The sequence below is a fragment of the Nostoc edaphicum CCNP1411 genome (genome assembly GCF_014023275.1).
GTDB lineage: Bacteria > Cyanobacteriota > Cyanobacteriia > Cyanobacteriales > Nostocaceae > Nostoc > Nostoc edaphicum_A.
This window is the reverse complement of sequence record NZ_CP054698.1, coordinates 6,832,820-7,294,192: the sequence shown is the minus strand read 5'-3', so window position 1 is coordinate 7,294,192 and position 461,373 is coordinate 6,832,820. Positions and strand designations below refer to the sequence as shown.

At 41.9% G+C, this 461,373-nt stretch carries 296 protein-coding genes, 17 pseudogenes and 2 CRISPR repeat arrays (2 of these 315 only partly in view); of the genes and pseudogenes, 154 read left to right on the top strand and 159 right to left on the bottom strand.

Translation table 11 applies throughout. The annotated features are described in order from the left end of the window. The 4 genes from HUN01_RS33170 to HUN01_RS33155 all read right to left on the bottom strand — a co-directional run. Positions 1-334, bottom strand: the start of a protein-coding gene (locus tag HUN01_RS33170; RefSeq protein ID WP_181929720.1) for a type I polyketide synthase. Its footprint begins 4,352 nt before the window's first position; 334 of the gene's 4,686 nt are visible here — the first part of the coding sequence; its start codon is at positions 332-334; its stop codon lies off the left edge, out of view. Positions 335-423: 89 nt separating this feature from the next. After that, positions 424-3,855 (bottom strand): non-ribosomal peptide synthetase, encoded by a 3,432-nt coding sequence (locus HUN01_RS33165; protein ID WP_181929719.1) that lies wholly within the window; start codon positions 3,853-3,855, stop codon positions 424-426. A 228-nt stretch (positions 3,856-4,083) separates the two neighbouring features. Further along, positions 4,084-12,357 (bottom strand): non-ribosomal peptide synthetase, encoded by an 8,274-nt coding sequence (locus HUN01_RS33160; RefSeq protein ID WP_238846434.1) that lies wholly within the window; start codon positions 12,355-12,357, stop codon positions 4,084-4,086. 40 nt (positions 12,358-12,397) lie between these two features. Beyond that, a complete protein-coding gene (locus tag HUN01_RS33155) occupies positions 12,398-17,446 on the bottom strand; it encodes a non-ribosomal peptide synthetase (protein ID WP_238845877.1) in 5,049 nt (1,682 codons plus the stop codon). Positions 17,447-17,714: 268 nt separating this feature from the next. Here HUN01_RS33155 and HUN01_RS33150 point away from each other — a divergent pair. Then, positions 17,715-18,185: pseudogene (locus tag HUN01_RS33150) on the top strand (AMIN domain-containing protein); the annotation flags it as partial. A 46-nt stretch (positions 18,186-18,231) separates the two neighbouring features. Here HUN01_RS33150 and HUN01_RS33145 read toward each other — a convergent pair. Then, entirely contained in the window at positions 18,232-20,028 is a 1,797-nt protein-coding gene (locus HUN01_RS33145; protein WP_181929716.1) for an ABC transporter ATP-binding protein/permease, read from the bottom strand. A 302-nt stretch (positions 20,029-20,330) separates the two neighbouring features. Here HUN01_RS33145 and HUN01_RS33140 point away from each other — a divergent pair, with 302 nt between their 5' ends. Together HUN01_RS33140 and HUN01_RS33135 are read left to right on the top strand one after the other, a co-directional pair. Further along, complete coding sequence (locus tag HUN01_RS33140; RefSeq protein ID WP_181929715.1) at positions 20,331-20,711, top strand: endonuclease domain-containing protein; 381 nt, start codon at positions 20,331-20,333, stop codon at positions 20,709-20,711. A gap of 191 nt (positions 20,712-20,902) precedes the next feature. Next, positions 20,903-22,271: pseudogene (locus tag HUN01_RS33135) on the top strand (IS4 family transposase). A 261-nt stretch (positions 22,272-22,532) separates the two neighbouring features. Here the strand turns inward: HUN01_RS33135 and HUN01_RS33130 are convergent. Both HUN01_RS33130 and HUN01_RS33125 read right to left on the bottom strand, forming a co-directional pair. Beyond that, a complete protein-coding gene (locus HUN01_RS33130; protein WP_181929714.1) occupies positions 22,533-24,218 on the bottom strand; it encodes an ABC transporter ATP-binding protein/permease in 1,686 nt (561 codons plus the stop codon). 217 nt (positions 24,219-24,435) lie between these two features. Further along, on the bottom strand, positions 24,436-25,155 hold the full coding sequence (locus HUN01_RS33125) for a VOC family protein (protein WP_181929713.1): 720 nt from the start codon (positions 25,153-25,155) through the stop codon (positions 24,436-24,438). 688 nt (positions 25,156-25,843) lie between these two features. Here HUN01_RS33125 and HUN01_RS33120 point away from each other — a divergent pair. Next, the gene (locus tag HUN01_RS33120; RefSeq protein ID WP_181929712.1) at positions 25,844-26,821 is read left to right on the top strand and encodes a DUF3102 domain-containing protein; all 978 of its coding nucleotides are present in this window, start codon (positions 25,844-25,846) and stop codon (positions 26,819-26,821) included. A gap of 23 nt (positions 26,822-26,844) precedes the next feature. On the opposite strand, the gene HUN01_RS33115 is transcribed toward HUN01_RS33120, so the two are convergent. Together HUN01_RS33115 and HUN01_RS33110 are read right to left on the bottom strand one after the other, a co-directional pair. Further along, positions 26,845-27,957, bottom strand: a complete 1,113-nt coding sequence (locus HUN01_RS33115) for a sucrase ferredoxin (protein WP_181929711.1) — start codon at positions 27,955-27,957, stop codon at positions 26,845-26,847. 4 nt (positions 27,958-27,961) lie between these two features. Next, complete coding sequence (locus HUN01_RS33110; RefSeq protein WP_181929710.1) at positions 27,962-28,681, bottom strand: COG4280 domain-containing protein; 720 nt, start codon at positions 28,679-28,681, stop codon at positions 27,962-27,964. Positions 28,682-28,820: 139 nt separating this feature from the next. Here HUN01_RS33110 and HUN01_RS33105 point away from each other — a divergent pair, with 139 nt between their 5' ends. Continuing rightward, positions 28,821-29,675, top strand: coding sequence for a sterol desaturase family protein (locus HUN01_RS33105; protein WP_181929709.1), 855 nt, complete (start codon positions 28,821-28,823; stop codon positions 29,673-29,675). Positions 29,676-29,870: 195 nt separating this feature from the next. Here the strand turns inward: HUN01_RS33105 and HUN01_RS33100 are convergent, their stop codons facing one another. The 5 genes from HUN01_RS33100 to HUN01_RS33080 form a co-directional block, all read right to left on the bottom strand. Beyond that, complete coding sequence (locus HUN01_RS33100; RefSeq protein WP_181929708.1) at positions 29,871-30,923, bottom strand: LLM class flavin-dependent oxidoreductase; 1,053 nt, start codon at positions 30,921-30,923, stop codon at positions 29,871-29,873. A 212-nt stretch (positions 30,924-31,135) separates the two neighbouring features. Then, complete coding sequence (locus tag HUN01_RS33095; protein ID WP_181929707.1) at positions 31,136-36,205, bottom strand: pre-peptidase C-terminal domain-containing protein; 5,070 nt, start codon at positions 36,203-36,205, stop codon at positions 31,136-31,138. 715 nt (positions 36,206-36,920) lie between these two features. After that, complete coding sequence (locus tag HUN01_RS33090; RefSeq protein ID WP_181929706.1) at positions 36,921-38,204, bottom strand: serine hydrolase domain-containing protein; 1,284 nt, start codon at positions 38,202-38,204, stop codon at positions 36,921-36,923. A 2-nt stretch (positions 38,205-38,206) separates the two neighbouring features. Next, positions 38,207-39,517, bottom strand: a complete 1,311-nt coding sequence (locus HUN01_RS33085; protein WP_181929705.1) for an MFS transporter — start codon at positions 39,515-39,517, stop codon at positions 38,207-38,209. Positions 39,518-39,806: 289 nt separating this feature from the next. Beyond that, positions 39,807-42,317, bottom strand: coding sequence for a TonB-dependent siderophore receptor (locus HUN01_RS33080; RefSeq protein WP_181929704.1), 2,511 nt, complete (start codon positions 42,315-42,317; stop codon positions 39,807-39,809). Positions 42,318-42,956: 639 nt separating this feature from the next. Here HUN01_RS33080 and HUN01_RS33075 point away from each other — a divergent pair. The 3 genes from HUN01_RS33075 (at position 42,957) to HUN01_RS35825 (ending at position 63,160) form a co-directional block, all read left to right on the top strand. Beyond that, complete coding sequence (locus tag HUN01_RS33075; protein ID WP_238845875.1) at positions 42,957-46,706, top strand: AMP-binding protein; 3,750 nt, start codon at positions 42,957-42,959, stop codon at positions 46,704-46,706. Positions 46,707-46,868: 162 nt separating this feature from the next. After that, the gene (locus HUN01_RS35830; RefSeq protein ID WP_238845873.1) at positions 46,869-55,103 is read left to right on the top strand and encodes a type I polyketide synthase; all 8,235 of its coding nucleotides are present in this window, start codon (positions 46,869-46,871) and stop codon (positions 55,101-55,103) included. Between the two features lie 98 nt (positions 55,104-55,201). Then, the gene (locus HUN01_RS35825; protein WP_238845871.1) at positions 55,202-63,160 is read left to right on the top strand and encodes a type I polyketide synthase; all 7,959 of its coding nucleotides are present in this window, start codon (positions 55,202-55,204) and stop codon (positions 63,158-63,160) included. A gap of 229 nt (positions 63,161-63,389) precedes the next feature. On the opposite strand, the gene HUN01_RS33050 is transcribed toward HUN01_RS35825, so the two are convergent. The 4 genes from HUN01_RS33050 to HUN01_RS33035 form a co-directional block, all read right to left on the bottom strand. Beyond that, complete coding sequence (locus HUN01_RS33050) at positions 63,390-64,178, bottom strand: DevA family ABC transporter ATP-binding protein (protein WP_181929703.1); 789 nt, start codon at positions 64,176-64,178, stop codon at positions 63,390-63,392. Positions 64,179-64,200: 22 nt separating this feature from the next. Beyond that, positions 64,201-65,388 (bottom strand): ABC transporter permease DevC, encoded by a 1,188-nt coding sequence (devC, locus tag HUN01_RS33045; protein ID WP_181929702.1) that lies wholly within the window; start codon positions 65,386-65,388, stop codon positions 64,201-64,203. A 106-nt stretch (positions 65,389-65,494) separates the two neighbouring features. Continuing rightward, entirely contained in the window at positions 65,495-66,616 is a 1,122-nt protein-coding gene (locus tag HUN01_RS33040) for an ABC exporter membrane fusion protein (protein WP_181929701.1), read from the bottom strand. Between the two features lie 53 nt (positions 66,617-66,669). Continuing rightward, the gene (locus HUN01_RS33035; RefSeq protein WP_181929700.1) at positions 66,670-67,134 is read right to left on the bottom strand and encodes a MarR family winged helix-turn-helix transcriptional regulator; all 465 of its coding nucleotides are present in this window, start codon (positions 67,132-67,134) and stop codon (positions 66,670-66,672) included. A 1,634-nt stretch (positions 67,135-68,768) separates the two neighbouring features. Here HUN01_RS33035 and HUN01_RS33030 point away from each other — a divergent pair. The 15 genes from HUN01_RS33030 (at position 68,769) to HUN01_RS32960 (ending at position 96,827) form a co-directional block, all read left to right on the top strand. Further along, positions 68,769-69,605, top strand: coding sequence for a response regulator transcription factor (locus HUN01_RS33030; RefSeq protein ID WP_181929699.1), 837 nt, complete (start codon positions 68,769-68,771; stop codon positions 69,603-69,605). 817 nt (positions 69,606-70,422) lie between these two features. Next, a complete protein-coding gene (gene asnB / locus HUN01_RS33025; protein ID WP_181929698.1) occupies positions 70,423-72,348 on the top strand; it encodes an asparagine synthase (glutamine-hydrolyzing) in 1,926 nt (641 codons plus the stop codon). A 246-nt stretch (positions 72,349-72,594) separates the two neighbouring features. Continuing rightward, the gene (locus HUN01_RS33020; protein ID WP_181929697.1) at positions 72,595-73,095 is read left to right on the top strand and encodes a DUF302 domain-containing protein; all 501 of its coding nucleotides are present in this window, start codon (positions 72,595-72,597) and stop codon (positions 73,093-73,095) included. A gap of 173 nt (positions 73,096-73,268) precedes the next feature. After that, positions 73,269-80,090, top strand: coding sequence for a type I polyketide synthase (locus HUN01_RS33015; protein WP_181929696.1), 6,822 nt, complete (start codon positions 73,269-73,271; stop codon positions 80,088-80,090). A 61-nt stretch (positions 80,091-80,151) separates the two neighbouring features. Beyond that, positions 80,152-81,972: an NAD(P)/FAD-dependent oxidoreductase gene (locus HUN01_RS33010; RefSeq protein WP_181929695.1), complete on the top strand. Its 1,821-nt coding sequence runs from the start codon at positions 80,152-80,154 to the stop codon at positions 81,970-81,972. 249 nt (positions 81,973-82,221) lie between these two features. Beyond that, complete coding sequence (locus HUN01_RS33005) at positions 82,222-84,093, top strand: NAD(P)/FAD-dependent oxidoreductase (protein ID WP_181929694.1); 1,872 nt, start codon at positions 82,222-82,224, stop codon at positions 84,091-84,093. A gap of 333 nt (positions 84,094-84,426) precedes the next feature. Beyond that, positions 84,427-85,782: an aldehyde dehydrogenase gene (locus tag HUN01_RS33000; RefSeq protein ID WP_181929693.1), complete on the top strand. Its 1,356-nt coding sequence runs from the start codon at positions 84,427-84,429 to the stop codon at positions 85,780-85,782. A gap of 188 nt (positions 85,783-85,970) precedes the next feature. Further along, positions 85,971-87,395: a carotenoid oxygenase family protein gene (locus HUN01_RS32995; RefSeq protein WP_181932921.1), complete on the top strand. Its 1,425-nt coding sequence runs from the start codon at positions 85,971-85,973 to the stop codon at positions 87,393-87,395. A 12-nt stretch (positions 87,396-87,407) separates the two neighbouring features. Then, the gene (locus HUN01_RS32990; RefSeq protein WP_181929692.1) at positions 87,408-88,352 is read left to right on the top strand and encodes a DUF1702 family protein; all 945 of its coding nucleotides are present in this window, start codon (positions 87,408-87,410) and stop codon (positions 88,350-88,352) included. A 31-nt stretch (positions 88,353-88,383) separates the two neighbouring features. Continuing rightward, positions 88,384-89,307: a DUF1702 family protein gene (locus HUN01_RS32985; RefSeq protein WP_238845869.1), complete on the top strand. Its 924-nt coding sequence runs from the start codon at positions 88,384-88,386 to the stop codon at positions 89,305-89,307. Between the two features lie 75 nt (positions 89,308-89,382). Continuing rightward, on the top strand, positions 89,383-90,318 hold the full coding sequence (locus tag HUN01_RS32980; protein ID WP_181929691.1) for a DUF1702 family protein: 936 nt from the start codon (positions 89,383-89,385) through the stop codon (positions 90,316-90,318). A 475-nt stretch (positions 90,319-90,793) separates the two neighbouring features. After that, the gene (locus tag HUN01_RS32975) at positions 90,794-92,881 is read left to right on the top strand and encodes a calcium-binding protein (protein ID WP_181929690.1); all 2,088 of its coding nucleotides are present in this window, start codon (positions 90,794-90,796) and stop codon (positions 92,879-92,881) included. A 464-nt stretch (positions 92,882-93,345) separates the two neighbouring features. After that, positions 93,346-94,893 carry a GMC oxidoreductase gene (locus HUN01_RS32970; protein ID WP_181929689.1) on the top strand — a complete coding sequence of 516 codons (1,548 nt, stop codon included), beginning with the start codon at positions 93,346-93,348 and terminating at the stop codon, positions 94,891-94,893. A 257-nt stretch (positions 94,894-95,150) separates the two neighbouring features. Further along, positions 95,151-96,209 (top strand): UbiA family prenyltransferase, encoded by a 1,059-nt coding sequence (locus tag HUN01_RS32965; RefSeq protein WP_181929688.1) that lies wholly within the window; start codon positions 95,151-95,153, stop codon positions 96,207-96,209. 33 nt (positions 96,210-96,242) lie between these two features. Continuing rightward, the gene (locus HUN01_RS32960; RefSeq protein WP_181929687.1) at positions 96,243-96,827 is read left to right on the top strand and encodes a PEP-CTERM sorting domain-containing protein; all 585 of its coding nucleotides are present in this window, start codon (positions 96,243-96,245) and stop codon (positions 96,825-96,827) included. Here the strand turns inward: HUN01_RS32960 and HUN01_RS32955 are convergent, their stop codons facing one another. After that, entirely contained in the window at positions 96,828-96,965 is a 138-nt protein-coding gene (locus HUN01_RS32955; RefSeq protein WP_181929686.1) for a hypothetical protein, read from the bottom strand. Positions 96,966-97,035: 70 nt separating this feature from the next. Between HUN01_RS32955 and HUN01_RS32950 the strand changes: the two genes are divergently transcribed. The 9 genes from HUN01_RS32950 (at position 97,036) to HUN01_RS32910 (ending at position 105,498) form a co-directional block, all read left to right on the top strand. After that, on the top strand, positions 97,036-97,395 hold the full coding sequence (locus tag HUN01_RS32950; RefSeq protein WP_181929685.1) for a YciI family protein: 360 nt from the start codon (positions 97,036-97,038) through the stop codon (positions 97,393-97,395). After that, positions 97,395-98,630, top strand: coding sequence for an RNA polymerase sigma factor (locus HUN01_RS32945; RefSeq protein WP_203219513.1), 1,236 nt, complete (start codon positions 97,395-97,397; stop codon positions 98,628-98,630). Before HUN01_RS32950 ends, HUN01_RS32945 begins: the two co-directional genes overlap by 1 nt. 218 nt (positions 98,631-98,848) lie before the next feature. Beyond that, the gene (gene ntrB, locus HUN01_RS32940) at positions 98,849-99,655 is read left to right on the top strand and encodes a nitrate ABC transporter permease (protein ID WP_181929684.1); all 807 of its coding nucleotides are present in this window, start codon (positions 98,849-98,851) and stop codon (positions 99,653-99,655) included. 56 nt (positions 99,656-99,711) lie between these two features. Further along, the gene (locus tag HUN01_RS32935) at positions 99,712-100,539 is read left to right on the top strand and encodes an ABC transporter ATP-binding protein (RefSeq protein WP_181929683.1); all 828 of its coding nucleotides are present in this window, start codon (positions 99,712-99,714) and stop codon (positions 100,537-100,539) included. Positions 100,540-100,922: 383 nt separating this feature from the next. Further along, positions 100,923-102,230 (top strand): CmpA/NrtA family ABC transporter substrate-binding protein, encoded by a 1,308-nt coding sequence (locus HUN01_RS32930; protein ID WP_181929682.1) that lies wholly within the window; start codon positions 100,923-100,925, stop codon positions 102,228-102,230. Between the two features lie 99 nt (positions 102,231-102,329). Next, complete coding sequence (gene nrtS, locus HUN01_RS32925) at positions 102,330-102,605, top strand: nitrate/nitrite transporter NrtS (protein WP_238845867.1); 276 nt, start codon at positions 102,330-102,332, stop codon at positions 102,603-102,605. A gap of 389 nt (positions 102,606-102,994) precedes the next feature. Beyond that, complete coding sequence (locus tag HUN01_RS32920) at positions 102,995-104,329, top strand: YcjF family protein (RefSeq protein ID WP_181929681.1); 1,335 nt, start codon at positions 102,995-102,997, stop codon at positions 104,327-104,329. 232 nt (positions 104,330-104,561) lie between these two features. Next, positions 104,562-105,149, top strand: coding sequence for a Panacea domain-containing protein (locus HUN01_RS32915; RefSeq protein ID WP_069074170.1), 588 nt, complete (start codon positions 104,562-104,564; stop codon positions 105,147-105,149). Beyond that, entirely contained in the window at positions 105,121-105,498 is a 378-nt protein-coding gene (locus HUN01_RS32910) for a hypothetical protein (protein WP_069074171.1), read from the top strand. The genes HUN01_RS32915 and HUN01_RS32910 overlap by 29 nt, the downstream gene beginning before the upstream one ends. Before the next feature lie 81 nt (positions 105,499-105,579). On the opposite strand, the gene HUN01_RS32905 is transcribed toward HUN01_RS32910, so the two are convergent. From HUN01_RS32905 to HUN01_RS32895, 3 genes are all read right to left on the bottom strand, one after another. Beyond that, positions 105,580-106,812: a DUF4336 domain-containing protein gene (locus tag HUN01_RS32905; protein WP_181929680.1), complete on the bottom strand. Its 1,233-nt coding sequence runs from the start codon at positions 106,810-106,812 to the stop codon at positions 105,580-105,582. Positions 106,813-107,506: 694 nt separating this feature from the next. After that, positions 107,507-113,101 carry a trifunctional serine/threonine-protein kinase/ATP-binding protein/sensor histidine kinase gene (locus tag HUN01_RS32900; protein ID WP_181929679.1) on the bottom strand — a complete coding sequence of 1,865 codons (5,595 nt, stop codon included), beginning with the start codon at positions 113,099-113,101 and terminating at the stop codon, positions 107,507-107,509. 407 nt (positions 113,102-113,508) lie between these two features. Then, complete coding sequence (locus tag HUN01_RS32895) at positions 113,509-114,252, bottom strand: hypothetical protein (RefSeq protein ID WP_181929678.1); 744 nt, start codon at positions 114,250-114,252, stop codon at positions 113,509-113,511. 584 nt (positions 114,253-114,836) lie between these two features. On the opposite strand from HUN01_RS32895, the gene HUN01_RS32890 reads away from it, so the two are divergent. Both HUN01_RS32890 and HUN01_RS32885 read left to right on the top strand, forming a co-directional pair. Further along, entirely contained in the window at positions 114,837-115,925 is a 1,089-nt protein-coding gene (locus HUN01_RS32890; protein WP_238845859.1) for an acetamidase/formamidase family protein, read from the top strand. An 89-nt stretch (positions 115,926-116,014) separates the two neighbouring features. Then, a complete protein-coding gene (locus HUN01_RS32885) occupies positions 116,015-116,386 on the top strand; it encodes a sulfite exporter TauE/SafE family protein (RefSeq protein ID WP_181929677.1) in 372 nt (123 codons plus the stop codon). Positions 116,387-116,761: 375 nt separating this feature from the next. Here HUN01_RS32885 and HUN01_RS32880 read toward each other — a convergent pair whose 3' ends face one another. From HUN01_RS32880 to HUN01_RS32865, 4 genes are all read right to left on the bottom strand, one after another. After that, on the bottom strand, positions 116,762-117,877 hold the full coding sequence (locus HUN01_RS32880; protein ID WP_181929676.1) for a ferrochelatase: 1,116 nt from the start codon (positions 117,875-117,877) through the stop codon (positions 116,762-116,764). A 116-nt stretch (positions 117,878-117,993) separates the two neighbouring features. Beyond that, complete coding sequence (locus HUN01_RS32875; protein ID WP_181929675.1) at positions 117,994-118,782, bottom strand: bile acid:sodium symporter family protein; 789 nt, start codon at positions 118,780-118,782, stop codon at positions 117,994-117,996. Between the two features lie 161 nt (positions 118,783-118,943). Beyond that, complete coding sequence (locus tag HUN01_RS32870) at positions 118,944-121,298, bottom strand: arylsulfatase (protein ID WP_181929674.1); 2,355 nt, start codon at positions 121,296-121,298, stop codon at positions 118,944-118,946. A 489-nt stretch (positions 121,299-121,787) separates the two neighbouring features. Beyond that, complete coding sequence (locus HUN01_RS32865; protein ID WP_181929673.1) at positions 121,788-122,672, bottom strand: LysR family transcriptional regulator; 885 nt, start codon at positions 122,670-122,672, stop codon at positions 121,788-121,790. Between the two features lie 105 nt (positions 122,673-122,777). Between HUN01_RS32865 and ilvD the strand changes: the two genes are divergently transcribed. Further along, on the top strand, positions 122,778-124,469 hold the full coding sequence (ilvD, locus tag HUN01_RS32860) for a dihydroxy-acid dehydratase (RefSeq protein ID WP_181932917.1): 1,692 nt from the start codon (positions 122,778-122,780) through the stop codon (positions 124,467-124,469). A 151-nt stretch (positions 124,470-124,620) separates the two neighbouring features. On the opposite strand, the gene HUN01_RS32855 is transcribed toward ilvD, so the two are convergent. The 9 genes from HUN01_RS32855 to HUN01_RS32815 all read right to left on the bottom strand — a co-directional run bounded on the left by HUN01_RS32855 (position 124,621) and on the right by HUN01_RS32815 (position 132,880). Beyond that, the gene (locus HUN01_RS32855; protein ID WP_181929672.1) at positions 124,621-125,610 is read right to left on the bottom strand and encodes an adenosine kinase; all 990 of its coding nucleotides are present in this window, start codon (positions 125,608-125,610) and stop codon (positions 124,621-124,623) included. Between the two features lie 447 nt (positions 125,611-126,057). Further along, the gene (locus HUN01_RS32850; protein ID WP_181929671.1) at positions 126,058-126,342 is read right to left on the bottom strand and encodes a 2Fe-2S iron-sulfur cluster binding domain-containing protein; all 285 of its coding nucleotides are present in this window, start codon (positions 126,340-126,342) and stop codon (positions 126,058-126,060) included. An 89-nt stretch (positions 126,343-126,431) separates the two neighbouring features. Next, the gene (locus HUN01_RS32845) at positions 126,432-127,565 is read right to left on the bottom strand and encodes a P-aminobenzoate N-oxygenase AurF (protein ID WP_181929670.1); all 1,134 of its coding nucleotides are present in this window, start codon (positions 127,563-127,565) and stop codon (positions 126,432-126,434) included. A 39-nt stretch (positions 127,566-127,604) separates the two neighbouring features. Further along, the gene (locus HUN01_RS32840) at positions 127,605-128,510 is read right to left on the bottom strand and encodes a ferritin-like domain-containing protein (RefSeq protein ID WP_181929669.1); all 906 of its coding nucleotides are present in this window, start codon (positions 128,508-128,510) and stop codon (positions 127,605-127,607) included. Next, complete coding sequence (locus HUN01_RS32835; RefSeq protein WP_181929668.1) at positions 128,494-129,555, bottom strand: aromatic ring-hydroxylating dioxygenase subunit alpha; 1,062 nt, start codon at positions 129,553-129,555, stop codon at positions 128,494-128,496. Before HUN01_RS32835 ends, HUN01_RS32840 begins: the two co-directional genes overlap by 17 nt. A 5-nt stretch (positions 129,556-129,560) precedes the next feature. Further along, the gene (locus HUN01_RS32830; protein WP_181929667.1) at positions 129,561-130,301 is read right to left on the bottom strand and encodes a hypothetical protein; all 741 of its coding nucleotides are present in this window, start codon (positions 130,299-130,301) and stop codon (positions 129,561-129,563) included. A gap of 262 nt (positions 130,302-130,563) precedes the next feature. Further along, a complete protein-coding gene (locus HUN01_RS32825; RefSeq protein WP_181929666.1) occupies positions 130,564-131,568 on the bottom strand; it encodes an aromatic ring-hydroxylating oxygenase subunit alpha in 1,005 nt (334 codons plus the stop codon). After that, positions 131,552-131,965, bottom strand: coding sequence for an Mpo1-like protein (locus HUN01_RS32820; RefSeq protein WP_181929665.1), 414 nt, complete (start codon positions 131,963-131,965; stop codon positions 131,552-131,554). The genes HUN01_RS32825 and HUN01_RS32820 overlap by 17 nt, the downstream gene beginning before the upstream one ends. Before the next feature lie 666 nt (positions 131,966-132,631). Next, positions 132,632-132,880, bottom strand: a complete 249-nt coding sequence (locus HUN01_RS32815) for a Ycf34 family protein (RefSeq protein WP_069074638.1) — start codon at positions 132,878-132,880, stop codon at positions 132,632-132,634. 86 nt (positions 132,881-132,966) lie between these two features. Here HUN01_RS32815 and HUN01_RS32810 point away from each other — a divergent pair, with 86 nt between their 5' ends. Together HUN01_RS32810 and HUN01_RS32805 are read left to right on the top strand one after the other, a co-directional pair. After that, the gene (locus HUN01_RS32810) at positions 132,967-134,253 is read left to right on the top strand and encodes a tRNA nucleotidyltransferase/poly(A) polymerase-related protein (RefSeq protein ID WP_181929664.1); all 1,287 of its coding nucleotides are present in this window, start codon (positions 132,967-132,969) and stop codon (positions 134,251-134,253) included. Between the two features lie 421 nt (positions 134,254-134,674). Next, positions 134,675-135,103, top strand: a complete 429-nt coding sequence (locus HUN01_RS32805; protein WP_181929663.1) for a response regulator — start codon at positions 134,675-134,677, stop codon at positions 135,101-135,103. On the opposite strand, the gene HUN01_RS32800 is transcribed toward HUN01_RS32805, so the two are convergent. Both HUN01_RS32800 and upp read right to left on the bottom strand, forming a co-directional pair. After that, positions 135,056-135,445 (bottom strand): Na-translocating system protein MpsC family protein, encoded by a 390-nt coding sequence (locus HUN01_RS32800; protein ID WP_181929662.1) that lies wholly within the window; start codon positions 135,443-135,445, stop codon positions 135,056-135,058. The genes HUN01_RS32805 and HUN01_RS32800 overlap by 48 nt on opposite strands. 251 nt (positions 135,446-135,696) lie before the next feature. After that, a pseudogene (gene upp / locus HUN01_RS32795) lies at positions 135,697-136,441 on the bottom strand (uracil phosphoribosyltransferase). Positions 136,442-136,842: 401 nt separating this feature from the next. Between upp and HUN01_RS32790 the strand changes: the two are divergent. Next, complete coding sequence (locus HUN01_RS32790) at positions 136,843-137,484, top strand: hypothetical protein (protein WP_181929661.1); 642 nt, start codon at positions 136,843-136,845, stop codon at positions 137,482-137,484. An 81-nt stretch (positions 137,485-137,565) separates the two neighbouring features. Here the strand turns inward: HUN01_RS32790 and HUN01_RS32785 are convergent. Beyond that, positions 137,566-138,187, bottom strand: a pseudogene (locus HUN01_RS32785) (GTP cyclohydrolase II); the annotation flags it as partial. 288 nt (positions 138,188-138,475) lie between these two features. Here HUN01_RS32785 and HUN01_RS32780 point away from each other — a divergent pair. Genes HUN01_RS32780 through HUN01_RS35820 form a run of 3 tightly spaced genes read left to right on the top strand, consistent with a single transcriptional unit; the run spans position 138,476 to position 139,619 of the window. Further along, positions 138,476-138,958, top strand: a complete 483-nt coding sequence (locus HUN01_RS32780) for a tetratricopeptide repeat protein (RefSeq protein ID WP_069074385.1) — start codon at positions 138,476-138,478, stop codon at positions 138,956-138,958. 21 nt (positions 138,959-138,979) lie between these two features. Then, entirely contained in the window at positions 138,980-139,432 is a 453-nt protein-coding gene (locus HUN01_RS32775; protein WP_238845857.1) for an ABC transporter substrate-binding protein, read from the top strand. Further along, positions 139,392-139,619 (top strand): ABC transporter substrate-binding protein, encoded by a 228-nt coding sequence (locus HUN01_RS35820; protein ID WP_238845855.1) that lies wholly within the window; start codon positions 139,392-139,394, stop codon positions 139,617-139,619. Before HUN01_RS32775 ends, HUN01_RS35820 begins: the two co-directional genes overlap by 41 nt. Before the next feature lie 17 nt (positions 139,620-139,636). Here HUN01_RS35820 and HUN01_RS32770 read toward each other — a convergent pair whose 3' ends face one another. After that, complete coding sequence (locus tag HUN01_RS32770; protein WP_181929660.1) at positions 139,637-140,848, bottom strand: ABC transporter substrate-binding protein; 1,212 nt, start codon at positions 140,846-140,848, stop codon at positions 139,637-139,639. 539 nt (positions 140,849-141,387) lie between these two features. After that, positions 141,388-143,067: an IS66 family transposase gene (locus HUN01_RS32765; protein ID WP_181929659.1), complete on the bottom strand. Its 1,680-nt coding sequence runs from the start codon at positions 143,065-143,067 to the stop codon at positions 141,388-141,390. Between HUN01_RS32765 and HUN01_RS35815 the strand changes: the two genes are divergently transcribed. The 9 genes from HUN01_RS35815 (at position 143,066) to HUN01_RS32720 (ending at position 151,486) form a co-directional block, all read left to right on the top strand. Then, positions 143,066-143,383 (top strand): hypothetical protein, encoded by a 318-nt coding sequence (locus HUN01_RS35815; protein ID WP_238845853.1) that lies wholly within the window; start codon positions 143,066-143,068, stop codon positions 143,381-143,383. The genes HUN01_RS32765 and HUN01_RS35815 overlap by 2 nt on opposite strands. 104 nt (positions 143,384-143,487) lie before the next feature. Then, positions 143,488-144,855, top strand: a complete 1,368-nt coding sequence (locus HUN01_RS32755) for an FAD-binding oxidoreductase (protein WP_181929658.1) — start codon at positions 143,488-143,490, stop codon at positions 144,853-144,855. A 204-nt stretch (positions 144,856-145,059) separates the two neighbouring features. Continuing rightward, positions 145,060-145,251 carry a hypothetical protein gene (locus tag HUN01_RS32750; protein ID WP_181929657.1) on the top strand — a complete coding sequence of 64 codons (192 nt, stop codon included), beginning with the start codon at positions 145,060-145,062 and terminating at the stop codon, positions 145,249-145,251. A gap of 50 nt (positions 145,252-145,301) precedes the next feature. After that, positions 145,302-146,348 carry an RNA 3'-terminal phosphate cyclase gene (gene rtcA, locus HUN01_RS32745; protein WP_181929656.1) on the top strand — a complete coding sequence of 349 codons (1,047 nt, stop codon included), beginning with the start codon at positions 145,302-145,304 and terminating at the stop codon, positions 146,346-146,348. A 546-nt stretch (positions 146,349-146,894) separates the two neighbouring features. After that, positions 146,895-147,659 (top strand): sulfite exporter TauE/SafE family protein, encoded by a 765-nt coding sequence (locus tag HUN01_RS32740; RefSeq protein WP_181929655.1) that lies wholly within the window; start codon positions 146,895-146,897, stop codon positions 147,657-147,659. Positions 147,660-147,957: 298 nt separating this feature from the next. After that, positions 147,958-149,103 (top strand): sulfate ABC transporter substrate-binding protein, encoded by a 1,146-nt coding sequence (locus tag HUN01_RS32735; protein ID WP_181929654.1) that lies wholly within the window; start codon positions 147,958-147,960, stop codon positions 149,101-149,103. A gap of 241 nt (positions 149,104-149,344) precedes the next feature. Beyond that, entirely contained in the window at positions 149,345-150,208 is an 864-nt protein-coding gene (gene cysT, locus HUN01_RS32730) for a sulfate ABC transporter permease subunit CysT (protein ID WP_181929653.1), read from the top strand. Then, positions 150,195-151,070: a sulfate ABC transporter permease subunit CysW gene (gene cysW / locus HUN01_RS32725; protein WP_181929652.1), complete on the top strand. Its 876-nt coding sequence runs from the start codon at positions 150,195-150,197 to the stop codon at positions 151,068-151,070. Before cysT ends, cysW begins: the two co-directional genes overlap by 14 nt. A 149-nt stretch (positions 151,071-151,219) precedes the next feature. Continuing rightward, complete coding sequence (locus HUN01_RS32720) at positions 151,220-151,486, top strand: NIL domain-containing protein (protein WP_181929651.1); 267 nt, start codon at positions 151,220-151,222, stop codon at positions 151,484-151,486. Here the strand turns inward: HUN01_RS32720 and HUN01_RS32715 are convergent. From HUN01_RS32715 to HUN01_RS32680, 8 genes are all read right to left on the bottom strand, one after another. Further along, entirely contained in the window at positions 151,467-152,786 is a 1,320-nt protein-coding gene (locus HUN01_RS32715; protein ID WP_238845851.1) for a histidine phosphatase family protein, read from the bottom strand. The genes HUN01_RS32720 and HUN01_RS32715 overlap by 20 nt on opposite strands. Continuing rightward, on the bottom strand, positions 152,770-154,620 hold the full coding sequence (locus tag HUN01_RS32710; RefSeq protein ID WP_181929650.1) for an ABC transporter ATP-binding protein: 1,851 nt from the start codon (positions 154,618-154,620) through the stop codon (positions 152,770-152,772). Before HUN01_RS32710 ends, HUN01_RS32715 begins: the two co-directional genes overlap by 17 nt. Positions 154,621-154,622: 2 nt before the next feature. Further along, entirely contained in the window at positions 154,623-155,705 is a 1,083-nt protein-coding gene (locus HUN01_RS32705) for a glycosyltransferase family 2 protein (RefSeq protein WP_181929649.1), read from the bottom strand. A 329-nt stretch (positions 155,706-156,034) separates the two neighbouring features. After that, positions 156,035-157,246, bottom strand: coding sequence for a glycosyltransferase (locus HUN01_RS32700; RefSeq protein ID WP_181929648.1), 1,212 nt, complete (start codon positions 157,244-157,246; stop codon positions 156,035-156,037). A 235-nt stretch (positions 157,247-157,481) separates the two neighbouring features. After that, on the bottom strand, positions 157,482-158,669 hold the full coding sequence (locus HUN01_RS32695; RefSeq protein ID WP_181929647.1) for a glycosyltransferase family protein: 1,188 nt from the start codon (positions 158,667-158,669) through the stop codon (positions 157,482-157,484). A 176-nt stretch (positions 158,670-158,845) separates the two neighbouring features. Beyond that, positions 158,846-160,093, bottom strand: coding sequence for a glycosyltransferase family protein (locus HUN01_RS32690; RefSeq protein WP_338044517.1), 1,248 nt, complete (start codon positions 160,091-160,093; stop codon positions 158,846-158,848). 646 nt (positions 160,094-160,739) lie between these two features. Next, a CRISPR array of direct repeats spans positions 160,740-161,142; the repeat unit is 36 nt; unit sequence CTTTACGATCACATCGCCCCGAAAGGGGATGGAAAC. A 113-nt stretch (positions 161,143-161,255) separates the two neighbouring features. Continuing rightward, positions 161,256-162,395: a HAMP domain-containing protein gene (locus tag HUN01_RS32685; protein WP_181929646.1), complete on the bottom strand. Its 1,140-nt coding sequence runs from the start codon at positions 162,393-162,395 to the stop codon at positions 161,256-161,258. A 2-nt stretch (positions 162,396-162,397) separates the two neighbouring features. After that, complete coding sequence (locus tag HUN01_RS32680) at positions 162,398-162,595, bottom strand: response regulator transcription factor (protein WP_238845849.1); 198 nt, start codon at positions 162,593-162,595, stop codon at positions 162,398-162,400. A gap of 292 nt (positions 162,596-162,887) precedes the next feature. Between HUN01_RS32680 and HUN01_RS32675 the strand changes: the two genes are divergently transcribed. Then, positions 162,888-164,081, top strand: coding sequence for a Coenzyme F420 hydrogenase/dehydrogenase, beta subunit C-terminal domain (locus HUN01_RS32675; RefSeq protein ID WP_181929645.1), 1,194 nt, complete (start codon positions 162,888-162,890; stop codon positions 164,079-164,081). 65 nt (positions 164,082-164,146) lie between these two features. On the opposite strand, the gene HUN01_RS32670 is transcribed toward HUN01_RS32675, so the two are convergent. Continuing rightward, positions 164,147-165,163: an alpha/beta hydrolase gene (locus HUN01_RS32670; RefSeq protein ID WP_181929644.1), complete on the bottom strand. Its 1,017-nt coding sequence runs from the start codon at positions 165,161-165,163 to the stop codon at positions 164,147-164,149. Positions 165,164-165,341: 178 nt separating this feature from the next. Here HUN01_RS32670 and HUN01_RS32665 point away from each other — a divergent pair, with 178 nt between their 5' ends. The 3 genes from HUN01_RS32665 (at position 165,342) to HUN01_RS32655 (ending at position 172,897) form a co-directional block, all read left to right on the top strand. Then, entirely contained in the window at positions 165,342-165,503 is a 162-nt protein-coding gene (locus HUN01_RS32665; RefSeq protein WP_181929643.1) for a hypothetical protein, read from the top strand. 286 nt (positions 165,504-165,789) lie between these two features. After that, on the top strand, positions 165,790-171,255 hold the full coding sequence (locus HUN01_RS32660; RefSeq protein WP_181929642.1) for a trifunctional serine/threonine-protein kinase/ATP-binding protein/sensor histidine kinase: 5,466 nt from the start codon (positions 165,790-165,792) through the stop codon (positions 171,253-171,255). A 25-nt stretch (positions 171,256-171,280) separates the two neighbouring features. Beyond that, on the top strand, positions 171,281-172,897 hold the full coding sequence (locus HUN01_RS32655; protein ID WP_238845847.1) for an ATP-binding protein: 1,617 nt from the start codon (positions 171,281-171,283) through the stop codon (positions 172,895-172,897). Between the two features lie 179 nt (positions 172,898-173,076). Here the strand turns inward: HUN01_RS32655 and HUN01_RS32645 are convergent, their stop codons facing one another. From HUN01_RS32645 to HUN01_RS32630, 4 genes are all read right to left on the bottom strand, one after another. Continuing rightward, positions 173,077-173,274 carry an NblA/ycf18 family protein gene (locus HUN01_RS32645; RefSeq protein ID WP_181929641.1) on the bottom strand — a complete coding sequence of 66 codons (198 nt, stop codon included), beginning with the start codon at positions 173,272-173,274 and terminating at the stop codon, positions 173,077-173,079. A gap of 281 nt (positions 173,275-173,555) precedes the next feature. After that, positions 173,556-173,951: a nuclear transport factor 2 family protein gene (locus HUN01_RS32640; RefSeq protein WP_238845845.1), complete on the bottom strand. Its 396-nt coding sequence runs from the start codon at positions 173,949-173,951 to the stop codon at positions 173,556-173,558. Positions 173,952-174,453: 502 nt separating this feature from the next. After that, on the bottom strand, positions 174,454-174,996 hold the full coding sequence (locus HUN01_RS32635; RefSeq protein ID WP_181929640.1) for a GNAT family N-acetyltransferase: 543 nt from the start codon (positions 174,994-174,996) through the stop codon (positions 174,454-174,456). A 199-nt stretch (positions 174,997-175,195) separates the two neighbouring features. Further along, a complete protein-coding gene (locus HUN01_RS32630) occupies positions 175,196-176,401 on the bottom strand; it encodes a glutathione S-transferase family protein (RefSeq protein ID WP_181929639.1) in 1,206 nt (401 codons plus the stop codon). A 344-nt stretch (positions 176,402-176,745) separates the two neighbouring features. Here HUN01_RS32630 and HUN01_RS32625 point away from each other — a divergent pair, with 344 nt between their 5' ends. Continuing rightward, positions 176,746-176,928, top strand: a complete 183-nt coding sequence (locus tag HUN01_RS32625) for a hypothetical protein (RefSeq protein WP_181929638.1) — start codon at positions 176,746-176,748, stop codon at positions 176,926-176,928. Between the two features lie 13 nt (positions 176,929-176,941). On the opposite strand, the gene HUN01_RS32620 is transcribed toward HUN01_RS32625, so the two are convergent. Both HUN01_RS32620 and HUN01_RS32615 read right to left on the bottom strand, forming a co-directional pair. After that, positions 176,942-177,529 carry a PEP-CTERM sorting domain-containing protein gene (locus HUN01_RS32620; protein WP_181929637.1) on the bottom strand — a complete coding sequence of 196 codons (588 nt, stop codon included), beginning with the start codon at positions 177,527-177,529 and terminating at the stop codon, positions 176,942-176,944. Between the two features lie 162 nt (positions 177,530-177,691). Continuing rightward, on the bottom strand, positions 177,692-181,903 hold the full coding sequence (locus tag HUN01_RS32615; RefSeq protein WP_181929636.1) for a DEAD/DEAH box helicase: 4,212 nt from the start codon (positions 181,901-181,903) through the stop codon (positions 177,692-177,694). A gap of 1,070 nt (positions 181,904-182,973) precedes the next feature. On the opposite strand from HUN01_RS32615, the gene HUN01_RS32610 reads away from it, so the two are divergent. From HUN01_RS32610 to HUN01_RS32600, 3 genes and pseudogenes are all read left to right on the top strand, one after another. Continuing rightward, complete coding sequence (locus tag HUN01_RS32610) at positions 182,974-183,360, top strand: hypothetical protein (protein WP_181929635.1); 387 nt, start codon at positions 182,974-182,976, stop codon at positions 183,358-183,360. A 29-nt stretch (positions 183,361-183,389) separates the two neighbouring features. Next, positions 183,390-183,650 (top strand): annotated as a pseudogene (locus tag HUN01_RS32605) (transposase); the annotation flags it as partial. Positions 183,651-183,664: 14 nt separating this feature from the next. Beyond that, the gene (locus HUN01_RS32600) at positions 183,665-183,811 is read left to right on the top strand and encodes a hypothetical protein (RefSeq protein WP_181932962.1); all 147 of its coding nucleotides are present in this window, start codon (positions 183,665-183,667) and stop codon (positions 183,809-183,811) included. 3 nt (positions 183,812-183,814) lie between these two features. Here HUN01_RS32600 and HUN01_RS32595 read toward each other — a convergent pair whose 3' ends face one another. Continuing rightward, a complete protein-coding gene (locus tag HUN01_RS32595) occupies positions 183,815-184,714 on the bottom strand; it encodes a DUF3267 domain-containing protein (RefSeq protein WP_181929634.1) in 900 nt (299 codons plus the stop codon). Between the two features lie 1,287 nt (positions 184,715-186,001). On the opposite strand from HUN01_RS32595, the pseudogene HUN01_RS32590 reads away from it, so the two are divergent. The 3 genes and pseudogenes from HUN01_RS32590 to HUN01_RS32585 all read left to right on the top strand — a co-directional run. After that, positions 186,002-186,238, top strand: a pseudogene (locus HUN01_RS32590) (penicillin-binding protein); the annotation flags it as partial. Beyond that, a pseudogene (locus tag HUN01_RS36725) lies at positions 186,237-186,416 on the top strand (hypothetical protein); the annotation flags it as partial. The pseudogenes HUN01_RS32590 and HUN01_RS36725, both read left to right, overlap by 2 nt. 60 nt (positions 186,417-186,476) lie before the next feature. Beyond that, complete coding sequence (locus HUN01_RS32585) at positions 186,477-187,178, top strand: response regulator transcription factor (protein WP_181929633.1); 702 nt, start codon at positions 186,477-186,479, stop codon at positions 187,176-187,178. 234 nt (positions 187,179-187,412) lie between these two features. Here HUN01_RS32585 and HUN01_RS32580 read toward each other — a convergent pair whose 3' ends face one another. After that, positions 187,413-187,562, bottom strand: coding sequence for a hypothetical protein (locus tag HUN01_RS32580; protein WP_181929632.1), 150 nt, complete (start codon positions 187,560-187,562; stop codon positions 187,413-187,415). Positions 187,563-187,627: 65 nt separating this feature from the next. On the opposite strand from HUN01_RS32580, the gene HUN01_RS32575 reads away from it, so the two are divergent. From HUN01_RS32575 to HUN01_RS32560, 4 genes are all read left to right on the top strand, one after another. Then, entirely contained in the window at positions 187,628-190,684 is a 3,057-nt protein-coding gene (locus tag HUN01_RS32575; protein WP_238845843.1) for a leucine-rich repeat domain-containing protein, read from the top strand. A gap of 126 nt (positions 190,685-190,810) precedes the next feature. Next, on the top strand, positions 190,811-191,263 hold the full coding sequence (locus tag HUN01_RS32570) for a toll/interleukin-1 receptor domain-containing protein (protein WP_238845841.1): 453 nt from the start codon (positions 190,811-190,813) through the stop codon (positions 191,261-191,263). Between the two features lie 783 nt (positions 191,264-192,046). Then, positions 192,047-193,417, top strand: a complete 1,371-nt coding sequence (locus tag HUN01_RS32565) for a glycosyltransferase (protein WP_420832823.1) — start codon at positions 192,047-192,049, stop codon at positions 193,415-193,417. Positions 193,418-193,580: 163 nt separating this feature from the next. Continuing rightward, on the top strand, positions 193,581-194,354 hold the full coding sequence (locus tag HUN01_RS32560; protein ID WP_181929630.1) for a sucrose-phosphate phosphatase: 774 nt from the start codon (positions 193,581-193,583) through the stop codon (positions 194,352-194,354). Here HUN01_RS32560 and HUN01_RS35810 read toward each other — a convergent pair. Beyond that, on the bottom strand, positions 194,317-194,535 hold the full coding sequence (locus tag HUN01_RS35810) for a hypothetical protein (RefSeq protein WP_238845840.1): 219 nt from the start codon (positions 194,533-194,535) through the stop codon (positions 194,317-194,319). The two genes, HUN01_RS32560 and HUN01_RS35810, sit on opposite strands and share 38 nt — an antisense overlap. Positions 194,536-194,862: 327 nt before the next feature. On the opposite strand from HUN01_RS35810, the gene HUN01_RS32550 reads away from it, so the two are divergent. The 6 genes and pseudogenes from HUN01_RS32550 (at position 194,863) to HUN01_RS32525 (ending at position 199,590) form a co-directional block, all read left to right on the top strand. Then, on the top strand, positions 194,863-196,146 hold the full coding sequence (locus HUN01_RS32550; RefSeq protein WP_181929629.1) for a TIGR00341 family protein: 1,284 nt from the start codon (positions 194,863-194,865) through the stop codon (positions 196,144-196,146). An 82-nt stretch (positions 196,147-196,228) separates the two neighbouring features. Further along, positions 196,229-196,444 (top strand): annotated as a pseudogene (locus tag HUN01_RS32545) (potassium channel protein); the annotation flags it as partial. A 76-nt stretch (positions 196,445-196,520) separates the two neighbouring features. Next, positions 196,521-197,528, top strand: a complete 1,008-nt coding sequence (locus tag HUN01_RS32540) for a mechanosensitive ion channel family protein (RefSeq protein WP_181929628.1) — start codon at positions 196,521-196,523, stop codon at positions 197,526-197,528. Further along, complete coding sequence (locus tag HUN01_RS32535; RefSeq protein ID WP_181929627.1) at positions 197,525-198,874, top strand: DUF2254 domain-containing protein; 1,350 nt, start codon at positions 197,525-197,527, stop codon at positions 198,872-198,874. The genes HUN01_RS32540 and HUN01_RS32535 overlap by 4 nt, the downstream gene beginning before the upstream one ends. A gap of 43 nt (positions 198,875-198,917) precedes the next feature. After that, on the top strand, positions 198,918-199,193 hold the full coding sequence (locus HUN01_RS32530; RefSeq protein ID WP_181932961.1) for a hypothetical protein: 276 nt from the start codon (positions 198,918-198,920) through the stop codon (positions 199,191-199,193). 31 nt (positions 199,194-199,224) lie between these two features. Next, entirely contained in the window at positions 199,225-199,590 is a 366-nt protein-coding gene (locus HUN01_RS32525) for an ArsR/SmtB family transcription factor (RefSeq protein ID WP_181929626.1), read from the top strand. 242 nt (positions 199,591-199,832) lie between these two features. Here the strand turns inward: HUN01_RS32525 and petC (HUN01_RS32520) are convergent, their stop codons facing one another. Further along, positions 199,833-200,366 (bottom strand): cytochrome b6-f complex iron-sulfur subunit, encoded by a 534-nt coding sequence (petC, locus tag HUN01_RS32520; RefSeq protein ID WP_181929625.1) that lies wholly within the window; start codon positions 200,364-200,366, stop codon positions 199,833-199,835. A gap of 508 nt (positions 200,367-200,874) precedes the next feature. Here petC (HUN01_RS32520) and psbA (HUN01_RS32515) point away from each other — a divergent pair. The 5 genes from psbA (HUN01_RS32515) (at position 200,875) to hetL (ending at position 205,138) form a co-directional block, all read left to right on the top strand. Continuing rightward, positions 200,875-201,960 (top strand): photosystem II q(b) protein, encoded by a 1,086-nt coding sequence (gene psbA / locus HUN01_RS32515; protein ID WP_181929624.1) that lies wholly within the window; start codon positions 200,875-200,877, stop codon positions 201,958-201,960. Positions 201,961-202,153: 193 nt separating this feature from the next. Then, a complete protein-coding gene (locus HUN01_RS32510; RefSeq protein ID WP_181932912.1) occupies positions 202,154-202,846 on the top strand; it encodes an MBL fold metallo-hydrolase in 693 nt (230 codons plus the stop codon). 56 nt (positions 202,847-202,902) lie between these two features. Beyond that, the gene (locus HUN01_RS32505) at positions 202,903-203,448 is read left to right on the top strand and encodes a rhodanese-like domain-containing protein (RefSeq protein WP_181929623.1); all 546 of its coding nucleotides are present in this window, start codon (positions 202,903-202,905) and stop codon (positions 203,446-203,448) included. After that, positions 203,445-204,347: a sulfite exporter TauE/SafE family protein gene (locus tag HUN01_RS32500; RefSeq protein WP_181929622.1), complete on the top strand. Its 903-nt coding sequence runs from the start codon at positions 203,445-203,447 to the stop codon at positions 204,345-204,347. Before HUN01_RS32505 ends, HUN01_RS32500 begins: the two co-directional genes overlap by 4 nt. Positions 204,348-204,424: 77 nt before the next feature. Continuing rightward, positions 204,425-205,138, top strand: coding sequence for a heterocyst differentiation pentapeptide repeat protein HetL (gene hetL, locus HUN01_RS32495; protein ID WP_181929621.1), 714 nt, complete (start codon positions 204,425-204,427; stop codon positions 205,136-205,138). A 367-nt stretch (positions 205,139-205,505) separates the two neighbouring features. Here hetL and HUN01_RS32490 read toward each other — a convergent pair whose 3' ends face one another. Together HUN01_RS32490 and HUN01_RS32485 are read right to left on the bottom strand one after the other, a co-directional pair. Beyond that, positions 205,506-206,651 carry a putative adhesin gene (locus tag HUN01_RS32490; protein WP_181929620.1) on the bottom strand — a complete coding sequence of 382 codons (1,146 nt, stop codon included), beginning with the start codon at positions 206,649-206,651 and terminating at the stop codon, positions 205,506-205,508. 173 nt (positions 206,652-206,824) lie between these two features. Continuing rightward, positions 206,825-207,061, bottom strand: a complete 237-nt coding sequence (locus HUN01_RS32485) for a hypothetical protein (protein ID WP_181929619.1) — start codon at positions 207,059-207,061, stop codon at positions 206,825-206,827. A gap of 402 nt (positions 207,062-207,463) precedes the next feature. Between HUN01_RS32485 and HUN01_RS32480 the strand changes: the two genes are divergently transcribed. From HUN01_RS32480 to HUN01_RS32470, 3 genes and pseudogenes are all read left to right on the top strand, one after another. After that, positions 207,464-208,888, top strand: coding sequence for an NB-ARC domain-containing protein (locus tag HUN01_RS32480; RefSeq protein ID WP_181929618.1), 1,425 nt, complete (start codon positions 207,464-207,466; stop codon positions 208,886-208,888). Positions 208,889-208,922: 34 nt separating this feature from the next. After that, positions 208,923-209,079, top strand: a pseudogene (locus HUN01_RS32475) (coproporphyrinogen III oxidase); the annotation flags it as partial. 112 nt (positions 209,080-209,191) lie between these two features. Further along, positions 209,192-209,782: a class I SAM-dependent methyltransferase gene (locus HUN01_RS32470; protein ID WP_181929617.1), complete on the top strand. Its 591-nt coding sequence runs from the start codon at positions 209,192-209,194 to the stop codon at positions 209,780-209,782. Positions 209,783-209,843: 61 nt separating this feature from the next. On the opposite strand, the gene HUN01_RS32465 is transcribed toward HUN01_RS32470, so the two are convergent. From HUN01_RS32465 to HUN01_RS32445, 5 genes and pseudogenes are all read right to left on the bottom strand, one after another. Further along, positions 209,844-210,362: a rhodanese-like domain-containing protein gene (locus HUN01_RS32465; protein WP_181929616.1), complete on the bottom strand. Its 519-nt coding sequence runs from the start codon at positions 210,360-210,362 to the stop codon at positions 209,844-209,846. 141 nt (positions 210,363-210,503) lie between these two features. Beyond that, positions 210,504-210,989, bottom strand: coding sequence for a DUF4079 domain-containing protein (locus HUN01_RS32460; protein ID WP_181929615.1), 486 nt, complete (start codon positions 210,987-210,989; stop codon positions 210,504-210,506). An 80-nt stretch (positions 210,990-211,069) separates the two neighbouring features. After that, positions 211,070-211,609 (bottom strand): DUF3122 domain-containing protein, encoded by a 540-nt coding sequence (locus HUN01_RS32455; RefSeq protein ID WP_181929614.1) that lies wholly within the window; start codon positions 211,607-211,609, stop codon positions 211,070-211,072. A 312-nt stretch (positions 211,610-211,921) separates the two neighbouring features. Next, positions 211,922-212,154, bottom strand: a pseudogene (locus tag HUN01_RS32450) (alpha/beta fold hydrolase); the annotation flags it as partial. Between the two features lie 34 nt (positions 212,155-212,188). Beyond that, positions 212,189-212,545, bottom strand: a complete 357-nt coding sequence (locus HUN01_RS32445) for a hypothetical protein (RefSeq protein ID WP_181929613.1) — start codon at positions 212,543-212,545, stop codon at positions 212,189-212,191. A 341-nt stretch (positions 212,546-212,886) separates the two neighbouring features. Between HUN01_RS32445 and HUN01_RS32440 the strand changes: the two genes are divergently transcribed. From HUN01_RS32440 to HUN01_RS32400, 9 genes are all read left to right on the top strand, one after another. Next, the gene (locus tag HUN01_RS32440; RefSeq protein WP_181929612.1) at positions 212,887-213,099 is read left to right on the top strand and encodes a YgaP family membrane protein; all 213 of its coding nucleotides are present in this window, start codon (positions 212,887-212,889) and stop codon (positions 213,097-213,099) included. Between the two features lie 35 nt (positions 213,100-213,134). Continuing rightward, entirely contained in the window at positions 213,135-213,671 is a 537-nt protein-coding gene (gene petC / locus HUN01_RS32435) for a cytochrome b6-f complex iron-sulfur subunit (protein WP_181929611.1), read from the top strand. An 87-nt stretch (positions 213,672-213,758) separates the two neighbouring features. Next, a complete protein-coding gene (locus HUN01_RS32430; protein ID WP_203219512.1) occupies positions 213,759-214,139 on the top strand; it encodes a NifB/NifX family molybdenum-iron cluster-binding protein in 381 nt (126 codons plus the stop codon). An 82-nt stretch (positions 214,140-214,221) separates the two neighbouring features. Continuing rightward, a complete protein-coding gene (locus tag HUN01_RS32425) occupies positions 214,222-214,671 on the top strand; it encodes a protein tyrosine phosphatase family protein (protein ID WP_181929609.1) in 450 nt (149 codons plus the stop codon). A 34-nt stretch (positions 214,672-214,705) separates the two neighbouring features. Continuing rightward, on the top strand, positions 214,706-214,948 hold the full coding sequence (locus HUN01_RS32420) for a thioredoxin family protein (RefSeq protein WP_181929608.1): 243 nt from the start codon (positions 214,706-214,708) through the stop codon (positions 214,946-214,948). A 12-nt stretch (positions 214,949-214,960) separates the two neighbouring features. Beyond that, positions 214,961-215,956 carry a permease gene (locus tag HUN01_RS32415; RefSeq protein WP_181929607.1) on the top strand — a complete coding sequence of 332 codons (996 nt, stop codon included), beginning with the start codon at positions 214,961-214,963 and terminating at the stop codon, positions 215,954-215,956. Positions 215,957-216,168: 212 nt separating this feature from the next. Beyond that, positions 216,169-217,464, top strand: coding sequence for an NAD(P)/FAD-dependent oxidoreductase (locus HUN01_RS32410; protein ID WP_181929606.1), 1,296 nt, complete (start codon positions 216,169-216,171; stop codon positions 217,462-217,464). A gap of 39 nt (positions 217,465-217,503) precedes the next feature. Continuing rightward, on the top strand, positions 217,504-217,704 hold the full coding sequence (locus tag HUN01_RS32405) for a hypothetical protein (protein ID WP_181929605.1): 201 nt from the start codon (positions 217,504-217,506) through the stop codon (positions 217,702-217,704). Between the two features lie 4 nt (positions 217,705-217,708). After that, positions 217,709-218,536, top strand: coding sequence for a radical SAM protein (locus HUN01_RS32400; protein ID WP_181929604.1), 828 nt, complete (start codon positions 217,709-217,711; stop codon positions 218,534-218,536). Here HUN01_RS32400 and HUN01_RS35805 read toward each other — a convergent pair. From HUN01_RS35805 to HUN01_RS32385, 4 genes and pseudogenes are all read right to left on the bottom strand, one after another. After that, a pseudogene (locus HUN01_RS35805) lies at positions 218,526-218,735 on the bottom strand (RNA-guided endonuclease TnpB family protein); the annotation flags it as partial. The gene HUN01_RS32400 and the pseudogene HUN01_RS35805 sit on opposite strands and share 11 nt — an antisense overlap. A gap of 89 nt (positions 218,736-218,824) precedes the next feature. Continuing rightward, positions 218,825-219,463, bottom strand: a complete 639-nt coding sequence (locus HUN01_RS32395) for a peroxiredoxin (RefSeq protein ID WP_012412697.1) — start codon at positions 219,461-219,463, stop codon at positions 218,825-218,827. Between the two features lie 220 nt (positions 219,464-219,683). Beyond that, positions 219,684-221,816 carry an AAA family ATPase gene (locus HUN01_RS32390; protein WP_238845838.1) on the bottom strand — a complete coding sequence of 711 codons (2,133 nt, stop codon included), beginning with the start codon at positions 221,814-221,816 and terminating at the stop codon, positions 219,684-219,686. A gap of 164 nt (positions 221,817-221,980) precedes the next feature. Next, complete coding sequence (locus HUN01_RS32385; RefSeq protein ID WP_181929603.1) at positions 221,981-223,738, bottom strand: eCIS core domain-containing protein; 1,758 nt, start codon at positions 223,736-223,738, stop codon at positions 221,981-221,983. Positions 223,739-224,149: 411 nt separating this feature from the next. On the opposite strand from HUN01_RS32385, the gene HUN01_RS32380 reads away from it, so the two are divergent. The 19 genes from HUN01_RS32380 (at position 224,150) to HUN01_RS32290 (ending at position 243,588) form a co-directional block, all read left to right on the top strand. Further along, a complete protein-coding gene (locus HUN01_RS32380) occupies positions 224,150-224,734 on the top strand; it encodes a Pvc16 family protein (RefSeq protein ID WP_181929602.1) in 585 nt (194 codons plus the stop codon). Positions 224,735-224,748: 14 nt separating this feature from the next. Continuing rightward, entirely contained in the window at positions 224,749-225,387 is a 639-nt protein-coding gene (locus HUN01_RS32375) for a carboxypeptidase regulatory-like domain-containing protein (protein ID WP_181929601.1), read from the top strand. Between the two features lie 140 nt (positions 225,388-225,527). Then, on the top strand, positions 225,528-226,973 hold the full coding sequence (locus tag HUN01_RS32370; protein ID WP_181929600.1) for a phage tail sheath family protein: 1,446 nt from the start codon (positions 225,528-225,530) through the stop codon (positions 226,971-226,973). 211 nt (positions 226,974-227,184) lie between these two features. Then, the gene (locus tag HUN01_RS32365) at positions 227,185-228,291 is read left to right on the top strand and encodes a phage tail sheath family protein (RefSeq protein WP_181929599.1); all 1,107 of its coding nucleotides are present in this window, start codon (positions 227,185-227,187) and stop codon (positions 228,289-228,291) included. 251 nt (positions 228,292-228,542) lie between these two features. After that, positions 228,543-228,983 carry a phage tail protein gene (locus tag HUN01_RS32360; protein WP_069069339.1) on the top strand — a complete coding sequence of 147 codons (441 nt, stop codon included), beginning with the start codon at positions 228,543-228,545 and terminating at the stop codon, positions 228,981-228,983. 20 nt (positions 228,984-229,003) lie between these two features. Continuing rightward, positions 229,004-229,366, top strand: coding sequence for a hypothetical protein (locus HUN01_RS32355; RefSeq protein WP_069069340.1), 363 nt, complete (start codon positions 229,004-229,006; stop codon positions 229,364-229,366). Between the two features lie 20 nt (positions 229,367-229,386). After that, positions 229,387-229,518, top strand: coding sequence for a DUF6760 family protein (locus HUN01_RS36460; protein ID WP_338044556.1), 132 nt, complete (start codon positions 229,387-229,389; stop codon positions 229,516-229,518). 11 nt (positions 229,519-229,529) lie between these two features. Continuing rightward, a complete protein-coding gene (locus HUN01_RS32350; protein ID WP_181929598.1) occupies positions 229,530-230,012 on the top strand; it encodes a phage tail protein in 483 nt (160 codons plus the stop codon). A 102-nt stretch (positions 230,013-230,114) separates the two neighbouring features. Further along, the gene (locus HUN01_RS32345; protein WP_181929597.1) at positions 230,115-231,539 is read left to right on the top strand and encodes a hypothetical protein; all 1,425 of its coding nucleotides are present in this window, start codon (positions 230,115-230,117) and stop codon (positions 231,537-231,539) included. After that, on the top strand, positions 231,530-232,192 hold the full coding sequence (locus HUN01_RS32340; protein WP_069069343.1) for a CIS tube protein: 663 nt from the start codon (positions 231,530-231,532) through the stop codon (positions 232,190-232,192). Before HUN01_RS32345 ends, HUN01_RS32340 begins: the two co-directional genes overlap by 10 nt. A 3-nt stretch (positions 232,193-232,195) precedes the next feature. After that, positions 232,196-233,260, top strand: coding sequence for a phage late control D family protein (locus HUN01_RS32335; protein ID WP_181929596.1), 1,065 nt, complete (start codon positions 232,196-232,198; stop codon positions 233,258-233,260). Beyond that, complete coding sequence (locus HUN01_RS32330; protein ID WP_181929595.1) at positions 233,257-233,964, top strand: phage baseplate assembly protein V; 708 nt, start codon at positions 233,257-233,259, stop codon at positions 233,962-233,964. The genes HUN01_RS32335 and HUN01_RS32330 overlap by 4 nt, the downstream gene beginning before the upstream one ends. Next, positions 233,964-234,350, top strand: a complete 387-nt coding sequence (locus HUN01_RS32325) for a GPW/gp25 family protein (protein ID WP_181929594.1) — start codon at positions 233,964-233,966, stop codon at positions 234,348-234,350. The genes HUN01_RS32330 and HUN01_RS32325 overlap by 1 nt, the downstream gene beginning before the upstream one ends. A gap of 5 nt (positions 234,351-234,355) precedes the next feature. Next, positions 234,356-238,033, top strand: coding sequence for a baseplate J/gp47 family protein (locus HUN01_RS35800; RefSeq protein ID WP_238845836.1), 3,678 nt, complete (start codon positions 234,356-234,358; stop codon positions 238,031-238,033). A gap of 56 nt (positions 238,034-238,089) precedes the next feature. After that, positions 238,090-239,034 carry a baseplate J/gp47 family protein gene (locus HUN01_RS32310; protein WP_181929593.1) on the top strand — a complete coding sequence of 315 codons (945 nt, stop codon included), beginning with the start codon at positions 238,090-238,092 and terminating at the stop codon, positions 239,032-239,034. Then, complete coding sequence (locus tag HUN01_RS32305; RefSeq protein ID WP_181929592.1) at positions 239,015-240,598, top strand: phage tail protein; 1,584 nt, start codon at positions 239,015-239,017, stop codon at positions 240,596-240,598. Before HUN01_RS32310 ends, HUN01_RS32305 begins: the two co-directional genes overlap by 20 nt. 14 nt (positions 240,599-240,612) lie before the next feature. After that, positions 240,613-242,574: a hypothetical protein gene (locus HUN01_RS32300; protein WP_181929591.1), complete on the top strand. Its 1,962-nt coding sequence runs from the start codon at positions 240,613-240,615 to the stop codon at positions 242,572-242,574. A 48-nt stretch (positions 242,575-242,622) separates the two neighbouring features. Next, on the top strand, positions 242,623-243,051 hold the full coding sequence (locus tag HUN01_RS32295) for a hypothetical protein (protein ID WP_181929590.1): 429 nt from the start codon (positions 242,623-242,625) through the stop codon (positions 243,049-243,051). Positions 243,052-243,366: 315 nt separating this feature from the next. After that, positions 243,367-243,588, top strand: a complete 222-nt coding sequence (locus tag HUN01_RS32290) for a hypothetical protein (protein WP_238845822.1) — start codon at positions 243,367-243,369, stop codon at positions 243,586-243,588. A gap of 184 nt (positions 243,589-243,772) precedes the next feature. Here HUN01_RS32290 and HUN01_RS32285 read toward each other — a convergent pair whose 3' ends face one another. From HUN01_RS32285 to HUN01_RS32150, 27 genes are all read right to left on the bottom strand, one after another. After that, positions 243,773-244,897, bottom strand: a complete 1,125-nt coding sequence (locus tag HUN01_RS32285; protein WP_181929589.1) for a patatin-like phospholipase family protein — start codon at positions 244,895-244,897, stop codon at positions 243,773-243,775. A 395-nt stretch (positions 244,898-245,292) separates the two neighbouring features. Beyond that, on the bottom strand, positions 245,293-247,068 hold the full coding sequence (locus HUN01_RS32280) for an ABC transporter ATP-binding protein (RefSeq protein ID WP_181929588.1): 1,776 nt from the start codon (positions 247,066-247,068) through the stop codon (positions 245,293-245,295). 21 nt (positions 247,069-247,089) lie between these two features. Further along, entirely contained in the window at positions 247,090-248,112 is a 1,023-nt protein-coding gene (locus HUN01_RS32275) for an iron-siderophore ABC transporter substrate-binding protein (protein WP_181929587.1), read from the bottom strand. After that, complete coding sequence (locus HUN01_RS32270; protein WP_181929586.1) at positions 248,109-249,293, bottom strand: ABC transporter substrate-binding protein; 1,185 nt, start codon at positions 249,291-249,293, stop codon at positions 248,109-248,111. The genes HUN01_RS32275 and HUN01_RS32270 overlap by 4 nt, the downstream gene beginning before the upstream one ends. Positions 249,294-249,319: 26 nt before the next feature. Continuing rightward, positions 249,320-251,983, bottom strand: a complete 2,664-nt coding sequence (locus HUN01_RS32265; protein ID WP_181929585.1) for a TonB-dependent siderophore receptor — start codon at positions 251,981-251,983, stop codon at positions 249,320-249,322. 252 nt (positions 251,984-252,235) lie between these two features. Then, positions 252,236-253,231, bottom strand: a complete 996-nt coding sequence (locus tag HUN01_RS32260; protein WP_181929584.1) for a helix-turn-helix transcriptional regulator — start codon at positions 253,229-253,231, stop codon at positions 252,236-252,238. 105 nt (positions 253,232-253,336) lie between these two features. Next, positions 253,337-254,215: a TauD/TfdA dioxygenase family protein gene (locus HUN01_RS32255; RefSeq protein WP_181929583.1), complete on the bottom strand. Its 879-nt coding sequence runs from the start codon at positions 254,213-254,215 to the stop codon at positions 253,337-253,339. Positions 254,216-255,079: 864 nt separating this feature from the next. Next, positions 255,080-256,117 carry a sucrase ferredoxin gene (locus HUN01_RS32250; RefSeq protein ID WP_181929582.1) on the bottom strand — a complete coding sequence of 346 codons (1,038 nt, stop codon included), beginning with the start codon at positions 256,115-256,117 and terminating at the stop codon, positions 255,080-255,082. A 21-nt stretch (positions 256,118-256,138) separates the two neighbouring features. Beyond that, complete coding sequence (locus HUN01_RS32245; protein ID WP_181929581.1) at positions 256,139-257,542, bottom strand: cytochrome P450; 1,404 nt, start codon at positions 257,540-257,542, stop codon at positions 256,139-256,141. Positions 257,543-257,582: 40 nt separating this feature from the next. Further along, positions 257,583-258,956: a cytochrome P450 gene (locus tag HUN01_RS32240; RefSeq protein ID WP_181929580.1), complete on the bottom strand. Its 1,374-nt coding sequence runs from the start codon at positions 258,954-258,956 to the stop codon at positions 257,583-257,585. 196 nt (positions 258,957-259,152) lie between these two features. Next, a complete protein-coding gene (locus tag HUN01_RS32235) occupies positions 259,153-263,250 on the bottom strand; it encodes a non-ribosomal peptide synthetase (protein ID WP_181929579.1) in 4,098 nt (1,365 codons plus the stop codon). Between the two features lie 33 nt (positions 263,251-263,283). After that, the gene (locus HUN01_RS32225; protein WP_238845819.1) at positions 263,284-268,062 is read right to left on the bottom strand and encodes a type I polyketide synthase; all 4,779 of its coding nucleotides are present in this window, start codon (positions 268,060-268,062) and stop codon (positions 263,284-263,286) included. After that, on the bottom strand, positions 268,055-272,548 hold the full coding sequence (locus HUN01_RS32220) for a type I polyketide synthase (RefSeq protein ID WP_181929578.1): 4,494 nt from the start codon (positions 272,546-272,548) through the stop codon (positions 268,055-268,057). The genes HUN01_RS32225 and HUN01_RS32220 overlap by 8 nt, the downstream gene beginning before the upstream one ends. Positions 272,549-272,663: 115 nt before the next feature. Continuing rightward, positions 272,664-274,316: a pyridoxal-dependent aspartate 1-decarboxylase PanP gene (gene panP / locus HUN01_RS32215; protein ID WP_181929577.1), complete on the bottom strand. Its 1,653-nt coding sequence runs from the start codon at positions 274,314-274,316 to the stop codon at positions 272,664-272,666. Positions 274,317-274,419: 103 nt separating this feature from the next. Continuing rightward, positions 274,420-279,078 (bottom strand): type I polyketide synthase, encoded by a 4,659-nt coding sequence (locus tag HUN01_RS32210; protein WP_181929576.1) that lies wholly within the window; start codon positions 279,076-279,078, stop codon positions 274,420-274,422. Between the two features lie 46 nt (positions 279,079-279,124). Next, a complete protein-coding gene (locus HUN01_RS32205) occupies positions 279,125-283,804 on the bottom strand; it encodes a type I polyketide synthase (RefSeq protein WP_181929575.1) in 4,680 nt (1,559 codons plus the stop codon). Between the two features lie 22 nt (positions 283,805-283,826). Continuing rightward, positions 283,827-286,991: a non-ribosomal peptide synthetase gene (locus HUN01_RS32200; RefSeq protein ID WP_181929574.1), complete on the bottom strand. Its 3,165-nt coding sequence runs from the start codon at positions 286,989-286,991 to the stop codon at positions 283,827-283,829. Positions 286,992-287,020: 29 nt separating this feature from the next. Continuing rightward, positions 287,021-292,651, bottom strand: coding sequence for a non-ribosomal peptide synthetase (locus tag HUN01_RS32195; RefSeq protein WP_181929573.1), 5,631 nt, complete (start codon positions 292,649-292,651; stop codon positions 287,021-287,023). Between the two features lies 1 nt (position 292,652). Beyond that, positions 292,653-297,386, bottom strand: a complete 4,734-nt coding sequence (locus HUN01_RS32190; protein WP_181929572.1) for a non-ribosomal peptide synthetase — start codon at positions 297,384-297,386, stop codon at positions 292,653-292,655. 38 nt (positions 297,387-297,424) lie between these two features. Further along, positions 297,425-298,495, bottom strand: coding sequence for an HAD-IIIC family phosphatase (locus HUN01_RS32185; RefSeq protein WP_181929571.1), 1,071 nt, complete (start codon positions 298,493-298,495; stop codon positions 297,425-297,427). 4 nt (positions 298,496-298,499) lie between these two features. After that, positions 298,500-299,681 (bottom strand): acyl-CoA dehydrogenase family protein, encoded by a 1,182-nt coding sequence (locus tag HUN01_RS32180; protein ID WP_181929570.1) that lies wholly within the window; start codon positions 299,679-299,681, stop codon positions 298,500-298,502. Positions 299,682-299,732: 51 nt separating this feature from the next. Continuing rightward, positions 299,733-299,978 (bottom strand): acyl carrier protein, encoded by a 246-nt coding sequence (locus tag HUN01_RS32175; RefSeq protein ID WP_181929569.1) that lies wholly within the window; start codon positions 299,976-299,978, stop codon positions 299,733-299,735. Positions 299,979-300,035: 57 nt separating this feature from the next. Continuing rightward, positions 300,036-300,899, bottom strand: a complete 864-nt coding sequence (locus tag HUN01_RS32170) for a 3-hydroxyacyl-CoA dehydrogenase family protein (RefSeq protein ID WP_181929568.1) — start codon at positions 300,897-300,899, stop codon at positions 300,036-300,038. Between the two features lie 32 nt (positions 300,900-300,931). Next, complete coding sequence (locus HUN01_RS32165) at positions 300,932-306,850, bottom strand: type I polyketide synthase (protein ID WP_181929567.1); 5,919 nt, start codon at positions 306,848-306,850, stop codon at positions 300,932-300,934. Continuing rightward, the gene (locus tag HUN01_RS32160) at positions 306,843-311,516 is read right to left on the bottom strand and encodes a type I polyketide synthase (RefSeq protein WP_181929566.1); all 4,674 of its coding nucleotides are present in this window, start codon (positions 311,514-311,516) and stop codon (positions 306,843-306,845) included. The genes HUN01_RS32165 and HUN01_RS32160 overlap by 8 nt, the downstream gene beginning before the upstream one ends. Before the next feature lie 35 nt (positions 311,517-311,551). Then, positions 311,552-311,752, bottom strand: coding sequence for a hypothetical protein (locus HUN01_RS32155; protein ID WP_181929565.1), 201 nt, complete (start codon positions 311,750-311,752; stop codon positions 311,552-311,554). A 33-nt stretch (positions 311,753-311,785) separates the two neighbouring features. Next, the gene (locus HUN01_RS32150) at positions 311,786-318,391 is read right to left on the bottom strand and encodes a non-ribosomal peptide synthetase (protein WP_181929564.1); all 6,606 of its coding nucleotides are present in this window, start codon (positions 318,389-318,391) and stop codon (positions 311,786-311,788) included. 1,555 nt (positions 318,392-319,946) lie between these two features. On the opposite strand from HUN01_RS32150, the pseudogene HUN01_RS32145 reads away from it, so the two are divergent. Continuing rightward, positions 319,947-320,142: pseudogene (locus tag HUN01_RS32145) on the top strand (ISH3 family transposase); the annotation flags it as partial. A gap of 561 nt (positions 320,143-320,703) precedes the next feature. On the opposite strand, the gene rimM reads toward HUN01_RS32145, so the two are convergent. The 3 genes from rimM to HUN01_RS32130 all read right to left on the bottom strand — a co-directional run bounded on the left by rimM (position 320,704) and on the right by HUN01_RS32130 (position 322,928). Beyond that, a complete protein-coding gene (gene rimM / locus HUN01_RS32140) occupies positions 320,704-321,306 on the bottom strand; it encodes a ribosome maturation factor RimM (RefSeq protein WP_181929562.1) in 603 nt (200 codons plus the stop codon). A 132-nt stretch (positions 321,307-321,438) separates the two neighbouring features. Beyond that, entirely contained in the window at positions 321,439-322,722 is a 1,284-nt protein-coding gene (locus HUN01_RS32135; protein ID WP_181929561.1) for a valine--pyruvate transaminase, read from the bottom strand. A gap of 38 nt (positions 322,723-322,760) precedes the next feature. Next, positions 322,761-322,928, bottom strand: coding sequence for a hypothetical protein (locus tag HUN01_RS32130; protein WP_176726899.1), 168 nt, complete (start codon positions 322,926-322,928; stop codon positions 322,761-322,763). On the opposite strand from HUN01_RS32130, the gene HUN01_RS36300 reads away from it, so the two are divergent. Together HUN01_RS36300 and HUN01_RS32125 are read left to right on the top strand one after the other, a co-directional pair. Beyond that, positions 322,927-323,058 carry a hypothetical protein gene (locus HUN01_RS36300; protein WP_257798055.1) on the top strand — a complete coding sequence of 44 codons (132 nt, stop codon included), beginning with the start codon at positions 322,927-322,929 and terminating at the stop codon, positions 323,056-323,058. The two genes, HUN01_RS32130 and HUN01_RS36300, sit on opposite strands and share 2 nt — an antisense overlap. A gap of 24 nt (positions 323,059-323,082) precedes the next feature. Next, positions 323,083-324,192 carry an S-(hydroxymethyl)glutathione dehydrogenase/class III alcohol dehydrogenase gene (locus tag HUN01_RS32125; RefSeq protein ID WP_181929560.1) on the top strand — a complete coding sequence of 370 codons (1,110 nt, stop codon included), beginning with the start codon at positions 323,083-323,085 and terminating at the stop codon, positions 324,190-324,192. Positions 324,193-324,703: 511 nt separating this feature from the next. Here the strand turns inward: HUN01_RS32125 and HUN01_RS32120 are convergent. Continuing rightward, on the bottom strand, positions 324,704-326,377 hold the full coding sequence (locus tag HUN01_RS32120; protein WP_181929559.1) for a hybrid sensor histidine kinase/response regulator: 1,674 nt from the start codon (positions 326,375-326,377) through the stop codon (positions 324,704-324,706). A gap of 204 nt (positions 326,378-326,581) precedes the next feature. On the opposite strand from HUN01_RS32120, the pseudogene HUN01_RS36720 reads away from it, so the two are divergent. Continuing rightward, positions 326,582-326,800 (top strand): annotated as a pseudogene (locus tag HUN01_RS36720) (hypothetical protein); the annotation flags it as partial. Between the two features lie 20 nt (positions 326,801-326,820). Here HUN01_RS36720 and HUN01_RS32115 read toward each other — a convergent pair. Further along, complete coding sequence (locus HUN01_RS32115; protein WP_181929558.1) at positions 326,821-328,746, bottom strand: GTPase family protein; 1,926 nt, start codon at positions 328,744-328,746, stop codon at positions 326,821-326,823. Between the two features lie 45 nt (positions 328,747-328,791). Here HUN01_RS32115 and HUN01_RS32110 point away from each other — a divergent pair, with 45 nt between their 5' ends. After that, the gene (locus HUN01_RS32110) at positions 328,792-328,935 is read left to right on the top strand and encodes a hypothetical protein (protein ID WP_181929557.1); all 144 of its coding nucleotides are present in this window, start codon (positions 328,792-328,794) and stop codon (positions 328,933-328,935) included. A gap of 213 nt (positions 328,936-329,148) precedes the next feature. Here HUN01_RS32110 and HUN01_RS32105 read toward each other — a convergent pair whose 3' ends face one another. From HUN01_RS32105 to HUN01_RS32075, 8 genes are all read right to left on the bottom strand, one after another. Then, the gene (locus tag HUN01_RS32105; protein WP_181929556.1) at positions 329,149-331,791 is read right to left on the bottom strand and encodes a chloride channel protein; all 2,643 of its coding nucleotides are present in this window, start codon (positions 331,789-331,791) and stop codon (positions 329,149-329,151) included. A gap of 224 nt (positions 331,792-332,015) precedes the next feature. Then, complete coding sequence (locus HUN01_RS36295; RefSeq protein WP_257798054.1) at positions 332,016-332,141, bottom strand: hypothetical protein; 126 nt, start codon at positions 332,139-332,141, stop codon at positions 332,016-332,018. 14 nt (positions 332,142-332,155) lie between these two features. Continuing rightward, positions 332,156-333,469 carry a TldD/PmbA family protein gene (locus HUN01_RS32100; RefSeq protein ID WP_181929555.1) on the bottom strand — a complete coding sequence of 438 codons (1,314 nt, stop codon included), beginning with the start codon at positions 333,467-333,469 and terminating at the stop codon, positions 332,156-332,158. Positions 333,470-333,858: 389 nt separating this feature from the next. Then, on the bottom strand, positions 333,859-334,719 hold the full coding sequence (locus tag HUN01_RS32095; RefSeq protein ID WP_181929554.1) for a Tab2/Atab2 family RNA-binding protein: 861 nt from the start codon (positions 334,717-334,719) through the stop codon (positions 333,859-333,861). Between the two features lie 252 nt (positions 334,720-334,971). Beyond that, on the bottom strand, positions 334,972-335,616 hold the full coding sequence (locus HUN01_RS32090; protein WP_181929553.1) for an HAD-IA family hydrolase: 645 nt from the start codon (positions 335,614-335,616) through the stop codon (positions 334,972-334,974). Positions 335,617-335,922: 306 nt separating this feature from the next. Beyond that, positions 335,923-337,116: an NAD(P)/FAD-dependent oxidoreductase gene (locus tag HUN01_RS32085; RefSeq protein ID WP_181929552.1), complete on the bottom strand. Its 1,194-nt coding sequence runs from the start codon at positions 337,114-337,116 to the stop codon at positions 335,923-335,925. Between the two features lie 424 nt (positions 337,117-337,540). Next, positions 337,541-338,689 carry an alanine--glyoxylate aminotransferase family protein gene (locus tag HUN01_RS32080; RefSeq protein WP_181929551.1) on the bottom strand — a complete coding sequence of 383 codons (1,149 nt, stop codon included), beginning with the start codon at positions 338,687-338,689 and terminating at the stop codon, positions 337,541-337,543. 308 nt (positions 338,690-338,997) lie between these two features. After that, positions 338,998-341,301, bottom strand: coding sequence for a glycoside hydrolase family 65 protein (locus HUN01_RS32075; protein WP_181929550.1), 2,304 nt, complete (start codon positions 341,299-341,301; stop codon positions 338,998-339,000). A gap of 962 nt (positions 341,302-342,263) precedes the next feature. Here HUN01_RS32075 and HUN01_RS32070 point away from each other — a divergent pair. The 4 genes from HUN01_RS32070 to HUN01_RS32055 all read left to right on the top strand — a co-directional run bounded on the left by HUN01_RS32070 (position 342,264) and on the right by HUN01_RS32055 (position 348,445). Next, positions 342,264-343,532 carry an EndoU domain-containing protein gene (locus tag HUN01_RS32070; RefSeq protein ID WP_181929549.1) on the top strand — a complete coding sequence of 423 codons (1,269 nt, stop codon included), beginning with the start codon at positions 342,264-342,266 and terminating at the stop codon, positions 343,530-343,532. A gap of 228 nt (positions 343,533-343,760) precedes the next feature. Continuing rightward, the gene (locus HUN01_RS32065; protein ID WP_181929548.1) at positions 343,761-344,411 is read left to right on the top strand and encodes an MOSC domain-containing protein; all 651 of its coding nucleotides are present in this window, start codon (positions 343,761-343,763) and stop codon (positions 344,409-344,411) included. Positions 344,412-344,642: 231 nt separating this feature from the next. Beyond that, positions 344,643-347,303: an ATP-binding protein gene (locus HUN01_RS32060; protein ID WP_181929547.1), complete on the top strand. Its 2,661-nt coding sequence runs from the start codon at positions 344,643-344,645 to the stop codon at positions 347,301-347,303. A gap of 638 nt (positions 347,304-347,941) precedes the next feature. Continuing rightward, a complete protein-coding gene (locus tag HUN01_RS32055; RefSeq protein WP_181929546.1) occupies positions 347,942-348,445 on the top strand; it encodes a hypothetical protein in 504 nt (167 codons plus the stop codon). 178 nt (positions 348,446-348,623) lie between these two features. On the opposite strand, the gene HUN01_RS32050 is transcribed toward HUN01_RS32055, so the two are convergent. The 7 genes from HUN01_RS32050 to def form a co-directional block, all read right to left on the bottom strand. Next, a complete protein-coding gene (locus HUN01_RS32050) occupies positions 348,624-350,057 on the bottom strand; it encodes a sensor histidine kinase (protein ID WP_181929545.1) in 1,434 nt (477 codons plus the stop codon). Positions 350,058-350,682: 625 nt separating this feature from the next. Beyond that, positions 350,683-353,391: an MGH1-like glycoside hydrolase domain-containing protein gene (locus HUN01_RS32045; RefSeq protein ID WP_181929544.1), complete on the bottom strand. Its 2,709-nt coding sequence runs from the start codon at positions 353,389-353,391 to the stop codon at positions 350,683-350,685. A 55-nt stretch (positions 353,392-353,446) separates the two neighbouring features. After that, positions 353,447-355,498 carry an amylo-alpha-1,6-glucosidase gene (locus tag HUN01_RS32040; protein ID WP_181929543.1) on the bottom strand — a complete coding sequence of 684 codons (2,052 nt, stop codon included), beginning with the start codon at positions 355,496-355,498 and terminating at the stop codon, positions 353,447-353,449. A 513-nt stretch (positions 355,499-356,011) separates the two neighbouring features. Next, complete coding sequence (locus HUN01_RS32035; RefSeq protein ID WP_181929542.1) at positions 356,012-356,653, bottom strand: GNAT family N-acetyltransferase; 642 nt, start codon at positions 356,651-356,653, stop codon at positions 356,012-356,014. 56 nt (positions 356,654-356,709) lie between these two features. Beyond that, on the bottom strand, positions 356,710-357,540 hold the full coding sequence (locus HUN01_RS32030) for a PD-(D/E)XK nuclease family protein (protein ID WP_181929541.1): 831 nt from the start codon (positions 357,538-357,540) through the stop codon (positions 356,710-356,712). 174 nt (positions 357,541-357,714) lie between these two features. Continuing rightward, positions 357,715-357,918 carry a hypothetical protein gene (locus HUN01_RS32025; RefSeq protein ID WP_069074107.1) on the bottom strand — a complete coding sequence of 68 codons (204 nt, stop codon included), beginning with the start codon at positions 357,916-357,918 and terminating at the stop codon, positions 357,715-357,717. A gap of 11 nt (positions 357,919-357,929) precedes the next feature. After that, positions 357,930-358,493: a peptide deformylase gene (def, locus tag HUN01_RS32020; RefSeq protein WP_069074108.1), complete on the bottom strand. Its 564-nt coding sequence runs from the start codon at positions 358,491-358,493 to the stop codon at positions 357,930-357,932. A gap of 163 nt (positions 358,494-358,656) precedes the next feature. Between def and HUN01_RS32015 the strand changes: the two genes are divergently transcribed. The 3 genes from HUN01_RS32015 to HUN01_RS32005 all read left to right on the top strand — a co-directional run bounded on the left by HUN01_RS32015 (position 358,657) and on the right by HUN01_RS32005 (position 362,433). Further along, positions 358,657-359,559, top strand: a complete 903-nt coding sequence (locus HUN01_RS32015) for a cell division protein FtsX (RefSeq protein ID WP_181929540.1) — start codon at positions 358,657-358,659, stop codon at positions 359,557-359,559. 350 nt (positions 359,560-359,909) lie between these two features. After that, positions 359,910-360,722 carry a DUF3598 family protein gene (locus tag HUN01_RS32010; RefSeq protein ID WP_181929539.1) on the top strand — a complete coding sequence of 271 codons (813 nt, stop codon included), beginning with the start codon at positions 359,910-359,912 and terminating at the stop codon, positions 360,720-360,722. A gap of 199 nt (positions 360,723-360,921) precedes the next feature. Then, positions 360,922-362,433 carry a BamA/TamA family outer membrane protein gene (locus tag HUN01_RS32005; RefSeq protein ID WP_181929538.1) on the top strand — a complete coding sequence of 504 codons (1,512 nt, stop codon included), beginning with the start codon at positions 360,922-360,924 and terminating at the stop codon, positions 362,431-362,433. Between the two features lie 284 nt (positions 362,434-362,717). Then, a CRISPR array of direct repeats spans positions 362,718-363,471; the repeat unit is 37 nt; unit sequence ATTGCAATTCATCAAAATCCCTATTAGGGATTGAAAC. Between the two features lie 354 nt (positions 363,472-363,825). Here the strand turns inward: HUN01_RS32005 and HUN01_RS32000 are convergent. Both HUN01_RS32000 and HUN01_RS31995 read right to left on the bottom strand, forming a co-directional pair. Next, on the bottom strand, positions 363,826-366,630 hold the full coding sequence (locus HUN01_RS32000; protein WP_181929537.1) for an ATP-binding protein: 2,805 nt from the start codon (positions 366,628-366,630) through the stop codon (positions 363,826-363,828). 177 nt (positions 366,631-366,807) lie between these two features. Next, positions 366,808-367,119: a hypothetical protein gene (locus HUN01_RS31995; RefSeq protein ID WP_181929536.1), complete on the bottom strand. Its 312-nt coding sequence runs from the start codon at positions 367,117-367,119 to the stop codon at positions 366,808-366,810. Positions 367,120-367,297: 178 nt separating this feature from the next. Here HUN01_RS31995 and HUN01_RS31990 point away from each other — a divergent pair, with 178 nt between their 5' ends. Then, complete coding sequence (locus HUN01_RS31990) at positions 367,298-367,735, top strand: hypothetical protein (RefSeq protein ID WP_181929535.1); 438 nt, start codon at positions 367,298-367,300, stop codon at positions 367,733-367,735. A gap of 293 nt (positions 367,736-368,028) precedes the next feature. Continuing rightward, positions 368,029-368,439 carry a DUF4351 domain-containing protein gene (locus HUN01_RS31985; RefSeq protein ID WP_238845817.1) on the top strand — a complete coding sequence of 137 codons (411 nt, stop codon included), beginning with the start codon at positions 368,029-368,031 and terminating at the stop codon, positions 368,437-368,439. A gap of 106 nt (positions 368,440-368,545) precedes the next feature. Here the strand turns inward: HUN01_RS31985 and ilvB are convergent, their stop codons facing one another. The 3 genes from ilvB to HUN01_RS31970 form a co-directional block, all read right to left on the bottom strand. Beyond that, positions 368,546-370,435 (bottom strand): biosynthetic-type acetolactate synthase large subunit, encoded by a 1,890-nt coding sequence (gene ilvB, locus HUN01_RS31980; protein WP_181929534.1) that lies wholly within the window; start codon positions 370,433-370,435, stop codon positions 368,546-368,548. Positions 370,436-370,567: 132 nt separating this feature from the next. Further along, on the bottom strand, positions 370,568-371,830 hold the full coding sequence (locus tag HUN01_RS31975) for an MFS transporter (RefSeq protein WP_181929533.1): 1,263 nt from the start codon (positions 371,828-371,830) through the stop codon (positions 370,568-370,570). 150 nt (positions 371,831-371,980) lie between these two features. Then, entirely contained in the window at positions 371,981-372,595 is a 615-nt protein-coding gene (locus HUN01_RS31970) for a hypothetical protein (protein WP_181929532.1), read from the bottom strand. Positions 372,596-372,763: 168 nt separating this feature from the next. Here HUN01_RS31970 and HUN01_RS36715 point away from each other — a divergent pair. Together HUN01_RS36715 and HUN01_RS36710 are read left to right on the top strand one after the other, a co-directional pair. After that, a pseudogene (locus HUN01_RS36715) lies at positions 372,764-373,051 on the top strand (transposase); the annotation flags it as partial. Next, positions 373,040-373,366, top strand: coding sequence for a Y-family DNA polymerase (locus tag HUN01_RS36710; RefSeq protein WP_238846430.1), 327 nt, complete (start codon positions 373,040-373,042; stop codon positions 373,364-373,366). The pseudogene HUN01_RS36715 and the gene HUN01_RS36710, both read left to right, overlap by 12 nt. 80 nt (positions 373,367-373,446) lie before the next feature. On the opposite strand, the gene HUN01_RS31960 is transcribed toward HUN01_RS36710, so the two are convergent. Continuing rightward, positions 373,447-373,857 carry a hypothetical protein gene (locus HUN01_RS31960; RefSeq protein ID WP_181929531.1) on the bottom strand — a complete coding sequence of 137 codons (411 nt, stop codon included), beginning with the start codon at positions 373,855-373,857 and terminating at the stop codon, positions 373,447-373,449. Between the two features lie 504 nt (positions 373,858-374,361). Here HUN01_RS31960 and HUN01_RS31955 point away from each other — a divergent pair. From HUN01_RS31955 to HUN01_RS31940, 4 genes are all read left to right on the top strand, one after another. After that, positions 374,362-375,384, top strand: a complete 1,023-nt coding sequence (locus tag HUN01_RS31955; protein ID WP_181929530.1) for an aromatic ring-hydroxylating dioxygenase subunit alpha — start codon at positions 374,362-374,364, stop codon at positions 375,382-375,384. 348 nt (positions 375,385-375,732) lie between these two features. Continuing rightward, entirely contained in the window at positions 375,733-376,476 is a 744-nt protein-coding gene (locus HUN01_RS31950; protein ID WP_181929529.1) for a sterol desaturase family protein, read from the top strand. Further along, positions 376,476-377,084, top strand: a complete 609-nt coding sequence (locus HUN01_RS31945; protein ID WP_181929528.1) for a DapH/DapD/GlmU-related protein — start codon at positions 376,476-376,478, stop codon at positions 377,082-377,084. The genes HUN01_RS31950 and HUN01_RS31945 overlap by 1 nt, the downstream gene beginning before the upstream one ends. Next, on the top strand, positions 377,084-378,601 hold the full coding sequence (locus tag HUN01_RS31940) for a GH3 family acyl-acid amido synthetase (protein ID WP_181929527.1): 1,518 nt from the start codon (positions 377,084-377,086) through the stop codon (positions 378,599-378,601). The genes HUN01_RS31945 and HUN01_RS31940 overlap by 1 nt, the downstream gene beginning before the upstream one ends. Here the strand turns inward: HUN01_RS31940 and HUN01_RS31935 are convergent, their stop codons facing one another. Together HUN01_RS31935 and HUN01_RS31930 are read right to left on the bottom strand one after the other, a co-directional pair. Then, positions 378,602-379,198 (bottom strand): Uma2 family endonuclease, encoded by a 597-nt coding sequence (locus tag HUN01_RS31935; protein ID WP_181929526.1) that lies wholly within the window; start codon positions 379,196-379,198, stop codon positions 378,602-378,604. Positions 379,199-379,408: 210 nt separating this feature from the next. Further along, on the bottom strand, positions 379,409-380,209 hold the full coding sequence (locus tag HUN01_RS31930) for a M15 family metallopeptidase (RefSeq protein ID WP_181932906.1): 801 nt from the start codon (positions 380,207-380,209) through the stop codon (positions 379,409-379,411). Between the two features lie 101 nt (positions 380,210-380,310). Here HUN01_RS31930 and HUN01_RS31925 point away from each other — a divergent pair, with 101 nt between their 5' ends. Then, on the top strand, positions 380,311-381,228 hold the full coding sequence (locus HUN01_RS31925; RefSeq protein WP_181932905.1) for an AEC family transporter: 918 nt from the start codon (positions 380,311-380,313) through the stop codon (positions 381,226-381,228). 339 nt (positions 381,229-381,567) lie between these two features. Here HUN01_RS31925 and tsaB read toward each other — a convergent pair whose 3' ends face one another. After that, positions 381,568-382,227 (bottom strand): tRNA (adenosine(37)-N6)-threonylcarbamoyltransferase complex dimerization subunit type 1 TsaB, encoded by a 660-nt coding sequence (tsaB, locus tag HUN01_RS31920; RefSeq protein ID WP_181929525.1) that lies wholly within the window; start codon positions 382,225-382,227, stop codon positions 381,568-381,570. Positions 382,228-382,910: 683 nt separating this feature from the next. Between tsaB and HUN01_RS31915 the strand changes: the two genes are divergently transcribed. Both HUN01_RS31915 and HUN01_RS31910 read left to right on the top strand, forming a co-directional pair. Then, on the top strand, positions 382,911-383,273 hold the full coding sequence (locus HUN01_RS31915; RefSeq protein WP_181929524.1) for a ribosomal maturation YjgA family protein: 363 nt from the start codon (positions 382,911-382,913) through the stop codon (positions 383,271-383,273). 282 nt (positions 383,274-383,555) lie between these two features. After that, positions 383,556-387,155: a WD40 domain-containing protein gene (locus tag HUN01_RS31910; protein ID WP_238845815.1), complete on the top strand. Its 3,600-nt coding sequence runs from the start codon at positions 383,556-383,558 to the stop codon at positions 387,153-387,155. Positions 387,156-387,354: 199 nt separating this feature from the next. On the opposite strand, the gene HUN01_RS31905 is transcribed toward HUN01_RS31910, so the two are convergent. Together HUN01_RS31905 and HUN01_RS31900 are read right to left on the bottom strand one after the other, a co-directional pair. Then, complete coding sequence (locus tag HUN01_RS31905) at positions 387,355-392,412, bottom strand: PAS domain S-box protein (RefSeq protein WP_181929522.1); 5,058 nt, start codon at positions 392,410-392,412, stop codon at positions 387,355-387,357. Between the two features lie 322 nt (positions 392,413-392,734). After that, entirely contained in the window at positions 392,735-393,349 is a 615-nt protein-coding gene (locus tag HUN01_RS31900; protein ID WP_181929521.1) for a TetR/AcrR family transcriptional regulator, read from the bottom strand. Positions 393,350-393,612: 263 nt separating this feature from the next. Here HUN01_RS31900 and HUN01_RS31895 point away from each other — a divergent pair, with 263 nt between their 5' ends. After that, positions 393,613-394,500 carry a transposase gene (locus tag HUN01_RS31895; RefSeq protein WP_238845813.1) on the top strand — a complete coding sequence of 296 codons (888 nt, stop codon included), beginning with the start codon at positions 393,613-393,615 and terminating at the stop codon, positions 394,498-394,500. A 1-nt stretch (position 394,501) separates the two neighbouring features. Then, a complete protein-coding gene (locus HUN01_RS35790; protein ID WP_238845811.1) occupies positions 394,502-394,918 on the top strand; it encodes a hypothetical protein in 417 nt (138 codons plus the stop codon). Between the two features lie 155 nt (positions 394,919-395,073). Here HUN01_RS35790 and HUN01_RS31890 read toward each other — a convergent pair. The 4 genes and pseudogenes from HUN01_RS31890 to rpiA form a co-directional block, all read right to left on the bottom strand. Further along, positions 395,074-396,204 (bottom strand): annotated as a pseudogene (locus tag HUN01_RS31890) (transposase); the annotation flags it as partial. A 190-nt stretch (positions 396,205-396,394) separates the two neighbouring features. Beyond that, positions 396,395-396,577: pseudogene (locus HUN01_RS31885) on the bottom strand (NF041680 family putative transposase); the annotation flags it as partial. 322 nt (positions 396,578-396,899) lie between these two features. Beyond that, complete coding sequence (locus HUN01_RS31880; protein WP_181929519.1) at positions 396,900-397,394, bottom strand: GNAT family N-acetyltransferase; 495 nt, start codon at positions 397,392-397,394, stop codon at positions 396,900-396,902. A 229-nt stretch (positions 397,395-397,623) separates the two neighbouring features. After that, on the bottom strand, positions 397,624-398,331 hold the full coding sequence (rpiA, locus tag HUN01_RS31875) for a ribose-5-phosphate isomerase RpiA (RefSeq protein ID WP_181929518.1): 708 nt from the start codon (positions 398,329-398,331) through the stop codon (positions 397,624-397,626). Between the two features lie 260 nt (positions 398,332-398,591). Between rpiA and HUN01_RS31870 the strand changes: the two genes are divergently transcribed. Continuing rightward, on the top strand, positions 398,592-399,266 hold the full coding sequence (locus HUN01_RS31870) for an S-layer homology domain-containing protein (RefSeq protein ID WP_181929517.1): 675 nt from the start codon (positions 398,592-398,594) through the stop codon (positions 399,264-399,266). A gap of 34 nt (positions 399,267-399,300) precedes the next feature. Here HUN01_RS31870 and HUN01_RS31865 read toward each other — a convergent pair whose 3' ends face one another. Next, complete coding sequence (locus HUN01_RS31865; RefSeq protein WP_181929516.1) at positions 399,301-400,515, bottom strand: hypothetical protein; 1,215 nt, start codon at positions 400,513-400,515, stop codon at positions 399,301-399,303. Positions 400,516-400,934: 419 nt separating this feature from the next. Here HUN01_RS31865 and HUN01_RS31860 point away from each other — a divergent pair, with 419 nt between their 5' ends. Continuing rightward, positions 400,935-402,575 carry a purple acid phosphatase family protein gene (locus HUN01_RS31860; protein ID WP_238845800.1) on the top strand — a complete coding sequence of 547 codons (1,641 nt, stop codon included), beginning with the start codon at positions 400,935-400,937 and terminating at the stop codon, positions 402,573-402,575. Between the two features lie 302 nt (positions 402,576-402,877). Here the strand turns inward: HUN01_RS31860 and HUN01_RS31855 are convergent, their stop codons facing one another. Then, the gene (locus HUN01_RS31855) at positions 402,878-404,248 is read right to left on the bottom strand and encodes a DUF2252 domain-containing protein (protein ID WP_181929514.1); all 1,371 of its coding nucleotides are present in this window, start codon (positions 404,246-404,248) and stop codon (positions 402,878-402,880) included. Between the two features lie 181 nt (positions 404,249-404,429). On the opposite strand from HUN01_RS31855, the gene HUN01_RS31850 reads away from it, so the two are divergent. Continuing rightward, the gene (locus HUN01_RS31850; RefSeq protein ID WP_181929513.1) at positions 404,430-405,110 is read left to right on the top strand and encodes a RibD family protein; all 681 of its coding nucleotides are present in this window, start codon (positions 404,430-404,432) and stop codon (positions 405,108-405,110) included. Between the two features lie 62 nt (positions 405,111-405,172). Here HUN01_RS31850 and psbA (HUN01_RS31845) read toward each other — a convergent pair whose 3' ends face one another. After that, the gene (gene psbA / locus HUN01_RS31845) at positions 405,173-406,255 is read right to left on the bottom strand and encodes a photosystem II q(b) protein (RefSeq protein ID WP_181929512.1); all 1,083 of its coding nucleotides are present in this window, start codon (positions 406,253-406,255) and stop codon (positions 405,173-405,175) included. A gap of 175 nt (positions 406,256-406,430) precedes the next feature. After that, on the bottom strand, positions 406,431-406,781 hold the full coding sequence (locus tag HUN01_RS31840) for a histidine triad nucleotide-binding protein (RefSeq protein ID WP_181929511.1): 351 nt from the start codon (positions 406,779-406,781) through the stop codon (positions 406,431-406,433). 658 nt (positions 406,782-407,439) lie between these two features. On the opposite strand from HUN01_RS31840, the gene HUN01_RS31835 reads away from it, so the two are divergent. Then, complete coding sequence (locus HUN01_RS31835; RefSeq protein ID WP_238845798.1) at positions 407,440-409,641, top strand: PAS domain S-box protein; 2,202 nt, start codon at positions 407,440-407,442, stop codon at positions 409,639-409,641. Between the two features lie 281 nt (positions 409,642-409,922). On the opposite strand, the gene HUN01_RS31830 is transcribed toward HUN01_RS31835, so the two are convergent. Then, the gene (locus HUN01_RS31830) at positions 409,923-410,243 is read right to left on the bottom strand and encodes a hypothetical protein (protein WP_181929510.1); all 321 of its coding nucleotides are present in this window, start codon (positions 410,241-410,243) and stop codon (positions 409,923-409,925) included. A 364-nt stretch (positions 410,244-410,607) separates the two neighbouring features. Here HUN01_RS31830 and HUN01_RS31825 point away from each other — a divergent pair, with 364 nt between their 5' ends. Next, positions 410,608-411,486, top strand: a complete 879-nt coding sequence (locus tag HUN01_RS31825; protein WP_238845795.1) for a phosphodiester glycosidase family protein — start codon at positions 410,608-410,610, stop codon at positions 411,484-411,486. Between the two features lie 39 nt (positions 411,487-411,525). Here HUN01_RS31825 and HUN01_RS31820 read toward each other — a convergent pair whose 3' ends face one another. Next, the gene (locus HUN01_RS31820) at positions 411,526-413,817 is read right to left on the bottom strand and encodes a glycoside hydrolase family 10-like protein (RefSeq protein WP_181929509.1); all 2,292 of its coding nucleotides are present in this window, start codon (positions 413,815-413,817) and stop codon (positions 411,526-411,528) included. Between the two features lie 271 nt (positions 413,818-414,088). Between HUN01_RS31820 and HUN01_RS31815 the strand changes: the two genes are divergently transcribed. Then, positions 414,089-414,400, top strand: a complete 312-nt coding sequence (locus HUN01_RS31815; RefSeq protein ID WP_181929508.1) for a threonine dehydratase — start codon at positions 414,089-414,091, stop codon at positions 414,398-414,400. Positions 414,401-414,726: 326 nt separating this feature from the next. Here the strand turns inward: HUN01_RS31815 and HUN01_RS35785 are convergent, their stop codons facing one another. From HUN01_RS35785 to HUN01_RS31800, 3 genes are all read right to left on the bottom strand, one after another. Further along, positions 414,727-414,924, bottom strand: a complete 198-nt coding sequence (locus HUN01_RS35785; RefSeq protein ID WP_238845793.1) for a PIN domain-containing protein — start codon at positions 414,922-414,924, stop codon at positions 414,727-414,729. Between the two features lie 169 nt (positions 414,925-415,093). Further along, positions 415,094-415,339 (bottom strand): hypothetical protein, encoded by a 246-nt coding sequence (locus HUN01_RS31805; RefSeq protein WP_338044515.1) that lies wholly within the window; start codon positions 415,337-415,339, stop codon positions 415,094-415,096. Positions 415,340-415,644: 305 nt separating this feature from the next. After that, complete coding sequence (locus HUN01_RS31800) at positions 415,645-415,854, bottom strand: hypothetical protein (RefSeq protein WP_094352741.1); 210 nt, start codon at positions 415,852-415,854, stop codon at positions 415,645-415,647. Between the two features lie 367 nt (positions 415,855-416,221). Between HUN01_RS31800 and HUN01_RS31795 the strand changes: the two genes are divergently transcribed. Next, on the top strand, positions 416,222-417,271 hold the full coding sequence (locus HUN01_RS31795; protein WP_181929507.1) for an adenosine deaminase: 1,050 nt from the start codon (positions 416,222-416,224) through the stop codon (positions 417,269-417,271). A 399-nt stretch (positions 417,272-417,670) separates the two neighbouring features. Further along, the gene (gene mutL, locus HUN01_RS31790) at positions 417,671-419,410 is read left to right on the top strand and encodes a DNA mismatch repair endonuclease MutL (RefSeq protein WP_181929506.1); all 1,740 of its coding nucleotides are present in this window, start codon (positions 417,671-417,673) and stop codon (positions 419,408-419,410) included. Between the two features lie 116 nt (positions 419,411-419,526). Here mutL and HUN01_RS31785 read toward each other — a convergent pair whose 3' ends face one another. Further along, positions 419,527-420,144, bottom strand: coding sequence for a hypothetical protein (locus tag HUN01_RS31785; RefSeq protein WP_181929505.1), 618 nt, complete (start codon positions 420,142-420,144; stop codon positions 419,527-419,529). Between the two features lie 156 nt (positions 420,145-420,300). On the opposite strand from HUN01_RS31785, the gene HUN01_RS31780 reads away from it, so the two are divergent. Next, a complete protein-coding gene (locus HUN01_RS31780; RefSeq protein WP_181929504.1) occupies positions 420,301-421,056 on the top strand; it encodes a TspO/MBR family protein in 756 nt (251 codons plus the stop codon). Positions 421,057-421,200: 144 nt separating this feature from the next. On the opposite strand, the gene HUN01_RS31775 is transcribed toward HUN01_RS31780, so the two are convergent. Then, on the bottom strand, positions 421,201-423,453 hold the full coding sequence (locus HUN01_RS31775) for an FdhF/YdeP family oxidoreductase (RefSeq protein WP_181929503.1): 2,253 nt from the start codon (positions 423,451-423,453) through the stop codon (positions 421,201-421,203). A 101-nt stretch (positions 423,454-423,554) separates the two neighbouring features. Beyond that, entirely contained in the window at positions 423,555-423,719 is a 165-nt protein-coding gene (locus tag HUN01_RS31770) for a hypothetical protein (RefSeq protein WP_181929502.1), read from the bottom strand. A gap of 292 nt (positions 423,720-424,011) precedes the next feature. Between HUN01_RS31770 and HUN01_RS31765 the strand changes: the two genes are divergently transcribed. Further along, a complete protein-coding gene (locus HUN01_RS31765) occupies positions 424,012-425,613 on the top strand; it encodes a B12-binding domain-containing radical SAM protein (RefSeq protein WP_181929501.1) in 1,602 nt (533 codons plus the stop codon). Positions 425,614-425,928: 315 nt separating this feature from the next. Further along, complete coding sequence (locus HUN01_RS31760) at positions 425,929-427,035, top strand: IS630 family transposase (RefSeq protein ID WP_181929500.1); 1,107 nt, start codon at positions 425,929-425,931, stop codon at positions 427,033-427,035. A 170-nt stretch (positions 427,036-427,205) separates the two neighbouring features. Here the strand turns inward: HUN01_RS31760 and HUN01_RS31755 are convergent, their stop codons facing one another. The 3 genes from HUN01_RS31755 to HUN01_RS31745 all read right to left on the bottom strand — a co-directional run bounded on the left by HUN01_RS31755 (position 427,206) and on the right by HUN01_RS31745 (position 429,019). Further along, positions 427,206-427,343 carry a hypothetical protein gene (locus tag HUN01_RS31755; RefSeq protein WP_181929499.1) on the bottom strand — a complete coding sequence of 46 codons (138 nt, stop codon included), beginning with the start codon at positions 427,341-427,343 and terminating at the stop codon, positions 427,206-427,208. A gap of 290 nt (positions 427,344-427,633) precedes the next feature. Continuing rightward, complete coding sequence (locus HUN01_RS31750; RefSeq protein ID WP_181929498.1) at positions 427,634-428,614, bottom strand: aldo/keto reductase; 981 nt, start codon at positions 428,612-428,614, stop codon at positions 427,634-427,636. Between the two features lie 147 nt (positions 428,615-428,761). After that, a complete protein-coding gene (locus tag HUN01_RS31745) occupies positions 428,762-429,019 on the bottom strand; it encodes a type II toxin-antitoxin system Phd/YefM family antitoxin (RefSeq protein ID WP_181929497.1) in 258 nt (85 codons plus the stop codon). A 220-nt stretch (positions 429,020-429,239) separates the two neighbouring features. Here HUN01_RS31745 and HUN01_RS31740 point away from each other — a divergent pair, with 220 nt between their 5' ends. Both HUN01_RS31740 and HUN01_RS31735 read left to right on the top strand, forming a co-directional pair. Beyond that, positions 429,240-429,470: an addiction module protein gene (locus HUN01_RS31740; RefSeq protein WP_181929496.1), complete on the top strand. Its 231-nt coding sequence runs from the start codon at positions 429,240-429,242 to the stop codon at positions 429,468-429,470. After that, a complete protein-coding gene (locus tag HUN01_RS31735) occupies positions 429,467-429,772 on the top strand; it encodes a type II toxin-antitoxin system RelE/ParE family toxin (RefSeq protein WP_181929495.1) in 306 nt (101 codons plus the stop codon). Before HUN01_RS31740 ends, HUN01_RS31735 begins: the two co-directional genes overlap by 4 nt. Positions 429,773-429,818: 46 nt before the next feature. Here the strand turns inward: HUN01_RS31735 and HUN01_RS31730 are convergent, their stop codons facing one another. Next, positions 429,819-432,035, bottom strand: coding sequence for an FUSC family protein (locus tag HUN01_RS31730; protein ID WP_181929494.1), 2,217 nt, complete (start codon positions 432,033-432,035; stop codon positions 429,819-429,821). Between the two features lie 873 nt (positions 432,036-432,908). Between HUN01_RS31730 and glgP the strand changes: the two genes are divergently transcribed. Together glgP and HUN01_RS31720 are read left to right on the top strand one after the other, a co-directional pair. Then, positions 432,909-435,122: an alpha-glucan family phosphorylase gene (glgP, locus tag HUN01_RS31725; RefSeq protein ID WP_181929493.1), complete on the top strand. Its 2,214-nt coding sequence runs from the start codon at positions 432,909-432,911 to the stop codon at positions 435,120-435,122. 115 nt (positions 435,123-435,237) lie between these two features. Beyond that, positions 435,238-436,014 carry a Uma2 family endonuclease gene (locus HUN01_RS31720; RefSeq protein ID WP_181929492.1) on the top strand — a complete coding sequence of 259 codons (777 nt, stop codon included), beginning with the start codon at positions 435,238-435,240 and terminating at the stop codon, positions 436,012-436,014. A gap of 196 nt (positions 436,015-436,210) precedes the next feature. Here HUN01_RS31720 and HUN01_RS31715 read toward each other — a convergent pair whose 3' ends face one another. From HUN01_RS31715 to HUN01_RS31700, 4 genes and pseudogenes are all read right to left on the bottom strand, one after another. Next, complete coding sequence (locus HUN01_RS31715) at positions 436,211-438,358, bottom strand: patatin-like phospholipase family protein (RefSeq protein WP_181929491.1); 2,148 nt, start codon at positions 438,356-438,358, stop codon at positions 436,211-436,213. A gap of 656 nt (positions 438,359-439,014) precedes the next feature. Further along, positions 439,015-441,051 (bottom strand): NAD-dependent DNA ligase LigA, encoded by a 2,037-nt coding sequence (ligA, locus tag HUN01_RS31710; RefSeq protein WP_181929490.1) that lies wholly within the window; start codon positions 441,049-441,051, stop codon positions 439,015-439,017. A 526-nt stretch (positions 441,052-441,577) separates the two neighbouring features. Next, positions 441,578-442,908 (bottom strand): annotated as a pseudogene (locus HUN01_RS31705) (IS4 family transposase). A 315-nt stretch (positions 442,909-443,223) separates the two neighbouring features. Continuing rightward, entirely contained in the window at positions 443,224-444,195 is a 972-nt protein-coding gene (locus HUN01_RS31700; protein ID WP_181929489.1) for a class I SAM-dependent methyltransferase, read from the bottom strand. A 139-nt stretch (positions 444,196-444,334) separates the two neighbouring features. Here HUN01_RS31700 and HUN01_RS31695 point away from each other — a divergent pair, with 139 nt between their 5' ends. Continuing rightward, complete coding sequence (locus HUN01_RS31695) at positions 444,335-445,348, top strand: glycerophosphodiester phosphodiesterase (protein WP_181929488.1); 1,014 nt, start codon at positions 444,335-444,337, stop codon at positions 445,346-445,348. An 88-nt stretch (positions 445,349-445,436) separates the two neighbouring features. On the opposite strand, the gene HUN01_RS31690 is transcribed toward HUN01_RS31695, so the two are convergent. The 4 genes from HUN01_RS31690 to HUN01_RS31675 form a co-directional block, all read right to left on the bottom strand. After that, positions 445,437-446,132, bottom strand: coding sequence for a class I SAM-dependent methyltransferase (locus tag HUN01_RS31690; protein ID WP_181929487.1), 696 nt, complete (start codon positions 446,130-446,132; stop codon positions 445,437-445,439). 226 nt (positions 446,133-446,358) lie between these two features. After that, positions 446,359-447,456: an iron-containing redox enzyme family protein gene (locus HUN01_RS31685; protein ID WP_181929486.1), complete on the bottom strand. Its 1,098-nt coding sequence runs from the start codon at positions 447,454-447,456 to the stop codon at positions 446,359-446,361. A gap of 175 nt (positions 447,457-447,631) precedes the next feature. Beyond that, positions 447,632-449,470, bottom strand: a complete 1,839-nt coding sequence (locus HUN01_RS31680; protein ID WP_181929485.1) for a peptidoglycan D,D-transpeptidase FtsI family protein — start codon at positions 449,468-449,470, stop codon at positions 447,632-447,634. A 192-nt stretch (positions 449,471-449,662) separates the two neighbouring features. Next, positions 449,663-450,361, bottom strand: a complete 699-nt coding sequence (locus HUN01_RS31675; protein ID WP_181929484.1) for a hypothetical protein — start codon at positions 450,359-450,361, stop codon at positions 449,663-449,665. A gap of 482 nt (positions 450,362-450,843) precedes the next feature. Here HUN01_RS31675 and HUN01_RS31670 point away from each other — a divergent pair, with 482 nt between their 5' ends. Then, the gene (locus HUN01_RS31670) at positions 450,844-451,020 is read left to right on the top strand and encodes a hypothetical protein (protein ID WP_181929483.1); all 177 of its coding nucleotides are present in this window, start codon (positions 450,844-450,846) and stop codon (positions 451,018-451,020) included. Positions 451,021-451,208: 188 nt separating this feature from the next. Here the strand turns inward: HUN01_RS31670 and HUN01_RS31665 are convergent, their stop codons facing one another. Then, positions 451,209-451,385 carry a hypothetical protein gene (locus HUN01_RS31665; RefSeq protein WP_181929482.1) on the bottom strand — a complete coding sequence of 59 codons (177 nt, stop codon included), beginning with the start codon at positions 451,383-451,385 and terminating at the stop codon, positions 451,209-451,211. A 269-nt stretch (positions 451,386-451,654) separates the two neighbouring features. Between HUN01_RS31665 and HUN01_RS31660 the strand changes: the two genes are divergently transcribed. Together HUN01_RS31660 and glgB are read left to right on the top strand one after the other, a co-directional pair. Continuing rightward, a complete protein-coding gene (locus HUN01_RS31660) occupies positions 451,655-451,987 on the top strand; it encodes a hypothetical protein (protein WP_181929481.1) in 333 nt (110 codons plus the stop codon). A 200-nt stretch (positions 451,988-452,187) separates the two neighbouring features. Further along, positions 452,188-454,479, top strand: coding sequence for a 1,4-alpha-glucan branching enzyme (gene glgB, locus HUN01_RS31655; protein WP_181929480.1), 2,292 nt, complete (start codon positions 452,188-452,190; stop codon positions 454,477-454,479). A gap of 198 nt (positions 454,480-454,677) precedes the next feature. Here glgB and HUN01_RS31650 read toward each other — a convergent pair whose 3' ends face one another. Then, on the bottom strand, positions 454,678-456,348 hold the full coding sequence (locus HUN01_RS31650) for a mechanosensitive ion channel family protein (RefSeq protein ID WP_238845791.1): 1,671 nt from the start codon (positions 456,346-456,348) through the stop codon (positions 454,678-454,680). A gap of 144 nt (positions 456,349-456,492) precedes the next feature. Between HUN01_RS31650 and HUN01_RS31645 the strand changes: the two genes are divergently transcribed. Both HUN01_RS31645 and HUN01_RS31640 read left to right on the top strand, forming a co-directional pair. Next, positions 456,493-457,233 carry a Uma2 family endonuclease gene (locus HUN01_RS31645; RefSeq protein ID WP_181929479.1) on the top strand — a complete coding sequence of 247 codons (741 nt, stop codon included), beginning with the start codon at positions 456,493-456,495 and terminating at the stop codon, positions 457,231-457,233. A 78-nt stretch (positions 457,234-457,311) separates the two neighbouring features. Next, on the top strand, positions 457,312-458,166 hold the full coding sequence (locus HUN01_RS31640; protein ID WP_181929478.1) for an HIT family protein: 855 nt from the start codon (positions 457,312-457,314) through the stop codon (positions 458,164-458,166). A 108-nt stretch (positions 458,167-458,274) separates the two neighbouring features. On the opposite strand, the gene HUN01_RS31635 is transcribed toward HUN01_RS31640, so the two are convergent. Then, positions 458,275-459,036: a Uma2 family endonuclease gene (locus tag HUN01_RS31635; protein WP_181929477.1), complete on the bottom strand. Its 762-nt coding sequence runs from the start codon at positions 459,034-459,036 to the stop codon at positions 458,275-458,277. 805 nt (positions 459,037-459,841) lie between these two features. Here HUN01_RS31635 and serA point away from each other — a divergent pair. Beyond that, a protein-coding gene (serA, locus tag HUN01_RS31630; RefSeq protein ID WP_069073671.1) for a phosphoglycerate dehydrogenase crosses the window boundary here: on the top strand, positions 459,842-461,373 show its 5' portion. The gene runs 49 nt beyond the window's last position; the window shows 1,532 of its 1,581 coding nt (coding positions 1-1,532); it begins with the start codon at positions 459,842-459,844; its stop codon lies off the right edge, out of view.

The following is a 461,373-nucleotide window of genomic DNA, read 5'->3' as shown; positions in this document are numbered from 1 at the left end:
TCTGGGCATTATATCCAGCATCTTCTAACGCTGACCAAGCACATTCTAAAAAGAGTCGGTGCTGCGGATCAAGAATTTCTGCTTCTCTGGGGCTAAATCCAAAGAATTCGGCATCAAAGCATTCAATATTTTCTAGAGTTGCAGCTACTTTTACGTAGTCACGATGTTGCAGTAGTGAAGGAGCTACACCACTTTTTTGTAATTGCTCATCAGTTAAAAGAGTAGCTGATTCTACACCATCCTGAAGATTTTGCCAGAATTGTTGTAAGTCACTGGCTCCGGGAAATTGTCCCGCCATGCCGATAATTGCTATTTCTAATCCGTTGTAGTTCATATAATATATAAGTTTTTTGAAACGTAGACGCGGAGCGGCTTGCCGCAGGCTACCGCAGAGACGCAGAGAGCGCAGAGGAGAGAAGAAGGTTAATTTGGTTTAGTTTGCTGATTTTCTACAAGCTGTTGGCGGCGTTGTAGAAGTCGCTGTTTACCCGTTTCTAGCTGGACAATTCTGGATTCAACTTCGCCATCAAGTAAAGTTGAGGCGGTGGTTTGGGCTAAATAGGTGGATAGAGAACTAATTGTGGAATAACGGAATAACTCTACTAGAGGAATATCTTGATGAATGCGATCGCGCAACTGTCCTTGCATTCTTACCATTAATAAGGAATGTCCCCCTAAATCAAAGAAATTATCATCGATGCCGATGGTGTCAATATGAAGTAACTCTTGCCAAATCTCAGCAATTTTTTGCTCGATTTGTGTCTGCGGTAAAATCAGAGATGTCGCCAGTCTTGAAAGCGAGTTATTTGGCGCGGGTAGTGCTTGGCGGTTCACTTTACCGTTGGGTGTAAGAGGTAATTGCTCTAGCACAATAAACACCGCAGGTATCATATACACGGGCAATTTTGTTGCCAAAAAGGAACGCATTGTAACCCCATCCGCACTAACACGCACCCTCCCATTAGGGATGGGTTCTAGCTCCCTCCCCTTTGCAAGGGGAGGGCTGGGGTGGGGTGTATTGTAGACAACATACGCAACTAAACGCCGCTCTCCCGGTTCATCTTCCTGCACAGCAACCACAGCCTGCGCCACTTCTGGATGTTGATTGAGTACCGCTTCAATCTCTCCCAACTCAATGCGATAACCCCGAATTTTCACTTGGTTATCCAATCTCCCCAAGTATTCTAAATTACCATCCGCGAGATAACGAACGCGATCGCCAGTTTTATAAAGAGAAAGTCCTGACACTATGCTGTTAATACTCAAACCCCCACCCTCTCTAGCTCCCCTCCCCTTTGCAAGCGATGCCCTGAGCTTGTCGAAGGGGGGAGGGGTTGGGGGTGGGGTAAAAGGATTTGCCACAAACCTCTCTGCTGTTAACTCTGGACGTTGCCAATAACCCCGTGCTACTCCCGCACCACCAATGTAAAGTTCCCCCGGTAAACCCACAGGAACAGGTTGCAAATAGTCATCAAGAACGTAAAATTGAGTATTAGTGATGGGACGGCCAATAGTAACAGACTCACAAAGACTGAGTTGTTGCACGGCTGACCAAATTGTAGTTTCTGTTGGCCCGTAAAGGTTCCAAACTTCTCCACTGCATGATATTAACTCCTGGGCGAGGGAATTATCTAAAGCTTCTCCACCGCAGAGAATTTTTAAATCTTCTTTTCCTCGCCAACCACTAGCTAGGAGTAAGCGCCAGGTGGCTGGAGTCGCTTGCATGACGGTGACTTCATGTTGTTTGATAGCGGCTGTTAATTGACTGGGATCAACTAGAGCCGTTTGGCGAGTGAGGATGAGTTGAGCGCCTGCAATTATGGGTAAAAACAGTTCCAGGGCGGCTATGTCGAAAGCAATTGTCGTACTTGCTAAAAGACGATCGCTGGCGGTAATTGATAACTGCTGCTTCAATGCTGTGAGAATATTGACAAGCGATCGCATTTCCACCATCACCCCTTTTGGTTTACCGGTGGAACCAGAGGTGTAAATCAAATAAGCTAAATTTGCTAGATTTACTTGACATTCGGGGTTTTTTATGATTTGTTGAGCGATCGCTGACCAATCTGTATCGATACAGATTATTTCATAGTTTGGTAAAAAATAATTCCCCGCGTCCTCTTCTAAACTAGATTCAGTGACTAGCAACGCAATCTCGGCATCCTCAATCATAAAGCGCAGACGTTCAGCCGGATAACTGGGATCGAGAGGAATGTATGCGGCTCCAGTTTTGAGAATACCTAATAGTGCTATAAGTAATTGTGGCGATCGCTCTAAATAAACTCCTATGCGTGCCTCTGGCTGAATTCCCAATTTTTGGAGATAATTAGCCATTTGATTGGCTTTGGCATTTAATTCGGCGTAGCTTAGACTGTGTTCCTCAAATACAACTGCTGTTGCATCGGGTGTTTCCTTTACTTGTTGCGCGAACAATTCATCTAAACATTGGTTGGGGATTTCCCTCGCTGTATTATTCCAGTCAACTAGTATTTGCTGCTGTTGTATCGGAGAAAGTAATGGCAGTTGTACCAAAAGACAATCACCCTGAGTCAGCATCCCTAATAATAAGGTTTCTAGCTGTTGTAATAATTGGGTAATATTGTCTTCGGTGTAGCGATCGCGATCGGATAGTATTCTTAAACTAAGCTGAGAATCTGCCACTGCATACAGTGTTAAAGGATAATTTGTTTGCTCTGTGGCGTGGATATTACGAATTTGCAACGTTTCCAAGGATTGCTTGAGCGCAGATTCCACAGGATAATTTTCAAACACTACTAAAGTTTCAAACAATGGCAGAGAACGAGGAACTTCGCTGCAACGTTGAATATCCGTCAAGTTACTGTATTCATATTGCCGTATTTCTACTTGCTGTAATTGGATGTTTTGCAACCAAGAATATAATTTTTGCTGTGGTGAGACTGATACTCGTAGTGGTAATGTATTGACAAACAGCCCCACCATCGATTCAACACCTGTTAGCGTGCCTGGACGACCGGAACAGACAGTACCAAATAGGATATCTATTTCTCCACTATAACGACTTAACAATAGAGCAAAAGCAGCCTGTACAAGAGTGTTGAGAGTAATTTGCTGTTGTTTGGCGAAGCTTTGTAGTTGCTGCGTTTGCTCACAAGTTAGGTGAATGCTTTGCTCAGTATAATGGGTAGATAAATTATCCGGTCGAGTCTCGCCAAGTTGTCCAATACCCAAGCGGGTGGGAGTTGTAAATCCTTGTAAATGCTGTTTCCAAAACGCTTCTGCTTGGGAAACATTTTGCTGCTGCAACCAAGCGATGTAGTCTCGATAAGGACGTGGGTTAGATAGTCTCGGTGTTTGTCCCTGGATGTATGCGCCGTAAATCATCAGAAATTCCTGAAGCAAAATCGGCATTGACCAACCATCTAACAACAGATGGTGATAGCTCCAGACAAATTGATATACTGCTGGTGCAAGTTGGATGAGAGTGATGTGCATTAGGGGCGCTTGCGATAAGCTAAATCCCTGTTCTCGCTCCTTTTGTAGTATTTTTGCGAGTTCCTGTTGTTGTGCGGTAGTAGAATAATTGCGCCAGTCAAGATAAGTGATGGGACATTTTAATTGTTTACCGACTACTTGCAATGGTTTTTCTAACTTATTCCAAACAAATGCTGTTCGTAACACGGTGTGGCGATTGACTAAATATTGCCAAGCTTCCTCAAAAGCCGGAATATTTAAACTACCGTGTAATTCATAGCTGACTTGGATGACATAAGCCCCAGAATTGGGAGCATAAAGGCTATGGAACAGCATACCCTGCTGCATGGGTGAGAGGGGATAAATATCTTGAATGGTTTGACGGTTTAGGGTTGTGTTCACTGTTTATCCTCTGTCTCAAAATTCGGTGTTTGCTAAATATAGATAAGAAATTTTCTACGCAGAGAAAAAGATTTACCCCACCCTAACCCTCCCCTTGCCAAGGGGAGGGAACCGGATTTCTGGCTTCCCCCCTTTGCAAGGGGGGATTGAGGGGGGTAATAGAATAAGGGGATGGGTTTTGTCTATGTGTCGCATTCTTTTTTCAAATTGGTATAACTTCTGAGGAGTTTAGAATTGTTGATGCTCAAAATTCACCATCCCTAGCACTTGGTCTAATGTTTGTTGGTCTAAGTTTGCTAATTCAAAATCGGAGGGCGTATAGCCGGCGTTATCGGGGGTTTGACAGTGGCTGATGATTTGTTGTAAGTAAGTGCAGAAGTCGGTAGCGAGTTGTTCAATAGTTGTTTTTTGATACTGTTTGCGGCTATATATGCAGTCAAATTGTAATTGTCCTGACCGCACAAAACCATTGATTTCAATGCGATAGCGTCGATGTTGTTGTAAATCTTGGGGTGTACCAAGAGAGATAGAATCACAGAGGGTAAAGGGTAAATTTTCTTCCTGTTCTCTTTCAACTGTCAACTGTCCCAAGTAGTTAAAGCTAATCTCTGGGGATGGGAAAGTGTGAATGCGATCGCTAATTTCTTTATATTTGCTAAGATAACGGAGTAGTCCGTAGTTAAATCCGCGATTTGGCACTCTCCGCAATTGTTCTTTGATAGCTTTGAGCTTTTTGCCCCAATTGTGGCTGCTTTCAACTTGCAACAATAGGGGATATATGACTGTAAACCAGCCCACGGTACGAGATACATCTATCTCTACTCCAGGAAAATCCCGTCCGTAATTTTCCAAATCAATCAAGACTAAATCCTCTTGTGTCCATGTCGAGATTGCTTGTGTGCAAGCAGTCAATAACACATCATTAATTTGGGTGTTGTATGCTGAGGGAACTTGTTTAAGTAATGCTTGTGTCTCTACTGCTGAGAGAGTTATGGTAATGGCATCAGCATCGGCTATCGTGTTACCACCATTGAGATAATCTACTGGTAGGGGTTTAACTGTTTGGCGAGCGCTTGATAGCCAGTAATCAAGTTCTTCTGATAAAGTTGATGATGATGCGTAGCTGTGTAACTGTTCTGCCCAAGCTGGAAAAGCAGTGGTTTTTGGCCGTAAATCAATAGTTTTTCCTTGAATTATTTGCTGATAAGCCCTCTGCAAATCTTCTAGAAGAATACGCCAGGAAACTGCATCTATTACTAAATGATGAATCACTATTAATAGGCGAGATTCTTCACCCAAATCAAAATTAGCCACCCGCAGCAATAAACCGTGGGTAATATTTAAACTCCCTTGCAGTTGGCTAGAAATTTCCCTCATCGCCGCTTCTTGTTGCGTCGCCGATAAAGCCGATAAATCACAACAAACGTAGGGAATATCATCATCTGGCTCGATAATTGTAGCTTGCCATTCTACTTTCTTCTTTCCTTGCGCTATTACCCCCTCTAACTCCCCCTTGCAAAGGGGGAGAACCGGAATTTCCCCGTTTTGCAAAGTCGGGAGAACCGGACTTTTCCCCCCTTTGCAAGGGGGGATTAAGGGGGGTAATTCATCAGTCTCTTTGCAAGAAGACGACGGGTAGGAGTTTACAAATCGACTCCGCAGCACATCATGATGTTCTAATAGTTTTTTCAAAGCTGAGATGAGAATTACTGGCTGTAATTTCTGCTTCGCTTGCAAAAACACCGCTTGATTGAAGTGATGCAGATTCGCCAACTCTTGCTCAAAAAACCAATGTTGAATGGGTGTGAGTGGTACGGAACCTGTAACTATACCTTGCTGGGCGTGAGTTGCTAAAACAGGGGTAACAACTACTGCTAATTCTGCGATAGTTTGGCACTGGAAAAGCTGTTTAGGAGTCAGTTGCAACCCTGCTTGATTAGCGCGACTAATCACTTGAATCGCCAGAATTGAGTCTCCACCTAGTTCAAAAAAGTTATCATGGATGCCGACTTGAGGCAGATGCAAAAGTGATGACCAGATATTGACTAGTATCGCCTCTATATCAGTGCGTGGTAGAATTACGTCTTGCTCATTTGGTAGTTCTAGTGTTGGTAACATCCGCCGATCTACTTTACCATTAGGCGTTAGTGGTAAAGTTTCCAACGGGATAAAAAAGTTAGGAATTAAGTAATCTGGTAGCTGTTTTTGAAGAAATTGCCGCAGTTCAGTTAAAGAAATCTGCTCCAATTTTGTGTCTTGTACAAAGTAAGCTACAAGCTGCTTATGCTGTGATTTCAACTCGTCAGCAATTACCACACAATCTTGTACACTTGGATGTTGAGCGAGTACTGATTCAATCTCACCTAACTCAATCCGAAAACCCCGGATTTTGACTTGATTATCCAATCGTCCCAAGTACTCAATATTACCATCTGGCAGGTAACGGACGCGATCGCCGGTTTTGTAAAGAATATTAGCAAAGAGAACGCAGGAGTTCTTTAATTTTGAATTTTGAATTTTGAATTTTGAATTGATTTCTCCCCACTCCCCACTAAAAGGATTTGGCACAAACCTTTCTGCTGTTAACTCTGCTCGATTCACGTAGCCACGGGCGAGTCCATCACCTGCAATATATAATTCACCTGTGATGCCGATGGGTACTGGGTTAAGGTAGCGGTCGAGAATATAAACTTGGGTATTAGCGATCGCTCGACCAATAGGAACGGTATGATTTATTTGTTTGGCATCGTTTATGGCATAGCAACAAGTGAAGGTAGTCCCTTCGGTGGGGCCATAGCCGTTGATGACGCGACATTGAGGATAGGTTTCTAGAAGCTTTTTAATATGAACAGCAGATAAAACATCACCGCCAGCCAATAATTGTTTTACGGCTTTGAAACTGGCTAGATGTTCATCGACCATCAGATGGAATAAGCCTGCTGTTAGCCAAAGAGTGGTAATTTGATATTGTGCGATCGCATTTGCTAATTCTTCTAAGGTTGGCTGTTGACTGGGTAAAATTACCAAACGTGCGCCGTTGAGTAGCGCCCCCCAAATTTCAAAGGTAGAGGCATCAAAGACAACCGGGGCCGTTTGGAGTAAAATTTCATCGGCGCTCAGTTGAGCATAATCACAGTTTTGCACTAACCGCACTACACTGCGATGGGGTACACACACACCCTTGGGTACTCCTGTTGAGCCGGAGGTATACATTATATAAGCGAGATTTTCTGGCGTAGTCTTGCTGACGGGGTTAGCTGTAGGTTGATGAGCAATACTTTGCCAATCATTATCAAAACAGAAAATTGGCAGTTCCAAAAATGGTAGTTTTTCAATGTATTGCCCTTGGGTGAGCAGCACTTGCACTTGAGCATCCTGAATCAGAAATGCTAAACGTTCACTTGGATAGTTCACATCCAACGGCACATAAAAGCCACCTGCTTTCAAAATTCCCAATATTCCGATGAGAAAATCAACAGAGCGTTCTACACAAATACCAACGCCGACTTCTGGCTGGACTCCCAAAGATTTGAGATAGTGAGCAAGTTGATTCGCTTTGCTATTGAGTTCTGCATAGGTTAAATTACCCCACCCTAACCCTCCCCTTGCAAAGGGGAGGGAACTGGATTTTCCGATCTCCCCCCTTTGCAAGGGGGGATTAAGGGGGGTAATTCGATTTGTGTGTACACCGTAGCTTAACAAAGGGAGGGTGCCCGATAGGGCGGGTGGGGTGTATTCAATCCCATCGACACAAGCGATTACATCACCAAATTTTGCTACTTGCTGCTCAAATAATTCGTGAATACATTGAGGCGGATGATATATTACTGAACTACCCAAGCTGATAATTTGCTGAATTTCTGCCTGCTTCATCAAAGATAAATCAGAAATTCGTTGTGTTGGCTCTGAGGTAATGCTTGTTAATAAAGTTTGTAAGTGTTCTGTAAACCGATTAATTGTAGTTTCTGCAAACAAATCGCAGTTATATTCCCATTTACCTTGCAATCCGGTGCTTGTTTCTGTGATCATCAAGGTGAGGTCAAACTTTGCCGTACCGCCATCGATTTCTATGGGACTCCAGAGCAACCCAGTTAATTCTATTGGTTGGGCGGGGGCATTCTCTACAACCAGCATTACCTGAAATAATGGCGAGTGACTTAGCGATCGCAACGGTTGTAATATTTCTACTACCTGCTCAAATGGTACATCCTGATGGGCATAAGCCGCTAAGATAATTTCTCGCACCTGTGGCAATAATTCGGCAACGCTAAGATTATCTGCTAAGGAAATTCGCAGAGCTAGAGTGTTAGCAAAAAAACCGATTAATCCTTCAGTCCCCGGATAGTGACGATTGGCGATGGGGCTACCAATAACGATTTCATCTTGATTACTATAGCGATGTAGCAGCACACTCAACGCCAAAAATATCACCATAAACAGAGTGGTGTTCGTATCTTGACGTAGCTGCTTGATTGCTTGAGTTAGTTCTAAAGATAACTCAAAATTTTGTCGCCTACCCAGAAATGTCTGCACAGCCGGACGCGGATAATCTATGGGTAATTCCAAAAGCTCTGGAACTTGATGTAACTGCTGTTGCCAATATTCAAGCTGATAGTCAAATTTATTATCCTGTAACCACTGTCTCTGCCACGCGGCAAAATCGGCATATTGAATTGCTAACTCTGGCAGAGGAGAAGGCTGTCCTTGGGAAAATGCTTGGTATAAAATTGCGACTTCTTGCGCTAAAACATCAACTGACCAACCATCGGTGATGATGTGATGCATGGTCAGTAATAATACGTGTTCATCTGAATGCAGATATAATAATTTTATTCGTAAAAGCGGACTCTGTTCTAAGTCAAAAGGCTGTTGACTTTCACAACGAGCAAGCTGTTCAACGGTTTGGTGCTGTTGCGATGCCGAGAGTGAACTTAGGTCAATAACTGGAATAAATATATTTGCATCAAAAGACACAACTGCTATCCCAAAACCATCGACGGTAGGAAAGCTAGTACGCAACACTTCATGACGACGGATGATTTCAGCAAAGCTTTGTCTGAGGACAGTAACATTTAACTTACCACTCAGACGCAATGCCGCAGCCACGTTGTAGGATGGATTTTCTGGTTCCAGTTGTGCTAAAAGCCAGAGGCGCTGTTGAGCAAATGAAAGGTCAGACTCCCTCCTTTTAGCTACGGTGTACATAGTCGAATTACCCCCCTTAATCCCCCCTTGCAAAGGGGGGAGACCGGAAATCCAGTTCCCTCCCCTTTGCAAGGGGAGGGTTAGGGTGGGGTAAAATCCAGGTTCGCAAGCGGTTTCAGACTTGTGTGTAGACCGTAGCCCGTTAGCAAGGGGAGGGTTAGGGTGGGGTAATTCTAGTACTCTCGCCAATTCAGCGATAGTTGGTGTTTCAAACACCTGCCGCAACGGTATATTTATCCCAAATACCTGCTGAATTTGGGCAATCATCCGAATTACCAACAGCGAATGTCCACCCAGAGCGAAGAAATTATCCTCAACTCCCACTGACTTTAAGTTCAAGACCGTTTGCCAAATGCCTACCAACAACTCTTCGCTAGGTGTGCGGGGAGCCGTCACAGTTGGGCTAGGTAATTCTTTTACTTGCGGTAGCCCCTTCCGGTCAATTTTACCATTGGGAGTACGCGGCAATACTTCCAAGAAAACAAAATGGGCGGGAATCATATAATTTGGTAAACGGGTTGCCAAAAATTGCCGCAAATTAGATAATTTTGCCGTTATATCGGTTTTTTCCTGACTATACAGGTTAGGGAGGGGTGTAATATAAGCAATTAAACGTTTGTCACCCGTTATATCTTCAACGGTGACAACAGCACATTCTTGGACATCTGGGTGTTGACTGAGTAACGACTCAATTTCACCCAACTCAATGCGGAAGCCCCGAACTTTTACTTGGTTATCAAATCTTCCCAAGTACTCTATATTACCATCTTCAAGATAACGAACGCGATCGCCTGTTTTATAGAGACGCGCCCCTGCTGTTTCACTAAATAAATCGGGAATAAACAAAGCAGCCGTCAAGTCAGGTCGATTTAAATAGCCTCTAGTTACACCAATTCCCCCAATGTAAAGCTCTCCCGGAACTCCCACTGGGGTAGGATTTAAGTGTGGGTCGAGAATATAAGTTTTGGCATTGTTAACAGTTTTGCCAATTGGTAGTTCTCGCCCTATAGTCTGAACACTAAGCCTTGATAAATCACAGGTAGTCGTCACAATTGTTGCTTCTGTTGGGCCGTAGCTGTTCACCAAGCGCACCTGTGGAGCAAGCTGTTGCCAATTGGTTAATCGTTCTGGTAAAGCTTTTTCACCCCCGATGATGACTAATCGGACAGAATCTGGTATTGTCAAATTCATAGCTAATAATTCAGCTACAAGTTGATGCCAAAATGCAGTAGGTAAGTCTAATACTGTAATCTGCCAATCACCACAGATTTTCAGGAACTCTGGGATTGAACTTAACATTTCCTCTGTTCGCAATATTAGCGTTGCACCCTGCACCAAACAAGGAAAAATTTCTTCGGCGGCGGTATCGAAGCTGATGGATGCAAATTGGAGAATGCAATCGCTAGAAGATATCTCATATTCAACTATCCCAGCTTCTATAAAATTTACCAAAGACTGGTGCTGAACCATAACGCCTTTTGGCACGCCTGTAGAGCCAGATGTATAAATGGTGTAAGCTAGGTTTTCAGATGTTATCTGAGTAACTGGATTCTCCTGACTTTCTCGGTCAATTAATTCCCAGTCCGCATCTAAAGAAACTACAGGCGATTCCAACTCAGGGAGAACTGTTAGCAAAGATTCCTGAGTTAATAGCACCGAAATCTGTGAATCTGATACCATGAAAGCTAAACGTTGTTGAGGATAAACTGGATCTAAGGGAACGTAAACCCCACCGGCTTTAAGAATACCCAACAGTCCGACAATCATTGTGATTGAGCGCTCTATACAAATACCAACTAGAACTTCTGGTTTTACGCCCAGCTTTTTCAGATAATGAGCCAGTTGATTAGCTCGTTGATTGAGTTCTCGATAAGTAAGATGTTTATTTTCCAGGATTACAGCTACAGCATCAGGTGTCTTCTCCACCTGCGCTTCAAATAGTTGATGAATGCACTCTTGGCTAGAATATTTTTGGGTAGTTTGATTCCAGCTTTTCAGTAATTGCTGTTCGTTGCTGGTTAAAATTTGCAATTGTGACAACTTCTGCTGAGGATTTGTCACTATACTTGTGAGAAGATTTTCCAGGTGTCCTAGAAGACGTTCAATCGTCGCTTCATCAAAGCGAGAACTTGCATAGCTGATTTGTAATAATAGCTCCGCACCAGGAATAACTCCCAGTGTGAGTGGATAATTCGTTTGAGCAAAACCCTGCGCGTCTTGAATCTGTAAATGGCTGTTGGCCATTTTGAGAATCGATTCTATAGAAACTGGATAGTTTTCAAATACCAATAGGCTATCAAATAAAGGTATATCATTAGGAACTTCACTCCAACCCTGAATTTCTACTAAGGAAGTGTAGGCGTATTGCTCTCTTTCTACTTGCTGGGTTTGCAACTGCTCAAGCCAAGGAATTATTTCGGTGTGGGCATCAATTTGCACTCGCACGGGTAGAGTGTTGATAAATAAACCAACTATGCTTTCCACATTAGCTAGTTCTGGGGGACGGCCGGAGACTGTTGTGCCAAATACGACATTTGTTTCCCCACTGTAGCGACTCAAAAGTAGCGCCCAAGCTCCTTGAATCACGGTGTTCAGGGTAAGACAATGTTGACGAACTAAGGCTTGGAGAGCGTTGGTAGTAATAGAGTCAAGCTTTCTTTGCTGCTCCCTCCTCTCTGCTTTTTGCTCCCTGCTCCCTTCTAAAAGTGGTGTAGGTGCTGTAAAATCCTTGAGGTTATTTCGCCAATAAATTTCAGCTTCAGTCTGATTATGCTCCTGAAGCCAGAGAATATAATTCCGGTAGGCTGTGGGAAATGGTAACGAAACATCCTGCCCTTGACAAAATGCTTCATATAAGGTAAAAACCTCTTTTAATAAAATTCCATTACACCAACCATCCATTAATAAATGGTGGTGACTCCAGACAAACTGGTAAATATCTGTCTCTAACTGAATCATTGTACAGCGCATGAGGGGAGGCTGTTGCAAATCGAATCCCTCGGTGCGATCGCTCTCTAGAAAAGCTGTTAATTTTGTCTGTTGTTCAGCTACTTCTAGATTGCGCCAATCTAATTCTTGCCAAGGTAATTTTACACCGCTATGTACTACCTGGAGCGGTTTTTCCAACTCTTGCCAATGAAAAGCGGTGCAAAGAACGGGATGACGCTCGACTACACGTTGCCAAGCTTGATGAAAGGCAGTTAAATTTAGATGACCGCGAATCAGACAGCTACGCTGCTCAAAGTAAATACCGGAATTGGGAGCATACAAGGTATGAAAGAGCATTCCCTGTTGCATGGGAGAGAGTTCATAGATGTCAGCAATAGTGGTTTCCACGCTACCCCTTTTTTGGTTGCTGAAGTTTATTAATAAATTGGTCAAGTTGCTTTTGATTCAAACGCGCACCCGTAAAATCCGATGGTGTGTAACCGCCGCTTGTGGGTGATTGGCAATGCTGAATTAGAGCTTGCAGTGTTTTGATAAATTGCTGTGCTATCCGTTCGATGGTCGTGGCATCGTGTAAATTACGACTGTATCGCCACTGTACGTTTAGCTGAGACTGTGCTATCCAGGCGGTGACATTTAGTTTATGGTGGCGTGAGTTCTGGGAGTTTGATAGTAATCCTGTTGATTCTCTAGCAATTCGCTGAATCCATGCTTGGGAGGAAAACAAATCTAGTTGTCCCAAGTAATTAAAACTAATATCAGATTGAGGTAGTTCACCCCTCCCCAACCCTCCCCAAGAATCGGCGGGTGGGGTACTGAGAAATGCTTTATCTGAACTCAAATATCTTAGTAAGCCGTAGCCTATACCTTTGTTGGGAATTTGCCGCAGTTGCTCTTTGACATATTTAAGATTAGCTCCCAGGTCGTTACTGCTGTCTAATCTTAAATATACTGGAAAAATGGTCGTGAACCAACCGACTGTTCGGCTAATGTCTGTGTTTGCAAACAAATCTTCTCGTCCATGACCTTCCAAGTCAACCAGTAGCGAACGTGCTAATGTCCATTGACTCATACTTTGCACCAATGCTGTCAATAACACATCATTTATTTGTGTATGATAAGCTTTGGGAACTTCTTCCAATAAGGCGCGGGTTTGGGTAGCATCGAGGTTAACGCTGATTTGGGTTTCGGAAGCTATGGTGTTGACATTTGGATGATACTCATAATCTAACGGTAATGCAGGCGATTCTCTGGGGAGAATTTTTAACCAAGTTGTTAATTCTGCTGTGAGTTCTGCTGATTGGGCATAATTTACCAACTGCTGCGCCCATTGGGGGAAAGATGTAGTTTTTGCGGGTAATTGTACAGATTCTTTGGCTTTTAGCTGTTGATACGCACTTACTAAATCTTCTAAAAGAATCCGCCAGGAAATGCCATCAACAACTAAATGGTGAATAATTAATAATAAGCGATCGCTGTAGCCATTTCCTAGTCGGAACAGCCCCACCCGCAGTAATTTTCCCGTTGCTAAATCTAGGCTAGCTTGGAGTTGGGATGCAGTTGACTCCATCAAATGCTGTTGTGTATTCTTGGGTAAACTAACCAAATCCACCACAGTTAATGAGTCGTGATCAATTGATGCACTTATCTGCTGTTGCCATTGGCCTGCTTGCTGAACAAAGCGCAATCGCAGCATATCATGATGAATTAGCAATTGCTTAATTGCCTGCTGTAAAATATCTGCTTGCAGGTTCGGCTCTACTTCCAACACTATTGCTTGGTTGAAATGATCCAATTTGTGCAAATTTTGCTCAAACAACCAGTGCTGAATTGGTGTGAGTAAAACTGTCCCTGTGACTTTCCCTTGTTCTGCTTTTCCTTGGGGAGTCACTTGGATGACTGTGGCTAATTGGGCAATTGTTTGGTATTGAAAAAGCTGCTTGGGAGTTAATTTCATACCTACTTGATTCGCCTTTGCCACCATCTGAATGCTGAGAATCGAATCGCCTCCCTGCTCAAAGAAATTATCGCCAATCCCGACATTATAGCCTAAAAGCTCCGTCCATATCTGCACGAGGATTGTTTCTATTGGTGTTCGGGGTGCTGCTTGTTGCTGCTGTTTAATTTCAGGAGGTGGGAGTTTTGTTGAGTCAACTTTCCCATTGGTTGTTAGTGGTAGTTTATCCAGGTAGACAAATGTAGAAGGCAACATATAAGCAGGTAATTTTGTTGCTAAATATTGCCGAAAATCTGTCAATTCTAAGTTCTGCTGATTTCTCACAATATAAGCAATTAACTGCGGATGATTGGGGTTATCCTTTCTGAGTATCACCACCGCTTCTTGTACTAGGGGATGAGCTTGTAACACTGCCTCAATTTCCCCTAATTCCACCCGAAAACCCCGAATTTTAACCTGATTATCTAAGCGTCCTAGATATTCAATATTACCATCTCTGAGATAGCGGGCGCGATCGCCTGTTTTGTAAAGGATGGGCATTGGGCATTGGGCATTGGGCAAAACAGTTCCGAGTGCTGAGTTCCGAGTGCTGAGTGAAGAGTTAGGAGTTACGAATTCTCCCCCTGCTCTCCCTGCCTCATCCCCACTCTCCACTCTCAAGTCGCTAATAAACGGATTCGCTACAAACCTTGCTGCTGTTAACTCTGGTTGATTTAAATAACCCCGCGCTACACCGTCACCACCAATATAAAGTTCTCCAGGTACACCCACGGGAACAGGTTGTAAATAGCGGTCTAAAATATAAAGTTGAGTATTAGCAATAGGACGACCGATAGGGATATTATTTGAGGTTGTTGGTGTTTTTGTGGCATCGTAAGTGCAACAACCAACAACTGTTTCTGTCGGCCCATACTCATTAATTAACTTTGTTTGGGGAGAATGGGTTTGCCAAAACTCTAAATGCTGTTTACTCAAAGCCTCCCCACCAATAATTAGTGCTTGGGGATATCCGAAGAGGGTTTTTTGGGGCAAAAGCTGTCTAAGAATGCCTAGATGGGCGGGGGTGAGTTTAACCAGACTAAAATTAGTTTGGCAATTGAGGGCGTTACTTAGTGCCTCTATTTCTTCGGCTTCGGGTAATAAAACTAGTGGTTTTCCAACTAGTAAAGGACTGTACAAGCTGGTAATTGTGGCATCAAAACTAATTGAGGATTGTACAGGTACTCCTGTCCCTGCTGTCAGAGGATATGCTCTAATCGCCCAGTTTAAATAATTCGCTAATCCGCGATGGGTGAGCATTGTCCCTTTGGGTGTACCTGTGGAACCGGAGGTGTAAATTATATATGCTAGGTTGTCGCCCCCAACGAGATTGACAAGATTGTGTTCGGGATTTTGGGCGATAACTGGCCAATCGTTGTCTAAACAAACCACTTGACAAGAATGTGGTAACTGAGCAGCAAAAGCATCTGTTGTTAGTAGTATGGCTGGTTGAGCATCCGCCAGCATATACGCCAAGCGATCGCGGGGCAATTTACTATCTAGGGGAATGTATGCTCCAGAGGCTTTTAAAACTGCTAATAGAGCGATAATTAATTGGGGCGATCGCTCTAAATATATCCCAACTAAAGACTCTGTGGTAATACCTTGCGATCGTAAATAATGTGCTAATTGATTGGCTTTGTTGTTGAGTTCGCTATAGGTTATTGTCTCACCTTTGTATTCGGGAATTACCCCCCTTAATCCCCCCTTGTAAAGGGGGGAAACCGGAAAATCTAGTTCCCTCCCCTTTACAAGGGGAGGGTTGGGGTGGGGTGAATCTTTCTCCCTCCCCTTTGCAAGGGGAGGGTTGGGGTGGGGTGAAATAACAGCAACATTTTCCGGTGTCTTTTCTACCTGAGCCTCAAATTGCTGATGCAGCCATTGTTGGGGATAATTAACTTGGGTTTGATTCCATTCTTCTAATATCTGTTGCCGTTCATGAGCAGTCAAAATTGGTAATTCCGAGAGGCGTTGTTGAGAATCAGTGACAATTGCCGTTAATAAAACCCCCAAATGCTGAATCATTCGGGTGATGGTTTGCTGATGAAATAAATCCGTGCAGTACTCAAGCACCACTAATAACCCTTGGGAGCGTTCTACCAAATGACAAGTCAAATCGAATTTGGTTGAACCTGTTTCTACCCAAGATTGCTGAATTTGTAAATCTGGTAATAAGTTCAAGGTGGAGTCATTCTGCAACTGATATGCCTCGTTTTGCACCTGAAACATGACTTGCACTAAGGGATTATGACTCAAATCACGCTCTGGATGTAGCGCTTCTACTACTTTGGCAAAAGGTACATCCTGATGCTTAAAAGCCTCTGCTGCTGTTGTTCGCACCCGTTCCATAACGGTGTGAAAGCTCGGATTGCCAGATAAATCTGTACGTAAAACGAGAGTGTTGACGAAAAAGCCGATTAGTGGTTCAACTTCTGAACGATTGCGATTGGCGCTTGGTACTCCTAAAACAATCTCATCTTGTCCACAATATCGATGCAGCAATACTTTAAATGCTGCTAGCAACAGCATAAATAGAGTTACACCTTGGTGCTGGGCGAGGTGTTTAAGTGATTCCAGAAGCGATCGCGGTAGTAGTTCTGATTGTGTCGCACCCCGAAATTTTTGTAAAGGCGATCGCGGCAAATCTGTCGGTAACTCTAGCATAGGCAAGTCGGCTAACTGTTTTTGCCAGTAGGCCAATTGCGCTTTCATCTCTTCTCCCTGAAGCCATTGTCTCTGCCACAGGGCAAAATCTGCATACTGAATCGGCAATTCTGTTAAAGATGGGTTTTGCCTCAAAGCCAGCGCCCGATAGCATTGCACCAATTCCCGCAGCAAAATTCCCCGTGACCAACCATCAGCGATGATGTGATGTACTGTTAGTAATAGGGTGTTTCTTTGGGATGCTAGACGAATTAATGTCACCCGCATCAGAGGCGCTACGCTTAAATCGAATGCTTGACTAGCTTCGGCTGTGGCTAAACGTTGGGCTTCTTGCTGCTGTTGAGTTGGAGCTAAAGCTTGCAAATCAATAACTGGCAATTTTAAGTTGAATGTTGGTGCAATTTTCTGACAGGGTTTGCCCTCAAAAGAAGCAAAAGCCGTTCTCAAAACCTCTTGTCGCTGTCCAATTATCTGCAAACTCGCCAGCAAAATCGGAATGTCGAGTTTACCTTCTAACTCCCAGGCGATCGCAATATTGTACGCTGGGTTATTGGGATCAAGCTGGTGCAGAAACCATAGCCTTTCCTGTGCCAGGGAAAGGGGCAATTCTTCCGTAGCCCCACGACGAGGAATAGATAACTTGCTCTTAACTTGCTGGCGTTTAAGTTGCTCAAACAGCGCCCTTTGTTCTGGAGTCAGGGCGGCAATTCGTTGGTTTAGTTGATTATTAATGGTTTCTTGTGAGGGATTCATCTCAGTGTTACCAACTTCTTGCGCCATAGAATTATAAATTTGCACACAGATATAAACCTGTACTTTCGCCAGTCACTCAAGTTTTAAAAAAGTTATATGATTATTTAACCAGATTATTGCAAGTTTTTACTAATAAAGCTAGTAGTCTAGTAATTAAATGTGATATTGCTTACAGCTATTAGGCGTATGCTAGCAGATTTAAACTCAGCGAAAAGTTATCAGATTGATGGTAGTTGATAACTAAATAATTGATAGAATATTTTCTCAAAGCCGAGTAATTTCAGGTATAAGTTAGATGAAGCGATCGCTAAAAGTTTTGTTGCTAACAAGTTCATTTTTCGTACTATTAACAAATCCTGCCCAGAGTCAAGATACATCTCCTGCTAATAACGTCCAAATACTAGTGCAGTCGCCAACACCAGAAGTAACCGCAGTTACGGGAGTCAAGGCGAATCGCACAGATAAGGGTGTAGAGGTAATTTTACAGACATCTCTTGGAGATAAGCTACAAATCGTTAATCGCAATGCGGGGAATGACTATATTGCAGATATTCCCAGCGCTCAACTGCGCCTACCAAGTGGTAATACATTTGCATTCCGCTCAAACAAGCCACTTCCGAGTGTCCCTGAAATCACAGTGACTAACTTTGATGCCAATACTATTCGGATTACAGTCAAGGGTGAGGCGAGTTTACCAAATGTCGAATTATTTGATAGCCCCGATGAGGGTTTGATTTTTGGCATCGCTGCTGCTACTGCTTCCATACCGCCGGGAAATTAAATCCGTCGAATAGTATTTATGTTAGGAATAATTAAGCATCCCCAAGCAAAGACAGTATAAACTTACCATCACCTTGTAGTTCCAACATCCGGCGATGGAAAGAGCGCAGTGAAGAACGATGCCCAACGCTAATATAAGTGATGTCGGTTTTTTGTAATAACCCATATAGTAGGGTTTGATTGTTCTCATCTAAAGCGCTTGTGGCTTCATCGAGAATCGCGTATTGTGGCGACTGCAACAACAAGCGGGCAAAAGCCAACCGTTGTTGTTCTCCCACTGATAGTACTCGCCCCCAATCTTCAACTGTATCTAATACCGCAGTTCGTTCAACTAAATTAGTTAAGTTTACTTGCTTCAAAACTTGCAAAAGTTCATCCTTTGCCACGACTCTATCAGAATTGGGATAAAGTAACTGCTGTCGCAAACTACCCAGAACCATGTAGGGACGTTGGGGTAAAAATAGAAGGCGCGATCGCTCTGGATGAGTAATTGTTCCAGAGCCAGCCTCCCATAACCCTGCTAAAGCACGGAGTAAGGAAGTTTTACCAACACCGCTTTTACCACTAATCAACAGAGATTCCCCAACAGCAAGGGTGAAGGATAAATCCTGTACTAAAACTGTTTGATAATCAGGTGTTTGCAGTGTGACATTCTGAAAGCTCAGACAAGTATCCTCAACCCAGTTGAGAACAGTACACCCCTCACCATCTTTTTCTTTAGGAATTACCCCCCTTAATCCCCCCTTGCAAAGGGGGGAGATCGGAGAATCTAGTTCCTTCCCCTTTGCAAGGGAGTAAACAGGAAAATCTAGTTCCCTCCCCTTTGCAAGGGGAGGGTTAGGGTGGGGTAATTTAATAACTGTTTGCAACTCGTCAAGCCGAGTCACGGCTGCTGCTAAAGCACTTAATTGCTCAAATTGACTGACAATTAAACCCAAAGCAATCAAAATACTGCGAAACGCAACTCCGGCTTGAGCAGATACACCAATTTCCAACTCACCAGAGAGAATCTGAGGAGCCAGAACCAATGTTGGCAGTAAGAATGTAATGTATTGATAGCTGTTCTGAAATAAATCTAAGCCCAACTGCCAGCGAATCAGGCGAGTAAAGTTACTAAAAACGCCCAAGAAACGTTGCCAAAGCTCTTGAGATTCTACAGTTTCACCTTGGTAGAATGCGATCGCCTCAGCATTATCCCGAATCCGAATCAAGCCATAACGAAAATCTGCTTCCCGTTTGAGTTGCTCCAAGTTAATCCCAACCAAGATCCGCCCAAAAGCGATTGTTGTCACCACCGTGCCAGCGATCGCGTAAACGATTAAAAACACCATCAACGGCTGAGAAATTCCCCACAGGAGTCCAGAGAACCCGATGAGTTGCAAAATTGAATCCGATATGACAATAGCAAAGTAAAGGCATTGTTGAGTAAAATTTTGAATATCTTCGGCAATTCGCTGATCGGGATTATCAATTTCAGAATAGGCGGTGAGGCGATAAAAATTCTGTTGAGAAAAGTATTTATTCAGAAAAGAATCTGTTAACCATTGTCGCCAAAATAAATTTAGTTTCCCTTGAATGTATACCTTCAGAGAAATAATCGGTACACCGATAAATAACACCCCTAAAAATATACTAACTGCTTGGGAAAAGCGATTTTTATCTGCTGCTGCTAAGGAAGATTCCATTTCTCCCAAAAAAATACTAACTGCAATCAGTAAGCCTGTTCCCAAAAGGGATAGGAAAAGCAATAACAATAATAGTGCAACTGCCTTCCATCTCTGTTGTGAAAGCCAGTAAAGTTTCCCAACTCGCCAAAACTGATGCAGCATTACTTATTCTCTCAATTCTTCAAGTAATTTATACGGCGGTAATTTTTAAAATGCAATTGAGAAGAATTACCCCACCCTAGCCCTCCCCTTGCAAAGGGGAGAGGACTGGATTTCCGGTTTCCCTCCTTTGCAAGAGGAAGGGAACTAAATTTCCAGTTTCCCTCCTTTGCAAGAGGAAGGGAACTAAATTTCCGGTTTCCCCCCTTTGCAAGGGGGGATTAAGGGGGGTAAATCCGACTTATTTAAACGGAGGTCAGTATTTTTGGGAACAATAAGAAAGCTAGAATAACTAGATAAATCGAATGACACATATATATAACAAGACCTCTGAAAAATCAAAACGGCAACAACTAAGAAATAATATGCCGCCAGCAGAAAGGATAGTTTGGGCAAAAATAAGAGGTCAGCAAATTGAAGATTGCAAATTTCGTAGACAATACAGTATAGATGCATTTGTAGTTGATTTCTATACACCAGAATTGAAACTTGCTATTGAAATTGATGGTGAAAGTCATTATCAAGACGGTATACCAGAATATGACTACGAAAGGCAAGCATTTCTGGAATCAAAAGGTACGAAGGTTGTGAGGTTTACGAATCAAGAGATTTATCAAGATTTAGATGGAGTGCTGGAGAGAATTAGACAAGTTATTTGCGAGTTGAGAGGAATTACCCCACCCTAACCCTCCCCTTGCAAAGGGGAGGGGACTAGTTTTCCGGTTTCCCCCCTTTGCAAAGAGGAGGGGACTAAATTTCCGGTTTCCCCCCTTTGCAAGCTATCCATTATAAACATCTTTCTTAACAGAAAATTGGACAAAAGCCAGAGATTGTGTATTGTCTATACGAAGAGCCGGAAGCATCGCAAAGTCAGCAAATGGAACAATGGATCACACAGGAACTAGAAAGAACCGAATTAGGTGACACCAGAAGAACCAAACGGTTAATCAAAATAGTCGAAAATTTAAGTGCGAAACCGGAAGCCAGTGTTTTGCAAGCAAGTGAAACATGGGCGCAAACGAAAGCCACCTATGACTTCTGGGATTCACCGTACATCAAACCATCCATGATTAGACAAGGACATATCGATGCGACAGTAGAGCGAATTACCCAACATAGAGTAGTCTTGGCAATACAAGATACCACAGAACTTAACTACACCAGCCACAAAGCTCTATCGGGAACAGGATATCTCGATAGTTCTTATGCCAAAGGGTTAAAAGTCCACTCAGTCTTCACTGTCTCCCCACAGGGAATACCATTGGGCATCATCGAGCAAGATGTGTGGTCAAGAAACGAAGAAGAACTAGGAAAATCTGAACAAAGGAAACAAAAACCGACAAAAGAAAAAAGAAAGTCAAAGATGGCTTGATGCTTTGAAAAAAACTGACTCAATCATTCCCGAATCAGTACAAGTAGTGACGATTGCTGACCGAGAAGCCGATTTTTATGACTTATTTGCTGATGCTCGTCGTCCTGGGTCAGATTTTCTGATTCGAGCTACTCAAAATCGCTGTCTAGTTGGCAGTGAGCAGCATTTATGGTCAACTTTAGAGTCTGTTGAGTCGGTTGGCACAATGACAGTAGAGGTAAAACGCTCTGCGACTCAAACGCCAAGAACAGCCATCTTGAAGATTCGTCATGCCACAATTACCATTGCACCACCGCAGAATCGCCCCAAAACAGAACTTCTAGCACCTAGGTGACATTGCAGGCTATTTTAGTCACAGAAGTTGAGCCACCACCAGAGATCGAGCCGATTACCTGGTTACTGCTGACTACCTTAGAGATTACCTGTCTGGAAGATGTTCGAGCTGTATGTGCGATGGTATAGTTATCGCTGGTTGATTGAACGTTATCACTATGTTTTAAAAAGTGGCTGTGGCATTGAGAAGTTACAACTCGAAACTGCCCACAGAATCGAGATGGCTTTGGCTACCTACAGTATCGTTGCTTGGCGTTTGCTGTGGCTGACTTACTTAGCTCGTTTTCAGCCTGATGCTAGTTGTGAACTAGTTTTAGCCACTCATGAGTGGCAAGTCCTCTACACCACTATTCATCATCAACTTTATCCTCATACTACACCACCGACTCTGGCTCAAGTGGTCAATTGGATTGCTCGACTTGGTGGGTTTTTAGGTCGCAAAAGCGATGGCTCTCCAGGTGTAAAAGTTCTCTGGCGTGGATTAAGTCGATTACATGATCTGGTTGAGGGTTGGCTGCTTTGCCAGTCTTTCAATAATTAATTATTGCTCCATCCTATCGTCGGTTTCTGCGGTGTTTTCCTTCTTCCACTACCGATAATTAGTTTTTTACACCAAAGTTGCCATGCGAAAATTTCACTTTTTCAAACTCTGTTGATTCTCGTGCCCATTTTCTCCTGTCACTTGTGATTTTTTGGCTTCCATCCTTCCCTACATAACTACTCTTTTTTGTCAATGTTCTTATTAAGAAAGATGTTTATAATGGATAGCTTAAAAAGGGGGGATTAAGGGGGGTAAAACCGACTATTTTTCATAGTCTTTTGTTGAAAACAATTGCCATTCTTGTTGTTGCCGTAATTCCAATACAAACTGATGATAATTCAGCAATTGGGTGCGATGTCCAACACTGATGTAAGTGATTGATGTTTCTTGTAACTTTTGGTATAAACTGGCTGCGGTTTCTTCATCAACAGCGCTTGTCGCTTCGTCAAGAATAGCGTATGCTGGTTCACTCAATAGCAGTCGGGCAAAGGCGAGTCTCTGCTGTTCTCCCAAAGATAACACCCGTGACCAATCAACAAAGGCATCTAGTCCACCATAACGACCAGCTAAATTTGGTAGATGAACCTGATTAAGGGTTTGCAGAAGAGTTTCTTTAGCGATCGCTTTTTCTGTATGGGGATAAAGTAACTGTTGGCGCAGAGTTCCCCAAGGCATATAGGGACGTTGCGGAAGAAACAGTATGCGGTCTGGTGGGGGTCTTTTGATCGCACCTTCTCCTTCTACCCAAAATCCAGCGATCGCACGCAATAGGGATGTTTTACCTACTCCACTTGCTCCTATAATCAATAATGATTGACCAGGTAATACTGTTATAGATAAATCTTGAATTAGTTTGGTTTGGCGATCGGGAAGTTGTAGTGTCAAATGGTTAACGGCAATATACGTCTCTTCGCTCAACTGAATTCCCGAATCTGGCTCGAAAGATGTGATCTTTTCCATCTTGGTTGTAAGTTCAGTCAGCCGTCTAATTCCTGCTGTCAAGGCACTGAGTTGATCGAACTGAGTAATAATTAGTCCTAGTGCAAATCCCACTCGCTCAAAAGCTGCTTGAGATTGCGTGACAGCCCCCAATTCCAATTCACGAGAAAAAATTTGAGGTGCCAAAATGATAAAGGGCAAAATAAAAGTTAAATATTGATAACCGTTTTGAAAAATATTTAAGTTGAATTGCCAGCGAATCAGACGATTGATATTAGCAAACACGCGCCCAAATCGCTGTTTCATTTGTGCTGATTCTTCTGCTTGTCCTTCATAAAAGGCGATCGCTTCTGCATTGTCTCGAATCCGCACTAAACCATAGCGAAAATCTGCTTCTCGCTTCAGTTGCTCTAAGTTAATTCCAACGAAGGCTCGTCCAAAGACTAGTGTTGTGATTAGTGTCCCAACCACTGCATACGCCAGCAGAGTTATCATTAGAATGGGAGAAATCAACCATAGTAAGCCAATAAAACCAATTAATTGCACCAGGGAATCCAGACACATAACTAATAGGAAAATTAGTCGTTGGGTGACATTTTTAATATCCTCAGCCATGCGCTGATCGGGATTATCAACCTCAGAAAAAGCTTGTAAATGATAAAATGATTGTTTGGTAAAGTATTGATTGAGATAGTAAGATGTGAGGCATTTTCGCCAATCTAGGCTAATTTTTCCTTGGATGTAGTTTTTTGCAGAAATAAATATAATATTTACAATTATAATGCTGAAGAAAAAACCAATTGCCTGCTGAAATCGATTGACGTTCTGCTGTGCTAAGGATGAAGTCAATTCTCCTCGTTGTAATGTTTCAAAAATTACAAATGTGCTGCTTCCCAAGGAGAAAGCTACTAGGAGTAGTAACTGGAAAATTACACCCCAACGTGGTTGGGTAAACCAGTATGGTTGAATAATTTGCCGAAATTGCTGCCAGATTGGAAAATTTAGCATTTTTATCTCAGTATCATGATTCCCACAGTCATTGCACCCCATCCCTTGCTAAACTACGGTGTACATACAAGTTATCGAATTACCCCACCCTAACCCTCCCCTTGCAAAGGGGAGGGAACTAGATTTCCGGCTTCCCCCCTTTGCAAGGGGGGATTAAGGGGGGTAATTGGGGTAGTTTTATGCAAGAGGTCTTTTTTTGATTAAAAAAGCAGCGATGCTAAAATTTGAAAACTATAGGAATGCCGATCGCTCGTGTATCTAATATATTCCTCTGCATATAATTGTCAAAGGTCAACTGTAGACATGGGGAAGTTCCTTGCTCAACTTGCACTGCTCCATTCTCTACTAACAGTGCCAGAGGTTGAGTTACAGAGTAAGTATGAGTAACAGTTACCTCTATTCCTGTCATTTTTCTCAGCCCTAGTGGGTGAGACACAAATTGTTTTTGGAAGTTGGGAAAGTTTTTTAATAAAGTTGGTAAGGCGATCGCATCAGGAATGACAAAGCATAAAGGTTCAGTTTGGGTGACTAAATTATCACTGGAAAAACTTAATAATAGTTCTGTTTTTTGGGGTTGCGATCGCCGAAATTCCTCCTCAAACGAGGATGTGGCACGAGACTGCTGGTGCAGAGCAATCCCAAATGGAGAGATTTGCGTTTGTCGCCAATGCGATCGCCCTAAAAAGTCTATACCTGTGCGGACAGCATAGATTTCAGCAGCGACTTCATCCTCAACCCAAATTAACTCTAGATAAAAGTTCTCAAAAAAGAGAATCTGTGAGGCTGTACCTCGTTCTATCTGCTGCATAGGAGGACTGGCAAACATCAACCCTGCTTGCTCAAAGAATTCAACTTTAGGTGCATCCTCAACACAAATAAAAATGTGGTCAACTTCTAGCAAGGAATTATTTGTCGAAATTAGCAACTGAGTCTTCATATACAAATTCACACCACTGAGTAGAACAAAACACCCATATCCTAAAATTCAGTTAAAACCCTGGCTAAACTGAGTTTCCAGAAGTTATTTCTTAACTCTTCCTCATGAATCGGAACTGAGAACTCATTTCCATCTGACTAAATAGCAGACTTTTCTTAGTATCATTTGCTGCTATATCTATCTACGAAATGCGGATTAGTTTTCAGTCATAGTCACTGAAATTGATATTTTTTCAAAAAAATTTCTGTAATTAATTAAACAAGCCCGTAAAGAAGACAAAAACCACGTCAGCATTTTTAGCAGTTCTCATAATTAGTAATTATTCTCAATTAACTAATTAATTAGGACATTTTGTCAAGTCTTTAGATTGAAAGCATAAAGACATCAAGGGGGTTATTTCCCAGCAATTTGCGAAAAACTGCATAAAAAATTTAAAATTCCCTGATATCTCAATTAAGCTTTTTTCAAAAAAGGTTAAATCTTAGTAGCTATCAAATACTCAGCTTTTGTTGTGTGTGAATGTAATTTCAAGATTTTTCTGTTTTTAAAATAAAATGAATAATATATTAGTGTATTAAGTGCAGGAAGTCTAGCTACAACTGAGTGAGATTATGTTCACGATTTTGTATATTTTCTATCTGTAGTCGAAAATAGCTGAGTTATTCACCAATAGATCTGGAAAATCACAATGAGACAATCACGTAACAAGGATACAAAAGATACAATTATTACTCGTTTTGATTACGAACTTCTTACACCAGAGCAACGGACGTTAGTTGAGCAGCGCACAACAGAAATCCGAGAGCAGCTAAGGCGGACTGCCCAAGACATTTGGGAGATTGGGCAACGATTGGCAGAAGTGCGTTCTAAACTGAAGCATGGGCAATTCGATACTTGGTTGAAAGCAGAATTTGGTTGGAGTCGTCGGACAGCATACAACTTTATTAATGTGTATGAAACCTTTGCTAACCGTGCAAATCTTGCACAAATTGACATTGCTACCTCTGCTTTATATCTACTTGCTGCACCCTCCACATCTCAAAAACTGCGGGAGCAGTATTTAGAAGAAGCGAAAACAGGTAAGCGCATCACCCACAAAGATTTAGTCCAAACTATTAAACATCAGCAAAAAGAAAAAACTGACTCAATAACTACATCAGAAGAGGCAATCAAGCCGGAAATTATCGCCATTGTGCCAAAATCCAGCCAAAAAGATAATTCTCCACCTCCAGTCATTGAGGTTCCCGTAACTCATGTAGAGATAACATCTCAAGCTACTGTTAAGAATCAATTTCGTTGGTGGCGCTTAGGACAGCAGCACCTATTATTTCATGGTGATACAGCTTCACCAGAGTTTTTTGCTAAAATTCCTCCAGTCACCTTAGCTATTGCCGTGACTTCAGACGACTGGGATCATGATTGGCTGATTGAGGAAGCAGCAACAGCAATCATTCTGCAACCCTTTAGTTTGCAAACAAACACCCTTGAGCAATTATTGACCATGTTTTCCCAGCCAGGAGACTTAGTAGTGTTTCCCTGGCTGCCTCAAGAAGATATGATTGCGATCGCTCATAATTTACAGCGACGAGTAATTGCTGGAGATCCGTCCCTAGAATTGTGCCAACGAGCAATTGTCGCATCAGGGTTGAGTGTCGAAGAAGTTTGAGAATGGGGAATGGGGAATAGGAATTACGAGTTACGAATTTTTAATAGATCATCTATGCTGTAGTGGTTGACGGTAATCAGGGGTACATCATCTCCAGATTTGCTTTTACTAGTGACTGTTCCCGTTAATTTAACGGTACCTTCGTATGCACCTCGGTGGCTATTATTGCTATTTGTGTAATCAATCCGTACTTTTGCCCAAGTTGCTTGCTCATCCCATCTTGCAACCAGAAATTTTAATTTTGGGGATGGAACACGTTTAAATATACCTTTAAGGAGCGATCGCGCCACACCACCTTCATCTTGTGCTAAAACGCGCCCAGCTTTAGGATAATTTAGCCAATCCCACCCTAACTGCATCCAAATTTCTCTTTCAGCAATTTGCTCAAATTTCCCCAAACCTGTCCAGCCGCGATAAAAACGACGCAACTGGGAAACATCACCCTGTCGATAAATCAAACAATCCAAAACATCCGCCCTCAAGTGTCCCCAAAGTTGACCGGTGGGAAAATCAATCAACGTTGGCGCAAACTGATGTCCACCAAAATGATTAGTTTGCCATACCCGCAGACTGTCTGATTCTGTTGCATACTTTTGGCGTAGGAGTTGATAAAAAGGATAGCCAAATCGCCCACAAGCTAAGTCATAATTGGCATGGGTACAAACCAGAATTTCTCGAATGTGGTCTGTTGGCTGACGATAAGTTTGAAAATTGGGTAAATTTTGCGGCTGAAATAACAGAGCTTCTGCTAAAAGAGCAACCTGAGTTAGAGGAAGTAAATATTCCTGCTTGGTATACTGAGCAAATAGCTGGGCTGGACGCTGATAATAAAAGACTCTAACCGATTCTGAATGAGTATAAGCCTTATCAGGAGCGATCGCTAACAGCCGACCTTTGAAATAGCGCATCGGGTTAGACGCTAACCGTTCCACGACTTGCAAAAGTGGCTGAAATTCCGGCTTTTCTTGCCAGAGTTCAGCCTTCCAAGGACGCGGTACTTCCACAAGTAACCATTCATCCACCGTACCTGCCGTGCCAATTGGATCTTCACCATTAGCTTGAGAAACCACCGAACAGTAACGACAATCACTCAATTTTTCTCTCTGCGCCTCTGCGTCTCTGCGTGAGATTTTCATATTTTCACTCCACCACAACTTCCCTTCTCAACCAATAAATAGCAACCGCCGCCGCACCACCATATAACCCAAGCAAAATCAAAATTGAAAACTCATCAAAAGGAAATTCCAGCCCTATACCTTCCCCTAACCAGAAAGTTCCCAAGGAACTCAGCATAATCCCAGCACCAAGCTTGATTAACACCTCTGGCAATTTGACCAAATATTGATGTAAAGCGACTACTGCAACTAGCGACAATAATAGCGCCACTGCTGTAGCAGCGATCGCTTCATACCAAGCACTAGAAGCTAATCCCAGTGTAATCACAATTACACCTACCTCCAAAGCCTCCAGAGCAGCACTTTTAGTCATAATCAAAAAATTCAGCTTACTAAATCCTGGTGATTGCTGATCTAAAGCAATACCTTCTTTTTCTAAAACATTATCATCAACCCAACCTGCTCGCCGTCCTGCTGCTAGTCTGCGTACAGATTTATTTACCCATCTCCAACCAAACCACAGCAGAAGCAAACCAATGATGATTTGTAAAGCTTGCAGAGGTACAAACTGCAATCCTGTGCCAAGAGCGATCGCTCCTAGTAATACTACAACTAAACCTGTAATCGCCCCCCAAATGGCCTCACGGGCATAACCAGAGCTACCAATAGCATAGGCGATCGCTACAACTTCTAAAAATTCAATACCTGTGCTGCCTAGTGCAGCTAGGAAGATACTCCAATTCATCGTATTTCCTTGAAAACACAGTAACAATCTAGTACAATCAGGGCGATTGCTAATAATTATGCACCAATCTGTGGTATTCTTATAAAAGTTTGCAGCGTCCCATAATCTGTCTGCTCTAAAAATTTAGGTTACTTCAAATATGGAATGGATTGATCCCGTCTTCGGGTTTCTTAGATATGTGCTGAAGGCCTTTTTGATATATGGTCTTTTTATTTTGATTGAACGCTTGCGTCCAGTGGAGCCAAATCAGCCGTTTCGTGATATTGTTTTTAACTTAAAGTGGTACGTTGTCTATACTCTATTTGCATTTTTGCTCAATGTGATCGGGATTGGAGCATTAGTTGAAATAACTCGGCATTGGCTGGGCGGCCCTTATTTAACTTTACCAGAACCCAGGAATTGGATAGAAACATTCCTTGGTATAGTTTTTTATTTTCTAATTGTTGACTTCTTTTATTACTGGCTACATCGATTTCAACATACCAGTTCTTTTTTGTGGGAACAACATAAATTTCACCACAGCGAAGTTTCCTTAAATGTTACAAGTACTCGCCGGGTGCATTGGCTAGAAGAACCATTGATTCTCGCATTTATTGTAATTCCGATGAGTTTATTGTTTCATATTGAACCAATAGCTGTAGGATTATTGGCATTTATTGAAATTATCTGGTTACAATATATCCATTTAAACTTACGTTTGCAATTGGGTATCTTCACACCAATTATAGTTGGGCCACAACACCATAGAATTCATCATTCATTTCAGCCAGAACATATAGATAAGAATTTTGCTGTATTTTTTCCTATTTGGGATATTCTTTTTGGCTCTTACCATCGGGCACGGAAAGGTGAATTTCCAGCGACAGGATTAACTACTGGTGAAAACTACAATAACCTTTGGGATGCTAATATTTTGCCATTTCGAGAATGGTTTGGACAACGCTATTTGGGATCACTAAAAAATAAGTTAGTCCATAAAAAACTATTACGGTAATATATTTCAAGCCGGTTTAGTACCTAAAAAAATTTGGAATCACCATAATATTCGCACTATCCTACCCCACCAAAACTACACTTTACCTCCCCTCCCCTTGCCAAGGGAAGGGGTTGGGGGTGGGGTGCTTTTCTTATGGGTAATTGAGCGGACTTGATATAATGAATTACGACTTACGAATTATTTTAAACATACTTACCTCAGCGCTGGAGCTAATTTTTGTTGTAATTGACTCACAAACGGTAAACTTGACATTACCAAATCGTAATCTTGTACAAAGTCAATTAGACAAGCTATTTCATCTACACCTGCGGCGCGAATTTCTTCAACAAAGGGGCGACAACTGTCGGGCGTACCAATGAGCGATCGCCCTTTCATAAATCCTTCCACACCAAATTGTAGTATACTATCGATATCGTCTTCAGAGAAGTTTTTCAGGCTGACTTTTAAGCCCATACTCTTCGCCAAACTTTCTATTAATTCGTAGTGGGTTTTGAGGTAATTACAGAAAGGTTGTGTAACTTTTTCTTTAACTTCGTTGATATCATCCCCTAAAAAAGTATGAATCATCAGTGCCACTTTCCCTGCTTGGGGATCGTGTCCATGTTTTGCTAGGGAATTGCGGTAAAGTTTAATTTTGGGCGCAATCTCATCTAATGTACCAGCGAGTAACGAAGTTAAGACGTGCGCTCCCAGTTTCCCAGCTTCCACAAAAGTTTCTGAAGACTGGCAAGTGATCCAAATAGGAAGCTCTGTTTGTACAGGTCTAGGCAGTGTTTTTACTGAGAAGACTTTCCCTGTAGCGTCCTGACGTTCAACCGAATCGCCCCGCCAGAGTTTTCGCATTACCTCCAAATCTCTCCACATTACGGCTTTGCGATTGACATGGGGTTCACGAGCTAAGACGAAATCATCCACAGTCCAACCAGAAGCAAAAGCGATCGCTACTCTTCCCTGTGATAAATTATCTACTACCGCCCATTCTTCAGTAGCTCGGACAGGATCGTGTAAAGGTAAGACAAAACTACCAGCACGCAATTGTACTTGTTTAGTAATCATAGCGATCGCGGCACTAGTAATTGCTGGATTTGGGTAAAGTCCCCCAAAAGCGTGAAAATGCCGTTCTGGAGTCCAAATAGCTGTTAAACCATTTTCGTCAGCAAATTTCGCGCTTTCGATTAAAAGTTGGTATTGATGAGGACGAGCAACGGAGCCATCACCATCGAAATAAAACAGGCTAAAATCCATAATTCTTTTGCATTCAAATTGAGGAAAAGGGGGATTCAGATATGTCCTCTGAATCTCCCTTTGTTCATTCAAACATTTGATTAATTAAACGTGAGTTCGAGTCTGGCATTACCCCCCTTAATCCCCCCTTTGCAAGGGGGGAAATCGGATTTCCAGTTCCCTCCCCAATGCATCGGGGAGGGCTAGGGTGGGGTCAAACAGTGGATGGTTGTTTAAACACTGGTAAACACCGATGAATTCAGGCTACTTGCTTGAATGGATTTCAGCACTCCTAATGTCTCATCACCAACCTTGATGGCAGTATCGAATCCACTCTGACTCAGTGTCAACTGGTCATAGCTCAAACCTGCACTCAAACTGATCTGCTGACCGAAGCTGATTTGAAAGTTGTAGATGGTATCAACTCCCTCACCTTTGGCAAGGACAATGGTATCTTTACCACCATTGAGGTAAATGGTGTCATTACCAAAACCACCATTAATTAGGTCATCTCCCGAACCACTATAGATAATGTCATTACCAGCACCACCTAGTAATATGTCCTTGCCACCATTACCAAATAGTTGGTCATTGCCGTCACCGCCATCTAATAGGTCGTCACCGGAACCACCAAATAGGTAGTCATCGCCACCATTACCAAATAGTATGTCTTTACCACCGTTGCCAAACAGCTGGTCATTGTTAATGGTGCCAATTAGGATGTTGTCACCAGCATTGCCAGACGAAATTGTTGGAGCATCACTGAGAGTTAAAGTAAAACTACCAGAATTGGGATTGACTTCATACTGTTCACCATCGACCACATTGAAGGTTAAGCTTTCAATTCCTTCATCAGGGCCATCATCAAACACCTGTAAAGTTAACGAAGCTGTTGGTTGAGTCAAGGTGACAAAGAAACCACCACCTGTACCATCACGTTCTGGGAACCCTGCAATTCCTTCGTAGGTAATTGCTGGCGTACCATCTTCATTGAAAATTAGGAACTCACCCAAGGATGCTGGGGTTGGACTTAACACATACACCTTTAAGCCATCTGCCGGAATTTCTCCACCCACGGCGAAGTTAATAGTGAAAGTATCTCCTTCGGTGAGAACGCTTTGGTCAACTGATATACTCACCACTGGACCAACGCCACCAGGTACGCCATCCACGAAGGTGACTGCTGTTGAGGTGGCTACTGGGTCAAGGGTATATGCTTCGCTAGCTAGCAGTTGATAATTATAGGTAGTATCAACTTCTTCCACAATGTCATCGAAGACGGGAATCGTTACCGTTGCGGTGGCTTGGGTGAGACGGAACTCATAAGCTTGGGTGTCACGGTTAAAACGCAGATAATCAATGCCCTCAGACTCGACTACTTGTCGGAATTGCAACCCTTGGGCAACTGCGGAGGCGCGGAAATCTCCACCCACGCTAACCACAATGCCATCGGTTGGGAGAATACCTTGTGCGTTGAAGGTCAGCACTAAGCCTGTGCCTTCTGCTTCATTCACCACTGGGGAGGCAGTGAAACCAACAATGGGAGGGACAGGGGTTAAGTCAATACTGAGTTCGTAGTTGCCAATGTTGGTTCCAGAGGCAGGAATAATCCGACCACCGCCACTACCGGCTGTGAAGGGATCATAGTAACGGTTGCTATTGGCAGCGACACCAATATAATAATCTCCCTCTGCGATCGCTGTGAATTCTAAATAGGCATCGCGGTTGGAAAGAAATAACTCATCTGGGGCGGGGTCGTTAAACGATGTAGCCAACTGGATACCTGTGGAGTCAAATAGCCGCAGTTCTGTATCGACAAATTGCTCGTTTTCAAACCCTTCAATTAAGAAAGGCACGGTATCTGTGTCAATCTTAATCTTTTCGCCTGCTTTGAGTTGAACTTTGTACAGGTCTACATCTTCAGAAGCATCGATGAAGTTCCCCGGTGCATTGCCGATTTCTGCCTGAATCTTGAAACTAGTATTGTCAACACTCAGTTGGGTATCAATTGCCTGGGGAATTACATCATTGAGGGTTAGCAGGCTGTTACCTTCGCTCTCAACTAATGGTACATCGCTGGCATTGTCGTAAATGTTGAAGGTGGCTGTGTTGGCAATAGGGTTAACTTGGTAGGTGCTACCAGGTTGAATGGTGAAGACGGCAGTTTCTAGACCTTCTGCTAGTCCGTCATTCTTCACAGGTACTTGCACTACTGCTTCAGTTCCGGTGATTTTGAGATTAAAGCCGTTGTCGGTGACACTGACAATCTCGCCATTTGTAACTTCTACTCCAGTGAGATCAAACTCGCTCAAGCTAGGGGTAGTAACGAAGATGGTGACTCCTTCGGCTGGCGGGGGTGAACTCAGGCTGAAGGTGTGGACAGAAACAGTTTCTGCCGACTCAATCAGATTTGTGGGATTGAATTCATAACTAACTTGAATTTGAGATGTCGGCGTATCAAGCAGTGTGAAGGTAACGGCTGCTTTGGCCGGATCAATTGTATATCCTGCACTGGACTGAAGTTCAAATGTCAGGGATTCTATGCCTTCAACTTCCCCATCATCAAATGCCGACAGGGTAAGAGTTGCAGTCTGCTCAGTCAGTTTGACGTAAAAACCACTTGCATTGAAGTTGCCATAAGGGAAGGAAGCACCATTGACTTCGGCTTGGAAAACGTCAAACTCACCCGCTCCCGCAGTAATACCACTATTGACATAAACTAGTACACCTTCTGCTGGTGGTGCCTTGTCTAGGGTAAATGTGAGTACGGTAGAAGTTCCTTCTGATTCAATGAGTTGTGTCTGGCTAACTTCCAGTCCTACCTTGGGAATAACCGTTGCTACGGGTGCTTGCTCTAAAGTTTCGTAGAAGGTAACTGTAGAGGAGTCAGCATTTGGATTAACTTTAGTGTTGTCACCAGCTAATAAAGCGAAGGTGGCTGATTGAGAGCCTTCAATTTCGGTCGTAGTGGGAATAATGAAGCTGATGTAGGCGTTATTCTGGGTGAGGTTGAAAGTAAAGCCCGTTGCTTCACCTGTTTGTGGGTCATAAATGGCATCGCCAATTTCACCACCTATACCGAAGGGTGCAGTTCTGAGTGCGCCCAAGTAGTCGCGCAGGATGATGTTGGAGTTGATGGTGACATTAGCGCCACCTTCGGGAATTTCCCCGTCTGCTTGCAAAGAGATGACTAATACTGCTGCACCCTCTGGTGGAGATGTCACCAAGTATGGTGAGAGAATCTTTTCACCAGTCTCGCGATCGGAGTAAGTACCTGTAATCGTTTCTAAGGAGATGATTGGTCTAGTACCACTGGGAACAGGTAAGGGGGGATTGATAACTGTACCAACTTCTGGGTTAAGATTCAGATTCAGGGTATAAGTGCCACTGCTTGTACCTGTGCCGCTTCCCTGCTCATTGGGATCGTAGGGGTCAAAATTGGTGAGAGCAGGATTTTCGACGCTGCGATCGTAGTTCGGATTGCTACTGACTCCAACGTAGTATGTTCCCGCCTCAGATGTGGTGAAATCGAGATAAGAATCGTTTCCAGAAACAAAGATTTCATTGGGAGCAGGCGCTCGGCGGTTAGCTGCTAGGACGTTGCCTTCGGCATCAAATACTTGTAGGGCTGAGGAGAGAGTGGAACCATTTTGTTGAGCGTCGATATCGAGTACTAAGCGATCGCCTGCTGTTAACTCGACTTTATATAGGTCTACATCTTCGGTATTATCAACGTAGGTAAAGCCTGCGTCTGTGGGGTTGATCCGATAACGGTTGGCGACGCTGTAATCAATTGCCCCGGTGATCGCAAGTGTGGGATTGGCGGCGCTTAATAAGGCGTTATTAGCTGTGGCAATGGTATCATTGCTTTCGATTTCTGCACTTAGGGGCTGTGGCGGCAGTGGGGCATCTAAAATGGTAAATGTTGCTTGATTACTGGTTTCACCAATGACGTAGCCTGTTCCCGCTAACAAGGTGAAGACGGCCGTTTCTGTTCCTTCTGCTACTCCATCATTCTTCACGGGTAAGTCAATCACAACCCTTTGGCTGGTGAACTTCAAGTCAAAGCCATCGGCTCTCACTGCCTCTATAGTGCCGCCGATAAGACTGATTTGCTCCAGATCAAATTCACTCAAATTAGGAGCGCTAACCGAGACAACCAGCCCATCGGCTGAGGGAGGGGCACTTAGGGTAAAGGTGTGTCGAGATACTGTGTTATTGGACTCAATTAGAGTGGCGGGTGTACCTGTCAATATGACTTGCGGTAAAGTCGATTCTGGTGTGTCTTGAATCGTCACTACCAAAGAATTCTCTGTGGGACTGACAGTGTAGCCAAGATTTGGTACAAGGCTGAAGCTCTGAGTTTGTAATCCTTCTGGTGTCTCGTCTGCAAATGCTGGTACCACAATGCTGGCTGTTTGCTCAGTGATGTGGAAATAAAAGCTATTACTGCCAACTATAGCGGGGAAGTTTCCGCCTGTGACTTCTGCTTGTAGGGCATCCAATTGACCCAAGTTAGTAAATGAGTCACCTCTCACCAATACAGTCACGCCTCCTGGTGGTGGCGGTTCGCTGAGGGTAAAGTTGAAGGTGACGCGATCGCCTTCTGACTCAACTATGGTTGTATTAGTTGCCGTGAAGCTGACTTCTGGGGTGACACTAAGAGTAGGAACATCTCCGAGCGTGTTGTATACAGGAAATGTTGTGGCATTACTCTCTGGGTTGACATCATAGCCATCACCTGCTTGTACAGAGAAGGTTGCTGTTGCTAACTCGTCGGCTGGGAGGTCGCTCTTGAGACGCAAGACGATCAATGAATTCGGGCTTGCTACCTTTACCTTGAAACCAATCCCTTTACCTGTTTCGTCGTAAATCCCCTCAAGGACTTCGGCTCCTGGCGAATAAGGTGCAGTGTTCAACCCAGTCAGGTACTTGTACAGATCAATGTTGCTGATGACATCGACTACTAACCCTTCTTCTGGGATCGAGCCTTCTACATTGAGTGATAGGTTAAGGACACTTGCACCTGTCCTGACGCTATTATCTGCTGCTGTATATTCCGCAGACTTTACTAGTCCGTAAGCGAGCAGATTATTTTGGGCATCTATTGTTATAGGTGTTGAATTGATCCCAATAATCGTTGGCATAGTATATTTTGGTGTTAGTGGATAAACGGTGATACCATCTCTGACAGTCGTTGAATCTGCTTTACTAGCATTCACAACATAAGTAAAGCTATTTCTGTCAGTAACGCTTGTATTCGATGTGTAGTTGAAGAAATCTTTGTTATTGAAAATCAACATAATTCCTAATTAATAATTAGGAGTTTCATAACTATGAATTATGAATTAGTCGAGTCTCCTCTTTTTGATTCTTTGCACTACTTTTAATTTCTTGCTACTGAAACGTTACAGCGAATTTCAATCTGAATTAAATACAACGGTTGAGGAACAGCTTTGCCATACCTCGATGATGGTCTTTTAGCCAGTTGAAAACTGCTGTCAATCCAGTGTTAGACATCCTGAGTCAAGCAAAACCTAATTTAGTAGCCACGCCAAAATAAACTACCTGTTTTATTCATGAAAAACCTTGATTGTCAAGGCTTGCAGTTTTGAAACGGTGTAGCTTATTTGTGCATAATACTTTGATTAGTTTTAGTTGAGAAATATTCTTGATAGGAGAACTATACCATAAACAATACCACAACCGTATTTAATCGGAAATATGAATTATAAAGTTTAAATAAAGTCTTTTTGGTTACATACATTGCAGGAGGAGATTGGTAATCAGTGCAAAATTTGCATGAAGCATGAAAATAAATGGCGTTGCTGAATTGCGGCATGAATCCAGATGTAGAGACGTTGCAATGCAACGTCTCTACAATGATTTTGATGTCATGCACAATCGTTTTCATACATGAAATCAGCAACGCCAAATAAATAGTAGATATTTCTAAATGTACGCACCCCACCCCTCCTTGCGAAGGCTACGGTGTATACACAACTCGAATTACCCCCTTCATCCTCCCTTATTAAGAAATTTTAGGAGTGGTAATCTTGGTTTCAAAGTTAACCCTATGCCAACAAGCAACAGCAGTCCAGTCATCATGCTTGGTTCTGGAACTGACGCAGTGGGTTCATATCGTCTTAGGGTACTTAAGGTTGCACCCGATAAGTTTTGGTTAGATCGCCCATTAATTAATTCAATATAAGTGATGTTTTCCAGAGGCGAGTACCACATATTGGAGCGATATCCCAGAGTCTGTCCGCGATGGATGTACCAGAAGCGATTGGGGGATTCAATAGTACCGATACCCAGTCCATAAGCAGAATAATTTTCTGATGCAATGGGGTTGATGGTCGTCAGCATTTGGTTGAGGGTGTCAGGCTTCAGTATTTCCCCACCGATTAGGGCTTGAATAAAGGTGGCTAAATCGGCAGTATTAGATACCATCGCCCCAGCAGACCAAGCCCAAGACAGATTAGTTACAGAAATATCGTTCAGTGTGCCGTCTTGATCAAAGTCCCAATAGCCTTTGACGTAGCCCCCAGGGATAGCTTCTTCTTCGGCAAAAAAGGTATTGCTGAGGGCTAGGGGATCAAGGATGCGATCGCGGATTTCATCTGCAATATTACTGTTTGTTGCCGCTTCCAATACCATACCCAACAAGAGAAAGTTAGTATTGGAATACTCCCACGACTCCCCAGGATCAAAATTCGCCTCTGTGCCATTAATTAAGCTCACCAGTTCCTCTGGCTGCCAATTATTAAAAAAAACTCCTGGGTTGACCGCACCTTGTGTAAACAGCACATCAGTATAGTCGGCAAGACCGCTAGTATGGTTCAATAATTGGCGTACTGTAATCCTCTCTGAATTGGGAATGGTTGCCGTTACCGTCCTTGGTAGTCGGTTAACTAAGGTATCCTCCAAACCAAGAATGCCCTCTTCAACTAGTTGTAGTATGGTTGTTGCGACAAAGGTTTTAGTAATGCTGCCAATTTCAAAGCGATCGCTAGGCTGTAATTGTGTATTTGTTGCTATATCTGCCACCCCGCTAGCCCCAAACCAGGTTCCTTTGGGACTGATAATCGCTACGGCTGCCCCCGGAATGCTTCCCCGTGCTTGATCCAGACTTGTCTGTAGCTGCTCTGCCAAGTCTTGATTGACAGGGGGTGGTAATGAATCCACTGCAAGAGTCACCGATAAGGCAGGGGAAAAAATCGAGCCAGTTAACAGGGTTGCAGCCGGAGTAAACAACAGGGCTGAGGTGAGAATAGTCGTTGGGAGAATTTTAAAAAACATAATTATGATGGGGGTTGCTGTTCAGGAATCTGATGATCTGGCAATAAGTCTTCTACTTGGCGCAGGTATTTTACTGTGTATCCACCAACTCCCACTAGTGCCATACAAATACTCATGCTGACAAATAACAATGTCATCCCAGACCCAGTACCAGTACCAAAGAATCTACCAAAAATTGGTGCTAAACTCCCCGTAGGATGCATTGCTGGTTCTAGTACTTGGTCAGCTAGAAAACCGGCGATTAGCGGTGTTATGGTTGAAATCGTGACGCCAATCAGTTGATCTGCTGCTAAAACTCGCCCTTGCAGAGACGGTGGCACTTTAGTGTACCAGATAGCATTACTAGAACTGTAAAACATGGGGATCAGCATTGCTGCCAGAAAATGGGCACCGATCCAAATTGTTGTTGTTTGTCCGATCCCCATAATTGTTTTAAAGAAACCGTATCCGGCAAAACCAAGTAACATTCCATGAATACGGCGTTTAAATCCTCCCCAGGCTCCCAGTAATAACGCACCGACGACACCACCAATCCCCGCAGCAGTGGTGACAGCGCCGAGAATTTCTGAGTCGCCACCTGTACGCGCAAGAATCATCGGGCTGTAGATAGCTCTGCTGATATCATTGGGAATCGCAAATAAAGTAAAAGCGATCGCCATTGCTGTTAAAGAAGGATTTGCCCAAATATAACGAAATCCAAAGGTCAACTTTTGCCAAAGGGTTTCTTGGCGATCGCCCATTGTTTTTTCTGGCGCTGTCCGGGGAATTCTGATAATCAGCAACGTTACAAAGGAGGCGAGAAAAGTCGCTAAATCAATCCAAAAGATGCTTTGCAACCCAAAACGCGGATAGAGAAAACCTGCTAAGGCGGGGGCAAAAATTGCCGCACTGTAGTTTACAGCACTCCCCAAACTTTCAGCACGGGTATATTGCTCTTGGGGAACTAGTACAGCGATGGAAGTTGAATATGCCAGAACTTGTAACTGTCCAAAACCACCATAGAGGGCAACTATTATATATAGATGCCACACCTGTAATTGCTGAGTGAGATATAGCAGCGCTACTGCTAGGGTACATAACAAAGCAGCAACTTCAGCAATGAGCATGAGCAACCGGCGATCGTAGCGATCGACGGCAATACCCGCAAACGTGGTAATTAGTAATCTGGGTAGTTGGGCAAAGAAACCCACTAACGCCAAAGCTGTTGCTGAACCTGTTTTATCCCATACCCAAATTGTCAGTGCGAACACTGTCATAAAACTGCCGATGGTTGATACCATCTGCCCTAGCCAGATTATTAAAAAAGTTCGCATTGTGGCAGTTTTCTTATTAAACCCTCTGAATCCCACCCCGTCAAAGCTGTGCTTTGTCTCCCCTCCCCAAGAATAAGGCTACCGTGTACACATAAGTTATCGAATTACCCCACCCTAACCCTCCCCTTGCAAAGGGGAGGGAACTAGATTTTCCGGTTTCCCCCCTTTGCAAGGGGGGATTAAGGGGGGTAATTCGACTCGTATATACACCGTAGTTGCTAAAGGGGAGGGGATTAAAGGGTGGGGTGCAACGACTGTAGGAATCATAACTAATTATCCGAACTTGAGATTAAAATTCCCAGGAAATGCTGCCGGACACTGCAAAGGGCGAACCTGGAGTGACGCGGACAATATCGCGGGCACCCTCGAAGTAATCTTGATCGAACAAGTTTTGGAAATTGATCCCAGCGCGGAAGTTGTCGCGGCGATAAAACAGTGATGCATCTGTTCGCCAGTATGAGGGGAGGGTGAATGTATTTAATAAATCGCCTTGTCGTTCTCCTTGGTTAAATATACCAATCCCAACCCCCAAACCCTTTAGGCTACCAGATTGTAGTTCATAGGTAGTCCACAATCCGAAAGCATTTTTGGGGACATTTTGTAATTGCCTACCCAGAAACTCTGATCGGCTATCTTCCAGAACTTCTGTTTCTGTATAAGCATAGCTAGCTGTTAGGTTCCAACCCGGTAGAATTTCTCCAGCAACGTCTAGTTCAATCCCACGGCTACGTTGCTTACCGATTTGAAATTGTGATAGGGGATCGTTGAGTCCTTGAGCCGCGATATTGCTGCGTTCCAAGTTGTAGAATGCTAGGGTGGTAGAAATGCGATCGCCTAATAAATTCGCTTTCACACCGACTTCGTATTGAACACCGCGTTCTGGTTCAAATGGATCGCCATTATCAAATTCTCCACTTTCTTCATTGAAAATGCGAGTTCTGCCCGCAACTGGTTTAAATGATTGGCTGTAGCTGGCATACAATGAAATATTTTCAATTGGCTTAAACACTAAACCAACACGTGGACTAAATACAGTATCGTTACGCTCAAAACTTTGTGTTGGGTCAACTAAATCATCATAGATTTGTTCAGCAAAATCCAAACGTCCACCCAAAACTAAAATAATGCTTTTGGATAGAGAAATTTGATTTTGCAGGTAAAGTCCGGCAGTGTTTTCTTGAGTGTCAGTGTTACTATCAATATCAACACCTAACAAGCTCAAAGGAATGGCACTCTCTGGGTCATAAATCGGGTTGAAAATATCAATGGGAGTTACAAGGTTAAAGTTAAGTCGATCCTTAAATCTCTGTCTAGCAAGCTCTACACCGAATAGCAAGTTGTGTTCAATACTTCCAGTCTGGAATTTACCCGCTAGATTAGTATTAAATGTAAAGGTAGATAATTCACTGGGATTGTCCACCAAGAATCGGTTAAGAGTCCGTTGATCTGGGTCTAATCCATCTGCTGTATCGGAAGCAAAGCCAACAACTCCAGTATTTTCGGAAACATCTAAAAATGAAGCTAAAAATTCATTTTTGATTGACCAATTAGAACCAAGACGTTGATCTAATCGATAGCCTAAGCGGGTTACATTAGCTTCACTGCGAGATAAGGAAGGTTCACCCAAATTGGCATCTAGTGCGACTCTCCCATTGGGGTTAGAAATCACCGTTCCAGAGGCGGGTAAATCTGGTGCAGTCTCAAAGCTACGGTATTTGAGATATTCTAAATCAACAATTAATGTTGTGTCTTTGTTACTAATTAATCTGACGGATGGAGATATAAAGAAAGATTCCTCATTTTCAAATTGTTTGAAGCTGTCAGATCGTTCGTAGGAAGAATTTAAGCGGTAAGCAACACCATCTGTACCCAGAGGCCCGGAAAAGTCTAAGGAAGGACGCTGTAAACCGAACGATCCCACTTGATAGTCAACTGAATAAAATGGTTGATCTAAAGGTTGCTTTGTAACTAGGTTAATTACTCCACCTAAATCTCCGCGCCCAAACAGCACTGAAGCTGGCCCTTTCAGGAGTTCTAATCGTTCAACGTTACTAATATCACTACTAAAGCGTAGGGTTTCATCCCGTAGGCCATTACGCAGAATATTAGTAGATTCAAATCCTCGAATCACCGGATTTAAAGCTGGGGCTTGGGAAGATGAACGCCCAGTATTGGCGCTACTGGTGTTTTTCAGGATTTCCCCGACTGTGCGCGTACCTTGATCTTCGATTACCTCTTTCGGGATAACTTGAATCGCTTGTGGGACATTGATAACCGGGGTATCGGTGCGAGTACCAACAGAGGAATTAGGAGCTTGATAAGTTGGTCTAGGACTTTCTCCGACAACGGTGATTTCGATTGGTTCGTCTGGTTCGGGGGGTGGATTTTGGGCGGTGGTAGTTGTAGTGAGATTAAAAACTAATCCTTGGTTACTTTGTTGGATATTTGCTGTGGGTAGTCCTGCGTTCCCAATGACTCTGATCTCAACGGTGTTGGCATCTAACTGGGTAACAGCAACTTCGGCTATATCAGGTGCGGGATTTTGTTGTAAAAAAGATTGTCCTTGTGCTAACTGGAGTTGAGTGTTGGCAACGGTGATGATTAGGGTTTTATCATCGCTGGTAGTTATGGTGTTTAAAAATTCTGTGGTTGGTGTTTGGAGGACAATTTCTAAACCTTGATTGTTAGAATTGATTTGCACTCCTGTTACAGGAATGGGTGCTGCCCAAGCTGGCTGTGATGCTAAAAGAGTTACTACGCTAGCAACTACTATCGATGGTTGGCAATAATTCCACGTCATGTCAAAGTTTCCTCACTCAGACTCGAAAATATTTGGACATTGGGATAACTCTTCACTTGTTTTGCTAATCCCTAGTCCCTAATTAATAAAAATTCCGTAATACCGTTTCTTTGTGAAGCTGCATATATACCCCCCGGCTACGGTATGCACACAAGTCGGAAATAGCTAGATTAACCAAGGTTTTACCCCACCCTAACCCTCCCGATGCATTGGGGAAGGAACTAGATTTTCCGGTTTCCCCCCTTTGCAAGGGGGGATTAAGGGGGGTAATTCGACTTGTGTGTACACCGTAGCAAGGCATTGGGGGGGGACTACAGAGAGGTCTTATTAAATGTATCTTCATATACGATTGGTATAGGTTTTGCTATTAAGCAATAACAATCTGTATATTTGAGTGTCAATCATATACATGGATAGAAAAAGATCAGTGTGATAACTATCAAACTTAAGATGGCGAATTTTACTAAACTTCTTGAGAAGTATTATGAAAAATAATATATCCTATATTGCATAGGTTCGATTCAAAAAAAATGATATTTTTACTGTGTTTGCTTTAGCTGCACATAAAAATAGCGATAACGTGCAAATTTTTCACAAATTAGTTAGTTATTTTCATACTCTTATCAAGCAGTTAGTCGCATGATTATATCTCGTCAAAGAGAAAATTTCTCAATAGCTTTAGAAGAAGCAGTTACACTCCCGGATGTTTTGCAGGTGTGGATACAGGAGCAGCCTAACTCTATCGGGTTCAATTTTCTACAAGACAGAGAAAATCTTACTCTCACATATCAGGAGTTAGAAGGGCAAGCACGGGCGATCGCAACTCATTTACAAGCCCTGAATTGGCAAAAAGAGCGTGTACTGTTGATGTACCCACCAGGGCTAGAATTGATTGCGGCAATCATGGGCTGTTTTTATGCTGGTGTGATTGCTGTTCCTGTATATCCACCACGTCGCAATCGTAATTTAGATCGGCTATTAGCGATCGCATCTGATGCCCAACCAAGTGGAATTTTGACGACGGTGGCTTTGTCAAGCTCGTTGAGGGAAACTGCAAAAGAAACAGCGATCGCTACTCTACCGATAATTACTACAGATAGCATTTCTTTAGACTTGGCTGATGCTTGGCAACGTCCCTCAGTGAATGCCGATAGCATCGCCATGCTTCAGTATACCTCCGGTTCAACTGGCACACCCAAGGGAGTGATGCTCAGTCATGGCAATTTACTGCATAATTTGGCGCAAATTTATCATCGTTTTGGACATTCATTTAGCAGTAAGTCTGTTTGTTGGTTGCCACCCTATCATGATATGGGTTTAATTTGGGGAATTTTTGAGCCGCTTTATGGCGGTTTTCCGGTAACGCTAATGGCTCCTGTGGTCTTTCTCCAGAAACCAATTCGTTGGTTGCAGGCGATTTCCCAAACCCGTGCCACAACTAGCGGCGCTCCTAATTTTGCTTACGAAATGTGTCTGCATAATATTCGCTCAGAGGAATGTCAAGATTTGGATTTGAGTAGTTGGGAAATCGCATTTACCGGAGCAGAGCCAATTCGGGCGCAAACTCTAGAAAAATTTGCCACAACTTTTGCTCAATATGGATTTCGGCGCGAAGCCTTCTATGCCTGTTATGGGTTAGCCGAAGCAACATTATTTGTTACTGGCGGAGATAAGGACAAGCCACCGACTATTGAGAATTTGACTGACCAAAAGGCGATCGTTGGTTGTGGTTGCGCTAGTGCTGAACAAACAGTGATAATTGTTGATCCCGAATCCCAAAAACCACGTTTAGAAGGAGAAGAAGGGGAAATTTGGGTTAGGGGTGCGAGTGTAGCTCAAGGTTACTGGGGTCGTTTAGAGGAGACAGCAGCAACTTTTAGAGCGACTTTGGCATCCGTTGCGGGTTCGTTTTTACGAACGGGAGATTTAGGGTTTTTGCGGGGTGAAGAATTATTTGTCACTGGGCGGATAAAAGATGTTATTATAATCAGAGGGCAAAATTATTACCCTCAAGATATTGAAGCTAGCGTTGGTCAGAGTCATGAAATGCTTAATCCTCATTGGGGAGCGGCTTTCAGTGTGGAAATTTCTGGGGAAGAACGGTTAGTAGTTGTTCAAGAAGTAGAACGTAGTGCTTGGCGATCTCTCGATACCGCAGCCATGATTACAGCCATTCGGGGGGCAATTTCCCGCGAACATGAGTTGCAGGTGTATGCTATTTGCTTGCTCAAACCTAGCAGTATTCCTAAAACTTCTAGTGGCAAGGTGCAACGCCATGCTTGTCAGGCTGGGTTTATTAATCAGAGTTTAGATGTAATTTATCAGTGGGAAGTTGAAGATATTACCCCACCCGCGCTAACGCGCACCCTCCCCTTGCAAAGGGGAGGGTTGGGGAGTGGTGATTTAGTGGGTAGTAAATACAAAACAGATAACTTGATTGAATGGTTACGAGATTACGCTAACCATCATATTAATTCGCGGTTGATGGATGAACGACGTTGTATTCCTCCCCACATTGTTTTAGATTTTGGCAATCGGGGTTTATTGGGAATGCAAGTACCACCTAGTTATGGTGGGTTAGGTTTAGGATATACGGACACCATCAGAATTATACAACAATTAGGGGCAATAGATTCTACCTTAGCGCTGTTTGTGGGACTGAATAACGTGTTGGGAATTCGCCCAATTTTGTTGCATGGTACGTCATCGCTGAAGGAAGAATTACTGCCAATGCTTGCCACGGGAAGGGAATTAGCAGCATTTGCCCTCACTGAACCGGGAGCAGGTGCTAATCCCCAAGCGATCGCATCTCAGGCGATCGCAAATGGTAATGGTTGGCGGTTGCGGGGTGAAAAAATTTGGAGTGGTTCTGCGGCTTGGGCGGGTGTAATTAATGTGTTTGTCCAGCATCAACACCAAGGGATTAGCGGTTTTGCCGTGCGACGGGGTAGCCCTGGATTGCGTCAGGGAAAAGAAGCGTTAACGATGGGAATGCGGGGAATGGTACAAAATACCGTTTATTTAGAAGATGTTCCCGTCACATCTGAGCAACTTTTGGGTGGTGTGGGCACTGGGATGAGTGTTGCTCAGGATGCGATGATGTATGGTAGATTAGCGATCGCAGCTGTTTGTGTGGGTGGGATGAAACGCTGCCTCCAACTGATGTGGCGCTACAGTGAGCGTCGGCAAATTGCTACCGGACGATTGCTAGAGCATCCGGTGGTTTTCCATCGGCTTGCAGAATTGACAGAGGCAATTACCGCAGTTGAAACCTTGGTAATGCGAATTTGTGAGTTACTCGACCAAGGAATTACCGTCCCTGTGGAAGCGTACACAGCTTGTAAAATTTCTGCACCCGAATTTTACTGGCAATCAGCAGATTTACTGGTACAAACCTTGGGTGGACGCGGCTATATCGAAAGCAATTTAGCACCACAAATTCTTCGGGATGCGCGAGTTTTCAGGATATTTGAAGGGCCGACAGAAACCTTATGTGGATTTTTGGGTGCGCGTGTGCTGAAGCAGAGCGAAGAACTGCAACAATTTCTCACTCAGACTTTGGGTGCGGTGGAAGTAGCTCAAAGATTAGCTGATGCAGTAGAAAGAATTAGCGAGCGCTTCACTAATAATATAACTACCCAGCGTTGGGTATTCCATCAACTTGGTGAATTGGCGAGTGATGCTATCCTTTGGGGAGCAATGGCAGGTATGATAGATAAATCACCGGATATCCAAAGAGCGATCGCTTGGATAAAGAATCGGTTTGAACAAAAACTCCACCAAGCTTTAAATTTTGCACCTGATAACTTGCCATTAGCTAATCTGCAAACTACAGCTAATTTGATTAGTGAGTATGCACAGACAATTGGTGATGTAGAACAAACTTTAGCAGGTGAAGAGGATCAGCTAGATGAATTGTTACGTAAATCACCAGTTTCCTTAAAAAATCCAGTTTCTCAGAATTTAACTGTTCCTAACTTCCCCTTACCAAGAACAGAGTTAAGAAAGAATGGGTTTAATTCCGAAATCCAAACCTGGCTAATTAATTGGTTAAGTCAGAAATTGCACGTTTCTATCTCAGAAATTGACTCAAAGAAAGCCTTTGCTGACTACGGCATCGATTCTGTAACGGCGGTAGAATTAGCTCAAGATTTACAAGAATGGTTGGGTATTTCTCAGAAATTAGAAGCAACTATCGCCTGGAATTTTCCCACAATTGAAGATTTAGCCCATTATTTGAGCGATACCTTTAGAACTCAGCCCACAAATGAGGAAGCAGGGGGAGAAAATTTAACCTCATCCGCCTCATTAGAAGATTTATCAGCAGCAGAAATGGCAGAATTGCTAGCTCAAGAAATTGCCATAGCACGACAAAGGATACGTTCATGAATATACAAGAATTACCCCCCTTAATCCCCCCTTGCAAAGGGGGGAAACCGGAAATAGAATTCCCTTTTGCAAAGGAGATAATTACAAATCCAGTCCCCTCCCCAATGCATCGGGGAGGGTTAGGGTGGGGTAACACTATAAATTATTAAACCCATATTCCTCATGAGCAATTCATCATCGCCAAACATCAACTATCAAGCTTTGCTCAAGGATGCTTTACTGGAAATGCGCCAGTTACGAGCAGAATTAACAGCTATTGAATCACAAAAAACTGAAGCAATCGCCGTTATTGGCATGGCTTGTCGCTTTCCGGGTAGTGCGAATAACCCCGAAGCATTTTGGCAACTCTTGCAGAATGGTGTCAATGCGGTGAGCGAGATTCCCTCTAACCGTTGGGATGTACCAGCTTACTACGATCGCAATCCTGATGCGCCGGGGAAAATGTACACCCGCTATGGTCATTTTATCGACGGCGTAGATCAATTTGATGCCAGCTTTTTTGGCATTTCTCCCCGTGAAGCCGCAGCTATAGATCCTCAACAACGCCTTTTACTGGAAGTTAGCTATGAAGCATTGGAACGAGCCGGACAATCTCCCCAGCAGTTGAAAGGTAGTCGCACCGGGGTATTTATTGGTGTCTGTTTTGATGACTACGCCAAATACAGCATTGCATCTAATGATCCCAGACAAATTGATGCTTATAGCAGTTTGGGCAACACTCGCAGCATCACCGCCGGACGCATCGCCTATGTTTTAGGATTGCAAGGGCCAGTAATGCAGTTGGATACAACTTGTTCTTCTTCCCTACTGGCGCTGCATTTAGCATCTGAAAGTCTGCGTCAGGGCGAATCTGATTTAGCACTGGTGGGAGGTGTAAATCTGATATTAGCGCCAGAGCCAATGATCGGTTTTTGCAAATTGCAAGCTTTGGCAGTGGATGGACGTTGTAAAACCTTTGATGCCGCAGCAGATGGTTATGGACGAGGAGAAGGCTGTGGCATTGTTGTCCTGAAACGACTTTCAAAAGCGATCGCTAACCATGATCCAATTTTAGCGGTAATTCGCGGCTCGGCAGTAAATCACGATGGTAGCAGCAACGGTTTGACAGCCCCTAATGGCACGGCGCAGTCAGCAGTAATTCGTCAAGCTTTGAAAAATGCGCGTTTAGAACCTAAACAAATTCAATATGTAGAAACCCACGGCACGGGTACTGTGTTGGGCGACCCTATCGAAGTTTTGGCCTTAGCCAAAGCTTTAGGTGAAGGGAGAACCAAAGATGAATCGTTATATATTGGTTCCGTCAAAACCAATATTGGACATCTCGAAGGAGCAGCTGGAATTGCTGGATTAATCAAAGTAATTCTTGCCCTCCAGCACCAGCAAATTCCACCCCATCTGAATTTCCAACAACCCAACCCCTACATTCCTTGGGATGAATTACCTGTTGTCGTCCCCCAAAAATTAACTCCTTGGCAGGATCAAAATAAACAGCGATTCGCAGGTATTAGTTCCTTTGGGATGAGTGGTACAAATGTGCATATCATCTTAGAAAATGCACCCCTCCCCAACCCTCTTTCATCCCCCCTTGGCAAGGGGGGACAGAGGGGGGTACGCGTTAACCCAGCTGAGGTTTTGGGTTCCCCTACAAATCGTCCTTTGCACCTACTCACCCTCTCAGGCAAAACTCCCCAAGCATTACGAGAACTCGCCCAACTCTACAAAAACTATCTAGCAACGCCACCTGATACAGACTTCGCTAATGTTTGCTTTACCGCTAACACGGGGCGATCGCACTTTGAATATCGTCTGGCGATACCCGCCAATTCTTATATATTATGTTATGAAAATCTTGTAAATTATTTAGACACTACTACAAATATATCTAAAAGTCAAGTCTCTAAAATTGCCTTCCTCTTCACCGGACAAGGCAGCCAGTATATCAATATGGGTAGAGAATTGTACGAAACTCAATCCTCTTTTCGCCGTCAGATTGATTACTGTTGCGAGTTATTGCATCCCGAATTAGGCTTAGATTTGCGAAATCTACTTTATCTTTCCCCACTTCCCACTCCCCACTCCCCACTCCCTACTCCCCACTCCCAAAATTTATCCCAAACTATCTACACCCAACCAGCCTTATTTATCCTCGAATATGCTTTGTGTCAACTATGGCTATCTTGGGGTGTACAACCGGATTTTGTCATGGGACACAGTGTCGGCGAGTATGTTGCAGCTTGTATCGCCGGTGTCTTTAGTCTGGAGGATGGACTAAAATTAATTAGCAACCGCGCTCGTTTAATGCAGCAGTTGCCTGACAATGGTCAAATGGTGGTAGTTGCTGCATCTGCGGCAGATATCGCCCAACAACTGCAAATATTTGAACAACAAATATCTATTGCAGCAATTAATGCACCAAATAATACAGTAATTTCTGGAGAGGAAAGTGCGATCGCGCAACTTGTCGAAATCTTGCAAAAACAAGGGATAAAAACTACAATACTTCCAGTCTCCCACGCTTTTCACTCTCCCTTAATGGAGCCGATGCTCAGAGAGTTTGAGCAAATGCAAGAGAGCATTTCCTACTATCCACCCCAGATTCCACTAGTCTCGAATATCACTGGCGAAATCATCGGTGCAGAAATTGCCACACCTGAGTATTGGTGTCGTCATATCCGCCAGCCTGTGCAATTTGCTGCCGGCATTCAGACATTAGCAGAAGCAGGTTGCGAAGTCTTTGTGGAAATTGGTGCAAAACCGACTTTGCTCAGTATGGCACAAACCTGTCTTCCAGAAGCGGGAAACCTCGCATGGTTGCCAAGTTTGCGTTCAGGACAAAGCGATTGGCAGGTAATGATATCCAGTTTGGCATCATTATATATGCGGGGTGTGAATATCAATTGGCAGAACTTTGAAGGTGACGAACTACCTCAGCGTGTTTTAGTGCCTACTTATCCATTTCAACGCCAGCGCTTTTGGGTTGAAATTGATAGCATAACACCACAAAACAGGTATTTTGATCAACATCCTTTGTTGGGAGAGAGATTACAACTAGCCCATGCAGAGAAAATTTATTTTCAAAGTCAAATCAGCCAGAATCAGCCGCTATTTTTGCAGCATCATCAAGTTTTCCATCATATCGTCATGCCAGCTGCGGGTTATGTGGAGATGGCATTGACAGCCGCAAAAGAAATCTGGAAAACTGATGTTTACATAATCAGAGATATTGTCATTAGCAAAGCATTATTTCTGCCAGAAAATACAACTATCACTTTGCAATTCATAGTAGATCAGCAAACCTACCAATTTGAAATTGTCAGCAAAGATAATATTTCTCAAGATGCGGCATGGGTAACTCATGCTACAGGTATTTTCCAGAGTGATCCTACCAAGCTACCGTCTACACACGAGTGTGAAATAGGTCAAGAACTTGGGTTTGAGCGGAAAATACACCCCACCCTAACCCTCCCCTTGCAAAGGGGAGGGAACCGGAAATCTGATTTCCCCCCTTTGCAAGGGGGGATTAAGGGATCTGATCTCCCCCCTTTGCAAGGGGGGATTAAGGGGGGTAAAGAATCCGACTTGTATGTAGGGAGGGCTGGGGAGGGGTATAGCGATTTAACTCAACTACAAACAACTTGCCCTGAAGAAATTGCTGTAACATCCTACTATCAAACTTGCCAAGAATTGGGAGTGGAGTATGGAAAGTCTTTCCAAGCAATTCAACGCCTCTGGCGGGGAGATAACCAAGCTTTAGGTGAGATTCGTTTATCTCCATTGCTCACAGATGCATCCGATTATCAAATTCATCCCATTTTGTTGGATGCTTGTTTTCAGGTAATGGGTGCAATCTTCCTCCCTTCCCAATCATCCACAGCCTACTTACCTGTAGGTATAGAGCAGGTGCATTGGTATGGTAACTTAAGTCAAAGCCTTTGGAGTTATGTACAACTTCGTCACGAGTCTTCCTACATTGCCGACTTACAACTATTAAATCCAGATGGTACTGTAGTTGCGACCATCGACGGCTTACAAATCCAGCCAGTTAGACAGGATAGTTTGAGGAATGCTGGGTTAAATACTTGGCAAGATTGGTTATATCAAGTGGAATGGAAAGAACAGCCATTAAAGTCCGTTGGATTATTATCTCATACTTTCCAGAATCCATCTACTATTAGCGAAGGTATTTCCTTACAACTCAATCAGCCAGAGCTTGAAACCTACGCATCATTATTACCACAACTGGAAGAGTTGAGTATTGCTTGTGTACTTGAGGCTTTTGAACAACTGCAATTTTCACTGCAACCCGGTGAGGAATTCTCGACAACTGAAGCAATGCTAGCAATGGGCGTTCTCAGTCATCATCAGCGATTATGTCACCGCTTGTTGCAAATGCTCCAAGAAGCGGGGATTTTACAACAACAGGATGATAACTGGCGGGTTTTGAAAACAACACAACTCACTGCAACAACCCCAGTCTTTGCCCATTTGCGCCAAACCTACCCCAGTGCCGTAGCAGAACTCACCTTACTCGAACGCTGCACTAGTCATTTACCAGAAGTCTTACAAGGAAACATTGATTCCTTACAGTTACTATTTCCCGAAGGAGACTTCAGCGACTTGACGCAACTTTACCAAAACTCACCAGTGGCAAAGGTGATGAATACTTTAGTGCAACAGGCAGTGATAGCTGTTATAGAAGAAATACCAGCAGAATCAACCCTGCGGATTCTCGAAATTGGCGCTGGAACTGGTAGCACTACCGCACATATTTTACCAGAATTAGCACAGCGAAAAGTTGAGTATTTTTTTACCGATGTTTCACCCTTATTTTTGAGCAAAGCACAAGAACGATTTGCCAATTATTCTGGCGTGCGTTACCAGCTTTTCGATATTGAGAAATCCTTATCTTCCCAAGGGTTCACAGAAAACAGCTTTGATATTGTCATTGCTGCCAACGTCCTCCACGCCACCCAAGATTTACACCAAACTGTTACCAACATCAAGCAGTTATTATCCCCTAGTGGATTACTCATCTTATTAGAAGGTGTGCGGAGGGTGCGTTGGTTAGACTTAATTTTTGGTCTAACTGAGGGGTGGTGGCGCTTCCAAGACCAAGCATTACGTCCAGATTATCCCTTAATTTCTACCAAAAAATGGCAGGAATTATTAAAGGATGTGGGATTTGAGTCTACAACCCTGCTCAACCCAACAATAGAGAATTCCCAATTTTGTGATCAACAAGCCGTGTTGATTGCCCAAACTCCCAAATTATCCTGCAATTCTCAGAATTGGTTAATCTTAGCAGATCAGCAAGGTGTTGGTTTGCAACTTGCGACAGCTTTAGAGGCGCATGGTGCAACTTGTCATCTTGTATTTGCAGCAGATTCAGATTTTACTCTAACTTTTACCCCATCCCACCTGATCAATCTCTGGGGTTTGGATGTACCCCACGCCAAGGAGATGACAACAGAACAACTAATGGCAACACAGCAAGTTTTTTGTGGTCAAGTATCGCACTGGTTACAAACACTGTCAACACTAACTACCCAGCCTCAATGGTGGCAAATAACTCAGGGAAGTGTCGCCACAGGTGGAGAAAATGATATCCCCGGTATTGCTGCTGCTACTTTGTGGGGGATGAGTAAAGTTATGCGGTTAGAGCATCCAGAGTTACGCTGTCGCTGCTTGGATCTTGACCCAGTGCGATCGCTCACAGCACAATTAGATATCCTGTTACAAGAATTGCTGGCAAATTCCCCAGAAGAGGATATTGCTTGGCGCGGCCAAACTCGCCGTGTGGCTAGACTTGCGCGGTATTCTCCTATCGATACATCTTCGCGTCAACTGATAATTAATCAGCGAGGAACCCTAGAAAATCTCTACTTCCAAACTATCAACCGTCGTCCCCCAGCGACTCAAGAAGTAGAAATCTGTATCCGGGCGACTGGGTTAAACTTCCGTGATGTGTTGAATGCCTTGGATTTATATCCTGGAGATGCAGGGCTTTTGGGTTGTGAATGCGTCGGAGATATTGTTGCTGTCGGTACGGGAGTTAAAAATCTCCAAGTAGGACAAACAGTGATGGCATTAGCCAGTGGCAGTTTTAGCAATTACGTAACTGTGGATGCACAGATGGTTGCACCCAAACCGCAACATCTGAGTGTGACGGAAGCTGCTACTATCCCTGTGGCATTTTTGACAGCATTTTATACATTGCATCATCTGGCTAAAATCCGTGCAGGTGAGAGAATTTTAATTCATGCTGGCGCTGGCGGTGTCGGTCAAGCAGCAATTCAAATTGCCCAACTAGCTGGGGCAGAAGTATTTGCCACAGCTAGTCCTTCCAAGTGGGAAGTATTGCAAAAACTAGGAGTGCAGAATATTTTTAACTCCCGCACCCTAGATTTTCGTGCCGAAATTGCCGCCCAAACTCAAGGAGAAGGTGTAGATATTATCCTCAATTCTCTGAGTGGGGAATTTATACCTCAGAGTTTGGCACTTCTCAAACCCCACGGACGATTTGTGGAAATTGGCAAAATCGATGTGTGGTCAGAGGAAGAAGTTAAAGAGGTCAAAGCAAATGCAGATTATTTCTTAATCGATATCGTGGATTTGTGCCGACAGCAACCGGAATTGGTGCAACAAATCTTACAGGAGTTGGTAAGGGAATTTACTAATTCTCGTTTACAACCATTGTCGGCTCAGGTATTTCCGATGGCAAACGTCGTGGATGCTTTTCGGTATATGCAGCAGGGTAAGCATATCGGGAAGGTCGTGGTAGAAAAACTTATAGCAAGTGGCTATGGAACAAATCAGATCCCCCCAACCCCCCTTAAAAAGGGGGGCTTTGTTCCACCTTTGAAACAGGAAGACCTTGTAGGGTCTGCACAATCTGGGTTTTACCCCACCCTAACCCTCCCCTTGCAAAGGGGAGGGAACCGGATTTCTAGTTTCTCTTTGCAAGGGGGAGGGAGCCGGATTTCCAGTTTCCCCCCTTTGCAAGGGGGGATTAAGGGGGGTAATTCGAGTTGTGTGCTTAGGGGGGAGCAAATCTTATTCAAAAACGATCGCACTTACTTAATTACTGGTGGTTTGGGCGGCTTAGGTTTAGTAGTAGCTCAATGGCTGGTAGATATGGGCGCTCGTCATCTCGTTTTGTTGGGACGCAATGCTCCCACATCTGCTGCAATATCTCGCATTCAGCAGTTAGAAGCAGCCGGTGCAACGATAACTGTTGCCCGGGTGGATGTATCGCAACAGCAAGATTTGGCAACCGTATTCACGCAAATACAAGAATCAACTATGCCCTTAGCTGGTGTTATCCATGCGGCGGGTTTGTTGGATGATGGTGTAATGCTACAACTGAATTGGCAGCGATGGGAAAAGGTGATGGCTGCTAAAGTTATGGGTGCTTGGAATCTACATCTTTTAACTCAAAACACTCCGTTGGATCATTTTATCATGTTTTCCTCAGCAACGGCCTTATTTGGTTCTCCCGGACAGGCAAATCATGTTGCGGCTAATACTTTTCTGGATACTTTAGCCCACTATCGCACCTCTCAAGGATTACCTGCAATGAGCATTAACTGGGGTATTTGGTCGCAAATTGGTTCTGCTGCACAACCCCAAGTCACCAGCCAGATGGAACAGCGAGGAATTAGAGCGATCGCACCGATTGAGGGCATTGAGGTTTTAGAATATCTGCTGACTCAACCTATTACCCAGGTGGGAGTTGTACCAATTGATTGGAGACAATTTACCCAACAACGACTATCTTCTAGATTTCTGGAACGGTTTGAGACACCTGTAACCTCATCAACTCCAACCACATCTATATTAGAGCAATTGTCATTAGCTACCCAGAACGATCGCTATGAATTACTCAATACCTATATCCGTCAGCAAATCGCCCAAGTTTTGGGATTTAAACCTCACGCCATTGATATTCAATCTGGATTTTTTGACCTGGGTATGGATTCTCTAACCGCGATCGAATTCAAAAATCGTCTGCAAACCAACCTCAAATGCACACTTCCCACCACCCTTGCTTTTGACTATCCGAACATCAAGAAATTAGGGCGCTACTTAATAGAGGAAGTATTACATCTAGATGACTCCCAACCTCTCCAAGGGAGAACAGAAGAAGGTAATATAACTCACACCCCCCTCTGTCCCCCCTTGCCAAGCTACGGTGTACACACAAGTCGAATTACCCCCCTTAATCCCCCCTTGCAAAGGGGGGAAACCGGAAAATCTGGTTCCCTCCCCTTTGCAAGGGGAGGGTTAGGGTGGGGTAATTTGAGGACTGGTAGTGATTCGATATCAGAATTATCCCAAGATGAGATTGCCGATTTATTGGCACAGGAATTACTGGAAATTGAACAAGAAAAGTTTTGACTATACAGTTGAGTTCAGCAATTTTTCCCTTCTCTTTCTTCTCTCTGTGTCCTCTGCGCCTCTGCGGTTCGTAAAAAATATAATAATTATCACAAAATATGACCCAGCCTGAATCCAAAGATTATCGTGCTTTAATGCAAAATGCTCTCCAAGAGTTGCGGGATTTACGTAGCAAAGTCAAGGCACAAACAGAAGCCATCGCCATTGTGAGTATGGGATGCCGTTTTCCCGGTGGGGCAGATACTCCCCAAGCATTGTGGGAACTGTTACGCAATGGCATTGATGCCATTACAGAAGTACCGAGCGATCGCTGGCAGTTAGATAAATTCTATAACCCCGATCCAAGTGTTCCCGGTAAAATGTATAATCGTTATGGGGGTTTTATTGGGCAATTACAAGAATTTGACGCAGACTTTTTTAGTATTGCCCCTAGAGAAGCTGTTTCTCTCGACCCGCAACAGCGTTTGTTACTCGAAGTCAGTTGGGAAGCTTTGGAAAATGCAGGCATTCCTCCAGAACAACTGGCAGATAGTCCTACGGGTGTTTTTATTGGTCTTAGTAGCAATGACTATTCAACTCATTTATTAAATCGTCCCGTCACAGATATAGATGCTTACTTAGCAACTGGTAATTCCCACAGTACTGCTGCTGGTCGTCTATCCTACACACTCGGATTTACAGGCCCTTCTTTAGCTGTTGATACCGCTTGTTCTTCCTCATTAGTGGCGGTACACCTGGCCTGTCAAAGTCTGCGTCGTGGTGAATGTAATCTTGCTTTAGCAGGTGGTGTAAATCGTATTTTATCACCAGAATTTACGATTAATTTCTCCAAAGCACGGATGCTTGCCAATGATGGACGTTGTAAAACCTTTGATGCCGCAGCAGATGGCTTTGTTCGGGGCGAAGGCTGTGGTATCATCGTCCTTCAGAGATTGTCAGATGCCATTGCCGCCGGGTATCCCATCCTTGCAGTCATTAAAGGTAGTGCTGTCAACCAAGATGGACACAGCAGTGGGTTAACGGTTCCCAACGGCCCATCCCAACAAGCTGTTATCCGCCAAGCATTAGCAAATAGCACAGTCGAACCCGCAGATATTACTTACATTGAAGCCCACGGTACTGGTACAACTTTGGGTGATCCCATTGAAGTTGGTGCATTAGGGGCTGTGTTTGGTGACAATCATACCCGCGATCGCCCTTTATTGATCGGATCGCTGAAAACTAACATTGGACATCTCGAAGCGGCGGCGGGAATTGCTGGATTAATCAAGGTGGTTTTGGCATTGAAATACGGTGAAATTCCCCCTCATTTGCATTTTGAGCAACCCAACCCCCATATTGCTTGGGAACAATTACCCGTCACCGTTCCCACTACCTGCATACCTTGGAATTCTGGCAAACGGCTGGCTGGTGTCAGTTCCTTTGGCTTTAGTGGCACCAATGCCCATATCGTATTAGCAGCAGCACCTACAGCAATTCAAAACAAAGATAAAATTGAGCGTCCTCTGCATCTTCTAACTCTGAGTGCTAAAACCCCTACAGCTTTAGAACATCTCGCCCGTAACTATGTAGCCTATCTTAGCCAATATCAAGATGTTTCTTTTGCAGATGTTTGTTTTAGTGCCAACACGGGGCGATCGCACTTGGAATATCGTTTAGCTATAGTTGCCGATTCTCCTACCGTCGCTTGTGAAAAATTATATCATTTTGTTGACAGTCAAGAAAATATATCTGTCTCCAATGCTGCCGTTGGTGAGGCGGTGCGGAAATTTTACCCCACCCTAACCCTCCCCTTGCAAAGGGGAGGGAACCGGAGATCAGATTTCCCCCCTTTGCAAGAGGGTGGGGACTTGATTTCCGGTTTCCCCCCTTTGCAAGGGGGGATTAAGGGGGGTAATACATATCAAAAGGAATCCAACCGTACTGACACCGTTGGGGTTTCTCAACCACATCCAAAAATCGCCTTTCTCTTCACCGGACAAGGCAGCCAGTATATCAATATGGGTAGAGAATTGTATGACACTCAATCCTCTTTTCGCCAGCAAATTGATTACTGCTGCGAGTTATTGCATCCCGAATTAAACTTAGATTTGCGAAATCTACTTTATTTTGCCCAATCCCCAGCTTTAGACCAAACTATCTACACCCAACCAGCCTTATTCATCCTTGAATACGCCCTCTGTCAACTATGGCTATCTTGGGGAGTGAAACCTGATTTTCTCATGGGCCACAGTGTTGGTGAATATGTCGCTGCTTGTATTGCAGGAGTCTTTAGTTTAGAAGATGGACTAAAGCTGATTGCCACCCGCGCCCGTCTGATGCAGCAGTTACCCCACGGTAAAATGATTGTGGTGGCTGCTGCTGCGTCTCACTTACAAGAACTAATTCTACCCTTCAGTCAACAGGTATCCATTGCAGCTGTCAATGCACCCAATAACACAGTGATTTCCGGCGAAACCGTTGCTGTTGAACAAATCGCCGCTATATTGGAAGCCCAAGGCATCAAAACCACACCTTTACCAGTTTCCCATGCTTTCCATTCTCCTTTAATGGAGGCGATGCTGACAGAATTTGAGCAAGTCGCCCGTACTATCAACTTTCATCCGCCGCAATACCCAATCGTTTCTAATCTTACTGGCAAAATCATCGGTACAGAAATTGCCACACCTGAATATTGGTGTAGTCATATCCGCCAGCCAGTGCAGTTTTTTGCCGGGGTTCAAACCCTGATTCAGCAAGAGTGTAGTGTATTTTTGGAAGTTGGAGCCAAGCCCATTTTACTCGGTATGGCGCGATCGCTAGTAGGGGATGAGGGAAAATATCTCTGGTTGCCCAGTTTACGAGCCGGACAGGAGGATTCGCAGGTAATATTATCAAGTGTGGCGGCGCTTTATGAGCGAGGAGTTCAGCTTGATTGGCACAGATTTGACCGAGGGTATAACCGTCAGCGTCTTGATGTGCCAAATTATCCTTTCCAAAGAAAGCGTTTTTGGGCAGAAATTACCCCATTCTGTCCCCCCTTACCAAGGGCAGTGGGAGGGTTGAGGAGGGAGCGTGTAGATGTTCATCCTTTATTGGGGCAGAAAATACACTTAGCTAAATCGGCTAATTTATACTTTGAGCAAGAGCTTGCTGATAATTATCCCATATATCTGCAAGACCATCAGGTATTTGCCCAAGTAATTTTACCAGGAGCCGCCTACATAGAAATGGCATTGGCAGCCGGAAAGGAAGTTTTTCAAAGCGATCGCCTATACTTAGAAAATATTTCTTTGCAACAGGCTTGCATTTTCACCCCAGATTCCCCACGGATTGTACAATTCATTCTCACTGACAGCTACGAATTTGAAATTGTCAGCGCTACAGAAAATGCTTGGACTGTTCATACAACAGGAAAAGTAGGTGTGAACAAAGATGTTAATCCAAATGGGATTTTTAATTTTTTAGAACAGCAACGGCATTGTACCCAAATTACAAATATTGCCGACTTCTACCAAAATCTCAAAACGGTTGGCATTGATTACGGCGAAACCTTCCAAGTCATTACCCAACTCTGGTACAATGAGAATCAATCACTCGCAGAGATTCATTTACCAGAAATATGTACTGAGCGTAGTGGTTATCAATTCCATCCAATAGTTTTGGATGGATGTTTACAAGCGATCGCAGCTATTCTATCCCATAACTCCACATCATCTGTTTATCTGCCCATCGGTGTGGATCGCTTGACTATTTGGGGAACAGTCGGGGAAAATCTATGGAGTTGGGTACAACTGCGTCAAGCAGATATTTCATCACCAATTATAATTGCAGATATCCAAGTTTTAACGCCCGAAGGAGTAGCGATCGCAACTTTTTCAGGACTACAACTGAAAGCTGTGGAATCACAAAGTATTTTTGCTGGAGATTCCTCAGCAGACTGGCGAGAATGGTTGTACGAGGTGGAATGGCGCACCCAATCTCACCATAAGCAGACATCTTTGCTTCCTTCTCCAGAGATGATTGCTCAACAGTTAGCACCTCAATTCACGAAACTGTTAACAAAACCGGAGATCCAGAACTATGCAGAATTATTACCCCAGTTGGAAACTCTGAGTCTTGTATATGTTGTTGAAGCGCTGCAACAGTTGGGTTTATCTTTGCAGATGGGTGAACATTTTTCTCGGCAGCAATTACAAATTATACCTGAGCAAGAACAATTATTTATACACCTGCTGGAAATATTAACAGCCGCAGGTATTTTCCAACAACAAGATGAACGGTGGTATGTGCGACAGTCTTTCAATGTTGGACAAGCACAAATTCTCCAAGCACAACTACAAACAAAATACCCATCTGCTTCAGCAGAACTCACGTTAATTGAACGCTGTGGTTTACATTTATCAGAGGTGTTGCAGGGACGATGTGAACCTTTACAAATATTATTTCCCAATGGAGACTTGAGTGCGATCGCTCAACTGTATCAAAATTCCCCTGGTGCCCAGATGATGAATACTTTGGTACAGCAAGCGGTACTCTCAGCTTTAGAAAACTTACCGTCTGGGCAAACTGTAAGAATTCTGGAAATTGGTGCTGGTACAGGGGGAACTACAGCTAATCTTTTACCGCAACTTGCGACGAAATCAGTGGAATATGTTTTTACTGATATTTCTCCACTATTCTTAGCAAAAGCACGCGAACAGTTTTCAGATTATACCTTTGTTCGTTACCAAAGTTTGAATATTGAACAGCCAATTATATCTCAGGGATTTACTGCCAACAGTTTTGATATTATTATTGCCGCAAACGTTCTACACGCCACCAAAGATTTAAGCCAAACCATCACCAACGTCAAATCCTTACTCGCACCCAACGGATTATTGATACTTTTAGAAGGTACTCGTCCAAGTAGTTGGCTGGATTTAATTTTTGGTTTAACTGAAGGCTGGTGGAGATTCCAAGACAAAGATTTGCGTCCGACATATCCCTTAATTTCTACCCAGCAGTGGCACAATTTATTACAAGTAAATGGATTTACTAACGTTGCAGATATTACCCCTAACTCCGTGCTTCCAGAAGTATTGGCTCAACAAGCAGTCATTGTGGCACAGTCAGATCAAGAAAGTGGGGAATGGTTAATTATCACAGATTATTCTGAGTTGGGAGATGCGATCGCACAACAATTACAGCAGCAACAGCAATTATGTACCATTTTGGCTCCTGAATCTCAGTTTCACCCCTCCCTAACCCTCCCCTTGCAAAGGGCAGGGGACTTGATTTCCGGTTTCCCCCCTTTGCAAGGGGGGATTAAGGGGGGTAATTCAATCAAAAACATTGTTTATATTTCCAGTTCACAAGAACACATTGAGACTCTACCTCAAGACTGTTACGCTGAATGTACCAATGTTCTCAACCTCGTCCAAGCCCTAATTCAAAAGCAAAATCAGCCCATTAGCCTCTGGCTAGTGACTCAAGGTGCAGTCAATCCCACCTCCACAATCACAGGATTGATGCAGTCACCTGTATGGGGTATGGGTAAAGTCATCCGTTTGGAACACCCAGAATTCAATTGTCGCTGTGTGGATTTAGATCCGACAAAAGCAGCAATTTCCCAAATTGATACCCTCGTAACCGAATTCATGCACCCTTCCCAAGAGGAGGAAATTGCCCTCCACTCAACTGGGCGAAAGGTAGCACGATTAACTCGCTTCACTAATCCTGAAAAATTACTTGCTGTTCCCGAACAGCCTTACCGCTTAACCATCGGTACACGCGGTTTACTCAATTCCCTACAATGGCAAACCTCACAACGTCGTCAACCGCAGCCAGGGGAGGTAGAGATTCAGGTACGGGCGACGGGATTAAATTTTATTGACGTATTGGATGCTTTGGGACTACTACCTTTCGATCGCAACTGGTTTGGTGTTGAATGTGCCGGTGAGATTGTCGCTGTTGGTGAGGGCGTAAGTGAGTTTAGCATTGGTGATGCCGTCGTAGCCTTAGCTGCTGATAGTTTTAGCCGATATATTACGACTAACACCAGCTTTGTTGTTGCCAAACCCGACTTTTTGAGCTTTGAGACAGCCGCGACAATTCCCGCCAATTTCCTCACCGCAGAATATGCCCTGCGAGAAGTTGCTGCAATTCAAAAAGGACAGCGCATCCTGATTCACGCCGCCACAGGGGGTACAGGTATGGCAGCTTTACAAATTGCTCAACAAGCTGGGGCGGAAGTCTTTGCTACAGCAAGCCCAGGAAAATGGCAAACACTGCGTTCTTTAGGTGTTCAACACATCTTTAACTCACGCACCTTGGATTTTGCTCAAGAAATTCTAGAAGTAACTGATGGTGAAGGTGTAGATATCGTATTTAATTCCCTCGCTGGTGAGTTTATTCCCGCCAGTCTAGAGGTTCTCAAAGCCAACGGATGCTTTATTGAAATTGGCAAACGGGGAGTTTGGAATTCACAAAAAGTTGCCGAAGTCAAGCCAAAAGTTGCCTATCACCTGGTGGATTTGATGAATGTCGCTGGGCAAAATCCTCAACAGGTGCAATCCTTGTTGCATCGTCTCATGGCACAGTTTCAAAGCCAAAAGTTGCAACCTTTACCCCACAAAGTTTTTCCTGCCCAAAAAGTGGTGACAGCATTGCAGATGATGCAACAGGCGCAACATATTGGCAAAATTGCGATTACCCACGAACCAACAGATAAAAAACTCCACCCACAAGGGGATGGAGTTTTTGGGCATAGGGAATGGGGCATGGGGCATGGGGAAAAAGTAACCAATGCCCAATGCCCAATGCCCCAAGCGACGGGGCGACTATCCTTCTACAGACACCTGGGGATGGAGTTTCCCGTCGCTTTCAATGAAGATTTGGAAACATTGCCAATTCATCCCGAAGGAACCTATTTAATTACTGGTGGTATGGGCGGTTTAGGTTTACGCGTTGCCCATTGGTTAGTTGAAAAAGGTGCGAAATACTTGGTACTCGTGGGACGTAGCAGCCCGACACTAGAAGCACAGTCACAAATTCAAGCATTACAAGCCACAGGTGCTACGGTTATCACAACTCAGGCAAATGTTGTTCAGTCAGAAGATTTAGCAGCAGTCCTAACTAACATCCAACAAAACTATCCGCCTTTGCGTGCTGTCATTCATGGAGCAGGTGTTTTAGATGATGGAGTTTTACAGCAACTAAATTCGGAACGGTTGCAGTCTGTGATGTCTGTAAAAGTTGCAGGCGCTTGGAATCTACATCTTTTGACCCAAAACATACCTTTGGATTATTTTATCATGTTTTCCTCTGCCGCTTCCCTCTTAGGTTCTCCTGGACAGACAAACCATGTAGCCGCTAACACATTTCTCGATACCTTAGCACAGTATCGACACAGCCAAGGATTACCAGCATTGAGTATAAATTGGGGCGTTTGGTCAGATATCGGTGCTGCTGCCAAACGTCAAATTGCTACTAAAATGAGTTTACGTGGTATTGGTGCGATCGCTCCTAACCAAGGTATAGATATTTTAGAGTTTCTCCTGACACAATCTAGCGCTCAAGTGGGAGTAGTACCAGTGAATTGGTCTGAACTCCTAGCCCAAGGTTTATCTTCTCCTTTCTTTACAGACTTTCAAACCCAAGCACCATCGCCCATTCATCAAACTTCCCAGCTAATGCAGCAATTAACATCATTGGGAGTGAGCGATCGCATTTCCTTATTGATCACCTACTTGCAAACTGAAGTTGGTAAAGTTTTAGGTTTACCACCTTCTCAATTACCAAATGCCCAAGTAGGATTCTTTGATATGGGTATGGATTCTTTAATGATGGTAGAATTACGTAGTCGATTGGAAGCCACTTTGAATAAAGCGATCGCTTCCACAGTCCTTTTTGAGCATCCCACTATTCAATCCCTAGCGCACCACATTGCCAACGAATTCCTACTAAACACAGAACAAAGAGAATTAGCGCAGACGATGATTGTCTCTGAACTGGAAAATTCCATCTCAGAACAGGGTATTGAAACCTCAATTACAGATGAACTAGAAGCTATAGAAGCTTTGCTCAAAAGTCAATAACTGTAGTCTAGTGCAGGGTTAGCACGTCTCATATCATGTCCGGTTAAAGACTTATCATTAAAGCAGCAGAGGGGCAGGGTTTTTGGGTGCAAACAAGAAAATTGTTGGCTCACATTAACCCGGATTTCTCACCACATCTCTCAAAACCTTGTTCTTGAGCAGGGAGCAGAGGAGAGTTCAAATACCAAGTTCTTTCCCCTCTGATCTCAAGCTTGTGAGAAATGCGGGATTAAGGGTCTTGTCCACTTTTGGTGATCCTGTTCGGGGATATTAGTTTTGGCGATGACGCGGAAGGCCCGCCGATAGCGATCGCTGACCCAATAAAATTTCCTGTCCTACTTCTATCGAATCGACCATCTTCCATGTACACAATACGATTGGCAATATCTAAAATACGATTATCATGAGTCACTAGCAAGATGGAACACCCTTGTTCTTTGGCTAGTTTTTGCATTAAATCTACGACATCGCGACCAGTCTTACTATCTAAAGCAGCAGTAGGTTCATCAGCCAGAACTAAACTAGGAGAGTTTACCAAAGCACGAGCAATTGCAACCCGCTGTTTTTGTCCGCCAGAGAGGTTTTCTGGATAGCTATTAATTTTTTGTCCTAATCCAACAGCTTCAAGTATAGATTTTGCTCGGCGTTGAGCCTTCTGCTTAGTCATCCCAGGCTGGATTTGAAGCGACATTTGGACATTCTGTTGAGCTGTTAAAAAACTCAGCAAGTTATGTGCCTGAAAAATATAGCCAATATTACGTCGCACTTGCACTAATTGGTCTTGAGTAGCTCCGCATAGCTCTTGCCCAAAAACTTTTAAACTACCGATTTGGGCTGAACGTAAAGCACCAATTAAAGTTAGTAAAGAAGTCTTACCAGATCCTGATGGCCCGGTCATAATTACAATTTCGCCTGGTTGAATTTTTAGATTAATATCAAACAGAATTTGTTTACGCAAGACTCCTCGACCGTAGTAATGGCTGAGATTTTCAATATTGACAAGAGGTTCTGACCGCATAATAAAACTATAGGAAAGGATATTAAAATATGTCAGCTGGGTCTGCTTCTCGAAGCTTGCGTATTGCGATGCTACCAGAGACAAAGCACATGACAAACGTCAAAACTAGCACTAGCAAGTTTTTATCAAGCTGCATAAACATCGGCAAGAGTGTGGCAGTGCGGGTGAGTTCATATAAACCCCAAGCAATTAGTACTCCAGGTAAAAATCCTAGCGTGGCTAAAATCATTGCTGCTTGAAATACAACACCAGAGAAGAAGGAATCTTTGTATCCGATCGCTTTGAGTGTGGCATACTCAGGGAGATGATCGTTAACGTCAGTATAAAGTACTTGATAAACGATAATCGTCCCGACAAAAAAGCCCATAACTGTACCAAGTATAAAAGTAAAACCAATAGGTGTGCTGCCGCTCCAGTAGTTTACTTCAAAGTCTTTGTATTCTTGTTTAGATAGTACCTTTACATCTTTGGGTAAGTTTGCCCTCAAATTTCCCAACACTTTTCCTACATCTACACCTGGCTTTAGTTTAATCAAACCAATATCAATTAATCCTGCGGTTCTACGTTCTTCAAATATTCTTAAAAAATTCAGATCGCTGGTGATTAAAGTGCCATCAGAACCAAAAGTAACTCCTAATTCAAATAAACCACCAACATTAATTCGCCGTTCCTCTACCTCTGTAATTACGCTTTTTTGCTGCTTAAACAAAGTGCTAATCGGCCCAAATTCAGTACGTGAACCCCAATCGAATAAAACTACATCAGGCTTTTTAATCTTATCTAGATTTTCAGCTACCCCTGGCATGTTGAATACTTGATTGTCAGGATTAATTCCATAGATCCGAATATTACGGGTAACACTAGGATTTTGCGGATTTTTCCAGATTCCAGAATCTACATAGATAGGGCTGACAGATTCTACTCCTTGAAAGCCCAATACTTGGTATAGCCGCCGTTGGGAAAATTGTTTCATGGCAATTAAGGCCACTGAGCGTGGACTAATCAGCACAATATCGCCTTGTAGACTGCTGTGCATACCAACTGCACTATCAAATAGAGCAGTTAGAAATCCCATCTGCATGAACATTAGTACCACGGCAAAGCTGATACCTGAAATCGCCACGAATAGCCTCGTCTTCTCCCGGATCAATTGCAACCATGCCAGGGGAATTTTATTACCACCAAGAAAAGATAAATTAAAATTTATCATTGCATCACATAAGTTAATTTGAGTGTAATGTTTAGAACTTAAAATTGAGAACTTCTACTCTTCTAAATTGATATAAATACACCACTCCCAACTTCCCATTCCCAAATTAAGGATTAATTGCTACTTCTACTTTGAGATTGATCAAACTCATAATTCGCTGACTGTCTTTCGGTAACAAACTGATTTTGACTTCAGCAACTCTGGCATCAACTGCTGCTGCTGGATCGTCATTGAGGACATCCCGCTTACCAATTTGGGGAATGATCCGGTATACAGTTCCCTGTAGTTTTCCAACAAAGGCTTTGTTAAGACTGGTGATAGTAGCTTTTTGCCCTATCTTCACTTTGGCAAGATCATTTTCGTAAACTTCAGCGATTACGTCCATTTGCCTAGTTTGTCCAATATCTGCGATCGCCTTAGTACCAACCATCTCTCCCGCACGAGTATGAATTTTTAAAACTTGACCATTCTGGGGTGCGGTGACAAAGGCAGTTTCTAAGTCTGCTTTGGCTTTCTGCTCAGATGCTACAGCACTAGCAATTTCTGCTTCAGCTTCCTGGATATCAGTCGGACGAACTTCTGCAATACTAGTTAGGGTAGATTTAGCTTGATTGAGTTGTCCCTGAATTGTTTCAACAATTTGGCGTTTTGAGTCTAGGAGTGAAGCAGAAATGGCTCCAGTTTCCTGTAGATATTTGTACCGTTGATGTTCTGTTTGGGCAATTCGTAATTCTGCCTCCAAGCGAGCGATTGTTGCTTTTTGTGCTCCTAAATCTCCCTGTTTCGCTCCGGCTTTGACTTTGGCTAGCCGTGCTTGGGCTACTTCAACTTGTCTTTGAGCCTGTTTCAAAGCAGCTTGCAATCGTTCGCGGCGATCGAGAACTGCGATCACCTGACCAGATTTCACCCAATCTGTGTCTTCCACCAATAGTTTCTCAACTCGTGCGCCTTCTAAGAAAGTGGGCGCTGAAACTTGAATTACTTCTCCGTGAGGTTCTAAGCGTCCTAAAGCAGTTATCGTCTCTACAACTTTTTGTGCTTGAGGTAAAGGGGTCTGTATGCCAGTCTGATTCTCAACCCCGGTTTGGGAACTCACCTGTTTCCAAACCACAAATCCACCTATTCCCACTGCTGCTGTCGCTCCCAAGATGCCAGCCCATTGAACTATAGATTTAATCAATGGTCTATGCTTTTTCTCGGTAATTAAAGAAACTTCTTGTTCAAACATAAAAATACCCCACTTTATTATTAGGTGGATATACACGTTTTTTCAAAAAAAATTTAGCTGTTCCGGGCTATTGAAACCGTAGTAGTTAAGCTTGAAAGCAATAGATTAAAGCGTTCTTGACCTAAGCTTTCCACTATATGAGCTTGCGTTTGTTGCCATAATGGTAAGGCTTGTGCCAAAACAGAGCGTCCTTTATCCGTCAAGGTTACTACTCGCACCCGTCGATCCTCACCAGGATTAATTTGAATCAATCCTTCTCTTTCGGGAGGCTTGAGGTTTCGCGTCAGCGTAGTTCGATCCATGACTAAACCTTCAGCTAAATCACTGATTGCTACTGAGCCGAGAATTGAGATGGCAACTAGAATTGTCAGCTGAGTAACCAGCAGACCACTTGGCTCTAGCTTTTCATCAAAAAGTTGTGTAACCGCTCTAGATGCTTTACGAAGGTTAAAGCAGGCGCAGGTATCCTCAATAGTAATCAATTGAGTCAAATCTAACTCAGTAGCTTGCTTTTCCATAAATGAATTTTTTTAATCATAAATTAAGTGTATATACAATTAATTCTAGCTTGTCAAGTTAATATTTACAATTAGCTCAACTTTATCCATTTACTCCGCAACGCGATCGCTTCAGATGAAACCTTTGTGGGACAGTAGTTTTACTTTTTTAACTTCGTCACATAATCTGTGACGTGGAAAAAATATCTGCCAAAAAGCCAGGGTTTTCGCCGGAGAAAGAAAACCGAGTTCTTAATTTTGGATAAAGTCGAGCTTAGAGGATATCTAAAGAGTAAGAAAGCTCGCGCAACTATATCCTGTCAGTATAAAAACTACTCAAGTATGACAGCGACGTTGAGACAACAACAATGGTATCCAAGAAAACTGGGTATGCACTCAGGAAAGAAAATTAAGGTATGTAAAAGACACGTACTGATTGATACTTTGGGCTTACCAATAGTTGTGGTCATTACTACCGTAATTAAATAGCACAACGGTAGCTTGAAGACAAAAATGGGTAATGTTTTTTAAGATAACGTGATTAATAACACAATAAATTGTATTTTACACCCTCATTGGCGGCTATTTTTTAAGCATTAACCTGTCAAAAATAGGATTAGACTAAAAAATTTATATAAATTAATATTTGGTTTATATTTGTTTATAAAAAACTTTAAAATCTATAAAAAACCAACCAAAATTTACTTAATGTTAACCTTTCCTAAATTTACTAAGCCTAAAACTGTCGTATTATTCAATTGCAAAACTTAAATGAGGAAAGACTTTAATAAATAGATAGGATTTGATTTAAAGCCGTATTTTTTAAAGATCATTTAGTCCTTATTCACTCTCATAAATTTACTATTAATGCTAAAAAGTCTATAGTAACACTGCTTGAGTTTTGTTCTGCATAATAAGAGGAAAAGCCTCTTATATAAAGCTTGTAGGCACATTAACCGTTCTAAATATTTCTAATTTAGCCGTATTTTATGAAGTATTTGAAATACATGCAAGAAGCACATGAAATTGTCCTAGCGATGGAATTAAATTATACAGTAAAGTACCTATACTTTAAACTAATTGACGGCGCTAAAGCTTTAAATAAAACATACAAAAAATATTGCCAATAATCAAAATTGATATATCAAATATGATTATACCAAAGTATAATTTTAATCTTTGTAATCGATTTTTTGGCAAGCTAATATTTTCCTAAACTCGACCGGATTTGAATTTATTCCGGTTTTATTTATGTTTGGATAATGCTTTAAAAATCGGATTTAAATAGCCGAAATAATTGTTCATTTGAAAGGAATCTATCTATTTTAAAAAGCAAATCATCCATCTCTGTTATTATTTTCGGTCTACTGATTTTGCGTAAAACTAATGGAGGGAACTGATTAATCATATAGACATGGCAAATTAAGCCCATAATACTTAACTTTTGCCTGCATCATAACTGCACAAGTGCAATTAGTGATGACATACAGCAGAATTCTGAATGGGCTACGTCCTGCTGCGCTAACAGGAGTAAAACACGCTTTATACCTGGGTAACAGACGAATCGTTGTGTACTTCATCAACTTGAAATCTGCTGTATAACTCTATGTCAAGCAAAGCCAGCATTACTAATTACAATATTTTCGGAGAAGAGTGTGAAAAAAATTCTGGTGATTGAAGATACAGCCTCAACCCGAAACCTTTTTTTAGAAGGCATAAAAGCTAAAGGTTTTTACACTATAGGTGCTGAAAACGGTCTTATTGGTGTCCAACGGGCAAACGAAGAGTTACCCGATTTGATTGTCAGCGAGATTATGATACCAAAACTCAATGGTTATGGCGTTCTGACCACGTTACGCCAAAATCCTCTTACAACAACTATCCCCTTTATTTTTGTCACTGTCAGAATGACTCGGACTGATATTCGCAAAGGTATGGAATTGGGAGCAGATGACTATCTTACTAAGCCCTGTACAGTAGAGGAATTATTGAGGGCGATCGCCGTCTGCTTAGAAAAACGAGCCTCCCTCCAACAGCACTACGCTGTACAGCCCCAGATAGTCGCAGAACCACCACTACCTGACATAATAAAACCCACTACCTTTGAGCGCATGTTTCCATCCGACCACCAGTTAAATAAGGTCTTCAGCTTCATTGAGGCCAATTATCATCGTCCGATTACCCTGAAAGACGTAGCTGTTGCAGTTGGTTACAGCCCAACTTACTTGACTAACTTAGTGCAAAAGCAAACGGGACAAACTGTGCAAAATTGGATTATTCAGCGCCGAATGCTAGCAGCACGGTCCTTGCTCTTAGAAACCGATCAGAAAATTGAGGCGATCGCTACATTGGTGGGCTATCAGTGTATGGTTCATTTCTTCCGCCAGTTTCGCCAACATCACGGTACAACTCCCCAAGCCTGGAGAAGGGCGAGTGCAACTAGCTCACTTCAGAAACATGAGCAAAGTAATTGTTATGGGACTCCGATCTGACTTGTGCAAACATACTGAGGCTGAAAAGCCCGTTTTATCAGGGTTTAATTTGAAATATTGTTCATAAATCATACAGGAGTCTTATAGTTCTATCAAAGTATAAGTTATTGTTACCTCGTTTTAAGTCTTATAAACTGGTAGTAAGTTACAGTTCTACTGATGTGAAAATGCGTTTTACCTATTCTTAAGTGTGTGGGCATAAATAAATGTAAAGGTGCAATGAGTTGCGTTTCTAGCAACTATATTTTTAGCATTAGCTATTACCTATTAGCTATTAACCTTTCTATTTATCTATGCCCTCTTAATGAGCATTACGTTTTTTAGCAATATTTTGCTATCAATCTCTATGAAAATCGTCAATTCAAAGACCTGCTAAATCAGGTTAAAACATTACTAATCCAATTTCTACTCATTCTCAAATCATGCGAAACTTTTAAAACCGATAAAATCTATACAGGGAAAGTCTTCCCAGACTATCTTGCCTCAAATTACACGTAAGTATAACGGCGTGAAAATTTGTTTTTGGGATAAGGAAGGAGGCAAGAGTGAAGAGAGTTTTAGTCTAGCTTATCTTTCTTCACATAGTTTGCTTTTATTGTGCAAATTTACTTATCTCGGTTCGATACCGTTAACACAATAACTCTAGATTCAGTCATAGCCATAAAATTTCACAAAAACTAAAGCTTTTACCAGATCCTTGCAAAACCATCGTTTTAACACCCGATGTTTTTGTGAATATATAATTTCATCCGCTAATAGTGTTTTGACACCAAAACATTAACAATATCTCAAAACTTTTCAAAGGAGAATTCAGCAAATGTGTGGAATTGTGGCATTATTCTCAAGACAAGAACCAATTTCCGAGACTTCTTTGAAGCGGGGAATAGATAGCCTGCATCATAGAGGGCCCGATGCACAGAAATTTTGGATTTCTGATAATGGCAGAGTTGGCTTAGGACATAGAAGACTTAGTATTATTGACCTCACTAGTGGAGACCAACCAATTAGCAATCAAGATGACACACTGCATATTATTGCTAATGGAGAGTTTTATGATTTTGAGCGGATACAGCAGGACTTGAAGCAAAAAGGATATAACCTGCGAACACACTCCGATAGCGAAATTGCTATTCATTTATATAACGAGTTTGGGACTCAATGTCTCCACCATTTACGAGGTGAATTTGCTTTTGTAATTTGGGATGAGCGCAATCAAACACTCTTTGCCGCTCGCGATCGCTTTGGCATCAAGCCTCTTTACTACACCATGCATGGTGATACACTCTACTTGGCTTCAGAAGTCAAAGCTTTGCTTGCTGCCGGTGTTCCAGCTAACTGGGATCATGAATTTTGGTTTCGAGCCGATCTCGGACTCTTTAGCCCAGACCGGACTTTCTTCAAAAACATATATCAAGTACCACCTGGACATTTTTTACTCGCGTCCGATACCAATATCCAACTGCATCGTTACTGGGATTTTGATTACCCCATCACTGGGGATGCACAACCCCAACAAAGCGTAGAAGATTACATTGAACAAGTTCGCCATACTTTAAACGAGTCTGTAAAACTGCGGCTAAGAGCAGATGTACCTGTAGGTTGTCATTTGAGTGGAGGAATTGATTCATCTGCGGTGTTAGGAATTGCAGCTACTCACACAACAAAGCCAATTACAGCATTTACCCTCGCCTTCGATCACGAAGACTACAACGAAGAAGCTTTCGCTCGTGAAGCAGTAGCAAAAGCTGGAGCAAACCATCAAATTATTCCCATTACTCAATCTGACTTAGCTGAACATTTTGCAGATGCTATTTGGCACTGTGAAATGGTCTGTATCAATGCTGGTGCTGCTGCTAAGTACCTTTTGAGCCGAGCAGTACAGAATGCAGGTTACAAAGTTGTCCTCACAGGTGAAGGCGCTGATGAAATCTTTGGAGGCTATGTTCATTTTTTGATGGACATGTTGCGTTACAACACCAAGGGTCAAGATGAGCAGACTATCAAGCATATCTTAGAAGAATTAAAGCGTAACAACCAAGTCTCTGCCGCAGCAGGTTTCTTACCTGAAGAAATATCCAAACCTTTAGCTAATGTCGAACGTCTTTTAGGCTTTGTACCCACCTGGATTGAAGCTAATGCCAAAGGATATGCTAAATCCATTTCTCTATACTCGCCCGCATTTATGGCTCACTTTGGCCAGCAAGATGCATATCGCATGTTCTTCAATGAAATTGATGTACAAGGACAACTTGCAAAGCGAGAGCCTGTTCATCAGTCTCTTTATTTGTGGTCTAAAACTGTTCTACCTTACCTGTTTAGAATTTTAGGAGATGGTGTAGAAATGGCCCATTCTACCGAAGGAAGACTGCCATTTTTAGATCACTTAGTTGTGGAAGCAGTCCGTAATATTCCTGTTTCATTCAAGATTCGCGGCATGAATGTCAAGTATATATTGCGAGAAGCAGTCAAACCTTACCTTCCAGATATGGTCTATAACCGCAAAAAGCATCCATTTTTTGCGCCGCCTTCCACATTGAAGCAGAGTGAACCTCTACACCAACTTATCCAAGACACCCTACGTAGTTCAGCATTCGCTTCTGTTCCCTTTTATAACCAACCAGCAGTAATTCAATTCCTTGATCAAATACCAGAAATGAATGAAAGCCAACTTGCTTCTATAGACACCACATTGATGAAAATGCTCAGTACTTGTATTCTCCAAGAGCGGTTCAGCCTCACATAAAGTATTGTTTGAGACTGTGATAAACAACAAATATCAGGTTTTTTGCATAATCGATCTTAGAGAGACTGAAGACTAATATAGGAGGATGTTTTAAGATTGGGTCTTTTGTCTAAAACCTTACTAGGCTAATCGCTTCATCATCAAGCTACCAGTACCTTTTAAATAAATGAATAAAGTACTGGTCAACTGACCTGGGAACTGTAGGAATTGATTGCACATTTATAGAGTAGAGAAAGAAAAAGAGTCATGGAAACCGTAATAGAAACTGTCAATTTCACAGCAACTCGTGTAATTGTTACTTCTGAAAAATCATTTGAAGAAGTCACCAATAACATCGAAACCATCAATGGTAGAAGTGACAACGCACTTTTTCAGCAAATGATTGGTACTAAACAATCGTTTGAACAAATCAAAAGTGGGATTGAATCGATGATTGGTAAAAGCGGTTTTATGATCTTTTCACAAGTTGAACATGGCAAACTCATGTCTCTTGCAGGTAAAAACAAAAAGGCCAAGCTCTATATAATTGGGAACCCATTAATAGCCAACCAAATGTTTGAACAAAATCCTGCCGTTGGTCTTTATGTCCCATTAAGACTATTTGTCTACGATGACTACAATGGCAAGACCCACGTTGCTTACGACCAACCATCATCGCTACTTGGGCAATTCCCCAACGAAAAGATTTCAACAATTATGCAAATGCTCGATCAAAAGTTTGAAGAAATGGTCAGGATAGCTACTTAGTAAGTATTGTGTAACCATCCTAAACTGCGATAAACGCATGAAAAAGGAATGACGGAATTGGGAGTAGGGAGTTGGGAAAACAAGATTTTTACTTTCTGCTTCCAAGTCAATAACATGAACTAAATTTTTCTTGATTTATTCAATTTTGTGTTTGAAGCAAAGTTATTAAAGATATGTACATAGAAGGATCTAAACCTAGAATTGCGGTTATTGGTATGGGGTGTTGGTATCCCGGTGCAAGGGATTTACGACAGCTTTGGGAAAACATACTTTCGCGACGACGACAATTTAGAGAATCCCCAGATCGGCGGCTACCACTTGCAGATTATTACGATCCAGACCCGACGGTTCCAGACAAAACCTATGGGAAACGTATGGCTGTAATTGAGGGTTTTGAGTTCGATTGGGCAAGTAAGCGCATTCCTAAAACTGTAGTAGAGACAGCAGATATCGCTCACTGGGTGGCATTAGAAGTAGCGATCGCAGCTTTAGAGGATTCAGGTTATACACGGGCAAATGTTCAGGGCGAACGTACAGGTGTAATCCTCGGTAATTCCTTAACAGGAGAACAAACACGCTCTAACAACATGCGACTACGCTGGCCATTTATCCAACGGGTAATACATGCAGCGGCAAAGGCGAAAGGTTTACCATTGCAAGTCATAGATGAACTGGCAATAGCAATGCAAGAATACTACAAGTCAGTATTCTCACCATTTACCGAAGACACATTATCCGGCAACCTTTCTAACACTATTGCTGGGAGAATTTGTAACTTTTTTAACTTTCATGGCGGTGGTTATACAGTAGATGGAGCTTGTTCTTCGTCCCTAATTGCGGTTGCCACTGCTGCTAACGCTTTAAGCAACGGCGACCTCGATTTGGCTCTGGCTGGTGGTGTAGATATTAGTCTAGACACCTTTGAACTAGTAGGATTTGCCAAAACAGGTGCCCTGACTAGCAAAGATATGACCGTTTACGATAAAAAAGCCAGTGGCTTTATCCCTGGAGAAGGGGCTGGCTTCGTCGTTTTGAAGCGCTTAGAAGATGCTCGTGCCGACAATAATTATATCTATGCAGTGTTGAATGGATGGGGAATATCATCTGATGGCAAAGGAGGTCTAACAGCTCCGAGTCGGGAAGGACAAGCTAAAGCACTACGCCGGGCCTATAACCGAGCCGGTTACAGCTTAAATAACGTTGATTTTATAGAAGGTCATGGTACAGGGACACCAGTAGGCGATCGCGTCGAACTAGAAGGTATTGCCCTAGCTATGGGTACAAACAGTGAAACACCTTCCCGCTCTTGTGGTATTACCTCTTTCAAATCCCTAGTTGGGCATACCAAAGCCGCAGCAGGCATTGGAGGGTTCATCAAAGCTGTTATGGCTGTTAACCGCCGAGTAATACCGCCATTAGCTGGCTGCAATGAGCCAAACGAAGTATTTGACAAAGCCGCCCACTGTCTTTACCCGGTGCTTCAAGGAGAAGTTCGCCAGACAACAGACACACTCCGGGCTGGAGTCTCTGCAATGGGATTTGGCGGCATCAATTGCCACGTCACTTTAGAATCTGGCGATGCTCCTGCTACTCAACTTGAACCATTAATTGATGAGCAGGCTTTGTTAGTTTCTGCTCAAGAAACAGAGATTTTTGTCTTGAGTGCAGCATCAATCCCAGCTTTGTTACAAAGCATAGATGCATTACTCCCGAAAGTACAAGGATTGAGTTTAAGCGAACTAATTGATCTAGCTGCACATCTTGCTCAACAACTAAACCAACAACTACCAGTACGAGCAGCACTCATCGCCCGTTTACCTGAAGAGTTGATTGAACGTCTGAGTTTCTTACAAGAATTATTGAACGCTAAACCATTGGCTCAGGGAGAAATAATCCTCAACCCGCAGCAAGGAATTTGGATTGGCAATCAAGTCCAGCAAAGCCGCATTGGTTTTCTCTTCCCCGGTCAAGGTTCTCAAAAGTTGAATATGGCCCGTACCCTCGTACAACGCTTTAGCTGGGCCAAGAAACTAGTAAATCAAGCTGACAAATGGCTGCAAGAAATTGGCGCTCCAAGTATTAGTGAGTCGATCTATAAATCTGTAGATCGTGCTATCAATCAAGAGCAGTTTGAAGAATGGTCTCAGAAAATTGCCCAAACTGAAATCGCTCAACCAGCCATCTGCCTCGCTTCCCTCCTGTGGATACACTACCTCCAACATCTAGGATTAAAGCCGATCGCCGCAGGTGGTCATAGCCTGGGGGAACTAACTGCTTTTCACGCCGCAGGTGCGTTTGACGAGCAAACTTTGATCTGTTTAGCTGCTGTTCGCGGACGTGCCATGTCTGCTTCTGGCCAAGGCATAGGGGGAAGCATGGTAAGTATTGCTTGCTCCCGTGACAAAGCCGAGGAATTGTTAAAACAAGTCAATGGCTATGCCGTGATTGCAAATATCAATAGTCCTACCCAGATCGTCATATCTGGTGAGCAATTGAGCATTGAGCAAGTAATTGAACTGGCCGCTGCTCAAGAAATCAAGACATACAAGCTTCCAGTTTCTAATGCTTTTCATTCTCAACTTGTCTCGGAAGCTGCCGAATATCTACACAACTATGAACTAGTTCCAGATACACTCCCGAAGACCACTATAAGCCTTGTTTCATCTGTAGATGGCAAACAGCCGCCAACAGGATTGCAATTGCGCGACCACTTTGCCCATCAGGTACTAGCGCAAGTGGACTTTGTATCGCTGGTGAAAACTCTAGAGCAGACATGCGACCTACTAATAGAAGTTGGCCCAGGAAAAGTACTCTCTGGATTGGTAAACGACATCAACGGGTTGCAAGGGCTGCAATGTATGCCTGTAGAAGCCAAACCTGGATTTGACCAGTCGTTGAACATGATGTTAGCTAACGTATTTGCTCGTGGTCATGACATCAACTGGGAAGCACTTTACGAAGGTCGGCTTATACGTCCTTTTGTACCAGCCTCAGAACGCATCTTCATCGACAATCCTGTAGAACGACCATTTCATGTATCTGCAACGCACTCATCTCCATCCTTGGAAATTACTTCTGAAAGCTTGCTGAATTATTCAGTGTTTGGCAAACACAACCATATTTCACCAGAAGTGCTGCAAGATTATTTAGCTCGACGCGGTAAGTTTATAGCTGAAGTCATCCGAGCCGATCTGCAAATGCCTTTAGTTGCAACTCCTCAAAATGCTGCCAGAACAACTCACACAGTTAATGGTAATGGCTTTCATACTGCTATTTCTACCTTACTTAAGCCTGGGGAAATTAATGGCGTTGTGGCAAATGGTAATCAGAGTGTTGAGTTTTTATTGGCAGACTTGATTGTTCAACAAACAGGATATGTCAAAGAAAGTATTACAGCAGAATTGCGATTACTTGACGATCTCAATCTGGATTCCATCAAAGCCGGTGAAATTGTCGCAGAAGCCGCCAAGCTATTTGGTGTCGCCGGAAAAATTGACCCACCTGCTTTAGCTAATGCCACCATTCAAGAGATTGCTGAAACGATTCGCAGTTTTATGTCAAGCGATCGCGCTTCTTTAGTATCGACGATGGGTACAACCGATGCGATCGCCTCCTCACTGACCGACCTGATTATCCAACAAACAGGGTATGTCAGAGAAAGTATCACAGCAGAATTGCGATTACTCGACGATCTCAACCTCGACTCCATCAAAGCCGGTGAAGTTGTCGCAGAAGCCGCCAAGCTATTTGGGGCTGCTGGGAAAATTGACCCGCCTTCTCTAGCCAATGCCACGATTCATGAGATTGCTGAAACAATTCATAATTTCATCCCAAATAATAACGGGAATGGAATTAAAATCTCAGAACCGCTCTCAACAGTTTCTTTAAAGCAAGATTTCAAAAATCAAAACAACGGCAAAACACCAGCAGGCGGGCCAGAATTAACACGTAAGCAACTGGTGCGTGATTACATCATCCAAAATATTCCAGAGGAACTTCCTTCAGTTGCTTTAGGCAGACAAATGCCAGAAAACTGGCAGACTGCGAATGTGCTGATTCTTTACGAATTCAGTAATGCAGATAAAATAGCAGTCTTGTGCGATCGGCTTCGCACTCAAGGCGCTCAAGTTCAAAGTGTAACTTTTGCAGAAGTCAGCCCTCAGACACTCACTAACAACGTCGATGTAACTCACTTCATTGCAGTATTGCCTTGTACGCCCAACACTCAATTGTCATCAGAAGCCCGTTTGATTGGCATGATTGAACGGTTACGCAGTGTCGCCACTCCACCTCTAGCATCCCGTGACCATACAACAGTTGCTTATGTCCAATTTAGTGGGGGATATTTCGGAGCGCAACTACCACTAGCAGATATTGAACAATGTTGTACAGTTGGCTTTGCAGCGAGTTTGCATCTAGAGCGCATCGATCTCAAAGTTCGGGTAGTTGATTTCTCCCCCACGGTAGATCCCAGCAGTCTGGCAGAATGTGTCTTCAGAGAACTCTCTACTCCCCATGTTTATACAACTGTAAGTTACGATACTGATCTCAAGCGCTACGTTCCTCGGCCTCAGGTGCAACAACCTGTAGATTATCTAGATCGTCAAATTACTTGGTCATCTGAGGATGTCATCCTCGTCACCGGTGGAGCAAAAGGGATTACTGCCGAGTGTGCCCTGGCTCTAGCTAAAGACACAGGTATCCGTGTGGCACTTGTAGGACGTTCACCTCATCCTGATGACAACATTCAACAAAGTAGTAGTTCTGATATTACCCGTACTCTTGGGCGCTTTTATGCTGAAGGACTAACCTGCCACTACTATGCATGTGACGTTGCTGACTACCAGGCAGTAGTAAATCTCTTGCAAAAAGTCAGACAAGAGCTAGGTGAGATATCAGGAGTAATTCATGGAGCTGCTCTTAATAAGCCAAGACTGATTGAGCAAGTTTCTACAGAAGCAGCATTTGATGAAATCAGTCCTAAACTTCTCGGTTTGATTAATCTATACAAAGCACTGGAAGCTACTCCACTGAAGCTTTTCGCCGGTTTTTCCTCGGTCATCGGCTTTACAGGGATGCAACGCAATGCTTGGTATGGCTTCTCTAATGAAACTTTGGATCTGATTTTACGCCGTTTTAAAGCTCAACACCCTCAAACCGCCGTGATTTCAATGGCATATAGTGTGTGGGAAGAGGTAGGAATGGGAGCGCGGATGGGTAGCGTTCGGAGCCTGAACAAAATGGGTATCAGTGCCATTCCCAAAGATGCAGGCGTTAGTCGATTCTTGCATTTAATCAAAAATGAACCCGCAGATTTGCGAGTTGCGATCGCAGCACCTATGCAAACCTTAGCTGCTTTTGAATCAAGTGGTTTTGATACTTGGTATCCAGGATTGTTCTCACCTCCTGCTTCGTCGAAGTTTTTAGAGAAGATTCTGATTTATCAACCGGGTGTAGAGGTTGTTTTGAGAGCGCACCTCAATCTTGAGCAGGATTCATACTTACAGGATCACCTCTATAAAGGTTCATATCTGTTCCCGACTGTATTCGGTTTGGAGGCTATGGCCCAAGCAGTTGCCTATGTCACTGGCAAAGATTCCTTACCAACTGTGCAGATAAAAGATATTCGTTTGGAACGTCCGATTGTTGTAGCTCCTGACAAAGGAGTGGACATCGAAATTCATGCAGAGGTACTTGAACGAGAACTAAAAAATGATCCACAGCAAGTTTATGTAACTATCAAAACCGAACAGACAGGATTTGCCATCAGCCATTTTTCAGCCACATTTTTACTAGGTGTTGAAAGTAATCCATCTGTAGAACAGGTTGAACTTCCAGAAGTACCTCTAGATATTGAGCCGAAAGCGGATCTTTATAGTTGGTTACTGTTCCAAGGCCCCAAGTTTCAGCGTTTACAACAGATTTATAGCCTGAATTCCCACAGGTGTATATTCAAAACCCACAGAAACTTGTATTCTGCCCAGGAGCAAGAACAATCTTTAGATAGAGCGCAAGGGCCTTTCTTGCTCGGAGATCCTTATTGCAGAGACTCATTGCTGCAAGCTGGACAACTAGTAATTCCACAGGATCTTTGTTTGCCCATCCGCATCGACAGTCTGGAAATCGATCAATCAGATCGAGATGGAAGTGGTTCATATATTGGTGTTACCACACCCCAAGGGCGAGAAGGTCAACAGTATCACAGTAATGTTTTTCTTTTAGCTGCCGATGGGCGTGTTATGGAAAGACTCAGTAGCTATCAATTGCGGATACTAGAACACCGTGAAGAGAATCCCACTGCTGAAGATTTGGCCGATCCTAGCCAGAGGGATGAACAGATTATTTACAGAGAATTGAGCAATCGATCGCCTTTATTCAAAGTCGTTGCACCAGAGATATCATTGGCTTATCTCCCTGGTATCCATGCACTATTACCCACGGAACGTCATCAACTGGAACTACCTCTATTCCATAGAGCGATCGCTCAACTGCTGAACAATAATGCTAATCTCATATCCAAAGTACGGATTCAGTGGACGGAATCTGGTAAACCAGTAGTTGTAGGACTCGCAGAAGAAAAAATAGAAGTATCGCTTTCCCATGACGAACGTGTTTGTTTCTGTGTTGCCGGTCGAGGAGTGCAGGGTTGTGATATTGAACCGGTAACTCATCGCAGTGTAGAAGATTGGGTTGCCTTACTAAGTTCTTCTCGATACCCATTAATCCAACAGCTAGAAAGCAAAGACTCGGTAGATCGGGCTGGTACGCGGATTTGGACAGCCATAGAAGCCTTGCGTAAGGCGACTAAGGCAAAAGACATTAACCTAGCGATCGAACGCATAGAAGGGGATAGCATTTTATTCAGTGATGTGGCTCTTAACAGTCAACTTAAAGTTCTCACTTTTCCCATTCAACTGACACGCAGCCCTGAAAGAATAATTGCTCTAGTTGTTGTCCCATTCCGCTCTTTAAATTGGATTGCTGGCTCAATTTAACTAACTTTAATCAATCAAAAATCTGCTTACCTCGCAAAACTTTTAGTCATCGAAATAGGAAATGTCAGTGAACAACACAACTCAGTCTCAAGCTTACGATATCGTCATTATGGGTGCTGGGATCGCTGGAGTATGTCAAGCTCGTCACTTGCTGCTGAATATTCCCAACATCAAAATCGCCTTAATTGACCCACGTCCTGAAGAACGGACTGAAAAAGATTTAAAAATTGGTGAGTCAACTGTCGAAGTTTCTACTCTCTTTTTCGGCAAAGAGTTAGGTCTTTATGATTATTTAATTGAGAATCATCCACCGAAATTTGGACTAAACTATCATTGGCCCAAAGACCCAAAAAATACACAGACCATCGATGACTACTATCATGTCTGGTCTATTAAACAACCCCCGCTAGCTTCCGTTCTCATGAACCGCGCCAAGTTCGAGCGGGATGTCTTGAAAATGAATAAGGAGATGGGAGTTGACTTTTACAATGGTCGTGTAGTCAACGTTGATTTAGGCTCTGGTGATATCCCAAACAATGTTAAGGTGAAAATAGGTAATGACTACCTAGAACTTACAACCAAGCATCTTATTGATGCAGCAGGACGCAAATTTATCATTGGTCAGAAAACAGACAATCTACTTTTTGGCCCTGAGAAACTCGCTGGTCTTAACAATGGTTCTGCATGGGTACGGGTTAAAAATGTCGATCGCACCATTTTTCACAGTGGTTACGATCCTACAGGTGCTACATGTAGCCATTACTATGCCACTAATCACATGATGGGTCACGGCCATTGGATCTGGGTCATTCCTACAGATACTCAGACTATGGAATTATCAGTAGGGGTATCTCATCATCATGAAGTCATCCCAGCGCAGAGCGTTAACACCAAAGAAAAGTTTTATGCTTTTTTAGAATCAAATCACAACATTCTTTACCAACTAGTCAAGAGTGGAGAAGATATTGACTTTCATTACTTACCAAGGGTGGCACACAAGAGTAAAACTCTGTTTTCTCCAGACAATTGGTATGTAATTGGTGATGCAGCTGCCATCTTCGATCCTTTCTATTCCTTAGGAATGGTAATGATGACATTTCAAATGGAAAGTGTCACAGAAATTATCCGAGCAAAATTAGCAGGTGAACCGGATGCAGAGAAGAAGCGGGCTGTGTATAATGCCTACAATCTTGGCTATGTAGAGTCTTGCAATCATCTTCTCCACGACCACGCCAAACAACTTGGTCATGCTAGCATCATGAGCTGGCGCGTCTATCTAGAAAACATGTGGTGGTTCGGGATGATTGTGCCTTTGTATGTTGGCAAATGGCATTTAGATTTGAAGTTTCTCCGCAGATTTAGCCAACAAAGTCGTCAAGTGATCAGAACATTGATGTCTCATGTGTATGAACAGTTCAATGAACTCATAGAAAAAGATGCTAATATTGGCATGATGTATGTTCACCGAGGGCAGCAATTACCCTTCGGTTACTACATGACCCAAGAATTTGATAGCTATTTGCAAAACACAAAATACGAACCTCAAAGATGCAATGTTTTTGCATACATGAAAAACATTTACTTCTTTGTTGCTCTTTGGTATCTCAAATTTTTGTGGAAAGGTTTTGGACTAAAAGGTGTGTTGTCACCAGTTAATCTAAAATATGTTTTTGCTTTACTCAATGCATCTGCTCAATCTAGTTGGGATGATCTAATTTACCGACGCAAGACCAAAGGTACGGCAGCTAATAGTGAAATTGCTAGGGTGACAGAAGAGTTCAAGAATTATAGACATCAACCTGAATTGGAGCCTTGGCTCAAGAGTAAGAGTGCTGAATCTCAAAAATTGCCAGAGCAAGAGCTAGTCACATCTGAGTTATAGCAATCCTATCTAGTAGTCCTTAATTTTCTCAGCACTAAAGTGCTTACTACAAACTTTTCATTACTAGATTGTGTTTAAAAGTAGCCGCAAAACGTCTACTTTTAAGAATTATCTAAAAGAGTCGCCTGCTTCCACTCGTAAAGAAGCTCACAGAGGACACAAAGGAAAGAAATAACTCAAAATTCCTGAACTTTCCGACGAAATTTTTCAAATTCATCAAATTTTCTAGTTAGCGAAAAGGAAAATGCAATGAACAACACTCAGTGCCAAACCTATGATTATGATGTAGTCATTATGGGTGCTGGATTGGCGGGAGTATGTCAAGCTCGCCACCTACTACTTAATGTTCCTAATATCAAAATTGCTTTGGTCGATCCTCGTCCTGAAGAACGGACAGAAAAGGATTTGAAAGTGGGTGAGTCAGCGGTTGAAATCTCTACCCTGATGATCTGCAAGGAGTTGGGTCTTTATGACTACATGGTTGAGCATCATCCGCCAAAATTTGGTTTAAACTTTCATTGGCCTAAGCATCCAGAAAGTACAGAAAACATTAATGACTATCATCATCTCTGGGCTATTCGGCAACCACCATTGGCTTCTGTTCTGATTCACCGCCCCAAATTTGAGCGGGATGTGCTGAGGATGAATCAGCAGATGGGCGCTGTCTTTTATCAAGGTCGTGTTGTTGATGTTGACCTAACGTCTGGGGATGGCCTGAACGTAGTCAAAGTCAAACTCGATCGTCAGTATCTCGAACTTACAGCTAAACATGTGATTGATGCGGCAGGACGCAAGTTTATCATCGGTCGCAAGACAGATAATGTGTTGTTTGGCCCTGAAAACGTCCGTGGTGTTAACAATGGTTCAGCATGGATGCGCGTTAAAAATGTCGATCGCACTATTTTTCACAGTGGTTACGATCCTTTAGTTTCAACTTGTAGCCACTACTATGCTACTAATCACTGGATGGGACACGGACATTGGGTTTGGATGATTCCCACAGATACCCAAAATATGGAGTTGTCAATCGGATTAGTCCACCATCACGACTATATTCAGGCCCAGACTGTCAACACTAAAGAAAAGTTTTATGCTTTTCTAGAAGCAAACCATAACATTATGTATCGACTGCTCAAGAGCGGAGAGGAAATTGATTTCCATTACTGGCCCAAGCTAGCGCACAAGAGCAAGACCATACTCTCAAAAGATAACTGGTATGTAATTGGTGATGCAGCAGCTATCTTCGATCCCTTCTACTCGATGGGAATGACGATGATGTCCTTTGAAATAGACACCATTACAGAAGTGATTCGTGCCAAGTTAGCAGGTGAGCCAGATGCAGAGAAGAAGCGGGCGGTTTACAATGGCTTTAATTTAGGGATGATCGATCGCAACAATCTTCTTGTCAGCCATCATCCTAAGCATCTTGGTAACGCTAGCATCATGAGTCATCGCATGTTCATAGAAAACATGTGGTGGTTTGGGATGATGATTCCTTTGTATGTCGGTAAGTGGCATTTAGATTTGAAATTCCTGGCAAAAATTAAGCAACCAGGTCGTGTATATATTACCGAAATATTAACTGCTGTCTATCAACAGTTAACAGAGTTGGCAGAGAAGAACGCCAACATCGGGTTTATGTACACCCATCGAGCAGATGAATTGCCTTTTAATTACATAATGAGCCGGGATTTTGACGAATTCATCCACCTCACCAAGTACGAACCCCAACGAACTAATGTTTTTGTATCTATGCAATACACTCACTTTTTCGTTGCTATTTGGTACCTTAAGTTCCTATGGAAGGGTTTTGGACTAAAAGGTTTGTTAGCACCACAAAATCTTAAGCACATTTTCGCTTTGCTAAAAGCATCTGCTCTAGCAGGTTGGGATAACTGGCTTTTCAAATTGAAAACCAAAGGCGTGCCAGACAACAGTATCACTGCAAAAGCTAGAGAAGATTTCAAGAGTTACCAACACCAACCCGACTTACAGCCCTGGATTAGTTTGGCTAATGAAAAGACGTTACAAAATGGGACTCATGAACTCCCAAGCTTAAAGGACGAAAATACACTAAAGGTTCCAGAATTAGTCACGTTGCCAGCGGAAATCAAGTCTTAATTTTAGCTGGAGATTGAAGAAGAATTCAGAAGTCAGAATTCAGGAGCGGAGCCGGAGACGCTCCGCCTCCGGTCAGAATCAAGACGCGACGCTCGCAGACTCGCTAACGCTGCGCTATCGTTCGCGTAGCGTCTCCGACAGGAGAAGACTCGCTAACACTGTGCTATCCGCCAGTCATACACAATTCATTCTGAATTCTGACTCCTGACTCCTGAATTCTGTTTGATAACAACAAATATGAAAATGGCAGTTGAATTTTAAGACTTGTATATTTAGCTACTGCCATTCTTTCTTTCAATTACTGCATAACTACTGTTTAACACCTAAAAAGCCATGCTAACTCAAGTAGATTATAATGAAATTGAATATCAGCAACAGTTTTTTCAGACTGGTAAAACCAAAAATCTTGATTTTCGGATTCAACAACTGAAAATTCTTCAACAGGCAATTGAGAATAATAAAGATAATATTGTTCAAGCTTTAAAAGCTGATTTGCATAAATCAGGCTTTGAAGCTTATTTTGAAATAATTGGAGTTTTAGAAGAAATTAAATATGCTCTCAACAATATTAGAGCATGGACAAAACCACAGAAGGTTGCGACTCCCTTTTATCAGTTTCTTTCTTCTGCCCAAGTTCGTTCTGAACCTCTTGGTGTGATTCTGATTATTGGCCCTTGGAATTACCCATTTAATTTAATGTTTGCGCCATTGGTGGGTGCGATCGCTGCTGGTAATTGTGCGATTTTAAAACCATCAGAAATAGCTCCTTATACTTCTGAAGTCATAGAAAAAATAGTTCACGAAAATTTCGATCCATCTTTTATTGAAGTGATTGAAGGCGGTATTGAAACTAGTCAAGAACTATTGTCACAAAATTTTGATCATATCTTTTTTACTGGTGGCACTGAAGTTGGTAAACTTGTAATGGCAGCCGCCGCTAAAAACTTGACACCAGTTACCCTTGAGCTAGGTGGAAAAAGCCCTTGTATTGTTGATGAAAATATTCATCTTGAACATACAGCTAAAAGAATTGTTTGGGGTAAATTCTTTAATGCAGGTCAAACTTGTACTGCACCTGATTATCTGTTAGTAAATCGCAAAATTAAACAAGATTTATTAACTAACATTAAAAAACAAATACGAATTTTTTACGGCGACGAACCTTCAGCAAGTAAAAGCTATGCTAGAGTCATCAATCAAAAACATTTTCGCCGCCTTTCGCAATTATTAGAAAGTGGTAATGTTTTAGTGGGAGGCGAAACGAATTTAGAGAATCTTTATATTGCTCCTACTATTATCGATCAAGTCTCTTGGCAAGACAAGATCATGCAAGAGGAAATTTTTGGGCCGATTCTTCCTGTTCTAGAATATACAGATTTATCAGAAGCGATCGCCCTTGTGAATCGACAACAAAAACCCCTTGCTTTATACTTCTTTTCTAGTAATAAAAAAAATCAAGAGCGGATTTTGCAAGAAACTGTCTCTGGTGGAGTCTGCATTAACGATACCGTTATGCATTTGACTGTTCCTTCTTTACCTTTTGGTGGAATTGGTACTAGTGGAATGGGTCGTTATCATGGTAAAGCTGGCTTTGATAACTTTTCTTATCAAAGAGGCATATTAAATAAATCTTTTCTGATTGATTTGAAATGGAGATATCCTCCCTATCCAGAGAAAAAGAAACACTAAGGGACTTCTAAATAAAAAATATACCATCGCTATAGAGGCAGGGGGCAGGGAGGAGGGAGCAGGGGGAAAGAAAATCGTTTTGATTCGGTGAAATTGGATAATTTATTTCTTGGAAGTCCCTAAGTAATAATATTCTCAAATAAGTGATTGTGAATTCCTAATCTAGTAATCAAGTAGTCTTGACTATGATCGTCGCAAAAGAAATTAGTCCCTATCTTACAGGTAACTTTTCTCCAATACAAACAGAAATCACAGCAGATGACCTCTTAGTAATTGGAGAATTACCAACTGATTTATCAGGAATATTTGTCCGCAATGGTCCTAATCCCCAGTTTTCTCCCAAAGGTGATTACAAGTGGATTGATGGAGATGGAATGTTGCACGGGGTGGAGATTAATAATGGCAAAGCCACTTACCGCAACCGCTATGTCCAGACACGGGGATTTAAACTGGAACAGAAAGTAGGTCGAGCCGTCTGGACAAGTCTGATGGAATCGCCACAACTTCACAACCCTCCCAATAATCTTTTCAGTCCGTTCAAGAACACTGCTAACACTGGCATAGTGTGGCACGCAGGTCAATTATTGGCACTTTGGGAAGGAGCCGAACCATACGAAATTACCATACCTGACTTGATAACAATCGGGCCATTCACTTATGGAAATCAACTAAATTCTCCCTTCACTGCTCACCCCAAAGTTGATTTTGTAACTGGGGAAATGATGTTTTTTGGATATTCTTTATTAGAGCCACCTTATTTAAAGTACAGCGTGGTTTCATCTGAGGGAGAGTTACTAAGAACAGTTCCGATTGATTTGCCTACAGGGGTGATGATGCATGACTTTGCCATCACTGCAAATTACACAATATTCATGGATTTGCCCCTGACATTTAGTTTAGAAAGGCTACAACGCAGAGAACCAGCTTATATGTTTGAACCAAATCTGCCCAGCCGTTTTGGTATTATTTCCCGTCATAGCGATGGCAGAAACATCCGCTGGTTTGAAGTTTCTACCTGTTATGTTTTACATATTCTCAACGCCTATGAAACAGAAGAGGAAGTCGTTATCATTGGCTGTCGCACAGATGATGCTCAACTGCTGAACATACCGACCAAAACAAACTTACGTCACAATCAGATTAATAAACCGCAGTTATATGGCTGGCGATTCAATATCCGCACAGGTGCAGTCCAAGAAGGAACAATTGATGATTTAGCTTCAGAATTTCCTAGTTTAAATCAGCAATTTGTCGGAAGACGGAATCGATACGGCTATACAGCCAGAATGGTGCCAGAACTGCTACCTGTATTTACTTTAGATGCACTCATTAAGTATGACTTTGCCAATGGTTATTCTCAAGTCCATGAGTGGGGGACTGGTCGCTATGGAGGAGAGGCAATATTTGTCCCCCGTTCCAACGCGACTCAAGAGGATGATGGTTGGTTGTTAACTTTCGTCTACGACACAGCTACAAAAACTTCAGAACTAGTAGTGGTGAATGCCCAAGACATCGCAGATAAACCTGTAGCCCGCATTCTTCTACCCCAGCGAGTTCCTTACGGTTTCCACGGAACTTGGATTCCAGAAAAATCAATGCATCCAGCTTTTTAAATCAGGAGAAAGATGATGATTCAAGACGCTTGGCAATCAAGTTTGAATAAAGCGACACTACCGACAGATTTGATCGCTACTTGGGCTGAACGCGATGTGCAAGAAAGTGATGCTGGTATACAGAAACGATTAGAACAGGTTGGTCGTTCGTTAATGAAAGGATACCATACAGCTGTTACTGATGAATTAGAAGCGATCGCCCCCAAGTTAAATGAAATCGATGAGGAGTTGCGGGGATTTGCTTACGAAGGTGTCGGTATGGGACTCGCACAACGCGATTTTCTCACACCCACTAGCCAAAATCGCATAGCCACGTTTGTTGCAGGTGATGGTGCAGCTTATGCAAACATGGTTTATGTCGGTTTGGGTTTGATGTTAGCCAGAGTTGGGCGACCTATCGAACCGCATTTGCAAAGACTTGATAACGCTAAGGGTTGGTTATTAGTCGATGGCTACGGCTACTATCAAGGTATGTTCTACTGGCGAGACTCACTCAATCATCAAGTCATCTCGCAACCAATTTCTGGTTATACCCGCAGTGTCTTTGACCAAGGTTTAGGTCGCAGTATTTGGTTTGTCGATGGTGGCGATGTCAATCGCATCGCACGCACCATTGATGCCTTTTCACTCGATAGGCGAGAAGACTTGTGGGGTGGTGTAGGTTATGCCTGTGCTTACGCTGGTGGTGCAAAACGTACAACCATAGAAGCCTTAGGAAATACAGCAGGTGCTTATCGCTTGCATTTAGCGCAGGGTACTGCTTACGCTGCTAAGTCTCGTCAATGTCTTGGCAACCAGTCAGTCTATACAGAATTGGCTTGTCAGGTGTTGTGGGGAGTGAGTGCTGATGCAGTAGCTGACAATTTAGCCACTAATGGCGAAACTCCAGAATCTCGCTTATGGCAGCATTACCGGGCACGGATACCTCATCCAGTTAGAGCAACCTTAGCAGCTTAGTATTTATTGCTTCACAAGGATAATTTAGATAATGCAAATTAAAGCAAATGAGGCCAACACCTTAATGGCTGATACTTGGGGCCAACGAGGAATTCAAAACAGCGATACCGGAGTGCAAGAACGGTTAAGCAAGATTGGTAGTACAGTTTTACAAGGATATCATGTAGCGATCGCTAGTGAAGATTTAGGAGCGATCGCTCCTAAAATGAATGAAATCGATGAAGAGTTGCGAGGATTTGCTTATGAAGGCGTAGGCATGGGTCTAGCGCAACGCGACTTACTCACACCCAGCAGCGAAAATCGCATGGCAACTTTTGTTGCAGGTGATGGTGCAGCTTATCATAACTGGGTTTATGTGGGTTTGGGTTTGATGTTGGCTCGTGCTGGACTGCCTATCAAGCCGCATTTAGAAAAACTCAACTTTGCTAGAAGTTGGTTAGCGGTCGATGGCTATGGCTACTATCAAGGTATGTTCCATTGGCAAGACTCACTTGATAATCAAGTCATCTCGGAACAAATTTCTGGTTATACTCGCAGTGTTTTTGACCAAGGTTTGGGTCGCAGTATTTGGTTTATCGGTGGTGGCGATGTTAATCACATCGCACGTACCATTGATACCTTTGCACCAAATAGACGGCAAGACTTGTGGGGTGGTGTAGGTTATGCCTGTGCTTACGCTGGTGGTGCAGAACGTGCAACCATAGAAGCCCTAACAAATACAGCAGGTGTTTATCGATATCAATTAGCCCAAGGAACAGCTTACGCTGCCAAATCCCGTCAATCTCTTGGTAATCACTCAGTTTACACAGAATTAGCTTGTCAGGTGTTGTGGAAAATGGGTGTTGATGCTGTAGTTGAGAGTTTAGCGGCCAATGGTGAAGCACTTGAATCTCAGACCTGGCAACATTACCGAGCGCGTGTTTTTCATCCAGTTAGAACGACCCTAGCAGTTTAGTACAAAATTATACACATCGCTCAAGTTTTCCGAAATGCTCTCCCAAGAAACTATTGCTCAACAAGGAGAATCAAGATGATACAACAAGCTTGGCAAATCAGCGCCGAACAAGCTAGGGCACAGATGAAAGCTAATTTGGCTGGACGTAAGGTAATGGTGAGAGATCCGAAAGTGCCACAACGATTTGGACATACTGCTGAAGGTATGTGGCAAGGATACCATGCAGCGATCGCAGATGAAGAACCAAAGGCGATCGTCGCCAAGCTAAATGCAATTGACTCTGAGTTGCTAGGATTTGCCTTAGAAGGTGTAGGTATAGGTCTTGCTGAACTAGATGCACTCAAACCCCAGAAGCAGAATCGAGTCCAGGCTTTTCTCGAAGGAACCACAGCAGCTTATCAGACTATGGTTTATCTGGGAGTAGGTTTGGGACTAGTTCGGTGTAAACTGCCTATTGAGCCATATTTAAATCAACAGCATCCCGTAGGATGTTGGCCAGTAGTTGATGGTTATGGTTTCAATCATGGTATTTATTACTGGCAAGACTACATAGACGGTCAAGCTATTCCTGTGCAACTTTCTGGTTATCTGGGCCGCGTCTTTGACCAAGGTTTAGGTCGCAGCATCTGGTTAGTAGATTGTGCTGATGTTAACCGAATTGCGACGACTATAGACGCTTTTCCCGCCACAAGACAGACAGACCTTTGGGGAGGTATTGGTTACGTTTGTGCTTCGGTTGGTGGTGCAGAACGCTCAACTATAGAAGCTTTAGGAAAAGTAGCTGGCGATCGTGTGTCTGAGTTGGCTAAAGGAGCTACTTGCGCCGCCAAATTCCGTAAATTGCTTGGTAACCAAGCTGGCTACACGGAATTAGTGAGTGAAATATTGTGCAGCATGGCAGCTGAAGCAGCAATTGAAATTAAAGACACTCCTCTAAAAAGCTTACCAAACAATAGTGCAGAACCAGACCAACAAATCTGGCAACACTACCGAGAATATCTGCTTGTATAAACAAAAGTCACAAGCATTAAATTTAAAAGTTTTTTTTAAAGGGCAATACAAATATCTTGTATATTTGCCCCAAAATTGCTCTTGAAAGTGATTCTAAATTCACACTATTACTCTGACAATTTTGATGAATTCACCTAATCTTAAGCTCTCCTTAATTTCGCAAAAAATAAACCCAAAATGTACCTAATGTTAAATCTTTCTTAATTTACAAAAAACTTAAAGCATTGTATGATTCTAAACAAGCCAGCAGACCACTCCCGAAATTGTTTAAAAACCGCAGATATTAATTATTAGGTGGTTTGAAAAGAGCATTAAAGGCTCTACAAAGATTTAGGTGACATAGATATATAACATTCACAATGAATGTATCAAATTGAATAATTTCAAACCTGAAACTCTTTGGTAGAAGAAACTCGCTCCAACAGCATGGGAATATGCTGGTCATTGATATCCCACAAACAAAGAAGTAAAAAATATGGCGAAACCTAAAACAGTAATCCCACAACTACTAGATGAAACTTCCATATCTACAAACCCTTACACTGGCAAAGTAACATCTAATGGCACAATTTTCATTGCTACTCCAAATCCAATTTATGCACCAACTGGTGAGGCTTTTATCGGCACTCCAGGTAATGACAAAATAAACACAGAAGCGTTAACTAGCAATAATGTTTTATTCGGTCTTGGTGGCAATGACCGTCTATTAAGTGGTATTGGGAATGATGTTTTAGTCGCTGGTGCTGGAGATGACTTTGTAAACGCAGGTGATGGAAATGACCTAATTTTTGGTGACTTTGACTCCAATGGAGACCTCGACTTTGGTCAGGAAGGAAATGACACCCTCAATGGTGGTGCTGGGGATGATGTGTTCTTGGGTGGCGGTGGCAACGATATCTTAAATGGTGGAACCGGAGCTGACAACATTGCTGGTCAAGATGGCAATGATGTCATCAATGGCGATGCTGGTGACGATTTATTGACTGGTGGTTTAGGCAACGACACGATTCGTGGTGGGGCTGGAGACGACCGGGGTCTTGCTGGCCCAGGCGATGATCTATTCTATGGTGGTGACGGTAACGACCGACTCGGCGGTGATACTGGCAACGACACACTCTACGGTGAGGCTGGAAACGACCTACTGATTGGCAATGTTGGCAACGACTTAGTATCAGGTGGTAAGGGCAACGATTGGATAGTAGGCTCTAACCCCTATCCCCCAGAATTAGGATTAGGCCTACCCGAAATTGATACCTTAACCGGCGGTAGCGGTAGTGATATCTTCTTCCTTGGGGAATTCACTATCGGTCAAAACACTAAAGTATTTTACGACCAACTAGGTAATCAAGATTACGCTTTAATTACTGATTTTAATGTTAAAGAGGACTTCATTCAGCTACCAGAAAGTCTCCAAACCATAATAGGACTTGGACCAACAGCAGCTGGTTTACCCAAAGGAACAGCTATCTACGCCAATAGAAATGGTGTGAATGACCTGATTGCCATAGTTGCTGGTGTGACACCCCAACAGTTGGGATCTAGTGGTCGCTTTGTCTTTGGCAATCCAACTCCCAACTCTACACCAGGGATAGGAATTTTCACAGGCTCTGATGCTTCCGAAGGTTTCATCGGTACTCCGGGCAATGACACAATTTTTACCTTGGGCGGCAATAACACTACATTTGCCCTTGATGGGGATGACCGCCTCTTTGGTGGAGCCGGCAATGACGATTTTATCTCCGGGGCTGGAAACGACTTCGTTGATGCAGGTGCTGGTAACGACCTAATTTTTGGCGACTTTGACCTCAATGGCGACCTCGACTTTGGTGTAGAGGGAAATGATACTCTCTTGGGTGGTGCTGGCAATGATGTTTTCTTTGCTGGCGGTGGTAATGATTTGATTGATGGTGGAACTGGTAATGATGACATCGCTGCTCAAGATGGTAATGACACTATCTATGGTGGCAATGGAGATGATAACGTCCTTGGTGGTTCAGGTGAAGATGTCATCTATGGTGATGTTGGTAACGATAAAGTTTTTGCTGGTTCAGGCAACGATATCCTCTATGGAGGTAATGGAGCCGACCGACTCGGTGGTGACAGTGGCGACGACAAAATCTTTGGTGAGTCTGGGAATGATGTTCTCATTGGTAATCTTGGCAGTGACACTCTCTCTGGTGGCGACGGTGACGACCGATTATTTGGTTCTAACCCCTTCCCGCCAGAACTAGGACTAGGCAAACCTGAGATTGATATCTTGACTGGCGGTAGCGGTAGCGATATCTTTTTCCTTGGTGAATTCACTGTAGGTAAAGATAGTGCAGTTTATTACGACAAGCTAGGTAATCAGGACTACGCTCTGATTACTGACTTCAATCTCAATGAGGATTTTATCCAACTACCTGAAGACATCCAAATTATTATCGGACTGGGCCCAGTTCCTGCTGATTTGACAGGTTTACCACAAGGAGCCGGAATTTATTCTAACAATGACCTAATTGCTGTAGTTGCTGGTGTTGGGCCTCAACAGTTAGCAGCTAGTGGTCAGTTCTTGTTTGTCTAGGTACTGCGGATTGAGATTATAGATTGTGTTCTGAATATAAGGAGGGGTGGTAAAGCAGTAAACCACCCTTGCTTATCACTTGTTTTAATGACCAATCGCAAATATTTGTGAAATCAAAGATTGTGAGCCAAATGGCACTAAGAAAAGCCCAAAAGCTTGTGTCGTCTCGTTCCCAGCTTCCAGGCTGGAAATGTATTTAAAGTGGGCTTCTGCCTCAATTCAAGCTACTGGAGGCGGAGCCTCCCAGAATGGATTCCCAGCCTCCAGGCTGGGAACCAGTCAACCAGTCAGAACAAGAGCTGTATCTTTTCTTAGTGCCATTCGATTGTGAGCCAGTGATGAAATCCTTGTTAGTTCCGAGCAGACATGGATTGAGTACACATTTGGCTCTCCCTCCTTGTGCTTTCTTTGGTTAACTTGTGTGTATTTATTTGGGCAAAAGCCGCTCATGTAGGAGATTAATTATGTCCCGGCTCATAAAACGTCGTCATTTTCTTCAGGCAAGTCTTGCAGCTACCACCAGCATAGGTATATCTGCAATTCGTGGTTCTGCTTTTAATAGTGAAGAATATGTTGAGGCGATTGTTATTGGGAGCGGTTTTGGTGGAGCAGTCGCATCATTACGCCTAGGTCAGGCAAAAATTGAAACAATCGTACTAGAGCGTGGGCGAAGATGGCCAATCACTGATGCAGGCGATACTTTCGCTACATTTGAGAAACCAGATGGCCGTACTACTTGGCTTAGTCCAACTACACTGTTTTTTGATCAGAGTCCCATTGACATCTATACTGGTGTCCTTGATGTCAAGGTAGGCAATGGCATTACTGCTTATCGAGGAGCAGGCGTTGGAGGTAGTTCTCTTGTCTATAGTGCTGTTACCTATCAGCCAAATCGAGAATTATTCTATAAAGCCTTTCCACGTAGCATCAACTACGAAGAATTAGATAAGGTTTATTACCCACGGGTGCGTTCCATTCTTAACCCAGCTCCTATACCAGACGACATTTTACAAACTGATTACTATTTAGCAAGTCGCATTTTCATGGAGCAGGGAGCTAAGGCTGGTCTAAAAGTCCGCAAGCAAAGCATGGCAGTTAATTGGGATATCGTTCGTCAGGAAATTACAGGTCAGAAAGTTCCTTCTGCTATTAATGGTGTATTAATTTATGGGGCAAACAGTGGTGCAAAAAATAGCTTAGACAAAAATTACTTAAAGATGGCAGAAGCCACTGGTCACGTCGAAATTCGATCTTTGCATGTGGTAACTAGGATAGAGGAATTAAATAACGGACGTTTCCGAATTGTTTGTAATCAAATCAATGAGCAAGGCATGATAGTTGGACAAAAATCTTTGATTTGTCGCTATCTATTTTTAGCAGCTGGTTCGATTGGAACTACTGAACTGTTACTACGTGCCAAGGTTAATGGCACATTACGCCGCTTGAATAAGTATGTAGGACAATTTTGGGGAACTAACGGTGATGCACTAAGTGCTGTCATCAACAAATATCCAACTAATCCTTCACAAGGCGGCCCAGCAACATCAGTAATTGAACACTTTGATAATCCTATTGCTCCGGTGATTATCGAGCAAACTCCTCTTCCTAATTTACAGAATGGTGTCATTGCTTCCCTTGGTCAGGCAATTGCTAAACCGGAGGGCTATTTCACTTACAATGCTTCTACCCAGTCGGCTGATTTGTTCTGGCCCACCAACTCACCTAACAACCAAAAAAATTCTCAGGCTTTGCAGTATACATATCAATTGCTCGACAAAGCCAATGATACAACTGTTGCAGGACCACCCGATTCAAATGGCACAACTCACCCCCTTGGTGGTGCTGTTATGGAGAAAGTCTGCAATACCTACGGTCAGGTATATGGTTATCGTAATTTATTGATTGTTGATGGTTCTATGATTCCAGGTTCAGCAGGCGCTAATCCTTCGTTAACTATTGCAGCTTTAGCAGAACGATGCATGGATAAATTCTTGTTGCATAGGATTAGGTAATACTGAGATTTATTCCAAGAGTAGACTTCTTGCAAAAATAATTTTTTTGCGATCTTATTTGCGCGAAGTAAGAAGATTGCAAGAGACTTCATGAGATGCGCTCACAAGGAATAATGACAATAATCTAGGAAAATTTTTGCGTTTTTTCAGCCTCTATTTTCAAGACAGGTCTACTGATTCTTAGAAAATTATCAGTTGCCATTATTTGATGGAAAGATGCAAAAAAAAGTCTCAATACTTCTCTGGCTAGGAAAAATATGTCTGAGAAAACTCTGACCAATGCTGTTGAAGCTATATCTCAACATAAGTCCCTCACACAGCAGATCAACGTCGTTCAGGTAGATTTAGAAGAATTACCAGATATTGCTCAAGAAAAGTTATCATTCGATATTTTTCCGAGTGCGATCGCTATCAGCAACCTAATTCTTCGAGCGCTAAAATTATTCTTCACAAATACTGCTCAAGAATTAAAAATAAATTGGCTATTCATCCGACGCGATATTACAATGTCAATTGTGCCTGGATTGTTATTTACTATAACTGCTTTAGTAAATTATCCTCCCACCTCTTTGGCTCATGGAATATCGATATTAGCTGGTAGTTTAATCTATTTTTGGTTATGTATTACGTCATTTTGTATATCCAACCAAATCACCGATATCGAAGAAGACAAAATCAACAAGCCAGACCGTCCATTAGTCCAAGGCATCATTTCTTATAGCGGCGCTCAGATTCGTGGGTATATATTTATGATGCTATTTACAGCAGTAGCTTGGTGGTTAGGAGTAATTGAATGGGCAATTTTATGGCAGTTCAGTTTTATTGCTCATAACAACCTGGGTGGTGCAAAACATTGGATGACAAAAAATGTTTTCAGTGGATTTGGAATCATGTCTGAGATGGGAGCAGCTTGGCAAATAGTAGCACCAATTTCTCCTGTTGTTTGGTTATGGCTGGTGATATTATGTAGTGCCTGTATAATTCTGATATCTGTTCAAGATTTTCGTGATATTCCAGGCGATCAAGCAATTGGTAGGAATACATTTCCACTAGCATTTGGAGAGGATTTAAGTCGGATTTTAGTAAGTATTTGCTTTTTAGCGTACCCATTTTTAATCCATTTATGTTTGATGATGCCAGCAGGCAATACTTTGGTAGTTATGCTGTGGGATATTGCACTTTTCTTGTTGAGCTGTCTTATTGCTGTACGATTATTAGTTTTGCGTTCTTATGCCGCAGACCATAAAACTTACCTACTCTTTACTGCTTGGTACTGCTTATTATTGACTAGTTCGATTTTCATTCTACGCGTGTAAATAGTTCAATCTATCCGTTTGGAGAATTATCCGATGGAATTAAAGCTCGGCATTGCTACTGCTGGTTTTACCCTATCTGTTGCTGTTATTGGTGTTAAACCTGCACATGCTTTCGATTTTACTTATACAGACACTACCATCGGTCAACCTACATGGACTCGTCCCTTTGTCGCCAATGAAGTAAACATTCCTACTCTACCTTCAGGTATAGGTACAGTTGCTAGTTATAGTACATTCGAGTTCAAAGTTGACACTGAAGGTTTGTATAATTTTCTGAGTATTGCTAAAAACCCAACAGAATGGGACAACTACTTGTTTTTGTACACAGACAACTTTAACCCAAACAACCCACTGCTAAATGCTGTCATTGGTAATGACGACTTTCCCAAAAGAGGCCGTTCTGGTTTCAATAATGTATCTTTGACTACAGATAAAAACTACTTCTTAGTAACAACAGGGTATTTTGATGCAAGTCAAGGAGTATTCGAGAATACAATCTCTGGATCTGGCAAAGTAGTCAAAACTGTTCCTGAACCACCTCTTATTTTAGGTTCAGCGATCGCTATGGTTATGGGTTGGATAATAAAGCGCTTTTCTAAAGCCTGCCAATCGCCATAATTATAAATTTTGCTCAATGCACGACAAATTAAGAGTTTTTGGTAGTATTCTGGATGTGCCTTGACCAGTAAGCACAGGACGATAGCCAATAATTGGTGTTCCCGAAAAAAATTTTGCGATTTCTGTCGAAATGTCCATAAATTAAACGTCATATAATTGAGCGCGGAAAATACCAAACTCGAAATCAACTCACAACAAAGGAACTAACATGCAGTACGCAATCCTAGTCTACGAAAGCGAAACCAATTTCAATAATCGTACAGATGAACAGCAGAAAGATGCTTATTGGGGCGCTTTCAGCTCCTATGCAAAGGCTCTAGCTGAAGCTGGTGCGATCGCAGGCGGTGCTGCGCTTTATCAGCCTCATGCTGGTACAACAGTGCGATTGCGCGATGGTCAACGGCATGTCCAAGACGGCCCCTACGCCGACACCAAAGAGCAACTTGGCGGTTTCTTCCTCATAGATGTACCAGATTTGGATGCAGCTCTGGATTGGGCGGCTCGTTGTCCGGGAGCCGCTGACGGTGCAATTGAAGTTAGACCTTTCTTGCCAATGACTCAAGGCTAATGACTACTGTGAATGCACGTCAAGCCGCAGAACTCGCAGCACGTAACTCATACGGGCAATTAGTTGCATACCTGGCAGTTCGCACACATGATGTGGCTGCTGCGGAAGATGTGCTTGGCGATGCATTCCTGGCTGCGTTGAAAGCTTGGCCAGAAAAAGGTGTCCCTGATAATCCAGAAGCATGGCTGCTGCTTACTGCACGGCGTCGCCTGATCGATGATGCCCGACACGCTAAGGTGAAAGCCTCAGCAGCCTATGCACTCAAGCTGATAGCTGATGATGTGCAACAGGAGACATCTTTAGAAGTTTTGTTCCCAGACGATCGCGTAAAGCTCCTATTTATCTGTGCTCACCCAGCGATTGATGCAGGTATCCGTACCCCCTTAATGCTGCAAACAGTGCTTGGGCTGAATGCTGCTCAGATTGCCTCAGCTTTTCTGATCGCCCCAGTAACAATGAGCCAACGGCTCGTCCGTGCCAAAGCTAAGATTCGAGATGCTGGTATTGCCTTCGAGTTGCCAGAAGCCAAAGATTTGGCGATGCGGTTGGATGCTGTGCTAGAGGCAATCTATGCTGCCTATAGTAATGGCTGGGAAAACGTGACTGGGGTCGATCCACGGCGTAAGGGTTTAACAGAAGAAGCAATCTGGTTGGCACGTCTGTGCGTACAACTCTTACCAGAAGAACCTGAAGCACGGGGGCTATTAGCGCTGATGTTACATTGTGAAGCGCGTCGTGATGCCCGTCGGACGAAAAACGGTGTTTATATTCCGCTTTTAGAGCAAGACGTTACACTTTGGTCGCAGCCAATGTTAAACGAGGCGGAGCGTGAACTTGCCGAAGCAGCAAAATTTAAGCAGCTCGGAAAGTTTCAGTTGGAAGCTGCTATTCAATCGACACACGCTCAACGTAGAGTGACTGAGCGCACAGATTGGCAGACTTTAGCACTTTTATATGAAGGGTTGATTCAGTTTTCGCCAACACTGGGTGCTTTAGTTGGACATGCCGCAGCGATCGCAGAAGCCAAAGGGTTGGAACAAGGTCTGGCGCTCCTCGAAGCACTCCCTGCCGAGTCCGTCAAAAGTTATCAGCCATATTGGGCGCTTAAAGCTCACCTGCTTAAGCATTTGGGTCAGAATTCACAAGCTAAACAGGCTTACAGCCGTGCCATCGGTCTAGTAGAAGACCCAGCTATCCGCGAGTTTCTTGTTCGTCAATCTAGCGTTATCAGCTAATACAAATTTAAGTCGCGATCGCTCTCCCAAAAAGATTTGTATCATCAAACTGTAAAGAACAGAATAAGTCAGGAGTAAAACAGATTCTATAGCTAAATTTGAGAGTTAAATTGTATACTTAATAAAATTTTAATTGGCTGTATTTATTCTTGCATTTTTTATCTAAATAGGTACGATCTCAATGCAATTAGTATTGTTATACATAAGGATTTAACTCAATGTTGATAAACCCTAAAAATAATATATGCCATAGTTTTTACAAGCAATATAAAGAAATTATCCCTTCTGTTTTTGGCATCATAATTCTGTTAATTGTATGGTATTTAATCAGCTTAAATCCTGAAACATCACTGCCTTCCCCTTTTAAGGTTATAACTGATACCTGGGATTTAATTATCGATCCCTTTTTTAACAAGGGAGGTAATAATAAAGGATTGTTTTGGTTGGTTCTTGACAGCCTTGGACGAGTAATTTTTGGCTACTCCCTAGCTGCAATAGTAGGTATTCTTGTCGGTTTTATTATTAGCTTGAACAAATTTACTAGACTTGCATTCGACCCAATTATCCAACTGTTGCGTCCGGTTGCGCCTCTGGCTTGGCTACCTCTTGCTCAGGCTATTTTCCTCAAACCCGATCCCTCAGCCATCTTTGTAATCTTTATCACGGCAATTTGGCCAATCATCCTTAATACTGCTTTGGGTGTGCAATTGATTCCTAGAGATTACACCAACGTTTCCAAGATTTTAGGACTCACAATTTTTGAGAACTTTTTTAAAATCTTACTGCCTGCTACACTTCCCTACATTTTCACAGGATTAAGAATTGCACTAGGTCTATCTTGGTTAGCTGTTGTTGCATCTGAGATGTTGCTTTCTTACGATGGAATTGGCTTTTTTATCGTCAATGCATACAATAACTCAGATATTAGTGAAATCATCTTGGCAATTATTTACTTGGGTGGAGTTGGTCTAATTCTAGACAAAATGATGGCTTATCTATCCTTCAAATTAACTCCACAAGAATAGCCTGCTTGCAGAAAAAAAACTTATAAGCTATAAGACATAAGAGGAATATAATAAATATGTCTAGTTTTGTTGAAATTAAAGATATAAAAAAGGAATTTAACCTATCGGATGGTAGTAAAAATATTGTCCTCCAAGATATTAACCTGAAAATCCTGCCGGGAGATTTTGTTTCCCTCATCGGTCATTCTGGTTGTGGTAAGTCTACCTTACTTAATATTGTGGCTGGCTTGGAGAAACCAACACAAGGCTATGTGGAAGTTGACGGTCAATTAGTACGCAGACCTGGTTCCGATCGGATGATGGTGTTTCAGAACTATTCCCTCTTACCTTGGTTAACTGCTTGGGACAATGTTGCCTTAGCTGTTGATAAGGTAATGCGTCATAAATCCAAGAAAGAACGCTATCAGCTAATTGCTGATTCCCTGGAAATGGTGGGGCTGAAAGATGCCATTCGCAAAAAACCAACACAACTTTCTGGCGGAATGAAGCAACGAGTGGCGCTAGCACGAGCCTTAGCGATTAAGCCCAAGCTGCTACTTTTGGATGAACCATTTGGAGCTTTGGATGCTCTGACTCGTAGTTCTCTGCAAACTGAGTTGATGCATATTTGTAATACAAACGATATCACTGCCATGATGGTTACTCATGATGTAGATGAAGCACTATTGCTCTCTAATCGCGTGGTAATGTTGAAAAATGGCCCTGGTGCAACCATCGATCAAGTTTTGGAAGTGCCTTTTGTATATCCTCGATTCCCGACGGAGATTATGGATAGTACTAAATATCATGCACTCCGGCATGAGATGATGCAATTTCTGCACAGGCAGCAGCAGGTTAAATATATAGAAAGCCAAGTTTTAAGCGTTTTGCCTAAATCAGTTTAGACTCGATCACACAAACTTAGCTAGCACAATATCTAAGCTAATAATGAAAAGTTTGTAGTAAGCACTTCAGTGCTTAAAAAATTAATAACTTTAGTCTTTAATTTTCTCATATTGGAATTCGTAATTACCACCATAACAGCATTTTAAATTGCATAGTTAAATTTGCTATAAAAACATGGGGATACTGTTACACAGAGATGCAATTTAAATAACGATTCGCTTATTACTATCAAAGTATATAGGACTCATATTTGATTTCTGAAAAAACTCAGTACAACTAAGAAGCCTTCTTGACTATTCCCTATTACCTGCCTACGCAAATTAGTTCAGAAATCAAAGCGGATTCCTATATATATCTGTTTACTTGCAAGAGATGAATCGATATGGCAAAGCTTTCCAGACGCAAATTTTTAGCAACCACAGGTGCAGCAGCACTATTGACTCAAACCATAACCCATCGTGGCACTTCTGGCTCCCCTCTTACCCAGTTGAGTTCAGGTGTATATGCTGGTTATAGCGATACTCCTGAGGTGACAACCGCTAAACTAGGCTTCATCGCTGTTACCAGCTGCTCTCCTTTAATTATCGCCAAAGCTAAAGGCTTTTTTGCTAAGTATGGTATGCCTGATGTCCAGGTAAATAAGCAGGCTTCTTGGGCTGTTACGCGTGACAAACTGATGTTAAGTTCAGCCGATGGTGGCTTGGATGGTGCCCATTTACTCTTTCCCATGACATACCTGATTGCGACAGGAGAGATTACATACGGTCGTAAAATACCTATATATATCCTGGCTCGTTTAAATTTGAATGGACAAGGGATTTCACTTGCCAATGCCCATAAAAATTTAAATCTTGGTTTGGACAGTTTTGCCCTCAAATCAGCTTTGGCTCAGAAGGCGTTGACTGGAGAAATCTCCCGCTTTGCTATTCCCTATCGACGGGTAACAGGAGATTTTTTCATGCGCTGGTGGCTTGCTTATGGCGGTATTGATCCGGAACGAGATGCATCCCTGATGGTGGTACCACCGCCTCAAATGGTAGCTAACATGCGCGGTGGGACGATGGATGGTTTTTGTGTGGTCGATCCTTGGCATCATCGTTTGATTAAACAGAAGCTTGGATACTCAGCTGTAACTAGTGGAGAGTTGTGGAACAATCACCCTGAAAAAGCACTCGCCATGCGTGGTAACTGGGTAGATAAGCATCCTAATGCAGCTAAAGCACTGCTAGCTGCTGTTTTGGAAGCTCAGATATGGTGCGATCGCCCTGAAAATATAGAGGAAATGGTAAGGATTCTCTCACAACGCCAATGGATGGGAGTCAAAAGTGATTTACTTCGCGATCGCTTACTGGGCAAGTTTGATTATGGAAACGGTCGCGTTGTAGAAAATAGTCCTCATGCGATTAAGTTTTGGCGCAATAATGCTTCCTACCCTTATAAAAGCCATGATTTGTGGTTTTTAATTGAAGATATGCGATGGGGGCATCGTTCCCCAGAATTTCAGACTAAACCTTTAATTGAGGCTGTAAATCGCGAAGATTTGTGGCGAGAAGCAGCTAAACTTATTGGTCAAGAAAAAGCGATTCCGCCAAATACATCACGGGGCATAGAGAAATTTTTTAATGGTCTGGAATTTGACCCTGAGAATCCTCAAGCTTATTTAAATGCTCCTACGATTAGAAAAGTTTAATGAGTTATTGTACGACACAAAATTATGTCAATTAAATGCAACTGCATGATTGTGAATATCTTCCATTGCTGCTAATTAATACTTCAAGGAAGTTACAAGATGAGGCATAAGAACATTGTAAGACAATATTTATTTAGCTTATTTGATCGCCAGTGGATGCTAACTGCCTTGAAAGTAGCCCTAATAATAGGATCTCTCCTGTTCACAATCAATCATGGTTGGGCGCTGTGGACTGGTCAAATGACATATCAGCGTTGGATTTCTGCAATTTTGACTTATATTGTTCCTTTTATGGTAAATATTCATGGTCAATATATTGCTAGAAAAGGGTGTATTGCAAAAAATGGTAACTGTTCACAGGAGTTGAAACGCTAACCTAAAAAATAGGTACGTGTAGATGGGAAATTAGGGGGCGTAAGTTTTTCCCCTCTGCCCCTCTGCTCCATCAAACGCGTCTACATGAATTGCCTCTACTACCTGAAAATCATTCTTTTCGGCTATTGTTTGCGTAAGTCCTGTTTAAGTATTTTGTCTGTTTGTTAAGAAAGATATGGGTAAGGGACAGGGAAGGGGGAGCCAAACTTCCCTTTCCGCTATGCTTTATGGCAGGCTTGCTCCCAAGTTAATTACACTACTAACGGTACTGGTTATCTCTTTGAGAATCGCTATAAGATGAGTAAAAGGGTCTTCTAGGTTAATAATTTCAATCTTAAACACCATGAAGTGTCCTGAATTAATGACAGCTATCTACCGTTTGGATGTAAATGACTGAGCAACGTGATGCTGACTCACCCTTAACTGATTCTCAGCAATTGAGTGAACCGACCGATGGAACAACTACCACGTCCGTCGATAATTCCTGGACAAACCGCATTGCTGGTGTCTGGAACAAGACAACAACACGTCTAACACAACTCCTACCCGTAGAACAACTGGCACAGACAGTTGTTGAATGGTTTAGTGTGAGTGAGGCTCAAGTTACAGAGATTTTAGAGAAAATCCGAGCCGAACTGCCAACCACAGAAGCGCTACTGATTGGTAAACCCCAAGCCGGAAAAAGTTCAATTGTGCGGGGATTGACGGGAGTTTCTGCCGAAATTATTGGTCAGGGATTTCGTCCCCACACACAAAACACCCAGCGCTATGCCTATCCTTCTAATGACCTGCCGCTACTGATTTTTACTGATACGGTGGGTTTGGGTGATGTTAAACAAGATACCCAGGGAATTATTCAGGAATTAGCTAGCGATTTACAACAGCAAACTCGTTCCGCCAGAATTCTCCTTTTGACCGTTAAAATCAATGATTTTGCAACTGACACGCTACGAAAAATTGCTCAACAACTACGCCAGAAGTATCCAGACATTCCCTGTCTACTGGTAGTTACCTGTTTGCATGAAGTTTATCCTGCCGATACTGTCGATCATCCCGCCCATCCACCAGATTATCAGGAAGTCAACCGCGCGTTTGCCGCAATGCAACAAGCCTTCGCAGGAATAACTGACCACTCTGTACTAATTGACTTTACTTTAGAAGAAGATGGCTACACTCCGGTATTTTATGGCTTAGAAGCGCTGCGAGATTCCTTAGCAGAACTACTCCCACAAGCAGAAGCCCAGGCAATTTATCAGCTATTAGATCAAGAAGAAGTTGGGAAGCAAATTGGCAACCTTTACCGAGATGCTGCACGCCGTTATATTTTGCCATTTGCGATTATGTCAGCCACTCTCGCCGCTGTACCTTTGCCATTTGCCACAATGCCCGTACTCACTGCTTTACAAGTATCAATGGTGGGACTGTTGGGTAAATTATATGGGCAGACAGTTACGCCATCTCAGGCGGGGGGAGTTGTGAGTGCGATCGCAGGTGGTTTTTTAGCACAGGCAATTGCACGGGAGTTAATTAAATTTATACCAGGTTTTGGTAGTGCGATCGCAGCCTCTTGGGCAGCCGCCTATACCTGGGCGCTAGGGGAAGCAGCTTGCGTTTATTTTGGTGATTTAATGGGAGGTAAGAAACCCGATCCCGAAAAAATTCAGTTGGTGATGCAAGAAGCGTTTCAGGCGGCAAAAGAACGGTTTAAGGGAATCAAACAGTAAGAAAATTGTCAAATGTTGGGTTGGCTGCTTCAACTCAACTTATAGCGATAGGCGATCGCACTGAGTTTAATCTAAGTTACAGTCTTGTTTATAGGATATTTACAAAAATGATTTATCATAATATTTAGTAAAAATGTACTATATATTTACACGCTCCAATTATAATAGTATGTGTGAGTTACTCTTGAAACTTGTTAAAGTCGAAAGTCTGTTTTAATTTGCGGGTCTGAGTATGATCGATTGTCTCAATGCAGCTCGCTATTTTATCGCGAGAGCTTATGAGGACAGTATAGAAGCAGAAATGACCAATATGAAGGTTCAAAAGCTTCTGTATTACTCACAAAGCTTACATTTAGCCCTGTACGATGAGCCATTGTTTGAAGAAGAAATCCAAGCATGGCGATATGGCCCTGTGTGTCCTCCGGCTTACAGGTTTTACAGTGAATTTGAAGCTAAACAATTACCTATCCCTACTCAAGAGTTCTTGTTACAGATTCCTAATGATAAGAAACAACTTCTAGAAGAAATTTGGGAATATTTCGGTAGCTACCATGCCTATCTACTTAGTGATATGACCCATTTTGAGTTTCCTTGGAAGAAAGCTCGCAAAGGGCTGCCACCTGAAGCTAGATCAACTGAGCCGATTCTTCTTGAGGATTTGAAAGCGTTAGGCTATCAGAAGCTAGACCTGATAGAGCGTGACAACCCTGTGTATAAACATGTAATGTCCGAAACTTTGCAGGACGCTTTTACTTCGGAATCATCAACTCGTATTCGCAAAGGAGAAGTGCGTGACTGGCTCAACTCCCTTCTCGATTGAAAAATGCGAGAATTTCATACGTTCTTTCAAAAAACTTGCAAAAGCTCATAGAGCAGATTTTGTTGCACTTGTCGCAGAAGCTTTGGAAGATTTGATTGAAGACCAGTATCCTATCAATTCTCGTAACGAACCCTTACCTGCAAAGATTAAATTGCCTCAAGGATGGTCATTTCACAAGCTAGAGTTAAAGGTTTCCAAAGGAGCTTCTGGACAAATCAGATTGATGTATTTAGTTAATACAATTGACTGTGTAATTAAACTTGTATGGATTTATAGTCACGAGCAGTTTGCAAAACGTCCTGGCGACACAGATATAAAAAGCGTTATCAAGGACATCTTAGACTCTTAGCCTCTGCTGGATGTCCTTGTACTTTCACTTATACTTCAAATGTAATTACAAGGCTAGACAAAATTTAATTAGCCGTCTATCCTACACTTTCTCCTTTGGTGCTGGCACAATGCCAAACTTATTTAAACCTGCATCGATTTCCTTAAGTGCTTTAAAATCCTCCTCTGGTAAAGGATAGCTGCTACTGCTGAATAAACCCCCACTGACAGCAGGCTGCTTTTCCAAAAAAGAGAAAGCTTGACGAAACTGATGCGGTTCGGCTTTAATCGGTGAATCAAAGTGGCAGGGAATTATCCACTGGAAATCCCAACGAGCAACTTTTTCAGCCCAGTCGATGGTTTCTTTTGGTGCGCGGTTGAGAATTAGCGTTTGTAAAATTGGTGCGACAAACAAACGCCCATTCCCTTGCAGAGCATAAAACGATCGCTGCCAATCTGACTGCCATTTAAAGGGATACAATCCAAAATAAGCTTTCTTTGAGCGTTGTGGTGCTTTCAAGGCATCTTGCAACACCTGACTCCATTGGGGTATATCTAGTGCCCTTGGTTGAAAATACAAAGCAAACAAACAGATGCGCTGCCAACCCTTACGGCGATTTTCCTGAATGTCTGCAACAATATCAGAAGCATGATCCTTGGCATGGAATAACAAAGGATATGGATCTAATAGAACGATCGCAGGTGGATCTTCTGGGATCGAAAGTACAGAATCAGTGACTAAAAGAGTATGCGATCGCTTGTGGAAAAAAGCAACTTCCGCAAACCTACCAGGGCCAAGGTCGATGGGGCCCAGAATTGCGTAATCAAACTCATCAGCAAAGGGGGTTTTGCTACTATCTTCTGGGAGTACTTGAGTTCGTTTTGAGGGTAAGCCAAGCCAACTAAGGGGGAGATTTAGCGGGAAACTCCACTGATGGGGAGCCACAAACACCTGTGCAGTCGGAAAGTATCTGGCGAAGGGGCCGACGAAAACTTTGTGTTCTATACCAGAGATAGTTGGTAGGATGATGTACTTAACATTGCCATGTTCTGCCACCAATTCATTCACAAGCCGGATGCACTCTGGGGTTGGTGCAACAGGCGCGTAGACCAAAAGACCCCCAGTTTCCAGCTTAACCACAGTCATACGAATCGGCACAACTACGTAGAAAATGCCCTGAATCTGGTCAAAATTCCAGATTGTATCCTTAAGCACCTCTTTACGAATTGTTTGCCGTCTACCATAAGGGTAGAGTGGCACAACAGGCCATAATCCCCAGGAAAAGTCCTTTGGATAAATCTGTTGTGTATTAACTATGTATTCATCATCAGCCACTCTACAATCCCCTCCAAATTCCCGATCTCAAATTGTTTTTATTTACTCTCCACGGAGTTAGAGAGCAAATTGTTGAGATAATAATAAGCTAAATTACATCTAGTACGGTAAGGCGTAATTCGTAATTCGTAATTCAGAGGTGTCGGATTTCATTGGGATTTCAGGGTTGAATCTGTAACTTTCTTTCTTCAAATTGGTATCACCTAGCTTTTAACAAAACTAATCAGCATAGAGTTAAACCATTTTGGATTTTAGATTGGCGATCGCGAAGCGTCGGAAGGAACTTCTTTTAACGTGAGTTCGACAAGTTTTATTTGACCTCTCCCCCAGCCCCTCTCCGACACAGAGAGGGGAGCAAAAAGCTGAATTTTTCCTTGCTCCTCCCTCTCCGAAACCTACGGTGTACACACAAGTCTGATAACCTTATCCCATATCGTTCTGATCCCCCCTAACCCCCCTTAAAAAGGGGGGAACTAGAATCAAAGTCCCCCAATTTATCGGGGGATTTAGGGGGATCAAACCACATTTTGCACTCAGCATAGAGATGTGTGTACACCGTAGCTCCGAAACGGAGAGGGAGGCTGGGAGGGAGAGGTTCATCGAACTCACGTTCTTTTAGATTTGAGAGCAGGCATAGCGGCCTTAATCGAACCCAAGAACTAATTCCATTATCCAAAATCCTAAATTGGCGCAATCAACCTACAGAGGTAGGAACCAGATTTTTTAAGGGGATATCAAGGAAAAACTCCGCTCCTTTTCCTTGTTCCGATATTACACTTAATTGTCCCTCATGTTTTTCCATAATAGAGTAGCTAATCGATAATCCCAAGCCCGTTCCCCGTCCAACAGGTTTTGTTGTGAAAAATGGGTCAAATAGACGCTGCTTCACCTCTTCAGATATACCAGACCCGTTATCTGCAATTTGAATGGTGACTGTATTGGCATCAGTCATTTTAGTACGAATTCGGATGGTGGGAATTGCTGCTTGGCTATTATGTTCATTTGTTGCAAATGATGAATCCAATACATCAATAGCATTGCTAAGAATATTCATAAACACCTGATTAATCTGGCTGGCATAGCAGTTAACTTCTGGCAACTGTGCATATTCCTTAATCACATCAATTGCAGGACGGTGTGTTTTCCCTTCGAGGCGGTGCTGTAAAATTAGCAAAGTGCTGTCGATACCTTCATGAATGTTGACAAGTTTCATTTGAGACTCATCCAGGCGCGAGAAATTGCGGAGAGAAAGGACAATTTGGCGGATGCGATCTGCCCCCACTTTCATTGATTGCAGCAGGTTTTGTAGGTCTGACTTGAGGAATTTGAAATCTATTGCCTCTAGTTCTTCTTGAATCTCAGCGAACGGTTGAGGATAGTAGTGCTGATAGCGCTCAACCAAGCGCAGTAAATCTTGACAATACTCATTGGTATAGGTGAGGTTGCCATAAATAAAGTTAATCGGGTTGTTAATTTCGTGAGCAACACCTGCCACCATTTGTCCTAACGAAGACATTTTTTCAGTTTGAATCAATTGAGTTTGCGTATGTTGAAGTTTCTCTAAGGTTTCCGAGAGATGCTGATTTTTATCATTCAACTCAAAAGTTCTCTGCTGCACCTTGTCTTCTAAGGTATGGTTGTAGTCTTCTAGTTGGGTTTTTGCCACAGCTAAATTGGTATACAACATGGCGTTTTGCAGCGAGATGGCAGCTTGTGCTGTGAGTAGCCGCAAAATTTCAAGACGGTTTTGGGTAAAGGCTCCAGTCGTCAAACTATTTTCCAAGTAGAGGATACCAATTAGCTGTCCACGATTATGAATGGGCGTACATAGCAAGCTTTTGGGTTGCCATTGCATGATGTAGGGATCGTTGGCGAAGGTAGTTTCTGTGCGAGCATCATCTAGTACCAGGGTTGCGGAGGTACGTGAGACATAGTTCACAACCGCTTTGGGAATATCCTGACTGGCTGAAAGCGGAAGGGAGTGTAGATTTTTTATCCCAAGGTTTTCACCCAATCGCTCCTCTGATTGAGAAATTGGATTTGCAACACCCGTTTCCACGATCGCTTTGCTGGTTTTTTGAGCCGCAACCACCCAATGATTATCTTGAAGCAGTAGGAGGACAGATTTTTCAGCCCCGGCATTTTCGATCACGACTTGCATCAGGGTTGTCAACAGCTTTTCTAACTCAATTTCCCCCGCCAGGGCATGAGAGGCTTTCATTACTGTTGCTAAATCTAAAGCTTCAAACCCATTAGAACTAGTGTGTCCCAATCCGGTTGTAGTGGTGCGGGTGAGGCTTGAAGAACCAATTTCTTGCGGCTGTTGGATCGTAGCCAAGAATTGAGGATATTGATGGGACAACTGGTTGACTTTGGCTACCGCTCCCCAGCTGAGGTAACTATAATAGGCATTTGCTAGGTAAATTTGAGCGATCGGCTCTTTGTTCCATTCCAGGTAAAATCGGGCAGCTAGTTCATTAGCGAGGGCAACTTCTTGAATGTATCCATTGACTTTTGCCCCAGCGATCGCGCGATCGTAGAGATCCACTGCTTGCCCCATTTGCCCCAATACTCGGCATTCTTCAGCTTTTACCAGTTCAAATTTGTGCAAATAATTCATGGGTGTATGGTGCGCCCAAGTCTGCATTTTTCTCTGGTTATCTGTGACTCGTTCTAGCAATGTTTCTCGCCAAGAAGGTGTAGCCGTAGAATACTCTGCCAAAGCCGTCAGTGAATCATAGAAATAAAACATCGGCACGGTGGCATAGCCCATGCCTGCAACTAGATATTCTCTAGCTTGAGCGGCTGTTTCCGCTGCTTCAGAGAGGTTTTCAAACAGATAACAGAGAATCAATTTGTGGAGCCAGAAGTAGTGAAGCCCAGTCAACTCATTGGCATTAACCAGTTGGGTGATAAATTCTGCTTCGTTAAGTGCCTCACCTGTCAAAATGCAGGGATTCTCAGCCTTGCCGAGTAAGTTCAAAACTGCTTGCCAGAAGATGCGGCAGTAGTTGAGGGTCGTGCCTTGCTTAAAATTTTCTAAAACATGACTGTAAGCTCTTATGTCTTGCTCTAATAAGTTCAGTTCTTGACCTAGGAAATAAGAATACTGACAGATGTCTTTCGTATTGAAGCCCACGTAGTATACATTTCCAGTTTCTAGGGCAATCTTGTAGCCCTCTAACATGAGCTGTAAAGATTTTTTTAGTGGAGATTTTAAATAAGTGATGAAAGCACCCACAACATAAAATACAGTGGGTTTGATGTCGCTAATATTAAATTTGTCAGTTAGTGCCAAAGCAAGGCTGCCAACTTGATCGGCTGTTTCAATATCCTGAAGAATTCCGTTCAACAGAATGCCATAACAAGCATAACAAAAGGCAGAAAAGGGAGCATTGCCATACTGAATCGATGCTTTGACTTGGGACAATATGAGTAGCGGAAACAGATTTTGCTCGGCGATGTAAACGGCGGGAGCAACGTTTGCCACAATTCGGGTGACTGCTAGCTTGTCTTTTGCTGTCATCACTGGTAAGTCAACCAAGGAAGCAATGTCACGTCCGTGAATTAAGGTAGCGGTTTCCTGAAGGGCTTCCTGAACATCTTGGAAAGTGGGTATTTCTGGGAAAACCACACCAAACTGACTCATTCCCTGACGGGCGATCGCGATCGCGCCTAGTACATCATTTTTAGCTGTATACGCCTGGATTTTGGTTTCGTAAATGCTGACTTGATCCAGTGGAGTTTTCGTTTGCTGCATCACTGTTTGGGCGAATTGCTCCATCTGTTCATACGCGCCACAAAGGTAAGCAGCATCAGTTGCTAATTCGTGCAGTGCCAAAGTCAACTCATATTGACTTTGCCAACAGTCGGATCTCAATAAACTAATCCCGATGGTCAAATACTCAATTGCTACTCGGTAAGCTGTGGAAGACTTGGCTTTCCGTCCCGCCAACAGGTTGAGTTGTACCAGTTGATCGCGATCGGGCTGGGCTACGATCAGTTCTATCCCAACATTCAGTTGGTTGACAATTTCAAAAATGATCTTTTCTTGCTCAGTTTCCAGGGTATTGTTTAACAGCAATTGACCAATCTTGAGGTGAGTTACTGGTTTCTGATTCGCCGGAATTAGTGAATAAGCGGCTTGTTGAATGCGATCGTGGAGAAATTTGTAGGTAATAGTTATTGATTCGTTGTCATTTGTCAAATCATCCATGACAACAGACTCATCCTGAAAGAATGTATACCCTTCCCCACTGGGCAAGATTAATCCATCCTTGAGAGCTGGCCACAAATCCGCTGCGGTCTGTGCTGGAGATTTCTCATAGACAAGCGATAGGGTTTCTAAATCAAACTGATTGCCGATACATGCAGCCAGTTTGAGAATATCCTGAGTCTGCGGTAGTAATTTCTGGAGTTGCAGCGCCACAAACTCCACAATATCTTCTTTAAAAGAAAGCGCTCTGATTTGAGCAATATTACACTGCCAAGTGCCTGTTTTGGCAGCAAAGGTGATTAGCCCATCTTCATGCAGCGATTTGAGAAACTGGTTCGTGAAAAATGGATTGCCTTTGGTCTTTTGATATACCAGATTGGCGATCGCTAGGGCTTGTTCTGGTGAATATTTGAGGGTATCTGCAATCAGTTGATTCAGGTCGGTCTGGGTAAGCACAGAAAGGACAATACTACTAACTGTAATTGCCTCTTGCCGCATCTCCTCGATGGTCAACATTAGGGGATGTGCAAACGAAACCTCGTTATCTCGATATGCTCCAATCACCAGCAAATAAGAGTTATTTGCTTCACTCATCAACAGATGCATCAGCTTTAATGAAGCGGAGTCTGCCCACTGTAAGTCATCGAGGAAAATGACGAGGGGATGGTCTTGGGTTGTGAATACTTGAATGAATTTCTGAAACAGCAAATTGAAGCGGCTTTGGACTGCACTGCCTGATAATTCTGGGACAGAGGGCTGTTGACCAATGATCTGTTCGAGTTCTGGAATCACCTCAATAATCACCTGGGCACTCTCACCCAATGTGGATAAAATTTGGGTCTTCCACTGCTCAATTTGGGCATCACTCTCTGTCAGCAGTTGTGCCATTAAGTCTCGAAACGCTTGCACCAAGGCAAAAAAAGGAATATTACGATTAAATTGATCGAATTTGCCCTTGATAAAGTATCCCCGCTGACGGGTGATCGGTTTATGAACTTCGTTGACAATTGCTGTTTTACCAATGCCAGAGGAACCTGCCACCAGCATTAGTTCAGAGTTCCCCTGGCGCACCCGCTCAAAGGTTGCTAGCAGCATTGCAACTTCTACTTCCCGGCCGTAGAGTTTTTCGGGAATCGCAAAGCGATCGCAAACGTCCCGCTGTCCTAGCCCAAAGGGCACAACATTACCATTTTTCTGCAATTGAATCAAACAGGTTTCCAAATCGTGTTTTAGCCCTAATGCACTCTGATAGCGGTCTTCGGCATTCTTCGCCATCAATTTGATCACGATATCTGAAACTGCTTGAGGAATTTTGAATTGCTCCAAAGAAGCAGGTTGTTTCGCGATATGACAATGTACCAATTCCATCAAATCATCAGATTGAAATGGCAATTGCCCTGTCAACAGTTCATAGAATGTGACACCCAGAGAATAGAAGTCAGTGCGGTAATCAATCCCTCGGTTCATTCGCCCGGTTTGTTCAGGGGAGAGATAGGCAAGGGTTCCTTCTAAAATAGTAGGGCTGGTTGAAAGTTGGGTAACTCTTGGCAGCAGTGAAGCAATGCTAAAGTCGATGAGTTTGACTTGCTTGGTGGTGGGATTAATCAGGATATTGGCTGGTTTGATATCCTTGTGGATGATTTGGTGATCGTAGAGATCACCCAGAATATCGGCAAGTGCGATCGCAATCTGGAGAAATTCAGTCAAGAAATCAGGATGAAGGTGTGAGGAATTTTCCTGATTTTCTGTATTGCTGAGTCCTTTCCTTTTAAAAGCGGTGTACTCCTTTAAAGAAACCCCACCAAAGTCTTCCAGGATCAGGGCAAGTCGATTTTGGCAATTTTCCAGACCATAGATGCGAACAACCCCAGAGACATTTAAGATTTTCGCAATTGTGTACTGATTTCTGAATTGAGCCAACTCAATCAGACTAGGATAGGCATTTTTCAGGAGTTTGATGACAACAGGGGTTTGATCAGCCTGTCGCCAACCTCGGTAAACCAGAGTGCGAGTACTGGTGTAGATGCTTTCACCAATCCCATAGCCGGGAACATTAACTCGATTCTCTACCATAATAGCTGCTACTGGATAATCTGAGTTCAGTTTTCCCTAATCCACTTGCAATCTCACAATTTATCCAGTAATTTTTTGGGCGGGAATTTGTTGACTCATGCAGCGAAGTCAACATGAAAGCAGCTGATAATATTATCCTCACAAAATGAATGCAAACTAAGCAGATAGCTTAAAGGATGTTTGAAAAGTATTTTTCTGTAAATTTAGGCACTTTAGATCCCCCCTAACCCCCCTTAGAAAGGCTACAGTGTACACACAAGTCTTCTAGAGTTGCCCCACGGACTCTTGATCCCCCCAACCCCCCTTAAAAAGGGGGGCAAAACTTCTTAAAGTCCCCCTTTTTAAGGGGGATTTAGGGGGATATAAAAGTGATTAAAGTCACAGCGAAACACTTTTCAAACAACCTCTTAGACAGCTTTTAGCGATCGCTCTGGTTCATACACCTTAAAAAAGGGTTCTTGATAAGAATGAGTCTTAATATAGACCAAAAACTCATTGATCAAGTCTGTAAAGTACTTAAACGCCACATCAATCAACTCAAGTGCTTGTTGACGAATCTCTTCTGACACCTCAATCTCTTTGATTATTTGCAAAGAAGAAGGAGTATGGAGAGTATGGGTATTTTCAATATGGTTATGACGCATACCAAAGTAACGAAACTCTGTTTGAGTCATTTCTTGCAGTTGCAGAGCCGCAGACATGGTTGAACGGAAGAAGACATTTGCTGTGACTTCAGATACCTCAATGGCAACCAATTTAATGATCGGATCTGCCCCAAGAGTATACCGCTCAAATATAGGAAACATGGAACGGGAAACCTTGGTATGCTCACTCCAAATGAATCGCACTGCATCACTGAACCGCATAGGATAGTCAATTCCCATCTTACCCATGTCTTCCAGTAACCATTGCCAGTGGAAATGTTCTTCGTGCGTGTGCAAATTGACCATCTCTTGAATGTAATTAGTCGTTGGCTCATCTCTGAGAACTCGTTTGCACAATTCACTGAATTCCAGTGCCAGTGGAGCAATTACAGGTGCAAATGCTAGCCTCTGCCGTGGGTCAATTGTCTCGTCTTTCATATACTCAAAAAACGGCAACTGAGCATATTCCTGGTTCTTCTGCTCAATCAACTCAAGAATTGATTTCATTTCAAAGCTCCTAAAAATAGACAAGTCGCTGCTAGTCTGCTTAGTTATTTGATCAGAACTAGTACTATGTAATTTCATCGAATTGTAACTTTAAATACTTCAAATGTAAATCATATAATTCTTCCTGTGTTACAAAATGTTTTTTAACTTAAAAAATAACCGTAAGCTGACCAAGTGTGACTTCAAGAAATTGTTTGCCGTAATCCCAAATTTTTACTTTAATTTAACCCCAGGAATCTTATACCTTAGTGAAAACATAACTATTTTGGTTGCGATCGCTCTAACCCTATTTTATCAGTTTGGGAAAAACCAATCGCTGAAAGCCTTTCTCAGCTTAACTTTTCAGCTTTTAAGCTATAAATTTTAACTTATACTAGAAAATAAAGACTCAAAGCTTTATTAAATAAAAGTTTCAGAGTTTCGCTTCGATTATTTTTTTCCGAAAGTGATAAAACAGGGCTAATGAAAAGTGACCATCTCTAAAAGCTGGTTATAGACTTTATTTAACTTTTGATTGACAAAAATGCACAGATATGAATCTATAGAAATGGTCTTGTTTGCACACAATTAAAAATAAAATAGTTATGACTCATTACATTTTAAAAGCCTCAAAAGAAACCGTACATCTAGGTGGCTTCTCGCATCTGCTAAAACCAGTACTCACTATTGACTCTGGCGATACGATTGATGTAGAAACTTATACAGGCTACTACGTTTATGACAAAGCACCACCTGAGTTTCTCACACCAGAATTTCTCGATATCTGCCAAAATCTTTTACCAGAGCGCAAAATTGCTGGAGGGCCACATTTACTCACAGGGCCAATTTATGTACGCAATGCCGAACCAGGGGATGTTTTAGAAGTACAATTAGATGCGATCGCACCTCGTTTACCTGTAGGGTTTAATGCCATTCGTACAGGTTGGGGAGCTTTACCACATCTGTTTTCTCAACCTGCGTTGAGATTCATTCCTCTAGATTTAGTAAACAATATCGCGGAATTTCCGCCGGGTGCTGGTATAAAAATTCCTCTCAAACCGTTTTTTGGGATTCTTGGTGTTGCTACTCCAGAAACTTCTCGAACTTCTATCCCACCAGGTTCTTACGGTGGTAATATCGACAACCGAGAATTACAAGCTGGTTCTCGTTTATTTTTGCCGATTTTCGTACCAGGTGCATTATTTTCTATTGGTGATGGGCATTCTGCACAAGGAGATGGTGAGGTAAATGTTACCGCCATTGAAACTTCCATGAACGGTAGAATTACCCTCAAACTTCGCAAGGATTTACAACTAACAACACCAATTGCCGAAACTCCAACTCATATCATCACAATGGGCTTTGCTCAAACCTTAGATGAAGCTTTAGAACTAGCTTTAAAAAACATGATTGATTTTCTGGAACGCTTTACTAATTTGTCGCCAGAAGATGCTTATGTATTGTGTAGTTTAGCTGTGAATTTTCACATTACTCAAGTTGTTAACAGTCCCCAAAAAGGTGTACATGGAATGCTACCAAAATCAATTTTTTCCCAGAAAATTAATTTATCCGAACAGAATTCAGGAGTCAGGAGCCAGAATTCAGAATTGAATTCTGTGCGACTGGTGGATAGCGCAGCGTTAGCGAGTCAGACGCTCAAGGATTCGCTACCGCTACGCTATCGAGCGTCTTGATTCTGACTCCTGTTAGCGGTAGCGGGGCGTTTAGCCCATTCTGACTTCTGAATTCTTATTCAAAGTTTGTAATCTAGCAACCATTTTTTATGTCTAATATCTTGATCCAACTGTTGTTAATCGGTTTAGTTTCTGGCGTCGCTGGCGGGATGTTTGGTATTGGTGGCGGCGCAATTATGATTCCCGCAATGGTGTTAGTAATTGGTTTGGATCAGAAGTTAGCTACCGGAACTTCTGTGGCTGCTCAAATTTTGCCAATTGGGATTCTAGCAGCCTTAGTTTACCATCGCAACGGTAATCTTAATATCAAATATGCTCTGATTATTGCAGTTGGTTTAATCGTGGGTAACTTCTTCGGGGCATTGTTTGCAAATCAGCCGTTTATTAGCAGCGAGTTTATGAAAAAGCTGTATGGTATTTTTGTGTTATTGATCGGCCTTCGTTATTTACTGTCAAATTAGAAGAGTTTCATTCAGCTTCAGTCAGAATACAGCATGGGCTACGCCCCGCTGCGCTAACAGAATTGGTGAATACTCTACCCATAAACGGATAGAGTTTTAAGGCGAGAATATTTTAATTTTTTTCGCTTGACTTCGGGCGTTAGCGTAGCGGGACGTTCGCGGTAGCATCTCTAAGAATTGTACGGTTTTAACCAATATTCGTCACCCACTCGTACAGAATTCATACGCTCATTCTGACCGGAGGCGGAGCGTCTCCGGCTCCGCTCCTGAGTTCTGAATTCTTCTTATAAAAAATCCCACACCTTGAAGTGTGAGATTGTCAAATGATTACACCATAAGTGTAGAGTGGTCAAAGTTTTGTCCACCCTAAAAAACTTAATGATGGTGGTGGTGATGATGATGCTCCGCTAGTTGGGGATTAACTGCCAAAGTTTGCTCTGACAACAACTCTCCAATATGAGCATCAGCCCATTGCGCCGCCATCGCCAAGAATTCTGGATGGTCGTTGACGCAAGCCATTTGTACGTAGTTCGTACCAGGATGCTGTTTTTCCAAAGCATGGATGATGTGGTGTACATCCAATAGAGTTTCGTGGTTTTCTGTCGCAAAGCCAATTGGCATAAATATCACTACTTTTGCACCCAATTGGATCAGGTTATTTGCGGCTTGCTCTGCGTTTGGCTGTGTCCAATCAATTAACGGCGTGTCATGATTGAGCCAACCCACCGAGATTAACGGATAACGGTTAATCAACTTATCTCGAACCAAATCGTACATTGCTTCACTTTCAGCAATCCCAGAAGTAAAGCCTTTGGCTTTGTGAGGACAACCGTGATTCATTAACACAATACCGATTTGAGAAGGTAGATAAGCTGAGGCTAACTCAGCAATTTTCTCCTCAACCAGATGAGCCATTAAATCGATGTAAGCTGGTTCGTTGAAGAAAGAAGGAATGTAACGCTGTGCTTTAACCCAATGTTCCTCACCATCAGTCAACTCAACAAGAGCATTGTTAACTTGCTCGATCGCAATACCACTGGTAAAGATAGAATCAACAACCAGCAGAGGGTAAATCAGCAGCTTGTCAAAGCCTTGGTTTTTGATTTCTGCCAAGACTTGATTGGGTAGAAAAGGGGCGCAAAAGTTAAAAGCTTTGAAAACTTGGACATTATCACCCCATTTTTCTTGTAAATGCTTCTCAATCCCAGCTCGCTGCTGTTCAAAGATGGCATTGTGTGGGGAGATAAAATCGTGGTGTGTGTGTCCCCACTCGTGGCGGTCAAATAGCGCCAAAAGCTTTGCCAGTGGGGGATAAATCCAGGTTGGCACTGGTGCGAATTTTGCTGTCAGTAGATTTAATGCCTGTTCGTTATAGTTGGCGAAATCTTCGTAGCTTTCGACTTCGCCGTAGCCCATAAGCAATACGGCTACACGGTCTTTACCTGATAGATGCTCGTGGGTGTGTTGTACTTTTTCCGGCGTGGCAACCACAATGAGTTCCTCAATATAACCAGAGTGCAGAGAAATATAAAGTTAGGGAATAGCTTACACATTTTCCCTACTAGTAACTTATTATCCCATCCAGGGGGATAGGATGGGTGGGTAAATCAAGATAATACATCAAAAGACATACAAGACTTACGTGCTCCTAAAATAAGATAAGCCAGCAGTGTAGGAATCACCTGCTGTTGTACATGATTCAAAATAGCGATAAATAAAGCTAAACCAAAATTGCGAGCAATACAGAAAATCGCCAAGGTAGATCGGGTATCATCATCGAATCTACCTAAAGCGTGTCCAATTCCTAGAGAGGCAATCACCATAATTGCGATCGCTACCAGTGGTAATTCCCCAACTTTGGAAAACATTGGCAGCCCTAAGATGCACACTAAAACAACTAGCGCCAAAAAGAGACTGTTAGCAATAAAAGTCAAGAGTTTAGCAATCTCTTGGGTAAATGTAGCCGTGAACTTTTGCATCAAAATACCGAGACTGACAGGTAATAACTGCACCATAATGACTTGCCGGGCAACTTCTAAAATTGCCAAAGTGATGGGAGTAACAAAAACCGCCAGTATTGCCAGAGTTAGCTGAAGACTTGCTGAGTAGTGGAAGCTACCTCCAGCCTGTTGTGATCGCTTTGTGGTCAGAGGTGCACCTGGAGAAGCTGCAAGTATTGCCAATCCGATCATCACTGCCGGTGGTAAGTTCAACAGTTTCAGTTGAAGAATAACCACTAGAGGAACCAGCACAACAACCGCTAAAAGCGCACGGAATACTAAGGCAGGTTTTCGCCAGAAGGAGCGCATCTTTTCAAAAGAGAGGTTGCACCCTATGGCTAACATCAGAGAAAAAATAGTGACTTTAACGAGAACCAGTAATAAGGGATGGTGCATGGCTCCACTGATAGCGTAGCGTTAACGAGTCCGCGTTCGCGCAGCGTCTCGTAGAGAGCGTCTTGCAAGTTTTAATTAATAATTTTTAATTTTTAATTGGAGCGTACTCTTTCAGAGAAGCAAGCTACGCGCAGCGTCTCGTAGAGAAGCGACTTGACTCTCTACTGTCGTGCCATAATAGTACGCATTTCAGCTTCCTTATCTTGAATCAAATCTCCACTAACATCCACTATCACACTATAAATCTTGCCCGTAAACTTGAAGGGCGGTTCATAATCGGGTGTTACAGGCGCACCAGGGGCAATTCCACAAGTCACACCACTGGTCAGACCTAGTGCTAAAGGAGTAGTTACAGGGACATTGGCTTGCCCAACTAATTTCCCATCGATATAAAGTTCAGCGCAACCTGGCGTTCCTTTCCCCTTGGCTAAATCTGGTTGACCCGTGACTTTAAACTCAAAGCGCAACTGGTGACGACCTTCCGGCACAGATGACCCAGACTCGACATGATACAGCGATCGCGCTACATAATTATGAACCCAGTGCAGTTTGCCATCTTTGATATAGAAGGAGTAGCCACTATCATTACCTCCATGAGCCAGTAATACTCCTTCTGCGCCACCTGTGGGAATTTCCACATCAGCCGTAATACTGTGAGAACGATTGAGCAACTTGACGGCACTATTGGCTGGGATTGCCTGAGTATCAGGATAGTAAGTATAGCGGCTACGATTGACGGCAATCTGAGGACGTTCTTCTGCAAATCGTTGTACGCCTCTGCCATCCACAGGCAACACATTGTATTTACCCGCCTCTACGTACCAAGTGGCAATCATTTCAATCAACTTAGGGCGATTATCAGCCGCAATATTATGATTTTCCGAAAAATCTGAGGCGACGTGATACAGTTCCCAATGATGGGTATCCAAATCCGTTAGAGTTTGGGCCGAAATGGCCGCACCAAAAAACTGACCTGCTTCTGCAAATGAGGGGCCAGGCCAAGGACAAACCGCCCGCCAACCATCATAGTAAAGAGAACGATGTCCCATCATCTCGAAATATTGGGTCAGGTGCTTAGTAGGTACGGTACTATGATTAAAAGTATGAGCAAAACTGACACCTTCAATAGGAGATTGAGTAACACCCTTAATCGTTGTTGGTGGTTCAATTTCCAGTAATTCCAGCACAGTCGGTACTAGGTCAATAGCATGAGCGTACTGAGTACGGATTTCACCTTTTGCCTCAATGCCTTGATTCCAATGGACTATCAAGGGATCGCTGATTCCACCCCGATAAGTTTCCCGTTTCCAACGACGGAAAGGCGTATTACCTGCCCAAGTCCAACCCCAAGCATAATGGTTGAAAGTTTCTGGACTGCCTAGCTTATCTAGTGCCTTGAGATTTTCCTCTAGGGATTCTGGCACATTGTTAAAAAAGAGGTTCTCATTAACTGAACCAGTTGGCCCCCCTTCAGAACTTGCCCCATTGTCTGAGATGACTATAATTACAGTATTCTCGAACTCGCCGATCGCTTTGAGGAAGTCGAGTAAGCGACCGATATGGTGGTCAGTGTGGGTTAAAAAGCCAGCATATACTTCCATCATCCGGGCATAAAGCCGTTTTTCTGCGGCTGAGAGAGAATCCCAGTGCGGGACATCGGGATCATGGCGGGAGAGTTCGGCATCGGCCGGGACAATCCCCATTTCCTGCTGACGAGCAAAAACCTTTTCCCTGTAAGCTTCCCAGCCATCATCAAACTGTCCGGCGTAGGCATCAGCCCATTCTTTCGGCACATGATGGGGGGCGTGCATCGCACCAGGACAGAAATACATGAAAAAGGGTTTATCGGGGGCAACCTGCTTGGCATCAGCAATAAAGCTAATTGCCTTGTCTGCCAAGTCTGCGGTCAAATGGTAGCCTTCTGCGGGGGTCTTTTCTGGCTTAACGGTGTGGTTGTCATAAACCAAATCTGGATAATACTGGTGGGTTTCTCCGCCTAGAAAACCATAAAAACGTTCAAAACCGCGACCAAGAGGCCAGCGATCATAGGGGCCGGCCGCAGATATCTGGTCTGCGGGCGTTAAATGCCATTTCCCGATCGCATAAGTGTTATAACCCTTCTGTAATAATATCTCCGAGAGAAACCCATTCTCAAAAGGAATATTCCCATTACCACCGGGATAACCCGTAGAACCTTCTGTAATGCAGGACATGGCATTAGAATGGTGATTGCGCCCAGTCAGAAGACAAGAACGGGTGGGTGAACACAACGCCGTTGTATGTAAATTGTTGTAGCGTAAGCCATTGGCGGCTAGTGCGTCTAGGTTGGGTGTTTTGATGGGACTTCCGTAACATCCAAATTGCCCAAAGCCTGTATCATCGAAAACGATAAATAGGACGTTTGGTGTTCCTTCTTTAGATCGCAACGGTTCTGGCCAAGCTGGACTGGATTTATCAACTGTCCGACCGATGACACCGGGGAAAGTATTTCCGGGTTTGTATTCACGCAGAGACATAAATCTGACCTCTTGAGAATATGTAATTTTTAACAAAAACCCCAAAATTCTATATCCTCTTTAGGACTGGTTAATTTACGCCTTATGTGAATTAGGCCACAGGATGCTGTTCAAAAGTAAGGACATCAATCAATACTTGTCGGTTAAGGGGAAAAGGGGAAGGTGGGGCCCCCTCTGGGGATAAGGGGCGGGGGAAAGAAAAAACCTTTAACCTTTAACCTTTTCCCAAACCCTATTCCGAGTTAAAAATGCAAAACCCGAGCAGTATTGGGACATCAATACCAAAACGCTGATGCAGAAAAATACACAGAGTATGACTGGTCAACCCCTTCTCTGCGAGACGCTACGCGAACGGGGAATTCAAAATTATTAATTCAAAATTAAAGACAAGACGCGACCCTCGTTCGCCCTTGGCGTCTCCCCTTGGGAGAAGACTCACTAACGGATCAACTTCAACCGTAGGCAGGTCTGAGTAGTTCACCTGACTAATTAACTACAGAGACTTCTGACAATTTGTAGAAACTCCCGTAAAACAGGTGTCATATCCTCTTGTCGCCACACTACAGCCGTTTCTACTAATGGTGTTTTTTCTTCTAAAGTGCGATAAACTACACCAGCCCTTTGAAGATTTTGCAAAGAAGACGGTACGATCGCAATCCCCATTTCTGCTGACACTAGCCCGATAATTGTCTGCATTTGGATTGCTTCTTGAGTCACTTTTGGGCTGAAATTTCCTTGCTGGCAAAGACTCAGGATTTGATCGTAAAGTCCAGGGCCTAAATGGCGAGGGAACATAATAAAATTTTCATTTTTTAGCTCGCGCACTGAAATATTTTCTTGTCTAGCTAAGAAATGAGTCTCTAGCAAAGCTACAATTAGTCCCTCTTGCTGAATGCATTCTTGATTAAAAGTGTTGTCTTCTAAAGGTGGATGGGCAAAACCTACATGGATGCGGCGATTGAATAGCGCTTGTTCTTGCTGAGTTGTCGTTAATTCCTGTAATACTAACTCCACCTCTAGAAACTGTTCTCGAAACCGCCGCAAAATCACAGGCAGCAAATCGTAAGTTACCAAGCTGGTGAAACCTACTCGTAGTTGTCCTTTCTCACCCCTACCTGTCCGTTGAGTCAGATCAATTGCCTTGGACAGTTGAGCGAACAATTGATAAGCTTCTTGCAAAAATACTTGTCCGGCTTCCGTTAGCTGCACCTGTCGTTTAGTTTTGCGTTGAAAAAGTTCAACGCCTAGTTCTGCTTCTAGCTGTTGAATTTGCTGGCTTAAGGGCGGTTGAGCAATGTGAAGTCGCTCTGCGGCTCTACTAAAGTGCAGTTCTTCAGCTACAGCAATGAAGTAGCGCAGGTGTCGCAGTTCCATAGTTTTGATATTTTATAAGTCTCAAATATTCATAAATATATATTGGACATGTCAAAAATTGCTATCTATGATACTCATACATGCAAGTCAGAGGATGATGTAACTATGTCGGAGAATTTGAGAAGCCAAATTGTCACGCAAGGAGTGCAGCGATCGCCTAATCGGGCTATGCTACGTGCAGTTGGTTTTAAAGATGAAGATTTCAATAAAGCCATTGTTGGTATAGCCAACGGTTACAGCACCATCACTCCCTGTAATATGGGGATAAATCTACTGGCGCAAAGGGCAGAAGTTGGAATTAAAACCGCCGGGGCGATGCCGCAAATGTTTGGCACGATTACCATTAGCGATGGGATTTCGATGGGAACTGAAGGGATGAAATATTCCCTAGTATCGCGGGAAGTCATTGCCGATTCCATTGAAACCGCCTGTACTGGGCAAAGTATGGATGGTGTACTAGCCATTGGCGGTTGTGATAAGAATATGCCAGGGGCAATGCTGGCGATCGCGCGGATGAATATCCCTGCAATATTCGTTTACGGTGGCACAATTAAACCCGGTCACTACAACGGACGCGATTTAACTGTTGTCAGTTCTTTTGAAGCTGTTGGTCAATACAGTGCTGGAAAAATTGACGAAAAAGAACTATTAGAAGTTGAAGGTCGGGCTTGTCCTGGTGCTGGTTCCTGTGGGGGAATGTTCACAGCTAACACCATGTCTTCAGCATTTGAAGCACTGGGAATGAGTTTACCCTATTCTTCGACAATGGCAGCCGAAGATGCCGAAAAAGCTGATAGTACGGAAAAATCAGCATTCGTTTTAGTCGAAGCCATTCGTAAACAAATCTTACCTCGTCAAATTATCACCCGCAAATCTATAGAGAATGCCATCTCTGTGATTATGGCAGTGGGTGGTTCGACCAATGCAGTATTGCATTTTTTAGCGATCGCTCGTGCTGCTAATGTAGAGTTAACCCTGGATGACTTTGAAACAATCCGCGCCCGTGTTCCGGTTTTATGCGATTTAAAACCTAGTGGTAAGTATGTAGCCACAGATTTGCACAAAGCTGGTGGCATTCCGCAAGTCATGAAGATGCTACTTGTACATGACTTATTACACGGTGATTGCCTCACCATTAGCGGTGAAACAATTGCAGAGATATTAGCAGACATCCCCGAAGAACCATCTGCCAATCAAGATGTAATTCGTCCTTGGAATAACCCGATGTATGCCCAAGGACACTTAGCCATCCTCAGAGGTAATCTGGCAACGGAAGGGGCTGTCGCTAAAATTACCGGCGTGAAAAAACCAGTAATTACTGGGCCTGCACGGGTGTTTGAATCAGAAGAAGCTTCTTTAGATGCAATTTTGGCGGGTAAAATTCAAGCTGGTGATATTTTGGTTATCCGCTACGAAGGGCCTAAAGGTGGCCCTGGAATGCGAGAAATGTTGGCTCCCACTTCGGCAATTATCGGGGCTGGTTTGGGTGATGCGGTGGGATTAATTACCGACGGACGCTTTTCTGGCGGGACTTACGGCATGGTGGTTGGTCATGTGGCCCCAGAAGCAGCAGTTGGTGGTGCGATCGCGCTTGTAGAAGAAGGCGATAGTATTACTATTAATGCACCTGCACGCCTCTTGCAGTTGAACATATCTGAGTCAGAATTAGCTCGTCGTCGTGCAAATTGGCAACCTCCTGCACCACGTTATACTAAAGGCGTGTTGGCGAAATATTCCAAATTGGTATCTTCTAGCAGTCTTGGGGCTGTGACAGATTTGGATTTGTTCAATAACTAGTTACTTGTCGTATCTCTCCACACATTGGATATTCACCTATTCCACTCAACCTTACCCAAGCTTTAGATCCGGTGAGTGCAACTCCCTGGCTGGTTGCGAAGGCTTATACTGCTGGCAGAAAATTGACCCCTGAAAACTTTTCAGATACCCTCTAAGCAGTAACTAATGCCTTTAATTCCTCAGTTTTTAATCTTGGCCCATAGGATGTAACAATCTTAGAAGCTGCGGAAGATGCTAATTTTCCGGCTTCTTCATAGCTCATACCTTGGGTAATTCCATAGAGAAAAGCTCCTGCATACATATCTCCTGCTCCCACTGTATCTACAGCTTTTACTTGAGGTGCAGTGATTTCGATTAATTTCTGACCATCAAATACTACTGAACCCTTGGCACCGCGAGTAATGGCAAATTTCTTACTCAGGGTTTTTAGTTTTTCTACAGCTACCTGAAAATCTTCTGTATCTGCTAGTTCTAATGCTTCACTTTCATTAGCAAAAATCAAGTCTAAACCAGATCCAATGATGTCTAATAGACCATTTTTAAAAAATTTCACCATGTTGTAATCAGATAGGGACATGGTGGTTTTTACTCCCGCTTTTTCAGCTATTTCTCTAGCCTTGATAGCTGCTTCTTTTGCTGTGGGAGAAGTCACTAAATATCCTTCAATATATACATATTCTGAATCAGCAATCGCTGATGATACTAATTCTTGTGTAGAAAATTTTTCAGTAATTCCCAAAAATGTATTCATGGTGCGATCTGCATCGGGAGTTACTAACACCAAACATTTACCTGTAATTCCTGATTGGCGGTCGCCATTTTTTAAATTGGTATCTACCTGAGAGTTGTGTAAATCTTCGATGTAAAAGTCTCCAAATTCATCATTAGCCACTTTACAGGAATAAAAAGCTTTTCCTCCTAGTTGACTAATTGCCACCATTGTGTTAGCGGCTGACCCTCCACAACTCTTATGGCAATGAAGATTTTTGAGATTTTCCAAAATATGATTTTGACTATCTTCATCTAGGAGTGTCATTACACCTTTATCAATCTTTAACTCTTGTAGTAACTCTAGAGATACTTCGTATTCTATATCTACTAAAGCATTACCGACACCATAAACATCATATTTCTTGCCCATTGTTATCTCCGAGAATAATTTCTGTCTGACTCGAACAAAACTGATAATAACAGATAGGCAATAGATAAGAGTGGCTTGTTAAGAAGGCAGAAGGCAGAAGGCAGGCAGGAGGCACAGTTGGAATCCCCATAAATAAATTTAGTCCGCCAGGGATTGTAAATCCCTGTCTCATAGCTAAAGTCCTCTGAAGAGGACTTCATAGCGCAAAAATTTTCAGTCTACTTCAGTAGACTTGAGCAATTAGTCAGGGATTTACAATCCCTGGCGGGTGAACAACACCCAATCAGTACGCTATATTTGGCTTAAGTTGACACCAATGAGCAATGCTGTGCCCCTACAGGATGGTATATTTACGAGCGCAGGATAATTAATCAAAGCCTAAAACAACCTCTGCATCGTTAATTCAGATCGCGATGCATTTGTACAGTGCGTAAGTCCTATCACCATCTAAATCTTATGAATTTCAACATTACTTGTAATATTAACCTGACAAGCTAACCGTGCATGAGGATAATTAGCTGCTAATGTCTCTAACATTTCCTGTTCTTCAGGTTGAGGTGGAGAAATATTACCAATAACCTCAACCAAACAAGTTCCACAAATACCAGTCCGACAACCAAACAAAACAGGTGAATTCTGAATCGTGAGATGTTCAGACAAATTTTGATCACATTCCAGAGTGATAGGGACAAAATCGCTTCCTGGAAAGGATATTGTACAGAATTCAGCCATAATACAAAACAATTTTATCTAAATAAAACTCTCAAATTCGTCTCTACGTTCTGCGTCTCTACATGAGATAAAAAGAAAGTCTCTTGGTGTTAAAAACTTTTAAAAGCATTCTTTTGAGTCGCCAAATATCGAGAAATTGAATTAGTAGCCATCAGTGACATATCCCGATTACGTTGCCAAAGATAATCGAGCTTTTCAACATACACCTGATAAGATTTCATCGCCTCCTGATGAGTTGAAAAACTGCGCTGTAATCCTTCCGATTCCTGCGTAAAACAACGCCGCATCATTTCTTTAGCATCTTTGTCACTCATCTCAAAAATGCGCGATCGCAACACCCGATAAATCTTGCCATACAGCGCCGGCTCGTACCAGAAAATCCCGTTAATCGCCGCCGAAAAATGAAAATGATCGCGCTGACATCCCCACAATCCTAAATTAGCAACCAATCGCTCAAAAGCAGTCGGTGGCTTAAGGCAAGTGACAACATCGTGAGATATAATTGTCGAACTATTGAAGTGAAAACTTTCATCCATGAAGTGATAATATGAGACTTTAGCAGGAATTGGAGCAGCTTCAGGATGAGAATGTTTTTGATAATAATTGCTGAGTTTGTGCTGTACTAACTTGCCGTTTAGTGTCCGCACTCCCCTGACAGTGAAATACTGACAAGCCAAAAAAGTATTATTCGCAGAAATTAGCCCAAAGTATTGAAGTTGAATTTTTTTCCACCAAGTTTTTAGGGCATTGGTGTCAGCATAAACCATCGTTTCTGTAAAGGGGCCGCGCATGGGGTAGGTAAAGATAAGTTCCCCAAATAACGCTTGTTCAACCTGTTTGGCAATTGTGCGGAAGGCGTGAATGTGCGATCGCTCTTGGGCGGATTCTAAATCTAAGGTATCGCAGATTAAGCGAAAATCCTCTTGGGCGTAAAGTCCAGCTGCACTGGTTTGATTGAAAAAAATAGTGGCAATTTCGGCAGAAACAATTTGTGAGTAGTAAGCTACCCAGTAAAGTTGGTTCAAAATTATACGCTGATGTTGGGTAGACTGTTCCCATAAGGGTGTGCCATATAGCAGAGAAAATTCCTCTGGGTTCCAATACTCGTTTTGGCAATCCTCATAGCGAAAATTGGTAACTGCTTCATCCATTAAAGCAGTATGATCTTGCTGTTTGTTGCGAGTGTGGTTAATTTGTAATTTGCGATGAATATTTTTTTCCATATCCGTTTTTATTTCACGCAGAGATAAGATTAATATTTATTACACACATTGATGGGCGGGGAGTGGTTCAAAGGCTCCGCGTTCTTCTAAATTTTGCAGGATAGACTGGGCTGATTTTCCCCCCATGAGCGATCGCAATATTTGTAATCGCGTACCGCTGTGAGTCTCTGTATCTAGTTCTTCTAAAACTTGGATTTTTTGCGATCGCGTCAGATGTCCTTTTACTTGTTCGATTGCTGCAAGTAAGCTTTGTGGCCCCACCTGTACCATAAACAAAAACTGTGCCAATACATCAAGAATTGTTGTTTCACTGAATGTTGAAACAGTAATTTGATTAAACAAGGTGGTTCCCGTGGCGTGATGGCGGGATTCAGATTGTAAAAAACTGGAAAAAAGTTCTGCTAAAACTGGATAGCGACATTCCTTTGCTAAACGCCGATAATGGCTTAAACCCCATCCTTCTAAAACCACTTGCAGCACAAACAACAAAACTGTTTTATCTGCACTTTCAACCACTTCTGATAGTAAGCGCAAAAACGGATCGTCCGTGCTAGTTACTTTCATTTCTGGTAAAAAATGGCTAATTTGGTGAAGGTGGGTAGCTTCATCAGCCGTAAACAATGCATAAAGCATTCGTTCTTCAACTGTTTCTGCTAACAGTACCATTTTTGCCATGTAGCCAACACCTGCTTTCTCAATGAAATATGATTCTTCTAACAGACTGTGGTTGGCAAGTTCCAAAATAGCAGATTGTTCATTAATATTAGATTGTTGAAAAATTTTGACTTGATGTAAATTGAAAAATTCAGCATCCCAATAATTTAATTGTGGGTAATTAGCAAAATTATTCTGATTGGGTAATGCTGCTGTCAATATTCGTCGCAAACGGTCATCAGAATCTCTATGCGGTAGATCAAAACCAACAATATTATATTTTGAATCCATGTTCAGGGCTAGGTATTGATAGGGTTTGAATATCTGGATAATTAACAGTTTCCCAAGTTCCCCAGGTTAAAGCTTTCTGGTGATTAACGTGCTGAATAAATTCCAGAATAGATTGATCTGCTTTAGTAGGAGTCTTTAAATCAAACTGAATTGTCTGAAATACCTGTGTATCCCCTTTAGCGAAGTAATTACCAACCTGCTGAGTTAACCATAACAAACCACGATTTAAAACCCATCCCCAAAATCCCGGACGCTTGGGAGTGACAAGAATTGTTTGCCCTTCAGTTTTGCCACCTTCGATCATTCGCAGTGTAAATATAATGTAGAAGTGCAGGAAATCCGGGCCTAGCGTCACAGTGCCAGTACTGCCATACCAGTAACACATACTATAAGTAACTTCGTTGCGATAAAGAGGACGAATCAGGCGAATTAACCAAGAATCATCCCCTCCCCGTGTAGTGTTGCTGAAGGTAATAGCATTGGGGTTGAGGTTTTGAGAATCAAATACAATCTCTAAGGGCAGATTGTGTACTGTATTGAAGTGGTGAGCATCAATCGCATTAATTAGTAAGACATTGGGATGGCAGTTTTTGACAAACCTAGTCCCCAATATATAATCACAATCTGCCTTTTCTAACTCTGGTACAAAAGGCAGTGAGCTTGGCTTTTCTTCTCCCGCCCAAACCCAAATCATGCCGTATTTTTCTGCCGTATGCCAAGTTTTAACACACACAGGTAGCGGTTTTCCGAGAGAAGGAACATCTACACAAATTCCACGACTGTCATACTTCCAATTATGAAAAAAGCAGCGAATTCCATCACCTTCTACCTTACCTTCTGCTAAATGAGCGCCCATGTGTGGACAATAAGCATCTATAGCTACTACCTGACCACTAACTCCCCGATAAATTGCCAGATTTCTACCCAGCAACGTTATAGCTTTTACCTTGCCAAGCTTTAATTTTTTTGATGAGAATGTCCAATACCATCCCTCTATAAATTGTGTTGGATTATTAAAGTTTAAGTGTAGGTTGGTAGATGGCATAAAAGTTAAACAGGAACACAATCTTGCACAAATTTTAATGATGACTCTGACTTCCACATCCGTTGTCCAGAACGAGTAAGATTGTCATAATTAATTTCAGTTAAACAAACCAATTCATCACCTAACCGATAGCCAGAGTTTTTTTCCTCGAAAAACCGGATATGAGGATTAGTTTGTCGTCCTGATGGAATTTCAATCAACCCTTCCCGTAAAATTTGGGGATGCGGAAACCGGACAATACCACTTGCTTCTTGATATAAGCTACCATAATATTCCTGTGCCAAATTCCCCATTAGATGCTTAACATCGGCAGGTGTTGTGACATCATAACGAGGGTAGAAATCTTGCCAAAAAGTAGGGAGAAAACGATAAGTGCGAAAACCAGAGCAAATTAGCAGCCAGTAAAGTTTATTTTCTGCATAATGTTGACACAGAAAGTTGATGGCGGCAATCCAACTACGTGGTAATGTTGTACTCGACCAAGCACTAGGATCAACGATAGTGTCGCCGGAATACACCACACTAATTTTTTCTCCTAAAAAGGTCTTTTGGCATAACATCAAAGTTGAAAATCCTTTGAGTGTGTTGGATGTTTCATCTCTCAACAACAAAACCCAGTTTTTACGCTCTAGATCAATTTGAAATCCATCCCAGGTTATACCTTGAAAGTGATTTTGCAGCAACGCATACATGGCAGTGCGATCGCTTGGCTGCAAATTTTGAACAGGAATCAGCAAACTCTTCATGATTCGGCAATTACCTAAACTTGATTGGTAAGATGTGTTTATTTAACACTTTATCGACCAACTTAGTAAAATTACGGTGTAGTGTGACAGATTCCAAAATGGTTATTTATACTACAATTCTATATTCACATCTTGCACCTTCTCAATTAGGGTTGATGGAAATTGCCTACTCTACAAAATAATTAAGATGTATTTAGATTGAGAAACAAAACGCAACATTACCAAAGCTTTTATTGGGTTACGCGATCGCTAATCCAACCTACTATTCTACACCCCTATTTTTCGACCATCGAGACGGTTTTAGCTGGTTTACATAGTCCATATATTCACCTAATGGCTGATCAATACTAAGGAGCAACTTTGGATTAAAGCGAATATTGTCGTAAATCTTGCCATCTTCATCTCTAAGCATGTAGTAAGCCAAGCGAGTACAGAATAGCAAAAACTGACTCAGCAAATATCCCACAATACCTTTACGTTTTTCAGTTACATAAATCGGTTGAATTCTCGTTTTTCCAGGTGCAATGGGAGTATAAGCATATATCATAAACAATGGCGGAAAAAGCCTAACATCTTTCATCATTGTTAACAAACCAATGCAACCATGAGCATAACGCATTGAATACTGATATGTAGAACCAATAAATCTTTGACCTAACCTTTCTCGAAATGTAGTTTTAGGGAATTGTCCCCGCATTGTAAAGTCAATTTGTGTCCCTAATTCACTGCGATGTAGAGATAGATCCATTTTGATATCTAAATGATGAATTGTTTTTAAATGTTGAGCATCAATCCCATTCATCATACAAATATGATGATGGCAACTTCTTGCAAATGCAATATCAGCTTGTGCAACAATTTCTTTTCCCTTCAATTCATCAAAATCAGCCACTCCCTCTGGTGCTTTAGCATCTGGATAAATCCAGATAAATCCATACTTTTCCTCTGTTGCATAAGCTTGTAATTTAGCTTGACTAGGAATTTCTGATTGACAGGGAATATTTTGACAAATCCCTGTTTCATCAAATGCCCAATGATGAAATGTACAACGAATCCAATTACCATCAACCTTCCCAATTCCTAAATCTGTCCCCAAATGAGGGCAGTAAGCATCTAAAGCCCGTACTTGCCCATCTTCACCTCTAAAAATGGCAATTTTCTGACCGCATACGTCTATAGATTTTGCTGTTTTTTTAGGGATTTCATGACTAGGACAGGCAATATACCAACCCTTAGCAATTACATTCCAATTATTGAATATTTGCATAATTGTTTGATAGATAATTATTTAATATTTCTTGTCTTTTGCGAATATCATCTTGATATTTACCTATCAAAATTCTAAATAACATTTTACCTAAACAGTAAGAAGCCCGCCAAGAAAAAACAGCATCTTGTAAATCAATATGGCTACGCTCAAATAAAAAATGTCCAGTTAATCCTAGCAATTGAGTTAACGGTAATCCCAAGAGCAACCAAAAGTTTTGCAACTTCCAAGTAGAAAAAAGTAACCCGTAAAAAAAGAATATTCCTAGAATGTGTAGAGTAATGTTAATTGGATGTTGATGTTTAAGAATAAAAATATCCCAATAGTCTGTAAAAGGATGATCTATAATTTGATTATTAATCTGATTTCTCAAACTTTGTTGAGGATTAGAACTCATTTCAAAATTTTACCAAATTTCATCTCGTTGCATCACCAATTTTCCTCAGATATCGTATGGGTTTCTAGCCTTACAAACAATGGATTAAGGCTGCTGTCTTCATCGGTATATACAGTATCTAATTATTTAGTAATTTGCTCCAGTTTATGCGATCGCAAGTTCGCTTGGGTCACTCTAATAATGGCTGGAAGCAGTATTCCCTTCTGCCTTCTGCCTTCTGCCTTTCTTGATAATTTATACTTTAATAGTCATTATCAGCCACACAAATACCTTTACATTTAATACCGTTCGTAGCAGTGCGTTGACAATGAGAACAAAGAATTTTTTCGTTTTCTATTTCTTCATTTATGTTTAAAATAGTGCTTTCCTGTAGCATGTCTTTGTCAGTCTGAAGTTTTACATTCATAAGAAGAATAGAGGAATTTTTCACGGTTTAATATTTCGTCGGGCAGAATCACTTTACCCCTTTTACCGAAGAAAGGCACAGAGGCTTTTAGCGGGGGGTCAACGAAAGAATAAGGGTTTTAACAATCGCTATACCCCCGCGAAAAACTTACGTGTGCAAAGTCAAAATCAATACTTTTGCTTTCACTAGGAAACTTGGGATTGAATTGTCAAGGTTCTGTTATTTAATGGGCGTAACCATAACATACTACTCTTGACTTTTCAAGTCGGCACTAATTCACCAGGACGCAATTTTGACCACTTACCTGTTTCCCGCTTAAAGCTCAGACAACCAACAACATCCCATTCCATTTCAATTACATCATCTTGAGTCCGAATGTTGACATTGATGGAAGGTTCATTTGGATCAAAATCTGGTGTTTCAGTCAAGTGAGGCTGTTGGTGCTGCCCTTCCACGGCATGATAGGTAACACAGCTGTCTACATAGTGGCAATTCACGCAAATACACATAATAGAACCAACTCCAGGGGCCTTTATTGTTAATCTAACTTAAGCCCAACCGTTATTCATGAGTTGCTGGGTTGATTTTTATTACAATGCATAAATCAATTCCTTCTACCCTCGCTCCCGAAAATTGGCCTTTCAGCTTGGAATTCCTGCCACAACCCGCTTACATGGTAGGTGGCGCTGTGCGAGATGCCATCCTTGGCAGAACTCGCGAATATCTGGATCTAGATTTTGTTATACCATCCAAGGCGGTAAAGGTAGCGAGAGCGATCGCTCATCATTACAAAGCTGGTTTTGTCTTGCTTGATGCAAAACGACAAATTGCTCGTGTGGTTTTTCCTCACGCTACAGCTGACTTTGCCCAACAGGAAGGAGATAGTTTAGAAGTTGATTTGCACAGACGGGACTTTACAGTAAATGCGATCGCTTATAATCCCCATACGCAAGAAATTATCGATCCTCTGCAAGGTTATGTAGACTTACAACAGGGCATTTTGCGAATGATATCACCCGCAAACTTAGAAGATGACCCTTTGCGGTTAATGCGAGGTTATCGCCAAGCCGCTCAACTAGGTTTTACTATTGAGCCAGCTACCCAAGCCGCAATTCGTTCTTTGGCATCACATATCAGCAAAGTTGCAGCCGAACGATTTCGGGTAGAAATTGGCTATCTGCTGGCAAATTCTCAGGGTACTCCCTGGATTACAAGTGCTTGGGAAGATGGTTTACTTGTCCCTTTCTTCAAAAATGCCACTCGTGAAAGCTTGATCAAACTAGCAGCAGTTGACAATGCAGCTGCCTTACTCAGCCAAAATTGGCAACAATTAGGGGCACAACTACAAGAGTATGTCCGCGATAGTATCAAAACTACTTGGTTAGGTATTGCCAAACTTGCTTGTCTTGTCAACCCAAATCCAGAATTAGCAGAAATAGAGCTACAGGAACTCACTTATAGTCGTGCCGAAATTCGGGGTGTAACTACTGTTCTGAAACTATTACCGCAGCTTCAAGTAGTGGATATGTCTTTGCGAGAACAATACTTGTTGTTCCATAATGCAGATATTGTATTTCCTGCGATCGCAGTGCTAGGTGTAGCACTTGATAATTTGGTAGAGGCGATGTCTGGTGACAAGCCACTACACACAGCAAAGGGCTACCAAGTCTTAGCACCTTTGATTAACCGCTACCTCAACCCTGATGATCTGGTCGCTCATTCCACTCCACTAGTGAGCGGGAAAGAGTTGATTATAGCATTAGATATTCCAGCTTCACCAATTATCGGTCAACTGCTGACAGAAATAGCCGTAGCACAAGCTGAGGGGAAAGTTTCAACACCAACAGAAGCGATCGCTCTTGCACGTCAGTTACTTGATTGATGCAACATAGGCGATGCCTGTGGTGGGTAAGACTAGTAAATTCTTGTCAGTACATACATCATATATGCTACTATTTGCTTGATATTATGATTACCTTGCGATGTTTTCTCTAAAATTCAGCACAGATGGATAACTCAATGAACTATACACCATCTGGTTCATTTCATACCCTAGTTAGTCACCTGAAGACATATCCGTACATTAGACATCTTGCAAAAGTAACAAATGCCAAGAAGTCGGGGAAAGGTCAAAGGTTAAAAGGTAAGGGGAAATTCCATCCCTTTCCCCTTTACCCCTTCCCTTTCCCCCACTTCTGCAAGAAGTCTATTTATTTAAGCACTTACCATGAAAAAAGACCTCTAGGTTTTCCTGATGGGTGGAGTCTTTATGCCTAGCCTTTTTTAGACAAGATTAACTGCTTATGAATGGACAACCTTTAATTTTGGTTGTAGAACAGAATCTACATGATTTAGAGCTACTTAATTCTCATCTAGGAATATTAAATTTTTCATGCATTTGTACTAAACAAGGAGTGAGAGCTGTGATGTTGGCACAAACTCATCAACCAGATTTAATCATGCTAGATATGATGCTATCTAATTTGAGTGCCAAACAAGTCATAGATCACCTCAAACACGACTCAAAAACTGCTACTATCCCAATCATTGCAGTAACACCTCTAACAACGGCACAAGATGATGACTCCACGATGCTCACAGGATTTGATGATTGCATTACTAAACCATTCGATTTTAATCAATTAGAAGTGGTAATCAATCGCCACATCAGTCAGCTAAATTCTTTACATTTCCCTTGTTGGAATAGATTCGGCATTCCGAACATCAGGTAATTGATTTAAAACCACAATAATCCCAGTACGACCTGTTGCTAAATTTGTATTTGTCATCAGGTCGAGGATAGGCTTACCAATAAGTTCTTCAATCAAACTTTTCAATTCTGATTTAATTATTTTTTCTAAATATAATCGTACTTGTTCAGCTAAACTATCATAACCTCCCTTCAATAGAGTTTGTTCAACTTGGGTAACGGAGTCTTCTAGAGAAATTACAATTTCAGTATCAAAAAAATGGCAAATGATTTGGCTAGGAGGCTTACCTAGCCTATCATGATATAATTTTATGATCCGCTGTGATATTTCTATTTCTAATTGTCCAATATTAGCTTGTACCATTAGTAGCTACGATGTAAGATTTATCGTTGAAGTATCGGCGACGAAGTATACAATATTATAGGAGATTAGCGGGGAATAGTCTGAGAAAATTAATCAATCTTGTATATTAAATTGATATATTAACCTGATGTATTTGCTATGAATTTGTCTCTGAAAAATTCTCCAATTTGATGAAGGTGAAAGTAGTTAATCAATGATTCAGATAATGTTGGAATCACTACATTGTTCATCATTTGCTTATAGTAATCAGCTTATTTTGTGCAAAATAAGCGTAGGCGTAGCCCGCCGCAGGCATCGCCTGCATCCCCCAATCCAGGAATAATATAGCCATGTTCATCCAAATGGTCATCAATGGCAGCGGTATACAGCGGCACATCAGGATGTACATGAAAAAAACGCTCTATACCTTCCGGCGCAGCGAGTAAGCAGACAAACTTAATTCATAAGGGATTAGTTGATTTCAGTCGTTCCACAGCTGCCACAGCTGAATTACCAGTGGCTAACATTGGGTCTACTACTAGCATATCTCGCTGCTCAACATCATGGGGAACTTTGAAATAATACTCAACAGGAATCAGAGTTTTCGGGTCACGGTATAAACCAATATGCCCCACCCGTGCTGATGCCATTAACTCCAACATCCCATCCAAAATTCCCTGTCCTGCCCGCATCACAGAAACTAGCACCAACTTTTTCTCAGGAGCAAGCATTGGCGCACTCATCGGGGCTAGTGGTGTTTTAATCTGTTCATATTTCAGTGGTAAATCCCGTGTGACTTCATAAGCCAACAATAGGCTAATTTATTTAAGGAGAGTACGGAATTTTGTTGTACTAGTACCGCAAGGCGGAATTAAAAATTAAAAATTAAAAATTAAAAATGAAGACATGGGAATGGGTGGTTTATTTCCGCCGTGATGTACTAGTTTCAGCTTTACGCATCAGCGTTAGTTTGTGCTGAATCAATGGATGTTCAATTAGTGTTACTTGATTGTACATATTTTAGGCAAAACTGGTTGAAATAAGAATTTTAGAAATCGTGTTGCATAAGACTTGGACTTACTCTTAATAGATGGTATACCTGTAATAATGAGATTATGGGTTTGGTAATGCACCTTATATTTGACTGCATTTTGGGAATAGATTCTCCAAAACGTGCAGCTTTTAGAGTTGTGTATTACATGGCAAGTGCAAACAGCTTAATCAGAACATGCGCTGGGGGATAGAACCCCACATCGGGCAATCATACTACACCAATAGTCATATATCAGAATATTCTCTCAACTTAGCGATCGCTAAGTTTATGTAGTCTAAAAAGGGCGACGGCTAATCTCGGCTGGAAAAACAAATTGTAAGCTACAAAACCATCTTCAAGAATTAATTAATTCTGTGAAAAAATTATGGCAGCTTTTTTGTATCCAGTCTATACGATAGCCACTTTCGGGTTGGCAATCTGGGGAATTAGTTTATTTCAACAATCACACAGAATTACCACAATTCTGCTGATTGTCGTGCTATCTGGAATGTTCTACGATAATTTGATTGTTTCAGTGGGTAGCCTAATTAATGAGGGCACTTTACTAAAATTACTTAACCGTCTGCGCTTTCTATTCCACAATTTATTTGTGCCATTATTAGTGGTGATCGCTGTCAACCTAGCATATATTGCAGGTGTAGCGTGGGCGAATAATCCAATTGTATACAAAGGTTGCTGGGCGATCGCTATAGGGCTGATTGTACTTGGCTTGGTAACTGACTTTCGACAACTAGAGCTAATACCGACAACTTTTGCTGGCACATTGCGTTACAAACCTAAAAGTTGTAGTGTGCCAGTTTTGACAATTTTCACAGCCTTGCTGGTAGCTGTGATAGGATTCTACATCTGGTGCCAAACACAATGGCTGTGGATGTTTATGGGAACGTTGATCATGCTTTTTGGAAATGTTTTGCCAAAGAGTATTTTTGGCCCTCTGATTGGTTCAGCGGTTGATTGCGTATTTATTCTGGCTATGTTGACAACGGAGTTAATGATGCCAAGCTAATTCGTAGTTCGTAGTTCGTAACTTCCAGAACGGCACTGAAAACAGTTGCAGCTGCTAACTGCCCGTTTTGAGATTTGCCCAAATCCGATCAATGCGGGTAATGCCCAACCAATGCAACACATCCGGCATTAATTCTTGGAAGCGCATCTTCGACTCCGGCGACACATTCTGTACGGGCAAAGTAGGCATCAGCGCGATCGCCTCCTTCTTAACGCTTCCGGGCATTGTAAACTAAGAATTTCGTCACCTCTCCTAAAGCGCGGCCTTCTTTGCTGCAATAGACAATTATACCGACACCGCCTTCCTGCGCGGTTTGGACGCACACTTCAATGCCATGTGCCAAATAGGGGCGACAAGTACAGATATCTGAGCCAAACACATCAGAACCGTTGCATTCATCATGAACCCGCACAGCTACCGGTTTGTTGGGATCAGCGATCGCAGCCAAATCACCGATAATATACACCGTCACGCCCCCAATTGGCGGCAAAAATACCTCCAAATCCGATCGCGTCACCAACTCTGGAAACATCCCGCCAGTTTGTTCAAATAAGGCGCGACGCAACTCTGATTCGGCAATGCCAAAACGCTTGGCAATTCCTGGTAAATACCAAACAGGTTCAACTGCGGCTTTGGTGACAACCAAATCACCACCTGGTTTCATAATCTTGCCATCTACCTGCAAACGACCTTTGTTTATGGCAATATGCCTGGAAACGTCGTTTTGCTTTGGCATAGTCATTATTTTTTAGGGATGTTTTTATCAGCTATTACTCACTAGGGATCTGTCAACTACCTCTAGTAAGTTTTTCTTTTTATGACTCTAAATGTCTAGTGTGGTATTAGTCGTATTGCTGAATCCCATAAATAACACAGAAAATTCATAATTAGCAATTAATCAGGTCAAATTTAAAGATGACTTTAAAAATGAATTAATAGATATATTTTGTGAGAAAGTTAATACAAAGGTATATTCACTGATCTCAAATTCATGGATTCTTTATCTATCAATTCCTTACTTGAAGAGTTGAAAAACCCCGATGCCACAGTCCGGGACAAGGCAACCAGAAAAATCTGGCGGATCTGGTTTCAGCAAAAGGGAATCTATGGGCTGGAAATAATTGACCGCAGTCAAAAGTTACTGGATGCAGGTGAAATTGCTGAAGCCGAAACAGCACTGACAGCACTTATAAAAGATCAGCCAGATTTTGCCGAAGCTTGGAATCGCCGCGCTTTCCTGTATTACAGCATTGGTGATTACCAAAAATCTCTGGCAGATTGTCAGATGGTTGTGCAGATAAATCCAATACATTTTGGGGCACTTCACGGTATGGGCTTATGCTATGCGGCACTAGGACAGTATGGACAAGCCATCCGAGCTTTTCAACGTGCTTTAGAAATTCAGCCCTATTCGCTAGTGAATCAAAAATTGATTCTAGAATGTACATTTAGATTCAGCTACAACGGCAGATAGGAGAGAGCATCATACTGTTTTATGAATCTGTCATCACCCTCATCAAGAGCAATTCATCGCCTTAATCACCGCAATTTTATTCAATACAGTTCTATCTGGATTGGTAGCAGCATTCTTGCTGCTTGTACTAACAGCAACCAACCGTCAACTAGCAATTCTCAGTTGAATAAAGTTACCTTTGGTACAACCTGGATAGCACAAGTAGAACACGGCGGATTTTCCCAGGCGATTACCACTGGTATTTACAAAGACTACGGTTTAGATGTAACCATCAAAATGGGTGGGCCGCAGGTTCCTAGTGGTACTCAATTGTTGATGAGGGATGCGGTAGATTTCTTTATGGGTTATGGCATGGATGCCGTAAATGCCATAGCACAAGATATTCCCAAAATCACAGTCGCAGCAATTTTCCAGAAAGACCCTTGGCGTCTCATTGCACATCCCAACCCAGCAATTAAAACCCTTTGCTATTGAAAAGCAGGGCGGTTTTCAACCAACGGTATTTTTATTAGCAGATTATGATTATCAACCGTATGCAAATACTATTGAAACAAAAAAAGAACTAGTAGACAAAAATCCCAAATTAGTGCAGCGCTTTGTTGATGCGTCAATTAAAGATTGGTATATTTATTTACGAGGATTCCTCCTGCCCATCGCATAGCATCAGCAACATTGCAACTATTTTATGCTTAAAAAAGAAAATTTACCTTTGACACCGTTTGGTTCCATCTTGAGTTGTGCAACGTAAAACTCTTTTTGAATTACATCACCTACTGGTGTAAAAGTAATTTCCCCAAGAGGAGTTTGAAACTTTTTTGTTAGTAACTCCTTATTCAATTCTGCACGCAATTGTGGCAATTTCAATTTATTAATGTTGCTTTTTTTATCTAAAGATTGAAGTGCTTCTACATATACCTGTAAAGCAGTAAAAGCTTGAGCACTTACTTGGGGTGGTTCTCTCTGATATTGTTCAAGGTAGGCTTTGCGAAATGCAGTGTTAATTTCACTGGCATATATAGGACTATAAGCTTGAGCCACAATCACGCCATCACAAAGCGCTCTGCACACAGAAAATATATGGGATGTGTTAAAACCATTGCCACCAACAATTATTCCTTTATAACCAAGTTCTCGTAATTGTTTAACTAAATTACCTCCATCTACAGCTAACCCGGATATAATCACTAAATCTGGTTTTAAATTAATAGCATCGCTGGCTTGAGCTTGAAAGTCGGTATCCGTAGTTTGAAACTTTTGGACTGTGACTAAATCCAATCCTAAATTTGTTACTGTTTTCTGAAAGATTTCTGTTTCCGACTTATTGAAAGCATCATTTTGAGCGTAGAATACAGCTACTCTTTTGATTTGAGGATTTTGTTTGAGCGCAGCTTTCACCGAATAAGGAGCGACAACAGCAACAGATGAAGAAACACGAGCTACATAATCACCAATTTCGGGAATACCTTTAGCAGTATTTGATGCTCCAATAACTGGGACTTGATTGCGTTCTGCTAGGGGATTAGCGCTAAAAGCTTGTTGTGATAGGGTAGGGCCAACAATGCCAACAACTTTATCTTTACTAATTAAAGTTTGAAAAGCATTAATGGCTCCAACTTCATCGCCACCAGTATCTTGATAGACTAATTTAATTGGTCTACCATTGATGCCTCCTTTGTTATTAAAATATTTCTCAGCAATTTTTACTCCATCAGTTCCTTCTTGACCAAGTAATGCTACATTGCTTGTTTGTGCAAAGGCGATACCAATAGGAATAGCATTAGCTACACCTGTTGGATTATTTGCATCATTACTGCCACTTCTAGCACAAGCTACCAGCAGCATAGAACATGTAAATAGTAAAGCAGTTTGATGTATGAGCACTTTTTTCATAGATGCGTGACCATGATGTTTGTTACGATTAGGATAATACTGGATTGTAGTTTATTACATCCAATAGTAATATCGCTGTAATTTCATATTTAAATTTAAACTTATATGCTGTTTCTCCGTCGCACTCAATCACAAAAAACACCAAATAACTTTTTTTGCTGACGTTTGGACATCAATTATAGTTGGGATGACAGCATTAGTCTTATGGGATATATTTGTGCGGATAACATATATAATTGCTTATATTTTTCCAGCCATTTATTAGTATTTAAAACTTTAATTACTGATTAAAATGAGCTTTTTCATCACTATTAATTACACTGCAAATCACAGTCTTTGCTTTTCTTACTGCGGCTATTTCTGGTTTACTTATGGCGCATTTTGTTCACCCAAAGTAAATGGATTGAACGCAGGTTATTTGTATCGGCTCAATAAGTCGGGGTAGCGAATAAAAGTAAAAAGACTTGCTAACATCCAATTTATTGAGAGTTAACTAGATTGTTCTAACGCAGGGATTCTATTTGAATGCAAACGCTTGACTATAAAGGTTGAGGATTAATAGAAAATTTTGAGCGAATAATAGTGTCCAATTCGGGGATTTTATCAGAGAGAGAAATCCGGTCATGTATATATTCAAAGAAGCTGATTCCCAATTTACGAGTAGTGGCAACAAGAGACATAAAAATGTCCCATGCCTTAGTACCCTCACTCGTTTGAGTGGCGTAACTAATTTTTCGTCGCTGCACCATAGTCCTAGCAGCTAATTCCGCCGGATTATTATGTAAAGGTAAGTTTGGATACTCTAAGACCAGCAGTAGTTCAGACTCTTTAGCTGCCGTTAATTTTTTTCGCTCATCTAATTGTTTATATCCAGTTTCAGTACCGAATAGCTGACAGAATTTAGTCTTTAATTCCTGTTTGGTTTTTTGGGGAAGGGGGAATTTCTGTAAGCGACTAATTCTCGGTAGTAATCCCAAAATTCCCCTAAAAATTTGTCTAATGTTTGTTGACAAAAACCAACAAATGGACTTAATTTTTTTATAATGTCTGGCTTCATGTACCCAACATAAAGCCAAATTATCTGTAATTAATTTGAATTGGGGTGCATCATCGCAGACCAGAAATTCTACCACTGGTATTTGAGATTGCTGATGATAGAACGAAATTGCAGCAGCTTCCAAAACACGAGTCCGGTATTGAGAACCTAGCTTGCTTAAATACGTATCCAGCAATGAATTAAACTCTAATTCAGTCAAAACTGTTTCTTGCGGCAACAATTTCATTTGATTGTGCCATTTAGTTGGGACATTAAAACTTGTAAGCAACTCGTAAGTCAGCCCATTTAGAACATATTCAAGCTCTTGTCTATTTTGCAAGACCCCAATTACGCTTAGTCGGTCTTTCTTAGCTGTAGTTGAGTAGACTGTGTACCAGGGGTTACAAATTACATTCGTGGTCTGATTTACTCCTTTAACACGGGCACTTGTTTGGTCTATATGCTGCCACGAGCTACTTTCTAACCCAGATGTATAAACTTGATTATATTCAGCTTCAAAATCGCCTAAGTTTTTGATGAGTAGATTTGATAAATAGCCAGCCGACATTGAGATCCCAATATTCTCTAAAAACTCTAGCAACTTACCTTGGGTCATATTACCGCCGTAATATAAGCTAATTACTAGAGCTTTTATTCCCAGATCAAATTCTCCATCGTAACCAGGTGGCAAAGATGCTAAATACGTTTTTTCCAACACTAGGCGAGTAATATTTTTCTTTCCCGGGAATAATACGTTATCAGTTAACAGTGAAATATCTTGAATGATTACCTCTTCATAGCCTTTGAACTGTGCATCAGGCGGTAGCTCACTCGCCGGATAATCCAGAATGCATGTCCTGTCTACTTTTATGCTCTGATTTTTGCTACTTTTCGTATGTTTTTTTGGAGTGTGTCGTTCTTTTTCGGATGAATGATTGCTCTTGAACCCTTTCGACTGATTGCTCTTGATTTCTGGTTTCCCCTGTTCGCCTTTCAGACGATTGTTTTCGTCCCGTAGTTTTTGGTTTTCTTCACGTAATTCTTTTATCTCTGATTGTTGCTGCTCTATGACGTTTAGCAGAACAGTTAATGTCTGGCGCAAGGATTCGTCTGCAAACTTTGAGGGGTCGATGGTTTGCAACAATGCCTCTACTTGTTTTTCTGGAGATTGCTTTTGCGCCATGTCATATATTCTACGACCCTATGTGCATCTCTCTACTTTGTTATTTTTTCTACTACCCCGATTTATTGAGCGGATACGGTTATTTCCCTATGCAGTCATTTTACAAACAACTCCCATATTTGCGATCGCACCCTTAATAATTCTCTGGCTAAAAAATAACACCTTCGCCGCCTTGGTAGTTTGTGCCTGGATTGTCACCTTTTTCCCCATCGTATCTAACACTACACTAGGACTCAACAGCCTTGACGGAATCTGCTCAACCTATTTCAACTTTAGTGCCCTATCTGACTTTATATTAAGTAAGTGGCATGAATAGTGCTGTGAAACATGAGAATTAAGATTTTACAACCCAGAGGAGCGCAGAGAATAAACTCCTCAGCGAACCTTGACGTTCCTCTGCGTAAAAAAAGGATATAAGCTATGACAATAAAATTGGATGCCCTGATTAATTCTCTAGAAGGGATAGAAACCATCACCGATTCCGCCCAAGTCGCAAAATTATCCCAGGATTACCACACCTTTAGTCCAGTGCTAGTGCCGAAACTAGAGGGAAAAGTGGGGGATATCGTAGTGCGTCCCGCCAATGAAGCAGAGGTTTTAAAAGTTGCAGCCGCCTGCGCGAAACACCGTGTACCTGTAACTGTGCGGGGTGCGGGAACTGGGAATTATGGGCAATGTGTACCGTTGCATGGTGGCGTAATTTTAGACATGACGCGGATGCAAGAGATTCCTTGGGTAAAACCGGGGGTGGCGCGGGTAGAAGTTGGGGTGAAGTTGGCAACTTTGGATAAAAAAACCAGAGAAATCGGCTGGGAAATCCGTATGGCCCCTTCCACGTACCGCACAGCGACAATTGGCGGGTTTATTGCTGGGGGAAGTGGGGGCATTGGCTCGATCCAATATGGATTACTAGGCGATCGCGGTAATATCTTAGCATTGCGAGTAATAACTGTAGAAGATGAACCCCGTGCGATCGAATTACGCGGCGACGATGTGCAAAAGGTTAATCATGCTTGGGGAATTAACGGCATCATCACCGAAGTAGAAATCCCCTTAGCACCAGCTTATCCTTGGGCAGAAGTCATTGTGACATTTGACGAGTTTATGACAGCAGCAAAGTTTGGTCAGGCTCTTGGTAATGCTGATGGCATGATTAAAAAGTTGATTTCTGTCTTTGCATCCCAAATTCCCCAATATTTTCATGCCCTACAACAGTACATTCCTGAAGGGACTCACCCAGTATTTTTGATAATTTCCGAACCGAGTTTGGAATTTTTACCAGGTTTGGTGCAGCAATATGGTGGCAAAATCACATATAAAAAACCAGCCGAAGAAGCAGGCAAAGGTATAAATTTAGCAGAATTTACTTGGAACCACACTACCTTACACGCTCGGAGTGTAGATACTGCAATTACCTACTTACAAAGTATGTTTCCTAGCGATGCCTCCGGCGGGCTGCGCCTACGCAGTTTAAAACTAGTAGAGCATATGTATCATCACTTCGGCGATGAAGTCATGATGCATTTGGAATTTTTTCGGGTAAACGGTGCTGTAGTTCCTGGTGCTTTGCAACTTGTGCGCTACACTACCGAAGAACGCCTCAATGAAATTATCCACTATCACGAAGAACAGGGTGTGAGTATTGCCAATCCCCACACGTGTATTATTGAAGAGGGAGGCAGAAAAGTAATTGCTCCTGAGCAATTAAAATTTAAAGAAATAGTTGATCCTTATGGGTTGATGAACCCCGGTAAAAGCAAGGTTCTTCAATTCAAGGTTCAAAATTAACGCCATGTGCAACTTTTACTCAAACCCAACCCCCTTTTATACTAGGGAATAGAAGTGAGGCCAAAATATTAAGTTGCACATCGCGTAAATTAGGAAACTACAGAAACATATATCAGAAATTTCTCTGTATATTTGTGTAACCTCCCTCCAAAAAGCTCGTTGTTGGGCGTTTATAATTTGTGGTTTGATTTTAAGAGCCGTGGTTTGAAGAAGAATTCAGAAGTCAGAATTCAGGAATCAGAATCAGAAAGTGGCGGATTAAGCGCGGAAAGTCGGAGCGACAACTTCCGCCAGAAAGATCAGATTGTGATGTTTTACCATGTATTCATTCCTCAGTCGGATTCCAATTCAATTCTGTTAGCGGTAGCGGGGCGTTTAGCCCATTCTGACTCCTGACTCCTGAATTCTTTTCAGAGAACCCAAAATCCAACATCCCAAAATCGCCCATGATTGAAATTGACGGTTCCTACGGAGAGGGAGGCGGACAAGTTCTCCGCACTTCCTTAAGTCTAGCCGCCATCACTGGCGAACCCATACGAATTACAGGCATTCGCGCTGGACGCAAAAAGCCAGGATTAGCAGCACAACACTTAACAGCCGTTCGGGCTGCGGGTAGAATTTGTAATGCCCAACTACGGGGTGATGCTTTGGGTTCAATGCTGCTAGAATTCATCCCAGGTAGTGCTGTGCAAGCTGGAATTTATACCTTTGATGTTAGTAAAGCACAACAAGGTGGTTCTGCGGGTGCGATCGCTCTAGTTTTACAGACAATTCTTTTACCTTTGGCACTAGCATCTGGTAATTCTCAGGTAACACTCAAGGGTGGAACTCACGTTAACTTTAGTCCCACAGTGACGTACATTGAGCAAGTTTATCTGCCCATACTGCAACGCATGGGAGTAGAAGCCCAAGTCAAGCTAGGCGCTTGGGGTTGGTATCCCCAAGGTGGGGGTGAGGTACAGTTGCAGGTAGATGGTGGTGGTAAACTCGGTGGGATCAACTTGTTGGAACGGGGAGAGTTACAACGGGTGCGAGGACTAGCAGTGGTGACAGAATTGCCTTCCCATATTCCCCAACGGATGGCAAATCGTGCCGAAAATTTGTTACGGGAAGCCAATTTGAAAGTTGCTGTACAGACTTTGCGAGAAAGAGGTGTGGCACCAGGGGCAGGTATTTTCCTAACTGCTGAATATCAGAACAGCTTGACTGGCTTTGGTGGATTTGGGCGATTACGGTTGTCGGCAGAAACAGTTGCAGAGATTGCTTGTCAGCAGCTGCTTGAGTTTCATCACACCGGCGCAGCAGTAGATGAGCATTTAGCAGATCAGTTATTATTACCAGCTGCTTTAGCATCACAGGAAAGTCAGTATCGAGTGGCTGAAGTGAGTAGGCATTTAACGACGAATGCAGCGGTAATTGAACAATTTGGGCTGGCGAAAATCACGGTAGATGAAGCGGAGAAAATCGTGTCCGTGATGTCTTTGAATAGATGAAATGATGAAATTTTTTACTTTCAGTTGACACTCATAAACAATTTTCTCTACAACAGATGTGGTTCACTGTTGTAATTTCCCAACTTATACAACAATACGCTTGGGTTAAGCGCTACTTGTACAAAATCATGGGTTTTTGAGACGCGATAAATCGCTTCTCGGTTGAGTCCAATACAAACCTAACCCCCAGCCCCTTCCCTACAAGGGAAGGGGAGCAAGATTCAAAGCCTCTCTCCTAAAAGGAGAGAGGTCAGAGTGTATTGCATCCACGCGAGAACCGCTATAAATCGCCGTCTCTACAAGTATTTTAGTTTTACCTGAACTGTCTTGACTTATACAACTTTCCCCAACTTAGTTGTTACCAATTTATATATAAAATACCACTTTTTTTGGTATAAAATTTATACTTTACACTGAATCTTATCTATATTAATATAATTAAATAATTCTGTAACTCTTTATATAACAAGAGTGTTAGATATCTTTTGTCTACTGCAATCATCACTACAAAGATGTATTGCTAACAACATAAGAATATAATTTATAATGACCACTCTTCAATTACTCTTCCTCATTACAATTTTCTTTATAACAAGTGTAATAAGTGTCATTACAGGAAGCACTTCTTTAATTACTGTCCCCATAATGTTGCAATTGAGTATTGAACCGCGTATTGCTCTTGCCACTAATATGTTGGCATTAACTTTTATGAGTGTTGGCGGTACATTGCCTTTTATTGGGAAAAAAGCAATTGACCATAGTCGCTTGCCAATAATGATTTCTCTAACACTTTTAGGCTCAATTATCGGTGCATTATTTGTTTTAGTTGTACCTTCAAAATCGATGCCTCTGATTATCTCAGTTTTGATGATTGTGGTTGCCGTGTTTTCAATCACTAATCGGAATGCTGGAATTGTTTCAAGAATAGGGAAACCATCAAAAATAGCAGAAGTTGGTGGATATGTGGCTACTTTTGTGCTTGGTGTTTATGGTGGTTTCTTTAGTGGTGGCTATGTCACCATGCTCACAGCAGCTTATGTCAGTCTATTTCAGATGACATTTGTGCAAGCAGTAGCAAACACAAAGTTTATCAACATCTTTTCTTCGCTGATTGCCACGATTATTTTCTTTACACAGGGAATAGTTGATTACAAACTAGGTATTATTCTGAGTATTACTATGTTCGTTGGTGGAATCGTCGGATCGCGAGTTGCTCTCAGACTCAGCAACATTTGGTTGCGGCGTATATTTCTCACTACAGTAATCGTCCTTGCACTAAAGACGTTACTTGATTTTGTTGCACTGCGTTAAGCGAAACCGATGTCTATGAAGGGCTACACCTACACTACAACAAACAAACTATCCTCAAAAATTAGCTATTCCCTAGCAAGTTGCTTGATATACCAGGTAGCTGATTGTGATGACAATTTGATAGTTGAAAATAAAAGCATTTGTAATTCCTCACATAACTGGTAGAATCACCATATTCTTGATAAAGAATCTGAGGTTTTTTGATATTTGCGACTGGATACATGAAATCATCCAGTATTATAAACAGTATATAACTGTATTCCCATCGATTATTTGTAGATTTAGTGGAGGAAATGGAATGAGTTTGTGGCAACGCCAACTGAAAAGATTAGAAGCGATCGCTGAACATATAACCTATAGGTTCAGACTAAATTCGCTCAAAGGCTTTGTATCACTCTTTTTGGTAGGTACTTTATTGAGTGTGGCACTTGCCGCCTGCTCTGGTGAGACTGGGAATAATTCTTCTACAGAAGCCCCCGCTGCTAGTCCTGTGGCTGCAAGTAAGCCAAATGTTGAAGTAACCCTAGTTTCTTTTGCTGTCACCAAAGCGGCTCACGAAGCGATTATTCCTAAGTTTGTAGAACAGTGGAAGAAAGATCATAACCAAACTGTCACCTTCAAACAAAGCTATGCCGGTTCTGGTACTCAAACTCGCGCCGTTATCGATGGCTTGGAAGCAGATGTTGTCCACCTAGCACTAGCTGGAGACACCCAAAAGATTGAGAAGGCTGGATTGATTCAGCCAGGATGGGAGAAAGAAGTTCCCAACAATGGCATTGTCTCCAAATCAGTTGCAGCACTAGTGACTCGTTCAGGCAATCCTAAAGGCATCAAGAACTGGCCAGATTTAGCCAAAGATGGTGTGAGATTGATTACTGCTAATCCCAAAACGTCAGGCGTTGCTAGGTGGAATTTCTTAGCACTATGGGATTCTGTGATTAAAACAGGTGGCGATGAGGCTAAAGCTACTGAATTTGTGACTAGAGTTTACCAAAATGTACCAATCTTGCCTAAAGATGCACGGGAAGCTACTGATACATTCGCCAAGCAAGGACAGGGAGATGTCTTAATCAACTACGAAAACGAAGTTCTTTTGGCACTGCAAAATGGCGAAAAGGTTGATTATGTCGTTCCCGACGTGAATATATCCATTGACAATCCGATCGCTGTGGTAGATACAAACGTTGACAAGCATGGCAACCGTGAAGTCGCTGAAGGTTTTGTCAAATTCCTTTACACTCCAGAAGCACAGCAAGAGTTTGTCAGATTAGGATTCCGTCCCGCTAATGAAGAAGTGGCTCAAAGTAAAGAAGCTACAGATAAATTTCCCAAGGTGAAAACTTTGGGTACCGTTGCAGACTTGGGCGGTTGGGAAGCAATTGATCAGAAGTTCTTTGCTGATGGGGGTGTATTTGACAAGATTCAAGCCCAAAAGAAAAGGTAACTAAAATAATTCGTAATTCGTAATTCGTAATTCTTAATGGCGCTCTTTAGGAGACGCTACACGAATGGTTAGAAGTAAGCTATGTAATTCGTAGAGTGTGCATAAAGACTATAGGAATTACGAATTAACAATTACGAATACTGACCTAACCAGACTCATAATACAGAGCAAGTAAATTTATTTATGAGTACTGCTAATTTTGAATTTTGAATTTTGAATTTTGAATTCGGAGCAAAGCGAAGTGACGACTGTATCTCCTTCTTTGGAAGTTGAACCCAAAAAACCGTTTTGGAAGAAATTGGCGCGGGTTCCTTGGACTTGGCGAATCACCATTGGATACTTGACGGTGATGTTGTTTATCCCCATAATTGCCATGTTCTTGAAAGCAGGTACAGAACCTCCATCTAGATTTTGGGCGATCGCAACCAGTGATATCGCACTATCTACCTATAATGTCACTTTTGTTACAGCAATATTTGCTGCCTTCCTGAATGGCATTTTTGGAACTCTGATTGCTTGGGTTCTGGTTCGTTACGACTTTCCCTTCAAACGCGTGATCGATGCCACAGTCGATTTACCATTTGCACTACCAACATCGGTAGCAGGGTTAACACTGGCAACAGTTTACAGTAATAACGGCTGGATAGGTTCACTACTAGCACCTTTAGGAATTCAGCAGATATCTTTCAGCCGGACGGGAGTAGCAGTGGCAATGATATTTATCTCACTACCTTTTATTGTGAGAACTGTGCAACCCGTACTTCAGGAAATGGAACATGAAATTGAAGAAGCCGCCTGGTGTTTAGGTGCTTCTCAATGGCAGACCTTTTGGAAAGTGATTTTGCCACCTTTATTTCCGACAATTTTAACTGGTGTTGCCTTGGGTTTCTCTCGTGCCGTTGGGGAGTATGGTTCGACTGTGATTATCTCTTCCAATACGCCATTCCAAGATTTAATCGCACCTGTACTGATTTTCCAACGGTTAGAGCAGTATGACTATTCTGGTGCAACAGTAATTGGCATAGTTTTACTATCAATTTCGTTGGTACTGCTATTGGCAATTAATTTCTTACAAGCATGGGCAAGGCGATATGACAGTAGATAAGCCAAGTTTTCACTCATCTGCATCTGATACAGATACAGTCAAGCCACAAGAGCAGAAGAGTTGGGTGCCAACACTTTTAATTGGGATAGCGATCGCCTATTTAGCCCTAGTTCAATATATCCCTGCAATCAACGTTTTTTTCCAGGCCTTCAGCAAAGGAGTTGGGCCATTTCTATCCAACCTGACACGAGCAGATTTTCTCAATGCAGTTTGGCTGACATTTTTACTGGCTGCGATTTCCCTGCCTTTAAATACAGTATTTGGGCTATGTGCAGCTTGGGCGATCGCTCGTCATAAATTCCCAGGACGCGCCATAATTTTGAGCATTATTGACCTGCCCTTTTCGATTTCACCCGTAGTCGCAGGATTGATGATTGTACTACTTTATGGACGACAAGGGTGGTTTGGGCCTTGGCTGCAAGCCAATGATATCAGGATTATCTTTGCCTTTCCAGGTATGTTGTTGGCTACAGCGTTTGTGAGTATGCCCTTTGTGGCGCGGGAAGTAATTCCTGTTTTAGAAGAATTTGGTAAGGATCAAGAAGAAGCTGCTAGAACTTTAGGTGCAAAAGATTGGCAAATATTTTTGCGTGTTACCCTGCCTAGTATTCGCTGGGGCTTGCTCTACGGTTTAATTTTGACCAATGCCAGAGCAATGGGTGAATTCGGGGCAGTTTCAGTGGTATCTGGCAACATTGCTGACCAAACCCAGACTTTACCACTATTTGTAGAAGATGCTTACAAACAATATGAAACTGAAGCTGCTTTCTCGGCGGCTGTACTGTTAGCTTTGCTAGCAGTCGTAACCCTAGTGCTGAAAGAGATTCTGGAACGGAAAACCCGCATAAAAGATGTTGAATAGAAAAATCAAGGAATTATAGTTATCCTTTGAATAGGATACAAACAAATCATGGGATATGGTGCAATCTACCTAGTACCTATCAGGAAATTACCATTAGGGTTAAGGGTAGTTCTGTACCAATCCCGATCAGGGATTAGAATAACTCAGATATGGCTACTGACAATACACTTACCAATAAACGGATTCGACTAAGAATTCCTAAGGATTATCACCAGGAACCTGTTATTTCTCGCCTGGTGTCTGACTATGGACTGACTGTGAATATCACGGCAGCGATTTTGGGAGCCAATGCTGTCGGTGATGGTTGGTTTGACCTTGAATTAAAAGGAACAGATGCACAAATTGAGAGTGGGTTAACCTATCTTCACGATTTGGAATTGGAAGTCTGGGATGATACTAAATTGACTGATTGGTAATATTCATAGCTTGCAACACAGGGAAAGGGCTTTTTAGAGGATAGTAAATAACGCTAAGAGTGTCGGGTACTAATTGCAAACACTGTGGTGAAGTGTCCAAGACGTGAGTCAGCATATTTTTGATGATGGAGGGAGAAGCAACTACTAATCCGGTTGTGGGACGGCTTAAATCTATTTCATTTGATTGCACTACGGCACGTTTAGATAACAGGTTTTGCTGCCAGATGGCGGGAAAATCTTGGCGCAGTACTTGAAGTTGCACGGCTGTTGGATGATATTTCAGCAGTTGCTCGGCGTTTTGTTGGGAACTATCCAAATCACTGCTGAGACTAAAATCTATTGGTACTGTCTGAAGGTGTTCAGCTAGTTGATGAATTAAATGTGGCGCTGTACCTGTGGCTGGGACTACAAGTAGACGCAGACCTTGTTTGCCGTTTTTCAGCTTGGGGATGACTTCACTGAGATGGGTGGTAATATTCATTGCCTCCAGTTGCCCTTGCTGTTCACCGGGTGTAGGAAAATTCAGGATGCTAATACCGCAGTTTGATTGCTGGAGGACATTGTATTGCTGGCATTTCATCGCGATCGCAGTACTAATTAATGCCCGAATTGTGCCACTGTGGCTGACAATTAGAATAGTCTTGCCAACATGGCGCGGTAAAATTTCTTGCCAAAATTGACGGGCGCGATCGTACAAATCTAGTACGGGGAAGCATTGCCCCACAGATGTTGCAACTGCTACGCCACCTCTTCTTAACTCCCTTTCTGGCTGCGGTTCTGCCATCTGAAACTCATGGGGTCGCTCGTTCCAGCAGCGATAATCTGCCGCAAAGTGTTCTTGTACGTATTTGTATGTCAACCCTTGCCATTTGGGGATATCGATTTCTTTGAGATGGGAAGATGTGAAGATTCTCTTTTTCTCTTCTATTTCCATCCCCTCAAGAATCTCAACTGTAGTTTCCTGGACTCGCCGGAGAGGACTTGTATAAATTGCATCTAATTCCGTTCCTCTTAGAGCAATACCAGTTTGGTAAGCATCGCTGCGTCCCTTCTCAGTCAACACTGCATCATCGCAACTTCCTTGATAACGCTTTTGGGCATTGTAAGTACTCTGACCGTGACGCACTAAAATTACGCGGGTTATGGGGATTGGGCATTGGGCATGGGGCATGGGGCATTGAAAAGAGGCAGAGGGGCGGGGAGCAGGGGGCAGAGGGGGAAACTTTTCTCCCTTGCTCCCTGCTCCCTGCTCCCTTGCTTCTTCCCCAGTTCCCAGTCCCCGATCATTTTTCAACTGCATACACATCATCCTCCTGAGAATTTACCGCTGATTTCAATGCATACATTGCGCTGTAATGTCCACCTAAGCGCAGCAATTCTTTATGCGTACCTTGCTCTAAAATCTGTCCGTTTTCGATATAGAGAATTAAATCGGCTTGTTCAACGGCTCTAAGATTATGAGAAACTACGAAGGTAGTGCATTTTTGAGTCAAGCGATCGAGTGCTTCATTAACAGCGTGTTCATTTTCGTTGTCTAAGCCAGTGGTCGGCTCATCCAAAATTACAATCGCAGCTTGACGAATGGCAGCACGAGCGATAGAAATTCTCTGCCGTTGTCCTCCCGAAAGTGTCGCCCCTCTTTCACCCAAAATAGTCTCGTAGCCTTCGGGTAGCGCCATAATAAAATCGTGGGCATTTGCCAGACGCGCAGCTTGTTCAATTGCTTGGTCTGAAGCCCCTAAAAAGCCATAAGCAATATTATCTTTGACACTTGCAGCAAATAAAACGCTCTCTTGTAACACCACACTAATTTGTTGGCGGATAGATTGCACCTTGTATTCGCGCAGGTCATGACCATCAACTAATATTCGCCCTTCTAATGGGTCATAAAGTCGCAACAGCAAACTTACTAAGGTGGATTTTCCGCCACCGGATGGCCCCACTAAGGCGACGCGTTGACCAGGTTGCACCTCAAAGTTGATGTTGTGTAAAATTCTCTTGGTCGGTTCGTAGGCAAAGGTGACATTTTCAAAACGCACACCTCCCAACAAAGGCGGTGCATCCATTGCTCCCCGCGAATCGCGGATTTCGGGTACGGTGTCCAGTACATCTAAAATACGCTCGCCGGAAGCGGTAGCTTTAGCAATTTGCCCGGTGTATTTGGCAAGTTGCCGCATCGGCTTAAAAGCAATCCTGAGATAGTTGACAAATACCAGCAAATCCCCTGGTGTGATTGCCTTTGCCAAGACTAGCTGCACACCCCGCCATAAAACTAAAGCAGTGGCAATGCCTACTAGCAGTTCCACCATGCGTTCTAAACCGGCTGCCAGTTTTTGCGCCTTGGCACTTTCTTTTAAGCTTTGGCGATTATGACCGGAAAAAGTACTCTCCAGCATATTTTGCAGAGAAAGGGCTTGAACAACTTTGATTGCTCCGATGGATTCCGCCGCCGTTGCCGCCATTGCCCCTTCCCGTTGACGTTGCGATCGCACTACTTGCCGAATGCGTTTTGTCAAGCGCGTGGTGAAGAAAATAAATAAGGGAAACACGGCGACGGCAATCAGCGCTAGTTCCCAATGCAGCCAGAACATGACACAAATCATCCCCACTAAGGTGAGGGAATGGGCAATTAGGGGTAATACTGCCATCACCGTCACCTCCCGCAGTCGTTCAATATCAGAGGTAACGCGGGTAATTAAATCGCCGGTTTTGGCTTTGTGGTGAAATGATAAAGATAGATTTTGGAGATGACTGTAAAGGTCAGAACGAATCTCAGTTAACACATTACTAGCAGCCAGTGCCATGCCCACCACACTAAAGTAAGCAGCAGTAGCCCGAAGTAAAGCGATCGCAACTAACCCTAACGTCAAGCCTGTTAATAGGGCAAACGAGCTAAGTCCTGAAAGTAGAGGAATACCCAAAGACTGAGGCTGAAAGCCAGCTACAAGTATGTAGTCAAAAATGAACTTTAGCGGCCAGGGTTCCAGCAGGTGCAAGAAAATCTCAGCCATCAGTGCCACAAAAGACACGATTAGCAGCGCCTTTTGTTTGCTCAACTGGGGCGAAAACCGCTGCAAAATCCTTACAATTCCTGGTAACGCAGCCCTTAGACTTTTAGGATCTCTAGCCGCCATTATTACTTGTCTCCCTTTAGGGATTGATGCAAAAGATAAGGATACAAGGAGATGGGGGGATGAGGGGATTGTTCAGCATGAATACTTCTTATCCTCTTCTGTTGACTTTGAGTATAGCGATCGCTAATGTAGTGATTTAATTTTCTTTCAAGAGCGATCGCTATTTTCTCCAGCCACAGGGGATTTTGCCCAAAGGTGAGACGACTTAGCAACGGCTTCAAAAATCCCTGATGGCGACGATGCCCCATCCGCTTATAGCGCTTCTTGAAATACTTGTCATTCATTGTCAAATTCCACTTTGCAGAAAAGTGTTCTAAACTGGCAATTTCCCAAGCATTACTCCAGCGCAACATAAAGAATGCTAGTTCTGACAATTCAAACTTTAGTCCTGGTACATAAGTAACTACCGAAGCCGGTTCACAGTAAAATGTACCTCTTGCCTCAGCTACTTTTAGACAAAAATCAATGTGTTCTCGCGTACTCAGGAATCCCTCATCTAACAACCCTATTTGCCCAAAAATCTCAGTGCGAACTAACATACAGTGAAACTCGGCAAACTCACATTGTGTACGATGAAGTTGATCCTGCACCTCAGCAACTTTCCGATTTACAAAGTAATGTTTTTCATGCACCCGTCGCTTGACTCCAGTCTCCTGTATCTCCAGAACAATATGAGCTTCACCACCTGCCAAATGTACTGTTTCCCCCAAAGGCTGACCAATGCAAGTTAGCGGACAGACTACAGTCGCTTTCGTATCTTTGGCGCATTCGAGTAAGGAGTTGAGCCAGCCTGGACTGACAATTACATCGTTGTCAACAAATACTAAATACTCGCTATTAACTTGTTGTAAACCCAAGTTGCGGGCTTGGTTGGGTGAAAGGTAGTGTTCTGTGCGGATTAATTGGAATCCTTTTTCTAGGGCTTGTTCTTGGAGGTAGCGCTGGATATGCCGAGGTGAATTGCCATCTATATAAACTAGAGAGAAAGGTAGTTGAGTGTGTTCGTAAATGCTTTCTAGTGATTCGCGGGTGTAACTGAATCGCTCACGCTGGGAAACAATTATAGTGATTTGTGGTTTATTCATGGTTAAAATCTAGAGTTTCTGCGTACTGTACGCCGTTTACCCCACCCTAACCCTCCCCTTGCAAAGGGGAGGGAACAAGATTTTCCGGTTTCCCCCCTTTACAAGGCTACGGTATATACACAAGTCTCAAGTAGTTGATGAATGCGGATTTTACCCCACCCTAACCCTCCCCTTGCAAAGGGGAGGGGACTAGATTTTCTTGTTTCCCCCCTTGGCAAGGGGGGATTAAGGGGGGTAATTCGACTTGTGTGTACACCGTAGCCTTTGCAAGGGGGGATTAAGGGGGGTAAGTGGATGCAACAAAGGTGCAGGTCATTGTTAGGAAGGGACTACACGAAAGATATTTCGCCTAACAAAGCTGCATCAGAGATTCTTAAGACTCGTTCGTAAACATTCATCCAGTTTTGATATTCTACTGATGGGGCAAGCTGTTGAGTTACTTTTGTCTTAGCTTTTGCACCCAACTTTTGCCGTAGTTCTGGTTGAGTTGCCAGATATCGGATTGCAGCAATTAATTCTTCGGTACTGCCGGGGTTGATAAGCAAACCGTCTACACCATCTTCTATGATTTCTGCGATCGCATCTACACGAGTGCCAATTATTGCTCGACTCGCTAGCATCGCTTCCAACAGGGCATTGGGACAACCCTCATTCAGCGAGGGAATCGCAAAAATATCTAAATGTGGTAAATAAGCCAAAGCCTCTTGGCGACTGGTAATTCCAGTGATGCGGAGGCGATGACCAATTTCACTTGGCTGGATTTGTTGCTGCCAATATTCTTGTTCTTTATCAACAAAATCACCTATTAATAAGAGTGTTAAATCTAACTCTTGACCCAACTCGGCACAGGTATCAAGGAGAAATTCAATCCCCTTTTTATCTCGGAATCTCCCCGATGAACCGATAACAATACCTGGTAATTCCTTAACTAAAGATGGGGTGGGGAATTGCTCAAAATCGATAGGTGCGATGGAATTCCAGAAAGCTGATGATTTTAACTTCACACTGGGAGTAATAACACTAGCTCTTTTGAGCAAGTCGCGGCTGACAAATGTCACCCAATCAGAATTCTCTAAAATCCATGCTATCTGAGCATGATTCTTAGGATTAAAAATATGTTTATGCAAGTCGCTACCACGAACACTATTGATTACCGGAACATCATTTTCTCTGGCTAAAAGCGTCGTTACATAACCTGCTTCATTTAGAAAGAAGGCGTGAAACAAGTCAAAGTTATGCTTTTGATGCAGACATTTGAGTTGAAAGTAAACATCGCTAAAAAAATCTTGGATTTCTGTTGTTTGAGTCCGAACGGCTGACTTAATGCGATGTACAAATACACCATCTTGAAGCATTGATGTGCAACTTGCTCGTCTGCGACTTCCATCAGAAACTAGCCGTTGTTTAGAGCGAAAAACGGCAATATGAACTTCATAGCCGCTATCATTTAGCATCTTTGCAATCCGATGCACTGATTCACCAACTCCGCCAATATCAGGTGGATATTCGAGTGTAGTAATACAAATTTTTGTTTTAACCATGATTTGATTTTTCTGTGAATTTATCAAACAGAATTCAGGAGTCAGGAGTCAGAATTCAGAATGAATTCTGTATGACTGGTGGATGAATCACCGGGTTTAATACCCCACCAAATAAATCTATGATTTGATGGTCTTCAAGACGTTCGCGGACTCGCTAAAGCTACGCTATCAGTCGCTGGTCTGAATCCCCGACTGATTAGATTCTGACTCCTGAATTCTGACTCCTGACTCCTTCTCATGCAACTTTTTGCTTAAATGCTAGAGCTTTTAAGACAGTTGCAGTTTTTTCAACTCCATTAGAATCAAAGCTAATTTTATTAGGTTGCTCTTTCAGGTAATGAATAATATTAATAGCTAAGTAATCTGGTTTCAAATCATTAGGATTGATAAACTTGACGATTCCTAAATTGCTTAACTTTTCGGCTCTAATAGTTTGTTCTCGATCCTGGTTGCCTGTAAAGGGAAGAATCATAGCTCGTACACCTGTAGTTAGAACATTCATTGTGGTGTTATAGCCAGACATATTTATCGAGAGGTCTGCTTTTTTCATGTAATTTAGCAAGTAAGGAGTATAGCGTCGAATGTGGATATTCTTACTAAATTTTGCCATTGCTTGCAGTTCCTTAAATTTGGAATCGGGGATAAATGGCCCGGTAAAAACCTGAATATTGTGCGGTAATGATTTCTCTAAGAAAGGGGCTGTGTTCACTACACATTCAAGCAATTCATGACCAAATCTCCCACCGCCTACGCTAACTAAAATCAGGGGTTTTTCTGATTTAATAATTTCTCGATCTTCATCAGTAAGCGCAGGATTTGTCGGTGGTTCTTGTACAACATATCCAGTGTAATATACTTGACATTTGAGGTCATGGACTCTAGAAAAAGTTTCTTCTAGTGGTACTAATTCTGGGTCACCGTGAACCAGCAACGTATCAAAATATTTGTTGATTAATTTACATACTTTCTCTTCGTGTTTTGCTTTTTTCTCTGGTTTAGCAACTACAATATCTCGCAAACTAGAAACGACTTTCGTTGAGCTTCCATTTGATTTTGCTCTTTCTAATAAGGGAATTAATTCAAAAGAAAAGCGTCTTCTCCCAAAGGGAAATAACTCAACTATTAAAATATCAGGCTGGAATTGGTCAAATATTTCTAGAAGTCGATTTTTTCTGATTTCCTTCACTTCCGCGAGATTCAAGGCATCATCTACTACTTGCAGTTCTGTAAATTCTGCGTCAGTTTTAATTGCAGGTAAGTTGATGACTTCGACACCAGCAGGAATTTCAAATCCTTGAATTATTTCACCGCCATTAATAAAACAAATTTGGAAGTCTTGGGTTAAACCGCGCACAATTTCTCGGCTGCGAACTAGATGCCCCATACCTAAAATATGTTGGCAATAGAACATAATACGTTTCATGATACTTTTACCTCTTTCAACAATTTTGGATTTTACATTTTTGATTTTGAATTGTCAAAGAGTTGTTGGTAATTCCTTTGAGTACTCCATCTATTGTTATGAGTTTGCTTAAAACAAACAAAGCAAAAGTTATAAAACCAAAAGAAAAAGTGACTTAGGACTTGTCTACTTTTTAATTAAACAATTTTGGCAATCATCATTAATTCTGGTAATTGTTCCGGGGATTTGTAACAAAATGAACTCACGCTCTTTTTTTTTGCGAGTAAGGCAGAAATGTATTGGCTAATTTTGGGCAATCCATCCATATTAATTGTGGAAAAGGAAATCTGCGGAGTTTGGAGTTGTTGTAACAGCGATCGCAGTAATATATCTGGAGTCAGATCATTTGGATGAATCGCTGCCAAAATCCCCAACTTGGACAAGTGTTCTGCACGGATGCACTGTTCTCGTGATGGTTTAATTCTGGGTACTACTACAGCTGGCTTACCCGCTGAGAGAATCTCGCAAGTTGTGTTGTAGCCTCCCATTGCTACTACGGCATCTGCGGTGGCGATGTAACTCATCAAATCATCGGTAAATTCGCCTATTTGCACTTGGGGATATGCTGCTGCTTTCCGTTGCAGTGAGGCTTGGTGTTCTAAGGGCATTTCTGGGCCACATATAATTAAACTTCGGAATTTATAGGAATCTGGCAACAATACCAAACTCGATAAATATGTGTCAATTAACCTGTAACCATCTTCGCCACCACCCGGCGTAACTAAAATAAATTGTTCTTCTGGACTTAATCGCAACTCGCTGCGGATGAGATTTGGACTTTTACGCCCCAATTCTGTGCGGATGTAACCACAAAACTGTACCTTCTCGGCAACCATTGGCGGTAGTTGATATTCTTGGCGAATGTCGAAAATTTCGGGAGTGCCAACGACAAGCACGCGATCGTAAAATCTATGTATTGCTTCGTTGTTACCGTGCTTTTGCCATTCTGGAATCGTCACATCTCGATGATCCAAAATGTCGCGCAGCAGGAGAATTAGGGAAGTTTCTGTCAACTTTGTTTTTAGATATTCGATAGCCGCTTTTAATTCATTACGGATACCATAAGGCTTTTTGTCTACTAGAAATATATCAGGTTTAAAATTAGCGATCGCAGATAAAATTAACTCTGAGCGCAACTTCACTGTTTCTTCGATTTCTGTCCCTAGATACTTGACAGACATTTCACCAGATGTTCCCCGATTTAAGCAGGGTAGTTTAATATAATCGAGTCTTTTGGGGAGACGAAAGCTGTGCAGCATCGGCGAACCAGAAATCACCAGAATAGAAAGTTCTGGAATCGAATCAAGTAAGTGGGTGCATATTGCCAGCATTCTGCGAATATTACCGAGACCGAAGCCATCGTGGGAATATACCATCAGTCTCATGGTTAAATGTCCCTAAGTTATTCAGTGAATGGATGCCGAACTAATTAAAAGCTTCCCAAGCTTACATGAGTCTTTTATGAAACTTCTATGAGAAAATTCTCATCATTCTTTTGTCAAAATTGAAGAATAATTCTGACTTCTGCATACTTCTTCAATTCCGATTGCGTAATGGCAGTATAAGTCAATTCTGCTGACTTTTCACGTTATGTGGAGAAGTCCACGAAAAACCTAACCCCCTAACCCCCTTCCCGATGCGGGAAGGGGGAAATTCAAAGTCTCTCTCCTTTTAGGAGAGAGATTTAGAGAGAGGTTTTCCAGATGCCGCTGAATTGTCAGGTCAATTCTGGGTTTAGAAATGCGATCGCCCAAATTCCCTAGTTTTTTGTAACAATCGTGTAATAGATTTGACAAAAAAGGCGTAAAAGTTTTAGTTTGGAAGCAGCGTATGTCGTTCATCGACACCACTCGCCCGAACCTTGAAAACCGCATAACTTGGTTGACTGGTGTCGATTGCTTACACAGCAAGGCTTTCAAGCTGTGAAATGCATTGGTTATTGACAATATTTCGGGAGTTATTGACACTAAAAAAGTGGCGTCGATTAGGGGGTCTGAAACCCGCTCCTGGTAAGGTTTCCAGAAGTGAACTCTTTACGATCACATCGCCCCGAAAGGGGATGGAAACTTAATATCATGACCTTTTTCAAGGATATTGCCAGAACTTTACGATCACATCGCCCCGAAAGGGGATGGAAACAAATTACCACCAATCAAAGCAGCAGAAACTAAAAAAGACTTTACGATCACATCGCCCCGAAAGGGGATGGAAACCTTTGATGTTTGCTTAACTGCGTTTGAATTACTTACTTTACGATCACATCGCCCCGAAAGGGGATGGAAACTTTTGAATCTTTGGAGGTGTAAAGGAGTAATGCCCCTTCTTTACGATCACATCGCCCCGAAAGGGGATGGAAACTGGACTGAGGATTGGCGGTCTGAGTTTGCCCTTCGGTCACCTTTACGATCACATCGCCCCGAAAGGGGATGGAAACTTTTGTTCCAACTCTGGAACAAAAATGGCGGGACTTACTTTACGATCACAAAGACGCGATAAATCGCCGTCTCTACAAAAATCAGTCCTTGTAGAGACGGCGATTTATCGCGTCTATTGCTCAACCGAACTTTCCTCGCACTCATTTTCTACGAGATTTGCTTGGGTGGAACGTAATTCTTCTAACGCCAATTCTAAACAGCGATTTTTCTCATCTAACTCCCGCGTCCGTTCGCGCACCTTCTTTTCTAGCACCTGACTGTATACTTCTAACTGTTCATTAGCATCCTTTTGGGCTTTGATGAGTTGCTGAACTTCCTGGATAAGACGATTGAGAGAAGTCGCTAAGATGCCAACTTCATCATTAGTCGTGACGGGTGCTTGTAAATCGAAATTAGATTCTTCTGTAACCTGTTGGGCAATATGAGTGACAGCTTGAATGGGACGGGCAATGGCGCGACTGGTGTAAATTGCTAATAATGTAGCGATCGCAATTGATAGTGACAGGCTACCAACGATAATGTATAAACGTAATTTTTCCGCCGTTTGTAGTTCCAGTTTTGCTTGCTGATACTCCTCGGCTGTAACTTTCACAAGCTTGCTGATGTCATTGAGAAAGTCATCCATCAAAAAAACCGACGAGCCATGCATAAAATTAAACAATTGACTTTGTGCTGTCTTAATCTGGCTCGGTGATAAATTATTGGGATTATTCTCTTTAAAAAAAGCTTCTGTGCGCTGTAAATAAGCACTAAAACCTTGATAATTCTGCAACAACGGGTAAACTGTTTTCTGCCCACTTCCAGAACCATACATGGTGGGCTTGTTAATGGTGTAATTTGCTGTTAATTCAAACCAAACTTGTCGGGCTTCGGCAACATGGTCAAGTAATTGAGTGTAATTTTTGTTCCACAGTTTTGGTCGATCCATGTAGAGAATCAGTTGATGTTGAGTAGTGCGAACAAAAAACACACTCGTTTTGAGTTGAGACGCTTGATATAACTCTTCAAATGCTGCTTCTTCCCGTTTTTGTGCCTTCTGCTTGTAATAATCTGCAATCACAAAACCCATAGTAGTTCCCAGCACGGCGATGCTCACAAGCAGCGCATATCCAATACCGATCTTTTGACCAACCTTCAAATAACTAAACCAATGTCTAGAAACACTTGTGTGTCCAGTGAGGTTATTTGATACTTGCAAGTGGTTATTCGATTGCTTAGAAGTCAGTTTATCGAACTTAATGTGCTGTTTCATACTCAACCACGACTTAGATGGATTTTAATTCGTTCCAGCAAGTCACTGAAGCGAAATGGCTTGGTAATATAGTCATTTGCTCCATTTTTGAATGCGATCGCTCCTTTTTGATCGTCTTTACGAGCTGTGATGATGATAATGGTTAGTGTCTCTCCCTGTCTACGAATTTCTTTTATTACCGTGCAGGCGCTTTCACACAAACAAAAACCAGCACAAATAATTTTTCGGAAAATTCCCGAAAAATAGCCAAAGTCAACAGCCTAGTACCGCAAGGCGGAATTAAAAATTAAAAATTAAAAATGAAGACAGTGTAAGGGTTTTGTTGATTGGGAATGAGTGGTTTATTTTCGCCGTGCTGTACTAGTCTGAATCCCCAATCCCCAATCCCCAGTCCCCAGTCCCCAATCCCCAATCCCCAATCCCCAGCCCCCAGTTTATAGCCAGTAAAGGTATTGTAATAAAAGCGATTCCTGGATAAAACAAAAAGTTTATATGACCTCAGTTTCTCCTCACAAAAAAGCCAGAGCCTTAAAACCTACCAGCCGCCGCCCTGCAAAAGAACTCTGTAGCGAGTGCGGACTATGTGATACATACTATATTCATTATGTCAAGGAAGCCTGCGCTTTTATTAATCAGCAAATAGGTGAACTTGAAGCAGAAACGCATACGCGATCGCGTCATCTCGACAACCCCGATGAACTCTACTTTGGTGTTCACCAAGACATGATGGCGGCGCGGAAACAACAGCCCATCGAAGGCGCACAATGGACGGGTATTGTTAGCAGCATCGCTATTGAAATGCTCAATCGCGGCTTAGTTGAAGGTGTGGTGTGTGTGCAAAACACTAAAGAAGACCGTTTTCAACCCATGCCCGTCATCGCTCGTACCCCAGAAGAAATACTAGCAGCACGGGTAAATAAACCAACACTTTCCCCGAACCTTTCTGTGTTGGAACAGATAGAAAAATCGGGAATGAAGCGGCTGTTGGTAATTGGTGTTGGTTGCCAAATTCAAGCATTACGAGCCGTAGAAAAACAACTTGGTTTAGAAAAGCTGTATGTTTTGGGTACGCCCTGCGTAGACAATGTTAATCGCGCCGGACTGCAAAAATTCTTAGAAACCACCAGCCGATCGCCTGATACAGTTGTCCATTATGAATTCATGCAAGACTTCCGGGTTCACTTCAAACATGAGGATGGCTCATCTGAAACAGTGCCTTTCTTTGGCTTGAAGACTAACAAACTCAAAGATGTCTTTGCCCCATCCTGTATGAGTTGCTTTGATTACGTCAACTCACTAGCCGATTTAGTCGTTGGCTATATGGGCGCACCCTTCGGCTGGCAATGGATTGTAGTCAGAAATGATACTGGTAAGGAAATGCTGGACTTGGTGAAAGACCAGTTAGACACTCAACCAGTGACATCTAAAGGCAACCGGAAAGAAGCTGTACAGCAAAGTATTCCTGCTTACGATAAAGGCGTTACCCTCCCGATGTGGGCAGCAAAACTGATGGGTGTGGTGATCGAAAAAATTGGCCCCAAGGGTTTAGAATATGCGCGGTTTTCCATTGATTCTCACTTTACTCGGAATTATTTGTATGTAAAGCGGAATCATCCAGAGAAATTAGAAGCGCACGTTCCAGAGTTTGCCAAGCGTATTGTGGAGCAATATAAGTTACCAGAGTAATCTTTCGCGTTTGTGTGAGATATATCTAAGCCTGCAAAAGCAGGCTTTTTTGTCTGCTAGTAAATTTAGGAATCTGGATTGATGCAGTTAAGATGCTCACAACCAAAAGCTTGAGTCATCATTGCAGCTAGCTGTTGAGAAACTTGTCCATCAAAGTTGAGTTTGAGCATGATTTGGTCATAGGTTTGTCCCTGCGTTATCTGCTTTGCTATTTGCTCAAACTCTACCCAAGTCAAATCACTCTCAACAAATGCTTTAGCAAGAGTAATTACCAGCTCCTCATAATCATTGTCTTCCAGTTTTGTCATCATTCGGTGTTCAATGTGAAGCGAATCATCGAAACAGTAATACCAGGATTTCGGTTGCTCTTTAACTACCTTTCGGAAAAAATCTTGTTGTTTGGAAAGCTTAACAGCACGATCTGCTTCACTACATACCATTAAAATAGGAGCGGAAACACAGCCTTGAGCCTTTTCTGAAACTTCCCCTGCCAACTGAAGAAATATCCGTAATGCCTTGAGACAAAAACCTTTATAACCAAAATTGCCAGATGCGTCTTTGTTAAACCATTCAAAATAAATTGGTAGGATTTTGATAAGTTGATCTAATAGTGAGTAACGACTAGCTAAATAAGGGGTGAACAATAAAGTGCTGTCAATCTCCTGGGGATGCTCTAAAGCTAACCAAGCAGCTAAAGTTCCACCTGTTGACAATCCACCAATTACAACTTGTTGTCCTAGCGTTTTTGCAATCTGCAACCATTTGAGCAGAAATTGTTGATATATCTGAATATCTGTTGGTAGTGGTGGAGGATTTTGACGACTCCAGTTTCCTGAGCGTCCATGACCAGGTTGTAAAGGAATCAGAACGTTATATCCGTTGTTAAAGAAGGCTTCACCGAGCGGCTCGAACTGGTAAGGGCCTGCTGTAAAACCATGCAAAAACAAAAAAACTTTTGACGTTAAGTAAGGATGAATTAAAAATTTGGAACGACAGGCTTCGTTTTTCAGACCTAACGTGGACTCTAATTGGTGAACTTGCTCCAGGATTTCTGCTGTATTTGTTGGGATGGTAACTTTCATCTATTACTTATTATTCTTGTATGTAATATACTTGACTTTATTAATTAAGTAGTTACTTTGGATCTAGCAGAGGATATATTTTGTAGCGGTTCACAGGATTAAAAGTGTTACCAAGATTCTGAGGTACACATAGATGGTAAATTAAGATGCATGAATGTAGTGTGCCTCGTTTACGGGATTGAAATCCCTAGCTCCGATTGGGAAAAAACTCTCTTTCTGTATCAAAGAACTGGTGGAGAAAATGGGGCAGCGTATAAAACAATCGGAAAGAGAATTAGCGGATAAAGAAGCTGAAAATCAAGAACTGCTAGAAAAAACCAATCGAACATCAATAAACTGAAACTGGAAGCAAGCGATGCAATCGAATCTGTGGTATTAGAAGCGAAAACATACGTGCAAAACTCTCCTGTAGTTGGAGCGTGTTTGTGCCTCACCCGATTAAATATTTCGCTGCCAAAGAGAATCAAAATTTAGGAGTAGTCAAAGCCAAGAAATCTCTAGCCTCCAAGCTAGATTTGTCTCCTTGGGCTATGTCCTCTTGAAAAAATGCAATTACCTTAATCTCTCACTGATGGGGGCGAATCTGGGAATACTAAATGCTAAGGTCTTAAAAATTCAAAAGAATTATGATTAGTAGTGTAGTTACCATTCCCGGCTATCAAGTCAGCGAAGAACTCTACAACGGTTCTAGAACCTTGGTTTATCAAGCAGTTCGAGAGGTTGACGAACAGCCTGTGGTCATTAAACTGCTGAAAAATCCTTACCCTAGTTTCATCGAACTTTTGTCGTTTCGCAATCAGTACACCATAGCTAAAAATCTCAACTTACCTGGAATCATTCAAACCTATAGCTTGGAAACGTACCAGAATGGCTATGCATTGGTAATGGAAGACTTTGGAGGAATTTCCCTAAAGCAATGGGGAACTGTACCAAGTGTCATTGAATTTTTGCTTTTAGCGATCGCCGTGTGCAATATATTAGATATTCTCATTCGTCATCGGATTATTCACAAAGATATTAAACCTGCCAATATTCTGATTAATCCAGAAACTCGTGATATCAAACTCATTGACTTTAGTATTGCATCTCTGCTAACACGAGAAACCCAAACCCTGAAAATTCCCAATGTGTTAGAAGGAACACTCGGCTATTTGTCACCGGAACAAACCGGACGAATGAATCGTTGCATAGACTACCGTACTGATTTCTATTCTCTAGGCGTAACTTTTTACGAGTTACTGACAGGGGAATTACCCTTCCAATCAAACGATCCAATGGAGTTAGTGCATTGCCATATTGCCAAACTTCCACCTCTAGTACATGAAATTAATCCAGAAATTGCACCGATACTCTCAGAAATTGTCAGCAAATTGATGGCGAAAAATGCCGAAGACCGCTATCAGAGTGCATTCGGGCTGAAATATGATTTAGAAACTTGCTTGCATCAACTCCAGCAAACGGGCAAAATTGAAAGTTTCCCCATTGGGCAACGGGATGTTAGCGATCGCTTCATTATCCCCGAAAAACTCTATGGTCGGGAAGAGGAAGTCAAATCTTTGCTAGCAGCATTTGACCGTGTTACTAATCATCAGACGGTTACTGAGCGTAGCCGAAGTACCGAACTGATGTTAGTCGCAGGGTTTTCTGGGATTGGGAAAACAGCGATTATTAACGAAGTTCATAAGCCGATTGCCCAACAAAGAGGCTATTTCATCAAAGGCAAGTTTGACCAATTTAATCGGAATATTCCTTTTTCTGCCTTTGTACAGATGTTTCGAGATTTAATGGGGCAATTGCTCAGTGAAAATGATACTCAATTATCAGCTTGGAAAATCAAAATATTAGCAGCGCTGGGTGATAATGGGCAAGTCATTATTGAGGTAATTCCAGAACTAGAACAAATTATTGATCAACAACTACCTGCACCCAATTTATCTGGAACTGCGGCACAAAATCGATTTAATCTACTATTTCAAAAGTTTATCCAAGTATTCACTACCAAAGAACATCCTTTGGTGATTTTCTTAGATGATTTGCAGTGGGCAGATTCAGCATCTTTAAAGTTAATGCAGTTGCTGATGGATGATTCAGATGGTGGGTATTTATTATTAATTGGAGCTTACCGCGACAATGAGGTTTCTGCTGCTCATCCTTTGATGTTGACACTAGAAGAGATTGCTAAAGCCAAAGTCACAATCAATATGATTACACTAGCACCGTTGAGTGTAACAAGTTTAAATCAACTAGTTGCCGATACCCTCAGTTGTTCGCAACAAGTCGCACAACCACTAACTCAACTGGTGTATCAAAAGACTAAAGGGAATCCATTCTTTAGTACGCAATTTCTCAAAGCACTGCATGAAGATGGACTAATCCAGTTTGATTTTGATCGGGGAATTTGGCAGTGTGATATTCCTCAAGTGAAAGCGTTAGCTCTAACGGATGATGTTGTTGAATTCATGGCATTGCAGTTGCAAAAGTTGCCAACAGCGACCCAGGATGTTTTGAAATTAGCTGCGTGCATTGGTAACGAATTTGACTTAGCAACCTTGGCGATGGCTACGTCCGCCGTTCGCGGAGCGTCTGTCTGCGACACGCTGCGCGAATGCAGAGAAGGCATCGCACGAGGCGCAGTCTCTACAAATATTTCCCAAACCTCAGAAGCCGAAACTGCAACAGCCCTATGGAAAGCTTTACAAGAGGGATTAATCCTACCTCAAACTGAAGTTTATAAGGTATATGCGGGTCAAGAAAGTCAAACAATTGTAGGGCAAAGCTCACAAGCAGTTACTTATAAGTTTTTGCACGATCGCGTCCAACAAGCTGCTTATTCTCTAATACCTGACGATGAGAAACAGACTACTCACTTAAAGCTGGGGCAGCTACTATTAAATAATATTTCCCCAAGCGAGCAACAAGAGAGGATTTTTCAAATTGTTAGTCAATTAAATATGGGGTTGGGATTACTTACTCAACAGACCGAACGCAATCAATTAGCTCAATTAAATCTGATAGCTGGACGGAAAGCCAAGGCTTCTACTGCCTACACTGCTGCGGTTCAGTATTTAACACTAGGAATAGAATTGTTAGCAGCAGATAGGTGGCAAAATCAGTATGCTTTGACGCTAGCGCTGTATGAGGAAGCCGCAGAAGCAGAATACTTAAACACCCACTTTGAACAAGCTATCAGTCTCGCAGACTTGATATTGCAGCAAACCACGCATCTGTTGGATAAAATTAAGACCTATGAGCTAAAAGTTCAAATTTATATTGCCCAAGATCGGCAAGTTCAAGCTATTGAAACAGGGTTAAAAGCACTAGAGCAGTTAAAAATTTCGTTGATATTACCTGATGTAAAGCAGGAGAATTATTTAGAGCGACTACCAGAGTTGACAAGTTTGGCTAGTATTCCAGAGATGGTCAATCCTGAATCTTTGGCTGCACTCCGGTTGCTGAGTAGCATTACTCCTCCTGTTCATCATGTCAAACCGGATATGTTTCCGTCAGTGGCGCTGACAATGCTTCATCTTTGTCTTGAGCAGGGACATTCATCATTGGCTGCTTATGTCTATGGAATTTATGGCTTATTTCTGTGTGCTGTAATCAAAGATGTAGACGCTGCTTATCACTCAGGTCAGATATCTCTAAAGCTTTTAGAGCAATACCATGCCAAAGAATTTAGCTGCAAAATTTATATGCTCTTTGGTGCTTTTATTTGTGCGTGCAAGGAGCATGGTAGAAATACACTCAAATTGTTACGAGAAAGTATGCAGTGTGGACTAGAGGTTGGAGACATGGAAAACGCTAGCTATTCAATAATGGCTGAGTGTACACATTTATTCTTGATTGGAGAACCTCTAAATTATGTTGAGAAAACGCAAGCAAAATATACTGATTTACTTTTAAATTTAAAACAAAAACATTGTGTTGATTATGCCCAGATTTGGAGGCAAATCACTTTAAACTTCCTCGGAGAAACCTCTGATCAATTTCACCTGAGTGGTAGTGATTTTGATGAGACAAAAATGCTACTGCATTTTCATAACACCCATAATCATCAATCACTATTTGCTATCTATGTAGCTAAAACAATTATACTTTATACATTTGAAAGCTATGAACAGGCTGTAACTAATGCAGAGCAAGCCATTGAGTTTGTAGATGGAGCCTTTGGCCCACTACTTGTTGCTGTACATAACTTTTACTACTCTTTGTCTTTACTTGCAAGATATTCTGAGTGCGATAGCGAAGCGCTGCTGCCTTCAGCAGTTCGCAATCAACAGGAACGCTGCTTAAATCAAGTAGCTATCAACCAAAAATTCATGGGCTATTGGGCTGCTCGTGCTACTGTTAATTACCAGCACAAGTATGATTTAGTTGAAGCAGAAACAGCGCGGGTGATGGGAAATACACTCCAAGCAATGGAGTATTACGATCGCGCCATTACAGCAGCTAAAGAAAACGGCTACCTCAATGAAGAAGCACTTAGCAATGAGTTGGCAGCCAAATTTTACCTCAACTTGGGTAAAGAAAAGGTGGCTCAAGCCTACATCCAAGAAGCCTACTATTGCTACGCTCGTTGGGATGCCAAAGCTAAAATTGATGACTTGGAAACACGTTATCCGCAATTACTACAATCTATTCTGCAACAAAAGCAATTCACTCTCCAACCCTTAGAAACCATTGCTATACCTGCCCGCACGATTCATCAACCAACGCAAACATCTAACTCCAGCAGCACTTCTATCTCTGAAGCCTTAGATTTTACCACCGTTCTGAAAGCATCTCAGAGCGTATCTAGCGAGATTCATTTAGACAAATTGCTCATTAACTTACTCAATGCAATTATCACCAATGCTGGAGCCAGTAAATGTGTGCTGATGTTAATGCAGGAGAATGATTTGCAAGTAGAAGCGATCGCTCAACTTGGACAAGAACCCAGCATTGGACTAGCACTGCCAATTGATCGGAGTTTTGATCTTCCTATTAGTCTAATTTACACTGTCAAACGCAGTTTACAATCCCTTGTGATCGCTGATGCTAGAACAGAGATGACTCTGATGAGTGATTTCTATATCACAAAGCACCAGCCCAAGAGCCTACTATGTAATCCCATCGTGCATCAGGGTAAACTACTGGGAATTTTATATCTAGAAAATAACCTGGCTACGGAAGCGTTTACACCAGATCGGTTGGAAATTGTCAAGCTTCTATCATCCCAAGCTGCCATTTCGATCGAAAACGCTAATCTCTACAATACTCTCGAACAGAAAGTTAGCGATCGCACTCAACAACTTTCCGAAGCGCTAGAAGAACTCAAAACGACTCAAGATCAGCTTGTGGAATCCAAGAAAATGGCTGCTTTAGGTAGCTTGGTAGCAGGGGTTGCTCATGAAGTTAATACCCCTGTTGGTACTAGCATCACACTGGTATCAACCCTAATTGATAAAACTACTGCTCTCATCACAACAGTTGAGCAGGGACAGCTAAAACGGGCAGATTTAACCAACTACCTGAACATTGCTAAAGAATGTGGAGACATTATTTTGACAAACCTTAATAGTGCCGCAGAATTGGTGCAAAGTTTCAAACAGGTTGCTGTCGATCAAACCAACCTGGAGCGACGCACTATTAGGGTTAAAGTTTATCTGGAAGAAATGCTTTTTAGTTTGGCACCAAATTTAAGAAAAACACTACATACGGTAACTGTAACTGGTGATGATACTGTAACCATTAGCACTTATCCAGGAGCATTGGCACAAGTTGTCACCAATTTGGTGATGAACTCTCTCATGCACGCATATCAGCCCGAAGAAGCTGGGGAAATGCACCTTCATGTGTTAAGGCAAGCCGATCGAGCGATCATTCAGTACCGTGATGATGGCTGTGGTGTTCCCGAAGAGTATCACAGCCGCATTTTTGAACCCTTTTTTACCACAGCAAGGCATCGCGGTGGAACAGGACTAGGATTGCATATTGTCTACAATCTAGTCACCCAAAAATTGCGGGGAAGAATCAATGTGCAAAGCGAAGTGGGGAAGGGAACTCTATTTATAGTAACCCTTCCACTTGAGCCACAGGTTACTCCATGAACGCCAGAATTAGGGATAATCGAGTATGTCCAGCGAAAATCAAAGGGTTTCCAACTCAGAAACTGATGCTTTTTTTGTCTTTGCAGACAACGATGATACGTTTATCTTTGCAGATGACAATGGCGGACAACCAATCAATGAAGTTGATAGGGGTTCCCAAGCGGTTCCAAACTCTCCACCAACACTTGTAGCACTTTGGAAAATCTTGATTGTGGATGATGATGTATTAGTCCATCGAGCCACAATTCTGGCACTCGAAGATTGCATTTTTGAAAGCAAACCTCTAACGTTTCTCCATGCCCACTCTGCTACAGAAGCAAAGTACTTAATCCAGACACATCCCGATACAGCGTTAATTTTGCTGGATGTCGTTATGGAAACAGATGATGCTGGATTGCAAGTGGTTCAGTATATTCGTACAGAATTGCACAACCACCAAGTACGAATTATTTTACGTACAGGTCAGCCTGGAGAAGCGCCGGAAGCCTCGGTGATTCTGGACTACGATATTAACGACTATCGGCTCAAAACAGAACTGACACGGCAAAAGCTGATTACAGTAGTGATTTCTTCCCTTCGTTCCTACGGTAATATCCTCAAAATAGAGAACAAAAATTCTGAACTAAGCCTCGCTCTACAACATCTTCAACAAACTCAAGCTCAACTAATTCAAGCAGAAAAAATGTCGTCTTTGGGAGAAATGGTTGCAGGCGTTGCTCACGAAATTAACAATCCGACAAACTTCATTTATGGCAACCTGTTTCATACAGAAACTTATGTGCAGTCTCTGTTAAAACTCATCAAAACTTATCAAAAATATTATCCTACTCCAGTGGAGGCGATCCAAACTATAGCAGAGTCTATTGATTTACCATTTTTAATGGAGGATTTACCTAAACTATTCGACTCAATGCGAGCTGGAACTGAGCGTATTAAACATATTGTTGAATCACTGCGTAACTTCTCCCGCTTAGATGAAGCGGGAATTAAACCAGTAGACATTCACTCCGGCATTGAAAGCACTCTGTTAATTTTACAACACCGACTCCAAGCTAATGATAAGCATCCAGAGATCGCGGTGATTAAAGAATATGGTCAACTGCCTTTGGTTAACTGCTATGTCGGTGCCCTCAATCAGGTATTTATGAATATCTTAAGTAATGCAATTGATGCTTTAGAAATGAGAACACTTCCCTACGGGACGCTACGCGTAGCTTGCTTCTCCGAAGGAGTACCACAAGCTACTTCTCTGCGAGAGGTTGCGCCAACGACTGCGGTTCCATCGAGCGAACTTGTACTGAGCGCAGTCGAAGTAGCCGATATGATCAGTAAAAGTCAGTGTATTGCTGGAGACTGGGGAATCACAAGTGAAACATTTTCCCTCCCGACAATTCGCATTCGCACTGAAATTGCTGATGCTGATAGAGTGCTGATTCGCATTGCTGACAATGGTCTAGGCATGAGTGAATCAATACTTAAGAGAATATTTAATCCTTTTTTTACCACCAAGCCTGTGGGCAGTGGTACGGGTTTGGGATTATCGATTAGCTACTCGATTGTAGTCAAACAGCATGGAGGTCATTTAACCTGCTCTTCTGCACCAGGAAAAGGTACAGAGTTTGTCATCGATATTTTTATTTAAAGTCGAGTCCCCTGCGTGGATTTTGGGACAGTATCGAATGGCACTAAGAAAAGGGACAATCGTTGAGGCCGCAGGGGTGCTCTTGAGCAAAGGAGCAGGGGAGAAAGAAGAAGTTTTAGCCCGCATTTCTCACAAGCTTCAGGTGTTTGATGGAGCAAAGTCACCTTGCAAGGTTTGTTTTAACCCAAGATTGAACCTGAATCAACTTCCCACTGATGTTTGAGCAATTCTTGGTAAGTCGCTTCCCTAACTATCATCTGCTTATAGAGCATCAGCAAAAACTCTTGAGCTTGTTCACGGGACATCTGCTGCACTTGATCAGAGAAAGTTCTAAGGCTAAATTCTTGTTCTAAAGATAATTCAATGGGTTGATTCATCGCTTTTATTGCCTACTCTTTTATTTGAGTTTGCTTGTGTAAGCAAATATTGTTTTATATAAATAAATGTTACGATAGCTTTACAAAAATCGAAGGGGTATAAACCGTACCAGCGTAGGTTAGAAATGCAGTATCTGCTGCTGAAAACCTTGATATCACTCCATTGTGGCAACCCAAGTAAAAATCTAAGTTCTAATTTTTCTTACTTTGAGATTTTTCAAAGCATTTTTCGCCTCCCCCTGCTTCCTGCTCCCTGCTCCCCTGCTGTCTTTATGATGATCTCACAAAATCGCATTGCTCCCGCTTTGAACTGGCTCCATGTACAGCCGCGCCCATGCAATCGTGTTTTCTCTTAGTCCAACAACGACAACGCCTCGCATATTGAATTCTGTGCTGTTTATATGTTTTCCTTGCCAATGCCACTCCGACCAACCCATGTCACCAGCGATCGTATGGGCAACTAATTTTGCTTGGAGGTCGGGAACTTGAGCAAAGATACCAGTCCAGTTCTTTCGCACCTGTTCTGCGCCAGTGACGTTTCGCTTCGGGTGTACTGGCTGTTCACCCACAAAGTCATTCGCAAAGCAGTTCACGAACGCATCAATGTCATGAGCATTAATCGCAGCTTCCATCTTAATTAGAACCGAGGGATTGCTTCCTTCAGAAGTAATATTCATCTCCATATCCTTAAATCTCCATTCTTCAGAAGTGTTTTAAGTATCATTGTGCTTTCCTCAGCATTAACCTCGTTGTCTTGATCTCAATTGTGCTGAGTTTCAATGCTTGACTTGTTCCAGATTCTTACAACGATTTGTCAAATTCTTATGGTGAAGAGCGAGTTCGTTTCGGTATCATCCGATTTAGAGATTAATGTTCAGACTTAACTCGCCATGTAACAACAATGATTTCTGCAAATATTTAAGATAACTAATAGCCTCGAAAACGCTAGTAAAATGGCTTCCATCGTCCAGTTTTGACTCTAAGCCTCCCAGATCATCCAAACAATGTTTAATCCAATCACCAACCAGGGTAGAATTATCGCTGAGTTCTGTCTACGATAGATGCGGATCGTCGTCTCATGCCAAAATGGGAAGGTACTGAGGATACAAACGATGTAGGACGCTCCTGCATTGATTAACAAGCTTGTTTGAAGACTCGAAGTCAGGCTCGGGTACTGCCCTACGGCAATGCGATCGCATTTTCATGATGCCAATCTGCTCGGTTCACGCGATAAACTAAGCAGTCATCGCCACCAAATCGTCGAGACTCAACAAATTGGAAACCAAAACGTTCATAAAAGCGGTGAACACGGGTATTGCCAGCAAGTGGATCGACGAGTACAGCCGTCACTTTCGGGTCAGCAAAACATCGAGTAAGTGCAAGCTGCATCATTTGGGTTCCATAACCTTTACCCAAATCAATCTCTTCCCCAATCCAGATATCAATCGCGCGAAGATTCGCCGGAATATCACCCCAGTAGTGACTATCCTCACGTGCTGGATCGATGATCTGTATAAATCCGATGGGGCGATGATCAATTTCAGCAATCAATTGCTCCCTCCATTCGGGGGCACGGTCGAGTTCTACTTCCCAGCCCCAGTCATCGTTAGGATCAGAGTCAACCACATGAGGTTGCTCATCCCAATGTCGCAGCAGATCCAAATCAGCCAAGGTGGCAGGGCGGAGGTTTATCCTCATCGGAGATTGTACGGTATAGTTCATGCTGTTTCTCCTATTTTTTCAGTAATACCGTTTCTTTGTGAAGCTGCATATAATTTCCCCCCTGCCCCTGGGCACCTCTGCCCCTCTGCTTGCCACCACGCAAAGTTTATGTGGCGTCTATTGCCTTGCCCTTGAAAAAAACAACTGTTCACTGTTAACTTTTAGAGAAGCGCGATTTGCCAGGATGGCTGCGGTAATCCTACTTGATGGCAAAGTTAGACGGGTCTTGATCTCTTCGATGCTTAGTGGGAATGGGGGCTGGCTGCCCATCACCCGCAAGGGCTGCGGTTTGTTCCAGGGATTCCCTCAATCGCTTGGCTGCGTAGATAGACATGTCTCGTGGTACATTAATGCGATCGCGCAAATATCGGAGAGCGACATCAGAACCCGATGGAGGTACACAGTCTTCACCTGTCATCATCTGTGTTAAAGCACAACGTAGCGCTTGATCAAATAATTTATCATCTAAGGGGTTGACTCGGATAATATTAATGCGGTGTTCGATAGTTCGTTGAAGAGCTTCCATACGGGAGTTTTCGGGTTCTGGATAAGTAACATCTGGTAGCCCAAACCAAGGGCCGTTATCCACCCGTACTTTATTGAGAAGCATCTGGGTTTCGCCGTTTTCCCAACAGCTCCCCATCTGGGGCGGCAAATCATGTACGTGGGTGTGAAAGTCGCTCTGGGTACCGCAGTAGGTAGTTCGGCTTTCCATTGCGGCAAACCATGAACTCAAATGAGGGTTTTCCTCCCGCAGTGAGTAGCCCTTGTAGTAGTAAAGGCTCGCATTCATTCGTTCAAGATATGGCGTAAAAATGACATCGACGATGCCGAAGCCCGATAGAAAGTAAGGGCTTGGGGTGCGACCCAGAGCCTCCTCTACCCTAGCCACCACGGCCATAAATTGTTCTCGGTTGAATTGTTCTTGTTGAGAGGAACCAGCTTTTGAACACAGCCAAGCGCACCAGGCTCTAAATAAAAGTCGTTCTAATTGACGTAGAGTCAGCACCGTGCGGTCTTCCATGCCTTGGTTCAATGGAGCAAATACCTTTTCCAAAGCGATCAAAATGTCATCGCTTTCCTTAATAATCCGTCCATCTAGCTCGATCGCGGGGAGCATTCCTGATGGTACTTTACGTTTGTACCAACTTTCTTTCTCCCCATAGCAGAACATTGTCACTTTTTCGATGCGGTAGGGGATCTGTTTTTCCTCTAGCCATAACCAAACTTTTTGACAGTAAGGACACCAGGCGTGGTTATCGCGGTACAGCGTTACCCGCACATCAGATTCTGGCTGACCAAACAAGCGCAACCTGGCTCTAGCGTTGGTGAGACCATTAACGGTATCTATTTGATAGTCCGTGAGAGTTTCTAGTTCTTGCCAGCTTAATGGTGCAGTAGTCATAGGGGGAGTTACGTTGGGCAATACTTAGGACAATTCTGTACTCTACAATATTTTCAATTACACCAAGGCTTAATTTAACCGATAGGTTCACCCACTTGAAAAAGATATTGGACAAAGACAAGGGCAGAAGGCAGAAGGCTTTTATGAAAGAAGTATTAATAAAAACTTTAGTTGTGGGTTATTGCCCACTAGTATAAAAAGATTTGTGTCGAGCGGAAAGTGCCACGAAGACATGAAGAGTTAAGGGAAGCAGTTGAAAAAGCAAATAATTTAAACTAGCAACCTAATTCCTAAGATACAATACCCAAAAATCCTCAAGCTGAAATTACGCCAGGGGCTTGAAAGTGCGGCTCAGTTCTACAGCGAGTGAGTCTCCCTGCTTGGCGAGGCTGTTGGCGTTGCTGATGGTGAGCCTTACTGGAATGGATATCTGGGACAGTGGTAGGTTTGGGTTAACTTTAGGAGCGGGTGTACGTCTGTGTTCTGTGATTGGCTTAAAGCGGTGTAGATCGATAAAGCTTTGGTAAAAAGTTCAGTAATTCATACTTCAGATTTCGTCTCCCCAGCTTTTTTAGAGACAGCAATTGCACCAACTGCAAACAATAGACCTAGTAGGGAAGTAGGTTCTGGTACTGATGTAGATGAAGAACTCAGGGTAATCTTGGCAGCAGAATCTTGATAGATGTATGTTCCTGCCCGTCCCACTTCACCCGTCAAGATAATTTCAGAGCTTGAAGTTCTTTCTAAGGTATATCTAGGAGCATCAAAAGCAATGCCAAAATCAACTACTAAATTCCAATTCGACCCAGAATCAAGCTCAAAATCAACATCTGGGGTTAAGTTACCGCCATTAGTAGATCCTGGATTCAAATTCAGGTCTAGATTGTTGACGGATAGCTCCCAATCGCTCAAAGTCCCATCCTCTGAGTAAACCACGAATCCAGAATATTCGCCCTCTTCTGGCAAAGAGTTCGTAAGGAATGGGGTAGTAGCATCGACTAAGGTAAAATCACCTGAAAATTCTTGTCTAGTTAGAATCGCTCCCAGCACGGGAGTAGCATGAAATACGCTTGCAACTACCAAACCAATCACAGCGATGCTAAATTTAGGGAGTCGAACTTGATTCATGGATTGGGTATGCTACTTAAATTTGTTGAAGGTATGCTATCACATCCTTGTCTCGTAGAGAGGAAAAAGGTGTCCTTTCCTCAAGCCCCTAAATTTATTTATGGGGTTCAAAATTATGAATTCCCCGTTCGCGTAGCGTCTCGCAGAGAAGGGGTTGACAGCTTAACTTTCGCTAATCAACTGTAACAAGACTTCCGTTGATATCTTGCCACTGATATCAGCACCTTCCAAGAGGCTGTCTGCCAAATCTCGCTTGTGGTGGTGCAATTGCACAATCTTTTCTTCTATAGTATCCTTTGCTACTAAGCGATAAATTGTCACCGGGCGTTGTTGCCCAATGCGATGGGCGCGGTCTGAGGCTTGATCTTCCACGGCGGGATTCCACCAAGGGTCTGTATGAATCACATAATCAGCCGCAGTTAGATTAAGTCCTGTCCCCCCTGCTTTGAGACTAATCAGAAAGACATCCCCTGAACCAGCTTGGAACGCATCGACCCGTTTTTTGCGCTCTGCCACTGAAGTACTGCCATCTAGATATTGATAATTAATACCTTGCTGTTCGAGGTAATCACGGATGATGTGCAAATGGTCAACAAACTGACTAAACACTAACGCTTTATGGCGATTTTCCAGCAGTTCACCCAGCACCTCACCAAAAAGTTGCAATTTGGAACTGGGTAATTCAGTACCAGGCATCACTAAACTAGGATTACAGCAAGCACGACGCAGTTTCATAATCTCAGCTAAAACCTGCAAATGTTTCTTTCCTGCTTCTGCATCACTTTCGGTAAGTTTAGATATTGCTTGACGGCGCAACGCTTCATAAAACGCCTTTTCCTCTCGACTTAACTCTACATGAAGAAGAATTTCGGTACGAGATGGCAACTCTTCTAGTACTTGATTTTTTGTCCGCCGCAATAGAAATGGTTGAATCAGTTTTTTGAGTTTATTACGTGCAAGTTTATCTTGATATTTTTCAATGGGGGTAGCAAAGCGTTGATTGAAGCTTTCAAATGAACCCAATAACCCAGGATTAATAAAGCGGAACAAATTCCACAACTCACCCAGGTGATTTTCAATGGGAGTCCCAGTAGTCAGCAACTTAAAATTAGATTTTAGGTTCATGGCTGCCTGAGAACGTTTAGTGGTCATATTTTTAATCGCCTGGGCTTCATCTAGCACAATAGTTTGCCACTGTATCTGAGCAAGCATTTGCGCTACTTCTTCCTGCTGTAATAAACCATAGCTGCATACCAACATATCTAAAGGTTGTAAACCATCTAATAATTTTTGGCGGTTAGCACCAGAAAATTGAATAATATTCAGAGTTGGGGCAAACTTCTGTGCTTCACTCACCCAATTCATACATACAGAAGTGGGGGCAATAATTAGGGTTGGCCCTTCATGGGCATTTCTGAGAATGACCGCCAATGCTTGCAAGGTCTTACCGAGTCCCATTTGGTCTGCTAAACAAGCACCCACACCCCAATGTGCTAGCCGCGCCAGCCAACAAAAGCCTTCCATCTGGTAGTCTCGTAGTTCTGCTTGAAGAGTAGATGGCAGTTCCGGCTGGAGGTTTTGCACCTCCTTGAGGCGCTGGATATGTGTTTTCCAGTGTTTATCTGCTTTTACCTTACCTACCTCATCGACAAAATCTTCTAACCCTAATGTTGCTAATGGGTGAAAACGAATACCTTTACTATGTTTTTCCGAAAACATCCGCAATTCGTCGAGGCGTTTGCGAAAAGCTTGAGTTAAAGCCAAAAATTGACCATCACCAAGGGGGATAAATCGGCTGGGGGTTTTCTCTAATAGTTCTAGTAGTTGCTGCATATCTAGCACTAGGTCGTTATTCAATTTCAACTCCCCTGTGGCTGCAAACCAGTCTTGCTGACGTTGAATTGATAAATTAAAGTCTTTCAAGTCGGCATTATGGCTAACACGCAGTTTTTCTCCTTGTGGCCATTCGATGACTACTTTATTTCCCAGTGATTGCAGTTCTAGCAGCAGTTCTAAACAGTCTTCGGGATCGTCTATAATCCATTCACCATCTTGTTCTTCAGTTCGATTCAAGGTGGCGCAGGCGGCTATAGCATCTTTGGCAAGTTGCTTTTCTTCAGACAGATTTCGTCTGGTTTGGAGACGTTTCCCGTCAATCTCGGCAATTACAGTTTCACCACCTGTACCAGGACGGTAGTAGGGGCCACCTTGGGCAAAGGGGCGCGACAAAAGGCTGATTTTCAAGCCGGCATTGGCAGGTAAAAGATGAATATGGGGGAAAGTCTGGGCGGGTACTTCTTCTGCACCTTCTGAACCGCCACCAATGTCAGAATGTACGGTGACGATGCCAGAGACGGCATTTATGGCTGCCAAAACTTGCTTCTCTGCGATCGCAGGTACATTTAATTTATTATCTATACCAATAATCTCCGCAATGCGTCTGTGTTCGGCAGTAATTTCAATGACTTTGATGCGGGTTGGAGTTTCTTTGATATGCAGAATATTTTGTGATTCTGGTAATTTGGGAGAAAATTCCAAGGTGAGACGATCTTGTTTTCCTTTTTTAACCAGTAGTTCCGGTTCTCCCTTGACAATTTCTACACGGATATTAGGTGTATCTTCCCAAAAAACCAACGGGTGTCCAATTAAAGCAGAGATGGCTTTTTCACCGAAGGTATAATCAACTTTGCCGTAATAGCCTTCACTATATACCTCAATACAACTACATACCCGCATATCTTGGGGGGTGATGTAATCAAACTCAGATAATGCACTGCTTAGACGCTTGAGGGCTATGGGGCGACCTTTACTCCATTCGCCTTTGGCATTAACTTTTTGTTCCTTTGGTTGCAAGACACATCTACTGGGATAGAAGGTTATGAACCATGCTAAACGCAGTTCCGATTCTGGTTTTCCTGGTGTTTGTGGTTCTTTTTGAAGATTTGCCAGGGCATTAAGGCACATTTCCCAAGCTTCTTGGGGTCGAATTAAATCTACGATGGTTTGGATATTGCTATCTTCTCGCAGTGCCTCTGCAAGTTGTTTATAGTTACTACTAGGTTTGAGTCGGGATAGGAGTTCTGCGGTTTCCATTGCCAACCAGTGATAACCGGAAGCGAGCGATCGCCGATACAATGGTTCCAATAAATTAGGTAAGCGTTTTTTAGCACTTTCTGCATCCATCCAGTAAAGGCATAGTGAACACAACAATGTTTGTAAGCTATTTTCTTCTTCCACGGAAGAAATATGACCGCTGACTACAAATTGTTTTTGGGTAATATCACCTTGGTGGACTTGCAGTACCATTTTCAGTCTGCCATAAGTGAACCTAAGCCAATGATCTGATTGACGGGACATCAAACTGGTGTACTCTTCTGCTTCTTTGAGGTGTGGCGCTGAACCATCTTTTAAAAGTGCGAGGATAAAAAATAAGCCCCCAATTGTATTGAAATATATTTGGCGTTTGCCTGTAGCCTTTTTGATGGCTTTCAGGGCATCTTTATAATATTTGATGGCTTGTTCATTATCACCCCGCAGAAAACTTAACCAACCCCAAAAGATAGCAGCGTTATTTTGATATTCATTTGATATCCGCTCCAGACTTTCTTGTGCTTCTTGAATACAACCCTGTAACAACAGTTGCTCTGTCAAAATCAGGTGTAGATAATCTGAGCAATGTTTTTCACTGTTAGAGCATTCTTCTTCCAGCAGCATCAACGCATCTTCCGAAGCAGATAATTTTAAGGCTGAATTGAAGAGGATACTTGATATGCCACTTTCATATAATTCTTGTGGTAGGGTCTTAAACCAATCTGCATCAAATGGATTATTGTATATCTGCTCAAAGATATTTTCTATTACTATTTTTTCTTCACTATCAGCGTACTTCTGATAATCTTCAATTTGCTGATTAATAAAACTAAGGTCTTGACGATAAATACCAATGCGGATTTCTCTGATACACTGGCGTAAGCTGTAGAATATCCGAGAATCTCTGTTCCAGTGAGTACGTATTGGTAGCTTCTCCTCTACTGCTGTAACCAGAATTTCAAACTGTCCGGTTTGTACAGCATGGCGAGTAGCTATTTCTGTGAGTAAGGGATGACATTCAGGGCCCGATCTGTTTTCCTGTATTAACAAGCCTGCTTTTAACAATTTATCAATTTGGGGACTGAGGGTTTTAGTACCCCAAGGTTTATTGTTTTCATCTAAAGCACCAGTCTTACTAATACAACTTACAAATGAATTTTTGTCTATCGGTGCATAAATTACCGAAAACAACTGAATAACTTTTTGTACAGAAGGATGTAACTCGAAGTATATATGGGCGAGTTGTGTTTGTAGTTTTGTGGAATTAGGCTCCAAAGTAGTCATATTATTTATTCAGTTCTTTGAATAATTCCATTAATTTACGTTTCCGTCCATGAGCCGCTTCTAGTTGTGAGCGATAAGCAGACCATTCAGCTTTTTTTCCAAGTTGCACATACGCAGCTTTTGCTTTTTTTAGCCAATTAACCGCAGCATCATAGTTTTCTTCTTTCTTCCTTCTGCCTTCTGCCTAAACCAGCCCACTAGTGATCACCAAAAGCTGACAAGAACCTAAATCCTGTTTGAGCGTCAACCAAGTTTCTCCTACATAGTCTTGAATCTTACCATAGTCTCGAAACGCAAGAAGCTCAAGGATGGAAGGGGTTACGCCTGAAGTTGCGGCGTGATGCTAGAGTTTGAAGACGCTTGCCCTCAAAAGTTTGCTCAACTGGTGACAGATGCGCCCCAGTAGAATGAATGGATGGCGTGATTTATTGGGAACAGCGCTAAAAGGTCAGTTCCTCCCAAGCAAAAGGAACTAACTCTTATCCAGCATCCAAGGATTATTAACTATGGGGGCTGTCTTTGAGCCTCACTAAAATTCTAGTCCTACATCAACGTCAGATAACATATCGAGAACTCGTACTTCCAACCCTGCGGTGTCTGTCGCCAGATCCTTGAGCGTCGGGTAATAGACATCTCCAGAAATTAAATATGCGATATCCAGAACCCTTGTAGAGACGTAGCAGTGCTACATCTCTACATTCATTTTCGGAGATGTCTAATGCGAGTACCCTGATTCAGGGTATAGGTTATTACCTTACCTGTAAACAACACCAATTAGACAGCTAGTACCGCAAGGCGGAATTAAAAATTAAAAATTAAAAATTAAAAATTAAAAATTAAAAATGAATACAGCATAAGGGTTTCGTTGATTTGGAATGATTGGTTTATTTCCGCCGTGCTGTACTAGGGTTTGCAAAGGTGATTTGATAAAGAATTTTTAAGAAATTAACATTTTTCAGAAAAGGAAAGACGTAATGCTGAAGTAATCTCCAAATGGCTAGCATCTCTGATCTACTTCATCCATGTCGAAACCTAATTATTTGTTTTTCAATTTTTTGGAGGAGAGGATAATGTTGAAGTTCACCTGTTTCATGATTGTCGGGGCAGTATTGTCGATTAGTGCGCCCGCTGTGGCTGAAAGCCGTGCGGTTAATACTCGTGCGGTTAATATCAGTATTGGCAGTATTGGTGGTTCTTTAGATAATGCCGCTTTGCGAACAATTCGCCAGGTTATCGGGTTTGCAGTCGGCACTAGTACCGTCGATAAATTCATTGTATACAGTCCCAAGGACGGATCTCCTATTCCCATCGAAGGAGGTTTATCTGCTTGTGCTGAAGCTGGCTTCGGGATCAGCAATACAAGATTTAATGCTTTTATCCAAGAATTGCGTTCAATTAATCCTAAAGCAGGGACTTTCTACAATCTAGAACTTACCGCAACCTGCAAACCGAGATAAGAATGTCGTTTGCACTCAAGCGAACCAATATTCGTTTTGTTGTGACATCAATTACTACAGATAAGATGGCTACAGGTAAACTTTATACCCAGAAATATTGTCCTAGAGGTGAGAGGGAAAATTGCTTTAAGGAACAACAACTGGAACTTTTTAGCGATAGAACCAGTACACACATATTTGTGGGCAATCAGTTACGACTGTAGTTTTCTTCTATAGCTTACGCTTTGATAAATGCCTTGCGGTCAAAATGTTTGGCGAAGACAGAACTACAAAATGCCCAAGTCGGAACTAACAAATTCATCAAGTGGCTGTTGCAGTTCTCTTCGCCTTTTTATCGGGAGGTATTGTACTCAATGTTCTTAAGGAAGAATTATCAGAACAGCGAGAAAGCCGCTTTTGGGCGTTTGCATTTGGTACGTTCGGCTATGCAATTCTCTTATTAGCTCTTTAATTATTAACTGTCCCGTCGCTGAACCATATTAGTTAAAAAGCTTAGTAACAATAATGTAAAAATAACTATCACAAAAGATATCCAGTTAAATTCAATACTAAATCCTTTTGTATTATTTATCCAACGGAAAATCCAGAAAGAATTATTACCGATAATAAATGAAGGAACTTCTAATATTTTCAATACTGGTATTAGTAAAAAGCTAGAAATCAGCACCAACGCCAAAGCCATAAAAGCGAGGTTTAACAAAGCTTTTACACCTGAACGCTTACGAGTTTTATCAGTTCTAGCAAAAGGAAGTTCTCGGTAAGTCACACTAGGAGGTGCGTAAATTGCTATGCCTTCTTCTCTATCTTCGACTCGAATTGACTGCGGACAACGTAGCAATTGTACTGCTATCCAGATATCTCCAATTGCACCGCTTGTATTGAATGCAATTACCCAAATTAACCAGCTTGCTTGCGGAAAAATTGCTAGCAGTAACAAACACGCAACATCAAGGACTATCAATGGTGCTAAATCAATGAAGATAAAAGCATTCCGGTGAAACAAGTCACCTGGTGAAGTGGCGTAAGCAAGAGGTAAGAAATACTTAAATTTAAATCCATAACGTGGCGAACCACCAAAGGCAGCAAACGCTATTCCATGCACCAATTCATGAACAATGATGGTGACAAAAGTAATGGCCAGTAAAATCACAAAAGCAAGAATTCCTTGCCAAGCTCCACCTCCAGCACTTTCTACACTAAAAATTACTGCTTGTCCGTGAATTATGCTATAATACAAAGTTGCACCTGCTGCTGCCAATATTAACAGTAAAGAACCTAAAGTAGTCCAAATCAGTGATATTTCTGGAGTTAAGCGAAATACATAAATTGGCTCATTGCGAGTTGCTATATTCATAATTCCTGCTAATTATTAATCCTTGCTTTCCAAATTAATAATATTTAGTGTTTATTTCATCACTCTATAGGTTTATCTAGCTTCAAAATCCTTATTTGAACGCTTCTTGTAGTTGTTCAGATGTCAAAGATTTAATTAAACTTAACGGTAGTGGTTGCTGACTAATTGTATTAACGTAATCTGGACTCAAGTAGGGAAGGTAACTTGATTGTTCGGCAACATACGTTAGTTATTTATTAATCTTATAGAAATGTATAGGAATCATATTTGATTTTTGAACAAAACTCAGTATACCTTTATTCCTTCTTCCCAGCCCCTTACCTCTACGAGTAGGGGAAACGCACCTTATTTACTAATAAAAACTAAGAGAAATTTCAAAATGACATAGATAATTGTAAAAATTGATGGAATGATAAATAAAATAAATGAAGTATTTCTGATAAATATGAATTAGCTTATCTGCATCTGAATAATTATTTATTGATACTAAACGATTCAAGATTTGAGTTTGTAAAAGTATGTTTATTTAGAGGAAAAGTGAAATTTTTCCTAAACGAACCCGTATTGCTTGGCAGCCGACGGCTGCCACAAACTCCCACCCTACAACGATTATCATTCTTATTCAGTTTCATGCCTAATTTTCTGAAAGTACTGTGTGGTGGAGTGTTGGGGAATCCCACTTTGATTATCTATCTTTAATATTTAGATGCGTTCGCCCTATATATTTGTGGCATCTTCCTCTCGAAATTAATTTGTTAAATAGTAAGGATGAAAACCTTATAATTAAGAAGATTTAAGTTGAATCATGACTGCTTAATTTACATGCTCTTGAAATTCGTCAGGAATTCCTATCCCATTATCTTGCAATTAACTGGGTAGCATTTTGGTAAGAAATAAGACTAGCTGTACCCATTAATAAGAAGCTCAAGCCAAAGCCAGAGACAATCCATTTCCTTTCCAGTGACCATTTCATAGAAAAAATCAATTAATGGTTCAGAGTCCATATCTTATCCAAGACCTGACATCAAAGTAAAGATTTTTCCAATATATATTAAGCTTAATTCAAAATTATTTTTCTTACTAACCGATTTCTACCCGATTTTTGCCCTTTCTCTCCACAGCTACTTGTTAAAATAATGTTTAAAATCAACTCTTTATGCATTATGCATCACACTAAATTTTCTCCAAATAAATTTCACTGTTTATTTGGAGAATTTTCATTTTATTTATCTTCTTTATATTTATCTAAATAAAACCGGATTTAATAAGTGAGGAAATCGAATTGCCGTGTCATCATTTAAAACTTTTGAAGATAAACAATCACAAGTTCAGACTTTACCTAGTTTTGAATTTTTGAAAAAAGTCGGTCAGGTAACTGGTGGTACACTCCTATCAATTACTATGCTATCGAGTTCTGTGCTAGCTGGAGGACTAGTGGGTTTATCTATTAGTTTCCGTAATTTGCCAGATGTTAGACAACTACGAAACTTTATACCTTCAGAAACAACTTATATCTATGATATCGCAGTTAACGACTGCCATCTGGGTAGCGAGGGACAACAACCGACAATTATCTAACCACGCAACAGGCGGAGGTATGGTGGCTCCTATCTGGCGTGATTTTATGCGGAAGGCACTTAAGGGTGTACCAGTAGAAAACTTTAAGCCACCTTCTAATTTTCCTCGCCCAAAATCAAATTGAAAGTATTAAAGTTAGGTATTAAGATTCATCCTAGTTTTTTAATTTACAAATATTTTGGCAATGCGGATTTTGGTAGTTGAAGATGATGTCCAGTTAGCAGAGATGCTGATGGAAGCCCTCACAGACCGTCAATATGTGGTAGATATAGCCCAAGATGGAGAGGAAGCATGGGATTGCATTAAAGTATTGGAATATGATTTAGTGGTGCTAGATATTACCTTACCCAAGTTAGATGGTGTAAGTTTTTGTCAACGGTTGCGATCGCCTACATCAAGGCATAGTTTATCGCGCAACATTACAATACCTGTACTTATGTTAACAGCACGCGATACCCTTGGTGACAAAATTACTGGGTTGGATGCTGGGGCAGATGATTATATGGTCAAACCTTTTGAAATGCCAGAGTTAATGGCTCGTGTTCGTGCCCTGTTGCGCCGCAATAGTGCCGCAACATCTTCTTCAGACTTTGGTTGGGGTAATCTGCGTTTAAATTCCAGCACTTATGAAGTTACATACGCTGACCAGCCTTTACATCTAACACCTAAAGAATTTGCTCTTTTAGAACTAATGGTTTCTAGTGGTCGGCGGGTGCTAAGTCGAGCCGGCATTATTGAGCGCATTTGGTCACTTGATGACCCTCCAAGCGAAGAAACTGTTAAGTCTCACATTAAGAGTTTACGGTATAAACTTAAAGACGCAGGTGCTGCCGATGATTTTATTGAGACAGTTCATGGATTGGGTTATCGCTTAAAGCAGCTTTAGGAAAATACCTGACTTCTACCCGATATTTACCTCTTATCTTTACAACTGATTGTTAGACTACAATTACATTACTGAAATTAACCTCTTCTTTTACACTAGAACACTATTATTCTCCAAATCTATTTAATTATTGGTTTGGAGAATTTTAATTTTTATCTAACTAAACTAAAAAATACATAATTACCATATTTTAGATATCTCTATTTTGATAATAGAGATGCCCAAAATCCAAATTTAGATATATGCGATCGCTACATCTAAAGGCGCGATCGCTAAACCTGTGTAATTCGCTTTTCCCATCATCTCAAGGCGCGTTGGCGTAGCCCGCCGCAGGCATCGCCTAAATTCAGAATATTCCAAACAGCGATCGCCTTTTTCCATCATTTTTCCCTAATCAGTTAAGATAATCTTCATCAATCTTCTTTCCTTTTACCCTTCTCCTTGGAATTATGACGCAGGATGAGTTATTGCAACTGATAGATCGCGCCGTGACTGAGGGTTGGCAAGAGTTAGACTTGTCGGGACAGGAGTTGACCCAGTTACCTGTGGAAATTGGTAAGTTGAAGCAGCTTGAGTCTTTGATTTTGGGAAAGAAGGTTGAAGGTTATGAAGAAGTAGGAGGCCGCTATCTCGAAAAGGTTTCAGGCAACAATTTAAAAACGCTTCCACTCGAACTATTGGGTTTGCCTAATTTGCGTAAGTTAGATATTAGTGGCAATCCTTTAGAGACCATTCCCGATGTGGTAACGCAAATACTACATTTAGAGGAACTTATCTTAATTCGAGTAGAGCTAACTGAAATACCTGATGCGATCGCTAATTTAAGCAATCTGACGCAGCTTAACCTCCTTTCCAACCAAATAACTCAGATTCCAGAGGCGATCGCTAATTTAACCAATCTGACAAACCTTGACCTCAGTTACAACAAAATAACCGAGATTCCAGAGGCGATCGCTAATTTAACCAATCTGACTAGGCTTGACCTTCGTAACAACAAAATAACCGAGATTCCAGAGGCGATCACTAAATTAACCAATCTGACTAGGCTTGACCTCACTGGCAACAAAATAACCGAGATTCCAGAGGCGATCGCTAATTTAACCAATCTGACTAGGCTTGACCTCAGTGACAACCCAATAACCCAGATTCCAGAGGCGATCGCTAATTTAACCAATCTGACGCAGCTTCACCTCACTGGCAACAAAATAACCGAGATTCCAGAGGTGATCGCTAATTTAACCAATTTGATAGAGCTTTCCCTCCATAACAACAAAATAACCCAGATTCCAGAGGCGATCGCTAATTTAACCAATCTCAGGGAGCTTTACCTCGGTTCCAACCAAATAACCCAGATTCCAGAGGCGATCGCTAATTTAACCAATCTCAGGGAGCTTTACCTCTTTTCCAACCAAATAACCCAGATTCCAGAGGCGATCGCTAAATTAATCAATCTGAGGACGCTTCACCTCGATGGCAACCAAATAACCCAGATTCCAGAGGCGATCGCTAATTTAACCAATCTCAGGGAGCTTTACCTCGGTTCCAACCAAATAACCCAGATTCCAGAGGTGATCGCTAATTTAACCAATCTGACGCAGCTTGACCTCAGTGACAACCAAATAACCCAGATTCCAGAGGCGATCGCTAATTTAACCAATCTGACGCAGCTTGACCTCAGTGACAACCAAATAACCCAGATTCCAGAGGCGATCGCTAATTTAACCAATCTGACGCAGCTTGACCTCAGTGACAACCAAATAACCCAGATTCCAGAGGCGATCGCTAATTTAACCAATCTGACGCAGCTTGACCTCAGTGACAACCAAATAACCCAGATTCCAGAGGCGATCGAAAGTTTGCTGAAATTGGAAACTCTAGATTTACGGGGAAATCCGCTTCCTATTTCACCAGAGATTTTAGGATCTTTTGATAATGTTGGTTCAGTTGAAGACATTTTCAATTACTTGCGATTACTCCGTAGCGGTGAAGTGCGTCAACTCAAGGAAGCCAAACTCTTGCTCATCGGACAAGGTAGCGTCGGCAAAACATCCCTTATCGAGCGACTAATCCGCAATAAATATGACAAAAATCAACCCCAAACCGACGGACTTAATGTAGAAACTTGGAACGTGCAGGTCAATAGCAAAGACATCCGCCTCAATGTTTGGGACTTTGGCGGACAGGAAATTTATCATGCTACCCATCAGTTTTTTCTGACTAAGCGCAGCCTTTATCTCTTAGTCTGTAATTGTCGCACCAGCGAAGAAGAAAACCGCATCGAATATTGGCTGAAACTAATCGAAAGCTTCGGCGGACAGTCCCCCGTAATTATCGTTGGCAACAAAAAAGACGAACAACCCCTCGACATCAACCGCAAGGCATTACGCGAAAAATATCCCAACATCCAAGACATTATCGAAACCTCATGCCAAAACAATATCGGCATTGATGAACTCCGCGCCGCCATTTTGCAGCAAATCGCCAACCTCAAAGAAGTTTACGACCTTCTACCCCTGACATGGTTTGAAGTTAAACAACAACTCGAATCCATGCCCCAAGACTTCATCAGCTACAACCGCTACATCGGCATCTGCCACGAAAATAAGATTCCCGAAGAACAAAACCAAGATCAACTCATCGATCTCCTCCATCGACTTGGCTTAGTTCTCAACTTCCGCGAACATCCCATCCTTAGAGATACCAACGTTCTCAAACCCAACTGGGTTACAGAAGGCATTTACGCGCTCCTGAGCGATGAAAACCTCAAAACTCAAACCAAAGGCATTTTCACCCCCGCCGATCTCATCCGTATCCTTGACCCAGAACGCTATCCCACCCAGCGTCATGGCTATCTGATTGAACTGATGAAAGAATTCGAGCTTGGCTTTGCACTAGAATGTTACCCACCACAATTTCTGATTGCGGGACTTCTGCCTAAAGACCAACCAGACGAAACAGAACTCCAAGGCGAAACCCTGGAATTTCAATACCATTACAAAGTTCTCCCCGAAAGCATCATTTCCCGCTTCATCGTCAACACCCACGAAAAAATCCATAACCAAATCTATTGGCGCAGTGGCGTAATGCTGCAATATCAAGAAAACAACGAAATCTACAACATCGCTCGCATTAAAGCCGATCCCGAAGACAAAAAAATCTTCATCACCATTAGCAAACGCCAAGAAACTCGCCGCTTATTTCTCGGCATCCTCCGCGATGTCTTCCAAAAAATCCACAAAACCCTCCCCAATCTCGAAATCACCGAATGGGTTCCTGTTCCCGGCCATCGCAATCATCCACCCCTCGATTACCAAGAACTACTCGGACTCGAATCAATGGGCGTTCTTGAATATCCAATTGGTAAACTCAAAATAAACATCAATATCCGTCAACTACTTGATGGGTATGAAGATATAAGAACTCGACAAAGACAACAAATAGACAAAGAAATTATTGAATCATTCCCCATTAAGGAACCAATTATAGGAATCATATTTGATTTCTGAAAATATTTCAGTAGGGTGTGTTATGCCGTAGGCTAACGCACCATCCGAAGATTTTGGTGCGTTACGGAAGCCGTAACACACCCTACATATACTTAGATTTTTTCATAAATCAAATACTAGTCCTATATGTCAGAAAGCATCAGAAACCAAATATTTGTTAGCTACAGTCATCAAGATGCAGAATGGTTAACAGAACTGCAAAAACAACTAAAACCCTATATTCGTGCAGAAAGTTTTATCGTTTGGGATGACACCAAAATCAAACCTGGCGCAAAATGGAAAGCCGAGATTGAAAAAGCATTAGCCACGGCTAAGGTTGCTATCCTGCTAGTCAGCCCTAACTTTATAGCCTCTGATTTCATCGACGAACATGAGCTTCCCCCCTTACTCAACGCAGCCGAACAAGAGGGATTAACTATTTTCTGGATTCCAATTAGTGCAAGCTCATATAGAAAAACTGACATCAAAGAATACCAAGCTGCTCACTCTCCAGATAAACCCCTCGACAGTCTAAGTAAGGCAGAATGTAACCAAGCTTGGGTGAAAATTTGCGAAGAAGTCGAAAAAGCCATGAAATAGAACCTATTTCAACATTGACCAAATTTAACTTAAATATTATAGAAATAGGAAGCAAATTAGGTATAGAACTAAAGCTTCCCCCTGTTAAATAGACTTTTTTAACTCTAGGCGCGATCGCATAGCTTGAAATGATACCCGCCTTTGACTTGATGAAAATTGAACTAGCGATCGCAGACAAAAATAATTAACCCTCCGATACTCGCTCCGACACCGCGATTAGTTAAATTTTAACTATTAGATATTTGATATTCTCAAATGAGATAGAAATTAATTTAGATAGCCTTTTTTTCTTAATAACCGATTTCTCACCGATATTTAACCGATATTTCAACTTCTAAAATGTAACATCTTGGAACGAAAGCATTTTGGGAAGTCTATTTCAGTTTTAAGGAAATTTTTATGCCCCATTTTTCAATAAATATTTCCAATATTGTTATTACCAATAAAGAGTATCGCAAGCTTAGAGCGTATGCAGGATATCATCAAATATCAATTCATGAAGCAATACGGTTATTAATTGATTCTCTTCCAGAATGCTCTCAAAATAATAAAGAATTAAGTAGAAGCCATTCGGTTATGTTTCCTAGAAGGTTTTTACACGTTTCCTTTGATGATAAGTAACTTAATAAATAATTTTTCTCCAAGTTACCTAGCTGTGAATTTTTGTACCGGATACCATAGTTAATTTTGATTATGAATACTCTTCCTACTTTAAATTTAGTTAAATCTTTAGAAAATTCTGCTCCAGAAACGCCAAATTCTCAACCCCCAAATTCTCAACCTATGTATGCGCTAATTTCAGTTCATGGCGACCCGACAGCTGAAATTGGAAAAGAAGGGGCAGGTGGTCAAAATGTCTACGTGCGAGAATTGGGGTTAGCATTAGCAAAACGCGGCTGTCAGGTTGATATGTTTACCCGACGCGAACACCCCAATCAAGAAGAAATTGTGGAATTAGCACCAGGGTGTCGCACTATTCGTCTAAATGCTGGGCCAGCAGAATTCATTTCTAGAAATAATTTATTTGAATACCTACCCGAATTTGTAGAAGCTTGGCTGGATTTTCAACAACGAACAGGGCGCAACTATGCCTTGATTCACACTAACTATTGGCTTTCTGCTTGGGTAGGATTAGAACTTAAATCTCGATTAGGACTACCTCAAGTTCATACCTATCACTCTATAGGTGCAGTCAAATACCGCAATGTGGAGAATCCGCCGCAGATTGCTGCAATTCGTAATTGTGTGGAGAGGGCAATTTTAGAACAAGCAGATTATGTAATATCCACTAGCCCTCAAGAAGCAGAAGATTTACGTCAGTTAATTTCGCAACATGGTCGTATTAAAGTTATTCCCTGTGGAATTAATACTGAACACTTTGGTTCTGTCAGTAAAGAAGTTGCTCGCCAACAGTTGGGAATTGCTCCAGATTCTCAGATAATCTTGTATGTAGGACGTTTTGACCCACGCAAGGGAGTTGAAACCCTAGTCAGAGCTTGCGCCAATTTGTTGCCTTCAGCATTTCAACTCTATCTAGTTGGTGGTTGCCGTGAAGACGGAGCAGACTTCAAAGAACAACAACGCATTGAAACTTTGGTGAACGACCTGGGATTGGAAGCCGTTACAGTTTTCACTGGACGAATTTCTCAAGCGCTGTTACCTGCTTACTATGCCGCAGGGGATATATGCGTTGTACCGAGTTATTACGAACCTTTTGGTTTAGTGGCGATTGAAGCAATGGCAGCCGGAACACCCGTAATTGCTAGTAATGTGGGAGGATTGCAGCATACGGTAGTGCATGGTGAAACCGGATTTTTAGTTCCTCCTCGTGATTCTAAAGCATTGGCGATCGCGATTCATAGTCTATTACAAAACCCAACTCTAAAACAAAGCTATGGCAATGCTGCACAAAATTGGGTTCAGTCTCGTTTTAGCACTCAGGGAGTTGCCACCCAAGTTCACGAACTCTATCAATCTTTGACACTTGATACATTTGTTCAAGAAATTATTCAAACTAAAAAGTTAACTCCAGATTTGGAAAGACAAATCCAAAATTTATTGAAGTCGAAAGTTTTGAAATCAAATGAAATTAAAGCTTTAGAAAAATTGATTGACTCTTTTTCTAATGGCATTGTCCAGTGGGCAACCAGTTAAATGATATCGTTGCCGGTTAAAGACTTATCATTAATACCGCAGTTCTTGCTGGGAGAAGGCTTGCCATGAGCGACTTGCCTTGAGCAGAGTCGAAAGGAGCCGAACGAGAGCAAGAGGAAAGAGGTTTATCAATACTGTACTGTTTTAGTAGAAACAAGCAAATATGAAACTGCTTTTGGTGATTGAATTAGATAATACCTTGGTTGGTAACAATCGAGCTATTGCTGCTTTAAACCAAAGGCTAGAAGCTATACGCAATCAGATTTACTTAGTCTATGTTACTGGTCGCTCTTATGCTTCTAGTCGTCGGGTGATAACAAAAGCATGGCTTTTGAAACCCGATTATTTAATCGTTAGTGCAGGCACTGAAATTTATCAACAGGGCGTGCTTTTAGAAAAAGATTGGGCAAATCAAATTTCAAGAGATTGGAATTGGGATGCAGTTTGGACAATTGCTAGTTACTTTCCAGCACTGATACCTCAACCTGACAGCGAACAAACTCCCTATAAATTAAGCTTTTGCCTAGATATGGATGCGCCACTTGAGGTTATCCATGATTTGCAGGATTTGTTAACTTTTACTGGATTGCAAGTGGAGGTAATTTTCAGCAATGGGCGGGACGTTGATATTATACCCAAGAACAGCAACAAAGGTAAAGCAACTGCATATCTGCAAGAATTGCTGCAAGCGCAATCAGATGCAACCGTTATCTGTGGAGGTTCTGGAAATGACATCAGCTTATTTCAACAGCCATCAGCTGGGATTATCGTTGGTAATGCCCAAACGGAACTTCTGTGGTGGTATTATAAAACACGTTACCCTTGGAACTTTCTAGCTCACTACCCTGGTGCTGCGGGTATTCTTGAAGGATTGATTTATTTTAATATTTTGCCATTTCCTAATAGTTGGAGTGCGATGGGCTACGCCCCACCATAGGCGATGGTGAGTATGTTGCCAAGGCTTGCTGTATCCAGTAAGCCTCCACCAAGATGTGTTTGACAGTCCCAACTTTATCGTCATCTATGTTTGAATAGACATCAAAATCCCTAACTTCATAGTTATCAAAATCTGGATTGCTATAGTTACCAGCAAAGTCTTCGAGTTTATATAAAGCCATCTTCTTTTTCCTCCTAAATTTACCTTTTTAATTGTAAAAATATAAGTTTTTACTCCTTCTTTCTCCAGAAGGATATTTATGTCTAAAAAATCATTACTGTTGAATTAATATTTAATCTAAATCTAAAATATAAAGTGATAAAACGTTTATTTATAATCTGCACAATCTGCTTTTTTGCCTGACCTATCCTTGATTTTCCTAGGTTCTAGCAATTTTACGGACAAAAATCAAGTGTTAATTGAATGAGATATATATTTCAAAAAATCTTTCTTTGGGTAGTAGAGTTCTTGTCTGAAAAAACAAGATGGTTAGCGGTAGGAGGGTAGAATGCGTCAACTCATTATTCAAGTGCCACGGGGAAATGGAAAAGCTGTTATCGATATCGCCAAATCTCATAACGGCACAAATCTGGCTCGATTTGAAGGCAATGCTGAAGAACCGATTGATGTGGTGATTGTTCACGTTTCTAATCGAGAAGTTGGCAAAGTTCTGGACAAGTTGCAAGACTTGCCCAAAGTACAAATCACGCTCATACCAACTGGTGTGATGACTCTGCAACCCCCTGCATCGGAAGCGCCGCAACAAGTTGTAGATGTGGAAGAACGCAGTCCGATTGAGATTTTTCTTTCTGGTTTGCAAAGTGTTGGCTCTTGGCGAGGCTTTCTTGGTTATGCAGCACTGGCAGGCTTTGTAGTCTGGATTGGCTTGTATACTAATACAGCTTACTTGCTAGTGGCGGCAATGCTGATAGCACCCTTTGCAGGCCCGGCAATGAATACAGCGATCGCTACTGCATGGGGCGATCGCAAACTCTTAGGACGGAGTATTCTACGGTATTTTTCTGCATTAACAGTCACAATTGCCACTACTTGGTTACTTAGCCTGATATTACGGCAAGAAATTCCCACCAGTTTAATGTTAGACAGCAGCCAGGTTTCAGCAGTAGCAGTGATTTTACCATTGGCAGCCGGAGCAGCAGGGGCGCTGAACTTGGTGCAGTCAGAACGGAGTAGTTTAGTATCTGGGGCAGCAACAGGAATGTTAGTTGCCGCTTCTTTAGCCCCACCTGCGGGAATCATAGGTATGGCTGGTGCAATTGGCAGATGGGACATGGCAATTTCGGGGCTGTTCTTACTGTTTTTGCAACTATGCGGCATCAACTTTTCAGCATCCCTGTTGTTCCGAGTGTTCGGGCTGTCTGCTCAAGGAACTCGCTATCAGCGTGGTAAAAAACGGGTATTCGGTATTGCCTTAGCGATTACTGTCATCGCATTGGCAGGTTTGCTGACTTGGCAGTTCTCTCATTCTCCCAATTTACAACGCTCTAGCCTTGCCCAACGTGCTAACGCCCAAGTTCAGAAAACTGTAGAGCAAGTTGGTTTAGCAAAATTAGTCGAGTCGAATGTCCGCTTTACACGATCCAATATTGAAGGACAGGATACCCTGCTATCTGTTGTTTATGTGCAGCGTGAACCGGGAGTTACAGCGTCTAGTGAAGAAATTCGCGATCGCCTCACCCAATCAATTCAAACCAATCTATTGAAACAGGACTTAAATGTGACACCTCTAGTTGATGTCAACGTACTAGAAACCCCTGCTAGTAAACAATAAAACCAATTATCTAAAATTACGAATTACGTTAGCGCAGCGTTAGCGAGTCATCGAGCGTCATTACGAATTACGAATTAATACTATGAGTAGTCTGAAGCTTTCAGAAAAACAAGCCCTAGAAAAAGAACGTAATGAAGTTTTGCACCAGTTGGAAGATTGGCTAGAAATTCCCATGCTGGTGCTGGGCTTTGTATGGCTAGCACTATTCATCATCGAGATCATCTGGGGATTAAACTCTTTACTGGAAGCCTTTAGCATCACTATTTGGATTATTTTTATATTAGATTTTCTACTTAAACCGGGGAAATTCAAGAATTATTGCATCAGAATTTAGAGCGTTAACATTAGCAAAAATTACTTAGTGAGGAAACTTCATGAATGCAGAAATATCCACAGCTTGGGATAAGATTCAAAGCATGATTAACGGTTTTATAGCTTTGCTGCCAAACATTTTATTAGGGTTAATTGTCTTCATCTTATTTTTGTTTATTGCTAGCAGAATTAAGGCACTTGTCAAGCGCTTAACTCGCAATCGTCGTTCTGCCCGAAATTTAGGTCTAGTACTAGGAAGGTTAGCGCAGGGATTGACAATTTTGATTGGGTTATTTATCGCCCTTTCCATTGTGATTCCTACATTTCAAGCCGGTGATTTGATACAACTTTTAGGAATTAGTGGTGTTGCAATTGGTTTTGCTTTCCGCGATATTTTGCAAAATTTCTTAGCTGGAATTTTAATTCTGCTAACTGAACCTTTTCAAATTGATGACCAAATTGTTTTTAAAGGCTTTGAGGGAACGGTCGAAAATATTGAGACACGCGCAACAACAATCAGAACTTATGACGGTCGGCGGATTGTCATTCCTAACTCGGAGTTATTTACTAATTCAGTAACTGTAAACACTGCTTTTGATAACCGCCGATTAGAGTACGATGTCGGAATTGGCTACAACGATGACATTGACCGTGCCAAGCAGTTAATGCTAGACGCAATGCTTAGTGTAGATGAGGTTTTAAAAGACCCGGCTCCTGATGTACTAGCAATGGAACTAGCCGAAAGCACTGTCAATATCCGGGTGCGCTGGTGGGTTCATCCACCACGACGGGCAGATAATCTTATTTCGCGGGATAAAGTGATTATTGCAATCAAGAAAAAGCTGGTTGCAAACGGCATTGATTTGCCCTTCCCAACTCAACAAATTTTGTTCCACGACCAGACAGAAGAGACAGATGGAAACCGCTCTCGTCAGCGTGAAGGTTGGCCCGCAGGTAAAGGTGAAGTACCGAAGCCTCGCCGCATCAGCGATTCGCTCAGGTTACTTGCTCAAGCACGCTCCTCAGAAGATAACAACGGTAAAGTAGATTCTCAAACCAACGAACAATGAGAAATGTCAAGATAAGCAAACTGTGGGATCAACTCCACTCAAGTTACTGGTTCATACCGGCGGTTATGGCGGTAGTAGCTACTGCTTTGGCTTTCACAATGCTGAATCTTGACCGTACAGGCAAGGTAGACATTGATTATTGGTGGATTTATACAGGTGGCGCAGATGGAGCGCGATCGCTGTTAGGATCGGTTGCAGGTTCGATGATTAGCGTTGCTGCTACAGCCTTTTCAATTACAATTGTGGCGCTTCAGTTGGCTGCTTCCAATTTCGGGCCGCGACTTCTGCGTAATTTTATGCAGGATACAGGTAATCAAATTGTACTAGGCACATTTATTGGTACGTTCATCTACTGCTTGCTTGTACTGCGGACAATTCATGGAGAAGGAGATGGATACGAACAATATGTGCCACAACTTTCAGTTACAGTCGGCACTTTACTGGCAATTATTAGCATTGGTGTATTAATTTATTTTATCCATCATGCTTCAACCATAATTCAGGCATCTTATGTAATCCAAAATGTTAGCGAGGATTTACATTCAGCAATTAAGCGGTTATTTCCAGAAAGAATTGGGCATGGTGAACCAGAAGATAGCCTTGGAGTTGAAGAAATTCCCATGTCTTTTGAGGAGGAAGCTTTACCAATTCGAGCGAATGGAACTGGTTATTTACAAGCAATTGATGACGAAGAATTGATGGAAATTGCTTGTAAACATAATTTGCTAGTACGCCTTAAGATTAGACCAGGGCAATTTCTAATTCAAGGTAGCGATTTAGCCTTGGTTTTTCCTGGTGAAAAAGTAAATAAAAAACTTACTAAACAAATAAATGATGCTTTTATTTTTGGCAAAGAACGTACAGAACAACAGGATATAGAGTTTCCAATTGATCAATTAGTAGAAATTGCTCTGCGTGCCATTTCCCCTGGAATAAATGATCCATTTACTGCAATTCGCTGTATTGATCGAATTAGCGCAGGGCTGTGCCACTTAGTTCAAAGAAATTTTCCTTCAACCTATCGCTACGATAAAAATAAAAAATTGCGCTTCATTGCCGAAGGAGTAGATTTTAAAGGATTGGTTGATCGTGCTTTTAACCAAATTCGGCAGTATGGAAAGTCGGATGCAGGAGTAACTATTCGTTTGTTAGAAGCTATAGCTGCAATTGCTACTTACACCAATAATTCTAAATATCAAGCAAGTCTGCACCATCATGCTGACATGATTTTACAAGATAGCCGTGAGGGACTCTCACAAGAACAAGACCGGAAAGATGTAGAAGAGAGTTATTATCAGGTCATTAAAAATTTAAATAATGATGACACTAATAAAGATTGGGATTAACCAGAAAAATGACTTTTAAATTAATATTTTTGAGCTAGTAATTATGAAAATTCTGAATTGGAAAGGTTATCAAATTATCGCATGGATAGGACAGGCTGTACTAACAATTTTTGTCATAGCCGCAGCAGTTCAGCAAATTCATGAAAAGAATGGCTTAAATAATAACTTACAAATCCAAGTGCTACGCAACTCACAAAAGTTAACTCGTCCTACCCATAACCAAGAGTGGGAAATTGCCATTTTTACAAACTTACCGCCCATTGACGCTTCGGGAATTTTGGTCGCAGAACTTTATCAAGAACAAATTATAACTATATAGTAATATAAATTATATATGAAATTGAATCCTTATGTCAGAGACTCTTTCTCGAAAAAACACTTCAGAAATCCTTGCTCCCGTTGCAGAGTATTTTAAGGTACTCTCTGAAACCAGTCGCTTACAGATTTTGAGTTGTCTCAGAACCGGGCCGATGAACGTTACCGAAATGGGTGAAGCTACGGGTTTAGGACAAGCCAATCTCTCAAAACATTTAAAGGTGTTGACCCAAGCAGGTTTGGTGTCCCGTCAGCAAAAGGGAGTTAGCGTCTACTATGCGATCAGTGACCCTGTGATTTTTGAATTATGCGAATTAGTTTGCGATCGCATTGGCAACCAAATACAAAAACGGGCTAAAGAATTTGAACAGATCAAAGCTTTTAGCACCCTCTCAAAATAACTATATTCTCAGCTTGACTGAGAAAAAGTTTCTTGGGAGTTTCCCTACTCCCCTTTTTAATTAAAAATTAAAAATTAAAAGTTAAAAATTAAGAAGGATAATAAATAATTTTTAATTAATTAATTAATTTAGGGTACAAGCCCCCACTGATAGCGCCGGCGGCAAGCGAGTCCACGTTAGCGTCGCGTCTTGCAATTTTTAATTAATATTATCCTGTGACGACCATCAGGTTTGAGTACCCGCTAAACCCACCAAGGTTTTTGCCCAGTGCGGGGGTCAATTCCCGTCCAGGGAGAAATTCGGATATACTCCCCTTCCAAGTTAACACTAACAAGCTTGAGGGGAAGAGGTGCTGGCCCCCGTACTACTCTCCCATCGGGATCATAGCGAGAACCGTGACAAGGACATTGAAATTGATTGTCATTGGGATTCCAAGGAAAGGTACAACCCAAATGGGTGCAGTTATCGACAATTCCCCAAGGGTGCAGGGTGTCATCTGACTGTATTGTTAGGTAAGTAGGTTCTGCTCCTAAACCCGCGACTAAAGCACGAGTACCAGGGGGTTCAGCCAAAATCTGGCTAGCAGGAATGAGATTTCCGTTAATATCCTTAGCGAGGATAGAACCATCTTCACCCACTTCTGTGGGGGCAACAAAGAATTTAGCCGCAGGATACAGTAGGCTGCTGGCTGTAGTGGCAACAACTGCACCTGTGATAAAGTTTAGCAATTGTCGCCTCGACATTGAGGGACTTTCTAGAGGAAGACTCTCCGTCATAATTTTATACCTCTTAGTTTCAGCATAGGTGTTGAGTCTGGAGTTTAATGTTTTGATTCAGTAAACGTTATTCACTCTTCTACTATATTACTATTTAGTAATTTAATGAATTAGTTAGTTAAATCTTTCTAAAAGATGACTCTGTTCCTGCTTTCGTTTTCCCGCAAGGGGTACAAGTATGTTCCCGCTATAAGGCAGAAGTACGTTTGCGTAGCGTGTCGTAGACAAGGCAGAAGGTCAATCCCACGTTTAAAAACGTGGGATTGACCTTGGATGCAATGCAAGTTGCGGCACTTTCCGCGACGCTATCGATACAATTCTTTTTTTTAACTTAAAGTGAAAGCCCAGTCTAGATTACAGCCCGCTTGTCACGCCTCAAACTCACTGCCTATCAAAATAACTTTAAAGCAATATGAGAATTTACTTGACATCTTATATAACTATGTGGTTATATAAAAGAATAAGGTTAACTTGCCTTGAACAACGATTAACCTCGGAATTAAAAATTATGACTATTTCTCTGCAACAACGCCAAAGTAGTAACAATCTTTGGGAGAAATTCTGCAATTGGATCACCAGTACCAACAACCGTATGTACATTGGTTGGTTTGGTGTACTGATGATTCCCACACTCTTAACGGCAATCACTTGTTTCGTCATTGCTTTCATTGCTGCACCACCTGTAGATATAGATGGTATTCGTGAACCTGTCGCTGGTGCTTTACTCTATGGCAATAACATCATTACTGCTGCGGTTGTGCCTACTTCCAATGCAATTGGTCTGCACTTTTATCCCATTTGGGAAGCGGCTAACTTAGATGAGTGGTTATATAATGGCGGCCCTTACCAGTTGATTATTTTCCACTTCCTGATTGGTATTTACTGCTACATGGGTCGTCAGTGGGAATTATCTTACCGCTTAGGGATGCGTCCTTGGATTTCTATTGCCTACAGCGCACCTGTTGCTGCTGCCACTGCGGTAATATTGGTCTACTCTATTGGTCAAGGTTCTTTCTCTGATGGGATGCCTTTAGGGATTAGTGGTACTTTCAACTTCATGCTTGTATTGCAAGCAGAACACAACGTTCTCATGCACCCATTCCACATGTTGGGAGTAGTTGGTATCTTTGGTGGTGCTTTATTCTCTGCCATGCACGGTTCTCTAGTTACTTCGTCTTTAGTTCGAGAAACCTCTGAAACTGAATCCCAAAACCACGGTTACAAATTTGGTCAAGAAGAGGAAACTTACAATATTGTCGCAGCTCACGGTTATTTCGGTAGATTGATCTTTCAATACGCATCTTTTAACAATAGTCGTGCTTTACACTTCTTCTTAGCTGCTTGGCCAGTAATTGGTATCTGGTTTGCTGCCTTGGGCGTATCTTCTTTTGCCTTTAACCTCAATGGTTTTAACTTTCACGATTCCCTTCTTGATTCTCAAGGTGTTGTAATTAATACTTGGGCTGATGTTTTAAACCGCGCTAACTTGGGAATTGAAACAATGCACGAACGCAACGTTCACAATTTCCCCTTAGATTTAGCTGCTGGGGACATTCAACCTGTGGCTTTTGCTGCTCCCGCTATTCACGGTTAATTAATTCTGAATTCAGTTCGTTTTAACTCCTCAAAAACAGTGTAGGCAACCCAAGTAAAAATGCTTCGGGTTGCTTTTTTTATCAAAAGGGCGATCGCAACAGCCACAAAAAAACTAACTCCAGTGTGGACAATATATTACTATATAGTTATACTATTGATTAATCAAACAATTTTATCTGGAGTTAGCCATGATGTTATTCCGACAACTCTTTGACCCGGAAACAAGCACCTATACATATTTAATTGCAGATTTAGAGACTAAAACGGCGATTTTGGTCGATCCAGTATTAGAACAGGTAGAGCGCGATCGCCAATTACTAAAAGAACTAGGATTAACTCTCAAATACTGCTTAGAAACCCATATCCACGCCGATCATATTACTGGGACAGCTAAATTGCGGGAGGCTACGGGTTGTTTGGGGATTGTACCGGAAAATGCCCAAGCTATATGTGCAGACAGATTTATGAAAAATGGAGAAGTATTAGAGTTAGGGAGTCTGAAAGTAAAGGCGATCGCTACTCCGGGTCATACTGATAGCCATAATGCCTATTTAGTTAATGGTACTCATTTACTTACCGGAGATGCCTTGTTAATTCGTGGTTGTGGACGGACTGACTTTCAAAGTGGGAACGCAGGGATAATGTATGACGCAATAACGCAACGTTTGTTTACATTACCTGACGAAACCTTAGTTTATCCCGGTCATGATTATCGAGGTAACACAGTTTCCAGCATTGGGGAAGAGAAACAATGGAATTCGCGGCTGGTGGGACGAAACCGCAGCGAATTTATCCAATTGATGGGAAACCTGAATCTACCCAACCCGAAAAAGATTATGGAAGCAGTACCCGCTAACCAGCGCTGCGGTAGCGTTGCTGCGTAACAAAATCACACAAAAACTTTGCGTTTAAAAATCTACATTCCTAATTATAAAAAGCAATGACTACTTCCCGTCTCAATAAATTACAAACCGTTGATACTCAAACACTCAAACAGTTGTTGAAGCAACAAGCTATCACACTTATAGATGTCCGTGAACCAGCTGAGTATGCAGGAGAGCATATTCCCGGAGCAACCCTGATTTCCCTATCCAAATTTGATCCGCGCAAAGTTCCCCAAGATCAAGACACAAAAGTGATTCTCTACTGTCGTTCTGGGAATCGTTCGACAATGGCTGCTCAAAAGCTATTTGATGCGGGTTTTACCACTGTTACCCATCTGGAAGGAGGTATAAGCGCTTGGAAACAAGCGGGTTATGCAACCACAATTAACAAAAATGCCCCCATTAGTTTAATGCGACAAGTGCAAATTGTCGCTGGTTCATTGGTATTGACAAGCACATTGTTGGGAGCATTTGTTTCTCCTTGGTTCCTGATTCTCAGTGGTTTTATGGGAGCAGGATTAATGTTTTCGGGAATCACAGATAGCTGTATGTTAGGGATGCTACTAGCAAAGCTTCCTTATAATCAACGGAGCAGTGTATGACGCTGTGGATTATTGGGCATTTGCTGGCTGCTTGTATTGGAGTGAGCTTAGGTTTGATTGGTGGTGGGGGTTCGGTGCTGGCGCTGCCAATTCTAGTTTATGTCATGGGTATACCTCCAAAATCTGCGATCGCCATGACTTTGGTAATTGTCGGTACTGTTAGCTTATTGGGGGTAATTCCCCACTGGCGAGCCAAAAATATTGATTTCAATACTGCATTTATTTTTGGTTCGGCAACGATGCTGGGGGCATTTGTGGGGGCAAAAATTGCTACTCTGCCAGTAGTTACCGCAGCTTTTCAAATGATGCTCTTTGCAGTCATGATGTTGGTAGCTGCGGTGTTTATGATTCGGCGTAGTTCTAAACCTGTAACAGCAGATGATAAACTGGCATTTTATCCCCCACCTGTCTGCAAGTATTGCTGGTTGTGGTTAATTAGTGAAGGCTTGGGTGTGGGAGTGCTGACTGGGTTGGTTGGTGTTGGTGGTGGGTTTGCGATCGTGCCAGCTTTGGTACTGTTAGGAAATGTACCAATGAAACAGGCGATCGGCACATCCTTGTTAATTATTGTATTTAATTCAGTTGCAGGTTTCTTGGGCTACTTGGGTCATGTTTCTTTAAATTGGAACTTGATGTTGTCTTTCATTGTGGCTGCTAGTGTGGGAACAATTTTTGGTGCGTACTTAGCTGAATTTGTTCCAGCTAATAGACTTCAGAAAAGTTTTGGTTATTTTTTGCTTGCAGTTGCAGCTTTGGTTTTGGTGCAGAATCGTCAGCAACCGCGATCGCCCCAGGTAGAAAATCATAGCGACTCCCGACTAGTCACAGTCAGTAGACCGAAAACTTTTGCGATACCTTCTTTACGAGATGCTACACGAAGGGTGATCTCCAAAAAATAACTGCATCCCAAAACTCCGTATGAAGAATTACACAGTGATCGCATGAAAAACCCTCTCCTGAACTTAAAATTTTTAATATGGATATAAATGAAATTCTCAAAGCTTATGCTGCTGGAGAAAGAAGCTTCATAAGACTGAATCTGCAAGAAGCAGAATTAACGAATGCAGACCTAAGAGGTGCAGATTTTAGCAATGCCGATTTACGTCAGACACGACTTGGTAAAGCCAACTTCAACCAAGCATGTTTGCGAGAGGCCAACATGAGTGAAGCGATTCTCTGGGGAATAGACCTAAGTGAAGCAGATTTGTATTGCGCCATTCTTCGTGAGGCTGATTTGACTGGTGCAAAGCTGGTTCGGACATATCTAGACAAAGCCAACTTAATCAAAACTAGTTTATGTGGTGCTAATTTAAATGGTGCAAAACTCTCTGGTTCTCTACTAATTCAAGCAGATTTACGTCCCAGTTCCAATCAACGCACAGATTTGGGATATGCGGTTTTAACTGGCGCAGACTTGAGCTACGCTGACCTGAGAGCAGCTTGTATGCATCATACTAACTTAGATGGAGCGAAGTTATGTCGGGCAGACCTAAGTCGAAGCATCCAGTGGGGAAATTTAGCAACGGATCTTAGTGGAGCCAGTTTGCAAAGAGCAGACTTGAGCTATGCAGACCTCAATGGTGCGATTCTGCGAAAGGCTAATCTGCAAGGAGCAGATTTAACCAGAGCTATTCTCACTAACGTTGATTTCCAGGGAGCGATCATGCCTGATGGTACAGTTCATGATTGAAGATGGGCGATGTCTACGACGGGCTACGCCTACGCACTCGTTGCTGAAAAGTTTAAAATCATCAACCATTTATCAATAAGTAATAGTGCTTAAATTATTGCTAAAAATTGGCGGAGAAAACATAATTTTTGGTAATGCTTGCTGCAAGTGCGATCGCTCTACTTCACAAAATAGTTTAGAACTTACACACTGCACCAATTGGCTATTATGTGTATAACGATTGGTTGAGAAAACAAGTCTGTAGCGATCGCCTATGCTCAAGTAGAACCTAGCGATCGCCCAGTACGATAAATGATGCGGTTGATGGCGATCCCACTACTTCAAAGGATAGCGAAACTGGCAAGAGGTGAAGTTTGGTTGGTTAACCTCAATTCTTTGCTATAACTACAGGGTTGCTAGCCCCTGTAAGAGAAGTACATGCCGCCCAATATACATTGATGGTTTTGCCAGATGTGGTCAATGGTATGACACGCTGCCAGAGATCTGAAAGATAAGTCTTCTCGCTTACTCCTATTAAGTGAGGAATGCCTGGCTTGAGCCAACTCCCATCAATCGGGTAGAGAACGTAATTTGGGCATGATTGACCTGATTTATAAATAGACGGTTGGGTTGGGCTTTTGTCTTTAGTCACTGGACTTACTATCTGAAGACCTGGTATGGCACTCCCGTTCTCCACAGCCTGACAAAGATCATTGGAAACTGAAGCAGCGGGGGGAGCCAGAACGACCAACTGCACATTTTCTGGTACACACGTCTCTTCTGTTCCAATATCTATCATACCGTGTCCACTACAAACGATGTCATCTTTGGTAGCTTGGATCAGAGGACTGCCTTGAAAGCGACGGCTCCGCAAAAAGGATTTCTCAAATGCTGCTTGAGTTGTCGTGCGAATTACCAATCCATGATCATAATTTATCTCAAAGTACAAGTCCGTATCAGTATTTTTAAACGGGAAACTAAACATTTGTGCGAAGGTCTGAATATTGTAAGTGGCTTCACTATCGTAGGTTGCCATCGTTACGTAAAGTGTTTGTTTCAGCTCGAATGTGGATGTGTCGCCCGGTAACGCCTTGGTATCATCCGTATTGTTTGTTTGTACTACCCTATTCTCTTTGCTGTTGACATACCAAATGACAGATAAGGACTTATCTGGAGTCTTACAATCATTATAAATCCCTACTAAGTTTGGGGAAATATTGGTAGTTTCCTTAGAAAAATGAGGATCGCTTCCATTTGTGTTGATAACTTTTTTTGCTTTCCCCAACTCTAAACCTATAGGGTCGGTATATTCGTAAATTTTATCTTGGGGATACATAGTAACGCCTGCTAAGTAACTGGTTTGTAGTGAAATGGTATTGTGGGTGCCTTCGCTAGGTTGAAATTGCTGCCAAGCAAAATACTCATAATTTGCGGCCTTTGGTGAATCACTATTTACTGGTTGCAAGAATAACAAACACCTTTTATCACCAACTTGATCGGTTAGGCAATGAAAATGGAAGTTAGTCGTAACCATGATTAATCTCCTTAGAGTTCAATTCTTAATAAGTTCATTTTGTTTTTTTTATCTACTTGCGACAACCGAAGTATAGGAACTTAGCAATTAATTTAATAAATTCTCATCCTCAAGTTTCCCAACAATAACAATCCGTTATTCTAGAGGTTACGAGAGTCAATATCATACTCCATTTATTCTTCCCTTAAATTCGGCAGGCAGGACTTAACTTCGGCATTTAAAGTCACCAATGGGTTGCGACCGCCCATATATTTCAGATCAATCGAAAAACCCGCCCAATCTGAGTACAATTTGATTAGACATAGGCAACCGTGACCTTCCCCCCAGGAAAATTGAGTATCTGCGGCGCGAAGACGAATAGTAGCCAGCAGAAGCGATCGCTTCCCAATTCCAGCAACAGCGATCGCCATTCAAAAGCTGAATTACGAAAATACAACACAAAAGAAAAGCGAGCGCCAACTAAATCCAACCCGTAAAATTACTTAACGTCGGTACAACAATAAAGCAAGTAACATAAAATTAGCTGGATAAATTTGCTTCACTCAGTTTTGTAAGACTTACCTGCTTTCAGACTGAAATAGTACTTAATATCTGTGTTTCCTATCATAATTCTTAAAAAAATCGTTTGAATAGGTACAGTTCTGACAATTAAGACTCGATTGAGTTGTAGCTAATTTTATAGCTTTGGCAGTTGAAGTTATTTACTGCTGACTTGTGCCAGTCATCTCTTGTTTGTTGGTGTATCTTACTGATGCACTATAGACGATCATGCCTATCCATAAAAAATACATTTATCGCCTGCAACATTCCCCATGAAATCCCAACAAAGAAGCCGTAGACGTGGTGTAATCCTAACGCCCCAAGGATTGCAGAAACTCCAAGATGCAAAATCTCAATCAGAAAGTAATGAAAATTTCGATAAACATTATACCCGTGAAGCTTTAGGCTTTCGCATGGGGTTAGATCCAGATACGGTAGCAAAGGTATTTGCCTGTGAAATGGGAGTAGATCGGCAAACCCTGAATTATTGTTTCCAAGCATTCAAACTACCACTAGAACCTAATGACTATCAGTTAGCCAATCCAGATATCAACCCGCAAGAAGACTACACAAAAATTCCAAATCGAATTGATTGGGGAGAAGCACCAGATGTATCCCTTTTTTACGGACGTACAGAAGAACTGGCAACCCTGAAGCACTGGATTTTAGCTGAGTCTACCCCAGAGCAAGCAATACCCTGCCGTCTCATTACCTTATTGGGTATGGGTGGTATCGGCAAAACCTGCCTATCGGTGAAGCTCACCCAGCAGATTCAGAATCAGTTTGAGTTCGTGATTTGGCGATCGCTCCTTCCGGCTCCTTCAGTGAACGATCTCCTAGCAGACTTAATCTCCGTCCTATCCGATGGCAAAGAAACCGATCTACCAGAATCATTCAATCACAGAATTTCACGACTAATTCATTATTTGCAACGTCATCGTTGTTTACTAGTTTTAGATGGTGCTGACAGAATTCTCCAAGAATGTGCAGCCACAGAAATCACTTGTCGAGATTGCATCTGGCTGCACCACACAACCGTCGGGGAATACTGTGAATTATTTAGAAGAGTGGGGGAAGCCACCCATCAAAGTTGCTTAATCTTAACCAGTCGGATCAAATCCTATGAGATCGCCCCGCTTGAAGGAAAGACAACACCTGTACGAGTATTCTCTCTCCAAGGATTACAGGTTACAGAGATACAAAAACTTTTGAAAACAAAAGGAACCTTTAGAGGAACGCCAGACGACTGGAATCGATTAATCGAATCCTATGCAGGGAATCCCCATATCCTAAACCGCATTGCCATAACGATTCAAAAGTTATTTGATGGTAGTATCACCGAATTTTTAAAACAAAAAGTTACACTTTTCGGTACAATTGTCAACGATTTAGATCCAGAATTTGAACACCTATCAGATGTAGCTAAAGCAACGATTCAATGCATGGTACTTAATCGTCAACCCATTTCTTTTTCACAGCTACGAACAAAGATGCCATCCTCAGTTTCATCCCAAGAACTACTGGAAAGCTTAGAATTACTGCAAGGGCGATCGTGGATTGATACCAAATCAGGTCTATTTTCCCTCCAACCGATGATGATTGAATATGTCAAGTCTTTTATTATTGATGAGAAGATCACCAAATTTCAGCCGAACGCATTTCTGGATCAAGAACATCAACGTCAGGTAGCAAGCTAGAACTGTCAGGATGATCAGAAAATAGGGGTTTTAGCGATCGCAGCAATTCATGCAGAACTTACAGGATGAAATATGGAGAAGCACGCTTTCAACAAGACTACTGGGAACGAGCAGAAGGTGGAGAAGGACGTACTCGCGTGATTCGAGAAGGGCGGGTGTTTGAACAGGGTGGTGTGAACTTTTCGGCGGTCTAATTTTTGCTGGCAGTAATGCTGGACGTGCCGAATGTACGATGTCTGTTGCAGAATTAATTGGGGAACTTGTTAGCTAATCGGTATTGGATTGTATTAAGGTTGAGTAATTATGTGGGATGAACGCTTTGGGACTTCAGAATATATCTATGGTACTGAACCAAATGATTTTCTCGTTTCGGTAGCATCCAAAATTCCTCAAGGGAAAATCCTCTGTTTGGCAGAGGGAGAAGGACGGAATGGAACTTATCTAGCATCTTTAGGCTATGAAGTGGTAGCCGTAGATCAATCTAGCGTGGGACTAGCAAAAGCTCAAAAACTAGCGCAAGAGAAACAGGTAGCGATCGCAACTATCCAAACCGATCTCGCCGATTTTGTGATCGCATCTCAATCTTGGGATGGGATTATTTCGATCTTTTGCCATCTTCCCTCAGAGTTGCGAACTAAGGTGTACCGCCTAGCCGTGATGGGATTAAAACCGAACGGTGTTTTCGTACTCGAAGCCTTTGCACCGGAGCAACTACAATACAATACAGGTGGCCCTAAAAATCTAGATATGCTCCCATCTCTGGCCACGTTGCAACAGGAACTAGCTGATCTCCACTGGGAAATTGCTAGGGAAGTGGAACGAGATTTACTCGAAGGGCGCTATCACAATGGCAAAGCCGCAGTCATTCAAATTCTTGGTAGAAAACAAAGTTAGCTTCGGCCAGTTGAGGAGAGCTTTTGAATTCATCTGTTGCCCCAATCAGATTTGCCTCTCTTCACTTGGCGATCGCCTCCCCTGAAGCTTTCCAACCTGCAAAGCTAGGTGGAAAACCCTGGACATTATCATAATTAAGCAGATGCAGTGTCATCACTCCCATTGCCGATCGATAACCGGCGGAACAGTACAGCACTACAGGGCGATTGCTGGGAATTTTACTTAAATTACGAGCTAGCGTTCGGAGCGGAATATTGGTTGCGCCAGGGATATGACCAGACCGATACTCTGATGGCTCTCGCACATCAACTAATAACGGCTGACGGCTTGCCATCAAACTTTTTAACTCTTCAACCTTAGCGATCGTGTAATATCCCGATGGTATTGACATGAGATACTGATCTACGGCTGATTCCAATTTCGGAAATCCTTTCTGATCTGACAGAATATTGGTTTCAGCCATTGAGTCTGATGAAGTGGAAATTTCTGATGCCATCAAGTTTTGTTGAATGCTGAAAAAGAGACAGAACGACAAAACAATTCCGAGCAGTAGAGTTTGGATTGACTTTTTAAACTTCATAAATTTCTCCTAAAATAAGTAGCACTCACAGGTGTTTTAAGTAAGGGCGATCGCCTACGGTGGGCAGTTACGCCATCGCAGATTGATAAATATTTATATCCGCATTCAATAGAACTCTTTGATCCGTAGTGTGAATACTACTTACGCTGCACCATTCTTCATCATCTGGCTCACAATCTTTTGCACAATTTGCACCCCTGTCACAGCTTGCCAGCCAAACAATCCTAACAGAATCAGGTTCAGCGAAATGTGGATACTGCGAACCCAGTCATGCTTCTGCATAAAAGGAACCAACGCCGCAGAATTAGAAATCAATCCCACCATCCCTAAGCCAGCAAACAGATGAGGACCAATCACAATCTTGCCACTGTTTAGATAGGTCATGGTTATCCCCCCGATCGCACCCATTACCATCAGCGCCAGGAGGATAGAGCCAATTTGGTGATGTCGGATGGCGAACCGACTCTTCACCAATTCTTTCTTGATATCACCGTCTGCCAGCCTCGTCCGTCGAACTTGCACACCCAAGTACATGGCATAGAGCGCAACGACCAGCAAGATCCACATAGTAACAGGGTGAAAAAAACTGAGATAGGGCTTGAGAACTGCTAAAATTTCTGAACTCATGATGCTTATCTCCAAAGTATTTGTATATCTTAAAATCGATTCATTGCTTTATAGCTATTTAGTTGCAGAAAGCAGAAAGATTACTTTTGAACAGTCAGCGATCGCCATTCTTCAACCACATTAGGAGAAACATTCAGGGTGATCTCTGATTGGTCGAGGGTTGGAAGGACGAGCCGCAACGGGATCGCCGATTCTAACTGCATCAAGATCGGCTGTAAATCATACTCTCCGGCATCCGCCCCCACCTGGGCTTGATCCATGAACATATCTTGGGAGACATCTGCGGCAGTGAAGGTTTTGCCCATCGAGTCGATGAGGGTGAGTGACCGCGAATGATCGAGGTTTGCGGTTCCTGGAAACCCAACGAGACGCAAGTACATCGTGGCTGTTCGATCGGGATGAGTCCGTTTGAAGGCGATCGCTTGCCAACTATTGCCCTGTTGATCCTTGAGCGTTTGGCGAGACTGGTAAACCTCCGACTGGTAGACCGTCTGCCCTGGTGCTTCTTCTAACTGGCGAATGGCAGCCTGAACTGGAGCGATCGCCAGATTAATCGTTAGCGCCCAAACTAGCATTCCGAGTATGAATGTTGATCCGATAAAATGTAAAACAGTTTTCATTTGCACTACTCTTTGACTTAATTGGGATTATCACTAATTAACAGCTTTTTGAATTGCTTTTTGGATATCATCGGGAATGAAAACGGCATACATGCCCCGCAAATCGCCAACGCCTAACTCCAACTGAGCAGCAGCAGACTGACACTGATCATCAGTACAAGGCTCAGAACATTCTGAGATAACTTGTGCATCGGTTCTTGCTCCTGAATTGAATGGAATACGTCATGTCAGGTCTAGTTCGGGATCTATCTATCGTGACCTCCGGCTAGTTAAACCTCTACTCCAGTGAGGGCAATATCTGGCGAATAAGCCCGATCGCCCCCAGCCAATCAAATCGGGTGCCAAGATTTGATTGGCTGAGGGCGAAAGCTGGATAAACTTTTGACCATTTGTAAGCGGAGGAACCCCCACCAAAGCCGTGCAGAAAGACTAATGTTTCTTTTGATCTACCATTCATCCCACGGTTCTCCTTGAGCCGTGTAATAAACCATTCTGCCTAGTTTAGTTGTTATCGAGCATTCACCAAAACCGCGAGGTATAAACATCAGTTCCCTATCCTGGTTGAATTTCTTGCGTGCGCTAAATCAAGCCAGGACCTTTGTGCCGCCAATCATGTTCTGTGGTCAGTTTACCGTCCTCATCCTCAGACAATTCCTGCAACTGGTGGGCATATTCTGCTTTTTCCTGTGCTGCTTGCTCTTGCCTATCGCCAGGAACATTGACGTACATTTCTGGCTCAATCGGGTAGTTATTGAGCAATCCCTCTTTATCTACCGTGTAACCCTCCGTTGCTTCGCTCAATGTGCCGTCAGCTTCTTCATGAGAGGTATGACCAAAGTTCTTACCTTCCCGATGCTGACGTGCGACAGATTCAGCCGGAATGATGTGCGCATCATATTGCGGGATAGAATCTTGGGAATCATCTTGGGTACTCATTTCAATAGCCCTCTGTAGTTTTTTCTTCAATATTTTTGGCGACTACTATTAGCCTGACAACCTATTGGTTTATTTCTTGTATGAATTGAACGAATTGATTAACTTCGATGTAAAACGTAATAAAAATAGGTCACTTATAAATCGTTCAGCTTTTTTCTAAGTTAATTTAAACTAGCCAAACCGAGAGTGTTAAAACATCCTCCTAAAGACATTTATTGTTATATAACTAATTGGTTATGCTATGAACGTAAAGTTACAAAAAATTGCGATCACCTTGAGAGTTGCTTTTTGTAGCCGTGCAACAAGGTTTTGCAATCCGCTCAATATTGGAGATTTCAGCCATGAAAACGAATGTGGGTTCAATTGATCGTCTGATCCGCTTACTTTTAGCTTCGGCGTTGTTTTATCTAGGACTGTTTCCTTACAGTGGCACAGGCTTGGGGATTGGGCTAGTTGTTGCGGGTGGTGTATTGCTGGTAACGGGTTTAGTAGGATTTTGCGGTCTTTATAGCCTCCTGGGAATTCAAACCAGCCAGCCCAATGAGCAACTTTAAAGGGATTCACTCATCAACACTTAAGGAGATCCATAATGGACACTAGTCTTCCTCTCGAAAGTCCATCCCTATCAAGACGGCAACTGCTCAACTTTATTACCGGAGCAACTGTTGCTGCCGTTGCGGGTGTTGCGCTCTATCCTGCTGGCAAATTTTTTATTGCTCCAGTAGAAAAAACAGGGGCAGGAGGAGGCATTATTGCTAAAGATGTGTTGGGGAACCCAATCCCAGCCGCACAAATTTTGGTAGAGGTGCCAGGAAGTCGTGCGCTGGTTGCAGGTCTGGGCGGTGAACCCACTTACTTAATCGTTAAGGAAGATCACACCCTAGACAGCATTGGAATACTTGATAACTGTACCCACTTAGGCTGTACCTTTCCCTGGAATCCGAACGATCAACAGTTCCAATGCCCCTGTCACGGTTCTCGCTATGCGCCAGACGGAACTGTAGTACGGGGACCGGCTCCCCTCCCTCTCAAAATCTTCCATGTTGCCGTCATCGACAATAGGATTTTGATCTCACCCTGGACAGAAACCGATCCACGGACTGGGGAGAAGCCTTGGTGGGTCTAACAATTCCAAATCGTCAATCAACCCTCTCAAACTCAACCAATCAGAAAGCTCATGAAAATTGCTGTTTCTAGCCAAAACCAGACCAATGTGACTGCCCATCTCGGACGCTGCCAGAAATTCTGGATCTACGACGTGGACGACACCACCATTCAAAACAAGCAGGTGTTACAACTCACCAAAGACCAGAGTTTTCACGAGAGTTCCCCGAAAGACTCTCATCCACTAGATACAGTGCAAGTCCTGATTAGCGGCAGTATGGGACGTGGGTTAGCACATCGCCTGGAATCTAAGGGGATTCAGCCCATCATTACCTCTGAAACTGACCCGGATAAAACCGTTACGGCATATCTTGCAGGTTCCCTGGTGGTCAGTACGCCAGAAGAACATGATCATGCCCATGACCATGAAGCGGGAAATGACCATGAGTGTGGGTGCAATCAGGAAACAATCCCTTTGACTGCAAAATAATCAGGCGATCGCTTTCTCACCAACACCTGTGAAGCACTTCATGCTCATTTTGACATTGATCACTTAACCTTACAAATCGAAAATGTTTAAAATCGTTACCAATAACTTAGCCATTGGTTCTATTGCTGAGACTGAAGCTTTGCAAGAAATTGCTCAAAAAGGCTACAAGACTATCATTGATTTGTGTCCTGCGGCTGAAGGAAATCAGCTTGATGCGTCAATGGTGAAAGAACAGGCTTTAGAATATGTCAGTGTTCCCGTTTCACCCAAAAATTTGACCATCGACACACTAGAAGCCTTTAAACAAGCGGTGAAAGCATCTCCCCAACCGATTTTTACTCGCTGTGCCTCTGGATTACGGGCGGGGGTATTTACCTTATTGGTATTGGCAGAACAAGAAGGCTGGACAGAGGCGCAATATCTTGAACAATTTCAGACTTTGGGAATTGAACAGAAGCCAAACTGTCCTCTAGGAAGTTTTGCTCATACTTACTTTGAGCAAAACAAAAAAGAGAATCTGGCAGTTAACTGAATTGAATTAGAGAATATAAAAAAGGAGTTATATCATGAATGCCATCAAGATTGAAATTTTGGGTACAGGCTGCAAAAAGTGCCAACAGTTAGAGGCAAATGCTAAAGAAGCTGTGGCAAATCTGAATTTAAATGCTGAAGTTTCACATATTACCGACCCAATCGAAATTGCTAAACGAGGTGTGATGTCTACTCCCGCCATGACAATCAATGGCAAAGTTGTCAGCAAAGGTCAAGTAATCAGTGCAGAACAAATTCAGCCTTTATTGCAGCGTTAAAGAGGCAAAGTTATGTTCGATGCTTTTTATCCGTTTGATTGGTTGGCAACTCAGATTGTCACCCAATTGGGATTGTCGATTTCATCGCATTTAGGATCAAGTCTGCACTTCTTTCTTTACGATGTGCCAAAAGTCTTAACATTACTGATTGTAATTAGCTTCATTGTTGGGACATTTCAAAGCTTTTTAGAACCAGAACGCGTTCGTTCTTTGCTAGAAGGAAAGCGTACTTTTGCAGGAAATATTTTGGCGGCAATGGTAGGAATAGTTACACCATTCTGTTCTTGCTCTGCCGTTCCTTTGTTTATCGGCTTTTTGGAAGCAGGTGTACCTCTAGGCGTGACCTTTTCTTATCTGATGGCAGCGCCAATGGTAAATGAGGTTGCTGTTATCCTTCTCTGGGGATTGTTTGGGTTAAAGGTGACGCTGATCTACATCGGCTTTGGCGTGGGTTTAGTGATCGCCTCTGGATATATCATCGGACTCCTAAAATTAGAAAAATGGGTGGAACCATTTGTTTGGGAACTGCAAAAATCTCGTCAAACAATGCCTCTAGAAGATGAAGACACCCTAGAACCAGTGGCGTTAACCTGGGGACAAAGATTTGAGCAAGGCAGATTCCAATCCAGCGAAATTGTGCGATCGGTGTGGCTTTATGTGGTGGGTGGAATTGCGATCGGTGCAGGGATTCATGGTTATGTGCCGACAGATTTTATTACTCAATATGCAGGTGCGAATAATCCTTTTGCAGTGCCGATCGCAGTAATTTTGGGTGTTCCACTCTATGCAAATATTGCGGGTGTAATGCCAATTACTGAAGCTTTAGTAAATAAAGGAATGCCTATGGGTACAGTTTTAGCCTTCACGATGGCGGTAACAGCACTATCTCTTCCTGAAATGGTGATTCTCAAAAAAGTGCTACGACCCCAATTATTAGCCGTATTTGTCGGGTTAATGACCATTGGCATTATCAGCATCGGCTACATATTCAACGCCATAATTAATTGACTTACCCCACTTAGTCAGGCTGATGAAATCAGGAGTTGCGATCGCTTGGCAAATTTTCAAACGTTTCAGTTTACCAACAATATTACTATATAGTAATGTAATCGTGTTATTTTAAATTCAAACCCCGCCTAAAACTCTTTTGAATAAAGATGGGAGTAAAAAGGCATTGGTTAAAAACTCAACTTGAGAAATTACCTTTAGGAGTCGTTATTATGGCTCGTGTTGTTGTCATTGGTGCTGGACTGGGAGGATTGCCTGCTGCTTATGAACTGAGGCATATACTGCCGCGTAAACATCAGATTATACTAATTTCTAATCAACCAAAGTTTACATTTGTTCCTTCGTTACCTTGGGTCGGATTGGGGTTAAAGTCCCTCGATCGCATTCAATTAGATTTAGCCAAGATTGTTCCTCAGCATGGTATTGAGTTTATTCATGCTGCCGTCACCGCCATTGATCCGAAGTCTCGTCAGATAACGATGAGCAATCAAACATTGGACTACGATTATGCCGTCATTGCCACGGGGCCAGAACTAGTGCTGGATGCCCTACCGGGATTAGGGCCAGAAGGTGGTTATACCCAGTCGGTTTGTAATCCGCACCATGCTGTGTTGGCAGGTGTTGCGTGGGAGAAATTTTTAGACGATCCAGGCCCGGTTGTAGTGGGTGCAGCACCAGGAGCAAGTTGTTTTGGCCCCGCCTATGAATTTGCCTTCTTGATCCATCACGTTTTGAAGCAGAAGAAATTGCGAATGCAAATACCGATTACCTTCATTACCTCAGAACCCTACGCCGGACATCTAGGCATCGGCGGTATGGCTAACTCCCGGTGGCTAATCCGCAAATTCATGGCGGATCGGGAAATTGAGCTAATGGAAAATACCGCCATTTCCCATTTTGAACCTGACGCGGTTTATCTGGCTGATGGACGGAGAATTCCAGCTAAATTTGTGATGGTTTTGCCGCCGTTTCGCGGCCCACGCTTCCTGCGTGAAGCACCGGGGCTAACTGATGCCAAGGGGTTTATACCTGTATTGCCTACCTATCGTCACCCTGACTTTGAGTCGATTTACGCCGTAGGAGTGATCACCCAACTCAAAGCAATAGAGCAAACCCCCATCCCTACGGACGCTCCCAAGGTGGGGCTGATGTCTGAAGAAATGGCCCTTGCTGTTGCCCATAATATTGCCCTGGAATTAGGGGTTATTTCTGGATATCAGATCAAACCAACTCTACAGGCCGTTTGCTTCGCTAATTTTGGCGATACTGGAGCGCTGTTTTTAGCCGATCCACTTCTCCCGGATGAGACAGGACATCGCCACCGTGCTTTAACCCTTAATGGCATCTGGGTGTCTTGGATGAAAACAGGATTCGAGAAATATTTTCTGACGAAAATGCGCCTGGGGTGGACGATTCCCTGGTTTGAGCGTTGGGCTTTTCGGGCGATCGGCCTGCCTCTGGTTGAACCGATTGTTCCCAGCCCACAACTGATTCAGGTCAAAGGATGAAGAAAATCAATCCTCTACTTTACCGGAGGTTTCAACAAGATGAAGCCCAGACATCCAGTTAATCCCAAAGCTTATGTTCGAGCAGTGATTGCCATCGCCTTACTGATTAGTTGGAGTTTGGCAGCATTCACAGGATTTTTGCTGTGGTTTGCGCCGAGGGGAGCGAGAAATGCTGGATGGGCAGGATGGCAATGGCTAAACCATTTATCAAATCGTTCTCAGATTATCGGAAGAGTATAAATTTATGAATAATCAGATATCACAACAGCAGTTAGATACCATTGTTGCCACATCAACCCCATTCAAGGCAGTTTATGGCCCCGTTCAGTCTTGGCGATTTGGGCGATCGCTAGGGATCGATCCAATTGGTTCAGTATCTACCTGTTCATTTAACTGTGTATATTGTCAACTGGGTAAAATTGAGCATCAAAGCCTTCATCGACGGATCTTTGTCCCTACCCAAAAAATTCATCAAGAATTACAATACTTTAGGCCATCTGATATCGATTGTGTCACGTTAAGCGGTAGCGGAGAACCTACACTGGCATTAAATTTAGCAGAGATTTTAATAACTGCTAAAGCCTTTACAAACAAGACTATAGCGGTATTGACAAATGGAAGTTTGCTTCTCAATGCGTCGGTTAGAGAAGCATTGGCGATCGCCGATCTGGTCGCTGTCAAACTTGATGCTGTCAGTATTCGACAGTTCCATCTCGTCAACCGATCGCTATCCGATCTCGACCTGATGCACCTTTGGGCAGGGATATTAGAATTTCGCCGGATGTATACCGGACGACTAGCGATTCAAACCATGCTACTAACCGAATGGAATGATCGAGAACAAGAAACATACATTTCTCAGATGCAGATGTTATGCCCAGATGAAATTCAGCTAAATACGCCAACCCGTCCTAAACCTCTAACCCATACTTTGGAGGCAAGAGGTAATCATCTCCCGGAAAACTCTGATTTAGGGCGATCGCTCAAATATGTATCAGTTGACCTATTGCAGAGTTTTGCCAATCGTATCCAAAGCACACTAGGGATTCCAGCCCGTTATCCAATTCATTAGATTGGATGACGGAGTATGCTAATAAGATGCAATACTCTTTTCGTTGCCTACTTACTTTTAAATGCTTACGGGCATACCTATTTCTAGCTTTGTGGTAATTTTTAGATTGTCGAAGTTTGGCTTTCTTCCTTGCTGTGCTGAACTTCTTGGACTTTTTGCGATTAGCACGGTTTAAAACTTTCTCAGACTTGCGGTAAAACAAGGAATATTGTATTCTCACGCAAAAAAGCAAAGACGCCAAGTTATAACTTTACGTCCTTGCTTTTTTATCAAAAATTATTCTCAGATTTACTTGTTAGGCTGAGGAGTCATCCGCAGATAGGGTTTGATTTCCTCGTAACCTTTAGGGAATTTCTCTTTGAGTACTTCTGGATCTTTTAGTGAGGGGACAATTACAACATCCTCTCCATCTTTCCAGTCAGCTGGTGTCGCCACGCTGTAATTATCAGTCAATTGCAGAGAATCAATTACCCGCAAAAGTTCATCAAAGTTACGTCCTGTACTGGGAGGATAGGTGAAAGAGAGACGGAGTTTTTTATTGGGGTCAATCACAAAAACCGATCGCACCGTCACAGCCGCATTAGCATTGGGGTGGATCATGTCGTACAGATCGGCAACCTTGCGATCTGCATCTGCCAAAATCGGGTAGTTAAGAGTGGTGCTTTGAGTTTCTTCAATGTCTCCCACCCAGCCTTTGTGAGATTCTACGTCATCAACGCTGAGTGCGATCGCTTTGACATTGCGCTTGTCAAATTCTGGTTTGAGCTTGGCAACTGTGCCAAGTTCTGTTGTACAAACAGGTGTAAAATCAGCAGGGTGAGAGAACAGCACAACCCAGCTGTCACCTGCCCATTGGTAAAAATCGATGTCGCCGTGTGTTGAGGCTTGCGTAAAGTTGGGTACTGTGTCACCTAGACGGAGAGCCATGTGAGATTCCCTGTAGTTAAGAAAGGCATATATATTCTAGTATGCCATCATGACATAAAACCCCGATTTCCCAATCGGACTATAGCAGTTTGAAACAAAATTTTAGGTTGTCAGCACTCTTGGATAAAGGACGAAAGAAAGGTAAAGTTTATTGACTAAAGTACATATATATGCTTTAGTTAGTGTGTTTTCCCTACAGGTTTTTCTTTACATAGAAGAATCAACGCAAATCTACATATTGACCTAAATCCTTATCCCTGATAATTTGTCCCATTTTCTGATACTCTCGACGCAGCGCTCGAATTAAATGTACCATCTCAATTACTCCCCCATCATCTGCTGCTAGAAAAGCTGCTGTCAGCGCAATATAGCGAATATTAGCCCCCGTAATCTCAAAATTTTGTGCCAATAATTCTAAATCAAGATTGTGGCTACAGGGGGCATTTTTTGGGAAAATTCTCTGCCAAATTAGGTGACGATTCTTTGTATCTGGTAAGGTAAACTCAATAATAAATCGGAGTCGCCGCTCAAAAGCTTCGTCAATATTGCTACGAAGATTTGTAGTTAAAATTGCAATACCTTCATACTCTTCCATTTTTTGCAACAGATAACCTACTTCGATATTGGCGTAGCGATCGCGGGCATCTTGCACCTCAGAACGTTTGCCAAACAAGGCATCAGCTTCATCGAAAAAAAGAATGGCATTAGAATTGGTTGCAGCAGTAAAAATGCGATTGAGATTTTTTTCTGTCTCGCCGATGTATTTACTAACTATTTGAGACAAATCAATTTTATAAAGGTCTAGTTGCAGTTGATGGGCAATCACCTCTGCTGCCATTGTTTTACCTGTACCGGAAGAACCAGAAAACAGAACATTTAGACCTTTTCCTAAAGATAGTTTATCTGCAAAACCCCATTTTTGATGTACTAAATCTCGGTATTCTGCTTCTTTGCAAATATCTTGTAGTTGTGTGATTTGGTTGGGGTGTAATACAATATCATCCCAGGTATATTTTGGTTCGATTTTACAGGCGAGGCTAGCTAAATCGTGACCTGATTGAGCGCGAGCTGCACTACATAAGTTTAAAAATGAGGGTAGTGATTTTTCTTTAGTTGAGTCAATTTGTTGCCAACGGGCGGTATTATAGGCAGTAGCGACAGCATCGGCAATTTGGTCTGGGGTTAGCAGAAAGCGATCGCTCAATACATCTAACTCTCGATCCTCAACAGTTATCTGTGCTGCTTTTAGGTGAGTTTGCCAACATTGTCTGCGTTGACTAGACTCAGGAATTGTAAAGGGAACTGTAATTAACCCGGTTGCACCCATAGCTGTGGGTATCCAATTTTGCACCCCTGCGAGGATGGTTATACCCCGATTGTTCTCTAGTTCTTTGAGGAAGGATTGATAGAGAATTTGATTTTCCGGTAGGTAGAGAATATCGAGGTTATCCAGATACAGCAAACGGTGAAAAAACCAGGCTTCTCGCCATAAAAGTTGCAGTTTTTCCTCAAAGGTAACTTTATCCTCTACCATCCGTGCTAAGTCGGCGATTAACAAGGAAACATCCAGGCTTTTGGCGAGGATTTGGGCGGTGCGGCGTTTACCCGTGCGATCAGTTCCTTGAAAATAGAGCAGTAGGGGTTGTTGTTTCTGCCAATCTTCTATCAACAAGGCTTCTAGTGCTGTTTGTACATTTGCCTTGAGATATAAAGTATCAAAATATATGGTTGGTTCTAGTAGTTGACAACAAGAAGTGAGTCGGGAATCTAACCCCGGTTGATGTAATAACAACCTCACCACTTGGGAGTCGAGTATTAGACGATGAGAAAGAAGCGTAGATTGCTGCTGATGAGGTTCTGGGCAGAGATGGAGCAGACGGTGGTTAATTAGGGGTGAGTTAGTAGTAAAATGCTTACGTCGTGATAGCTTTTCAGGAACGCTAGAACAGAGCAAGTTTAAGACCATATCTACTGTAGGTCTTTTGTTACTCATATCATCCTGGAGATAGCCATAAACTCGTTCATAGTGACGATCTAATTCTGGTGCTAGGGAAATAGCCAGTATATCCAAGTCAAAGCTAGATAAACCAAAAGTATTTTGCAACCATACTAAGAGCGAATCTGACCGAATTGTAATAGACGATTGCTCTGATGAGATTTCAGTTTGTTTCAACCATGAAACTTCGACTTTTACCTCAACTTTTTCCTGGGTTTGCAGAGCGAAAATTTCTTGTTTGATTAACCAATCTAATCGTTGCAGCAGAGGTTGCAACCCATTTAAATCAGGACTAATTTCTACTGCTTGGGAGATGGGTTTGGTAAATATCTGCGCTCCTGCGGCTATCGAGTCCACTGGATATTCCTTGGGTGATATATGAGAATGGAGCAGAGTTTTTGTGCAATCGAACTTTTTTGAGTTGAGAAATTAGGCGATTGCACTGGGGTAAGTGCAAGTGTGATTGCTGGGTTTCATTCCTCAACCCAACCTTGTATCTTAAAGGAAATAGTAGATTACGATTATCCATCACCATTCAAATCTTTTAGTGCTTGTTTCATTTGTTGGATGTCTAAAATCAATCCAAAATCTGTTCCAAAACGATAATTTTCGATTCCATTTGGGAGTTGCTTCAAGAGGAGGGAAATGTTGCGTTTGTAATGGAACTCCTGAATCTGGTGTTTGAAGGTTTGCTCTGGTTTTTGAGTACCGTACATGGCAAACCACCACGTTTGGCGATCATAATTGGTCATAGACATACCCGCTGCACTTTCCAGTGATACATTATCACCGCCATCTTTCATAATCACGCCAGCCCAGTGGAAGTTCCATCCCAATGAATTATTTTTAGGACTGCGTAATGTTTCATGGTAATTGCCGCCAATATCGGGGTTTTTGTTGCCGCGCTCTCGGGCTGCTTCTCCGCCTACCAGCTCGCTGACGCACTGAGCGCAATCATTGGGGAGCGCGATAGCACGCGGATAAGCATTTTCACGATTCACAAATGCCTGGAATTTGACTTGAACCTTAGCTATATCTCTAGTCATGGTTTCTAGACTTTCGTGATTTTCATATTCAAGCGTGACTTGTGCTAGCTCTATAAACAGTAAGTCATGCCGATATGGTGCAGCACGACACCAATTATTGAGGCGCATACCGATGATCCCTTTTCTGCTTAACTTTTTGCGCCAGTTGGGATCATGGCTTATTTCATTGGCAAAATCGTTTTTGAACTCTTCCAGATCTTCTTCGACCCAGCGGAGTTCTTGCATATAGCTTTCATGCTTTGACCTCAGCATTTCGTCATCATCCCCCATGGTCGGCTGCAAGTCTTGTTCTTCAGCCGTTGTTGTGCGGGGATTTAAACGTGGTTCAACACGATAATAAGTGGTATTGCCGCCGTAATTTTTAGCCACGCCTTGGTGTAATAAGTATTTGCTACCTTTAATATCGAGTACCAAATTGGATGTGGTAAATTGAGTGGCTGTTGCATAGACATCTTTTTGTCCTTCCCAGACGATATTCATATTTTCTGAAATGCGATTGGAATCAACCTGAAAGAAACCTTGTATGGGCGCATTGCTTGGCGGCGATGCGTGCAGTTGCAATTGCCTTCTTGGTAAGCTATGGCTGGCGCTCATAGCCTTAGCTCCCATCACATCTGCTTCATGCTCCAGCCCCTTATCATCATTGATTGAAATCCCACTTTTCATCTGCCTAGTCGGCTTTACGTGGCCCTGCGCCTGCTGGACGATGTGCCAAGCTTCATGAGGTAAATGCTGCTCTTGTCCTGGTGCAACATAAATATCCGTCCCTTGTGTGTAGGCTAACGCTTGCAACTCAGCGGGTTTAGAGGAATTGTAGTGAACCTTCACATCATCTATCACCATTCCAGAGAGATTTTCTATCCCGGCTTTCAGGTTATCTGGTAATCCCGTTCTGTTTTCTGGTTGTACCTCAGACATTCCAACATCGTTATTTCCCTTCGCTTGGATGGGTGCATCCACCTGCCCAGCATCATCCCACAGCTGCGCGGAAATACCTTGAAATTCAGGAACCCACGAGGTTTGCTTACCCGCTAAAATCTCTCGCGTTGACCTGGAACCGATCGCACTCTCTAACTCCTGTCTCTCATCCCCACTCAAGCTATTTGGGTCTTGTTGGACTCTCTGCACAACTGAAGACAATGATCCATAACTAGGACTAGAGGCAATCTCTTTACTTATTGGCGTTGATGGCAGTGAGGGTGCAACTTTTTGAAATATTTGTTTTCGGTACATAGTTAATCTCCGGCATTCGATTAGGGATTGCAATAAAAAATACTGCTTAAATATACTTAAGTATTTATGTAACTTATAGTTTTTGCGTATTTATTATATATAGTATTAACAGCCTAAATTATTACATTGGTATTTCATGACACTGAGAAATGTCCAACCCAATTATTACCGTTGCAGCAAGATTTTGCAACGTCAAATTCCTTGTTTTAAATTGAATCAATCGATTTTAGCAGATTTTTGTGAAATTACAGTTTTTGCAAATATTACTAATAGTTACAATATTCTTGACAATTTTTCATGTATATTTTATTCATAAAGCTAATAACTGGTTGTATTATTTTGAACTAGCAGTTATTTTCTTTCATAAGCTTTCAAAATGAGCAGTGTCATAAAACAAACATTGTTTAGATTATGTTAGATGGTCTAGACACTACTTTAGAATTGCTACTGAAGCGAGAACTTCCTCCAGATGTTCCTTCTGGAGACACGGAAGTTTTTATCAGTTTTGTTACGCCTTATCAAGGAGCAATCAAACAAAAGCCAGCGATTAATTTATTTCTTTATGATGTGCAGGAGAATCTGGAGTTACGCAGTAGTGCTTGGTCAGTGGAACGCCAAACTAATGGCAGAGCAATTAGAAAACGTCCCCCAGCTAGGGTAGATTGTTCATATCTAATTACTGCTTGGCCACAAAATGAAGAGGATGTCCAGACAGAACATCAACTTTTAGGAGCAGTGATGAAGGTGTTGCTGCGACATCGAAAACTTCCCGAACCCTTGATTGCAGATAACTTGGAAGCACAAGAACTTCCTTTAAGACTAATTAGTTTACGTCCCAGTAACTTACAAAGTTTTGGGGAATTCTGGCAAGCAATGGGGGGGAAAGAAGGAACTAGACCCAAGGTTGTCTTGCATTGTACTGTCACCATCTCCGTTCCTGTGGATGAAGCAGGAGAAGAAGCGGGACTGGTGGGAGTTCATCAACCAAACTCTTAGTTTCAGGAGTAGCGATGCTCGAACTATCTATAGTTAACCAACAAATAGCGATCGCAGGTAAAGTTTTGCAAGGAGAAACGCAAAAGAATATTTCTGGTGCAATAGTTGCAATTATTGAGATGCCAGAAAAATTCCGGGCTATTTTATCTCTAAAAGCACTGCAATCTGGTTCGCAATGGGAAAAAATGCCTGAGCGACCTGACCGCAAAATTACCAGCAATGATGGTTATTTTTACTTTACTAATTTACCCCCTGGGGAATATCTTTTAGAAGCATCGTTACCTACCAGCCCAACTCGATACAACAAAGCTAGGAAAGAAGTTCAAGTATCTTCTCCTGTCAATGGCAAAATTCCCGCGACGATGGCAGATATTGTGCTTTCACCCACGGGAATTAAAGGAAAAATTACTGATGTAGACGATTCAAAAAAGTTGATTACAAATGCCAAAGTACAGATTCAAGATAGTGGAGATATTACCATTAGTGACCAACAAGGTAATTATCGCTTAATCGGATTAGAATCGCCAAAATCAGGTCAGCGTAACATCACCATGATTGTCTCTGCAACAGGTTATCAACAAGTTTCTCAGTCACTAAATATTCAGCGCGGGCAAGTAATTGCGGAGCAGAATTTTGCTCTAAAACCCAAATAAATACTCAATTTTTTTAGGATAAGTAAATAGGCACAATAATCAACTATATGAGGAAAAATAAACTAAGCTAAAACTCTTATACCTATTGCCTATTGCCTATTCCCTATTTGCCTTCTTACTTATATCAAGGAGCTAATGAAATGCCAACCTATCTTTCTCCAGGTGTTTACGTTGAAGAAATAGCTTCCGGTTCTGCCCCAATTGTAGGAGTTGGAACCAGTATTGCCGCTTTTATTGGCACGATTAAAGCCAATGCTTGGTCATCAACTAATACTAACAACACCTCAATTAAGTCTGTGGGTAGCCCTACAAGTCCAGTTGAGATTGGTGAAGGTAAAGGTGGAAACCAAAAGAATTATTCCCTATTATCAGGAGATTATCCACTAGTTACCACAGTGGGGACTTATGGCTTCTTCGTTGGTGGGAGTCCTGTTAATTTAGATGATACAAACCCTATTACCAATAGCGATGCAGACAAATCTGCAACCGTAAAATTTAAAGATGCGATTCCTTCAGGGGAAAAAATTACTGGATATTACCAAGTTCAACTACCTGTAACAGTAATTCCCAGCGACTCCAACATCGCTCAAGAAGGGGAAATTAAATTAATCACAAACTTTAGTGAATTTAAGAAATTCTTTGGTGACTTTTTACCACCTAGTGGCGATACCCAAGGACAAAACACCTTAGCTCATGCAGTTTATGGCTTTTTCAGAAATGGTGGAACTCGTTGTTATGTCACCTGGATATCTGGAGAAAATCAACTTGCTGGTGTTTTAGATGCTTTTGAAGCTATTGATGAAATCACTATCGTCGCTGCACCAGGAAATTTAGCCCTCAGAGATGATATCAAAGACCATGCGGAAAAACTAGGCGATCGCATTGCGATTCTGGATAGTCTAGATACCATCGACCTTAGCAGCACAGGAGTTGTAAATACCCTTAAACCCTTCAACTCTGCCTATGCAGCATTGTATTTCCCGTGGATTCAAGTTTTCGATCCTGCAAGTAATAGCAATATTTATGTTCCCCCAAGCGGTCATATTGCAGGAATTTATGCACGGGTTGATGGCCAAAGGGGAGTACACAAAGCCCCTGCCAATGAAACTATTTTGGGAGCCTTAGATTTAAAATATAATCTCAGCAAAGCCAAACAAGATGGGCTTAATCCCGATGGAATTAACGTTATTCGCAAGTTAAACGGGAATATCCGCGTTTGGGGTGCGCGTACCTTGGGTGGAGATGCAAATACAGAGTTTAAATACGTCAATATTCGCCGTCATTTTAGTTACCTGCGAGACTCCATTGATAAAGGGACTCAATGGACAGTTTTTGAACCCAATACCCCCGAACTATGGGCAAAAATCCGCCGCAATATCAGTGCTTTTTTATTGATAGAGTGGCGCAAAGGAGCATTATTTGGCACAACACCCCAAGAAGCCTTTTATGTGAAATGTGATGCCGAAACCAACCCCCCAGAAGTGCGGGATTTGGGTCAAGTTGTCACAGAGATTGGTCTAGCAGTGGTGAAGCCGGCAGAATTCGTGATTTTCCGTCTGAGTCAATGGACTGGGACGGGAACGTAGGGGATAGGGGATAGGGGATAGGGGATAGGGGATAGGGGATAGGCAAATAGGCAATAGGCAAATAGGCAATAGGCAATAGGCAATAGGTGGGAGGTGGGAGGTTATCTCAAGGAAACAAGTTTCACAGGCAAGTATGAAAGTGGTTTTTCCCTACTCCCCACTGAAAATAATGACCAATGACCAATGACAAATGACAAATGACAAATGACAAATGCCGACTTTAAAGCCAAAAATACCAGGTATCTCTTTAAACTATGTCGTTCCTACTCCAGAACCTGAGTTACTGACAGGTGTTCCGGTATTCTTTGGCTTGACATCGCTTAAAGAGGGAGTGAACGAACCAAAAAAGCTAACCTTGGTGACGCATTTTCAGCAATATTTTGGTCAAGCCAAGGGATATTTAGCAGATGCAATCAAAGGATTTTTTGAAAACGGAGGTCGTCTTTGTTATGTTATAGCCTTATCTGACAATACTCTTAAGGCTCTCCAACAAGGTTTAGAGACTAGCGAAGTCTTAGAGAATGTTGATTTGGTTTGTGTTCCCGACATCATAATTGGTTCAGATGCGGAAGTTATTCAAAAGCAGCAAGCTATTTTAAAACATTGCGAGCAGATGGGCGATCGCTTTGCCATTCTTGATGCTTTGAATGATGGCGAAAAACTAGATTGGCAACGCCGAGGACTTGCTAGCCACAATGGGGCATTATATGCACCTTGGTTAAAAGTAGAACATCGTTTAGAAGCGATTCCTCCCTGTGGTCATATTGCCGGAATTTATGCAAGTTGCGATCGCACAGTCGGAGTACATGGCGCACCTGCTAATATTCCACTTGCAGGGGTACTGGATCTCAGTTTTCCCCTGACTCCCACAGACCAAGAACAGCTGAATCCAAAAAACGCAGCGGGAGTCAATTGTATTCGCAGCTTCCAAGGACGAGGTATGCGAGTCTGGGGAGTGCGTACCCTCAGCCCCATCGCTGAATGGCAATATGTCAACGTGCGTCGCTTATTTCTCACCTTTGGACGCTGGGTAAATCGTAACTTAGCGGATACAGTCTTTGAACCCAATGCTTTTCCTTTATGGGTGCGACTGCAAAGGGAATTAAGCGTTTATTGTGAATCTTTATGGCGACAAGGTGCTATCCAAGGTGCTTTGCCCCAAGAGGCATTTTATGTCAAATGTGATGCCGAAACTAATCCCCCTGAAAATCGAGAAATGGGACAAGTAATAGCAGAAGTTGGTTTAGCCCCCACTATTCCAGGGGAATTTATTCAACTTTTAGTTGTTCAAAGTAGTAGCGGAATTACATTGATATGAAGGCAGTAGGCAATAGGGAATGGGCAATAGTAAAAAAGTGGAAAAAGGAGGTAGATATGTGTTGAGTGTTTCAAAAGTTAAATGGCAATTATATAGGACTCCTCTTTGATTGCGTGAAAAAACTCCATACAACTCAAAAAGCCTTTTTGCCTATTGCCTATTGCCTTCCTAAACAAGTAAGTTCAAAAATCAAAGCAGATTCTCATATAACTGATAATTGTTAGTTCCAATTTATTGCAGGAGGTTCTTTTATGCCCACAATTTCTAATCCTCACGACCCATACAGTGGTTATAATTTCTGGGTGGAATGGGATGGTATTGTCCATGCTGGTTTTCGTGAATGTAGCGGTTTAACAGCGACTCGTAACGCAGGAACTTACCGAGAAGGAACAGATAAAGCATTAAGCCAACGTCAAATTCCCGGTCTTAATACTTATGGCAACATTACCCTAAAACGGGGAATTACCGACAATAAAGAACTGTGGGAATGGCACAAAAAATTACAAAACGGTGAAACAGATCGGCGTAATCTTTCCATTATTTTGGCTGATGATAAAGGAGAAGAAAAAATTCGTTGGAATTTAGAAAATAGTTGGCCTACTACTTGGAATGCTCCAGATTTTAATGCTACCTCAGACGAAGTAGCGATAGAAACTCTCGAATTAGTTCATGAAGGTATCACCATTGGTTAATATTTCCCTTCCGCAAAATCATGCAGCAAACTGAATTTCCTTTTATCTTGCCTCAAGGATATCTCGACTCGGAAAGTAACACTCACCGTGAAGGCATAATGCGCCTTTCCACTGCCTATGATGAAATTGCCCCCATCCGAGATCCAAGGGTGCAAAAAAACCCTGGTTATTTGGTGATTATTCTCTTAGCAAGGACGATAGTCCAACTAGGAACATTAGACCAAATTAATACCAAAATAATTGAGGGTTTATTTTCAGGAGATTTAGTCTATTTACAGGATTTTTATCAAAGGATTAACCAAAACGGTCATAGTCGTTTGCGGGTAGCTTGTCCCCACTGTGACGGAGAGTTTGAAGTGGAAACTATTCCCGTGGGGGAGTAGTTTGCTACCCCACAGAAAGACTGCTGGAGGAGGTAGCTTACCTTGCCTACCATTTTCATTGGTCTTACGAACAGATTATGACAATGGAACACCGAGAACGTCAGCAGTGGGTGACGCAGGTAGCACAAATTAATCAGCGACTTAGCGATTGAACAGGAAAAAAATGAATCCCAATCTTATCGCACTCAATGCAGCTTTAGCCGCAGGTTCAACAGCCAGTTTACTGGGACACGATCCCTACATGGCTTATAATTTTGCCGTGGAAATTGGAGGAGTTGTTATTGGTGGTTTTAGCGAGGTTAGCGGTTTAAGTAGCGAAATTGAGTTGGAATCTTATCAGGAAGGAGGCTTAAATGATTTTACTCATAAATTCCCCAAACATACTACCTATCCAAATTTGATTTTGAGTCGAGGATTGGTGAATATTGATTTGTTTTATATTTGGTATCAAGCAACTAGTCAAGGGTGGATTCAGCAGTTGAACGGTACGATTCTCTTGCTTAATAGTCAGCAAATCCCGGTGATGTGGTGGACATTTAAAAAAGCATATCCTGTCAAGTGGGAAGGGCCAAGCTTTAACGCTAGTAGCGATGAAATTGCTGTAGAAAAAATTGAATTGGTGCATCAAGGTATTTCTAAGTTATAGGAATATAGAGGGAATAGGGAATAGGGAATAGGGAATAGGTAAGGAGGTTTTTATAGTTGTATTCAGCTTTGTAAAAATCGCATAGGAGTTTTATGTTGCATCATGGCAAACTTATCTAATTGGCAAGATTCACTTGATGAGGGGTTGGTAAATCGCCTACATCGTCCCTTGCGTCAACCGGGAATGATGAAAATGGCGATGAGTCAGCGCATTATTAATCGTTGCGATCGCTTTTTAAATCGTTTGCCTCTTTTGAATCAACAAATGCAACGCTGGGGTAATACTAATACCCTATCATCTGAGCCTATGCCGATTGTTTATGCACAGCCTGTTTCATTAGCAAAAGAACAAGAAGTAGAGAATAGGGTACATAATTCTCTGCCAACTGTCTCCCAAGTTGAGCCTTCGCCTAATGTAATTCAAAGAAAAATAGATTCTTCTCAATCTTTACCAATTAGAACAGTTAGTAATACTATTCCTACACAAAATATTACAGATTTATCAATTTCTAATTTTACAGATGACACAACCCAATCTTTCACTTTAGAAACGCCAATTAATAAAACCCTTACATCTTCATCTGAAGTTTCAGTAGTTTCGCCACAACCCATTGCTGAACAATTACCAAAAATAGCAGAAATGGCGTTAGTAGATTTGACAAACTCGCAAACATCTTTACCTAATAGCGCTGAATCAAATCTCAATCACCCATCTCAAACAATTGTAGATAGCATTTCTTTCTCTTCATCAGAAATTCCCATAGTTTCGCCACAATCCATAGCTGAACAATTGCCACAAACAGCAGAAATGTTGTCATCACAAGAATTTCCCAGCCTTCCTGATGTCACACTACCTATTATTCAAGCAAAACTCCAGATTGATTCCAGATCACAGCCATCTCTTCCTATTGTTAATGATTTAAATAATTTAGCTGACCAACAAGAAACACAAGCAGATAATTATGGAGACAATATAAGCTTAGTCAAGCACGAAAACTTAATATATCAAATCTCCTCAAAACAACTTCCCATTGTCACTGCACAACCTCTAACTCCTCAAGTTAATTTGAATAAGCAAAAAATATCATTTGCTATCAATTCACCAACTTTTCAAAATCAACCTGCAACGACCCTCAACAAACAACCTGTTACTATTTCTACCCCACAAATTAATCAAAGTAATCACAAGCAAAACATATCTCCTCTTCCTGTTGTCTCTGTAACTTCTCCAAGTAACCCATCCTTAAAAACTGAATCTTTGCCTTTACCCATAGCTAAAGCTACACCATCATCAAAGAGTAATAGCCAGCAATCGAACCTACCGAACCGCAATTCAATATCAAATACGGATTCTTCATCACCTCCTAGAAGTTTCACCAGTCCTGTATTACCAACAGAAACCTCGGTTTCGCCAATAGCAACTCAATCCAATATTGATGTTGATGCTATCGCTAGTCAAGTTGAACGCAAACTAATGCGACGGTTAGTAATTGAAAGTGAACGCAGAGGAAAAAATCGATGGCACTAGAGAAATTAACTATCAAAGCTGAAAAAAATAACCCAGGAGACTTTGCTGATAAATTTAAAGTTCTTTTTAACCCTAATCAAGTGGAAATTGTCAAAACAGGCTGGTCAATGGGAAATTATGGCCCAGTTGCATCTAAAGAATTAACTCAACTTAGTCTTGATTTGTTCTTTGACACCACGCTGATAGGATTTCCCCCAGAAAATGTCCAAAACTATACCCGCAAAATTTTTAGTTTGACTCAGCCTCGCATTGGCAAAAATCCCAAACGTCCCCCTCGTTGTCAACTAATTTGGGGAACTATATCGGGTAAAGATAGCTTGTTATTACCTGATGGTTTTTTAGAAAGTGTTACTAAAAAACTGACTCATTTTCTTGAAGATGGTACGCCTGTCAGAGCCACCTTAACCTGTAAATTTAAAGAATGGAAAGAACCGAAAAAAAAGGCAAAGATTGCTAATCCCATTGATGATCCTGTGAGAATAGTTAAACGAGGAGAAACTTTAAGTAGTATCGCCACTGAAGAATATGGAGATCCGGGTTTATGGCGTGTAATTGCCGCAGAAAATCGCTTAAACAATCCTCGTATTTTAAATCCTGGAACTGTGTTGACAATTCCTCCGTTGCGAATTACTAGCCTGACTCAGAGGAGTTAAATCATGCCAAATGATGCTTCCTTATTAAATCCTAATGTCAAAATTTTGGTTCAAAGTAAACCCTTAGCCGCAGAAATAGAAGCTGATTTGGTATCAGCTTTAGTCTCTGAGGATTTGGAAGCGCCTGGTATGTTCGAGTTGCGATTAGTTACTTGGGACTTATTAAAACAAGAAATGACATGGGTAGATAACAAAGTATTTGATGTTGGTAATGAAGTAGAAATTCAAATGGGATATGAACAAGAACTCAAAACTATCATGGTGGGGGAAATTACGGGATTAGAACCAGAATATACCCAGGATGTAGCACCTGTATTAGTAGTGCGTGGTCATGATTTACGCCATCGTTTGTTGCGAGGAAATCACACAAAATCTTTCCTCAAAATTAAGGATAGTGAAATTGTCAGTCAAATTGCTAGAACTAGAGGACTTACAGCCAAAGTTACCGATACTAAAGTGAAGTTAGAATATATTTTGCAGCATAATCAAACAGATTGGGAGTTTTTAAAAGAAAGAGCTAAACGCATTGGTTATGAAGTCGCACTGGAGCAAAAAACTCTCCATTTTCGTCCCCATGAGAACGCTACAGAGAAAGTTTTGACTCTAACTTATGGAGAAGATTTACAAGAGTTTTTACCACGCTTAAGTACGATGAATCAGGTACAACAGTTAGAGGTCAAAGGTTGGATTGCTCAAGAAAAAAAAGAGGTGTCGGGTAAAGCAACAGTAGGAAAAGAAGGTGGCACAATGGGAGGTTTAACTTCTGGGACAAAAGCAGTCAAAAAAGCCTTCGGTGAATCGAGCTATACGATAGTAAATCAACCTTTATCAAGCAAAGAAGAAGCCGACAACATGGCATTAGGGCAGTTTCAGGATATGGCGATCGCCTACATTACTGGTGAAGGAACTTGTCAAGGTAATCCCAATTTACGCGCCGGAAAAGTGATTGAAATTCTTGGACTTGGTAAAAGATTTAGCGGTCTTTATTATATTAAAAGCACGGAACATAGTTATTCACAGAATCAAGGTTATAAAACTTCATTTACTGTGGGGAGAAATGCTACATGAATGGACTAGAATTTTTATTATCAAATAACCAAAACCATCATTTTTACGGCGTAACTGTCGGCATAGTTACTAATAACAAAGATCCAGAGAGATTAGGAAGAATTAAAGTGAAATTTCCTTGGCTATCTTCAGAAGAAGAAAGTTACTGGGCTAGAATCGTAACTCTCATGGCAGGAAATGACCGGGGTATTTATTTTTTGCCGGAAGTTGATGATGAAGTTTTGGTTGCTTTTGAACAAGGTGATATGAATTTCCCTTACATTCTTGGTGCTTTGTGGAATGGGAAAGATAAACCACCAATAACAAATGAAGATGGGGAAAATAATCAACGAGTCATTAAATCTCGAAGCGGTCATAAGATTGTTTTAGATGATACTGAGGAGAATGAACAGATTATTATTCAAGATAAGACTGGTAAAAATAAAATTGTGATTAATTCTCAAGAGAATAAGATGAATATTCAAGTTGAAAAAGATTTAACTATTGAAACTAAAGGCAAAATTATCTTAAAAAGTAGTGATGATGATATATCAATTCAATGTAAAAATTTGCAAATAAAAACTCAACAAAATTATCAATTAGAAGTAGGTGCAGATTGTACTATTAAAGCTAAAGCTAAATATGCTTTGGAAGCACAGTCTGGTTTAGGGATTAAATGTGCCAACGGAGTGAAAATAAATGATAGTTCATTAGAGGTGATGTAATGGATATTGATTTCTTAGGTGTGGGATGGACTTTACCAATTCAACTTGATGAAAAGGGTCAAATTAAAGTCGCAAAATACGAAGAAAGTGTGCGACAGTCCATTTGGATGATTCTCAGTACTGCCAAAGGAGAACGGGTAATGCGTCCTGATTTTGGCTGTGATATTCATGAAAAGGTGTTCTCTCCTAATAGTTTAGGAACGGTTGGGCAAATTGTTAGTGATGTGCGCGATGCGTTAATTGAATGGGAACCTCGCATTGATGTTTTAGATGTGGATACAGTTCCCGATCGCAACCAACCAAATGTGATTTTAATTCAGGTAAATTATCAAGTTCGGACAACAAATAATATTTTTAATTTAGTTTATCCTTTTTACTTGCAGTAATTTTTATGGCTTATTTACCGCCCAAAATTGACCAACGCACCTATGAAGAAATTGTTCAGCAAACTGAGAAGTTAGTAGAGCAATATACCGACTGGAAACCTGCACCTGAAGATAAAACAGATGCGGGTGGGGCATTGATTCGCATTTTTGGGCGGATGGTAAAATTAGTCAGCGATCGCCTCAACCAAGTCCCAGAGAAAAATTTTCTGGCTTTCCTTGATTTAATTGGCGGAGAACTCAAATCTCCCCAACCTGCTAAGGTTCCTTTAACCTTTTATTTGGCACAAGGAAGTCCCGGAGATGGGTTAGTTCCTGCTTATACTCAAGTTTCTGCACCACCAGCAGAGGGTACAGACGAAGAAATCGTGTTTGAAACGGATCGGGAATTAGTTGTCACAACGACGCAATTACAAGCAGTATTTGTGCGCCAACCAAGTCAGGATAAGTACGCGGAGCGCACTTTGGCAGCAACAGGAGAAGAAGATGCTGCTTATTTCGCCTTTGCTGGCGATCGCTCTATTCCCCATTCTCTCTATATAACTTGTCCCGAAATTTTTGCTTTATCAGAGTTAAAAGAAATAAAACTAATTATTACTACGGATAGTGCTAGTCAATTCCAAAATTTACCGCTGAATTGGTCTTATTGGGATGGTTTTCAATGGCAAGAAAGTCCAACTCCTAACCTGAGTCAAAAAAATAATCAGTGTACAATTACTTTTACCAATTTATCTATTCCGACTCCTTCTGAAATTCAGGGAAAAGTAGGGAGATGGTTACAAGCAAAGTTAACTAATATATCTTTAAATTTACCTCAAGTTACTAATATTCAAGGTAGTTTAAATGTTAAACAATCTAGTTTGATTCCTGAAAATTGTTTATTTAATTCTACTTCTATAGACCTGACCAAAGATTTTTATCCCTTTGGCGAACAACCAGAAAATAACGATACATTTTATATTGCCTTACATGATACATTTATTAAACCAAATACAATTATTACTATTGATATACAGTTAAGCTATAAACCTGTAAATATCAATAATTTAAAAATTAACTGGGAAATTGGTAACGGTCAAATATGGCAAGAAATAGCAAATGAAAATAATCAACTAAAATGGATAGAGAATTCCTCATCTATTCAATTTACTGAACGAAATATTATCCAAGCAAAGTTACAATTTCCCAACACAGAAAATATCCCTTCTCCTAGCACTGTGAATGGCGAAACTCGTTATTGGATTCGCGCTCGAATTACTCAAGGTAATTATGGCAAAGCCGCAGATGAGCGCAAATATCCTATCTATGATGACTTGGCAGTTTTGAGAGAGGAAATCAAAAAAGGAACAAGCGAAATTAAAGTTGATAGTCTCGATTTATTCAAGGTTGGGGATACCATTCGCCTTCTTCCAAATACCGGGGGATTTCCAGAAGAAAATCAAATTACCAAAATTACTCAGACAGATAATAAGCTGACGCTAAAAAGTGGAATTTTGAATACAATTTTAGACGTTGGCACTCGGATTATGCGTAAGTTGATTATCACTGAAACGATTCCTCCAACTTACGATCCACCTATAATTAAATCATTAAAATTAACCTACGATTTTACCATTACAGAAAATGCTGTTTATTTTGCTGCTAATGATTTTACTTATTCTTACCCAACAAGCTTTAGCACAAAATTAAAACGAAAGGCTGCTAATGGAAATAAATTACTATTTTTGGGTGAAGTTAAAGGATTAACGGTTGGTGAGTTTTTAACAATTAATTCTGAAAATTATCAAATAGAAACGATAAACTCTGAAAGTAATCAAGTTATGCTCACCTCAAGGATTCAGCAGGATGTAGCCAGCAATACTGACGTTAATCGTTATTTTACGCCCTTCACTCCTACCGTTGATAGAGAATCAACCCTTTACCTAGGATTTGATAAATCCTTTGAGAATAAAACGGTTACTCTTTATGCACAAGTTGAGCCGCCATTACCAGATGAATTATCAGCTAATATTACAACAGAAACTTTCATCACAGAAACGGTAAATCCTGGAGATACAACACTAAATCTTGCTGATGTAACTGGCTGGAAAATTGGCGATCGCCTAGAAATTCAAAACCCCCTCAATGCTAAACAATACAATAACTATACGATTAGCGATATTAACAACAATCAAGTTACCATCAATCAATCTCTGCAACAAAGTTATCATACTGGCAACTTAGTTATTTATCCCAAACAACCGGAATTAGTTTGGGAATATTCTAGTGATTTAGGTTGGCAACCATTAGGGGTATACGATGAAACTCAAGCATTTTACCAACGAGGTTTAATTAAATTTATTGCACCAGCAGATTTCAGCAAAAGAGAAACCTTTGGTAAACAACTTTATTGGTTACGAGTTCGTTGGCAAGGAGGTAATTTTTGGGTTAAACCTCGTCTGCGTCGCTTATTAACTAATACAATTTGGGCAGTTCAGGCAATTAGTTTACGAGAAGAAATCTTAGGTTCAAGTAACCACGATCCAAATCAAATTTTTGTTGCCAATAACACCCCCATTTTAATGGGACAACAATTAGAAGTCCAAGAAGGGGAAATTCCCGAAGTAGAACCCGATCGCCTCAAAGTAATTCGAGATGATTTAGGAGAAATTGAGTCAGTTTGGGTGCTTTGGCAAGAAGTACCAGATTTTTATGCTTCGAGTGCTAGCGATCGCCATTATATTTTGGATCGACAAACAGGTGAAATTCGCTTTGGCAATGGACAAGCCGGGATGATTCCCCCCAGTGGACGGAATAATATTCGCCTGTCTTTTTATCGGACTGGAGGCGGTAAACAGGGAAACGTCACCTCAAAAACTATCAGCCAACTGAAAACTACTATTCCCTACATCGATCGAGTAATTAACCTCGAAGCAGCCGCAGGTGGGGCGCAACAGGAGACTTTAGATCGTCTGAAAGAACGAGTACCCAAGCAACTACGTCATCGCGATCGCGCTGTCACCTTTGAGGATATTGCAGATTTAGCTTACGAAGCTTCCACGGATGTCGCCAGAGTCAAAGTAGTTCCACCAGATTTGCTGACAGCTAATTTTAGTCCATTGAATCAAAAACTTTGGCTCGATCCTACCAAAGCAGATGTGTCATTTGAAGATAGTCTTAATGAGAAATTGCTGACAATCAACAATGAGAGTGAAAGAACTAGCTTTGCAAACATGATGTGGGAAATCAACCGTCGTGCAGGGCAAGTTAAATTGATTGTTTTGCCCCATAGTAGCGATCGCCAACCAATCCCTAGTTTAGCTTTACTGGAGCGAGTCGAAACCTATATTCGTTCCCGTTGTCAGCCAACAATGGATTTAATAGTTACTGCCCCCAAATGGCAAGAAGTCACCGTGAACGCAACTATAACTCCTGTATCCCTCGAAGATGCAGACATCGTGAGAAACAGCGTCAGACAACGCTTAGAAGCCTTCCTCCATCCCTTAACCGGAGGTAGAGGAGAGGGGTGGCAATTTGGCCGCTATCCTCAAAAATCGGATCTTTACGCCATTATTCAATCCATTTCGGGAGTCGATCATGTGAACTCTTTAGAAGTGCTACTTACAACAACAAACTCATCCCTGAACGCTGATACTTTAATTTATTCTGGTCTTCATAGCATTCAAATTCAAGGCAATAGGCAATAGATTGGTGAATATATTGACTATTCCCCATTCCCCATTCCCCATTCCCCATTCTCCTTATGACTCTACCATTACCCAATCTCGACGATCGCACTTACGCCAACTTAGTAGAAGAAGCCATTTCTCAGATTCCCGTTGAATATCCCGAATGGACAGATCATAATCCCACAGATACCGGAATTATCCTGATTGAATTGTTGGCATGGTTAACAGAAATGACTCTCTATCGAGTTAATCAAATTCCTGATGATAATTATGCCAGTTTTCTGAGTTTACTTAAAGGAGAACAATGGAATTTGCCAATTAACCTTTCTACCCAAGAACGGCAAAAAACTTTGCAATCAGAAATTAAAAATACTTTATTAGAATTGCGGAAAACTTATCGGGCGATTACTCCAGATGATTTTGAAAAATTGATACTTGTCGATTGGAATGAATTCCAAGATTCTGCTGACTTAAAAATTGCTAGAGTTAAATGTTTAGCACAACGTAATTTATCTCATTTAGATGCCAATACTGTTACCAAAGGACATATTAGCTTAGTAGTTGTTCCTGAAAATAATCAAGGAGAAAATCAATATAAAAACTTATTTAACTTTCTCGATAACAGGAGACTTTTAACTACTCGCCTACATATTGTAGAACCTGAGTATGTATCTATAGCTGTAGAAGCAGAATTAGTGCTTGAAGATGGCGCACAAGCAGAAGCAGTTAAAAAACAGGCGAAAAAAGAAGTTGAAATGTTTTTTGACCCGCTGCGATCGCAAAAATATTGGCAGGGAAAAGGATGGCCTTTTGGTCGGAGTGTTTATATATCCGAATTATATAAGCTATTAGATGATTTGGAGGGAGTAGATTACGTTGAAAATCTGCAAATTAAAGATAAAAATAATACTTCCAAAACAGAAATTAATTTAGCAGATAATCAGTTAGCTAAACTCAATATCGAAAATACTAAATTTACAATACTAGTAGAAGTTGACAATGAACGCAAAAAACTCTGAATTAATTAGTAGCTATCAACAATATTTACCGACAATTCTCCAACAAGATGCCTTCCTCGGTCAATTGCTGCTAGCATTTGAAACAATTCTCAGCGGAATAAATGAAACTTCTAATCAAGAGAAAATTATTACTCCACCAGCATTAGAAGAAATTATAGATAATATTCATATTTATTTCAATCCTCAACAAACTCCAGAGGAATTTTTACCTTGGTTAGCAGGATGGGTAGCCTTGAGTTTACGGAATGATTGGCAGGTAGAAGTTAAAAAAGCATTTATTCAACAAATTGTCCGACTGTATCGTTTGCGAGGAACAAAACAAGGATTAATCGAAATTTTAGGTATTTATTTAAAAAACTCAGGATTTGGTGAAAAGGTTGAAGTCTTCGATGAATTTGATAATTTTCCTAATTATTTTCAAGTTCAATTAACTTTAAAAGACCGCGATCCTGATAAGTATTGGCGACAGGCTAAAATTGCCAAAGCTATTATTGATAGCGAAAAGCCAGCACAGACATTTTATACCCTAAAAATTCTTGTGCCAACGATGCAGCTAACCAAGCGATCGCACGTTGCTTATCCTTTCAAATTATTTGAACCTCTACAAAATCAAAAATTTGCTATAGAAGTCATAATTACTCCCAACGTAAGTAATAGCAGTACTATTAATCAATTGGCTAAACAGTTATTAGTTCAACTCCAAGGTAATTCAAAATTAATTACTCCTGATTCGTCGAAGATAATTATAAACAATCAATATTTTGCTATTAAACAAGATTTAAATTATCAGCATTTCCAGGAAAATTTGACAGGTTTTAATGTCGTCTTGTCAAATCGAACTGATAAATATTTTGTCGGAAATTTAGCAATTAAACTTTATTTTTATATAAATGATGGAGAATATAGCAATACACTATTAGAGCAATCTCTAAATTTATCACCTGTCCTTAAAATTTATAATAAAAACAATACAGGAGAAATTACTGAAGGAAATACAATTTTTAAACAAGCTAGTCAACCGCAAAAATCAGGAATGAAGATAACAGAATCTATATGGAGTCAACCCTACACTTTTCAGACATTTAAACCACCCAAAATTCAAGAATTGCAGCCTCAGATAACTGCAATTCTTGAAAAAATCGAACTAGAAGCAATTGTAGAAATTACTCAACCTAAGACCATTACCTCAGATATACTCAATAAAATTACAGTTCGCCTTCAAGATGATGTTTCAGAATTTCATTTATTCACACCAGAAACTATCAGAGAAAATAATAAGATCACAATCAAGCGTACCCTTTACTACCAACAATTTACCCAAACTATAGATAGGTTAGATGTGGCAATCAAAAATCTCAATAATATTGATATTGTTGGTAAAGTCACTGTTCAAGCTTCCTTGAAGATTAATCAGCGTTTATCGACTTATCAATTACTAGAACAAACCTTTAACCTCACAGCCGTTTCTCCTTATAATATTCTAGAAATTTGCCGTAAAAACGAAGAAGGTCAAATTATTTCTGGTAACACAATTCTCGGAACAACTAGTCAATCATTGAACTAAATATCAGGATAAAAATGGCTAAAACTACTGATTTCACTAACTTTGCAAACGAACGTCCTAACTATTTTCCAGGACAATATTTGCTAGAAGATGACTTTGAACTCGAACATAAATATCTTAGCGATCGCCAACGCTATTATAATCAGAGTCTTCATATTTCCGGAATTATTGAAGGACTGGAAGTTGAAGTTATTCAAGATAAAAAAGCTGTTTTAATTAAATCTGGCTCGGCTATAAATAGTAACGGAGAACTAATTGTTTTAAAACAGGACATTACATTTTCCGATTTCAAAAATGTTACTAACGGTGAACTCTACATCCAATATTCTCAAAAACAACAAGTTAAACAGCAAGAAGACGTAACTGATAGCTACACTCGTTGGATTGAAAATCCTATTTTGGGATTTACAGCTACAACTCCTGAAAATAGCGTTAAGCTAGCAAAACTGACAATTTCTCAAGATACTATTACTTTTGATGCTAACGTTCGAGAATATTCAGGTTTATCGTTACCAAACTCTAATAGTAAAGCTTTGACTCTTCGTTCTGGGGGAAATGCAAATTCAAACTTAGCCGTTTTGACAGGTAGTTTAAAGATTGATGGCAATTTAGAGGTTAACAACAATATTTTAGTCAAAGGTGCAACTTCTAGTTTGTTAGGGATTGGGGATGAATTTTCAGAAGGAAATACTGGTGGTAATCGTGAATGGATGAAACGAGGAGTGAAGATTTTTTGGAATTCAGATAATCTGTTTATTGGCTTAAAAGACGAAGGTAGTAATCGTAAAGATGCTGTAGTTGCTTGGGGAGACGATCCACAAGAAGACTTACGATTTATTAATATCCAATCTGGAGGAGCCATTGAGGGAAATGAAGTTATTAGAGTTAAAGCAAATGGCAATGTTGGTATTGGTACAAATAATCCAGGCAACTACAAATTAAATGTACAAGGTAATCAGTTACTTAACGGTAGTCTAAATATTTCTGAGACATCATCACCATTAAATCCAGTTGCTAAGTTAGATATATCAACTGCTCCTCGCACAGGTAATCATCCGAATGCTGTTAAAGGTTTATATGTGACAGGCGATTTTAATGCTGATAGTGATGGGATAGAGTTTCGGCATACTAACGGAACTCAAGGAATAGGCTTTGGTTTCAACACAATTTATGCAGCAGGAAGCAATAACGATCAAGACTTGAACTTAAAGCCAAAAGGGACAGGAAAAGTTATTACCAAAGGTAGTTTAACCATTCAGGAAGGTAAAATTAATCTCAATGGCAATCAACAAATTGTTTTTACAGATATAGATGCAACAAACAATCTAAAAATACAACTTTGGACAGGATATGGACTCGGTATTAATGGTTCTACTTTATTCTATACAGCTAACGGCAATCATTCTTGGCGAGATCATCAAAATAACGAAAGAATGTTATTAGCCACAGGTGCAAATGCTGGGTTAACTGTAAAAGGAACAGGAACATCTTCTTTTGCTGGTAATTTAACTGTAACTGGCTCTTTGTCAGTGGGTGTATCTGTTGGCAGTACGACAAATATTGACCTATCAGGTCATATTCAACTCAAAGAATATGGACAACAAAAAATAGCTTTTCTTCAAGCAAGAGATGACTCATCCAATCGAGATATTGGCTTGAGAATTAGAACCCAAACGCAAGGTAGTACACAAAGAACTCTTGTAGACGCATTAACCATTACTCCTAGTGGAGAAATACAGGGAAAGATATGGTATTCTAACGAATACGTATGGAGCAACGGTCAACCGGAAGTCAAGATGGGACATAGTAGTAAATGCGTAGCATTTATCACATACGTGCAAGGAAAATTTGCTGGTGGCGGCGAACAAGTTTTTACTTATATAAAAAGTGACGGATATTGGTATCTTGGAGGAAGGCAGGGAGGTGCCGGTGACGGTATAGTTGCCAAAGCAAGATGTATAGGTTCTCCTGATTAGTGCGATCGCCAAACTGATCAAAATAAATTTTAAACTCAATATGACTCTATGGCTGACTTCATTCTCATCACTGGCGATAAAGCCATGTTTAACCCCACTTTTGGACAAGCCATTGTCACCGTGCGTCCAGGAGATTTAATTGGCACAGGCAAGGATAAAATTAACCAGAAAGTAGTCTGTGTAGATGGCGACGAGAAAAAAATCATCGTCCCTGGTTGTAGTTATATAACCCCCCAATATACTACTCCTGGAGTGGGGATACTTTCGATTGAATCTCTTGCTGGTAATCAAAAAGCTAAAAAGACCAAATCTGCTGGTAAACCTGTATTGCTCAAAGGCGGATCATTTAAAGCCAAATTTCAAGTAATGGTTCCCGCACAACAACCCTCTGTACCCAGTCCCATACCCGATGCCACCCCCCAATATTCCGGTAGTGGTACATTTATTTCTCTGAATCTAAAAGTTAAAGGAACATAACCCTTATCAAGCTAGTACCGCAAGGCGGAATTAAAAATTAAAAATTAAAAATTAAAAATGAAGACATCGTAAGGGTTTTGTTGATTGGGAATGGGTGGTTTATTTCCGCCGTGCTGTACTAGGTTTTTAGGACTTGTGTGTACACAGTAGTTTGAAAAGGGGGAAACCGGAATCAAATTCCCCCAATTTATCAGGGGAATTTAGGAGGATCAAAAATTTTAGATACTGACAAGAGGACTTTTTAAACATCTTCTAAATAGTTTTTACTCGTGCTCCTTCAATGTGTTCCGAGAGTGAGAAAAAAGGGATAATTCAATGATCAAAGAACAACTGGAAAAACGTCTTGCTGAACTCAAAGCAGAATTGGTATCAGGACAAAAAGTCATGGCAGACTTAGAGATGAAACAAGCAAATCTGCGCGATACCTTACTACGGATTAGTGGAGCAATTCAAATTTTGGAAGAGATCACATCTTCCACAGAACAAAATGGAAATCAAAACAATACATACGTACAAGAGGAATTAAACGTTCAATAGACAATCTGCTGACACTAATACTCAGAGATTCCAGTTGATAAAGTAATATAAAAGCCCATATTTGTGGTGATATTACTTGTTTGACTAAGGAAAGCGTATTGCTGTATATCCCGGACTTATCTCTCGCTTGTGAAAAATCCGGGTTTAGTGACAAAAGGCGCTTTATCTTAATCTCTCATCGATGCTAATAAGTTGTCGCGCCTTCAGCGACTAGTGGTGACATGAGTGCATTTGGATCTTGATCTAGTATGAACTTTTTAATGTCCGAACTTTTCTCCTTGGCGAATTTTGATGCTGCTTCCCGTAAATTTTTAATATTATCCTCGCTAGTATCATCCATTGCTTCGTTAATTGCTTTATTGATGTATTTGTTTTTCTGTTCTTTTAAGGGAAGTATTGGGCGAGGAGAAAGTGGGTTGATTCTCTCACCAAATCTTTCGTTTAATAAAAATTGAAGACGTAAGTAACCGCCTGGATTAGCTGCTTGGATAATCTCAGAACACAAATCAGTAGCAATCTGAATTTGACCTCCCATAAATACATCGGGAACATGCTCTCCCCAAGAAAGTGTGCCCCAGTTTTTCATTTCTTTGTATTCAATGGGTTTGGTAGTAGCACCCGTTCCAATAGACAGCATAGTGATGTCTGAAATGTTGATCTTTTTTACATTTGTGGCGTAAGAAAGCGCCGCCAAAGCTGGACAGTTGGCACTCACCCCACCATCGACGTGAGGAAATTTCCACTCGTCAGTAGCTGAGGAATTGGGGTCTTTCCATTGGAATTCATACGGGGGAAAGAAAGTAGGAGCCGATGCAGAACTGAGACAGACTTCCCAGAGTTTCATGTCATTGAACCAACGATTCTCTTCAGGACAACGACTGGCAAAAAAGGTTGTATTGCGATAGAGAGTGTCATAGGCTAAAATTAGCAACTGGGCTTTTGAGATTTCGCCAACCTGACGGAGTGTAACTTCACCCAACTCCTCTCGCAAAACTTTAATTAGTCCTTTATTGGAATACTTGGAGCCAAGGAACCACTTCATGACATTCTTTCTCAGCCATAAAGCATTGAATATTTCTTGCCCTCTTTTCTCGTAAATGTTTATCAGCTTTTTAGGTTCCAAACCCAAAGCTATACCAGCAGCCAAAATTGACCCGGTAGATGTCCCAGCGATTAGGTCGAAGTATTGGTTTAGAGGTTTCCCAACCTGCTCTTGAACGGATTGCAGGATTATAGCGGTTACTACTCCCCGAATTCCTCCACCATCCAAAACCAAAATCTTAAATTTTTCCGATTTCAATGATGACATACGCACATAAAGGTAAAAGATTTACTTACATAAGTGTTCCCTTAAAGACTTTGTAAATTTCATGCTTGATCGCAAACAGAATTCATATCCTGTTGGGTACAATGCTCATATTTTGCCCATAACCTACTGTTTACAAGGTTTTTAGCCAATAAACGGTGAGAGAAGATATGGCGATGGCGTGTTAAAAATCGTTACTAAAGTTAATATATTATTCTTTTTATGTGGCGATGGATACACAAAAATTTCAGTTTACTGACAGTATTACTTTAAAATCAGCTAGTTAACTTCAAACTATTCAAGAATTAGAGCCTATTTGTATAGTACTTAGGCAAAACTACATGCGGTAGGGGCAATTCATGAATTGCCCCTACCTGATAATCAGCTAGGGGCAAGTATTAATAAATCCCAGACTGCACGCGCCACAGACTGGCGTAAATTCCATCCATCGCCAGTAACTTCTCATGCTTACCCTGCTCCACAATTTGACCATTATCCATCACATATATGCAATGACTGTGGCGAATCGTAGAAAGACGGTGAGCGATCGCAATTGTTGTCCGATTTTGAGTAATCATCGCCAATGACTTCTGAATCGCCGCTTCAGTTTCATTATCTACCGCAGAGGTAGCTTCATCCAAAATCAAAATTGGTGGGTCTTTGAGAATAGCACGCGCGATCGCAATTCGTTGTCTTTGACCACCAGAAAGTTTCTGACCTCTTTCGCCAACGATAGTATCGTACTGAAGGGGTAATTGCATGATGAATTCATGTGCTTGGCCTAACTTAGCAGCATGAATAATTTCTGACTCAGTAGCATCAAAACTGCCATAAGCAATATTTTCCCCTACCGTACCGTGAAATAAAAACACATCCTGACTCACCCAACCGATACAGCGCCGCAGTTCCCCTAGTTGCAATTCCCGAATATCAATACCATCAACCAGAATTTGTCCGCCTTGGATTTCGTAAAAGCGTAGCAGTAATTTGACTAGGGTACTTTTACCAGAACCAGTTGCACCAACAATGCCAATATTTGCACCTGGTAAAAGATGCAGTGATAAATCTTTGAGTACATTGGTGCGACCATTGTATGCAAAGGTGATATTGTCAAAATGCACCTCACCGCGTACTTTTGGTAGAGAACGGTTTCCTGTGGGAATAGCAATGGGAGTATCTAACAATCCCATAACTCGTCGAGTAGAAGCCATCGCTCGTTGATATTGATCCATGATGTTACTCAAACTGGCAAACGGCCAGAGTAATCGCTGGACAATAAACACCATGAAACCGTAAGTTCCCACAGTTAACTGATTATTCGCCACAGCAAGCCCACCAAAAAACAACGTGGCGATGAAACCGATTACAACTACTAATCGAATTGCTGGATAAAAAGCAGCACTAAGTGCGATCGCTTGACGGTTACTACGACGATAGGCTTCACTTTCAGATAAGACACGATCTCTCTCGTAGGTTTCAGCAGTAAAGCTTTTAATTGTAGCAATCCCTGAGAGGTTATTAGCTAAACGACTATTAATAAATCCAGCTTTATCACGCACATCTGCATAACGGGGTGCGAGTCGTTTTTGAAATACTAAAGAACCCCAGAAAATGAAGGGTGTGGGTATGATTGCAAAAGGAGCTACATTAGGGGCAATAAGAAGAAATGAACCGCCTACAGCCAAAATAGTGGTAATAAATTGCAGAATACTAGCCGCACCAGAATCAAGAAATCTTTCTAATTGATTGATATCATCATTTAATATTGACAAAAGTGTGCCTGTAGAGCGTTCTTCAAAGTAACTCAGTTCTAGTTCTTGCAAATGGCTATAGGCATCAATACGTAACTCATGCTGCATAGTTTGAGCGAGGTTACGCCACAGGCGATCATAAATAAATTCAGATATTGATTCAAAAGTCCAAATGAGTAAAGTTAATAATGATAGGATTGCCAGTTGTCCAGTGATGTTAGTAATCCCAACTTTGGCAATGATAGAGTTTTCTTTTTGCACCACTGTATCTACGGCGACACCTATTAAATATGATGGTGCTAGGTCTAAGATTTTATTGAGAATGGTAAAGATTACAGCAGTCCACACTTGAGGACGGTAGTTTTTGGCGTAGTGTAATAAACGTAGGAGAGGATGGTTTTTAGAAGTTAGAGAAGATGTCATTGTGAGTCAGCCAAAATTGGTTTAGGGTTTGTTGACGAGGTATTTAAATAAGTCATCAATCACTGCATGGGCTGCCAAAACGTTGTACCCCCACCAAACTGAGGCTTTAGTTAAATATACTCGATTCTGTTGAATTGCTTTGACATTAGACCAAATCGGTTTTTGTTGAATCTGCTCAATTTTAGATAAATCATTGTCATCAGTGGTTCCCACAAAGAGAACATCAACATCAATTTTTGGCAGATATTCTTCAGAAATAGGTAGAGATAAAGAGCCAGGGGTTTCTGATGGTGGAGGTTGCAACCCAACATCTTTTAAGACTGTTCCTGGGAAAGAGCCATCAAGAGAAAGAGTAAAATTTCCATAATATATAGATGCATAAGATGCTCGAATTAGCTGTTCTTTATCCTTTTCACCATTCTTTTGGGAATTAATTAATATTTGCCTAAGCTTCTGAACGCGGTTTTCATAATCTTTCATCAATTTATTGAAAGTTTCTAACTTGCCCAAAAGTTTCGCAACATTTTTAAAATTTTCCTTCCAATCGTATGAAATCTCTGACCAAGGGATCAAAACAGTTGGGGCTATATGAGACAACTGCTTATAAATTGACTGTCTATATGACAGACCAATAATTAGATCAGGTTTGAGTAATAAAACCTTTTCTAAACTAAACTCTCCATTGACGGTGTAAATAGTTTCAATTCCTTGAATCCTATTTTTCAGATATGGAGCATCCAGATATTCTTTAGATCCAACTATTCCAACAGGTTTTATACCTAAAGCTAGAATATTACTAGAGTTAAATTGGTCTACAGAAATAATCCGTTTGGGGTCAACTGGAATACAACTTTCTCCCATTGTATGTTTAATCAATCGACACTCTCCAGCTATCTCTCTCGAAGTTGAGTTTGTCGCGTTTTGATTGATATGACTACTACAAGCTGAGATGAGAAAAAAACCTAATAGGCTAATAAAAAATAAACCAACAAAATTCCGAATAGCTATTCTTGCTGGCACTTGCTTTTTTATCAAAATTCTCATGATACTGTTCCCCCCACAGAGAATGGTTCCCCTGGTATTACACCCAACTGAGAAGAAGTATTGTCAAAGTAATTTACGTCAAACAAATTTATTAAATTGATAGCAGCGCGGAATATTGGTTTGGAATTACCTTGCATAGGTGAAAGTAAAAGTGTGGGCAACTGCTCTAACATGAGAGAATCGGCTATAAACCCGCCAATAACACCACCCCACGCATGATAATCAACAAAGTAAACTCGACCTTCTTTCCATGCTCGTGAATCGTGCAACAGGGGATTTTTAGCCCATTTTTCTTTGAGTGCTTCTAGCGGAACGTTATAAGTAGAGTGTCCATCCCAATGATCAAGCCAAGTATGGACAATGATAATATCTGCATTGAGTTGAGATAAGGTTTCAATAGTTACTTTGGGTCGTACTCCTGGTTTCCGTTCCACATCTTCAAGTAACACAGATTGAAATCCAATTTCTTCAAGGAGTTGAACTGAATCCCCACTGTATTTAATTTCAATGTAGTCCATTGATTGGTTGCAAGCTATATTCAGCACTCGCGGGTGAGTGTTTACAAGCGGAGCTAATTTAGTGCGAACTTCAGCCAGATGTTGTTTATGTGAGGCAATGACTTGTTGTACATTGTCTTCACGATGGAGTGTTTTAGCCAAAATTCTAATATTGTCTTGCCAAGTTTCCTCTGTGTTGTCTATTAGCACAGTCGGAGCAATAGCAGACAATAGCTTATTTTGCTGCCATTTCATCCCCAGAATCAAATCTGGTTTGAGTAAAATCAGAGTTTCCAGAGAGGGATTACTGCGATCGCCTAAATTAATCGGCTGACTTGTGACAAAATTACCTAAGTAAGGTATTTGTTTACTGGGGTTGTTGAATTGGCGCAGATTAAACAAACCTGCATCGGCATAGCCAGAGGGCTGGAAATCAAGAGCCAACATCATACTGAGTAACTTTGGTTCTAGTGCAACTACTTTCTGGGGTTTACCACAAATAGTCGTTTCACCGCCAGCGTGTTCAACGACTCGACAATCAATGGATAGCGATCGCACATTCTCTAAATTGGGGCTGTTGGGAACACCACTTTGACAAGCCGTAATTAAAAGAACTGTGACAATAACCAAACCCATGTATTGATGCAAATAAAGTCTCATCTGGCGGCGAAATTTGAGAAACATTATGAATGCTCTTTTGTTAATTCAAATCAAAACTGGATAGAAAAGGAGCCGATAACTGTGAAAGGTGCGCCAGGATAAATGATGTTTCTACTTTGAGAAGTCTCATAATAAGTTTCGTTGAAAAGATTCCTAAAATTAAGCCCCAGCCTCCAATTATCTCGCTTGTAATAAAGTGCAGAATCGGTTCGGAAATAGCTCTCCATAGTTGATGTGTTTTCGTTATCAGCAAAGCGATCGCCCACATAGTACAGTCCTAATCCAAACCCTAAACCTTCTAAACTACCTTCTTGAATTTCATAAGTTGTCCAAATACTAGCCGCGTGTTCAGGAACGTTATAGATGCGATTGCCAACGGGAATTGTATTGTCCTTTGAGATAATTGCATCTGTGTAGGCATAAGATGTGATGATTTTCCAACCTGGAAGAATTTCACCTGCAACATCTAACTCAATTCCTCTACTTCTCTGTTCCCCCACCTGAATAGAAATATCAGGATCTACAGGGTCGCTTGTGATTACATTAGACTTAGTGATTTGGTAAGCTGCTAATGTTGCTGAAATTCTTTCTGTGATGTCTGCCTTAATACCAACTTCATATTGCGTCCCTCTTGTTGGCTTGAAGGGAGTACCTGTTGCACCACGACCGAGAAATCGATCAGGTTGAAACGATTCGGTATAACTGGCGTAGAGAGAAATTGCCTCTATGGGTTGATAGACAATACCGACACGAGGACTAAAAGCACTGAGGGATTCTTCATCAGGTGTTCCGAAGTCTTCTCTTCTGTGGAAGGCATCAAAGCGCCCGCCCAGCAAGACCTTCAGATTGTCTGCAAAAGTAATTTGATCTTGGAAGTAAATTCCTAAAGTATCTCTACGAGTGGTATAGCCAAAGGTTGATTCTTCAGGTATGGCAGGGAGTGCAACGTTATAGTTAGGATCAAAAATGTCGAGAGTAGGTGTAGCTTCTGACACATCGAACGAAGTATAAGTCCATATATTTCGTCTTAACTCCACCCCAAGTAAAGGTCGATGGACAACCGATCCTGTATTGAACTTTCCTACTAGTTCTGTTTGCAGTGTAAAGGTTTCCCGCAAGAATTCATCACGACTTATAAATATTGGACTGAATCGCTCATCAATCAGTTCACGTCCACCAAAAGCAGCAATGCCTCCTATATTGGCAGATACAAAGGAAAAAGCATTACGCAGTTGCCAATCTTCGCTGAATTTATGTTCAAACCTGTAGCCAGCCCGAACACTACTATCAGTATAGGTATCTCCGTCGATAGGGTAGCCGATAAAGCGATCGATGGGTACGGGAGCAGGTCTATTTCCTATGGAAGGAAGTCCGCGATCAAAGCGATAATTGTTGTTGAGGTATTCAAAGTCAAAAGTTAATGAAGTGCGATCGCTAATATTCCAGGTGATAACAGGGGCAATAAATACACGTTCTGTAAAGTTAAAATCTCGAAAACTGCCGGCATTTTGATAAGCTATATTCAGTCGATATAGTACCGAACCATCGTCAGTGAGTGGCCCAGATAAATCAATACTGGGGCGATAGAACGAATAACTGCCTACACTGAGGTCAACGGAAGCGAAGGGAGTGCTGAGGGGTTGTTTTGTGACCACGTTAATAATTCCTCCCGGTTCAGCCTGACCATATAGGACGGAAGCTGGCCCCTTGAGAACTTCAATGCGCTCGATATTGGCTGTATCTACTGAAGAGTAGAAGTCATTATCGGAAAATCCATTACGGAAGTTTCCTGCCTGATCAAACCCACGAATGAAGTACCCCCCCGAATCTGCACTACCGTAATTGCCGTCTTTGTTTACACCACTAACATTCTGTAACGCATCTTGTATTCGCGTTGTGTTCTGGTCTTCTAATAGCTCTTGGGGAATTACTTGAATCGAACCGGGAATATCACGCAAAGGTGTATCAGTCTTAGTTGCAGTTGAACCTTCTCTGACACGATACCCATCTTGTTCACCTGTTACCACCAATTCAATCGGCTGATTATCTTGAGTTAATGGTGGCTTTGGCTGGGTTTCACTCTCAGGTTCTTCTGCTTGCGGTTGTGGTGATGGTGTGGAAGCTACTGCACCCGCAATAGAAAAAATTAAACCTTCCTCTGGATTATCAAACAACTCCACAACAGGTACACTCGCCGCACCTGTTACTGTCACCCGGATAGTATTGGCATCCAGATTTATCACCGTTATCTCAGTAATTCCCTCAACTGGTTTTTGCGAACTGAATTTAAACGCATCGCCATTGGGTAAACGCAATTGTGCATTCGGAATCTCAGCAATAAAGTTATTATCAGCATTGCGATTGGTGATTTGCAGTTGTTCTCCTTGAGTCGTCTGTAAAATCACCTCCACACCTTTTTCTGTGGGATTAGCTTTCACCCCAGTAACCTGCACAACTTCTGAGACGGGTGCTGCTTCTGGTACTGGCGACTGTACTAACATGATTGCGCTAGTGCTAGGACGCTCAACCTCACTCAATTGCCGAATTTTTCGAGTTAGCAGAGGTTTGAAATTGTCCTGACTTTGGATTTCCTGGTTCTGATTTCCTGATTTAACTTCTGCCCATCCTGGGCTAATAGCAATAGCACTCAAACATCCCGATAGACACAGTAAAAACCACACTCGCACACTACCAGACAAACACGAACGCTTCATCACAACTCCTGATACACCAGCTTCTTGCGGAACTTTACTGAATTAATCCGCTTTGCAGTAATGACTCTTTGATCATCTTCACTTGCACAGGGAAGACAAAAATTAGTTCTCTCCTTGTTGTTGAAGAAGAGTTCTAGAGTCAAGTTCATCCAGAATTTCCAACTGAAACTGGATTATTGCAAATAGTTTCTAATTCAATGAAGCTGAGTATAGAGAATTATTAGCAACTAAGTCTACCCAAAAACCGCATTACTATCCCGAAAACGACTTTTTACCAATTAAACTTTGACTCGGCGTAATTCCAAACCTGCGCTTGAAAGCCGATGCAAAGTGTCCCAGATGAGAGTAGCCGATTTTGTTACCAACCTCAGCAATAGTCATGTTTCCCTGACGCAATAACTGTTCTGCCCATTCCATTCGTTTCTTTGTCAGGTAGCTAAATGCTGTTGTACCAAAGAGTTCCTGAAAGCCACGTTGCAGAGTGCGATCGCTCACCCCAACAATTTGCGCCAACTCCAGCAATGATGGCGGATTCTCCAAACGTGCCAGTAAAATTTCCCTAGCTAAATGAATCCGAGCGATGGTTTCTGCCTTCAGTCGCGGCGATGGTTGTAATCCATCCTGAGCAGATAATATGGGAGCTAACTGCAATGTCATCAGTTCCAATACTTTCGTTTGTAAATACATCTGCTTCGTGATTCTCTGGAAAGGACAGTTGATAATTTGTTGTGCTATTCCCTGAATAGCAGTTGTCGTTTCCGGGTAGAGCAAAGTTTGGGAATCATTACCCTTTGTCAAAAAATGCAACTGGAGGGGAATTTCTCCTGCTTCATCGGGGAAAAAGGTTGCCAGCAAGTCAGCAGATAAATGGATGTCAACGCCCACATATCGAGTTTTGGACAACTCCAGAGTGATTTGGCGTTGAACACCGCTACCAGAAATGCACGTATATCCTTCCCCTAACTGTCCTCCGTATTCGTCTACGATCCTGCCTGAAAGTAGGACGCAAAATTGCAGTGGGTGATCCCATTCAGGAATTTTATACAAGACATCATTGTGATATTCATAGTCCAAAATCGAAAGCCAGAGATCAGGATGCACCTCAATATGCCGCACATAGCCTTTACCTAGTCGCTTGGGTAGTTCACAGAGGATTTCAAATGGCTCTGCTTCTGCTTGTTGTAAACTGTTATAGTTGGCTTCCGCCCACAGTTCCCGATTTTCTTTCTGCGTCAAGGTGATGGTCATAACTGGTAGATATTGGAGAATTAATAATATTTATTCTCCCTATGAGTTTAGACTAGTTAGCAGTGCAAAACTCCAAACTATCTCATAAGCCTGTTATTTGCTGTATCAAAACTTCAGGTTACTGAGAGTACTAAAAATCTGCCGTCGCTGATCATTAAATTCTCTGCGACCATGCATGAATCTTGAATTATCAATCATTGCCAAATCACCCGCTTGCCAGGATATATGCTCCATTAATCTGTCTGTAGTTTTCTCGATTTCTTCAATAACTTCATCGGGAACAATTGAACCATCTTCAAAAGCCACTTTTTCCGTGATTGCGTGCAATGCCAAGACGCTGTTAGCAAACGCATCCTGATTACTATATTTGGTTTTTACTACAGCTGAACTAACATATTCCATCGAGGCGGACTCATCTTCTTTAATCTCGTATTTCACACCCTCAAGACCGTCGAGCATTCGCTTAATATCATCTGTGCTAGCTGCATCTGTGCTAGTAAATCTCTTTAATACAACAGCAGGAATATCTTCATAATAAAACTTTAATTTTTTGGAAATAAATAACTGTCTCGTTTCTTCACTCAGTTCTTCCCACACTCGAATCCCATCACAAAATGTAGTTTCACCGCCCTGTGCTGCTGGAAAAGCACAGCAGAACCAAACAGCATCAGGGCGAAAAGGAGAATATGCATGTTCGCTATGAGGAACACAATTCTCCATTCCTGCATCTACAAAATGGATAAATTTATCCGAATCAACTTGGGGCCTTTTATAATCTTGAACGAACTTAGAACTGAATAGTGCTGCAAACGCTTTCATTTGTTCATGTGTGACTCCAAATCCACGAAAAATAATAACCCCAGATGGTTTGAATACATCTATAATTTTCGTCACTGGAAGACTAAGAATATCTTGGCAATCGTCACTACTATAAATTATCTTGCCAGTGCTGGTGGTTCCTATTGACTCGATTTTATTGATCATAGCTGTAGTCCCAAAATTTTTAATTGAATTGAAATAGTTGCAAATTGGATCAATCCGATTGTGATTGTTTGAAATAAACTCAGAAGAAAACGTAGTTTATGACCTTTGATTGTGTCCTAAAAATAGGCAATGTTCTGAGATAAATTGAAATACAGGGTATCAATTTATCAACCAATTTATTAAACGTGGAATGTCATTTTTCTAATTCAAGATTCAACACTGCGAGGCAAACTCTGAGGGGATATAAAAACGATGAATATCATTCGTAAAAGACACGCAAAAGACAAGTTAAGGGAGTTGAAAAAACAGACATTAGCATTCAAGTGAAATTTGTTGCTCAATTTTTTGGAATAGCTCGTAACTGGTTCTGATTTATATAGATTTTTTTCTTCGCAAATTTCTGCAACACAATCACTTAATCAGTAACGTAAATTATTTTTAATTAAGATATTGAAAGTTATTTTCAATTATTTTTTCTTACTTTAATAGGAATCATTATATTTAGCAATCCAGTAATTATAGATAATACTTATGAATATATCTAATTATTATTGGCTATGGCTATCCTGGAATAATCTATTACTTTTGATAGATGTTAAATACTTTTTTATATAAATCTTTTAATATCATACTGCTTAACCTGATAGTTTTATGAAGAAGGGGAAAGGGAAGGGGAAAAGGTAAAAACCTCGCCCGCAAGTGGCCCGAAATAATCCAAATTTTATGAGGAAGGTAAAAACCTCGCCCGTAAGTGGCGCGACCTGTTCATTCCTTTTCCCTTTAACCTTTTCCCCTCTTGTTTATTTATCATCAAAGAATAATTAGTCATTGGTCATTGGTACTAATGATTTTGCAGTCAGGCGGCTATCCCGGACAAACTTTGACTAAACGACTAACGCGATACTGCTTTACTGCTTTTAACTCCATTTCTTTCTCTGAATTCAATGTACTCATGACCTCACCATTGACTTCAACTCTCGCTTCATAAGCACCTGATACACTGCCATCTGAAGCCGCGAAATTAATGCGTACATCAGCCCAGTTAACATCCTGTTCTTCATTAATTTCCCCTTTTGCCAGTACCTCACCAGCTTTCAAATAGTTAAGCCAAGTCCAACCCAACTGCATCCAAATTTCGCGTTCAGCTATTTGCTCAAACTTGCTTAAACCAACACATCCTCGGTAAAACTTACGCAACCCAGAGACTGAACCATCTCGCAATACTAGTAAATCGAGTATTTCTGGTTCTAAATGTCCCCATAAACATCCTTGGGGAAAATCGGCTAGAGTTGGAGCAAATTGATGACCGCCAAAGTGGGTTGTTTGCCACACTCTTAACTCTCCATTGGCAGCAGGAGCATATTCTTTGCGTAACCGACGATATATAGGAGTGCCAAATCTGCCGCAGGCAAGGTCAACTTGAGCATGGGTGCAAACCATGAGTTCGCGGATGTGATTAGTTTGTTGTTGATACTGCTGAAACGTTGATAAATCGTTAGGCTGTTGCATCAACTGCTGGAGTATTGCCGTTACCAAAGCAGTTGCTTTCTCTTCTGGGACAACAAACTCTTGCTTTTCAAACTGAGAAAACATCTCGGTTGAACGATAGTAGTACATTAAGCGGGTGAAGCCAGGGTGGGAGTACTCGCGGTCAGGAGCAATTAACATTGGTCGCATCTCGACTCCATGCTTGACTGCTAACTCCTGAAACAGACCCAACAGTGGCTTTATTCTCGGATCTTCCTGAAAGATATTTTGTGGCCAAGGTTGTGGAAGTTCCATAATTAGCCAATGGTCGCAAGTCCCTGCTGTACCAATTGGATCTTCTCCATTAGCTTTAGAAACCAGTGAGCAAAAACGGCAATCTGTTAGGGGAAGTTGATCGGTTTGTTGGGTTTGCATATTGATGAGTTAGCTGCATATTTAAGTAAAATTAGTAACAAGCTCTTGCGATCGCTCTGGAGGTGGATTTACTTCGAGCATCAACATTTTCAAGCCGCTAGCAGGCGGATAGTTAACACCTCTAGCCTTGGGTTTTTCTACTTTTTTTTCATCCGCTAGTGCCAGTTGATAGCGCCGGAGCATGGTTGCTAAGACTAGCTTCATTTCAAAAAGTGCTAATACCTCGCCCGGACAGCGACGAGCACCACCACCAAATGGTAAAAATTCGTAGGGAGAGTATTGTCGCTCCAAAAAGCGTTCTGGCTGGAATTGCTTTGGCTGTGGGTATAAATCCTCACGCTGATGTGTTAGATAAATACAGCCTATGACTATTGTCCCTGGACTCAATTCGTAGTCCATCAACTGAATTGGTGATTCTACTAGTCGGGGAAATGTAACTACCTGAGTTGGATAAATGCGTAGCGATTCATTACAAACAGCACTGAGGTAGGGTAGTGCAACAATACTCATTGGATCTGGAGATTCCCCAAGGGTACTGAGTTCTTCTAACAATCGTTCCCGAACGGCAGGCAAACGGTGAATCCAGTATAATGCCCAAGTTATGGCAGTAGCTGAGGCATCTTGACCACCCAATAACAATGATGGGAAGATGCCCCGGATATCTTCATTGGACATTGGTTGACCAGTTTCATCGTGAGCAAATAATAGTTCAGAGAGTACATCGCTGCGTGTGGGATCTGTTTTTGCTCGCCGTTCTGCAATTTCGGTGTAGAGTAGTTTATCAAATTGTCGCTGCAAATCAAGCCAATATCCCCACGGACTCCACCGACCTAAATCTCGTCTGAAAAAGGGATAGGACAAGGATAACCTCAACCAACGAGACCGGGCGAAACTTAATAAATTAGAAAGGAGTTGCCTAAATTGTTCATAACGCTCTCCCTCATGTAAACCAAATAAAGCTTGCAATATCACCTCTAAGGTAATCTTTTGCACGGTTGGGTAGGCATAAAAAGATTTACCGTAGGCGTAGCCCAATCCAGGCATCGCCAGATCGTTCATAACTTGCTCTGTAACTTGACAGATACGCTGCCCGTATGATTTTACCCTAGTTCCATGCAGGGGAGGCATCAACAACTGCCGTCGATGTTTGTGGCGCAAGCCATCAAGCATGAGTAATCCGTTGTTTCCCAGTAATAAAGCGCTACCTTGGTTCAATTTACCAGAAGCTGTAATTTCTTTGGTACTCGTAAAAATCTGCTTTATTCCTTGTGGGTTACTGACGTATACTATCGGTGTAGAATCAGCCATAACAGTGAAAATGTCACCATAGCGATCGCTCATAGCATCCAATAAGCGGAGGGGATCGGTCTTAAATTGACGACTCAGTAACCGGGTAGAAGTTTTTGGCCCTTCAGGTAGTTTCATTAGGATTTTTTATTGTTAATTGTTTAATAATCGATAGCTGTTAAATTGAACTAACAACCAACGGCTGTGACTGTGTTTGACGACGACTATGTATGAGCATTTTCACGCCACTAGATGGATAACAAATCAGACCTTCAAATTTTGGTTTCTCTGGTCGTTTATTAACTAGTGCTAATTGATAACGTGAAAGAATCGTTGCTAGTATCAGCTTCATTTCAAACAAAGCAAAAGCTCCACCAATACAATTACGAGCGCCGCCACCGAATGGGAGAAATTCATAGCTCGAAAATTGTTTTTCTAGAAAGCGTTCTGGCTGAAATTGCTTTGGTTGCGGATATAAATCTTCACGTTGATGGGTTGAATAAATATTACCAATAAGTATTGTTCCTGGATTCAATTCATAACCCATCACTTCAACTGGTGATTCTACCAACCTGGGAAATGTGAATAACTGAGTCGGGTAAATTCGCAAAGCTTCATTACACACGGCACTGAGATAAGGCAATGCCGCAATACTCATTGGATCTGGAGAATTACCCAGGCTATCGAGTTCTTGAAGCAATCGTTCGTGAACAATAGGTAAACTATGAACCCAGTATAGTGACCAAGCGATCGCAGTTGCTGAAGCATCACCAGATGCGAATATGGGTGACAATAGGAGATCGCGCACCTCTTCATCACTTAGTAGTTCGCCTGTTTCATCATGAGCAAATAACAGGTCAGAGAGGATATCAGTGCGAGAGCGATCTGCCTGCTGACGGCGTTCTTGGACTTGGGCGTACAGCATTTGAAAAAGTTCTCGTCGGAGGTGAAGACGGTATCCCCAGGGACTCCAGCGGCCTAAATCCCGTTGCCCAAAGGGGAGTTTTGTTGTGAGTTTAAATAGAAGAGATTGGGCTTGTTTGTTGGCACAAGCAAATAGATGCTTAATTTTCTCATAGCGATCGCCTTCATTTAAACCCAAGACAACTTCTATACCTACCCGCAGAGTGATATCTTCGATAGTAGGGTAGGCAATGAAAGGTTTTGCAATCGCCTGTTGACTCATGATTTTTTCTGTGAGTTCACAGATACGTTGTCCACAAGCTTGCATCCGCGCACCATGAAAAGCAGGCATTAATAGTTTGCGCCGATGTTTGTGACGTAAACCATCGAGTTGAAGTACTCCTTGCTTTCCTGTCATAAAAGCAAAATTTTGGTTTAATGCACCCCTAGCTGTAATTTCTTTGGTGTTGGTAAAAATCTGCTTGATCGCCGAGGGATTGCTGACATAAACTATTGGGTTAGAATCAGACATTAAGGTAACTAAGTCACCATAGCGTTGGCTAATAGCATCCATATAGCCAAAGGGGTCAGCTTGGAATTGCTGATTTAGCAGCCAAGTGGGGGTTTGCGGCCCTGGGGGTAGTTTCATCGGTCTTTTTTACTCGCGTTCTTTATATAAGAGGATGTTTGAAAAATCCTCTTGTCGGTATCAAAAATTTTCGATCCCCCTAAATCCCCCTTAAAAAGGGGGACTTTGATTCCATTCCGGTTCCCCCCTTTTTAAGGGGGGTTAGGGGGGATCGAAAAGTGCCTAAAGTCACAGCAAAACACTTTTCAAACAACCTCTAAGAGTGAGCATTGTCAATACAAATTCTTAACTGATTTGCTAATTCCTGAATATGAGGTTCAACGAACATTGAGAAATGATCCCCTGGAAGTTCAATGACCTGTATAGATTGGCTGGAATATTTGCCCCAACCTAGTAAGGGGTCATCAGTATGAAATTCTGGACTTTGAAAGTCATGAATAATTGCCTCATTCGCTCGAAAGAGATTCATTTGATGAGGATAAACTTGTGGGACATAATCTCGCATAGCTTGGACATGAACTTTGAAAAGTTTGTAATAGCGGAGAAAATCCTTAATCTCTGTGTCGCTAAAAATAAAGTTTGTTTTTTTATTTATCAAGTGAAATTGCTCATCTAGTGATAAATTTTGCAGTTCTTCAAAAGGAACTGAAAAGTCTATACTATTGTTAGTTTTAATCGATTCTGCCATGCGGAGTAAGAATTTTGCATCATCATCCTCTCCTGGTTTAATGGTAGTTTCAGGTAATATAGCGTCGATGACAACTAATAAACCTACGATTTGACCTTGCCTTTGCAATTGTTGTGCCATTTCAAAAGCAATGACACCACCGTAACAAAAACCACCTAAAAGATAAGGGCCATTCGGTTGTCGCTGACGAATTTCCTGGATATAGCGAGTTGCTGTTTTCTCTACTGAAATTATTTCAGGTTCCTCTTGGCCAGGGATATGTTCTAAAGCATAAAACGGATAGTCTTCACCCAGTCTTCTAGACAAGTTGAAATAGTTACGAATACCTCCACCGGCACCATGTATACAGAAGAAAGGCATCCTAGAACCTGAAGACTGAATTGCTACTAGAGGAGAACTGGAGCTATCACGGAATGGCTGACTGACAATAGTCGCTAGTTTTTCAATAGTTGGGTTTTCAAAAAGATTAGATAGGGGAAGATTGTGCCCAAATCGATCGTAAATTTGAGCCATTAAGCGAACTGCTAAAAATGAGTGACCACCCACATCAAAAAAGTTATCTGTTACCCCAATCGGCTTAGTATTCAGAAGATTTTCCCAAATCTTCACCAAGCCTAATTCTGTAAAATTTCGGGGAGCAACAAAAGATTGAGTGACGTTTTGCCGGATAACCTGGTCGGTTGCAAGGGTAGACGCACTCAGAGCTTGTTTATCTACTTTCCCATTAGGTGTTAGGGGTATTGCATCCAATACTACGAAAGTAGATGGAATCATATAATTTGGCAGCTTTTGTTGCAATTTAGGCAACAGTTGTGTCGCTATGTCTTGCTTATCTGTCACGATATATGCAATCAGACGACTTGAGTCTTGAGCCTGATCTTGGTTAATAACAACCGATTCTCGCACATCTGGATGTTGTGCGATCGCTGCGACAATTTCCCCCAGTTCCACCCGAAAGCCGCGAATTTTTACCTGGTCATCACGGCGACCCAAATACTCAAGATTGCCATCGTTGAGATAACGCGCTAAATCACCAGTTTTATAAAGTTTATTTCCTGGAACAAAGGGATTATTAATAAAGCGTTCCTGAGTTAATTCCAGACGGTTTAAATATCCCCTTGCTAATCCATCACCACCAACATAAAGTTCGCCAATCACTCCTACAGGGCTTGCTTTCAAATGACCATTCAATACATATATTTGGGTATTATCAACAGGGCGACCAATGGGAACACTAGTTGATTTATCTGTCAGCAAACTAGTGTCGTAGTAAGTGACATTTGCAGAAACTTCCGATGAACCATAAAGGTTGATTAGTTTTGCCAATGGCATTAGTTTTCGGAAAGTTTGAGCTAAATCAATAGATAGTGCTTCGCCACTAGTTATCCAAAGTTTTAGATGTGATAAGTTTTTGATCAGATGACTATAGCTATTAAAAAATAAGCGCAGTAGTGAAGGAACAAGTACTATCCGCGTCACTTTGTAATTTGCCAGAGTTTCTATAAATAATTGTGGATCTAGCACAATTGCATCAGGAATAATTACAGTGGGAGCTCCCTGAAGTAATGGTGCAAAAATCTCCCATACTGAATCTACAAAACTAATAGCTGTTTTTTGACAACAAACTTCCTCTTTTGTAAAAGGATAATTTTTCCACAGCCAGTGCAAACCATTGACTGTACCGCGATGAGTACCAAGAACACCTTTAGGAGTGCCTGTAGAACCAGAAGTGTAGATAATATAGGCGAGATGATCAGCTTTTGAGGTGTTGACAGGATTTTCCTGACTTTCTTGAATAATTTCGTCTTTGTGGATGTCTAGGCAAACAATTTTAGCTGAAGATACAGGCAGTTTTTCTAATATCTCTTGTTGGGTGATTAACACCGATACCTGAGAATCAGACAGCATGAATCCAAGGCGTTCTACTGGATAATTAGGATCGAGAGGAATGTAAGCACCACCAGCTTTGAGAATAGCCAGAATCCCCACAACCATTTCTACTGAACGTTCGAGGCAAATACCAACAAGAGTTTCTTGTCCTACACCTTGTTTTTGTAAATAATGGGTAAGCTGATTAACCCTCTGGTTAAGTTGGGAATAAGTCAGTTCTTGGGTTTGATTAATTAATGCTAATTTATCAGGCGATCGCTCGACTTGCTGCTCAAATAATTGATGTAGAGAGGCATTTTGTGGATAATCTGCCTCGGTCTTGTTCCATTCAAATAGTTGCTCTCGCTCCTTAGCAGTTAGTAGTGATAATTGGGATATGTGCTGCTCTTGATTTACAACAATACTTTCCAATAAAGTTTGAAAATTACTGATGAACCGGGTAATTGTTGCATCCTCAAAAATGTCCGTGTTGTACTCCAAAAACCCTGTTAAACCTTGTTGAGATTCGGACATGGATAGGAAAATATCCAACTGAGCCGTACCGTTATCCAACTGCAAAGGACGCAAGGTTAAACCAGAAACTTCCTGCATAGACGTTGGCGTATTTTGCAGGACAAACATAACTTCATAAAGTGGATTCCGGCTTAAATCTCGCTCTGGTTGCAATTGTTCTACAAGCTTCTCAAAAGGCAAATCTTGATGTGCATAAGCGTCGAGAGTCACCTCACGAACTCGATGTAGAAGTTCGCAAAAGCGAGGATTACCACTGAGATTATTACGCAACACCAAAGTATTGACAAATAAACCCAGCATTCCTTCTAATTCGGCTCGGTTACGGTTCGCAATTGGCGAACCAACTAGGATATCTTCTTGATCTGTATAACAGTATAGTAATGTATTAAATGCTGCCAACAAAGTCATAAATAAAGTGACATCTTCGCGCTGGCTTAATTGGTTAAGTGCATCTGTTAAGGTTTTAGAGAACGTAAAGTATTGCTTTGCACCAGTAAAAGTGGTAACAGCAGGACGCGGATTATCTGTAGGTAACTGGAGTAAGGGTAGTTCGCCACCCAGTTGTTGCTTCCAGTAATTGAATTGGGTTTCTAGTACTTTACCTTGTAAGCGATCGCGCTGCCAAATCGCAAAATCTGCATACTGAATGGGGAGTTCGGGTAAGGGAGAATGCTGATTTGTAGCAAACGCTGCATATAGCGTTGCCAATTCTCCTAAAAACACACCAATAGACCATCCATCCGTAATAATGTGATGCATGGTCAAAAGGAAAATGTGTTCTTCCTCACCCAAGCGCAGTAAAGTTGCTCTCACTAGAGGCCCTTTAGCTAAATTGAAGGGTTTCTTTGCTGAATCAATTGCAAGTTTTTTAACATTAGGCTCCCAATTTTTGCCAGATAAATGCTCAAAGTTAATAATGGGTAATTCCCAAGTTAATTCCGGTGCTATCTCCTGCACTGGTTCTCCATTAACAAGTGCAAAAGTTGTGCGCCAAACTTCATGACGCTTGAGGATTTCATTAAGACTTTGCTTCAGTGCTGTAATATTAAGCAATCCTTTTAAATGAAAGGCACTGGAAATATTATAGAAAGAACTCCCGTGGTAAAGTTGGTCAATAAACCACAGCCTTTGTTGAGAGAAAGATAGGGGAATATTGTTAGAAAACTGACGCTGGGGAATTTTATCAGCTTGAAACTTTCCTCCCTTCCATTTTTCTAGAAGGGCTTTTTTCGCAGGTGATAAATTTGAGTATTGTTTATCCATTTTCAAGAGTTATTTGTAATTATTAATTGAGCATTAATCATTAACCAAAAGAGCTTCTACTTCTTCTTCCGATAATTCTTCAATTTTCTCCAACAGAAGTTGCTCAACCATTTCTGCTTGCTTGGCTGGTATCATTGCTTGCACCAAAAGGTCACGCAGTGGTAACTCCACTGGAAACTTGGCTCGCAATCGAGAAACTAGTTGAGTTGCAATCAGAGAGTCTCCCCCTAACTCATAGAAGTTATCGTAAATACCTACTTGTGTAATCCCCAGAACTTCTTGCCAAACTTCGGCTATTTGTTTTTCTAACTTGTTAGTTGGAGCAACATAGGAATTACTCAGGTTATGTCTGAAGTAAGCTGAGGATGAATCTACTTGATTGGAAGACTTTGAATTTAGTAGAGGGTTAAGTTTAAACGTGCGTTCGTATCTAGCTTTAAGATCCACTGTGGACACAACAAACTGAGTTACTTCTCCTAAAGAGAATATCCGTTGAAATACTTCTAAACTTTCTGTTTCAGTAATTGCTAATTCTGTCTCAGATATCTGTTTAAATGTTTTTTGCTCTTGGCTGGTATTCAGTTGTAATTTATCCCAATTTATGGTGATCCAAGGTAAAGATTTATTCAAAGCGACGGGAAACTCCATTCTCTTGTGGGTGAATAGGGATAGTCGCCCCGTCGCTTGGGGCATTGGGCATTGGTCATTGCTAACTTCTTCCCCATTCCCCATTCCCCATTCCCCATGCCCAAAAACTTCATCCCCTTGTGGGTGGAGTTTTTTATTTTGGTTATGTTTTTGAGTAAAGGTATCTGTTAACTGATTAACTCCTGAGTATAAAGCTAACCCAAATCCTCCTAAAATGGCAGATAAAGAAGAAAAATTGATCCAAAAATCTAACTTTCTATTCTCGAAAACTTGTTCTAATATGGTAATATTCTGACGTTGAAACTCAAGTATTTTTTCTAGCTCTGTCTGAGCAATTTCTGGAATCGAGCAAAATATATTTTCACGTATTTTTCCATTTGAATAGATAACCCCATGAATTTGACCAATCTTCTCAGGTGCAAGGCTTTGGTACATTTGTTCATAGTTAGTTGTATCTGTACGGACTACCAAAACTTCTGTACCTAATTCTTTTAATGCTAAGAGTTTTTGGATTTTGCGACTCACTTCGTCTTCTTGAGGATGAATTTTCAGCCATTGCGAATATTCATCTTTTTCTGGAAAAACGGAATCTTCAATAAATATGAGTTTTGCTCTTAGGGTTTTTGCCAAATATTCTGCAAGTACAACTCCAAAACTTTCTAATCCGCCTGGAAAGAGGTAAACTCCTTCTTTTCTCAGCAGAGTTTTTTCTCCAACTGCTGACTCTAAATGTACTGATTCAAATGTTTGAACCCAGCGGTAACGATCGCGATATGCAACAACCAAATCAGGCGACAAAGCATCAACCTCGCTCATAATTTGGTCTACGATATAACTGTGATCATCTCCTGTTATTCCCTCTTCAGTAAAGGCATTTGGGCGTTTATTTAAAACAAAATCTATATTTCGACAAACAATATTAGGATACTCTTGAGGAATAACCTTACATAAGCCTAATATAGTTGCCTTTTCTGGGTCGAGAGTTTCATTACCATTAACTTCTTGAATCTGGTTTGATACAACCCATATTTGTAGGCGATCGCTAATTTTTAGCTTTTCAAGACTTTGGGTTAAAAACAGCAAACTGTTGAATTCTAAATACTGACCTATTTGACGATTTTCAAAGCGATTTAAACTCCATAAATGAGCAATATTTGGGGGAATTTTACCAAGTGTAAGCAGTTCTTTGAGCAATACTTCATAGTCATCTCGACTTTGCGGATTAATCGCATAAATACGCTCACTAAGTTTGCTAAAATGTTGTCCTAGCTTCACCACAATGACATCTTTCCCATTCTGTTCCAGTTTGTTAACTAATTGGGAACCTACGCCACATTCATCAACAAATAACAGCCATTGTTCATTCTCTAATTCTGGGCGAGATGGAGGTAGTAAAGAACGTTTCCATGAAGGTATATAAAACCAGTTAGCAATGTCTTGTTTCTTATCTAAATTTACAGAGTTACTACTTGTAGAAAGTGATGGTGATTTAGTCTCAATCCAATATCTTTGTCGCTCAAAGGGATAAGTAGGTAAAGGGAGACGATGACGCAGTTCATGAGTATAAAATCCTGACCAATCTATTTCTACACCAGCCAACCATACCCGACCTAATGTTTGTAACAAAAAGCCTACATCCGATTGTTCTTCCTTAGCATGACGCAAGGAAGTCAACACCTGTTGTTTTGCATCAGATTTGAGATGCTGTGTTGCAAATGTACTTAAGGTTCGTCCCGGCCCCACCTCCAGAAAAACACCTTCAAACTGTTGCAACAGCTGAGATATACCATCCGAAAATCTCACAGTTTGCCGCAAATGCTGACTCCAGTAGTTGGGATTTGTGGCTTGCTCATCTGTAATCCAACTGCCAGTAACATTGGAAATGAAGGGAATTTCTGGCGGCTGAAGTTTGATTTTTTTTATCGCTTGCACAAATGCCTCCAACATGGGTTGCATCATCACAGAATGAAAGGCATGAGATGTGTGCAACAACCGACATTCAATCCCTTGAGAGGATAATTGGTTTTGGAGTGTGGCGATCGCTTCAACAGTCCCAGAAACAACGCACGAAGACGGACTATTAATAGCTGCTATCTGTAAAGACCTAGTATAGAACGCGTTTACGTCTAAAATAGATTGCACATCTTTTTGTGGCAGTGGAATCGCCAGCATACTCCCTGTGGGCAACTGTTGCATTAGTTGTCCCCTTGTTGCCACAATCGCTAAAGCATCTTCTAAAGAAAACACACCTGCGATCGCAGCTGCGACATATTCTCCAATGCTGTGACCAATCATCGCCTCTGGATGCACTCCCCATTCCATCCATAACTTAGCGAGGGCGTACTCGATGACAAACAGTGCGGGTTGGGTAATTGCTGTTTGTTGTAGTTGCTGCGAAGCTTTTTCGATTTTGTCTTCGCTAGGATAGAGTACATGGCGGAGATCAAGCCCTAAATGTGGTTTGAGAATTTCTGAGCAAATATCCACTTGTTCACGAAATGTCGGCTCAACCTCATAGAGTTCCCGCGCCATATTTACGTATTGTGTCCCCTGTCCAGAAAACATAAACACGACTGGACGGTTACAGGGCTTTTGGTAGTGGGTAAAAACTCGTTGCGGATCTAGCGTAGTCAGTGCTTTGAGCGCGTCGTCAAGGTCTTGGCAAACCACCATCAAGCGATGGTCAAAAGCCCGACGACCTACTTGTAGAGTATGTACGACATCAGCAAGAGTAATATCAGAATGCTGCTTTAGATGCTCAACTAGATTAGCTGTTGTAGTTTCTAAAGCTGTGGTTGTCTTAGCTGACAACACCAGCAATTGCCAAGGGCGGGATTTTCCCGAAGGCTGGAGGGTTGGGGCTTCTTCCAAGATGACATGGGCATTAGTACCCCCAACTCCGAAAGAACTGACCCCAGCGCGACGAGGAATTCCGTTAGTTTTCCACTCCGATAACGTATCATTCACGTAAAAGGGGCTGTCGGCGAAGTCTATTTTCGGATTCGGTTGTTCAAAGTGTAAGCTGGGAGGAATTAATTTGTGCTTGAGCGCCATCACCGTTTTAATTAAACCAGTCACACCAGCAGCGATATTTAAGTGTCCGACATTAGCCTTTACGGATGCGATCGCACAGAAACCTTTTTGGTTGGTACTAGTTTCAAACGCCTCCTTGAGGGCACTAATTTCAATCGGATCTCCCAAGGCTGTACCAGTTCCGTGAGTCTCAATGTAGCTAATTGTTTCGGGGGTAACTCCTGCGATCGCCTGAGCTTCGGCAATCACTTTAGCTTGACCATCTACACTAGGAGCCGTGTAACCCACCTTTGCCGCACCGTCGTTATTGATCGCTGAACCTTTAATCACTGCATGAATGCTATTTCCATCCGCCAAAGCATCCTCTAATCTCTTGAGTACGACAATACCCACGCCATCGCCAAAAATAGTTCCCTGAGCTTTTGCATCAAAGGGGCGACAGTGACCATCAGGAGAAGTTATACCCCCTTCTTGATAGAAATAACCTTTATTTTCCAATGACTGTATTGAAATACCACCTGCCAAAGCCAAATCGCACTCGTAATTTAGTAATCCTTGACAGGCTGAATGAACAGCCACCAATGAAGTAGAACAAGCTGTGCTGATATTGAGACTTGGGCCTTTCAGATTCAACTTATATGAAACTCTGGTTGCGGCATAGTCCTGACCATTGCTAAATAAAATTGAGGAACCCATCGATTTAACTAAATCAGGGTTGGAACTCACTATGTTTAGCATATACATACTCAGGTTACTTCCCACGTAAAAACCAGTCAACTCTTTGTCTGCTCTAGGGTCATAACCAGCATTTTCCAGCGCTTCCCAAGCACACTCTAGGAGAATACGGTGTTGCGGGTCCATGATTTCAGCTTCCCTTGGTGATAAATCGAAGAAGGGAGCATCAAACATCTCAATGTCAGACAAACGAGCAGCAGCTTTGACATAGTTAGGATCGCGCAACCATGCCGAATCTATGCCTGAAACTTCTAATTCTTCATCACTGAAAAAAGCAATGGACTCCTTGCCATTACACAAATTATCCCAAAATTCACTAACACTTTTGGCTCCTGGAAAACGACCAACCAGACCAATGATGGCTATACCTTTGATGGAATCGTCGATTTTATCCATCTGCCTTCCTCCTTTGTTGCATTAATTGTCTTTTTTCTTGTATAGCCAATTCTTTTTTGCTGGCACGTTCGTTAACTTGTTGAACTTTTGCGGTTTTAACTTTTTTCTCACTGAGATATTTTGTCAGCGCACTGATGGTTGAATATTTAAATAAATCAGCAATTGAAAGGTTTTTGTTCAGCGTTTTTACAAGTTGATGATGAACCTGAATGATTAATAGTGAATCTCCTCCTAATTCAAAAAAGTTATCATAAAGACCAATATCTTTTATCCCTAAAATTTCTTGCCAAATGTTAGCAATTGTTTGCTCAATCTCATTTGTGAGAGGAATATATGGGTTTTGTAAATCTGGTCTGGGATGGAGCACTAATGAATTTGTTTGTTGCTCAGATGCTTGCTGTTGAAAAGATTCAAGCTTAATCCATTGGTCAATCCTAGCTTGTAGCTCTCCAGTTGAAACAACTAGATGATTGAATTCACTACAGTTTAAAATTCTTTGAAAAGCTTCTATACCTTCTTTGGGACTAAACCCAAATTCGGTTAGGCTTGTACCCACAGATGCACTCTGCTTACTTTCTTTTTCCAGTTGCCAACTATCCCAGTTTATGCTGCTCCATGAGACGAGATGCTTCTGATTATGTTGGTGTACAAAAGCATCCATAAAGATATTCGCTGCCGAGTAAGCAACATATCCTAATCCTCCTAAAACAGATGATAAGGAAGATAGTAATAAACAAAAATCAAGCTCTTTATCTTGCAAAACCTTGTTTAATACTAAGAGTCCGTATACTTTTGGCTGAAATTGCTGTTCACAATCTATTTGAGTGATATTTTCAATAGCTGCAAAAGACTTGTCTTTGAGAATTCCAGCGGCGTGAATAACACCATTTAGCTGACCAAACCTTAACTGAGCTTGAGCGATCGCTGCTTGCATTTGTTCTGTGTTGCTTACATCAGCGCTCACCACTAAAACTTCTGCACCCAACTCTTCGAGTTCTTGCACTTTGATAATCTTGCGACTAATACTATCAGTCTCATTGTGAGTTGCTAACCACTGTTCCCAATCATCTCGCTTAGGCAAAGCTGAACGACCAATTAACAGCAGTTTTGCTTGTACAGTTTGAGCTAAGTATTTTGCCATCACCAGTCCAATACCTCCAAGTCCACCTGTAATCAGATAGACTCCACCTTGTCTTAATCGCGGTGTTCCGATCTGAGTTTGCTCAAAGCGTACTGGCTCAAAACTTTGCACCCAGCGATTTAGACCTCGATAGGCAATTACTTTCTCAGAATTATCAACTGTAAATTCTGTCAGCAATTTTTCTACAAGTTTTTCTTCTTGGCGACTTCCTGGTGAGGGAAGAATCACATCAATACTATGACAGCTTATATTTGAGTATTCTTGGGATATGACTTTAATAGGGCCAAGTAAAGTTGCTTTTTCTGGACATAGTATTTCACTTCCTGTAACTGGCTGGAGGTTGTTAGAAATAACTGTAAATTTTACTGCAAAAGATGTTTCCTCTTGTCCCAAAGCTTGGGCAAGAAATAACAGACTGTAAAATCCTGTTTTTTGAGCTTTATTAACTTCTTCAATTTCTAATTCTTTCTCAATGACAGGCGTGACATTCCACAAATGAATAATGCTTGTTGGTATTTTTTGTTGTGTTAAAAGTTCTTTGATTAAGGTATTATAATCGTGATTGCGATCGGGATTGATGGTATACTCACAATCGTCTAATTTTGTGAAAATTTCCCCCACTTTTACGGTAATAACATCTTGTTTTTGTTGTTCCAGTTGTTTTACCAGTTTAGTACCCAAGCCACATTCATCAAGAAATACCAAAACACACGATTTTTGAGATGCTAATGCTTTAGGTTTGAGCGGTGTTGGGGGTAAAGATGGTTTCCAAAACGGAATGTAAAACCAGTCGGCTATATCAGGTTTTTTGCCCAGTAATACTGGAGTAGGATGGCGATCAATTTCTTGTTTCTGGGGTTCAATCCAGTATCTTTGTCGTTCAAAGGGATATGTCGGCAAAGGCAGACGATGACGCTGTTCATGAGTATAAAAACCTGACCAATCTATTTCTACTCCAGCCAACCACAACCGACCTAATGTCTGCAATAAGAAGCTAACATCTGATTGTTTTTCCTCGGCATGGCGTAATGAAGTCAGCACTAGCTGTTTTGTTAATGTGCTTAAGTTTCGTCCTGGCCCAACTTCTAAGAAAATTCCTTCAATCTGTTGTAACAGTTGAGATATCCCATCTGAAAACATCACAGATTGCCACAAATGCTGACCCCAATAACTGGGATTTGTCGCTTCCTCGTTTGTAATCCAACTGCCAGTGACATTAGAAATAAAGCGAATTCGTGGCGGGTTGAGTTTCACTGTTTTCACAGCCTGGACAAACGCCTTCAAGATGGGTTCTACGATCGCACAATCAAAGCCACCAGATGAAGGTGAAATCGCCAGCATCCTCTCTGTGGGCAACTGTTGCATTAGTTGTCCCCTTGTTGCCACAATCGCTAAAGCATCTTCTAAAGAGAACACACCTGCGATCGCAGCTGCTACATATTCCCCAATGCTGTGACCAATCATCGCCTCTGGATGCACTCCCCATGACATCCACAACTTAGCGAGGGCGTACTCAATGACAAACAGTGCGGGTTGGGTAATTGCTGTTTGTTGTAGTTGCTGCGAAGCTTTTTCGATTTTGTCTTGGCTAGGATAGAGTACATGGCGGAGATCAAGCCCTAAATGTGGTTTGAGAATTTCTGAGCAAATATCCACTTGTTCGCGAAATGTCGGCTCAACCTCATAGAGTTCTCGCGCCATATTTACGTACTGTGCCCCCAATCCAGAAAACATGAATACAACTGGACAGTGACTTGGCTTGTGGTGGTTAGTAAAAATCCGATCTGGGTTTTGGGAGGTCAGCACTTTCACCGCATCATCTATATCATGGCAAACCACTATGCGGCGATGTTCAAAAGCCCGACGACCCACTTGTAGGGTGTAAGCCACATCAGGTAGGGTAATATCGGGATGTTGCTGGAGGTGAGCAACTACATTAGCTGTAATACTTTCTAAAGCTGTGCTGGTTTTGGCGGAAAACAGCAACAATTGGCAGAGGCGAGAAGTTCCAGATGGTTCAAGAACTGGAGCTTCTTCCAGGATGACATGAGCATTTGTCCCACCAATACCGAAAGAACTCACTCCAGCGCGGCGAGGAATCCCGTTGGTTTTCCACTCAGATAATTGAGTATTGACGTAAAAAGGACTGTTGGCAAAATCTATTTGAGGATTGGGCGCTTCAAAGTGCAAACTGGGCGGGATTTGTTTATGTTTTAAGGCTTGGACAGTTTTAATTAAGCCACTCACACCTGCTGCTGTATTTAAATGTCCGATATTAGTTTTAACTGAACCAATGGCACAGAAGCATTTTTTGTTTGTACTGGCACGAAATGCCTGTGTGAGAGCGGCAATTTCAATCGGATCTCCTAAAGAAGTTCCGGTTCCGTGTGCCTCAATATAAGTGATAGTTTCAGGTTCAACTCCAGCTAAAACAAGCGCCTCTAAAATTACCTCCCTTTGACCATCGACGCTAGGAGCCGTATAACCAACTTTTAAAGAGCCGTCATTATTGATAGCCGAACCTTTGATTAGTGCATGAATACAATCACCATCTGCGATCGCATCCTCTAGTCGCTTCAACACCACAACACCTAAACCATTACCGAAAACAGTTCCTTGAGCATTAATATCAAAGGAGCGGCAATGTCCATCAGGAGAATTGATTCCTCCTTCTTGATATTGGTAGCCAACTTTTTGTGGCACTTGTATTGAAACGCCACCAGCCAGAGCAATATCACTTTCGCCATTCGCCAAACTTTGACAAGCTAAGTGAATAGCAACTAATGACGTAGAACAGCTAGTTTGAACATTGATACTTGGCCCTTTAAAGTTTAATTTGTAAGAGATTTGTGTAGGTAGATGGTCTTTATCATTTCCAATAGAAATTTGCAAACTGTCTGTAGATTTGAGCAAATCCTGGTTTGGATAGAGGTTTGAGAATAGATAGCTACTGATATTTCCACCAGCGAAAAGACCAATTTGACCAGCATAATTTTCTGAATTATAGCCAGCATTTTCTAAAGCTTCCCAAACAGACTCTAGAAAAAGACGGTGTTGTATGTCTGTAATTTCTGCTTCTCTGGGAGTAAAGCCAAAAAATGCCGCATCAAATGATTCTATGTCTTCTATGACAGTGCCTGCTTTGACATAATTGGGGTCATTTAAAACTGTAGAGTCTATTCCAGCAGACACCAGTTCTTCATCAGTAAAAAAAGAAATAGTCTCCAACCCATCTCGTATATTATGCCAAAACTTATCGACGTTTCCCCCCCCAGGAAAACGTCCTGCCATACCAATTATGGCTATTGCATCTTGAAAATTTAAGGTATTAAAATCATTTGTCATATTTAAAAACCGATCATGTTTTATTTAGGTCTGCTCTCTAAACTAAGTATTTTTCTAATCAATAGAATATGACTCCTGTTCGATTTTTAAATAAAACTCAGTATATCTTTCTTCCCTATTCCCTATTCCCCATTCCCCATTCCCTAGCAATGTGAATCTGATCGTTTAAAACGGCGTCGATATCATCTTCAGTAGTTAAGGGATTAGCAATCACCGCACGCAGGGCCAAAATAGAAATTTCTGTGCCAAAGCAAGTAGTTTTTTTCGTCGTCCGTGAGATAAAAGTACGACCAGCTTGCCGCTGGTTTTTCTGAAGACGCTCATTCAATTGATCGATTAGTTGATTGTCAGTTTCACTCAACTGATTTCTGCTACTAAGCCCTCTCAATGACTCCGGAATGTAGCGATAGATTAGAAGATTTATATCCGGTTCTGCTAGTAACTCAAACTCTGGCATAGCACGGATACGATCTGCCATATATTGAGTTTTCCGAATTCCTTCATCAATCAAAAATTCATATCCCTTAAGTCCGATTAGATTTAGTCCAGCATGTAAAAATAAAGCCATACCAGGTCGAGAACCTTCTAGGGCACGTTTACCTAAATCGAATGATCCTTCCCGCATGGTGTAGCTAGCCTGTTTTTCGATCGCTTTCGCTAAATGCGGATCGCGTAGAAAAACCATACCAATTCCCATTGGTAGATAAAGTTGTTTATGTCCATCAATAGTTACTGAATCAGCCTGTTCAATACCAGCAAGTTTATGGCGATGTTGTTCAGAAAAAATGAGTGGCCCGCCCCATGCAGCATCTACATGAAAGTGAACATTAGCATCTTGTGCAATCTCTGCGATGTCCTTAAGGGAATCAACCCCACCGGAGTCTGTTGTCCCAGCAATGCCTACGATCGCAATAATATGTAGTTTCTTTGCACGACAATCGGCAACAGTTTGGCGCAGTTCCTTTATATTAACTCGATTGTTACAGTCAGTAGATACTCTAATTAAACTATGCGTACCAATACCTAAAAAGTCCGCAGCTTTATCAAAAGAGTAATGCATTAAATCTGAGCCAATAATCACCGCTCCTTTGTAGCCATAGAAATCTAAGGCTGCGGCTAAACCTTCTTTTTCTACACCAGAAAAGCCATATTTTGCTCCCAAGGAAGCGTTACGGGCACACCAGAGGGCTGTGATATTTGCTACTGTTCCTCCCGAAACTAAGATTCCTAATGTACTTTGACTATTTTGAATATACTGTGTATAGAAATTATCAGAAAAGTTGTAAATCAGTCGATGCATCATTGCCAAAGCTTCACGTTCATAGAAGCTTAGGGCTTTAGCGGTTTCTATCTTAACAGCGTTTTGATTCATCGCCGTCATCAGTTTCGCTAGAGGCCCCACAAAACTAGGGAGCGCCGAGGTCATGTGACCGATAAATCGTGGGGAAGATGTATGTATTGAATGGGCGACAACATTGTTAGCTAAGTAATTGAAATAGCTTTCAAAAGTTGAAGGATCAACAGGGGCTTTACTATTACTGAATTTTTCCACTAAACAATCAAGCTTAATATCAGTATTAGCATTGATCTCGCCTAAGAAATCATCTACTAAAGTAGCAACCTGCATATCCATCTTTCCCTCTATTGAGGATGATTTACTTGATGCTTCAAAGAGTTGCATTACTTTTTTATCTATCCCATAATGCAATGTTGGTTCTGTCAGCAGCAAGTTATTTTGATTAGACATTTCTTGTTTACTCAATGTCATGTTTTATCCTCGAACAATCTAATACTTTCACTCTCTGATTTTTTCATAAATATTTTTTATCTATGAAATTAACTTCTAATAGTCAAAGAATAATCTTTTTGAGCTATTGAGATGGTAATCCTTTTTTATTTGCCGCTGCCCGATGATTTTGTCTGGCTTGTTTTTGGCGCTTTACTGCAACCGTCCTGCTTTCAGTTCGGTGAGAATGTTGTGAAAAAGCAAGTTGCTCACTTTGCTCTTGGCTTAAATACTTAGACATCTGGCTAATCGTGGGATATTGAAACATTTCAACATAGGATAAATCTCGCTGAAATATCTTTTGCATCTTGCTATGAACCTGAATCAAAAGTAAGGAATGACCACCAAGTTCAAAAAAGTTGTCATGGATACCTAAATCCTGAATATGAAGTACTTCTTGCCAGATATTTACAACGGTTTGCTCCACTTCATTTCTAGGAGCGACATATACTGTATGTAAGTTTGGTCTTTGATAGCTTGAGAATAAGTTTGCCTGGTTCGAGAATTCTGTATCTCGTAAAGATTCCAGCTTAATCCATTGGTCAATTCTAGCTTGCAAGTCTCCAGTTGAGACAACAACCTGAGAGACTTTAGACATTGATAACACACGTCTAAAAGTTTCTACACCTTTCTTTGGCGTCATGAAAAATTTAGGCAAAATTTGTTCAATATCTGTATCTTGTTGTTCTTCCCTAATGCCCCAATCATCCCAGTTTACACTAAACCAGGGGCAAGAATTAGTAATCTGGTTATGCTTATGAACAAAGGCATCCATAAACAAGTTTGCTGCGGTATAGGAAATAAATCCTAAACCTCCTAACACAGATGCTAAAGAAGAGGTTAATAGACAAAAATCAAGCTCTTTTCCTTGGAAGAGTTTATCTAATAAAAATACTCCATATACTTTGGGTTCAAATTGCTTTTGAACTTCAGCTTTAGAAGTCTGTTGAATAGAATGAAGTACAGCTTTGAGATTGCCCGCAGCATGGATGACACCATGAATTTTACCAAAGCGCTCAGTAGCGATCGCGATCGCATTCTGCATTTGTTGTTCATTTACCACATCGGCGCTGATTACCAAAACCTCAGCACCTAAAGCCTCAAGTGCTTGCACTCTGCGGATCTGCTGGCTGACATGATCTTGTTCGTCATGATTCGTCAACCATTGACACCACTGGTTTTTCTCAGGAAGACCCTTTCGCCCCAGCAAAATCAATTTTGCTTGTACTGTCTGGGCTAAAAATTCTGCCAGTGCTAAACCAACCTTACCAAGTCCACCAGTGATTAGGTAAACGCCTTCTTTCCTCAACCTGGTTTTGCCAGTGATCCTCTCTTCTAAGCGAACGGCTTCAAAGGTCTGTACCCAGCGATGATGTCCCCGGTAAGCAACTATTAAGTCTGTTGGCTGGGCTGTAAATTCTGCTAGTAAGTTGTCTATCAGTTTTTGTGATCCGGTGGTTCCAAATTCTGGAAGGACGACATCAAAGCTATAGCAGGCGATATTGGGATATTCCTGTGGAATCACTTTGCATGATCCTAACACCGTGATTTTCTCAGGACATAACCTCTCATCGCCAGTTACGTCGTGTACATCGCTGGTAACGACCATCAACTTGATAGGCTCAGTCATATTCCGTTCTGCAAGTGCCTTTGCCAAGAACATTAGACTGTAAAAACCGAGATTCTGGCAATCTTCAAAAAACTCATCCGGTGACTTGTTGCTGGGCAAAGTAGCGTTGGGTGTAACGCTCCAGAAATGGGCGAATGCTTGGGGGGTCAAATCTTGAACTTGGAGCGCTTCCAATAAGGCATTATAATCACCCGGTTGCTGGGGATTAATAGTATATTCCCGGTCATTGAGTTGGGCAAATTGCTCTGCTATCTTGACAATAATTACATCATGACCATATTGTTCCAGTCGGTTTGCGATTTCGGCTCCAACTCCATAGGCATCAACAAAAACCAACCAGCATGACTTTTGTTTTACTACTTCTTCTTGCTGAAAAAGCTCAAGGGGCATGGATTCTTTCCAACGAGGAACATAGAACCAATCAGCAATATCTGGCTTTATCTCTAGCGTTTCTTGCGGCGCCGTTGCTAGGGCAGCTTTTGGGTTTGCCTCAATCCAGTAGCGCTGACGCTCAAAAGGATAGGTTGGTAAAGGAATACGATGGCGTCGTTGATGGGCGTAAAAACCTGACCAATCCACTTGTACCCCCACAAGCCACAGGCGACCCAAGGTGTTAAGGAAAAATGCTGCATCCGACTGTTGCTCTTGTGGATGGGGAAGTGAAGTGAGCGCTGTCAATTCTTCTATCCAATGTTGTTTGGCAAAAGTGGTCAACGTCCGTCCAGGGCCTACTTCCAGTAAGACGCGCTCATGTGCTTTAGTTAACTCAGCAATCCCTTCACTAAAACGCACAGGTTCCCTCAGATGCCTTGCCCAATAGTTGGGGTCTGTTGCTTCGGCTGTTGTGATCCAAGTCCCAGTCACATTAGAGATAAATGGAATTTGGGGGGAATTGAGTTTGACTTTTTGTAACGACTGGATGAAAGGCTCAACGATGGGTTCCATCATCTGGGAATGAAAAGCATGGGAAGTATGCAGCCGCCGACATCCTACGCCTTTTGCTTGTAATTGCTGTTGCAATTGTTCCACCGCTGCTGTTGGGCCCGAAACCACACAGTAGGAAGGTGCATTGATTGCAGCTAAAGATAATTCCTGCCAGAGCAAAGGTTGCACTTCTTGTTGCGGAAGTTGAATTGAGAGCATTCCTCCACTGGGGAGTTGCTGCATCAGTTTTCCTCTGTTCGCCACTAGTTCTAAAGCATCTTTGAGTGAGAAAACTCCAGCTAAAGTTGCAGCCACATATTCTCCAATGCTGTGACCAATCATCGCTTCAGGACGCACACCCGACGCCATCCACAATTGAGCGAGGGCGTATTCAATGACAAATAGTGCTGGTTGGGCAATAAAAGTCTGTTTTAGCTGCTCTGCTGCCTGTTGTTTCTGCACTTCACTGGGATAAAGTATATGGCGCAGGTCAATATTGAGGTGTGGTTTCAGCAGTTCACTACAGCAATCAATTTGCTGTTTAAAGATGGGTTCACTCTGGTAGAGTTCCCTGCCCATCTCTACGTACTGTGTCCCCTGCCCGGAAAACATAAACACTACAGAACGATTACGGGGTTCTTCGTAGTGGGTGAAGACTCGTTGTGGATCTTGAGTGGTCAGCACTTTTAATGCATCTTCCATGTCTTGACAAACCACCATCCGGCGATGCTTGAAAACCCGACGACCCACACTTAGAGTGTAAGCGACATCAGCCAGGTTTAAATTTGGATGCTGTTGCAGGTGAGCAAGTAGATTAGCTGTAGCAGTTTCCAGAGCTGTACTAGTTTTGGCAGAAAGCTGTAACAACTGCCAAGGACGAGCAGGATCAGATGGTTTAACGGCAGGGGCTTCTTCCAGAATCACATGAGCATTAGTCCCACCAATCCCAAAAGAACTAACTCCTGCCCGGTGAGGAATGCCATTAGTTTTCCACTCAGAGAGTGTGGTGTTGACATAAAAAGGACTGTTGGCAAAATCTATTTCTGGATTGGGTTCTTCAAAGTGCAAGCTAGGTGGTATTTCCTTGTGTTTAAGTGCAAGGATGGTCTTGATGATACTTGCAACACCAGCGGCCCGATCGAGATGTCCAACATTGGTTTTTACCGAACCGATCGCACAAAAATTTTTATTTTGGGTGCTGGCACGAAAAGCTTTAGTCAGAGCTTGAATTTCAATCGGATCTCCTAAAGATGTCCCTGTTCCGTGGGTTTCTATATAGGTGACAGTATCGGGATCGACTCCCGCGTTAGCGATCGCCTCTACAATTACTTCTGCCTGACCATCGACGCTGGGTGCTGCATAACTAACTTTTAAAGACCCGTCATTATTGATCGCAGAGCCTTTGATGATGGCATGAATACAATCACCATCTGCGATCGCATCCTCTAATCTTTTCAAGACTACAACTCCTACACCGCTACCGAAAACAGTTCCCTCAGCTTTGGCATCAAAGGCGCGGCAGTGACCATCAGGCGAAAGAATATCATTTTCTTGATATTTATAACCACTTTTGTGTGGCAAATTTATAGAAACGCCACCAGCTAAAGCCATATCACATTCGCTATTCAGCAAGTTTTGGCAAGCAATATGTATAGCCACTAATGAAGTTGAGCAAGCAGTTTGAATCGTGCAACTTGGCCCCTTCAAATTAAGTTTATAGGATACGCGTGTGGACAAATGATCTTTATCATTGCCAATTATCAGCAGTTGACCCGCTGATTCAACAACGTCAGGATTTGAATAAAGATTAAATAAGTATGCGCTTATACTTGAGCCACCATAAACTCCAATGGAACCTTCAGCATTGGCGTAACCAGCATTTTCTAGAGCTTCCCAAGCGGACTCTAAAAATAAGCGATGTTGTGGATCTATGACTTCTGCTTCTCTTGGATTAAAGCCAAAAAATGAAGCATCAAACAATTCTATATCTTCGATGATGGGTTTTGCTTTGATATAGTCAGGGTCACTCAGCACCGTAGCTTCTATCCCCAATTTTTGCAATTCTTCATCATTAAAAAAAGTAATTGACTCTATCCCATTTCGCAGATTTTGCCAATACTCATCAATATTTTTAGCTCCGGGGAACCTGCCAACCATGCCAATGATTGCGATGTCTAAGTTGTCAATCATTTAATTAATCCTAACTGATTTTTTTAATTACGAATTACGAATTATTCTAATGACGCTGTTGCTGTAATTTTTTCTGTCTGCGTTTTTCTCCACGAGACTTATTTTGCTCAAAATGATTGATTTCGTTGGCATCAGAACTGAGAATTTCGGCAAGAGAATTTATAGTTGGTCTTTCGTAAATACTGACGATAGGAATCTCAATATTTAATTCTTCTTTTAACTTAGAAATAATTTGAACACTAATTAGAGAATTTCCTCCCAACTCAAAAAAGTTGTCATGAATACCTACTTGTTGAATACCAAGGATTTGTTGCCAGATGTTAGTGATTATTTGCTCTACCTTGTTCCGAGCAGGGATATAATCATTCCCCAACTTGGGGCGAGAATGGAGTACTTGAGGTAGACTTGCTGATGCCAATTCCTCTTCTATAAACTTGAAAGAATTACTCTGCTGAATTTGAGGCTGGATATCTCGTGTTGATACAACAACTTGAGGTAGTCTACTTTGGAGAATGCGGCTAAATGCATCAACACCCTCTTGAGGTGCTATTCCTTCTTTAAGGTATTCTTCACGTTCTTTCTTTAATTCTTCGTTCACCGCTCCTGTATTCACTGCCATTCCGACCTCTTGCCAAGCACCCCAGTTAATAGATTGGGTGAACGTAGTACGCCTGGAGGTATTGCAGTGAGCAAAGGCATCAAGAAAAGCATTAGCAGCACAATAGTCTACCTGCCCAAATCTACCCAGAATTGAGCCTGAACTTAAGGCAGAACAAAGGATCAGGAAATCTAATTCAACGTCCTTGAAGATGCTGTCAAGGACTAATGTTCCTTGGACTTTGGGAGCTAAAACACTTGCCGCTACTTGGGGCGTTTTTAGTTGCATAATGCCTCCCCCAGCAATTCCGGCGGCATGGATGACACCATGAATTTTACCAAAGCGCTTAGTTACTGATGCGATCGCTAACTGCATTTGTTCAAGGTTAGCGACATCTGCCTTCTCTACTAAAACCTCAGCACCTAACCCTTCTAACACCTGCACTGCTCTGATTTTCTTGCTTACAGGGTCTTGCTCATCATGAGTTATTAGCCATTTTTCCCACTCATCTGCTTTCGGAAGACCAGAACGTGATATCAACACTAGTTTAGCTTGCACTGTCTTGGCCAGATATTCTGCTAGTGTCAAACCAATACCTCCCAAGCCACCTGTAATTAGGTAGACTCCCCCTTGCTGTAATCGGGCTTTCTCTGGGCCAGCCTCTTCTAAGGAGACTGGTTCAAATGTTTGAATCCAGCGATGATGCTTACGATAAGCAACTACTGAGTCAGTTGGCTTGGTTGTAAATTCTGCTATTAGTTGATCGATCAATTTCTCCTGTTGCGATATTACAGATTCAGGAATCACAATATCAATGTTGCGGCAAGTAATATTCGGATATTCTTGGGGGATTACTTTGCATGGCCCTAGTACCGTTGCCTTTTCGGGGCATGGGTTTTCCTCACCAGTCACATCGTGTATGTTGTTAGTCACAACTAGGATTTGCAGGGCATCTGTAATACTTTGTTGTCCAAGTGCTTGACTCAGAAAAAGTAAGCTGTAAAAGCCAACAGTCTGACTTGTTGCCAATGAATCAATTCCTGAAGATGTCTGATTGCTTGGCGTAATTCCCCATAAATGAGCAATCATTTGTGGCATCAAATCTTGGCTACGAAGAACTTGGAACAAGGCTTCATAGTCATCTTTCTGTTGAGGGTTGATGGAATAAGCGCGTTGGCGAAGCCTGTCTGTAGGACACTCGCACAGTTTGGTAAACTGCTCTCCTAAGCTTACAGTAATCACGTCTTGCCCTTGCTGTTGGAGACGTTTTACAAGGAGTGAACCCACTTCACATTTATCTACAAAGACTAACCAACACAATTTCTGTTTTGACAGTTCTGTATTTTCAACAGACTCAAGTAATCTGCACTGTTTCCAAACTGGGATGTAGAACCACTCAGCAATATTTGGCTTTTTGTGTAACGCTTTTTGGGGCGCAGTCACAAGGGCATTTGATGATTGTGGTTCAACCCAGTATCTTTGTCGCTCAAATGGGTACGTCGGTAAGGGGATGCGGTGACGACGTTCAGTCGCGTAAAAGCTAGACCAATCTATTTTTAACCCAGCAAGCCAGAGTTTACCCAGTATGTTGAGCAAAAAGGCAATATCCGACTGTTGTTCTTGGGGATGGCGCAAGGAAGAAAACACAATCGGTTGAGCAGGTTGTTCTGAATGCTGTCTAACTAAAGTACTTAATGTCCGTCCTGGTCCAACTTCCAGCAGGATTCGCTTTGGCTGTTGCAGCAACTCAGTAATTCCCTCAGCAAAGCGCACAGTCTGCCGTAGATGCTTTGCCCAATAGCTGGGATCAGTTGCTTCCTCGTTTGTAATCCATGTACCAGTGACGTTGGAAATAAAAGGAATTTGGGGAACTTTGAGGTTGATTTTTTCTACCAGTGCCATGAACGGCTCGATGATTGGGTTCATCATCTGGGAATGAAAAGCACCAGAAGTATGCAGACGGCGACAATTAATCCCTTGCTTAGTTAATTTATTGTGCAACTGATCAATTGCCAATTTTGATCCCGAAACTACGCACAAAGATGGCCCGTTAATTGCAGCTAGGGCAAGTTCTTCGCCTAGCCAAGATTGCACTTCTTCCTCAGATTGAGGCACTACTAACATATCCCCAGAGGGCATCTGCTGCATTAGTTTTCCTCGCGCTGCTACCAGTGCCAATGCATCTTCTAGAGAGAATACGCCAGCAAGACAAGCTGCTACATACTCGCCAATGCTATGACCAATCATGGCTTCAGGATGCAATCCCCATGACATCCACAACTGAGCTAGGGCATACTCAATGACAAATAGGGCTGGTTGGGTAATATAAGTCTGCGTCAGCTGCTGCACTGCTGCTGTTGCTTGCTCTTTGCTGGGATATAGAATATTGCGTAGGTCTATTCCGATGGAGAATTTGAGTAATTCTGCACAATAATCAACCTGTTTTCGGAAAATTGGCTCATTTTGGTAGAGTTCTTCACCCATCTCCACATACTGGGCCCCTTGACCAGGAAACATAAATATAACTTGTCGCCCACTAGGTTCGGTGAAGTGGCTGAAGACCCTTTGTGGCTCTTGGATTTCTAAAACTTTCACTGCATCGTCAATGTCTTGGCAAACCACGATTCGGCGATGTTCAAAGGCTTGACGACCCACTCCAAGGGTGTAAGCGACATCTGCCAAGTTGAGTTGAGGATGCTGCTTTAAGTGGTTAACTAAGTTTGTTGTGGCAGTTTCTAGTGCAAAGCTAGTTTTGGCTGAAATTACCAATAAATTCTGTGAGCGTCCAGGACTAGATGGTTCCAGAATTGGGGCTTCTTCCAGAATTACATGAGCATTAGTGCCACCAATTCCGAAAGAACTAACCCCAGCGCGTCGAGGTTGTCCGTTCGATTTCCATTCTGAAAGCTTGTTATTAACATAGAATGGGCTGTTGGTGAAATCTATCTGGGGATTGGGCTGCTGAAAGTGCAAACTAGGTGGTATTTGCTGGTGTTTGAGCGCCAGAACTGTCTTGATTAAACCCGCAATCCCAGCCGCAGTATCTAAGTGTCCAATGTTTGTCTTTACCGAACCAATAGCGCAGAAACCTTTTTTGTCAGTGGTAGCACGAAAAGATTTGGTTAGCGCTGCAATTTCAATCGGATCTCCGAGAGCAGTTCCGGTTCCATGAGCTTCTACATAACTAATCATGTCGGATTTCACCCTCGCTACGGCAAGAGCCTCGGCAATTACCTGAGCTTGACCATCGACACTGGGAGCTGTGTAGCCAACTTTTTTAGAGCCATCATTATTAATCGCTGAAGCCTTGATAATAGCGTGAATACAATCTCCATCAGCGATCGCATCTTCTAATCGCTTTAAGACTACAATCCCTACACCTTTACCGATGACAGTTCCCTTTGCCTTGGCGTCAAAGGCACGGCAATGTCCATCGGGAGACAAAATTCCCCCTTCTTGATAAAAATAGCCAGCTTTTTCTGCTCCAGATATGCAAACTCCACCCGCCAAGGCCAGATCGCATTCACGATCTAGCAAACTTTGACAGGCTAAATGTACAGCGACTAATGAAGTAGAACAACCGGTTTGGACAGTGATTGCTGAACCATTTAGATTTAATTTATAGGCGACTCGTGTAGCTAAGTTATCTGGACGATTACTATGTCTAATTTCGTCAAAACCAACAAGTTTTATTAATTCAGGGTTAGAAAAAATATTGAATAAAAAGTAACTGCTAACGCTGGCTCCACCATAAACACTAATTCTACCTTCATAGGTTTCAGAATTGTAGCCAGCACTTTCAAGGGCCTCCCAAGCAACTTCTAAGAAAATGCGTTGCTGCGGATCGATGAGTTCTGCCGCTCTGGGAGAATAATTAAAGAATGAAGCATCAAATAATTCTACATCTTCCAGTTCAGCGTTTGCTTTAACATAGTTAGGGTTATTTAGGGTACTTTTGTCTACACCCGCAGACTCCAGTTCTGTATCTGAAAAAACTGAAATTGATTCCACCCCATTCTGTAAATTATGCCAAAACTCATCAAGGTTTTTGGCTTTTGGGAAACGCCCATTTATACTTACAATGGCTATCTCATTAAAAATTTCTGAAGCCTCTAAATTGTTTTTCATTTTTCACTCCAGATTTTTTAATTTAAAGTTTTTGCCGAAACTGTGTTCTTAGTTGTCTTTCATTCATCCGACTTTTCGCTCTGTTATGGCTTTCTTCTAAAGAAGATTCTTCGCTTTTTTCTGGACTCAAGAACTTTACTAAAGAACTGATAGTAGGATGTTCAAATAAATCAGTTATGGATAAATCTTGATTAAAAAGTTGTCTCAGTTTGCTATGAATTTGCACAATGAGTAATGAATGTCCACCGAGTTCAAAAAAGTTATCATTAATACCAACTTTTTGCACATTCAGCGCCTCTTGCCAGATAATAGCGATCGCTTCTTCTATCTCTGTTTGAGGTGGCTGATAAGTTGCTTCTAATTCTGGGCGATAACCATCTGGCTCTGGTAACGCACTGCGGTTCACCTTGCCATTTGGCATTAGTGGCAGCGCCTTGAGGATCACGAAAGCCGAGGGCATCATATATTCCGGCAGTTTTTCTCTCAGAAACCTGTGCATATTACTAACACTGGGTGTCTGTTTTTGCTTAGGAACAATATAGGCAATCAACCGCTTGTCTTCTCGCAGCAAAACTACAGCTTGTTGTACTTCTGGATGCTGACACAGCACCGTCTCAATCTCGGAGAGTTCAATCCGGAAGCCCCGGATTTTTACCTGATTATCTAGCCGTCCGATAAATTCAATGTTGCCATCAGGTAGGTAACGTGCTAAGTCACCAGTTTTGTAAAGGCGATCGCATTTTGAATTTCCAAAGGTGTTGGTTATAAATCTCTCTGCGGTTAGTTCGGGCCGATTTAAATAACCCCGAACTAAAGAGGCTCCACCGATATACAATTCACCTGGCACACCAATGGGTACGGGTTGCAGCTGCTGATCTAACAGATAAATCTGTATATTCCCCAGTGGACGACCTAGTGGAACTGTTTTTGAATTATGACTAGCTTGGTTATTCTGAACGGCAAAGGTAGTAACACCTACGGTAGCTTCTGTTGGGCCGTAGTGATTGAAGATTAAGCAATCTGGTGCTTGCTGCTGAATCTGCTCGATTAAATCCCAAGTTGCAACTTCACCTCCCAGGATCAGTCTTTGGCGAGGCAGAATGGACTGGGATGGAGCGGATGCTAGGAGACTGGCAAGGTGGGAGGGGACAATTTTCAGGCAGTCGATGGAATGTTGGCGGTTGTATTCAGCTAAGGCTGCTGAGTCAGCAACTCGCTGGGAGGATATGATATGCAGAGTGCCACCTGTACAAAGAGAAGGAAAGATAACGGTGTTACCCAAGTCTGCGGCTAAGGTAGAAACACTAGCGAAGTTAGCTGCTGTGGGTAGATTTAATCTTTCTGTGATGCTATTGAGGTAATTAACTAGTTGCTGGTGTTCAATGGCTACTCCCTTTGGTCTGCCAGTGGAACCAGAGGTAAACACTACATAGACTAAATTCTCAGTAGTTACCTCACTGTTGGGATTATCATCGTCGTACTGAGCAATGATGTTCCAATCAGTGTCTAAATTAATCACCAATGACGCTTGAGCATCCTGCAACCGGAAATCAAGACTTTCCTTTGGTAATGTTGGGTCTAGTGGTAAGTATGCTCCACCAGCCTTGAGGATGCCCAAAAGTCCGATAATCATTTCGAGCGATCGCTCTACACACAGCCCAACTATAACTTCCGGCTTGACTCCCAATGTTTGTAAGTAACGAGCTAGTTGATTAGCTTTGCGGTTAAGCTCTGTGTATGTTAGTTGCTGATCTTCAAATACAACAGCAATATTGTTAGGTGTTTTTTCTACTTGTTCTTCAAAAAGCTGGTGTATACATTTGTCTTTTGGATAATCAATCTGCGTTTGATTAAACTCAACTAGTAATTGTTGGCGATCGCTTTTACTGATTATATCTAATTGACTAATTTTTTTATCTGGATTGTTCGTAGCATGATTTAATAAAGTTTGAAAATGTCCAGCTAAACGTTGAATACTATCAGGTGAGAAATAATTGACATCATAGTAAAATTCTGCATTTAAAGTTTCACCATGCTGAGTACAAGTGAGTTTAACTTTAAATGGCTCAATACAGCTATAGTATTTTTCCAGCGAAAATGACACACCATTAGCAAAATGTTTTTCGGGTAGTTGCTCAAACTCAAAACCAATGGGAAATACCAAATCGTTGTCATTCCCTACAGATTCAGGAGTGTAATAATCTTGCCATTCTGTATTATTATTTAGGGTGTTTTCGTTAAGTTTTAAGAGTTCTTGGAAGCATAAGTCTGGTGTGAGTTGACTTTTAATGGGAATCCAGGTGGCAATCAGTCCTAGTACTTCATGGAGTTCTTCATACTCCCTGCGATCGCCAGCCATACCAATGATCATTTCTGACTCTCCAGTGAGTCGCCAAATTAGGGTTTGCCAACAGGCTAGTAGAACTACAGCCGTTGAAGTATTATGCTTTCTAGCTAGTGTTGCAACCTTTGCTGTGACATCAGGTGCGATCGTCAATCGAAAACAGTCAAGCTGGAATTCTGTTTGTTTTGCAGGGTGGCTTTCAAAAGGCAGTCTTAATATAGTTTGGGAAGGCAACTTTTGCTCTTGCCAATATTTATGAGCTATTTCCGCATTCTCATCTTCGAGCAATTGATTTTGCCATTCTGAGAATTGGAGGTATTGTACAACTTCTTCTGATACTATTTCACTTTCTAAGCAAGCAGAGTATGAATAGCTGATTTCAGCTACTAAGTTTTTGAGTGTCCAGGTATCAGCACAAAGGGAAGGTAAACTGATTATTAAAATATATTTATCTAGTGACAGCGTTAGTAGAGATGCAGACAAGAGGGGATCTTGCTCAAAGTCGAAATTTTGGTGTCTCTGTTGTTTAAAAGTAGCTTCAAATTTAGCTTCTTGTTCCTGTGGTTCACAATCACTCAGATTGATTTCGTGCCATACCAGAACACTACTCTCTGCTATAACCATGACTGGAACTTTGATACCTGACAAGCGACGAAAGCTTGTCCGAAGAATTCCATGTCGATTGATGACTTGTTGGAAAGCGGCTTTTAAAACCTCTGGTTTAAGATTGCCTTCAAGAAAAATAGCACATTGAGTACAATAAGTTGAATTATATTGCTGTAATAACCAAAGACGCTTTTGTAAAGGAGAAAGCTGAAATCCGCTGACAGTTTTAGTATACATAGACTTTATTTATAATATGTTCAACATTTTCAACTACAAATCATTTCCCCCATCGCCACTACAATCTTGCGTTGCCCTACATAAGGATAGCGTCCGTGTGCAGCCAGCATATTATCTAGCATCAAAATATCTCCTTGCTGCCAAGGAAAGCTAGTTTCTGCCTGATGATAAACTTCATTAATTTCTGCAATAACTGAGTCTTCTATAGAAGTTCCATCACCATAATAAACATTACGTGGTAGCCTTTGTTCTCCAAATAAAGACAACAAAGATTCTCGAACTCCTACATCTAAATAGGCGATGTGATGTAACTGGATTTGATTGAAAAATACTCTGTCACTTGTCTTTGGATGTACTGCGATCGCCGGACGAATTTGACGAGTTATTAAACTATTATTATCATACCATTCACAAGTAACTCTAGCCTGCCGACAGTAATTTTCTACTACAGATTTATCATTAGTATGAAAAAAGTCTTGCCAGCTTACATCTAAATCATCGGTGTAGTTGCGGACGTACATTAATTGTTTTTCAGCTAATTTTTCTCGCAACTGGGGATTGAGTATTTGATAAGCTTTGCGACAGTCAATAATTGGCGTTTCTCCACCTTGTTGTGCTGGTTGTACACAGAAGAACCAAATTTTTAAAGGCCAGCAATGTAAGTGAGAGCTTTCATTATGGAAGAGGATAGCTTTATCGGCTGGATAAGGAGTAGAGCCATAAACTTTGCTCCCTTCTACAGCACGGGGTAAATCGCCATATTCACTAAATAATTCTGGACAAATCCCTTGAGCAACGCTTTCAAATACCGAAACGGAATTTACATGGAAATTTCTAAATAGAATAGCTCCGTGTTTTAACAATTCTGTCTCTATAAACCTCCGGTTTGTTTTAGCCCAATCTCCCAAATCAATCTCGTCAGTATCAGGCTGAATTACTAGAGGAAATGTTTGCCCAGTTTGCAGATAGGATGTCTTAATTAATTTTTCTGGTGATAGGGTGACAGCCTTGGGAGCAATACTAATAAATTTTTCTCGATTGAAAGCTTTCCGCTCTTTTTTTTGCATAGTTTGTTGCTTGTTTTCAGCTTCAGTCAGCATTTCTAGACTGTTGATTCGGGCATCAGGTTCGGAGATAATACTATTGAGTAACCTCTTGAAGTGATCTGTCATGCGAGTGATAATGCTGGTTTCAAAAAGGTCAGCATTGTATTGCCAGTTTCCGACGATACCTTGATCTGTTTCTGTCAGAAATAGTGCTAAATCAAACTTTGCTATTTCGTTTTTAACCTCCAATAAACTTAATGTCAGTCCTGGCAATTCTAATGGTGGCATCGGAGCATTCTGAAGGACAAATAACACCTGAAATAGTGAGGGTGTGTTGCTCAAATTCCGCTCTGGTTGCAATGCCTTCACCAATTGATCGAAGGGCAAATCTTGATGAGTGTATGCTCCCAATGCTACCTGGCGCACTCGTTTAAGTAACTCTCGAAAACTGGGGTTTCCAGCAAGATCAGTGCGTAAAACAAGTAGGTTGACAAAAAATCCAATTAATGACTCAGTCTCAGGTTGGTTACGGTTAGCGACATCAGTACCTACAACGATGTCATCCTGATTTGTATAGCGTTGTAGCAACACTTGAAAACCTGCCAGCAGAGTCATGAACAAAGTGACACCCTCTTGACGCGAGAGTGCTTGCAGTGCTTTGAACTCTTTGGCGGGAATTAAAAAAGATGAAGTGTCACCTAGATTAGTTTTCACTTCGGCACGGGGACGAGTTGTCGGCAATTTCATTACAGGGAGATTAGCTAATTGCTTCTTCCAATAGGCGAGTTGGGTTTCTAAAACCTCACCCTGCAACCACTGTCGTTGCCACGCTGCAAAGTCTGCATACTGAATAGTCAATTCTGGAAGCGGGGAGGGTTTTCCAGCAGAGAAGGCTTCATACAGCGCTACTAATTCCTGAACAAACACGCCCATTGACCAGCCATCTGAAACAATATGGTGGATGGTGAACAATACTATATACTCTTGCTCGTGAATATGCAGGAGAGTGCATCTTAGTAATGGGCCTTGAACTAAGTCAAAGCAGCGTTGCGATTCTTCTATGATTAGTTGTTGAACAAGAGCTTCTCTCTGTGCTTCTGGCAATTCCCGCAAATCCACTACTGGTAGTCTAACTTTTAGGCTGGAAGCGATCGCCTGAAAGGGTTGTCCATCTACCAGATGGAAGGTAGTACGTAAGGCTTCATGACGATATACGATTTCAGCAAAAGCTTGCTCCAGTGCAGTCACATTCAAGAAACCAACGAAGCGCACGGCAATTGGTATGTTGTAAATAGCGCTGCCTGGTTGTAATTGCTCCAGCAACCATAGTCTAGCTTGAGCGAAGGAAAGAGGTAGATTTTTGACTCTAGAGACGCGCCCAATAGTGGGAGGCTGTTGGCCCAATTCTGCTTTGATCACCTCCTGGATAGTTTTGGCTAATTCAGCCACTGTCGGGGACTCAAATAAGCGATGGAGCAATAGATTTATCTCGAAAGCTTTATTTATGCGAGAAATTACTTGTGTCGCCAACAATGAATGCCCGCCTAACTCAAAGAAATTGTCATAAATACCTATTTGTTCCCGATTCAGAACTTGAACCCAAATGCCAGCTACCACTTCTTCAAATGGATTCTGAGGTGCGACAAAAACTTTTTCTAGATAGGATCTACTAATATCAGGTGCTGGTAGCGCTTTCCGATCAACTTTGCCATTGGGTGTGAGTGGTAGCGCTTCTAACATCACAAAAGCACTTGGCACCATGTAGCTTGGCAACTTCGACTCTAAAAAGTTGCGTAGCCCCGGTAATATTTGCCGCTGTGAAATTTGCTCAGTTTGCAATTTCGCCGTTTCCTTACCCGCTCCCTGATGTTCTGGGTTCTGCACTAAATAAGCTACCAAGGACTTCCCTTCAGAGGAGTCTTCTCTAGCTATAACCACACTTTCTCGCACCTCTGGGTATTGGTTAATTACTGCTTCAATTTCTAAAAGTTCAATGCGGAAACCACGGACTTTTACTTGGTGGTCAATGCGACCAATGTACTCTATTTCTCCATTGGGTAAATAGCGGGCTAAATCCCCAGTTTTATAAAGACGCGCAGCTTTTTTGCTAAAGGGATTGGGGATAAATTTTTCTGCTGTGAGGTTGGGACGGTTGAAATAGCCTCGTGCAAGTCCATCTCCACCGATGTGCAATTCGCCTGCTACACCTACAGGGACTAACTGACTGTATTGGTCGAGGATGTAAAATTGCGTATTCGTAATCGGGTGGCTAATTGCTACAACCTTGCTGTCTCTTTCTACCTGAGATGCTGCCGACCAGATGGTGGTTTCTGTGGGGCCATACATATTCCACAAAGAAGCACACCGATGCAATAATTGATTGGCTAGGTATTCGGGTAAAGCTTCTCCACCACAAAGAATTTTTAATTGATCATTGCCACTCCAGCCTTCTGTTAAAAGCATTTGCCAAGTAGCTGGTGTGGCTTGCATGACTGTAGCTTTTGACTCTTGCAGTTTTGCTGACAACTGTGTTCCGTCTAAGGATACTTCCCGACTAGCGATTACCAAACGACCACCAACTACGATTGGCAGAAAAATTTCTAACGCCGCAATATCAAAGGAATATGTTGTGACTGCTAGTAAGGTATCTTCTTGGGTTAACCCTGGTCTTTGCCTCATGGAGTACAAAAAGTTGCTCAAAGCGCTGTGGGGAATTTGTACGCCTTTTGGTTTACCTGTTGAACCAGAAGTATAGATGACATAAACTACGTTGTCAGCGTTCGGCGTTCGCGCAGCGTCTCCGTCTCGTTGGCGTAACCTTTCGTCAGTATTCGTCTGCCAATTTGTATCTAAACAAACAACTTTAGCTTCGTGTTGTGGCATTGCTTCCACAAGGGAGGCTTGAGTTAGGAGTACTGGCACTTGGGCATCTTTGAGTATAAACGCCAATCGCTCTTGGGGATAACTAGGGTCTAATGGGATGTATGCACCACCAGCTTTCAGGATTGCCAATAGCCCGATGACCATAGAGAGCGATCGCTCTACACAAATCCCCACCAATACTTCTGGTTTTACTCCTAGCGATCGCAAATAATGCCCTAATTGATTTGCTTTGGTGTTGAGTTCGCGGTAGGTCAACTGTTGGTCTTCAAATACTACTGCTACTGCATCGGGTGTTTTTTCTACTTGCGCTTCAAACAATTCATGAACACATTGCTGTTGAGGATATTCAACCTGAGTATCATTCCACTCCACAAGCAACTGATGTAGTTCAGTTGACGTTAACAGCGAGAATTCACAAAGGCGCTGCTGTGGATTAGTAACCATACCCTCTAGCAAAGTCTGCAAATGTCCTAGCATTCGGGCAATGGTATCGGAGCGATCGCTATCATCGTAAGTAATCTTAAATAATAACTCTTTACCTGGAATCACACTTAGGGTTATGGGATAGTTAGTCCTTTCAAAGCTATGAAAATCCTCTATCTCAAAATTTATATCCCTCTCTTTTACGGAAGCATCTACAGGATAGTTCTCAAAAACTACTATACTCTCGAACAGAGCGAAACCTTTAGGAACTTCACTCCATCCTTGGACTTTTACTAAGGGACTATATTCGTATTGACGCGCTTCAAGTAATTGAGTCTGAATTTTTTGCAGCCAAGGTAGAAGAAATTCTTCAGGCGAGACTTTTACTCTAACTGGTAGTGTATTAATAAACAGTCCTACCATAGACTCAGCTTTAGCTAAAGTTGGGGGACGGCCAGAAGCTACTGCCCCGAAAACTACATCTGCTTGACCACTGTAGCAGCTTAACAGCAAAGCCCAAGCTCCTTGTATCAAAGTATTTAGCGTTAGTTGATGCTGCTGTGCTACAGATTGCAATGCTATGGTTGTGACTGCTGAAAGTTGAATTTTTTGTTCGGCATAGTCATCTTCTGAAGTCAGTGATTTTCCCGCTCTTTGATCTGCCCACAGCGATGTTGGAGTCGTAAAACCTTTAAGCGTCTCTCGCCAAAAAGTCTCAGCCACAGATAGGTTTTGTTGTTGTAGCCAGACAATGTAATCGCGATAGGGGCGAATAGGTTCTAGGTATAAGTCTTCACCATTTTTGAAAGCTTTGTAACAAGCAAGAACTTCCTTAAAAATTAGAGCAACAGACCACCCATCTAGTAACAGATGATGATGACTCCAAGTAAAGTTATAGGATGTATCTGAAAGTTGAACCAGTGTTAAGCGCATCAATGGTGGTTGCGTAAGTTCAAAACCACCAGAGCGATCGCTCTGTAAAAAAACCTCTAATTTTTGTTGTTGTTCATCCGGTGATAACTGTTGCCAATTATACTCTTCCCAGGGTAGAGTTACCTGTCGATGCACAATTTGTACTGGTTCTTTTAAGCCTTCCCAAACAAAGCAGCTTCGCAGAATTGAATGGCGCTCTACAACATGCTGCCATGCGCGATGGAACGCTGTAATGTTAAGTTTTCCTTGGAGAGTCCAGCTAAATTGTTCAAAATACTTGTCAGATTTGGGGGCTGCAAGACTATGGTAGAGAATACCTTGCTGCATGGGCGAGAGAGGATAAAAATCTTCAATGTTTTTGTTTTTCACGCCCATGTTAAATATCTCCTATAGCTGCTGTAATGGCATCAAGATCCCTTTGATCCCATTGACTTTGCTGAAAATCTGCGAAATCGGAAGGAGTAAAGCCTCCTGCATCGGGAGATTGACAATGAATAATTAGCGATCGCAATGCCTCAATAAACCCTTGAGCAAGAATTTCAACTGTGCTTTGCCGATGCAACTGATTGCTGTAAGTCCAGTTGATTTGCAGGCGTCCTTGAGAAATACCACCGTTAACTTCCAGCAAGTGAGTTCGTTGACTTCGCAAACTACGACTGAAACCGCTTGATTCGTTAGCAAAGCCAAATAAAGACGATTCTGGTAAAACTTGGTCAAACTGTCCTAGATAATTAAAAACCACTTCAGCTTTTGGCAAACAACTGAATTGTTTCCTAATTTCCATATCTCCACTGAGATAGCGCAAGACTCCATAACCAATACCTCGATTTGGAATCGTTCTTAGCTGCTCTTTAATTGATTTGAGGGCTTTTCCTGGCGAGTCGAAAGCACTGTCAAGACTCAGATGTACCGGGAAGATAGTTGTGAACCAACCCACAGTCCTCGATAAATCTACATCCTCGAATAGTTCTTCTCGACCATGCCCTTCTAAGTCAATTAGTAATGAAGTTTCTCCTGTCCATTGGCTAAATATTTGCACAAGTGCAGTTAACAACACATCATTAATTTGCGTCTGATATACCGCTGGCAGCTGTTGCAATAAAACTTGAGTTTCTTGTTCATTCAGCGATACAGTCAAAGTACAAGCTGATTTTTCTAGATTGTTCCCATAACTAAAATCTATGGGTATAGGTCTAACAGGTTGTTGCTTTATTGCCAGCCAGTATTCTAGCTCCGAACGTAATGCAGGCAATTGTGCATATTCTTGTAGATAACTAGACCACTGCTTAAGAGAAGTTGTTTTAAGTGGCAGTTGTAGTGCTTTGTCTTGACAAATTTGCTCTTTAGCTGTTTGAAAATCTTCTATTAAAATTCGCCAAGAAACTCCATCAACCACTAAGTGATGAATCACCCAAAGTAAGCGACTTGGTTGATTTGCACCCTGGTCAAAAAGAGCAACTCTAAATAATGGGCCTTGTGTCAAGTTCAAGCTGGCTTGTAGCTGAACCGACATTGCTTCCATCTGTGCCACTTGTTGATCTTTTGGTAGTGCTGACAAGTCTAAATATGTTGTTGGTATTACATTGTCAGGACTGACTATAATCGCTTGAAGACCTAATTCATTTTTTATAAATCGTGAACGTAGCGCATCATGATGCTTTTGTAAATTTTCTACTACTTTTTCTAAAACTATAGGGTTAATGCGCTTTTTGACTTCTAGCATTACCGCTTGATTCCAGTAGTGCGGTTCTGGTTGCTCTTGTTCAAAAAACCAATGCTCAATAGGTGTTAACTCTAGCGAACCAGTGATTAGGTTTTGTTCTGCTGAAATTTTCTGAATTGTGCCAGCGACAGCAGCTAGTTTAGCTATGGTTTGGTGTTGAAATAATTGCTTAGGAGTTAGGTGCAGCCCCGCAAGGTTTGCTTTAGATATTATTTGAAGGCTGAGGATAGAATCCCCTCCTAATTCAAAAAAGTTGTCGTTTATACCTACTTTTTCTAAACCTAGTACTTGTGTCCAAATAACAGCCAATTGTTTTTCAACGCTTGTCTGAGGTGCGATGAAAGCTTTTTCGAGTTCTGGACGTGCTGTATCTGGTGCAGGTAGTGTTTTACGGTCAACTTTACCATTGGGTGTGAGTGGTAGTGCTTCTAATGTGACAAAAGTTGCTGGTATCATGTAGTCTGGCAACTTCGACTCCAAGAAGCTCCGTAGTTCATAAATTGTCAGTATTTGATCTTTTTGAGGCACTATATATGCAACTATCCGTTGAGAATCTGCTAAATCTGAGCGTACTACAACAATAGTTTCTCGCACTGCGGGGTATTGAGTGATAACTGCTTCAATTTCTCCAAGTTCAATGCGAAATCCTCGAATTTTTATTTGGTTGTCAATTCTACCTATATATTCAATATCTCCACTTGGTAAATAGCGGGCTAAATCACCTGTTTTATAAAGGCGGTCGCCCTTCTTATCGCTGAAGTAATTGGGAATAAACTTAAGGGCTGTTAATTCAGCTTGATTTAAATAACCTCTGGCTAGTCCAACTCCACCAATATGCAATTCACCCGGTACTCCCATTGGTACTGGTTGCAAATATTGGTCTAAAATATACAACTGGGTATTAGCGATCGCTTTACCAATGGGTATAGACCCTGTAGAATGTTTACCGACTGGAACCTGATAAATACAGCAACCAACTACTGTCTCTGTAGGCCCATATTCATTTACTAATATTGTACCTGGAGCTACATCTTGCCAGAAGGTGATGCTTTGAGCTAATAAATTTTCGCCGCCAATAATAAAAGCTCTAGTTTTATTTGCTATCTCTTCCTTAGATAACTGTTGCTTAAGCAAATCTAAGTGCGCGGGGGTAATTTTCACCAAACTTAAATTTGAGCTTTTCTTTAAAGCTTTATCAAGGGCTTCGATGCCTTGTTTTTCTGATAGTAATTCTACTGTACGACCAACTAATAAAGGTGGAAAAAGACTGGTGATTGTTAAGTCAAAACCCAAAGGTGAATGAACTAAAGTTCCTACTCCTTGTTTTACTGAATATGTTTGGGTACACCAACTCAAGTAATTAACTAATCCTTGATGGGTAATTAAAGTTCCTTTGGGTTTACCAGTCGAACCTGATGTGTAAATAATGTAGGCTAAATTTAATTCAGTTGTTGTAGTAATTAGATTTTCATTTTTTTGTTGATTGATAGTTTGCCAATCAGTATCTATACAAATTACTTTAATTCCATTTGTAGCTAAATCTGCCATTATATGCTGTTGAGTCAGCAGCACTGGCATTTGAGAATCGTTGAGTATAAAAGCTTTTCTTTCTAAGGGATAACCAGGGTCTAGAGGTACATAAGCACCACCTGCTTTGAGGATGGCTAATAGACCGATGACCATATCGAGCGATCGCTCCACACAAATCCCTACCAGTACCTCTGATTTTACTCCCAGCTTTCTCAGATAGTGCGCTAGTTGATTGGCTCTAGCATTCAGTTCGCGGTAGGTTAGTTGTTTATCTTCAAATACTACTGCGATCGCATCAGGTGTGTGTTCTACTTGCGCTTCAAACAACTGATGAATACATTGTTGTTCAGGATATTCAACCTGAGTGTTATTCCACTCCACTAGCTGCTGATGTAACTCTTCAGCCGTCAATAGTGGTAAGTCAGATAATCTTGCTTGTGGATTTGCAACAATCCCCTCTAGCAAATTACGAAAATGCTCTACTATCCGAATAACGGTTTCAGCATCAAACAAGTCGGTATTATATTCTAAAAACCCCCGCAACTCTGGCTGTGCGTCTACTAGATGCAGCGTTAAATCAAATTTAGCAGTCTGGCCGTGCGTCGGGAGCCAATTCAGAGTCAAACCAGGTAGTGTTAGTTCCTTTTGAGTGTCTTCTTGCCAGGCAAACATCACCTGAAACAAGGGCATCTGACTGAGATTTCTATCTGGATGAAGTTCTTCCACCAATTGCTCAAAAGGTATATCTGCATGAGCGTATGCACCCACGCATACCTCGCGCACTCTATTCAACAATTCTAAAAAACTTGGATTACCAGAAAGATGAGTCCGCAGCACAAGGGTATTTACAAAAAAACCAATCAGCCCTTGAATCTCACCTTGGTTGCGGTTAGCAATTGGGGAGCCAACACAAATATCTTCTTGCCCTGTATAACGGCACAGTAAAGCTTGAAATGCTCCTAGTAGCGTCATAAACAAAGTTACTCCTTCCCGATTGCTCAGGGATCTGAGCATATCAGTTAGGCTTGCTGATAACTCAAAAGAAGCAATTGCGCCTCGAAAGCTTTGGACTGCCGGCCGTGGGCGATCTGTGGGCAAAGCCAAAGTAGAAGCATCAGCCAATTGTTGCTTCCAATAATTAAGTTGCGTCTTTTGTAATTCGCCTTGTAGCCACTGACGCTGCCAAATAGCAAAGTCTGCGTATTGAATAGCAATATCAGGGAGGGGAGATGTTTTGCTGGTGGAAAAGGCTTCATAGAGTACTGCTAATTCACGGATTAACACTCCTATAGACCAACCATCAACAGCAATGTGGTGAATCGTGAACAGCAGCAAGTATTCTTCGACACCTGTTTGTAGCAGCATGACTTGCAGCAACGGGCCAGTTACTAAATCAAAAGGTTTTTCAGCTATTTCTGTTGTTAACCGCTCAACTTCTGCATGTCGGTCAGCTTCTGGCATCGAGAGCAAATTCACCAGTTGCAGTGTCACAGTTACAGTCGGATGAATAACCTGAATTGCTTGTTCTTCGAGTATTTCAAAAGTAGTACGTAACGCTTCATGGCGTCGCACAATCTCGTTCAGACTTCGCTCTAACGCATCTACATTCAGCGCACCTACCAGCTGTACACATGCTAGTTCACAGTAGTAAGGATTATCGGGATCTAACTGTTGGAGAAACCACAGCCGTTGTTGGGCAAAGGATAGGGGAGCAGGACTTATTTGAGAACGTTTTGTAATAACCTCTAATTGAGAGTGAGAGTCAACTTCACCCCGCAATCGCTTTTTGAGAAGCTCCTGTTGAGCGAGTGAAAGCTTTGACCGTCGTTTTAAAATTTCATCTTTTTTTATATCCATAATCCCCCTTGTCAAACTACAAGAACTAGCAATGCTTTTTAATCTATAACTTTGACCTTGACATACTCAGGGATAGGCTGGATTCGGGATAGATCATTCTCTAAAATCTGCAAGTCTCCACTTTTATTAATTTCTTGAAAACCTGCAAACTTATAAGATATATACATCATTCGATTACGATTATTTGAAACAAATTCAGCCCGCAAATGAACATTATTATTCTTAGCCAATGTCATAATATGATTTAGCATAATTGTGCCGACACCTCTGGACATAACCCGACAAGACATCAGCAAAAGTTTTAGAGTCCACACAAGCTCTCCACATTCCACAAGAGCTAGTCCAATTTTTCCATAACTGCCATATTTATCTTCTAAAGTAGCAATCAGTATTTTATGCTGCTCAGATTGCCGAAAATTATTCAGTTCGTTATATGAATATGTATATCCAGTTGTATTTAATTGATTGGTTCTGACTGTTAGCTCTTCGGCTCTTTGTAAATCATCCTCTTGAGCATTAGAGATAGTAAAAGTCATATTAAGTGTAGCTAAAAACTCGTCTTGAGTACCAATAAATTCTTTCTCGGAATTATTTCGTTCAATATCACTAATATACATTAGTCTTCTCAGTTTTGAATCTTCTGTAATAAAACGAGGATTCATTTCTGGTTTATCTAAGATAGATGTTAAATCAGTTACATTAATACAAAGTACTTCAGGAAGTGAGAAATTGACTTCTTCAAGTTCAAATAACTGGTCATCGATAAAGGCAAATGTATCTATACTAAGATTAAGTGACTTAGCAATTTCTTGAATAGAACTTGATTTGGGGTTCCAATTGATTTGGGGATAGAGAAAATATTCGTGTAGCCCAAACTCCTGGATTTTCTCCATTGCTTTGGCATAGTCATTTTTACTGGCAATAGACTGCAAAATACCTCGGTCATCTAATGCTTTGATAATATCGACTACCTCGTTTCGCAATGAAACACAGTCATCCTCTAACAAAACACCATCCCAAAGCGTATTATCTAAATCCCAAACTACACATTTGATAGCTTTTTTATCGACTTGCTGATCATTTGAAATTTCAATGTTTGTGCTAATCATATTCTCACATCATTGCCAGTAAGTTTTGAGAGACGATGGAAGCATGTTTTGAGATATACTCCTGATAACCATAATCAGCGATGGTAATCTGTTGTATTTGTGTACTTCCTTCAATGATTTCCATAATTTTGGCATCTCGCAAATATCTAGCAACCGAATATTCATTAGTACAACCATTCGCCCCGTGAATTTGTACGGCATCATTTGCGACTTTAGTTGCTGTTGTAGATGCAAAATATTTGGCGATTGAAGTCTCTGTTATCGAATTTGGATCGCCAATTTCTTTGAGGTAGCCAGCTTGATAACACAGTAATCTTGCTGCTTTGACATTGACTATCATCTCGGTAATCATTTGCCGAATTAATTGGTGTTCTTTTAAATAAACATCGAACTGCTTTCGTTCGCTTGTGTACTGAATGCAGGCTTCTAGACAAGCTTGAGCAATACCTACAGAACCCCATGCCACACTATATCTTCCATAATCTAATGCAGAAGAAGCTATATAAGATAAACCAAAACCCAATCTGCCTACCAGATTCTCTTGAGGAATTCGACAATCTTGAAAGTTTAATTGAGCGAGCATTGAAGCTCGAACACCCAACATTCCAGAAATAGGTTGTATTGAAAGTCCTGGACTATTCTTTTCAACTAAAAAAGCAGAAGGTTTCCCCGAACATTGGGCAAATACCAAAAAGACATCTGCAATTTGTCCGTAGGTAATCCATTTTTTCTCTCCATTTAAAACATAAGAATCACCAGAAAGTGTTGCCGTGGTTTCTATACTTTTGGCATCGCTACCTACGTTAGGTTCACTTAAGGCAAAAGCAGCTATAACTTCACCAGATGATAATTTTGGCAGCCAATATTCTTTTTGAGACTTATTACCCCATCGGCAAAGAGCAGAAGCAACCATGCTATGAACTGTGAGCAAACTCCGCAAAGAAGAACATCCCCGTCCAATTTCTTCATTCAGAAGACCATAGGTGATGATATCCATATTTTGTCCACCAAATTCTTCGGGTAAGATAGCACCCAAATATCCTTGATGAGCAAACTTTTCTATAAGTTTTGGGGAAGTACACTCTTCTTGGTCGGAGTAATTTGCATGAGGGACAATTTCTTGATTGACGAAACCTCTAAACTTAGATTTATCATCTTTTTGTTGAGATGTCAACTCAATTTTCATGATGATTACTTATTTGGTGAAAATGATTGTAAGTTTTATATTGACTCATTTTTATGCAACTAAAGCTGTTTTCCGCTCAATTAAATGAGTCATAGAATTTATAGTTCTGAAGTTATCAAGATCCAGGTCTTCATTGTCAATAGTAATTTGAAATGCTTGTTCGATAAATAAGACAAGTTGCATAGCAAACATGGAATTGACAAAACCAAGTGCAAAGATATCTTCATCTAACTGCAAATCATGATTACGGAAAAATCGGGCTAAAAATTCTCTAATTTTTGCTTGTGTTTCTGACATATTTTCAATTAACCTTGAGTTTCAGAATGGCTAAGGAGTTTGTCTTAATATCTAATTTCAAATTGCTCCATTGTAAGTATAAAAACCTTGCCCACTCTTGCGACCAAATAACCCAGCATCTACCATCTTTTTTAGTAATTGGCAGGGTCTATATTTGCTGTCATTGAAACTTTCATACAAAACTTCAATGGAAAAAAGAATCGTATCCAATCCAATTAAATCAGCAGTTTCTAGGGGGCCCATTTTATGACCGAAACAGGTTTTAAAAATTCTATCCACTTCTTCCACTGAAGCAACTTGGTCTTGTAGCAAGAAAATTGCTTCATTAATTGTCAACATCAGAACTCGGTTAGAAACAAAACCTGGCGAATCATTGACGAGGATACTTTCTTTACCCATCTGAGCCAGTAATTCTTTAGCTGTTGAGATTGTTTCATCGGATGTGTGATACCCGCGAATCATTTCAACCATCGGCTTCATGGGAACCGGGTTCATGAAATGCATACCAATCACTTTATCAGCACGCTTAGTTAATGAAGCAATGCGAGTAATAGGAATTGCAGATGTATTAGCCGCAAATATAGTTGTTTCTGGACAAATCGCATCAAGCTGCGCGTATACTCCCTTTTTAATATCCCACTTTTCGGTGACATTTTCAATCACAAATTCTGTATCTTCAAGAAATTTATAATTTGTGGAAAATTTAATTTGATGCAGAATGTAATCAGGATTATCTACTTTTTCATTTTTATTGAAAAAGCTTTGAAAACGGATATTATTTCTGATTTGCTTGTTAGCAGATTCCAGAATTTCTTCGGAAATATCTACTAAAATTACGTGATGGCCACTTTGAGCGAGGTTTTGGGCTAATCCAATTCCCATCACACCTGCTCCGACAACACCGACAGTTTGAATTTTCATAATTTTATCCTGCAATGATTAACTTTTGTAATCTAGTTTGAAAATTGGACATCAAGAGTTTTGTTAATCTCCCTAGTTACACTTATTTCATTCCCAGATAATTGTTCTAACTCTTCTATGAGAATTTCTTCAATCACCAAAGCTAATTCATCGATAGTAGGAGCTTCAAAAAGAGAACGAACAGGTAGTTCTATTTGAAAAATTTTGCGAAGCTGAGAAATGAGTACAGTTCCCGTTAGAGAATCTCCCCCTAAAGCAAAAAAGCTGTCATGAATACCTACAGGTTCTATACCCAGTAACTCTTGAAAAACTTCAACTAGTTTCTGCTCGACATCATTACTAGGAGGAATGTATGCATTTTTTAAGTTCGGTCTAGAGTGACGAGAAGATAAAGTAACTTTTTGGGAAGGAGTTTTATCTTGTAAAGGCTTTAATTTAATCCATTGGTCAATTCTCGATTCTAAATTACCAGTTGAGACAACTATTTGATGATATTGACTCCACAAAAGAATCCTTTCGAGGGCATTAATACCTTCTAAAGGTTTGATGGCGAATTCAGTCAAACTTGTATTAGTCGAGATTGGTGGATTTCCTGCTTCAAATTGCCATGTGTCCCAGTTAATACTCATCCAAGGAACAGGATTTTTCTGATTATGTTGGTAAGCAAAAGTGTCCATTAAAAGACTTGTTGCTGAGTTGGTAACAGAGCCTAATCCCCCTAAAATAGAGGTTAATGAAGACATCAGTAGACAAAAGTCTAGGTTTTGAGGCTGCAAAACTTCTTCTAATACTAAGAGTCTTTGTATTTCTTGCTGAAGTTGCTGTTTGCACTGCGTTGGGTTTATCTCTGCAATATAAGTGAATAAATTCTCTACAGGTATCTTAGCTGTGTGGAATATCCCGTTGAGTTGGCCAAACTGTTCTTGTGTTTGAGCGATAAGCCAGAGGCTTGACGCTTCGCGTATCGCACTTTGCATTTGTGCTAAATTTACTACATCAGCGCTCTTGATTAAGACTTTTGCGCCCAGATTTTCCAGTTCTTGCACTTTCCGAATTTTGCGGCTGATGTTATCTTGCTCATCGTGAGTTGTCAGCCACTCTAACCAATCCGGTCGGTTGGGAAAATCTTCAGCTTCTAAAATCAGCAGTTTTGCCTGTACTGTCTTTGCTAGATGTTCGGCTACTACAAGTCCGATGTCTTCCAGTCCACCAGTAATTAAGTAGACTCCTTTTTCCTTTAATTTGGGTGTTGCGGGGACGTTTGCATCTAATTGGACAGACTCAAAGGTTTGCACCCAACGTTCCAAACCACGGTAAGCAATAACTGAGTCAGAGGAATTGGCTTGGAGTTCCGTCAATAGTTGTTCTACAAATTTTTCTTCTTGCCAACTTCCTAGTGAGGGAATAGCAACATCAATGCTACGACATTTAATATTTGAATATTCTTGTGGGATGACCTTAACAAGTGCAAGGAGTGTTGCTTTTTCTGGGCAGAGATTTTCAACTCCAGTTACAGCTTGCATATTGTTGGAGATAACTGCAATCTGTAGCTCATTTGTGAAATTCTGTTTTCCTAGCGCTTGTGTCAACAATAATAAACTTTGGAATCCTGGTGTTGTGTTAGAGTCTGCAAATTCTGACTGGGTTACACTCCACAGATGAATTATTCTTTGTGGTATTAAGTCTTGGGTGCGGAGTTCTTTGAGTAGGGTGTTGTAATCATCCTGTTGTTGGGGTGCTATTGTATATGCACGCTTGCCCAGATGTTCTCTTGAAGATTCATTCGTAGTGCCAAATTGTTTTTCAATTGTGACGGTAATTACCTCATGACCTTCAAGTTCGAGTCGCTTCACAATTTGAGCGCCCAATCCATACTCATCAACAAATACTAACCAGCGTTCAGTTTCTTTGACCTGACCTTTTGATTGTGGTGGTAGCGAACGTTTCCATGAAGGGATGTAGAACCAGTCAGCAACGTTGGACTTTTTGCCAAATGGAACTTCATGCGTCTTGTCTGCTTCAAGTAATGCTGTAAATGCTGCTGGTACTTCGCGCGTTGCTGACGAAGATGCCTGAGCGACAATTATGTGGTCTGTAAAAGGTGCGAATTCTGAGAAAGCTGTCACCTGCACAAAATCATGAGATTTGAGTTCTTGTTGCCACTGCTCTTTGGATAAAAAGGGATTGCACATATTGCGCTTGCTTTCTGCGTCTTCTATGGGATTCATCAGCAGCGCGTCAATGAACTCAAATTCCAAGCGGGGTTGAGTTGTTTCCCAAAAGAGAAGTAAACCTCCAGGAGCGAGTAAAGAGCGAATGCGATCGAGAGTTTCTCCAATATTTCGAGCGACGTGCAGCACTTGGAAAGCTACAATTACATCAAAGCTGTGGCTTGAGTATCCTTGTTCTTGTGGCGATCGCTCAAGGTCTAGCAATTGGTATTCAATAAATGGATAATCGCTAAATTTCTTCTTAGCTGCATTCAGAAAAAATCCTCCTACATCAGTGAAAGTATAGTTAGTTTTCTCTGATGGCAATATAGGTAATAACTCTGTCGTGCCAGTACCAGTTCCACCGCCAAGTTCCAAAATTCTCAGATTAACTTTTGGTGGTAGTGCTTTTAACACCTGTTCTAAGCATACCCGCATGATTGAGTTGTAGTAATTATTTTCAGCCAATTCTTGGACTGAAAATTCTCCTGACTTTAATAAGGTAGAAACATGAAACTCCAGTGGTTCTTTTTTCCCAGTCAGCAGAGCTACCATATTTTCGCCATACAGTTGCAGCAAATCTATTTGTTGCGGTGTGTCTGCCCATTTGGCTCTAACTTCTACCAAAAGCTCATTCACAAAGTCTGTTGATATTGGTAAGAAGTTAGTAAATAGCCCTTGTTCTTCATGCAACTGACCTTGCTCTACCAATATTTCCAGCCATCGATGGAACAGTTCTTTATAGGAACAAATAATCTGACATTGGTCAAGTAACTCGTCTAAAGAATACTTTTTAGTGGGATTGCTAAAAGCTTCTAAGTGTGTTGTTGTAAGATTAATATAAGCAATACATAAACTATCAAAATACTTCCTTTTTTCTTGAGAAATTTGCTCGTCAAATTCTAAAGCTCCTATACTAGCTTGGAGTTGACCGGCTTCTACTAAAGATTTCCAAAGCTCTGATGGTGTTAACTTGGGCTGGAAATTTCTTTGTGCAGGTAATAATTTTTGTGGTTCAATCCAATATCTTTGTCGCTCAAAGGGATATGTTGGTAAGGGAAGGCGATGTCGGCGCTCATGGGTATGAAATCCCGACCAATCTATCTTGATTCCTTCAAGCCATAGTTGTCCTAATGTGTTGAGGATAAAAGCAACGTCTGACTGTCGCTCATAAGCATAGCGCAGCGAGGATAATATTGTTTTATTTTCATCAGAAACATTATCTAAACATTGCATCGCCAAACTGCTTAATGCTTGTCCTGGCCCCACCTCTAATAAAATTGGACTATGTTGTGTCCACAACTGATTTACTCCATCAGCAAAGCGCACGGGTTGGCATAGATGCTGCGTCCAGTAACTTGGATTTGTGGCTTGCTCTGCTGTAATCCAAGTTCCGGTAACGTTAGATATATAAGGAATTTGCGGTGGTTTGAGACTGATAGTTTGCACCAATTCGGTGAAAGAGTCAGCGATCGCCTCCATCATGTGAGAATGAAAAGCATGAGAAGTCTGCAATTGCCGACAGGCTAACCCTTTACCACTCAATTCACGTGCCAATTCCTCTACAGCCTGTGTAGTTCCCGCAAGTACACATTGGAATGAGCCATTAACTGCTGATAAGGAAAGGTTTTCACTCAAGAAAGGTTGCACTTCTGACTCTGTCAAAGGAACTGCTAGCATTGCTCCCCCTGGCAACTCTTGAATCATTTGCGCTCTTTTGGCAACAAGAGTAATTGCATCTTCTAGAGACAATACTCCTGCTAGAGTTGCAGCCGTATATTCACCGATACTGTAACCAATCATTGCTACTGGACGAATGCCCCAGGATATCCATAATTGAGCTAAAGCATACTCAATGGCAAACAGTGCTGGCTGAGTGAGATAGGTCTGATTTAATTTTTGGGCAGTGGGATCTGGTGATTGAGTACCACGACCAAGCATTTGGCGTAAATCGATACCTGATTTTTCTTGTGTTGCTTCTTGCTTGGCGGAGGAAGCAGGATAAATAACTTCTTTGAGATTAAGACCTAACAGAGGTTCAAATAAAGAGCAACAGCGATCCAGGTGTTCGCGGAAAGTTGGTTCAAATTGGTATAATTCAGAACCCATATTTACATAATGAGTTCCCAAGCCAGTAAACATAAAGGCTACTGGGCGCTCATTCATGTCCTGAGTACTAGTGAGGACTCGTTTGGGATTTTGGAGAGCTGCGATCGCATCTTGAGTATCTTGACAAACAACTGTCCGCCGATGGCTCAAACCATGTCGCCCGACTTGCAATGTATAAGCGACATCTGTAAGGTTAATTTCTGGGTGCTGTTGCAGGTGATTAACCAAATTTGTAGTCGCCGTCTCCAAAGCAGAGTCAGTTTTAGCAGAAACTATCAGCAATTGATAGTTTCTCCCCTGCTCCCCTGCCCCTCTGCTCCCCTCCTCCCCTCCAGGGGCTTCTTCTAAAACAACATGAGCATTAGTCCCCCCAAGACCAAAAGAACTGACCCCAGCGCGGCGTGGTGTCCCGTTTGTTTGCCATGCAGATAGTTGGGTATTAACGTAAAAAGGGCTGTTGGCAAAGTCTATTTCAGGATTGGGTTCTTCAAAATACAAGCTGGGTGGTATTAGTTGATGCTTTAGAGCCAAAGCTGTTTTAATTAAGCCCGTCACCCCAGCTGCTGTATTCAAATGGCTAACATTAGGTTTGACGGAACCGATCGCACAAAAACCTTTCTTACTGGTTCCGGCACGAAACACTTTATCTAGCGCTCGAATTTCGATTGGGTCGCCCAAGGCTGTACCAGTGCCATGAGTTTCAATGTAGGTAATTGTATCAGGATCGAAAGAGGCGATCGCTTGAGCTTGGGCAATCACTTCTGCTTGACCGACGGCACTTGGTGCTGTGTAGCTGACTTTGACTGCACCATCGTTATTAATAGCTGAACCTTTAATCACTCCATAAATATAGTCGCCATCTGCTACGGCATCTTCTAATCTCTTCAAGACCACAATCCCCACGCCTCTACCAAAAGGGCCGCCTTGGGCCTTAGCATCAAAGGCACGAGTGTGAGCGTCAGCAGAAGCCATTCCTCCAGCTTGATAAAAGTAACCTTCTACTTGCGGAATTTGGATGGCAATGCCTCCGGCCAGTGCCATATCGCACTGATAGCTTAGTAATCCTCGACACGCCAGATGAACAGCTACTAAAGAAGTAGAACAAGCTGTGCCAACATTTACACTTGGCCCCTTCAAATTCAATTTGTAGGACACTCGTGTAGATATAAAGTCTTTATCATTGCCAAGGGTAATTTGCAGATTTAGCGATTTCAGCAGGTCTGGGTGTGAAGCAAGGTTGTTGAACAAGTAAGTACTTAAGTTTCCCCCAGCATATAAACCGGTTAAGTTGTTGTCTGCTTTTGGGTTATAACCAGCATTTTCCAATGCTTCCCAAGCACATTCTAAAAAAATTCGCTGCTGAGGATCGAGAAGTTCTGCTTCTCTAGGAGAAAAGCCAAAAAATGAAGCGTCAAACATCTCGATATCTTCTAGGACAAACCCAGCTTTCACATAATTGCGATCGCGTAAATAATCAGGTTCTACACCTGAAGCTAACAACTCTTCATCACTGAAGCATGAAATCGACTCGACACCATCACACAAGTTTTGCCAAAACTGAGCTACGTTTTTGGCCCCAGGAAACCGACCTGCCATGCCAATTATTGCTATGCCTTTTAACCGATTACTCATATACTCTCCTTCTTTGCTTCATCAGCTGAATTTCTTCGGCAATTGCCATATCTTGCTTCTTGGCACGTTCCTGGGCTAGTTCAAAAGCTGGTTGTTTATTATTTTGTCGGCTGAAATATTTTGATAAGGTACTAATGGTGGGATATTCAAATAATTCAGCTGTTGAAATATTACAATTGAAAGCTGCTTGTAGCCGACTCCGCACCTGCACCATTAGGAGGGAATCACCACCCAACTCGAAAAAGTTGTCGTAAACACCTACTTGTTCTGTCCCAATGAGTTCTTGCCAAATAACAGCAATCTTTTGCTCAATTTCATTTTGGGGAGCAACATAAGGATTTTGTAAATTAGGTCTGGGATGAAGTAATAAATTAGTTTTTTGGCTAACTGTTTTTTCCTCAAAAGAGGCTAAATCAACCCATTGATTAATTCTCGTTTGTAGTTCTCCGGTGGATACAACAATTTGATTGATGTAACTACAATTCAAAATTCTTTGAAAAGCTTCCATACCTTCATTTGGCTTAATTGCCAAATCTGCCAATCCAGTAGCAAGATGTGATTGATTTTGCTGACTTTCTTTTATGGTGTACCAACCATCCCAATTAATACTTGTCCACGCGATAGAACTGCTTTGGTTATATTGATGCACAAAGGCATCCATAAAATTATTAACCGCAGAGTAGGCAATAAATCCTAATCCTCCTAAAACTGAGGATAAAGAAGACATTAATAAACAAAAATCAATTTTTTGATTTTTTAAAACTTTTTCTAATACTAACAATCCGTATACTTTTGGTTGAAACTGCTGCTCACAGTCAATTTTACTAGTCTGTTCAATAAATGAAAATGATTTTCCTTCAGTTATGCCAGCAGCATGAATTACAGCATTTATTTGACCAAATCGTAACTCTGCTTGCACAAAGACTTCTTGCATTTGTTCAAAGTTAGCCACGTCAGCACTGATTGCCAAAACCTCAGATCCTAATATTTCTAATTCCTGCAATTTCTTAATCTTGCAGCTAATTGGATTATGTTCATCATGACTCTTTAACCATTTTGACCAATCGTCTTTGGGAGGAATTATTGAACGTCCTGTCAAGACTAGTTTAGCTTTGACGGTTTTTGCTAGATGTTCTGCTAAGATAAATCCAATTTCTCCAAGACCACCTGTGATGAGATAAACTCCTTTATCTCTTAATTGTGGTGTTTCTTTTTTAGATTTATTTAATTGGATAGGTTCAAAAGTCTGCACCCATCGATGATTACCACGGTAAGCAATAACTGAATCAGAAGTAGGAATGATGATTTCTTTCAGGAGAAAATTTGTTAGTTTTTCTTCTTGTGAACTTTCTTCTAAGGGAATAAAAATATCAATGTTTCGGCATCGAATATTTGAATACTCTTGTGGAATTACCTTGATTGCTCCGAGCAAAGTTGCCTTTTCAGGACACAGACTTTCTTCTCCGGTCACTGCTTGTAAATTATTAGAAATAACTGTAATTTGCAAGTTATTTGTGGTATCTATTTTACTTATAGCTTGAACTATAAATAGTAAACTATAAAACCCTTGCGATTGAATTTCTTCCCGCCATTCTAATTCTGAACCTGCATAATTATTTGACGCAACGCTCCACAGATGAACAATTTTTGTTGGGAGATTTTTTTGTGCGTACAGTTCGCGAAACAAAATATCGTAGTCACTGCTTTGTTGAGGATTGAGGCTGTATTGGTAATCACTCAACTTGGCGAACTTTGCACCTATTTTCACAAGAATTACATCTTGATTGTGTGTTTCTAGTTGTTTCACCAATTGAGAACTTAAGCTCAACTCGTTAATGAAAACTAAAGTGCTATATTTTTTTACTGTCAATTCTGACTTCTCTACAAGAGGTAGAGACTGTTTCCATAAAGGTAAATAAAACCAGTCTGTAATGTCTGGCTTTTTGCCAAATGATGCAGGTTTAAAACTCTTATCCTGTTTTTGTTTATAATCTTCTATCCAATAACGCTGTCGCTCGAAGGGATAGGTGGGTAAAGGAAGACGATAACGGCGTTCATTGGTATAAAATCCCGACCAATCTATCTGTACTCCGTATAACCAGAGTTTGCCTAGTGTATTCAGTAAAAATGTGACATCCGACTGTTTTTCTTTTGGATGCCGTAATGAACACAGTCCTACAATATCTGAATGCTTTTGAGCAAAAGTACATAAAGCGCGTCCCGGCCCCACTTCTAGGAGAATACGATTTGGCTCTTGCTGTAGCGCAGAAATGCCTGTTGCAAACTGCACCGTATGGCGTAAATGGCTTGCCCAGTAATTGGGATCTGTAGCTTGCTCTGCTGTGATCCAAATCCCTGTGACGTTAGAGACAAAAGGGATTTGAGGAGGATTTAGTTGGACTTTTTTAACTTCCTTGATGAATGGCTCAATAATGGGTTCCATCATCGCAGAATGAAAGGCGTGGGAAGTATGGAGACGGCGACACTCTATACCTAATGCTGTGAGTTTTTCATGAATTACATCTATAGCTTCATGGGTTCCGGAAACGACGCACAAAGAAGGAGCATTGCTGGCGGCTAAAGATAAATTTTCATTTAGTAAATTTTTAATCTCTGCTGCTGATTCCGAAACCGAAAGCATAGCACCAGATGTAAGTTGTTGCATCAGTTGCCCACGGGTAGCCACTAAAGCTAAAGCATCTTCCAGGGAAAATACACCAGCTAGACTTGCTGCAACATATTCGCCAATGCTATGACCAATCATTGCGCTGGGAGAAATTCCCCAAGACATCCACAACTTAGCTAAGGCATATTCAACCACAAATAATGCAGACTGGGTGATGGCAGTTTGTTGTAGTTTTTCGGCTGCGGCTTTTGACTCAGATTCGGTGGGATAAATAACTGAACGCAGATCCACCCCTAGATGAGGTTGCAGCAATTGACAACACAAATCGATCTGCTCTCTAAAAATCGGCTCAGTCTGGTAAAGTTCTTTACCCATATCCACATACTGAGCGCCCTGTCCGGGGAACATGAAAGCAATGGAGCGATACTCCTGCGGAGTCACTTCTCTACGAGAGGCTGCGCCAACGTGAACGCCATTTTCAACTAAGCGAGTCAAAACTCTTTGCGGATTTCTTAAGGCTTTGGTTGCATCCTCGATATCTTGGCACACCAGCACGCGACGATGATTAAATTCACCACGCCCCACTTGCAGGGTATAGGCAACATCCGCTAAGTTCACATCAGGATGTAGCTGGAGGTAATTAGCCAGATTTTCTGTTGCAGTTTCTAAAGCTGAGTCAGTTTTGGCAGAAAGTACTAACAACTGCCAGGGACGAGAAAGGCTAGACGGTTCCAGCACTGGTGCTTCTTCTAGAATGACATGAGCATTAGTCCCACCAATACCCAAGGAACTCACACCAGCACGACGAGGAACACCATTCGTTTTCCACTCTGTCAATTTTGTATTGACGTAAAAGGGACTATTTGCAAAATCAATCTGGGGATTGGGCTGCTCAAAATTCAAACTTGGTGGAATTAACTGATGTTTGAGAGCCAAAACAGTCTTAATCAGTCCTGTTACGCCGGCAGCTGTATCTAGATGACCGATATTTGTTTTAACTGAACCAATAGCACAGAAGCCTTTCTTCTCAGTGCTGTTACGAAAAACTTGGGAGAGTGCGGCAATTTCAATGGGATCGCCTAAAGGTGTGCCAGTACCATGCGCTTCAATATAGCTGATTGTCTCAGGCTCAACACCCGCCAGCATCATCGCTTCAGCAATAACTTCTGCTTGACCATCCACACTAGGCGCTGTATAACCAATTTTCAGCGAACCATCGTTATTGACTGCTGAACCTTTAATAACAGCATGAATGCAGTCACCATCAGCCAAGGCATCTTCTAATCGCTTCAAAACCACAATACCCACACCATTACCGATCGCAGTTCCCTGTGCTTTAGCATCAAAGGCGCGACAGTGACCGTCAGGTGATAAAATCCCCCCTTCTTCATACAAATAGCCTGTTTTTTGGGGAATGTGAATAGATACTCCACCTGCTAAAGCCATATCGCATTGGTAATTTAATAGACTTTGGCAAGCTAGAGAAATAGCTACTAAGGAAGTAGAACAAGCAGTTTGGACTGTCAGACTTGGGCCTGTGAGATTTAATTTATAAGAAACACGGGTAGCGAGGAAATCTTTATCGTTGCCGATTCCCTTTTGGAAGCTACTAGCCGAACCAGCACAATCGCTATTTAAGTTAAGTGATAAATAATTATTTGAACTAGAACCAGCATAAACTCCAACCCGATTTTCGCAACGTTGGGAGTCATAGCCAGCATTTTCTAATGCTTCCCATGCATTTTCCAAAAATAAACGATGCTGTGGGTCTGTAATTTCTGCTTCTTTATGGTTAAATCCGAAGAATGAAGTATCAAATAAATCTATATTTTCTAATATAGCAAGACGTTTCACATATTGAGAATTACTAAGTAATTCTGGATCAGTTCCAGAGGCGATTAATTCTGCATCTGTAAAAGTAGATATTGATTCTACTCCAGAGCGTAAATTCTCCCAAAATTCTTCAATATTATTAGCACCGGGGAAACTTCCCGACATCCCAATAATTGCGATCGCTTGTATTGAATTGGAACTATTCATTACTCTTACCTTTACCTCATTAATTACACATTTTTTTAGAGCAAATGGCTAGCCAATGCGACTCTACGCAACCAAGGAAATTCCAACAACAATCCCAAAAAGTTACCTATTATTAGATTTATCTCGCTTGCTACATATAAAACCATTTCAAAATTCCACTCATTGACTGTGGTGTGACCCACTGTTATCGTTTTTTCAAGGTTTTTGCCTGATACCTCAATAAATAACTCCCACATGGTAGTACCTCAAAATATTGGCAAAAACGACGGTTATCGATTTCGACGAGGTTTTTGAGCTTGCTTTTGCCGGTTTAAAGCCAATTTCTGTTTTTCAGAGCGATTATGAAGTTCTTCAAAAGAATGTTGCTCTTGTTGCTCTTGACTAAGATGTTTTGCCAACAAGCTGATAGTTGGGTATTGAAAAATTTCTACTACTGATAAGTCTCGATTTAACTTTTCTCGCAATTGAGAATGTACTTGACCCACTAATAACGAATGACCTCCCAAATCAAAGAAATTATCGTGAATCCCTACTCTTTCAACATGCAAAACATTTTGCCAAATAGTGGCAATCATTTGCTCTACTTCCGTTTCTGGTGGTGTATGGAGGGTATTTCTAGCTACCGAAACATCTAGTGAAGGCAAGGCGCGGCGGTTAAGTTTACCGTTAGGTAACAGGGGTAGAACATCCAGAAGCATGAAATTTGCAGGTATCATGTATTCTGGCAGCTTTTTACTCAAAAAATCGCGCAGTTGTGGTACTAACTCTAAGGCAAATTTTGCCTGTAAGGGATTGTTTGTATAATCTCGCCAAGGACGATGTTTTGCATTATGAGTAGTTTCAAACTGGGTTGTCCTAACTGCTGGCTCTCGTCTGAATATGACATCGTAACGACCATTATCTCCACAGCTTGACCAAGTAATATCGATGGAGTAAGGCAAATCTTTGCTTAATGCCCAAAAATCTTCCGGCTCAATTCCTTGACACTCACTGTTTTTGTCCAGGAATTGTCTCATATCTCCTACAGTTGCAGCCCCTCCAGGAGAAGTTAACCACTGCCAAATCTGCATATCTTTTGCAATTCTAGCATTCGGAATACGAGCAATACCTAAAATAGTAGGTGTAGTTTCTACAAGCATTTGGTGGACTGATGCCATTGTTAACTCTTGTTTTTCCCAGTCTAGCCAAGGGATATCTAACAGAGGCATTTCATCTCCAATATGGATAATCACATCGTAACGAAATTTATTCAGTTCGTTCTGATGATAACCACGTTCCAGAATAATTTCTACATGACTAATCTTAGGCAAGTGTTGTTTTAAGGCTGTGAAGAAAGCTGGATCAATAACTAACTGTTTCTCCTCAAATAATTGTTTTTTTGCCCGTTGTTGTAACTCTTCTTTTGAGAGAAAATCTGGCGATCGATGGAATTGGACAGATGTATGGAATACTTCTAATAAAGGTAAGCTCCGAATATCTCCCAGAAAGATAAAACCTCCTGGTGCTACTGCATTCACGGCGTTCTCTAACACTTGCAGTAGATAGTCGATACGAGGAAAATATTGCATTACAGAAACTATCAAAACAGCATCAAAACTGTTAGCCACTACACCCTCAAAGTTATTTGCACCTCTGTGGATGAGAGTCACTTCTGATGGTTTCTGCTCTAGCATTGTCATCTGATGCTTCAGATTCAGCAAAGCTTTCTCTGAGAGGTCTGTTGCACAATATTGCTGACAATGAGGAGCTATCCGAAATAACATTAGACCGCTACCACAACCAATTTCCAATACCTTGGTTGGTTGTAAAGACAAAATTCGCTCGACTGTTGGCTCTACCCAATCACGTACTTCTGCTTCTGGTATTGGTTGTCCTGTGTAACTACTGTTCCATCCTTTGATATCAAATTTTAATGCTTGTTCATCAGCAGTATCTTGATAAAGTTCGTCAAATACACCTTCCCACTGCGACACCTGCTGGCTGCTTAATTCCTTTCCTGAGATTAATTCTGCTGTAGTTTCTGGTTCGGAATTTTGTACCACATAAGCAACTAAGCGTTTGTTAGCAGGGTCATCTTCTTGAGCAAGAACTACAGCTTTCTCAACCGCTGGATGTTGGTTTAATACTGCCTCAATTTCTCCCAACTCAATCCGAAAACCTCGGATTTTTATTTGATAATCTTCCCGACCTAAAAATTCAATATTTCCATCCTCTAAGTACCGTGCTAAGTCTCCAGTTTTGTATAAGCGTGCGCCCGATTCCTGGCTAAATGGATGAGGAATAAATTTTTCGGCGGTCGATTCCGGGCGATTAAAGTAACCTCTAGCTAATCCGACTCCACCAATATAAACTTCGCCGGCAACTCCTATGGCTACAGGCTGTAGTTCTGGGTCTAATAGATATATTTGAGTATTGTTGAAAGGGCGACCAATTGGTACTTGTCGCTCCATCTGTAAATTAGTTGTAGTAGTTTCAAAATATGAGCTATCAATGGTGGCTTCGCTAACACCGTAGGAGTTAATTAATCTGGTTGCATGACCACAAAAACGCTTGACTTGATGATATCCATTAACATACCAGCTATCAGAACCGATAATTAGCGTTCGCATAAAGTCAACAGATTGTTGAGTTTCTTCCAAATACTGAACTAAGTTCATCAGTACTGCTGGCACAAACTCAGCACAGTTGACTCGTTCGGAACACATCAATGCATAAAGTCGATCTGGCTGCAATAGAAATTCCCGTGGACAAAGTACTAGTTTGCCACCGGAACATAAAGCCCGAACGAAGTCTCCAGTGAAAACATCAAAGGAAAAACTTGCCATTTGCAAATGACTTGTAGCTACAGAGCGAAGTGAGTAGACATCTTCCCAAGCAAGATAGGCATTCACTAAACTGCCATGAGTAACCATCACTCCCTTGGGAATCCCTGTAGAACCGGAAGTGTAGATTGCATAAGCTAGGTTTTGAGGAGTTGTTTGATGGAGTAGATTTTCGTTGCTCTGTTGGGAAATATTCTCCCAGTTGGAGTCTAGACAAACAACCTTGGCTTGGTGTTCTGGGAGATTTTTCAGTAGCCACTTCTGGGTTACTAAAACTGACACTTGCATATTTTTCAACATGAATGCCAACCGCTCATGGGAGTAGACGGGATCTAGAGGCACATAAGCACCTCCCGCTTTGAGGACGCCCAAGACTGCTACCACCATTTCCACAGAGCGTTCCATGTAGATACCAACCATAACTTCTGGCCCTACACCCAGTCTTTGTAAATGATGTGCTAGCTGATTAGCACGTTGATTTAACTCCTGATATTTCAATTGGTTTTGAGCAAAGACTACTGCAACTTCATGCGGTGTTTGCTCTACCTGTGCTTCAAAAAGCTGATGAATACACTGTTTTATTTTGAATTTGGGATTTTGAATTTGGGATTTATTTTGATTAAATTCTATAAGAAGTTGATGTTGTTCTTTTTTTGTCAATAGTGACAAGTCGGAAAGTTTAGTTTGAGGATTTGCCACAATCCCTGAGAGCAAGTTTTGAAAATGTTCGAGCATTCGAGCAATGGTAGTGGCATCAAATAAATCAGTGTTGTATTCAAATGACACCATCAGCCCTTGCCCAACCTCCACAGATAGACTCAAATCAAATTGTGCCGTTTCATTTTCTACTTTTAATTGACTGACAACTAAATCGGGCATTTCTGGTAGAGGTGGAGCATTCCGGAAATCGAACATCACCTGAAATAGAGGGGTGTGACTGACGTTTCGTTCTGGATTCAATGCTTCTACTAGTTGGTCAAAGGTTAAATCTTGGTGTTTATATGCTTCTAAAGCCACGCTTCGCACACGACCAAGTAAATTTTGAAATGTAGGATTACCAGAAAGGTCAGTACGTAACACCAAAGTATTGACGAAAAAGCCAATTAGCCCTTTTAATTCATCACTGTTACGGTTAGCAATTGGTGAGCCGACTGGAATATCGTTTTGTCCTGTGTAGCGATAGAGGAAAGTCTGGAATGCTGCCAGTAGCAACATAAATAAAGTTACACCCTCTTGACGAGCGATCGCTTTGAGTTGGTCTAGCAGAGTTTTGGGCAACTCAATAGATTGTTGAGCGCCGTGTGAGGTTTGCACCGCCGGTCTTGGTCGGTCAGTAGGTAGTTTTAATGCTGCTGGTATACCCTCAAGTTGTTGCTTCCAATAAGAGAGTTGGGTTTCCAGAACTTCCCCTTCTAACCATTGTCGCTGCCAGTGTGCAAAGTCTTTGTATTGAATAGAAATTTCCGCTAAAGGTGAAGCACTTCTGGTTAAGAATGCTTGGTAAAGTAATGCAATCTCTTGTAAAAAGACTTCAGTAGACCAGCCATCAGAGATGATGTGGTGCATCTCCAGCAAAAGAATATACTCTTGCTGTGCTAGGCGCAAAATTTTAGCACGTAATAATGGCCCGTGCGTTAGGTCAAAAGGTCGTTGACTTTCTTGAGTCAATAATTTTTGAACTGCAACATTGCTCTGTAATTCTATATTTATTACTGATAAAGATAATTTTAGGGAAGAAGCAATAATTTGTACTGGCTGTCCGTTGACTGTTGTAAATGTGGTTCTTAAAGTCTCATGTCGCCGGATAATCTCATTCAGACTTTGTTCTAGTAAATTAATGTCAAGCTGACCTTTGAGATTAACAGCTAAGGAAATATTGTAAGCTGGGTTGCCTGGTTCTAATCGGTCAAGGAACCATAGTCGCTGCTGGGCAAAAGATAGGGGATATACATCAGCTGGCTGAACTTGGCTAAGAGACTTTGAAGGGATGAAAGCTTCTGCTGTGAATTGAGCCAGTATTTTGGTGATGAGCGATCGCATACTCATTCCTTCAAAGAAGTCTGCTACGGATACTTCTACCTCTAAATCAACCTCAATCCGATTTTTCAACTCAAATACTTTTAAAGAATCAAGTCCCAGAGTGCTTAATGGTTCTTGTGGATTAATATCATCTGTTGCAATTGAAAGTACTCCCGCCAAAAGTTCAATCAAATATGATTCTAAAATCGGTTGACACTCCCTTAGGGAAAGCACCAAAAGTTCAGAACGTTGTAATTGAGTTTTGTTTCTGGCAATATCACTAATCTTGAGAATGTCACTTTCAACTACATTCAGTTCACCATTTTGAAACTGAGCGCGAGTTGCACGACGTTGAATCTTACCACTGGAAGTTTTGGGTATACTACCTGGTTTAATTAAAACCACTGCATAAACTTGTACCTCATGTTCTTCAGTAATAGCTTGCCGAATTGCCCTAGCTACTTCTGCTAAATCTGGCTTGGCGCGAAACTCTAATTCTTGTACAACTACGAGCCTTTCTTCGTTGTTAACCTCTAGTGTAAATGCTGCATTCGCACCAGCACGTAAGGATGGATGGCTGCCTTGGGCGGTTAATTCTATATCTTGCGGGTAAAGGTTGCGACCGCGAATAATAATTAAATCTTTTGCTCTACCTGTAATAAAAAGCTCTCCATTCTCCAAAAAGCCTAAGTCACCAGTCCGTAAAAACGGCCCTTCTTTTGTGTCTTTCAGATAGGCGTGGAATGTTTGCTCTGTTTCTTCTGTTCGATTCCAGTAACCCTGACCAACACTTAGTCCAGATACCCAGATTTCGCCAACTTCATCTGATGAACAGCGAGTTAATCTTTCAGGGTTAACGATGACAATTTGCTGTTGAGGAATAGTTTCACCGCAACTGACAAAGCTTTGGATATCTTGACTCTGGGCGGTTGCTTCAATTATCTGGTTCTGTGAAAGTGCCGATTTCTCTACAGTTTTGACTTGAGCTAAGGCTGTTTTGCTCCCACCAGAAACTATTAAAGTTGCTTCCGCCATACCGTAACAGGGGTAGAATGCTTGCTGATGAAAGCCACACTCTGCAAAAGTGGTTGCAAATTGCTCAAGAGTTTCTTGTCGGACTGGTTCAGCACCGTTAAACGCAACACTCCAACTACTCAAGTCGAGAGTTTCTTTTTGTTCTTGAGTAATCCTTTGAACACACAGTTCATAAGCAAAGTTGGGACCACCGCTCGTTGTGCCTTTGTAGCGGGAAATCGACTGTAACCAGCGGTAAGGTCGTTGCAGAAAAGATGTTGGCGACATTAAGATGCAACTAAACCCGCCATATAAAGGTTGCAGAATCCCACCAATCAACCCCATATCATGGTAAGCAGGTAGCCAGGATACAAACTTACTGCTAGGCGAATGTTCCATCATTTGGTAGGTTACGGCAGCATTATGCAGCAGATTGCCATGACTGAGCATGACTCCCTTTGGCGTGCCTGTAGAACCCGATGTGTATTGCAGAAAGGCTAGTGTATCCCCATTAATTGCAGGTTGTTGCCAAGAATCTTCTATACCCGGTGCGATGTTGTCAGTTGTCAGCCAGTGAAAATTTCCCTGTTTTGTTTGTGGTGTGAGTATTGATTGTAATGTGGGGAGCATTGCTGTTGTGGTGAGAGCAACACTTGCCTGTGCATCTATGCTAATAGCTTGTATTCTGGGCGTTTTACGTTGATTACGAGGCGGATAAGCTGGAACTGCCACGACTCCAGCGTATAGACAACCAAAAAATGCTATTAGGTAATCCAGTCCAGGAGGATACAGTAATATGGCACGTTCCCCACTCAAACCAAGAGCTTGGAGTTGAGTTGCTACAGCCCGACTGCGGCGATCCAATTCATGGTAAGTCAGTGTTAATTCCTGATTCTCTCCATCTTCAAGAAAAGTAAAGGCTTGTGTCTGCGGCATGTTGCAGCTGCGATCGCGCAGAATATCAACGATAGTCGCACACTGAGAGGGAATTTGTTGAAAGCTATTGAGAACTTGAATCATTATTACGCCTTAGTTGATCAGATGCAGGCAAACATATAGTGGCAAAATTAATCTCACACTCACTCCTGGCTGAACAAGGGTTTGAGTCAGTTGTTGTAGGTATCTTAGTTTAAAAACCCACTTACCAAACCTTAAACAAACATACCTCTTTCTTGCTCACGGTGGTGTTTTTACAGAATTATCTAATTCAATTGGGAAAAATCTTGAACAGGTCTGAATGCTGCTCTAGGTAAGACAGGGCGAAATCAGTAAGTCAGCCATGCAAGCTTTAATATTGCTAGTTATTTTCATTTAGACTTTCTTACATTACTAGGAATTGTGGCATTTGGCAATCCTGTAATTAATAGCGAATAATTATCAATATTTGAAATATGTGTCATTTTAGACTATTGTCAAAATATTCTATGACTTTCGATAGATGTCAACACCTGGAAACAGCCTGCGGCTTTCAACGAAGAGGCAGGGATCAGGGGAAATTACCCCATCCTCCTGCTGTGGAATTCATGACCCATTATTTCCTCTACTTCTTCCGTTTTTTCCTTTTCTCCTCCTTAAATTACTTGACGAATACCCTTATGAGTTATGGTTTCGTCTTTATGAGCACATTGTAGAAATTCCTCGCGGACGCTTTATGGAGTTGATGGTGCTGTCAAAGGGTAGAGTGCAGACATCGAAATATCTATATCATGCAAAATTTGCATGTTCAGCCAATGTTTCGTGAAAAACTCCACGCCCAATGCCGGCAGGTGGCAATCCCTCTCCACCCACAAGCTGTGTATACACAAGTGAAATTACCACCTTTAATCCCCCCGTTTATTGTGTGGAAACAGGAATCTAGTACCGCAAGGCGGAATTAAAAATTAAAAATGAATACAGCATAAGTGTTTCGTTGATTTGGAATGATTGGTTTATTTCCGCCGTGTTGTACTAGTTCCCTCCCCAATGCATCGGCTATCCATTAGTCACATCTTTCTTTACAATCTTGAAACGCTTGTTTTGCCGATATCTTGAACGCTGAGGTGTCAAACATACTTGACAGATTGGCTCTTATGGCGCCTTATAAATTCAGCCAAATGACAGAAGCAGCCAGATAAATTGCGCCTAGAAAATTTGCAAAAAGATATCAATAAAATTGATCATTATCAAAAAAACAGTATTCTTAGATACATTTTTTGGGAAACCCCTTGAGCAAGTTTAAATAAGTAAAACTAATGAATTACCTCAAAAGTTAAGGGTAACATGCCCATCAAAACATAGTTCTGGTGTTGTGTTACGCAATTTTTGTAAAGTATGGAGTGAAGAATCAAAATTGAGGATTATTTAGTTTGGCTATGACTATAACTACCCCAGTTTTAACTGATAGTAAAACATTGAACGAAGTAGTTAACTGTTTAATAGAAAATATTCCAATTCCGGCTCAAGGTAAGTGTGAACAAAAGAATATCTGGTTATTCTGTTCATTTTATGGAACAGAATAATAAATAAAACCTAAAGATAGGCTATATTTATTGCTGTAACTGGGTTTTAATTTTTTGAGCCTTTCTATAAAACTGCGGGAATCTGAGAAGGTAAGCAAAGAATTGCTATCGATTTTAACTTAATTCCATATTATGGTGAACCATCACTTTTCAGTTGCACCATATATTTATAGAAGTCAAGCTAAAAGTGGCACTTGTCCTTTCTATGCCTACGCTACTGTTTATGTAATTAAGAAGAATAAACGAGTCACCAAAGCTTACAAAGCTGTTCAATAACCAAATACAAAAGTAGCAATTATCCCTTATCTTCTAGCACTGATTGAGCCTGATTTATAAACTAATCTTATCATTGAGCCAAGCTGTTAGCTTTTGTATATTTCTCCCAAAAACTGTATCTTAAACTACCATTTTTTAGCGATGAGGGTGGGCGTCTCGCCATAGGTGTCAAGTTAAGCTCAAACTTCCTATGTCAATAAGCATTTATGCTTAACAATTTGGTTTTAAAGGGACAAAAAACGAACTTTTTCAGGGACTATTAATGCTTTGTTTATTAGCATCACTCCCAGCTTGCGTATAAAAGTCAGAAAAAAGTTCACCTTTATACTTCGTTCCTAACAAAACCTATCGTTGACAAATTGGTTTTAACCTCAAGTTGACACTAATGGCAAGATACCCATCCCACAAAACTAGCAAAATCATCCCGCAAATATGCAACGCCAATTTTTTTAGCCAATACTCAATCAGAAGGAAATAGCCTTGACGATTTTTGGTAAAGCTTGAGTCACATCGCTTTGCTCCGAATTAAAAATTAAAAATTACCATTCAATTAATGACCTAATTATTAATTTCCAATAACCCAGGCGGCGGCGTGATTTCAATGCGATTAGATTTCAAGTCTACTACTGGTGCGATCGCTTCCACAAATGGAATCAAAACAGTCTTTTGTTTTTTGTCATTTGTCACTTGTTCTTTGTCATTTGTCATTTGTCCTTTGTCAGTGGTAAAAGATGGGTGCAATTTTACTTCTAACAAATCATTCCCAGCCGGGATGATGTCTACCACTGTACCAACGAGTTCGCCAGATGCTTGCATGAAGACTTCCAAGCCAATCAAATCGAGGACATGATATTCATCTTCGCCTAATTGGGGGCGATCGCTTGCTGGCACCATTAACGTACAACCGCGTAATGCCTCCGCCTGATCGCAATTTTCTACGCCAGCTAATTTAATCACATACAAGTTTTTGTTACTGATATAACGTCCTGTCAATAATTCGATTGGTTGTGGTTCTGTCTCACCTGAACGCAACAACCAACGTTTTCCCGGCACCTCAAATCTTTCGGGAAAGTCTGATACAGGGTAAACCCGTAATTCTCCAGACAATCCTTGAGGGGAAACAATCTTACCAATTTCTAGCCAATTATCTGAATTTGTCATTTGTCATTTGTCATTGGGCATGGGGCATGGGGCATGGGGCATGGGGCATGGGGCATTGTTTATAGTAGTTATTCTCCTTGTCTCACTCATCTCCCCACTCAGCACTCAGCACTCAACACTCAGCACTCAACACTAGGCAGTCACAGGCGCACACTTATAAGCTTCCTCAGTCACTTTTGCTAGACGTTGCATTGCTGTGGCAATCTCTTCATCGCTACCGGTAAGGCTGATGCGGAAGCATTGGTGTTTGTGCGCCCACTCTTCCTCTAATCCAGGGAAGAAGGTACTTCCAGGGACAATAATCACACCTACTTGCTTTAATTGCTGGTAAAATTCCCAGTCACTAATGGGTAAATCCTGTAACCACAACCAAGCAAAAATTGCCCCTTCACCGCGATGGAGAAACCAAGGTAAATCCTTGGGCATCGCTTGTTCTAAGCTGGTTTCTAAAACGGTAAATTTATTTTGATAGAAGGGACGGATGACAGTGTGAGAAATTTCCACTAAGCGGCCAGAATTAATTGCAAGAGCTGCGATCGCTTGGCCGTAACGTGAAGAATGGAGGCTCATATTTGCCTGGAAACACTCCAGCACTTCAATCCACTTTTCATCCCCAATGGCAATACCAATCCTTTCTCCTGGTAACCCCGCTTTCGATAAACTCATACAGTGGAGAATATTATCACCAAACACTGGTGTCATTTCGGTAAAGTTTAATGCGGGGAAGGGAGGCGCATAAGCCGAGTCAATTAACACTGGCAGATTGTAAGGCGCAGCCAGGGCGGCAATCTTTTTCACCTCATCATCAGTGAGGACGTTACCAGTGGGATTACAGGGGCGAGAGAAGAGAACACAACCTGTATTTTCTGTAATTGATAGTTGGCTGAAGTCGGGGCGATATTTAAATCGGTGGGCGGCTTCATCAATATCGAGAGTCGGTTTGTAAGCGATTAAGGCTTTTGGAACTAAGCAGATACCGCCGTAACCTGTGTAGTCAGGGCTGAGGGGCAAAACGATTTGTTTTAACTCGCCGCTAGGGGTATAGCCACCAAAGCTATTCACAGCGTAGAAGTAGAGGGTTTGACTACCGGGTGTAATGAGGATATTGCGATCGCTTAAGTTTAACCCGTAGCGTTTGTTAAAGTCGTTGGCGATCGCTTCAATTAATGGTGCATAACCCTGACTTGAGCCGTAGCGACAAACCACCTCACCATATTCTGGACTAGCGAGAAGCTGCGCAGTGCAATCCCGCCATAATTGTTCTACCTCTGGCAAAATCAACGGATTACCAGCACTCAAATTAATAAACTGCTGCCCTGCACCCCCTCGCAATGTCTCGATAATATCCTTCATGATTGCTCTTACGCCAGTCAGGTTGGACATTTGAGCGCCAATTTGTGTTAGGGCAGGGTTCATAAGCTGTGACAAAATGTATTAATTGAGGGGTGAACAAATTATTTCGGAGTTGCTGCTGACATCCAGTTTACATCGTTGTCAAAACGGCTGTTGCCGTCTTTAACCAATCTAGCTAGAGAATGATATTTTAACAAAGTAATAATATTTATCGTTATAGTGGCGATCGCGCTTAGTAAATCTGATGAAGTGATACAAAAGTGTATCATGCGCTCAATACAGATGATGGGAAGTGGAGATGAGGGAGACAAGGAGAATAACTACTATAAACAATGCCCCATGCCCCATGCCCAATGCCCCATGCCCAATGCCCAATGCCCAATGACAAATGACAAATGACAAAACTATACAGGAGTGCTGACATTGGAAGTTAAAGCAGCAGTAGCTTACAGTGCAGGTAAGCCATTAACGATTGAAACTGTTCAACTATCGGGGCCAAAAGCCGGCGAAGTTTTAGTTGAGGTTAAAGCAAGCGGGGTTTGTCATACCGACGCTTTTACCTTATCTGGTGATGATCCCGAAGGTTTGTTTCCGGCTATTTTAGGACATGAAGGTGCTGGTGTAGTAGTGGAAGTAGGGGCTGGTGTCACCAGTCTTAAACCAGGGGATCATGTGATTCCCTTATACACTCCCGAATGTCGCCAGTGCGAATATTGTTTGAGTTTCAAAACTAATCTCTGTCAAGCCATTCGCCTAACTCAAGGACGCGGTGTTATGCCCGATGGCACTAGTCGCTTCAGTCTCGATGGGCAAATGATTCATCATTATATGGGTACATCCACTTTTGCCAACTATACGGTGCTGCCGGAAATCGCCTTGGCAAAAATTCGGGAAGACGCCCCATTTGATAAGGTTTGCTACATTGGCTGTGGTGTGACTACTGGTGTTGGTGCAGTTATCAATACTGCCAAGGTGGAACCTGGGGCAAATGTTGTAGTTTTTGGCTTAGGTGGTATTGGCTTAAATGTCATCCAAGGGGCGCGGTTGGTAGGGGCAAATATGATTGTCGGGGTGGATATTAATCCCAGCAAACGCGCTTTGGCAGAAAAGTTTGGTATGACGCATTTTGTCAATCCCCAAGAAGTAGAAGGTGATTTAGTTCCCTATCTGGTTGATTTAACAAAAGGCGGCGCTGATTACAGTTTTGAATGTATCGGTAATGTCAAAGTTATGCGTCAAGCATTAGAATGCTGCCACAAAGGTTGGGGCGTTAGCGTAATTATTGGTGTTGCTGGTGCTGGACAGGAAATCAGGACTCGTCCTTTTCAGTTAGTAACTGGGCGCGTTTGGAAAGGTTCGGCATTCGGTGGCGCTAGAGGGCGTACAGATGTGCCAAAAATTGTTGATTGGTATATGGAAGGTAAGATAAATATTGATGATTTGATTACTCATGTGATGCCCATTGAGCAAATTAATGATGCTTTTGAATTGATGCACAAAGGTGAATCAATTCGTAGTGTGGTAACTTTCTAATTCGTAATTTGTAACTGATGCTTAGAGGTTGTTTTAAAAGTGGTTAGCTGTGACTTTCAGAACCTATTGATCCCCCCTAGCCCCCCTTAAAAAGAGCTACGGTGTACACACAAGTCAAAAAAAGATCAATTTCCCATTTTTCTCTCGTTTATCTCGTTCCTATGCTCTGCATAGGAATGCCTGATTAGAGGCTCTGCCTCTAGTCAGATATTGAGTCAGAGACTCAATGAATGCATTCCCAGGCGGAGCCTGGGAACGAGAAAATGCTTATCAAGCTAGGTTTTTAGGACTTGTGTGTACACCGTAGCTTAAAAAGAGGGGAAAACTTCTTAAAGTCCCCCAATTTATCGGGGGATTTAGGGGGATCTAAAACTTTTCGCTACCAACAACAGGATTTTTCAAACAACCTCTTAATATGCTTTTGAGGACATTTTGAGCGATCGCTTTTATCCGGGTGAACCTGCGACAGATGATTTAATGGAATAAAAGCGATGTTTAAAACGGGCTACGCTTACGCACTCATGAGATAGTGTCGATCAATTTCTGCTGTAAGTATTTCAAAGTCCACAGGCTTGGTTAAGTGGCATTTGAACCCAGACTTAAGCGCAAGCTCTTTATCCATTTGGCCACCGTAGCCGGTGAGCGCAATCAGAATTGAGCGAGTAAATTTAGAGTCTTTACTCAGTTCTTGTGCAACTGCGAATCCATCCATTTCAGGAAGCCCGATGTCACAAATAATCACATTAGGCTCCAACTCCCTCGCAGTTTCTAACCCTAAAATTCCATTTTTGGCAATGAAAACTTCATGCCCAAAATACTCAAGTACTGCTTGTAATGATACGGCTGAATCGTCGTTATCTTCGATGACTAAAATTTTCAACGATTTTTTAGCCGCCTCTTTAATCTCCAAGTCGTTATCCAAGGTTGTCATCTCTTCGCATACAGGGAAAGTAACTTTGAATTCTGCTCCCAAATTAATCCCTCTACTTGAGGCTTCAACGTTACCACCATGAAGTTCCACCAGACTTTTAACTACCGATAGTCCCAAACCTAACCCGCCTCTCGAACGATCTAAACTGCGATCGGCTTGGGTAAATGGCTCGAAGAGTTCTGGTAAGATTGTCGGGTCTATCCCTATACCTGAATCTCTTACAGATAAGGCCGCTACACTTCCTGAGCCATTCTCATCAGGAATAAATGACAAATCCACCCAAATCGTCCCATCTGGCTTGGAAAACTTTAAGGCGTTATCAAGAAGGTTTCCAAAGATTTGGAAGAAGCGGGTGGAGTCAACATAAGCCCACACGGGTGTGTTTGGCAAGTCTTGTACTACAGTAAGATTCGATCTCTTTATTGCTTCTGCATGATCATTGAGACTCTGGCGAACTAAATCTACCAGATTAAACTTCTCAAGGTTTAATGAAATCTTCCCGTAGGTAATGGATGATACGTCGAGTAGCTCATCGATCAATTTTGAGAGGTGCTTAATCTGGTGTTGCATCATTAAAACTGTTTCCCCGACTGCGCCAGTCTGGCCCAGTTTCAATTTGAGAAGCTGAACGCCGTTGGAGATGGGGGCAACAGGATTCCTCAACTCGTGAGCTAGCATTGCAATGAATTTGTCTTTTAGGGCGTTTTGGTTCGTAAGTTTCTGGAAAAGTTGGACGTTGGCGATCGCAACTGCTGTAGTATCAGTAAGAATCTCCAGCAGTTCTATTTCTTCGAGCGTGGCTCGGTGTGTTGTACTCCAGTAGGCTCCAATTGCACCGAGTGGATCAGCAACCCGTATGGGAACCATCACTAAACTTTTGACAAAAGTCACTTTGTAGGCATCAATCGGTATTCGAGCATCCTGATAAATATCTTCAATCACGGCTGCTTGTTTATTGAGCATTGCCCAACCGGAGATGCAAGATTTGAGCGGAAAACGCATACCTTTCCAAAGTGGCCCGATGGCGTTTTCATCGACATAGTGGCAACATTCACCATCCCGCAGTACAAAAGTTACTCCATCAGCATTCGTGAGATCACGGGCCGCCAAACGCACAATTTCAATAATTTCCTCAATAGTCCGCACACTGGCTAAATCCTTCACGACGGCAAGCAGGCTATTGTAAGACGAAATGCTATATCTCTGATGTGAATTCTGTTCTTGAGAGATGGAGGTTTGTAATATATTTTTCATAAACAACTCCGAATAAAAGGGGTATCTGAGTAAAAATTCAGGTAAAGAAAGCGGGTAGGTTTCAGCAGACACCTACTCTTAATCGTAATCTTAACTTTGATGTTAGGAGTACGACCCAATACCACATTTTGGATTTGTGATTTTCTTAGTATAATTACGCTATTTTCCAGTAAAATAAATCGTAAATATACTTAAAAAGACGCGATAAATCGCCGTCTCTACAAGTGTTTTTGGTCTTATCTGAACTGTATTGAGGTATGGCCCGTTGTAGACCTGACAATTCAGCGGTATCTGGAGAACCTCTCTCTAAATCTCTCTCCTTTTAGGAGAGAGACTTTAAATTTTCCCCTTTCCCTCGTAGGGAAGGGGGTTAGGGGGTTAGGTCAATCGTTAGCTTTTCCACATAACGTGAAAAGTCAGATTGTAGACATTGCTTATAGGCATTAATTCCTCAATGTAGACAAATTCGCTAAATAATACTCAAATCGCTCCCGGAGTTGTTCAACTGTTAGATTCTGAGTCCAGTATTCCACTAGGGCGTGACCAAATGCCCAGGCGTTGCGATCGGGTGAAGCAGAGTTTTCTAGCAGTAGCGGCCAGAGGGATAGTAATTCAAAGTTGAGCGGGTTAGGGTTGCCTGTATTCAAGAGTGAAAAAAGCTCATATCCCATTTGGAGTTTGCCAATCACAATCGGCAACTGTTCCACGGGAATTTGCTCTGCCAGCATATATGCTAGGGCTGGAGATCCGGTTGAGAGGGTAGAAACAAACTGAAGAACGGGACTTTTGAGAAATGCCGTTAATCCTTGTGTTGTCGTCATCTGGAAGGTGTAGTGGTCGATGATTTTGGCCGCGGCGATGATACGGGCTTCTAGATTCCGCAAAAAGCGGGCGAGACGGAGTTGCTTGCTAGGTGCGATCGCATCTACTAATCCCAGTGAAAGCGCTTCTACTCCCCAAGCGGTTCGATTTGTTTTGCTGTCAGTTGTAACTACGGGTAGAACTAGATTACAAAAATTTCCCAGCAGCTTGGCGCGATACTCAGTGGCTTCGCGAATAGAAACTTCCTTGGGGCGATCGCCCCATTCCCAATCATAAGGTGGTTGCCATTCGCGGATGGGACGCAGACGATCTACTTGAGTGACAATTGCGATCGCAGGTAAATCTGCAACTTCTGCTTTGATATCTTGCAAAAAGTCTACATCCATTTGCAGCGCAGGATCGAGGGCGGGTGTAGCTAACAGCAGTAAATCTGCGTTGATGGCATAATCAAGCACCAAATTTCGGAGATCGGCACGGTTGACTTGTTCGTAGCCAGGTGTGTCCCAAAGCGTCAAGGTTTCTCCACTTTGAGTCTGCCATTGATAATTTTGAATCCGATCGGTACTGGGTAAAACATCAACGGCTGCGAGATCCGCCTGAAATAACGTGTTAATCAGGCTACTTTTTCCCGAACCCGTGCGCCCAACCAGCAGAATATTCACGGGTTTTTGCTCAACTGCCTCAGCTGGTTGAGCTTGAGTTAAAATATCTCGGAGTGTTTGGGTTTTTGCCTTGGGTAAAGTTGGTGTGGATACGGTTGCTGAAACTGGTAATGTGCTACGTCCGTAGAGTGCGATCGCTTGTCGGCATAAGTTTCTCAGGGCAGCTTCCCGAAATAACTGACTCAAATTCCCCAATAATTGCTGAGTTGCTTGGTTACTAGAACCCTGACTGGCTTGTTTTGCCACCGCCGCCACCGGATTTAAAACCCACTGGGCCCAGTTCCAAGCTTTCCAGAATTTCCGAGCCGATGGTTCTAACTTTCGGTAGACTTCGTATCCTTGGTATGCTTGCCCAACCGTTACCTGATTGAGAACAGGCGATAACTTTTGCATCCACTGATCCATATCATCCACCGTTCCCCGAATCAGCCCGTAAGCTTGGGGAACGTAAATATTCAACAGGGGATATTGAATTTGAGGATTGTAGATATGAGCGATCGCGACAACTAAATCTTGGCATCGCGTCCAAAAAGTTTGCCAGTCTTCCCAAATCGGGCGATCGCTTTGTGCTGCTTGCAGAATTTCTTGGAGTGCGGCTTCTGCTTGCTTTGTGGTGTCACTTCCCACTGTTCGTACAGTATTCTCTACTGTCGATTCTAGTTCTTCTTGGACTTGAGCTAATACAGCTTCTACTTGGTTGACAGCAGGTTGAGTCCATTGGACTAGCAGCCAACGCCAACCAACGAATAAAAGGGTGAATACACCCCAAATCCAATTAATGCCCCACGCATGAATTTGCGAACCGGCGGATACCAGTAAAAAAATGATGATAAACGCGATCGGGATTGCTAAAACTACCCACTGCCACGGTTTTAATCGCACCATTGCCCCATACCTGCTTTGGTTAGACTTCTTATACAAATAGTAACTATGATGCCTTCTCTACGAGAGGCTTTTTTGGCGTTGCATATTTGCGGGATGATTTTGCTAGTTTTGTGGGATGGGCCGAAAAGCCATTGGTGTCAACTTAACGCGAAACCGCACGTCCGCCAACACGTCCGCCAGGGATTGTAAATCCCTGTCTCATAGCTAAAGTCTTCTGAAGAAGACTTGAGAGCGCAAAAATTTTCAGTCTACTTCAGTAGACTTGAGCAATTAGTCAGGGATTTACAATCCCTGGCGGGTGAAAAACACCCAATCAGTGCGCTATTTTTGGCTTAAGTTGACACCAGTGGCGAGACGCCCACCCTACAAGAATCATCCCTTGATTGAGCAACGCCGCTTTTTTTAAGTATTAATTGCACCCCTAACCAAAATCACTGTACTTTCTACACCAGAGGCGATCGCTTCTGGAATATTACCTTGAATCGCCTGCTGCAACAATCCCTCGCGCGAAGCTCCCAAAACTACAACATCATAGCCTTCGGTTTTCACTAAGTTAATTACACCTTCCGCAACAGAATCAGCTTGCACTGGGAGCGCAACTACAGTACTGGACAATTTTCGCCGCCGCATCAAATGGCGGATGGCTTGTTCTAAAACTGACATATCTGGCTTGAGTTCCGATGGCTTAAACACCTGTGTCAGACGAATTTGCGGATCATTTCCCAATGTAATTAAAGCCGGTAACAATTTAATCGCCAGAGGGGAATTGGGGCCACCAGCCATTGGGACTAGCCAGCGGTTGAAGGAGTGGGGAGTGGGGAGTGGGGAGTGGGGAGTTTTGCCTAATTTTACTAAGACTACTTCGCAGGTGGCTTGGCGAATTACGGTGTCTACGACTGTGCCAAAAATCCGACCGGGGGTAGATGTGTTACCTTTCCATCCCATTAAGATTAGGTCGATGTGTTGTTCGTTGATTGTCTCCAAAATTGCCTGCGCTACGTCATGGGTAACTCGAATCTGCGTGTGTAGGGGAATTTTCCATTTTTTTGCTAAGACTTCCGCCTGTCGTAGCAAGCGGCGACTTTTTGCTGTTCTTACCTGTGTTTCTGATGGGGAACTGTGGCGGGGTATCAGCATCACTTGCACGCAATCTATTTCATAATGGCGATCGCGGGCAATAGCTGCTGCCATAAGTAACAAAATACCTGCTGTTTCGGGATTAGCTACGGGCACTAATAATCTACCTCTGCCGATGCTGGGCGATCGCGTTTGGTAAACTATGTATGAAGGTTCTGGTCGCAATCCAGGAGTCCTGTTGTCACAATTGAGATGATCTGCTTCCGCCCGAATAATATCTGCACGGGTAATAATCCCAATCAGTTTTCGTCCATCCACCACTGGTAAGCGACTGATTTGATAGCGATCGAGTAAATACAGTACATTGCCCAAGGTGTGGATTGGTGTTACTGTCACTGGGACAGATGTCATAATTTCTTTTAAAAAAACATCGGCTAGGTTGCGATCGCGAAGTGTGTGATTTGTACTCTCGCGTGTTTTCAGCAAATCTGATTGCGTCACAATCCCCACTAACTTGCTATCTTCTACCACGGGAAAACCGCGATGATGGGAACGGGCAAAAGCTTGCATTGCGTCTTCCAAACTCATCTCTGCATCTAGAGTTTCCACCCGTTCTTGCATCACATCTTTTGCAGTTAACTTGGTTAATGCTCCCTCCATCGGAACTTCTTTAGTGAGAGTGATGCCCTTTAACTCCAAAAGTTTCTCATAAAGCGAACCAGGCACAACCTTATCCGCAACCAAATAAGCTGCTACAGAAACAATCATCAAGGGTAACACCAGATTGAAATCTGTAGTCATTTCAAACACAATCACAATTGCTGTAATTGGCACCTTGGAAACGGCACTAAAAAATCCACCCATACCCGCTAAGGCGTAAGTAGTAGGAGAACCAGATCCAGTAATATATAACTCAGATACACCGATAATATGTCCCAAACAAGAACCCAAAATCAGACTGGGAGCGAATAATCCCCCCGGTGCGCCTGAACCAAATGCTATCAGTGTGAGGATGAACTGAGCAGCAAAAGCGATCGCTGCTACTGTCGGATGGGCCCCTCCAGTAATTAAGGACTCTCGTAATCCTGTATTATCACGGAATGACGCCGGGAGCATGGCCACAATAATACCAGAGATAAATCCAGCTAAAGCCACCCGCAGCGGTAAGCTGATATGTAATCTTCTATAAAATTTAATACTAAATATTAAGCCGCGATTAAACAATGCACCAAACAACCCTGCCAAAATACCCAATAGCACAAAAAAGGGAATTTCGGGGATAGAAAATTGGCTAGAAGATTGCGTCAATTGCAGGTTAAGGTCAAGAGAGCCACCACCTAAAAGTCGGGATATTACCCCACCAATAAAGGAGGCGATAATGGCAGTTCCCAGAGTCAGTCCTGATAAATCTTGGAGTAACTCTTCAACGATAAATAATACACCTGCGATCGGGGCATTGAAAGCAGCCGCCAAACCAGCACCGGCACCCGCTGCAATCATTTGCCGTCGATGATCTGGGGAAGTGGGAACCCAACGACTCATCCCCGCTGCTAAACCAGCCCCTACTTGGACAGTGGGGCCTTGGCGTCCCAGAGTCATGCCGGAACCGATGGCGATGATCGCACTGAGTAACTTTACACCTGCCACCCGCCAAGATAATGACATCGGTACATTGGCAAGAGTTGCTTTGACTTGCGGGATACCGCTACCAGAAGCCTCTGGTGCCAACCTATCCACCAACCATCCAGCCACAAACCCCAGAGTAAGACCAATTGCTGGTAGTGCCAGCCATACCGGGAAAATCTGGGTACTATGAACTCGCCATGTCCCCAGCCATCCCGATCCCACTTTCAGAAACACCGCAGATAGGGCAGCAACCAGACCGATCACACAAGCTTCGGCGATCGCTAAACCTCTTCTAGGCTGCCACCAGGTGCGAAAGCGCTGATTCAGAACAGGAAGAGACATAATTTTTGGGGATTAGGGCATTGGGCATTGGGCATGGGGCATTGGGCATTGGGCATTGGGCATTGGGCATTGGGCATTGGGCATGGGGCATGGGGCATTGGGCATTGGGCTATTGGAGATGAGTCTTTAATACTGGTGAATGAGTCTTTTATATTCGTGGACGAGTCTTTAATACTCGTGGACGAGTCTTTGATACTCGTGAATGAGTCTTTGAACTCCACTCTCTATGCCCCATACCCCATGCCCCATGCCCCCATGCCCCCATGCCCCATGCCCCATGCCCCATGCCCCCATGCCCCATGCCCCATGCCCCATGCCCCATGCCCCATGCCCCATGCCCCATGCCCCATGCCCAATTCCCAATTTAATTACTTCTCCCCGTGGTGTATAGCCCTTCTACTATCAGAGACGGAGTATAACAAGAACCATTCCAATCGGCATCATTGCCCAGTGTAACCAATTGCTTGAGGGCTGTGTAGACATTACCTGCAACCATCGTATCCTTAACGCGCCCAATTACTTGACCATTTTGGACGCGGTAGCCTAAATCAACGTTGATTGAAAAATCTCCAGAAATACTGCCGCCACCACCCAACATTTGATCCACAATCAAGCCATCATCTAGTTGTTCAATTAAGTCTGGTAGTGATGCCGAACCTGGCTGGATGAGAAAATTAAATAAACCAGGGGTGGGATAGCTGCCCAAGCCAGGGCGAAAACCATTTCCAGTGGTGTCAGTTCCCAATTGGCGTCCGGTGGTGCGATCGCCATAAAAATGCTGTAAAATCCCGTTTTGGATAAATACTAAAGATTTAGTCGGAGTGCCTTCATCATCAAAGGGGCAACTATAAGGGCCCGCTTCTGGATCTTGGTAGAGGGTAAGACTGGGTGCAACTACTTCCTTACCCAAACGTTCTGCCCAAGGGGAAGCTACTTCTAAGACTCGCTTGCCATTCAACGCTGCTTGTACAGTACCCCAAAGCATATCGGCGGCTTTAGAAGTGAATAAAATCGGGACACGGCCAGTAGGAGGTGAGACATTTTCTCTGGCCCAAAGTAACCGTTGTAAAATTTGGTTAGCTAATCTCTCCGGGTGGAGTTCTCCCCGCTTAGTTTGACCATCAGAAACACTTAAAAAATCATCACCGCGTACCCATTCTGCTGATATGTAGCAGCTGAGGGTAGTATCCGTATAGTGACAATCTAAACCTTTAGTGTTGACTAGTCTAGTGGTTTCAATATCACATTCCCAGTCACCATTGCATACAACATCGGGATAGGCATCACGGATGAGTGCGATCGCTTCTTTGCCCCAATCTACCAAAACCTCTATGGGCACACTTTCCCCTAAATCTGGGTAGGAGGGCTGAAAGTTAGAGGCTAATTCTACTGTTTCTGGATGATTAAGTTCACTTAGTCCCAGAGCTTTTTCCACCATTACTTCGGCTGTGACAGAACCGTAAGCCACCGTGAGTCCTGGTTGCCCGTTTCGCCAAAGCCGTAGTGCTGTGCCTTCAGATTGACTGGTTTCTAGCTGTTTGAGTCGGTTTGCCTCAAAAAACACTGGACGAGAAAGCGATCGCGACTGATACACCTCAGCTGCTTCTGCTCCAGATTTTATAGCTAGTTCCAGCAGCTGTTCTGCTAGTGTATCTTGTGACAAATTTTCAGAACCCATGACCCTTAGTGAATTGTGGATTTTGAACCGCATATCAACGCTTTCTCAAGAAAAGTGCGATCGTCAAAAGCCGACGATCAGACTTTCTACTGATGAACGCAGATAATTATCCAAAAATCATCAGCGTATTTCGATAGTTACGATTTGAAACCGCAGAGCAACACTGATGGACGCAGTTAATTATCCCAAATCATTGTCATGTCTCAACGGATCTGGTCATTTGTCATTTGTCATTGGTCATTTGTCATTGGTCATTTGTCATTGGTCATTTGTCATTTGTCATTGGTCATTGGGCATGGTTATTTTCCTTGTCCCCAGTCCCCAGTCCCCATTCCCCATGCCCCATGCCCCATTCCCCATTCCCCATGCCCCATGCCCCATGCCCATTTTCAAAGATTAACCTCTTGCAACAGCCAAAAACCAGCAAAAGATTCTGCTTTGGGATCAGACTGCACACCGATAAAATGCACTCCGTTAGCTTTTTGCTTGGCTTCTTCAAAACCTTTAGCTTCTGCTAAGATTTGAGGCTTCTTAATATTTGCCACAATCCAGCTTTCTGTTACACCGGTTTCTAAAAGCAATCTCGCTTCTTCGCTAGTGTCAAATCTTAAGAAAGCCAACTCCAAACCAGACATCCAGCCAGCTAAGGGCAATGCTCTTGGTGAGAAAATCAAAATACCAGGAATCCGAGCTTCCGGTGAAACTTTCGCCAACTCTAGGGGGAAAGCTTCACCAAAACCAATTTCCCATTCTGGCATCTCAGCAAAATCCGCAGCATCTAAGGTAACAAATACCCACTGCTGTCCTTCCAAAGCATCTGGTAAACGTTGCGGCAAAGGTTTTTCCAAGCGGACTGAAGGATTAGTCCCTCCTTGATATCCTGCTTCTTGAGGATACACTTCCTCCATTCGCTGTTCTAACCATTGGTTGAGAACTAAAGTGCGGCGGCTAGGCTGGGCGGGAATGCTCAAGTCTTGACAGGCTTTAGTAATCATATTGTTCATTTGGCGGCGGAAAAAGCGGATTTTAATTGGTGCTTTTCCAGCCTGGTTAATAGCCTCCTGCAATGCTGTCCGCAACCAACCCGAATTTACCTGGGTACTGGGACAATATTGAGCATAGCGAAACAAAGAATCTGCTTTTGTGTCGATATCCAAGGGGCTTTCGCAAACTAAGACTTCCCAAATTTTTTTCTGATTAGCGTCCAAAATCGGACGGGAGTAAAAATCGATTTCCCAAATACTGCCCATGTTTTGCGGTAAAAATCTGGCTGTTATGTTTTCCTGATATGTTGATCATACGAGTGTTGGGGCAGCATTGGACATTGAGAATGGGGCATGGGGCATTGGGCATTGGGAATTGGGATTGAAGATGAACGTAGTTCTGAGGAGGAACGAAACCCAACATTTAATCCTTGTTCATGTTGGGCTTAACCCTGTTAGCCTTATAATCGACGTGGGCTGAAACCATGATTTTCCCGAAGGTTTATGAAAGTTTGCGATCTAGTGACGGTTGATCCAAACGCCTCTGAGTCCAGCGGCTTTAGCTGCATAATAGTCTTCTACAATGCTATCGCCGATATGCCACGCCGCCTCTGGGGAACATTTATGTTTGTCTAAGGCAATGGCAAAAATTTGAGGATCGGGTTTAGCTGCACGTACCTGGGTAGAAATGGTGACGGAGGTAAAAAACTCTCTCAATCCCAAACTTTGTAATACTGAGTAAATCCGAGAATCAAAATTGGACAGCACCCCCAAGCTAACTCCCAACCGCCGCCAGTTGATTAAAGCTGGTAAGACATCGGGATAGACAAACCACGGTTCACCAGTGCCAAAGTGAATGTAAAGTTCGCTAAAAAAAGCTGAAAAGTCAGAAAATTCCTTGAGAACACCTGCCCTTTCAAAAGTGTTCAGGGCAATTATCCGCCACCAATCAAACTCGCGCTGGGGAATATCTTGCAGTTCTGCATCTGGGAATATCGGCGGCGGGGCTGCTTTAAAGCTTTCGATGAAGGCTGTATTCAATGTTTCGGCTGAAACTGTAACGTCAAATTCCTGGGCTATCTGACTATAAACTTTGCCCACACTACCTTTGACATCAAAGAGTGTACCCACAGCATCTAAAAAAATAACTTTCGGTTGTTCCATCAAAGTTTGAAAATTTTGAATGTTGAATGTTAGATTTCGGCTTGTTAAAGAGCTTCTGTGGGTAGAGTCTAGCATCTGCTAAGTAGGTTGGCAGAAATAAAGCAAATAACCGTAAATTTGTTGGTTCTTTACCAACGCCCTTCAGGAGTGCTGAGTGCTGTTAGCGGTAGCAGGGCGTTTAGCCCGTGCTGAGTGCTGAGTTGGGAATCTCATTTTTTACTCAGAACTGGGAACAGGAAAGAGTCACTAATGACCAATGACAAATGACAAATGACAAATGACCAATGACAAATGACCAACCTGAAATTACCGAGAAAGTGTTTCTATTATTGGACGGGCTAGCCAATTAAAACCAACTTTCAGCTGATGCTCTAAAGTTGGCAACCTATACAAATAGGCAACGCGACGGGCGACGTATGCCAAAGGCCCATCTAGTTTAACTCCCAAACCAGTGAGAGTGGCGTTGTCTATTCCTAATGCCATCATTTCTCCTAACTGTTGGTAATGGAAGGGAAGGATGGGGCGATTAGTTAGAGTTGCCCAGATATTCCAAGCAGTATAATCAGCTTGTTGAAAAGCTGCTTGTGCGGTAGCAGGGACTTGTTGTCCTTCAGCATCATGACAGTCTGCTAAATCTCCCAAGGCAAAGATTTCTGGATGATCAAGAACTTGCAGATTGGATGTAGTGGTGATTTGACCACGCTGATTTTGCTTGAGAGGAAGAGATTTCACTACGGGCGCAACCCTAGTTCCCACAGTCCAAATTACTAAATCTACGGGAATCGTGTCTAACTGGTTTTTGTACTCTAGGGAGATGGTATTTTGCTCGATTGATTCTACTTTGGTTTCTAAATCCAGAAACACACCACGGTTTTCTAAAGCTTTTTTTGCTGCTTCCCGGTTAAACTCTGGGGAAGTTCGCAAAATTTGGTCAGCGATTTCAACGATCCGAAAGCGTCCTCTTTCGCCTAATCGGTCGGCTAACTTACAGGCTAACTCTACACCACTGTAGCCAGCCCCAACGATCGCTACCCGAATTTTATCAGCATCCGATTCTTCTAAAAATCGCAGGCGTTCTTCTAAACGATAGGCATCAGAGATTGTGCGGAATGTGTAAGCGTAGGCTGCTGCACCCGGTACTAAATCTAGCGGTGTCTCACCTCCTAGCGCCAGTACTAAGCGATCGTAAGGGATTTCGGGCCCTTCTTGTATATTTACCCGTTGCTGGTCGATGTCAATTCCAGACACAACCCCTTGATAAAAACGCACCCCTGTACCTTGTAAAATTTCTTCAAAGGGTGGGGCAATTTCCCAGGTTTGCAGTTCGCCAGTGAGTAATTCGTAAAGTAAAGGAGAGAATAAGAAGCGATCGCTTTGATCTACTAGAACAATTTCGGGTTTTTGCGTAGATTCCCAAGGTAATTGGCTTAAGCGCAGGGCTGTGTAAAGACCACCAAAGCCTCCGCCAAGGATACAAATTCTAGAAGTTTGTTGAGTCATCTATACCTATCTGTGGAACAGTCAATACTAGTTGAGCAACTAACTTCAGGGTAACTGAAAGTTTAGATTTCAAAACCCTTCATTTGTATGAAGGTTCCCATATTTTTATCAATAAAGGCAGGAGGAATACTGCTTCCAGCACTGAGAGCAATTGATCAGAGCGAACTTGGGTTTAAGACAAGAACACCAAATTAAAAATTTGGTGGCTTTATATTCAGTACCCTCCTGAATCCCCAACAGAGGTAAGACCTTCTGCCTCCTGCCTTCTGCCTCCTTCAATACGCAAAAGCTGCCATCTGCGACTTTATCTCAAACCTAACCCCCAACCCCTTCCCTACAAGGGAAGGGGAGCAAAAATCAAAGCCTCTCTCCTTTTAGGAGAGAGGAATGGAAGTGAGGTCAGAATATTAAGTTGCACATCGCGTTACTTAGGTAAAACCTGTCGTAATGCTGCTAAAAGTTGGTCAACACTTTCTTTACGACTATTAAAGCCCATCAATCCCACGCGCCAGACTTTACCCGCGAGTTCGCCAAGACCACCGCCAATTTCAATATTATGTTCATTGAGTAACTGCCGTGCGATCGCTTTACCATCTACCCCTGCTGGTATGCAAACAGTGGTCAGCGTTGGTAATCTATACTCTTGCTCAACGTGCATACTCAGTCCTAAACTCTCCAAGCCTTCCCAGAGATACTCTACGTTCTTTTGATGCCGCTGCCAGGAATTTGCTAACCCCTCTTCTGCAAGCAAACGTAGTGCTTCCCGCAATGCATAGTATAAATTAATGGGTGCTGTATGGTGATAGGTGCGTTCAGTACCCCAATACTTGCCCAGCAACAACATATCTAAATACCAGTTTGCAACCTTCGTTGGGCGCTGTTGCAATTTCTCAACTGCACGCGCACTCATGGTAAAGGGCGAAGCACCAGGCGGGCAACCCAACCCTTTTTGGCTACAACTATAAGCTAGGTCAACTCCCCAAGCATCTAAAAACAACGGGACACCACCCAGACTTGTCACCGTATCTATTAACAGCAAAGTACCAAATTCACGACACAAATCAGCGACCCCTTCCAACGGTTGACGTGCGCCAGTGGAGGTTTCAGCATGAACTAAAGCTAAAATAGCTGGACGATGAGTTTTTAGGGCAGTTTGGAGTTCATCGAGGTTGAAAACTTGTCCCCAAGGTTTGGTAATAGTTTGCACATCAGCACCATATCGTCCAGCCATATCCACGAGGCGATTACCGAAGTAACCAGCGACACCAATCAAAACCACATCACCAGGTTCTACAGCATTGGCGATGGTTGCTTCCATTGCCGCTGTTCCCGTACCACTGACTGCAATAGTAAGTGAGTTTTCTGTTTGCCAGACGTAGCGTAACAACGACTGAATTTCATCCATGAGGGCGAGAAAAGCTGGGTCAAGATGCCCAACAGGCGAGGTATTCATCGCTTGGAGAACTGTAGGATGGGCATTGGATGGCCCAGGGCCCAACAGCAGACGGGATGGGATTTCTAGCGGTTTGAGTTGCAAGTGCCCAGAGTCGTTGATTGAAATTGTTTGCGTCATAATCTGTCTTCGCCTAGACGATACTTACCGGATCATATAGGAATCCGATTTCATTCCTGAACTTACTTGTGTAGTGAGGGAACAGGAAAGAAGCAATATCTACACTCTTCACTTTCCTTGTGGTCTGGGAAAAGGTTAAAGTTTTTTTCTTTCCCCTTTCCCCCGCCCCTTATCCCCAGAGGGGGCCCCACCTTCCCCTTTTACCCTTATCTGATAGAGTTGCCTACACTGATTGCAGCCTCCTGCCTTCTTCACGAATTGCCCCTACAGCGATAGTTTTGCGTAAGTCCTATAACTAAGTCTCGCTTCTAAAAGTGAAACTCTGAGCTATCAATTAAAACTTCATCCAAGTCAAACACAACCTCATTAATTTTCGGGTGTGTATCTACCAATGCAGGAACTTTGGCTTCTGCTTCAGCTTGTAAGTCGAAGTCATACCACTCGTTACGCCATTGCAGGCGAAACTTCAAACGCGTCCAGTTAGGTGGTAGGTTGGGACAAGCAACGGGGCCAAATTGAGTCATCCGAATACCGCCAAACCCGAAAACTACCGATTGCCATACTCCTCCAGCACTGGCGGCGTGAATTCCTTCGGCGGCGTTAAGCCTTACGTCTTCTAAGTCTACCAAGGCCGATCGCAGAAAATGTGTATAGGCTTCGGTTGGTTTATTAAGGTCGCAAGCTAAGATGGCGTGAATCGCTGGGCCTAGTGAAGAACCATAACTGTGGTCGGTGCGTTGAGTGTAATAGTCCCAGTTGGTGACAAGGGTGTTATAGTCATAGCGATCGCGCAATAAATACAACAGCATTAATACATCTGGTTGCTTAAGAATCTGCTTTTGGCTTGTAGCTTCAATTCCCAACAAACTTTGTAAAGATTTGCTGCGTGGTTCGTAATCAGCCAGGTTAACGTCTTCTAACTGGAAAAAGCCTTCAAACTGCTCAATTAAACCTGTTTGGGCATCTTCATTGACAAATAGGCGCTCTTGAATTTCTGCCCAATTGTGCAGCCGTTCTGTGGTTAAGTTGAGTTTTTGCACCAGTTGTGCTGAGGTTTCAGGGTAAGCTTGTTTGAGCCAGTCCCACAGCGCCAAAGCTGACTGCAAATGCCACCGTACCATAAGATTGGTGAAGGCATTATTATCGACGCGATCGTGATTTTCATCAGGGCCAATCACATCTAGGATGTCATAGCTGTGGCGCTCTTGGTTCCACTGTACGCGACTTTCCCAGAACACAGCCGTATCAAGAAGAATTTCCGCGCCATAATCTCGCATCCAGTCATCATCGTTGGTAGTTTGCCAGTAGTGTAAAACTGCATAAGCAACATCAGCGGTGATATGCACTTCAATGTCACCGCACCAGATGCGGATTAATTCACCGTTGGGAGCAGGAACCCAGCGCGGAGTTACTTCATCGCCAGTAGTAGCACTTTCCCAAGCAAACATCGCTCCTTGATAACCTGCTTCTTGAGCTTTGCGTCTAGCTCCTGGTAAGGTGTGGTAGCGGTAGGTGAGCAAGTTCCGCGCTAGGGCTGGTTGAGTTAAGGTAAGAAAGGGAAGGATGAATATTTCCGTATCCCAAAAGATATGTCCGCTATAAGCAAAACCAGAAAGGGTTTTGGGAGGGATGCTGACTCGGCTATCGTGACGTGGTGTTACAGCTAGTAATTGGAAGAGATTGTAACGGACGCTCAATTGAGCCAAGCGATCGCCTTCTATTATAATGTCACTGTCTTGCCACACTTGTTCCCATGCCGCAATGTGAGCTGCTAACAGGGTAGTATATCTCGGTTCATCAGCGAGTCTTTGTAGAGCGGCTGCAACAGGAATTTCTGTCTCTCGTGAAGTAAATAGGGTGACAATCTTTTCTACAATCGCCGTTTTTCCTGGGTATAACTCCAAGGTGGTTGTCAAAGTGGGACTAGAAGCATTTACGACGCTCACGGGTGTAGGTTCGTCACCATCTACCACTAACTTAGCCGCCATCCCAAGTTTAATACCTGAGTGGATGGTTTGACTGTTTAGCCAGATAATCTGATCTATGCCACCTTGGTTTAAAGTTCGCCAATGTTTGACGCCTTGGTTATGTGGTTCGCTGTCAAATCCTGCTTCGATGGTAATTTCACCCTCAAAGTCTACGGATGTAACTTGAGCGCGAATCGCCAAAACATGTTGGTCTGCTAAACTCGTGAACCGCTCAAAGTGAAAATCTAGAGTATGACCATTAGGACTACGCCAGCGCACATCACGACTAACTAAACCTAAGCGTAGATCAAGGCGGCGTTCATAGTTGAGAATTTTACCACTCTCCAGGCTAAAGCGATCGCCTGCTACTTTCACCACCAATGGCAGCCAGTTGGGACAGTTTACCAATTCGGTATTAGCAATTGTCACATCATCATAAACACCGTGAATGAGTGTGGCTGGAAAATCCTCAGAATATCCTTCTTCAAACGTACCCCGTACTCCTAACAACCCATTACCAAGAGTGAAGACGGTTTCTTTGTGATTTAACTGCGTTGAGTCAAACTCCGTTTCAATAACGTTCCAGTCAGTATTGTCAATTAATTGTTGATTTTGTTGAGAATTGTGAGTGGATACGTTGAGCATGAGTAATAAAACCTATGTCTTTGGTCAGGATGCAGTACAATTAGAAGCAATCTTGAATTGATTAACTCCTTTGCTCTAGCGCCTAGACTTGAATACAGTCTAAACACAAAAAAAAGACGTTCTTACTAACAGTAACGTTTCATATTTCATCTGTCTACAGTTATATTTCATTAATAACGGCAGTTAGAACTCATAAATCTTAACTAGCTATGAACTGATCCAGGTTTTCACCAATTTATTTCATATTTATAAGCATCACAATGCAATTAATCGCATTGATAAATCCAATTCGCTGCTTTTCGCAATAACGCTCGTTCCTCTCCACCGCTCCGCTAACGCAATTAAACTCAGACAGACACAACGGCAGAGGCAATACGGTTTAGTTAAGGTTTCTGACTGGACCAAGCCTCTAGGCTGGGAAGCCATTCTGGTAGGCAGAGCCTCCAGTAGCTTGAATTGAGGCAGAGCCTCTTTTAAATACATTCCCATCCTCTAGGCTGGGAACGAGACAACACAAGCCTTTGGGCTTTTCTTAGTGCCATTCACCCTTTACCTTTTCCCCCACTTTTGCAAGAAGTCTTTTCTATAAGACTAGGATTGAATTTTTGAAGTATACGTAGGGTATGTTAACGAAGCGTAACGTACCACAAACACACCCTACAAGACTACTAAAAGTTTTCCAAAAACAATTTACGCTTTTTATAATAGTCTTGGCATTACATTAAACATAAAGAAAACCCTAATTTGTAGTGAGTGATTCATTGCTTAAAATAAGGAACTTTAAGACTAAAGTTTTTACTACAAACTTTAATTATATCCAGGGTGTGTAAATGAATTTGGTTAATTTACTAAATGATTTAACAATCTACAATTTAGTATTTTAGTCTTAAAAAGAGCTTAATCAATCGATAATCAACCCACATTAAAATTAGTATTTAGCTCAATATTTAACTTTGTTGATTATGTTGAAATTAGCATTTCCATTGAAGATAGCAGGAGGAGCAGTCTTCCTGCTTTCATTTTTTTCCCTACGAGCAATTAGCGCCACAATTTCAGAGGGGTTTGAGTCTGGTCAAAAGGGAGCTTATGCTGTGGCTGATGTCACCCTCAGTACAGGCGTTTGGAATTTAAATGATGCTTTGATTGGCAATACTTCAAGTGATGTCAAAACCGGAGCACAATCTACTCGCATTCGCAACAGTGGCAAAGTTACGATGAAATTTGATCGCTCCACAGGTATTGGTACAGTTACAATCAAACATGCTAAGTATGGTAATGATGCTAACACCATTTGGGGGTTGTGGTGTTCGACTACAAGCGGAACCTCATGGACAGCAGTTGGTTCAACAGTTACAACCAGTTCTAAATCACTTCAAACAGCAACTTTTACACCTAATATTTCTGGCATAGGTCGTTGTGAAATCCGCAAGACTGATGGAACTTCCAACAGAACTAACATTGATGATATTGTGATTACTGACTTTGGATCTTCTACTCCCTCTCTACCTGCTGGTTCTGTGCCATTCTTTGACAATATCAATAATCCTTTATCTGGACTAGCATTCGGCAGCCCAGGGGATGTTACCCCGGTTGCTCCAACTCTGAATGCCTTTGATAGGGCTGTTACTGATCTTTGTGGACAACCTGGTACAGTTGTCAGCCCTTCTAACTTCCAGTTGATGATGACAAACAATCCTACTGTTTTGGCAAATATTAAACAATATGTAGGAGGATATCTGGTTTTGGGACGCACTTCTAATGCAGATTTTTTAGCTGATTTGACTAATGTCTGGTTTAATGCTGATGGTTTTGATCATATTTTTTGTGGAGAACCTGTTCCAGGAGGTTCAATAGGTGGATTGCACTTTGTTGGTCGTTATGTGGAGCTTCAAGAAAAGGGTTTAGCGGGAAGATTAAATAACAACACATCCAGAGAAGAAGTTGTTCCCAATGCCATTTATACTATTGGTGCTATTGTTAAAGTTGGCAATACTACTGCTCAATCTTCTATCAAAGGTTATGCTTATACTCTCAGTGCGGAAGAAATTCTTTCTATAGTGGCTTTAGGTTATAAAAATAACCCTAATACCAGTTCTACGAACACTGTTTGTCATTTGACTGTAACTGATCAGGGTAATACGTTTAAAGCAGTATTTGTGAGAAGAGATGGTGGAATTCGCACTTTCTATCCTGATGCTACTCCTGGTAGCAACCCTATATGTGTGCAGTAATGGTTAGATGCCACAAAACTTTATTACACCACTGGAGCCAAGAATCTAGAAAACCTCTGTCCCGATACTTGGACTCTGGATCAAGCCTTTCTTGATTGCCCTGACAATCTAGATTTTCGTTGATTCAATTTAGGGGATACCGGGAGTCGCACAGAAGCCCACACCTACAGCTTGCTGAGGTGTGGGAGTATGTCACATACTTGAGTACTGACCCAATTTAAAATTTTCATGAAACTCATTTCTGTAAATATCGGACTGCCGCGTGAAGTGGCCTGGAAAGGGAAAACAGTTAGCACTGGAATTTTTAAAGAACCAGTCAGCGATCGCGTGATGGTGCGCTTACTCAATTTAGACGGTGATGGGCAAGCCGATCTAACCGTTCATGGAGGAGCAGACAAAGCAGTTTATGTCTATCCATTCGAGCATTACGATTACTGGCGAGGTGAATTGCCTGATACAGAGCTACCGCTAGGCATCTTTGGCGAAAATTTCACGATCGCTGGACTAAGAGAAGAAGACGTGAATATTGGCGATCGCTTTCAAATTGGCACTGTCAAACTGATGGTGACACAACCTCGCCTACCCTGTTACAAACTTGGGATTCGGTTTGGACGACCTGATATAGTTAAACGATTTCTTGCAAGTCGTCGCACCGGATTTTATTTTCGTGTTTTGCAAGAGGGCGAAGTCGGAGCCGGAGACACTTTAGAGTTGGTGAGCCGGGATGACAACAATATTACTGTTGCCAATATCACTCAACTTTATACTCGTGAGCAAAACAATCCAGAGTTACTTCACCAAGCGGCTCAACTTGAAGCCTTACCCAAAAGCTGGCGCGACTACTTCCAGGAGCAAAGTCGTCGTCAGGATGTGAAATAGATGCTGTTGTTTCATGAAGCCGAAATTGGTGCAGAAAGCAATGCGACTATGCTTTGAATCATAACTGTCAACAGTTAACAAGTACGAGCTACAGGTTAACGTTTTGTTCTTTTGCCAGAAGTGGTATATTGGCACTTGACCCGACCGAGTATAAACTATGCATCAGCCCACATAACAGCGAAGTCGAGGTTTTGTACTCAGTACTACAGGACAGGAAAGGGGAGTGGGCAAATGAACAAAAATACTGGGCAAGGTAGGGTTTTTTCGCTGTTTAAAGGTGTACCTTTAAGTCGCATCCTAGTAGCGTTGTTTCTGTTGCAAATCTTTCTAGCCGTGGGATTGACTGGATACTTATCAATCCGCAATGGGCAAAAGGCAGTCAATGAGGTGGCTAGCGAACTGCGTCGTGAAGTCGCAAATCGAGTTGAGCAGAATTTACAGACTTATCTATCAACTCCGCGTCAGGTACTACGCAGTAATCAAAATGTCATTGATATGGGGTTGCTGAAGATAGAAAATCTTGCAACCTGGGAGTCATACTTAATAGAGCAGTTAAAGATTTTTCCAGATGTGTTGGCTTTAACGGCCAGCAATGAACAGCAAGAACACCTAACGGTGGAGAAGCTAAACGATCGCCAATTTTTGCTCAGAACAGCCGGAAAGTCAACTGGGTACGACCTCTACACTTACAGAATTGACTCTCAAGGTCAACGTACCCAGCTACCAGAGGTGATTAAAAACTATGATGCGCGATCGCGTCCTGATTATCAAACGGCAGTTAATGCCAAAAAATTCAGCTTTAGTCAGATTTTTACATCCCTCACTGACCCCACACTCCTTATTAGTGCATCTCAACCCATCTATAACTCCCAAAGTCAGTTACTCGGAGTCAACAGCACTCTAACTCATATATCACAAATTGGGGATTTGCTGCAAAATATTAAAGTTGGCAAGTCTGGGCAGATTTTTATTATCGAGCGATCGGGGCTATTAGTTGCAACTTCCACAACCGAAGAACCGTTCCGCTTACAAAATGGTAAACCCATTCGGTTGGCAGCTTCCCAGAGCGGGAATTCTTTTACTCAAGCAACCGCTAAATATTTAACAACTAAATTTAGTAACTTTGACCAGATTCAAAGTTTACAGCAATTAGATTTCTCTGTTGACGGTAAACGACAATTTTTAGAAGTTAGACCGTTACAGGGCAAACCAGATGTCAATTGGTTAATTGTGGTAGCTGTCCCCGAAGCAGACTTTATGGGACAAATTGATCGCAACACTCAAACTACAATTTTTCTGTGTCTCGGAGCATTGGGACTAGCTACTTTGTTGGGGATTGTCACCGCCCGTTGGATAACTCAACCAATTCTCTACTTCAGCACGGCAACAAAAGATTTAACCGATTTTACCAATGACGAAAACTCAGTGGTAAAAGTACAAGGCATTAAAGAACTAGAGGTGCTGGGTGAATCTTTTAACGAGATGACGCAGCAGTTACGCAAAACCTTGACTGCACTGATTACTAAAAATGAAGATTTAGAACTGCAAGTTAAGCAGGAAAATCAAAAATTACAGGAAGAGATTCAAGAACGTATTAACAGTGAGCAAAAACTGGGCCAGCATAGTCAAGTATTGGCAGAACTAGCAAATCACAAAGCGATTTTTGAAGGAAATCTGGAAGCAGCATTCAAAGTCATCACAAAAAAAGCAGCCAATGCTTTAGAAGTAGAGCAAGTGAGTGTGTGGTTATTTAATAATGATGCCCACGGTGGGCTGCGCCAGCGCACCAAACTACAATGCATAAGTCTCTATGAACGTAGCCAGCAAAAACATTCGGCTAATCTAGAACGCTACCTGGCAGATTATCCAATCTACTTTAGAGCTTTAGCATCTGTTCGTACCATCAGCGTCACCGATACTCGCACCGATCCACGAGTACAAGAATTATGGGATGAACTACTAGAACCAAAAAATATTGTATCCCTAATTGATACCTCAATTTGGGTTGGGGGTGAAGTAGTAGGAACAGTATTGTATGAACACGTTGGTATTCCGCGGACATGGGAACTGAGCGAGCAAAACTTTGTTAGCTCAATTGCGGAATTTGTCGCCCTAACTTTAGAAGTGTGCGATCGCAAACGTGCAGAATCTGCACTGCGTGAGGCTAAAGAAGCTGCCGAAGTGGCAAATCGTGCCAAAACAACCTTTTTAGGAAACATCAACCATGAATTGAGAAATCCTTTAAACTCTATTCTGGTAATCACAGAGGCACTCCAAGATGAAGTGTACGGCCCTGTGAGTGAAGAACAACGTCAATCCTTAAAGATGCTGGAGTCTAGTGGTAAGAATCTACTAGAATTGATTAACCAAATCCTTGACCTTACCGACACCCAATCTAGCAAGATAGAACTGCAACTAGCTGCTACTTCAATTCAGGGAATATGTGACTTCAGTCTAAGTTTTGTCAAACATCTGGCGTTTCAAAAAAATATTCGATTGAGGGCACAAATACCCGAAGAACTTGAACCCATCCAAGTTGATGAACGCCGCATCCGCCAAGTATTTATTAACTTGTTAACTAACGCAATCAAGTTTACTAAAGAAGGGGGCGAAGTCTGGATTGAAGTTCAGCCAACTTCCACAAATGAATATATCTTTTTCAGCGTGGTAGATACGGGTATTGGTATGCTGTCCGATGACCTTTTTAAATTATTTCAACCTTTTGTGCAAGTTGAAAACGCCTCTACCCAACGTTCCCCAGGCACCGGTTTAGGACTAGTGATGGTGCAAAAAATTGTCGAGTTGCACGGTGGAACTGTCCATGCCGAAAGTCAGTTAGGCAAAGGTAGTCGATTTACAGTCAAACTTCCTTGGAAAAAGGCCGCAAAATGAGGAAGTGGGGACTTCCAAGTAACCAGATAATCGGCTCAATCTCTGGTGGTGGCTAAACTTCTGTGACTAAAATAGCCTGTAATGTCACTGGTGCTAGTTGTGCGGTAGTAATTTAGAAAATAAAATTCAAGAATTTAACAGCCTAATATCTGAAAATCAAACACAATTATCTGGCTTAAAAATATTAATGGGAGAAATCCCCAAAAAAAAGCTTTGATTACACCAGATGCTTGCAAGATTTACAAACACACCACACATCAATACTACTCGGTTAAGCATTTTGAACCCAAGGTTTGGTTTTGGGTAAGGGTTAAAGGGTAAGGGTTAAAGGTTTTTAATTTCCCTTTCCCCCAAACCCCGACAAGTATTGCACCACACATCAATTACAACTAATATTATTAACTACAAAATTTGCTTAGATCAAATTAAAACTATTGGCAACGGAAATAGACCCAAATTCTGGCAAGATTTTTTCAACAAAGAATGGTTGATAGCAAAAGTTTTATAAGAATATTAGTTTTGAAATCTCAGAAGACTTTAATTTATGAGTCAGCTTGTTCTCATAGTCATATACGAATCTATTAATTACAGGTTCTTGATCCACATCAAGCCATTCATCTAAGAGCGAGGACTTTATCATGAAAGGTTTAATTTTTGGTAGTTTATCTGCTTTAATACTCACTACATCTGCGACAGCTTTAGCGACACCTGTAAAGTATCACCAGTCAAATTCAGATACACACACAGCATCCCAAGTCGCATTCAACTTTAACGTTCCTCATATTACTAACTCTGGCGTCAGAAATGATATTCACTTTATCAAAGTGGCTATAGAAGGAATGTCTCTACAAAACCTAATAATTTCTCTACCAAGTCAGATGGAACGCTTTAATGGAGTTCGGATTACAGACCAATCGGGTGGAGAAATTGCAGCTAAGACTGAAATTAGTAAAGAACGTTTATTAATCACCTTTGACCAACCTGTAGTTCCTGGTAGTTCTTTAGAGGTGGAGCTAAGAGGTGTACAAAGAAAGAGTTTAGGTGGGAATGTACTGCTCTACGGAGTGAGCGGTCAAAGAATTGGGTTGACGGAAGAAATCCCAATTGGAACAGCCAGAATCGATGTTCATGAAAAAGGTTAGAATTCTCTGCGGTTTGTAGGGTAATATTTTATGTTAATGGCGTGATGTTCGCCGCTTCGGGACTGGGGACTGGGAAAACATTCTAAAATTTGGGAGAGGTTAAAGCCTGGAATATCATTTTTCGTTTGATAACCCAATCCCCAATCCCTAATCCCCAGTCCCTTTTACTTTTCATCAATTAGATAGAACTACTATATGTAGGTAAATTGATTGTAAACATACTCCCTTCCCCTAACTTCGATTGCACACTTACACTACCACCCATACCTTCTACAAGTGTCTTGACAATCGATAAACCTAAACCAGAACCCCCAGTGGTCTGAGAGCGAGATTCATCTACACGGTAAAATCTCTCAAATATCCGTGCTTGCTGTTGCAAGGGGATGCCATAACCTTTGTCACAAACTTGAATAATTGCTTTATCTTGAAGCTCATTTAACTTAAGAGTTATGGGTGTATCAGCTTCAGAATACTTAACAGCATTATCAATTAAATTTAATAACACTTGTTTCAGGCGGCTATAGTCTGCCTTGATCTCAATTGGATAAATTTCTGACTCGATTGTAATTGTGCGATCGCTATATTTTTTTGCCATCATTACAACTTCTTCAACCAATTCATTCAGCACATAAGATTTCATTTGAAAATATAAGTAACCGCTATCTGCTCGCGCTAAATCAAGTAAATCTTGTAGCAGGCGAATAGTGCGTTCAGCTTCCGATGCAGCAGTTTCTAAAGCTTCTTGTTGGGTTTGAGTTAAGTTATTCTGCCTTCGCAAGACGCTTTGCAAATAACCATGTACAATTGTTAAAGGTGTGCGTAATTCATGAGAAACATTACTCACAAATTCTCGCTCTTGCTCCCAAGATTGCGAAAGGCGTGATAAAAGCATGGTTAAGGTTTGAGCTAATTCTTTAACTTCACTGGGTGCATTATCAAGATATAGCTGTGCTTTTCCTAAATCCTCAGCGGAAATCACAGAAGCCATTTGATTTAGCTGGCGCAGAGGTTGCAAAGAACGCTTAATATAAAATGCGATCGCAACAGTTAAAATAATAATTGCCAAACCACTAGTAATACCTAAACTCTGCACCATTACCACAAACATTTTCTGTTCGCGGGTAATATCCTTAACTACAAATAACTCACCCAGTAACTTACCTTGCACTTGCACAGAACTACCGCATAAAACAAAGTAGCTTTGGTTTACTTTGTAAACTTGTGGTTTAATCGGCATCTTAGTCAGAGACATTAAATCAGTTACCGTATTATCAGATAATAAATCCAAAGTGGCAGATTTCACTAAAATTTTATTATCAGGACTTTTTAGCCATAACAATGTGTTGGTATTTGCTAAATTATTAATAGCCTTTTGCAACCCAGTTTCGGGTTGCATCATTTCACTATAAATTTGTACATCTTGCGGCAAACGCTTGGCGATTTGTTCTATATTGTATTTATGACCATCAACTAAAATTTGCTGCATTTTCCAACTAGTCCATGTAGCAAGACTACCTAATACCAAAGCTGAAAATGATGCAATACCAACCGTGAGGCGTGATTGTAAGGAAAATGGGTCTATATTTATCCAATCTGTTATGATTTGCTTCACTGTTTTGGTTGCACTGAAGGTGTTTAATAAGGCTAGTACCGCAAGGCGGAATTAAAAATTAAAAATTAAAAATTAAAAATTAAAAATGAAGACAGCTTAAGGGTTTTGTTGATTGGGAATGGGTGGTTTATTTCCGCCGTGCTGTACTAGATCAATCAAATAATACTGCTGAATATAAAGTTACTGTTAACCGCTACATCCTTAGTCATAGCTGATTTGAACTTACCTCTGTTGTAGACCTACAGTTAAAAGTGCAGCCATTCCAAAAAGATTGAGCAATATTTTTATTTCATCGCTCTTTAAACTCCGCGAATCCTTCTCTAATCATAATTTAAATGCATTTACTAGTAATTAAATTAATTTCCGCTGAGAATTAACTTAAAATTTTTAATCCTATTTGTTTCATTTTTCTAGCTTGATTTAACGCAGGTACTAAAAGCAATACGCTTGGGTTAAGGGCTAATTGTACAAAATTGTGGGTTTTCGAGACGCGATAAATCACCGTCTCTACAAGTGTTTTGGTCTTATCTGAACTGTATTGGTATCTTTCTATTTAACCAGAAAGAATAAAGGCAAATAACAAGTCTTTTTAATGAAGATGAGGGAAGAGTAGGTTTAGAGGTACTTATGTTAGAGCGATCGCGTCTTTATCCTCCTCTATTTCTGGTTCTTGATGCGGTGCTTCATATTCACCAATTTGCTGGATTAATTTGGCAACTAAACCTGTCCAACCAGTTTGATGACTAGCGCCAATTCCGGCTCCGTTATCACCATGAAAATACTCATAGAATAAAATCAGATTTTGCCAGTGTGGATCATTTTGAAACTTTTGCATTCCACCATAAACAGGACGTTTACCAGAGGAATTTTGCAAGAAAATTCTGGTTAACCGTTGAGATAATTCTGATGCAACTTCCCAAAGTGTCATCATTTGACCAGAACCGGTCGGACATTCCACTTTGAAATCGTCTCCTAGATAATAATGAAACTTTTGCAGAGATTCAATTAGGATGAAATTCACCGGAAACCAAACGGGGCCGCGCCAGTTAGAATTCCCACCAAATAAACCACTGCTAGATTCAGCCGGTTCATAATCGACTCGAAATTGTGAACCGTTGACATCAAAAATATAAGGATTTTCAGCGTGAAATCGAGAAAGTGCCCGGATGCCGTAAGGGCCAAAAAACTCGCTTTCATCCAGCATTTTTTGCAGAATACTTCTGAGCTTATCTCTAGAAACGATCGCCAGCAATCTCCTCGCACCCAATCCTTTTGTTTCCATACAAGCCACATTTTGCCGCAAGTCAGGACGGTTTTGGATAAACCATTCTAATCGCTTTTTAAAACCAGGAAGCAGTTTTAAAATTTCTGGTTCAATAGTTTCAATGGCAAATAGAGGAATTAATCCTACCATTGACCTGACTTTTAGGGTAATCTGCCGTTCAGGTAAATGCAGCACATCGTAGTAAAATTCATCATAATCATGCCACAAACTGGCTTCCATTTCGCCGATTTTATTCATAGCATCGGCAATATAAAGAAAATGCTCAAAAAACTTAGTAGCAATGTCTTCGTAAACAGGATTAGTCTTGGCTAATTCGAGAGCGATCGCTAACATATTTAAACAATACATCCCCATCCAACTCGTACCATCAGATTGGTCAATATGTCCACCTGTAGGTAAAGCTGCGCTACGGTCAAATACACCAATATTATCTAAACCGAGAAATCCCCCTTGAAAGACGTTGTTACCCGCAGTATCTTTGCGATTTACCCACCAGGTAAAATTGAGCATCAGCTTTTGAAATACCCGTTCTAAAAACTGTCTATCTGCTCGTCCATAAATCTTTTTTTCAATCTTATAAATACGCCAAGTTGCCCAAGCGTGAACAGGTGGATTAACATCACCAAAAGCCCATTCATAGGCAGGAATTTGCCCGTTAGGATGCATATACCATTCTCGTGTTAAAACATCCAACTGATACTTAGCAAAATCAGGGTCAATCATTGCCAAAGGAATGGTATGAAATGCCAAATCCCAAGCTGCAAACCAAGGATATTCCCACTTATCGGGCATAGAAAGAATATCTTTATTGTAGAGATGAAACCATTCTCGGTTTCTGCCTTGTTGGCGTTCTGGTGGTGGCGGTGGTGTATTGCGATCGCCTTTGAGCCAATCCTCTATAACATAGTGATAATATTGTTTACTCCACAGCATTCCAGCAAATGCTTGTCGTTGCACATTTCGCATATCTTCACTGAGGGGAAATGGTGTAACGCGCTGATAAAATTTATCTGCTTCCTGTTGCCGTTCCCAAAAGATTGTATCGAATTTTTTGCCAAATGGCTCAACTAAATTTGGTACATCACTCAATCGTAATTTAACGATTTTTGTTTCACCTGCACCAACTGTCAACAAATAATCAGCAGATGCCTTAGTGCCAACTTTATTTGGATTTACTGCCTCTTTTTTACCCTGGATTATATAGTCATTGATGCCATCTTTGACATAGATAGAGGAATTAGGAGAACCAAACAAACGCTGATAATTTGTTTCGTTTTCTGTAAATAGAATTTCGTTTACTTCCTGACAATACAGCCACCTTTTACCTAAAGTTGAGTGAAATACCTCAACCACATGAAAGCCATTACCTGATTTGACTTCTTTTAAAATAGGTTTGCTGGTATCACCATTCCAGCACCAAGTATTACGAAACCAGAGAGTAGGTAACAGGTGTAGGGTTTTTGCTTCTGGGCCCCGGTTGATTACTTTTATTTGGATGAGAATATCTTCAGCAGAATTTTTGGCATATTCAATAAAGACATCAAAGTAACGATTTTCATCAAATATACCTGTATCTAGTAATTCAAATTCTGGCTCATGACGATTTCTGCGTTGATTTTCTGCAACTAGTTGGGAGTAGGGAAAGGCTTTATGGGGATATTTGTAAAGCGCTTTCATGTAGGAATGGGTAGGAGTATTGTCTAGATAAAAGTAATATTCTTTAACATCCTCTCCATGATTTCCTTCGCTACCAGTTAGACCAAAAATTCTTTCTTTAAGAATAGAATCTTCGCCATTCCAAAGTGCGATCGCAAAACAAAGTCGTTGATGATTATCAGAAATGCCAGCAATCCCATCTTCACCCCAACGATAGGCGCGAGAACGAGCCTGATCGTGGGTGAAATAGTCCCAGGCTGTACCATTCGGACTATAGTCTTCGCGTACCGTTCCCCATTGGCGATCGCTTAAATATGGCCCCCATCTCCGCCAATGAGCTTTGTGACTCAAGGCTTCTGCTAATCTGATTTCTTCTTGGGTTAAATTTGTCATAATATCACCCTGTGCATATCTGCACTTTAGTAAATCAATCTTTAAATTCCCTGCATCAACTCTCCGTAGCCAACCAAGCACGCAAAACCTCTGCTACTGTCCAGGCTTGGGCAATACATCCCCGTGGAGTCATCGGAGCATCACCATCAAAAATTTCGCTGAGACTACCAACACCGTGTGCAGTGAGATGATTAGCCATTGGTTCCAAAAATTGACGAGCCTGCTCAGGGTTTTTGTAGACGCGCAGGTGTGCTAAGACAAACGGCCCCAACAACCAACCCCAAACTGTCCCTTGGTGGTAAGCTCCATCACGTTGATACTGATTGCCACCGTATTTGCCCTGATATTGAGGATGGTTTGGGGCTAGCGAGAGTCTTTCAGACACGCTACGCGATCGCAACCCGTGAGAAGTCAGCAGCGATCGCCCGCAAGCTTCCACCACACCCTTTTGCTGGGCAAGTGTGAGCGGACTTTCTGGTAATGACACAGCAAAGATTTGGTTAGGACGCAATAACGCATCATCACCATCAGGACTGTCTAGAACGTCATAGCAATAACCTGTCTCGTCATTCCAGAAGCGAGAAAATCTATACTTTGCCCGGTCTGCCATTGCTTCATACTCTTGGTGTGGTTTACCAAGCTGACGGGCAAATTTTGCCATTGTACGTAAAGCATTATACCAGAGGGCGTTAACTTCAATCGGTTTACCGATTCGGGGCGTAACTACCCAATCATCAACTTTGGCATCCATCCAAGTCAGTTGTACACCAGCAACGCCTGCATAAAGTAAACCATCGGCTGCATCGAGGTGAATGTTGTAACGTGTACCGCGACAGTGCCAATCAATGATGTCTGCAAGTATGGGAAAGAGTTCACCAAGCAAAGTATCATCGTCCGTAGCGCTGTAGTAAGCACGGACTGCTTCAAAGTACCAGAGAGTAGCATCGACTGTATTATATTCTGGTTGCTCACCCGCATCGGGAAAGCGATTAGGCAACATTCCTTGGTCTACATATCTGGCAAAAGTACGAAGAATTGAGCGTGCTACCTCTGGGCGACCAGTAGAAATTGTCAAACCAGGTAGACTAATCATTGTGTCGCGTCCCCAGTCGCTAAACCAGTGATAACCAGCGATGATGGTTTTGCCGTAGGGGTCTTCTGGTACTGGGCGATCGACAATAAACTGGTCAGCAGCTAGTACTAGATGATTGATCCAGCTAGGTGATTCCTTAGTCTTGAGAGGTCGATTAGTTTTCCAAAATCCTGTTAACTTCTGCTCTTGAGCGCGACGTAACTTAAGTGCAGCTTCACCATTGAGATTTGGTTCTTTTTCTGTGCTGGCTACAAATGCCATCGCTTCCCCAGGATTCAGTGTAACTTCAAAGGTGGCGGCGTGGAGGTGATCTTCTCTATCTCTCAATCCCCGATAGCGTTCAACTGCTAAGTCAAAACCATGATACCAATTGTGGACAACAGATACACTAGGGCGTGAAGCGTTGCGTAGCTTGCCACCGTAGGCATCGCCTTTAGGTGAATCACTCAGCAGATATAGTGGTACAGCACCCGGATACGCAGTTACACAAATCCCCTGTTCTACCTCCTCTACAGACATCTGCCAATCATTGCTTTGAGTATCGCTGTGATAATCGCGGTAGTTGACCATTGCTTTGAGGGTTAACTTCAGCGGTTGGGTAGCACGACGGAGAGTATATTGGATATAGGTTGTGTTAGCGCCTTGTTGCATCCACACCCGTTTTTCTAATAAGGCATCGGCAACAGCAAAACGCCATACAGGAATTGTACCTTCCAGAGAAAAACGTTCAATATTTTGATAACCCTGGGGACTGACAATACCATCAGCCCAACGATTGGTATCTAGAGAATAAGAGCGAGTATCGTACAGGACAGTTTCATCTAGTTTTGCCACCATTAAGGTACGACCCAGAGGTGGTTTCAATGCTGCTACCAGTAGTCCGTGATAGCGGCGGGTCAATAAACCAGCTATAGTCCCAGAGGCATAACCACCAATACCGTTAGTAACTAACCACTCCCGCGATTCTGCAATGTCAAGATTGCCGCAGATTTCCCGCCCAAATTCTATACACATAAGTCACGTCACTGTGCTCCGAATTCACAATTCAAAATTAACAATCCCAATTAAAAGTTGCTCCTAGAGCATCCTAACTCCTAACTTTTGTTAAAGGATGTTTGAAAAGTGGTTGGCTGTAATTTTAGGCACTTGTTGATCCCCCCAACCCCCCTTTTTAAGGCCTACCGTGTACACACAAGTCCTAAAAACCTAGCTTGATAAGACTTTCCTCGTTCCCAGTCTCCGACTGGGAATGCATTCATTGAGTCTCTGACTCAATGCCAGATTGGAGGCAGAGCCTCCACGAGGAGCATTCCCATGTAGAACATGGGAACGAGATAAAAACGAGGTACACGAGAGAAGAATGGAAAATCAAGCTTTTTTCGACTTGTGTGTACACCGTAGCTTACCAAGGGGGGAAAGTCTCTAAAAGTCCCCCAATTTATCGGGGGATTTAGGGGGATCTAAAACGTTTTGCTACCGACTAGAGGACTTTTAAAACCCAATCCCCAGTCCCTTTTACACATCCTTTTAGATTGGAGATTGATCTTCAGTTGCTTGAGATTCATTCACTAGAGGATTGAGGATGACTTCATTTGCAACACTATCAGGTTTACGGGCACGAATTGCTGGACGCGATCGCCTGTAACCGGCTCTTTCAGCTTTTTGATGTTCATAATCAATCAATCTGCCATAATATTCGTGCTTGCTTAAATTCATCGACAAGAAAATATGCTGGCGGATATTACCAAAACCTTTGCGACTAAAAAACTTTAATGCTGAAGTATTAGTGGGGTCAGTATCTACCAACATAAACCGCGCCCCATCTTCAATCATCCGGGCGACGACTTTATCAACTAGCTTGTCTGCAACTCCCCGACGCTGATACTTCGGACTAACTCCTAGCCATAAAATATATCCGTAAGTCCAGGATGCTTTGGTGATGATGGTTCCTAAAATGAATCCTGCTAATTCTCCATCAGTTTCAGCCACAAGACAGTATTCGGGATCGGTGTTGTAAAGTCCAATCACCTCCCATTCGTCCCAAGTGCGGTATAAATAAGGATATAAATCGCTGGTAAATAAACCTTCTCCCAAGTGGTAAACGGGAGCAATGTCATCAATTCCTAATTCGCGTACATAAATTGCTTCAGTTTCGTCAACGCTTGACATAAATTTATATTAATTTTTAATTTCTTTATACCTCTATTGGATTTTACAAACATCCTCTAATGTATGGGGTTGAGTGAGACTTCTGGAATACTGTCAAAATTTGGTAATGAGTCTTTTACTGCTTCTTCAATGCCTTGTGTGCGTAGTTTACCGTCGTAGGCATCGCACCGTTTGGCAAACTGACAATAATCACAGGTTTTGCTACCCTCCACCACTTGCGGAAACTGCTGGTTATTTTGGTAATCTTCCAACAAATTAGTTAACTGGCTTAACAGTTGATTAAGTCTCTTTGCTGTTTGTGTGTGTTGAGCAGTATTGTAATTAAATTTAATATTTTGCGGCTTGCCCTCAGATTGGACAAACCAGTAAGTCATGGAAATCTTTTCTGGCAAATAGTCGCTAGTTTCAGCCAATACATACAGATAAAGCCGTGTTTGCCAGTTGGATTCTAACTGACGTTTGTTGGGTGGTTTAGGATAAGTTTTCCAGTCGAGAATTTGTGCTTGTTGGTTATCTGCAATCAATAAATCATAGATAACCGACAGCAAATAGTCCTGAACTTGCAGAGTTCGGTAGTGTTCACTTTCACGGAAAGTTTGATTATCAGATGCAGGCGTTAAGATTTCTGGGGCTGCATCGGCAAAACCTAGCATCCAGCTTTGCAGTTGAGCATCCGCTTGCAGAAAACTATCAATTGGCAAACCCATTTCTCGCTGTTGCATTAGCAAGTGAAAGCGACTACCCAAAGTTAGCCGTTCTTCTTGTTCTGGATTTGAGGGCGAATTGAGTTTTTCTAGGTAAGTGTGTTGAAATTTACGCGGACAAGCTTCTAGTAGGTTGAGTTGTCCTTGAGACAGTCGCAGTAGTTGAGTGGGAGTTGACAGCATTCTTCTATTTTAGAAGCGATCGCAAACGATGCCCATTTGCCAGGAAAAGCAATCAAGTAGCCCCAAGGAAAAACTTTATCTCAGCGTAGTGGAAGATGGATAGCAAAAATAAAAGGTAAAAGAATGAATTTTGCCTTTTTCCCCATCCTTTTACCTTTTTTATGTACCTGATGCTTATTTCATGTTAGCCCTTGCGTCCTTCACTGCGGCAATAAAAAATAATCCTGTGAGTGGAATACTCAATACCAGGATAATTGCCGTAGCTGTGACACCAAAATCTGGTTGTCCGTAACTGAGTTCAAAAATCGAACCGACAGCCGCGATCGCACTTACACAAGAACCACCCAGAAATAAACCGCTTTTTGGAGTTAAATACACTGCTAGCCCCCCTATACTATTGGTTTCACCGCTTGATACGAGAAGCCATTCTTAGATAGCTCCTGGGCTAAAGTCAAGGAGTTTTCTACACGATCTACAAATACCACGCCGTTAAGGTGATCCATCTCGTGCTGAATGCAGCGTCCCAAAAGGTCATTCGCCTTTAATGTCCGGGGACGGCCGTATTCGTCTTTATAGGCAATTTCCACGAGTTCGGGGCGCTTCACGTCTAGATATACGTTAGGGATACTCAAGCATCCTTCTTGGGCAACAGAGATGTCGCGGCTGACTTGTTTAATGGTGGGGTTAATCAACACCAAAGGCTGATTAGCTGCATTCTCTGGTTCCAAGTCGATGACAATTAGTTGTTTGTGAATTCCCACTTGGGGCGCAGCCAAACCAATGCCATCCTTGCTGTACATAGTTTGCAGCATTTCGCGCACTATTTGGCGAAGTTCATCATCAACTTTAGAAATCCGCTTTGCAGCTTGACGCAGCACGCGATCGCCTAAATAATGAAGCTCCAAAGGTGGATTTTTTAACTTTTTTTTCTCTACAGCAATTTCAGAGGGCATGAGTCTCAGATGGCTAGATGGTGAAAATTCCTACTATTTTAATTCTATCAAGCTGGGGAATGGGGAATTGGGAATTGGGAATGGGGAATGGGGAATTGGGAATGGGGAATTGGGAACTATGAATTACGAATTACGAATTACGAATTACTGACCGGGGTAATCTGTGCTTAAATCTCTCACGAAACTTGACTACTTACTCAAAGAAACTCTCCTCGGTTTAATGCGGGGAGGTTGGATGAATTGGGCCGCTGTAAGTACTGTGACGGTGTTACTCTTTTTATTCGGCTTGAGTTTGCAAACCTCTTGGCAAGTCGAAAAACTCCTCTATCAGTTTGGTAGCCAGCTAGAAGTATCAGTTTATCTCGAACCGGATACGCAAATGGAAAGCATTGAGCCACTGATCGCAAAAATGTCAGAGGTGGCGGCGATACAAACCATTACCAAAGAGGAAGCTTGGACTAAGTTAGTTAAGGAAATGAGAATTTCTGATATTGAGGGTACTACCCAACAGCTAGGTGAGAATCCTTTGGTTGATGAGATGAAGGTGAAAGCGCGTAATTCTGAAGTTGTGCCAAATTTAGCAACGCAGTTGGCTAAGTTACCAGGAGTTGAGACAGTGCAGTATGTCGATGAAGCAGTCAAACGCATAGCCCAATTGCACCAAGGTCTGAACTGGATTACCTTAACAATTACAATTATTCTGACTTTAACAGCGATCGCAGTGACTACCACCACAATTAGGCTGATTGTCACAGCGCGACGCCAAGAAATTGAAATTATGCAACTAGTGGGAGCAACTTCTGCTTGGATTTACCTCCCGTTTATTTTACAAGGAATTGCTTTTGGTTTAGTTGGTGGTGCGATCGCTTGGAGCTTCATTTCTATAATTCAGCAATTTCTCGGTAAGTTGCTAGTCAATCAACCTGAGTTTATCCAAGTCATCACCAACAGAGTGCAACTCACTCCAGCAGAAATTTTATTATTGCCCCTGATTCTTTTAAGTTTCGGTGCAGCTGTAGGATTAATGGGGAGCTTATTTGCTGTCCGACGTTTTGCTAAAGGATAGTCATTGGTCATTGGTCATTTGTCATTGGTCATTGGTCATTTGTCCTTTGAACTCGGAATTTTCAAAGTTTTAAAACAATAACTGAAGCTTTATCTTGAACAAATATGAAATTAAACCTATAGTCATTTTCAATCCGGTGAGGTACAGGTATTCAAATAGACCTAACCCCCTAACCCCCTTCCCGAAGCGGGAAGGGGGAAAAATTCAAAGCCTCTCTCCTTTTAGGAGAGAGGTTTGGAGAGAGGTCAAAATTGTACTTCACGCTTATCGAGAACCGCTATACATATCAACTTAACAGAACTAATCAAATAACAAATGACAAAGGACTAATGACAAAGGACTAATGACAAATGACAAAATCACAATGGGAATGTTTTTTGCAGAATCTCGGTGTTTGGGAAGGTTCATTTACTAATTTTTCTCCCCAAGGGACACTTGTGAATGATACTCCTAGCCGCCTTTCCCTAGAAGGGTTGAACAATAACCAAACCGTGCGCTTAACTCTGTGCCGTTCGGGACGAGATGATTTAGTTAAAGAATATAGTTCTCTAGGGCGGAGTCTGCTATTTTTTGAAAATGGTTCATTTTCTGAAGGTTTAATTCAATTAGGCCCATTTTCCGAATTTGGCGCAGAAGTTGCTTTAGTTCATGAAAATCGCCGCTTGCGTCTGGTGCAACTGTTTGATAATACTGGTCAGCTAAAGGAATTAATCTTAATTCGAGAACATCTAGCTGGAACGCCAGCAGCAGAACGTCCACCCTTACAGATAAATGACTTGTTGGGAGAATGGCAAGGTCAAGCAGTGACAATATATCCAGATTGGCGATCGCCTGATACTTACTCTACAACCTTAAAATTACAACTAGATGATACTGGGCGATTAATTCAAAGTACTTCTTTTGCAGAACGTATAATTACCTCAACTGCTACCATCAAAGGCCCCATTGTTCTTTTTGATCAAGACCCAGAAAAGCAGGTGCAAGTATTACTGTTACCAAATGGCGCTTCTGCAACTTCACCTCTCAAGGTGCAGTTACGTCAACCTTTCTTTCTGGAAGTGGGTTGGTTAATTCAGCCAAACCTACGCCAGCGGATGATTCGCAGCTACAACGAGAAAGGCGAATGGGTTAGTCTGACATTAGTTACTGAAGAAAGGGTGTAATGTTGAAGAAGAATGCAGAATTCAGAATTCAGAATTCAGAATTCAGAATCAAGACGCTCTCTACGAGACGCTAAAAGCGTAGCTTGCTTCCCCGGAGGGGTACGCGAACTCGCTAACGCTGCGCTATCCGCCAGTCGTACAGAATTCATTCTGAATTCTGACTCCTGACTCCTGAATTCTGTTCGATAAAACTTTATTTATGCGTATTCAAATAACTGTAGTTGCGATCGCAGTAATGTTAGTGGGTGGGGAAAATCCACAGGCCCTTGCAGACTTGCAATCTTCTACTGAAGATGGCGCTGGTAGTATTCTGTTACCAGAACCTACGTTAAAGATAGAGCAAGGGTATGCCAAATATGGTGATTATATAGGATCAACTCCAGTAGATGCCCAGTCTGTTGAGTTTTCCCAGAGAATTGTCAAAGACATCCAGATTCGTTTTATTAATAATAAAGATCAGTTGCTCGATGACAAAGGTCAGCCGATTAAAGGACGTACCCAAAAGGATTTCATCATTAGTCTGCTCAAACTCAAACCTGGTCAAGTATTCCGTGAAGATTTACTAGCAGCAGACTTGCAACGATTGAGGAGATTAGAGTCATTTAGTGAAGTCAATGTTTATCGAGAAGAAGATTCTTCCAGCGTTAATATCATTTATGAAATCAAAGAGCGTAATTTCCCTTCTCTAATTTTAGGAGGCGGTAATAACGACGATGTTGGGCTATACGGTCGGGTGGGTTATAAAGATGCAAATGTTAGCGGTCTTAACGATAAATTAGATGCAACTGTGCAAATCAGCGGTAAAGATGTCCAGTTTAATGGTCAGTTCACTAGTCTTTATCGTCCTGAAGAACCAAACCGCTTAGGCTACAGCATCAGAGGTTTTCGGAATCGAAATACATCGGGAACCTTCAACGACGATATCAGATTATCTAACGGTGACAAAGTTCGCGAGGGAAGATTTGGCGGTTCTGTGGGAGTTTTACAATCTTTTGATGAGTGGGATACAGCAATAAGCTTTAATTACACCAGAATTAGCCTACGCGATCAAGAATATAACGTTGTACAGGTCGATAGATTAGGGAGTCCTTTATCTGTGAGCGGTACTGGCATTGATGACCTATTTACATTATCCTTTGCTGTATCCAGAGATCAACGCGATCGCCGAGACAATCCCACTCAAGGATCAATTCTCACCCTCAGCACAGAACAAGCGATTCCCATTGGACTGGGTAATATTTCCAGCAATCGCCTACAGGGAGATTATATTCAGTATTTACCAGTCAATTGGATTGGTAATGGTAGACAAACCGACCATCCAGAAATGTTGGCGATTAATTTACAAATTGGCACGACTATTGGAAACTTTCCACCAGCTGATGCTTTTAATATTGGTGGGCCGGATTCTGTCAGGGGTTACGGTTATGGAAAAATTGCCAGTGGTCGGAGTTATGGTTTAGTTTCAGTAGAATATCGTTTCCCAATTTTTCAGTCAATCGGCGGAGTTCTCTTTACTGACTTCGCTTCCGATTTCGGGTCTAGCGAAACCGTGCTAGGAGAACCAGGAGTGTTGCGAGATAAACCTGGAAGTGGCTTTGGTTACGGCTTAGGATTGCGTGTCAAGTCATCCTTTGGGCTGATTCGAGGCGACTTTGGAATTAGCGACCAAGGAGAACTTAGATTTGAAGTGACTACAGGTCAGCGATTTTAATCCTCTTTCTGCTTAGGTTCCTAGATGTCAAATGCGCGAAAGGGTAGGTGTAGAAATTCTACAGCCTCAAGAAAGTGCTTCTATCTCAATACCAGCAAGCATTTCACCCCACTTGTTGCCCAATTGCCATCCGCGCAATCTCTGAAATGCTTACAAAACTTGGGTTTTAGCCTTCAATCTTTCTCGATACTCTTCCCAAAGGAATTCTCTAATGCTATTATTGCTCTAGATTCGCGCAACCGCACCTTGAAAACTAAATACAGCTTGGCTTTCGGGCTGCCGCTATTGCAATTCATCAAAATCCCTATTAGGGATTGAAACAGATGGTGAGATGTTGACAGAAAACAAAAAATTGCAATTCATCAAAATCCCTATTAGGGATTGAAACTTAGGTAGGATTAGTCATCAAGCGACGTGAACACGATTGCAATTCATCAAAATCCCTATTAGGGATTGAAACAAATTCTTCCATATCTCCCTTTTCATCTGGTAGAATTGCAATTCATCAAAATCCCTATTAGGGATTGAAACGTTGTTTTCTCCGCTTTTAGTATCCTTCCTGCGGTCGCGCAAATTGCAATTCATCAAAATCCCTATTAGGGATTGAAACAAACTATTACAGCAAAAGCAGCTTGCTAATATTATTGCAATTCATCAAAATCCCTATTAGGGATTGAAACATTGATATTTAAAGCGTTCTTCAAAATGTCAGATTGCAATTCATCAAAATCCCTATTAGGGATTGAAACTGCCTTGATGAAGCTGGAATCTTTCTAAATTCCAATTGCAATTCATCAAAATCCCTATTAGGGATTGAAACCTCGAACAGTGTCGGTAATGCCAAGTCCGACGGTTTGGATTGCAATTCATCAAAATCCCTATTAGGGATTGAAACAGACCGCTAACAGGATCAGGGTACTGGCGAATCTATTGCAATTCATCAAAATCCCTATTAGGGATTGAAACAGATGAAGATTGGAAAAAGAAAGATAAAAACAGGAATTGCAATTCATCAAAATCCCTATTAGAGGCTGTTTGAAAAGTATTTCGCTGTGACTTTAGACACTTTTAGACACTTTTAGATTCCCATTAAAAAGGCTACGGTGTATACAGAAGTCTAAAATAGTTTACTCACATGTTTTTTCGCGTCAGTTTTACCCCACCCTAACCCTCCCGGGTAATTTGACTTGTGTGTACACCGTAGCCTTTGCAAGGGGGGAGCCGGAATCAAAGTCTCCCTTAAAAAGGGAGACTTTGAGGGATCTAAAACTTTTGATACCAACAAGAGGACTTTTCAAACATCCTCTGAGAGCCTATTTACTTGTTAAATCCTATCTTAGGGATCAAAACTTATAATCAATGTAATTCAGGGGTTTGAGACACTCTGATAGCTTACTGGTTTAACGGAATTACAATTAAAAATTCTGTTCCTTCACCAGGAGCAGAAATACATTGTAATTTTCCCCGATGTTTTTGAGTGATAATTTGGTAACTAATAGATAAACCTAACCCAGTACCTTTACCAATTGGTTTAGTAGTAAAAAATGGCTCAAATAAATGTTTTTGTACGTTTTCTGGAATGCCTATACCATTGTCACCAATGCGAATAACTACTTGATTGTCGCTAGTGAGTTGAGTATGAATATAAATTTGGGGAGTAGAGAGTGCTGCTTTCTCTATTCCCCACTCACCATTTTCCACTGCCTCTTCTAAAGCATCGATCGCATTTGCTAAAAGATTCATAAATACTTGATTCAGTTGTCCAGCATAACATTCTACTAATGGCAAGTCACCGTACTCTTTGATCACCTCAATTGCTAGATAGTTAGATTTAGGTTTGAGGCGATGTTCCAGAATCATCAACGTATTATCTATGCCCTCATGGATATTCACAGCTTTCATTTCTGCTTCATCTAACCGCGAAAAGTTTCGCAGAGATAAGACGATTTCTGTGATTCGTTCGGCACCAACTGTCATAGAAGTGAGCAAGTTTGGTAAGTCTGCAATCAGAAAATCTAAGTCGATGGCTTCTGTTTCTTTTTTAATTTCCGTTCCGGGATTAGGATAGTTGTACTGATATAGTTGCAGTAGTCTTAGTAAATCTTGGATATATTGATTGGCATGGGCAATATTGCCATAAATAAAGTTGACTGGGTTGTTGATTTCGTGCGCTACACCTGCTACCAACTGCCCCAAACTGGACATTTTTTCACTCTGCACTAATTGAGATGCTAGCTGTTTTGCCTCTTGGCGCAATTGTGCTTCTGAATATCGCAATATCTGCTCTGCTTGCTTACGCTGGGTAATGTCGTGGAGAATGACAACATACTCTTGAAAATCTTGATGGGGTCTATCTGAAATGGAAACTTCCAAGGTTCTGTTTTTCCCATTGCTGAGTAGGGTTTGTTCGCTACGCTTTATCCACTGGTCTGGATAGTAGACTAATGCAGGTAGCCATTTGTTGAGGTAATTTCCCTGCAACTCAGATGGGCTGACACCAAAGAAAGATTCGGTAGCTGGGTTAGCTTGCTGGATAATGCCTTGATCATCTACGACTAAAATACCATCCTGGGCGACAGTAAACAGGTGTTCGGCAGCTTCTCTGGCTTCTGCGATCGCAACCACTTGCGGTAAACTTGTCCAACAAGCGATCGCAACTCCCACAAATGCCACACTCATTAGCAGCACTACAAATATATTTTCACCCCCCGCAGTTGCGACTTGATTAAGTTTGACACCAAATAACCAGCCAATTGCCACTGCACTACACAATAAAAAAATCAGGATGCTCACCTGAAGAATTACTGAATCTTTGATAATTATCACAGGACGCGTGCGATATCGCTGCATCCACCAACTGGGATGGAACGGAGGGAAGTTTACCCGGCGAATCACTGCATCTATTGCCATGACACCAATGGGAAATAATAACCCAATGAGCAAGTTGAGCCAACCCCAGGCTAGTCCACCCACCAACAGCACTACAACTTCTATTAGCAGAATACCCAAAGATATGCGAGGGAACAAAACTTCCGAGCGATCGCGCCGGAGCCAAAGCCCTAGATGCAGTAACATAAAGGAGACAAACCAACCGACGTTACCAACAGCAACGATTCGCGCGACATCTCCCCAAATCAGATAGATTAAGCACAATATCAGTGTTAATGTCAATGCTGGGGCAAACACACCCCGACGTGATACAACGGAAAATACTGGTGAGATGTGTTTCTCTAAAGCCAATTGATACAAAATTCGCGGGCAATTAGAAACCACCGTTGCCGAACCTAAAAGACTTGCAGCTACTAGCAAAAAAGAAACACTTACACCAGCAAATCTTCCCCAAAAAGGCTGGGAAGCCGCTACAAGATTTAGGAAAGCATTGTCTTGAAGGTTGGGATTTGTTGCTAACCGCATCACCACCCAAGACCCTCCTAAAAAGATGGGTGGCATCATCCAAGCGGCAACATCTAGAAAGCGTAGCGTCTGGGTAGGGTGGCGGCTATCGGCAACAAAAGAAGAAGCTGTTTCACAGCTGTAAGTTGCATAGGTGACGAAAAAGAACCACTTTGCCCAATCCACGAAGCTCAAAGGTGGCCAATTGCTAGGGAAAAACCCAGGACTAGCGGGAGAAAAGGCTAACCAACACAGACCTTGGACGCAGAAAATCATTAACAGTCCAAAGGCTGGAATTACAAAAAACAGATGTAAAATACTCAGGGCGCGAGTACCACTAAAGGCGACGATGAACGGCAACAGTGTAAAGCTAATCTCCAGAAGTATGTCTGGACAGGCAATACCCAGCGCTTCTAAATTCACCTTAATTAAGTCTTTAAGTACGATTGTATTAACTGCTAAGTAAGAAACCCAATTGAGAAGGTATCCAATTGCTGCATAGCTAGCAAGTCCTGGGTAGTGTTGCAGTAGCTTACTAGCATAGTTAGGTGTTCCTCCTGCCACATTTATAAAATGCATACCCAAGCGTTTTACTTGATAGTTGAGCAGCATTCCAAAAATCACCGCAGGTATCCAGACAAAAATAGCTTGGGAACCGAGAGCAAAATGAATTGCTGGAACCAATGCTGTCCAAGAAATATGAGCAGTCAAACCAAAGCCCCAACTTTCAATAGCACTTAGGCTTCTAGTTAAGCGAGGGTAAGAAGATTGGCCCAAAGTGGGATGAGCAGAATGGGGCATCATTGGTAGTTTTGGGTGAGATACTGTAATTAAGCTTATTCGCTAGAGTTCCCATCTATTCAATGTTTTGAACACAAAGCTCTATCGGGAACAGGATATCTCGATAGTTCTTATGCCAAAGGGTTAAAAGTCCACTCAGTCTTCACGGGAATTAGATGTTCTAGTTTCCTCTTTCTAATGTTATTTTGGGGTTCGCATTTGCTGATTCGGAGTTCGCATTTGTTGATTCGGAGTTCGCATTTGTTGATTTGGCGATCGCATTTGTTGATTTAGCGATCGCATTTGTTGATTTAGCGATCGCATTTGTTGATTCGGAGTTCGCATTTGTTGATTTGGCGATCGCATTTGCTGATTTGGCGATCGCATTTGTTGATTCGGAGTTCGCATTTGTTGATTCGGAGTTCGCATTTGTTGATTCGGAGTTCGCATTTGCTGATTCGGAGTTCGCATTTGCTGATTCGGAGTTCGCATTTGTTGATTTGGCGATCGCATTTGTTGATTGCACTTATTCTCAAACAACAAATAGATATAAAAAATGAGTAAAAATACAGATAAACTCGTAATTACTTTGTTGAACTTTCAATAAAATAATTCCACAAAACTACCCATCTCAGGCAAAAGGATACTCCACTATGTTGAAAAAGGAATTCTTAAAAAAAAAGGATATCTCATGTCTTTAAGAACTCGTGGTTCTGCTGCTGTTGACAAAGCCCAACTCCGTCTCGCCTTGCTTAAATCCGTTGATGAAAATCTGGATTTAGGACATGGATTAACCATTGAAGCCTACAACTACCTCATCAACACTACCCGTGCAACGTTAGAAGCTCATAATACGCTTGTATCCAATCTTGAAGAATCGCGTAAAACAATAACCCAGATGGATAAAGCCCTCTCCGAAATGTCTGAACGAATGCTAAGTGGAGTTGCAACTGTCTACGGCAGAAACAGTATACAGTATTCCAAAGCTGGCGGCTCTAATGGAAAAAGAAATAAAAAAACTAATTCAAAAGTTGCTCCAGTTATAGCGGTTCTTCCCACCCAACCTACTCAAGCTGCAATTGCGAATGCGTCAACTAACGGTAACGGCACAACTCTTTTGCTGCAATAATCCACTTATTCCATTTGATTGGCTCTCCAAAAGCCGTTACCAGCACAATTCACTACTTGCAAGTAAATTGGCTATGCAAGTGTTGGAGACTGGAGTCTAGCTAACCCTGCACTTTTACCACTGGCGACATTAGCCAGAACCGACTCACCGGGATCTGGAAAACCCCTCTCCAAACCTCTCCCCTACAAGGAGAGAGGCTTTAACTTTTCCCCCTTCCCTAGTAGGGAAGGGGGTTAGGGGGTTAGGTTTCACGTTAGCTTTTCCACATAACGTGAAAAGTCAGACCCGCCGACTTGTTAACTCAAGTCGCTACTGCTGTCGATATGATTGAAGAAATAGACGAGCGACAAAATATATCAGCTTGTGTACAGGTTTTAGCTGGTTTGCGGTTTGATAAAAGTTTGATTACACAGCTTTTCAGAGAGGAAATTATGCAAGAATCTGTGATTTACCAAGACATTCTGCAAAAGGGATTGCAACAAGGAGAAGAACGAGGAAAGAAACAGGAGGCACTACAACTGATTATGCGTCTTTTAACACGTCGGTTTGCTGCGATTGAACCAGAGATAGAACAGCAGATTCGCACATTGCCTATTACTCAACTAGAAGACTTAGCTGAGGCGCTGTTAGATTTCTCCAGTCAAAGCGATTTAGTGCATTACTTAGGAAATATTTCTTTACCTCAACCTAATCAGGAAGATTAAGCGACACCTACGCAAGAAGAAAGGGGCAGGAAGTAGGGGGAATTTTAGCATCTTTCTCCCCTTCTCCTTGCTCCCCTACCTCTCTAGTCTGAATTATCAAAAAGCGTTACAGCTTTGTCCCACACTCAGCGCAGAAGTTGTGAGTAGGCGCATTTTTAGCATTGCAATGACTACAATACACTGGCTCTGCTGCGGCTTTCGGCGCTTGCTTTTGCAAGCCAACCATTTGAGCGTTGCTCTTGCCAGGGGCTACCATTGGATAGCAGTTTTCGTCTCTGGTGACGTGGGCATTCACAATCACTGGGCCTTTGTGTGCTAGCATTTCGGCGATCGCATCTTTTAATTGACTGCGATCGCTAATTACCATGCCTTTAATCCCATAAGCTTTTGCCAATAACTCTACGTCTGGCATCCCTACTTCCATGTTGGAGCATGAGTAACGCTCACCATAGAAGGCTTGCTGCCACTGGCGCACCATCCCTTGCCAGCCGTTATTGATAATTATTGTCTTGACGTTTATCCCATACTGTGCAAGTGTTCCTAGTTCCTGTAAACACATTTGGAAACTAGCATCACCGCTAATACAGATGACTTCTTCATCAGGAAACGCTACTTTCGCACCCATTGCCGCAGGTAAGCCAAAACCCATCGTTCCCAAACCAGCGCTAGAAATCCAGCGCCTTGGGCCGTTCTTTAGGAATTGTGCTGCCCACATTTGATGCTGTCCGACATCTGTAGTGTAGTAAGCCTGGGGTGCTTGGCGACTAACTTCTACAATCACTTCTTGGGGTGAAATGCTGTCGGGATGCTGTGGCACGATTAGAGGATACTCTTCACGCCAGCGGTTAACTAGATTCAACCACTCTTGGTTTTGATTCGGTGTCGCCTTGACGCCTGTTTCTTTACATCGACGCAACAAGTCTACTAACACGTTCCGCACATCGCCCACTATGGGCACTTCGGGAATGCGGTTTTTGCCAACTTCTGCGGGATCGATGTCGATGTGAATGACTTTGGCGCGGGAGGCGAATTCGTCTAACTTGCCTGTAACGCGATCGTCAAATCTGGCGCCGACGCAAATCAGCAAGTCGCAATCACTAACGGCGAAGTTAGCGTAAGCAGTACCGTGCATCCCCAACATTCCCAAAGCTAGGGGATGATGTTCGTCAAATGCACCGATCCCCATTAAGGTTGTGGTGACAGGGATATCGAATAATTCAGCTAGTTGTTTAATTTCTTCATGGGCGCCGGCTGCGATCGCACCACCACCGACATACAATAGCGGACGGCGACTTTCAGTAATCAACTGAATCGCGGCATGAATTTGCCGAGGATTTCCCTTCACCGTGGGACGATAACCGCGTAACTTTACTGAACCTGGTTTTACAGGTACATAGTCAAATTCTTCTAAAGCGACATCTTTGGGGACATCAATCAAAACAGGCCCCGGACGCCCAGTACTAGCAATGTGGAAAGCTTCGGCGACAATTCGCGCCATATCTTTGGGGTCACGCACTACATAAGAGTGCTTGACAATTGGTAGAGTAATCCCGTAAATATCGGTTTCTTGAAACGCATCTGTACCAATGGACGGACGTGCTACCTGTCCCGTGACTACAATCATTGGGATTGAGTCCATATAGGCGGTGGCGATGCCTGTTACCAAGTTAGTTGCTCCTGGCCCAGAAGTACCAAAGCATACTCCTACTTTCCCTGTGGCACGGGCATAACCGTCAGCGGCGTGGGCTGCGCCTTGTTCGTGTCTTACGAGAATGTGCTTCATAGCACCAGTTGCTTCCACCTTATACAGGTCGTCGTAAATTGGTAGAATTGCTCCACCAGGATAACCAAAAATATAATCAACGCCGTGGCGATGAAGGCTGTCAAGTAGAGCAAAACCGCCAGATGCACGTTTTGGCAAGGCTGGCGGGCTAGAAGCACGAGACTGTTTGTGATTCTCGGTTTGTGGGAGACTAATTTGGGAAAGCGATCGCACGGTCAAACCTCAGACTATAGCTAAAGTTAATGCTGAATTCTGTAGTTAAGATTTCATTTTAATTGAAAACTTCAATCAAAATCTTATTAATTTTTATATTAAACATAAAGCTAGATTATTAGCCTACATTAATTAAATTACGTCTTGCAAGACTTTGCGGGTATTTTGCCAAGCCCAAACACCGACAACCACGACAATAATACTCATTGCGACAAGCACAGTTCGCAAGCCCAGAACATCAGTTAATGGCCCAGTAATAGCCAGAGGTAAGGCCAGAGCGATGTTGACGGCATGATTTTGAAAGCCAAATACTTTACCGTGCATGGTAGATGGTGTTTGTTGTTGAATTAAAGTTTGCATGGGCACACCAATGAAGGCAGCACCTACACCCAAAAATGCACACAATCCCAGCGCCACCAACAAGTTGTGCGTAAAAGTGAACACTCCTAAAACTAGTGCCATCATCAAAAATCCAATTAAAGGTAGGGGTTTGTGATGCAATTTATCACCCCAGTGACCTAAAATCGCCGCACCAAATACCATACCCACCCCGGCTGCTGCTAAGAAAAAGCCAAACTGTTTTTCTTTAAGACCAAACTCCTCGGCTAATTGAATTGTCAGCACTGTTAACGCTGCAAACACACAATATAAAGTTGTCAGTTGCAGCATGGCATTCAAGATCAAACGGTTTTTCTTAAGATAGCGCAAGCTCTCAGTGAATTCAGTCCAAGGGTGATTTGATCCTTGGTGTTCTTGGTGGGGTTTGTGTTCTTTAAACTTAATTGGCTGCATGATCGCAGCGGATAATAGATATAATCCACCAACCACAACCTCTTGACCGTATTCTGCTCCCATCAGGCTTTTCGACAAACTCAAAATCGGTTCACCGATAGCAAAGCCAACAATTAAAGCTCCCATCATCGTGCTACTAAACAGCGCATTGGCTGCCAACAAATTCTCTCGCTTCACCAACAAGGGAATAGCAGCTTGCTCGGCTGGTGCAAAAAACTGCGTCACTGAGGAAATGGCAAAAGTTAAAATTAACAGAATTAGGAACTCCCTTGGCAAAAAGGGAAGACACAAAGTTAATATTCCCCGCACGACATCTGAGCCAACCATAATCAGCTTTTTTGGCAAGCGGTCAACAAAAATACCACCAGCAGAACCGAACAAAATTGCTGGTATTGTAAAGGACAGCATCAAAGTTGAGTACATTGAGTTTTGTGCCAACCCTGGAAGCGGTGAGTAGTTCTCCAATAGAGCAATCATCAAAACGAAGAAGACTTTATCTGCTAACTGGGACACCAATTGCCCAATCCACAGGAGCATAAAACCACGGTTTTTTAGCAGTGCGCCAAACCCGTTATTAACAGCAGCCGGTTCAGTTGGAAACATTAGATATCTTTTGGTAGATGGGGCATAGGGAATGGAGAATGGGGCATAGGGAATGGAGAATGGGGATAGTTTTTCTTGACTGTCACCTGTAATCTTTTCCCTTCATCACTCCTGACTCCTAACTCCTGTTTACTTACTCCATTGTCCGGATTAATTTGCTTCATACTGCTTTAACAGCATAAGCAAAAACTCTGCTGCTGTCAGACGACCTTTGGGTGGAGAAATTCCAATGGATGAATCTACCCACCAGCCTTGTACATTTTGGGGAGATTTCCAAATGGACAAATGATCAACTGCTGGCTCTGCATAAAAGTTATTTTGCCCACAACCTAGCAAAGAAGAACTCCAATGGGTGAAATAATCATGACTCATTCGATGAATAGGGAAATTACCCTGTAGTGGTACTCCCCAGCCATCTATAGCAATAAATGCTTTGACACGACCACCCAAGAGTTGCCATAAATGCGCTGCGCCTATTGCTCCGACTACCCCAGCACTAAAGCTAATGAATATAACAGGCGATTTTAGCTGATCTCCCAAGCTATACCTGCGGTGAGCTACGCTAACGTGCAAAAACTGCAAAATGTGCAAGGCTGATAAAACTAAAACATCTTTACCCGGATAAACCAGTATATTTGCGTAATTGTGTGCGTTAGGGTAGCTCACCGCAGGTATCGCGTTATGAGAAATTAAATCTAACAATCCGACTCTAAAGCTTTCAGTTAATTCTGGCTCATGAATCCCAGGGCAAATAATTATACTCATTTGTCTATTCTGAAAATTGGGCATTGTGTTAAGATAAATCTTTGTGCCTAAACGTTGGTGGATATATATCGTGTTAGCAGGTTTTAGTATTAGCATCTCCAGAAATTAAATATGCGATATCCAGAACCCTTGTAGAGACGTAGCACTGCTACGTCTCTACATTCATTTTCGGAGATGTCTAAACAAACTTATGGGCTGGATAGATTTTTTTCTAGCCTAGTCGGCAAACCTATGTCAGGGCTATCTTTTTTTACATTATCATTAGTAAGTGTGGAGCAAAGGCACTCGTTCCCAATACAGATAGAACAGGTCATAAAGAGCGATATAGAAAAAAGTAGCCCGTCACCAACCAAAGAAATAAAGCAGAAAGAGAAACGTGTGCGTGGACGACCAAAGGGGAGTAAAAACAAGAATAAAACCGAGGTAATTCTCACATCTGAATTACTGCGAATTCAACTGATATTTGTTAGACCGAGATTCGACGTTTACCGAGATATTTCCACTTCAATCCACGCCATATTCAAACGCTATACTGACTTGGTGGAAGGAGTTGCACTAGATGAAGTATATTTGGACGTTAGTGAGAATAGGCAAAACATTACCTACGCTTCTACTATTGCAAGACACATCAAAACTGCAATTTTTCAGGAAACTCAGTTGACAGCAACCGCAGGCGTGTCGATTAACAAGTTTCTTGCAAAAATGGGATCAGGCCAGAACAAGCCGAATGGACTAACGGTGATTTTACCGGAGGATGCGATCGCTCAATAAACAGGTTGGAAACATTATCAACGTTATTTGCCATAAGTGTTTAGAGCTACCAAACAGTTGAAAGTGTTTTAGCTTAATGATTACTGTGTAACAGGTGTACCGTTTAAAGTCATCACAGGATTGCGATCGCAAAGGCTAATATCAGCTTTCCAACGGGAGGGGAATTTTGAATCAATGAAAGTGACTTTAAATCTGCCCCAATGATAGGTAGGTTTACCATCTGCCCCTTCTCTATAGGTATCGCAACGTACCGATGAAGACTTTTGTACCCAGTAGCCATTGTATGAACCTCGGTTATTAAACACTCCTGCTAAACCATCAATGAAGATTACTCCATCTCTACCATAACGCCACACGGCAGTTTTATTACGATCTTCTTGATAAACCACTTTATATTCTTCCGTTTTCCAAACCTCATCTGCTAGAACTTTTTGAGGCGCAGCAGTGCAAATCAATAAGGCGTATGTCAGGAGAACATAGTTCTTTTTCATAAAATTGACTTTGATCAATTCAAAATTTGGCATGAATTACGAAGTCAATTTTCTCACATTTTTATGCGCTTATTGGTAAAATAAAAGGTTTTGGGACTGCCCTCTGCCTTTCTTGATAATTTGTTAGATTCGTCAAGTTTAGCGTTCAGAGTAAACCTGAACGACACAGCGCGATTTCCCTATCCTCCATCACTTCAAGGGGGATAAGTGTCTAGTACAGCACGGCGGAAATAAACCAATCATTCCAAATCAACGAAACCCTTATGCTGTATTCATTTTTAATTTTTAATTTTTAATTCCGCCTTGCGGTACTAGTGACCTACCCTCAAATGCGGCCGCATATTCTGAGAGTGGAGGGATCTTAAAAGTACATCCCATAATTTCCACTTGTTCCTAAAATAATTGCTATGCAGTATTTAGAGGGTATGATTTTACAAAATTTTGAACTGCATATACGCATCGTATTTTTGTACTTTTTCCAATCTCAATACTTTCCAGCACACCATGCAATTTGCAGATTTCTGGTACATTGTCGCACTCAGCGAACAGTTACAACCTAACAAGGTATTATCACGCACCGTTTTAGGAGAATGGTTAGCGATATTTCGTAGTGAAGATGGACAACCCGTAGCTTTGCGCGATCGCTGTTTACACCGCAATAGCCGTTTATCATCAGGTAAAATCTGTAACGGTACTTTACAATGTCCCTATCATGGTTGGGTATATGACGGGGTTGGAAACGTGATTGCTATTCCAGCCGAAGGAGATGATTTTAAGTCTTCCCCACAACGTCGAGCCAAGTGTTACGCTACCAAAGAACAGGATGGCTATGTTTATGTGCGGTTAGCCGATACCCCAAGCGTTGATTTTGAACCCTTTTCTATGCCTCACTACGGACAAATAGGATGGGAGACGGTGCGGGTAATTAACCGTTTTGCTAACAATGTTACTAATTGTGCAGAGAACTTTATTGATATTCCCCATACGGCTTTTGTTCATCCTGGTGTTTTCCGTACTTCCCGCCAACAAAAGTTAGAGATGACTGTAGAACGCTGCAATGGTTCGGTTTTGGTGGAGTATCGCAACGAAAACAATAATTTGGGATGGTACAGCCGTTTTCTCAATTTGCAGGGTGCAGAGATTAAACATAGCGATCGCTTTTATATGCCAAATATTACTTCTGTAGAGTATAAGATGGCACATAATCGGCATTTGTTCATTACCAGTCAATCTATTCCAGAAACCGATAATTCAACTCTGGTTTACACCGATGTCACCTATAACTATGGTATTTGGAATAAATTAGCACGTCCTTTTGTGCGGTGGACTGCCCAACACATTATCCGCCAAGACGTGGAAATTTTGGGTATTCAGGGGGAAGCGATCGCTAAATACGGCACACAATTTTATAATACGCCTGCGGACACAATTCATATATTTGTCGAGTCAATTATGGCAGCTATATCTCGTGGAGAAGATCCGCGTTTATTGCCAAATCAATCAGTAAAAGTTACATTTTGGGTTTGAAAATAATTTGTAATTACCCCCCTTAATCCCCCCTTGTAAAGGCTACAGTGTACATACATCTCTAAAAATCCTACCTACCCAATATTTCTGTTCAAGTGAAAGTCGCACACTGAGCAAATATTATGCCCAGAACTAAAGTTCCGGGCTGATAGCTAAAGTCCACTCAAGTGGACTGAACTAAATTTCTTGTTTAGTCCTCTTTTAGAGGACTTTCGCTATGAGACTCGGAATTTATTCCGAGGCGGGATAGATACACTGCACCAACACTTGTGTGTACACCGTAGCTTTATAAGGGGAGGGTTAGGGTGGGGTAAAACCCATGTTTAAAATCAGTGTGAGTAATCAGAAGTGGAAATACAAAACTTTTCACAACTACTAATTTTTAGCTCTTTTATCGGATTAGTTGGTTGGACTATTAACAATCAGATTGGACGAACTCAACTTAAAGTTAAAAGTCGTGAAGATTGGGTAATAGATGCTACAGGATTAACGATTCAAGGAATTTTGATTCCCTTACTACAAGCTACTTTAGTTTATTGGCTTTATCAATATTTACTACCCACTCAACAAGGAGATGTTAAAATATCATTAATTCCAGCTTTTATTGTCAGTTTTGTTGTGGTTGATTATTTATATTATTGGAATCATCGTTTATTACATACTAAATTCTTGTGGAAAGTTCATCAAGTCCATCATACTGTTACTCAGATGGATGTATTAGGAACTTCTCGCAACACACTTTGGACAAGTTTGTTAATTGTTTATTTATGGATACACACTTTATTGTTATATCTGTTAACCGATCCAACAGGTTATTTACTTGGAGTCAGTCTAACTTCTGCCTTAGATTTATGGCGACATAGCAGCTTGATAATTCCTGCAAATACTAGGCTATATCAATTTTTATCTTCTTGGTTAATCTTACCACAGGATCATGCTTGGCATCATTGCCGCGAAAATTATAACTATGGTGCTAATTTGAAACTTTGGGATAAGTTACATGGAACATACTATGAAAGCAAAAAATTACCATCTATAATCGGAATTCCTAGCTCATTGAACTTGTTCCAAAAACTTTTATTTCCTTTTTAATGACAGTTATAAGTAAAATTCTTTCGTTTTTTCCCACCTTTATATTATTGCTAACTGGAGCAGCAATAGTCTATCTCGCCTATTCACCCAACATCTTCAGCATTCTGGCGGTGTTCCTTTCTATTTATGGGCTACCAGTGTTAGTTTATCGCTTGCATGAATGGGTTTATCCTGTGCGGGAGGGGATTAGTTATCTACTAGGTGAAGAATATAGTCCCTGGTGGGGTAGTCATCAAATCCAGGTAATTTATATTGCAATTCCGGTGTTGGAAGCAGTGCTGCGATTGATTCCGGGGGTGTTTTCCTGTTGGTTGCGATTGTGGGGTGCTAAAGTGGGGCGAGATGTATACTGGACAACAAGATTGGAGATTGCCGATCGCAGTTTATTAGAAATTGGCGATCGCGTCGTTATCGGGCATGGTGTCGGTATCTATTGCCACATCATTAAACCCCGCAAGCAAAATTTAATGTTGTATGTCAAAAAAGTCAAGATTGGCAGCAATGTTTTTGTCGGTGCTGGATCTAATCTTGCTGCTGGTGTAGTAATTGGTGATGGTTCTTATGTACCAGCAGCTACCAAGCTTTATCCTAATCAAAAGGTGCAATAATGCGTCCGATTATTCAGCTTTTTGGGCAAATCCTTGCGCCAACTGCGAAGCGATTTCATCAAGCTTTGGATAACCCAGAGTTAATGCAGACATCTTTACAGAAGGAAATTTGCGATCGCTTAATCAAGAGTGAGTATGGTAAAACTTTGGGAATTCATTCTGTAGATGATTGGCAGCGTGTGCCAATTGTAGATTATGATGCACTCGAACCTTACTTAAATCACAAACAGCAGCAAATTTATCTCACACCAGAACCCATTTTATTCTATGAAAAAACCTCTGGTAGTAGTGGGGCGGTGAAATTGATTCCTTATACTCAATCTTTGCGGCGATCGTTTAATCAAATGTTTTGTGTATGGGCGCACGATTTGATTGTACATGGCCCGAAATTTTCTACAGGCAAGATTTATGCTTGTATCTCGCCGCAATTAAATGTAGCTGATAGCCAAACTTTACAGGATGATTTAGATTACTTAGATGGGTGGTTGCGTTGGTTTTTACGTCCTTGGTTGGTGATGCCAAATAAACTTAATCGGCTGCATGATGCGAATTTGTTTAAACATCAACTTGCTTTGGCATTATTAGAGGCTGAAAAACTAGAAATTATTTCTATTTGGAGTCCTAGCTTTCTACAAGTACATTTAAAATATATTCAAGAAAATCAGGATTTATTGCGAGAAGAATTACATAATCAAATTTCACATCATCGCTTGCAACTCCTGAGCGAAAGTAATATTCCCTGGATGGAACTCTGGCCAAATTTGAAGCTGATTTCTTGCTGGGATAGTGCCAATGCAGCAGATCAAGCGCAAGGATTAAGATTAAAATTTCCAGGCGTATTAATTCAAGGTAAAGGATTACTAGCAACGGAAGCCCCAATAACGATTCCCTTGATTGTCGCTGGGGGATGTGTGCCGATTCTTGATGAAGTTTTCTTCGAGTTCGAGGATGAGACTGATTCCTTGCATGGCTTACATGAACTCAGTATTGACAAGGAATACACGATTATTTTATCGCAGAAAGGGGGATTGTATCGTTATCGAATTGGCGATCGCATCCGCGTAACTCATTATTACCGCCAAACTCCTTGTTTAAAATTTCTCGGACGACATCAAGCTATTAGCGATTTGGTGGGCGAAAAATTGCAAGAAACCTTTGTAAATAATGCTCTGACTCTCTTGAACTTGCAAGAAACTAATTTTAAAAGTTTGATGCCCATTGCCGATCCTCCACACTATATTTTATTATTAGATTCGGCAAAAGAAACCCCGGAAATTATTGCTAAACAACTAGATCAGGCTCTATCAGAATCATATCATTACAAGAGAGCGCGATCGCTCGATCAACTTGCGCCACCACAGGTTTTAATCTCTAGTCAAATTCCGGAAGTATTAGTTTCTCATCGTATCCGCACTGGAAGTATTTGGGGAGGTATTAAGCATCCAATTCTGGCAACATCACCCATTAGCACTGAACTTTTACAAGAATTGAACTCCGGATTAGAGATTGCCGACTAGCTATTTTTGAAGCGCTTGCTGAAAAGTCTTGATGGCATCAACATGATTTACCATGTTAATGCAACTTAACAACAAATCCAGATCGATTCCTTTGACCTCCTCACTACTAGAAACCCTTTCATAGTGAAGTGCATTGCCCTCTTTCCGTAGGTGATAAACTTCTAACACACCATCTTCCCAGAACCACACTTCAGGAATCAAGAGCCGCTTGTATGCTTCCAGTTTGTTTATCCCGCCACTGGTAAACACCACCTCAATCGCCAAATCGGGACGCACTCGACCAGGGGAAAGTTTATAGGATTCATCCGCTTCTCGCTTCACAGCACCCGCTTCACTTTCCAAGGTCATTGAACCAGTTGGAGTAAAGTCAAACCCTGCCACAAGCAAGTACAGTTCCAGCAATGCGGCAATTCTCTTCTTAACGGTTTCATGTGGTTCTCCAGGCATTCTTCGGATCTCCAAAACTCCATCCAGAAAAGACAGGCGATATCCCGGACGGTCTAACAACTGCTCAACTGCTTTAAATTCTCTCCAGGTCAGTCCCTCAAACAACAGAGGTGATTCCTGACGGGGTGTAGCGATCGTTGCTGGGGTCATTTTGGTCTCCAGTCTGTTTCCAGATGAGAAATAATTCCGGCGTAGGAAGACAGTTTACGTATTTTAACTTCTTTTTGGGAGCAGGGCGTTTCCCTACTGCCAATCCCCATAATAATGGTAATTTATCAATGAAGGCACGAGGCAGAGAGCAGTTTTTGCTGTAAGAAAACTGCCCTCTGTTGTAAGTATTGCGATCGCTTGTATCAACTTTTATTGAGGCACTTTGGCGGGTTTCAAATTTCTGGCTTTGTAGAACATTTCTAAACTATTGCGATCGCCTACAAAACGCCAGTGCCAAGGCTCATAACTCACACCTTGAGCATTATCTTTCGGAAAAGATATTTCAAAGCTGAAACGCGCTGCATTTGCTTGCAGCCACCGATACGCCTTAGTATTTTCAAAGTTGGTTTGGAGATTAGTTGCTGGTACTGATCCATCTCCAACATCTACTGCATAACCTGTGTGATGTTCGCTATGACCAGGAGGAGCGCTGAGGGCAGCTCGTTCTATTGGCCTTTGATTTCGCTGGGCACCGACACCAAAAAACAACGGCTCCTGGTCTTTGACCGAGCGAAAACCAGAAATTGGTACTAAAATCACACCTGCACTCCGCGCTGCTGCTACCATCTCCTCAAACTTTTGGGCAGCAGATTTTTGCATTCTAATGCCCCTATTTGCGGAGATGGTTACTAGTTCTGATTCAGGGGCTTCTGGGTATGCCAGATGCCCTAACAGAGTATTAACATTATCCGATTCTGTAGTTGGTGTAGGTGTAGAACTAGTGGGCGAGGGTTGAGAATCGGTAATTTTTTTGGGTGAAGTAACGAAAAACAAAAAACCGCTAATTAAAGCCAGCAAGACAAATCCCGCAACTCCCCCAATCAGGATAATTCGGGGTTGCAACCAAATTTTAGGTGTTGCAACAGGGGTATCGCGTACAGCCACTGGAATATCATCACCAAGGTCATTCGATGAGTTTTGCGGTCTTCCAGAAAACCCTGCCTTATTCAAGGGTAAACTCCTGTTTTGTGGGATAGCCATAACAGATTTTGCACTGGACAAAAGTAGAAGTAACAGGTAGCATTTTACATCTGTGGTTTTTAGGCGCAATCTTGACAAACCTTTTAGAACTATACGTCAAGCTAGGAGGATTAGTCCTGGTAGGTTTCATTCTGGGACGCAAACTACCTGTGACAGTTCCTACACGTTTGGGACAGTTCCTCTTTTGGGTGGGAGTACCCATAAGCATAGTATCGTTTTTGCGTCAATCCAGTTTATCAGGGCAAATTTGGATTGCACCTGCGATCGCTTACCTAGCCATTTTACTAGGAGCATTTTTAGCTTGGTTAGGGATTAAAGCACAAGCCTATTTTAGAAAGACTGTCCCCCAACAATCGACTCAGGCTAGCTTGATCCTAGCGGCAACGCTGGGTAATACAGGTTATCTTGGCTTTCCCATCACCTTAGCAATACTAGGCAAAGAATACTTTGCTTGGGCATTATTTTACGATTTGTTAGGTTCATTCCCCGGAACTTATGGCTTGGGTGTTTTGCTAGCAGCCCGTTTTGGCGGCGATGTCCAAAATCATTGGCAGACTGCTAGGGCAATCTTAATTAATCCTGCCCTATGGAGTTTCGGATTTGGCTTGCTGGTTCAAAAAGCGACAATTCCCACGGTAGTAGAATTCTGCTTGGAGAAATTGGCTTGGATTAGTGTAGCTTTATCTCTGGTGTTAATTGGAATGCGACTAGGATTGCTCAAATCTTGGCGTAGCCTACCACAAGCCGGGATGAGCTTGGGAATCAAAATGCTGCTAGTTCCCTTGATATTGGGCAGTATATTACCACTGTTTGGATTAACTGGTTCCACAGCAAAGGTAATTCTCTTACAAATGGCCATGCCTCCAGCTTTCGGCACACTGGTAATTGCTGAGACATTCAATCTCGATCGCGATCTGGCAGTTACGGCGTTAGCCGCTGGGGTTATAGTATTGCTGGTTACTCTCCCAATTTGGCTGTGGCTATTTTGATTTTAGATTTATCGAAACAGAATTCAGGAGTCAGGAGCCAGAATGGGCTAAACCTTAGCTATCCGCTAACAGAATGAATTTTGAACTTCATAGTGGATAGCGTCGCGTCTGAATCCAGGGGTTTTAAACCCCCACTAAATCAAAGATTTAGTGGTCAACAAGGGTCAACAAGGGTCAACAAGACAGTGGCGGGTCTGAATCCCCCACTGATAGCGTTCGCGAAGCGTCTCGTAGAGAAGCGTTAGCGAGTCAGACGCTCAAGGATTCGCTACCGCTACGCTACCCTGCGTCTTCATTCTGACTCCTGAATTCTGACTTCTGAATTCTTCTTCAAGATAGCTATGCATCCTGTACTGGATGCTGCCCATAATATGGCAAAGCCTCTGACCAATTAGGAAATTTGCCCTCTTGCCAATCGAGATTAGCTAGTTCTAAAATACTTGTCACTGTCGCTGCTAACCCAGATTGAGCTTTAATCAAATGATAATTAGTGTTCCAATTGGCTAAAGTTTCCTGCCATGCTTCTGGTGTCAATACTCTATCTGACAAACACACTCTTAGTTTAGAAGTATCTGGCTCAAACTGATAAATAGCAGCAAAAATTTGACCTCTTTGTGCTGGCATTTCCACAGCAATAGTTTTTAGATTTTGACTTTTGCCTGCTTCTGCCCAAGCTACCGCAGCCAAAGTTGAAATCGCAAATACAGGAATATTTAACTGTTGCCCTAAAGTCCGAGCAGTAACAACGCCAATTCGAGTTCCTGTAAAGCCGCCAGGGCCTTTTGCCACAGCGATAAATGACAAATCTTCCCAAGTTTGCGGTTTGATAAATTCAATTAAATATTGATGTATTAGGCTAGATAAATCACGCCCCAAATTCCAAACTTGAGAGCGAGTATCGCCTGCAAAATTACTAATTGCTAGCCCTAATTCGGGAGTGGTAGTGTGCAGTGATAAAGCGTATTTTGTGGTTGTGAGGTGTTTTAGTTGTGTGGTCAAAGTTAATTAAAATATTTATTTTTTAGAGTTGACTTGATTTCTCTATTCAACCACATCATAGTTCTGAGTTTTCACTTTGTTTTCATCCCCTTGCTCGAACTGGAACAAGCCTCTAGTACAGCACGGCGGAAATAAACCACCCATTCCAAATCAACAAAACCCTTACACTGTCTTCATTTTTAATTTTTAATTTTTAATTCCGCCTTGCGGTACTAGGCTGGGAAACCATCCTGGAAGGGCTGCCGCCTCCAGTAGCTTGAATTGAGGCAGCAGCCCCTAGAAATACATTCCCAGCCTGGAGGCTAGGAACGAGACGACAGACACAAGCCTTTAGGTTTTTCTTACTGCCATTCAGCTTAGAGGTTGTTTGAAAAGTCTAAATTATTACTTGCCTCTGCGACTAGAAGTCGCGGCTACACATACAAAATCTGCCTACGCGGATTATAAAACTTAATTTTCTAGTCCACGCAGGTGGAGTTAGCCTGTGTAGTAGCAAATTGTATTCGCCCAAAACTTTTCAAATATCCTCTTAGGCGTAGTCCGTCGTAGACATCCCTCTATATTTAATAGTGTTTGCTTCCTGATTTGCAAGGGGCTGAAACCCATATTATTACGTTTGTTTTCAAAAGTTTGTGGTTTACTGGTTATAGTCAAATAGGTGTTTTTGAGCGCTATTGATAGCCATGTTTATCTTCAATCAAAAATATTTTTACTTCACAGTTGCATTATTTTTAATAGAGGTATGTATTGCTGTTTTTGTAAATGATAGTTTTATCCGTCCTTTCATTGGTGATGTTTTAGTAGTTATACTAATTTATTGCTTTGTCAGAGCCTTTTTCAATATACACTCATCCATCGTCGCTTTATCAGTTTTTGCATTTTCTTGTACTATCGAAATACTTCAATATTTTAATTTTGTAAATAATTTAGGATTGCAAAAATATAAGATTCTGGCTGTTGCCTTGGGAAGTGTATTTGATTGGAAGGATATCATTGCTTATGCAATAGGTACTATAACAGTCCTATGGTTGGAAAATAGAACATGATTAATTGTGAGCATCCAAGAACTATTTACTGGAATTATTGTCTAAATCCCCTACCAGACAAGACAACAAACTCATAGCGTGTCGTCTTAATCTGGTTTGTTTTTTTGACAAGCGAACAGACACCAAGCGTGATATTCTTCAGTAGGGATAAAAAAGCTTGCCCCCTTTGCACTCACTAAACTTTTCGTCAGCGCCAAGTGCAGGCTGCGTCAACATGAAGCATCCCGCAGAAAAAGACTTGCTCTACCCTCTAGCACTACCTACTTGCCTGTGAATTCTAATGTGACAAAATTTAGGGGCGGTAGCTCCCCTTATGGGCGAGTGAGAGGAGTAATTTTATCGCCTCTGGGGTGGCAGCGATTTCAAGCAGCAAAGGGGCAGGCAGAAGCTAAAGAAACCTGGGGCAAGCACCTCACACAGGAAGAACTTAGCGATCGCACTGGACTTTCTCTCAATACCCTCGCCCGGATCTTCAAGCGTGAACTAGGGATAGATCGCCAGTCCTTAGAATATCTCTTCCGAGCATTTGGGCTGGAATTAACCAAGACAGATTTCGCATCCCCCATTACGCCATTAGACGCATTGTCAATGCAACGAGCAAATCCCCAACAAGATTGGGACAATGCTGCGGATGTATCGGTGTTTTATGGTCGTGAAACAGAACTGGCGCAACTATGGCAGTGGATAATTTCTGAGCAGTGCCGCGTTGTTGGCTTACTGGGGATTGGTGGCATTGGCAAAAGTACGATCGCCATTAAAGCGGCGCTACAAATGCAGGCAGAATTTGAAATGGTGGTTTGGCGAAGTCTCTGCAATGCGCCACCGTTGGATGAACTTTTAACCAGCATACTGAAATTTTTCATGCCGATTCAGGGGGAAGATCCTGTTATTCCCACCACGCTGAATGAAAAATTCTCTAAATTGATGCAGTATTTGCGATCGCATCGTTGTCTATTGATTCTGGATAATGTCGAAATTCTTCTGCATAGCGAACAGGTGGGACAGTGGCGACTCGGCTATGAAGATTACGGACAATTGCTGAGAACAATTGGAGAAACTCCCCACAAAAGTTGTTTGTTGCTGACAAGTCGCGAAAAACCACGGGAAATTGCCCTGATGTCAGATGAAGATGGCGTAGTGCGATCGCTACTTTTGAGTGGACTCACACCCGACGATGGACGCGCCATCTTCCGAAAAAAAGGAGCGTTTACGGGTTCAGAAGCAGAATGGAATACCTTAATTAATTATTATGGTGGCAACCCCCTAGCGCTGAAACTGGTCGCATCTGCCACCCTAGATTTATTTAACGGCAGCATTGCAGAGGTTTTAACTTATCTCGATCGGGGAATTTCTATATTTGAAGACATCCGCGATCTGCTCGGTCGTCAGTTCGATCGCTTACCCAATAACGAACAGAGAGCGATGTTCTGGCAAGCGATTCATCGTGAGCCAGTCTCGATTGCAGAAATCCGCGAAAATGTTGTCGATCTTGTCTGTCAGCAGAGCGTACCCAATTTAATTAACTCACTGCTGAGGCGATCGTTGCTCGAAAAAACGGATAAGTTATTTTTCTTGCAACCAGTTGTGATGGAATTTGTCACTGAACGATTCATTCAGCAGGTTTGTAGAGAATTTGAGACTTCTCAAATTGACTTTCTGCGAACTCATGCCTTGCTTCGAGTCCAGGCAAAAGATTATGTGCGAGAAACGCAATTGCGGCTAATTGTGCAACCTGTAATTGAACGACTCCTGTCTCGTTTTGGGAGTGTGTCAGCAATTGAGGCCAGAGCAAGACAACTATTGATGCAGCGCCAAAAATCAGGATATGTCGCAGGCAACCTGATCAATCTTTTGGTACAGCTGCAAGTGGATTTGTGTGGTTCTAACTTTTCTGGGCTGGTGGTGCAGCAAGCCGACTTACGGCAGGTTAATTTGGCAGGGGTCAATTTTCAAAATGCCGATTTAAGCAAGTCCATCTTTTCAGAGACATTAGGGATTGCAATCTCCATCGACATCAGCCCAGACGGTCAAATCGTCGCAGTCGGCGATTCAAACGGCTTGGTGTATCTTTGGCATATTACTACGACTCAACTATTAGCTACCTTTGAAGGACACACTGGTTGGGTGTGGTCGATTGCTTTTAGCCCCGATGGCAAAACATTAGCTAGCTGTAGTAGTGATGCTTCGGTGCGGTTGTGGGATGTCCAAAGCAGTCAGTGTTTGCGGATCTTTACGGGACATATCGGGTGTGTCTGGTCAGTGAGCTTTAGTCCTAACGGTCAACGATTAGCCAGTGGCGGCGACGATCAAACGGTGCGAGTGTGGAATTTACAGGGGCAATGTCTTCATATTTTACAGGGACACACGAAAAATGTTTACTCGGTTCACTTCTCTCCTGACAATCAAACCTTAGCTAGTGGTAGTAAGGATACCTCCATTCGGCTTTGGGATGTCGTGAATGGTAACTGCCTGGGGGTATTACAAGGGCATACCGATGGAGTTCGTTGTGTACGCTACAGCCCCGATGGTCAATTGCTGGCTAGTGGAAGTCACGATCGCTCTATTCGCCTGTGGAGTGGGCAGCTTCACAAAGGCGATCGTCAATCAAAGCCTCATGTCAAGGTATTGCATGGACACACCAATTGGGTTTGGAGCATTGCGTTTAGCCCGAATGGTGATATTTTGGCGAGTGGAAGTGACGATGGGACTCTCCGCTTTTGGAATCTCCAAGATGAACAATGTATCAACGTTATTAGCGGTGATACCAACGAAGTTTTTGCAATTGCCATCAGTGGCGACGGGCAACTATTGGCAAGTGCAACTCAAGACCAAACGGTGCGGCTGTGGAATCTACAAAGCGGGCAAAGCCTGAAAACGTTACGCGGATACAATAGTGGTATTCGCTCCCTGAGCCTCAGCCCCAATGGTCAAATGTTCGCCAGTGGCAGTCAGGATGAAGCGATCCACCTGTGGCATTTGCAGGTTGATAACAATTTACCACCACGTCCCTACAAAACTTTCTACAAAGCGACCAATTGGGCTTCATCTGTAAGCTTTAGCCCCGATGGTCAAACTTTGGCGACTAATGGACAGGATCGCTTATCGATTTCAGTCTGGGATGTGCAAACAGGACATCTCAATCAATGGTCATCAGGTCATACTGAACCTGTGAAGGCAGTTCTCTTCAATCCAAAGGGGCAAACTCTGGCAAGCAGTAGTTACGATCGCACCGTGCGACTGTGGGATGTGCAGACTCATAAGTGTTTGTGGGTGCTGCGTGGTCATGAAAGCGGTGTTTGGCCGATCGCCTTCGATCCTAGCGGTCAACGGCTGGCAAGTGGCAGTTTTGACCACACCATTCGTCTTTGGGATCTGCAAACCGGGGAATGTCTGCGGATATTACAGGGTCACGCTGGTGGACTTTACGCAGTGGTCTTCGATCCTAGCGGTCAACGGCTGGCAAGTGGCAGTTTTGACCACACCATTCGTCTTTGGGATCTACAAACCGGAAAATGTCTGCGGGTATTGCAGGGACATACAGGTGGTGTTTGGACTCTTGCCATCAGCCCAGATGGTCAAACTTTGGCAAGTGGTAGTAACGATCAAACTATTCGACTATGGAATCTACAAACAGGGCAATGCCTTCAGGTCTTGCAAGAACATACACGTTGGATTGCTTCGGTGGTATTTAGCTTTGATGGTCAAATTTTATTAAGTGGCAGTCACGATCGCACAATTAAACTGTGGGATGTGACAACAGGACGCTGTATCAAAACGTTGATGGCTGATCGCCTTTATGAAGGGATGAATATCAAAGGAGCAACGGGATTAACTGAAGCTCAAAAAGATACCCTGAAAGCTTTAGGGGGAATTGAGCATTAAGGCGAAAAGGTTGTCAAAAGAGGCAGGGAAGCAGGGGGCAGGGAGCAAGGGGGAAAACACCAGACGAGCTTGTACTCCGCCCCAATAAGAGCGCCCTTTATGGCGGGGCTTCATACCCACCCATGCTTTGCTCCGCTCCACGGCTTTGGGGCAGGGCTTTCTCCCCCTGCTCCCTGCTCCCTGCCCCTCCGCTTTTTGGTCAAGGTTGATTGTGCCCAATCAGATTAACGATCGCAGCGGCTAAATCTACAGGATCGACGGGTTTCGGTAAGTGTTTTTGAAATCCTGCTGCCATTGCTTGGTTATAATTAATTTCTCCAGCATAAGCAGTCAAAGCGATCGCTGGAATTTCTCCACCTTGTTCTGGCGGTAATTTTCTCACCTCGCCAAGCAACATATAGCCATCCATTAAAGGCATTCCAATATCACTTAACAGAATATCTGGCTTGGATTGCACTAATATTTCTAGCGCTTCGGTTGCTGATTCAACTGCTGTGACAGTTGCACCATATTGTTCTAGTGCAAAGCTAAAAAACTCTCGCACATCAGCTTGATCGTCCACAAGCAATATTTGCACTCCAGCAAGTAATGTGTCGTCGGTACTCAGTTCTGTTTGAGAAGCCTCATCACTGCTGACTCGCAACTCAGAATTTTTCAGCAAAGGTAGTCTGACTGTAAAGGTAGCCCCCTGTCCTTCTCCCAGACTCTCTGCCTGAACTGTACCACCGTGAAGTTCTACGAGATGGCGCACAATTGCCAGTCCCAATCCCAATCCACCAAATACTCTGGTTGTTTTAGCATCTGCTTGGCGGAAATAATCAAAGACGTAGGGTAAAAATTCTGGGTTGATTCCCTTACCTGTATCAATCACCTGGATTTGGGCATCTAACCCAACTTGCTCTAGCCGCACTTCTACAAGTCCTTCTGTGGGTGTGAATTTAACGGCATTGGAGAGGAGATTCCACATTACTTGTTGCAAGCGATCGCCATCGCCGAGAACTTTGCCGATATCATCACTTAACACCGTTTGAATTTGAATTGATTTGGCTTCTGCTGCTAAACGTACCGTTTCTAGTGCAGCTGCGATCGCTGCTTTCAAATTGACTGCATAGAGATTTAACCTGACTTTACCTTGTAAAATCCGCGAAACATCAAGTAAATCCCCAATCAATTGGGTTTGTAACTTAGCATTCCGCTCGATTGTTTCCAACGCCCGGATTTTGGTGGGTTCGTCGAACTTGCGGGTTCTGAGTAACTTTGCCCACCCTAAAATCGGATTCAAAGGAGTTCGGAGTTCATGGGAAAGGACAGCCAAAAATTCATCCTTAATCCGGTTGGCTGTCTCGGCTTGTGCCCTTGCAGTCTTTTCGGCTTCGTAAAGTTGAGCGCGGGCGATTGCTTGAGCACATTGTTGTCCCAGTGTCAACATAAATCCCCGGTCTTCTTCGTTAAATATTTGTACAGTGGCAAAGCTTAATCCCAGTGCCCCAATTATTTTACCTTCTGCGATCAAGGGAATGGTAGCCCAGGCATTATTTCCGGTAAGAGTCACAGCACCCGTTAAATGAGGATATTTAGCAATCAAGGCTGCTAAATTTTCTAAAAAAATCGGCGCTCTAGTTCTGACTGTTTCCGCAATTTGGTTAGGTGCTGCGATCGGAAAATTTGCCCAAGCATCCATCAGCGATTGTGGATAGCCAATTGCTTGCACAACTTTCAGTTCTTTACCCCCCTCAGTAAGTAAGACAACGGAACCAGCAGTGGCTTCTAAGGCGGCAATCCCTTGGTTCACCACCACATCAGCCACCTGTTGGGGAGTTAGGGCTTCCGAGAGGGCAGCAGTTATTCTTTGTAAAAGTACCGTGCGATTAACAGACCGTTCAGCTGCCTGTTTTGCCTGTTGAGTTTCCTGGTAAAGTCTAGCGTTGTCGATGGCTGTCGCCGCCCGACGAGCAATATCTTCTGCTAAAGCCAAGTCTGTTTGTTGGTAGTACCGACCCGACTCGGCTGTAAAAAAAGAGATTGCTCCAAATAATTGCCCACGAGAACGAACTGGAATCACCATGAGAGAACGAATACCCAGGCTTTGCAGCAATTGCAGATGTTCCTCATCTTCAGCCATCTGGACAAGATTAGAGTCAGATAATTCGGAGTAAAAGGCAGATATTCCTAGCTTTAGCTGCCGTACAAGCTGTTTGGCTCTAGTTTTGGGTCGATAACGCCGTCGAATTTCGTCTAAAATCTTTAGTTTTGTAGGGTCGGCAATTGCGATCGCAATTTGTTTACTTGACCAATCTTCCTGGAAAACATCTACAATACACCAGTCTGCAAGGGTCGGAACTGCAAGATTAGCCACACTTTCCAAGGCGATCTCATAATCTAATGACGCAGCTAGTAAGGTGCTGGCTTCGACTAAAAACTGTTGTGTGGCTTCAACTCGTTTGCGTTCACTAATATCCTCAATAATGCCTAATGCATACTTTGGTTGTCCGTTAGCATTCCAAACTGCTGATGAAGTTAGGTTTACCCAAACAATGGAACCATCTTTGCGGATGTAGCGCTTCTCTAGGGAATAACCACTAATTTCTTTTGCCAAGACTCGCCGAGCATTCTCCCAATCAACTTCTAAGTCGTCAGGGTGGGTAATTTCCTCGAAGTTCATTTGAATTAACTCTTCATGGCTGTATCCAGTAATTTCGCACAGAGCAGAATTAATTTGTAGAAATTGTCCATCCAACGCTACCAGACTAATCCCCACAGCTGCCTGATTGAAGATGGTTCGGAACCTTTCTTCGCTTTCCCGCAAAGCAACTTCTGTTTCCTTTGCTGATGTCACATCTGCCAAAATAATCCCAATTCCTACCGTTTCGCCCATTGCATTGTTGACTGGGTAATAGTTGCCCAGCCAGTAGCCGTAACGTTCGGGTTGCTTCCTTGTCTCACCGCTAATTTCTATATTCAGCAGGGGTTCTCCAGTATCCAACACCCGCTGTAACTGTTGCTCTAACTCAGTCGCCATCGCTGGCAACACTTCTCCAAATTTGCGTCCTAGATGTTCTTCTACAGTCAAACCGTTAATATCAGCGAAAACTTGATTAATTCGGATATATCGCAGTTCCCGATCTAAAAAGCATACGGCAACAGGAGCAGCACCTAGCAGCGCATCTAGAAGAGATAGAGATTCGGCGTAATGGATTAAAGCCTGGTGGATATCTCCATAAAGTCGGGCATTTTCTACTGCTAAAGCAGCACGATGGGTAATATCTGTTGCTAAAGTTAGGTCAGAGCGATCGTAGCGACGGTTTGATTCTGCGGTGACAAAGGTGATAGTGCCGAGTACTTGCCCTTGTGTGATTAACGGCACAATCATCACAGACTTAATCCCCAATTGCCGAACCAGTTCTAAGTGTTCCTGATTCTGAGTACTTGCTACTAATAGCGAGTCAGATATCTCTGAGATTAATTCGCTTTGCCCAGTTTGCATTACTCTAGTAATTGCACTTACACCCTTGTAATCTGTTGCATACTCCTGAAGTTTACGCGCCAACTCCGCTTTCGATGGGTCTGCATGGGCAATGGGTAGGCGGCGAATGGAACCATCATCATTTAAAATGTCTACGCTACACCAATCAGCAAGTTGGGGAACTGAAATTTTGGCGATTTGTTCTAATGTTTTTTCATAATCTAGCGAAGTAGAGAGTAAATTGCTAATCTGGGCGATATAGCGCAGTCTTTCCTCAGCTTGCTTACGCTCTGTAATATCGAGAATAAAAAAAGCTCCTCGTTCTACAGTCCCTTCAAAATGGCTACCACCTGCCAAAATTGGGAAGCGTGAGCCGTCTTTTCGGATATATTCTTTTTGATATGGTGTGCAAAAGGAACTGTCTTGAAATTGATTCAGTGCTTGCTTATCGAGTGGCAGGTATTCTGTAGGTGTCAAGTTTTGCCAGTTAAGTTTTCCAGAAACTAATTCTTCACGAGAATAACCCACCATATTCAGGAAGGCATCATTAGCATCTGTGATCCTACCGTCTCTATTCCAGAAGCCAATACCAATCATGTTTGACTCAACCACGCTGCGAAACTTCGCTTCGCTTTCTCGTAATGCTTGCTCAGTTTGTTTGAGTTGAGTAATATCAATTCCAGTTACACCTACTCCTAACAGCTGCCCATCCGGTAAACACACTGGATGATAGCTGACAAGACTATAACGATATATCCCAGGCGGACAAGTTTCACCGCTCACTTCTTGGTTAAGCAAGGGCTGCCTAGATTCCATCACTTGCTCAAAAACAGGCTCAATTTGGGCTGCCCATTCCGGTAGTACTTCCCTCAAGGTGCGGCCAATATGTTGACTTTGCGGTATACCGTTGATGGCGGCCAGGGCTTCATTCGCATGAATGTAACGCAATTCCATATCGAGAAAAGCCAGCGCTACTGGTGAACTAGCAAGCCAAGCATTGAGTAACGCCAGAGATTCTTCTTTTTGCTGAACAGCTTGCTGAAGTTCCTGATGCAACCTGGCTTTTTCTATTTCTGCCTGCTTGCGCTCGGTAATATTCACGCCTGCACAGGTAATACCCTGAATGTTATTGCCTGCATCCCTTAGTGGTTCAACCAGCAAATCATAGCAACGGTATTTTCCACAAGTTGTTAGATAAACTTCTTCACGGGTTGCAACACCAGTCTCTATTACCTTCAGTTTAATTACCCTCAATTGCTCTGCTACTAAGGCTGAAAATAATTCATAATCAGACTTCCCTAACATTTTCTCAGCAGTTTCTAGACCTTGAGGATTATGAATCCACTGATATCGCAAATCACGATCCTGCTGAAATACTAAAATATCTGAACTGCTTAACGCTAATCGAAATCTCTCCTCACTAACTCTTAGCTTTTGTAGATTTCCATCAGCCTGTTTTTTAGCAGTCTTTAATGATTCACAGATGATACTAAAAAGCAATCCCTGTAATGCAAACAACCCAATTCGCACAGAATTTGATAAATCAAAACTTAGCTCAAAAACTGGCGGTAGAAAGAAGTAATTGCTCAGTAGAGCAGACAAGGAAGTTGCTAAAAGCCCTGATTTCAAACCACCATACCAAGCACTCACTGTTACAGCGCTAAAAAATAGCAGGAAAGGAGTTCCACTCATGCTTAACCAAGGGTCTAGCATCAGCATTAGCACTAATGCAATTGCAACAATTAATACAGTGATACCATAACGCAGTAATTGGGAAGAATGAATATGAGGCATGAAAATGTTTTGGAACAACCAATACTTATTGCAACAGCTGTATACACCCTAAGCTAGGTTGCAAATTTTAGTAATTTATCTACAGATAGATTTTTCTTGATTTATAAAAGCTTCTTTTGTTAGAGGTTAATTACTCGGTAGTATAGTATTGGAAGCTAGAATTTATTACTAATTTTTTATATCCATAACATGCATTTGACGATAATAAATACTCAATTTTAATAAATCCAGCGACTCAAGTTTATAACAAATGCCAAAATCAAGGGTCTTTTAACTCAGTACTTGGCACGGGCAACACCCAACTAACGGAACTCAGCATTCTTCATAACTGAGAGGGAGCAACACTGATACCGCGCACAAAAATATCTACACAGGTTTCGATATATTCTTCACAGCTATAGCTACTTTGATTAAATTTTGCACTGCGACATAGCATTCCAGCTAGCAGCATTCCTGTAAACATATCGACTGCCGGAAATGGATCAATATCTGCTCTGACAGCGCCTCGTCTCTGACTCGATTGCAGGTAAGCTACCAGTTTTTCCCCTAAAGGCTTGGCAGCTTCTTGAATCACTTGTTTGGCTGCCTCTGGATGACGTTTGGCTTCCCCAATGAAGGTACGAATTAAGTCTTCCTGTACCTCTAGCATACTATTGTAAAGATGGGCATATTGTCTTAAATCAATTTTCAAATCCTGTGTCCACGCTTCGGGGTGTGCAAGGGCTTGTGTCTGGAGTGCCAAGGCATTTTCCATTACTGCTCCTAGAAGTTGTTCTTTGCTAGCAAAATGGCGAAATAAAGTCACCTCATTGACACCAGCAACACGAGCTATTTCACGGGTAGTTGCTCCTTGAACACCTAAACTAGCAAATACCTGCGAGGCGGCTTCTATCAAACGTGTACGGGTAAGAGCTGATGAACGGATAATTTTATTCATTTGTGTTGGCAAGTACTTACTTACATCATAGGTTATGTAGAAAAAGTTGTTGCATTAGCGTAGCTTACCGTAAGGAAGGTATGGCTCTGGAGTTTAGACTAAATACGAGCAAACGGAAGATAACACCAACAGACTTACGGAGCTAAAAAATCACACTACAAATAAAGAACAGAAACCTCTCGAAAAAGAAAAAGTGGTCAGTCATGTTGAACTAACCACTTTTTGGTCAATGCTGAAAAGAGGAAATATCTTACAGCTTGACCATGACATTAGATAAGCTTAAACAATTCCGCACAGGAATATACACCATCCTGGGCAAAGCCAAAGATGCTTTATTTGACCTGATGGATGCAGTGTTGGTAACACGTAGTGTTTATTCATTTGCAGAATTATCGGTAAGTCCAGTATTTAGAAGAAAGTGGTCTAGTACCTATGAAGCAATACAAGACGGTGAGCCACCCAGAACAGAATTAATGAAGTTGTATATAAAACAACAGTCAGTTAGAGAACAAATAGTCTTAGCAGGAGATCATACAGCTTGGGCAAGACCTGATGCGCGCACACTTCGAGAACGAACTTTTGAGCATCAAGCCCATCCAATGTCAGGGGCAAAACCAGTAACAATAGGACAAGGTTACAGCACCATAGCAATAATTCCAGAAACAGAAGGCAGTTGGGCATTACCGTTATTACATGAACGGATTACAAGTTTTGAAAACCCGATTCAAAAAGCTGCGGCACAACTAAAACTTGTTTGTGAAAATTTGCCAACACGTCCGATTAGCTTGTGGGATGCGGAATATGGCTGTGCAAGTTTTGTCAAACAAACTGCCGACATTGCCGCAGATAAATTAATGCGCGTGCGTTCTAATCGACTACTCTATGGTGCGCCGCCAGTTTATCGAGGTCATGGTCGTCCGAGGATTCATGGTGATAAGTTCAAGGTGAACGACTCAACTACATGGTGGACACCCGACCAAAGTTTAGAGATTAATGATTCCAAAATGGGGCAGATGTGCATCCGTCTGTGGTGTAATCTGCATTTTCAACAGTCTGCTAAACACTCAATGAATCTGATTCAAATCCAGCGAACTGATGAATTGGGGGGAGGCGAAGACAAAACCTTTATGGTTAGTGTGGGTTGGAGTTGAAATGCCGGCTTTATCACAATTATGGCGACTTTACTTTCGCCGATTTGCGATTGACCATTGGTATAGATTTGCCAAGCAACGACTACATTGGACGCTTCCAAATCTCAGCACTCCTGAACAGTGTGAGCGATGGAGTGATCTTTTACCTCTGATGACTTGGCAATTATGGTTAGCACGCGATTTTGTCACCGACAACCCTTTACCCTGGCAAAAACCAAAACCCAAGCTGAGTCCCGGACGAGTAGCTCAAGCGATGGGAGAAATTTTCGCGGCAATTGGGACACCTGCTGTTCCTCCTAAACCTCGTGGAAAATCCCCTGGATGGACAGAAGGTCAAACTCGCACTCGTAGAATTCGTTATCCAACTGTCAAAAAAAGCACTGCAAAACAAAAAAAACAAGTGCCACAATCTGCTTAATTCTTTGATTTTTCAATTTTGGGGTGTAATGCTTGTGACTCAGTTCTTGAGTTTGGACTAATTGGCATTTAGCGGCAATAAATAGAAGCTAAGAGAAAGTTACCCAACATCTTTCAGAGGCTGAGTTGAGTTGAATCGTTGAAAAAAAGCAGAAACTAAGCAGCAGTTAGATTAGCATTTTTAAGTGATTCTTCGGTTTTAGGTTTTTTAGATGCGTGTTTTTTGACAGTGGGATAACGGGGACGTAGAGGTGGCTGATGCCCTTGGGCGCGACCAGGTGATTTACCGCGAGTTTTAGGGGGTTGAGCAGGAGTACCAATTGCGGCTAAAATTAGTGGAAAGGCTTGTGCCACACGTCCTGGAGACAGTGTATCCTGATTCGATTGCCAAGGCAATGGGGAGTCGATACAGGCAACTCTAGCTAGCCAGAGTTGCCAAGTTAACAGGGGCATCAGGTCACTCCATCGCTCTGCTGCCTGAGTAGAACTAAGTTGAGGGTGTGTCCAATACAACCTCTGCTTCGCAAATAGATACCAATGCTCAAGGGCAAAACGGCGTAAGTATTTGTGCCAGAGATCCTCTAATGCAGGCATTGTCTGACCCAACCAAGCTAGCCATAAGGGTTGGAACTTACGATTACGTCCTACTGGTTTGATGACCTCGACGCGAATAATTTCCATTGCCCGGTTTGGGGATTGAAGAAAATGAAACCCACTCCAACGCATTACTTTAACTCGACCAATTTTCGGGTCTTCAACTTCTAGAGTTTCAGTTGCCACAGGCCAAGTTTCCGGGTCATTGAGCTTAAACTTATGACCATGTTTACAAGGTGCGCCTCGTCCTTTGTAAGTACTGGGTGTACCCCATACACATCGGTTAGATGCTAAACGTAACAACAGGTCTGCGTCAATTTTCTCCGTAGCTTGGACAAACTTGGCGTTGCCATAACCTCGGTCATAAGCGGCAAGCGGCCTTTTTCCTAACTCACGAGTGATTTGTTTAAGTTGGAATGCTGCTTTACTGTTTGGCGTTTCAAAGCTGGTGAGCCGTTCATGTTTCAACGGCAATGCCCAACTCCCATCCGCCTCTGGTATCCACGCTAGCGTGCTGTAACTTTGTCCGATGCCTATACTTCCCCTGGAGTCCCCATGAAAAGTTCTTTCTTTTAGTGTCTTCGCTTCTGGTCTTGCCCAAAAACTATGATCCCCTGCTAGAAATGGCTGTTCATCCGTCGCTACCTCCTGTACCAGCAGTTTCATCAACTTCCTCTTCGGTGGGCGACTATCCCTCTTCTGTCACTCTCCGAAAACATTTGCCTTTTCTAAAATCTAGAGCTTTTGTATAACAAGCGATTGCGCGATTATTTTCTAATAACAAATACAAGTCCTATTTTTTTTCTAATAGTATAGCTTGTATTGATTGCCTCATGAGGCTTCTAGCGATCACTTTCCCGGAAAGTGACAGAAGAGGGCTATCATGCAGTGCTGCATAAATGCTCGACCATTGCCGTCGAAATACTGGGCTTTGTGACAAGCTTACAAATGATGGGATACTCGGACTTGTTAATACTGCATCCATCAATTCAAATACTGCATCTTTGGCCTTCCCCAAACTATCGTAGATAGCTTGGCGGAATTTTTCTAGTTGTGTCAGGATCATCACGTCAATGATTTATCGATTACTTTCATTGACTTTACGGCAGTCAGCAGTAACACTGACTGCTTTTCTCTAGCCTTTTAGTCCAAAGTCCAGTCAGTTATCCTGAGTTACTTTGTCATGCGTTTAGTCTAAACTCCAGTATGGCTGAAAGCGGCGGGAAACTCTATCCCAATAGTGGGCAGTCGAGGTTGCTCCCCCCACCACTTGGGGCATTGGGCATTGGTAACTTCTTCCCCATTCCCCATTCCCCAGTCTTCAGCATTTTTTGGGTTGGCAGACTACTAGCGGTTATCTAATGGGACAGATGTATTTGGAGATTTTTTTAATTGGAAGTCTCTAATGTTTTACTCATTTTAGTAACTGGAACAACTATCCCACTCCTTAAATAATGAGGTGCTCTTTGGATGGCAGTAAATCCCAGTCGTAAATAAAATCCTTCGGCATAAAGGCTAGCAGTTGTAATTACCTTATCCACACCTTGAACGGTTGCTTCGTCACAAAAATGTTGAACTAAAGCCCGCCCAATCCCTTTACCTTGATATTTAGGATGAACATACAATCCAATGAGTTCATCAACAATGAAACTAGCAAAACCCATAACCACATCTCCCTCGATCGCAACCCAGAAAGTTTCCACTTTCATACTCTTCAAGATATTTGAACCATCAGGTTTGTCGCGATAATTACGCCAAGCTAAAAGTTCTTTTTGGGTGTAGAAAGTTGCAGGCAGAGCTTTGATAGCAGCAATATGAATTGCACTCAGCACCCACGCATCTATTTCTTGGGCAGGTCGAAGAGATATTTCGTTAGCGCTCATAGGTTCAGGGCTAGAGTAGGCAGAAGGCAAGAGGAAAGAAGTATGAATGAAAACTTTAGTTCTGGGTCATTGCCCAGTTTAAAAATAAGAATTGTTCTGTAGCGACTGTCTTAAAAATCAAGCGATCACTTAACCCATCGGTTTCAAATTTCTGTTTCAACTCACTACAATCTTGCTTAATTTTGGATTTTAGATGTCTCTAAAATCCAAAATCTAAAATCCAAAACTCTTACAGTTGCCGCACTAATGGCTGGCCATCTTTGACTTCACCAATCAAAACTAAATCGACACAGTTAACAAAGATACCATTTTCCAGAACGCCGGGAATGTTATTCAATGTCTTTTCTAGGCTGACTGGATCTTCAATAGAGTCAAATCTGACATCTAAGACAAAGTTTCCTTGGTCAGTGATTACTGGCCCAGCTTTTTTTACACCCATGCGGAGTTCTGGTTTGCCACCGAGTTTTTTGATGGCATTGGTTACTGGAGTAATTGCCATTGGAATCACTTCCACAGGCACAGCGAAACTAGAACCCAAGCGGTCTACTAATTTTCCACTGTCTACCACGACGATGAACTGTTCTGCCAGGTAGTCTACGACTTTTTCGCGGGTATGTGCTGCACCACCGCCTTTAATCAAATTTTTCTGTGGATCGACTTCATCTGCGCCATCAATGGCAATATCGATGTGGTCAATAGCATCTAAGGTGGCGAGAGGGACACCGTACTGCTTCGCCAGCACTTCTGACTGAAACGAGGTGGGTATGCCTATAATATCTTTGAGTTCACCAGTTTTTAGGCGATCGCCTAAAAACTGAATCGTATATGCTGTAGTTGACCCCGTACCCAACCCCACAATCGAACCCGACTTGACTAGGGCGGCGGCGGCTTTGCCAACTTCTTGCTTCATCAACTTTACGGGATCTGTTGTTGTCATTCCCAAAACTCCTGAAAAACTGACTATAGTCCATAGTAGTGGGCAGATAACGCCAAAAGATGAAAGCTAAAAAACAAGTTTTTGCTGATTTTTACCCCCTTGATTATGAAAGCCAGCTAACACGCTACGTAGCTACGCAACATTGCCAAGCTAAAGTTCGTCACTAACTGAGTTACAGGTTATTAAGAACACCAAATTTTGCGTTAACCTCAGTAACGTAGTTTTTTAAATTCATTTAGCAGTTAAAAGTGGTTATGGTGATGCGTCAGCTTTCAATTACTCTATCTTTAATGGCACTACTACAAAGTTTGCCAGCAATTGCTCAAGTACCAGAAACTACTTCTGGAATCCCATCTGATTCAATTCAACAGGTAACTGCTGTCAAATGGATGACAAACTTTCCCGATGGCAAGTTTTATCCAGAAAGGTTACTGAGTCGAGCAGAATTAGCGTCGATTATGGTAAAAGCATTTCGCCTAGATAAAAGAGAAGCTGTTAACAAAGCAAATTTAACTGTTCCAGATGTTCCTCGTTCTTATTGGGCATTTAATGATATACAGACAGTCTTAAAAACTGACATCATGAAAGGCTATCGAGGCAATGAATTCTTCCCTAACCAAAAAGTGACAAGGGCAGAAGCTCTTGCTATTTTTGCCCAGGCTTATGGTGTATTTCAGTTTCCCGATGACGCGGTAAATGAGATTCTGGCTTCATATCCAGATGAAAAGTCTATCCCAACTTGGGCTAGAAAGGCGATCGCTACAGTAGCTACCGAGGGATTTCTTAACACAGATGCTCAAGGCAATATTTCCCCATTAAAACCTGTTACCCGTGGGGATATGGCTTATGTCTTGAGTAAATATTTGCAACGACAACAGCAACAACCCGAAACACCAGAAGTTCCGGTTATTCCAAATAGCCCACAATCACCTTAGCTGAATAAAATTCAGTTAAGCGTTGTGCTTAAACTCAGTTTTGACCCGGACTTCTATACTTGTCTCGAATCTGGCGAAGATATAAGGAATTAGACTGTGTTGGTTGCTGCAACACATTATTTCCATAATTAGATTGTGGTGGTTGCGTCGGTTGCTGCAACCCATAATTCCCATATCCCGCAGGGTTTGTGGGTGTGACAACACTTTGACTTGGACTCTGGCTAGAGTAAGGTGCAATATTACTTGGTGCGGCAAAGGTAGCAGAGGGCGTCACTGGTGAGACATTAGGCACTAGCTGACCATTATTTAAATTATTGTAGGGATTTTGCGGTAAGTTCGTACCCGTTGATGTATAACCTGTACCAGGAGTTAAACCATTACTAGGCAATACTTGACCGTTATTTAAATGACCGTAGGGATTTTGTGGTAAGTTCGTACCCGTTGATGTATAACCTGTACCAGGAGTTAACCCAGTACTTGGTAGAGAATTCTGACTAGGTAAGCTGTTGATGGGTGGCATTAGCGTTGTTCCTGGTTCAGAGACTTGTCCCAAGGCATTTGTCGGAGTTGCAGTCCCATTAAAGCTAGACAATTTCTCGTTTGTCGATTGGTTGAGTGCTGCTTGCAGAGGACTGATAGAAAGAGAATTTTGATTTTTATTGGTTTGATTAGTCGATCCAATACCCAGGCTAGAGGACGTTTGTTCCTCCACTGTTGGTTCAGACGCTGTATTTAAAGTCTTAAGACCTAGAAACTGGTTACTATTATCAACTATCCCAGTACGCAATAAATTTTCTGTTTGTACGACAAAGGGATTTTTCACGACTGGGGATGTGTTGCCATTAATGCCTAAAGTAGGATTTGATTTGGCATCGTTAGTAGACTTTTGTTTGTTAATTACATCTTCTAATAAGCTTGTGCTCTTTTTTGCCTCAGTCTTTTCATTAGGAGTATTTGCCTTTAATGAGAGAGCTGCTTCCTCAAAGTCATTAAACAAAGCTGGCAGGTTATCAATATCTGCTGCAATGGCTCTATTTTCTGCTGACAGGGAGGATTCATCAGGCTTTTGTGGAGCAACTTGATTTTTTTGCTTATAAACGAAAATATCTGGATTTGACCAGTATTCCCAGGTTACTAGCCCTACTACAGATAAAAAAATTGCAGTTCCCCAAAAACCAGGTCGTCCTAGATTCCGTAACCTGGCTCTGAGATAGCGTAAGTAGGCGGGAGGATAATGACGATTTGGCATGGTATTAGTAATTGAAATTTACTAGAAATCGGTAAAATGTGACGGAAGAAGCGTTGCTGTTTGATGCTTTTATTTAGCTCAAGAGGAAATATCTCAACTGAAGTTCGTAGTGATTTCATCCTAACTTCTCAAGAAGTTATTAGTCATTAACAATAGACATTTAGTAGTCAAAAATTTATTTTTTTACCTTTTTAAACTAAACGGTTTAGTTTAAAAAGGTAAAAGCAGACGCGCAGCGGCTACATGAATTGCGTGAAAATCAGGGTTTCGGCTATTGTTTACGTAAGTCCTGACCCTAAAAATTTGGTATTTTACTCATGCTTAGACGTTTAAGTAGCCGTAAAATCTCCTCAGTGGCTATGTTTGTGCTTGTTATATGCTTTACTCTGGTAAGTGTGCGTTCATTTGGGCAATCAATTATGACATCAGCACCCCAACTGCTCACCGATCCATTTTTGCAACTGCCAACGGAAACTTCAGTCCGAGTAGTTTGGTTTACTGAGTTTGCTGGTATTAATCACAGTGTAACCTACGGTGAAAATTTCAAACAAACTGTTAAGGCAAGTACTACCAAACTCACTCGCACGCGTGAAGACCAAGAGTCAAGAGTTGCAAACCAAACCAAAGACGGCGAAGTTTATCAAAAACCTGTCCAGCGTGAAATTTGGCGACATGAGGGTGAGGTAACTGGGTTAACTCCTGATGTGAGGGTAAATTATCGTGTTACGAGTGTGCGAGAAGATGGTGAGAGTGTTAACAGTGATGTTTTTACCCTTGCAGCTACTCCCAAAGCAGATACACGATTAAAAATTTTACTCACCTCAGATCATCAATTAAAGCCGATGACAGCAGCAAATCTGCAAAAGGTGGTAGAAACAATTGGACGAGTTGATGGAGTATGGTTTGCTGGTGATTTGGTGAATGTTAGCGATCGCGCCTCAGAATGGTTTGATGATAATAGTGGTGGTGCGTTGTTTCCCGGTTTGCAAGGTCGTGCTAAATATGACATGACGCATAACGACGTTAAGACAACATACACTGGTGGACAAATAATTCAACACGCACCCATGTTTACTTGCATTGGCAATCATGAGGTGATGGGGCGTTTTGCCAGGACGGGAAGTTTAAATGATGAATTTGATGATACAATTCCCCGTGCCGTTGCTCAAAGAATCTACCGAGACAAATCTTTAATAGATAATTCTTTTAATACTAATACCTATGAAGAGATTTTCTCTTTACCAAAAAGTAAAGATGGTGGAAAAAAGTATTATGCAGTTAGCTTTGGAAATGTACGTTTGGTGGTACTGTACGCTACGAATATGTGGCGGACTCCCAGCTTAGATAGAAAGCGTAGGGGTAGATATCAGGAAGCCGAAAAGGATTTAAATAATACTGAGGATTGGGGTTATGGACAGGTGATTTATGAGCCAATTGCTAAAGGCAGCAAACAGTACAATTGGCTAGAGGCAGAACTCAACAGCTCTGAGTTTAAACAAGCAAAATACAAAGTTGTAATGTTCCATCATCCACCCCATACTTTGGGTGATAATATAGTTCCTGCTTATACAGAACCAGTTCAAATAATTGAACGGGATGGTAATAATATCAAAGCAGTGCGTTATGAGTACCCCAAAGACGCAGATTATATTATTCGTGATGTTGTCCCTTTATTAGAAGCTGCTAATGTGCAATTAGTATTTTATGGGCATTCCCATTTGTGGAATCGCTTTGTTAGTTCCAGTGGAATGCACTTTCTAGAAACCTCCAATGTGGGCAATACTTACGGTGCTGCTTGGGGTGACAGAAAGCGAGAAGTGCCAATTGGATATCAAGAAGATTATGTTAAGCTTGGTGATCCCAATGGTTTAGAACCGATAGTGCCAACAATTGCTCCCTTGCTAGGCGAAGATGGGAAACCGATGCCTTATATTGCGAGTAATTATATTACAGTTTTCAGTATCTTTGATACAGGAACAGGTACGATCAGTAGTTATCGTTTTGATACTCGCAAGCCTGATTCGGAAGTATTGAAGTTTGACGAATTTAAGTTGAAATAGCAATTACACCAAAGGAAACACATTATTAAAGAAGGCAGGAGGCAGGAGGCAGAAGGAGCGTCTTGCTATTAATTTTAAGAATTTTTAACGAACTTTGGGGGTTTAAGTCCCCTGCCTCTATAAGCAGCAGGTTTTGTGTAGGGGTTAAATCCCCGTTACAAAACATAATTGCGAATTGCGTTAGCGTAGCGGTAGCGAGTCCGCGAGCGTCATTGCGAATTGCGAATTGGTTTAATTGGAGCGTACTCTTTCAGAGAAGCAAGCTACGCGCAGCGTCTCGTAGAGAAGCAACTTGACTAAAGTTAGAGTGTCACCTTTTGGTTATAAGCATTAACAAAACTCGTGTAGTCATACTCGACTTGAGTTGCATAGTCCACCGCAAAGTTAACAATTTCGTCTTTGAATACAGCCTTGTTACCGCTCACAATATCAGTCACTTCTTTCTCAACGCTTACGGGAATAATCGCAGCATCGTAGTCTTTATCAGAAATTGCATGGTTCTTGGCAACAACCTTCCCTGCATACCCCATTGCATCCATGAATTTTGACTTAGTGGTTAGCAAAGTATAATCAAAGTCTACTTGATAGGGTGATTTTTCATGCAGCATAAAGGGAATGCTACTGAACGTAGTATAGCCAACCAATGGATCAGTATTAGAGAGCATTGCTTTCATGGCGATTGTCACTCTTGCCCCTTCTTGGTTTCCGTAGACTGAACTTGGCAGCAAACCTGGAACTGCGATCGCAACTGCGCTATTACCTTCCTGCTTCATCTCTAAAATGCGATCGTCGTCGGTTGCTGAACTTGGGCCCTCAATTAATAAGTAATATCGGTACTTTCCAAGACCACCAGTGCCTGAACCTAATTTGAGGCGAATGTCTTTGAGGGTGTAGTAACTATTCTTGTAGCGCTTACTGCTAGGAATTGAAGTGACGTAGCTGCTCATAGCCTCAGCAATATCTGAATAGGTGCTGCTGGATACAGACTTAAGTTCCAAAGTTGTCTGAAATACTCGATTGTTACTGTTATTTAACTGCGTATACTTATTTAAAAACTTCAAACGGCTCTTATCTGATACCTTTTCAATCAAATCTTTGACCACACCATTCGTATTGCTGGATTCCAAACGATATGACAGTTCATCATTGGTTCCCTTAAAGTCACTCATCTTGTTCAAATAAGCATCCAAAAAATTCCTGACAATATCCTGAGCATCACTTGAGCTAATACCGTTCTCTTTAGCTGCCAACAGAATGGAGACTGCCATCCGTCGCAAGTCCCAAACGTAGGGGCCAAGATAGCCTTCATCAAAATCAGTGGTGTCAAAAACGTTGTTGTCATTGCTATCTCTCATCCCCCCAAGATTTTGCAGATGCATATCTCCCTCTAACCAGATGGCTGATGTTGAAGAATTCACAAATTCTGAACTTGGCAAGGTCTGCATATCACGATAAAAAATGTGAGCCGTCCCTCGATAAAAGGCGAATGGGCTAGCTTTCATCTTTTGTATCTTCGTTTCCAGTTCTTGAGGCAATTGAGAAGCAAAGGGATGATTGTATTGGTAAATTTCATTTTCCACCCAAGTCGAACGGGGAGTTGCAGCTTGAACTGGAGATGCAAACCCCAAAATTAAAATTAAGACAACTGCGATCGCAGATATGTGTTTGAGCATGACAGTCTCTTTGTAAAAAAAATGACTTTTATTAGACTCTTGTGTAGATACAATCATCCAACAACAATTCTTTTACCACCTTTAGCTATAGCTTAGAAAGTGATTTAAAGCACAATGCAACAACTATTCATGTCAAAGAATTCAAAAAGGTAAAATTATAAAGAATTGTCAAAACGTAATCATGTCAGCTATCCAAACAACTGTGGTTCTTGCCATGACGGCCGATGGAAAAATTAGCGCCGTAGATCCTAAAGCGCCTCGTGAATCCGATCCAGACGATCAAGCACACGTGGAGTATCAAGTCTCCCTTGCTGATCTAATCCTGGTAGGAGCAGGGACAATTCGGGCTGAGGGGGTAACTTTTACAATTCGCAATCCCGAACTTTTGGCAGCACGTAAGGTTCGGGGTCAGTCTCCCCAGCCTATTACCTGCGTTGTCTCAGGTTCCCTTGACCTAGCGCTGGACTTGCCTTTTTTAAGTCAGGACATTGAGCGATGGATATTTACAACACGAACTGGTTTGGAACGCAATTCTGATACAACAACCTTACAAAAACTGGCTGAATTAATTGATTTGGGAGATACAGACCTGGACTGGGATCGAGCTTACAACTTGATGGCAGAGCGAGGTATTAACAAGGTAGTTGCTTTGGGAGGTGGCTCTTTAACGGCTGCTCTAGTGCACGCAGAGCGAATTGACGATTGGTGGTTGACAATTTGGCCAGTTATTTATGGAGGAAAGCACGCCCCTAGCCCAGTAGAGGGAGAAGGTTTTGTTCCTTATGCTGCTCCTCATCTCCAACTCGTTGAAACTCGTCAGATTGGAAGTGAGTTGTTTTTACACTACCGCACACTCAAGTAGAGAATATTAAAAAGCGCTCTCCCGAAAGGGAGAGCGCTTTTTAATTTAGCAAAACTTCAGGATTAACCGTTGATAGCAGGAGCAGTAAGAGCTACAGGAGCAAAATCGCCAGCAGCCAAATCTAGAGGGAAATTGTGAGCATTACGCTCGTGCATTACTTCCATACCCAGGTTAGCGCGGTTGATTACATCCGCCCAAGTTGCAATCACACGACCTTCAGAGTCAATGATTGATTGGTTGAAGTTGAAACCGTTCAAGTTGAACGCCATTGTGCTTACACCCAAGGCGGTGAACCAGATGCCGATTACAGGCCATGCTGCGAGGAAGAAGTGCAGTGAACGGCTGTTGTTGAAAGAAGCGTATTGGAAGATTAGACGACCGAAGTAGCCGTGGGCTGCAACGATGTTGTAGGTTTCTTCTTCTTGACCGAATTTGTAACCGTAGTTTTGAGATTCGGTTTCGGTTGTTTCACGAACCAAAGAAGAGGTTACTAGTGAACCGTGCATTGCAGAGAACAAGCTTCCGCCGAATACACCAGCTACACCTAGTTGGTGGAAGGGGTGCATCAAGATGTTGTGTTCTGCTTGGAACACGATCATGAAGTTGAATGTTCCTGAGATACCCAAAGGCATACCATCAGAGAATGAACCTTGTCCGATGGGGTATACCAAGAAGACTGCGGTTGCTGCTGCTACTGGAGCGCTGTATGCGATCGCAATCCAAGGGCGCATTCCTAAGCGGTAGGATAGTTCCCATTCACGACCCATGTAACAGAATACGCCAATCAGGAAGTGGAAAACTACCAATTGGTAAGGGCCGCCGTTGTACAACCACTCATCTAAGGAAGCTGCTTCCCAGATTGGATAGAAGTGCAAGCCGATAGCGTTGGATGAAGGTACTACTGCACCGGAGATGATGTTGTTTCCGTAGATCAAGGAACCTGCTACTGGTTCACGGATTCCATCGATGTCTACTGGAGGAGCGGCGATGAAGGCGATTACGAAGCAAGCGGTAGCTGCTAGTAGGGTGGGGATCATTACTACGCCGAACCAACCGATGTAAATCCGGTTGTTGGTGCTGGTGATCCATTCGCAGAATCGATCCCATACGTTGGCGCTTTCGCGACGTTGTAAGGTTGTTGTCATTGTTTTATAAGTGCGGTTAGTTATTTATGATTTGGATAAGCAAATTTGCTTACCTATGTTTATTACATTAGAAGCAAAATGGAGATTTGTAAAGAAATATTACATAGGTATTGATTATGGCAGTGATTTTTTTTGGTGATGAACCGCGTCTAGAGACGCAATTCATCTGTTTTTATCAACCAGGGGGCCAGTCTAACTGCCGTCCTCCCAAAATGTGCAAATGTAAGTGATGGACTGTTTGTCCGCCGTCATCACCAGTGTTGATGACAACTCGATAACCATTTTTCAGCCCAGCTTCTTCTGCAACACGTTTGGCGGTTAACAAAAGATGCCCCAACAGAGCATGATCCTCAGATTCAGCATCAGCTAGTTGAGCAATGGGTTTTTTGGGAATGACGAGGATGTGAACGGGCGCTTGGGGATGGATGTCTTTGAATGCCAGGGACAAATCATCCTCATAAACAATATCAGCGGGAATTTCCCGACTAATGATTTTGCTGAAAATCGTTTCTGTAGTTTCACTCATGCCAATCTACCTACTTATCTGCTAGAGATTTTATATTAAGTCTGGCTAATCACTTATCGAAGTCTAATATTGATATAATGCACGAGCAAATTTCTGGTGTTGTTCTGCTAGATATTGAGGATAGATGAACTGAGCATTGCCGATAAAGCGAAACAACCAGCGACGTTTTGTAGAGATTACCAACTTTGCAACTATGGCAGAGGATGAATGGCAGTATTCTGAGCCGAAATAATTTTCCAGCGCCCTGACTGCTTCTGAAGAACATATTCCATACAGGCAAATTATCTGATCCGAACTACATTGGCTACATTATGGCTAAGAGGTTGTTTGAAAAGTATTTCGCTGTGACTTTAGGCACTTTAGATCCCCCCTAACCCCCTTAAAAAGGGGGGAACCGGAATCAAAGTCCCCCAATTTATCGGGGGATTTAGGGGGATCTAAAATTTTTGATACCGACAATAGGACTTTTCAAACATCCTCTAAAAATGAATTTAAATTTATATTAAAAATTAGCGGATTTCTTTGTGACTACTATGTATAAATCACCATCCCAAAAAATCCAGACATTTACACCTATCACAGACTATATTTTATTACCAGTGCTATTAAAATCTTTAAGATATTCTCAGTATTTGTTTGTAATCTTTAATTTAAACTGATGGAGGTTATCTGCGGCAGAAAGGGCGATCGCATGAGCAAAAAATGGTATCGAATCCAAAAGCTGAAAGCAATATTCGTCCTAGCATTGGCAGTTATATTTACTAATGCTGTAGTCTCCTATGGCAATACTGTTAAGCTGATTCACAACCAGCAATGGGTGACATCCTCATATAAAGTTATTACCCAAGTTGAAAGTATCCAATCTACGCTCCAAGATACTGAGACTGCACAACGTAATTACTTAATTACAGCCGATGCAGATGATCTAAAAACTTATCTTGTAGCTTATGAAGAAACTAATCGCCACATTCAAACTCTCAGTAAGTTAACTGCTGATAACCATCAAAAGCAGCAGTGGATTTCTTTGCTGGAGCCGAAAATTACCAGTAGGCTCAACATTCTGCAAGAAGAGATTTACCTCAGACAAAACCAGGGATTTGAAGCAGTTCGACAGAGAATTTTATCTGTCAAAGACAAGCAAAACAGCAAAGAAATCCAACAGCTTATTCACGACTTTTTAGAGGTAGAGCAAAATTTATTACAGCAGGGAATGCAGCAGTCGCAAGCAAGTTCCCAAAAGGCGATAGTTACATTTTTTATCGCGGCTATTGTGGATTTGGTTTTGGTGGCGCTGCTGTATGACTTGTTGTGGCGTTATATCAGGCAACTTCAGCAGACGGAATTGGCCCTACGCCAAAGCGAAAATCGTTTACGAGCCATGATAGATGCAGAACCAGAATGTATCAAATTAATTGCGAGGGATGGCACCCTTTTAGAAATTAATGCAGAAGGGCTGGTGATGATGGAAGTGGAAAGTGCTGATGTTTTGATTGGCAAACCAGTTGATGCTGTAATTGTGCCAGAGTATAGAGCAGCCTTTGCCGACTTACATAAAAGTATCTGCCAAGGTAACAAGGGGACTTTGGAGTTGGAAATCGTTGGATTTAAAGGCACTCGCCGCTACATAGAGACTCATGCTGTACCACTGCGTAACGAATCTGATGGGACGTTCATCCATTTAGCAGTGACGCGAGACGTAACTCAGCAAAAACAGGCAGAACAGAAAATCCGTGAACAAGCAGCGCTGTTGGATGTATCAACTGACGCAATTGTGGTACGAAATATCCGCAACCAAATTTTGTTTTGGAATAAAGGTGCCCAGAGTTTATACGGCTGGAAGGCTGAGGAAGTTTTGGGTAAGAATGTTTTGCAACTTTTGTATAAAGAGATTTCACCACAGCTAGAAGATGCTTACTTGACGGTAATGAATACGGGTGAGTGGCGGGGTGAGTTGCATCAACTGACAAGGGAAGGTAAAGTAATTATCGTTGAAAGTCGGTGGACACTGATACGACATGATAATGGACAACCCAAATCCATTTTAAGTGTGAACACCGAAATCACGCAGCAGAAACAACTAGAAGCTCAACTTTTGCGATCGCAACGTTTGGAGAGTATCGGTACTTTAGCTGGCGGTATCGCCCATGATCTGAACAATATACTATCCCCAATTTTAATGTCAGTTCAACTGTTGCAGAGGAAATTGCCCGATCAGCAAAGTCAGCAAATACTGCAAACTTTAGAAAATAATGTTAAACGCGGTGCTAATTTGCTCAAGCAAGTATTATCTTTTGCACGAGGTATTGAAGGCAAACGAACAATTGTCCAATTCCAGCCTTTGATGGCAGAAATTGAGCAAATTATCGCTCAAACATTTCCTAATTCCATTATTTGCCAGATAGATATCCCTAAAAATCTCTGGTACGTTCGTGGAGATATAACTCAACTACATCAAGTGCTGATAAATTTAGTCATCAACGCCCGCGATGCCATGCTAAATGGCGGAATTTTAAGGATTGCGGCGGAGAATCTGGTGATTGGCGAACATTCTGCCCAGATAAATATTGATGCGAAAGTGGGTTCTTATATTGCGATCGTGGTGACGGATACTGGGATGGGGATGTCATCGGAAGTCCAGGAACGGATTTTTGAACCATTTTTCACTACCAAAGAGGTAGGAAAAGGTACGGGTTTAGGGCTTTCCACAGTGTTGGGTATTATTAAAAACCACGGTGGTTTTGTCAATGTTTACAGTCAAGTAGGCAGAGGCACTCAATTTACAGTGTACTTACCTGCATCAACATATAGAGATACACATTCGCTGTCTCTAGAATTGGAATCAGTTATAGGAGATAGCTAATTTATTTTGGTGGTGAAAGTATCACAAACAAAAAAATACTGTCAACCAAAACTTTCTGCCTACTTTGAAAATTGATTAATAGAAGTGAAAAATATCAGTTAACATGATACGCCGTTATCACTATTTTCTTGTCTGGACTATACACGGATTCGACTCTTGGGTATTCGTTATGAATCCACCATACTTTTATTCTATTAGACTGTGCAGGTGCGCTACCTGAGATTGAATATCCTGCCTGAGTCATTAAGGTTTCAAAAGTATTTGAGTCGAGAACCGTACAATTAAAAGCTGTTAGTCCCTGTATTTGATGTCTGTTGAGGGTCATAGCTACCCTGGTAAGTCGTAAAAATTCTATATCCTGGTAATACTAAAGCAATTCCAGTGTTACTGTGAATTTTACCGGGATATTTATAGGGAATATCATCTGGTACGCTCCCACCAATACGAAAACTAAAACCAAGTAGCCATATATACAAACCAGGTAATAGTAAATCCATACTATATGTAATAGCTCTCATTGCTTCATTTTCTTTGAAAGAAGCAGAATTTCTGGCTATGGCGAATTTTTTGGAGATATTTTTTAGGTTTGTGCTTCGTAACATGGTCTTAATTTCAATCCCCAATAGGGATTTAGTAATTTTCAAGCGTTTCAATCTCTATGAGGGACAAGGTGTTTTGCAGCGCTTGTCTTTTAATTCTAACAAGTGGTTTCCATTGAGTAGGTCTTTTGAGAGCATTTTTACCATCAGCCAAAAATTAGCGATTGCCCAGAAACAGAAATATCACAGAGTCAGCGTCAATTACTTTTATGCTTAATCCAATTTTTAAAACTTTGATTTTTTGCGGTTCATTAGGTAGTAACCAACGCGCAAAACTGTGAAGGTATTTTTCTGCTAATCTTTTACAGATGTTGTAAAAGTATTATTAAATCAACTTTGTTTTAGCTAACCGCAAGTGAGTTTAAATGTGAGGAAAATCAAACTACTGGCTTTGATATTAATTAGTTTGACAATGGTGTTGTGGTTTAATTTGCGTTCTTCAACACCATCAATAACGACTGTTGCATCTTTACCACCAAAAACTATTCGCTACTTCGAGCGCACTTTGCCCCAAAGCATCGCTCACATCGTGCTGATTCCAGCGAATAGCGGATTTTTGGTGACTCCTGCACTATCAGAAAAAGTAGCCACTGTAGAAGAATTTGCCCAAAAACATCGAGCCGTAGCCATTTTGAACGCAGGCTTTTTTGACCCAGTTAACCAAAAATCTACATCCTATGTCATCCTACAAGGGAAGTTGGTTGCTGACCCCAAGGAAAATGAGCGACTGGTAAACAATCCCAACTTAAAACCTTACCTGGGTCAAATATTCAATCGTGCAGAATTTCGCAGCTACTTATGTGGGCAAACTATCAGTTATTCTATTGCCCTACACAGTCAGTCACCACCAGCAGGTTGTCAGTTAGTCGATGCTATAGGTGCTGGCCCACGCCTATTACCAGAACTCACATCAGTAAAAGAGGGCTTTGTAGATAATGCCAATACACGAGATGCACTTGGCAGTAACCAACCCAATGCCAGGACTGCTGTGGGTATCACTCGTGATGGCAGCGTTATTTTAGTTATGGTGGCTCAAAAACCCTCGGCTCCCGCGAACTCTGGGATATCCTTACCAGCATTAGCTGATTTTATGAAAACTCTTGGTGCTGATCAAGCGATGAATTTGGATGGGGGGAGTTCGTCTTCACTTTATTACAAGGGCAAAACCTTTAACGGGAAGGTTGATTTGGAAGGAAATCCTATCAAGCGTCCCGTAAAATCAGTTTTGCTGGTTCAGGAAAATTAGTTTTGAAGGCATCTGAGGGAGGAAGTCTTTACTTTCCTCTTACCGCCGACTGCGAAAACCTTGTCTTCCATTAACTTGGTCAAAGAGGACATCGTATTTATCAAAAAATGCGATGCCAGTATTTACAAATATAGGAAGTTCTGCCTGTGAAGAAATACTCAAATTCCAGCGATTAAATCCGTCGCGGTTTCCTGGTGCCAAGCTGTAATCAAAAATGCTATTAATTGCTACTTTCAGAGTATTTGCTGAACGTAATACTCCTGGTTTGAGTTTACCTGCTGTGGAAGCTGACTTGAATTCAGCCAAACCATTAATGGTTCCAGTATCAGTGATCATTTTGCCATTACAAGAATTTTTAGCAGAACTCGCAGCAAGAGTTAAACAAACTTTACTCAGTTGAGAGTCCCATCTGTTACCGGGTACACCATTAATTTCGCTTTGTTTACTCCAAGGAGCCATTTTGAAACCTGCTTGATTGTTGGCAGTCAAACCGAGAATTAGGCTGCCATTGTTGTTACTACCACCATTTCCAATCACGATAAATCCGTTACTCAGATTGCCTGGTAATTTCCTCAACGGATTATAGGGAAGTGACTTTTCAAAATAGTTGACACCGATAATACCGGAAAATGGCGCACCACTCTTTGCTGAACAATTAGGCTTTTGGGCAATACATTGGCGGCTAGTAACAACTTGTACCGGAACGGGTTCTGCTGCGGGAAGCAAGCCAAATCGGACATTAGTATAAACTAATTCTCCCTCCAGGATAGTACCATCACTTAATACCTCCTTGATATTTTGTCCCGTTCTGCGGATAGGAGCATTACCTAAAAACTCTTTGGGAACTCGTAGCCCTGCTGAACCTGTATCTAATAAGATACGCCTTGGTTGACCATTTGCGATCGCTATTTCCAGAAAATAGCCACGAACCCGTTGGCCAAGGGAAGGTTTTGGATATAAAGGTAGGGATATGGTATCAAAAGTTGGCTTGCGGGGTGTATTTTGAGAGATATCGCGCAACGCTGGTTTCGGGAAAAGAGCCGCAAATGCTGACTGGCGTTGTGCTGCTGGTTCCGGGGCGATATCCCAAAGGCTTTCGTAGTAGAAAAAGCCGCTACCTAAACCGCGTTGTTGCGCCGCTTGTACCTGGGATTGGATTTGTGGCATGGAAACTGGACGATTTCGTAACCCCGCCATAATACCGATACCAGTTGGGATGACTTTTTGGGTTTCTAAAACTTCTGGGCGATTAATTTGAGCGATAAAACTTTCTAAATCATTACGGTATACCTGCATGACCAACTCATCGACAATACCCAACCGTACCCAGTTCAGCCAGTCTTGCAGTTGCAGCTTGTAGGCAAAATCATAGTAATTGGGAGAAACTGCGAAGATAGCATTCGGTTTTCGGGCTTTCACGGTTTGGTGGAGGTCTACCATGAATGTAGTGATTTTATCTGCCCGCCATTTTATCCATGCTTGGGCTTGGGGATTGGGTGGGGGAGGATTACCAGTTTCTTGAGTATATAGATTAATTGTGTACTTATCGTAACCAAAATCCACAGGTAAACTCATGTGGTCGTCAAATTGAACGCCATCAGCATCGTATTGAGTAATGACTTCCATCACGAGTTCAGTGATAAGCTTTTGCACTTCGGGGTGAAACGGATTCAACCACGCTACTTCACCCGCAGCACTAATTGAAGTTTGAGTCCCATCCCGTTTTTGTGTCAGCCAATCTGGATGCTGCGACGCAAGTTCCGAAGTTAGGGGAACCATGAAACCAAATTCAAACCAGGGTATTGCTAGTAGACCTTCTCTGCGGGCTTGGCTGATAATGTCTGCAATCACATCTTGTCCATCTGTTCCTTTGAAGAAGAAGGGAATACCCTTTTTTTGCATGATGGCACTGGGGTAATGTGTATAGCCATCGTTCCACACGACTGGATAAACGGTGTTAAAGTTTAGCTGCCGCAGTTGGCTCATGGCTGCTTGCACCTTTGAGCGATTTCTGAAAACGCTAAAATCGTTACCACTCAGCCACACGCCCCGAATTTCTTGACGAGGTTGAGGAGGTAGTTGGGCAATAGCAGGGGCAAAGCTGTTGAATAGCAATACCGCAACGAACGATATCAGACATAATAATGGCAACAGACGCTTCCTTAAAAGCCACCAACCTTGACGAATGAAAAGGCTACTAGCTGCAACTCTACCAGACGCTTTGCGTAGCTTGCTGCGACATAGAAGTAAGCGTTTACGCACAGGGTTAAATAGTAAGTTAGTTAGAGTAGCATTGATTTCTATGGTTTTTCCCCAGAACTGAGTTGTCATTACGTCTACTGACTAAATAAGGTTTATTGGTTATATTTAATTCCATATCAAGGTTAAATTGCTGCACCAGGAAAACTGATACAGTAATTTAGCTGCAATATGGTTGACGCAGTTATAGAGTTAGTAGTGCCAAATAGGAATGTTGCAAATGTAACCTGTAAGAAATTCTCTTTGTTCTCACGCCTACGCCTGGTAGATTTTTTGCATAGCACCATTCCTCCTATTGGAATTAAGTCACAATGAATAATAGGCAATCATAGAGGGTGCTGTTATGTTTCGTTTAACTCAAACTGTTCGGAACTTGTTCCTTCGTCTTCAAGGCTTGTTTGGTGTTCTATTCAAAAGTGTTTCCAATTCCGTAGGAAATTTATTTGGTTTTTTTGCCAAGCTGTTCGGATTTAGTAGTTCTGGTTATTTCTTGGAATCTGATGAAGTGCAAAGTATAAAACAAGCTTCTGCAAAAAAGCCAATTGAAACGAATCGGGATAACACTCCTAAAATTCCTACCACTAACCGCCGTCGTTCTAATGCCAAAATTGACGACTACTACCTCAACATGGCTCGTGATGTGAAAAAGAATTAACAAAAGCCATCAATTGGAAGGTGATCTTAGTAATGCGTTAGCGTACCACTCCGTGGAAGCAAGCTACGCGCAACGTCTGGTAGATAAGCTCGCCGTAGGCATCGCTTTGCCAGGGGAAGATCATCTCAATTAGGGTTGACATAAGGACTCAGAAGACTTTTAGCCTGCACTATGCCTAAATGTTAGCAGTGTGTAGGCATAGCTGATCGTAGACATCGTTTTTAGATCGAAAAAGATAGCCAAAGCTTTCTTTTGCTTATCGCTTGAGCATTGCGGCGATTAAGCTACAGAATTTTTGTTTGACTTTTTTACTTATTGTGTAGGGACTACCACTTAATTACTGTTAAAATTGTTACCTTCGCAAACTCTTGATCGGCAGTCACCAAACTTGCTGAATTTTGGATCGCCATTGCTGCAATAATTGTATCTGGTAGTTTCAACCGATATTGCTGGCGAATTTCAATGATTTTCTTAATCAAAACAGCATCACTCGCCACTAAATTGACAACCTCAACTCGTTGCAAAAACTGCTCAAAAAGCTGAATATCCTCTTAACTCAGCCCAGAAAACGCGAGAAATTCAATTTTGCTAATAACTGAAACTCCAATCCAATCAGCACCTTGAAGTAATTGAATAAGTTGAGAATTTCCTTGGAGCAGAGCTACTATCGCATTCGTATCCAATACGTAGCGATTACCACTCATCGCGTAGATTCCTCTGCATAGCTACCGCATCTCCCCGCCAAGTTAATCGCCCCACCAAATCAGAAAAATCATAACTAGGTTGCTTTTCCTCTGACGAAACTGGATTCAAAACAACTACAATGTCCACTTCAACCGCCGCTAATTGCGTTGGAATATTAAGATTTAAATATCCTGATTCATCGATTTTAGTTGTAAGTTTTAAAACTTCCATTGCCAAATAATTAGTAAACCTCATCTTATTCTAAATTTTGTAGAGCGAATATTGCTCAATCAGATCCCCAGAACCCCGACTTTTCAAAAAAGTCGGGGTTCTTGTACCTCACAATAACAAGAGTTCGACGGAACTAAAAAATGGCAGGAGCAAGATCAACTCCCCTCTCCTCCCAGGAGAGTCTTTTCATCCTCTATCTAAAGCACAAAATACGCAACAACGTTGCTGTTTATCCGGGGTTTTCAACCTACCCTTTAACAAAAGTTTTGTCCAGCTTGAGGCTGGACAATAGTTAGAAATATTTTTGAGATGGAATATTTACTTGATTTTTAACTTACCAAATCAACTAAGGCGTTGCTTTGAAAGCGGACTATAGATGAAACTGAGCATCCGCGATAATTCTCAGAGGTGAAAACTGATAGTGTGATATTAGCTTGACCGGGATCTAAAATGCGCTTTACCTTGCAGGTTTGCATTTTGTTGTTGCAGTAAGCAATAATGCGATCGCCAGCCTTTACTTCTAACGCTTGAATTTTCAATTAATACCAACCTTGCCAGGAGTTTGCTTAGTTAAAGGAAAAATATATTGCTATATTTTACTTGCTCAACAATAGCAATGTTGTTTTAGTGTAACACAAAAATTAATTAAGGGTATTGATCGTATCAATTTAATCTTGATAGTGTCAAGTTTATTCATGCTCAAAACAGTATTAAATGCTGGATTTTCAGAAAATAAGGAAAAAATATCGACCTTCAGGCAGCATTTAGGTGAGAGCCTCTATTGAAAAATCCAGATAGTGGTAAACCTCTGCTCGAACTTCTTTGGAGCTAAATTTTTTCGAGTACAGATTTTTTATTTCTATGTTTTTGTTACAATTATTGAAATTTTTACCCAAAAATACCACTATGGCTTTATATGCTGAATTACATAGACATCTGGGCGGCTCCGTCGTACCACGAGTTTTATGGCGATATTTCGAGCGACATTCTTCAGAGTTGATTTCCCGCTTTGCTGACTATTCAGACTTTGAAGATTTTTATACTCGCCCACGCAACACCTTGGATGAGTATCTAGAATTACACACCTTGGTAGAAAGTGTGCAAACTGTGGATACTTTGCCTTACTTTATCTATCGCTTGGTGCGGGGTGCTTACATTTTTGAAAATTTGGCTTATTTGGAACTGCGTTACACTCCCTATCTACGAACACCTGAGCATCTGAATCAATCCGAAAGAATTGACAAGATGACAGAGATTGTGCAGGTAGTAGGACTTGCCAGCCACCAGCCAGAACATCCGATTGTTACTAGCCAAATTCTCTGTATGCACACACGTCTACCTTATGAGGTGAACAAGGCGATTGTTGATTTAGCGGCGCAAAATAAACAGTATGTTTGTGCAGTAGATGTAGCGGGGGGTGATAGCTATTACGCCGATCGCTTAGAAGAATGGATTAGCTTATACGATTATGCGCGATCGCTGGGTGTTAACACAACGGGACATCTATATGAAACCACCGCAGGTTGTTATCCAGAACTATTACCCTATTTAATGCGAATTGGTCACGGCATCCAAATTCCCCTACTGTATCCAGAGTTACTTAATGATGTGGCTAAACGCGGGCAATGTTTAGAGGTTTGTCCGACAACTTACCTGAAAACAGGTACTTTGCAGGATATACGTCAACTCAAATTAGTTTTTGACCGTTGTTTTGATGCTGGGGTTGATATAGCTATTTGTACTGATAATGCTGGATTGCACAATGTGCGTCTACCGTTTGAGTACGAAAATCTCTTGACTTACGACATTATTAGTTTTGAACAACTACAAGCTTGTCAAGATGCAGCTTTCCGTCATGCTTTTGCTTGGCCCTACAGTCAACGTCCCGCATCCCTGTTGAACGGTTTACTGAAACCTGAACCACCTAAAGTTTTGGCTATGAGAGATACTAATTAACAATCACCTAGAAATATTCATAAATTAAGGCGATTTAATGTTAATTAATGTTGCAATCACTGATTTTTTCTGATGCTGTAGAGAAAGTTGTAATGCACAATAGATATCTTACAAAAATCAATGTTTTAGAAAAAAACCACAAATAAACACAGATAATTCATCATGTTTATCAAGAAAGGCAGAGGGCAGAAGGCAGGAGTTTCAGTTGGAATACTGTTTTCTGCTCTTTGCCCGTGACAATCATCGAACTTGCGGTTTAAGACAAGAACACCAAATTTTCTTGTTTTGTGGCCCCAATTAAGTACGGTGTTGAATCCCCTACAAAACATTGAACCTTCTGCCTTCTGCCTCCTGCCTTCTTCAACTCCCTGTGCCCCTAGAAGCTATAAACTATAATTTATGGCATCTACTATTCAAGCTCTACCAACAGAAGTCGTATATCTCATTACAGCTGGTGAGGTAATCGACTCTTTAGCTTCTGTGGTGCGGGAATTGGCAGAAAATTCCCTAGACGCAGGTGCAACGCGAATTGTGGTTTCTCTATGGCCGCAACAATGGCGAATTCGTGTTGCAGATAATGGTTGTGGAATGAATCTAGATGATTTGCAACAAGCAGCGACAGCCCACAGCACTAGTAAAATTCGCTCTAGTGCCGATTTGTGGAAAATTAACAGTTTAGGGTTTCGTGGTGAGGCGTTGCATAGTTTGACGACTCTGGCAGATTTGGAAATTTTGAGTCGTCCTGTGGGTGGAAAATTAGGATGGCGGATAGTTTACGGTGACGCCGGGGAAGTTGTGGAAGTTGAAGTAACAGCGATCGCACCTGGTACAGTGGTTACAGTTTCCAATCTTTTTGGTAATTGCTCATCTCGTCGTCAGGGATTACCCATAGCAGCACAGCAAATAAAAGCTGTGCAAGCCGCAATTCAACAAATTGCTATGTGTCATCCCCACGTCACCTGGCAGATTTGGCAAAATGACCGTCAATGGTTCACCATTTGTCCCGCCGCCACAACTGGGCAACTTCTACCGCAGATTTTACCCCAAGTGCGACAAGGTGACTTGCAAGAACTAAAACTCGAAATACCCAACCCTCCCAACTCGCCACTCCCAACTCCCCACTCCTCACTCCCCACTCCTCACTCAGCACTCAGCACTCAGCACTCAACACTAAATTTAGTGGTAGGATTACCCGATCGCACTCATCGTCATCGTCCAGATTGGGTACGTGTAGCCATCAACGGCAGGATGGTGAAGACACCAGAACTAGAGCAAACGATATTATCAGCATTTCACAGAACATTACCACGCGATCGCTATCCAATTTGTTTCTTACATCTTGCCATTTCTCCCGATCAAATTAACTGGAATCGCAATCCAGCAAAAACAGAAATTTACCTCAACGAAATCATTTATTGGCAACAGCAAATTACCCAAGCAATTAACCAAGCACTCAGCATCTCTTCTAGCAATCTTAAAGAAGCTGTTCACACAACACGAGTTAGTAAATTACTCAAAGCCGCAGAAGCCAAAGGTGGTTACAATTTCAATTCTCAAAATCCCAACCCTTCTACAGACGCGATTAATCGCGTCTCTCCTAACTCCTTAAAAGCTGTCGCTCAAGTTAGCAACACCTATATTGTGGCGGAACATTCAGGTGGTATGTGGTTAGTAGAACAGCATATTGCCCATGAGCGAGTTTTATATGAGCAATTGTGTGATAATTGGCAACTTGTTCCCGTTGAACCGTCAATCATTCTTTATCAATTATCACCAGCGCAAGTATCACAACTGCAACGCATCGGTTTAGAAATAGAACCCTTTGGCGAACAACTTTGGGCAGTTCGTAACATCCCCGCCCCTTTGCAGCAACGAGATGACTGTGCAGAAGCAATTTTAGAACTTAGTTGGGGAGGCGACTTACAAACAGCCCAAGTAGCCGTCGCCTGTCGCAGTGCCATTCGTAACGGTACACCAATGAATCAACAAGAAATGCAGACACTTTTAGATAATTGGCAACGCACTCGCAACCCCCGCACCTGTCCCCACGGACGCCCAATTTATCTATCCTTAGAAGAATCAGCTTTAGCTCGGTTTTTCCGGCGTAATTGGGTAGTTGGTAAAAGTCATGGAATTTGAGGTTAATCAGTTGTTGCTGTAGTCAATCCCAACTTTTTATCTAAAAAATCTTCTTCTAATACCAATTCTCTATGAAGATGCACAACTAGGATGAGGAAACTTAAGGTGTTTGACTACTAACTACAATAAGTCAGACTGCTTAATCCAGGAGTATTTATTAAGTCACTATTGGCTATCCAACCATTACCGGATAACTCTCCAGGGAAACTTCTGGCAAGGTCGATTTCTACCCAAATGTAATTTTCAGCTTTGTATGACTTAACTACATTACCTGTAAGCAAGTTCACAAACACTATTGTATTTGGAGAAAGTGTTGCAATATAGGCTCCTTTGGTACTTGGTTGGAGACGTAGAGTTTGAGGTTGTACAAGTTGCCGGCATTCACTGCCAATAGTAGGTTTACTCGACAGGTTTTGAGCGTTGTTATTCGTCTGACAAAATTTCAGCACAGCGGTTTGAATAAACCCTGAAGTCGGAGATTGAATTCTGACAAATCTATCTCCACTAGCTGGTATATATGCCAAAGCAATCTTTGTTGTTGCCGACAATATTCTGATAGCGTTGGATGATGTTGAAGGTTCTTTAAAAATTGGAGTATCTACTTTAGTTGCACGACAACTCGATTGTGAAGAATTGGAGGGAGTCTGTGTGATTTGAGCAAATACAGGTACACTCAGAGCGAACGTAGCAATCTTTACTAGAGTAAAAATATACAATAACTTCTGAAATTCCACGTTTTTTCCTCAATATCACTTAAGAAAGACTGTACATTAGATTCGCAACTTATAAACTCTGATATTAAAAGATACTATAAAAATTATTTTGAACCATTAGACTATCATATAATGACTTATTACTACTAATTACAAGCTACGTACAATCTCTTAATTATGAATAAATCAAATAATAGTGGAATAGTTGAACAATTTGTAAATGCAGTGATGGGGGTAAAAACTCTTAATCAACAACAGTTTCCAAATACATCAATAGTTAATACACAAGAACTAGATGTTAGAGCAGTTTTAGTTTATACACTAGGGACTGTCCTACAAATAGTAGTCATGGTTCTTGTGTTGCTGGGAATGGAAAAAATAGTAATGTTGATTGATAGCAATTCTTCTTTTCCCAATTGGTTTAGCACTTTCTTAACCGGATTATTTTTTGCTCTATTAAGTATCCGTTCACGAATTTTTTCTCTTTTAGATAATACCCGTTCTCGTCAGACTTATGACCAGGTAATCAGACCAAGATGGTCTCCTCCACCTTTAGTATTTCCCATAGTTTGGATGATAATTGCCGTTTTACGGGTAATTTCTTCTGTATTGGTTTGGCAGCAAATGAATCACCAATTTTTAGTGCTGCCTTTAATTTTGTTTGTGGTGCATCTGGCTTTGGGGGATACTTGGAATACGATTTTTACTGTAGAACGGAGATTAGGTGCTGCTGTTCCTGTGGTTATTTTAGGCCCTTGGTTATCTGCTTTAGTGGTGACGGCAATTTATTGGCAAACTAATCCTGTAGCGGGAATGACTTTATCATTTTCTTGTGTATGGCTAACTGTAGCTGCTGTATTGGTATTTAGAATTTGGCAATTAAATGGATCTGAGCCATTGTATCCTTTAAAACTAACACCTGTGGAAAAATAAATACTCAAAATTCACTTTCACATGAAAGCAAGCAAAAATATCACTTGATTTTTGAGTACTACATTCAACATACATAAAAAACGGTAGATTGCTAATTGCTCTACCGTTTTTTAAATTCTTAAATCTAAGACTTAATGGGAAAAGTCAGAGCGGGGATCTATAAACACAAATCGGAACTCTTTTATAAGCAGGTGTGCCACTTTGTGGATCAATTTTTGCTTGAAATAAAATATTAGCTTCAGGATAAAACATAAAAGCTACACCTTCAAGGATTGCGCCACAAATAATTTCAATATTGTCTAATTCTCCCCTATCCCCTTTCACTTTTATTCGCTGATGTTCATGGAATCCCGCTTTTTTGACATCTAGAGAATTCATTAAAATACAGTGACGATGGGGCATTCCTCGATATTTATCTTCATTGCGATAAACTACAGTATTATGTTGACCATAGCTGCGTCCTGTCCCTAAAATTAACACAATTCCTGGCTGATTTTGTGTCACACCAAATGTTTCTTTAGAAGGTAGCGATAATTGTGGTAAAGGTGTGACAAACATCTGTGCTTTGCCATCAGATGTAGGAAATTTAGGTTCATCTACAATCCGCCCTTCAATGATAAATTCCTGTTTTTCTTGGTCAATTGTGCCAATTTTTTTATAGCCAGGAATAGTTTTAGCAATTAATTTTCTTACATAAACTGTATCTTGGAGTTTACGCCAGTCTATTGGTATTTTCCCATGTAACCGATGGGCAATTTCTGTAATTAATTCTATTTCTGAAATTAGATCAGCATCAGGTGGTTGTAAATGACTTTTACCTTCGTTATTTAACCGTACAAAGTTATTACCTGATTCAGTTGTTGTTTTATGAGGATTTTCAAAGCGATTGAAGACAGGTAGTATTAAAGTTTGCTTTTTGGCTAATCCGTGAAAGTGTCCTAAGTTCGGTTTAGTAGATACATAAAAAATGGTTTCTATTTGCGATAATGCTTGTTTTGCTTGCTGTAAATCTGGATTAGCTGCATATAAATTTCCCCCTAAACAAAATAGCGTATCTATTTTTCCTAATTCTGCCGCTGTTATTAAGTCACGGGTATGATAACCAGGAGTTTCATTTAGAGGTTTTCCTAATAGTTCAGATAGTGCTTGTTTGATTTCTTCCCGCAAGTTTGTAGTGACACCCATTGAACCAAATCCTTGCACATTGGAATGTCCTCGAATAGGCATTGTTCCAGCACCGATTTTACCAGCGTTCCCTGTAATTAATGCTGTATTAGCAATACTAAAAACATTATCTACACCGTTAGCATGTTGAGTGATCCCCATTGCCCAGGCAAAAACTACACGTGCTGATTTACCAATTATATAAGCTGTCGCTGTGATTTCTTCTTGGGATAAACCACAGGTCTTAGTGATATCATCCCACGATGTATTATTAGCATAATCTAGAACTTTTTGCCAATCGTGTGCATAAGATTTAAGATATTCTGTTTTAATCAAGTTCTGTTCAATTAGAGATTTTTGTAAACCTACAAATAATGCGACATCACTACCAGGAGTTGGTTGTAAATATAAAGAAGATATATCTGAACCTCCTGTGAGTAAAGATTTGATGGGAAATGCAGGAGATGCAAATTTAACTAAACCTATTTCAATTTGAGGATTAATAATAATTATTTTACCGCTTCTTTCCCGCAATTTTATCAATTCGTTCATCAATCGGGGATGATTTGCAGGTGCGTTGGAACCAATTAAAACGATACAATCACTATGTTCCAGGCTCTCTAAACTGACCATTGATGTACCTGAACCGAAAACTTTTTTTAACCCCACTGTTGAGGGTGCGTGACACAAATCTGAACAGTCTGCTAAATTATTACTACCTAGCGATCGCACGAATAATTGTAGTAAATAGGCAGCTTCATTAGATGAACGTCCAGAACTATAACTAGCAATTCGTGCTGGTGGTAAATTAAAGGCTTGTGTAGCGATGTCATAAACTTCTTCCCAGCTTATACGTTGATAATAGGATGAACCTGATCTGAGAATGAGAGGATAACTTAATCTACCCAAGCGATCGCATTCTTGAGAAGTCAGTTTTTGTAACTCACTGATGCTATTTTCTGAGAAAAAATCTTGTTTAATTCCTGGTTGCAATTCCGCAGCGATCGCTTCTACACTTTTAGCACAGCGTTGTAAATATTCTCCCGCTTCATTAACAAACCCCCCCTTTTGTCCACCCGTACCCCAAGCACAGGATAAACACGCACTTTTATGATTGAGAGTTTGCCATAATTGTAATCCTTGTGGTGAGAGAGTTTTTTCTGCCCAATATTGAATCACAGGTAAACCACCCCCAACAGGGTAGCTAGAATTGGTTTGAGGGAAGTTATCCATACTTAGCTACATCTCTGCTCGTTTAACTAACTATTATTATTACAAAGAAGGCAGGAGGCAGGAGGAAAGAAGTAGAGGATTGGAGAGACGTATTATCTATGTTATGGACATCTGCGATCGCCATAAATAAAGACGGGTTGCAGCCCGTCTAAATAGCTTGAAAGTGCAAATACACCTTGTATAGTATTGAAAATAACACAGTTAATTTCCTCAAAATTGCCAATTTGCCAAGTCTTGAAGGAGGCAGGATACAAGAATCGTCCCACAAGTCCTGTTATTTCCGGCGAAATCCTTTACCAGACTCAGTGCTGAGTGCTGAGTCAGAAGGAGAGTACTCAGTACTTTCGCTCTTGGGTTTTCGTCTCGCATATTGTGGACGGAATCTTTCTAGTCTGAAAACAGTAATAATCGCCCTGATAAGATATTGCTTTGTCTAAATAAGTCATAGTAGAGATTATAGCTACTGGATACAGAAGCTCCTCTAATGAGTTCTCACGACTGGTTTAGTTTTATATGAACTAAACCAGTAACAAAAATCAAGGTTTATAAGCATCAGATATGAATGTTTTACTTCTATACCCCCGTTTTCCAAAAAGTTTTTGGTCTTTTGAAAAGACTCTGGCTTTATTAGACCGTAAAGCAATGCTACCGCCTTTAGGCTTAGTGACTGTAGCGGCGATTTTACCCCAGGAATGGAATTTCAAGCTAGTAGATCGTAATGTCCGCGTCTGTACAGAGGCAGAATGGGCTTGGGCAGATTTGGTTATTATGTCGGCGATGATTGTGCAAAAAGAGGATTTGCTCTCTCAAATATTGGAAGCAAAGCAGAGAGGTAAACAAGTCGCTGTGGGTGGGCCCTTCCCGACGGCGCTACCAAATGAAATGACATCTGCCGGAGCAGACTACTTGATATTAGACGAAGGGGAAATCACCCTACCTTTATTTGTAGCAGCGATCGCACGGGGCGATCGCACAGGTATCTTTCGCTCTGGCGGTGAAAAACCAGATGTCACCAATACTCCAACTCCTCGCTTTGACTTGCTAGAGTTTGAAGCATACGCGGAGATGTCAGTGCAATTTTCGCGTGGATGTCCCTTTCAGTGTGAATTCTGCGACATTATTGTGTTGTATGGTCGCAAACCCCGCACTAAAAACCCAGGACAAATATTAGCAGAACTTGATTACCTCTATCAACTGGGTTGGCGGCGCAGTATTTTTATGGTGGATGACAACTTCATCGGTAATAAGCGGAATGTCAAATTATTTTTGAAGTCCCTTTTGCCGTGGATGGTAGAACATAACTATCCCTTTTCCTTTGCCACAGAGGCTTCAGTTGATTTAGCCCAAGATCAAGAACTGATGGACTTGATGGTAGCGTGTAATTTTGGAGCAGTTTTTCTGGGAATTGAAACCCCCGACGAAGAAAGTCTCACTTTCACTCAGAAATACCAGAATACGCGAGACTCACTCAGTGAGGCGGTGAATAAGATTACCCGCTCAGGGCTGCGAGTCATGGCAGGTTTTATTATTGGGTTTGATGGCGAAAAGGCAGGTGCAGGCGCACGAATTGTCAAATTTGTCGAGCAGACAGCAATTCCCACAGCCTTGTTTAGTATGTTGCAAGCACTTCCAGATACAGCCCTCTGGCATAGATTAGAAAAGGAAGGACGACTCCGCAATAAATCTGCAAACATCAACCAAACCACGTTGATGAATTTTGTCCCAACTCGACCGTTAGAAGACATCGCTCGTGAATATGTGCAGGCTTTCTGTGATTTGTATGAGCCAGAACGGTTTTTAGAGCGTACATATAAACACTTCCGTCTTTTGGGCGAAGCAACCTACCCAAAAAAGGGCAAAGGTGCCAAAAAACCATTGAACTGGAAAGTACTCCGAGCGTTGCTGGTGATTTGTTGGCGTCAAGGTCTACTTCGTCAGACGCGCTGGCAATTCTGGCGCAACTTGTGGAACATGTATCAGCATAATCGAGGTGGGGTGAGTAGCTATTTAGCTGTTTGTGCCCAAATTGAGCATTTCTTGGAATATCGCCAAATTGTTCGGGATGAAATTGAGGCTCAAGTAGCTGAATTTCTGGAAGCAGAAGCTAGGGTAAAACCGGAAGCAGAAGTGATGGAAGTGTTAGGAAGCGTCAAAAAATAACTCATATAGCAGTTTTTAAAATTCCACACAGTCGTAACACACCCTACTGGCGTGGCAAAGCTAAAGTCGTGCATTAGGAAAAAAGCAGAAAACATTGATTTATCTCAATTTTCTCAAAAATCTATTGAAACATTTTAGGCTTGCCACGCCCCTACTTAATATTTACTTTATAAATAGGCTCTTATATTTTCTAAATTTCATATTCAAGTAATTAATTCACTTCTCAATAACGAGCTAATCAGTTTGATTAATAAGCTGTTACGCAGCTAGATTGTATAATATTAGATTAAGTAATTAATTTAGTATCAGCCATCTATGCCAGCAAAAAATCATCTTTCCCAAGAGCAGAAGGAAAGGCTACTAAAAACGCTAAAAGAGCATGAAAATCCCTACGTAAGAGAAAAGATTCTGATTTTATTATTAATGAATGATGGAAAAACTTATCAAGAGATTAGTAAGTTTTTAGATATTGCATATCCAACAGTAGCATATTGGGCAGTTCACGGCGATCCAGATAACCTAGAAAGTTTTTTAGATGGAAGAAGAGAAGGGAACTTCCGCAAAGTTACCAAAGAATATGAGGATTTATTATTAGAAATAATTGAAAAAGAGCCACTAGAGTATGGGTATGAATTTGGTCGTTGGACAGCAGCAAGACTAGCTACATACCTCGAAAAGATAACAGGAATTAAGTTAAGTGGTTCACAAGTTGGGAGAATATTAGAGCGAAAAAAGTACGTTTACCTTTGGGCAAAATACAGCCTAGAGGACAAACAGAATCCTGAAATGCGTAAGGCATTTAAAGAAAAATTGTCAGAATACTTAAGAATAACAAAGGAAGCCCCAGAGCGTTTACAGGTATGGTTTTGGGATGAGAGTGGATTTAGTTTAAGAGTGATAAGAAGAAAAAACTGGGGTAAGAAAGGTACAAGGAAACAAATCACAGGTCAAAGAAGAAGAGGAAGAGTAAATATTATGGGAGGGTTACGTTATCACGACAAGAAGAGAATGAATTTTGTGATTAAAAAAGGAAATGCCGATGTATTTTATGAGCAGCTTCAATCTTTGAATAATTTTCTATTGCAAGAATGGATAGAGCAAGGAAATAGAATTGAGACTTTCAATAAATGTTCTGCGAAAATAGTGATTATCTTAGATAATGCCAGCTTCCATAAAAGAAAAGATATTTTAGTTCGTATCAAGGCAGAAATGCCAAATATTATCCTGGAATTTCTACCACCTTATAGTCCAGATTATAATTTGATTGAATTGGTTTGGCATTCAGCAAAAGAATATATAGCTCATAGATTGTTCGAGTCAGTATCACAGCTAGAAGAGTTGTTAAATAAATTGTTAAATGAAGGAGGTCTTATTATTAAATGGGAACGCAAAATTAAAAATAAAGGTAATGCTGTTTATTAAATTTAGCTGCGTAACAGCTTAGCTCTCAGCTAATATAAAAAAAAGTCCGCTTTCGCGGACTGTGGACATTGGATAAGGTTAAGTTGTCACCAAGAGTGTCTACAAGATGTTAGACTCAATATTCATTCTTTCTTAGTCAACGTTAAAAATCAAGTTCCACACACTAAATATTAGGACATAACTCCTTTATTTAAGTCTTTTTTAGATGTTAAACCTCGTCTACCTTGAGAACCGTAGTTTTGTAGGTTGGGTGCAGCGATAGCGTAACCCAACATAAAATTTGGTGGTAATGTTGGGTTGCGTTTCACTCCACCCAACCTACATAAATATATCTTTTAAAAACTCTAGGTTTCAACATAGATGAGGTTTATCTAAAAATAAATTCTACCAGGTTTAATTCCGTAGCTAGTCGATAAAAAAGCTATTTTTAACAAAAAAATTGAAGAAAAACGCTGTAATTTCAGCTAAAAATAGTAATTTATATCACTAATAACTCAGACATAATTCAGAGATTTATGTCGGAATTTATGGAAAATCCCAGTATTTTTATTCTCGGATTTAAACCAGGTTGATATTTCAACTGAGAAATATTGAGATTTTACTTAGTTTGAAAGATATTTTGTACCATTTTTTTGTCGGCATTTGCCGCTGCACTATCCAACTCTGCAATCTCACTGGCGTCTAATTGCCAACCCAACGCACCAAGATTCTCCCTCGCTTGTTCGACGCTCTTGGCTCCAGGGATGGGAATGGTTCCTTTAGAGATGCACCAATTAATTGCTACCTGTGACATGGTTTTGTTTCTAGACTGTGCCACCTCTCGCAAACATCCCAACAGCGATCGCATTCCTGGTAATATCTGCCTAAATAACAGACCTCTGATGCCTTTGGGCAAAGGGCCTTGCTCAGAGTATTTTCCTGTCAGTATTCCCAAAGCTAGAGGGCTGTAGGCAATCAATTTAATTCCGAACTCATCACAAAGGTCTTTGAGCTTGAGTTGAGTCACAGGATATGTAGATAACAGAGAGTATTGAACTTGCAGAGTTGCAATCGGAACGCCTCGTTCAGCAAACTTTTTCTGCACTTTCTTAAGCCGTTTGGGCCCATAATTGGATAGTCCCACTCCCTTGACCAGTCCTTGCTCATATACATCGGCAAGACCATCTAACAGCCCTTCCTCTTGCCAAGGGGCATAATTCGCTGTAGACCAGTGCATCTGTACCAAATCGACATTTCTTCCCAGGCGTTGAGCAGATGACTTACAAGCCCTTACCATTGATTGGCGTGTCCATCTCCACGGGTAAGCAGCAAGCTTAGTAGCAATACAAATATTTTCTTTGTCTGATCCTACATATTCACGGTTGAATCGTCCCAGGAGTAACTCACTGCGACCATTCAATCTCCCAGTTCCATAGGAATCACCTGTATCAAATAAAGTTACACCGTTGCTTACACAAAGGTTAAAGACAGCTTGCAACTGGTCATCCATACTTTCGTCATATCCCCAAAGCAGTTGATTGCCCCAGGCCCAAGTCCCGCAGCCCATACTTGGGAGGAAGAGTTTTTGGAGAGTCTGCATCTTTGCTCTCTGTAGATTGCCTTATTAATTATCAGGCATTAACGCGCGAGTAGTTTGAAAAGGGCGACTAGAAGTCGCGGCTACACAGACAAAACCCGCCTGCGCGGGTTAAAAACCAAAGGAATGCCTGAGTATCGAGCAAAAACTTCATGGCATGTAGTCGTGAAAGTCTTCCAAGTGCGTTTCGTCTTCAGACACGATGGTTAGGGTTCCGATCGCACTACCGGGCTGGCGAGGCTTGCGGGGTGGTTGGAGTTCGCCAATCAGTCTGGCGACAGTGCGTAGACGCGCAGCGGCTTGTCGTGAGACATCACCAGAAAAAATCTGTACTTCTTCACCGGGTTGCAGACTTGCAATCAGTTCGGGTAAACGAAGTTGAGCTTCTGTTAATGGAATCCGTATCATTAGTTTTGTGCTTCTATGCGTTAGCAGTTTGCGGAGCGTCTCCGAGAGAAGGCTTTGGCAGAGCGATCGCTCTTGCTTAATTTTACAGATATCTATAAGATTTTTTGATCGTCTGTTGTAAGGTTATTTGGGTTTTTGGGTGCGATCGCAATTTACCTGTAAAGCAGTTACGATCATATAGTTGAGCCTATAATTAGAATTCTTAAGGAGACTCCAAAGCATGAGTGAAACTGCCGAAAAACTTAAACTCGAACTTTCTCAGCTTTCTACAGAAGAACGTGCTGAAATTGCCTACTTTTTAATTCATTCTCTAGATGAGGGTATAGATGATAATCTAGAAACTGCTTGGGATACGGAATTAACTCAACGGTTGGAAGATATTAGTCGCAAAACAGCTATTGGAGAACCATCATCTCAAGTTTTTTCTGAGTTACGAGAAAAGTATTCGTGAAGTTTATTGTTATTCACACCGAAGCTCGAAAGGAGCTTGACACTGCAATAGCTTACTATGAAGCTCAAAAAGTAGGCTTGGGACTAGATTTACTGTCTGAATTGGAAAAAGTTATTCTTAAAATTCAGCAAAACCCCAATTTAGGAACCCCACACAAGATTGAAGGAATACGTCGTTATACTATTCAACGTTTTCCCTATCTGATTTTTTATACGGTGCTTGAAGAAGTAATTTGGGTTATTGCTATCGCGCATGGTAAGCGCAAACCGAATTACTGGAAAGAAAGAAATATTGAAATTTAATAAAAAAAGACTCAAAGAAATGACAGATCCAGTTATTAAAAGTGTTTTATTTAACTGAGTTTAACCGTACCATCGCTGAGTGCATAGCAGTCAACCGCCGAACAATCTGGTCAATCTCTAAATCTAATATGCTGTAATCAATGACTGCCTGACGAATCGGTGTATGTCCTTGATTGACATCTAGCTCTTGTATCCGGGCTGTACGCAGTGCTTGCAGGTGCGGTTGGATTTTTCGCAGCGTTGCTTCTAAGTCAGGTAAAGGCGGTGGGGTAATTTCCTGCTGTATTGAATCAGCTAACTGCTCTAACAGTAGCGAAATTTGGCGGACAAAGGTTTCTAATTCTGGTAGCGGCACTGTTCCTCGAAAATGTTCGAGATGTACTGCCAAAACTGTCACGGCGTTAGTAAAACGTCCCATGTACACCAGCAGCGTCATTACTGGTTCTACTAATTCTTTGTGCATTTGGGGTTCGCGTAGCAATCCTTGGAAGGAGGCTTGAGCATTGCCGATTGCCAGTCCAGTTTGTCGCCGTTGACTGATAATTGTAGAGTCAGGCTCTTTTGTCCCCTGATAAACAGCCATCACATCCCGAAAGTATTTGTGACATTCTCGCAGTGCAGTGGCGAGTTGACTGGGTAAGCGATCGCGTTCCCGATTTGGCAATATAAAATAATGACTCGCAAAAGCCAGTCCTGCCCCAATTAATGTATTCAATATGCGAAAACCAGCAAATTCCCAACCAATGGGATAACCAATATCAATAACTAGTAAGACAAATATTGACAAAAAAACCACTGAATACCCATAGTTGACACTGATCAGGGAAATGCCAAAAAAGACTGTCAGCAAAATGATGATGCCTAATACAGTCTTACTGGTGATAGTTGCAACGATGACAGCGGCTAATACAGCTCCCAAAATTGTCCCGCCAACTCGCTGGAAAAACCGCTGATAAGTTGCACCCAAGTTTGGTTTGAGGACTAGCATGATTGTCAGTGTCACCCAATACCCCATTTGTAAATTGGTAATGCTGTATAGGATTACGCCTACAGTTAGACTCACTGCTATGCGGAGAGCATGGCGAAAGATTGCTGAGTCTAAGGTGAGGTTTTCTTGGAGTAAACTTAAGAGCGATCGCTGTTCGTCTTCAACTAACAGAAGTCTATCTACATCTCGGCGACTCTTTTTGCTGTGATCTGCCAGAGATTTCGCTGTCTGAGCCGTGTATTGCAATTGCTTGATCAGCTTTTCGATCATCAGCACTAAGTTAGTGAAAGCAACGAGAGTTGTGTAGTCTGTCTCACTCCCAGCAATTGCTTTTCTTTGCAGATTTTCTTGTTCCTTTAGTGCCTCACAGATACGCTTGAGATTTCCCAGATCGATGCTGGCAGATTTGCCAGAGATGACTTTCGCTATAGCTTGGAGAATGACTGATATTTGTTCGAGTGCATCGTCTACTAATTGCTGGACTGCTTGATATTGATGTTGTTGGAAGTGAGTTTCAAGTAATTCGGTTAAGGCGATAACTGAACCAAGTAAGCGATCGCCATCCTGAATTAGCACTAACAATTGCTCATCCATCCAACTCCGCGCTGGCTGTCCAATTCTGACAGTACCTAAAATAGTTCGTGCTGTCTCTAATGCCAGTCTAATTTCGAGAATCTTTTCAGATGTTGCAACTTTACCTACAAAAGCCTGAATGTAACTAGCGATCGCATTTAAGGAATTAGCCAAAGCTAACCGTAGTGGATCATAAGGTCTAAAGGGCCACATTACCAAAGAAAGTAGCATCGCCCATCCACCTGCAATTAGACATAGCAGCGATCGCACGAGTGCAGTTTCCAAGTTTCCTGATTGTGCGATCGTGGTAACAAATGATATCCCTAGCACCAGTCCGACATTTGCACCAGCATTACCATACAGCGAAGCAAAACCGGAAGCAAGTCCCCAGATAAATGTCAGCACCACAGCTAGCGCTGGAACTCTAGCGACTATAGTACCCACAAATACTGAAACAGCCATTCCAAAAGTAGCAGCCGCCATCGCCTTAGCTTTGATCTGGTAAGGGCCACCAACATTCGCAAAGTTGACAAAGTAAGCCATCAAACCGACAAATAATCCGCTTTCCCTTTGGTTGATGAGTTGCCCAATTAGCATGGGAACCCCTAACGCTAAAGCAGCTCGTAAGCCGTTGGATATTGCTGGTTTTCCTGGCTCTGACTGGATCAGAATCTTGAGGAAATTACTTCGATTCAACTGCATTGTTTTTGTTAACAAAACAAAATTTTTATCGAACAGAATTCAGGAGTCAGGAGTCAGGAGTCAGAATTCAGCATGAATTATGACCGAAAAAGTGGATAGCACCGCGGTAGCGAGTCCGCTTTCGCTTTTAGCATCTCGTAGAGAGCATCTTGATTCTAACCGGAACTTTCGGAGTCTCCAGATCCGCTTCTGAATTCTGACTCCTGGATTCTGACTTCTTCTTCAAACAGATATAAGGTTTACCAATAACAACAGTATAATTGCTGTGATTAGCGTATAAAAAGCATTGTCTGAATGCAAAGAGCTTTAGTCAAAAGTGATATAAATCAAGACATATCAATAATCTTAGATGTTTATTGCTAACATTTAAAAAATATTAACAACAAAACAAAAAAGTTAAAATAATGTCAACGAATTTGATAGAAAAAAATACCAAACCTGTCCGAAATTAGAGATAATTTTTAGAAGACAAAAACATAGAACTTACGCATTGACAGAGATAGCCAACTGTGAATTATCTCTCGTTACAAGGCTCTGCCTTGTAATGCTCTTGTAGGAGGCTCTGCCTCCAGTCAAACCAGTAGGCAGAGCCTACTTGAACTCGTTCCCAGTCAGAGCCTGGGAACGAGGCAGGACAAGACTTTTAGCTGATAAAGTTTGCCTTCAACATGATAGTTAATGTGTAAAGTGCGTAAGTCCTAAAACAATAAAAACTATTTTATTGGATAGGGTTTGATGTCGATAAACTGTTCCAACTTCAGGGGAGAATTCATAAATGAATCCTCCGGTGGCATAAACCTGAAGAGAAATCGATTGTGAGCAGATAAATCAGTGAAATAGACAAAAAGTTAAGCGCGAGGACATAGAATTAGTATGGCTAACAACAGTGCAATCACCCCAGCACGACGCTTGAGTGAAAAGTTACCTTCACCGCTCAAGCGTTTGGCCGATTTGGCTTATAACTACTGGTGGAGTTGGAGTGGCGATCGCATCTCTTTATTCCAAACAATTGATTCCCAAGAATGGGAACGCTGTGGACATAACCCAGTGGCAATTTTAGAGTCTGCAAGTTACGAGCGTCTGACCCAATTAGCAGAAGACCCGTTTTACTTAAAGCAGATATCTGCCTTAGCGCGTGAGTTTGACCAATACATCAACCAGCAAGATACTTGGGTCAGTCGAGTTGCACCGCAAGTATCTGCATCTCGCCCCATTGCCTACTTTTGCGCCGAATTTGGCATCCATGAATCCCTACCTGTCTACTCTGGCGGCTTGGGAATTCTCGCCGGGGATCACCTGAAATCATCATCAGATTTAGGTGTGCCGTTGGTTGGTGTTGGCTTGTTGTATCGCCAAGGTTATTTTCGGCAACGTTTGAATCGTCAAGGTTGGCAAGAAGATTATTATATTGACAACCCCTTTCAGCAGATGCCCCTGGAGTTAATTAAAAATGAGCAAGGGGAAGCGGTCACTATCGAGTTACAAGTTCGCCAACGGGTTGTGAAAGTGCAAATCTGGCGAGTACAAGTTGGGCGAGTCACATTATATTTATTAGATAGCGATCGCAATGATAACGATCCCATTGACCGCTGGCTAACGGGACACCTATACGGCGGTAACTTGGAAACCCGCATCGCCCAAGAAGTCGTTTTGGGAATTGGTGGTGTTCGCGCCCTACACGCTTTAGGAATTGAACCTTCTGTCTATCACCTCAACGAAGGACACGCTGCATTCTGCACCTTAGAAATTGCCCGCTTAGAAATTGAGCGGACTGGTAAATCCTTCTACGACATCGAAGCCAAGGTGCGGAACAGTTGTGTATTCACCACCCATACCCCCGTTCCTGCCGGTCATGATGTCTTCTCCCCCGATTTAATAGATTCCTTCTTTGCCAGCTATTGGCCGCAATTGCGACTTTCTCGTGAGCAATTTTTAGCATTGGGTGCAAGGCGATTGGGCGATCCTTGGGAACCCTTTGGCATGACCGTTTTAGCATTACGGATGTCTCGTGCTTGCAATGGCGTGAGTGAATTGCACGGTCAAGTTTCTCGTAAAATGTGGACAGTTCTCTATCCGCAGCGATCGGAAGACAAAGTACCAATTGGTTACATTACCAATGGCGTTCATGCACCCACTTGGACTGCACCCCTGTTGGGCGATTTATATAATGAGTATCTGGGAGAAGACTGGAAAAATCGCGCCGTTGATCCCAAGATGTGGGCTAAAGTTGATGACATTCCCGACGAGGAACTGTGGTCACGACATCTTATTCTCAAAGAAAGATTGATTGCGTTTACCCGTTATAAGGTGAAGAAATCACGGGAGTTGCGTGGCGAAAATTATGAACTCATTCAAGCAACAGAAAGCTTACTCAATCCCAATGTGTTGACCATTGGATTTGCCAGACGCTTCAGCCCTTACAAACGCGGTGATTTGATTTTGCGGGATGCCCAACGCGCACTGAAGATTTTTGGCAATCCTCAACGCCCAGTACAAATAATATTTGCAGGTAAAGCCCACCCAGCCGATGAAGAAGGTAAGCGGATTATTCAGCGATTGATGGAGTGGTGTCACAATTCTGGGATTATTAACCGAGTCGCCTTTATTGAAGATTACGACATTTACACTGGTCAAAAATTGGTGCAAGGTGTGGATGTTTGGTTGAATAATCCCCGTCGTCCTTTGGAAGCGTCTGGTACAAGTGGGCAAAAAGTCTGCTTCAATGGTGGTCTTAATTGCAGCGTTTTGGACGGCTGGTGGTGCGAAGGCTACCAAGCAGGGCCAGATGGTAAAGGAATTAACGGTTGGGCAATTGGTGAAGATGCTCATACTAGCGATCAAGAATTGCAAGATGGGATTGATTCGCGATCGCTTTATCAGCTGTTAGAAGAAGAAATCGTTCCTTTATACTATGACCAAGATGCCCAAGGCATTCCCCATCGCTGGGTGCAGATGATGAAAACATCCATTAAAACAAATGCACCATTATTCAACACCGACAGAATGATTGCTGACTACGTTTCACAGGTGTATGTCCCAGAGATTTCTAAAAGTGTCGAACCGATTTTAGCTAAAGTACTGCTGTAAAGGGAATTGGGCATGGGGCATTGGGCATCGTGGTTAAACAAATTTTTCCCCATTCCCCATTCCCCAATCCCCTTCCCGAAAGCGATAAGATCAAAAATAAATTCATGCTGTGTTTATGGCAACCCAACTCAGCCAAGCCAAATCACCAACAGAACTGGTAATCTCTTGGGAAGCCTTACCCAAAGATTTTCAACTAGAGGATGAACCAGTGGAGAATACCGGTCAGCCACTTTTGGCTGGTGCTTTGCGTGAAAGCCTAGAAATCAGTGGATTCATCCAACCGCAGATGTTGATAGCTTCCAACTTTGGTCTTTGTGCGACAGTCAACGGGCAATTTATTGCCAAAGCACCTGATTGGGTTTATGTACCGTCGGTTAATGAAGTTGTGGGTAATCGCAAAAGTTATACACCCAATTTAGAAGGAGATATCCCTGCGATCGCTATCGAATTTCTATCTGATACTGAGGGTGGAGAATATTCGGTAAAGCGAACCTATCCACCAGGAAAATGGTTTTTCTACGAGCAAATTTTACGGATTCCCATCTACATAATTTTTGAACCAGATGGCGGTTTACTAGAATATTATCAATTAGAAAATAAACGCTATGAGTTAGAGCAACCCGACGAAAATGGTCGTCATTGGATTGATGTAATGGGCTTATTTTTGGGAACTTGGCAAGGAACAAAAGAAGCGCGAACTGGCTATTGGTTGCGCTGGTGGGATCGAGATGGTAATTTGTTACCGTGGGCTGTAGAACAGATTGAACAAGAACGCCAGCGTGCCGAACAAGAACGCCAACGCGCCGAACAAGAACGCCAGCAAAAAGAACGACTGATTGCTTATTTGCAATCTCAGGGTATTGACCCGAATAACTTACCCCCGTTTTCGTAGAGGCAATTCATGAATTGCCTCTACGAGAATCATCCGATTGTGCAAAACAAACTAGTTTGCTATGGCAATACTGAATCATTCATCATAAACAAGATCCCCGACTTCTTTGAGAAGTCAGGGATCTGCGGGTTGCAATTTTCACAAATTAAATAGGATTGTTACAGAAATACTAAATCATTTTCCAAATAGATATTCATCACTCTGGGAAAATCTTTTTGAGTTTCAAGATAACAGTAGAGTTAGTTATTTTCCACTCTTCCCATGCATTTTGAATAGCTTTTTTTTGTTCTTGGGTTAACTGCCAAGAAAGCGGGGGATTAATTTTACCACGAGGGAATTTAATCGGAATATGCATAATTTCTACTCCTTTCTGACAAGATTTATCTTTCAAAAATTGCTGCAATTTTTCCTGTTCATCATCCTTGTAACCACATTTGTACTTGTCTGTCAAGAGTTTAATATTTAATGCGTTACCTTCGTTTTGCGTAGAACTACGAACATTTAATAAAGCAAGCAATGAACCAATAACTTCCATCTGCCATCCAGGAGCGCCTTTTTCTTCTTGAAGATTCTCATCATCAGGAAAAGCATTTATTTGGATTAAAATAACTCTTTTTATTTGATTACACTGCTCAGATTCTAATAGGTTATCAAGTAAGTCTACGCTAGTACCAATACCAAAATTGTCGAAGTAACCACCATCACCTATATGATAATTCCATTTAGTTTCTTGACTAGGACGACACACAGGAGACACATAAGGGAAAGTAGCGGATAACCTTGCGGCTGTTGTCACATCAATATCATATTCTGGATAAAGGGTATTAAAATCTATAGATTTGCAATCCTCGTGCTTACTAAAAGTCATTGGACTAACTAAAAAACGCCGTCCATCTTCAACTAAAGTTGCATTAAAAATAGGAATAGGAATAATTCCTTGGTCTATTTTATCGCTCCAACTAGCTAAAGTTGCATTAGGATTTTTCATTTCCCCTTTCCAATCTATTTCGATAGCTGTACCACGGTCTTGCTCAGTTGCAGTATTATCTTCTTGCGCTTTTGGTACGACAAAAGGGAAACCAATAAAACGCAGCAAATCTGGATAAGCTAATCCCCAACCTGTAGCATCTAAACTATCTTCTGTAGCGCTTTTAAAAATCTTTTTTAATTCACCTTCTTCTGGATAACCTTGCTCTCCAAATCTATCCAAATAAAACATCGTTCCGACAGAACCGCCAGAAACCGAGCTTATCCAACCAATGGCTTTGGTAAATTCAGATCCAAGTTCTTCTTGTAAACCAGTCAAAACTTTAGTTGTCCATCCAGATGCTTGAATACCTCCACCACTTGCACAAACGACTACTAAAGTTTTATCTTCGCTTTGTTGATTATTCAGCCGTTGAGATATAACATTAATCCACTTTTTTTCTGTCGGTTTTAACCAGTTCTTGTTTAAGAACATTTTGTAAAAATGATCTACTTTAAAAATAGTATAAGAAGCAGATGAAATTACTAAAAATAATAACAATGTGGGAACGCGAGATACGTCGTTAAAGAAAGAAATTCCTCCTATCCACACTACCATGATTGACAGAATAAGAGTAATATAGAAAAGAGCAGGAACTTCAAATCTATTCTTGATTGGGCGAGGTTTAAAAATCAAATAACCCAACCCATAAAGAATTAATAGAAAGATAGAAAATACTACTATTTCAGCAATTCCGTAAGATAGATTACCACTTCCATCAACATAACCTCTTTGTATTTTTACTGGCAAAAAAGAAATTATTTTCAATAATGCCTGTTCTAAAATTTGATTGGATTTAAAAAATATCTTGGCAAGGTGAGTTGTTATTATCAGGAAAGCTCCTGCAACAACGCCAAATATAATTCCCCAGCCTTCCCAGGCATGTTCTCCTTCTTTTATTTCTTTCTTGGAAAGCTGAGTTGCCTTTATGGCAATCGGAAGACTTAAGATAATAGCGATTACATATTGGAGAAATTCGGGAATTCCTTGGTGTTCAGGTACATCAAAACGAAGATGGGAATTATACAAAATGATATCGAAAACTTCTGTTGTAGCCAGTCCTGCTAAAACTGCACCTCCAATCACTAAAACCAATTGATTATTAGCGCGAAGTATAAACAAGTTTTTCAGCATCGCTGATAAACCAGTACTAACTGAAATTGTTGGTAATAACAATAGCAATAAGCCAACAATTATAGGTACTCGGAGAAAGAAAATATATTGCAATATGTTGTAGAATTTTTGTAGCGTTAAACCCAGGAATGCCAGTCCCACCCACAATAAAATACCGTTAAAAACCTGTTGTTTTTTCTTCATGACAAATTTCTGTAAATATACAAAAAGTTAATTATTAATATTGGCTTATATCTTGCACCCAGCTTTCATTTCAACGAGAGTAAAAGGGAAAGTAATCAATCTACAAGATGTTTTACTTCCCTCAATAACAGTTAATATTAGAGGAACACGATATAAGCCAATAAAGTTTGATACACAAGAACATATCAAAATTTCGCAAAATATATTGTAAAGTTATATTTAGTTAAGTTTTAAGTAGTAATTAATATGTGATATCGGAGTCTAAAAGATTCAGTTAGTAGGTTTTATCAGTCAACGAAATAATGCGGATTGTAGTGGTCGTGCTTTCGGACTGATTGATAAATCTGACTTTTCACCGTATCTGGAAAACCTCTCTTCTATTTCTCTCCTAAAAGGAGAGAGACTTTGAATTTCCCCCTTCCCGATACGGGAAGGGGGTTAGGGGGTTGGGTTAATCGTTAACTTTTCCACATAACGTGAAAAGTCAGATTGATAAATCTGGGTTAATCGCCTGGATTCGTTCACTAAATACAGCAGTTTACAAGTAACTGAGGTACAACTGTAAAGAGTTTCTACCTCCTGCCTCAAAACCCGTAACTTTGTACTTCATGCAAAAGAAAACTGCTGTATATATTTTTCCAGGCGTTTACCTTATTTTAATCTTCAAGTATCTCTAGTAATTGCGCCTCGCTTAACTGCGTAATTCCCAACGAGATCGCCTTTTCTAATTTAGAACCGGCATCTTCTCCTAGCACCAAATAATCTGTTTTCTTGCTCACTGAATCAGTCACTTTTCCCCCAGCTTTTTGAATCAAAGCCTTCGCCTCATCTCGTTTTAAGGTTGGCAATGTACCCGTAATTACAAAAGTTTTACCCGCAAATTTTTGATTACCATCACCAACTGTTTTTGTTTCCTCTGTGGCAGTTAATTGTAATTCTTCTGCTTGCAAGCGTTCTATCAATCTTTGGTTGGCGTCAATCCGAAACCACTGGTACACAGATTGAGCAATTTCAGCACCAATACCGTAAATGCCTTCAATATCTGATTGTTTGGCTGTAGCTAACTGGTCTACTGTGAAATACTTCTGAGTCAACAATTGAGCATTGACACTGCCAACGTGACGGATGCCTAAACCATACAATACCCTTGACCAAGGTTGATTTTTTGATTGAGCGATCGCATCAATCAATTTCTCTGCCGACTTTTTCCCCATCCTTTCTAATGCAGATAACTTCTCTGCTGTCAACTCATACAAATCGGCAACGGAATGCACCAATCCTTTATCAACGAGTTGATACACCAACTTTTCCCCCACGCCTTTAATATCCAAGGCATCACGACTGACCCAATGTTCAATAGAACCTTTGAGAATTGCCGCACAGGAAGCATTGACACACCGAGTCACCGCCTCACCTGATTCTCGCACCACCAATTGACCGCAGACTGGGCAATGGGTAGGCATAACAAAGGGTTCGGTATCAGCGGGACGCAGTTCTTTGATTACCCTCACAACCTCTGGAATGATTTCCCCAGCTTTGCGGACAATAACAGTATCGCCAATGCGGATGTCTAATTGAGTAATGCGATCGCTATTATGTAAAGTCGCGCGGGAAACTGTTGTTCCCGCCAGTTGCACAGGGCGCATTTCGGCTAATGGAGTTAACGCCCCCGTTCTCCCAACATTCACAGCAATATTTTCTACACGGGTAGGCGCTTCTTCGGCTGGGTACTTCAAAGCGATCGCCCAACGGGGAAATTTCTGCGTAAATCCTAGCTGTTCCTGAAGCTTAAAAGAATTCAGCTTCACTACTACCCCATCAGTCATGTAGGGTAAATTCAGCCGTTCCGTATCCCAGTATTCATAATATTTTGCCACTTCTGCGATCGAGGCACACAGCTTGTGGTTAGGGTTGACTCGAAAACCCATTTTTTCCAACAACTCCAACGCTTCCCATTGGGTATTGGCAATACTGGTGTCATCTCTACCAGGAATGTGCAGAGTGTAGCTAAAGAAATCTAACCGCCGTTTAGCGACAATTCGGGAGTCTAATTGTCTGAGTGTACCAGCTGCGGCATTGCGGGGATTAGCAAATAATTGCTCACCTGCTTTTTGTCTGTCCTCGTTAATTTGTTTAAAAACTTCCAACGGTAAAAACGCCTCGCCTCGCACTTCCACCCTTTCTAGAATTTCTAACCCTTCAAAATTCAAACGCAAGGGAATTGAGCGAATTGTCCGCACATTTTGGGTTATATCTTCACCCGCCACCCCATCACCCCTAGTTGTCCCCCTAACTAGAACACCATTTTGGTAGGTGAGAGCCAAAGCAGAACCATCAATTTTCAGTTCAGTGACATATTCCACTGATTCTATTTTTGGTAATTGTCGCCGCCAACGCTGATCCCACCCTTTCAACTCATCGATATTGAATGCATTCTCCAGACTATACAAGGGGATATTATGCCGCACCGAGGTAAACTGCGTTGCTGGTCTTTCACCCACGCGCTGAGTCGGACTATCGGGTGCTGTCAACTCTGGATATTGAATTTCCAGTTGTTGTAATTCTCGATATAGTTGGTCATAGACTGCATCCTCCATGATTGGAGTATCTAAGACGTAATAAGCATAGCTGGCTTGTTGCAATAACTGGCGCAATTCTTCTGTGCGCTTTACTTCAGGCTTAATCTGTGTCATTGAATTATTACAAAATATCAACGAATAAAATTTAAAGATGATCGAACCTGCTTTGTTTGGATAGCTTTGACGACCGTCGTCTGGCATTTATATAAAAATCGGGTTTGGCTAATAGTTTGCCATTAGCAGAGGTACTTTGGGCAAATACTAATACAGCACGGTGGAAGTTCACCTACCTTTAAGCAGTTGCTTGAGAAACTTGTCTAGTTAATTGAGATGTTAGCTAGATTTTCGCCAAGTTGTACTTAGAGACTTTTCCAGGTTACTTAATTTAATTCCAATCGTTCCATCCATCGGTAGACTTAACATTTTACGTGCAGTGCTTCGTGACAATAAATCATTGTTCGCTGTTAGACTTGTACCGCCGACAGTATTTTCACTTAGGTTTTTTAAACATCAAATAGGATTTTTATACTAGTTTTCTGTGAAGCTGCATATTATTTTGACCCCTCCCTAACCCTCCCCGATGCATTGGCTACGGTGTACACACAAGTCTAATTACCCCCTCTAACTCCCCCTTGCAAAGCTACCGTGTATACACAAGTCCATCCAGAGCGAGTTTCCAGCCGATAAAGATGGATTCAAATTGTCTTAAACCATGAACAAGGGTAGGCATTCCAGGAGGCCTACCAGAGGTATAACCAGACCATCCACCAAGTCGAGCAATGATCCAAGTAGCCCAGGGCAAACAACCCCGTGGATAAGGATTTTGTAATTTTTTGGTATCGCCTTCAACAGAAGATTGAAGTCCTAATAAGCATTGCTGCTGCTTTTGACAAAAGGTAAGCTCGGCAGAAAGTTGAGTATTATCGCGTCCCTCAACCATTTGTAAGGTTCGCACGGCTACGGACAAAGCAAGGATTGTTAGGCGTTGAATTGCAATACTAGACTCTAACTGAGTCGCTTCGATATTCAATCCAGCTTTTTTGAGAGTGGCAAAAAGTTGTTCAATCTTCCATCGCCATCCGTACCACTTAATGACTCGCAGTGCCTGTTCCAAGCAGACAACAACGTGAGTTGTCAGCAACCGCCAATGAATCGGTTCTTGTCCTGCGGGTGGTTGGACTTCCAGAGCTTCAACAGCAAAAAGGGTAACACTAGGAGGATAGCCAAAAACGCCTAATTTATCGGGGCGTTGAATCTCAACTTGTCCACAACGAACAATAAGCATTGCTTCTCTTGGCATTCGCTTTCGACGTGAGTCTGCGGGAACGTTAATTATATAAGTACCTTCACAAGGCTGCTGACTTAAGTAGTCGAATAGTGATTCAGACCGCCCTAACAATCGACGATCTTGGCAAGCTCTTATCAGTAAATGATTGTTTTTTATTGGGTACAGTTGCAAATTCCTCAAATAAATCCGATTCGCGGTCGCCAATATGAGTTACCATTTTTGCTCCACCCACTTCAAAGCATCGCTTACTACTTTCTGCCGATGCTAACCATTTGTAAGATTCTTTCTCCTCAATTGGTAAATTTTGATAGTCACGAGTTATGTTTATCTGCATGGTTTATAGCTCGGCTCCACAGTTTTACTGTGCTTAACCCCAGTGGAAATCCACTCTCACCATCTAATACCAATGTTGGATGGATATAAAACCCGACATCTGTGTTATTGCCTACTACTCCTAATCCTGGCGGTGACAGCCTACCTGCATGAGACTGCAAGTTAATCTCGCTAGTATCGCTAATCGCTAATACGTGTCGTTTTGCCAGATGAAACTCGCAATCATCCGAAAGGCTACGTACTAGTTCTGATAGTGTTACGTTTTCATTCTCCAAAAACCGATAATAACCCATCTGTTCTGCCCAATTTCGACTTATTTGCCGGATATTTATCGATTGGTGCTTACGAATCGCCTCGTATAATGCTGCCCCCTTTTTATCAGCCTTGGGTCTCCAAATGCCGTTCCTGGTGTCGTCGAAGCGTGAATTAAGATTGGATTATCCATAGTTTTTGCTTCTCAAAAATCCTCTGCACCTACTTTACATCCGACTTGTGTATACACGGTAGCGATGTATTGGGGGAGAACCGGATATTTCCCCCCTTTGCAAGGGGGGACTAAGGGGGGTAAATCCAGGGTTTGGGCTTCATTACCAAGGGAGGTGCCGCCGGCGGTGGGGTTCTTTCTATGCGTCTTCATAAAGAATTGGTATTATATCTTAAATAATTTATATACTACTTTTTGAGGATAGCTTGAATTCCACTAAAACCATATCTGCGGCAACAGTTCCATTAACGCGATCGCGCCCTAATTGACGAGAGAAGATTTTCCAAAATAGACTAGGATCTTTTAGTATTGCTTGGAGTAGTCTCAACTTCGATACTGTTTGATTTTTGCCGAATTTAGATAAACTAAAATTATTTGCTGCTCGTGCGATCGCAGAATTTGCAGGTGGCATATAAAATTCTATCTCACAGCCTAGTTGACGTGCTAGTTCTTCGTAAGATTTTTTACTAAAACGTAGTATATGATGTGGTGGATGATTTAATATATCAAACCAATCTGATTCAACTGACATGGGTGAATAAGGAGTACTAATCAAGATACTACCCATCGGTTTCAGAACAGAAAGCATTGATGCAATAAATTCCTTTGGTTGGCTAATATGTTCTAAGCAATGAAAAGACAATACATAGTTAAACTTTTCACTAGAAAATTTATTGTAAAAACTCTCAATTGTTTCACAATAAACTTCAAATCCTCTTTTCTGACATTGGTCAACAGATTCTGGAGTTGTATCCAAGCCAACTATACGAGTATTTGAAAGTTTTTTAGCAGCAATTTCCAGAAAATTACCTCCTCCGCAGCCCACATCTAAGACAGAAATCGAATTTTGTCTTTCTCGCTTTTTTATTTGCTCAATAACCGCCAACCATTCCCATCTAGACTCTGGATAATAACCAACTCTTGTAGTAACCCATTGATAAAATGACTGGCTGCCTGCTTCTAAAGGGAAAGCATATTCAAGCGAGCAATTTTTACATTGCTGTATTTCATAGTCTATGATTTCAATTTTTTCTGGAGGCTTTTCGGCAAAATAATCTTCTAATTCGCTGATAATATTTTTTTGAGATAATGAACGAATATGGATGCCATCATGGTTGCAAACAGGACATTTATTTGAAAATTTTTCAGACATAATAAACGTTGAGTGATCTATTTATTGATGTGTTTACTTAGAGTTTACTATGCTTTTTATGCGCTACTAGATTTATGTTTTCCGTTATGTGTTAATATCTTTCTCTTTAATATGCCAGTTTTTTGAGGCGGGGAAAGTAATGACTAGAATTCTGCAAAATACACCTGCAATTATTATTGCACACCGAGGTGCTAGCGGCTATCGTCCAGAACATACTTTGGCTGCTTATGAATTAGGCATCGCACTAGGCGCTGATTATATTGAACCTGATTTAGTTTCCACCAAAGACGGTGTTTTAATTGCTCGTCACGAAAATGAGATTTCTGAAACCACTGATGTTGCTAGCCATGCAGAATTTGCTTACCGTCAAACCACCAAAATAATTGATGGCGAATCGAAAACTGGCTGGTTTACTGAAGACTTTACCTTGACAGAAATAAAAACACTACGAGCTAAGGAGCGAATTGGGCAACTGCGATCGCAAAATACCACCTATGATGGACTCTTAGAAATTCCCACTCTCCAAGAAATCATCGATTTAGTCAAGGTTAAAAGTGCCGAAATTAATCGTGCGATCGGTATTTACCCAGAAACTAAGCACCCAACTTACTTTCAATCTATTGGGTTAGCCCTAGAAGCACCTCTACTTGCGACTTTGACAGCCAACGGTTATCAGGGCGCTAATGCACCTGTTTTCATTCAGTCTTTTGAAGTGGGTAATTTACAAGATTTATCTACAAAGACTGATTTACCTCTGGTGCAATTGCTAAATGACAGTGGTAAACCTTATGATTTTGTCGTTAGTGGCTGCAATCGCACCTATGCAGATTTAGCCACTGCATCAGGTTTAGAAGAAATTGCTAAATATGCACAAGCAGTTGGCGTTCATAAAAATTTGCTGGTTCCGAGAGACAGCAATGGTAAATTGCAATCGCCTACATCTTTAGTCACAGATGCTCATGCGGCTGGTTTGCTGGTTCATGTCTGGACTTTCCGCAATGAAGACTGCTTTTTGCCCCTAGATTTTCAAGGAAATCCCCAAGGGGAATATGAATTATTTTTCAGCTTAGGTATTGATGGCGTATTTAGTGACTATCCAGATACGGCCTTTGCTGTCACTGAAAACCCTCGGTTTAAACTTGGTTCCCCATGAAATTCGAGAACATAAAATCAAAATTGTAGTAATGCACAATAAGATTCCCGAATGGTTAAATCAGTCGGGAATCTGAGATTTAGCATCTTCACAAACTAGTCATCACCTGAGCTAATTGATTAGATAAATCAATTACAGATTCCTGGCATTTTTTAAATAAAACGCCAGCTAGAAAATAATAATCGCCAGAATAAAATGCCATCTTATTTTTTCGGAGTTTTTCGATGTGCTTCTTTACCTTGGGATCAGAGCTATAGTAGCCGAACTGCAAAGGTAAAACCATGAAGTTTTGAACAGAATAACCATTTTCTTTTGCGAGGTTTAGCGTACTTGTTGGATTAGAAAAACTAGATATTAAAACCAACACATTTTCATAACCTAACGATAAAAGCTTGTTGGTAACTGTAGCTCCATCTACGCCTCCAAATAAGAGTGGCATATAAATATCGTTATCCGGTGCAGGTAGATAGGGTGGATTGGCTACAAGGTAATCGGCATCGGGTTGAGAAGAATTAAACAAAGATGAATTATGGATAATGTACTTATTAGTGAGATCGTATTCATCGATAGTTGAATTTGCGACTTTCCATGCAGAAGTATTTAACTCAAATCCCTGAATGATTCCATCAAACTTATTTCTCAATAAAGAATTAATTACAGGGCTACCATCTCCTGAACCAAACTCAACAATAGATTCGTAATTTTTACAATTTCTGAGAACAAAGTTTTCTAAGCAGTTTGAGTAGAAATTAGATTCTTCAGGACAAAAAAAGATATCTTTCATTTGACTACAATTCAAAGGTAAGGTATAATCAATCTAGTATGGAGGTTATTTATTACCTTGTAATTAAGGCAATAAAAAACTGTTCCCTTAGCAAATGGCTGCTAAAGAAATTTATTTGCAGGTGAATTAGCAATAAAATGGCTTAGGAATGTCAAATTAAAACGCTAAGAATAACCTGCTATTTTGAAGTTTTAATTGTTGATATTTCTCACAAGAGTAAATTGGCTTATTCTGCTTGGCGTATTGATCGCACAACAGCAGCAGCGGCGCGATCGCCCAGAAGTTTCTGTTGGTCGTACCCAAGCACCAGTTCCCACGCATCATTGGGATATCGTTCTGCTAATGGCAGAGCCACATCATCTAACATCCAACGGCCGTGGCGTTCATCTTCCCTGATGTGTAGTTCCCAATAACCCACCGCTACTTCTGAGAGTCCCAGTCGTTGCGCCGCCACCAAATAATTCTTGTAAACCGCAGGGCCAGCTACTTCAAAATAGGTCAACCCGCCGCTGTAACGCAGAAAATCGCGTTTGCGCTCAGTCACCAGAAAGTTATGATTGGTAGAAGCCAACACTTCCCAAGGTACTAAATCGAAATATGCCTCTGGTTCAGTGTTCATTCCAAATTCAGCCAGCATTTGAGCAAAAAATGTCGAGTGCTTGCGAGATAAACGACCATTGCCGTATTCTTCAATGAGTACCCGCATCAGCGTACACTGCACTTCATTAGCAGTACCACCCAAAATCCGGGAAAGATGACTCGCTTCAACCAAGCCATCAAAAGAGCCGATCGCTAGCAAGTGACGATAACCAGCTTCAGTCATTTCTTCACGAATATAGCGGCTACTCTCCGACATAGGCGGATCTAAATCGGCAGATGTGCGCTCAATTAAAGCTTGTTTTACATCCAATTTTGGTAGTGCAGCCACATCAATTTGTGCGAGTTCCCAGTTTTGCCAAGCTGTTTCAATTTGGTCACGACATGAGTACAAATACAGCGATCGCTCGTTGGTATAATTGTGCAAATCATCGTACCAAAACAGCTTTAGGCGATTAATTCGATAAAGTATACGTTGCAGAAAACGGTGAGCCTGTTCATCAGAGCGATCGTTTCCATACGCAGCACGAATTGCGGTTGAGAGCGCCTGTTCAAACTCACTGGCTCTTGAAGGCTTGACATCCAGTTTATGATCCAAATCCTCCATTGCCAGCAGTTCTATAAATTGCTCCTCAGCACGGTCATACTTGGTAATTGTTCTTTCTTCAGTTTGCGTGCTATTTTTCGTAGCCCCAGCTTTCGGAAATATAACTAAATTGCTTTGCATGGAATCTTCGGTACCTTTGGAAAAGTGATAAATTACTTTCACCGCTAATATCTAGGTTTCCACACCAGTAGCTTTCTGTACCTCTTTCCTTGGTTATAAAGAAAAATTAAGTTTAGAAGAGAAGGATTATTCCCCAGTCCCCAGTCCCTAGTCCCCAATCTCCAATCCCCAATCCCTACGGCGCTTCCGTCCGTTGCTCAATCGCCTTACTTGGCGGAATCTCTTCAAGAGGAATCAGCGCTTCGATCACCGACTTGACAATTGGCGCAGCGACAGTAGAACCATAAGCACTTTCTCCTTTTGGCTCATCCACCAGTGCAAACACTACATAGCGAGGAGATTCCACCGGTAAAATAGCCACAAAGCTGGTCATCCTAGCACCCTTGATGTAGCCGCCAGAGGGACTAGCTTTTTGGGCTGTACCAGTTTTACCAGCAATCCGATATCCAGGAATTTGTGAAGCCTTTCCGCTGCCGTCAGTCACAACAGTTTCCATCATTTCCACAACCTTTTGGGCTGTTGCGGCTGAGAAAATTTGGCGTGGTATAGTGCGATTGGGTGAATCATGCATCTGCCCTTTGGTATCAATCAACCCTTGGACTACATGGGGTGTTACCAACTTACCGCCATTGGCTAAAGCGCCGTGCATTTGCACTAGCTGTAACGGTGTCATAGAAAAACCTTGCCCAAAAGAAGTAGTAGCTGGTTCAATTGGCGAAGCGATAAATTCTTCTTGACTTTTGAGCCGACCACTAGCTTCAAAAGGTAAATCTGTATCAACTTTTTGTCCTAGCCCCAAGCGTTCTAGCCAGTTGTAGTAGATTGAAGGCTTTAAGCGTTGGATAATTTTCACCATACCAATGTTGCTAGAATTTTGGAGGATTTGGGCAATGTTGATTTGCCCATAACCATTGTTCATAGCATTTTTAATCGTGTAATTAGCTACTCGAATAGAACCGGAGTCATTAAACACATCATCGGCTTTGATCACACCATTTTCCAGAGCGATCGCCACATTCAAAGGCTTAAAAGTCGATCCCGGTTCATAAAGATCCGCTACCGTCCAGTTTTTAAATAGCGAGATATTAGCTTTACCATATTCATTAGGGTTATAAGTAGGTTGAGAAACGAGGGCGAGTAAGGAACCATCCAACGCATCCATTACAATTACCGCCCCACGTTTGGCATTAAACTTATCCATTTGTTGTTTGAGCGCAACGCGGGCAATTCGTTGCAGACGACTATCAATAGTGAGTTGCAATCGCAAATCATCAAAATGCAAAAAACCTTCAGGGGCATGATCAGGCATCAGTGAGCCATCACCCGACCGACTGAGCCGCACCGTTTGTACAGGACGTTCTAGCAACTTCTCTTGAGAGTATTCCACACCTGCTTGACCACGGCGGTCAATATTCACATAGCCCACCACATCAGCAACCAAATCGTCTGGTGGGTAAAATCGAGAGTATTTTTGAATCCACTCCAGCCCATTTAAGCGCAAAGAAATGACGCGATCGATCATTTCTTCTGGTATCGCTGGGGCAAGTATAATTCCGCTTTTTTTGCTTTGAAACGTTTTTACCAATTCGGCTGTATCTTTTGCCAATATTGGGGCAAGTCGCTCTGCTATATCCTCATTAGACTTATCAAAAAGCTTGGGATGAGCGTACAAAGTATACACAGGGCGGTCAATCGCCAACAGATTACTATTGCGATCTACCACCGGGCGACGAGGCATAAAAGGTCGCAAATTCAACATTTGCTGGCTGCGTGCTTGCTCAGTTAACTTTGGTCCCTTGACAATTTGTAGATTATACAACTTGACACCCAACCCCAACCCGGCTGCCATTAATACGCCCCAGACTATGAACATTCGAGACTTGGTGCTGGATGTTTGGTCTTGGATATTAGAGGCTAATCTTCCCAAAAGCCCTTGTCTATAACCCTTTTGTCGCCTTGTAAAAGCTGAATTCCGAAACTTTCTAAATTTTGTTCTGCTTGGTGACTTCTGCATTGGGTTTGTCCTTTGTCATTTGTCTTTTGTCATTTGCCACAAATCTGAGTCCTAATCACTAATGACAAATGAATAATGACTCTTAACCTTTTACCAATTCTCCAAAATAAAACTACAGATCAAGAGGTGGAAACTCAAATTGCAGCATTTTTCATCTCTTTGAAGCACAATCTTCGCGATTACCAATTACGATTAGTATCCCAGTGGCGAGAGTGTTTGCTGTTTCGTTTCAGAACTTGGCGTTGTATTAGACGATTCTGGCTTAGGACTTAGAGATGCTGGAGGCAAGAAAATCATCCCTTGAGGAGTTGGTGAAACCAGCCCTGCTGTTGGTTGTTCTGCTTCATCAGCCATTTTATTTGTCAGCGTTGCATTAGTTGTCGTTAGCATTCGCTCATGACGTTGGAGCTTTTGTAGTCTTCGATATGACTGGCTCCAAAGCTCTTGGGAATATACTGTGCAGCCATAAACAGCAAGTGTCGATGCTACTAACAAGAACGCCAAAACTGACGAATAACGATGAAAGGTGTACAAGCGCAGCAACCACCCAGGTGTCGCTCCAGAATTAGGTGTTGTGGGGAAGCGAAGAAAACCTACCCCCGAACTCTTCTGCTTAGTACTCGACTGCTCATAAAGATTTGGCACTTTTTGTCTACCCAACTCTTTCACCGATTTGGGCATAACTGCCTCATTGGTGGGAGAAACCGCTAACTTTTTTGAGGAACGCCGTTGTCTTTGAGAGGATACTGGTGCGGCTTGGGTAGCTGATGTAGAAGCGCTCCGTGTTGCTGAGTCAGTAGGCGCAGAGCGTCGCCTCCCTAAAGAAAGGATAGAATTTTGCCAGAACCGATTACCTCTTGTAGAAACAGCAGATTTACGAGCAACTACCATAGATTTTTTTAGATGGGAAATACTGTACTTTAGATTGATTGTCTAAATTGTCTTTTTTTGCTGAGGTTACAATCACCTTCGGTGCAACAAGCACACATAACAGACTACACTCTTTTAACTGTTCTGATAGGTAGCTGCACCAATGTTTCCAATCAGCGATTATAAACTGGACAGCCTACCTCTTAGGTATCGCACCTAAAGTATGGCAATGTCGGGTAGCAAGGTGCAATACTCCATGAAAAAAAACTAAAATTTTTTGCTATGATAGCTCAGTTAACTATTCAAACTGGTAATTTTAGTTTTGCTCCTGAGTTAAGAGAAACTAATCAGATGGCTGTAGGATATACAATCCCAAAGAGAATACCCCAAAGGATTGTTTTTTTAAATATGTAATCTTGTAACATTAAAAAAAAAGCAATAAATACGGTATCGTATTCAACAGGCGAAAAATTGTTCTAGCCACAATTGGTGAAAGAGGAGTTATGAAAACAAAAATCTTTGGTTTTGCTTTAATGTTAAGTCTGGCTGCGATTCTCGGAGCCTGTGAAGGTGGTGGTGGTGGTGGGACTGGTACTAGTACTCCCGCGGCTACAGGTGAACCAACTGATGCACCTCCCGCAGCTACTCCCCCAGCTACACCCGCAGCTACTCCTAAATAAGGCATCTTAAACTTTAGCGAAAGCGTTCCTCACTACATAGCTTGAATTAATTAGGCTCACACAAAAACCCGCATTTTTTTGTTGGTGTACCAGAGCTTAAAGTTTGTTCAAAAATTAGCTAAGTAGAGCGGGAAGTCAAGGGCACTAGTAAAGGGGGGTTACATCCTCAACTAAGTGTCCGCCATAAGTTATTCCCAGATCAAACCTTCTTCCCCGCCCAAGGAAGTTGAGTTATGTGAATGTAAGGCATTTTGTAGGCAAAATACTGCCCTCACTTGGTATTTAGAATTGCTTAGACTACTGAGCTTTGAGATGGCAAAACAATTGATTGCGATCGCAGGCAATTGCTCTTGAGCATTCCCCATAGTCTATTTCTTATCAGGAAAGACCTGGTAATATCACTTGATATTGCCAGATTTTTATTATTGGGAAAATTTGTAACTCTGGCAATTGGGCATAGGGTATGGGGCAAAACAGTTCCGAGTTCTGAGGAAAGAAGTGAGATTCCCAACTCAGCGCTGGCTCAACGCCCCGCTATCCATCCATGTACAGCACTTGTAGCTGGGCACTCTTGAGGGTTATGGGGCATAGTAAAAACAGATTTTCATCCTGCGTTGCGAACGTAGTTTAGGAGATGGGGAGAGTTAAAGCGAGAAAGGCAATAAAATTATTGAGCTTAATTGTAATTAGTGCAATATTATTTGTGCTAAATAGCTATTGGGGATCAACGGTAATAGCATTACCGCCGCCAGAGGATACACCAGAAGAAATATTAAGGACAAAGATTATCATAGAAGCGCGATCGCCTATTGATGGAAAATTCCTAACAGCTGCCGAGTATGTCCAATTGCAAGCCCAGCTGCAAGAAGTTCCGCCACCAAAACTAGACCCCAACATTCGGGATCAGATTTTCTTGCTTCGCTTACGTAAAACATTATTTCAGTTTTTCCCATTTTTAAATTTTTAATAAATTCGTCATTTGTCAGTGGTCATTTGTCATTCATCATTCATCTTCTGTTTAATGCCCCATGCCCAATGCCCCATGCCCTATGTCCCATTCTGATGTAGGATAACGGTGACGACAAAATTGCAAATAAATGTAAAGAATATATATAGATATTAAAAAAGTAGATTTAGTCAATCACGTTATTTCACTTAGGTAGCTTCATGTCCATGACCACGATCGCCCCTGAACAGGTTAACAGCATCGTTTGGAATCAGCATAACGATCCCTTTGAAATACTAGGTTCTCATCCCATAGAACAAGACGGCAAAACTGTCTGGGCTGTGCGGGCCTACCTACCAAATGCAAGTGCAGCATGGGTCGTTCTTCCTGAACAACGCAAGGAATACCCAATGCAAACGGTGCATGATCCTCACTTTTTTGAATGCACCATTGAAACTGCCGAACTGGCAAACTACCAGTTACGGATTAAAGAAGGAGAACATGAGCGTGTCATTTATGATCCTTACGCTTTCCGTTCTCCCCGCTTGACAGACTTTGACTTGCATTTATTTGGTGAAGGCAACCATCACCGGATATATGAAAAATTGGGAGCGCACCCCACGGAAATAGACGGCGTGAAAGGCGTTTATTTTGCCGTTTGGGCACCCAACGCTCGTAATGTTTCATTGTTGGGAGATTTTAATCTCTGGGATGGACGTAAAAACCAGATGCGTAAAGGCCCCACCGGAGTTTGGGAATTATTTATTCCTGAAATTGGTGTGGGAGAGCATTACAAATATGAAATCAAAAATTTTGAAGGACATATTTATGAAAAATCTGATCCTTACGGTTTCTACCAGGAACCCCGCCCGAAAACGGCATCCATTGTCACTGATTTAGATGCTTACAGTTGGAATGATGAAAGCTGGATGGAAAAGCGGCGTCACACTGAACCCCTCACCCAGCCCGTCTCAGTCTACGAAGTACATTTAGGCTCTTGGTTACACGCTTCGAGTGCGGAACCAGCTAAACTCCCCAATGGTGAAACGGAAAAGGTAGTTGTCGTTTCTGAACTGAAACCGGGCGCACGTTTCCTTACCTATCGGGAACTGGCAGACCGACTCATTCCTTATGTCAAAGAATTAGGATACACCCATCTTGAATTGCTCCCCATTGCGGAGCATCCCTTTGATGGTTCTTGGGGTTATCAAGTGACTGGGTACTATGCCCCCACCTCGCGTTTTGGCAGCCCCGAAGATTTCATGTATTTTGTTGACAAATGTCACGAAAATGATATTGGGGTAATTGTGGATTGGGTTCCCGGCCACTTCCCTAAAGATGGACATGGTTTAGCTTTCTTTGATGGTAGCCATTTATATGAACACGCCGACCCCCGTAAAGGCGAACATAAAGAATGGGGGACTTTGGTGTTCAACTACGGTCGTCATGAAGTTAGTAATTTCCTCGCAGCAAACGCCCTCTTCTGGTTTGACAAGTACCACATTGATGGGATTCGGGTTGATGCTGTTGCCTCGATGCTCTATAACGACTATTGCCGCAAACCAGGAGAATGGTTGCCCAACCAATACGGCGGTAGAGAAAACCTAGAAGCAGCAGATTTTCTGCGTCAGGTAAATCACATTATCTTTAGCTATTTCCCCGGTATTCTCTCAATTGCGGAAGAATCTACTTCTTGGCCAATGGTATCTTGGCCCACCTACACAGGCGGACTGGGCTTTAACTTGAAGTGGAATATGGGCTGGATGCACGATATGCTGGATTATTTCAGCATGGACCCTTGGTTCCGCCAGTTCCACCAAAACAATATCACCTTTAGTATGTGGTACAACCACAGCGAGAACTTCATGCTGGCTCTGTCCCACGATGAAGTTGTGCATGGTAAGAGCAATATCATCGGCAAAATGCCAGGGGATACATGGCAGAAGTTAGCTAATATACGTTGTTTATTTAGCTATATGTTTGCTCACCCAGGCAAGAAAACCATGTTTATGAGCATGGAGTTTGGGCAGTGGAGTGAGTGGAATGCTTGGGCAGATTTGGAGTGGCAGTTATTGCAGCATGAACCACACCAACAGTTAAAAACGTTTTTCCGGGAATTGAACCATCTCTACCGTTCTGAGCCAGTTTTGTACACGCAGGATTTTGCGGAACCGGGGTTTGAGTGGATTGACTGTAGCGACAATCGCCATAGTGTAGTTTCCTTTATCCGTCGTGACAAGGATACTGATGATTTTGCGATCGTGGTTTGCAATTTTACACCGCAACCCCATTCTCACTATCGCATCGGTGTGCCGCAAAAAGGATTTTATACGGAGTTGTTCAATAGTGATGCGCGTCAGTATGGCGGCAGCAATATGGGTAACTTAGGCGGTAAGTGGACAGATGATTGGTCTTTGCACAGTCGTCCTTATTCTCTAGATTTGTGTTTACCACCTTTGGGTGTGTTGATTCTCAAGTTGGATAAGAAGAAGACTGCTGAGGTGATGGGATAAACAAGAGGGGAAAAGGTTAAAGGGAAAAGGGAAAAGGGATGAACAGGTCGCGCCACTTGCGGGCGAGGTTTTTACCTTTTCCCCTTCCCCTTCTTCATAAAACCTTCTGCCTTCTCAAGGCAATTTATCTGGGACTTCCAAAAAATAAAAGGGGAGAGAAAACCAGCCAATGGCTACTCTTGCCCAATAACCATAAATTTACTCTGAATCTGATTTTTCACTTTGAGTTTTTGCAGATGAATTATTAGCACCATTTGCAGTGTCTTTCTGTAACTGATTTTTTAACAAATTAATTAAACCTTCAGAAAGTTGTGATAATGAATTTTCTAACTGTGGTGAAAGTTCTAAGGGTAAGCTACCAGTACGCAAATGCAGGGAGCGTTGGGGGAAGGGAATATTGATGTTGTTTTGTCTGAGAATCTCATCAATCTGAAAATATAAGTCGCTCTTAATTTGAAACTGCTTGCGGGGTTTAGAAATCCAAACTAATAACTGAAAGTTTAAAAAATCTTCACCATATCCTTGAAACCAAACAGTAGGATGTGGTTTTTTTAAAATATCAGGATTTGTCAGCGCTACTTCTAATAATGCAGAGCGTATAGTATTGATACTCACACCATAAGCAACTCGTATTGGTAATACTAGACGAGATGCTGAAGTCTGATGGTTCCAATTGACTACTTCTGTATCTAAAAAACGGGAATTTGGCACAATCACTACTATATCATCTAAGGTACGGAGGTAGGTGCTGCGAGCATTTAAACGCTCTACTGTTCCCATAAACTCGCCAATTTGCACAAAGTCGCCAATTTCAATAGCGCGTTCAAAAGTAATTACAAAACCGCTTACTAATTCTTTAGCAACTCCCTGTAAGCCAAAGCCGATCGCTACACCAAAGACACTGGCTACTATTGCTAAAGAACTGATGTCTAAACCCCAAATTTGTAGTAATAAAACTGTTCCGATAAAAATTAGACTGTAATAGATAGCAATGGCAATTGATTCTTGCACACCACGGCTAACATTTGTCATGCGTAATACGCGCGATCGCAGCAGATTAGTTAAAGTTCCAGCAATCGCTAAGACTCCAAAAAGTAAGCTGATGAAGATAATTATATTGATGACTGAATAAGAACTTTCACCAATAGTAATCACTGGGGAAGTTAAGCTCATCCAGAGAATATTGGCAATACTTCTGCTCCATTCTCGCGTTAAGGGGAATAAGTCGGTAATGTAGATAGCTATTCCTATCCACAGTAGCGATCGCACTACAACCAGCGTCAATTGTAAAAATAGCTCGATTCCTTTGGGTTGCGCTCCCGTTTCTGGGTGATTAGCTTCTCTAGGAACCAGTCGCCTTAACCAATAGCGCCCAACCCAACCCAAAAGAAAATGGAGTGCGATCGCGCCTAATACAGATAAAGCTACTATTAATATTGCCCGCCAAAAATAATCTAATTTGCGTTCTTCTTGACCTTGTTCAACTGCTTCTCTAATTCGTTGCGCCCAAATTTCTGCTTGTTCCTGTTTTGTTCTCCCAGTGAAAGTATCTTGTTGAGTCACTGTTAATAGGTGACGATTATTTACCAGAATTACAGGTAATTGATTAGTTTCTACAATTTCTACTTTGACACCACCTGAAGAACGGACTGCTTCTCTTAAAATTAAGTTGGCATCAGCAGCACGATTTTCCGCGCTAAATTGTCCTGCTTCTGAAAGTTCAAATAACTGACGACCATCTACTGTAATATGAGCAGTTGGTCTTGATTGAGCTTGCACCGACATTTCAGTAGTTAACAGCCATCCAATCATCATGAAGACAATTACCAGGATGGCAATGGCTTTCCGAAAGTGATGAAAGCTATTCATAACATCATATTTTCTTGACTACGAGTATATACACCTGTCAGAGAAATCTTTCCGGATTTCTGGGTTTTTAGCTTAAAAGCGATGCTGGCTGAAGATTTGTTAAAAATAACTAATATACTGTGCATGGATATTAGGAATAATTTTATGGTTCTACAAGTTAACCCCATTCAAAAAGAACCAATTGTTACTTGGGAAGCACTTCCAGCCGACTTCATTTTACCAGACGATCCAGTGGAAAATATTCAACAACCCGCGATCGCTGCTGCGCTTACCGATGCTTTGGGAAGCACAGGACGCATCCAACCTCAAATGCTGATTGGCTCTAATTTTGGACTTGTAGCCACAGTCAACAAAAAAATCGTTGTCAAAGCACCAGACTGGTTTTATGTTCCTCAAGTGCAGTCTGTGGGAACAAATGTTGTTCGTCGCAGCTATACCCCAAATTTAGAAGGTGCTGTGGTGGCTGTGGTGATGGAATTTCTCTCAGACACAGAAGGGGGAGAACTCTCAGTCCGCTCAACTCCACCCTACGGTAAACTCTATTATTACGAAAAGATTCTCCAAGTTCCAACCTACGTAACCTACGACCCTTACGAACCAAGCATAGAGCTACGCTGCTTGCAAAATGGACAATATACCTTGCAGCAAGCAGACGCCAATGGACGTTACTGGATTCCTGAGTTAGAGTTATTTCTCGGAATTTGGCAAGGTGAAAGATTATGTCAAACCATGAATTGGTTGCGTTGGTGGGATAGAGAAGGAAATTTGCTGTTGTGGAGCAGCGAACAAGCCCAACAAGAACGCCAACGTGCTGAACAGGAACGCCAACGTGCTGATATATTAGCAGCTAAGTTACGTGAGCTAGGTATTGACCCTGATGCTTAGGCGTAGCCCATCGTAGACATCGCATAACCTAAAGAAATGCTGGGAATAATAATTTTGGGACATCAGCACCAAAATTCTATGAAACAGCAAAAAAATCAGTTCAGCCATCTTACTGCGATCGAAAGAAGTTATCTCTCATTTCCGGCACAGTTTTTATTAAATCAAAACCTTTTACAAGGCAAAATACTAGACTTCGGCTGTGGCTTTGGTAATGATGTTAAAATATTGCGCCAAAAAGGTTTTGATATTACAGGCTATGACCCTTATTATTTTCCAGAATATCCTGATAATAAATTTGATACAATAATTTGCTTTTATGTTTTAAATGTTTTATTTACTGAAGAACAAACTAATGTTCTTATGGAAGTATCACGCTTATTAAAACCAGGAGGTAAAGCTTATTATGCTGTGAGAAGGGATATCAAAAGAGAAGGATTCAGAGAACATTATGTCCACAAAAAACCGACATATCAATGTATTGTAAAACTTCCCTTTCTTTCAGTTTGCTTAGATGAAAATCGGGAATTATATGAGTATGCCCACTATAATCATCAGCGAAATTCATCTAATTATTGTATATTCTGTAATCCCTATAGAACTCTCAGGCTATTAACTGAGTCAGCAACTGCTTATGCTATTTTTGATGGCTATCCAATAAGCAAAGGTCATACTTTAGTTATTCCCAAACGTCATGTTAGCAGTTATTTTGAATTACCATTTAAAGAGCAATCTGCTTGCTGGCTTATGGTCAACAAAGTACAAGAACTTCTCAAAACAGAATTTGAACCTGATGGTTTTAATGTAGGAATGAACATCAATCGAGCCGCCGGCCAAAATATTATGCACGCCAGTATTCATATCATCCCTCGTTACAAAGGTGATACTGTTGGCGCTAAAAGTGGAATCAGGAACGTTATTCCTAAAAAACAATAGTTTTTTTTACTGACAGCTTTTAGTAGTAAATCTTGATTTATGACAAATGCATAAATCAGAAAAACTCAGTTTTTTGAGTCTTGTTAAAAATATTGCAAAATATTTCAGTTAACCCAGATTATCTGGATCTATTCCCAGCGCTCTTAATTGTTCTGTCAATTGTTGCACCCGTAATTCTGCTTGTTGAGCGCGTTGTGTTTCTTGTTGAGCACGTTGTGCTTCTTGTTGGGCGCGTTGCGCTTCTTGTTGGGCGCGTTGCGCTTCTTGTTTTACTTGTTCTGCGGGCGTAAGATACCGTTTTCCTTGCTTATCATACCAATACATCCATTCCCGCGTTACACCACAATAATTTCCCCTTTCGCAACCAATTCCTAAGCCAATTTCTGGTAGCCAAACGGGATTTCCCTCTTGCAATTCATACTTACCATTAACCAACTTATGTACTTCCAGATGTGGTTTGCGACGGCGACGAGAGGAATAAATCACGTAATAAAGTACACCTAAAGCCTCATATTCATCCAACTTAGTAGTGTATTCTTTGCGATAATTTTGGGAAACTACTTCTAGCACGAAAATCGGTACAACATTTTCATCCCACAGTACATAACTGGGACGCAGTTCTTCATCATAAAACCGCTCTACCCCTAAGCTCAAAAACCCATCTGGTACAATGGGCGGTTTATCAGGGTGATAATAAATACCCATATCTATGGCAAAGAGCCAATCCATGCGTTCTGACCAAAGTATTAGCAGGATCGCCTTCAGCAAGCCTGGTATCAATTCTTGTAGTTCATTATCCACAGGCGTTTCATCAGAGTCTGGTAGTTCCTCGGCTGAGGGCAAGTACCTTGGCAAGTTGTACTCTAACATGGCTGGTTTCCCCAAAACTCAAAGGATATTTGGCTCTATTTGGCTCACCAGAATTATAGCGATTTCTCCCCTAGCGATGTCACGAATAGTCTGTCTGATTAATTACGAGGCATGAACGAGTTCATCGTCAGGACTTTAGTCCTGGTTTTTTAAGCACTAAAGTGCTTACTACGAACTCTCGAAATTAGCTTGACAAATTACTAGTTTACTACTGTATATTAAGTACTCTACTGACACTAATTGCTAGCTTTTAACTACTAGACAATGTGAAATCTGCCGGAATCATGAGCCAGAAAATTTATTTGCTGCCTAAATTCTAACTGTCACAATCCGATTATCTTGATGATGAAATGTTTTGCTTTGACTAGGGGATACCACTTGTGGTATTGAGAAACAGACAAGATTCGATAGATATAATAGTTACTAGCTCGTTTCTTGGTTGTGCATAGCATTGCCTCAGCTAAAGTTCCAGCCCAGTCAATAATACAAGCGTTTCTATCCCGTCAAGGAAGCTGCTTAAGCTGATAAAATTTTGGTAACTCTTAACTATTAATAAATATATAGGTGCTTAGTGCTATTCATGCTTTATATTTAGCGACAGGGTGGTGCAAACAGCCAACTCATGTTCAAAAACTTAGGAGGCATATACCCACCATGAGCAACTCACGCTTTGATACTATCAGCACGTAGTGTAAGTTAAAGTTAAGTCGATATTCAAACGAATAATTTTTGCTGAATTGCGACAGATAAAGACTAAACTAAAAAGTCTTGTGCAGCAAAACCTGTAGCTTTAAATGAAGTAATCATGTCTAAGGTTCTTGTCTCTGATTCGATTGACCAAGCTGGAATTGACATTCTTTCGCAAGTTGCTACCGTTGATGTCAAACTAGGTCTAAAACCAGCGGAACTGATCGCAATTATTGGTGAGTATGACGCGCTGATGATTCGCTCTGGTACGCGCGTCACTCAAGAAATCATTGATGCCGGCACTCAGCTAAAAATCATCGGTCGTGCTGGTGTGGGTGTGGATAATGTGGATGTTCCCGCAGCCACACGTCGGGGAATTGTGGTAGTCAATTCTCCAGAGGGAAATACAATTGCTGCGGCTGAACACGCGCTAGCGATGATTTTGGCTTTGTCTCGCCACATCCCCGATGCTAACGCTTCGGTGAAACGCGGTGCGTGGGATCGCAATAGTTTTGTTGGTGCGGAAGTCTACAAAAAAACTCTCGGCGTTGTCGGTTTGGGTAAAATTGGCTCCCATGTTGCGGCTGTAGCTAAGACAATGGGGATGAAACTCCTTGCTTATGACCCTTTTATTTCTACAGAACGAGCCGAACAAATTGGCTGTCAGTTGGTGGAACTAGATTTACTCTTCCAGCAAGCAGACTATATCACCCTCCACATCCCGAAAACCCCAGAAACTACCCACTTAATCAATGCCACAACTCTGGCAAAAATGAAACCCACAGCCCGGATTATTAACTGTGCTCGTGGTGGGATCATTGATGAAGTAGCTTTAGCAGCAGCTATAAAAGCGGGTAAAATCGGTGGTGCAGCCTTGGATGTGTTCGAGTCAGAACCACTGGGTGAATCTGAATTGCGATCGCTAGGAAAGGAAGTTATCCTCACCCCCCACTTGGGAGCCTCCACCACGGAAGCTCAAGTAAATGTAGCCATTGATGTTGCCGAACAAATTCGGGATGTACTTTTAGGACTACCAGCACGTTCAGCCGTAAACATTCCCGGACTCGGCCCCGATGTGTTGGAAGAACTCAAACCCTATATGCAACTAGCAGAAACTCTAGGTAATCTAGTAGGACAGCTAGCCGGCGGACGGGTGGAAGTACTCAATATTCGACTACAAGGGGAACTCGCGACCAACAAAAGTCAGCCTTTAATCGTAGCTGCTCTCAAAGGACTACTTTACCAAGCTTTGCGGGAACGGGTGAATTACGTAAATGCCAGCATAGAAGCCAAAGAACGCGGAATTCGGGTAATTGAAACCCGCGATGCTTCCATTCGAGACTATGCCGGCACACTGCATCTAGAAGCCACGGGTACTTTAGGTACTCATTCTGTCACAGGCGCTTTGTTGGGTGAGCGGGAAATCCACCTCACCGACGTTGATGGTTTTCCGATTAACGTCCCACCCAGCAAATATATGTTGTTTACCCTACACCGCGATATGCCGGGGATTATCGGCAAACTCGGTTCCCTACTCGGCAGTTTTAATGTGAATATTGCCAGTATGCAAGTAGGTCGTAAAATCGTCCGTGGTGATGCCGTAATGGCTCTGAGTATAGATGACCCTTTACCAGAGGGCATTTTGGATGA

Excerpts from the sequence above, each read along its gene's own strand:
- HUN01_RS33160 (WP_238846434.1), bottom strand. The coding sequence starts at position 12,357 with ATGCAACAGGGAATGCTCTTTCATACCTTGTATGCTCCCAATTCCGGT.
- HUN01_RS33155 (WP_238845877.1), bottom strand. The coding sequence starts at position 17,446 with ATGGCGCAAGAAGTTGGTAACACTGAGATGAATCCCTCACAAGAAACC.
- HUN01_RS33145 (WP_181929716.1), bottom strand. The coding sequence starts at position 20,028 with ATGCTGCATCAGTTTTGGCGAGTTGGGAAACTTTACTGGCTTTCACAA.
- HUN01_RS33140 (WP_181929715.1), top strand. The coding sequence starts at position 20,331 with ATGACACATATATATAACAAGACCTCTGAAAAATCAAAACGGCAACAA.
- HUN01_RS33130 (WP_181929714.1), bottom strand. The coding sequence starts at position 24,218 with ATGCTAAATTTTCCAATCTGGCAGCAATTTCGGCAAATTATTCAACCA.
- HUN01_RS33125 (WP_181929713.1), bottom strand. The coding sequence starts at position 25,155 with ATGAAGACTCAGTTGCTAATTTCGACAAATAATTCCTTGCTAGAAGTT.
- HUN01_RS33120 (WP_181929712.1), top strand. The coding sequence starts at position 25,844 with ATGAGACAATCACGTAACAAGGATACAAAAGATACAATTATTACTCGT.
- HUN01_RS33115 (WP_181929711.1), bottom strand. The coding sequence starts at position 27,957 with ATGAAAATCTCACGCAGAGACGCAGAGGCGCAGAGAGAAAAATTGAGT.
- HUN01_RS33110 (WP_181929710.1), bottom strand. The coding sequence starts at position 28,681 with ATGAATTGGAGTATCTTCCTAGCTGCACTAGGCAGCACAGGTATTGAA.
- HUN01_RS33105 (WP_181929709.1), top strand. The coding sequence starts at position 28,821 with ATGGAATGGATTGATCCCGTCTTCGGGTTTCTTAGATATGTGCTGAAG.
- HUN01_RS33100 (WP_181929708.1), bottom strand. The coding sequence starts at position 30,923 with ATGGATTTTAGCCTGTTTTATTTCGATGGTGATGGCTCCGTTGCTCGT.
- HUN01_RS33095 (WP_181929707.1), bottom strand. The coding sequence starts at position 36,205 with ATGTTGATTTTCAATAACAAAGATTTCTTCAACTACACATCGAATACA.
- HUN01_RS33090 (WP_181929706.1), bottom strand. The coding sequence starts at position 38,204 with ATGTTTTTTAAAATTCTCCCAACGACTATTCTCACCTCAGCCCTGTTG.
- HUN01_RS33085 (WP_181929705.1), bottom strand. The coding sequence starts at position 39,517 with ATGCGAACTTTTTTAATAATCTGGCTAGGGCAGATGGTATCAACCATC.
- HUN01_RS33080 (WP_181929704.1), bottom strand. The coding sequence starts at position 42,317 with ATGACGTGGAATTATTGCCAACCATCGATAGTAGTTGCTAGCGTAGTA.
- HUN01_RS33075 (WP_238845875.1), top strand. The coding sequence starts at position 42,957 with ATGATTATATCTCGTCAAAGAGAAAATTTCTCAATAGCTTTAGAAGAA.
- HUN01_RS35830 (WP_238845873.1), top strand. The coding sequence starts at position 46,869 with ATGAGCAATTCATCATCGCCAAACATCAACTATCAAGCTTTGCTCAAG.
- HUN01_RS35825 (WP_238845871.1), top strand. The coding sequence starts at position 55,202 with ATGACCCAGCCTGAATCCAAAGATTATCGTGCTTTAATGCAAAATGCT.
- HUN01_RS33050 (WP_181929703.1), bottom strand. The coding sequence starts at position 64,178 with ATGCGGTCAGAACCTCTTGTCAATATTGAAAATCTCAGCCATTACTAC.
- devC (WP_181929702.1), bottom strand. The coding sequence starts at position 65,388 with ATGATAAATTTTAATTTATCTTTTCTTGGTGGTAATAAAATTCCCCTG.
- HUN01_RS33040 (WP_181929701.1), bottom strand. The coding sequence starts at position 66,616 with ATGTTTGAACAAGAAGTTTCTTTAATTACCGAGAAAAAGCATAGACCA.
- HUN01_RS33035 (WP_181929700.1), bottom strand. The coding sequence starts at position 67,134 with ATGGAAAAGCAAGCTACTGAGTTAGATTTGACTCAATTGATTACTATT.
- asnB (WP_181929698.1), top strand. The coding sequence starts at position 70,423 with ATGTGTGGAATTGTGGCATTATTCTCAAGACAAGAACCAATTTCCGAG.
- HUN01_RS33020 (WP_181929697.1), top strand. The coding sequence starts at position 72,595 with ATGGAAACCGTAATAGAAACTGTCAATTTCACAGCAACTCGTGTAATT.
- HUN01_RS33015 (WP_181929696.1), top strand. The coding sequence starts at position 73,269 with ATGTACATAGAAGGATCTAAACCTAGAATTGCGGTTATTGGTATGGGG.
- HUN01_RS33010 (WP_181929695.1), top strand. The coding sequence starts at position 80,152 with ATGTCAGTGAACAACACAACTCAGTCTCAAGCTTACGATATCGTCATT.
- HUN01_RS33005 (WP_181929694.1), top strand. The coding sequence starts at position 82,222 with ATGAACAACACTCAGTGCCAAACCTATGATTATGATGTAGTCATTATG.
- HUN01_RS33000 (WP_181929693.1), top strand. The coding sequence starts at position 84,427 with ATGCTAACTCAAGTAGATTATAATGAAATTGAATATCAGCAACAGTTT.
- HUN01_RS32990 (WP_181929692.1), top strand. The coding sequence starts at position 87,408 with ATGATGATTCAAGACGCTTGGCAATCAAGTTTGAATAAAGCGACACTA.
- HUN01_RS32985 (WP_238845869.1), top strand. The coding sequence starts at position 88,384 with ATGCAAATTAAAGCAAATGAGGCCAACACCTTAATGGCTGATACTTGG.
- HUN01_RS32980 (WP_181929691.1), top strand. The coding sequence starts at position 89,383 with ATGATACAACAAGCTTGGCAAATCAGCGCCGAACAAGCTAGGGCACAG.
- HUN01_RS32975 (WP_181929690.1), top strand. The coding sequence starts at position 90,794 with ATGGCGAAACCTAAAACAGTAATCCCACAACTACTAGATGAAACTTCC.
- HUN01_RS32970 (WP_181929689.1), top strand. The coding sequence starts at position 93,346 with ATGTCCCGGCTCATAAAACGTCGTCATTTTCTTCAGGCAAGTCTTGCA.
- HUN01_RS32965 (WP_181929688.1), top strand. The coding sequence starts at position 95,151 with ATGTCTGAGAAAACTCTGACCAATGCTGTTGAAGCTATATCTCAACAT.
- HUN01_RS32960 (WP_181929687.1), top strand. The coding sequence starts at position 96,243 with ATGGAATTAAAGCTCGGCATTGCTACTGCTGGTTTTACCCTATCTGTT.
- HUN01_RS32955 (WP_181929686.1), bottom strand. The coding sequence starts at position 96,965 with ATGGACATTTCGACAGAAATCGCAAAATTTTTTTCGGGAACACCAATT.
- HUN01_RS32950 (WP_181929685.1), top strand. The coding sequence starts at position 97,036 with ATGCAGTACGCAATCCTAGTCTACGAAAGCGAAACCAATTTCAATAAT.
- HUN01_RS32945 (WP_203219513.1), top strand. The coding sequence starts at position 97,395 with ATGACTACTGTGAATGCACGTCAAGCCGCAGAACTCGCAGCACGTAAC.
- ntrB (WP_181929684.1), top strand. The coding sequence starts at position 98,849 with ATGTTGATAAACCCTAAAAATAATATATGCCATAGTTTTTACAAGCAA.
- HUN01_RS32935 (WP_181929683.1), top strand. The coding sequence starts at position 99,712 with ATGTCTAGTTTTGTTGAAATTAAAGATATAAAAAAGGAATTTAACCTA.
- HUN01_RS32930 (WP_181929682.1), top strand. The coding sequence starts at position 100,923 with ATGGCAAAGCTTTCCAGACGCAAATTTTTAGCAACCACAGGTGCAGCA.
- nrtS (WP_238845867.1), top strand. The coding sequence starts at position 102,330 with ATGAGGCATAAGAACATTGTAAGACAATATTTATTTAGCTTATTTGAT.
- HUN01_RS32920 (WP_181929681.1), top strand. The coding sequence starts at position 102,995 with ATGACTGAGCAACGTGATGCTGACTCACCCTTAACTGATTCTCAGCAA.
- HUN01_RS32915 (WP_069074170.1), top strand. The coding sequence starts at position 104,562 with ATGATCGATTGTCTCAATGCAGCTCGCTATTTTATCGCGAGAGCTTAT.
- HUN01_RS32900 (WP_181929679.1), bottom strand. The coding sequence starts at position 113,101 with ATGGTAGAGAATCGAGTTAATGTTCCCGGCTATGGGATTGGTGAAAGC.
- HUN01_RS32895 (WP_181929678.1), bottom strand. The coding sequence starts at position 114,252 with ATGAAATCAATTCTTGAGTTGATTGAGCAGAAGAACCAGGAATATGCT.
- HUN01_RS32890 (WP_238845859.1), top strand. The coding sequence starts at position 114,837 with ATGACTCATTACATTTTAAAAGCCTCAAAAGAAACCGTACATCTAGGT.
- HUN01_RS32885 (WP_181929677.1), top strand. The coding sequence starts at position 116,015 with ATGTCTAATATCTTGATCCAACTGTTGTTAATCGGTTTAGTTTCTGGC.
- HUN01_RS32875 (WP_181929675.1), bottom strand. The coding sequence starts at position 118,782 with ATGCACCATCCCTTATTACTGGTTCTCGTTAAAGTCACTATTTTTTCT.
- HUN01_RS32870 (WP_181929674.1), bottom strand. The coding sequence starts at position 121,298 with ATGTCTCTGCGTGAATACAAACCCGGAAATACTTTCCCCGGTGTCATC.
- HUN01_RS32865 (WP_181929673.1), bottom strand. The coding sequence starts at position 122,672 with ATGGAACTGCGACACCTGCGCTACTTCATTGCTGTAGCTGAAGAACTG.
- ilvD (WP_181932917.1), top strand. The coding sequence starts at position 122,778 with ATGTCGGAGAATTTGAGAAGCCAAATTGTCACGCAAGGAGTGCAGCGA.
- HUN01_RS32855 (WP_181929672.1), bottom strand. The coding sequence starts at position 125,610 with ATGGGCAAGAAATATGATGTTTATGGTGTCGGTAATGCTTTAGTAGAT.
- HUN01_RS32850 (WP_181929671.1), bottom strand. The coding sequence starts at position 126,342 with ATGGCTGAATTCTGTACAATATCCTTTCCAGGAAGCGATTTTGTCCCT.
- HUN01_RS32845 (WP_181929670.1), bottom strand. The coding sequence starts at position 127,565 with ATGGAAAAAAATATTCATCGCAAATTACAAATTAACCACACTCGCAAC.
- HUN01_RS32840 (WP_181929669.1), bottom strand. The coding sequence starts at position 128,510 with ATGGATTCAAAATATAATATTGTTGGTTTTGATCTACCGCATAGAGAT.
- HUN01_RS32835 (WP_181929668.1), bottom strand. The coding sequence starts at position 129,555 with ATGCCATCTACCAACCTACACTTAAACTTTAATAATCCAACACAATTT.
- HUN01_RS32830 (WP_181929667.1), bottom strand. The coding sequence starts at position 130,301 with ATGAAGAGTTTGCTGATTCCTGTTCAAAATTTGCAGCCAAGCGATCGC.
- HUN01_RS32825 (WP_181929666.1), bottom strand. The coding sequence starts at position 131,568 with ATGCAAATATTCAATAATTGGAATGTAATTGCTAAGGGTTGGTATATT.
- HUN01_RS32820 (WP_181929665.1), bottom strand. The coding sequence starts at position 131,965 with ATGAGTTCTAATCCTCAACAAAGTTTGAGAAATCAGATTAATAATCAA.
- HUN01_RS32815 (WP_069074638.1), bottom strand. The coding sequence starts at position 132,880 with ATGTGTATTTGCGTGAATTGCCACTATGTAGACAGCTGTGTTACCTAT.
- HUN01_RS32810 (WP_181929664.1), top strand. The coding sequence starts at position 132,967 with ATGCATAAATCAATTCCTTCTACCCTCGCTCCCGAAAATTGGCCTTTC.
- HUN01_RS32805 (WP_181929663.1), top strand. The coding sequence starts at position 134,675 with ATGAATGGACAACCTTTAATTTTGGTTGTAGAACAGAATCTACATGAT.
- HUN01_RS32800 (WP_181929662.1), bottom strand. The coding sequence starts at position 135,445 with ATGGTACAAGCTAATATTGGACAATTAGAAATAGAAATATCACAGCGG.
- HUN01_RS32790 (WP_181929661.1), top strand. The coding sequence starts at position 136,843 with ATGGCAGCTTTTTTGTATCCAGTCTATACGATAGCCACTTTCGGGTTG.
- HUN01_RS32780 (WP_069074385.1), top strand. The coding sequence starts at position 138,476 with ATGGATTCTTTATCTATCAATTCCTTACTTGAAGAGTTGAAAAACCCC.
- HUN01_RS32775 (WP_238845857.1), top strand. The coding sequence starts at position 138,980 with ATGAATCTGTCATCACCCTCATCAAGAGCAATTCATCGCCTTAATCAC.
- HUN01_RS32770 (WP_181929660.1), bottom strand. The coding sequence starts at position 140,848 with ATGAAAAAAGTGCTCATACATCAAACTGCTTTACTATTTACATGTTCT.
- HUN01_RS35815 (WP_238845853.1), top strand. The coding sequence starts at position 143,066 with ATGTCATATATTCTACGACCCTATGTGCATCTCTCTACTTTGTTATTT.
- HUN01_RS32765 (WP_181929659.1), bottom strand. The coding sequence starts at position 143,067 with ATGGCGCAAAAGCAATCTCCAGAAAAACAAGTAGAGGCATTGTTGCAA.
- HUN01_RS32755 (WP_181929658.1), top strand. The coding sequence starts at position 143,488 with ATGACAATAAAATTGGATGCCCTGATTAATTCTCTAGAAGGGATAGAA.
- rtcA (WP_181929656.1), top strand. The coding sequence starts at position 145,302 with ATGATTGAAATTGACGGTTCCTACGGAGAGGGAGGCGGACAAGTTCTC.
- HUN01_RS32740 (WP_181929655.1), top strand. The coding sequence starts at position 146,895 with ATGACCACTCTTCAATTACTCTTCCTCATTACAATTTTCTTTATAACA.
- HUN01_RS32735 (WP_181929654.1), top strand. The coding sequence starts at position 147,958 with ATGAGTTTGTGGCAACGCCAACTGAAAAGATTAGAAGCGATCGCTGAA.
- cysW (WP_181929652.1), top strand. The coding sequence starts at position 150,195 with ATGACAGTAGATAAGCCAAGTTTTCACTCATCTGCATCTGATACAGAT.
- HUN01_RS32720 (WP_181929651.1), top strand. The coding sequence starts at position 151,220 with ATGGCTACTGACAATACACTTACCAATAAACGGATTCGACTAAGAATT.
- HUN01_RS32715 (WP_238845851.1), bottom strand. The coding sequence starts at position 152,786 with ATGCAGTTGAAAAATGATCGGGGACTGGGAACTGGGGAAGAAGCAAGG.
- HUN01_RS32710 (WP_181929650.1), bottom strand. The coding sequence starts at position 154,620 with ATGGCGGCTAGAGATCCTAAAAGTCTAAGGGCTGCGTTACCAGGAATT.
- HUN01_RS32705 (WP_181929649.1), bottom strand. The coding sequence starts at position 155,705 with ATGAATAAACCACAAATCACTATAATTGTTTCCCAGCGTGAGCGATTC.
- HUN01_RS32700 (WP_181929648.1), bottom strand. The coding sequence starts at position 157,246 with ATGGTTAAAACAAAAATTTGTATTACTACACTCGAATATCCACCTGAT.
- HUN01_RS32695 (WP_181929647.1), bottom strand. The coding sequence starts at position 158,669 with ATGAAACGTATTATGTTCTATTGCCAACATATTTTAGGTATGGGGCAT.
- HUN01_RS32690 (WP_338044517.1), bottom strand. The coding sequence starts at position 160,093 with ATGAGACTGATGGTATATTCCCACGATGGCTTCGGTCTCGGTAATATT.
- HUN01_RS32685 (WP_181929646.1), bottom strand. The coding sequence starts at position 162,395 with ATGAAACAGCACATTAAGTTCGATAAACTGACTTCTAAGCAATCGAAT.
- HUN01_RS32675 (WP_181929645.1), top strand. The coding sequence starts at position 162,888 with ATGACCTCAGTTTCTCCTCACAAAAAAGCCAGAGCCTTAAAACCTACC.
- HUN01_RS32670 (WP_181929644.1), bottom strand. The coding sequence starts at position 165,163 with ATGAAAGTTACCATCCCAACAAATACAGCAGAAATCCTGGAGCAAGTT.
- HUN01_RS32660 (WP_181929642.1), top strand. The coding sequence starts at position 165,790 with ATGATTAGTAGTGTAGTTACCATTCCCGGCTATCAAGTCAGCGAAGAA.
- HUN01_RS32655 (WP_238845847.1), top strand. The coding sequence starts at position 171,281 with ATGTCCAGCGAAAATCAAAGGGTTTCCAACTCAGAAACTGATGCTTTT.
- HUN01_RS32645 (WP_181929641.1), bottom strand. The coding sequence starts at position 173,274 with ATGAATCAACCCATTGAATTATCTTTAGAACAAGAATTTAGCCTTAGA.
- HUN01_RS32640 (WP_238845845.1), bottom strand. The coding sequence starts at position 173,951 with ATGAATATTACTTCTGAAGGAAGCAATCCCTCGGTTCTAATTAAGATG.
- HUN01_RS32635 (WP_181929640.1), bottom strand. The coding sequence starts at position 174,996 with ATGAACTATACCGTACAATCTCCGATGAGGATAAACCTCCGCCCTGCC.
- HUN01_RS32630 (WP_181929639.1), bottom strand. The coding sequence starts at position 176,401 with ATGACTACTGCACCATTAAGCTGGCAAGAACTAGAAACTCTCACGGAC.
- HUN01_RS32620 (WP_181929637.1), bottom strand. The coding sequence starts at position 177,529 with ATGAATCAAGTTCGACTCCCTAAATTTAGCATCGCTGTGATTGGTTTG.
- HUN01_RS32615 (WP_181929636.1), bottom strand. The coding sequence starts at position 181,903 with ATGACTACTTTGGAGCCTAATTCCACAAAACTACAAACACAACTCGCC.
- HUN01_RS32610 (WP_181929635.1), top strand. The coding sequence starts at position 182,974 with ATGTTGAAGTTCACCTGTTTCATGATTGTCGGGGCAGTATTGTCGATT.
- HUN01_RS32595 (WP_181929634.1), bottom strand. The coding sequence starts at position 184,714 with ATGAATATAGCAACTCGCAATGAGCCAATTTATGTATTTCGCTTAACT.
- HUN01_RS32585 (WP_181929633.1), top strand. The coding sequence starts at position 186,477 with ATGCGGATTTTGGTAGTTGAAGATGATGTCCAGTTAGCAGAGATGCTG.
- HUN01_RS32580 (WP_181929632.1), bottom strand. The coding sequence starts at position 187,562 with ATGATGGAAAAAGGCGATCGCTGTTTGGAATATTCTGAATTTAGGCGA.
- HUN01_RS32575 (WP_238845843.1), top strand. The coding sequence starts at position 187,628 with ATGACGCAGGATGAGTTATTGCAACTGATAGATCGCGCCGTGACTGAG.
- HUN01_RS32570 (WP_238845841.1), top strand. The coding sequence starts at position 190,811 with ATGTCAGAAAGCATCAGAAACCAAATATTTGTTAGCTACAGTCATCAA.
- HUN01_RS32565 (WP_420832823.1), top strand. The coding sequence starts at position 192,047 with ATGTATGCGCTAATTTCAGTTCATGGCGACCCGACAGCTGAAATTGGA.
- HUN01_RS32560 (WP_181929630.1), top strand. The coding sequence starts at position 193,581 with ATGAAACTGCTTTTGGTGATTGAATTAGATAATACCTTGGTTGGTAAC.
- HUN01_RS35810 (WP_238845840.1), bottom strand. The coding sequence starts at position 194,535 with ATGGCTTTATATAAACTCGAAGACTTTGCTGGTAACTATAGCAATCCA.
- HUN01_RS32550 (WP_181929629.1), top strand. The coding sequence starts at position 194,863 with ATGCGTCAACTCATTATTCAAGTGCCACGGGGAAATGGAAAAGCTGTT.
- HUN01_RS32540 (WP_181929628.1), top strand. The coding sequence starts at position 196,521 with ATGAATGCAGAAATATCCACAGCTTGGGATAAGATTCAAAGCATGATT.
- HUN01_RS32535 (WP_181929627.1), top strand. The coding sequence starts at position 197,525 with ATGAGAAATGTCAAGATAAGCAAACTGTGGGATCAACTCCACTCAAGT.
- HUN01_RS32530 (WP_181932961.1), top strand. The coding sequence starts at position 198,918 with ATGAAAATTCTGAATTGGAAAGGTTATCAAATTATCGCATGGATAGGA.
- HUN01_RS32525 (WP_181929626.1), top strand. The coding sequence starts at position 199,225 with ATGTCAGAGACTCTTTCTCGAAAAAACACTTCAGAAATCCTTGCTCCC.
- petC (WP_181929625.1), bottom strand. The coding sequence starts at position 200,366 with ATGACGGAGAGTCTTCCTCTAGAAAGTCCCTCAATGTCGAGGCGACAA.
- psbA (WP_181929624.1), top strand. The coding sequence starts at position 200,875 with ATGACTATTTCTCTGCAACAACGCCAAAGTAGTAACAATCTTTGGGAG.
- HUN01_RS32510 (WP_181932912.1), top strand. The coding sequence starts at position 202,154 with ATGTTATTCCGACAACTCTTTGACCCGGAAACAAGCACCTATACATAT.
- HUN01_RS32505 (WP_181929623.1), top strand. The coding sequence starts at position 202,903 with ATGACTACTTCCCGTCTCAATAAATTACAAACCGTTGATACTCAAACA.
- HUN01_RS32500 (WP_181929622.1), top strand. The coding sequence starts at position 203,445 with ATGACGCTGTGGATTATTGGGCATTTGCTGGCTGCTTGTATTGGAGTG.
- hetL (WP_181929621.1), top strand. The coding sequence starts at position 204,425 with ATGGATATAAATGAAATTCTCAAAGCTTATGCTGCTGGAGAAAGAAGC.
- HUN01_RS32490 (WP_181929620.1), bottom strand. The coding sequence starts at position 206,651 with ATGGTTACGACTAACTTCCATTTTCATTGCCTAACCGATCAAGTTGGT.
- HUN01_RS32485 (WP_181929619.1), bottom strand. The coding sequence starts at position 207,061 with ATGGCGATCGCTGTTGCTGGAATTGGGAAGCGATCGCTTCTGCTGGCT.
- HUN01_RS32480 (WP_181929618.1), top strand. The coding sequence starts at position 207,464 with ATGAAATCCCAACAAAGAAGCCGTAGACGTGGTGTAATCCTAACGCCC.
- HUN01_RS32470 (WP_181929617.1), top strand. The coding sequence starts at position 209,192 with ATGTGGGATGAACGCTTTGGGACTTCAGAATATATCTATGGTACTGAA.
- HUN01_RS32465 (WP_181929616.1), bottom strand. The coding sequence starts at position 210,362 with ATGAAGTTTAAAAAGTCAATCCAAACTCTACTGCTCGGAATTGTTTTG.
- HUN01_RS32460 (WP_181929615.1), bottom strand. The coding sequence starts at position 210,989 with ATGAGTTCAGAAATTTTAGCAGTTCTCAAGCCCTATCTCAGTTTTTTT.
- HUN01_RS32455 (WP_181929614.1), bottom strand. The coding sequence starts at position 211,609 with ATGAAAACTGTTTTACATTTTATCGGATCAACATTCATACTCGGAATG.
- HUN01_RS32445 (WP_181929613.1), bottom strand. The coding sequence starts at position 212,545 with ATGAGTACCCAAGATGATTCCCAAGATTCTATCCCGCAATATGATGCG.
- HUN01_RS32440 (WP_181929612.1), top strand. The coding sequence starts at position 212,887 with ATGAAAACGAATGTGGGTTCAATTGATCGTCTGATCCGCTTACTTTTA.
- petC (WP_181929611.1), top strand. The coding sequence starts at position 213,135 with ATGGACACTAGTCTTCCTCTCGAAAGTCCATCCCTATCAAGACGGCAA.
- HUN01_RS32425 (WP_181929609.1), top strand. The coding sequence starts at position 214,222 with ATGTTTAAAATCGTTACCAATAACTTAGCCATTGGTTCTATTGCTGAG.
- HUN01_RS32420 (WP_181929608.1), top strand. The coding sequence starts at position 214,706 with ATGAATGCCATCAAGATTGAAATTTTGGGTACAGGCTGCAAAAAGTGC.
- HUN01_RS32415 (WP_181929607.1), top strand. The coding sequence starts at position 214,961 with ATGTTCGATGCTTTTTATCCGTTTGATTGGTTGGCAACTCAGATTGTC.
- HUN01_RS32410 (WP_181929606.1), top strand. The coding sequence starts at position 216,169 with ATGGCTCGTGTTGTTGTCATTGGTGCTGGACTGGGAGGATTGCCTGCT.
- HUN01_RS32405 (WP_181929605.1), top strand. The coding sequence starts at position 217,504 with ATGAAGCCCAGACATCCAGTTAATCCCAAAGCTTATGTTCGAGCAGTG.
- HUN01_RS32400 (WP_181929604.1), top strand. The coding sequence starts at position 217,709 with ATGAATAATCAGATATCACAACAGCAGTTAGATACCATTGTTGCCACA.
- HUN01_RS32395 (WP_012412697.1), bottom strand. The coding sequence starts at position 219,463 with ATGGCTCTCCGTCTAGGTGACACAGTACCCAACTTTACGCAAGCCTCA.
- HUN01_RS32385 (WP_181929603.1), bottom strand. The coding sequence starts at position 223,738 with ATGTACCGAAAACAAATATTTCAAAAAGTTGCACCCTCACTGCCATCA.
- HUN01_RS32380 (WP_181929602.1), top strand. The coding sequence starts at position 224,150 with ATGTTAGATGGTCTAGACACTACTTTAGAATTGCTACTGAAGCGAGAA.
- HUN01_RS32375 (WP_181929601.1), top strand. The coding sequence starts at position 224,749 with ATGCTCGAACTATCTATAGTTAACCAACAAATAGCGATCGCAGGTAAA.
- HUN01_RS32370 (WP_181929600.1), top strand. The coding sequence starts at position 225,528 with ATGCCAACCTATCTTTCTCCAGGTGTTTACGTTGAAGAAATAGCTTCC.
- HUN01_RS32365 (WP_181929599.1), top strand. The coding sequence starts at position 227,185 with ATGCCGACTTTAAAGCCAAAAATACCAGGTATCTCTTTAAACTATGTC.
- HUN01_RS32360 (WP_069069339.1), top strand. The coding sequence starts at position 228,543 with ATGCCCACAATTTCTAATCCTCACGACCCATACAGTGGTTATAATTTC.
- HUN01_RS32355 (WP_069069340.1), top strand. The coding sequence starts at position 229,004 with ATGCAGCAAACTGAATTTCCTTTTATCTTGCCTCAAGGATATCTCGAC.
- HUN01_RS32350 (WP_181929598.1), top strand. The coding sequence starts at position 229,530 with ATGAATCCCAATCTTATCGCACTCAATGCAGCTTTAGCCGCAGGTTCA.
- HUN01_RS32345 (WP_181929597.1), top strand. The coding sequence starts at position 230,115 with ATGGCAAACTTATCTAATTGGCAAGATTCACTTGATGAGGGGTTGGTA.
- HUN01_RS32340 (WP_069069343.1), top strand. The coding sequence starts at position 231,530 with ATGGCACTAGAGAAATTAACTATCAAAGCTGAAAAAAATAACCCAGGA.
- HUN01_RS32335 (WP_181929596.1), top strand. The coding sequence starts at position 232,196 with ATGCCAAATGATGCTTCCTTATTAAATCCTAATGTCAAAATTTTGGTT.
- HUN01_RS32330 (WP_181929595.1), top strand. The coding sequence starts at position 233,257 with ATGAATGGACTAGAATTTTTATTATCAAATAACCAAAACCATCATTTT.
- HUN01_RS32325 (WP_181929594.1), top strand. The coding sequence starts at position 233,964 with ATGGATATTGATTTCTTAGGTGTGGGATGGACTTTACCAATTCAACTT.
- HUN01_RS35800 (WP_238845836.1), top strand. The coding sequence starts at position 234,356 with ATGGCTTATTTACCGCCCAAAATTGACCAACGCACCTATGAAGAAATT.
- HUN01_RS32310 (WP_181929593.1), top strand. The coding sequence starts at position 238,090 with ATGACTCTACCATTACCCAATCTCGACGATCGCACTTACGCCAACTTA.
- HUN01_RS32305 (WP_181929592.1), top strand. The coding sequence starts at position 239,015 with ATGAACGCAAAAAACTCTGAATTAATTAGTAGCTATCAACAATATTTA.
- HUN01_RS32300 (WP_181929591.1), top strand. The coding sequence starts at position 240,613 with ATGGCTAAAACTACTGATTTCACTAACTTTGCAAACGAACGTCCTAAC.
- HUN01_RS32295 (WP_181929590.1), top strand. The coding sequence starts at position 242,623 with ATGGCTGACTTCATTCTCATCACTGGCGATAAAGCCATGTTTAACCCC.
- HUN01_RS32290 (WP_238845822.1), top strand. The coding sequence starts at position 243,367 with ATGATCAAAGAACAACTGGAAAAACGTCTTGCTGAACTCAAAGCAGAA.
- HUN01_RS32285 (WP_181929589.1), bottom strand. The coding sequence starts at position 244,897 with ATGTCATCATTGAAATCGGAAAAATTTAAGATTTTGGTTTTGGATGGT.
- HUN01_RS32280 (WP_181929588.1), bottom strand. The coding sequence starts at position 247,068 with ATGACATCTTCTCTAACTTCTAAAAACCATCCTCTCCTACGTTTATTA.
- HUN01_RS32275 (WP_181929587.1), bottom strand. The coding sequence starts at position 248,112 with ATGAGAATTTTGATAAAAAAGCAAGTGCCAGCAAGAATAGCTATTCGG.
- HUN01_RS32270 (WP_181929586.1), bottom strand. The coding sequence starts at position 249,293 with ATGTTTCTCAAATTTCGCCGCCAGATGAGACTTTATTTGCATCAATAC.
- HUN01_RS32265 (WP_181929585.1), bottom strand. The coding sequence starts at position 251,983 with ATGAAGCGTTCGTGTTTGTCTGGTAGTGTGCGAGTGTGGTTTTTACTG.
- HUN01_RS32260 (WP_181929584.1), bottom strand. The coding sequence starts at position 253,231 with ATGACCATCACCTTGACGCAGAAAGAAAATCGGGAACTGTGGGCGGAA.
- HUN01_RS32255 (WP_181929583.1), bottom strand. The coding sequence starts at position 254,215 with ATGATCAATAAAATCGAGTCAATAGGAACCACCAGCACTGGCAAGATA.
- HUN01_RS32250 (WP_181929582.1), bottom strand. The coding sequence starts at position 256,117 with ATGCAAACCCAACAAACCGATCAACTTCCCCTAACAGATTGCCGTTTT.
- HUN01_RS32245 (WP_181929581.1), bottom strand. The coding sequence starts at position 257,542 with ATGAAACTACCTGAAGGGCCAAAAACTTCTACCCGGTTACTGAGTCGT.
- HUN01_RS32240 (WP_181929580.1), bottom strand. The coding sequence starts at position 258,956 with ATGAAACTACCCCCAGGGCCGCAAACCCCCACTTGGCTGCTAAATCAG.
- HUN01_RS32235 (WP_181929579.1), bottom strand. The coding sequence starts at position 263,250 with ATGGATAAACAATACTCAAATTTATCACCTGCGAAAAAAGCCCTTCTA.
- HUN01_RS32225 (WP_238845819.1), bottom strand. The coding sequence starts at position 268,062 with ATGGATAAAATCGACGATTCCATCAAAGGTATAGCCATCATTGGTCTG.
- HUN01_RS32220 (WP_181929578.1), bottom strand. The coding sequence starts at position 272,548 with ATGACAAATGATTTTAATACCTTAAATTTTCAAGATGCAATAGCCATA.
- panP (WP_181929577.1), bottom strand. The coding sequence starts at position 274,316 with ATGACATTGAGTAAACAAGAAATGTCTAATCAAAATAACTTGCTGCTG.
- HUN01_RS32210 (WP_181929576.1), bottom strand. The coding sequence starts at position 279,078 with ATGATTGACAACTTAGACATCGCAATCATTGGCATGGTTGGCAGGTTC.
- HUN01_RS32205 (WP_181929575.1), bottom strand. The coding sequence starts at position 283,804 with ATGAAAAACAATTTAGAGGCTTCAGAAATTTTTAATGAGATAGCCATT.
- HUN01_RS32200 (WP_181929574.1), bottom strand. The coding sequence starts at position 286,991 with ATGTATACTAAAACTGTCAGCGGATTTCAGCTTTCTCCTTTACAAAAG.
- HUN01_RS32195 (WP_181929573.1), bottom strand. The coding sequence starts at position 292,651 with ATGGGCGTGAAAAACAAAAACATTGAAGATTTTTATCCTCTCTCGCCC.
- HUN01_RS32190 (WP_181929572.1), bottom strand. The coding sequence starts at position 297,386 with ATGGATATAAAAAAAGATGAAATTTTAAAACGACGGTCAAAGCTTTCA.
- HUN01_RS32185 (WP_181929571.1), bottom strand. The coding sequence starts at position 298,495 with ATGATTAGCACAAACATTGAAATTTCAAATGATCAGCAAGTCGATAAA.
- HUN01_RS32180 (WP_181929570.1), bottom strand. The coding sequence starts at position 299,681 with ATGAAAATTGAGTTGACATCTCAACAAAAAGATGATAAATCTAAGTTT.
- HUN01_RS32175 (WP_181929569.1), bottom strand. The coding sequence starts at position 299,978 with ATGTCAGAAACACAAGCAAAAATTAGAGAATTTTTAGCCCGATTTTTC.
- HUN01_RS32170 (WP_181929568.1), bottom strand. The coding sequence starts at position 300,899 with ATGAAAATTCAAACTGTCGGTGTTGTCGGAGCAGGTGTGATGGGAATT.
- HUN01_RS32165 (WP_181929567.1), bottom strand. The coding sequence starts at position 306,850 with ATGAGTAATCGGTTAAAAGGCATAGCAATAATTGGCATGGCAGGTCGG.
- HUN01_RS32160 (WP_181929566.1), bottom strand. The coding sequence starts at position 311,516 with ATGAATAGTTCCAATTCAATACAAGCGATCGCAATTATTGGGATGTCG.
- HUN01_RS32155 (WP_181929565.1), bottom strand. The coding sequence starts at position 311,752 with ATGTGGGAGTTATTTATTGAGGTATCAGGCAAAAACCTTGAAAAAACG.
- HUN01_RS32150 (WP_181929564.1), bottom strand. The coding sequence starts at position 318,391 with ATGATTCAAGTTCTCAATAGCTTTCAACAAATTCCCTCTCAGTGTGCG.
- rimM (WP_181929562.1), bottom strand. The coding sequence starts at position 321,306 with ATGACAAATTCAGATAATTGGCTAGAAATTGGTAAGATTGTTTCCCCT.
- HUN01_RS32135 (WP_181929561.1), bottom strand. The coding sequence starts at position 322,722 with ATGAACCCTGCCCTAACACAAATTGGCGCTCAAATGTCCAACCTGACT.
- HUN01_RS36300 (WP_257798055.1), top strand. The coding sequence starts at position 322,927 with ATGCGCTCAATACAGATGATGGGAAGTGGAGATGAGGGAGACAAGGAG.
- HUN01_RS32130 (WP_176726899.1), bottom strand. The coding sequence starts at position 322,928 with ATGATACACTTTTGTATCACTTCATCAGATTTACTAAGCGCGATCGCC.
- HUN01_RS32120 (WP_181929559.1), bottom strand. The coding sequence starts at position 326,377 with ATGAAAAATATATTACAAACCTCCATCTCTCAAGAACAGAATTCACAT.
- HUN01_RS32115 (WP_181929558.1), bottom strand. The coding sequence starts at position 328,746 with ATGGTGCGATTAAAACCGTGGCAGTGGGTAGTTTTAGCAATCCCGATC.
- HUN01_RS32110 (WP_181929557.1), top strand. The coding sequence starts at position 328,792 with ATGATGCCTTCTCTACGAGAGGCTTTTTTGGCGTTGCATATTTGCGGG.
- HUN01_RS32105 (WP_181929556.1), bottom strand. The coding sequence starts at position 331,791 with ATGTCTCTTCCTGTTCTGAATCAGCGCTTTCGCACCTGGTGGCAGCCT.
- HUN01_RS36295 (WP_257798054.1), bottom strand. The coding sequence starts at position 332,141 with ATGGGGCATGGGGCATGGGGCATGGGGCATGGGGCATGGGGCATGGGG.
- HUN01_RS32100 (WP_181929555.1), bottom strand. The coding sequence starts at position 333,469 with ATGGGTTCTGAAAATTTGTCACAAGATACACTAGCAGAACAGCTGCTG.
- HUN01_RS32095 (WP_181929554.1), bottom strand. The coding sequence starts at position 334,719 with ATGGGCAGTATTTGGGAAATCGATTTTTACTCCCGTCCGATTTTGGAC.
- HUN01_RS32090 (WP_181929553.1), bottom strand. The coding sequence starts at position 335,616 with ATGGAACAACCGAAAGTTATTTTTTTAGATGCTGTGGGTACACTCTTT.
- HUN01_RS32085 (WP_181929552.1), bottom strand. The coding sequence starts at position 337,116 with ATGACTCAACAAACTTCTAGAATTTGTATCCTTGGCGGAGGCTTTGGT.
- HUN01_RS32080 (WP_181929551.1), bottom strand. The coding sequence starts at position 338,689 with ATGACGCAAACAATTTCAATCAACGACTCTGGGCACTTGCAACTCAAA.
- HUN01_RS32075 (WP_181929550.1), bottom strand. The coding sequence starts at position 341,301 with ATGCTCAACGTATCCACTCACAATTCTCAACAAAATCAACAATTAATT.
- HUN01_RS32070 (WP_181929549.1), top strand. The coding sequence starts at position 342,264 with ATGTTGAAATTAGCATTTCCATTGAAGATAGCAGGAGGAGCAGTCTTC.
- HUN01_RS32065 (WP_181929548.1), top strand. The coding sequence starts at position 343,761 with ATGAAACTCATTTCTGTAAATATCGGACTGCCGCGTGAAGTGGCCTGG.
- HUN01_RS32060 (WP_181929547.1), top strand. The coding sequence starts at position 344,643 with ATGAACAAAAATACTGGGCAAGGTAGGGTTTTTTCGCTGTTTAAAGGT.
- HUN01_RS32055 (WP_181929546.1), top strand. The coding sequence starts at position 347,942 with ATGAAAGGTTTAATTTTTGGTAGTTTATCTGCTTTAATACTCACTACA.
- HUN01_RS32045 (WP_181929544.1), bottom strand. The coding sequence starts at position 353,391 with ATGACAAATTTAACCCAAGAAGAAATCAGATTAGCAGAAGCCTTGAGT.
- HUN01_RS32040 (WP_181929543.1), bottom strand. The coding sequence starts at position 355,498 with ATGTGTATAGAATTTGGGCGGGAAATCTGCGGCAATCTTGACATTGCA.
- HUN01_RS32035 (WP_181929542.1), bottom strand. The coding sequence starts at position 356,653 with ATGTCAAGCGTTGACGAAACTGAAGCAATTTATGTACGCGAATTAGGA.
- HUN01_RS32030 (WP_181929541.1), bottom strand. The coding sequence starts at position 357,540 with ATGCTGTCAACTCCCACTCAACTACTGCGACTGTCTCAAGGACAACTC.
- def (WP_069074108.1), bottom strand. The coding sequence starts at position 358,493 with ATGCCCTCTGAAATTGCTGTAGAGAAAAAAAAGTTAAAAAATCCACCT.
- HUN01_RS32010 (WP_181929539.1), top strand. The coding sequence starts at position 359,910 with ATGACAAAATCACAATGGGAATGTTTTTTGCAGAATCTCGGTGTTTGG.
- HUN01_RS32005 (WP_181929538.1), top strand. The coding sequence starts at position 360,922 with ATGCGTATTCAAATAACTGTAGTTGCGATCGCAGTAATGTTAGTGGGT.
- HUN01_RS32000 (WP_181929537.1), bottom strand. The coding sequence starts at position 366,630 with ATGATGCCCCATTCTGCTCATCCCACTTTGGGCCAATCTTCTTACCCT.
- HUN01_RS31995 (WP_181929536.1), bottom strand. The coding sequence starts at position 367,119 with ATGCGATCGCCAAATCAACAAATGCGAACTCCGAATCAGCAAATGCGA.
- HUN01_RS31990 (WP_181929535.1), top strand. The coding sequence starts at position 367,298 with ATGTCTTTAAGAACTCGTGGTTCTGCTGCTGTTGACAAAGCCCAACTC.
- HUN01_RS31975 (WP_181929533.1), bottom strand. The coding sequence starts at position 371,830 with ATGTTTCCAACTGAACCGGCTGCTGTTAATAACGGGTTTGGCGCACTG.
- HUN01_RS31970 (WP_181929532.1), bottom strand. The coding sequence starts at position 372,595 with ATGAGTATAATTATTTGCCCTGGGATTCATGAGCCAGAATTAACTGAA.
- HUN01_RS31960 (WP_181929531.1), bottom strand. The coding sequence starts at position 373,857 with ATGAAAAAGAACTATGTTCTCCTGACATACGCCTTATTGATTTGCACT.
- HUN01_RS31955 (WP_181929530.1), top strand. The coding sequence starts at position 374,362 with ATGCAATTTGCAGATTTCTGGTACATTGTCGCACTCAGCGAACAGTTA.
- HUN01_RS31945 (WP_181929528.1), top strand. The coding sequence starts at position 376,476 with ATGACAGTTATAAGTAAAATTCTTTCGTTTTTTCCCACCTTTATATTA.
- HUN01_RS31940 (WP_181929527.1), top strand. The coding sequence starts at position 377,084 with ATGCGTCCGATTATTCAGCTTTTTGGGCAAATCCTTGCGCCAACTGCG.
- HUN01_RS31935 (WP_181929526.1), bottom strand. The coding sequence starts at position 379,198 with ATGACCCCAGCAACGATCGCTACACCCCGTCAGGAATCACCTCTGTTG.
- HUN01_RS31915 (WP_181929524.1), top strand. The coding sequence starts at position 382,911 with ATGTTTATCTTCAATCAAAAATATTTTTACTTCACAGTTGCATTATTT.
- HUN01_RS31905 (WP_181929522.1), bottom strand. The coding sequence starts at position 392,412 with ATGCCTCATATTCATTCTTCCCAATTACTGCGTTATGGTATCACTGTA.
- HUN01_RS31900 (WP_181929521.1), bottom strand. The coding sequence starts at position 393,349 with ATGAATAAAATTATCCGTTCATCAGCTCTTACCCGTACACGTTTGATA.
- HUN01_RS31895 (WP_238845813.1), top strand. The coding sequence starts at position 393,613 with ATGACATTAGATAAGCTTAAACAATTCCGCACAGGAATATACACCATC.
- HUN01_RS35790 (WP_238845811.1), top strand. The coding sequence starts at position 394,502 with ATGCCGGCTTTATCACAATTATGGCGACTTTACTTTCGCCGATTTGCG.
- HUN01_RS31880 (WP_181929519.1), bottom strand. The coding sequence starts at position 397,394 with ATGAGCGCTAACGAAATATCTCTTCGACCTGCCCAAGAAATAGATGCG.
- rpiA (WP_181929518.1), bottom strand. The coding sequence starts at position 398,331 with ATGACAACAACAGATCCCGTAAAGTTGATGAAGCAAGAAGTTGGCAAA.
- HUN01_RS31870 (WP_181929517.1), top strand. The coding sequence starts at position 398,592 with ATGCGTCAGCTTTCAATTACTCTATCTTTAATGGCACTACTACAAAGT.
- HUN01_RS31865 (WP_181929516.1), bottom strand. The coding sequence starts at position 400,515 with ATGCCAAATCGTCATTATCCTCCCGCCTACTTACGCTATCTCAGAGCC.
- HUN01_RS31860 (WP_238845800.1), top strand. The coding sequence starts at position 400,935 with ATGACATCAGCACCCCAACTGCTCACCGATCCATTTTTGCAACTGCCA.
- HUN01_RS31855 (WP_181929514.1), bottom strand. The coding sequence starts at position 404,248 with ATGCTCAAACACATATCTGCGATCGCAGTTGTCTTAATTTTAATTTTG.
- HUN01_RS31850 (WP_181929513.1), top strand. The coding sequence starts at position 404,430 with ATGTCAGCTATCCAAACAACTGTGGTTCTTGCCATGACGGCCGATGGA.
- psbA (WP_181929512.1), bottom strand. The coding sequence starts at position 406,255 with ATGACAACAACCTTACAACGTCGCGAAAGCGCCAACGTATGGGATCGA.
- HUN01_RS31840 (WP_181929511.1), bottom strand. The coding sequence starts at position 406,781 with ATGAGTGAAACTACAGAAACGATTTTCAGCAAAATCATTAGTCGGGAA.
- HUN01_RS31835 (WP_238845798.1), top strand. The coding sequence starts at position 407,440 with ATGGAGGTTATCTGCGGCAGAAAGGGCGATCGCATGAGCAAAAAATGG.
- HUN01_RS31830 (WP_181929510.1), bottom strand. The coding sequence starts at position 410,243 with ATGTTACGAAGCACAAACCTAAAAAATATCTCCAAAAAATTCGCCATA.
- HUN01_RS31820 (WP_181929509.1), bottom strand. The coding sequence starts at position 413,817 with ATGACAACTCAGTTCTGGGGAAAAACCATAGAAATCAATGCTACTCTA.
- HUN01_RS31815 (WP_181929508.1), top strand. The coding sequence starts at position 414,089 with ATGTTTCGTTTAACTCAAACTGTTCGGAACTTGTTCCTTCGTCTTCAA.
- HUN01_RS31805 (WP_338044515.1), bottom strand. The coding sequence starts at position 415,339 with ATGAGGTTTACTAATTATTTGGCAATGGAAGTTTTAAAACTTACAACT.
- HUN01_RS31795 (WP_181929507.1), top strand. The coding sequence starts at position 416,222 with ATGGCTTTATATGCTGAATTACATAGACATCTGGGCGGCTCCGTCGTA.
- mutL (WP_181929506.1), top strand. The coding sequence starts at position 417,671 with ATGGCATCTACTATTCAAGCTCTACCAACAGAAGTCGTATATCTCATT.
- HUN01_RS31780 (WP_181929504.1), top strand. The coding sequence starts at position 420,301 with ATGAATAAATCAAATAATAGTGGAATAGTTGAACAATTTGTAAATGCA.
- HUN01_RS31775 (WP_181929503.1), bottom strand. The coding sequence starts at position 423,453 with ATGGATAACTTCCCTCAAACCAATTCTAGCTACCCTGTTGGGGGTGGT.
- HUN01_RS31765 (WP_181929501.1), top strand. The coding sequence starts at position 424,012 with ATGAATGTTTTACTTCTATACCCCCGTTTTCCAAAAAGTTTTTGGTCT.
- HUN01_RS31760 (WP_181929500.1), top strand. The coding sequence starts at position 425,929 with ATGCCAGCAAAAAATCATCTTTCCCAAGAGCAGAAGGAAAGGCTACTA.
- HUN01_RS31750 (WP_181929498.1), bottom strand. The coding sequence starts at position 428,614 with ATGCAGACTCTCCAAAAACTCTTCCTCCCAAGTATGGGCTGCGGGACT.
- HUN01_RS31745 (WP_181929497.1), bottom strand. The coding sequence starts at position 429,019 with ATGATACGGATTCCATTAACAGAAGCTCAACTTCGTTTACCCGAACTG.
- HUN01_RS31740 (WP_181929496.1), top strand. The coding sequence starts at position 429,240 with ATGAGTGAAACTGCCGAAAAACTTAAACTCGAACTTTCTCAGCTTTCT.
- HUN01_RS31730 (WP_181929494.1), bottom strand. The coding sequence starts at position 432,035 with ATGCAGTTGAATCGAAGTAATTTCCTCAAGATTCTGATCCAGTCAGAG.
- glgP (WP_181929493.1), top strand. The coding sequence starts at position 432,909 with ATGGCTAACAACAGTGCAATCACCCCAGCACGACGCTTGAGTGAAAAG.
- HUN01_RS31720 (WP_181929492.1), top strand. The coding sequence starts at position 435,238 with ATGGCAACCCAACTCAGCCAAGCCAAATCACCAACAGAACTGGTAATC.
- HUN01_RS31715 (WP_181929491.1), bottom strand. The coding sequence starts at position 438,358 with ATGAAGAAAAAACAACAGGTTTTTAACGGTATTTTATTGTGGGTGGGA.
- ligA (WP_181929490.1), bottom strand. The coding sequence starts at position 441,051 with ATGACACAGATTAAGCCTGAAGTAAAGCGCACAGAAGAATTGCGCCAG.
- HUN01_RS31700 (WP_181929489.1), bottom strand. The coding sequence starts at position 444,195 with ATGTCTGAAAAATTTTCAAATAAATGTCCTGTTTGCAACCATGATGGC.
- HUN01_RS31695 (WP_181929488.1), top strand. The coding sequence starts at position 444,335 with ATGACTAGAATTCTGCAAAATACACCTGCAATTATTATTGCACACCGA.
- HUN01_RS31690 (WP_181929487.1), bottom strand. The coding sequence starts at position 446,132 with ATGAAAGATATCTTTTTTTGTCCTGAAGAATCTAATTTCTACTCAAAC.
- HUN01_RS31685 (WP_181929486.1), bottom strand. The coding sequence starts at position 447,456 with ATGCAAAGCAATTTAGTTATATTTCCGAAAGCTGGGGCTACGAAAAAT.
- HUN01_RS31680 (WP_181929485.1), bottom strand. The coding sequence starts at position 449,470 with ATGCAGAAGTCACCAAGCAGAACAAAATTTAGAAAGTTTCGGAATTCA.
- HUN01_RS31675 (WP_181929484.1), bottom strand. The coding sequence starts at position 450,361 with ATGGTAGTTGCTCGTAAATCTGCTGTTTCTACAAGAGGTAATCGGTTC.
- HUN01_RS31670 (WP_181929483.1), top strand. The coding sequence starts at position 450,844 with ATGAAAACAAAAATCTTTGGTTTTGCTTTAATGTTAAGTCTGGCTGCG.
- HUN01_RS31665 (WP_181929482.1), bottom strand. The coding sequence starts at position 451,385 with ATGGGGAATGCTCAAGAGCAATTGCCTGCGATCGCAATCAATTGTTTT.
- HUN01_RS31660 (WP_181929481.1), top strand. The coding sequence starts at position 451,655 with ATGGGGAGAGTTAAAGCGAGAAAGGCAATAAAATTATTGAGCTTAATT.
- glgB (WP_181929480.1), top strand. The coding sequence starts at position 452,188 with ATGTCCATGACCACGATCGCCCCTGAACAGGTTAACAGCATCGTTTGG.
- HUN01_RS31650 (WP_238845791.1), bottom strand. The coding sequence starts at position 456,348 with ATGAATAGCTTTCATCACTTTCGGAAAGCCATTGCCATCCTGGTAATT.
- HUN01_RS31645 (WP_181929479.1), top strand. The coding sequence starts at position 456,493 with ATGGTTCTACAAGTTAACCCCATTCAAAAAGAACCAATTGTTACTTGG.
- HUN01_RS31640 (WP_181929478.1), top strand. The coding sequence starts at position 457,312 with ATGAAACAGCAAAAAAATCAGTTCAGCCATCTTACTGCGATCGAAAGA.
- HUN01_RS31635 (WP_181929477.1), bottom strand. The coding sequence starts at position 459,036 with ATGTTAGAGTACAACTTGCCAAGGTACTTGCCCTCAGCCGAGGAACTA.